The organism is Dehalogenimonas sp. NIT-SK1 (assembly GCF_055384165.1).
The window spans coordinates 1,080,923-1,537,073 of record NZ_AP042352.1; the positions used below are offsets into that span (position 1 = coordinate 1,080,923).

470 protein-coding genes, 8 tRNA genes, 1 rRNA gene, 2 pseudogenes, 2 riboswitches and 2 other annotated features (2 of these 485 cut by a window edge) are annotated in these 456,151 nt (G+C 50.4%); of the genes and pseudogenes, 234 read left to right on the top strand and 247 right to left on the bottom strand.

Annotation, left to right across the window (positions count from 1 at the left end; all coding sequences use genetic code 11):
- Positions 1-585, bottom strand: the 5' portion of a protein-coding gene (gene lepA / locus ACZ48S_RS05615; protein WP_464211648.1) for a translation elongation factor 4. 1,239 nt of this gene lie to the left of the window's left edge; 585 of the gene's 1,824 nt are visible here — the first part of the coding sequence; the start codon lies at positions 583-585; the stop codon falls past the left edge of the window.
- 19 nt (positions 586-604) lie between these two features.
- Positions 605-1,735: a radical SAM family heme chaperone HemW gene (hemW, locus tag ACZ48S_RS05620; RefSeq protein WP_464211649.1), complete on the bottom strand. Its 1,131-nt coding sequence runs from the start codon at positions 1,733-1,735 to the stop codon at positions 605-607.
- A 175-nt stretch (positions 1,736-1,910) separates the two neighbouring features.
- On the opposite strand from hemW, the gene ACZ48S_RS05625 reads away from it, so the two are divergent.
- On the top strand, positions 1,911-3,968 hold the full coding sequence (locus tag ACZ48S_RS05625; RefSeq protein ID WP_464211650.1) for a hypothetical protein: 2,058 nt from the start codon (positions 1,911-1,913) through the stop codon (positions 3,966-3,968).
- Positions 3,969-4,165: 197 nt separating this feature from the next.
- Here ACZ48S_RS05625 and ftsZ read toward each other — a convergent pair whose 3' ends face one another.
- The 3 genes from ftsZ to ACZ48S_RS05640 are packed head-to-tail and all read right to left on the bottom strand — an operon-like array spanning position 4,166 to position 6,790.
- Positions 4,166-5,296, bottom strand: a complete 1,131-nt coding sequence (gene ftsZ, locus ACZ48S_RS05630) for a cell division protein FtsZ (protein ID WP_464211651.1) — start codon at positions 5,294-5,296, stop codon at positions 4,166-4,168.
- Positions 5,297-5,319: 23 nt separating this feature from the next.
- A complete protein-coding gene (gene ftsA / locus ACZ48S_RS05635; protein ID WP_464211652.1) occupies positions 5,320-6,519 on the bottom strand; it encodes a cell division protein FtsA in 1,200 nt (399 codons plus the stop codon).
- A gap of 55 nt (positions 6,520-6,574) precedes the next feature.
- Positions 6,575-6,790 carry a hypothetical protein gene (locus ACZ48S_RS05640; RefSeq protein WP_464211653.1) on the bottom strand — a complete coding sequence of 72 codons (216 nt, stop codon included), beginning with the start codon at positions 6,788-6,790 and terminating at the stop codon, positions 6,575-6,577.
- A gap of 178 nt (positions 6,791-6,968) precedes the next feature.
- On the opposite strand from ACZ48S_RS05640, the gene ACZ48S_RS05645 reads away from it, so the two are divergent.
- The 4 genes from ACZ48S_RS05645 (at position 6,969) to ACZ48S_RS05660 (ending at position 12,567) form a co-directional block, all read left to right on the top strand.
- On the top strand, positions 6,969-7,673 hold the full coding sequence (locus ACZ48S_RS05645) for a DUF5343 domain-containing protein (protein ID WP_464211654.1): 705 nt from the start codon (positions 6,969-6,971) through the stop codon (positions 7,671-7,673).
- Between the two features lie 242 nt (positions 7,674-7,915).
- Positions 7,916-9,871, top strand: coding sequence for an endonuclease/exonuclease/phosphatase family protein (locus ACZ48S_RS05650; protein WP_464211655.1), 1,956 nt, complete (start codon positions 7,916-7,918; stop codon positions 9,869-9,871).
- 72 nt (positions 9,872-9,943) lie between these two features.
- Positions 9,944-11,692 (top strand): DNA repair protein RecN, encoded by a 1,749-nt coding sequence (gene recN / locus ACZ48S_RS05655; RefSeq protein ID WP_464211656.1) that lies wholly within the window; start codon positions 9,944-9,946, stop codon positions 11,690-11,692.
- A complete protein-coding gene (locus tag ACZ48S_RS05660; protein ID WP_464211657.1) occupies positions 11,689-12,567 on the top strand; it encodes a DMT family transporter in 879 nt (292 codons plus the stop codon). Before recN ends, ACZ48S_RS05660 begins: the two co-directional genes overlap by 4 nt.
- A gap of 72 nt (positions 12,568-12,639) precedes the next feature.
- On the opposite strand, the gene ACZ48S_RS05665 is transcribed toward ACZ48S_RS05660, so the two are convergent.
- Positions 12,640-13,434 (bottom strand): DOMON domain-containing protein, encoded by a 795-nt coding sequence (locus ACZ48S_RS05665; protein WP_464211658.1) that lies wholly within the window; start codon positions 13,432-13,434, stop codon positions 12,640-12,642.
- Between the two features lie 205 nt (positions 13,435-13,639).
- Between ACZ48S_RS05665 and ACZ48S_RS05670 the strand changes: the two genes are divergently transcribed.
- Both ACZ48S_RS05670 and ACZ48S_RS05675 read left to right on the top strand, forming a co-directional pair.
- Positions 13,640-14,599, top strand: coding sequence for an ABC transporter ATP-binding protein (locus ACZ48S_RS05670; RefSeq protein WP_464211659.1), 960 nt, complete (start codon positions 13,640-13,642; stop codon positions 14,597-14,599).
- Entirely contained in the window at positions 14,592-15,395 is an 804-nt protein-coding gene (locus ACZ48S_RS05675) for an ABC transporter permease (protein ID WP_464211660.1), read from the top strand. Before ACZ48S_RS05670 ends, ACZ48S_RS05675 begins: the two co-directional genes overlap by 8 nt.
- 218 nt (positions 15,396-15,613) lie before the next feature.
- Here the strand turns inward: ACZ48S_RS05675 and ACZ48S_RS05680 are convergent, their stop codons facing one another.
- Positions 15,614-17,020 (bottom strand): MFS transporter, encoded by a 1,407-nt coding sequence (locus ACZ48S_RS05680; RefSeq protein ID WP_464211661.1) that lies wholly within the window; start codon positions 17,018-17,020, stop codon positions 15,614-15,616.
- 47 nt (positions 17,021-17,067) lie between these two features.
- Complete coding sequence (locus ACZ48S_RS05685; RefSeq protein WP_464211662.1) at positions 17,068-17,511, bottom strand: universal stress protein; 444 nt, start codon at positions 17,509-17,511, stop codon at positions 17,068-17,070.
- Positions 17,512-17,952: 441 nt separating this feature from the next.
- Between ACZ48S_RS05685 and ribD the strand changes: the two genes are divergently transcribed.
- The 10 genes from ribD (at position 17,953) to ACZ48S_RS05735 (ending at position 23,522) form a co-directional block, all read left to right on the top strand.
- Complete coding sequence (gene ribD / locus ACZ48S_RS05690) at positions 17,953-19,050, top strand: bifunctional diaminohydroxyphosphoribosylaminopyrimidine deaminase/5-amino-6-(5-phosphoribosylamino)uracil reductase RibD (protein WP_464211663.1); 1,098 nt, start codon at positions 17,953-17,955, stop codon at positions 19,048-19,050.
- Between the two features lie 6 nt (positions 19,051-19,056).
- The gene (gene ribE, locus ACZ48S_RS05695; RefSeq protein ID WP_464211664.1) at positions 19,057-19,686 is read left to right on the top strand and encodes a riboflavin synthase; all 630 of its coding nucleotides are present in this window, start codon (positions 19,057-19,059) and stop codon (positions 19,684-19,686) included.
- 83 nt (positions 19,687-19,769) lie between these two features.
- On the top strand, positions 19,770-21,002 hold the full coding sequence (locus ACZ48S_RS05700; protein ID WP_464211665.1) for a bifunctional 3,4-dihydroxy-2-butanone-4-phosphate synthase/GTP cyclohydrolase II: 1,233 nt from the start codon (positions 19,770-19,772) through the stop codon (positions 21,000-21,002).
- A complete protein-coding gene (gene ribH, locus ACZ48S_RS05705) occupies positions 20,995-21,459 on the top strand; it encodes a 6,7-dimethyl-8-ribityllumazine synthase (RefSeq protein ID WP_464211666.1) in 465 nt (154 codons plus the stop codon). The genes ACZ48S_RS05700 and ribH overlap by 8 nt, the downstream gene beginning before the upstream one ends.
- A gap of 174 nt (positions 21,460-21,633) precedes the next feature.
- On the top strand, positions 21,634-21,873 hold the full coding sequence (locus ACZ48S_RS05710; protein ID WP_464211667.1) for a hypothetical protein: 240 nt from the start codon (positions 21,634-21,636) through the stop codon (positions 21,871-21,873).
- Between the two features lie 15 nt (positions 21,874-21,888).
- Positions 21,889-22,497 (top strand): biotin transporter BioY, encoded by a 609-nt coding sequence (locus ACZ48S_RS05715; RefSeq protein ID WP_464211668.1) that lies wholly within the window; start codon positions 21,889-21,891, stop codon positions 22,495-22,497.
- 72 nt (positions 22,498-22,569) lie between these two features.
- A tRNA-Val gene (locus tag ACZ48S_RS05720) sits at positions 22,570-22,646 on the top strand.
- A 50-nt stretch (positions 22,647-22,696) separates the two neighbouring features.
- Positions 22,697-22,951: a Smr/MutS family protein gene (locus ACZ48S_RS05725; RefSeq protein WP_464211669.1), complete on the top strand. Its 255-nt coding sequence runs from the start codon at positions 22,697-22,699 to the stop codon at positions 22,949-22,951.
- A 71-nt stretch (positions 22,952-23,022) separates the two neighbouring features.
- Positions 23,023-23,268: a glutaredoxin family protein gene (locus tag ACZ48S_RS05730; RefSeq protein ID WP_464211670.1), complete on the top strand. Its 246-nt coding sequence runs from the start codon at positions 23,023-23,025 to the stop codon at positions 23,266-23,268.
- 80 nt (positions 23,269-23,348) lie between these two features.
- Entirely contained in the window at positions 23,349-23,522 is a 174-nt protein-coding gene (locus ACZ48S_RS05735) for a hypothetical protein (RefSeq protein ID WP_464211671.1), read from the top strand.
- Here the strand turns inward: ACZ48S_RS05735 and ACZ48S_RS05740 are convergent.
- A complete protein-coding gene (locus ACZ48S_RS05740) occupies positions 23,519-23,749 on the bottom strand; it encodes a hypothetical protein (RefSeq protein ID WP_464211672.1) in 231 nt (76 codons plus the stop codon). The two genes, ACZ48S_RS05735 and ACZ48S_RS05740, sit on opposite strands and share 4 nt — an antisense overlap.
- Before the next feature lie 124 nt (positions 23,750-23,873).
- On the opposite strand from ACZ48S_RS05740, the gene ACZ48S_RS05745 reads away from it, so the two are divergent.
- The 4 genes from ACZ48S_RS05745 (at position 23,874) to ACZ48S_RS05760 (ending at position 25,947) form a co-directional block, all read left to right on the top strand.
- Complete coding sequence (locus ACZ48S_RS05745; protein ID WP_464211673.1) at positions 23,874-24,443, top strand: peptidylprolyl isomerase; 570 nt, start codon at positions 23,874-23,876, stop codon at positions 24,441-24,443.
- A 34-nt stretch (positions 24,444-24,477) separates the two neighbouring features.
- Positions 24,478-25,029, top strand: a complete 552-nt coding sequence (locus ACZ48S_RS05750) for a peptidylprolyl isomerase (RefSeq protein ID WP_464211674.1) — start codon at positions 24,478-24,480, stop codon at positions 25,027-25,029.
- A 127-nt stretch (positions 25,030-25,156) separates the two neighbouring features.
- The gene (locus ACZ48S_RS05755; RefSeq protein ID WP_464211675.1) at positions 25,157-25,603 is read left to right on the top strand and encodes an SRPBCC domain-containing protein; all 447 of its coding nucleotides are present in this window, start codon (positions 25,157-25,159) and stop codon (positions 25,601-25,603) included.
- Between the two features lie 104 nt (positions 25,604-25,707).
- Positions 25,708-25,947, top strand: coding sequence for a hypothetical protein (locus ACZ48S_RS05760; RefSeq protein ID WP_464211676.1), 240 nt, complete (start codon positions 25,708-25,710; stop codon positions 25,945-25,947).
- A 20-nt stretch (positions 25,948-25,967) separates the two neighbouring features.
- Here the strand turns inward: ACZ48S_RS05760 and ACZ48S_RS05765 are convergent, their stop codons facing one another.
- The 9 genes from ACZ48S_RS05765 to ACZ48S_RS05805 form a co-directional block, all read right to left on the bottom strand.
- Positions 25,968-27,080 (bottom strand): two-component system sensor histidine kinase NtrB, encoded by a 1,113-nt coding sequence (locus ACZ48S_RS05765; protein WP_464211677.1) that lies wholly within the window; start codon positions 27,078-27,080, stop codon positions 25,968-25,970.
- A 147-nt stretch (positions 27,081-27,227) separates the two neighbouring features.
- Entirely contained in the window at positions 27,228-28,043 is an 816-nt protein-coding gene (gene trpA, locus ACZ48S_RS05770; RefSeq protein WP_464211678.1) for a tryptophan synthase subunit alpha, read from the bottom strand.
- Positions 28,040-29,227 carry a tryptophan synthase subunit beta gene (trpB, locus tag ACZ48S_RS05775; RefSeq protein WP_464214570.1) on the bottom strand — a complete coding sequence of 396 codons (1,188 nt, stop codon included), beginning with the start codon at positions 29,225-29,227 and terminating at the stop codon, positions 28,040-28,042. Before trpB ends, trpA begins: the two co-directional genes overlap by 4 nt.
- On the bottom strand, positions 29,214-29,879 hold the full coding sequence (locus tag ACZ48S_RS05780; RefSeq protein WP_464211679.1) for a phosphoribosylanthranilate isomerase: 666 nt from the start codon (positions 29,877-29,879) through the stop codon (positions 29,214-29,216). Before ACZ48S_RS05780 ends, trpB begins: the two co-directional genes overlap by 14 nt.
- A 40-nt stretch (positions 29,880-29,919) precedes the next feature.
- The gene (trpC, locus tag ACZ48S_RS05785; protein ID WP_464211680.1) at positions 29,920-30,693 is read right to left on the bottom strand and encodes an indole-3-glycerol phosphate synthase TrpC; all 774 of its coding nucleotides are present in this window, start codon (positions 30,691-30,693) and stop codon (positions 29,920-29,922) included.
- Positions 30,690-31,715: an anthranilate phosphoribosyltransferase gene (gene trpD, locus ACZ48S_RS05790; protein ID WP_464211681.1), complete on the bottom strand. Its 1,026-nt coding sequence runs from the start codon at positions 31,713-31,715 to the stop codon at positions 30,690-30,692. The genes trpC and trpD overlap by 4 nt, the downstream gene beginning before the upstream one ends.
- Complete coding sequence (locus ACZ48S_RS05795; protein ID WP_464211682.1) at positions 31,693-32,283, bottom strand: anthranilate synthase component II; 591 nt, start codon at positions 32,281-32,283, stop codon at positions 31,693-31,695. Before ACZ48S_RS05795 ends, trpD begins: the two co-directional genes overlap by 23 nt.
- Positions 32,284-32,289: 6 nt before the next feature.
- Positions 32,290-33,717 carry an anthranilate synthase component I gene (trpE, locus tag ACZ48S_RS05800; protein WP_464211683.1) on the bottom strand — a complete coding sequence of 476 codons (1,428 nt, stop codon included), beginning with the start codon at positions 33,715-33,717 and terminating at the stop codon, positions 32,290-32,292.
- A 37-nt stretch (positions 33,718-33,754) separates the two neighbouring features.
- Positions 33,755-34,041, bottom strand: a binding site (T-box leader).
- Between the two features lie 94 nt (positions 34,042-34,135).
- Positions 34,136-34,342 (bottom strand): TOBE domain-containing protein, encoded by a 207-nt coding sequence (locus ACZ48S_RS05805; protein WP_464211684.1) that lies wholly within the window; start codon positions 34,340-34,342, stop codon positions 34,136-34,138.
- Between the two features lie 125 nt (positions 34,343-34,467).
- Between ACZ48S_RS05805 and mutL the strand changes: the two genes are divergently transcribed.
- From mutL to ACZ48S_RS05825, 4 genes are all read left to right on the top strand, one after another.
- The gene (mutL, locus tag ACZ48S_RS05810) at positions 34,468-36,156 is read left to right on the top strand and encodes a DNA mismatch repair endonuclease MutL (protein WP_464211685.1); all 1,689 of its coding nucleotides are present in this window, start codon (positions 34,468-34,470) and stop codon (positions 36,154-36,156) included.
- 93 nt (positions 36,157-36,249) lie between these two features.
- Complete coding sequence (gene budA / locus ACZ48S_RS05815) at positions 36,250-37,035, top strand: acetolactate decarboxylase (protein ID WP_464211686.1); 786 nt, start codon at positions 36,250-36,252, stop codon at positions 37,033-37,035.
- Positions 37,036-37,601: 566 nt separating this feature from the next.
- A complete protein-coding gene (locus ACZ48S_RS05820; protein WP_464211687.1) occupies positions 37,602-38,798 on the top strand; it encodes an oxygen-binding di-iron domain-containing protein in 1,197 nt (398 codons plus the stop codon).
- A gap of 42 nt (positions 38,799-38,840) precedes the next feature.
- Positions 38,841-39,380: a hydrolase gene (locus ACZ48S_RS05825; protein WP_464211688.1), complete on the top strand. Its 540-nt coding sequence runs from the start codon at positions 38,841-38,843 to the stop codon at positions 39,378-39,380.
- A 29-nt stretch (positions 39,381-39,409) separates the two neighbouring features.
- Here the strand turns inward: ACZ48S_RS05825 and ACZ48S_RS05830 are convergent, their stop codons facing one another.
- The 4 genes from ACZ48S_RS05830 to ACZ48S_RS05845 all read right to left on the bottom strand — a co-directional run bounded on the left by ACZ48S_RS05830 (position 39,410) and on the right by ACZ48S_RS05845 (position 42,877).
- Positions 39,410-39,577 carry a hypothetical protein gene (locus ACZ48S_RS05830; protein ID WP_464211689.1) on the bottom strand — a complete coding sequence of 56 codons (168 nt, stop codon included), beginning with the start codon at positions 39,575-39,577 and terminating at the stop codon, positions 39,410-39,412.
- A 162-nt stretch (positions 39,578-39,739) separates the two neighbouring features.
- Entirely contained in the window at positions 39,740-41,080 is a 1,341-nt protein-coding gene (locus ACZ48S_RS05835) for a glutamine synthetase family protein (protein WP_464211690.1), read from the bottom strand.
- A 248-nt stretch (positions 41,081-41,328) separates the two neighbouring features.
- Entirely contained in the window at positions 41,329-41,667 is a 339-nt protein-coding gene (locus ACZ48S_RS05840) for a P-II family nitrogen regulator (protein WP_464211691.1), read from the bottom strand.
- A 1-nt stretch (position 41,668) separates the two neighbouring features.
- The gene (locus tag ACZ48S_RS05845) at positions 41,669-42,877 is read right to left on the bottom strand and encodes an ammonium transporter (protein ID WP_464211692.1); all 1,209 of its coding nucleotides are present in this window, start codon (positions 42,875-42,877) and stop codon (positions 41,669-41,671) included.
- A gap of 246 nt (positions 42,878-43,123) precedes the next feature.
- On the opposite strand from ACZ48S_RS05845, the gene efp reads away from it, so the two are divergent.
- Together efp and ACZ48S_RS05855 are read left to right on the top strand one after the other, a co-directional pair.
- Positions 43,124-43,684, top strand: a complete 561-nt coding sequence (gene efp / locus ACZ48S_RS05850; RefSeq protein WP_464211693.1) for an elongation factor P — start codon at positions 43,124-43,126, stop codon at positions 43,682-43,684.
- 6 nt (positions 43,685-43,690) lie between these two features.
- Positions 43,691-44,590, top strand: coding sequence for an amino acid--tRNA ligase-related protein (locus tag ACZ48S_RS05855; RefSeq protein WP_464211694.1), 900 nt, complete (start codon positions 43,691-43,693; stop codon positions 44,588-44,590).
- Positions 44,591-44,592: 2 nt separating this feature from the next.
- Here the strand turns inward: ACZ48S_RS05855 and ACZ48S_RS05860 are convergent, their stop codons facing one another.
- The 5 genes from ACZ48S_RS05860 to ACZ48S_RS05880 all read right to left on the bottom strand — a co-directional run bounded on the left by ACZ48S_RS05860 (position 44,593) and on the right by ACZ48S_RS05880 (position 50,663).
- Positions 44,593-45,297: a carbon-nitrogen hydrolase family protein gene (locus ACZ48S_RS05860; RefSeq protein ID WP_464211695.1), complete on the bottom strand. Its 705-nt coding sequence runs from the start codon at positions 45,295-45,297 to the stop codon at positions 44,593-44,595.
- Between the two features lie 5 nt (positions 45,298-45,302).
- The gene (locus ACZ48S_RS05865; protein ID WP_464214572.1) at positions 45,303-46,475 is read right to left on the bottom strand and encodes an NAD(P)H-dependent flavin oxidoreductase; all 1,173 of its coding nucleotides are present in this window, start codon (positions 46,473-46,475) and stop codon (positions 45,303-45,305) included.
- Positions 46,476-46,578: 103 nt separating this feature from the next.
- Positions 46,579-47,274, bottom strand: a complete 696-nt coding sequence (locus ACZ48S_RS05870; RefSeq protein WP_464211696.1) for a response regulator transcription factor — start codon at positions 47,272-47,274, stop codon at positions 46,579-46,581.
- A 15-nt stretch (positions 47,275-47,289) separates the two neighbouring features.
- On the bottom strand, positions 47,290-49,215 hold the full coding sequence (locus ACZ48S_RS05875) for a sensor histidine kinase (RefSeq protein WP_464211697.1): 1,926 nt from the start codon (positions 49,213-49,215) through the stop codon (positions 47,290-47,292).
- A gap of 71 nt (positions 49,216-49,286) precedes the next feature.
- Positions 49,287-50,663, bottom strand: a complete 1,377-nt coding sequence (locus ACZ48S_RS05880; RefSeq protein ID WP_464211698.1) for a dihydrolipoyl dehydrogenase — start codon at positions 50,661-50,663, stop codon at positions 49,287-49,289.
- Between the two features lie 177 nt (positions 50,664-50,840).
- Between ACZ48S_RS05880 and gnd the strand changes: the two genes are divergently transcribed.
- Positions 50,841-51,752: a phosphogluconate dehydrogenase (NAD(+)-dependent, decarboxylating) gene (gnd, locus tag ACZ48S_RS05885; RefSeq protein WP_464211699.1), complete on the top strand. Its 912-nt coding sequence runs from the start codon at positions 50,841-50,843 to the stop codon at positions 51,750-51,752.
- A 19-nt stretch (positions 51,753-51,771) separates the two neighbouring features.
- On the top strand, positions 51,772-52,905 hold the full coding sequence (locus tag ACZ48S_RS05890; protein ID WP_464211700.1) for an alcohol dehydrogenase catalytic domain-containing protein: 1,134 nt from the start codon (positions 51,772-51,774) through the stop codon (positions 52,903-52,905).
- 72 nt (positions 52,906-52,977) lie between these two features.
- On the opposite strand, the gene ACZ48S_RS05895 is transcribed toward ACZ48S_RS05890, so the two are convergent.
- From ACZ48S_RS05895 to lepB, 3 genes are read right to left on the bottom strand one after another with little or no spacing between them, the layout of a single operon-like run.
- Positions 52,978-53,445 carry a Holliday junction resolvase-like protein gene (locus tag ACZ48S_RS05895; protein ID WP_464211701.1) on the bottom strand — a complete coding sequence of 156 codons (468 nt, stop codon included), beginning with the start codon at positions 53,443-53,445 and terminating at the stop codon, positions 52,978-52,980.
- A complete protein-coding gene (pyrE, locus tag ACZ48S_RS05900; protein ID WP_464211702.1) occupies positions 53,445-54,014 on the bottom strand; it encodes an orotate phosphoribosyltransferase in 570 nt (189 codons plus the stop codon). Before pyrE ends, ACZ48S_RS05895 begins: the two co-directional genes overlap by 1 nt.
- The gene (gene lepB / locus ACZ48S_RS05905) at positions 54,007-54,600 is read right to left on the bottom strand and encodes a signal peptidase I (RefSeq protein ID WP_464211703.1); all 594 of its coding nucleotides are present in this window, start codon (positions 54,598-54,600) and stop codon (positions 54,007-54,009) included. The genes pyrE and lepB overlap by 8 nt, the downstream gene beginning before the upstream one ends.
- Positions 54,601-54,781: 181 nt before the next feature.
- Here lepB and ACZ48S_RS05910 point away from each other — a divergent pair, with 181 nt between their 5' ends.
- Positions 54,782-55,939 (top strand): trypsin-like peptidase domain-containing protein, encoded by a 1,158-nt coding sequence (locus ACZ48S_RS05910; protein ID WP_464211704.1) that lies wholly within the window; start codon positions 54,782-54,784, stop codon positions 55,937-55,939.
- On the opposite strand, the gene ACZ48S_RS05915 is transcribed toward ACZ48S_RS05910, so the two are convergent.
- Positions 55,936-56,448 carry a GIY-YIG nuclease family protein gene (locus tag ACZ48S_RS05915; protein ID WP_464211705.1) on the bottom strand — a complete coding sequence of 171 codons (513 nt, stop codon included), beginning with the start codon at positions 56,446-56,448 and terminating at the stop codon, positions 55,936-55,938. The two genes, ACZ48S_RS05910 and ACZ48S_RS05915, sit on opposite strands and share 4 nt — an antisense overlap.
- Positions 56,391-57,506 carry a cyclopropane fatty acyl phospholipid synthase gene (gene cfa, locus ACZ48S_RS05920; protein ID WP_464211706.1) on the bottom strand — a complete coding sequence of 372 codons (1,116 nt, stop codon included), beginning with the start codon at positions 57,504-57,506 and terminating at the stop codon, positions 56,391-56,393. The genes ACZ48S_RS05915 and cfa overlap by 58 nt, the downstream gene beginning before the upstream one ends.
- Before the next feature lie 181 nt (positions 57,507-57,687).
- Here cfa and ACZ48S_RS05925 point away from each other — a divergent pair, with 181 nt between their 5' ends.
- A complete protein-coding gene (locus ACZ48S_RS05925; protein WP_464211707.1) occupies positions 57,688-58,122 on the top strand; it encodes a hypothetical protein in 435 nt (144 codons plus the stop codon).
- A gap of 149 nt (positions 58,123-58,271) precedes the next feature.
- Here ACZ48S_RS05925 and truB read toward each other — a convergent pair whose 3' ends face one another.
- The 5 genes from truB to nusA are packed head-to-tail and all read right to left on the bottom strand — an operon-like array spanning position 58,272 to position 63,059.
- On the bottom strand, positions 58,272-59,159 hold the full coding sequence (truB, locus tag ACZ48S_RS05930; RefSeq protein WP_464211708.1) for a tRNA pseudouridine(55) synthase TruB: 888 nt from the start codon (positions 59,157-59,159) through the stop codon (positions 58,272-58,274).
- A complete protein-coding gene (gene rbfA / locus ACZ48S_RS05935) occupies positions 59,156-59,524 on the bottom strand; it encodes a 30S ribosome-binding factor RbfA (protein ID WP_464211709.1) in 369 nt (122 codons plus the stop codon). The genes truB and rbfA overlap by 4 nt, the downstream gene beginning before the upstream one ends.
- Positions 59,524-61,299 carry a translation initiation factor IF-2 gene (gene infB / locus ACZ48S_RS05940; RefSeq protein WP_464211710.1) on the bottom strand — a complete coding sequence of 592 codons (1,776 nt, stop codon included), beginning with the start codon at positions 61,297-61,299 and terminating at the stop codon, positions 59,524-59,526. Before infB ends, rbfA begins: the two co-directional genes overlap by 1 nt.
- Positions 61,292-61,582, bottom strand: a complete 291-nt coding sequence (gene rnpM / locus ACZ48S_RS05945) for an RNase P modulator RnpM (protein ID WP_464211711.1) — start codon at positions 61,580-61,582, stop codon at positions 61,292-61,294. The genes infB and rnpM overlap by 8 nt, the downstream gene beginning before the upstream one ends.
- Positions 61,572-63,059: a transcription termination factor NusA gene (gene nusA, locus ACZ48S_RS05950; protein ID WP_464211712.1), complete on the bottom strand. Its 1,488-nt coding sequence runs from the start codon at positions 63,057-63,059 to the stop codon at positions 61,572-61,574. Before nusA ends, rnpM begins: the two co-directional genes overlap by 11 nt.
- Before the next feature lie 356 nt (positions 63,060-63,415).
- Here nusA and ACZ48S_RS05955 point away from each other — a divergent pair, with 356 nt between their 5' ends.
- Genes ACZ48S_RS05955 through ACZ48S_RS05965 form a run of 3 tightly spaced genes read left to right on the top strand, consistent with a single transcriptional unit; the run spans position 63,416 to position 64,820 of the window.
- Complete coding sequence (locus tag ACZ48S_RS05955) at positions 63,416-63,811, top strand: ArsR/SmtB family transcription factor (RefSeq protein WP_464211713.1); 396 nt, start codon at positions 63,416-63,418, stop codon at positions 63,809-63,811.
- The gene (locus ACZ48S_RS05960) at positions 63,808-64,290 is read left to right on the top strand and encodes a permease (RefSeq protein WP_464211714.1); all 483 of its coding nucleotides are present in this window, start codon (positions 63,808-63,810) and stop codon (positions 64,288-64,290) included. The genes ACZ48S_RS05955 and ACZ48S_RS05960 overlap by 4 nt, the downstream gene beginning before the upstream one ends.
- Complete coding sequence (locus tag ACZ48S_RS05965; protein ID WP_464211715.1) at positions 64,287-64,820, top strand: permease; 534 nt, start codon at positions 64,287-64,289, stop codon at positions 64,818-64,820. Before ACZ48S_RS05960 ends, ACZ48S_RS05965 begins: the two co-directional genes overlap by 4 nt.
- 4 nt (positions 64,821-64,824) lie before the next feature.
- Here the strand turns inward: ACZ48S_RS05965 and ACZ48S_RS05970 are convergent, their stop codons facing one another.
- Positions 64,825-65,049, bottom strand: a complete 225-nt coding sequence (locus ACZ48S_RS05970) for a hypothetical protein (protein WP_464214617.1) — start codon at positions 65,047-65,049, stop codon at positions 64,825-64,827.
- Between ACZ48S_RS05970 and arsB the strand changes: the two genes are divergently transcribed.
- From arsB to ACZ48S_RS05985, 3 genes are read left to right on the top strand one after another with little or no spacing between them, the layout of a single operon-like run.
- Complete coding sequence (gene arsB / locus ACZ48S_RS05975; protein ID WP_464211716.1) at positions 64,958-65,983, top strand: ACR3 family arsenite efflux transporter; 1,026 nt, start codon at positions 64,958-64,960, stop codon at positions 65,981-65,983. The genes ACZ48S_RS05970 and arsB overlap by 92 nt on opposite strands.
- Positions 65,984-66,004: 21 nt before the next feature.
- Positions 66,005-67,033: a permease gene (locus ACZ48S_RS05980; protein ID WP_464211717.1), complete on the top strand. Its 1,029-nt coding sequence runs from the start codon at positions 66,005-66,007 to the stop codon at positions 67,031-67,033.
- A gap of 24 nt (positions 67,034-67,057) precedes the next feature.
- Positions 67,058-67,297: a thioredoxin family protein gene (locus tag ACZ48S_RS05985; protein ID WP_464211718.1), complete on the top strand. Its 240-nt coding sequence runs from the start codon at positions 67,058-67,060 to the stop codon at positions 67,295-67,297.
- A gap of 4 nt (positions 67,298-67,301) precedes the next feature.
- Here ACZ48S_RS05985 and ACZ48S_RS05990 read toward each other — a convergent pair whose 3' ends face one another.
- The 5 genes from ACZ48S_RS05990 to ACZ48S_RS06010 form a co-directional block, all read right to left on the bottom strand.
- Positions 67,302-68,369 carry an ABC transporter ATP-binding protein gene (locus tag ACZ48S_RS05990; RefSeq protein ID WP_464211719.1) on the bottom strand — a complete coding sequence of 356 codons (1,068 nt, stop codon included), beginning with the start codon at positions 68,367-68,369 and terminating at the stop codon, positions 67,302-67,304.
- Entirely contained in the window at positions 68,353-69,528 is a 1,176-nt protein-coding gene (locus ACZ48S_RS05995; protein ID WP_464211720.1) for an ABC transporter ATP-binding protein, read from the bottom strand. Before ACZ48S_RS05995 ends, ACZ48S_RS05990 begins: the two co-directional genes overlap by 17 nt.
- Positions 69,525-70,415 carry an ABC transporter permease gene (locus tag ACZ48S_RS06000; RefSeq protein WP_464211721.1) on the bottom strand — a complete coding sequence of 297 codons (891 nt, stop codon included), beginning with the start codon at positions 70,413-70,415 and terminating at the stop codon, positions 69,525-69,527. Before ACZ48S_RS06000 ends, ACZ48S_RS05995 begins: the two co-directional genes overlap by 4 nt.
- Positions 70,412-71,458, bottom strand: coding sequence for an ABC transporter permease (locus ACZ48S_RS06005; protein ID WP_464211722.1), 1,047 nt, complete (start codon positions 71,456-71,458; stop codon positions 70,412-70,414). The genes ACZ48S_RS06000 and ACZ48S_RS06005 overlap by 4 nt, the downstream gene beginning before the upstream one ends.
- A 102-nt stretch (positions 71,459-71,560) precedes the next feature.
- The gene (locus ACZ48S_RS06010; protein ID WP_464211723.1) at positions 71,561-73,366 is read right to left on the bottom strand and encodes an ABC transporter substrate-binding protein; all 1,806 of its coding nucleotides are present in this window, start codon (positions 73,364-73,366) and stop codon (positions 71,561-71,563) included.
- 334 nt (positions 73,367-73,700) lie between these two features.
- Between ACZ48S_RS06010 and ACZ48S_RS06015 the strand changes: the two genes are divergently transcribed.
- From ACZ48S_RS06015 to ACZ48S_RS06030, 4 genes are all read left to right on the top strand, one after another.
- On the top strand, positions 73,701-74,375 hold the full coding sequence (locus ACZ48S_RS06015; protein ID WP_464211724.1) for a 4Fe-4S dicluster domain-containing protein: 675 nt from the start codon (positions 73,701-73,703) through the stop codon (positions 74,373-74,375).
- 94 nt (positions 74,376-74,469) lie between these two features.
- Complete coding sequence (locus tag ACZ48S_RS06020; protein ID WP_464211725.1) at positions 74,470-75,315, top strand: DegV family protein; 846 nt, start codon at positions 74,470-74,472, stop codon at positions 75,313-75,315.
- A gap of 1 nt (position 75,316) precedes the next feature.
- Positions 75,317-75,850, top strand: coding sequence for a hypothetical protein (locus tag ACZ48S_RS06025; RefSeq protein ID WP_464211726.1), 534 nt, complete (start codon positions 75,317-75,319; stop codon positions 75,848-75,850).
- Between the two features lie 155 nt (positions 75,851-76,005).
- A complete protein-coding gene (locus ACZ48S_RS06030; protein WP_464211727.1) occupies positions 76,006-76,734 on the top strand; it encodes an SIMPL domain-containing protein in 729 nt (242 codons plus the stop codon).
- 101 nt (positions 76,735-76,835) lie between these two features.
- Here the strand turns inward: ACZ48S_RS06030 and ACZ48S_RS06035 are convergent, their stop codons facing one another.
- Positions 76,836-79,046 carry an ATP-dependent helicase gene (locus tag ACZ48S_RS06035; RefSeq protein WP_464211728.1) on the bottom strand — a complete coding sequence of 737 codons (2,211 nt, stop codon included), beginning with the start codon at positions 79,044-79,046 and terminating at the stop codon, positions 76,836-76,838.
- Positions 79,047-79,274: 228 nt separating this feature from the next.
- Between ACZ48S_RS06035 and ACZ48S_RS06040 the strand changes: the two genes are divergently transcribed.
- From ACZ48S_RS06040 to ACZ48S_RS06060, 5 genes are all read left to right on the top strand, one after another.
- Positions 79,275-80,690 carry a B12-binding domain-containing radical SAM protein gene (locus tag ACZ48S_RS06040; RefSeq protein ID WP_464211729.1) on the top strand — a complete coding sequence of 472 codons (1,416 nt, stop codon included), beginning with the start codon at positions 79,275-79,277 and terminating at the stop codon, positions 80,688-80,690.
- A gap of 86 nt (positions 80,691-80,776) precedes the next feature.
- Positions 80,777-81,568, top strand: a complete 792-nt coding sequence (locus tag ACZ48S_RS06045) for a B12-binding domain-containing radical SAM protein (protein ID WP_464211730.1) — start codon at positions 80,777-80,779, stop codon at positions 81,566-81,568.
- Positions 81,565-82,185, top strand: a complete 621-nt coding sequence (locus ACZ48S_RS06050) for a B12-binding domain-containing radical SAM protein (RefSeq protein ID WP_464211731.1) — start codon at positions 81,565-81,567, stop codon at positions 82,183-82,185. Before ACZ48S_RS06045 ends, ACZ48S_RS06050 begins: the two co-directional genes overlap by 4 nt.
- Before the next feature lie 14 nt (positions 82,186-82,199).
- Positions 82,200-82,985: an adenosylcobinamide amidohydrolase gene (locus ACZ48S_RS06055; RefSeq protein ID WP_464211732.1), complete on the top strand. Its 786-nt coding sequence runs from the start codon at positions 82,200-82,202 to the stop codon at positions 82,983-82,985.
- A gap of 239 nt (positions 82,986-83,224) precedes the next feature.
- On the top strand, positions 83,225-84,292 hold the full coding sequence (locus ACZ48S_RS06060) for a type IV pilus twitching motility protein PilT (RefSeq protein WP_464211733.1): 1,068 nt from the start codon (positions 83,225-83,227) through the stop codon (positions 84,290-84,292).
- A 30-nt stretch (positions 84,293-84,322) separates the two neighbouring features.
- On the opposite strand, the gene ACZ48S_RS06065 is transcribed toward ACZ48S_RS06060, so the two are convergent.
- From ACZ48S_RS06065 to ACZ48S_RS06085, 5 genes are all read right to left on the bottom strand, one after another.
- Complete coding sequence (locus tag ACZ48S_RS06065) at positions 84,323-85,111, bottom strand: ABC transporter permease (RefSeq protein ID WP_464211734.1); 789 nt, start codon at positions 85,109-85,111, stop codon at positions 84,323-84,325.
- Positions 85,108-86,211, bottom strand: a complete 1,104-nt coding sequence (locus ACZ48S_RS06070; RefSeq protein WP_464211735.1) for an ABC transporter ATP-binding protein — start codon at positions 86,209-86,211, stop codon at positions 85,108-85,110. The genes ACZ48S_RS06065 and ACZ48S_RS06070 overlap by 4 nt, the downstream gene beginning before the upstream one ends.
- Complete coding sequence (locus ACZ48S_RS06075) at positions 86,208-87,401, bottom strand: ABC transporter permease (RefSeq protein WP_464211736.1); 1,194 nt, start codon at positions 87,399-87,401, stop codon at positions 86,208-86,210. The genes ACZ48S_RS06070 and ACZ48S_RS06075 overlap by 4 nt, the downstream gene beginning before the upstream one ends.
- 18 nt (positions 87,402-87,419) lie before the next feature.
- A complete protein-coding gene (gene osmF, locus ACZ48S_RS06080; RefSeq protein WP_464211737.1) occupies positions 87,420-88,370 on the bottom strand; it encodes a glycine betaine ABC transporter substrate-binding protein OsmF in 951 nt (316 codons plus the stop codon).
- A gap of 130 nt (positions 88,371-88,500) precedes the next feature.
- The gene (locus tag ACZ48S_RS06085; RefSeq protein WP_464211738.1) at positions 88,501-89,895 is read right to left on the bottom strand and encodes a reductive dehalogenase; all 1,395 of its coding nucleotides are present in this window, start codon (positions 89,893-89,895) and stop codon (positions 88,501-88,503) included.
- A 318-nt stretch (positions 89,896-90,213) separates the two neighbouring features.
- On the opposite strand from ACZ48S_RS06085, the gene pyrR reads away from it, so the two are divergent.
- The 9 genes from pyrR to ACZ48S_RS06130 all read left to right on the top strand — a co-directional run bounded on the left by pyrR (position 90,214) and on the right by ACZ48S_RS06130 (position 101,653).
- Positions 90,214-90,753 carry a bifunctional pyr operon transcriptional regulator/uracil phosphoribosyltransferase PyrR gene (gene pyrR / locus ACZ48S_RS06090; protein WP_464211739.1) on the top strand — a complete coding sequence of 180 codons (540 nt, stop codon included), beginning with the start codon at positions 90,214-90,216 and terminating at the stop codon, positions 90,751-90,753.
- Between the two features lies 1 nt (position 90,754).
- A complete protein-coding gene (locus ACZ48S_RS06095) occupies positions 90,755-91,738 on the top strand; it encodes an aspartate carbamoyltransferase catalytic subunit (protein ID WP_464211740.1) in 984 nt (327 codons plus the stop codon).
- Positions 91,735-93,051 (top strand): dihydroorotase, encoded by a 1,317-nt coding sequence (locus tag ACZ48S_RS06100; protein ID WP_464211741.1) that lies wholly within the window; start codon positions 91,735-91,737, stop codon positions 93,049-93,051. Before ACZ48S_RS06095 ends, ACZ48S_RS06100 begins: the two co-directional genes overlap by 4 nt.
- A complete protein-coding gene (gene carA / locus ACZ48S_RS06105; protein WP_464211742.1) occupies positions 93,045-94,145 on the top strand; it encodes a glutamine-hydrolyzing carbamoyl-phosphate synthase small subunit in 1,101 nt (366 codons plus the stop codon). The genes ACZ48S_RS06100 and carA overlap by 7 nt, the downstream gene beginning before the upstream one ends.
- Entirely contained in the window at positions 94,142-97,366 is a 3,225-nt protein-coding gene (carB, locus tag ACZ48S_RS06110) for a carbamoyl-phosphate synthase large subunit (protein WP_464211743.1), read from the top strand. The genes carA and carB overlap by 4 nt, the downstream gene beginning before the upstream one ends.
- Positions 97,359-98,147 (top strand): dihydroorotate dehydrogenase electron transfer subunit, encoded by a 789-nt coding sequence (locus ACZ48S_RS06115; RefSeq protein WP_464211744.1) that lies wholly within the window; start codon positions 97,359-97,361, stop codon positions 98,145-98,147. The genes carB and ACZ48S_RS06115 overlap by 8 nt, the downstream gene beginning before the upstream one ends.
- A 78-nt stretch (positions 98,148-98,225) precedes the next feature.
- Positions 98,226-99,587 (top strand): BaiN/RdsA family NAD(P)/FAD-dependent oxidoreductase, encoded by a 1,362-nt coding sequence (locus ACZ48S_RS06120; RefSeq protein WP_464211745.1) that lies wholly within the window; start codon positions 98,226-98,228, stop codon positions 99,585-99,587.
- A gap of 70 nt (positions 99,588-99,657) precedes the next feature.
- Positions 99,658-100,626: an ATP-dependent 6-phosphofructokinase gene (locus ACZ48S_RS06125; protein WP_464211746.1), complete on the top strand. Its 969-nt coding sequence runs from the start codon at positions 99,658-99,660 to the stop codon at positions 100,624-100,626.
- Positions 100,627-100,693: 67 nt separating this feature from the next.
- Positions 100,694-101,653, top strand: a complete 960-nt coding sequence (locus tag ACZ48S_RS06130; protein WP_464211747.1) for an ornithine cyclodeaminase family protein — start codon at positions 100,694-100,696, stop codon at positions 101,651-101,653.
- Between the two features lie 24 nt (positions 101,654-101,677).
- On the opposite strand, the gene ACZ48S_RS06135 is transcribed toward ACZ48S_RS06130, so the two are convergent.
- The 4 genes from ACZ48S_RS06135 to argJ are packed head-to-tail and all read right to left on the bottom strand — an operon-like array spanning position 101,678 to position 105,806.
- Positions 101,678-102,547: a hypothetical protein gene (locus tag ACZ48S_RS06135; RefSeq protein WP_464211748.1), complete on the bottom strand. Its 870-nt coding sequence runs from the start codon at positions 102,545-102,547 to the stop codon at positions 101,678-101,680.
- A gap of 8 nt (positions 102,548-102,555) precedes the next feature.
- A complete protein-coding gene (locus ACZ48S_RS06140) occupies positions 102,556-103,755 on the bottom strand; it encodes an acetylornithine/succinylornithine family transaminase (protein WP_464211749.1) in 1,200 nt (399 codons plus the stop codon).
- Positions 103,756-103,770: 15 nt separating this feature from the next.
- On the bottom strand, positions 103,771-104,544 hold the full coding sequence (argB, locus tag ACZ48S_RS06145; RefSeq protein ID WP_464211750.1) for an acetylglutamate kinase: 774 nt from the start codon (positions 104,542-104,544) through the stop codon (positions 103,771-103,773).
- Between the two features lie 29 nt (positions 104,545-104,573).
- Entirely contained in the window at positions 104,574-105,806 is a 1,233-nt protein-coding gene (gene argJ, locus ACZ48S_RS06150) for a bifunctional glutamate N-acetyltransferase/amino-acid acetyltransferase ArgJ (RefSeq protein WP_464211751.1), read from the bottom strand.
- Positions 105,807-106,102: 296 nt separating this feature from the next.
- On the opposite strand from argJ, the gene ACZ48S_RS06155 reads away from it, so the two are divergent.
- From ACZ48S_RS06155 to ACZ48S_RS06165, 3 genes are read left to right on the top strand one after another with little or no spacing between them, the layout of a single operon-like run.
- A complete protein-coding gene (locus ACZ48S_RS06155; protein WP_464211752.1) occupies positions 106,103-108,421 on the top strand; it encodes a 4Fe-4S dicluster domain-containing protein in 2,319 nt (772 codons plus the stop codon).
- Complete coding sequence (locus ACZ48S_RS06160) at positions 108,421-109,170, top strand: NADH-quinone oxidoreductase subunit B family protein (RefSeq protein ID WP_464211753.1); 750 nt, start codon at positions 108,421-108,423, stop codon at positions 109,168-109,170. The genes ACZ48S_RS06155 and ACZ48S_RS06160 overlap by 1 nt, the downstream gene beginning before the upstream one ends.
- Positions 109,158-110,429 (top strand): Ni/Fe hydrogenase subunit alpha, encoded by a 1,272-nt coding sequence (locus ACZ48S_RS06165; protein ID WP_464211754.1) that lies wholly within the window; start codon positions 109,158-109,160, stop codon positions 110,427-110,429. Before ACZ48S_RS06160 ends, ACZ48S_RS06165 begins: the two co-directional genes overlap by 13 nt.
- 97 nt (positions 110,430-110,526) lie before the next feature.
- Here the strand turns inward: ACZ48S_RS06165 and ACZ48S_RS06170 are convergent, their stop codons facing one another.
- Positions 110,527-110,964 (bottom strand): universal stress protein, encoded by a 438-nt coding sequence (locus ACZ48S_RS06170; protein ID WP_464211755.1) that lies wholly within the window; start codon positions 110,962-110,964, stop codon positions 110,527-110,529.
- Between the two features lie 181 nt (positions 110,965-111,145).
- On the opposite strand from ACZ48S_RS06170, the gene ACZ48S_RS06175 reads away from it, so the two are divergent.
- The 3 genes from ACZ48S_RS06175 to argH all read left to right on the top strand — a co-directional run bounded on the left by ACZ48S_RS06175 (position 111,146) and on the right by argH (position 116,552).
- Positions 111,146-113,839, top strand: a complete 2,694-nt coding sequence (locus ACZ48S_RS06175; RefSeq protein WP_464211756.1) for a cation-translocating P-type ATPase — start codon at positions 111,146-111,148, stop codon at positions 113,837-113,839.
- Between the two features lie 135 nt (positions 113,840-113,974).
- On the top strand, positions 113,975-115,180 hold the full coding sequence (locus ACZ48S_RS06180; protein ID WP_464211757.1) for an argininosuccinate synthase: 1,206 nt from the start codon (positions 113,975-113,977) through the stop codon (positions 115,178-115,180).
- 1 nt (position 115,181) lies between these two features.
- Positions 115,182-116,552: an argininosuccinate lyase gene (gene argH / locus ACZ48S_RS06185; protein WP_464211758.1), complete on the top strand. Its 1,371-nt coding sequence runs from the start codon at positions 115,182-115,184 to the stop codon at positions 116,550-116,552.
- 83 nt (positions 116,553-116,635) lie between these two features.
- On the opposite strand, the gene rpmB is transcribed toward argH, so the two are convergent.
- A complete protein-coding gene (gene rpmB / locus ACZ48S_RS06190; protein WP_464211759.1) occupies positions 116,636-116,821 on the bottom strand; it encodes a 50S ribosomal protein L28 in 186 nt (61 codons plus the stop codon).
- 134 nt (positions 116,822-116,955) lie between these two features.
- Between rpmB and ACZ48S_RS06195 the strand changes: the two genes are divergently transcribed.
- The 5 genes from ACZ48S_RS06195 (at position 116,956) to ACZ48S_RS06215 (ending at position 123,517) form a co-directional block, all read left to right on the top strand.
- Positions 116,956-118,587 carry a DAK2 domain-containing protein gene (locus ACZ48S_RS06195; RefSeq protein ID WP_464211760.1) on the top strand — a complete coding sequence of 544 codons (1,632 nt, stop codon included), beginning with the start codon at positions 116,956-116,958 and terminating at the stop codon, positions 118,585-118,587.
- 35 nt (positions 118,588-118,622) lie between these two features.
- Positions 118,623-119,462 (top strand): DegV family protein, encoded by an 840-nt coding sequence (locus ACZ48S_RS06200; protein ID WP_464211761.1) that lies wholly within the window; start codon positions 118,623-118,625, stop codon positions 119,460-119,462.
- 50 nt (positions 119,463-119,512) lie between these two features.
- A complete protein-coding gene (locus ACZ48S_RS06205) occupies positions 119,513-120,361 on the top strand; it encodes a DegV family protein (protein WP_464211762.1) in 849 nt (282 codons plus the stop codon).
- A gap of 54 nt (positions 120,362-120,415) precedes the next feature.
- Positions 120,416-122,896, top strand: a complete 2,481-nt coding sequence (gene recG / locus ACZ48S_RS06210) for an ATP-dependent DNA helicase RecG (protein WP_464211763.1) — start codon at positions 120,416-120,418, stop codon at positions 122,894-122,896.
- Positions 122,897-123,025: 129 nt separating this feature from the next.
- The gene (locus ACZ48S_RS06215; protein WP_464214574.1) at positions 123,026-123,517 is read left to right on the top strand and encodes a response regulator transcription factor; all 492 of its coding nucleotides are present in this window, start codon (positions 123,026-123,028) and stop codon (positions 123,515-123,517) included.
- A gap of 69 nt (positions 123,518-123,586) precedes the next feature.
- Here the strand turns inward: ACZ48S_RS06215 and ACZ48S_RS06220 are convergent, their stop codons facing one another.
- Positions 123,587-124,225: a response regulator transcription factor gene (locus tag ACZ48S_RS06220; protein ID WP_464211764.1), complete on the bottom strand. Its 639-nt coding sequence runs from the start codon at positions 124,223-124,225 to the stop codon at positions 123,587-123,589.
- Positions 124,226-124,357: 132 nt separating this feature from the next.
- On the opposite strand from ACZ48S_RS06220, the gene ACZ48S_RS06225 reads away from it, so the two are divergent.
- Positions 124,358-124,657: a hypothetical protein gene (locus ACZ48S_RS06225; protein ID WP_464211765.1), complete on the top strand. Its 300-nt coding sequence runs from the start codon at positions 124,358-124,360 to the stop codon at positions 124,655-124,657.
- A 47-nt stretch (positions 124,658-124,704) separates the two neighbouring features.
- Here ACZ48S_RS06225 and ligD read toward each other — a convergent pair whose 3' ends face one another.
- Positions 124,705-125,628, bottom strand: a complete 924-nt coding sequence (gene ligD / locus ACZ48S_RS06230) for a non-homologous end-joining DNA ligase (RefSeq protein ID WP_464211766.1) — start codon at positions 125,626-125,628, stop codon at positions 124,705-124,707.
- Positions 125,629-125,753: 125 nt separating this feature from the next.
- On the opposite strand from ligD, the gene uvrC reads away from it, so the two are divergent.
- Together uvrC and ACZ48S_RS06240 are read left to right on the top strand one after the other, a co-directional pair.
- Positions 125,754-127,571: an excinuclease ABC subunit UvrC gene (uvrC, locus tag ACZ48S_RS06235; RefSeq protein WP_464211767.1), complete on the top strand. Its 1,818-nt coding sequence runs from the start codon at positions 125,754-125,756 to the stop codon at positions 127,569-127,571.
- A 42-nt stretch (positions 127,572-127,613) separates the two neighbouring features.
- Positions 127,614-128,453 (top strand): DUF6544 family protein, encoded by an 840-nt coding sequence (locus tag ACZ48S_RS06240; RefSeq protein ID WP_464211768.1) that lies wholly within the window; start codon positions 127,614-127,616, stop codon positions 128,451-128,453.
- On the opposite strand, the gene ACZ48S_RS06245 is transcribed toward ACZ48S_RS06240, so the two are convergent.
- Positions 128,450-129,268 carry a Cof-type HAD-IIB family hydrolase gene (locus ACZ48S_RS06245; RefSeq protein WP_464211769.1) on the bottom strand — a complete coding sequence of 273 codons (819 nt, stop codon included), beginning with the start codon at positions 129,266-129,268 and terminating at the stop codon, positions 128,450-128,452. The two genes, ACZ48S_RS06240 and ACZ48S_RS06245, sit on opposite strands and share 4 nt — an antisense overlap.
- A gap of 102 nt (positions 129,269-129,370) precedes the next feature.
- Between ACZ48S_RS06245 and mutS the strand changes: the two genes are divergently transcribed.
- Positions 129,371-131,926 (top strand): DNA mismatch repair protein MutS, encoded by a 2,556-nt coding sequence (gene mutS / locus ACZ48S_RS06250; RefSeq protein WP_464211770.1) that lies wholly within the window; start codon positions 129,371-129,373, stop codon positions 131,924-131,926.
- Positions 131,927-131,954: 28 nt separating this feature from the next.
- On the opposite strand, the gene ACZ48S_RS06255 is transcribed toward mutS, so the two are convergent.
- The 3 genes from ACZ48S_RS06255 to pyk form a co-directional block, all read right to left on the bottom strand.
- Positions 131,955-133,232 (bottom strand): ABC transporter permease, encoded by a 1,278-nt coding sequence (locus ACZ48S_RS06255; RefSeq protein WP_464211771.1) that lies wholly within the window; start codon positions 133,230-133,232, stop codon positions 131,955-131,957.
- The gene (locus tag ACZ48S_RS06260) at positions 133,229-133,906 is read right to left on the bottom strand and encodes an ABC transporter ATP-binding protein (RefSeq protein ID WP_464211772.1); all 678 of its coding nucleotides are present in this window, start codon (positions 133,904-133,906) and stop codon (positions 133,229-133,231) included. Before ACZ48S_RS06260 ends, ACZ48S_RS06255 begins: the two co-directional genes overlap by 4 nt.
- A 71-nt stretch (positions 133,907-133,977) precedes the next feature.
- Positions 133,978-135,408: a pyruvate kinase gene (gene pyk, locus ACZ48S_RS06265; RefSeq protein WP_464211773.1), complete on the bottom strand. Its 1,431-nt coding sequence runs from the start codon at positions 135,406-135,408 to the stop codon at positions 133,978-133,980.
- A gap of 151 nt (positions 135,409-135,559) precedes the next feature.
- Between pyk and ACZ48S_RS06270 the strand changes: the two genes are divergently transcribed.
- The 4 genes from ACZ48S_RS06270 (at position 135,560) to ACZ48S_RS06285 (ending at position 139,366) form a co-directional block, all read left to right on the top strand.
- Entirely contained in the window at positions 135,560-135,790 is a 231-nt protein-coding gene (locus ACZ48S_RS06270; protein ID WP_464211774.1) for a hypothetical protein, read from the top strand.
- Positions 135,791-135,931: 141 nt separating this feature from the next.
- Positions 135,932-137,062, top strand: coding sequence for a DNA polymerase III subunit beta (dnaN, locus tag ACZ48S_RS06275; RefSeq protein WP_464211775.1), 1,131 nt, complete (start codon positions 135,932-135,934; stop codon positions 137,060-137,062).
- 188 nt (positions 137,063-137,250) lie between these two features.
- On the top strand, positions 137,251-138,561 hold the full coding sequence (locus tag ACZ48S_RS06280) for an NfeD family protein (protein ID WP_464211776.1): 1,311 nt from the start codon (positions 137,251-137,253) through the stop codon (positions 138,559-138,561).
- A 94-nt stretch (positions 138,562-138,655) separates the two neighbouring features.
- Positions 138,656-139,366: a slipin family protein gene (locus tag ACZ48S_RS06285; RefSeq protein WP_464214576.1), complete on the top strand. Its 711-nt coding sequence runs from the start codon at positions 138,656-138,658 to the stop codon at positions 139,364-139,366.
- Between the two features lie 75 nt (positions 139,367-139,441).
- On the opposite strand, the gene ACZ48S_RS06290 is transcribed toward ACZ48S_RS06285, so the two are convergent.
- The 3 genes from ACZ48S_RS06290 to ACZ48S_RS06300 all read right to left on the bottom strand — a co-directional run bounded on the left by ACZ48S_RS06290 (position 139,442) and on the right by ACZ48S_RS06300 (position 140,561).
- The gene (locus tag ACZ48S_RS06290) at positions 139,442-139,717 is read right to left on the bottom strand and encodes a hypothetical protein (RefSeq protein WP_464211778.1); all 276 of its coding nucleotides are present in this window, start codon (positions 139,715-139,717) and stop codon (positions 139,442-139,444) included.
- Positions 139,718-139,873: 156 nt separating this feature from the next.
- Positions 139,874-140,338 (bottom strand): large conductance mechanosensitive channel protein MscL, encoded by a 465-nt coding sequence (gene mscL / locus ACZ48S_RS06295; RefSeq protein ID WP_464211779.1) that lies wholly within the window; start codon positions 140,336-140,338, stop codon positions 139,874-139,876.
- A 37-nt stretch (positions 140,339-140,375) separates the two neighbouring features.
- Entirely contained in the window at positions 140,376-140,561 is a 186-nt protein-coding gene (locus ACZ48S_RS06300) for a YegP family protein (RefSeq protein WP_464211781.1), read from the bottom strand.
- 196 nt (positions 140,562-140,757) lie between these two features.
- On the opposite strand from ACZ48S_RS06300, the gene ACZ48S_RS06305 reads away from it, so the two are divergent.
- Complete coding sequence (locus tag ACZ48S_RS06305; RefSeq protein ID WP_464211783.1) at positions 140,758-141,552, top strand: patatin-like phospholipase family protein; 795 nt, start codon at positions 140,758-140,760, stop codon at positions 141,550-141,552.
- A 22-nt stretch (positions 141,553-141,574) separates the two neighbouring features.
- On the opposite strand, the gene glgA is transcribed toward ACZ48S_RS06305, so the two are convergent.
- Together glgA and ACZ48S_RS06315 are read right to left on the bottom strand one after the other, a co-directional pair.
- Positions 141,575-142,999: a glycogen synthase GlgA gene (gene glgA, locus ACZ48S_RS06310; RefSeq protein ID WP_464211785.1), complete on the bottom strand. Its 1,425-nt coding sequence runs from the start codon at positions 142,997-142,999 to the stop codon at positions 141,575-141,577.
- Between the two features lie 50 nt (positions 143,000-143,049).
- Complete coding sequence (locus tag ACZ48S_RS06315) at positions 143,050-144,330, bottom strand: glucose-1-phosphate adenylyltransferase (protein WP_464211787.1); 1,281 nt, start codon at positions 144,328-144,330, stop codon at positions 143,050-143,052.
- Between the two features lie 166 nt (positions 144,331-144,496).
- On the opposite strand from ACZ48S_RS06315, the gene ACZ48S_RS06320 reads away from it, so the two are divergent.
- Both ACZ48S_RS06320 and ACZ48S_RS06325 read left to right on the top strand, forming a co-directional pair.
- Positions 144,497-146,017 (top strand): YifB family Mg chelatase-like AAA ATPase, encoded by a 1,521-nt coding sequence (locus tag ACZ48S_RS06320; RefSeq protein ID WP_464211789.1) that lies wholly within the window; start codon positions 144,497-144,499, stop codon positions 146,015-146,017.
- Positions 146,018-146,070: 53 nt separating this feature from the next.
- Positions 146,071-146,778, top strand: coding sequence for a DUF502 domain-containing protein (locus ACZ48S_RS06325; RefSeq protein ID WP_464211791.1), 708 nt, complete (start codon positions 146,071-146,073; stop codon positions 146,776-146,778).
- Here the strand turns inward: ACZ48S_RS06325 and ACZ48S_RS06330 are convergent.
- From ACZ48S_RS06330 to ACZ48S_RS06425, 20 genes are all read right to left on the bottom strand, one after another.
- The gene (locus ACZ48S_RS06330) at positions 146,725-146,973 is read right to left on the bottom strand and encodes a hypothetical protein (protein WP_464211793.1); all 249 of its coding nucleotides are present in this window, start codon (positions 146,971-146,973) and stop codon (positions 146,725-146,727) included. The two genes, ACZ48S_RS06325 and ACZ48S_RS06330, sit on opposite strands and share 54 nt — an antisense overlap.
- A 167-nt stretch (positions 146,974-147,140) precedes the next feature.
- Complete coding sequence (rplL, locus tag ACZ48S_RS06335; RefSeq protein WP_464211795.1) at positions 147,141-147,518, bottom strand: 50S ribosomal protein L7/L12; 378 nt, start codon at positions 147,516-147,518, stop codon at positions 147,141-147,143.
- 33 nt (positions 147,519-147,551) lie between these two features.
- Entirely contained in the window at positions 147,552-148,094 is a 543-nt protein-coding gene (gene rplJ / locus ACZ48S_RS06340) for a 50S ribosomal protein L10 (protein WP_464211797.1), read from the bottom strand.
- Positions 148,095-148,105: 11 nt separating this feature from the next.
- Positions 148,106-148,236, bottom strand: a sequence feature (ribosomal protein L10 leader region).
- Between the two features lie 39 nt (positions 148,237-148,275).
- Entirely contained in the window at positions 148,276-148,986 is a 711-nt protein-coding gene (rplA, locus tag ACZ48S_RS06345) for a 50S ribosomal protein L1 (protein ID WP_464211799.1), read from the bottom strand.
- Position 148,987: 1 nt separating this feature from the next.
- Positions 148,988-149,410, bottom strand: coding sequence for a 50S ribosomal protein L11 (rplK, locus tag ACZ48S_RS06350; RefSeq protein WP_464211801.1), 423 nt, complete (start codon positions 149,408-149,410; stop codon positions 148,988-148,990).
- 33 nt (positions 149,411-149,443) lie between these two features.
- Positions 149,444-149,977, bottom strand: a complete 534-nt coding sequence (nusG, locus tag ACZ48S_RS06355) for a transcription termination/antitermination protein NusG (protein WP_464211803.1) — start codon at positions 149,975-149,977, stop codon at positions 149,444-149,446.
- A gap of 41 nt (positions 149,978-150,018) precedes the next feature.
- Entirely contained in the window at positions 150,019-150,246 is a 228-nt protein-coding gene (gene secE / locus ACZ48S_RS06360) for a preprotein translocase subunit SecE (RefSeq protein WP_464211805.1), read from the bottom strand.
- Positions 150,247-150,269: 23 nt separating this feature from the next.
- The gene (rpmG, locus tag ACZ48S_RS06365; RefSeq protein ID WP_464211807.1) at positions 150,270-150,434 is read right to left on the bottom strand and encodes a 50S ribosomal protein L33; all 165 of its coding nucleotides are present in this window, start codon (positions 150,432-150,434) and stop codon (positions 150,270-150,272) included.
- Between the two features lies 1 nt (position 150,435).
- Positions 150,436-151,638 carry an elongation factor Tu gene (gene tuf / locus ACZ48S_RS06370; protein ID WP_464211809.1) on the bottom strand — a complete coding sequence of 401 codons (1,203 nt, stop codon included), beginning with the start codon at positions 151,636-151,638 and terminating at the stop codon, positions 150,436-150,438.
- 33 nt (positions 151,639-151,671) lie between these two features.
- Positions 151,672-151,747 (bottom strand) — tRNA-Thr (locus ACZ48S_RS06375).
- A gap of 56 nt (positions 151,748-151,803) precedes the next feature.
- Positions 151,804-151,888 (bottom strand) — tRNA-Tyr (locus ACZ48S_RS06380).
- A gap of 14 nt (positions 151,889-151,902) precedes the next feature.
- Positions 151,903-151,975, bottom strand: a tRNA-Thr gene (locus ACZ48S_RS06385).
- Between the two features lie 163 nt (positions 151,976-152,138).
- A complete protein-coding gene (locus tag ACZ48S_RS06390; RefSeq protein WP_464211811.1) occupies positions 152,139-152,831 on the bottom strand; it encodes a PIG-L deacetylase family protein in 693 nt (230 codons plus the stop codon).
- Positions 152,824-154,059 (bottom strand): glycosyltransferase, encoded by a 1,236-nt coding sequence (locus ACZ48S_RS06395; RefSeq protein WP_464211813.1) that lies wholly within the window; start codon positions 154,057-154,059, stop codon positions 152,824-152,826. Before ACZ48S_RS06395 ends, ACZ48S_RS06390 begins: the two co-directional genes overlap by 8 nt.
- Positions 154,052-155,032, bottom strand: a complete 981-nt coding sequence (locus ACZ48S_RS06400; RefSeq protein WP_464211815.1) for a GNAT family N-acetyltransferase — start codon at positions 155,030-155,032, stop codon at positions 154,052-154,054. The genes ACZ48S_RS06395 and ACZ48S_RS06400 overlap by 8 nt, the downstream gene beginning before the upstream one ends.
- 41 nt (positions 155,033-155,073) lie before the next feature.
- Positions 155,074-155,475, bottom strand: a complete 402-nt coding sequence (locus ACZ48S_RS06405; RefSeq protein WP_464211817.1) for a CoA-binding protein — start codon at positions 155,473-155,475, stop codon at positions 155,074-155,076.
- 59 nt (positions 155,476-155,534) lie between these two features.
- The gene (locus tag ACZ48S_RS06410) at positions 155,535-156,401 is read right to left on the bottom strand and encodes a 2-oxoacid:ferredoxin oxidoreductase subunit beta (RefSeq protein WP_464211819.1); all 867 of its coding nucleotides are present in this window, start codon (positions 156,399-156,401) and stop codon (positions 155,535-155,537) included.
- Positions 156,398-158,128, bottom strand: coding sequence for a 2-oxoacid:acceptor oxidoreductase subunit alpha (locus ACZ48S_RS06415; protein WP_464211822.1), 1,731 nt, complete (start codon positions 158,126-158,128; stop codon positions 156,398-156,400). The genes ACZ48S_RS06410 and ACZ48S_RS06415 overlap by 4 nt, the downstream gene beginning before the upstream one ends.
- Before the next feature lie 24 nt (positions 158,129-158,152).
- A complete protein-coding gene (rd, locus tag ACZ48S_RS06420) occupies positions 158,153-158,314 on the bottom strand; it encodes a rubredoxin (RefSeq protein WP_464211824.1) in 162 nt (53 codons plus the stop codon).
- Between the two features lie 325 nt (positions 158,315-158,639).
- Positions 158,640-159,308: a cysteine hydrolase family protein gene (locus tag ACZ48S_RS06425; protein WP_464211826.1), complete on the bottom strand. Its 669-nt coding sequence runs from the start codon at positions 159,306-159,308 to the stop codon at positions 158,640-158,642.
- A 209-nt stretch (positions 159,309-159,517) separates the two neighbouring features.
- Between ACZ48S_RS06425 and ACZ48S_RS06430 the strand changes: the two genes are divergently transcribed.
- Positions 159,518-159,925, top strand: coding sequence for a hypothetical protein (locus tag ACZ48S_RS06430; protein ID WP_464211828.1), 408 nt, complete (start codon positions 159,518-159,520; stop codon positions 159,923-159,925).
- 73 nt (positions 159,926-159,998) lie between these two features.
- Positions 159,999-160,187, top strand: a complete 189-nt coding sequence (locus ACZ48S_RS06435) for a hypothetical protein (RefSeq protein WP_464211830.1) — start codon at positions 159,999-160,001, stop codon at positions 160,185-160,187.
- A gap of 33 nt (positions 160,188-160,220) precedes the next feature.
- Here the strand turns inward: ACZ48S_RS06435 and ACZ48S_RS06440 are convergent, their stop codons facing one another.
- Entirely contained in the window at positions 160,221-161,054 is an 834-nt protein-coding gene (locus ACZ48S_RS06440) for a DUF72 domain-containing protein (protein WP_464211832.1), read from the bottom strand.
- Positions 161,055-161,170: 116 nt separating this feature from the next.
- Between ACZ48S_RS06440 and lexA the strand changes: the two genes are divergently transcribed.
- The 4 genes from lexA to ACZ48S_RS06460 are packed head-to-tail and all read left to right on the top strand — an operon-like array spanning position 161,171 to position 166,393.
- Positions 161,171-161,803, top strand: coding sequence for a transcriptional repressor LexA (gene lexA, locus ACZ48S_RS06445; RefSeq protein ID WP_464211834.1), 633 nt, complete (start codon positions 161,171-161,173; stop codon positions 161,801-161,803).
- Between the two features lie 28 nt (positions 161,804-161,831).
- On the top strand, positions 161,832-163,010 hold the full coding sequence (locus tag ACZ48S_RS06450) for a DNA polymerase Y family protein (RefSeq protein ID WP_464211836.1): 1,179 nt from the start codon (positions 161,832-161,834) through the stop codon (positions 163,008-163,010).
- On the top strand, positions 162,959-163,246 hold the full coding sequence (locus tag ACZ48S_RS06455; protein WP_464211838.1) for a hypothetical protein: 288 nt from the start codon (positions 162,959-162,961) through the stop codon (positions 163,244-163,246). Before ACZ48S_RS06450 ends, ACZ48S_RS06455 begins: the two co-directional genes overlap by 52 nt.
- Before the next feature lie 9 nt (positions 163,247-163,255).
- Positions 163,256-166,393 carry a DNA polymerase III subunit alpha gene (locus tag ACZ48S_RS06460; RefSeq protein WP_464211840.1) on the top strand — a complete coding sequence of 1,046 codons (3,138 nt, stop codon included), beginning with the start codon at positions 163,256-163,258 and terminating at the stop codon, positions 166,391-166,393.
- Positions 166,394-166,417: 24 nt separating this feature from the next.
- On the opposite strand, the gene ACZ48S_RS06465 is transcribed toward ACZ48S_RS06460, so the two are convergent.
- Positions 166,418-167,200: a 3'-5' exonuclease gene (locus tag ACZ48S_RS06465; RefSeq protein ID WP_464211842.1), complete on the bottom strand. Its 783-nt coding sequence runs from the start codon at positions 167,198-167,200 to the stop codon at positions 166,418-166,420.
- Between the two features lie 101 nt (positions 167,201-167,301).
- Here ACZ48S_RS06465 and ACZ48S_RS06470 point away from each other — a divergent pair, with 101 nt between their 5' ends.
- The 10 genes from ACZ48S_RS06470 (at position 167,302) to ACZ48S_RS06515 (ending at position 176,799) form a co-directional block, all read left to right on the top strand.
- A complete protein-coding gene (locus tag ACZ48S_RS06470; RefSeq protein WP_464211844.1) occupies positions 167,302-168,642 on the top strand; it encodes a TIGR04283 family arsenosugar biosynthesis glycosyltransferase in 1,341 nt (446 codons plus the stop codon).
- Entirely contained in the window at positions 168,626-169,609 is a 984-nt protein-coding gene (gene arsS, locus ACZ48S_RS06475) for an arsenosugar biosynthesis radical SAM (seleno)protein ArsS (RefSeq protein ID WP_464211846.1), read from the top strand. The genes ACZ48S_RS06470 and arsS overlap by 17 nt, the downstream gene beginning before the upstream one ends.
- A 131-nt stretch (positions 169,610-169,740) precedes the next feature.
- On the top strand, positions 169,741-170,493 hold the full coding sequence (locus ACZ48S_RS06480) for an HAD family hydrolase (protein ID WP_464211848.1): 753 nt from the start codon (positions 169,741-169,743) through the stop codon (positions 170,491-170,493).
- Between the two features lie 135 nt (positions 170,494-170,628).
- Positions 170,629-171,072, top strand: coding sequence for an RrF2 family transcriptional regulator (locus ACZ48S_RS06485; protein WP_464211850.1), 444 nt, complete (start codon positions 170,629-170,631; stop codon positions 171,070-171,072).
- A gap of 18 nt (positions 171,073-171,090) precedes the next feature.
- Positions 171,091-172,371: an O-acetylhomoserine aminocarboxypropyltransferase/cysteine synthase family protein gene (locus tag ACZ48S_RS06490; protein WP_464211852.1), complete on the top strand. Its 1,281-nt coding sequence runs from the start codon at positions 171,091-171,093 to the stop codon at positions 172,369-172,371.
- 13 nt (positions 172,372-172,384) lie between these two features.
- The gene (metX, locus tag ACZ48S_RS06495) at positions 172,385-173,536 is read left to right on the top strand and encodes a homoserine O-acetyltransferase MetX (protein ID WP_464211854.1); all 1,152 of its coding nucleotides are present in this window, start codon (positions 172,385-172,387) and stop codon (positions 173,534-173,536) included.
- Entirely contained in the window at positions 173,533-174,129 is a 597-nt protein-coding gene (gene metW, locus ACZ48S_RS06500) for a methionine biosynthesis protein MetW (protein WP_464211856.1), read from the top strand. The genes metX and metW overlap by 4 nt, the downstream gene beginning before the upstream one ends.
- An 8-nt stretch (positions 174,130-174,137) precedes the next feature.
- Complete coding sequence (gene cysK, locus ACZ48S_RS06505) at positions 174,138-175,154, top strand: cysteine synthase A (protein WP_464211858.1); 1,017 nt, start codon at positions 174,138-174,140, stop codon at positions 175,152-175,154.
- Between the two features lie 18 nt (positions 175,155-175,172).
- On the top strand, positions 175,173-176,351 hold the full coding sequence (gene nifS, locus ACZ48S_RS06510) for a cysteine desulfurase NifS (RefSeq protein ID WP_464211860.1): 1,179 nt from the start codon (positions 175,173-175,175) through the stop codon (positions 176,349-176,351).
- A 10-nt stretch (positions 176,352-176,361) separates the two neighbouring features.
- Entirely contained in the window at positions 176,362-176,799 is a 438-nt protein-coding gene (locus ACZ48S_RS06515; RefSeq protein ID WP_464211862.1) for an iron-sulfur cluster assembly scaffold protein, read from the top strand.
- Between the two features lie 13 nt (positions 176,800-176,812).
- Here the strand turns inward: ACZ48S_RS06515 and ACZ48S_RS06520 are convergent, their stop codons facing one another.
- Complete coding sequence (locus ACZ48S_RS06520; RefSeq protein ID WP_464211864.1) at positions 176,813-177,517, bottom strand: LOG family protein; 705 nt, start codon at positions 177,515-177,517, stop codon at positions 176,813-176,815.
- A gap of 414 nt (positions 177,518-177,931) precedes the next feature.
- Here ACZ48S_RS06520 and ACZ48S_RS06525 point away from each other — a divergent pair, with 414 nt between their 5' ends.
- The 3 genes from ACZ48S_RS06525 (at position 177,932) to proX (ending at position 181,156) form a co-directional block, all read left to right on the top strand.
- Entirely contained in the window at positions 177,932-179,080 is a 1,149-nt protein-coding gene (locus ACZ48S_RS06525) for a quaternary amine ABC transporter ATP-binding protein (protein ID WP_464211866.1), read from the top strand.
- Between the two features lies 1 nt (position 179,081).
- On the top strand, positions 179,082-179,981 hold the full coding sequence (locus tag ACZ48S_RS06530; RefSeq protein WP_464211868.1) for an ABC transporter permease: 900 nt from the start codon (positions 179,082-179,084) through the stop codon (positions 179,979-179,981).
- An 83-nt stretch (positions 179,982-180,064) separates the two neighbouring features.
- Positions 180,065-181,156, top strand: a complete 1,092-nt coding sequence (gene proX, locus ACZ48S_RS06535) for a glycine betaine/L-proline ABC transporter substrate-binding protein ProX (RefSeq protein ID WP_464211870.1) — start codon at positions 180,065-180,067, stop codon at positions 181,154-181,156.
- Between the two features lie 80 nt (positions 181,157-181,236).
- On the opposite strand, the gene otsB is transcribed toward proX, so the two are convergent.
- Positions 181,237-182,055: a trehalose-phosphatase gene (otsB, locus tag ACZ48S_RS06540; RefSeq protein WP_464211872.1), complete on the bottom strand. Its 819-nt coding sequence runs from the start codon at positions 182,053-182,055 to the stop codon at positions 181,237-181,239.
- A gap of 221 nt (positions 182,056-182,276) precedes the next feature.
- Here otsB and ACZ48S_RS06545 point away from each other — a divergent pair, with 221 nt between their 5' ends.
- The 4 genes from ACZ48S_RS06545 (at position 182,277) to ACZ48S_RS06560 (ending at position 186,325) form a co-directional block, all read left to right on the top strand.
- Complete coding sequence (locus tag ACZ48S_RS06545) at positions 182,277-182,495, top strand: hypothetical protein (RefSeq protein ID WP_464211874.1); 219 nt, start codon at positions 182,277-182,279, stop codon at positions 182,493-182,495.
- A gap of 17 nt (positions 182,496-182,512) precedes the next feature.
- Positions 182,513-183,523: a polyprenyl synthetase family protein gene (locus tag ACZ48S_RS06550; RefSeq protein ID WP_464211876.1), complete on the top strand. Its 1,011-nt coding sequence runs from the start codon at positions 182,513-182,515 to the stop codon at positions 183,521-183,523.
- The gene (locus ACZ48S_RS06555; protein ID WP_464211878.1) at positions 183,513-184,301 is read left to right on the top strand and encodes a PDZ domain-containing protein; all 789 of its coding nucleotides are present in this window, start codon (positions 183,513-183,515) and stop codon (positions 184,299-184,301) included. Before ACZ48S_RS06550 ends, ACZ48S_RS06555 begins: the two co-directional genes overlap by 11 nt.
- An 896-nt stretch (positions 184,302-185,197) precedes the next feature.
- A complete protein-coding gene (locus ACZ48S_RS06560) occupies positions 185,198-186,325 on the top strand; it encodes a two-component system sensor histidine kinase NtrB (RefSeq protein ID WP_464214578.1) in 1,128 nt (375 codons plus the stop codon).
- Positions 186,326-186,396: 71 nt separating this feature from the next.
- Here ACZ48S_RS06560 and ACZ48S_RS06565 read toward each other — a convergent pair whose 3' ends face one another.
- The 9 genes from ACZ48S_RS06565 to ACZ48S_RS06605 form a co-directional block, all read right to left on the bottom strand.
- Positions 186,397-186,687 carry a hypothetical protein gene (locus ACZ48S_RS06565; RefSeq protein WP_464211880.1) on the bottom strand — a complete coding sequence of 97 codons (291 nt, stop codon included), beginning with the start codon at positions 186,685-186,687 and terminating at the stop codon, positions 186,397-186,399.
- A 125-nt stretch (positions 186,688-186,812) separates the two neighbouring features.
- Positions 186,813-186,889 (bottom strand) — tRNA-Ile (locus tag ACZ48S_RS06570).
- Between the two features lie 207 nt (positions 186,890-187,096).
- Positions 187,097-188,595: ribosomal RNA gene (locus ACZ48S_RS06575) — 16S ribosomal RNA — on the bottom strand.
- 223 nt (positions 188,596-188,818) lie between these two features.
- On the bottom strand, positions 188,819-189,799 hold the full coding sequence (locus tag ACZ48S_RS06580; protein WP_464211882.1) for a HEAT repeat domain-containing protein: 981 nt from the start codon (positions 189,797-189,799) through the stop codon (positions 188,819-188,821).
- The gene (locus ACZ48S_RS06585) at positions 189,774-190,592 is read right to left on the bottom strand and encodes a PAC2 family protein (RefSeq protein WP_464211884.1); all 819 of its coding nucleotides are present in this window, start codon (positions 190,590-190,592) and stop codon (positions 189,774-189,776) included. The genes ACZ48S_RS06580 and ACZ48S_RS06585 overlap by 26 nt, the downstream gene beginning before the upstream one ends.
- Before the next feature lie 55 nt (positions 190,593-190,647).
- Positions 190,648-191,955 carry a TldD/PmbA family protein gene (locus ACZ48S_RS06590; protein ID WP_464211886.1) on the bottom strand — a complete coding sequence of 436 codons (1,308 nt, stop codon included), beginning with the start codon at positions 191,953-191,955 and terminating at the stop codon, positions 190,648-190,650.
- Between the two features lie 4 nt (positions 191,956-191,959).
- Positions 191,960-193,336 carry a TldD/PmbA family protein gene (locus tag ACZ48S_RS06595; protein ID WP_464211888.1) on the bottom strand — a complete coding sequence of 459 codons (1,377 nt, stop codon included), beginning with the start codon at positions 193,334-193,336 and terminating at the stop codon, positions 191,960-191,962.
- A gap of 86 nt (positions 193,337-193,422) precedes the next feature.
- Positions 193,423-193,845 carry a MaoC/PaaZ C-terminal domain-containing protein gene (locus tag ACZ48S_RS06600; RefSeq protein ID WP_464211890.1) on the bottom strand — a complete coding sequence of 141 codons (423 nt, stop codon included), beginning with the start codon at positions 193,843-193,845 and terminating at the stop codon, positions 193,423-193,425.
- A complete protein-coding gene (locus ACZ48S_RS06605) occupies positions 193,838-194,260 on the bottom strand; it encodes an FAS1-like dehydratase domain-containing protein (protein WP_464211892.1) in 423 nt (140 codons plus the stop codon). The genes ACZ48S_RS06600 and ACZ48S_RS06605 overlap by 8 nt, the downstream gene beginning before the upstream one ends.
- A 173-nt stretch (positions 194,261-194,433) precedes the next feature.
- Between ACZ48S_RS06605 and ACZ48S_RS06610 the strand changes: the two genes are divergently transcribed.
- The 7 genes from ACZ48S_RS06610 (at position 194,434) to ACZ48S_RS06640 (ending at position 197,773) form a co-directional block, all read left to right on the top strand.
- Complete coding sequence (locus tag ACZ48S_RS06610; RefSeq protein WP_464211894.1) at positions 194,434-194,784, top strand: twin-arginine translocase TatA/TatE family subunit; 351 nt, start codon at positions 194,434-194,436, stop codon at positions 194,782-194,784.
- Between the two features lie 57 nt (positions 194,785-194,841).
- Complete coding sequence (locus ACZ48S_RS06615; RefSeq protein ID WP_464211896.1) at positions 194,842-195,690, top strand: NAD(+)/NADH kinase; 849 nt, start codon at positions 194,842-194,844, stop codon at positions 195,688-195,690.
- On the top strand, positions 195,690-196,163 hold the full coding sequence (locus ACZ48S_RS06620) for an N-acetyltransferase (protein ID WP_464211898.1): 474 nt from the start codon (positions 195,690-195,692) through the stop codon (positions 196,161-196,163). The genes ACZ48S_RS06615 and ACZ48S_RS06620 overlap by 1 nt, the downstream gene beginning before the upstream one ends.
- Entirely contained in the window at positions 196,156-196,683 is a 528-nt protein-coding gene (locus tag ACZ48S_RS06625) for an NUDIX hydrolase (RefSeq protein ID WP_464211900.1), read from the top strand. The genes ACZ48S_RS06620 and ACZ48S_RS06625 overlap by 8 nt, the downstream gene beginning before the upstream one ends.
- Positions 196,684-196,880: 197 nt before the next feature.
- A complete protein-coding gene (locus tag ACZ48S_RS06630) occupies positions 196,881-197,036 on the top strand; it encodes a hypothetical protein (protein WP_464211902.1) in 156 nt (51 codons plus the stop codon).
- Between the two features lie 202 nt (positions 197,037-197,238).
- The gene (locus ACZ48S_RS06635; protein ID WP_464211904.1) at positions 197,239-197,412 is read left to right on the top strand and encodes a hypothetical protein; all 174 of its coding nucleotides are present in this window, start codon (positions 197,239-197,241) and stop codon (positions 197,410-197,412) included.
- Between the two features lies 1 nt (position 197,413).
- Positions 197,414-197,773, top strand: coding sequence for a hypothetical protein (locus ACZ48S_RS06640; RefSeq protein WP_464211906.1), 360 nt, complete (start codon positions 197,414-197,416; stop codon positions 197,771-197,773).
- An 8-nt stretch (positions 197,774-197,781) separates the two neighbouring features.
- On the opposite strand, the gene ACZ48S_RS06645 is transcribed toward ACZ48S_RS06640, so the two are convergent.
- From ACZ48S_RS06645 to amrS, 16 genes are all read right to left on the bottom strand, one after another.
- A complete protein-coding gene (locus ACZ48S_RS06645) occupies positions 197,782-198,099 on the bottom strand; it encodes an AzlD domain-containing protein (RefSeq protein ID WP_464211908.1) in 318 nt (105 codons plus the stop codon).
- Positions 198,099-198,809 carry an AzlC family ABC transporter permease gene (locus ACZ48S_RS06650; RefSeq protein ID WP_464211910.1) on the bottom strand — a complete coding sequence of 237 codons (711 nt, stop codon included), beginning with the start codon at positions 198,807-198,809 and terminating at the stop codon, positions 198,099-198,101. Before ACZ48S_RS06650 ends, ACZ48S_RS06645 begins: the two co-directional genes overlap by 1 nt.
- Complete coding sequence (locus tag ACZ48S_RS06655; protein ID WP_464211912.1) at positions 198,802-199,296, bottom strand: GNAT family N-acetyltransferase; 495 nt, start codon at positions 199,294-199,296, stop codon at positions 198,802-198,804. Before ACZ48S_RS06655 ends, ACZ48S_RS06650 begins: the two co-directional genes overlap by 8 nt.
- A 10-nt stretch (positions 199,297-199,306) precedes the next feature.
- Positions 199,307-199,648, bottom strand: a complete 342-nt coding sequence (locus ACZ48S_RS06660; protein WP_464211914.1) for a histidine triad nucleotide-binding protein — start codon at positions 199,646-199,648, stop codon at positions 199,307-199,309.
- Position 199,649: 1 nt separating this feature from the next.
- Positions 199,650-200,222, bottom strand: a complete 573-nt coding sequence (locus tag ACZ48S_RS06665; RefSeq protein ID WP_464211916.1) for a Fe-S-containing hydro-lyase — start codon at positions 200,220-200,222, stop codon at positions 199,650-199,652.
- Positions 200,219-201,064 carry a fumarate hydratase gene (locus tag ACZ48S_RS06670; RefSeq protein WP_464211918.1) on the bottom strand — a complete coding sequence of 282 codons (846 nt, stop codon included), beginning with the start codon at positions 201,062-201,064 and terminating at the stop codon, positions 200,219-200,221. The genes ACZ48S_RS06665 and ACZ48S_RS06670 overlap by 4 nt, the downstream gene beginning before the upstream one ends.
- Positions 201,065-201,126: 62 nt before the next feature.
- Positions 201,127-202,047: a malate dehydrogenase gene (gene mdh / locus ACZ48S_RS06675; protein WP_464211920.1), complete on the bottom strand. Its 921-nt coding sequence runs from the start codon at positions 202,045-202,047 to the stop codon at positions 201,127-201,129.
- A 1-nt stretch (position 202,048) separates the two neighbouring features.
- Positions 202,049-203,131 (bottom strand): isocitrate/isopropylmalate dehydrogenase family protein, encoded by a 1,083-nt coding sequence (locus tag ACZ48S_RS06680; RefSeq protein WP_464211922.1) that lies wholly within the window; start codon positions 203,129-203,131, stop codon positions 202,049-202,051.
- Between the two features lie 56 nt (positions 203,132-203,187).
- Positions 203,188-203,682 (bottom strand): 3-isopropylmalate dehydratase small subunit, encoded by a 495-nt coding sequence (locus ACZ48S_RS06685; RefSeq protein ID WP_464211924.1) that lies wholly within the window; start codon positions 203,680-203,682, stop codon positions 203,188-203,190.
- Entirely contained in the window at positions 203,682-204,935 is a 1,254-nt protein-coding gene (locus ACZ48S_RS06690) for a 3-isopropylmalate dehydratase large subunit (protein ID WP_464211926.1), read from the bottom strand. Before ACZ48S_RS06690 ends, ACZ48S_RS06685 begins: the two co-directional genes overlap by 1 nt.
- Before the next feature lie 129 nt (positions 204,936-205,064).
- Positions 205,065-207,044 (bottom strand): pyruvate carboxylase subunit B, encoded by a 1,980-nt coding sequence (locus tag ACZ48S_RS06695; RefSeq protein ID WP_464211928.1) that lies wholly within the window; start codon positions 207,042-207,044, stop codon positions 205,065-205,067.
- 10 nt (positions 207,045-207,054) lie between these two features.
- Entirely contained in the window at positions 207,055-207,213 is a 159-nt protein-coding gene (locus ACZ48S_RS06700; protein WP_464211930.1) for a hypothetical protein, read from the bottom strand.
- 108 nt (positions 207,214-207,321) lie between these two features.
- On the bottom strand, positions 207,322-208,869 hold the full coding sequence (locus tag ACZ48S_RS06705; protein ID WP_464211932.1) for an acyl-CoA carboxylase subunit beta: 1,548 nt from the start codon (positions 208,867-208,869) through the stop codon (positions 207,322-207,324).
- Positions 208,870-208,976: 107 nt separating this feature from the next.
- Positions 208,977-210,338, bottom strand: a complete 1,362-nt coding sequence (locus tag ACZ48S_RS06710; protein ID WP_464211934.1) for a replication-associated recombination protein A — start codon at positions 210,336-210,338, stop codon at positions 208,977-208,979.
- 61 nt (positions 210,339-210,399) lie between these two features.
- Positions 210,400-211,722, bottom strand: coding sequence for an AmmeMemoRadiSam system protein B (gene amrB / locus ACZ48S_RS06715; RefSeq protein WP_464211936.1), 1,323 nt, complete (start codon positions 211,720-211,722; stop codon positions 210,400-210,402).
- A 43-nt stretch (positions 211,723-211,765) separates the two neighbouring features.
- Entirely contained in the window at positions 211,766-212,782 is a 1,017-nt protein-coding gene (gene amrS / locus ACZ48S_RS06720; protein WP_464211938.1) for an AmmeMemoRadiSam system radical SAM enzyme, read from the bottom strand.
- 113 nt (positions 212,783-212,895) lie between these two features.
- Here amrS and ACZ48S_RS06725 point away from each other — a divergent pair, with 113 nt between their 5' ends.
- Positions 212,896-213,786 carry a complex I NDUFA9 subunit family protein gene (locus ACZ48S_RS06725; RefSeq protein ID WP_464211940.1) on the top strand — a complete coding sequence of 297 codons (891 nt, stop codon included), beginning with the start codon at positions 212,896-212,898 and terminating at the stop codon, positions 213,784-213,786.
- On the opposite strand, the gene coaE is transcribed toward ACZ48S_RS06725, so the two are convergent.
- Positions 213,776-214,369 carry a dephospho-CoA kinase gene (gene coaE / locus ACZ48S_RS06730; protein ID WP_464211942.1) on the bottom strand — a complete coding sequence of 198 codons (594 nt, stop codon included), beginning with the start codon at positions 214,367-214,369 and terminating at the stop codon, positions 213,776-213,778. The two genes, ACZ48S_RS06725 and coaE, sit on opposite strands and share 11 nt — an antisense overlap.
- Before the next feature lie 135 nt (positions 214,370-214,504).
- Here coaE and ACZ48S_RS06735 point away from each other — a divergent pair, with 135 nt between their 5' ends.
- From ACZ48S_RS06735 to ACZ48S_RS06780, 10 genes are all read left to right on the top strand, one after another.
- Positions 214,505-215,389: a universal stress protein gene (locus ACZ48S_RS06735; RefSeq protein WP_464211944.1), complete on the top strand. Its 885-nt coding sequence runs from the start codon at positions 214,505-214,507 to the stop codon at positions 215,387-215,389.
- A gap of 145 nt (positions 215,390-215,534) precedes the next feature.
- A complete protein-coding gene (locus ACZ48S_RS06740) occupies positions 215,535-216,293 on the top strand; it encodes an SDR family oxidoreductase (protein WP_464211946.1) in 759 nt (252 codons plus the stop codon).
- Between the two features lie 187 nt (positions 216,294-216,480).
- The gene (locus tag ACZ48S_RS06745) at positions 216,481-216,909 is read left to right on the top strand and encodes a DUF3795 domain-containing protein (protein WP_464211948.1); all 429 of its coding nucleotides are present in this window, start codon (positions 216,481-216,483) and stop codon (positions 216,907-216,909) included.
- A 571-nt stretch (positions 216,910-217,480) separates the two neighbouring features.
- Positions 217,481-218,266 carry a 30S ribosomal protein S2 gene (gene rpsB / locus ACZ48S_RS06750; protein ID WP_464214580.1) on the top strand — a complete coding sequence of 262 codons (786 nt, stop codon included), beginning with the start codon at positions 217,481-217,483 and terminating at the stop codon, positions 218,264-218,266.
- A 34-nt stretch (positions 218,267-218,300) separates the two neighbouring features.
- Positions 218,301-218,804, top strand: coding sequence for a translation elongation factor Ts (locus tag ACZ48S_RS06755; protein ID WP_464211950.1), 504 nt, complete (start codon positions 218,301-218,303; stop codon positions 218,802-218,804).
- Positions 218,805-218,830: 26 nt separating this feature from the next.
- Positions 218,831-219,697 (top strand): UMP kinase, encoded by an 867-nt coding sequence (gene pyrH, locus ACZ48S_RS06760; protein ID WP_464211952.1) that lies wholly within the window; start codon positions 218,831-218,833, stop codon positions 219,695-219,697.
- Between the two features lie 5 nt (positions 219,698-219,702).
- A complete protein-coding gene (frr, locus tag ACZ48S_RS06765; protein ID WP_464211954.1) occupies positions 219,703-220,263 on the top strand; it encodes a ribosome recycling factor in 561 nt (186 codons plus the stop codon).
- Positions 220,264-220,420: 157 nt separating this feature from the next.
- Positions 220,421-222,094 (top strand): arginine--tRNA ligase, encoded by a 1,674-nt coding sequence (argS, locus tag ACZ48S_RS06770; RefSeq protein ID WP_464211956.1) that lies wholly within the window; start codon positions 220,421-220,423, stop codon positions 222,092-222,094.
- 160 nt (positions 222,095-222,254) lie between these two features.
- Positions 222,255-223,112: a S1C family serine protease gene (locus tag ACZ48S_RS06775; RefSeq protein WP_464211958.1), complete on the top strand. Its 858-nt coding sequence runs from the start codon at positions 222,255-222,257 to the stop codon at positions 223,110-223,112.
- Between the two features lie 14 nt (positions 223,113-223,126).
- Positions 223,127-223,954 carry a S1C family serine protease gene (locus tag ACZ48S_RS06780; RefSeq protein WP_464211960.1) on the top strand — a complete coding sequence of 276 codons (828 nt, stop codon included), beginning with the start codon at positions 223,127-223,129 and terminating at the stop codon, positions 223,952-223,954.
- A gap of 62 nt (positions 223,955-224,016) precedes the next feature.
- Here the strand turns inward: ACZ48S_RS06780 and ACZ48S_RS06785 are convergent, their stop codons facing one another.
- Entirely contained in the window at positions 224,017-224,454 is a 438-nt protein-coding gene (locus tag ACZ48S_RS06785) for a flavodoxin (RefSeq protein ID WP_464211962.1), read from the bottom strand.
- A 31-nt stretch (positions 224,455-224,485) separates the two neighbouring features.
- A complete protein-coding gene (locus tag ACZ48S_RS06790; RefSeq protein ID WP_464211964.1) occupies positions 224,486-224,923 on the bottom strand; it encodes a helix-turn-helix domain-containing protein in 438 nt (145 codons plus the stop codon).
- Positions 224,924-225,047: 124 nt separating this feature from the next.
- Between ACZ48S_RS06790 and trpS the strand changes: the two genes are divergently transcribed.
- Both trpS and purU read left to right on the top strand, forming a co-directional pair.
- On the top strand, positions 225,048-226,022 hold the full coding sequence (trpS, locus tag ACZ48S_RS06795) for a tryptophan--tRNA ligase (protein ID WP_464211966.1): 975 nt from the start codon (positions 225,048-225,050) through the stop codon (positions 226,020-226,022).
- Positions 226,023-226,043: 21 nt separating this feature from the next.
- On the top strand, positions 226,044-226,898 hold the full coding sequence (gene purU / locus ACZ48S_RS06800) for a formyltetrahydrofolate deformylase (RefSeq protein ID WP_464211968.1): 855 nt from the start codon (positions 226,044-226,046) through the stop codon (positions 226,896-226,898).
- Between the two features lie 6 nt (positions 226,899-226,904).
- Here the strand turns inward: purU and ACZ48S_RS06805 are convergent, their stop codons facing one another.
- Both ACZ48S_RS06805 and ACZ48S_RS06810 read right to left on the bottom strand, forming a co-directional pair.
- Positions 226,905-228,083 (bottom strand): aminotransferase class I/II-fold pyridoxal phosphate-dependent enzyme, encoded by a 1,179-nt coding sequence (locus ACZ48S_RS06805; protein ID WP_464211970.1) that lies wholly within the window; start codon positions 228,081-228,083, stop codon positions 226,905-226,907.
- Between the two features lie 14 nt (positions 228,084-228,097).
- Positions 228,098-228,583 carry an Lrp/AsnC family transcriptional regulator gene (locus ACZ48S_RS06810; RefSeq protein ID WP_464211972.1) on the bottom strand — a complete coding sequence of 162 codons (486 nt, stop codon included), beginning with the start codon at positions 228,581-228,583 and terminating at the stop codon, positions 228,098-228,100.
- Positions 228,584-228,727: 144 nt separating this feature from the next.
- Between ACZ48S_RS06810 and ACZ48S_RS06815 the strand changes: the two genes are divergently transcribed.
- Positions 228,728-229,012 carry a 2TM domain-containing protein gene (locus ACZ48S_RS06815; RefSeq protein ID WP_464211974.1) on the top strand — a complete coding sequence of 95 codons (285 nt, stop codon included), beginning with the start codon at positions 228,728-228,730 and terminating at the stop codon, positions 229,010-229,012.
- Between the two features lies 1 nt (position 229,013).
- On the opposite strand, the gene ACZ48S_RS06820 is transcribed toward ACZ48S_RS06815, so the two are convergent.
- Together ACZ48S_RS06820 and ACZ48S_RS06825 are read right to left on the bottom strand one after the other, a co-directional pair.
- Positions 229,014-229,517, bottom strand: a complete 504-nt coding sequence (locus ACZ48S_RS06820; RefSeq protein ID WP_464211976.1) for a ferredoxin-thioredoxin reductase catalytic domain-containing protein — start codon at positions 229,515-229,517, stop codon at positions 229,014-229,016.
- Complete coding sequence (locus tag ACZ48S_RS06825; RefSeq protein WP_464211978.1) at positions 229,514-229,792, bottom strand: glutaredoxin family protein; 279 nt, start codon at positions 229,790-229,792, stop codon at positions 229,514-229,516. Before ACZ48S_RS06825 ends, ACZ48S_RS06820 begins: the two co-directional genes overlap by 4 nt.
- 147 nt (positions 229,793-229,939) lie before the next feature.
- On the opposite strand from ACZ48S_RS06825, the gene ACZ48S_RS06830 reads away from it, so the two are divergent.
- The 3 genes from ACZ48S_RS06830 to ACZ48S_RS06840 all read left to right on the top strand — a co-directional run bounded on the left by ACZ48S_RS06830 (position 229,940) and on the right by ACZ48S_RS06840 (position 232,722).
- Positions 229,940-230,014, top strand: a tRNA-Met gene (locus ACZ48S_RS06830).
- A 346-nt stretch (positions 230,015-230,360) separates the two neighbouring features.
- Positions 230,361-231,197, top strand: coding sequence for a tyrosine-type recombinase/integrase (locus ACZ48S_RS06835; protein ID WP_464211981.1), 837 nt, complete (start codon positions 230,361-230,363; stop codon positions 231,195-231,197).
- 499 nt (positions 231,198-231,696) lie between these two features.
- Positions 231,697-232,722, top strand: a complete 1,026-nt coding sequence (locus ACZ48S_RS06840) for a hypothetical protein (protein ID WP_464211983.1) — start codon at positions 231,697-231,699, stop codon at positions 232,720-232,722.
- Positions 232,723-232,845: 123 nt separating this feature from the next.
- Here the strand turns inward: ACZ48S_RS06840 and ACZ48S_RS06845 are convergent, their stop codons facing one another.
- A complete protein-coding gene (locus tag ACZ48S_RS06845; protein ID WP_464211985.1) occupies positions 232,846-233,928 on the bottom strand; it encodes a hypothetical protein in 1,083 nt (360 codons plus the stop codon).
- A 229-nt stretch (positions 233,929-234,157) separates the two neighbouring features.
- Positions 234,158-234,367: a hypothetical protein gene (locus tag ACZ48S_RS06850; RefSeq protein WP_464211987.1), complete on the bottom strand. Its 210-nt coding sequence runs from the start codon at positions 234,365-234,367 to the stop codon at positions 234,158-234,160.
- A gap of 70 nt (positions 234,368-234,437) precedes the next feature.
- On the opposite strand from ACZ48S_RS06850, the gene ACZ48S_RS06855 reads away from it, so the two are divergent.
- Together ACZ48S_RS06855 and ACZ48S_RS06860 are read left to right on the top strand one after the other, a co-directional pair.
- Positions 234,438-234,743: a hypothetical protein gene (locus ACZ48S_RS06855; protein ID WP_464211989.1), complete on the top strand. Its 306-nt coding sequence runs from the start codon at positions 234,438-234,440 to the stop codon at positions 234,741-234,743.
- Entirely contained in the window at positions 234,737-235,960 is a 1,224-nt protein-coding gene (locus ACZ48S_RS06860) for a restriction endonuclease (RefSeq protein ID WP_464211991.1), read from the top strand. Before ACZ48S_RS06855 ends, ACZ48S_RS06860 begins: the two co-directional genes overlap by 7 nt.
- A gap of 140 nt (positions 235,961-236,100) precedes the next feature.
- On the opposite strand, the gene ACZ48S_RS06865 is transcribed toward ACZ48S_RS06860, so the two are convergent.
- Positions 236,101-236,769, bottom strand: coding sequence for a hypothetical protein (locus ACZ48S_RS06865; RefSeq protein ID WP_464211993.1), 669 nt, complete (start codon positions 236,767-236,769; stop codon positions 236,101-236,103).
- Positions 236,770-237,039: 270 nt separating this feature from the next.
- On the opposite strand from ACZ48S_RS06865, the pseudogene ACZ48S_RS06870 reads away from it, so the two are divergent.
- Positions 237,040-237,563 (top strand): annotated as a pseudogene (locus ACZ48S_RS06870) (transposase); the annotation flags it as partial.
- A 373-nt stretch (positions 237,564-237,936) separates the two neighbouring features.
- Here the strand turns inward: ACZ48S_RS06870 and ACZ48S_RS06875 are convergent.
- Positions 237,937-239,382 (bottom strand): reductive dehalogenase, encoded by a 1,446-nt coding sequence (locus ACZ48S_RS06875; protein WP_464211995.1) that lies wholly within the window; start codon positions 239,380-239,382, stop codon positions 237,937-237,939.
- A gap of 671 nt (positions 239,383-240,053) precedes the next feature.
- On the opposite strand from ACZ48S_RS06875, the gene ACZ48S_RS06880 reads away from it, so the two are divergent.
- The 3 genes from ACZ48S_RS06880 (at position 240,054) to ACZ48S_RS06890 (ending at position 241,905) form a co-directional block, all read left to right on the top strand.
- Positions 240,054-240,194: a DUF5679 domain-containing protein gene (locus tag ACZ48S_RS06880; protein ID WP_464211997.1), complete on the top strand. Its 141-nt coding sequence runs from the start codon at positions 240,054-240,056 to the stop codon at positions 240,192-240,194.
- A gap of 418 nt (positions 240,195-240,612) precedes the next feature.
- A complete protein-coding gene (locus ACZ48S_RS06885; protein ID WP_464211999.1) occupies positions 240,613-240,996 on the top strand; it encodes a hypothetical protein in 384 nt (127 codons plus the stop codon).
- A gap of 207 nt (positions 240,997-241,203) precedes the next feature.
- On the top strand, positions 241,204-241,905 hold the full coding sequence (locus ACZ48S_RS06890; protein ID WP_464212001.1) for a DOMON domain-containing protein: 702 nt from the start codon (positions 241,204-241,206) through the stop codon (positions 241,903-241,905).
- Between the two features lie 254 nt (positions 241,906-242,159).
- Here ACZ48S_RS06890 and ACZ48S_RS06895 read toward each other — a convergent pair whose 3' ends face one another.
- From ACZ48S_RS06895 to ACZ48S_RS06930, 8 genes are all read right to left on the bottom strand, one after another.
- A complete protein-coding gene (locus ACZ48S_RS06895) occupies positions 242,160-243,728 on the bottom strand; it encodes a reductive dehalogenase (RefSeq protein WP_464212003.1) in 1,569 nt (522 codons plus the stop codon).
- A 324-nt stretch (positions 243,729-244,052) separates the two neighbouring features.
- Entirely contained in the window at positions 244,053-245,252 is a 1,200-nt protein-coding gene (locus ACZ48S_RS06900; RefSeq protein ID WP_464212005.1) for an FMN-binding protein, read from the bottom strand.
- Between the two features lie 184 nt (positions 245,253-245,436).
- Complete coding sequence (locus ACZ48S_RS06905) at positions 245,437-246,900, bottom strand: reductive dehalogenase (RefSeq protein ID WP_464212007.1); 1,464 nt, start codon at positions 246,898-246,900, stop codon at positions 245,437-245,439.
- A 688-nt stretch (positions 246,901-247,588) separates the two neighbouring features.
- Complete coding sequence (locus ACZ48S_RS06910) at positions 247,589-249,151, bottom strand: reductive dehalogenase (RefSeq protein WP_464212009.1); 1,563 nt, start codon at positions 249,149-249,151, stop codon at positions 247,589-247,591.
- 41 nt (positions 249,152-249,192) lie between these two features.
- Positions 249,193-249,420, bottom strand: a complete 228-nt coding sequence (locus ACZ48S_RS06915) for a hypothetical protein (RefSeq protein WP_464212011.1) — start codon at positions 249,418-249,420, stop codon at positions 249,193-249,195.
- Positions 249,421-249,709: 289 nt separating this feature from the next.
- Complete coding sequence (locus tag ACZ48S_RS06920; protein WP_464212013.1) at positions 249,710-251,191, bottom strand: reductive dehalogenase; 1,482 nt, start codon at positions 251,189-251,191, stop codon at positions 249,710-249,712.
- 359 nt (positions 251,192-251,550) lie between these two features.
- Positions 251,551-253,032, bottom strand: coding sequence for a reductive dehalogenase (locus ACZ48S_RS06925; RefSeq protein ID WP_464212015.1), 1,482 nt, complete (start codon positions 253,030-253,032; stop codon positions 251,551-251,553).
- Between the two features lie 27 nt (positions 253,033-253,059).
- Positions 253,060-253,395, bottom strand: a complete 336-nt coding sequence (locus ACZ48S_RS06930; RefSeq protein WP_464212018.1) for a hypothetical protein — start codon at positions 253,393-253,395, stop codon at positions 253,060-253,062.
- 191 nt (positions 253,396-253,586) lie between these two features.
- Between ACZ48S_RS06930 and ACZ48S_RS06935 the strand changes: the two genes are divergently transcribed.
- The 4 genes from ACZ48S_RS06935 to ACZ48S_RS06950 all read left to right on the top strand — a co-directional run bounded on the left by ACZ48S_RS06935 (position 253,587) and on the right by ACZ48S_RS06950 (position 257,525).
- Entirely contained in the window at positions 253,587-254,972 is a 1,386-nt protein-coding gene (locus ACZ48S_RS06935) for a PAS domain-containing sensor histidine kinase (protein WP_464212020.1), read from the top strand.
- A gap of 26 nt (positions 254,973-254,998) precedes the next feature.
- Positions 254,999-255,757 (top strand): response regulator transcription factor, encoded by a 759-nt coding sequence (locus tag ACZ48S_RS06940; protein ID WP_464212022.1) that lies wholly within the window; start codon positions 254,999-255,001, stop codon positions 255,755-255,757.
- Positions 255,758-256,264: 507 nt separating this feature from the next.
- Positions 256,265-257,101, top strand: coding sequence for a tyrosine-type recombinase/integrase (locus tag ACZ48S_RS06945; protein WP_464211981.1), 837 nt, complete (start codon positions 256,265-256,267; stop codon positions 257,099-257,101).
- A gap of 163 nt (positions 257,102-257,264) precedes the next feature.
- A complete protein-coding gene (locus ACZ48S_RS06950) occupies positions 257,265-257,525 on the top strand; it encodes a hypothetical protein (RefSeq protein ID WP_464212024.1) in 261 nt (86 codons plus the stop codon).
- A gap of 929 nt (positions 257,526-258,454) precedes the next feature.
- Here ACZ48S_RS06950 and ACZ48S_RS06955 read toward each other — a convergent pair.
- The gene (locus ACZ48S_RS06955; RefSeq protein ID WP_464212026.1) at positions 258,455-259,084 is read right to left on the bottom strand and encodes a response regulator transcription factor; all 630 of its coding nucleotides are present in this window, start codon (positions 259,082-259,084) and stop codon (positions 258,455-258,457) included.
- Positions 259,085-259,511: 427 nt separating this feature from the next.
- Between ACZ48S_RS06955 and ACZ48S_RS06960 the strand changes: the two genes are divergently transcribed.
- From ACZ48S_RS06960 to ACZ48S_RS07005, 10 genes and pseudogenes are all read left to right on the top strand, one after another.
- Positions 259,512-259,715 (top strand): CsbD family protein, encoded by a 204-nt coding sequence (locus ACZ48S_RS06960; RefSeq protein WP_464212028.1) that lies wholly within the window; start codon positions 259,512-259,514, stop codon positions 259,713-259,715.
- 101 nt (positions 259,716-259,816) lie between these two features.
- Positions 259,817-259,990, top strand: coding sequence for a hypothetical protein (locus ACZ48S_RS06965; protein ID WP_464212030.1), 174 nt, complete (start codon positions 259,817-259,819; stop codon positions 259,988-259,990).
- 96 nt (positions 259,991-260,086) lie between these two features.
- Positions 260,087-260,155: pseudogene (locus ACZ48S_RS06970) on the top strand (ChaB family protein); the annotation flags it as partial.
- Between the two features lie 33 nt (positions 260,156-260,188).
- The gene (locus tag ACZ48S_RS06975; protein WP_464212032.1) at positions 260,189-260,521 is read left to right on the top strand and encodes a hypothetical protein; all 333 of its coding nucleotides are present in this window, start codon (positions 260,189-260,191) and stop codon (positions 260,519-260,521) included.
- A gap of 21 nt (positions 260,522-260,542) precedes the next feature.
- Positions 260,543-260,707, top strand: coding sequence for a DUF1328 family protein (locus tag ACZ48S_RS06980; protein WP_464212034.1), 165 nt, complete (start codon positions 260,543-260,545; stop codon positions 260,705-260,707).
- A gap of 188 nt (positions 260,708-260,895) precedes the next feature.
- On the top strand, positions 260,896-261,033 hold the full coding sequence (locus ACZ48S_RS06985; RefSeq protein ID WP_464212036.1) for a DUF3096 domain-containing protein: 138 nt from the start codon (positions 260,896-260,898) through the stop codon (positions 261,031-261,033).
- A gap of 37 nt (positions 261,034-261,070) precedes the next feature.
- Positions 261,071-261,655: a YjzC family protein gene (locus tag ACZ48S_RS06990; RefSeq protein WP_464212038.1), complete on the top strand. Its 585-nt coding sequence runs from the start codon at positions 261,071-261,073 to the stop codon at positions 261,653-261,655.
- Between the two features lie 43 nt (positions 261,656-261,698).
- The gene (locus ACZ48S_RS06995) at positions 261,699-262,301 is read left to right on the top strand and encodes a DUF4382 domain-containing protein (RefSeq protein ID WP_464212040.1); all 603 of its coding nucleotides are present in this window, start codon (positions 261,699-261,701) and stop codon (positions 262,299-262,301) included.
- Positions 262,302-262,703: 402 nt separating this feature from the next.
- Positions 262,704-263,447 carry a hypothetical protein gene (locus ACZ48S_RS07000; RefSeq protein ID WP_464212042.1) on the top strand — a complete coding sequence of 248 codons (744 nt, stop codon included), beginning with the start codon at positions 262,704-262,706 and terminating at the stop codon, positions 263,445-263,447.
- A 445-nt stretch (positions 263,448-263,892) separates the two neighbouring features.
- Positions 263,893-264,345: a DUF305 domain-containing protein gene (locus ACZ48S_RS07005; protein ID WP_464212044.1), complete on the top strand. Its 453-nt coding sequence runs from the start codon at positions 263,893-263,895 to the stop codon at positions 264,343-264,345.
- Positions 264,346-264,501: 156 nt separating this feature from the next.
- On the opposite strand, the gene ACZ48S_RS07010 is transcribed toward ACZ48S_RS07005, so the two are convergent.
- Both ACZ48S_RS07010 and ACZ48S_RS07015 read right to left on the bottom strand, forming a co-directional pair.
- Entirely contained in the window at positions 264,502-265,110 is a 609-nt protein-coding gene (locus ACZ48S_RS07010; RefSeq protein ID WP_464212046.1) for a DUF998 domain-containing protein, read from the bottom strand.
- A 319-nt stretch (positions 265,111-265,429) separates the two neighbouring features.
- Complete coding sequence (locus tag ACZ48S_RS07015) at positions 265,430-266,059, bottom strand: response regulator transcription factor (protein ID WP_464212026.1); 630 nt, start codon at positions 266,057-266,059, stop codon at positions 265,430-265,432.
- Between the two features lie 161 nt (positions 266,060-266,220).
- Between ACZ48S_RS07015 and ACZ48S_RS07020 the strand changes: the two genes are divergently transcribed.
- Positions 266,221-267,732 carry a reductive dehalogenase gene (locus tag ACZ48S_RS07020; protein ID WP_464212048.1) on the top strand — a complete coding sequence of 504 codons (1,512 nt, stop codon included), beginning with the start codon at positions 266,221-266,223 and terminating at the stop codon, positions 267,730-267,732.
- 436 nt (positions 267,733-268,168) lie between these two features.
- On the opposite strand, the gene ACZ48S_RS07025 is transcribed toward ACZ48S_RS07020, so the two are convergent.
- From ACZ48S_RS07025 to ACZ48S_RS07050, 6 genes are all read right to left on the bottom strand, one after another.
- On the bottom strand, positions 268,169-269,533 hold the full coding sequence (locus tag ACZ48S_RS07025; protein ID WP_464212050.1) for a sodium-dependent transporter: 1,365 nt from the start codon (positions 269,531-269,533) through the stop codon (positions 268,169-268,171).
- Positions 269,534-270,046: 513 nt separating this feature from the next.
- Positions 270,047-270,367 carry a type II toxin-antitoxin system PemK/MazF family toxin gene (locus ACZ48S_RS07030; RefSeq protein WP_464212052.1) on the bottom strand — a complete coding sequence of 107 codons (321 nt, stop codon included), beginning with the start codon at positions 270,365-270,367 and terminating at the stop codon, positions 270,047-270,049.
- Positions 270,368-270,622: a hypothetical protein gene (locus ACZ48S_RS07035; protein WP_464212054.1), complete on the bottom strand. Its 255-nt coding sequence runs from the start codon at positions 270,620-270,622 to the stop codon at positions 270,368-270,370.
- 545 nt (positions 270,623-271,167) lie between these two features.
- On the bottom strand, positions 271,168-272,082 hold the full coding sequence (locus ACZ48S_RS07040) for a PLP-dependent cysteine synthase family protein (protein ID WP_464212056.1): 915 nt from the start codon (positions 272,080-272,082) through the stop codon (positions 271,168-271,170).
- Between the two features lie 64 nt (positions 272,083-272,146).
- On the bottom strand, positions 272,147-272,998 hold the full coding sequence (gene ispH / locus ACZ48S_RS07045; protein ID WP_464212058.1) for a 4-hydroxy-3-methylbut-2-enyl diphosphate reductase: 852 nt from the start codon (positions 272,996-272,998) through the stop codon (positions 272,147-272,149).
- Positions 272,995-273,639 (bottom strand): lysophospholipid acyltransferase family protein, encoded by a 645-nt coding sequence (locus tag ACZ48S_RS07050; protein WP_464212060.1) that lies wholly within the window; start codon positions 273,637-273,639, stop codon positions 272,995-272,997. The genes ispH and ACZ48S_RS07050 overlap by 4 nt, the downstream gene beginning before the upstream one ends.
- A 155-nt stretch (positions 273,640-273,794) precedes the next feature.
- Between ACZ48S_RS07050 and ACZ48S_RS07055 the strand changes: the two genes are divergently transcribed.
- Positions 273,795-274,775, top strand: coding sequence for a TerC family protein (locus ACZ48S_RS07055; protein ID WP_464212062.1), 981 nt, complete (start codon positions 273,795-273,797; stop codon positions 274,773-274,775).
- A gap of 51 nt (positions 274,776-274,826) precedes the next feature.
- On the opposite strand, the gene ACZ48S_RS07060 is transcribed toward ACZ48S_RS07055, so the two are convergent.
- Both ACZ48S_RS07060 and aroF (ACZ48S_RS07065) read right to left on the bottom strand, forming a co-directional pair.
- Positions 274,827-276,206: a 4Fe-4S binding protein gene (locus ACZ48S_RS07060; protein WP_464212064.1), complete on the bottom strand. Its 1,380-nt coding sequence runs from the start codon at positions 276,204-276,206 to the stop codon at positions 274,827-274,829.
- A gap of 86 nt (positions 276,207-276,292) precedes the next feature.
- Positions 276,293-277,309: a 3-deoxy-7-phosphoheptulonate synthase gene (gene aroF, locus ACZ48S_RS07065; protein WP_464212066.1), complete on the bottom strand. Its 1,017-nt coding sequence runs from the start codon at positions 277,307-277,309 to the stop codon at positions 276,293-276,295.
- Positions 277,310-277,464: 155 nt separating this feature from the next.
- Here aroF (ACZ48S_RS07065) and ACZ48S_RS07070 point away from each other — a divergent pair, with 155 nt between their 5' ends.
- The 3 genes from ACZ48S_RS07070 to ACZ48S_RS07080 all read left to right on the top strand — a co-directional run bounded on the left by ACZ48S_RS07070 (position 277,465) and on the right by ACZ48S_RS07080 (position 278,823).
- Positions 277,465-277,620 (top strand): hypothetical protein, encoded by a 156-nt coding sequence (locus ACZ48S_RS07070; RefSeq protein ID WP_464212068.1) that lies wholly within the window; start codon positions 277,465-277,467, stop codon positions 277,618-277,620.
- Positions 277,621-277,715: 95 nt separating this feature from the next.
- On the top strand, positions 277,716-278,063 hold the full coding sequence (locus ACZ48S_RS07075) for a hypothetical protein (RefSeq protein WP_464212070.1): 348 nt from the start codon (positions 277,716-277,718) through the stop codon (positions 278,061-278,063).
- 163 nt (positions 278,064-278,226) lie between these two features.
- Entirely contained in the window at positions 278,227-278,823 is a 597-nt protein-coding gene (locus ACZ48S_RS07080; RefSeq protein ID WP_464212072.1) for a dimethylsulfonioproprionate lyase family protein, read from the top strand.
- A gap of 47 nt (positions 278,824-278,870) precedes the next feature.
- Here the strand turns inward: ACZ48S_RS07080 and purQ are convergent, their stop codons facing one another.
- The 7 genes from purQ to rplU form a co-directional block, all read right to left on the bottom strand.
- Positions 278,871-279,641 (bottom strand): phosphoribosylformylglycinamidine synthase I, encoded by a 771-nt coding sequence (gene purQ, locus ACZ48S_RS07085; protein ID WP_464214582.1) that lies wholly within the window; start codon positions 279,639-279,641, stop codon positions 278,871-278,873.
- Entirely contained in the window at positions 279,638-282,484 is a 2,847-nt protein-coding gene (gene purL, locus ACZ48S_RS07090) for a phosphoribosylformylglycinamidine synthase subunit PurL (protein WP_464212074.1), read from the bottom strand. The genes purQ and purL overlap by 4 nt, the downstream gene beginning before the upstream one ends.
- A 587-nt stretch (positions 282,485-283,071) precedes the next feature.
- Positions 283,072-283,207, bottom strand: a riboswitch (molybdenum cofactor riboswitch).
- A gap of 67 nt (positions 283,208-283,274) precedes the next feature.
- Positions 283,275-284,168, bottom strand: coding sequence for a pyridoxal 5'-phosphate synthase lyase subunit PdxS (gene pdxS / locus ACZ48S_RS07095; RefSeq protein ID WP_464212076.1), 894 nt, complete (start codon positions 284,166-284,168; stop codon positions 283,275-283,277).
- Positions 284,169-284,243: 75 nt separating this feature from the next.
- A complete protein-coding gene (locus ACZ48S_RS07100) occupies positions 284,244-285,206 on the bottom strand; it encodes a DUF1385 domain-containing protein (protein ID WP_464212078.1) in 963 nt (320 codons plus the stop codon).
- A 122-nt stretch (positions 285,207-285,328) separates the two neighbouring features.
- Positions 285,329-285,538, bottom strand: coding sequence for a 50S ribosomal protein L31 (rpmE, locus tag ACZ48S_RS07105; RefSeq protein WP_464212080.1), 210 nt, complete (start codon positions 285,536-285,538; stop codon positions 285,329-285,331).
- Between the two features lie 6 nt (positions 285,539-285,544).
- The gene (gene rpmA, locus ACZ48S_RS07110; protein WP_464212082.1) at positions 285,545-285,799 is read right to left on the bottom strand and encodes a 50S ribosomal protein L27; all 255 of its coding nucleotides are present in this window, start codon (positions 285,797-285,799) and stop codon (positions 285,545-285,547) included.
- Between the two features lie 3 nt (positions 285,800-285,802).
- The gene (gene rplU, locus ACZ48S_RS07115) at positions 285,803-286,135 is read right to left on the bottom strand and encodes a 50S ribosomal protein L21 (RefSeq protein WP_464214584.1); all 333 of its coding nucleotides are present in this window, start codon (positions 286,133-286,135) and stop codon (positions 285,803-285,805) included.
- Positions 286,136-286,261: 126 nt separating this feature from the next.
- Between rplU and uppS the strand changes: the two genes are divergently transcribed.
- The 8 genes from uppS (at position 286,262) to ACZ48S_RS07155 (ending at position 293,957) form a co-directional block, all read left to right on the top strand.
- Positions 286,262-286,972 carry a polyprenyl diphosphate synthase gene (gene uppS, locus ACZ48S_RS07120; RefSeq protein WP_464212084.1) on the top strand — a complete coding sequence of 237 codons (711 nt, stop codon included), beginning with the start codon at positions 286,262-286,264 and terminating at the stop codon, positions 286,970-286,972.
- A gap of 3 nt (positions 286,973-286,975) precedes the next feature.
- Positions 286,976-287,770: a phosphatidate cytidylyltransferase gene (locus ACZ48S_RS07125; RefSeq protein ID WP_464212086.1), complete on the top strand. Its 795-nt coding sequence runs from the start codon at positions 286,976-286,978 to the stop codon at positions 287,768-287,770.
- 62 nt (positions 287,771-287,832) lie between these two features.
- The gene (dxr, locus tag ACZ48S_RS07130) at positions 287,833-288,960 is read left to right on the top strand and encodes a 1-deoxy-D-xylulose-5-phosphate reductoisomerase (RefSeq protein WP_464214586.1); all 1,128 of its coding nucleotides are present in this window, start codon (positions 287,833-287,835) and stop codon (positions 288,958-288,960) included.
- Positions 288,961-290,007: a M50 family metallopeptidase gene (locus ACZ48S_RS07135; RefSeq protein ID WP_464212088.1), complete on the top strand. Its 1,047-nt coding sequence runs from the start codon at positions 288,961-288,963 to the stop codon at positions 290,005-290,007.
- A 135-nt stretch (positions 290,008-290,142) separates the two neighbouring features.
- Complete coding sequence (ispG, locus tag ACZ48S_RS07140; protein ID WP_464212090.1) at positions 290,143-291,189, top strand: flavodoxin-dependent (E)-4-hydroxy-3-methylbut-2-enyl-diphosphate synthase; 1,047 nt, start codon at positions 290,143-290,145, stop codon at positions 291,187-291,189.
- Between the two features lie 33 nt (positions 291,190-291,222).
- On the top strand, positions 291,223-291,798 hold the full coding sequence (locus ACZ48S_RS07145; protein ID WP_464212092.1) for a hypothetical protein: 576 nt from the start codon (positions 291,223-291,225) through the stop codon (positions 291,796-291,798).
- The gene (locus tag ACZ48S_RS07150) at positions 291,795-293,489 is read left to right on the top strand and encodes a proline--tRNA ligase (protein WP_464212094.1); all 1,695 of its coding nucleotides are present in this window, start codon (positions 291,795-291,797) and stop codon (positions 293,487-293,489) included. The genes ACZ48S_RS07145 and ACZ48S_RS07150 overlap by 4 nt, the downstream gene beginning before the upstream one ends.
- A 3-nt stretch (positions 293,490-293,492) precedes the next feature.
- Positions 293,493-293,957 (top strand): hypothetical protein, encoded by a 465-nt coding sequence (locus ACZ48S_RS07155; protein WP_464212096.1) that lies wholly within the window; start codon positions 293,493-293,495, stop codon positions 293,955-293,957.
- A 3-nt stretch (positions 293,958-293,960) separates the two neighbouring features.
- On the opposite strand, the gene ACZ48S_RS07160 is transcribed toward ACZ48S_RS07155, so the two are convergent.
- Positions 293,961-294,380, bottom strand: coding sequence for a DUF6941 family protein (locus tag ACZ48S_RS07160; RefSeq protein WP_464212098.1), 420 nt, complete (start codon positions 294,378-294,380; stop codon positions 293,961-293,963).
- A 96-nt stretch (positions 294,381-294,476) separates the two neighbouring features.
- Here ACZ48S_RS07160 and ACZ48S_RS07165 point away from each other — a divergent pair, with 96 nt between their 5' ends.
- Positions 294,477-294,707 (top strand): hypothetical protein, encoded by a 231-nt coding sequence (locus tag ACZ48S_RS07165; RefSeq protein WP_464212100.1) that lies wholly within the window; start codon positions 294,477-294,479, stop codon positions 294,705-294,707.
- A gap of 657 nt (positions 294,708-295,364) precedes the next feature.
- Here the strand turns inward: ACZ48S_RS07165 and ACZ48S_RS07170 are convergent.
- The 4 genes from ACZ48S_RS07170 to ACZ48S_RS07185 all read right to left on the bottom strand — a co-directional run bounded on the left by ACZ48S_RS07170 (position 295,365) and on the right by ACZ48S_RS07185 (position 297,918).
- Positions 295,365-295,577 carry a hypothetical protein gene (locus ACZ48S_RS07170; RefSeq protein WP_464212102.1) on the bottom strand — a complete coding sequence of 71 codons (213 nt, stop codon included), beginning with the start codon at positions 295,575-295,577 and terminating at the stop codon, positions 295,365-295,367.
- A 105-nt stretch (positions 295,578-295,682) separates the two neighbouring features.
- Positions 295,683-296,057 carry a hypothetical protein gene (locus ACZ48S_RS07175; protein WP_464212104.1) on the bottom strand — a complete coding sequence of 125 codons (375 nt, stop codon included), beginning with the start codon at positions 296,055-296,057 and terminating at the stop codon, positions 295,683-295,685.
- A gap of 225 nt (positions 296,058-296,282) precedes the next feature.
- Entirely contained in the window at positions 296,283-297,608 is a 1,326-nt protein-coding gene (locus ACZ48S_RS07180; RefSeq protein ID WP_464212106.1) for a phage portal protein, read from the bottom strand.
- The gene (locus ACZ48S_RS07185; protein ID WP_464212108.1) at positions 297,592-297,918 is read right to left on the bottom strand and encodes a hypothetical protein; all 327 of its coding nucleotides are present in this window, start codon (positions 297,916-297,918) and stop codon (positions 297,592-297,594) included. The genes ACZ48S_RS07180 and ACZ48S_RS07185 overlap by 17 nt, the downstream gene beginning before the upstream one ends.
- Before the next feature lie 295 nt (positions 297,919-298,213).
- Here ACZ48S_RS07185 and ACZ48S_RS07190 point away from each other — a divergent pair, with 295 nt between their 5' ends.
- The gene (locus ACZ48S_RS07190; protein WP_464212110.1) at positions 298,214-299,284 is read left to right on the top strand and encodes a hypothetical protein; all 1,071 of its coding nucleotides are present in this window, start codon (positions 298,214-298,216) and stop codon (positions 299,282-299,284) included.
- Between the two features lie 11 nt (positions 299,285-299,295).
- Here the strand turns inward: ACZ48S_RS07190 and ACZ48S_RS07195 are convergent, their stop codons facing one another.
- The 3 genes from ACZ48S_RS07195 to ACZ48S_RS07205 form a co-directional block, all read right to left on the bottom strand.
- On the bottom strand, positions 299,296-299,673 hold the full coding sequence (locus ACZ48S_RS07195; protein ID WP_464212112.1) for a prepilin-type N-terminal cleavage/methylation domain-containing protein: 378 nt from the start codon (positions 299,671-299,673) through the stop codon (positions 299,296-299,298).
- Between the two features lie 143 nt (positions 299,674-299,816).
- Entirely contained in the window at positions 299,817-300,176 is a 360-nt protein-coding gene (locus ACZ48S_RS07200) for a type II secretion system protein (protein WP_464212114.1), read from the bottom strand.
- Positions 300,177-300,376: 200 nt separating this feature from the next.
- Positions 300,377-301,411 (bottom strand): integrase core domain-containing protein, encoded by a 1,035-nt coding sequence (locus ACZ48S_RS07205; protein ID WP_464212116.1) that lies wholly within the window; start codon positions 301,409-301,411, stop codon positions 300,377-300,379.
- A 360-nt stretch (positions 301,412-301,771) separates the two neighbouring features.
- On the opposite strand from ACZ48S_RS07205, the gene ACZ48S_RS07210 reads away from it, so the two are divergent.
- Both ACZ48S_RS07210 and ACZ48S_RS07215 read left to right on the top strand, forming a co-directional pair.
- Entirely contained in the window at positions 301,772-302,707 is a 936-nt protein-coding gene (locus tag ACZ48S_RS07210) for a DUF2202 domain-containing protein (protein ID WP_464212118.1), read from the top strand.
- Between the two features lie 552 nt (positions 302,708-303,259).
- Entirely contained in the window at positions 303,260-303,592 is a 333-nt protein-coding gene (locus tag ACZ48S_RS07215) for a type IV pilin protein (RefSeq protein ID WP_464212120.1), read from the top strand.
- A gap of 158 nt (positions 303,593-303,750) precedes the next feature.
- Here ACZ48S_RS07215 and ACZ48S_RS07220 read toward each other — a convergent pair whose 3' ends face one another.
- Positions 303,751-304,203, bottom strand: coding sequence for a hypothetical protein (locus ACZ48S_RS07220; RefSeq protein WP_464212122.1), 453 nt, complete (start codon positions 304,201-304,203; stop codon positions 303,751-303,753).
- Positions 304,204-304,240: 37 nt separating this feature from the next.
- On the opposite strand from ACZ48S_RS07220, the gene ACZ48S_RS07225 reads away from it, so the two are divergent.
- Positions 304,241-304,453, top strand: a complete 213-nt coding sequence (locus ACZ48S_RS07225) for a hypothetical protein (protein WP_464212124.1) — start codon at positions 304,241-304,243, stop codon at positions 304,451-304,453.
- Positions 304,454-305,041: 588 nt separating this feature from the next.
- On the opposite strand, the gene ACZ48S_RS07230 is transcribed toward ACZ48S_RS07225, so the two are convergent.
- The 4 genes from ACZ48S_RS07230 to ACZ48S_RS07245 form a co-directional block, all read right to left on the bottom strand.
- Entirely contained in the window at positions 305,042-305,275 is a 234-nt protein-coding gene (locus ACZ48S_RS07230; protein ID WP_464212126.1) for a DUF2283 domain-containing protein, read from the bottom strand.
- A 68-nt stretch (positions 305,276-305,343) separates the two neighbouring features.
- Positions 305,344-305,715, bottom strand: a complete 372-nt coding sequence (locus ACZ48S_RS07235; RefSeq protein ID WP_464212128.1) for a VOC family protein — start codon at positions 305,713-305,715, stop codon at positions 305,344-305,346.
- A gap of 15 nt (positions 305,716-305,730) precedes the next feature.
- A complete protein-coding gene (locus ACZ48S_RS07240; protein WP_464212130.1) occupies positions 305,731-306,723 on the bottom strand; it encodes a TolB family protein in 993 nt (330 codons plus the stop codon).
- A gap of 7 nt (positions 306,724-306,730) precedes the next feature.
- Positions 306,731-306,910 carry a DUF4177 domain-containing protein gene (locus ACZ48S_RS07245; RefSeq protein ID WP_464212132.1) on the bottom strand — a complete coding sequence of 60 codons (180 nt, stop codon included), beginning with the start codon at positions 306,908-306,910 and terminating at the stop codon, positions 306,731-306,733.
- Between the two features lie 364 nt (positions 306,911-307,274).
- Here ACZ48S_RS07245 and ACZ48S_RS07250 point away from each other — a divergent pair, with 364 nt between their 5' ends.
- Positions 307,275-308,690: a reductive dehalogenase gene (locus ACZ48S_RS07250; RefSeq protein ID WP_464212134.1), complete on the top strand. Its 1,416-nt coding sequence runs from the start codon at positions 307,275-307,277 to the stop codon at positions 308,688-308,690.
- Positions 308,691-308,936: 246 nt separating this feature from the next.
- Here ACZ48S_RS07250 and ACZ48S_RS07255 read toward each other — a convergent pair whose 3' ends face one another.
- On the bottom strand, positions 308,937-309,560 hold the full coding sequence (locus tag ACZ48S_RS07255; protein ID WP_464212136.1) for a hypothetical protein: 624 nt from the start codon (positions 309,558-309,560) through the stop codon (positions 308,937-308,939).
- 268 nt (positions 309,561-309,828) lie between these two features.
- On the opposite strand from ACZ48S_RS07255, the gene ACZ48S_RS07260 reads away from it, so the two are divergent.
- Positions 309,829-309,954 carry a desulfoferrodoxin FeS4 iron-binding domain-containing protein gene (locus ACZ48S_RS07260; RefSeq protein ID WP_464212138.1) on the top strand — a complete coding sequence of 42 codons (126 nt, stop codon included), beginning with the start codon at positions 309,829-309,831 and terminating at the stop codon, positions 309,952-309,954.
- A gap of 64 nt (positions 309,955-310,018) precedes the next feature.
- A tRNA-Thr gene (locus tag ACZ48S_RS07265) sits at positions 310,019-310,094 on the top strand.
- Positions 310,095-310,151: 57 nt separating this feature from the next.
- On the opposite strand, the gene ACZ48S_RS07270 is transcribed toward ACZ48S_RS07265, so the two are convergent.
- Positions 310,152-310,460 carry a hypothetical protein gene (locus tag ACZ48S_RS07270; protein WP_464212140.1) on the bottom strand — a complete coding sequence of 103 codons (309 nt, stop codon included), beginning with the start codon at positions 310,458-310,460 and terminating at the stop codon, positions 310,152-310,154.
- Positions 310,461-310,559: 99 nt separating this feature from the next.
- Positions 310,560-310,922: a NifB/NifX family molybdenum-iron cluster-binding protein gene (locus ACZ48S_RS07275; protein ID WP_464212142.1), complete on the bottom strand. Its 363-nt coding sequence runs from the start codon at positions 310,920-310,922 to the stop codon at positions 310,560-310,562.
- A 149-nt stretch (positions 310,923-311,071) separates the two neighbouring features.
- On the opposite strand from ACZ48S_RS07275, the gene ACZ48S_RS07280 reads away from it, so the two are divergent.
- From ACZ48S_RS07280 to ACZ48S_RS07305, 6 genes are all read left to right on the top strand, one after another.
- Positions 311,072-311,467, top strand: a complete 396-nt coding sequence (locus ACZ48S_RS07280) for a QcrA and Rieske domain-containing protein (RefSeq protein ID WP_464212144.1) — start codon at positions 311,072-311,074, stop codon at positions 311,465-311,467.
- A gap of 15 nt (positions 311,468-311,482) precedes the next feature.
- The gene (locus tag ACZ48S_RS07285) at positions 311,483-312,190 is read left to right on the top strand and encodes a hypothetical protein (RefSeq protein ID WP_464212146.1); all 708 of its coding nucleotides are present in this window, start codon (positions 311,483-311,485) and stop codon (positions 312,188-312,190) included.
- Positions 312,191-312,220: 30 nt separating this feature from the next.
- The gene (gene rsmI, locus ACZ48S_RS07290) at positions 312,221-313,045 is read left to right on the top strand and encodes a 16S rRNA (cytidine(1402)-2'-O)-methyltransferase (protein ID WP_464212148.1); all 825 of its coding nucleotides are present in this window, start codon (positions 312,221-312,223) and stop codon (positions 313,043-313,045) included.
- A gap of 34 nt (positions 313,046-313,079) precedes the next feature.
- Positions 313,080-313,301 (top strand): hypothetical protein, encoded by a 222-nt coding sequence (locus ACZ48S_RS07295; protein ID WP_464212150.1) that lies wholly within the window; start codon positions 313,080-313,082, stop codon positions 313,299-313,301.
- An 83-nt stretch (positions 313,302-313,384) separates the two neighbouring features.
- Positions 313,385-315,058 carry a methionine--tRNA ligase gene (gene metG, locus ACZ48S_RS07300; protein ID WP_464212152.1) on the top strand — a complete coding sequence of 558 codons (1,674 nt, stop codon included), beginning with the start codon at positions 313,385-313,387 and terminating at the stop codon, positions 315,056-315,058.
- 50 nt (positions 315,059-315,108) lie between these two features.
- Positions 315,109-316,080 (top strand): polyprenyl synthetase family protein, encoded by a 972-nt coding sequence (locus ACZ48S_RS07305; protein WP_464212154.1) that lies wholly within the window; start codon positions 315,109-315,111, stop codon positions 316,078-316,080.
- 198 nt (positions 316,081-316,278) lie between these two features.
- Here the strand turns inward: ACZ48S_RS07305 and ftsH are convergent, their stop codons facing one another.
- From ftsH to thiL, 7 genes are all read right to left on the bottom strand, one after another.
- Complete coding sequence (gene ftsH, locus ACZ48S_RS07310) at positions 316,279-318,222, bottom strand: ATP-dependent zinc metalloprotease FtsH (protein ID WP_464212156.1); 1,944 nt, start codon at positions 318,220-318,222, stop codon at positions 316,279-316,281.
- Between the two features lie 104 nt (positions 318,223-318,326).
- A complete protein-coding gene (locus ACZ48S_RS07315) occupies positions 318,327-319,187 on the bottom strand; it encodes a TIM barrel protein (protein ID WP_464212158.1) in 861 nt (286 codons plus the stop codon).
- Positions 319,188-319,212: 25 nt separating this feature from the next.
- Positions 319,213-320,097, bottom strand: coding sequence for a diacylglycerol/lipid kinase family protein (locus ACZ48S_RS07320; protein WP_464212160.1), 885 nt, complete (start codon positions 320,095-320,097; stop codon positions 319,213-319,215).
- Between the two features lie 87 nt (positions 320,098-320,184).
- Positions 320,185-320,604: a nucleoside-diphosphate kinase gene (gene ndk / locus ACZ48S_RS07325; protein ID WP_464212162.1), complete on the bottom strand. Its 420-nt coding sequence runs from the start codon at positions 320,602-320,604 to the stop codon at positions 320,185-320,187.
- Positions 320,605-321,969, bottom strand: a complete 1,365-nt coding sequence (gene tsaB / locus ACZ48S_RS07330; protein WP_464212164.1) for a tRNA (adenosine(37)-N6)-threonylcarbamoyltransferase complex dimerization subunit type 1 TsaB — start codon at positions 321,967-321,969, stop codon at positions 320,605-320,607.
- Positions 321,966-322,445 carry a tRNA (adenosine(37)-N6)-threonylcarbamoyltransferase complex ATPase subunit type 1 TsaE gene (tsaE, locus tag ACZ48S_RS07335; RefSeq protein WP_464212166.1) on the bottom strand — a complete coding sequence of 160 codons (480 nt, stop codon included), beginning with the start codon at positions 322,443-322,445 and terminating at the stop codon, positions 321,966-321,968. Before tsaE ends, tsaB begins: the two co-directional genes overlap by 4 nt.
- A 23-nt stretch (positions 322,446-322,468) precedes the next feature.
- Positions 322,469-323,461, bottom strand: a complete 993-nt coding sequence (gene thiL / locus ACZ48S_RS07340) for a thiamine-phosphate kinase (RefSeq protein WP_464212168.1) — start codon at positions 323,459-323,461, stop codon at positions 322,469-322,471.
- A gap of 126 nt (positions 323,462-323,587) precedes the next feature.
- Here thiL and ACZ48S_RS07345 point away from each other — a divergent pair, with 126 nt between their 5' ends.
- On the top strand, positions 323,588-323,782 hold the full coding sequence (locus tag ACZ48S_RS07345) for a superinfection immunity protein (protein WP_464214588.1): 195 nt from the start codon (positions 323,588-323,590) through the stop codon (positions 323,780-323,782).
- Positions 323,783-323,814: 32 nt separating this feature from the next.
- Here ACZ48S_RS07345 and ACZ48S_RS07350 read toward each other — a convergent pair whose 3' ends face one another.
- The 10 genes from ACZ48S_RS07350 to aroF (ACZ48S_RS07395) all read right to left on the bottom strand — a co-directional run bounded on the left by ACZ48S_RS07350 (position 323,815) and on the right by aroF (ACZ48S_RS07395) (position 333,506).
- A complete protein-coding gene (locus tag ACZ48S_RS07350) occupies positions 323,815-324,993 on the bottom strand; it encodes a hypothetical protein (protein WP_464212170.1) in 1,179 nt (392 codons plus the stop codon).
- A 99-nt stretch (positions 324,994-325,092) separates the two neighbouring features.
- Positions 325,093-325,971: a prephenate dehydrogenase gene (locus ACZ48S_RS07355; RefSeq protein WP_464212172.1), complete on the bottom strand. Its 879-nt coding sequence runs from the start codon at positions 325,969-325,971 to the stop codon at positions 325,093-325,095.
- Complete coding sequence (gene pheA / locus ACZ48S_RS07360; protein WP_464212174.1) at positions 325,972-327,039, bottom strand: prephenate dehydratase; 1,068 nt, start codon at positions 327,037-327,039, stop codon at positions 325,972-325,974. It lies immediately after the preceding gene.
- A complete protein-coding gene (gene aroC / locus ACZ48S_RS07365; RefSeq protein ID WP_464212176.1) occupies positions 327,036-328,133 on the bottom strand; it encodes a chorismate synthase in 1,098 nt (365 codons plus the stop codon). The genes pheA and aroC overlap by 4 nt, the downstream gene beginning before the upstream one ends.
- Complete coding sequence (gene aroA, locus ACZ48S_RS07370; protein ID WP_464212178.1) at positions 328,126-329,385, bottom strand: 3-phosphoshikimate 1-carboxyvinyltransferase; 1,260 nt, start codon at positions 329,383-329,385, stop codon at positions 328,126-328,128. Before aroA ends, aroC begins: the two co-directional genes overlap by 8 nt.
- Entirely contained in the window at positions 329,375-329,896 is a 522-nt protein-coding gene (locus ACZ48S_RS07375; protein WP_464212180.1) for a shikimate kinase, read from the bottom strand. The genes aroA and ACZ48S_RS07375 overlap by 11 nt, the downstream gene beginning before the upstream one ends.
- Positions 329,893-330,723 (bottom strand): shikimate dehydrogenase, encoded by an 831-nt coding sequence (locus ACZ48S_RS07380; RefSeq protein ID WP_464212182.1) that lies wholly within the window; start codon positions 330,721-330,723, stop codon positions 329,893-329,895. Before ACZ48S_RS07380 ends, ACZ48S_RS07375 begins: the two co-directional genes overlap by 4 nt.
- Positions 330,720-331,373, bottom strand: coding sequence for a type I 3-dehydroquinate dehydratase (locus ACZ48S_RS07385; RefSeq protein ID WP_464212184.1), 654 nt, complete (start codon positions 331,371-331,373; stop codon positions 330,720-330,722). Before ACZ48S_RS07385 ends, ACZ48S_RS07380 begins: the two co-directional genes overlap by 4 nt.
- Positions 331,370-332,452 (bottom strand): 3-dehydroquinate synthase, encoded by a 1,083-nt coding sequence (aroB, locus tag ACZ48S_RS07390; RefSeq protein ID WP_464212186.1) that lies wholly within the window; start codon positions 332,450-332,452, stop codon positions 331,370-331,372. The genes ACZ48S_RS07385 and aroB overlap by 4 nt, the downstream gene beginning before the upstream one ends.
- Before the next feature lie 4 nt (positions 332,453-332,456).
- Complete coding sequence (gene aroF, locus ACZ48S_RS07395; protein ID WP_464212188.1) at positions 332,457-333,506, bottom strand: 3-deoxy-7-phosphoheptulonate synthase; 1,050 nt, start codon at positions 333,504-333,506, stop codon at positions 332,457-332,459.
- Positions 333,507-333,837: 331 nt separating this feature from the next.
- On the opposite strand from aroF (ACZ48S_RS07395), the gene secA reads away from it, so the two are divergent.
- From secA to ACZ48S_RS07420, 5 genes are all read left to right on the top strand, one after another.
- A complete protein-coding gene (secA, locus tag ACZ48S_RS07400; RefSeq protein ID WP_464212190.1) occupies positions 333,838-337,059 on the top strand; it encodes a preprotein translocase subunit SecA in 3,222 nt (1,073 codons plus the stop codon).
- A 4-nt stretch (positions 337,060-337,063) separates the two neighbouring features.
- Positions 337,064-337,777, top strand: coding sequence for a hypothetical protein (locus tag ACZ48S_RS07405; protein ID WP_464212192.1), 714 nt, complete (start codon positions 337,064-337,066; stop codon positions 337,775-337,777).
- A 410-nt stretch (positions 337,778-338,187) separates the two neighbouring features.
- Positions 338,188-339,699, top strand: coding sequence for a reductive dehalogenase (locus ACZ48S_RS07410; protein WP_464212195.1), 1,512 nt, complete (start codon positions 338,188-338,190; stop codon positions 339,697-339,699).
- A gap of 254 nt (positions 339,700-339,953) precedes the next feature.
- On the top strand, positions 339,954-340,499 hold the full coding sequence (locus ACZ48S_RS07415) for a sigma-70 family RNA polymerase sigma factor (protein WP_464212197.1): 546 nt from the start codon (positions 339,954-339,956) through the stop codon (positions 340,497-340,499).
- Positions 340,496-341,317, top strand: coding sequence for a DUF5667 domain-containing protein (locus ACZ48S_RS07420; protein WP_464212199.1), 822 nt, complete (start codon positions 340,496-340,498; stop codon positions 341,315-341,317). Before ACZ48S_RS07415 ends, ACZ48S_RS07420 begins: the two co-directional genes overlap by 4 nt.
- A gap of 62 nt (positions 341,318-341,379) precedes the next feature.
- Here the strand turns inward: ACZ48S_RS07420 and ACZ48S_RS07425 are convergent, their stop codons facing one another.
- The 4 genes from ACZ48S_RS07425 to ACZ48S_RS07440 form a co-directional block, all read right to left on the bottom strand.
- Positions 341,380-343,011 carry a GH3 family acyl-acid amido synthetase gene (locus ACZ48S_RS07425; RefSeq protein WP_464212201.1) on the bottom strand — a complete coding sequence of 544 codons (1,632 nt, stop codon included), beginning with the start codon at positions 343,009-343,011 and terminating at the stop codon, positions 341,380-341,382.
- A complete protein-coding gene (locus ACZ48S_RS07430; protein WP_464212203.1) occupies positions 343,008-343,598 on the bottom strand; it encodes a methyltransferase family protein in 591 nt (196 codons plus the stop codon). Before ACZ48S_RS07430 ends, ACZ48S_RS07425 begins: the two co-directional genes overlap by 4 nt.
- 143 nt (positions 343,599-343,741) lie before the next feature.
- The gene (locus ACZ48S_RS07435) at positions 343,742-344,155 is read right to left on the bottom strand and encodes a hypothetical protein (RefSeq protein ID WP_464212205.1); all 414 of its coding nucleotides are present in this window, start codon (positions 344,153-344,155) and stop codon (positions 343,742-343,744) included.
- A complete protein-coding gene (locus ACZ48S_RS07440; protein WP_464212207.1) occupies positions 344,152-344,448 on the bottom strand; it encodes a winged helix-turn-helix domain-containing protein in 297 nt (98 codons plus the stop codon). The genes ACZ48S_RS07435 and ACZ48S_RS07440 overlap by 4 nt, the downstream gene beginning before the upstream one ends.
- A 132-nt stretch (positions 344,449-344,580) precedes the next feature.
- Between ACZ48S_RS07440 and ACZ48S_RS07445 the strand changes: the two genes are divergently transcribed.
- Both ACZ48S_RS07445 and ACZ48S_RS07450 read left to right on the top strand, forming a co-directional pair.
- Complete coding sequence (locus ACZ48S_RS07445) at positions 344,581-345,678, top strand: type IV pilus twitching motility protein PilT (protein ID WP_464212209.1); 1,098 nt, start codon at positions 344,581-344,583, stop codon at positions 345,676-345,678.
- A 164-nt stretch (positions 345,679-345,842) separates the two neighbouring features.
- Positions 345,843-349,184, top strand: a complete 3,342-nt coding sequence (locus ACZ48S_RS07450; RefSeq protein ID WP_464212211.1) for a diguanylate cyclase — start codon at positions 345,843-345,845, stop codon at positions 349,182-349,184.
- A gap of 46 nt (positions 349,185-349,230) precedes the next feature.
- Here the strand turns inward: ACZ48S_RS07450 and nadC are convergent, their stop codons facing one another.
- From nadC to ACZ48S_RS07490, 8 genes are all read right to left on the bottom strand, one after another.
- The gene (gene nadC, locus ACZ48S_RS07455) at positions 349,231-350,100 is read right to left on the bottom strand and encodes a carboxylating nicotinate-nucleotide diphosphorylase (protein ID WP_464212213.1); all 870 of its coding nucleotides are present in this window, start codon (positions 350,098-350,100) and stop codon (positions 349,231-349,233) included.
- A 21-nt stretch (positions 350,101-350,121) separates the two neighbouring features.
- Positions 350,122-351,663, bottom strand: coding sequence for an L-aspartate oxidase (gene nadB / locus ACZ48S_RS07460; protein WP_464212215.1), 1,542 nt, complete (start codon positions 351,661-351,663; stop codon positions 350,122-350,124).
- A gap of 74 nt (positions 351,664-351,737) precedes the next feature.
- Positions 351,738-352,025: a preprotein translocase subunit YajC gene (gene yajC, locus ACZ48S_RS07465; protein ID WP_464212217.1), complete on the bottom strand. Its 288-nt coding sequence runs from the start codon at positions 352,023-352,025 to the stop codon at positions 351,738-351,740.
- A gap of 22 nt (positions 352,026-352,047) precedes the next feature.
- A complete protein-coding gene (miaB, locus tag ACZ48S_RS07470) occupies positions 352,048-353,289 on the bottom strand; it encodes a tRNA (N6-isopentenyl adenosine(37)-C2)-methylthiotransferase MiaB (RefSeq protein WP_464212219.1) in 1,242 nt (413 codons plus the stop codon).
- Positions 353,290-353,328: 39 nt separating this feature from the next.
- Positions 353,329-353,757: a hypothetical protein gene (locus ACZ48S_RS07475; protein WP_464212221.1), complete on the bottom strand. Its 429-nt coding sequence runs from the start codon at positions 353,755-353,757 to the stop codon at positions 353,329-353,331.
- Between the two features lie 147 nt (positions 353,758-353,904).
- On the bottom strand, positions 353,905-354,489 hold the full coding sequence (locus tag ACZ48S_RS07480) for a hypothetical protein (protein WP_464212223.1): 585 nt from the start codon (positions 354,487-354,489) through the stop codon (positions 353,905-353,907).
- A gap of 159 nt (positions 354,490-354,648) precedes the next feature.
- A tRNA-Ser gene (locus ACZ48S_RS07485) sits at positions 354,649-354,740 on the bottom strand.
- Positions 354,741-354,832: 92 nt separating this feature from the next.
- Positions 354,833-355,006: a hypothetical protein gene (locus ACZ48S_RS07490; protein WP_464212225.1), complete on the bottom strand. Its 174-nt coding sequence runs from the start codon at positions 355,004-355,006 to the stop codon at positions 354,833-354,835.
- Between the two features lie 117 nt (positions 355,007-355,123).
- On the opposite strand from ACZ48S_RS07490, the gene rsfS reads away from it, so the two are divergent.
- Positions 355,124-355,444 (top strand): ribosome silencing factor, encoded by a 321-nt coding sequence (gene rsfS / locus ACZ48S_RS07495; protein ID WP_464214590.1) that lies wholly within the window; start codon positions 355,124-355,126, stop codon positions 355,442-355,444.
- A gap of 36 nt (positions 355,445-355,480) precedes the next feature.
- Here the strand turns inward: rsfS and ACZ48S_RS07500 are convergent, their stop codons facing one another.
- From ACZ48S_RS07500 to ACZ48S_RS07510, 3 genes are read right to left on the bottom strand one after another with little or no spacing between them, the layout of a single operon-like run.
- A complete protein-coding gene (locus ACZ48S_RS07500) occupies positions 355,481-356,248 on the bottom strand; it encodes an ABC transporter permease (RefSeq protein ID WP_464212227.1) in 768 nt (255 codons plus the stop codon).
- Positions 356,245-357,159: an ABC transporter ATP-binding protein gene (locus ACZ48S_RS07505; RefSeq protein WP_464212229.1), complete on the bottom strand. Its 915-nt coding sequence runs from the start codon at positions 357,157-357,159 to the stop codon at positions 356,245-356,247. The genes ACZ48S_RS07500 and ACZ48S_RS07505 overlap by 4 nt, the downstream gene beginning before the upstream one ends.
- Before the next feature lie 56 nt (positions 357,160-357,215).
- Positions 357,216-358,913, bottom strand: a complete 1,698-nt coding sequence (locus ACZ48S_RS07510) for a cation:proton antiporter (RefSeq protein WP_464212231.1) — start codon at positions 358,911-358,913, stop codon at positions 357,216-357,218.
- 111 nt (positions 358,914-359,024) lie between these two features.
- Between ACZ48S_RS07510 and argC the strand changes: the two genes are divergently transcribed.
- Positions 359,025-360,044, top strand: a complete 1,020-nt coding sequence (gene argC, locus ACZ48S_RS07515) for an N-acetyl-gamma-glutamyl-phosphate reductase (RefSeq protein ID WP_464212233.1) — start codon at positions 359,025-359,027, stop codon at positions 360,042-360,044.
- A 110-nt stretch (positions 360,045-360,154) separates the two neighbouring features.
- Here the strand turns inward: argC and ACZ48S_RS07520 are convergent, their stop codons facing one another.
- Positions 360,155-360,310, bottom strand: coding sequence for a hypothetical protein (locus tag ACZ48S_RS07520; protein ID WP_464212235.1), 156 nt, complete (start codon positions 360,308-360,310; stop codon positions 360,155-360,157).
- 168 nt (positions 360,311-360,478) lie between these two features.
- Between ACZ48S_RS07520 and ACZ48S_RS07525 the strand changes: the two genes are divergently transcribed.
- Together ACZ48S_RS07525 and ACZ48S_RS07530 are read left to right on the top strand one after the other, a co-directional pair.
- Positions 360,479-362,296, top strand: a complete 1,818-nt coding sequence (locus ACZ48S_RS07525) for an IPT/TIG domain-containing protein (RefSeq protein ID WP_464212237.1) — start codon at positions 360,479-360,481, stop codon at positions 362,294-362,296.
- 143 nt (positions 362,297-362,439) lie between these two features.
- On the top strand, positions 362,440-363,363 hold the full coding sequence (locus ACZ48S_RS07530) for a DUF6612 family protein (RefSeq protein ID WP_464212239.1): 924 nt from the start codon (positions 362,440-362,442) through the stop codon (positions 363,361-363,363).
- 433 nt (positions 363,364-363,796) lie between these two features.
- On the opposite strand, the gene ACZ48S_RS07535 is transcribed toward ACZ48S_RS07530, so the two are convergent.
- Positions 363,797-364,234 (bottom strand): universal stress protein, encoded by a 438-nt coding sequence (locus tag ACZ48S_RS07535; RefSeq protein WP_464212241.1) that lies wholly within the window; start codon positions 364,232-364,234, stop codon positions 363,797-363,799.
- 212 nt (positions 364,235-364,446) lie between these two features.
- On the opposite strand from ACZ48S_RS07535, the gene ACZ48S_RS07540 reads away from it, so the two are divergent.
- The 3 genes from ACZ48S_RS07540 (at position 364,447) to ACZ48S_RS07550 (ending at position 366,426) form a co-directional block, all read left to right on the top strand.
- On the top strand, positions 364,447-364,866 hold the full coding sequence (locus tag ACZ48S_RS07540; protein ID WP_464212243.1) for a hypothetical protein: 420 nt from the start codon (positions 364,447-364,449) through the stop codon (positions 364,864-364,866).
- 196 nt (positions 364,867-365,062) lie between these two features.
- Positions 365,063-365,791 (top strand): hypothetical protein, encoded by a 729-nt coding sequence (locus ACZ48S_RS07545; protein ID WP_464212245.1) that lies wholly within the window; start codon positions 365,063-365,065, stop codon positions 365,789-365,791.
- Complete coding sequence (locus tag ACZ48S_RS07550; protein WP_464212247.1) at positions 365,791-366,426, top strand: phage terminase large subunit family protein; 636 nt, start codon at positions 365,791-365,793, stop codon at positions 366,424-366,426. Before ACZ48S_RS07545 ends, ACZ48S_RS07550 begins: the two co-directional genes overlap by 1 nt.
- A 53-nt stretch (positions 366,427-366,479) precedes the next feature.
- Here ACZ48S_RS07550 and ACZ48S_RS07555 read toward each other — a convergent pair whose 3' ends face one another.
- From ACZ48S_RS07555 to ACZ48S_RS07570, 4 genes are all read right to left on the bottom strand, one after another.
- The gene (locus ACZ48S_RS07555) at positions 366,480-367,142 is read right to left on the bottom strand and encodes a molybdopterin-dependent oxidoreductase (protein WP_464212249.1); all 663 of its coding nucleotides are present in this window, start codon (positions 367,140-367,142) and stop codon (positions 366,480-366,482) included.
- 319 nt (positions 367,143-367,461) lie between these two features.
- Entirely contained in the window at positions 367,462-367,647 is a 186-nt protein-coding gene (locus ACZ48S_RS07560) for an SHOCT domain-containing protein (RefSeq protein ID WP_464212251.1), read from the bottom strand.
- Between the two features lie 287 nt (positions 367,648-367,934).
- The gene (locus ACZ48S_RS07565) at positions 367,935-368,525 is read right to left on the bottom strand and encodes a flavodoxin family protein (protein ID WP_464212253.1); all 591 of its coding nucleotides are present in this window, start codon (positions 368,523-368,525) and stop codon (positions 367,935-367,937) included.
- A gap of 4 nt (positions 368,526-368,529) precedes the next feature.
- Positions 368,530-369,147 carry a 4Fe-4S binding protein gene (locus ACZ48S_RS07570; protein ID WP_464212255.1) on the bottom strand — a complete coding sequence of 206 codons (618 nt, stop codon included), beginning with the start codon at positions 369,145-369,147 and terminating at the stop codon, positions 368,530-368,532.
- A 170-nt stretch (positions 369,148-369,317) separates the two neighbouring features.
- Here ACZ48S_RS07570 and ACZ48S_RS07575 point away from each other — a divergent pair, with 170 nt between their 5' ends.
- The gene (locus ACZ48S_RS07575; RefSeq protein ID WP_464212257.1) at positions 369,318-369,710 is read left to right on the top strand and encodes a hypothetical protein; all 393 of its coding nucleotides are present in this window, start codon (positions 369,318-369,320) and stop codon (positions 369,708-369,710) included.
- 77 nt (positions 369,711-369,787) lie between these two features.
- Positions 369,788-371,743 carry a beta-propeller domain-containing protein gene (locus ACZ48S_RS07580; protein ID WP_464212259.1) on the top strand — a complete coding sequence of 652 codons (1,956 nt, stop codon included), beginning with the start codon at positions 369,788-369,790 and terminating at the stop codon, positions 371,741-371,743.
- Positions 371,744-371,766: 23 nt separating this feature from the next.
- Here ACZ48S_RS07580 and ACZ48S_RS07585 read toward each other — a convergent pair whose 3' ends face one another.
- The 4 genes from ACZ48S_RS07585 to nrdR all read right to left on the bottom strand — a co-directional run bounded on the left by ACZ48S_RS07585 (position 371,767) and on the right by nrdR (position 376,373).
- Complete coding sequence (locus ACZ48S_RS07585; protein WP_464212261.1) at positions 371,767-372,387, bottom strand: CPBP family intramembrane glutamic endopeptidase; 621 nt, start codon at positions 372,385-372,387, stop codon at positions 371,767-371,769.
- A 186-nt stretch (positions 372,388-372,573) separates the two neighbouring features.
- Positions 372,574-373,167, bottom strand: a complete 594-nt coding sequence (locus tag ACZ48S_RS07590) for a hypothetical protein (protein ID WP_464212263.1) — start codon at positions 373,165-373,167, stop codon at positions 372,574-372,576.
- A gap of 1 nt (position 373,168) precedes the next feature.
- On the bottom strand, positions 373,169-375,853 hold the full coding sequence (locus ACZ48S_RS07595) for a vitamin B12-dependent ribonucleotide reductase (protein ID WP_464212265.1): 2,685 nt from the start codon (positions 375,851-375,853) through the stop codon (positions 373,169-373,171).
- Positions 375,831-376,373 carry a transcriptional regulator NrdR gene (gene nrdR / locus ACZ48S_RS07600; protein ID WP_464212267.1) on the bottom strand — a complete coding sequence of 181 codons (543 nt, stop codon included), beginning with the start codon at positions 376,371-376,373 and terminating at the stop codon, positions 375,831-375,833. Before nrdR ends, ACZ48S_RS07595 begins: the two co-directional genes overlap by 23 nt.
- Before the next feature lie 257 nt (positions 376,374-376,630).
- Here nrdR and ACZ48S_RS07605 point away from each other — a divergent pair, with 257 nt between their 5' ends.
- A complete protein-coding gene (locus ACZ48S_RS07605) occupies positions 376,631-376,942 on the top strand; it encodes a J domain-containing protein (protein ID WP_464212269.1) in 312 nt (103 codons plus the stop codon).
- Complete coding sequence (locus tag ACZ48S_RS07610) at positions 376,926-377,591, top strand: methyltransferase domain-containing protein (protein ID WP_464212271.1); 666 nt, start codon at positions 376,926-376,928, stop codon at positions 377,589-377,591. The genes ACZ48S_RS07605 and ACZ48S_RS07610 overlap by 17 nt, the downstream gene beginning before the upstream one ends.
- Before the next feature lie 12 nt (positions 377,592-377,603).
- On the opposite strand, the gene mgtE is transcribed toward ACZ48S_RS07610, so the two are convergent.
- On the bottom strand, positions 377,604-378,971 hold the full coding sequence (gene mgtE, locus ACZ48S_RS07615) for a magnesium transporter (RefSeq protein ID WP_464212273.1): 1,368 nt from the start codon (positions 378,969-378,971) through the stop codon (positions 377,604-377,606).
- Between the two features lie 174 nt (positions 378,972-379,145).
- A riboswitch (molybdenum cofactor riboswitch) is annotated at positions 379,146-379,285 on the top strand.
- Positions 379,286-379,384: 99 nt separating this feature from the next.
- Here mgtE and ACZ48S_RS07620 point away from each other — a divergent pair.
- The 4 genes from ACZ48S_RS07620 (at position 379,385) to ACZ48S_RS07635 (ending at position 383,282) form a co-directional block, all read left to right on the top strand.
- Positions 379,385-379,975 carry a c-type cytochrome gene (locus ACZ48S_RS07620; protein ID WP_464212275.1) on the top strand — a complete coding sequence of 197 codons (591 nt, stop codon included), beginning with the start codon at positions 379,385-379,387 and terminating at the stop codon, positions 379,973-379,975.
- 75 nt (positions 379,976-380,050) lie between these two features.
- Positions 380,051-381,019 (top strand): hydrogenase small subunit, encoded by a 969-nt coding sequence (locus ACZ48S_RS07625; RefSeq protein WP_464212277.1) that lies wholly within the window; start codon positions 380,051-380,053, stop codon positions 381,017-381,019.
- Positions 381,020-381,092: 73 nt separating this feature from the next.
- Positions 381,093-382,703 carry a nickel-dependent hydrogenase large subunit gene (locus tag ACZ48S_RS07630; RefSeq protein WP_464212279.1) on the top strand — a complete coding sequence of 537 codons (1,611 nt, stop codon included), beginning with the start codon at positions 381,093-381,095 and terminating at the stop codon, positions 382,701-382,703.
- Between the two features lie 78 nt (positions 382,704-382,781).
- Positions 382,782-383,282 carry a hydrogenase maturation protease gene (locus tag ACZ48S_RS07635; protein WP_464212281.1) on the top strand — a complete coding sequence of 167 codons (501 nt, stop codon included), beginning with the start codon at positions 382,782-382,784 and terminating at the stop codon, positions 383,280-383,282.
- A 36-nt stretch (positions 383,283-383,318) separates the two neighbouring features.
- Here ACZ48S_RS07635 and ACZ48S_RS07640 read toward each other — a convergent pair whose 3' ends face one another.
- A complete protein-coding gene (locus tag ACZ48S_RS07640; protein ID WP_464212283.1) occupies positions 383,319-384,113 on the bottom strand; it encodes an SDR family NAD(P)-dependent oxidoreductase in 795 nt (264 codons plus the stop codon).
- A 168-nt stretch (positions 384,114-384,281) separates the two neighbouring features.
- Between ACZ48S_RS07640 and ACZ48S_RS07645 the strand changes: the two genes are divergently transcribed.
- From ACZ48S_RS07645 to ACZ48S_RS07685, 9 genes are all read left to right on the top strand, one after another.
- A complete protein-coding gene (locus ACZ48S_RS07645; protein ID WP_464212285.1) occupies positions 384,282-385,160 on the top strand; it encodes an ABC transporter ATP-binding protein in 879 nt (292 codons plus the stop codon).
- A 30-nt stretch (positions 385,161-385,190) separates the two neighbouring features.
- On the top strand, positions 385,191-385,985 hold the full coding sequence (locus ACZ48S_RS07650) for an ABC transporter permease subunit (RefSeq protein WP_464212287.1): 795 nt from the start codon (positions 385,191-385,193) through the stop codon (positions 385,983-385,985).
- Positions 385,986-385,998: 13 nt separating this feature from the next.
- Positions 385,999-386,790: an ABC transporter permease subunit gene (locus tag ACZ48S_RS07655; protein ID WP_464212289.1), complete on the top strand. Its 792-nt coding sequence runs from the start codon at positions 385,999-386,001 to the stop codon at positions 386,788-386,790.
- A gap of 2 nt (positions 386,791-386,792) precedes the next feature.
- Positions 386,793-387,431 carry a TetR/AcrR family transcriptional regulator gene (locus ACZ48S_RS07660; protein WP_464212291.1) on the top strand — a complete coding sequence of 213 codons (639 nt, stop codon included), beginning with the start codon at positions 386,793-386,795 and terminating at the stop codon, positions 387,429-387,431.
- The gene (locus tag ACZ48S_RS07665) at positions 387,424-388,290 is read left to right on the top strand and encodes an ABC transporter ATP-binding protein (protein ID WP_464212293.1); all 867 of its coding nucleotides are present in this window, start codon (positions 387,424-387,426) and stop codon (positions 388,288-388,290) included. Before ACZ48S_RS07660 ends, ACZ48S_RS07665 begins: the two co-directional genes overlap by 8 nt.
- Complete coding sequence (locus ACZ48S_RS07670) at positions 388,287-389,342, top strand: ABC transporter permease (RefSeq protein WP_464212295.1); 1,056 nt, start codon at positions 388,287-388,289, stop codon at positions 389,340-389,342. The genes ACZ48S_RS07665 and ACZ48S_RS07670 overlap by 4 nt, the downstream gene beginning before the upstream one ends.
- Positions 389,339-390,406 (top strand): ABC transporter permease, encoded by a 1,068-nt coding sequence (locus ACZ48S_RS07675; protein WP_464212297.1) that lies wholly within the window; start codon positions 389,339-389,341, stop codon positions 390,404-390,406. Before ACZ48S_RS07670 ends, ACZ48S_RS07675 begins: the two co-directional genes overlap by 4 nt.
- A 196-nt stretch (positions 390,407-390,602) precedes the next feature.
- The gene (locus ACZ48S_RS07680; RefSeq protein WP_464212299.1) at positions 390,603-390,806 is read left to right on the top strand and encodes a hypothetical protein; all 204 of its coding nucleotides are present in this window, start codon (positions 390,603-390,605) and stop codon (positions 390,804-390,806) included.
- 318 nt (positions 390,807-391,124) lie between these two features.
- Positions 391,125-392,510, top strand: coding sequence for an NAD(P)/FAD-dependent oxidoreductase (locus ACZ48S_RS07685; RefSeq protein WP_464212301.1), 1,386 nt, complete (start codon positions 391,125-391,127; stop codon positions 392,508-392,510).
- 33 nt (positions 392,511-392,543) lie between these two features.
- Here ACZ48S_RS07685 and ACZ48S_RS07690 read toward each other — a convergent pair whose 3' ends face one another.
- Entirely contained in the window at positions 392,544-392,945 is a 402-nt protein-coding gene (locus ACZ48S_RS07690; protein ID WP_464212303.1) for a ribonuclease HI family protein, read from the bottom strand.
- Positions 392,946-392,949: 4 nt separating this feature from the next.
- A complete protein-coding gene (locus ACZ48S_RS07695) occupies positions 392,950-393,642 on the bottom strand; it encodes a zinc ribbon domain-containing protein (RefSeq protein ID WP_464212305.1) in 693 nt (230 codons plus the stop codon).
- A gap of 252 nt (positions 393,643-393,894) precedes the next feature.
- Between ACZ48S_RS07695 and ACZ48S_RS07700 the strand changes: the two genes are divergently transcribed.
- The 4 genes from ACZ48S_RS07700 to ACZ48S_RS07715 all read left to right on the top strand — a co-directional run bounded on the left by ACZ48S_RS07700 (position 393,895) and on the right by ACZ48S_RS07715 (position 398,286).
- A complete protein-coding gene (locus ACZ48S_RS07700; protein ID WP_464212307.1) occupies positions 393,895-395,154 on the top strand; it encodes a DEAD/DEAH box helicase in 1,260 nt (419 codons plus the stop codon).
- Positions 395,155-395,247: 93 nt separating this feature from the next.
- Complete coding sequence (locus ACZ48S_RS07705) at positions 395,248-396,087, top strand: DegV family protein (RefSeq protein ID WP_464212309.1); 840 nt, start codon at positions 395,248-395,250, stop codon at positions 396,085-396,087.
- Between the two features lie 170 nt (positions 396,088-396,257).
- Positions 396,258-396,638 (top strand): MarR family winged helix-turn-helix transcriptional regulator, encoded by a 381-nt coding sequence (locus ACZ48S_RS07710; RefSeq protein WP_464212311.1) that lies wholly within the window; start codon positions 396,258-396,260, stop codon positions 396,636-396,638.
- 1 nt (position 396,639) lies between these two features.
- Positions 396,640-398,286 carry an MDR family MFS transporter gene (locus ACZ48S_RS07715; RefSeq protein WP_464212313.1) on the top strand — a complete coding sequence of 549 codons (1,647 nt, stop codon included), beginning with the start codon at positions 396,640-396,642 and terminating at the stop codon, positions 398,284-398,286.
- A 51-nt stretch (positions 398,287-398,337) separates the two neighbouring features.
- Here ACZ48S_RS07715 and ACZ48S_RS07720 read toward each other — a convergent pair whose 3' ends face one another.
- On the bottom strand, positions 398,338-398,709 hold the full coding sequence (locus ACZ48S_RS07720) for a YbaN family protein (RefSeq protein ID WP_464212315.1): 372 nt from the start codon (positions 398,707-398,709) through the stop codon (positions 398,338-398,340).
- 146 nt (positions 398,710-398,855) lie between these two features.
- Between ACZ48S_RS07720 and ACZ48S_RS07725 the strand changes: the two genes are divergently transcribed.
- Both ACZ48S_RS07725 and ACZ48S_RS07730 read left to right on the top strand, forming a co-directional pair.
- Entirely contained in the window at positions 398,856-399,614 is a 759-nt protein-coding gene (locus ACZ48S_RS07725) for a LabA-like NYN domain-containing protein (protein ID WP_464212317.1), read from the top strand.
- Entirely contained in the window at positions 399,601-401,130 is a 1,530-nt protein-coding gene (locus ACZ48S_RS07730; RefSeq protein WP_464212319.1) for a radical SAM protein, read from the top strand. The genes ACZ48S_RS07725 and ACZ48S_RS07730 overlap by 14 nt, the downstream gene beginning before the upstream one ends.
- A gap of 36 nt (positions 401,131-401,166) precedes the next feature.
- On the opposite strand, the gene ACZ48S_RS07735 is transcribed toward ACZ48S_RS07730, so the two are convergent.
- The 11 genes from ACZ48S_RS07735 to argF all read right to left on the bottom strand — a co-directional run bounded on the left by ACZ48S_RS07735 (position 401,167) and on the right by argF (position 410,776).
- Complete coding sequence (locus ACZ48S_RS07735) at positions 401,167-401,619, bottom strand: GatB/YqeY domain-containing protein (protein WP_464212321.1); 453 nt, start codon at positions 401,617-401,619, stop codon at positions 401,167-401,169.
- Between the two features lie 135 nt (positions 401,620-401,754).
- Positions 401,755-402,078, bottom strand: coding sequence for a hypothetical protein (locus ACZ48S_RS07740; protein WP_464212323.1), 324 nt, complete (start codon positions 402,076-402,078; stop codon positions 401,755-401,757).
- A gap of 79 nt (positions 402,079-402,157) precedes the next feature.
- Positions 402,158-402,772 carry a class I SAM-dependent methyltransferase gene (locus ACZ48S_RS07745; protein ID WP_464212325.1) on the bottom strand — a complete coding sequence of 205 codons (615 nt, stop codon included), beginning with the start codon at positions 402,770-402,772 and terminating at the stop codon, positions 402,158-402,160.
- 12 nt (positions 402,773-402,784) lie between these two features.
- Positions 402,785-403,651 (bottom strand): UbiA family prenyltransferase, encoded by an 867-nt coding sequence (locus ACZ48S_RS07750; protein ID WP_464212327.1) that lies wholly within the window; start codon positions 403,649-403,651, stop codon positions 402,785-402,787.
- A 43-nt stretch (positions 403,652-403,694) separates the two neighbouring features.
- A complete protein-coding gene (locus ACZ48S_RS07755) occupies positions 403,695-404,789 on the bottom strand; it encodes a 3-dehydroquinate synthase family protein (protein ID WP_464212329.1) in 1,095 nt (364 codons plus the stop codon).
- Between the two features lie 8 nt (positions 404,790-404,797).
- Positions 404,798-405,577, bottom strand: a complete 780-nt coding sequence (locus tag ACZ48S_RS07760) for a class I SAM-dependent methyltransferase (RefSeq protein ID WP_464212331.1) — start codon at positions 405,575-405,577, stop codon at positions 404,798-404,800.
- 1 nt (position 405,578) lies between these two features.
- On the bottom strand, positions 405,579-406,343 hold the full coding sequence (locus ACZ48S_RS07765; RefSeq protein ID WP_464212333.1) for a class I SAM-dependent methyltransferase: 765 nt from the start codon (positions 406,341-406,343) through the stop codon (positions 405,579-405,581).
- Positions 406,344-406,569: 226 nt separating this feature from the next.
- Positions 406,570-407,637: an NAD(P)H-dependent glycerol-3-phosphate dehydrogenase gene (locus ACZ48S_RS07770; RefSeq protein WP_464212335.1), complete on the bottom strand. Its 1,068-nt coding sequence runs from the start codon at positions 407,635-407,637 to the stop codon at positions 406,570-406,572.
- A 41-nt stretch (positions 407,638-407,678) separates the two neighbouring features.
- Positions 407,679-408,329 carry a glycerol-3-phosphate 1-O-acyltransferase PlsY gene (gene plsY / locus ACZ48S_RS07775; protein WP_464212337.1) on the bottom strand — a complete coding sequence of 217 codons (651 nt, stop codon included), beginning with the start codon at positions 408,327-408,329 and terminating at the stop codon, positions 407,679-407,681.
- Positions 408,330-409,646 carry a ribosome biogenesis GTPase Der gene (gene der / locus ACZ48S_RS07780; RefSeq protein WP_464212339.1) on the bottom strand — a complete coding sequence of 439 codons (1,317 nt, stop codon included), beginning with the start codon at positions 409,644-409,646 and terminating at the stop codon, positions 408,330-408,332.
- Positions 409,647-409,840: 194 nt separating this feature from the next.
- Positions 409,841-410,776: an ornithine carbamoyltransferase gene (gene argF, locus ACZ48S_RS07785; protein ID WP_464212341.1), complete on the bottom strand. Its 936-nt coding sequence runs from the start codon at positions 410,774-410,776 to the stop codon at positions 409,841-409,843.
- A 439-nt stretch (positions 410,777-411,215) separates the two neighbouring features.
- Between argF and ACZ48S_RS07790 the strand changes: the two genes are divergently transcribed.
- The 8 genes from ACZ48S_RS07790 (at position 411,216) to ACZ48S_RS07825 (ending at position 417,011) form a co-directional block, all read left to right on the top strand.
- Positions 411,216-411,587 carry a TraR/DksA family transcriptional regulator gene (locus ACZ48S_RS07790; RefSeq protein WP_464212343.1) on the top strand — a complete coding sequence of 124 codons (372 nt, stop codon included), beginning with the start codon at positions 411,216-411,218 and terminating at the stop codon, positions 411,585-411,587.
- 8 nt (positions 411,588-411,595) lie between these two features.
- Complete coding sequence (gene lspA, locus ACZ48S_RS07795) at positions 411,596-412,045, top strand: signal peptidase II (protein WP_464212345.1); 450 nt, start codon at positions 411,596-411,598, stop codon at positions 412,043-412,045.
- A 1-nt stretch (position 412,046) separates the two neighbouring features.
- Positions 412,047-412,937, top strand: coding sequence for an RluA family pseudouridine synthase (locus tag ACZ48S_RS07800; RefSeq protein WP_464212347.1), 891 nt, complete (start codon positions 412,047-412,049; stop codon positions 412,935-412,937).
- Positions 412,938-413,000: 63 nt separating this feature from the next.
- Positions 413,001-413,519, top strand: a complete 519-nt coding sequence (locus tag ACZ48S_RS07805; RefSeq protein ID WP_464212349.1) for an RDD family protein — start codon at positions 413,001-413,003, stop codon at positions 413,517-413,519.
- Positions 413,520-413,652: 133 nt separating this feature from the next.
- Positions 413,653-415,116, top strand: coding sequence for a glutamate--tRNA ligase (gene gltX / locus ACZ48S_RS07810; RefSeq protein ID WP_464212351.1), 1,464 nt, complete (start codon positions 413,653-413,655; stop codon positions 415,114-415,116).
- A 2-nt stretch (positions 415,117-415,118) separates the two neighbouring features.
- A complete protein-coding gene (locus tag ACZ48S_RS07815; RefSeq protein WP_464212353.1) occupies positions 415,119-415,709 on the top strand; it encodes a DUF3795 domain-containing protein in 591 nt (196 codons plus the stop codon).
- Position 415,710: 1 nt separating this feature from the next.
- On the top strand, positions 415,711-415,977 hold the full coding sequence (locus tag ACZ48S_RS07820) for a hypothetical protein (protein ID WP_464212355.1): 267 nt from the start codon (positions 415,711-415,713) through the stop codon (positions 415,975-415,977).
- Between the two features lie 44 nt (positions 415,978-416,021).
- Positions 416,022-417,011 carry a radical SAM protein gene (locus ACZ48S_RS07825; RefSeq protein ID WP_464212357.1) on the top strand — a complete coding sequence of 330 codons (990 nt, stop codon included), beginning with the start codon at positions 416,022-416,024 and terminating at the stop codon, positions 417,009-417,011.
- Positions 417,012-417,160: 149 nt separating this feature from the next.
- On the opposite strand, the gene ACZ48S_RS07830 is transcribed toward ACZ48S_RS07825, so the two are convergent.
- From ACZ48S_RS07830 to ACZ48S_RS07865, 8 genes are all read right to left on the bottom strand, one after another.
- Positions 417,161-417,295: a hypothetical protein gene (locus tag ACZ48S_RS07830; protein WP_464212359.1), complete on the bottom strand. Its 135-nt coding sequence runs from the start codon at positions 417,293-417,295 to the stop codon at positions 417,161-417,163.
- Between the two features lie 36 nt (positions 417,296-417,331).
- Positions 417,332-417,535, bottom strand: a complete 204-nt coding sequence (gene rpsU / locus ACZ48S_RS07835; protein WP_464212361.1) for a 30S ribosomal protein S21 — start codon at positions 417,533-417,535, stop codon at positions 417,332-417,334.
- 154 nt (positions 417,536-417,689) lie between these two features.
- The gene (locus ACZ48S_RS07840) at positions 417,690-418,598 is read right to left on the bottom strand and encodes an EamA family transporter (RefSeq protein ID WP_464212363.1); all 909 of its coding nucleotides are present in this window, start codon (positions 418,596-418,598) and stop codon (positions 417,690-417,692) included.
- The gene (mutM, locus tag ACZ48S_RS07845; protein WP_464212365.1) at positions 418,595-419,407 is read right to left on the bottom strand and encodes a bifunctional DNA-formamidopyrimidine glycosylase/DNA-(apurinic or apyrimidinic site) lyase; all 813 of its coding nucleotides are present in this window, start codon (positions 419,405-419,407) and stop codon (positions 418,595-418,597) included. Before mutM ends, ACZ48S_RS07840 begins: the two co-directional genes overlap by 4 nt.
- 80 nt (positions 419,408-419,487) lie before the next feature.
- Positions 419,488-420,072, bottom strand: a complete 585-nt coding sequence (locus tag ACZ48S_RS07850) for a phosphatase PAP2 family protein (protein WP_464212367.1) — start codon at positions 420,070-420,072, stop codon at positions 419,488-419,490.
- Between the two features lie 15 nt (positions 420,073-420,087).
- Complete coding sequence (polA, locus tag ACZ48S_RS07855; protein WP_464212369.1) at positions 420,088-422,829, bottom strand: DNA polymerase I; 2,742 nt, start codon at positions 422,827-422,829, stop codon at positions 420,088-420,090.
- A gap of 65 nt (positions 422,830-422,894) precedes the next feature.
- A complete protein-coding gene (locus ACZ48S_RS07860; RefSeq protein ID WP_464212371.1) occupies positions 422,895-423,380 on the bottom strand; it encodes a hypothetical protein in 486 nt (161 codons plus the stop codon).
- Between the two features lie 283 nt (positions 423,381-423,663).
- Entirely contained in the window at positions 423,664-425,094 is a 1,431-nt protein-coding gene (locus ACZ48S_RS07865) for a reductive dehalogenase (RefSeq protein ID WP_464212373.1), read from the bottom strand.
- A gap of 340 nt (positions 425,095-425,434) precedes the next feature.
- Between ACZ48S_RS07865 and ACZ48S_RS07870 the strand changes: the two genes are divergently transcribed.
- Entirely contained in the window at positions 425,435-425,722 is a 288-nt protein-coding gene (locus tag ACZ48S_RS07870; RefSeq protein WP_464212375.1) for a DUF370 domain-containing protein, read from the top strand.
- A complete protein-coding gene (locus ACZ48S_RS07875) occupies positions 425,712-426,323 on the top strand; it encodes a guanylate kinase (protein WP_464212377.1) in 612 nt (203 codons plus the stop codon). Before ACZ48S_RS07870 ends, ACZ48S_RS07875 begins: the two co-directional genes overlap by 11 nt.
- A 21-nt stretch (positions 426,324-426,344) precedes the next feature.
- On the opposite strand, the gene ACZ48S_RS07880 is transcribed toward ACZ48S_RS07875, so the two are convergent.
- Positions 426,345-427,343: an anion permease gene (locus ACZ48S_RS07880; protein WP_464212380.1), complete on the bottom strand. Its 999-nt coding sequence runs from the start codon at positions 427,341-427,343 to the stop codon at positions 426,345-426,347.
- On the bottom strand, positions 427,336-427,962 hold the full coding sequence (locus ACZ48S_RS07885) for a DUF47 domain-containing protein (protein ID WP_464212382.1): 627 nt from the start codon (positions 427,960-427,962) through the stop codon (positions 427,336-427,338). Before ACZ48S_RS07885 ends, ACZ48S_RS07880 begins: the two co-directional genes overlap by 8 nt.
- A 98-nt stretch (positions 427,963-428,060) precedes the next feature.
- Here ACZ48S_RS07885 and ACZ48S_RS07890 point away from each other — a divergent pair, with 98 nt between their 5' ends.
- The 3 genes from ACZ48S_RS07890 (at position 428,061) to ACZ48S_RS07900 (ending at position 432,151) form a co-directional block, all read left to right on the top strand.
- Positions 428,061-429,011, top strand: a complete 951-nt coding sequence (locus ACZ48S_RS07890) for a cation diffusion facilitator family transporter (protein WP_464212384.1) — start codon at positions 428,061-428,063, stop codon at positions 429,009-429,011.
- Positions 429,012-429,328: 317 nt separating this feature from the next.
- Positions 429,329-430,693 carry a Trk system potassium transporter TrkA gene (trkA, locus tag ACZ48S_RS07895; protein WP_464212386.1) on the top strand — a complete coding sequence of 455 codons (1,365 nt, stop codon included), beginning with the start codon at positions 429,329-429,331 and terminating at the stop codon, positions 430,691-430,693.
- 6 nt (positions 430,694-430,699) lie between these two features.
- Positions 430,700-432,151, top strand: a complete 1,452-nt coding sequence (locus ACZ48S_RS07900; RefSeq protein ID WP_464212388.1) for a TrkH family potassium uptake protein — start codon at positions 430,700-430,702, stop codon at positions 432,149-432,151.
- Between the two features lie 13 nt (positions 432,152-432,164).
- Here the strand turns inward: ACZ48S_RS07900 and ACZ48S_RS07905 are convergent, their stop codons facing one another.
- The 4 genes from ACZ48S_RS07905 to ACZ48S_RS07920 form a co-directional block, all read right to left on the bottom strand.
- Positions 432,165-433,091 carry a cation diffusion facilitator family transporter gene (locus tag ACZ48S_RS07905; RefSeq protein ID WP_464212390.1) on the bottom strand — a complete coding sequence of 309 codons (927 nt, stop codon included), beginning with the start codon at positions 433,089-433,091 and terminating at the stop codon, positions 432,165-432,167.
- Positions 433,092-433,179: 88 nt separating this feature from the next.
- Positions 433,180-434,796, bottom strand: a complete 1,617-nt coding sequence (locus tag ACZ48S_RS07910) for a peptide chain release factor 3 (protein WP_464212392.1) — start codon at positions 434,794-434,796, stop codon at positions 433,180-433,182.
- A gap of 151 nt (positions 434,797-434,947) precedes the next feature.
- Positions 434,948-435,571 carry a M48 family metallopeptidase gene (locus ACZ48S_RS07915; protein ID WP_464212394.1) on the bottom strand — a complete coding sequence of 208 codons (624 nt, stop codon included), beginning with the start codon at positions 435,569-435,571 and terminating at the stop codon, positions 434,948-434,950.
- Positions 435,572-435,702: 131 nt separating this feature from the next.
- Positions 435,703-436,542 carry a DegV family protein gene (locus ACZ48S_RS07920; RefSeq protein WP_464212396.1) on the bottom strand — a complete coding sequence of 280 codons (840 nt, stop codon included), beginning with the start codon at positions 436,540-436,542 and terminating at the stop codon, positions 435,703-435,705.
- Positions 436,543-436,714: 172 nt separating this feature from the next.
- On the opposite strand from ACZ48S_RS07920, the gene ACZ48S_RS07925 reads away from it, so the two are divergent.
- The 12 genes from ACZ48S_RS07925 to ACZ48S_RS07980 all read left to right on the top strand — a co-directional run bounded on the left by ACZ48S_RS07925 (position 436,715) and on the right by ACZ48S_RS07980 (position 450,902).
- Positions 436,715-437,398: a glycerol-3-phosphate acyltransferase gene (locus ACZ48S_RS07925; protein WP_464212398.1), complete on the top strand. Its 684-nt coding sequence runs from the start codon at positions 436,715-436,717 to the stop codon at positions 437,396-437,398.
- A gap of 66 nt (positions 437,399-437,464) precedes the next feature.
- Entirely contained in the window at positions 437,465-438,646 is a 1,182-nt protein-coding gene (locus tag ACZ48S_RS07930) for a phospholipid carrier-dependent glycosyltransferase (protein WP_464212400.1), read from the top strand.
- Positions 438,647-438,759: 113 nt separating this feature from the next.
- Positions 438,760-439,707, top strand: coding sequence for a mechanosensitive ion channel family protein (locus ACZ48S_RS07935; protein ID WP_464212402.1), 948 nt, complete (start codon positions 438,760-438,762; stop codon positions 439,705-439,707).
- Positions 439,708-440,102: 395 nt separating this feature from the next.
- Positions 440,103-441,518, top strand: coding sequence for a reductive dehalogenase (locus ACZ48S_RS07940; protein ID WP_464212404.1), 1,416 nt, complete (start codon positions 440,103-440,105; stop codon positions 441,516-441,518).
- Between the two features lie 33 nt (positions 441,519-441,551).
- Complete coding sequence (locus ACZ48S_RS07945; protein ID WP_464212406.1) at positions 441,552-441,818, top strand: dehalogenase; 267 nt, start codon at positions 441,552-441,554, stop codon at positions 441,816-441,818.
- A 137-nt stretch (positions 441,819-441,955) separates the two neighbouring features.
- Complete coding sequence (locus tag ACZ48S_RS07950; RefSeq protein ID WP_464212408.1) at positions 441,956-443,746, top strand: ATP-binding protein; 1,791 nt, start codon at positions 441,956-441,958, stop codon at positions 443,744-443,746.
- The gene (locus ACZ48S_RS07955) at positions 443,743-444,429 is read left to right on the top strand and encodes a response regulator (RefSeq protein ID WP_464212410.1); all 687 of its coding nucleotides are present in this window, start codon (positions 443,743-443,745) and stop codon (positions 444,427-444,429) included. Before ACZ48S_RS07950 ends, ACZ48S_RS07955 begins: the two co-directional genes overlap by 4 nt.
- 210 nt (positions 444,430-444,639) lie before the next feature.
- Positions 444,640-446,061 (top strand): reductive dehalogenase, encoded by a 1,422-nt coding sequence (locus ACZ48S_RS07960; RefSeq protein WP_464212412.1) that lies wholly within the window; start codon positions 444,640-444,642, stop codon positions 446,059-446,061.
- A 326-nt stretch (positions 446,062-446,387) separates the two neighbouring features.
- Positions 446,388-447,791, top strand: a complete 1,404-nt coding sequence (locus tag ACZ48S_RS07965; protein WP_464212414.1) for a reductive dehalogenase — start codon at positions 446,388-446,390, stop codon at positions 447,789-447,791.
- Between the two features lie 550 nt (positions 447,792-448,341).
- Positions 448,342-449,199: a reductive dehalogenase domain-containing protein gene (locus ACZ48S_RS07970; protein WP_464212416.1), complete on the top strand. Its 858-nt coding sequence runs from the start codon at positions 448,342-448,344 to the stop codon at positions 449,197-449,199.
- A gap of 125 nt (positions 449,200-449,324) precedes the next feature.
- Entirely contained in the window at positions 449,325-450,278 is a 954-nt protein-coding gene (locus tag ACZ48S_RS07975) for an IS110 family RNA-guided transposase (protein ID WP_464214532.1), read from the top strand.
- A gap of 12 nt (positions 450,279-450,290) precedes the next feature.
- Positions 450,291-450,902 (top strand): reductive dehalogenase, encoded by a 612-nt coding sequence (locus tag ACZ48S_RS07980; protein WP_464212418.1) that lies wholly within the window; start codon positions 450,291-450,293, stop codon positions 450,900-450,902.
- A gap of 105 nt (positions 450,903-451,007) precedes the next feature.
- Here ACZ48S_RS07980 and ispE read toward each other — a convergent pair whose 3' ends face one another.
- The 7 genes from ispE to ybeY all read right to left on the bottom strand — a co-directional run.
- A complete protein-coding gene (ispE, locus tag ACZ48S_RS07985) occupies positions 451,008-451,856 on the bottom strand; it encodes a 4-(cytidine 5'-diphospho)-2-C-methyl-D-erythritol kinase (protein ID WP_464212420.1) in 849 nt (282 codons plus the stop codon).
- The gene (gene rsmA, locus ACZ48S_RS07990) at positions 451,843-452,700 is read right to left on the bottom strand and encodes a 16S rRNA (adenine(1518)-N(6)/adenine(1519)-N(6))-dimethyltransferase RsmA (protein WP_464212422.1); all 858 of its coding nucleotides are present in this window, start codon (positions 452,698-452,700) and stop codon (positions 451,843-451,845) included. Before rsmA ends, ispE begins: the two co-directional genes overlap by 14 nt.
- Positions 452,693-453,475, bottom strand: coding sequence for a metallophosphoesterase family protein (locus ACZ48S_RS07995; protein ID WP_464212424.1), 783 nt, complete (start codon positions 453,473-453,475; stop codon positions 452,693-452,695). Before ACZ48S_RS07995 ends, rsmA begins: the two co-directional genes overlap by 8 nt.
- A 23-nt stretch (positions 453,476-453,498) precedes the next feature.
- The gene (dnaJ, locus tag ACZ48S_RS08000; protein WP_464212426.1) at positions 453,499-454,617 is read right to left on the bottom strand and encodes a molecular chaperone DnaJ; all 1,119 of its coding nucleotides are present in this window, start codon (positions 454,615-454,617) and stop codon (positions 453,499-453,501) included.
- Positions 454,618-454,805: 188 nt separating this feature from the next.
- A complete protein-coding gene (locus ACZ48S_RS08005) occupies positions 454,806-455,375 on the bottom strand; it encodes a flavin reductase family protein (protein WP_464212428.1) in 570 nt (189 codons plus the stop codon).
- A 25-nt stretch (positions 455,376-455,400) separates the two neighbouring features.
- Positions 455,401-455,970, bottom strand: a complete 570-nt coding sequence (locus ACZ48S_RS08010; protein ID WP_464212430.1) for a flavodoxin family protein — start codon at positions 455,968-455,970, stop codon at positions 455,401-455,403.
- Positions 455,967-456,151, bottom strand: partial view of an rRNA maturation RNase YbeY gene (gene ybeY / locus ACZ48S_RS08015; protein ID WP_464212432.1) — the end only. 301 nt of this gene lie beyond the right edge of the window; 185 of the gene's 486 nt are visible here — the last part of the coding sequence; the start codon falls outside the window, past its right edge — the gene reads right to left on this strand; it ends in the stop codon at positions 455,967-455,969. The genes ACZ48S_RS08010 and ybeY overlap by 4 nt, the downstream gene beginning before the upstream one ends.

Genomic DNA, 456,151 nt, shown 5'->3' on the forward strand with positions numbered 1-456,151 from the left:
CGCCCTCAACGGACTATCCGCGTTACCGTAAGGGGGAGGAATTCTGGCAACAATAGAATCCAGCATTTCGGGAACACCCTTACCTGTTTTACCGGATATCTTCAGTGTTTCACTTTCAGAATAACCAAGAACATTTTGAACTTCATCCATAACTCGCTCAGTTTCACCACTGGGCAAATCCACCTTATTCAATGCTGGAATTATTTCCAAATCATTCTCCATAGCTAAATAAACGTTAGCCAGTGTCTGGGCCTGGATTCCCTGCGTCACGTCAACTAACAATACCGCGCCTTCGCATGCTGCCAGAGTCCGGGAAACTTCATAAGAAAAATCAACATGCCCAGGGGTATCAATCAGATTCAGCAAGTATTCTTTGCCGTCTGCAGCCTTATAGTTGAGACGAATAGCCTTAGCCTTTATGGTAATGCCGCGTTCTCTTTCCAGATCCATACGGTCCATTACTTGTTCGTTCATTTCTTCCAGCCGCATGGCACCTGTAATTTCTATAAGACGGTCGGCAAGTGTGGATTTACCGTGATCAATATGAGCGATAATACAAAAATTTCTGATAAAATGCTGTTCCATGAAATTCCTTCACTAATTTTCAGGATAAAAATCTGATAAAAACTTCGTTTCCAAGTAGTCGTCCGCGTTCGGTAAGCTTCATCTTACCATCGTTGATTTTCAAAAGATCGTAACCCTTTAACTCGGCTATTTCCGTAGCAAACTCTTTCAAAATATCCAGATTAAACTGCGTCCCAATTTTAGAAATATCAACCCCCTCATTTAACCGCAGACCAAGTATTATTGATTCTGCTAGAGCCGTCCTATCATCAATGAATTCAGAGTCCGATACCGGACATATCCCGCTATTAATAATCTTAATGTATTCATCCAAATCACCCGTATTAGCTGACCGTCGGCTATCGATAAACGAGTGAGCCCCGGCCCCTAGTCCGAGATACTCACTCCGACGCCAGTATATCAGGTTATGGATGCTTTCAGCACCCGCTGATGCCCAGTTAGAAATTTCATACTGTCGGAAATAAGTTGCGGAAAGAAAACTACTAACAATCTCGTATTCTGCTGCCGCTTGGTCCTGGTTTACCGGGGCAATCTTACCTCTGGCACAAGCCTCACCCATAGGAGCATTTACATCCATGGTTAACCCGTAAAATGACAAATGTTCGGTACCCAGGTTTAAAACGCGTTCCAACATATCTTCCCACCGAGATAATTCACGACCCGGTATAGCGTAAATTAGATCCAGGCTCATATTATCAAAACCGGCATCCCGAGCCTGGGAGATTGCTTTCAATCCCTGGTAACTGGAATGGCCGCGGCCAAGCAAAGCCAGTTCCCGGTCATCAAGACTCTGTAACCCCAGGCTTAATCTGTTAATCCCAGCATTTTTAAGTCTTCTTAAATATACGGCGTCAAGCGTGTCCGGGTTGGCTTCCAGCGTTATTTCCGCGGACGAATCGATTGTATAGCAATTAGAAACCTGGTCCATTATCTTTTCTATTGCCTCCGAGGGCACCAAACTTGGCGTACCCCCGCCGAAATATATCGTCTTAACTTTTCTCCCTTCACGGCGAGTTAGCTGGATTTCTCGTAACAAGGCATTAACATATGGACTTACGGACTCCTCGCGGCCGGCAAAAGAAACGAAGGAACAATAAGAGCATCGCCGGGAACAAAACGGTATATGTAAATATAGTGAAATATCAGTCATTGGTATATTATTATGTAAATAATAACTACAATCAAATATACCTCTTAAAAGGATAAAATTATTTTTGAAAAACAGTTGACAGTCGCAAACATAAGCATTACATTAAATTCGATAAGCTGATTGAATTTTTCCTTTTTATATAATAGTCAGGCTGCGGCCGAAGGAGGCAACGAGGGTGTCAACAAAAAATAATCCAGAAACGAACCCGATGGAAGAGCCACAGATTTTAACCAAACCCCTGCCGCAAATCCTAGATGAAATGGATGCTAATATAAGAGCGGCCGCCCAGGCAGCTCTCCAAGCGGAATCCGCGGCGAAGCAGGCTACTGGCGCAGCTGGTAACGCGACACAGGCTGCTCATGAAGCTGAGAAGCGAGCCGTTGAAGCTAAAGAAGCCGGCGAAAAAGCTGCTGAAGAGGCCACCCGGGCTGCGGCAAGTGCGGCAACTGAAGCCAAAAAAGCGGCGGATGAAGCGGCAGGGAAAGCTGAAGATGCCAAAAAAGGAGCCGAAGAAGCGGCCAGGGTTTTCCAAAAAACGGCTGATGAAGCCACTAATAAAGCGGAAATCGCTAGTACCTCAGCTAAAAGCGCTGCCGAAGAAGCCGCCAAAATATCCGATGAAGCCGCCAAGAGAGCCGAAGCTGCTGGATTGTCAGCCGGTAAAATGGCCGAAAAAGCTAAATTAGCCTCAGATGCAGCTCGTACCGCTGCGGAGGAAGCGGCCAAAAAAGCTGAAGAAGCTGCGAAAACAGCTCAAAACGCTGCTGATGACGCGATGAAAAAAGCACAAGAAGCGGCAAATCGTTCAGAATCAGCATCCAATAGCGCCAAGGACGCTGCGGAGCAGGCCAGTCAGATAGCTTCTGAAGCCGCACATCGGGCCGAAGAAGCTGCTTCCCAGGCAGAAAAAACCGCTCGCGAAGCCAAATACGCCGCTGAGGAAGCTACGGCGAAAGCTCAGGATGTGGAAATGACCGCACGAGAATCAGCGCAAGCCGCTGCCCGCGCAGCCGAGGACGCTGCTTCCCGCGCTGAATTATCTGCATTATCCACCCGAGAATCATTGGAGCAATCTATTGAAGCAGCTTTAGCCGCTGGTAATAAAGCCGATGAATCCGTAAAAATAGCCCGTACTGCTGTAAAGGAATTACAGGAAAAACCAAATCGAGAAACAGTGTCGGAGGCATTAAAAGCCGGCCGCGCTGCCAAATCCGCCGCTGGAGCTGCTTTCCGCGCGGCCGAAGATACCGCACGTCGTAGCGAACTGGCCAATATTGCCGGTGATGTAGCCCTTGAAGCGGCTACTCACGTCAGTGGTGATGCCGCTAAAGGAGTAAGTGAAGCCGGAGCCTCAGCCAAAGAAGCTGCCGTGCGTGGCTTCGAAGTATCCAGCCAAACTAAAGAAAAGGCGGAAAATGCGGATTCCACAGCAGATGAATTAATTGATACATCCGGTGAAGCCGCTGACAAATTGACAACCAATACTGTTGAATCCGCCAGAGTTCATGCAGAATCAGTTAAGAAAGCAGCGGAAGAATCAGCTGCTAAATCCGCAGAGGTGTCCCGTTTAGCCCATTTGGCTGCCGAGGAAGCTTCCAGTAAAGCCGAAATCGCGCAAAACAATGCCGAAAAGGCAGCCGCTGAGGCTGTTAAACAAGCGGAAAATGCCAGTTCAGAAGCTAAAAATGTTGCAGAGCAATCTTCCCAATCCGCCAAGGCCGCGGCGGATGAAGCCGTTCGTACTGCCGAAGAAGCCATCTCTAAAGCCGAGTCAGCCGCAAAGACCGCGGCCGAAGCTGCGGCCAAAGCTGAAACGGGAGCCAGGGAAGCTATTGAAAAAGCTTCTCTGATGGCAACAGATGCGGCTAAAAGAGCCGAGGAAGCGGCCAAATCAGCCGAGGCTACAGCCACAGCCGCTAAAAAAGCAGCCGATGAAGCCGGGTCTCGCGCTGAACATGCGGAATCCTCGGCAAGGTCCGCCGCTGATAAAGCGGTCCAGGCTGCTGAAGATTCCGCATACTCATCCAAAGAAGCATCGGAAAGGGCTGCTGAAATAGCCTCCTCAGCCCGCCAGGCCGCTCAGGAAGCCATGAGCAAAGCTGAGGAAGCTATGGTCAGGGCTGTTATTAAAAGGCTCACCAGCGGTACTTGGATTACTTTGCTTATAGTTATTAATCTAAGTATCGTGTTAGCCGCGGTTATGTTTGCCGTCGCTCTGGGCGCCATCAGATAAATAAATCATATATTGCAATAGTACAGGCCGTTGGGGGAGGAGGAGTCCCAACGGCCTGTACTATTTATAAACGAGGCGGAAAAATCAATCATAAAGACGCTGGATAAACTCGATAAATTAACAAATCTAATTTCAGTTTTTCCAGGCGGGGTGGCGGTAACCAGCCGCCACCCCGTAGTCTAAGGGAATATCCAGGGTTACCAGCGTTTCTGATAACTATGTGAAGCGGGAGCAGTCGGTCGAGTCGGCTCCGGGCGGCGTGAACTGCCTAGCAAACCACGTTGCCGCAGAAACGCCGGTATCTCAAGTTCTTTCTCGGTTTTAATATTTTTTAACAGCCGCGTTATTTCTTTATCGCGACTATCCAAAGTAACACTGTGATCAGCAAAACCGGTAGCGATCAGCGTCAAGCGGACTTCATCTTTCATTGATTCGTCCACGGTGACTCCAAAAATAACATTGGCATCCGGGTCAACTGATTGACGTATGACATCAGCAGCTTCATTTACTTCGAATAGAGAAAGGGAGCTATCTCCAACAACATTGAAAATACACCCTTTAGAACCTTCAACCGAAACATCCAGCAACGGACTGGTCAAAGCTTGTTTAGCCGCCTGTACGGCTCGGTTTTGTCCCTTACCGTGTCCGATGCTCATCCAGGCTGGGCCGGCGTCCTTCATAACGGCGCTGACATCGGCGTAGTCAAGATTAATAATACCGGGCACCGTGATCACTTCAGCGATAGCCTGGACACCGTGATGCAACACTTCATCGGCCATACGGAAAGCTCCGTCCACACCGGTTTTCTGGTCACAGACTTCAAATAGTCTGTCATTGGGTATCAGGATCAGGGTGTCTACATTTTCCATTAGTTCATTTATGCCTTCTTCGGCCACTTTAGTCCGGTGAGTACCTTCGAAACTAAAGGGCTTAGTGACCACGGCTATGGTCAGCGCGCCGGTTGCTTTAGCGGCGGCGGCCACCACTGCTGCTGAACCCGTGCCGGTACCGCCGCCCATACCGGCAGTTACGAAAACCATATCCGAATCGCCAACTACTTGCTTGATTTCATCTTTGCTTTCCTCAGCGGCTTTTCGGCCCATTTTATTATCACCACCAGCCCCGAGCCCGCGGGTGCATCTCTCGCCTAGTTGCACTCGCAGAGGAGCTTCTGTTACCGCGAGTGCCTGAGCATCAGTATTCATCGCTACAAACTCAACACCGCGGATTTGTTCACGGACCATTCGGGTTACAGCGTTGCAGCCTGCACCACCGCATCCGATAACCTTAATCCTGGCGCCACTGGGAACGTAGATCGTCTTAGCCATTTCTTCTCCTTCTTTAACACCCTTTATTTATTTTTTTTGAACAAACCAAGGAATTTTCCAGGTCCTTCCGAACCCCCGGCTTTCACCGGAATACCAGTGCGCTCGTTAGCTTTCCACATTATCAAACCGATAGCCGTTGCAAAAGCAGGGTCCCCGAGACGCTCAGAAACACCATACATGGTAGGCGGCATCCCAACTCGAACCGGTAATTTGGTAACTTCGGCACCGAGTTCAGCCAGCCCGGGTAGATTTGCGCTGCCACCAGTTAATACCATGCCGCCACGTAGCAGATTCTGGTAATCTTCTGTAGGAACTTCCATGAGTATGAGACGAACCATTTCTTCCAACCGCGACCTAATTATTTCAGTTAGTTGTGAGTGCGGAAAAGAGTGTCCACCCTCGGACAGCATTTGTTCATCGTCATCACCGGCAACAGGGAAAACCGATCCATATCTCATTTTGATCTCTTCGGCCAATTCCCAGCTTACTCCAAGTCCTACGGAGATATCATGCGTAATCTGGTATCCGGCTACCGGCAAAACAGAGGTGTGGATTATGTTACCGTCCTTATAGACGCCAATATCAGTAGTCCCACCGCCGATATCAGCCAATACTACGCCGTTTTGCATCTCATCGGTTGAAATGGTAGCTTCAGCACTGGATAGCGGACTAAAAACCATCTCATCAACATTGATGCCAGCCCCTTTTACACACTTCACCAAATTCTCCAGTGAAGTTGCCGAAGCCGTAACCATGTGAGTTTCCACTTCAAGTTTGAAACCATGCATACCCACTGGATTTCTTATACCATCCTGGCCGTCAACCGTATAGCATAGTGGTAATAAATGAAGCATTCGCCGGTCTCCCGGAATGGTAACATTTCGGGCCACTTCCATTACTCTGTTAACATCAGCGGGTCTGACAGTCTCTTCCTTGCGGGAAATGGCGACGACACCACGGTTATTCGCGGAATGTATATGACGTCCTGTAATACTGACGACAGCTGAATCAAGCTTGTAACCAGCTGATTGTTCCGCCATACCGACAGACCGTTTAATGGCATCACGCGCTTCGTTCAGGTTGACCACCATTCCCTTCTGCAGACCACGAGACGGCGTAACCCCAACGCCGAGAACCCTTATTCCGGCTTCATCAGCGTCAGCCATAATAGTACACACTTTGGTAGTGCCGACATCAATGGCCGATAGCCTCGTTTTTTTCATATTTTCTCCTTAATATATTGGTTGCCTAAACTGAATATGGAAACCCGATGCGTTCCTATTTACCGCCGGTTTCCCGATAACGTACACTCCATTTGGCCGCCACGCTTTCAATGAAAGCCCTGGTGTTGGCGTCCGGAGCTCTCTTGAGTTCGGCCAGAAAGCCGTGCAATAATTCGCCGCCACTCATTCCCGGTTGTGGTTCCTGTGGTCCCGGCAAATTGATAAACACAATTTCCGTCATTAATTTCTGATAATCAATCGCTGTTCCCATGTAATTTTTCCCGCCTTTCTAAAAAAGTTGTCGCCATCTTAATCGTTGCCAAAAGCACCCGTCAATAACTGTCCAAATTCGTCCTGGCTGTTTCCAAAAACAATTGCTTTTTGTCCTTTTATCTGAAGTGAAGCCTTGTCATTTTTGTCCTTCTGGCATAAAATGATGCGTATCAGCTATGAATTTACCTGTTACCAAATCACTGCCGCCATATGTGTCATACCGGACATTTTGGAATTTCATGGACGGGCTAAAAGCTGCTATTCCGGCGCGCATTGACCGCAGTTACTGGGGAGAAAAACTCTCCGGCAGCACTGGCGGGCAATTGATAGCTGCATTGAAATACCTGAAATTGATAGACGCGCACAATACGCCTACCCTGAGATTGCGCCAAATCGTATTTGCTAAGGGCCCGCAGCGCTCTGATTTACTGCAGCAGCTCACCCAGGAAGCATATCCATTTTTCTTGAACGATCTTGACCCGGCATCAGCCACTTATGCCCAACTGGAAGAAAAACTCAGAGAGAACTTTCAAATTACCAGTGATGTCAGCCGAAAATGTATAAAGTTTTTTATCGGTATATCGGAAGAATCTGGTATTATTCTTTCCCCTTTCATCACCCGAAAATCTAAAACAGCGCGCAACACAACTCAGCGCAAAGTTAAAAAAACATCAACCCTCCCGATTGCAAGCGAGGCATCCCATCAGGATAACCAGCCTTCCAACTCGCAGAGCTCCATACCTAATTCTTCAACTGATATGAACCAAAATTTGTTAGCCAAATTCCCTTCCTTTGACCCGGCGTGGTCCGACGAAGTAAAGCTGCGCTGGTTCAAGGCGTTTGAAGAACTGGTGCAAAGAACTTCCCCACCGGACAAATAACCCATTGAGATTCTGGGCTGTTTTTTTATTATATTTAATTTTACAGAAAAATTACTGGTTCGCAATATATAAATACTATTCGTGTTTATAAATTTTTATGTAATATTTTCTTGTTCAAAACCAGCATGCCAATATGTATTATTTTTCAACTGAGTAAAGTAGCAACTCCACTGACTGGAATTTTCAATATTTACAACATATTTGATGCCATAGAGAAGGAAGACATGATATGATAGAGAAACATGCAGCAATATCGTGGCATTCTAAACAGGCTGAATACGGATTTGCCGGAAGTAATTCCATCAATAGGATTGCTGGTTTTAGCTGTCGTTTTCGGATTACAGAGCATCCGAGTTATGGTTGCCGGACTCACCTGGACATTGGGTGACACATACGGATTGGGCGCTCCCCTGCTGGGAATAACCGCCCTGGGTATATTCGGTACTGCTTTTTTATCCGGTCCTCTGCGCCGTTTTCTTGACTTCCGAAGCAGTATCTTGCTGACCCTGGGCTTATTGATTTTCTTTAGATTGATGATGCAATTTTGGTCCGGTATTCCTTTATTTACTTTATTATTTGCTTCCCTGGCCGTTATCGGCTTTATTCTGTTTTTACCCATATACCTGGACGAAACACGACGACAGGGAAATTCCACAATGCCTCTCTTCGCCGGCGGTTTTCTGAGTGGCATCATCCTGGACACATTGATCTATGGTGCTGCCGGCACTTATGACTTGGCATGGCAGCATACATTCTGGCCTACTATCGTCACCATTGCTTTTTCTCTTGTTTTTATCTATTTAATATTCAGGTACTTCCAAAACTGTCAGTTCAGCACATCGTTTAACTTCAAGGGTAAGGCAGGGGCATGGCTGGCGGTCGGGCCTTTTATCTTCCTTCAGCTCATGCTGCTGCAGAATATTCCGGCCTTGGCCTCTCTTACTGGATGGAATACACCAGCGGCTTTCCTGTGGCTTACCGGGGCGCAATTGATCGGATTTATAGCAGCCTTTTATTTTCACAGCCTTCAGGAAGATACTATTTATTTCATCACTCTTCTTTCCGCGGGCGTTCTAATTACTTTTTCATTGTTCCCCTATTTATCAGGCTGGCTTGAGAGTATTTTATTGCTATTAGGCCAGATAGCAGCATGCCAGTTATTTTTCGCCATCATCATCGGAATGGCTGCCGGCGTCCGGCGGACAGGAACACTGAGCTTACCGATTTCCCATGGCATCGGCATGCTCTTACTGGTTATTTTAATTCTCGGTTACTACGCTTCATATCAGATAGCCCTGCCCTATAATAACTCCATCCTGCTGGTAATGGCAGCGGTCATAGTTGCCGGCGGAGCTATGACCTCACTCCGCCATATGGGGCCAAGGCTGCGCATCGGACGTCAGAAATGGCTGTACAGCGGAATTGTCGCTCTGGCAATTATGATGATTCCATCAGGGATTTTTTTATCAACACCATCCCCGGATTATTCAGCTAATCAAGGCTTTCCGGTGCGTGTCCTTTCATATAATCTGCATAATGGTTTCAGTGCCGAAGGTGCATTGGATCTTGAAGCTCTGGCTCGCAATATAGAGGAAAGTGGCGCTGATGTGGTAGCGCTGCAGGAAATATCTCGCGGCTGGCTGATCAGCGGTCGTATTGATATGCTTGAATGGCTATCGCAGCGCCTGGACATGCCCTACTACTTCGGACCATCATCAGGACCGTATTGGGGAAATGCTATTCTGTCCCATTATCCTATCAATTCAGTAGTCAACATTCCGGTTCCATCTGAAGGGTTGCCGCTTGAAAGGTCATTTATTTCCGCCTCATTGGAAATAGGTGATCATACTATTCAATTTATCGCCGTTCACCTGCATCACGTAGAAGGTGACTCAGAAATCAGGGTTAATCAAGTTTCCGCCGTCTTGAGCTATTTTAATGACTTCGAAAACACCATAATTTTAGGGGATTTCAACGCCGAGCCCAACGATCCGGAAATCAAACTGATGAGATCAGCCGGTTTCCGCGACGTGCTGCTTTCTATAGAACCGCCTCCGGCGTATACGTTTAGAGCTGATAACCCCTATCAACGTATTGATTATATCTGGGTATCGCCGGACCTTAGCTGGTCAAACGCCGGGCTGATTGAGAGTACTGCTTCAGACCACAATGGTGTATTAGCTGATATTGATGAATAATCGCCCCATGAGTTGTACCCTCACCCTATTTGTGCCACAATTAAACTTGAAAAAACACGGCAGATTCGAAACGTGCTGTTAAATTTACGTGTCAAAAATTTCGGTATCATTGAAGATTTTGATTGGTCTCCCGACTCCGGTTTTAATGTTCTTACCGGTGAAACCGGGGCTGGCAAATCACTGGTAGTAGATGCGGTAACCGTTCTCCTTTCCGGAATAACGGATGACACCACTATTCGCCACGGCGCTGATGAACTCCGAATCGAAGGTTTATTTGATGTTTCCAATCGGCTTGATGTAATCCAATGGCTGAAAGACAAAGGACTGGATCCTAGCGATGGTACTGCTGTGGTTTCTCTGAACCTCCGGCGCAGCGGCCGGACTGTATTACGGCTTAATACTCATACAATTCCAAGGAACGTAATTGCTGAGTTCGGTCAAAAATTGATTGATATTCATGGTCAGAGCCAGCACCTTTCCTTACTGAATAAAAGCAGTCACCTTGATTTCCTTGATACTTATGCCGGCACCCTGAAAATAAGGCAGGAATTTACCCAGAAGGCTAGCCAGTTGGCTCAGCTGAAACAAGAGATTAAGAAGCTTGATCAACACAATTCCGAGCGCCTAAAACAAGCTGATTTTCTGAGATTTCAACTCCAGGAGATTGAACAGGCTGAGTTGCATGAAGGTGAAGACTGGGATTTAGAGCGGGAACAGCTAATCCTGGCTTCGACCGAAAATTTGAAGGATCTATCCTTCAAGGCCATTCAAGCACTGGACGGCGATGATATTTCCGGCGAATCATCAGCCGCCTCCAATCTCTCCCAAGCCGTTTCGGCGGTGGAGAGCCTGTCGGAAATAGATAATAAAATTCAAAATAGCGTCGCGCCGCTGCGTGAAGCCCTCTGCAACGTAACTGAAACACTTCGTGAATTACGCTCATATTATGCTTCACTTGAATTTGATCCCAAGCAACTTGAAATTACTGAAAACCGCCTGTCTGTCATCAAGGAGTTGAAGCGAAAATACGGTTCAACTATTGCGGATATTATGGCTTATGCTGAAAAGGCGCGTAATCAGCTTAATGAAATTGATACCTTTGATGAGCGTATAGAATCATTGCGGCGTAACAGTATCTCCTTGATGAAGGAAATGGGACAGATCGCTTCTGAATTATCCTCGGTAAGAAAAGCTGCCGCATCCAGGCTTATACAATCAGTGAATGAAGAACTCACTGATCTCGGTATGGATAAGGTTAAATTCGATATCAGTTTATCGGTTGTTGAAAAACCGGACGGGGTGCCTTTACCGGATGGTCTTAAAGCCGATTACAATAACCATGGTATAGACAACGTCGAGTTTTTGGCATCCACAAATATCGGGGAACCGCCGCACGCCTTGGCAAAAATAGCCTCCACCGGCGAACTTTCCCGTTTTACCCTTGCGGTAAAAACGGCATTATCTGAGTCGGACAAAACTCCGGTTCTTATTTTCGATGAAATAGACATCGGCGTTGGCGGACGGTCCGGAGATGTGATCGGGCGCAAGCTGGCAACCCTGGCGTCCAATCACCAGGTTATCTGCGTCACCCACCTGCCGCAAATAGCCTGCTACGCTGACCACCACTACACCGTTGATAAAATAACTGAAGGTGGACGTACCCACAGCCGTTTGAAAACCACTGACGCTGATACACGCATCAGAGAGTTAGCCCTTATGCTCTCGGGAGACAAAAATTCGGAAACCGCGGAAGCTGGTGCAAAAGAATTAATAAATCGGGCTAATTCATTCAAGGGCCGGAACAAAAGGTCCATGACTTGAACTATCTTTCCGGTATAGATAAAAAAGCCCTGCTGGCCATAAGTATAACGCTGCTCTTCTGGGCATCATCATTCGCTGGAAACCGCGCCGGCCTGGAAAGTTACAGCCCCGGAGCGCTGGTATTGTTCCGGTTCCTGACGGCTTCCGCCGTGCTGGGTATTTACGCCGTAATTACCAAAGGCATCCGGTGGCCGCGGAAATCGCATCTGGGTTGGATTATTTTCGGCGGACTCATCGGTATCACCGGGTACCACACGCTTCTGGCTCACGGTATGCTTACTGTTACCGCTGGTTCCTCCAGTTTTATTATTGGTGCTGTACCTATTTTTACCGGGCTTTTGGCTGCCATTACCTTGAAAGAAAAATTAAGCCCCAGGCAGTGGATGGGTATAATGGTCAGCTTCGGGGGCATTGGTCTGATCGCCTTCGGTGAAAGCGGTAGAATGGAGCTGGAAAGCGGAACTCTGCTCATCATGCTGGCGGCTTTATGCACTTCAATATTTTTTGTTATCCAGAAGCGGTTATTAAAGCATTATAAGCCCCTGGAGGTAACCTGTTATTCCTTCTGGGCCGGGACGGCTCTGATGCTTGTATTTCTTCCCAACCTTATATCTGATTTTCCAGTGGCCGAGACCGGGGCTACAGTTGCCGTACTTTACCTGGGTATTTTTCCAGCCGCCCTGGCTTACCTGAGCTGGAATTACGCTTTCACCCTGACACAGGCTTCGGTTGCCACCAGTTTTATGTACCTTAATCCTATTGTTGCTACTCTGATAGCTTTCATATGGCTGGGGGAAATACCTACACTTATCGCTATTTCAGGGGGGATTTTAGCTCTTATAGGCGTAATAATAACCGCGCGAAGCGTTCGCTGACGTTGTGCCAGTCTCTAATTAACAAAAGGGGCGGCTATTTTGCCGCCCCTTTTTATTACTATCCTTCAAACATCAATCGAGTTCAATAACCCCATAACCGCGTTCAGTCATTGAGGCTGTAATATCATCGGAATAACCATACGCCCATATGAACAAATTTGGGCCCGGCAATAATCGGACATCATTATTATCACCGGTATCCAAGCGACGACGGAATTCCATCACGGTGGTAGCGGGCTCTTCCTCTTCCTCTTCAATGGCGGCTATTTCTTTAATCTCCCACTCCAGCAGACTGAATTGACCGCCTGATTCTTCATCCTTTTGCAACTCACTCGTCGTTCGGTCGGCTGAATACGAATCAGAAACGTGCGCCTGCCCGGCTTCATCAACAAAGCCGTATATAGTATCCATCCCCCCATCGCGCAAATCATCAATAAAGCTTAAACTAACCCAACCCTCGGTACCGGCTTGCACGCCAACATAAACAAACTGAGAATCGCTTTTCCAATAGATTTGATAACCAGATCCGAAGCTGAGGTAGTTTTCATATTCTCCGGATGAAATTTCACCATCTGCCTGCCAGTCCACCGGTCCCGGCGGCGACAGATTACTGTCTCCTCCTCCGGGATTAAGGTCGGTAATATCCGGTGCTGTCCCTATCACTGAAATTATGGTGTAACTGACGGATAAAAATAGCCCGATTGAACTCAGCACCACCCCGCTTATAGTCATAGCTTTTTTGGCCGGACGCCGCCGGAGTATCATAATTCCCCAGACCAGACCGATTATCGGAACCGGTAACCCGAAGAAAGGAATCAGCCAGGTACCCATCGCGATGATTCCAAGAACCAGAACTTCGCCGCCCATTGGTACCTCCTGTAATAAAAGCTTGAGTAATCACGGAATTACTATCATTATTATATTAAAGGATTATAACTTAAAATAAAACTATTTTCTTCTCTGAGATATCTCAATTCTAAAAAACCCCAACTTCTTGACAAAAGGTAGTTTTCATTCTAGAGTTAATCAAGTTACAAAACTGGAAAATAAAACCGCGTCGGGGGTTTCTCGGATGTCTGATGATGCTGTAGTTGTCAGGACAACTGACCTGACCAAGGTCTTTGATGAAACCGTAACCGCGGTGGATTCACTGAACATTACCGTACGCGAAAACGCCATAATTGGCTTCTTGGGCCCTAACGGTGCCGGGAAAACCACCACCATTAAATTACTTCTCGGTTTGCAGCACCCCACCAGCGGTTCCGCCTCTGTTTTCGGCATGGATATCGCCACTGACTCTTTGGATATCCGCAAAAGAGTTGGTTATCTGGCGCAGGACCCTCGGTTTTACGATTATATGTCAGCCCGGCAGACATTGAGATACGTCTGCCGTTTTTTTTATGCCGGCCCCAAAAACATGATTGAAGAACGCATAGAAGAAACCCTGGCTATTGTCGGCCTCACCCATATAGCCGATCGCCGGGTAAAAGGGTTTTCCGTCGGTGAGCGGCAGCGGCTGGGGATAGCCCAGGCTTATATCCATGCCCCTGACCTTCTTATCCTTGATGAACCGGCAGCATCCCTAGACCCCATGGGTCGCCGTGATGTACTGGAACTGCTGATGCAGTTAAGGAAAAAAACCACTATACTTTATTCCACCCATATCTTGAGTGATGTCCAGCGTGTCAGTGATGAAGTTATCATCATCAATAAAGGCAAGCTGGTTGTCCAGTCAAATATTGACAGACTGCTCACCGATAAAGATTCGTCCTATTCACTCATCACCAGGGGTGAAGCAGATATACTTCATGATATCTTCAATGCTCAGGATTGGATAAAAAGAGTTATTCATAGTTACGATAATGGTCAATCCCATTGGGATATTACAGTCAAAGATATTGAAATAGCCGAAGGCCACCTGTTGAAACTGGCATTGAACGCCGAAGGTGTTTTTGTTATTGATTTTGGAAAACGTAAGCATCAGCTGGAAGAAGTATTTATGGATTTAGTTGAAGGAGATAAAAGTGGCTGAAGTGACCGTTTTTCACAATTCAGCAGACCTGGAACCGGAAAAAGCCAAAGGTTGGCGCGTCGGTTTTTCCAACATACTGAGCCGGGAGTTGGAAAGGGTGTGGAACGTAAGATCATTGTTAATCCACAGTCTTATCTGGATGGTCCTTATTAACATGATCCTTGCCCTGGTTATTGAGCTGGAATCAACCAGCGGCATGGTAACAACAAGTTTTATTACTTATGTTTTATTGTCCGGTGTTCTGGCTCCCATGGGAGCCGCCGTCATTACTGCCGGTTCACTTATCGGCGAAAAAATATCGGGTACCGCCGCTTGGATTCTTTCAAAGCCGGTATCCCGTACCGGCTTTGTGCTGGCCAAGTTCATCGCTATAAGTTCCAGTGTTTTAATTACCGCGGTTGTTTTGCAGGCGGTCATCGCCTATGCCCAGTTGTCATTAGCCCAGCAGATGTTTATACCATTCGGAGCTTTCATCGGGGCTTTCTTTACCATCGTTCTAGCGGTTGTTTTCTACATAGCCATGTCTCTTATGCTGGGCACCATGTTCAGCAGCCGCGTACCGGTGATGGGTATCCCCCTGGCACTCATACTTATTCAGATTTTTTTAATCGGTGCGTTGGAAAATATAGCTAACTGGCTGCCGTATATACTCCCCGGCAGCTTGCTTTCTGTTGGTTCATCTCTGGTCACCGGAGAAGTATCGGAATACTGGCCATTGACTATTATCATCACTCTGGGGCTTTCGGGACTGTTTATCTATTTGGCTCTTCATCGCATGAACCGTGAAGAATTATAGGTATTACCCCCTTTTCTTCTTATCCGCTTTACGGAAAAACTAATGCGCTCCCCGTAAGACGGGTTATCACCGTTGCCGGGCATTCACTGGTTCTTCTTCACTATGCAATTTCACACATTAATTTCTTCCCAGCCAAGTCAAAATATACCCATAAACAAATCCGCCGCCGGTTGAAACCGGCGGCGGATTTGCTATTCATTTGCTAGCTTGGGTTAATACTATTTGGCTTTGCCTGCGGCTTCATCTTGTGCCGCGAAAGAAGCGCCCTCATCGTCAATGTCGATGCGGTTGGTTTCTTTAAGCAGCAGGGAACCGACAATAGCGCAGGTCGCGGCAATCAGCATTGGATACCACAGACCGGCATAGTTGTTTCCGGTCATATCGATCATCTGCAGACCGATAATGGGTACCAGGCCGCCGAACACGCCATTACCGATGTGATACGGCAGTGACATGGATGTATAGCGAATCTTGGTGGGGAATAACTCCACCAGGAAGGCGGCGATGGGACCGTAAACCATGGTCACATACACAACCTGGATGAAAATCAGGACCGATAACATAACCGGGTTGTAGCCGATGTAGTCAAACAGGAATGGCTGACCAGTATCTACCGGGGCGAAAGCCGCCATGGCGCCATAGATGGGATAGTAGGTCAGGGCAGCCAGGGCCATACCGGATAGCATGATTTTCTTACGCCCGATTTTATCCGACAGCCAGCCGAAGAAAATAAACAATGGCGTGGCCACCAGGATGGCGCCACCGACCACAAAGTTGGAGTCAACCAAGGTAACCTTAAAGATGTTCTGCAGGTAGTAGAGCGCATAGAACTGCCCGGTGTACCAGACAACACCCTGGCCCATGGTAGCGCCGAACAGTGCCAGTGCCACCCATTTCAGGTTATATGGGTTGGTAAAGCTTTCTTTCAAAGGATTCTTGGATACCGTCTTGGTGTCTTTGAGTTTTTGGAACATGGGGGATTCGCGCAGCGACAGTCGAATCCACAACGAAATAGCAACTAGTAGAATGGAAATCAGGAACGGTATACGCCATCCGTATTCATCAAACGCGGCATCGCCTGTCGCCAGCCGGGTACTCAGAATGACGAAAAGTGAGATGAACATACCCACCGTTGCCGTGGTCTGAATGAAACTGGTGAAGAAACCCCGCCGGCCATGGGGAGTGTGCTCGGCAATGTAGGTGGCCGCGCCGCCGTACTCACCGCCCAGCGCCAGGCCCTGCAGTATGCGCAGGGTAATCAGGATAATACCGGCGAATTCGCCCAGCACTTCCTTGGTAGGCAGGATACCTACAATGAAGGTCGCCAGACCCATAATGGCCATGGTGATGATAAAGGTAAATTTACGGCCGACTATGTCACCGATTCTTCCGAAGAAGATGGCGCCGAAAGGCCGCACGATAAAGCCTACCGCGAAGGTAGCCAGCCAGGCGATGATGTCGCCCAGCTCAGTGCCGGTCGCGTAAAATTTGGGAGCCACCACGGTTCCCAGCGAACCAAAGATATAAAAGTCGTACCATTCGATCATGGTACCGGCTGATGACGCGAAAATGACCTTTTTCAGGCTTTGCGCGCCATTTTTGGCAGTGTCAATAACGTTTGCCATGATCCCTCCCTTCTAAAATTTGGAGTATTAAAAAAATTGATTGTTAGTTATTTTTTCTTGTCTGCGCGGATCATCAAAACGGGTATTTTGGAATGTCGGACAACCCGTTCCGCCACGCTGCCGATGAGCCAGTTGGCCGGCCAGTTTCGGCCGTGAGTGGACATGGCAATCGCGTCTACGCCCATCTCTTCGGCCACATGGAGGATAGTGTTGGCGGGAGAGCCTTCCCGCATCTGACAGGAAACCTTGAATCCCCCGGCCTTAAGCTCATCACAGACCCTGTCCATGTAAGTGTTGGCCTTTTTCTCCTGCTCGGCGATGGAATAACCGGCAATAGACGGGTCTTCAAAGGCGAATTCCTGGGCTGGGTTTGACGCCACATTTAATAAAATAATTTCGGCGCCTTCCGAATATGCCAGAGCCTTGGCATGCGGTAAAACCCCTTCAGCGGTTTTAGACCCGTCAAGTGGTACTAAAATCTTTTTGTACATGCCTCCCTTCCTTTCTTCGAGATTTGGTCTTGCGACCGGTGTTTTTTCTTTTGGTGTCAGGACTAGAGCGGAATTACTCGATCGGACCTTGCCCTTAAATTAGGCCCTGAGGTTGTAACTTCGCCTCCTCCGAAGATTTAATGGTGGTATCATACAGGAACTAGTACCCAATTGCAAATAATATTTTTGGGGTTTTTTGCACTTCTGCCATTTTTAAAGACTTCTTTCTGTTTCTTTACTTTTACTTACTTATCTTTAGTCTTTTTAATGGCTTATTTTAGCAACAATCAGCCATTTTAAGTTCTCAGTGTTACCGTAGTTATTTTTTGGGATTATTAAATATTTTGCTTTATTTTCATTATTTTGCTCACTAAATAATCTGACTGAATTGATTGGTCGTCCGTTTGCCACTTGAAATAGCTGATGCTAGAATAGCTCGGTATGGATTACATGGAACAGGCTCTGAAATTGGCCGGCCTGGCCGTTGGTGAGGTAAGTCCCAATCCGGCGGTTGGCGCCATCGTGGTCAACAAAGATGAAATCGTAGGCCAGGGTTACACCCAGCCACCCGGAAAAGACCACGCTGAGATCGTAGCCCTGAAGCAGGCTGGTAAGCAGGCTCAGGGAGCCACCATGTTTATTACCCTGGAGCCATGTTCTCACCACGGACTAACCCCGCCCTGCACCGAAAGTATAATCAGTGCCGGGGTAAAAGAAGTTCATTTTGCCACCCTGGATGACAATCCCCTGGTATTCGGACAGGGTAAAGCAGCGCTGGAAGCCGCCGGTATTGAAGTCCATGTCGGTGAACATCGAGAAGAAGCCAGGCAACTGAATGAAGCGTATTTTAATTACATTAATAAAGGTACACCTTTTGTTATCGTCAAATATGCCATGAGCCTTGATGGTAAAATAGCCACCCGTAACGGTGATTCAAAGTGGATTTCCAATGATGATTCCCGGGCTTTTTCCCACGCGCTGCGCCATGACGCTGACGCCATTATGGCCGGAGTCGGCACCGTAATAACCGATGATCCCAAATTGACTGCCCGATGTTGTGCCGGCCGCGGCGGCACATCGCACAAGCAGCCGGTGCGCATAATAGTAGATTCAAATGGAAAAACGCCGCTTGACGCGTGTCTGTTCAATGAACCGGGGCGGACGATTATCGCTTTCGGTGGTCCGGTAGCCGAAGAAAAAAGACAGGCCTACCAGAAATCCGGGGCGGAACTGGTTGATTTCCCGGATGGCACAGGCAGGGTGGACCTGGCAGCCCTGGTCCATTACCTGGGGCAGCAAAAAATGACCAGCCTGCTTGTAGAAGGCGGCAGTTCAATTATCGGCAGTATGTTCGACTGTGGTCTGGTAGATAAAGTAATCGCCTTTATCGCCCCTATGGTAATCGGCGGAAGTACTGCCCTGACCCCCGTGGGAGGCACCGGGGCCGCCTCCCTGGATAACGCCTGCCGCCTTGAAAATATCCAGGTGTCCCGTTTTGACAATGATACCGCCATCACCGGTTACGTGATTAAGGACTAAGCAAAAATGTTCAGCGGCATAGTGGAAGAGACCGGCAATATCATCAGCATTACCCAATATTCATTATCTATCATCGCTGAACTTATCTTATCCGACCTTAAGCCCGGTGACTCGGTGGCTGTTAATGGCGTCTGTCTGACAGTCAAGCAGATCAACGGAAAAACATTTGATGTTGATATCATGCCGGAAACCCTGCGCCGTACCAATCTGGGCGAGCTGAAAAATGGCAGTGGCGTCAATCTGGAACGCGCCCTTGCCTATTCTGGACGCGTCGGCGGCCATCTGGTCCAGGGACATATTGATTCCACCGGCAAAATATCGCGTATCGAACGGGAAAATGACTCCGTCCTGCTGACAGTCAAGGCCCCGCCCGAAGCCCTGCGCTACATAGTTGAAAAAGGGTTCATTGCCGTTGACGGCCTGAGTTTAACCGCTTTTGATATCTCTGATACCGGCTTTACAATATCTTTGGTAGCTTACAGTCGCATTCATACGACAATAGGGCAAAAAAAGGTTGGCGACCGGGTTAATCTCGAGGCGGATATCATCGCCAAATACGTGGAAGCTTTCATCAACAGCAGACCGAAAAGCCGGATAACCACTGATTTCTTGGCCGAACACGGCTTTACTTCGTAATAATATCGGTTTTATTGTATCATTAAAGGTACCATCTGATTGATGCGGGTACTTTAATCCCTTTCAGGAGTTGAAAAACAATAATGTCCTTTGCACCCATTTCTGAAATTGTAGAAGATATTAAAGCAGGTAAAATGGTCATCATTGTCGATGATGACGATCGTGAAAATGAAGGCGACCTGGTAATTGCCGCTGATAAAATAACCCCTGAGGCGATTAACTTCATGGCGGTCAACGGCCGCGGCCTTATCTGCGTTTCCCTGCCCGGCAACAGGCTGGATGAACTTAGCATCCCTTTGATGGTACAGGAGAATCATTCCCAGCTCTGCACCGCCTTCACCGTCTCAGTGGAAGCCAGGCACCGCGTCAGTACCGGTATCTCAGCCGCTGACCGGGCAGAAACCGTCAAGGTACTCGTCAGTCCTGATTCCAGGCCGGAAGACATTCAAAAACCGGGGCACACTTTTCCGCTGCGCGCCCGTGACGGCGGAGTGCTGGTTCGAGCCGGCCACACCGAAGCCTCAATGGACCTGGCCCGGCTGGCTGGTCTCTACCCCGCCGGCGTCATCTGTGAAATCATGGCTGAAGACGGCACCATGGCTCGCTTGCCTAAATTGAAAACCCTGGCTGAGAAATGGGGACTGAAGATCGGCAGCGTAGCTGACCTTATCGCCTATCGCCGCCGTACCGAGAAACTGGTCCGGCGGGTAGCTGAAGCCAAACTCCCCACTCCTTATGGTGACTTTACCGCCGTCGGCTACAAAAGCCAGGTCGATCCCGGGGAACACCTGGCCATGGTATATGGCGATATTTCTGATGCTTCGTCGCCTGTACTTACCCGGGTGCATTCGGAATGCCTCACTGGAGATGTCTTCGGCAGCCTCAGGTGTGACTGCGGAGAGCAGCTTGATTTCGCCCTGAAACAGATTACCGCCGCCGGACGCGGGGTGCTGCTGTATATGCGCCAGGAAGGACGCGGCATCGGTTTCCACAATAAAATATGCGCCTATGAACTGCAGGACCAGGGATTGGATACCGTTGAAGCCAATGAAAAACTGGGCTTTGCCGCCGACCTCAGGGATTATGGCATCGGGGCGCAGATACTGGCTGACCTGGGCTTGAGCCAGATAAAATTATTAACCAACAATCCCAAAAAAGTAGTCGGACTTGAAGGTTATGGGCTAAAAGTGGTAGAAACTATGGCAATTGAAATGCCGCCCAATGCCCACAATAAAAGATATCTGGAAACCAAGCGACAGAAAATGGGACATACATTTAAGCAGGCCGAAAAGGCTGAAGGAGTGATAGATGGCTAATTTTGAGGGTTCTCTGATTGGTCAGAATTTGAAGTTTGCCGTGGTCGTATCACGGTTCAATGAATTCATGACCGGGAAACTTTTATCCGGAGCTAAAGATGCCTTCGCCCGGCATGGAGTGTCTGAAGACAGCGTCGACCTGGCCTGGGTACCCGGAGCTTTTGAGATTCCGATGGTAGCCAAAAAACTGGCTAAGAGCGGACGCTACGACGCCATAGTCTGTCTTGGGGCTGTTATAAAAGGAAACACTCCCCACTTTGATTATGTCGCCGGAGAAACAGCAAAAGGCATCGCTGCCGTTAATCTAGAGGTCGGGGTTCCAGTCGCTTTTGGGGTAATTACTGCTGATACCCTGGAACAGGCTATTGAGCGCTCCGGTTCTAAAATGGGTAATAAGGGTTTTGATGCCGCGGTACAGGCCATTGAAATGGCTAATTTGCTTAAAGAATTGGAATAGTATCTCTAAAAAAATTTTAACACCCGGGAGATGCGGTAATCCCAACCCCCGCTGGCAAAGGCCTGTTCGCCTGCCTTAATTTAATTGCCGTCTTATTTGTTTGATACCGCGTTCTTTTGACACTCCCGGTCCTAATACATATAATGAAGCGACTCTGAATTACCGGAGCATATTTTGAGCGATAGACCAAGAACCAACGTTAACCGCCGTGAAGACGCAGCCACCCTTGAGGAACTGGCACAGCAGGTGTCTGTATTGGATGAACGCCTGGACAATATTGATTCTATCGTCACTAATGTTGCCGAACGGGTCATGAGCCAGCCTATTACCATCTCCGTAACTTGCTCCGGCTGCGGTAGGGTCAGTACTTACAACCTGTTGGCCAGTGAAAAACCGACCATCGGGCGAAAATAACTTCTGGAGTTTCGTATGGAACTGCTATCTCATTTTGAACAGATTAAATATGATATTTTTCGCCGTCGCCAGGCGCTTTCCATCCCAGCCAAGATAACACTGGCTGTCGGATTCGCTGTGCTGACCGGCCTGCTGGCCCAGGTTAAATTTTCCTTGCTGCCCTTCTCGCCGGTCCCCGTCACTCTGCAGACATTCGCCGTCCTTATGGCTGGTATTACCCTTGGCCGCTGGTGGGGCGGCGGTTCTATGGCGCTGTATGTCGGTCTGGGTATCGCCGGCGTCCCCTGGTTTGCCGGCGGCGTGGCCGGTTTCGGCTCTACGTTCGGCTATCTGATAGGTTTTATCATGGCAGCTTTGCTCATCGGTCACATTGCTGACCGATATGCTGTATCTCGCACTATACCCCGAATGTTCGGTCTGATGGGACTGGCTACACTGCTGTTGATCTATGTCCCCGGCGTTATCTGGCTGTATCTATGGTTGGGTATTGTCGGACAGACACCCACCATAACATCGGTTATCGCCATGGGAGTCGCGCCTTTCCTGGCGGGTGACCTGGTAAAAACAGCCGCCGCTGCGGCGCTGGCCCGAGTCATCACTCCCGGACGTGATTATTTAAGTTAAACGAATATTTTCGGCTTAAGGCAGCATTTGCCATACCAGGCCGCTTAAGTTAAAATCTTAGCGCTTCATCAGGGGCGGTTAGCTCAGTTGGTTAGAGCACTGCGTTGACATCGCAGGGGTCAGTGGTTCAAATCCTCTACCGCCCACCATTTACACCGGCCCTCACTCAGGTCAATCCACCAGGTTATCCGGAGTTGTCTTGGCCAAACTAACCTTGGACCTACATGATATCTTCAACAAAGGCGCCTCAATTGACGCCGAACTCAACCGTGTGATCGAAGAAGCCTTAGCTAAACGGATAAGTCCGGTGGAAATCATCCCCGGCAAGGGTTCCGGACAGCTTAAAAAACGGGTTCTGCGTTTTCTCGCCCAACCGCACGTCAAAAAACTCTACCATCGCGTGGAAAAAGATGACAAAAACTTCGGGCGAATTTTTGTTCATTTTCGGCATTGACCGGCAGTCGACCTCTTTCTGGTTAACCGATTGCGCTGATTCTGTTTTATAATTATTCCGCGAGGTGTTTTATGACTGAAAAGGAAATTATTATGTACGGGACACAGTGGTGTCCGGATTGCCATCGTTCCAAACGGGTCTTAGAATCCAAGGATATCACTTTCAAATGGGTAGATATTGCCCGGGAGCCGGATGCCGCTGCTGAGGTAGAGCGTCTGAACAAGGGTTATCGCAGCGTCCCCACCATTGTATTTCCCGACGGTTCAATCCTGGTGGAGCCATCTGACGCCGAACTGGAGAAAAAACTAGCCGCCTGAAACGCACTAGGTCAATTGGGTAATCAAAATAATTCAGCCGCTGCCTCGCTCCTCCACCCGCAGCGGGTAAGGACTTAGGGATGTCTTTGCTTATCGGAATCACCGCCGGATTGTTCGATGGACTGGGCATCAGCCTGTGGCTCAATGGCGAAGCATTGATGGGCGCCGCCTGGATAATTTTGGGGCTGGCAGTATCCGCGATGCTGTACCTGAGATTGGTAAAAGACGCGGACCAGAAAAACCGGCGCCCTTAGCCCTTTCTTTTGTCCCGCTGCTTATCCAGGTTCTCCAATATGGCATTGGAAAGACCCACCATTAAATTATTCATGGTAACCTTTTCATCTTCGTCAGCCGGTGACATCAGCGCGCTGTACCAGATATCCCCGGACAGACCTACCACCGCGTACACATCAAGAAATTCCTTTGTACCGTCTTTATAATTGATGGAAACACTGGAAATGGGTTTTTCTATTTTCATCATCGCCTCCAGCCTGATATAAATCAGATTATATAGTTTGTGTGACCCATTTTATACCCCTGATTTGGCAACGGACACTCTTTTCCCTTATCATTAAAGCTGATTCTTGAAATTCTGATGAGGCTGGATGAAACATTTAAAAACCTGGCTGCTGGTGCTGCCGCTTCTTGCTGTTCTGGCAACCACCGGTTGCAGCGCCGCCCCTCAACAGCAGTACGCTGTCATTGAAACCAACCTGGGTACTTTTAAGATCGAATTCTTTACTGAAGACGCCCCCAATACTGTCCAAAATTTCATTGAGCTTGCCGAAGACGGATTCTATGACGAAATCATTTTCCACCGCATTGTTGATAATTTTATGATACAGACCGGTGACCCTAACGGTAATGGTACTGGCGGACCCGGTTATACTATAGCAGATGAACTCCCGGTAAAACGTTCCTATGAACCAGGCATTGTTGCCATGGCCAACCGCGGCGCACCGGATACCGCAGGAAGCCAGTTCTTCATCTGCACCGGTATCCAGGCCCGGAACCTTGATCAGAATCCAACTTATACCCAATTCGGCCGGGTGATTGAAGGCATGGACGTAGTATCGGAAATTGCGACGGTGCCGGTAACGCGGTCTCCCAACGGAGAGCTTTCCCTGCCAGTGAACCCGCCTTACATGGTCAGCGTTACCATCACTTCATCATAATAAAATATCAAAAGTCATATTGAAAGGAAACAGAATGAATTCAAATCAAACCCCTAAGCGCTGGACTGCTCCGCCGGAGATGACAATCGATCCGGCTAAAAAATACCGGGCGGAGGTAGAAACCAGCCTGGGCAGCTTTACCATTGAACTACTGGCCGATGAAAGCTCTCGGACGGTCAATAATTTCGTCTTCCTGGCCGGTGAAGGCTTTTATAACGGAGTTATATTCCATCGGGTCATCAAGACCTTCATGATCCAGAGCGGCGACCCGACCGGTACCGGAGCCGGCGGCCCCGGCTATAGATTCGCCGATGAGCTTCCGGCCAAGCACTCTTATGACCCCGGTATAGTCGCCATGGCTAATGCCGGACCTGATACCAATGGCAGCCAGTTTTTTATCTGCACCGGCGCTGATTCCCGGGGCTTAAACGGTGCGCCCAACTATACCCAGTTCGGCCGGGTCATCGACGGAATGGATGTCGTCCAGCAGATCGCCTCTGTTCAGGTCGGCCGCTCGCCCCACGGCGAGATGTCCAAACCGGTTGAACCTCCGGTCATCAAAAACATCACCGTAACTGAAAGCTAATAAATGAAATCGTCACAGTATCTGCGGGAGATCCAGGTGGTGAGCGATGGCACGCCTAGAGCCGATTGCCGTCATACCGGCTCTTGCTCCTGCCCGCAAATAAACTGTTCAAGATACAATGATTGTGATGCCTGCCGGGCTAAACACCGTAGCACTCTGCCACATTGCGAGCGGCAGGTTGAACGTTAAAACCATCGTTCAGCTGGCGGTCTTCGAATTCCCGGCGCGTGAGGTATTTCGAACCCTGACCGATAGTGACCGCTTTAGTGCTTTCAGCGGCAACCGGGCGGAAATAGATGCCGTGGCGGGTGGCCGCTTTTCCACTTACGGCGGACATGTCACCGGTACTTTCCGCGAGATTGTCCCCAATAAGCTCATCGTCCAGGAGTGGCGCGCTTCGGACTGGCCGGACGACGCTTCATCTCTGGTTACCATTGAATTTCAGGAAAAACGCGGCGCCACCACCCTGATGCTGAACCAGGAAGGAGTCCCCGGGGAATTTGCCGAAACCGTAGCCCAGCGCTGGCACAATAATTGCTGGGACCCTCTCCGTGACTACCTGGAAGACCGTTAAGCCCGGAACTACCAGGCACTGCTCAGTTGTTTTGGGGTATTTCTTTTTCTCACTGCTTGGTCTATAATCAGCAGTTGAAACATCTCTGATGCCGGGAGGGTTGTATGACTGATGAACGTCAATACGAGATAGTGGAAACCAAGTATTCCCCCAAAACAGTAACCCGCCTGGATTACCTGGGTAATTTTGAACAGGCTAAACAAAAAGCTATTGAACTGGCTCAGCAGAATATCGGTGTGAGATATGCGGTATTCCCGCAAAACGGCATCGTAGCTGAATATCAGGCTTATTTCCGCACCACCATGAAATGTCCCCACTGTGGTGAAACCATCCCGGTTGAATAATCACTCCTGGCAGTGCCTGGTTATACCGGGTTTTCAGCTGCCGCCGGCAATTCCACTATAAAACGGGTTCCCTTGCCCACTTCGCTTTCAGCCCTGATGCATCCTCCATGACGGTTCACTATTCCGCGGCATATTGAAAGTCCCAGGCCGGTACCCTCGCCATTTTTTTTAGTGGTAAAAAACGGAGAAAATATCTGTGATAGCTGTGACTTGCTGATGCCGGGGCCGTCATCTGTTATAACAACTTCCACTCCGTCGCTTCGCTGTTGCGTGGTAATCGTCAACCGACCTTCCCCATGATATTGGGACATGAAAAACTCGGCGTTGATGATGAGATTGATGAATACCTGCTGCAGTTCCAGGGCATCAGCAGCCACCAGGGGCAGACCGTCTTCCATTTGGGTCTCAACCGAAATATTTTTAATCCTCAGCTCATATTCTCTTATCTGCAGTACAGCATTGATAACAGCGTTTACCTCGACCGGCCCGTACACCGATTCTCCGCCGCGGGCGAAATTCAATAATTTCCGCACAATCTCCGCCGCCCGCTTGGCTTCACTGGCAACCAGTTCCAGGTCCGGCCTGAGTTCCGCGGGCATCTTATTATTATCCAGCAGCAGCTGAGTGAATCCGATAACCCCGGTCAGCGGATTGTTAACTTCATGAGCCAAGCCTGAAGTCATCTCTCCCAGTGAAACCATCCGGTCGGTTACCAGCAGGTTTTCTTCCATCTGTTTGCGCTCGGTAACGTCTTTGAGTATTTCCACCACCCCTACCATTTTGCTGTCATCATTCAGTAACGGAGCCAGTGTTATTTCCATGTAGCGTCCCCGATGGTCATCATAGTGTTCCCGTGTTACCGGCCGGTAGTCCATCATTACTTGCCGGCGCGGGCATTCCTCCGGCGGCTCATCAGTATTGTGAACAACCCGGTAACAATATCGGCCCAGGCAGGAAGATATGTCGTTATTACCGTAATGCCGAGCAAAAGCCTTGTTCAAACGCACAATGCGGTATTCGTTATCATATATGGCAATCGGGTCAGTAATTGAATCAAACGTAATTCGCCACTCCTCGGCGGCACACCGCAGGGCTTCACCCGACGGCTGATTGTTGACTGAAGACTGCTTCATAACACCCTGCAGCGATAATAAACAAAAGTCACAGTTAATTACTATAGTAGTTATGAACGCTAGTGTCTATAATACTATCTGGCTATACGCGGCCATTATCGGATAGATTTGGTATAGTATTTTCGTACTATTACCAAAGGCTAACCCCTACGATAGTCCTGGCTGGCCTGCGGAGAGACGGCCGGTAGAGCTGTCAAGTTCCCGTCGTATACTACCGATAAAAGCCGACAGTCTTTCCAGGGTATTATCTTCATCAATCAAGTTAATCAGCCGGCTGCCGATAATCACTCCATCAGCCATGCCGGCTATAGCCTTTGCCTGTTCCGGTGACGAAATACCGAAACCGATTGCCAGGGGCTTGGTCGTCTTTGCCCGGACTTTGGCGGTAAACTCCTGCAGATAATCCGGTACACCCTGGCGGGCGCCGGTGACCCCGGACACCGATACCAGGTAGATGAAGCCTCGGCTCTTAGTGGCCACCAGTCCGATGCGTTCATCGGTACTGGTCGGCGTCAGGAGGTGTATCAGGTCCATTCCATTATCCGCCGTCGCCTTATCCAGGATTCCGGATTCGTCCGGAGGCAGGTCCGGCACTATGAGACCATCAACACCGGCCGCCGCGCTCTGGCGACAGAACTCCGGTGGACCGTAGCTGAGGATGGGGTTGTAGTAACCCATAAACACCAGCGGTATTCTTACAGTCCGGCGTAGCTGTCGTGCCAGTTCAATGCAGGCTGCCGGGGTCACCCCGTTTTCCAGTGCCCGGAAACTGGCTGATTGGATGACCGGTCCGTCGCCGATGGGATCGGAAAACGGAATTCCCAGTTCCACGATGTCACAGCCGGCCTGTTCCAAACATTCCACCGCCTTCAGTGTGGTACCCAAATCCGGATAGCCGGCTGTAAGATAACCAACAAGTGTTTTTCGCCCTTTTCCGAACGCTGTCGTAATCCGACTGCTCATTGCTTTACCTCCAGGCTGCTCTTCACAATATCCATGTCTTTGTCCCCGCGGCCGGACAAGCAAACCAGCACAGTCTGTTCAGCGCTCATGGCTGAAGCGGTCTTAACCGCCTGTGCCACGGCATGAGCTGATTCCAGGGCCGGCATGATACCCTCGGTCTCGGACAGCAGCCGAAAGGCTTCCAGCGCTTCAGCGTCAGTTATGGCAGAATACTCGGCACGCAGACTGTCTTTAAGATAACTGTGTTCCGGCCCCACGCCGGGATAATCCAGGCCGGCGGAGATGCTGTGCGTTTCCGTTACCTGGCCATGCTTATCCTGCATCAGGTAGGACATGGCACCGTGCAGCACACCGGGCCGTCCACCGGAAAGCGTAGCCGCATGCCGGCCGGAACTGACTCCGCAGCCGCCGGCTTCAGCCCCAACCAGCTTAACCCCGGCGTCACTGACGAATGGATAAAAAATACCCATAGCGTTGCTGCCGCCGCCGACACAAGCCACCACCTGGTCCGGCAATGCCCCGGTTTTCTCCAGCATCTGCTCCCTCGCCTCCCGGCCGATAACCGCTTGAAAATCACGCACCATCATCGGATACGGGTGCGGCCCGACTACCGACCCGATAAGATAATAGCTGTCATCGGGATGACTGACCCAGTCCCTCATGGCTTCGTTAATGGCGTCCTTGAGTGTCCGGGAGCCTGAATCCACCGCAATAACTTCGGTACCCATCAGCTCCATCCGGAACACATTTAAAGCCTGGCGCTTCACGTCATCCGCTCCCATATAGACCACCCCGGAAAGCCCCAGCATGGCGCATACCGCTGCTGTAGCCACACCGTGCTGTCCGGCGCCGGTTTCGGCAATGATGCGACGCTTGCCCAGCCGCTTAGCCAGCAAGCCCTGCCCCAGGGCATTGTTGATTTTATGAGAACCGGTATGAGCCAGGTCCTCCCGCTTGAGATATATTTTGGTGCCGCCGCACCTGGCCGTCAGGTTAGCGGCGTAATACAGCGGCGTCGGTCGCCCCGCATATTCCGACAGTAGCCGGTCAAGTTCCTGGTGAAAGGATTCATCGGCTTTTAACATTTCATAACCGCGCACCAAATCAGTCAGCGCCGGAACAATAGTTTCCGGGACATACCTCCCGCCGTATTCTCCGAAATACCCCCTATTATCTGGCAGCATCATTAACTCCTTGTAAAGTCTTTTCGGCTTCTCGCACCGCGCGTATAAAATCATGTATTTTTGTGGCATCTTTTCCTCCATTGCTTTCCACCCCGCTGGAGACATCCACCCCCCAGGGTCGGTGCCGGCTTATCAGATCGTTCACATTATTAGGATTCAGACCGCCGGCAATCATCACCGGCATCGAAGGATCCAGTCGTTTCAACAGATTCCAGTCGAAGCATTCACCGGTACCGCCGTATTTATCAGTCGACTTGGTATCCGCCAGGTAGATGCTTCGCGCCGGACTCGCAGTCATCATGGCATTTATTTTTTCAGGCATCATGTCTTTATCAATCCGGACCGACCGGATGACCGGGCGCTCAATCCGGCGGCAATAATCATCGTCTTCATCACCGGACAGCTGCACCCGGTCCAGACCGCAGTATTCGGCAATACGGTTGACCTCCGGTGCCGGCAGGTTAACAAAAACTCCGATTATCTCCGGCCGCACCGCCTGTCTCACCAGGTGCTGGGTTATTTTTACCGCCCTCTCCGGCGTAATCTGGCGCGGGGAAGCGGCAAAAACCAGTCCGATGAAGTCTACCTCCAGCCGCCGGCACAGGTCCGCTGTTGCTATGTCGGTTATCCCACAAATTTTTATTCGTGTCATTTCGTAATAAACACCGGTTCCAAATTTAATCCTTTTATGTTTAAATATTCATTATTAGAGATTCTATTTTACTCCCCGTCATCAGCGCTTCTCCCACCAGCGCCGCGTCAACGCCGCATTCTCGCAGGTACCGGATATCCCCCGATGAAGAAATGCCGCTCTCGCTGACCACCAGGCGATCACCAGGAATCAACGGCCTTAATTTACCTGTAATATTTATGTCAACTTCTAATGTTTGCAGATTGCGGTTGTTGATACCGATGACCCGGGTACCGGAACACAGTGCCCTATTTATCTCGTCTTCTCTGTGTACCTCCACCATGGCGATCATACCCAGCTGCCGCGCCAGTTCCGTCAGCTGGTTCAACTGTTGTGACGTTAGAATAGCGGCAATGAGCAATAAGGCGCTGGCGCCCCAGGCTCTGGCTTCATATACCTGGTAAGGGTCGAGGATAAAATCCTTGCGCAGCAGCGGCGGCCGTCCGGGTCCCAGTTCTTCCGCAATCTCTTTCAGGTACGTTGGGCTGCCCAGAAAATATTTCTCCTCGGTCAGCACCGATATAGCCGCCGCGCCGCTTGTGGCATAGGCCCGGGCAATTGTTGTAGGCGCGAATTCCTGGCAGATGACACCTCTTGAAGGAGAAGCTCTTTTAACCTCGGCTATTATGCTGACACCGTCCCCGTCGATAGCCGCCGCGAAATCCGGCGGCGCCGGGCGTTTCTCGGCCAGACTTCTAATCTGCTCAAGGGGTATATGCTGCTTCCGCGCCGCTGTGGCCTGCCGCGTCGCCAGGACAATATCGTCCAGTATCATCGCCGCGCCTCCAGCATCTGGCTGACTTCGATGAATTTCTCCAGCTTAGCCAGCGCTTTGCCGCTGTCAATAGCATCGGCAGCCGTGGCTACCCCTTCAGCCAGGGAATCGGTTATGTCAGCCGCTTTCAATGCCGCCGCGGCATTAATTATCGAGGCGTTTCGCAATGGTCCCTCTTCTCCCTGGAGCAGCCGCAGCATAGCCGCGGCGTTCCAGCGGGCATCGCCACCTTTTATGGCTTCAGCGCCGCATCTCTCCAGGCCGAATTCCGCAGGATCAATGTCATAGCATTCCAACTTATTGTCGCGTAGCTCGCAGATATGAGTCACGCCGGTCAGCGTAATTTCATCCAGCCCGTCAGCACCGTGTACCACAAAGGCGTGATGGCTGCCCAGCTCCTTAAGCACATTAGCAATGGTCTTTACCAGTTCACGGCGTGGTACTCCAATAACCTGCGCCGCCGCACCGGCCGGATTGCATAAAGGACCCAGCAGGTTAAAAACCGTTCGGATGCCGATTTCCCGGCGTGGCGGTCCGGCATGCTTCATGGCCGGGTGGAATACCGGCGCAAACATAAAGACTATCCCGGCCTGTTCCAGGCACTGCACCGCCTCCGCCGGCAGGAGGTCTATTCTGACTCCCAGTGCCTCCAAAACATCGGCTGAGCCGCATTGAGATGACACCGCCCGGTTGCCGTGTTTGGCTACCTTCACCCCGCAGCCGGCGGCGATAATGGCCGCCGCGGTGGAAATATTGAACGTGCCGGCTTTATCTCCTCCGGTACCACAGGTATCTACCAGCGGCCCGGCCGCGCTCATCGGCAACGCCTTAGCCCTCATGGTCCGGGCCAGCCCCACCATTTCCTCCACTGTTTCCCCCTTGCATCTGAGAGCAGTTACAAAGGCCCCGAACTGTGCCGGTGTCGCTCGTCCTTCCATTATTTCCCCCATAACCGCCGCCGCTTCTTCACTGTTCAAAGACCTGCCTGATACCAGTGTTTCAATGGCATCCCTGATAACCATTTTGCCCTCCGTTGAGAAAGTTTTTCAGAATATCCCGGCCGTATTCCGACATGAATGACTCCGGGTGGAACTGCAACCCTTGAACTTCATATTCCCTGTGTTTTAGTCCCATAATCTCACCGTCAGCAGTCCAGGCCGTCACTTCCAGGCATTTCGGAAGCGTCTCCCGACGCACTGCCAGCGAATGATAGCGAATTACCGAAAACGGTGACGGAACATCTTGGAAAAGACCGCGGCCGTTGTGTTCCACCATGGATGCTTTGCCGTGCATCACCGCTCCGGCTCTGACCACCTCTCCGCCGTACACCTGGCCCAGGCACTGGTGACCCAGGCATACGCCCAGCACCGGTAGCTTCGGCCCGAAGTGCCGAATTACGTCCATGGAGATACCGGCATGGTCCGGTGTTGAAGGACCGGGTGAGACAACTATCTTCTCCGGCTTCAGTAATTCAATGCCGGCCAGGTCTGTCTCATCGTTGCGCCTGACTTCTACATTCGCTCCCAATTCACACAGGTACTGGTACAGGTTGTAGGTAAAACTGTCGTAGTTATCAATGAGAAGAATCATTATTCCCTATCCTTCAGCTTCAGCCTGGCTGACTGCCTTGAACAGTGCCTGGGCTTTATTCAGCGTTTCGTAATACTCCGCTTCCGGCTGGGAGTCATATACAATACCCGCCCCTGCCTGGACGTAAGCGTTTCCGTCCTTGGTCAGCATTGTGCGGATTGCGATTGCCATATCCATATTGCCGTTGTAGCTAAAGTAGCCCACCGCCCCGGCGTAAGGCCCGCGCTTTTCCGGCTCATGTTCCGCTATTATCTGCATCGCCCGCATCTTGGGCGCTCCAGAAACCGTTCCGGCCGGAAAGGTAGCCCGCAGCGCGTCGTAAGCCGTAAGATTTTTCTTTAATTTGCCTTTGACGTGGCTGACTAGGTGCATCACGTGGGAATAGCGCTCTACGTTCATCAGGTCGGAAACGTTCACTGTACCCGGCTCAGCAACCCGACCTATGTCGTTCCGTCCCAGGTCCACCAGCATTATATGTTCCGCACATTCCTTGGGGTCGGCTTTCAGTTCCGTCTCCAGCGCCAGGTCTTCTTCCAGTGTCTTCCCGCGCTTCCGAGTGCCCGCCAGCGGCCGAGTAACAACTTCACCGTCTTCCACCCGGACCAGTATCTCCGGTGAGGCGCCGATAATCTGGAATTTGCCGAAATCAAGGAAAAACATATACGGCGAGGGATTGATGCTTCGAAGGGAACGGTAAATATCAAACGGCGCAGCCGTGGTTGGCCGCGACAGTCTCTGCGACAATACCACCTGGATGGCTTCCCCGGCGGCAATATCCTCCTTGATGGCGGCCACACTGGCTTTAAAAGCGTCTTTGGTAACGGAAGAGGTGAATTCAGACGCAGATTGGCTCTTGCTTTTTGATTTTTGCGCCAGCGGTTCATTCAGCCGCCGGCACATTTCTTCAATATGGTCTGTGGCAGTTTGGTATGATTTTTCCAGGTCCCCTTCCAGCGGCATCAGGGAGATCACCTTGATCCGGTGGGTCACATGGTCAAACACCAGGAAAGTATCCGTCAGCATGAACATAGCTTCCGGCAGACCCAGGGAGTCAGCGGCCGGAGAGGGCAGCTTTTCAAAGCGCCCGGCAGCCTCGTAAGCAAGATAACCGACGGCGCCGCCGCTGAACCGCGGCAATTCCGGCTGCGGCGCAATATAGCGGTCTTTCAGTGCCAGTTCCACGGCTGCCAGCGGATCGTTTTCGGAAGCGGCATCGGCAATAATAACCCGGCTGGGTTCGGTGCCCAGGAAGCTGTAGCGCGCCATCCGCTGTCCGCCTTCAACACTTTCCAGCAGGAATGACGGACCGCCGCGTTGTATCTTCAGAAAAGCGGAAACCGGCGTTTCCAGGTCAGCCATCAGTTCCCGGCTGACCGCCGCCAGTTTACCCTTGCCTTGCAGTTTTTTAATTTCTTCCAGGGTTGGCTGGTACATTTTTCTCTCCCGCGACCAAATAAAAAAGCTCCCGCCCGCTAGGGGCGAGAGCTTTGTATCTCGCGGTGCCACCCTGGTTCGATCTACTAATTACGGCTCGATGCCTTGGTAATAAACCATCTCATTCGCAGGTACGGCTCGCACTCTGCGGTACGGCGATACCCTGGGCCAGCTAACGGCGCCCTTTCCGTCAGAGCCTACTCGCTTAACGCTTTCGGTCTGAAGCTCCCCAGTCCATTCGGCTCCTGCGCAACTACCGACTCACACCTTACCCGGCTCTCTGAAGTCCGCCGGAAGCGTACTCGTCTGGATCAAAGCTTTTTGAATTTTTAAGTTAATTAAAGGTACCGCAAACAGCGCGGCCTTGTCAAATCTGATTAGTTTCCAAACCTGTTGTATCGAACAGCATTGATGCACCTTAGAGGCCTTTAGCTACCATGACCTCGGTTGATTTGATGATAGCGGTAACAGTATCTCCAACCTTCAAATTCATGGATTCCGCTGAAGCGCGGGAAATCACACTTACAACCTCCAGACCGCCGGTTTCTACCACCACTTCGGCCATTACCGTTCCCAACTTCACATTCTTAACCGTACCCTTGAATTGATTCCTGGCGCTAATCATAACTTCCCCCTTATCGTTGTTATACAACGATTAATATATATTATACACCCGTTAATACTATCCATTGCTTGACTCGCAGATAATAATAACTGACAGCTGACACCTCTATCCTGTAAAATCAATCCATGCCGATTCATATACTCGATCCCCGCACCGTCTCTCGCATCGCCGCGGGTGAGGTCGTGGAGCGTCCGGCATCAGTGGTCAAGGAACTTATTGAAAACGCGCTGGATGCCGGGGCTGGAAATATTGATATTGAAATCAGGGACGGCGGCACCACCCTCATCCGCGTCAGTGATGACGGCTGTGGGATTGCTCCGGCCGATTTGCCGCTGGCACCGACCCGCCACGCCACTTCCAAGATAAGTTCTTTTGAAGACCTGAGCACCACACTCAGCCTGGGTTTCCGCGGGGAGGCCTTGGGCAGCATTGCTGCTGTTGCGGAGCTGGAAATTCAGACTGCCGTCCAGGGTGAGACCGCCGGTAATATACTCCTAAACCGAAATGGTCAGGCGTCCGTCAAGCCGATAGCTCGCAGCCGCGGCACTACCGTCAGTGTTTCACGCCTGTTTCAATCTGTGCCGGCTCGTCTGAAATTCCTGAAAACCAGTGCAACCGAAACAGGCCACGTTGTCAGCGTAATCAGTAACTACGCCCTGGCACGGCCTGATGTTCGCTTCAGCCTGGCGGTTGACGGACGCCGTGTTATCTCCACTCCCGGCAGTGACTTGCGGGCAGCGGCGGCGGAAATTATAAGCCGCCAGACAGCCGCCCGTATGATTGAAATCAGCGCTGCTGATGAGTCGTTTTCCGTTACCGGCTTGGCTGCCCCTCCGGATATCAGCCGCTCCAACCGAAACGGACTCTACTTTTTTGTCAACCACCGCTGGGTTAAAAGCCCTATGCTGTCCCGGGCGCTGGAAGAAGCCTATCATGGGTTGCTGACCGTCGGCCGGCATCCCGTCGCACTCATCAATCTTACGCTGCCGCCGGCTGAAGTGGATGTCAATATCCACCCGGCTAAAACTGAAATAAAATTCCGTCAGGACAACGTTGTTTTTAATTTCATACGTCGTTCGGTGCGGGCGGCATTACTAGGTGACTCACCCGTTCCGACTATCCGGGAATCAGCACCCGAATACCGCCCCTCTGATTCCCACCGGACGATAAAACCTTCGGTGGAAAATCTATTTCCGGAAAGCGCGTCAATAAAGTCTTCCGCCGATGAAACATCTTTGACCACCGCCAATGTGCTGCCGGCGCTTCGCCCTGTTGGTCAAGTAGCCGGATGCTATATCCTCGCTGAAGGGCCGGACGGCCTGTATATTATTGATCAGCACGCGGCGCATGAGCGTATCATGTATGAAAAAGCCCTGGTCTCCAGCCGAGGGCGCACTCCCGCGGTGCAGTCATTGTTGGAACCCCGCAGCATTGAACTTTCCCCCGCTGAAGCCGCAAATCTAGCTCGTGTTTCCGGTTTGCTGGAAGCATTCGGTTTTGCCGCCGAGGCTTTCGGCGGCCGTACCCTGCTGGTCAGGGCAATACCTGCGGTTTTGTCCGGTAGTGACTGGGCAACCGCCCTTCATGAATTCCTTAATTCACCGGAGTCCCGCAGCCGCGGTCATGAAAAATTGGCGGAACTCATTGCTTGTCATTCCGCCGTCCGCGCCGGCAAGACCCTTACCCCGGAGGAAATCAGGGCCTTGCTGACTGATTTGGAAAAAACCGAAACCCCCAATACCTGTCCCCACGGCCGTCCCACCCTTATGAAACTGGAAATTTCAGCGCTGGAACGCCATTTCAAGCGAACCTGATATTAATCGTTCTTCAGTCATATATATGCGCTTGTTATTTCCCAGTCCCGGCGCTAGAATCACTTCTCTACTGTAATGAGAAACGGGGTATTGATGAAACTCGGAAAAATTATCGTTGTTCTGGTTATTGTACTGGCCGGTTTCGGACTTTCATCCTGCGCTCCCGCACCCAAAAATGACGCCCTGACCCAGGTTTCCACAATAGACGCGTTGCTAAACGGCCTATACGACGGCATGATCTCCCTGGCTGATTTAAAAGCCCACGGCGATTTTGGCATCGGCACCTTTGAAGGCCTGGATGGCGAAATGATCTTTTATGACGGCGTTTTTTACCAGGTCAAAGCCGACGGTATCGCCTATATACCCGAAGACAGCCTCACCGCTCCCTTCGCCGTTGTTACTTTTTTTGATACGGATAAGGAAGTCCGGTTGGCAGACGGCACGGATTACGTGTCTTTGCTAACTTTTCTTGACGAAATCCTGCCTACCGATAACATCTTTTATGCTGTCGAGATTACCGGCACCTTTTCTTATGTTCAGACCCGCAGCGTTCCGGCACAGCACAAGCCATATCCACCGCTGACTGAAGTTACAGAGGGTCAGACTGTATTTGAATTCACCGATGTCGAAGGTACCATAGTGGGATTTTTTAGCCCGCCTTACGCGGACGGTATCAATGTCCCCGGCTACCACCTCCACTTCCTGACCGACGATAAACAATCCGGCGGCCACATACTAGACCTGGAAATATCGCGGGCAACCGCTTCAACTGATTATATTTCCGAATTCCATCTAATCCTGCCCGACGATGAAAGTGATTTTTATGACCTGGATTTAACGCCGGACCTGTCCGGTGAACTGGACAAGGCAGAGAATTAGGTACCTTAATAAGAGTTACTGCCATTGCTCAAATGTTATAAATTCCATAATTGTAAAAGTAGCATCTGGTGTCGATACTGCTTCTTTTTAGCAAGACCATGAATCATTCTGAAAAGAAAAAATATAGTTTCCGAAAAATCCCGGCTTAAGTATTGGCCGGTTATATTGTTCCTTCAAACACTTGCATAAAAATGTAACTTTTGCCTCTTGAGCAAACCCAAATATTATGTTATCATTTGTTCGTTATATTAACTATGTTTTTACAAGATTAAATGAACGACTATTTGTTTTTACCAGCAACGATTAGTCTAAACCCCTTGTTTTAATCGTGAAAAATAGAGTCGTTTCTTTCGTTTCAGGGGTGAAAAACTAATAATAGTACAGTCACTCAAAGCCCTGCCCGATAACCGGCCACAGATTTTAATCATAAAAATACGCCCGCTTCCTTCAGCCGGAAAATCGGGAATACCCCTGCCGAAAATCTTATTCGATACACATTTTATCCCCAATTTGGTTGCGTCAGACATTCTGGGCTAAAATAACAACATGCAAATGAGGGGGAAATCATGATTAAAGAAATTGCCAAAAATGTGTATTGGGTTGGGGCCGTTGACTGGTCATTGCGCAGTTTTCACGGGCATGAACTTTCAACCCACCGCGGGTCAAGCTATAACGCTTATCTGATCGTTGATGAAAAAGTCGCCCTTATTGACACGGTGTGGCAGCCATTTCGTAAAACCCTGCTGGAACACATCGGGGAAATCATTGACCCGTCCAAGATTGATTATATGGTAGCCGCCCACGCCGAAACTGATCACTCAGGGTCTCTGTCGGCGATAATGGAACGCTGCCCGCAGGCTGAAGTTATTGTTTCCCAGCGAGGCCTGGACAGTATCCCGGGACATCACCACCAGGACTGGAACTTCAAAGCGGTAAAAACCGGGGACAAAATCAGTTTGGGCAAAAAAAGCCTGACTTTCATTGAAGCCCCGATGTTGCACTGGCCGGATAACCTTTTTTCTTATCTTGACCAGGAAGCAATACTGTTTTCCAGCGACGCCTTCGGACAGCATTATGCCGCCTCAGGGCATTTTAATGATGAGGTTGACAACACCGAACTGTACCAGGAAGCCATCAAATACTATGCCAATATCCTGACTCCTTTCAGCCCCATGGTTACTCGGAAAATAGATGAAGTCCTGTCGCTCAATTTGCCCTTGAAGATGATTGCCCCGAGTCATGGAATTATCTGGCGTGATAATCCCGAACAGATAGTTGAGAAATATCAGGAATGGGCAGCCCAGAAACCAGAGCCCCGGGCGGTCATTATCTATGACACCATGTGGCTTTCCACCCGGCACATGGCCGAAGCTGTCGGCGAAGGTTTGACAGAAGCCGGCGTTGACTACAAAATCTTCAATTCGGCTACCGCCGATCGCAACGACATCATCACCGAGGTCTTTCAAGCCAAAGCGGTAATACTGGGATCACCGACTTTTAACCAGGGCGTCCTGCCCACACTGGCACCGGTACTTACCGACCTGAAAGGCCTTAAATTCAAAAACAAGATCGGCGGCGCTTTCGGCAGCTATGGCTGGAGCGGCGAAGCCGCCGGAATTTTGGAGGAGCACCTTAAATCATGCGGCATTACCCCAGCAGCAGGCGGAGTTAAGGCAAAGTGGAGACCTAAACCGGATGACCTTGCATCATGCCGCCAATTCGGCCGGAGTATCGGTCAGGCCTGTCTGAACAGCGGTGACTGATCTGCCGAAATATATGACCACTATGAGATAAGGTGAAATGCCATGCTGAAAACTGACAACACTCTGCTCCTGGTAATCGATGTCCAGGAAAAACTCTTCCGGGTAATGCCGGATAAAGAAGCCTTAGCCGCTAGTATAACCAAGCTTATTCGGGGCTGTCGATTGCTGGAAGTGCCGGTAATAGTAACCGAGCAAAATCCTGCCGGCATCGGCCCAACCATCAGTGACCTGGACGCTGACCTAAGCCAGTCTACCCGGCTCATTAAATACGCTTTCAGCTGCTGCGCCGAAGAAGAGTTCCTGCAAAGCCTGGAAAGAACCGGCCGCAAGCAAATAATAATCTGCGGTATTGAAAGCCATATTTGTGTATATCAGACCGCCATGGACCTGCTCAAGCGTGGTTATGAGGTATATGTTGTCAGTGACGGTGTCTCTTCGCGCACGGCGGAAAACCGCAGTCTGGCATTGCGGCGCCTGGAAAGGGAAGGGGTGAAACTCACCGGTGTAGAAATGACCCTGTTTGAGCTGTTACGCACGTCCAAATCGGAGCAATTCAAAGCGGTCAGCAGCCTGATAAAATAGCGCTTAAATTCCGTATTCCGCCGGCGATGTCAGCTTTGTTTTTTCTTCTTAAGCGCATCTCCGGCAATAGTGCGTTGGCCGTCCGACTCTTTTTCAGCGGTGAAAGGAGAATAGCCTTTAGTAATATGACGCCCGTCTTCAGTGATAATAAGCCCGGTGCCGCAGCGGGAACAGCACTGGTGACGCGGAAATCTCAATCCCCAGCCGGTGCACTCATATCCACATTTAGGGCACTTTCCCTCAAGCATAGTACTATATTACTACTGCACATGCTTAATGTGAAGACTTTTTTTGAGATTGGTGCCTGAACAAAGAAAAGGGCACCGATTGGTGCCCTTTTCTCCCTGCTTTAACAAGTTTTATAGGATTGACAGGTAACGGTCTCGTTCCCAGTCAGTGACATAGGCACGGAATTTGTTCCATTCAATCTTCTTGTTTTCGATGAAAGCATCAAAAACATGGTCGCCCAGGGCTTTGCGCACCAGGTCGCTCTTCTCCAGAATACTGACCGCTTCCTCCAGGCTGGAGGGCAGAGTATCGATGCCGCGTTTTGTCCTTTCTTCGAGGGACATTTCGTACACATTCTCTTCAACCGGAGCCGGTACTTCATATTTATTCTCAATACCCTCGAGGCCGGCGGCCAGCATCACGGCAAATGCCAGGTAAGGATTACAAGCGGGATCCGGAGAACGCAGCTCAATGCGGGTGGAATTCTCCCGGCCGACCCTATATTCAGGAACCCTGACCAGGTCGGAGCGGTTGCGGCGCGCCCAGGAAAGATAAATCGGCGCTTCATATCCCGGTACCAGTCGCTTGTAGGAATTTACCCACTGGTTGGTAACCGCGCAGAATTCGGGAGCGTGCTTGAGAATACCGGCGATATAATGGCGGGCGGTATCGGACAAGTGATAAGGGTCCGAGGCGTCGAAGAAAGCATTGCGCTCGCCCTTGAACAGAGACTGATGCACATGCATACCCGATCCGTTGACTCCGAATACCGGCTTAGGCATGAAAGTAGCGTAGATACCGTTTTTCAGCGCGATTTCTTTAACCACCAGTCGGTAGGTCATTACATTATCGGCCATCGTCAGGGCATCGGTATAGCGCACGTCAATTTCATGCTGTGAGGGAGCTACCTCGTGATGAGAATACTCTACCGGAATGCCGACATCTTCTAACGTCAGCACTGTCTCTCGTCGCCAGTCGCTGGCAACATCACGGGGCGTCAGGTCGAAATAACCACCATGGTCCTGAAATTCAGTAGTTTTCTCGTCCTTGAAATAGAAATACTCCAATTCCGGACCGACGTAGAAAGTGTAGCCGAGGTCACTGGCTCGCTTGAGCATCCTTTTCAGTACATAGCGGGGATCACCGTCAAATTGTTCACCGCCCGGCTTTTTTATGTCGCAAAACATTCTGCCGACGTTTTCATCTCCGTTTTTGCGCCACGGCAGAGTAGTAAAGGTATCAGGATCAGGCAATGCCATCATATCGCTTTCATCAATCCGGGCATAACCTTCAATTGAGGAACCATCAAAACCCATACCCTCATTCAAGGCACCTTCAAGTTCATTGATAGTAATGGCAAAACTTTTCAGATGACCCAGGATGTCAGTGAACCATAATCTGATAAATTTTACTTTCTCGTCATGGGCTCTTTTTAGTACATATTCAATTGCTTCAGAACGCGTTTTAGTCATATTCTCCTCCGAATTATTATGGTTTCATTCTACACTATAAATATTTCCAAATTATTACAGAAACATGATTTGTCTATATTTTTTGGCATGCTGCCGGCCATTACAAGCGGCCGGCTCGGGTTTAGAAAACGTTTTCGTAACATAAGATGCTACTATTATGCTTTAAGATTGCCGTTAAAAGGTCGTTCAATCCAAGTCAGCGGGAAGCCCCGGCTATTTCTGGGCTTCCCGCTGACTTAAACTTTTCCCTAGATTACAGACTCCCCTGTCTCTCCGGTCCGGATGCGGTAGACCGCGTCAACCGGCATGACAAATATCTTGCCGTCACCGATTTTACCGGTCTTGGCAGCTTTCAGAATCGCTTCCACCGCAACTTCACAGTCATCGTCATGGCAGATCATTTCCAGTTTCAACTTGGGTAAAAAATCCACCCGGTATTCACCGACGCGCCATTGCAATGGAATTCCTTTTTGCTGCCCCCGGCCGGAAACTTCAGTAACTGTCATTCCGATAAGTCCTTTTTCCTCCAGGGCTTTTTTAACTGCGTCCAACCGTTCTTCACGAATAATGGCTTCTATCTTTTTCATCTTACTTTATTCCTCCATAAGCACGTTCACCATGCTGGGACAAGTCCAGACCGACGATTTCCTCGGTTTCCTTAACCCGGAGTCCCATGGTCTTATCCAGGATTTTCCCTATTATCAATGTTCCGATAAAAGCGTAGGCCATTGTGGCGGCTACGGCTATGGCCTGAATACCTAACTGTTCCCAGTTTCCGGCTAAAGCCCCGTCTACGCCACCAACCGCGGCCGTGGCGAAAATACCTGTTGCCAAAGCACCCCAGATACCGCCGACACCATGCACCGACATCACATCCAGGGAGTCATCAAATCCCTTGCGTACCTTGAAACTCATCGCCCAATAACAGACAGCCGCAGCGACCGCACCTATAGCCATTGCGGCCATAGGACCTACAAAACCGGCTGCCGGAGTTATGGCCACCAGGCCGGCCACGGCACCGGTCACCGCGCCCAACAGAGTTGGCCTGCGGCTTCGCCATGACAGAAGTATCCAGGTAAAGGCGGCCGCTGCCGCCGCGGTATTGGTGGTAACAAAGGCATTAGCTGCCGCTCCGTCAGCCGCCAATGCACTCCCGCCGTTGAAGCCGAACCAACCGAACCACAGCAAAGCCGCACCCAGCATTACCAGTGGGATGTTGTTCGGTTCCATGGGCTCTTTGCCCAACCCTTTTCGGGCACCCAGCAAAACTACCAGAGCCGCTGCGGAAACACCAGCGTTAATATGAACTACCGTTCCCCCCGCGAAATCCAAGGCACCGAGTTCTCCTATCCAGCCGCCTCCCCAGACCCAGTGAGCTACCGGACCGTAAATAAGGGCAAGCCATACCGCGGCAAAAACCAGTAGCGTACTGAATTTTATCCGTTCTACTACCGCACCGGTAATAAGCGCTACGGTAATTATGGCAAACATCCCCTGGAACATCATAAATAGTAGATGCGGGATGGTTGACCCTTCAGTCGGGTCCATACCAACATTGCCAAGACCGAAAAACTCCAGACTGCCGACAAAACTGCCGATACTGGAGCCGAAGCCCAGTGTGTAACCAAAAACCACCCATAAAATTGAAACCAGAGCCAGCACGGCAAAACTCATCATCAGAGTAGAAATGAGATTCTTCTTCCGCACCATGCCGCCATAGAACAACGCTACGCCGGGCGTCATAAGCATCACCATGGCGGTTGAAACCAGGATCCAGGCCGTATCACCTGAGTTCACTTGCGCACCTCCTTAATATTGATACTGCCAGTTTATCAAGGTGTTATTACCTGGTAATTACATCTGTATTACAATTTGGTTAACGGGATATTTCCAACATATTTCACCGGGCTTCACTTATAAAAAAACCCCACGGTAAATCACTGGATGTTCATCTTTAATTTGCGCCGCCCGGTTCAAGTGCCTATAATGATATCTCCCAATGGCTTATCCAGGGACTAATTTAATTTAAGGAAGATATCTGATTTGGAAATATCTGAAGTAAGCAAGAATAACAAATTGCTGGTTGACGGTGTGCCTTACGCAGTTGAAAGCGTTAATTTCGTCAAACCCGGAAAAGGCCGTGCCATCTACCGGATGAAGCTCAGGAATTTACTTACCGGAACTCTTTCGGAACCCACTTATCACTCCGGTGATAAATTTGATGAAGCGAGCATCAGCGTCAGAGATATGCAGTATCTATACGAAGAACACGGTCATTACCATTTCATGGATACTGAAAGCTTTGAACAATATATTATGGAAGAAGCTAATGTTTCCGATAAAAAGTTTTATCTCAAAGACAGTATTGGAGTGCAGTTGATGATGTGGGAAGATAAGCCCATTGACCTTATTTTACCCAAGGCAGTAGAACTGGCTGTCGTAGAAACTGAAGAAGCCATGAAAGGCGCTACGGTTACCGCCCAGCAAAAAACCGCCAGAATGGAAACTGGATTGGAAATGGGAGTTCCTCCCTTCATAAAAGAAGGTGATATTATCAGGGTAAATACCGGAACCGGCACCTACGTCGAACGTGTCGGAGGATAGTAATTATTGGACCTGGACAGATTAGTCGGTAAAAAGCCTAATCTAAGATGCCGCGCTGACATCACACTGCTCATCAGACAGTTTTTCCGCAAAACCGGCTGTTTAGAAATAGACACTCCTCAACTATCAGCCTATCCCCTGCCGGAAGCCTTCATCAATCTGATATCAACCGAGCGCGGTTGGCTCCTGCCGTCACCGGAAGTATACATGAAACCGCTGTTAGCGGCTGGCTTCGGAGACATTTTTCAAATCTGTCGTGCTTTTCGCAAAGAAGAGAGCGGCACACAGCATCTCGAAGAGTTCACCATGCTTGAATACTACAGAGTAGGTAAAAACTACCTGGAATTAGTTGATGAAACTGAAAAACTGATCTGCCATATCGCTTCATCGTTGCATGATTCATTGATTCTCAACTACCAGGGTGAAAGGATTGACCTGTCATCACCATGGATGCGGTTAACCGTCAGTGAAGCTTTCTCCGAATTATGCGGATGGGACCCCTTGAACACCAGTGACCCTGAAAGATTTGACTTGGAACTGGCTACCAGAATTGCTGATATAAGCAGAAAGCGGCCTCTAGTAATCTATGATTTCCCGGCCAAGATGGCTTCGTTATCCCGCCTGAAAAAGGATGACAATCGGGCAGCGGAGAGAGCGGAAATCTTCATTGGTGGCCTGGAACTGGCCAATATTTTCAGTGAATTAACCGATCAGGCCGAACAACGCTGCCGTTTTACCCAGGAAATCCAGACTGCTGGCTCCAATGAACGCAAAATAGAAATGCCGGAAGATTTCCTTAGTATTTTAAACAAGCTACCGGAAACTGCCGGAGGAGCATTGGGAATCGACAGATTGGTAATGCTGTTCTGCGATACGGTCAACATTAGGGATGTAAACGCTTTTTAACTTTAAGCCTCTACAACCGCCAATATTTCTCCTGATTCCGGGCCTTCCCAGATGGTACCACTGGGAGTAGTCACCGCACTTCGACTAGCCAATATCTTGCCGTTAAAAACTCCCATCCGGGTAACTTTTATCACGGTGGTGTCATGCTTTTTGGCGATAGCTTCGCATAGCGGGTGTCCGCTGAACGACGGATGATTGGGGTCGGTTAATGATACCGGCAATAAAACATATTTTGAACCAGATGCTACTGCATCCACTATTTCCCAGGAAATACAGTCAGCACAGATTAAAAGACCTATTTTCCCGTAAGGAGTATCAAAAGTGACCGTATCCTTTCCTGTACAGATATTCAGATCAACTTCTTCTTGAGTTATTTTTATTTTCCGATATCGCGTTATTAACTCTCCGTTTTTCCAAACATAACACGTGTTGTAATAGCATCCCTGGTCCTGTTCTACGATGCTACCCCCGACTAAATAACCTTTGAATTTAAGGCTGGCTTTTTGCAGCATCTCATACGCTGGACGCCCGGTTTCTTCATAACAACTCTTCAGGGTATATGTTTTCCGATAATCGCCTCCGGGAATGGCAAAAAATTCCGGTAGTATAAATATCTCAGCTTCCGTATTTACTATGGCATCATAAGCTTTTGCGATATTAGCTTCGGCATTGCCGGTATCGGCGATTTGATATATGGCGGTTTTCATAGTGGTTAGGCTGCGCCCTGTCCGAGAGATTGGGGGCGCATTAAATTGTTGAGATACCGGGTCATCTGCTCCAGCAAAGCTTGACCGGCGGCGGATTTGTATTCTTTTACCAGAGACTCCATCAGTTTCTTTACAGGTACAATCTCTTGTACCCGGTGCACATTTGCCCCACAGAAGGCGAACCCCCCGTTCAGACGTCCTTTCTGCGCGTTTAGTAAAGCGATAAAAATGCAATAGGGGCTTGTCTGGTAATCACATGTCTTAACACAATGCTGCGGACATTTAAAAGGCTTCTTTTTACCGGCGCTGACACTTTCGATATATGAATTGTTCAAGGCTCTGCCCGGCAGGCCCACCGGGCTTTTAATGATTACCGCATCCCCTTCTTTTGACTCCACGTATGCTTGCTTAAACTTGGGAGAAGCGTCACACTCCTCAGTAGCCACAAAGCGGGTGGCCATTTGCACACCGGACGCCCCCAGTCTCAGCATCTTAAAAATATCCCCACCTGAGTACACCCCTCCAGCGGCTATTACCGGGATTGGCTTACCTGCTTTTTCAGCGAATGGCTGAACTGCTTCAATAACATCAGGAACCAGTCTTTCCAGCTGGTTTTCCGGAGATTCCAATTCGTCTGCTTTAAATCCCAGATGTCCACCGGCTTTGGGGCCTTCAACCACAAAACCGTCTGGCGTGTAATCAAAATCTTCCTGCCATTTCTTACACAGAATCTTAGCAGCCCTTCCGGATGAGACTATAGGTACTAATTTTGTATGCCTGTTCTCACCCAGCAGTTCCGGCATCCTTAGAGGCAAGCCCGCGCCTGCGAATATAATATCTATTTTTTCTTCGATCGCTGTCTTAACCAATTCGGCAAAATCGGTCAAAGCCACCATAATGTTTACTCCCAACACCCCAGCCGTCAACGCGCGGGCTCGTCGAATCTCGTTTCGCAGCCCTCGGATATTGGCGGCAAAAAAATTCTTATTGAAATCAGGTTCAAAAAGCCCTACTCCGGGAGCCGCAATTACCCCAATCCCCCCAGCATTGGCTACGGCTGAAGCCAGTCCGGAAAGAGAAATGCCTACAGCCATCCCGCCTTGTACAATAGGTAGACGCGCCCGATGATTCCCAATACACAATGGGGGCGGTTTATGATACTTGGTTAATTCTTCTATTTCAGCTATCACTGAATGTCCGGTCTTATTTTCCAATACAATCTCCTAGAACCGACGCTATATTGAAGGTTATAGTATTTATCCTTAAAGCGTCAAGTCAATACTAGGAATTCTCAGACTGAGCAATATAGTACCCCAGGCCGGGTTTACTCATTATAGATACCGGGTTCAACTTGTTTTCATTTAATTTTTGCCTCAATCTACCAATGTACACACGTAAAGCATTGATTGACCCGGGATAATCTTCTCCCCAGATAACTTCCGCTAATGTTTTATGGTCAACAATTCGGCCTTTATTTCGCATCAATTGAGCTAAAATCAAACCTTCTGTGCGCGTCAACTCGATATTATCCTCTCCGTTGTTACTGAATAATAGATTCTTACCCGTATCCAACCTTAATGGACCAAAATGGAGCATCACCGGACCGCTGGAAACACTCTGGCGACGAAGTAAAGTTCTAATTCTAGCCAACAGCTCCATTTGACGGAAAGGCTTGACCACATAATCATCGGCTCCCCATTCCAATCCTTTAACAATATCCTGTTCATCCCCTCGTGCGGTAAGCACCACAATAAGTACTTGAGAAATTTTTCGTATTTCTCTCAAAACGTCAAAGCCGTCTCTGTCCGGTAGCCCAAGATCAAGAACGACTATATCCGGGGATTCATTCTGGGTCAGTGCCATTCCTTCTTCTCCAAAACGCGCAATAATCAATTCAGCTTCGGGCATATTCATATTAAAAGCTAATTCCAGGTAGTCAATGATAGTTCTGTCATCTTCAATGATGAGAATCTTCATACTGTTCTCCTTTTATTAATTACCCTGCCTTTTTATCGGGACCTTGACTATAAAAGTACTTCCGGAATTTACTCCACTATTCACCTCAATAGTTCCCCCGTGAAGTTCAATCAACTGACGGCTGAGAGCCAATCCCAAGCCTAATCCGCCGTGCCTCATATCTTTGCGGCTGAGACGTCTATACGGCAAGAAAATATCTTCCTGTTCCCCTTCAGGAATACCTATACCGTTATCTTTGACCTTGATCACCAGGTATCCTTCCTCAGTTTTGGCTGAAAGTTCAATGCGGCCATTGCGTTTAGTGAATTTAAAAGCATTATTAAGCAAATTAAGCAAGACTTGCCCGAGACGGCTCGAATCTGCCCACACTCGACCTAAATCATCCGGCAAAGCAACAACAAATTCCTGCTGATTAGCCTCAGCCTCCGGTAGCGCGTAATCTGCCATATCACGCAATAATCGGACGGCGTCAATATTAGAACAGTTCAATTCCAAAAGGCCTATTTGGCCTTTCTCCAGGTCAAATAATTGACTCACGGTTTGGTTTAATTTTTCCGCTCCCATACGGACACTTCGAGCCATCCTCTGCCATGGCTCTTCGGTTAACCCGTTTACCAGTGCTTCGCTAGAGCCTAACAATGGAGTAAGCGGCGTTTTTAAATCATGCACTAAGGCATGAGTAAACATTTTGCGTTGTTCTATCTGTTCAGTTAATTCAGCGTTCACTTTGGCAAGGTCCGCCGTCCGTTCTTCAACCAGCTTTTCCAGTTGTGTCTGATGGAGTAAAAGTTCCTGTTCCATCATTTTGCGCTCAGTAACATCAGTTGCGATAATACCCAGCCCTTCCCCGACTTTAAAGATCTTGACCTCCAGGTATTGTTCACCATACTTATCATTCATATTTGAGGTCGAATAGCTGACTGAGCCGCCATGTGTTAATACATCCTGGTATTTATCGGCATGTTCGGCAAAACCCAGCCGCCCGCCTAATTCAAACAGGTGCTTACCTAATACTTGTTCGCTTGTAACATGAAGAAAATCTAATGCCGCCGGGTTTATTTCCACTAGTTTTAATTCGGAATCATACAAGAGGAAAGAATCAGAAGCGGAAGAAATAAATGCAGAAAGCCTTTGCTGTGATTCCTTAAGAGCGTCCTCAGCTTTTTTACGCCTACTAACATCCCAGGCAAAAACAAAATTATATTCTTTTTCCTGATATTTAACATAGCTGCCGCTTATTTCAACCGGAAATTTACGGCCGTTGTTGGCTTTGAAAACAGATTCCAAAACATTATTCTGAACTTTTTTAAAATGTTCCCACATCATCGGCCAAAGACTCGGGGGGAAATTGACGTCCACATCATGGATGGTCATATTTAACAGTTCATTTATTGAATATCCAAGTTGCTGTGCTGCTCCCTCGTTGGCGTAAACGATCTTACCGGAATTATCCACCCAAAAAATTAAACCGCTGGATTTATCCATGAAAAAACGACTTACAAAAAGAGCTTCCGTCGTCTGCTTCCTCCGGGTAATATCACGTACAAACACCGCAACACGGTTGCGACCGCCAATGGTCACCTTCCGGCTGATAATCTCGACTGGAACCTTAGTTTCATCAGGACGAACCAGCTCTGCTTCCTGTTCATCTTCAGAAAAGCTCAGCCGTCCCTTAGATTCCCCGGACAGCGTCAATTGGGGTATAATCTGTCCCAGATTAGTCGGCAGAACTGATGTTGAACCAATACCGGCTAAACTAGCCAATGACGCATTGACTGCCAGTATTTTCCCGTTCGCTTCTTCAACCAAAGATACACCCCAGGGCATGACCTGGAATAACTGATGAATTTCAACAGCAGAACTATCAGCCGAAAAAGGTGCTTTACCCTTTGGCAAAGCACCAATGGCATCATGATGGACGTTTGCCTTTTTCCCTTTCATCAACAGGGATTATAAACGATAACGTTGCGCTTGTGAATATTTTTTTAATTCAAATGGACTGATTAATTTAATTAACCATCGTTCTTTTCTGCATTAAAAAGGGCTCGTTGCACCAGTTCCGATAAAGCTGGATGTATATGAAGCCCTTTAGCGATGGCATCAAATCCACTCCCATCAGTCATGGCGTTTATTATTTCCTGAATGAGCACTGAAGCCCAGGGACCAACAATATGTGCTCCCAGTATACGATCAGTTTCCTGTTCCAGAATGATTTTCGCGAAACCTTCCCGGTCGACCATGGCTATCCCCAGGGCTGTATCACTGTAATTGGCTTTACCTACTTTTATATTAAAACTTTTTGCCGCATCTGCCTCTGAAAGTCCTACAGAGGCAATCTGAGGATGGGTAAAAACCGCATGGGGGGCAGCCTTATAATCCATCTTGTTTCGCTGACCGTGAATACCGTTACTTCCAGCCACCGCGGCTTCTGCATGAGCTGTGTGAGTAAAAAGTTCACGTCCATTAATGTCCCCGACTGCAAATATTCCTTTTATATTAGTTTCAAGATATTCATCAACCTCAATAAAACCACGGGCATCGGTGTTTATCCCAGTCTTTTCAACCTTGAGAAGGTCTGCGTTTGAACGCCTGCCGGTCGCCAGTAATAGCTTCTCCGCTGTAATTTCCCGTTTTTCTCCGGTAGATCGGTCGCTACAGACCACCACTATTCCACCGTCTGAAGCGGTCTTGACCTCCTGGGCTTCCACCCCTGTCATTACCGTCATCCGGTTTTTCAACGCTTTTTCAACTACTGAAGATATCTCGGGTTCTTCTCCCGATAACAACCTGTTTTCCATTTCCAGCACTGTTACTCGAGTTCCCATAGCCTCAAAAAAATGAGCGAACTCAACACCAATATAACTGCCACCTACTATTATCAGACTTCGAGGCGCTTTCTCCAGTTGCAGTAGTGTCTCATTATTCAGGTGCTCAACACTGTCCAACCCCTTGATTGGAGGTATAAAAGGTCTCGTTCCGGCGGCAATATATATTTGCTTAGCCCGAAGTGTCTGATCTCCTACTTTCAAAGTATAACTGTCAATGAATTCCCCGGTGTCTTCATAATAATCAATGTCATTGGAATTCTTGAGAGATTTTCGAATATTTTCAGAATCGGTATCTACTTCATCATGCATCCGTTGCATTATAGCCTGGAAATCAATATCAATGACTTCAGCCTTTACTCCCAGTTTTTCCGCCTCCCGAATTTCCATTATCCGGTCAGCGGGGAAGATCAGCATCTTGGATGGAATACAACCCACATTTAAGCAAGTACCTCCCGCCGGACCACGGTCAATGAGGGCTGTTTTCAACCCATGTTCCGCCGCTGTTTCCAAAATATCCAAGCCGGCGCCCGACCCTATAACAATGACATCGTATTCTTTCATTTAGCCCTCCAAAACCTGTTTTACTCATTGTATCATCTGTTTGAAAAAACGGATAAAGACAGCTTTGTTTTATAATTCACTTGCAGCAATTTTAATAAATTTATTGTGTAAATCCCAGCATCGGCTTTATACTGGGATATCAATGTCCGCATAGTTACTATATATTTGGAGTGTGCAATGAAAATAGGCATGATAGGTTTGGGTAAAATGGGAGGCAACATCACCAGTCGTCTGCTCAAAGCTGGCCATGAAGTTGTTGCTTTTGACCCTGATACGTCAGCGGCTGCTACAGCCGGTAAAAAAGGCGCCCAAGTTGCCTCATCACTGGAAGAAATGGCATCCTGTCTTACTCCGCCAAGAGCTATATGGGTCATGGTCCCATCAGGCGTACCCACTGAAAAAACCATTGCTTCGCTGGCGGATATTCTTAGTTCAGGTGATTTGATCATCGATGGCGGCAATTCTAATTACAAAGATAGTATGCGTCGGGCCGCCTCTCTTGACGCCAAAGGCATTACAATGCTGGATATAGGCACCAGCGGAGGAGTTTGGGGCCTTGATGAAGGGTACTGCCTGATGGTTGGCGGTAAAAAAACCGCTTTTGATGCGCTTGTACCAATTTTTCAAACCCTGACACCCACTCCGGAACATGGATACGCCCTCGTCGGACCATCCGGGGCGGGCCATTTTGTTAAGATGGTTCATAATGGCATTGAATATGGATTGATGCAGGCTTATGCAGAAGGCTTTGAATTAATGAAAGCGAAAGAGGGCTTCGATCTAGACATGAGTCAGGTAGCTGAGTTATGGCGCTATGGCAGTGTCGTTCGTTCTTGGCTGCTGGATCTGGCGGCAAAATCCCTTAAAAAAGATCCGGATCTGGAAAATCTAGCCGCCTGGGTTGCTGATTCAGGAGAAGGTCGATGGACTGTTGTTGAAGGTGTGGAGTTGGGTATTCCGCTGCCAGTAATAACTATGGCACTTCAAGCTCGCTTCCGCTCCCGCCAACAGCAACCTTTTTCCGCAAAATTTTTAGCGGCGTTGCGCCAGCAATTCGGCGGACACGCGGTTAAAAAATTAAATGATTAACACATTGAACGGAGGCCGCATGTTAGGCATAGGTATGAATCGCGGGATAAAAGACATATCTGAACTGCAATTATCATATCCCGTCATCAACTCTGATGATGACGTATTGATCAAAGTAAAAGAAGTAGGCCTTGACGGCACTGATTTTGGTATTCTCCAAAAGGGTGAGCCGGATTTTGCTCCGGGGCAGGATAAAATGGTATTGGGTCACGAAATGACCGGAGTAGTTGAACAAATCGGCCCATCGGTAAAGTCACTTAAAGTTGGTGACTTAGTCGCAGTTACTGTTCGGCGTGGCTGTGGCATCTGTCATCCCTGCTTGGAAAACCAAAGTGATATGTGCATGACCGGGCTGTTTACTGAACGCGGCATTCATAAATTGGACGGCTTTCTTACCGAAATAGTAGTGGATAAAGAGCAGTATGTCATCAAAGTACCTTCAAATTGTTCCGATATGTCCGTGCTCACCGAACCTCTTTCTATTGTAGAAAAAGGTATCCAGCAAATACGGCTTATCCAGAGCCGAATGCCCTGGAGCTGTTCTCATCCTGAACATAGTTTCGATTCATCTCAATGGGGCGGATGTAAGATTGCCATGGTTATCGGTGCCGGCTCCTTGGGCTTGATGGCTACTGCTTTATTAAGGCTAGCCGGGGCGACTGTCATAACTACTGACATCGTGGCAGAAAACCATCCTAAAGCTCTCATGGCTCAATATTTGGAAGCTCATTATATTAACGTAAAAGGTCTAAGTGCTAAGCAAATTATGGAACATGAAACTGTTAAGGGTGAGAGGCTGGATATTATTTTTGAAGCATCGGGCGCTACCGGGGTGGCCTTGGATATGGTTAATTATATGTCACGCAGCAGTATATATGTTATGACCGGTATTCCCAGGGAAGAGTCAATAGTATATGTCGACGCGGCCGCTATTCTTAGACAGATGGTGCGCTTTAATCAAGTAGTAGTCGGCAGTGTTAATTCTAACCGAAAGCATTTTGAATCCGTCATGAAGACAATACCGGCACTTAAAGCTAGATATCCGGAATTCAGAAACCGTATCATAACTGACCGGTATGATTTCAATAGCTATAAAGAAGCATTCATGAAAAAGTCACCTGACAGTATCAAATCCGTCATTCAGATGAGTTAAATACGCCGGCAATTGTCTGGGTATCTTCTGGAATAGACCCTTTTAACATCCTGATACAAGCAGAGGAACTGCTTATATTAAATCTTCCTCTTCTTCGGTATTACACCGTCTTTCTATAAGTTCCCAGCGTACCATACCATCCTCGATAAGTTGACGTATCCTTCTTTGAGCTGGAGTCAGTTGAACGTTTTGCCCGCTTTTGATTTCCATTATGACAATTTCCCGCGGATCACCGGATGAAAGGCCTGGGAACACCACCAGGTCTATCGGACTACCGATAAAACGGGCTTCAGTCGGGTCGTATCTAAATTCAGGTAAATACGGCGCCATCTGCTCGGTAAAACGGCCACCCAACACCGCCCGGCTCTGAATAATTGCCTGTCTTGAAGCGTTGGCGATTTCATTTTGCCAAAATTCTTGTTCCAGGGCCTGCCACTGTCGGTAACGGGCTTCAAAGCGAGTTTTAATGAGGTAATAATTTACGGTTATAATCAAAAAAGCAGCAACAACTGCAATAATTAGAATTATCGCAGTGTCCATCAGCTGCTCCCAGGCTTGGTTAATGGCTCGCCTGACTGACACAGAGGGCACTTATCCGGTTGGTAGGTTTGAGTAACAGACCGCAGACAGGAAAATAACGGTGCACCGAAATCAAGGCCAGAATCCGAACGGTCCACCAGTACACCAATCCCCGCGATAATACCGTTTTTTAATCTAACCGCATCAATGACCTCCCTGATACTTTTACCGGTAGTAAGCACGTCATCTACAATCAGTATCCTGCTTCCCGCCGCAATCTTAAAACGCCGCCTGAATTCCCGTTTCCCGGGACTAGTCTTTTCGGCAAAAGCGGCCGGTAGTCCCATTTGTCGGGCTACTTCAAAAGCAAGGATAATCCCACCGGTTGTCGGCCCAACAATCAGGTCGATTTTTGCATCCTTAAATTTTTCAGCTATCATACCGCATAAAGGCACCGCCGCCTTTGGGTTTTCAATAATACGGAATTTTTCCCAATAAACAGGTGAATGGAGTCCCGATGTCAGCTGAAAATGCCCCGTAAGAACGGCACCGGAATTCTTGAATACTAGTTCAATCACCTCTTTATCCATATACTGCATCCCGTCTTAAAAATATTATTGGCAACAAATAAACCGCTTCAAACTTCAAATCCTCGAAATCATGGTTCGGGGCACCGCCAATGTTACCCAGTGGCCAGTAAACAACCCATGCTTTACCGCGTATATCATCTTTTTTAATTGTCCAGCCTTCAGATGAATCCAAACTGACCGGGCGATTATCCCCTCTAACATAATATTCACCTTCTGGGACAGTGATTGCCCCAATGGTTCGATTATCGCGATTAACGATATAAGGTTCCTCCAGTTTTTCTCCATTGATATAAATGTATCCATTAACCACTTCAATAGTTTCACCTGGCATTCCAATAATGCGCTTAATGAATTCCCGACCGTCTCCATAAGGTGAAGGAAACACAATAATATCACCACGCTGCGGCTCCCCGAAAGTATAGGCAACTTTTGCGACAAGGAGTCTGTCGGCGTCCATCAGGTTAGGCTCCATACTGGTTCCATCAACAATAGAATTCTGCATGGTAAAGTTGAAAACAAGGAGTATTATCAGTGCCCCAGCCAGGACATAAGCCATTTCTATAATAAGGTTTTTTATCGTGTTCAAAATCCCCCCAGAAGATGACCTATTATAACAGCAGCTGGTTTTCCATCAAAGAAATTAACTACTCATCGTATCTATTAAAAAACCATTAATATTCTATTGACACAATAATATACCGGCCATAGAATATGTGAGTAAGCCATTTCACACACCAAAGACTGATTTCCCTTTTGGAGGTATCGTCATGAGTACCGGATTTAAAAATTTTGTTATCATCGCTCTAGTGGTATTGCTGGGAATCAGTGGTTTCAGTAGCTTTACAGCATTTCAAGGCAATACAGAACTCGAAGACGCAAAAGAAGAAATATCCAGTCTCTCAACCGATTTGTCTCAAGCGCGTAATACCATCAGTGGTTTACAGGGACAGTTAGAAGGCCTCAACAATGAGGTCAGTACCCTCCAGCAACAAACCAGTCAATTGCTGGAAAATGCCACAGCTATACAGGATGCTGCGGCTAAAGTGCTGCCATCACTAGTGTATATTGAAACTCAATCCGGTTCCGGTTCCGGTGTTATCATGGATAAAGATGGTTATATCCTCACCAATAAGCACGTTGTTGAAGGCGCCAGCCAAGCTACGGTAATAACCCAGGATCGCCGCATTTATGAAGTAGTAAATATATGGACAGACACTCTCATGGATCTGGCGGTAATTGAGATAGAGGCGGAAAACCTCACCGCGGCTGAATTCGGTGATACTTCAGATTTAGCAAATGGTGATACAATAGTTGCTCTGGGCAACCCTCTTGGCTACTCACCAGCCGACTACGGCAGTACCGTTACCGCAGGCATCGTCAGTAACCTGCTAAGTTACTGGTATATGAGTGCAGATTACTGGTATTCTGACCTTATTCAATTTGATGTGTTTATTACCAATGGGAATAGCGGAGGGCCTTTGATAAACCTTGATGGTGAAGTTATTGGTATCAACAGTCTAGGTGAAGAACCAGGGATCAATTACGCCATTAATACTGCTACTGCCGAGCGGGTTTATAACAATCTGGTGGATTCTCATCAGAGCTCCCATCCGTATTTGGGTATTGATATTTGGGATTATGAGCAACCCATATCGGGTAATTCCTCAGCAACCCAATTGCTGGGAGCTGAGATTTGGGAAGTTATCTCCGGCTCCCCGGCGGATGAGGCCGGGCTAAAGGTCGATGATGTTATCACCAAGGCCAACGGTCATACCATCGGTTTGTCGATTGACTTTATCCGCTTGCTCTGGCGTTTGGAAGTCGGAGAAACCCTGACCCTGACTGTTGAACGAAATGGCACTGAGATGGAATTTACCATCACGCTTACCCAGAGGCCTGCGGATACCGAGCCCTATTTCTTCTAATTTATGCCGAATTCTGATTGGATGAATGGCTGCAGTCCAGCAGCCTCAAGTACTTGTGTTGCTTTTTCAAACAAGGTATCAAAGTCAGCACAATAAAATAGATGTGATTTGCAGCCACAATCGCTGCAGCCAAATCCAGTTGGTCCGCTGAATTTGGATAATTTTAGTGCGATTTGGCACTCAACCTTATTATTCGTTTGAGCAGAAAGTACAGTCTTTATCTCTGTTTCTTCCAGCAAGTAGTCAATATGCCAGTGCTTGCGTTTTTCTTTGGCAAGGTGACGGTTAATCCTTGCTTTAAGCCCGCCCATGGCGGAACCGACATAAGCGTAATAGCCGGGGTCAAGCTTGAACTTCCGGGACCGAGTCTTGATAGCCGCACTTTTATGCAGCCTCAATAACAGAATATATACGCCTTTTTGCTGCATTAATTTATATTCATTTAATTCAATTAGCGTATCGAGGTATAACCTCCGGTTACACCTTTTTTGGAAAAAACTATTTGCCACAATTGATTTTTCCTGGCTCTGAAAGAGCCGGCACAAGAAAGCAGATAATAAACCCACATGCGGTAAAATCGTTCACCATAATGATTTTTTAATTTATGCCAGTTGTTTCTAAAATTATGATACCAGGCCATTAAGGTTCTATCATAATCAGCTCCGAAATTGTGAATGTCTTCCACCACGAACAATCCTTCAGCGGCACTGGTTAGCTGAGGCAGTGATGGAAGCATCGAGTTGGGGAATATATATTTTTGTATCCAGGGTTCACCGCCTTTACCGGACTGGTTTGTACCAATCGTCTGCAATAAAAAAAGACCGTTTTCTTTTAACACACGGTGTACTGCCTTCATAAACGTCCGGTAGTTTTGAAAACCAACATGCTCAATCATACCTAGAGAAACCACATGGTCGTAGGTGCCACAAACTTCACGATAGTCCTTGAGCCAGGTGTGAGCCGGTAGACCACAGCACATTTCCTCAGCTAAAGACTGCTGCTCTTCGGATACTGTGATTCCGTCCGGTTCAGTACCAAATCTTTCAGCGGCATATTTGATAAAACACCCCCAGCCTGAACCGATATCCAATATTTTTTCTCCGGATTTCAAACCGAGTTTGCGGCACACCATGTCCAACTTGGATTCTTGCGCCTCATCCAAGTTTGCAGCATCTTTCCAGTAACCACAGGTGTAAGTCAGACGCTTGTCGAGCATGCACTGGTAAAGGTCATTACCAATATCGTAATGGCGGTGCCCTATTTCAAAGGCTTTGGACTTACGCCCTGGATTAAGCAAATTTTCCCATGCGCCGGTTATAATGGTTGACCAGCTTTTTTGAGCTTTCTTGTCAATATTCTTTGATAAAAGAAAGTAGAAAAACTGGTCAAGGCATCTGCAATCCCACCAGCCATCCATATATGATTCACCCAACCCGAGTGAACCTTCCGTTATAATTCTTGTGTAAAACCTCTCATCATGAATTTGCGGGTCCCAATCATTTTTCCCGTTTAGGGTAATACCAGCTTCAGCTGCTAATTGTTGGATAACCTCTTTTGCCTTTTTCATATCGAATTCCTCCAAACATCGCGCGCATTAGTTTTCGGGAATTGGATGAATTTCCAATATTTAACATTCAAATTATAACATCACACGCAATTCTTCAATTATGTATTTATCGCGCTAATTTTAAAGACCATGTTTACAGCGGTGGTATGAATATTGGTATAATCAGTTCTGGAGGTACCGCATGACCGAAAAACACAGGGATTCAGAGTGGATTGAAGGATTCAATCGACTGCTCAATAATATTCTTACACATGTAAAAGAAGTCCATGATGCTATAAAAAGTGAGGATGAACTAGCCACGACAGAAGCTCTCAAAAACGCTCAATGCAACACCCCCGGCATTCTGGATGAACTGAAGTCTTTGCCTTCACCAAAAGATAAAAAGCTTAAAGATTCCCATAAAAAGCTCAAAAACGCGGTTAAGGTATTTCTCGATGGCTGTAAGTACGGTGTCGAATACCTTGAAAAGCCTACACCCTGGAATCGAAGTGTATGGTGGATCACCGCTGAAATAGCTGAAAACAAAATTGAAGAAGCTAACGCGCTTTTCTGTTACTGCTGCCCCGATAAGACGGAAGACAAAGACTCATCGGAAACTCTAGAAAAAGAATCATAACACGGGCTTAATAGCTATTTTCCCCCACCGACTTTGAAGCATTGGAAACTAAAAAATAATAGCATTTATCAGCCTGTTTTATATTGGTATTAACAGCCACACTGAACTAAACACAAACACGTCAGTACCGAAATTCTTATGTTATTCGTTCAAATAATTTGTCGTTGTGCGAAAACTTTTAAGCGTAATTTCTCCCCGGTATTATCTGCCACAGCCACCAACCCTCTACCTTTCTGATGCAGTTTATATACGCCACTCTCATCCATAGATGATGCAACCTCTATTGGAATGACGCCGCAGATTATTTTATCAGCAGCAGCCGCATCTAGTTCAATAACAGGTAGATTCGTCAGTGCTAACTCAAGCGGCAATAGATTGTTGATAATGTCATCTATCGAGTAAATTGTTTCTAAGGCAACTGAATCTTTTATGTTAAATTCCCCGTACTCAACCCGCTTCAGGTTTTTCAGGTGTGCTCCCACACCTAATATCGCCCCTAGATCATGAGCCAGTGACCGGATATAAGTTCCGCTGCCGCATTTTGCTTCAATATTAACTAGTGGGTTATTGAATTCTATGAGTTTAATATGATGGATAAACACCGGCCTGGCGGCAATTTGAACAGCTTCCCCCCGTCTGGCTAATTCATACAAGGAACGACCATTTTGTTTGAGGGCACTGAAAGCCGGGGGTATTTGTTCAATAGCACCAATAAAACCCTTTAGAGTTTCTTCAACAGTTTCGCTGTCAATTAATGAAGGATCATTCGTGGCTATAATTTCCCCTTCGGTATCATAGGTATCAGTCGTCACACCAAGTTCTATTTCAGCCACATAAGTTTTGGGAAACCTGTGCATGAATTCCACGGTCCGAGTGGCTTTTCCTAGAGCCACCGGCAACACTCCTGTAGCCAAGGGATCAAGAGTGCCGGCATGACCTATTCTAATAGGTCCGACATATCTTTTTAATTGGGATATCACCTGATATGATGTCAAACCTGAGGGTTTATTGACATTTAGCCAGCCTTCCAGCTTCATGACAATGAGTCGTTGACCTCTTCAGATGACTGATTCGCTGCGTCAATAAGCTGGTCTAATTGAATCCCGCGTTCAATAGAATCATCCCAAAAAAAAGTCAATTCCGGCACGTGCCGAAAGGTCAGCACCTTCCCCAGTTCACCTCGAAAATATCCGCTTGCTCCCTTCAGAGCAATCAGTATTTCTTTCTTATTTTCTGATGAGTACAGGTGGCTGACGTAGATTTTGGCAGATTTAAGGTCAGGCGCTGTATCTACTGTATTAACCGATAATAACGTAAATCTCGGATCTTTTACTTCACGCTGCATGATCCGGCTTATTTCTTCACGAATAAGCTGATTGACCCGGGCCATGCGGTAACTCACTAGCTCTTCTCCCGCCGTACGAATTCAAGTAGGTCTCCTTCTTTGAATTCATCAAAATTGTCCAGACCTACACCACCCTCGTAACCTGCAACAATTTCTTTCACATCATCCTTAAACCGTCTCAACGAGGCGATTGCACTTTCGGCTAGTATTTCCTCACCCCTTAGTACACGAACCCTGGCACCTCTGGTAGCTTTACCTTCAAGAATATAAACACCGGCCACTTTGTTCTTCTTCCCAGCCGAAAAAACAGCACGGACTTCAGCACGGCCTTCAACAATTTCCTTGATTTCCGGTTCCATGAGCCCTTTAAGGGCTTTATCTACATCCTCGACTACATTATATATAATATCGTATTGCCTGATGTCTATTTTCTCAGCATCAGCCAGCCTTTGGGCTCCGGCTTCAATGCCAGTAGAAAACCCAATAACAAGGCCGTTTGAGGCAATAGCCAGCATCACATCATTTTCAGTAACATTACCAGTGCCGGAGTGAATAATATGAACTGTCAAATTCTCAGTAGCCAGTTTTTCAAGCGAGTCACGGATAGGCTCAATACTGCCTTGAACGTCCGTTTTAAGAACAATATTAAGTTCCTTTACTTTGCCTGAGGCTATTTGGTCATGCAGACTGGACAGGCTGACTGTTGCCGGTTTACGTTCCGCCTTTTGACTTATCTGGATTCGAGCTTGCCGTTCATTTGCTGCCACACTCAGAACATCACCAACACCTGGTACAGCTGGCAATCCTAAAATAGCCGCTGGAGTGGAAGGTTCCGCTTTTCGAATTTGTTTGTTTTGGTCATTGAACATAGCTTTGACCTTGCCATAGACATTGCCGACAACCACTATATCACCGACTTTTAGTGTTCCATTTTGTACTAGAACAGTAGTCATGGCTCCCCGGCTCTTATCCATCTCGGCTTCAATAACAACACCGGTTGCCGAAGCACCGGGGTCGGCATGCAGGTCTTCGATTTCGGCAACGAGTAAAATGTTTTCCAGCAGATCATCTATTCCAGCACCATCCTTGGCAGATGTGCTTACAGCAATAGTCTCACCACCCCATTCTTCAATAACTAATCCCTGGTCCGCCAACTGTTGCTTAACCCTGTCAGGATTAGCTCCTTGCTTATCAATTTTGTTGACGGCTACAATTATCGGTACCTGAGCGGCACGGGCATGGTCAATAGCTTCTAAAGTCTGCGGCATTATACCGTCATCGGCAGCAACCACCAGCACAGTAATATCGGTAGCGCGGGCACCACGGGCTCGCATGGCGGTGAAAGCCTCATGACCGGGAGTGTCCAAAAAGGTGATTTTCTGCCCATTGACTTCTACTTGGTAGGCTCCAATATGCTGGGTAATACCCCCAGCCTCGCTTTCCATTACATGGGTTTTTCGAATAGCGTCCAAAAGCCGGGTTTTCCCATGATCAACATGGCCCATGATAGTTACTACCGGAGGGCGCAGAGGCAAGTGCTTAAGCTGTTCATTTTCCGGGCGTTTGCGCTTCTGAGCCGCAGATCTAACTGGTTGTGGCTTCGCCTCTATACCGAAATCAGCCACTAGTTGTGCTGCCGCTTCATAATCCAGGACTTCGTTAATATTTACCATCAGCCCGTTTCGCATAAGCTGCTTAATAACTTCCAATGGATGCTGCCTGATGGTTGAAGCTAATTGTCTAACACTGATTGCCGAGGGTAATTCCACTACTGGACGGGAGGACGATTGCGAATTTATCTCTACCGAATTATCTAACTTTTCTTCAGACACTGGACTGCTCCTTTATCATTTCGCTGATAGCCGCCTTAAGTGCCTCACGATCCTCTTTACCAAGCTTAACCTTTAAGACGTGTTCTAATTGATTTCCTTTAAGGGCAGCGGTTAAACATGCAGTGTCGGGGCATAAATACGCGCCCCTGCCTGGGGCTCTTCCGTTCGAATCGGCTAATATCTTACCATCAGATGTACGTACAAAACGCAATAATCCTCGCTTGCCGTCAACTTGACGGCAGGCAACACACGTGCGCTGAGGTTTTTTCCTGTTAGTAATCATCTCCAAAATCAAATTCCCCGGCACCGCCGCTGCGGCGTTTTCTAGGCCGGTCACTGTCTTCAGTATCCCGTCCGCCCTTACGTTTCTTTTTCTTTTTATCAGGCTTTCCCTGGGACCTTCCTAAAATATCTTCTGCAAACCTTACGCCTGACTTGCTTTCCGTTGCCGGCAAGCGTTCCGCCATATCAAAGGATAATTTTAAGCCTCCTTCTTCTGGCTCTGGGGGAGCCTCGGCTGGAGTATTAGCCAAGACCGGCTCCAATATCTCCGGGCTCGTTTCCGTTTCAGACTTTTCCGCAGGCTTTTCGGTAGTATCCTGTGTTACCTTCTCCTTTTCGACTTCAGAAGGTGCGGATACCACTGGTTTCTCCACCGGTTTTTCCTGAACCTTAACTGGCTCATCTATCTCAATAGAAGGTGGTACGTTTACCGGATGTTCGGTTTCATATTCAGAAACACTCATTATGTCGATACGCCAGCCGGTTAGTTTAACCGCCAAACGCACATTTTGACCCTCTTTACCAATTGCCAGGCTCTGCTGACGATCCGGTATCACCGCTATTGCTGACTTTTCGGTTTCATTGATAATAACCCTGACTACCTGCGCTGGGCTGAGGGCGTTGGTTATTAAAACTGCGGGGTCGTTACTCCATGAAATAACATCAATTTTTTCACCGTTTAGTTCACTGACAATGTTTTGGATGCGGATTCCCCTTAACCCGACGCAACAACCTACCGGATCAATACCTGACTGCCGGGCGGAAACTGCCACTTTTGAACGTGCTCCGGCTTCTCGTGAAACTGCCTTAATTTGCACCATTCCGGAATATATTTCCGGTATTTCCATTTCAAAAAGACGCCGCAATAATCCAGGATGTGAGCGGGAGACTATAACTACCGCGCCCTTAATTGTCTTAGCTACCTCAACCAGGTACACTTTAAGTCTCTGACCAGAACGATAACGTTCTGTCGGCACCTGTTCCATAGGCGGCATTACAGCTTCAGCCCGGCCCAGGTCTATAATGATCTGCTTAGGTTCAACTCTTTGGATCATACCGGATATAATATCTCCGGCCTTATCAGCGTATTCATCCACAATCGCGGTGTTCTCCGCTTCATGCAGACGCTGCAGGATAACTTGCTTGGCTGTCTGAGCGGCTATACGTCCGGCATCATGAGGCGTATCTTCCATTAAAACAGGCTCGCCTAGTTTGATCGCCGGTTGTACTTTTTGGGCATCAAGCAGAGTAACCTCAGTACGTGGGTCGGTGACTTTTTCAACAACGATTTTTTCAGCCCACACCTTTACCTGACCAGTATGGGGGTCCATCTTTGTCTGAATATTCTGATTGGGAACAAAGTGCTCTTTTCGATAAGCGGATACAAGGGCTGCTTCAACAGCTGCTAAAACTACCTCTTTTGAAAGGTTTTTTTCAGCAGCTAGTTGAGTGATAGCGAGCAAAAAGTCGCTTTTCATCTCGTTCTTTGCTCCCCCCTTTTAATTTTTGCCTGCAATAAAAAAGTGGGACTCCAACCCACTTTACAGGTCCTCTTCAGCTAGGTTAAAGTATATCACTTCAAAATTCCTAGTGCAATAGGTTTTAAGCGTTCAGTATAACACAGATTTAGCTAAAAAAACCCAACATTTTACCTTGCAGACTGTCATTTACCAGGTCATTCAACATGTTCTTAGAAACGATATTTTTCTAATCCGACAACAAAAAGACTGTCAAGTTTCATATATTTTATTCACTTCTTAATCGTCTATCCGGTATTTGACTCAACCCCAGTCAAATGTTAATATGCTTATATGCGCATTTATGGATGTTCCCTATGAAGGAATTGGTAAAATTATTCAAAGCACTGTCGGACGATAACCGGATCAGAATCCTCAATTTACTCCTTGAACGCGACTGCTGCGTATGTGAGGTTGTTCAAGCCTTGTCTATTTCCCAGACCATGGCGTCACGCGGTTTGACTCAACTCTTCGAAGCCGGCTTGTTGGAACAGCGGCGAGAAGGACTTTGGACCATTTATTATCTTTTGCCAGAAAAGTCTCAAGATTACCGCAGGTTGATCATCAGCGCGATTGAAAATAGACTAAAAAACGATACACTTTTAATGAAAGAGCGAAGCACGTTAAGAAAAGCTGGGCGTCTCTGCCCTGCTAAAAAGCAAAGCAGGGAAAAGGCTTGCCATAATAAATCTGAACCGGAGATATTGTCTTGAGTTCTAATGCCATTGTCTTTATCTCCGTAGCCATAGCATTGTCACTTTTGTCATTTATTATGGATCGAGACAAAACCCTTACCGGTTTCAAGAAGGGCTGGCAGATGTTCAGTAAGCTGCTTTTGCCCTTTTTAAATATCCTGATTATCGTTTCCATTGCCTTATATTTAATCCCTCCCGGTTCCATTGAGCAATACCTTGGACCGGAATCCGGATTGGGTGGATTTTCCATTGCTGCTGTTATCGGATCAGTAACTCTGATACCAGCTTTTATTTCCTATCCCATTGCGGCTGGACTACTTCAAGCAGGATCCAGCTATGCAGTAGTAGCTACCTTTATGACCACATTGATGATGGTGGGCATCGCTACACTACCCCTCGAAATTCAGTATCTGGGACACCGGGCAGCTATATTCCGGAACGCGCTTAATTTTATTGCTGCCATCATCATAGGAATAACCATAGGTGTTATATTGTGATACGAGTATGGAGAAAGTATCAATCGTATATCTGGGTTGCTGCATTTTTTATTGCAACCGTTACTTCTTTTGCTCTGGGTTTCAATCCCGGCCAAACGGTATTCACTAATTTCCGCCTATCCTTCATAGAAATGATCTCATTTGTACCGTTTCTCTTCATCATTGTTGGGCTGTTTGATGTTTGGGTCCCCAAGGAAAAATTACAAACACACCTTGGACCGGAATCCGGAATCAAAGGAATAGCGTTGGTCGTACTGCTAGCAATGCTCCAAGCCGGTCCGCTTTACGGTGCTTTCCCTGTCGCATACGTTCTTTATAAAAAGGGAATAAGTATCCGTAATCTGTTTATCTATTTAGGTGCTTTTTCATCCATGAAGATACCTATGTTGGGGATCGAAATCGGTTACCTGGGAATAGAATTTACTCTGGCACGAACCCTTTTATCTCTTCCGTTATTTATTATTATCGGTTTCTTAATGGAACGTTTACTCCAGCCTCATACTTTTAAAGTAAGCAACCCTGGTGAATAAACATTTAGATGTTGAACCGCTCAGCTATTACTATACCGAAAGGAAACAATAAATAAGCGATGTCACCTAAAGAATCAGTCCTCACATCCCCGTCTAGAGCAGACTGCCGTTCTTCTTTATCATTCCTTGATAGGTTTTTGACCTTATGGATATTCCTGGCGATGGCTGGAGGGGTGACACTGAGTTTTCTATTGCCGGGTTTTGGTAGGTTTATAGAATCTATGTCCATTGGCACTACATCAGTACCTATAGCCATTGGGTTAATACTTATGATGTATCCGCCACTGGCTAAGGTTAAATATGAAGAACTCGGTAAGGTTTTCCGCAACTGGAAAATCTTGGCTTTATCACTAATCCAAAATTGGGTCATCGGACCTATTCTGATGTTTGGACTGGCGGTTATGTTCCTCGCTGACCTCCCGGAGTACATGGTCGGGCTTATCCTGATCGGACTCGCCCGTTGTATCGCTATGGTCATAGTTTGGAATGAGCTGGCCAAAGGAGATACGGAATACGCGGCTGGCCTGGTCGCTTTTAATTCTGTATTTCAGATTGTGTTTTTTTCCTTCTACGCTTATGTTTTTATCACTCTGGCACCCGGCTGGTTCGGATTGGATGGGGCTATTGTTGATATTACAATCGGACAAATAGCCCAAAGTGTTCTTATCTATCTGGGTATTCCATTTTTTGGTGGTATGCTGACACGCTATATGATGCTTAAGAAAAAAGGCCGGGAATGGTATGAACAGCGTTTCATTCCCCGCATCAGCCCATTAACCTTGATAGCCCTGCTTTTTACCATCGTGGTCATGTTTTCTCTTAAGGGCGACGTCATTGTTGAGTTGCCGTTGGATGTATTACGAATCGCCATTCCTTTATTAATATATTTCGTTTTCATGTTTTTGATCAGTTTCTACATGGGACGCCTGGTCGGGGCTAATTATCGTCAAACGGCGGCAATTTCCTTTACAGCAGCCTCAAATAATTTTGAGTTGGCCATAGCCGTTTCCATAGCCGTTTTCGGAATCAACTCTGGAGTTGCTTTTGCCGCTGTCATCGGTCCTCTTGTGGAAGTCCCGGTTCTGGTCAGCTTGGTAAATGTAGCTCACCACTTCCGAAAAAAATATTTCAGGCCTACAAATATCGTCCCTAGTAATTTCTAATTTTCAGGAGATATTTATTAATTGAACATGATATTAGGTATGCTCTTTGGTGGTATTGACGCCATTTTCGAATACCTGTCAGCACATGTTTTGACCTGCCTGGTACCGGCCTTTTTTATTGCCGGTGGCATCGCTGTATTCATCTCGGCCCCCGCCGTCCTAAAATATTTCGGACCACAGGCTAATAAGTTTTTAAGCTACGGTGTTGCCTCGGTTTCCGGCAGCATCCTGGCGGTATGCTCTTGTACCGTGTTGCCGCTTTTTGCTGGTATCTATAAAAGAGGCGGCGGCATCGGTCCGGCAACTGCTTTTTTGTTTTCCGGACCCGCCATCAACATTCTCGCCATTACCTATTCAGCGCGGCTGTTAGGCTGGGATATCGGTCTGGCCAGAGCTTTGGCTGCGGTATCATTAGCCATTGTAATCGGCCTGATCATGGCCTATGTGTTCCGAAAAAATAATGGATCCCAGGCAAGTCCTGAACTGTTCACCAACGGAACTGCTGCCGACAAACCTCTTTGGCAGAGCTTGCTGTTTTTCGGCAGCATGGTCGGTATCCTGATATTTGCTTCCGCCGCCAACTGGTCGGTCACTGCTGGCCTGCTAGCCGCTTTAGGATTGATACTATGGCGCTTCTTTAACCTGGATGAAATTAAAGACTGGCTCCGAGAGACCTGGTCCTTCGTTAAACTGATTCTTCCATGGCTTATAGGCGGTGTCTTTCTTGCTGGTGTCATCAAGGCGCTGATTCCGGCGGACCTTATCACCGACGTGGTTGGCAGCAATAATATTCTTTCCAACACACTGGCTTCCTTGTTTGGTGTGCTGATGTACTTCGCTACCCTGACTGAAGTACCCATTATAAAGGCTTTCCTGGAACTGGGCATGGATAAAGGCCCGGCGCTCGCTTTACTGTTGGCAGGCCCCGCACTCTCACTCCCCAGTATGCTGGTTATAAGAAAGATTATGGGCAATAAGCGGGCTTTCACTTATATCGGGTTGGTAGCCATAGCCTCTACCCTTGCTGGACTGATATTTGGAATGATTTAATACTAACAGGAGGCATTTATAACAATGGAAATTAAGATTCTGGGTACTGGATGCACTAAATGCAATCAATTGGAATCACTTGTCCGCGAGATAATTAAAGAAGAGGCCATTGATGCGACTATCGAAAAAATCAAAGATATAGATAAGATAATGGCTTATCCGGTATTGATGACGCCAGCCCTGGTTATTAACGAAAAGGTTATTTTTTCCGGCAAGGTTCCTTCGAAAAAAGAATTATATGACGCCATCAGCCAGGCTATCTAAAAGTCTAATCGGTATCCGGCCAGGAAGTCTTATACAACAAACAAGCCGCGGAATGACCGTCACCACAATCAGCAAGAAGTGGACCAACCCTGGAGCATGCTTCAAAAGCCTTTGGGCAGCGGGGATGAAAAACACAACCGGATGGCGGATTCTCCGGGCTTGGTACTTCACCCGGCAGTATTATACGTCCGCGCTTACGGGTCGGGTCTGGTATAGGTGTAGATTGAACTAGAGCTTGGGTATAGGGATGACGCGGCGAACTAAACAATTCAGTAGCGGTGCCTATTTCCACGATTTTACCCAGATACATCACGGCAATAGAATCACAAACGCTCTCCGCCACCCTCAAATCATGGGTAACGTAAAGATATGTCAGGTTTTCTTCAGCTTTAAGTGTTTGGAGCAGGTTAAGTATCTGCGCTTGCACCGACACATCAAGAGCGGAAGTAGGTTCATCAAAAACCAAAAACCCCGGCTTAGTAGCTAGTGCCCGGGCAATCGCTATCCTCTGACGTTGCCCGCCGCTGAACTGGTGAGGATAGCGTGTGAGATGCTTGCTGTTCATCCCCACTTGCTCAATCAGCTCAATCGCTCGCTCTTTTCTTTCGGCGGATTTCATCAATCGGTGTACAATTAACGGTTCCCCGATGATGTCCCGGATTTTCATTCTAGGGTTGAGGGAATTATAAGGATCTTGGTGAACCAGTTGTACCTGTCTACGTAAGGCTTTGAGCTTTTTACCCTTGAAAAATGCCGCGTCATTGTTTTTTCGAGTATTTTCTAATTCAGCTGAACGGAAGTTATTCATCTCCCAATTCTCTATTTTGCTCTTTATTTCATCGGTAACACCAAAATAAATATGTCCAGAGGTAGGATTTATGAGACGCACCAACGTTTTTCCTAACGTAGTTTTACCGCAGCCGGATTCACCTACTAACCCCAGCCATTGTCCTTTAACAATTTTCAAGTTTATTCCGTCCACCGCTTTTACTGCACCGGCGGTACGTCGTAATAAACCTTTGACTATCGGAAAGTGTGTTTTTAATTCCCGAGTTTCAACCAGTGTTTCCAAAGTCTTCTCCTAAATTAAAACAGGCTACTGAATGCCCATGGTATGCCTCAACCAAGGGAGGCATGCTCTGTTTGCATTCCGGCAAAGCTCGAGGACAACGGGGATGAAATCTACACCCGGAAGGCGGCTCAATTGGGTCTGGAACTGATCCCTCAATGGACAAAGGCTTAATTCCCGGTTTGGGCACTGCCGCAAGTAAGGCTCGAGTATATGGGTGCAGTGGCTTAAGGAATATCTCTTCCACCGTAGCCATCTCAACCAAAGTTCCGGCATACATTACCCCAATGCGGTCACATATCTCTGATGCTACTCCAAGGTCATGGGTTATATATAAAATTGAAGAGTTAAATTCATGCTTCAACTTGTTCAATAAAACTAGTATCTGTGACTGTATAGTGACATCCAAGGCAGTAGTCGGTTCATCAGCCAGCAAAAGCTGAGGCGAATGCGCCAGTGCCATAGCGATAACGGAACGCTGTTTCATACCACCTGAAAGCTGATGCGGATATGATTTAACAACCCGCTCGGCATCCGGAATATCCACTTCTTTCAGCATGAATACCGCCTTTTCCAGTGCTTCAGCTTCCAAACGCCAAAGAAGTCCCCTGACAAGCGGAATTCGACCAACCAATCTCGGCCACCAGGCTTTGGGTTTGTTGCCAATGGTTCCATACAGATACTTTTCGATCAACCTGAATGGTTTTAATAATTTCGATTTCAAGCCATGCCCCTGCAAATCAGCAACAACCGAAGCCAAAGCCCGCTGTGCCATTTCACGACGGCCATGCACAAGTACCACCTCGGCGATTTGGTCACCAATAGTAAATACCGGATTAAGCGCCGAACTTGGTTCCTGGAAAACCATGGATATACAATTGCCTCTTAGTTTACGAACCTCTTTTTCTTTAATGGCCAGGATATCTTTAATATTTCCTTCACCTGCATCAAACAGGATGCTCCCTCCCTCAATTTTTCCTGGCGGAGGAATAAGCCTCAGAATAGAAAAAGCCGTCATCGTTTTTCCGCATCCGGTCTCACCTACTAAACCAACGGTCTCCTTACGGCCAATGGTAAAACTAATACCGTTAAGCGCCTGGACCACCCCTTCTTCAGTATGAAAACGGACTACCAGATCTTGTATCTTCAATAATTCATTCATCGTTTTTTGCTCATTCGAGGGTCCAGAATATCGCGGAACGCATCACCCAGCAGATTCCATCCCAATACGAAGAGGAAAATAAAAGCGCCCGGAATCATCACCGTATGCCAGTAGGCAAACACGCTTTCATTGGTACCGGTAATCCAGTTTCTGGAAAAACTAATCATTTGGCCCCAGTCGGTATACCCTTCAGGTGCCCCGAGTCCCAAAAAACTAAGCGCCGCCGCAGCCAAAACCACCGCCCCAATTTCTAATGAAGCCATCACCAGGACTGGATAAATAGAATTTGGTAATATGTGTTTGGTTATTATCCTCCAATTTGAACTGCCGAGCCCTCTGGCCGCGCTTACATAATCTTCTTCTCTTACCGCCAAAATGTCACCCCTTATAAGACGGGCATAACTGGGCCAGGATACCAGGATAAGCGCCAGCATAACGCTGGTAATACTAGGACCCAGGGCGATAGTTATGGCCATTGCCAGTATCAGTGATGGGAAGGCCAGGAAAATATCGGTAATACGCATGATTATGTCATCAATTAATCCACCAAAATAGCCGGCAATACTGCCCAGCACAATGCCTATAGCCATGACAGAACCAATAACCACTAACCCAATCTGAAAAGCAGTCCTGGTGCCCCAGATAACCCCATAAAAAACATCGTATTGACCTTGGGTAGTACCCCAGATATGCTCTTCACTTGGTGGCTCAGGTGTTACGGAAAACCCGTCACGCGGAATCATATATTCATTAACGTGATTTTCAGGCGGCGGAGCGATAAACGGAGCAAATAAAGCAACTAATATAAACAGAAAAATAACGACTATACCGACAAACGAAAGAGGGTTTTTTCTTAGTCGATTAAAAAAAGTTTTTAGACCTTTCACGCTGATTTCCCCCCGACTCTAATCCTGGGGTCAATTCGAGCATAAAATAAATCCACCAGCATATTTGTAATTACAAACAAAACGCCATTGAATAATGCGAAAGCTAATATTGATGGGATGTCTATTTGTACCGCCGACTGCCAAGCCCACCATCCAAGTCCCTTGTAATTAAAAATTGTCTCCGTTATAACTACACCGTTGACTAGCGAAGCAAAAAGAAAACCGGAAATCGTAAGCACCGGGATCAAAGCATTCCGTCTGGCATGCTTATTAACAACAGTATTCTCATCCAAACCTTTAGCTCTGGCGGTTACAACATAATCTTTTCCAAGTGATTCCAGCATACTGGAACGCATCAGCCGCATGATGAAAGCAAGATTAACCACGGTGAGTGTAATTACCGGTAATACCATGTGCCTTAAACTATCTAAAAAAACATCCCAGCGACTATTGATAATCCCATCCAAAAAATTCAAACCGGTATAGCGTGTAAATTCCGCTGAATTAACCACCACGTTCATTTCGGTACTTAGCCTCTCAGGCGGCAGTAATCCGGCGAAAACACCATAAAAAACCATCAGGAGTACCAAGCCGAACCAAAAGGTAGGTAATGACCAGCCAACAATTGCTCCAAAACGGGTGGCATGGTCCAAAAATTTATCTTTGTGAGCCGCTGCTTTAGACCCTAGAAAGATGCCCCCGATAACAATCAGAGGCGTAGCAAAAATCGCTAATTCAAGTGTAGCCGGCAAAAAATTCAGTATGGCATCGGAGACCGGCATGGAAACCACTCGAGACCACCCGAAATTACCCTGAAAAATTTCACCCATCCAGGTAACATATTGTTCCCAGAGTGGAGCATTAAGTCCATACTTTTCGATGATTTCATCGATGTGCTGAAATTGAGCCGGATTTCTGACATATAAAGCTGCTCTTTCGATGGGCGAAAAAAGCTGCAACAATGCAAAAATCATAAGCGTAACCCCGAATAAAACGGGCACCAGCATAGCTATTCTGCGAATGAGGTAAGTTCTGAATTCCAAAATCGCTCACCTTGTAAAGTATTCAGGTGGCCCCTTGAGGGGTTAAAGAAGTAGGGGCCACCTGATATATATCCGGTCACAAACTATATTTGTAAAAGGACGCTAATCGTAACTTTTACTCAGGAGATATATGTTGCACATTTCCCCGGGTATAGCCGGATTGAAAACAAATCCCTGAACCCAATCCTGTATATATCGCCGACCTAAAGGTTGAGCCAGCAAGATGCCCGGTGCGTCATCATAGTAGATTTGAGCCAGTTGGTCGTATATTGCCTGGCGTTCATCTGGATCGACTGAAGCGATACCTTCTTCTATTAAAGCATCCGCTTCGGGATTATTGTAGTTCTGCCAGCCGGAGAAAGTGCCCTGGCTGTGCATATAGGGTACGGCAAAGTTGTGGGCATCTGAATAATCAGCTTGCCATCCGATCTGGAACATCGGGAGTAATCCGGTGTACATTCCCCGAAGTAAAGTCGGCCACTGCATTACCTGGATATTGACTTTGAAGTTGGGATTGATGGCAAACAAACCCGCCTGCAGTATTTCACAAGCCAGTTTTCGGGGAGTATTTCCGGAGTTATAGGCTAAAGTTAGAGTGAAACCTTTCTCCCATACTTCTCCGCCCCATGCCGCTTTAAGATGCTCTTCGGCTTTCTCTAAATCTAAGCTATATTTAGTATCAAGGTCAGGGTTGGCATAAGACAGCCCTTCAATCACCGGTGAGTTGGCTTGGACGCCTTCACTTGCCATAGCGTCCTGGATATACGTACCGAAATCAAAGGCATAGGAAAAACCTTTGCGTACATCAATATCTTGGAAGAAATCGTGTGGTATACCCGCTCCGTCGAGTTGGCCGGAACCAACGAAGGTGCTCTCTGGGTTAATATCGAATTGGAAAAAGAATGAATCTACAGTTAATTGAGGCAGGTCTTTTATGATTGTAAGGCCTTCAACACCTTCTAGCTCGGCAATATTCGTCCGAGGTACATAGGCGTAGTCCACATCACCATTCTGCAGCATCAATTTACGGGTTGACCATTCTTCTACTGTCTTTATGATTACGCGTTCAAAGTTAGCCGGGTCTCTCCAGTAATCATCATTTTTCACAAAGGAAATTTCTTCGCCAGCATCCCATCTTTCCAACGAGAAAGGGCCGGTTCCGTTCATTACCTCTTGCAGAGGAGATGCTCCGGCATCAGGGTTGTTGAGCTCGGCGTATGATGCTTCAGTTCCATCCCAGTCCCCTTGCTCAATGCACCATTCTTTGTCAACAATCGAACCCCAGGGGCCGCAAAGTATTTGCAGGAACGGCTCATAAGGGGTCGCTAAATTGAATTGCACCCAATTTCCATCGACTTCAACGGTATCCGTAATTTGCTCCAAGGGACGACGCGGTTCAATATCTCTCGAACTGTATCCGCCCAGAAGAGGTTCAAAAAACATCCACTGGGGACCTGCACCATAGTCTTGAACCATCCCTCGTTCGAAACTGTATTCAACATCCTCGGGTGTTAGCTCGTTCCCATTGTGAAAGGTCACACCCTCTCTGATATTGAAACGATAAGTCAAACCATCTTCGGAAACCGTCCATTCGGTTGCTAATAAAGGCACAAAATCAGTAGTGCTCTCCCCATCAAAAGTAATCAGGGTCTCATAAACCAGCTGAACTGACTCGCCGCTGGAAGTATCATAACCGTAAGCCGGGTCAAGTGAATCAGGGAAACCAATAGTAGCCATGACAAAGGTATCAGGATTCTTAATATCAGCATTAGGATCAGTGGTAGTAGTAGGAGTTGTGGTAGGAGTTGTGGTGGGGTCCGTATCCCCGTTGCATGCGGGTAGGAACATTGCCAGTGCCAAAATTGTGGCAAGCACGAGACTCGCCCTGGGTCGCCACCTGTGTTTCATAACCTTCTCCTTTGTAAATTTAGTTCGATCAGCATAGCCGACCGATAATAATTGGTCTAATTATAACTTTGATTTTTTCTTTGTCAATACATTTATATACTGTTTTCTATTATATACGTTCAAATTGCTTGATTTCACAACCCACTGAAGTTAAAGTAAGGTTATGTGTCAGTTCTGTCACCAGCATGGCGAAGGAAAGAAATGGTATCTGAATGCCGCTAACTATTCGGAGGAATTGCTGAGTGATATAAAACGTCGCCAATATATCACAAGCTTCTTTCAACATCCGGAAGGCCTTTTAAACGGAGAATCAAATCTTAAGCGGCTGCAAAAAATGCCGGCGATTGTTCACCACTTGGTCACACCACTTGTCTCTGCCCGCCAGAAAAAACATCATTTCGGGCAGGTTTTGCCAATAGAGGATGTAGAAAAGGTTCTTTCCATAACCACCTCCGTAGTGCGTCTTGAATGTATATGTCGTCATGCCAGATTCAGCAGAAAAGAGGCAAGATTTTGCTATGGATTGAGCCTTTCACCGGGTGGCGGTCGGATTATGGAAATTTTAAACGAAATTGATGATACTTTTTTACATGGCCCGGACACTGCCGGTTTGGAAGTTATGACACCGCAGCAAGCTATAAGGGCCATTGGCCAACACGAAAACGACGGATTATGCCACACTATCTGGACATTTATGACTCCTTTCATAGGAGGTATTTGCAACTGCGACCGTGCCGACTGCCAGGCTCTTAACATCAGCTTAAACTTGAACACTCCGGTCTTATTCAGGGCTGAATATGTCGCCAGGATTAATGAAGTGGATTGCTGCGGTTGTAGGGACTGCTTTAAGGTATGCCACTTCGGTGCATTGGAACATAGCAACGCTTCAGGAGTAACTCGAGTTAATCAGCTTAAATGCTACGGCTGCGGTATCTGTCGCGCTGCCTGTCCGACCAAAGCGATTATCCTTGAAAATCGAAATGATTCCCCAGTCAACAACCTATGGTAAAATGCCAAAATATTATGAAATATAAAGCAGTCGCTATATAATCTAGAAATAGAGCACAGGATTTCCTTGGTAGCTGTTGGTGAGGTGTGTATTAATGATAAAGGTAATAACCGATAGCACGGCGGATATTCCAGAAGATCTAGCTAAAAATTTAAATATAACAACTGTTCCTATATATTTACGTTTTGGTGATAAAACCTATCGTGACAAAGTGGATATTACAACAGATGAATTTTTCTCTATTCTTGAAACATCCCATGTTCATCCTGCTACATCCCAACCCAACCCGGAGGACTTTCTAAAAATATACAATGAACATTCTCCTCTTCATGAAGGTATAGTATCCATACATATATCATCCAAGATAAGCGGTACCTATAATTCTGCCAGACTGGCTCGGAAATCCATTGGAGAACAATATCCAATAGAAATCATAGATTCCGAATTCAATTCCGCGGGACTCGGTTTGGTAGTTATCGCTGCCGCTCGTAAAGCAATGTCCGGCGCTAATTTCCAAGAAGTAGTGACTGCGGCTAATAGCGCGGTAAATCAGGTTAAAATGTTCGGCATGTTTGAGACCATGAAGTACCTGGCACGCAGTGGCCGGATTAACAAGACTATTGCATCCGCATCCCAATTTTTAAATGTCATGCCCCTGCTGACTTTTCATGACGGAGAAATCACTCGTGCCGGTTTATCAAGGACAGTAAATAAATGTTTGAATAAAATAATCGCATTCGTAAAAAGTAATACCCCCGTAGAAGAAATTATTATAGCTCATAGCGCCGTCGCGGACAGGGCAACCTATTTAAAAAAGTTCTTAGCTGAAATTGTAGATGAAAAGAAAATACTTATTGCCGAATTGGGGGCCGGACTTGGTGTGCACGGAGGTCCAGGGGTTCTGGTCGTGGGTATAAGAATATCAGAAAAGACTAAATAATATGCCAAAGCCAAATAAAATGCTGCTGTTGATTAATCTCCTCGGGGGAATAGCTGTTATCGGCAGTTATATTTTAGCTTTGAATTCTCAAGAGAGCGGAGCTGACGCACTTTGGGGCGGTGTTCCGGAAAAGATCATTCCGCTATACGCTGTATCCATGGCACTGGCGGCAATAGGGTATCTTCTTTTCCTTTATCTTATTGTCATCAGGTTGGACCCTGTCCGGTTTTCTATTGAGACCGGATTTACTTATTCTTTTCTTCATCTCGTGTTCATAGCCATACTGATTCCATCAGCGTTTTGGATGCCTTTAACAAATCTTTATCTGGCTTCCCCTGATACCTTTTCATGGCTACTTGTCCGCACTGTTCTATTTATTGTCGGTTTTGCTTCCTTGATTCTATTTTGGATAATATTCAAAATACCCCACAGGTCTACCGGACTTTCTTATCTACTTGGCCTTGTCGGCAGTGGTTATTTTGCTTTTCACACTCTTGTCCTTGATGCCATTATTTGGGCGGAATTGTTTAAATAACCATTTCTAACTTCACTCAGTATTAATGTGGCCAACCTGTTTATTAAAGATATCTGTAGCTTCGACTTCAATAGCCAGTAAAATCTTTTTTGCTGGCTATCCTAACCGTATTTTGGTCGTTATATAGCATATAAACCAAAAAGGAGAATAGTTGAATGAAAAAACCTGTATTGATAGTCATTTCAATGATAATGTTGTTAACGATAGGCTTCGCCGCAACCGGGTGTAGTTCAACACCCGTTGCGAACACGGGAAACCAACAAACCGGTATCTGGGTTAGCGGAAACGGGAAGATAACAGTAACACCTGACACGGCTAATCTTTCACTAGGTATTCAGGTAGAAGCATCCACTCTCACTGAAGCCAATGAGCAGGCCGCGCAGGCAATGAATAATGTGATTGACGCCATTAAAGAAGAGGGTGTGGCTGATGGAGATATTAAAACCCAGGGGTTCAGCGTTTATCCGGTATATGAAACTGACAAGGACACCAATCGCAGTTATATACGCGGTTATCAGGTAACCAATACTATTAATGTCAAAATACGTGACATTGATAATACCGGAAAAATTATAGATGTTGCGGCAATTTCCGGTGGTAACAAACTCCGTGTCCATAATCTGTATTTTAGTATAGAAGACCTGAATCAGGTTTTGGAAGAGGCCCGGGAACTGGCTCTGTTGGACGCCAAAACCAAAGCTGAACAAATCGCCCGGGTCACCGGCGTTGACCTGGGAAAAGTTAGTTTCGTGAGTGAAACGTCAAGCGGAGGCGGACGGACCGAGACCCCAGGCGCTATCGATAAAGATAACGCAACTACTCCTATTCAACCCGGTGAAACAGAAGTAACATTGACCGTACAGGTTATTTATTCCATAGAGTAGTGTTCCCGCCTTCTGGAGAATGAGAAGCGCCCCGATCAAATCGGGGCGCTTCTCATTTACACAGGAAAATCCTGTAAAGATTATGTTTTAACTTTCTTTACTTACAATTTTTTCAATCTGGCCATACTGAATAGTAATTTTTTCAAACCAACTGTTTCAAAAGAAACCACAATCTCATGGTCATCCTTTACAGGCATAGTACTGATAACCACTCCATCATTGAACACGGGATGGCTTACCCGATCCCCGGTTTTAAACCCCGGCTCCTTATAACTATTTGGGGATGGCATAGTTGCTACGGGGCATAGACTATCATCATGTTTATTATAAACCTTATTATTAGATGCAAGACTTGCAGAAAATTCTGCACGGTCTAGAGTACTGACCGTTAAATGCTTAGGGATTGATTCCAGAAAACGAGATGGCTCATTAACCATGCTGGCTCCCATTAAGCTCCGCCTGTAAGCTCGTAATAGATACAATCTTTGCTTCGCGCGGGTAATCCCAACGTAACACAAACGCCGCTCCTCCTCCATCTGGGATAAATCATCCATAGAACGGAAATGAGGCAACACCCGCTCTTCCATACCGACAATAAACACTACCGGAAATTCAAGCCCCTTGGCCTGATGCAGCGTAATCAAGGTTACACCGCCTTCAGTCTCATTAAGGTTATCCAAATCAGAAACCAGACTTACACTTTCTAAGAAATGCAGAAGAGCCTCACCGGGCGGAAGGTTATTGAATTGTTCAGCAACAGCCCGTAACTCCGCTATGTTTTCCAACCGTTCCTGACTATCTTGTTGAGATTTTAAATAGGCTTTATACCCGGTAATTTCAGGCAGTTCATCGAATAACTCAAGCAAAGGCTTACTGCGGTTAATCTCAATCAAGGAATGGATTACATTATAGAAATGATTGAACGCTGCTGACGCCCGGGAATTAAGCGGTGACGTCTGAATGCCTTGACCGAAAACCATCTCTATTGCCTGCCAAAGGGTTAGATCCTGCTGACGCGACCACGCCTGCATTTCTATAATAGAACGCTCACCCAAACCTCGAGGAGGTGTATTGATAATACGCATCAAACTGACTGAGTCAGCTGGATTATGAATTAGTCTTAAATACGCAATAAGATCTTTCACTTCACGGCGTTCATAGAAACGGGTGCCGGCAACTAGTTTGTAAGGAATACCATAACGGATAAAGGTTTCTTCCAGAACACGGCTTTGCGCATTAGTACGATATAAAACTGCCATATCAGACAAGCGGTATCGCTTTGATGCGCTAAGACGTTCGGCCTCTCGAACAACAATCTGGGCTTCTTCCTGCTCATTATAAGCTTCAATAGAGCACAACGGGTCACCAGATTTATTGTCGGTCCACAGTTTAATCGCCTTGCGCTCAAGATTATCAGCGATTATTCCGGAAGCTGCCTCCAGTATTTTTGCGGTAGATCGATAGTTTTGTTCCAAATAATGATTGACACGGTCAGGGAAATCACGCTCGAAATTAAATACATTCCTCAGGTCTGCCGCCCGCCAAGAATATATCGACTGGTCAGGGTCGCCGACCACAGTAATATTGCGATGGTGTGCTGATAATAATTTAACCAATTGATACTGAGCCAGATTAGTATCCTGAAATTCATCCACCATAATGTGGACATATCGCTCCTGGTAACGCTTGAGCACTCCGGGCTGACGCTGAAACAGAAACACCGTTTTCAATAGTAGATCATCGAAGTCAAGTGCATTATTGGCTTTAAGAAGTTTTTCATAATGTTCATACATTCGGCCAACAATTTCATCAAAATAATCGTGTGATTTTTCTCGGAATTTTTCCGGTGTCATTAATTGACTTTTTATATGTGATATTTTAGAACCTATTTTTTTTAGCGGAAATTGCTTGGGATCGATTGAAATCTCCTCAGCTACCCTTTTCAATAGTTTTTCTTGGTCATCCGCATCAAAAATAACAAAATCTTTCCTTACTTTTATGTGCTCGCCATCCCGACGCAGGATGCCCGCACAAATAGCATGGAAAGTTCCCATGGTGACGTCTTTACCCGAACCGGGTACCAGTGTTTCCAGGCGCTCTTTCATTTCCCTGGCAGCCTTATTGGTGAAGGTCACCGCCATGATGTGATGAGGGTTTACCCCCACAACTTTCAGTAAATACGCAATACGATATGTAATAACTCTGGTTTTTCCGGAGCCTGGACCGGCAACAATAAGAACCGGACCGTGTATTGCTTCAACCGCTTTGCGTTGGGCAGAATTCAAATCGTTTAATAGGTCTTTATTTAACATCATTATTTTTTTGACTCTAATCTTTTGTAGTAGTATCCGACACATCTTAGTTGTTCTTCATAATTTGCGTCAACAAGCGGATATACTGGATAATATGAGAGTGGAATTATTAATTATTTTCGTTATACTGTTTATCGTATTCATGGTGATGTGGATAATTTCTGGAGTATATCGCCACCTGCAATGAAGAGTTTTGTATGCATCTTTTTCCAATTTAGGAGCTAATATTTGAGAGTACTGTTAGTCAATCCCGCTCGCAAAAATTTTGATGCCTTCGGCCGCCACAGTGTTTTTCCTAATAGCTTGTTATATATTGCTGCGGTATTGGAAAAAGGTGGGCACGAAGTAAAAATTTATGATAATCAAGTTGACCTTCGTGACCCTGTCGATTTTACCGATTTTAACCCACAGCTTATCGGTTTTTCGGTTCTTTCGGGGCCTAATATTACCGAGGCTATTCAACAAGCAACAGAATTCAAGTCACTATTTCCAGACGTAAAAATTATCTGGGGAAATGTCCATCCGAGTGTTCTTCCAGAGCAAACTATCACCGAAGAATACATCGATTACATATGTATCGGCGTCGGTGAATATTTAATGTTGGACTTAGCAAACCATCTTGAAATTGATACTCCCAATATAAATGATATCAAAGGCCTGGTTTGGAAAAATGGTAGTCAGATAGTTTTCAATGAAGCCGGTGAATTCATTAAAAACCTTGATGAATTGCCTGACCCTGCATGGCATTTGATAGATGTACTCAGTTATTGGGAAAAATCACTTAACACTTCTCGAGGTTGCCCATCTAAATGTACTTTTTGCTATTCACCTCTCTTTTATAAAGGTTATTCCGGTGACCTATCAGCCGAACGAATTGTCAATCAGGTCGAATATCTAAATAAGAAGTATGGCATAACGTTTGTCCGTTTTTTTGAAGATACTTTTACCTGCAACCGCAATCGATTGCGTAAATTTTGCGAATTGATGATAGAACGAAAATTGCCAGTTCAATGGGATTGTGATTCCAGGATTGGATTGGCCGATGAAGATATAGCTCTCATGTCACGGGCTGGGTGTCTATCAGTTGGGTTAGGAATAGAAAGTGGTTCCCCAAGAATAATAAAGTTTATTAAGAAAGGCATTACAGTAAAATCGGTTGAAGATACTATCGAGCGGTTGGCCCGACATAAAATTATGCCACGGCTCTATTTTATTGCCGAAATACCTACTGAAACGATAGATGAGTTCAATGAAACTCAAGACCTTATCAAGAGATTAGACAAACCACCTTATCAATATATGCCTTATATGCCATTTCCGGGAACTGCATTATATGATTTTATACTTAAAGAAGGCTTAATGAAGGAACCAGCCAATTTGGCCGAGTGGGCTAATATACTGACTTTGCGCTCAATCAATCCTTCTTATTTGAAGGTACCACCAAAAATGCTGGATAAGGCACTCGATGATTTGCGACACTTCTACTTTTTACGCCCCTTGCGTTTCGCGATGCGTCATATGCCATTATATTTTACTCGATTGAAACCCACGCCAGGGGCTCTTATAAAAGGAATGAAACGATTCTTTTTGTACTTCAACACACGGCCTCTCCCTGAAGGTCGCATCAGAGGTCAATTAAGATAGAGTTTTCGTCAAAATATTGTTAAACATTAAAAGCTGTAATCAATGCTATTTCATTGTATTCATGTTGAAAATAAGGTAAACACTTAATGCGTATTCTCTTAGTAAACCCGGCAAAAAGATTCAAAAGCCTATTCGGTACCCGGTCATTACAACCTACCGTGTTGCCTAATTCACTTCTTTACATTGGGGCGGTTCTCGAGATGGCCGGACATGAAGTGCGCATCTGGGACCAACAAATAGATGCTAAAACAGCTACGGATTATTACCACTATTTTCAACCGCAGCTTGTGGGCTTTTCTGTTTCGGTGGGTAGTATAATATACGAGGCAATAGAGCAATCTAAAGAATTTAAACGTCTTGATCCAAAACTTAGCATTGTTTGGGGTAATGTTCATCCGAGCATGTTGATTGAGCAGACTCTTGCTGAGCAATATGTGGATTTTGTTATTGCCGGCCCAGGCGAGTATACCCTATTGGAACTTGTGGATCATCTTGAGAATAACCACCCCGTCAATCTTGATGATATTAAAGGATTAGCATTCAAAAAAGATGGGCAAATTGTCATTAATCCAGATAGGCCGTTCATAAAAAATCTTGATGAACTCCCAGACCCCGCTTGGCACCTGGTTCCGATGGATGATTACTGGGAAAAATCATTGAACACATCACGTGGTTGCCCATCGCAATGTATTTTTTGCTACAATCCTCCCTTCCATAAAGGACAATTAGGCGAGTTTTCCGCGGAACGCATAGTTAATCAGATGGAAACTCTTAAAAATAAATATGGGGTCACTTTATTCCGCTTTTTTGAAGATGATTTTTGCCACAATAGACCGAGGCTACACAAGTTCTGTAAATTAGTAATCGAAAAAAAATGAAAATCCGCTGGGATTGTGACGCCCGCGCCGGCTTAACTGAGGAAGATATTAGCCTGATGAAAAAAAGCGGTTGCGCTTCAGTTGGGTTCGGAGTAGAAAGCGGGTCACCGAGATTATTACAATTTATCCGGAAAACAGCTAAACTTGAGGACATCAAAGAAACATTCAAGCTGTTGGTCAAATATAAGATACTGCCTAAACTTTATCTTATTTCAGAGTTGCCCACCGAAACAATAGATGATTTTGAGGCCACAAAAAGATTGATTAAAGAGTTGGGCAATCCACCATACCAGTATGTAAGTTATATACCATATCCAGGCACAGAATTGTATCGTTATTGTGTAGCTAACGGGCTTAAACCACCAAAAACAACAGCACAATGGGCAGCGTTTATTTCTCAGCCAGACTGCGGAATACAATGGAGTGAAGTGCCTAAAGAAATGACTGCTAGATTTAAGGATAACTTGGTGAAATATTACTTCTGGCGGCGCAACAGCTTTGCTCTGAAGCATGGAATGTTCGCTTTTTATTTACCGGTCAATAAAAGTCCACGAGAATTGTTACGGGTTATCCGATTCTGGTGGCGCTATTATATAACCAGGCCTCTTCACGGATAATAATAATGAGATCAATGTCTAAAATAATTTCACGTGAACGTTTAGGGGAATTTCACGACATCAATGCTGAGATCGTGAATCATGCTGTCTGGCGATGTCCTGCAAACACACTTGTTTTACATCTACCTGCACCGACAAACGTCCTCTGTGCCTATCAGGGATACCGTAAGGTAACAGCTGTTCTTAATTGTTATCATCCTAAAGAATCGTGGCAAGACGTAGATAACACCACACGATCTTATGAAAGTTATACTAATTCAGTTCACCGTGAAATGTTGCGTCAGATTGTTCCTGGTGAGCGAGCAGCTCTTCTATACACTGGAGTAGACATGCACAAGCATGTAATGGTGGAGGAAAATTACGAAGAACAATGGGCACAAGCATGGGTAACAGCTGGAGTTAAAACAAACGCCATTAGGGTAGGAAAAGATAAATCATTCGGTATTGAACGGGGGCGGTTATATAAACCGTTTGACAATGGAAATCCCGAACAAATAGGCACCATAAACATAATTGTTTTGACTTCAGCAGGTTTAAGTCAGGCTGCAATGGCTTCAAGCTTCATAACCATTACTGAAGCTAAAACAGCAGCTCTGCAGGATTTGGATATTAGAAGTTCTTATAATCCTCATTGGCAGGCTACAGGAACAAGTACTGACCAGATATGCATAGTCCCTGGTCCAGGCGATCGATGTTTCTACGTTTCCGGACAAGTCAAACTGGGCGAACTCATAGCTAAAGCAGTAACAAGAGGTGTTATAGAAGCTATCAATAAAGTTAGGGCAGATAGTCAGCCCTAAGTGTTTTCATTCCTAATCTGCTTTAAATATTTTTCGTATAAATTATAAGTTTTCAACTATCAATGCGCTATACAGATTCCACATACAATCTTTCTTTATAAACAATCTTTGATTTATTCTGGTTTCTAAATATTGGCGCAAGTCAGTAAATTAAATAGTACTAATGATATTGTTCAACTATACTTAGGTACTATTGACGGCAACTTAACAGACTGCTACCTTTAATCAGGAGGAAAGCCATGACGGTTCCCCTGGAAAAACTGCTTGAGTTTATTGTCGCTAGAAATGCTACCGACTTGCATCTGACCGTGCCCAGCGTGCCGATACTGCGCATAGACGGCGAGTTGATCCCATTGCCAGAAGTCCCACCTCTCACACCGCAGGAACTCGAAAATATCTTTGACCGCATAACCACCGAAGAACAAAAGGCGGTTTTCCAAACCCGTCGTGAAATGGATTTCACTTACAGTCTGAGCGGAATTGCCCGTTTTCGTATCAGTGCCATCAGGCAACGCGGCTCTATAAGTTTGGCTGTCAGACCGATACCATTTAAAATCCCATCAATTGATGAATTTGAACTACCACAGATATGCAAATCACTTATTACTAAACCAAGAGGCTTGATTCTGATTACCGGAGCAGCCGGAACCGGAAAATCAACAACTCTGGCGGCAATGATCAATCATCTGAATGAAACAGTAAAAAGAAACATTGTTACCGTTGAAGACCCGATCGAATTTCTATTCCCTAACAAACAATGCTTGATCCGTCAACGTGACCTCGGGGATGACACCCGGACATTTGCTAATGCGTTGGTCCATAATTTGCGACATGACCCGGACGTCCTGGTGATCGGAGAAATGCGTGACCTGGATACAATGAGTACCGCTATCACCGCTGCGGAGACAGGGCACTTGGTAATAGCCACTTTACATACAGTAGACGCAGCCCAAACAATTGACCGCATAGTCGACGTGTTCCCTCCGGAACAGCAACGGCAAATACGCTATCAGGTGTCCCAGGTACTATTAGCGGTATTATCACAAAAACTATTGCATCGCATCAGCGGTGGACGTATTGCGGCATTTGAAATAATGCTTAATAATCCGGTGATTTCCCGTTTGATCCGTGAAGAAAAAGTATTTGACCTGCAAGCTAACATTGAAGTCAGCACCAAAGAAGGAATGCAGACTATGGATCAGGCTTTAGCCAAACTTATCCGAGATAAAATAATCAGCCGGGATGAAGGAATATTATATAGTTCCGTCCCAGCCAGGCTGCAACAGCTTCTGCAGTCAGACAATTGATTGAAAAAAGACTTTTCAAGCTGAAAATAATTATCCAACCATTTTCTGTTCACTCCCCAATAAGCTATTATCGTTTTCTCGTTCGTCTTTATATTCAAATGACTCCTCTATACCGGATAAAATACGGTCAACTATTATTGCCAGGAAAGCAGCTGGTATCACACCCTGGAGAATATACAAGATATTATCCTGAGCTAATCCCGCAACAACCGGAGCCCCCAAACCACCAGCGCCAATAACTGCCCCAATCATAGCTGTTCCGATATTTATTATCACCGATATCCTGATACCAGCAATTATTACTCTGGCAGCAAGAGGGATTTCTACTTTATAAAGTGCCTGAAACGAGTGCATACCTATTCCGTAGGCCGCATCCAGCGCTGAAACTGGAACTGACTGAATACCGGCTATCGTATTCCTCACAACGGGTAGCATACCGTATAAAAACAACGCGAAGACCGTAGGTTCAAGCCCGAACCCTAAAATAGGCACTGCCAGAGCCAAAACCGCAATAGGAGGAAAAGTCTGCCCAATAGAAACGAGATTATTTACAATTGGTTGAAAACTTAGGCCAGAACGGCGGGTTACCCAGATCCCTAACGGCAAGCCTACTATTATGGTAAAACTGCTGGAAATAACTACTAATCTGAGATGTTCACTCACTAGAGTTAATAGTGAGGAGCGTGTATAAAGTGCTTGATTTTCGTCAGGGAACAGTTGATGCAAAAGACCCACCCACCATTCCGGACTGGCCACAATCAGAATAAATATTAGAATGATCAAGCCAATCGAAAACCATCGCTTTATTCCGTGTTTCATGCATCGCTCTCGTCTGTGGCTTTTTCAATGGCAGACATGCTCAGCTCACCCACAAGCAACCCTTTGTCATTTATAACCGGTAAATTTTTAACTCCCTGGCTTAACATACGTGAAAGTGCTTCCCTGAAGGAAGCGCTTTCCAATAAGGCGAATTCTTCTCTTGTGACTTCTTCAAATACTTCAGTTAATGTTTTATCTTCTTTCAGTTCGAAGCAATCCAGCCATCCCAGCAAAATACCTTCATTATCAGTAACCCAAATCCAACGTCGTTGATCGCATACTGCCCTAATTCTCTCCATAGTTGAATCAATAGATACCGAAAAAGCAGCACTGATAAATGGTCTTATATTTATACGAGAAAGCCGTTTAAGCGCCCGATCTGCTCCTACAAAGTCACGTACAAATTTATCAGCCGGGTGCTTGAGTATAACTTCCGGCGTATCATACTGGATCAGTTTCCCTTCCCGCATTATAGCGACCCGATCAGCCAAACGAATAGCTTCATCCAGGTCATGTGTAACCAGGATTACTGTTTTTTTTAGTTGTTTTTGTATGCTTAAAAACTGCATCTGGAGTCGCTCACGGGTTAAAGGATCCACAGCACCGAATGGTTCATCCATTAGAAGTATTGGTGGGTCAGCGGCTAAAGCCCTGGCAACACCGATACGCTGAGCCTCACCGCCGGATAATTGATGGGGGTATTTGCCTAAATATTCTTCCGGATTGAGTCCGACTAAATTTATTAGTTCAGCTACTCTGTCTTCGATACGTTCTTTCCCCCAGCTCAATAGTTCAGGAACTACCGCTATATTGTCAGCAACTGTCATATGCGGAAAAAGTCCAACGCTCTGAATGGCATAGCCGATAGATCTCCTTAGTTCTTCCGCGCGGCGCTTTCCCGCGTTATGTCCATCTATAAATATTTCACCGGAAGTTGGTTCGATCAAGCGGTTAATCATACGTAGTGTAGTAGTTTTACCGCATCCGGACGGACCTATCAGAACAGCAACCTCTCCACTGTTAACGCATAACGACAATCCATCAACCGCAGGGTTTAAGGCCTGGTGATATTTTTTGGTGATATCTTTGAGTTCAATCACGCGTCACTCCTCTTATTGCCCTGAGGTGAACCAATACTAACCACTAATCGCATCAAACCATCTATGACTATTGCCAAAAATATAATAGGCAAAGTGCCTAAAAGTATCATATCCGGTGCGGCTTGACCTAAACCTTGGAAAATAAACCAACCCAAGCCGCCGGCACCGATCAGAGCGGCTACGGCAGCAAGCCCGATCGCCTGGACGGAAGCAATGCGTATACCTTCCAGCACTAGCGGTGCTGATAATGGTACTTCTATACGACGAAAAATTTGTCGTTGATTCATTCCCATACCGCTGCCGGCATCAATAATACTTTGATCTATCTGGCGTAAACCAACGTATGTGTTGCGTACAATGGGTAACAAAGCGTAAATAAAAAGAGCGATAACTGCAGGCGCGGTACCGATCCCCCTGATACCAAGATCCCTTAAAAAAGGAAACTGGAAAGCTAAAAAAGAAAGTGGGGCAATCATTAAACCAAAAAGAGCCAAACTCGGTATAGTTTGAAAGACACTGGTGAGACCAAAAATGTACCGTCCGGCCTTCCTGCGCCTCGCCGCCCAGATCCCGAGCGTCACCCCTGCTAATCCTGCCGCGGATACGCTGATGCCCGCTAGAAAAAGGTGTTGTATCAATTCCTGGTTAAAGCGTTCCTGGTAACTCGCGTATTCCATCATTACTGATAATTGGTCGAATGCACCGGTGAAAAGCATAACCATAGTTACTATAATTCCTGGCAAGGTTATGGCGAGTTTATACAGGACTCTTTTTTTGATACCTTTATATGCAGCGAAGATGACAAAATAGATTGCTAAAATTGACAGCCAGAAACCACCGCCAAGAGATACTCTGGCAGATGCGGGGGTGTCCTGAAGCAAGCTAGATGCTGATGCTGCCACAATAATAGCTGTCATGAGAAGGATAATATTAGAAATAGTACCTAATAAAATATACGACCAGTTGTGCTGGGAACGGAAGGATAAACCAAGACATACCAGCCAGAGCAGCGCTAAAAAAACGGATGATTCAATCCCGATAGCTTCATATAAGGTGAAATGCTCACCCTGAGATAAGCGGTTTATCTTAAACGTAAACCAACCGTTTAGAAGCGATATTAAGCCAAGCGAAACGCCGGAAATCGCTATGACGTCAGCCTCAGCTACAAGTATCGGTAACCTGGATTTCACAGGCTCTCCCGTTTAACTCTATTCGATAAAACCTTCTGCTTGCAGATACTCCTCGGCGACTACCGCCGCTGAACGCCCGTTTACCACTATCTCACCATTCAATTCCTGTAGTGTGACCAGGTCCAGGGAAGCGAAAACAGGATTCAATACCTGGGCAATTTCCGGATATTCATCCAAAATATCCCCTCTGACAATTGGTGCCGGCTCATAAATTGGTTGAACACCCAGGGTATCTTCAAGGATAACCAGGTTGAAAGCGGCTAAACTGCCGTCTGTACCATAAGCCATAGCGGCATTAACCCCATCGGTGCCTTGAGAAGCAGCTTGTTCTGTCTGAGCGGTATCACCGCTGCCTACAATAACCATCTGCTCTGAATCCAGTTCAAATCCATAGGCTTTCTCAAATGCCGGCATGGCTACTTCACTGTCAAAAAACTCAGCTGAACCGGCAAGTTTAAAATTCCCGCCGCCATTAATATAAGCAGAAAGATCTTCCATGGTTTTTAATCCGGCTGTATCAGCCAATTCTTGAATCACAGCAATAGCCCAGGTGTTGTTAGCCGGAGCCGGTGTCAGCCATTCAATATTGTTGGCTGCCTTATCCAGTTCCTTAACCCGCAGGTATCCTTGTTGAGCATCATTCCATACCGATGAATCGGTTTCATCAAAGAAAAAAGCCCCGTTTCCCGTATATTCCGGATAGATGTCAATTTCACCGGAATTGATTGCGTTTCTTACAATGGGCGTAGTCCCTGTGCTAGTTTTATCATTTACCTGAAATCCCGCGTCTCTCAACAGTAGAATAATCATTTGGCCTAATAAAGGCCCTTCAGTGTCAGCTTTGGAACCCACGGTAACCGGGCCTTTTAAATCCTGGGTGCTTTCATCCTCTTGGTTATCGCATCCAACCGCAATAGCCGAGATAATAATCAGTAGACTAGCTATAGAAAACATCAATTTATGCCTCATAGCACCTCCGAGTTTTTTCATTTATGCACAAGTAACCCCTTTTAATGTATGGTTATTTATTTTGTATGTCAACAAAAAAGAGCCGCTGTCATAAGACAGCGGCTCTTTTACCGTCCAGGCGGTAATTGTTTTACCAGCCTTTTGTCCCGAAACCTAGCAGTGAGTCTTCTTTCCAAGTACTCATGTCCCGATACCACCACTGCTCATGTTCTTCAGCACTGCGCTGCTGCCCATAACCCATCACTTCATCCATATTAGCAAAAAATCCATTGAACAGAGAGGTTGTACCGGCTGTGGCCCTGACCACCGGATGAATAACTGCGTCTTCAGGATGGTTCATCGGGCATATAGCCTGACAGTTGATACAATCAAAAGGCCCGCCGTATTCGCTGCAGGTACCCCAGTTCATCGGCCAGTGTTTGATACCTTCGTTGTTGCCTGGGTGCACGGTTTCCCAAGTTTGTTCTTCTTCAAGTGAAAGGGATTTAGATGGACAATTCTCGGCACATCTTTTGCACTTGGCACAGAAAGGTATTAGCCCAGCATCAATTGGACGAGTAGGTGCCAACGGCATATCGGTGACAGCAAAATCAACGTAGCGTATCATGTTTCCATAATCTGGAGAGCAAGCGTGACTAGCCCTTCCCTGTTCCACCAATCCGGCAAACACACCAAAGGCAACATTCTGGCTGGCAGCTGGCTTTAGGGCATAATAACCTAGACCCTTAATAAACTTGGTTATCTGGTTCCTCACTTGAGGCCCATGTGAATATGCCTGGTTTTCACCGGCCTTACCCTGCCGGAAAACGGTATTATACCAGGGGTCATCAGGATCATTGCGAAGAGATAGCTGGCTCATGTAGTAGTTCTGCTTGACAATCCAAACCAAAATATAACGGCATTTGTTGGGAATGTGGTAAATGTTGCCGTCATATAGAGGTTCATCAATATCTTCCCAAACAACGTTGGTGTTAAAAAGGCGTTTCATGTGTTCGTTTATTTCAATGGCACCCACCTTGGGAGCTCCATAAAAATGGGCGGCGGCACGACATGTCTGCAAATTATCTTCCGGTGTAACATCCCAAGGGCCGGTTGCCCCTCTGGACTCAGGTGTATCCGCGTTGTTTGAATCCCAGGGTATTGAAGGCGCATTGCCTCCGGTAGCCCCGTCAAGAGCCAGGTCCCGAAGAGTGCTGCCAGGCCAATTGTTTAAAATACCCTGCTTGTGGCGCTCAGCCCGGGCTTCTCTTTTAGCTGGACTCAAAGGCCCATCAAAAAAACTCGGCATAGGATGAGCGCTGGGGTCATAGGACCTCCAGACATTCCAATCCACCGGCGAGGTTATGTCTTCAAATTCCCTTTCTTTAACCCACCAACGATGCTGATTGGCAGGAACAGATGAAGCCAGATCATCCATATCCTTGAAACCTGGAGTTAACAAAGACGCAGCTCCAATCCCCGCGCCAGTCAAACCAAGACCTCTCATGAAATCTCGCCTACTCATTGTTGTATGAAACTTTGACATTTTGTAATTCTCCTTAAATACTTAATACAGACTTATATATTCTGTTTTTTTATGGATATATTTTTTTTTATTCCTCCTATATCTTATAATTTTTCTTTTTAATTATTTATAGTTCTTTATATGTTAACTTATGTTATGGCTTTTGTCAACCTTAGGTCTTCTATATTTTAGTTGATATATTCGTTAAATTTATGTATAATCACCTCAATTAAATATATCCCTACCTTTAACAAACAGTCCTGTGAGGCTGGCAAGGGAGATTGGGAATGGTTAGTATCAATTCACCTCTTGCCGGCAAAAGTTGGCGAGAGGTTTTTAATGCCTGAAAAAGTTGTACTGAATCATGAAGACATGCGCCGTACCCTGTCCCGCATGGCCCATGAAATAACTGAGCGCAACAAGAACACTACCGCGTTGGTTCTAGTCGGGATGCAGACCCGCGGAGTACCATTGGCAAATCGACTAGCCGCCATGATTAGTGAATTCGAAGGCGTGCAAGTACCTGTTGGTGCCTTGGACTTCAGTCTCTATCGAGATGACCTTAACCGGCGAGATTTTAATCCCCAGGTAAAATCCACCAGTATTCCAACAAGTATTGACGGAAAAGCTGTTATCCTTGTAGATGATGTGCTGTACACCGGACGGTCTACCCGGGCTGCTATGGATGCGCTTATTGATATCGGACGGCCACGAGTTATCCAACTGGCAGTTTTTATCGATCGCGGGCATCGTGAATTGCCTGTTCGAGCTGACTATGTCGGCAAGAACATCCCATCTGCCGTCACTGAGGATATCAAGGTAAACCTTATTGAAACTGACGGAATAGATCAAGTAATAATTGCGACAGGTAGTCAATAAGATGTCGAACGAAACACCAGGATTAGCCAAAGCAGCGAATTGGAATCGCCGTCATCTGCTTGATGTCAATGATTTTTCACCTGATGATTTTGAGTTGGTATTTCAGACAACGGACGCTATGATGGAAATACTGACCCGGCCTATAAAAAAAGTGCCGGCACTCCGCGGCACCACTGTGGTTACCATGTTTTACGAAAACAGCACGCGTACCCGGGCTTCGTTTGAAATCGCGGCCAAGAACCTTTCTGCTGAAGTTTTAAATATAACTGCCTCTGCTTCAAGTATCGCTAAGGGTGAAAGCCTGGTTGATACACTTAAAACACTGGAAGCGCTTGGTGGGCATATAATAGTTATGCGGCATCAGTTATCCGGAGCCCCCTACTTGGCCGCGAAAAACAGCATGGCCAGTATCGTCAATGCCGGGGATGGCTGGCACGCTCATCCCACTCAGGCTCTCCTGGATCTCTATACCATAAAAAAACATAAAAAAAGCTTAAAAGGCCTTAAAGCCTCCATCGTGGGCGACATCCGGCACAGCCGGGTAGCTCACTCGAATATCTGGGCCATGACCAAAATGGGGATAGAGGTAACCCTGTGCGCTCCGCCGACGCTTTTGCCGTATAGTCTCGCAAACGATAATAATAATCAATATTTCCCAAAAATCACTGTGGAATCAAATATTGTCAAAGCCGTTTCAGACTCTGACGTTGTAATGGTACTCAGACTACAAAAGGAACGTCAGCAAAGCGGGTTGCTCCCTTCTATTCATGAATATTCTCAAAGATATCAGGTCACAAGCGAAATTCTCAAATCGGCATCCCCTGATGTGCTGCTGATGCATCCCGGTCCGGTAAATGTGAATCTTGAACTGGCTGCCGACGCAGCTTACGGAAATAACTCGGTAATCAATGAACAGGTCAGTAATGGTGTAGCAGTTCGCATGGCCATACTCTATCTCATGTCCGGCAAGCAGGGAGAACTATGAAGCGAATACTAATTAAAAACGGGCTTGTTATTGATCCTTCACAGCACGTCAACTGTAAATTGGATTTAGCCATGGGCGACGGCAAAATTACCTGGATAGGTAACGGCAACCCACCTGAAAAGGATACTTATCATGTAATCGACGCCGCAGGAAAAATTGTTACACCAGGCTTCATTGATTTGCACTGTCATTTACGGCAACCTGGTTTTGAACAAAAAGAAACTATAGCCACCGGAAGCAAGGCAGCGGTATGTGGCGGTTTTACCACTATCTGTGCCATGCCCAACACTAACCCTCCGATTGATAATGCGGCTTATGTGAATTATGTCAAACAAATCGCTTCAAATGAGTCGTTTGCCGATATATTGCCCATCGGATGCATCAGCAAAAACCGCCAAGGTGAAAGCCTGGCCGAGTTGGGTGAAATGGCGGAAGCCGGTGTCATCGGCTTCTCTGATGATGGTTCAAGCACTCCATCCGCTTGCTTGCTTAAACAAGCCATGGAGTATTCGCTTGCTCTTGATTTGCCCATTATAGAACACTGTGAAGATGCAAATTTAACCCAGTTAGGTCAGGTTAATGAGGGTATCATCGCAACCCGCCTTGGGTTAGCCGGCATCCCTAACGCGGCTGAAGATATAATCGTTGCCCGTGACCTTTCTCTGGCAGATTTGACCGGGGCAAGGCTTCATCTTTGTCATATCAGTACTAAAGGCGCGGTAGACCTGATTCGGCTGGCTAAAAAAAGCGGAGTTAGGGTAACCGCGGAGGTCACCCCTCATCATCTGACAATGACTGAGGAAAGAGTATTAAATTACAATACCAGCGCCAAGGTTAATCCTCCATTGAGAACCAAAAATGATGTTGAAGCGCTAATCGGGGGATTAATAGACGGCACTATCGATGCTATTGCCACTGATCATGCGCCTCACACTGAGAATGATAAAAATTGTGAATTCGCAATTGCCCCTTTCGGAATTTCCGGTTTTGAAACGGCTTTCGCCAGCTTGATGCAATTAGTACATAAAAATCAGCTTTCACTGTCAATATTAGTTGAAAAACTAACCGCTTCACCGGCCCGTATTATCGGTAACAAACACGGTATTAGCGGAGCCTTGAGAACCGGAGACCCGGCTAATGTTGTCATCATAGACCCGGATGTTGAATGGACGGTAATTCCGGGCAATTTTTATTCTAAAGGGAAAAATACCCCCTTGGCAGGCGAGAAACTCAAAGGCAAGATATGTACCACCATACTTAACGGCAAAATCGTGCATCAAGAGGAAATCAGAGATAAGGAAAATATATGCTGAAACATGCTATTTTAGTACTTGCAGATGGTTCGGTCTATGAAGGAAACAGCTTTGGAGCGACAGAAGACGCCATCGGCGAAGTAGTGTTCGCCACCAGCATGACTGGTTACCAGGAAATGCTGACTGACCCTTCTTTCGCCGGCCAAATCCTAATCCCCACCTACCCACTCATCGGTAATTACGGTGTTAACCATAAGGATTGGGAATCAGAAAGATTGCAGGTACGCGGTTTTGTCGTACGTGAATCGTGTGAGGAACCATCCAATTATCAAAGCGCCGCTACCATTAACGATTATTTAAAACAGGGCAGCATCCCCGGTATCCAGGGACTGGATACCCGTGCTATTACTCGTAAATTGCGAACTTACGGTGTCATGATGGGAATGATCACTTCAGGAAAGACTCCGGGGCAGGCACTTGAAATAATACGAAAGGCACCTAACTATGGCAAGACTGATTTTGTAAAAAAGGTCAGCACTAAAATAATTTATGATTGGGATGCCGAAAACCTAAGGGGATATAATTCTCCCCGCATCGCACTTTTGGATTTGGGGTGTAAATTCAACATCATGCGGATACTCCGAAAGCATGGCTGCCACGTCACCGTCTTCCCCTGTACTGCTTCGGACAAAGAGTTATTATCAATCAAGCCTGACGGCATAATGCTGTCCCCCGGACCGGGGGACCCGGAACTGCTTGATTACGCTGCCGATACCGTAGCCTCCCTCATTAAAAGCGGCAAACCGGTAATGGGTATATGCCTTGGTCACCAATTGGTCGCCAAAGCCTGCGGGGGGCATAATTTTAAGCTCAAGTTCGGTCACCGCGGTGGTAATCACCCGGTTAAAGACCTGTTGAGCGGGCGGGTCCATATCACAGCACAGAATCACGGCTATGCCGTAGATGCACAATCAATCGAAGGCAGCGGCTTGGAGATAACTCATATTAACCTTAATGATGGTACTGTCGAAGGCATGAGGCATAAATCACTGCCTGTTTTTACCATTCAATATCACAGTGAAGCTTCACCCGGACCGTTGGATAATATCTATCTGTTTGATCAATTTATGGGAATGATAGGAGCCGCCGGATGACCAAACCCTCTAAAGTATTGATTATAGGTTCAGGCCCAATAGTTATCGGACAAGCGGCGGAGTTTGATTATGCCGGTACTCAGGCATGCAAAGCTATGCGCGAAGAAGGGGTAACATCCGTACTGGTTAATTCTAACCCGGCTACCATCATGACTGATGAAGAAATAGCCGATGTTGTATATATCGAACCATTAACTTTGGAAGCCGTCAGCCGTATCATCGAACAGGAAAGGCCTGACGGCTTGCTGCCGACACTGGGCGGACAAACCGGTTTGAATCTGGCTATTGAATTGTACGATGCTGGAATTCTTGATAAATATAATGTTCGAGTTCTGGGTACGCCAATCGAGACTATACGCAAAGCTGAAGATCGGGAACTGTTTAAAAGACTGTTGCTTTCGATCAATGAATATGTCGCTCCATCTCGGACAGTAACCACAATGGAGGAAACTAAAGAAGCGGCTGATGAATTGGGGTTGCCCTTGATTATCCGTCCCGCCTATACATTGGGGGGGACCGGAGGCGGCATCGCAAGTACTCAAGCAGAACTTGAAGAAATGACCGCCAATGGCATCGCCTCCTCACCGATCCGACAGATACTCATTGAAAAATCGGTGGCCGGCTGGAAGGAAATCGAGTATGAAGTTATGCGGGATGCCATGGGTAACTGCATTACTGTCTGTAATATGGAAAACTTTGATCCAGTAGGTGTACATACCGGTGATTCCATAGTTATCGCCCCGTCACAAACACTGACCAATAAAGAATACCAAATGCTGCGGACAGCCAGCATCAAAATCATCCGCGCCCTCGGTATAGAGGGCGGGTGCAACATCCAATACGCTTTAGACCCTTTATCCGATACTTATTATGTCATAGAAGTCAATCCCCGGGTCAGTCGAAGTTCAGCTTTGGCTTCAAAAGCTACCGGTTACCCAATAGCCCGGGTAGCGGCAAAGATTGCTGTGGGCAAGACGCTGGATGAAATCCCCAATGCCGTTACCGGTAAAACCGTCGCGTCCTTTGAGCCGGCTCTGGATTATGTTGTGGTTAAAATCCCCAGGTGGCCCTTTGATAAATTCGCTACCGGAGACCGCATTATCAATACCCAGATGAAGGCCACTGGTGAAGTAATGGCCATTGACCGTACATTTGAAGCAGCTCTGCAAAAAGCGATAAGAAGCTTGGAGTTCGGCAAGAAATCGATACTTTGGGAAGATCCGGAATGGTCAATAGATAAAGAGGATATAACCGGATATCCATTAAAACCAACCGACCTACGCCTCTGGGTTATCATGGCCGCGTTACGGCGCGGTATAACACCGCAGCAAATCTTCAACACCACCAAAATAGACCTCTGGTTCCTGAATAAATTGGTTAATATAGTAAATATGGAAAAACGCCTGCTGGCGGAAACACTCAATCCAGAACTCTTGAGAGCAGCCAAACGGCTGGGTTTTGGTGATGATCAAATTGGTACCCTCGCTGACCGTCTGCCGGAACAGGTAAGAGAATTACGCCGGCAATGGAATATCCTGCCCACCTATAAAATGGTAGATACCTGCGCTGCTGAGTTCGACGCCGAAACCCCTTATTTTTATTCCTGCTACGAATCAGAAAATGAAGCAGAACCTGACCAATGCAGCAAAGCTTTAGTTATTGGTTCAGGCCCCATTCGCATCGGTCAGGGCATTGAATTCGATTACTGCTCGGTACATGCGGCTATGTCTCTCTCAAAAGCGGGATACCAATCAATCATGGTCAATTCAAACCCGGAAACTGTATCTACCGATTTTGATACATCAAATCGTCTGTACTTTGAACCCCTGGATACCGAAAGTGTGCGGGATATCCTGGAAAATGAGAATAAGGGCAACGACCAGACGACAGCTTCAATTGTGCAATTCGGCGGGCAAACCGCTATAAATCTGGCTGACCCGCTGACCCAAAGCGGTCACCCAATAATCGGGTCATCTTCCGAAACCATTAATATGGCCGAAGACAGGCGCTGTTTTGAAGCATTCCTTTCCGAGCTTGACATACCACAAGCACCGGGGTCAGCTGTAACATCCCTGGATGAAGGTCTTAAAATAGCCAGTCTAATTGGTTATCCAGTTGTGGTTCGCCCCAGTTATGTGTTGGGCGGCCAAGCGATGGAAATCGTCAACGACGCCACCGAATTTGTACGTTTTATGAAGATGGCTATTGATCTGCAAACGGGTCATCCGGTTCTGATAGATAAATACCTCATCGGCAAAGAAGTTGAAGTGGATGCTATAGCCGACGGAGAAAGAGTGCTGGTGCCTGGCATAATGGAACATATAGAACGAGCTGGAGTACACTCTGGTGATTCTATGGCCGTTTATCCGGGTATCAACTTATCAAGAGAAGAAACTGATGTCATTATTGATTACACTACCCGTATCGGACTAGGCATGAATATAAATGGTTTGATGAATATTCAATTCGTTATCACTAAAGAAGATGGTAAGAGCAAGGTTTACATCCTGGAAGTAAATCCCCGCGGTTCACGTACTGTTCCCTTCCTTTCTAAAGTTACCGGGGTGCCCATGGTAGACGTTGCCGTCAATATCATGTTGGGGAAAAACCTTAAAGAACAAGGTTATGAAGGTGGTTTATGGCCGGAACAACCGTTGGTAGCTGTTAAAGCTCCCGTTTTCTCAATGGCCAAGCTTGTTGGTGTCGATACTTACCTCGGCCCGGAAATGAAATCCACCGGTGAAGTAATGGGCATTGACAAAGAATTTAACGGCGCTTTAATAAAAGCGCTTCAGGCAGCCGGCCTTGACTTACCTCCACAAGGTAATATTCTACTTTCTATCGCGGACCGGGATAAAGCTGAAGCCTTATCCCTTATCAGGGAACTTCACGCTGCTGGTTATAATTTCTACGCCACCGAAGGAACCGCGGCCATGATAGAAACAGCAGGTCTTCCTGTAAAACTAATCTCCAAGAAAATGTCCGAAGGCCACCCTAATATTGTTGACATTATTAGAAATGGTACGGTAAATGGGGTTATCAATACAGCTACCGGAGACCGTACGCCATTAAGGGATGGGTTCCATATCAGACGCGCTGCCGCTGAAAAGCGTATTCCCTGTTATACATCATTGGATACTGCCAGAGTAGCTATTAAATCTTTAACTAATAAAAACAGGCAATTTAGCATAAAACCAATGGTCGAGTACCGCAATGGTTAACAATGACAAGTATCTAGGCCATGCCGAAGTATTAGGGAATACTCCTGTAATGCCCGGTGTTTTTCAGTTAAAGCTGTACTGCCCCGATATTGCTGTTTCGGCACGACCTGGTCAATTTGTTATGTTAAATTGCGGTGATGGGACATTTCTGCGACGTCCGGTGAGTATCGCCGGAGCCGATACAACCGAAGGCGTGATCAAACTACTTATAGCCAACATAGGCAGAGGTACTGATTGGCTTTCGAAGAAAACAGCCAAAGAACAGTTAGAACTTATCGGACCTCTTGGTACCGGGTTCAGTATTGACGGTTCAACCCAGAAGTTACTGCTGATCAGCGGTGGAATGGGGATAGCTCCTTTAAATTTTCTAGCTCATTGGGTGGTAGCTTCGGGGAAACAAGTAACGCTAGTGGCCGGTGCCCGAACCGGAGATCTTTTGTATCCAACATCTCATTTGCCGGAGTTGGATGAATGTATATTGTATACAGAAGACGCATCCGCCGGCACCCGGGGCTGGGTAACCGAATGCCCGGAAAACTATATTGCTCAGGCAGACCAGATATTCGCCTGCGGACCGATTCCGATGTACCGTTCGCTGTTATCAAAAGGGGCCATAAAGCATAAGCCAGTCCAAATATCACTCGAGGTTAGAATGGCTTGCGGCATAGGTTTGTGCAACGGTTGCACTATTATGACTAATAATGGCCCGAAACAAGTATGTCATGATGGCCCCGTATTCGATATGAGCGAAATTTGCTGGGATGAGTTAATCGACTTGTAATTAATAAATTATTACCATTTGATGAAGTCCAACCATTTAAAAACCAGTCATACTATATATCATGTCAATTAATTATTAATGAATATACAGAAAAAAGAAATATCTCCCCCCGCCAAACAGGTCGTGGTTATCGGCGGCGGAGCCGCTGGATTAATGGCAGCCGGACGTGTGGCAGAACTCAACATTCCGGTCACCTTAGTTGAGCGTATGGAAATACCGGGCAAAAAATTGCTTATTACGGGCAAAGGTCGATGTAATATCACCAATACGGCCCCATTGAAGGAACAACTGTCTGCTTTTGGCAGGAATGGCAAATTTCTTCATGGAGCATTCCACCGTTTTTTTCGAGATGAGTTGTTGTCATTTTTCCACAGTTATGGTGTTGCAACCACGATCGAAAGAGGAGGAAGGGTTTTTCCTGTTTCTGAAAAAGCCGCTGATATCGTCGCTGCATTGGTTTCTCATCTGAAAAATAAAGGTGGACGGCTTATTACCGGCGGCAGAGTGGCTGATATCGAAATTTACAACGGAAGCGTTTCCGGTGTTCAGCTATATGACGGCACTAAAATCCCGGCGGCAGCTGTTATCCTGGCTACCGGTGGTTTATCTTATCCCAATACCGGTTCCACGGGTGATGGCTTCAAGTTAGCTAAACAATTGGGTCACAGGGTCAGTAAATTGTATCCTGCGCTGGTACCACTTCTGCTGGAAGAAATAGAATTCGCTCAGGCATGCCAGGGGGTGAGTCTAAAAAATATTCGACTTACCGCCTATGCCTGTGATAAAACATCAATTCCTAACTTGACCATTAACCACGACTACGGTAGAGGTACCGGATATGAAAAGCCACCAACGCCGATAATAGAAAGCCGTTTCGGAGAAATGCTTTTCACTCATTTTGGCATTGGAGGCCCGGTGACACTGCTAATGAGCAATGCAGTGGCTCAGGCACTGGATAACGGAAAAGTGTCCGTCACCATTGACCTCAAACCAGCTCTGACTCATAAGGAACTTGACTTAAGACTGCAGCGGGAATTATCTGTCAATTCCAAAAAGCAATTACCGGCTATCCTCAAAGAATTGCTGCCCTCAAAAATGATATTGCCCGTAGCAGCGATTTCTGGAATAGAAAGCGGAAAAACAGCTGCCATAATTACAGCCAAAGAAAGACGACAACTGGTTAAAATACTTAAATGCCTTTCATTTAATGTCCGGAGCCCCCTGCCTTTGACATCTGCAATGGTAACCGCCGGCGGAGTGGAACTTAATGAAATAGAGCCTCGTACCATGGCCTCAAAACTTGTAAAAGGGTTGTATTGCGCCGGGGAAATACTGAATCTCGACGCTGATACTGGTGGCTACAATCTTCAGGCGGCCTTTTCCACAGGATGGTTGGCCGGAGACTCAGCTGCCCGTTTTGTAAGATCCCACCCAATTTAACTATTGGGGAGGCTTACATTTTCCGTACACGAGCAGCTATAATAGATTGAACCAAATAAAAGGATTCAATATGAAAAAAATAGCTGTCTTAACCAGCGGTGGCGATGCGCCAGGCATGAACGCCGCTATACGGGCGGTAACACGATGTGGTATAGCCGCTGGCTGGGAGGTCATTGGCATCTATCATGGCTACGATGGAATTATCAGCGGTAAATTCACTCATTTGGGACCCCGTGATGTTTCCGGGATTATTCAAGCTGGGGGCACAATTCTAGGTTCAAGCCGCTCAGTGGAATTTAAAAAAATTACGGGCAGGCAAAAAGCTCTTCATAACCTTCGTGATTCTAATATAGAAGCACTGGTAGTAATTGGGGGTAACGGGTCGCAAACCGGAGCCCATCTCCTTAATGAGATGGGTTTCCCAACTGTGGGAATAGCTTCTACAATCGACAATGATCTCTTCGGCACTGATCAAAGCATAGGTGTTGATACTGCTTTAAATATCGCTCTTGAAGCAATAGACCGGTTAAAAGTCACTGCATCATCGCATCAGCGCGCTCACATCGTTGAAGTCATGGGAAGACATCAAGGTTATCTGGCCCTGATGGCAGGAATCGCCGGCGGTGCTGAATATGTAGTTATTCCTGAAATTGAAACCAATCCCGACATAATTGCCGAGGAAATAAAAACAACCTATCACCGAGGCAAATCACATTGTCTGATAGTGGTCGCTGAAGGTGCCTATTGGAACGCTGAGAAGCTTCTCCGTCATTTTAACCATAATACTGAACTGGGTTATTCACTCCGGGCAACTATCCTGGGGCATGTACAGAGAGGCGGCGCTCCTACCGCTTTTGATCGATTACTGGCTACCAGAATTGGAGCCGCCGCGATAGCTAGTCTTGAAGCGGAAGTTTACGGTGTATTAATGGGTCTGTCCTGTGGAGACATCAAGGCGATACCTTATCAGAGCGTAGTCAGTAACACCAAAATACTTGATCTGGACTTACTGGATACCGCGGACAAATTAACTACCTAGAACTATAAAGTGATACCAGCACCTGGTCCGTTTGACAACCGCCTTGATACCGGATTAGAGTAACCGAATGTCAACGATTATTCTCACCAGACAAGATATTTTAGGTCTTATTACTATGCCCGAAACTTTAGAAGCTGTTGAAGCGGCTTTTACAGCCTACGCCGCAGGGCAAGCATTGATGCCTCCTAAAGCTTATCTGACTTTGAAATACGGTGATTTCCGAGCCATGCCGGCCGCAGTACCCCAAGGTGCCGGGGTCAAATGGATTAATGTACACCCTGACAACGCTTCGCTAAATCTGCCTTCCATCATGGGAATCATTATTTACTCAGACCCGGATACCGGGTATCCACTGGCCATAATAGACGGCACTGAGATCACAGCGTATCGCACCGGGGCCGCTGCCGCTATCGCCAGCAAATATCTGGCGCCAAAAAACGCAAGGAGCCTCGGTCTGGTCGGCGCTGGGCATCAGGCCGATACCCAGCTTTCAGCTCACTGCGAATTCTTTGATTTTGATGACATCAGGGTTTACGACAAATCGATAACAGCGGCGGAGAGTTTCAAAATGCGTCACCCTGAATTGCCGATAAGTATAACCAGCCTTGAAATTGCTTGCGGGGCCGATATTATCTGTACTTTGACACCCTCCCGCACCCCTTATCTTAAACGGGAGTGGATTAAACCAGCGGCACATATTAATGCTATAGGTGCCGACGCCGCAGGTAAACAAGAGTTGGAGCCTGAAATATTACTGGAAGGAGTAGTAATAGTTGATGATATATATCAGGCCACCCATGCTGGTGAACTGAATGTAAGCTTCACCAGAGGCATTATTACCAAAAACCAAATCTACGCCTCACTCGGGGAAATTACTTCAGGTCAAAAGCCGGGGCGTCAGGACAATCAAAAAATCACCATATTTGATTCAACCGGGTTAGCCATTCAAGATATTGCCTGCGCTAAATTCATATATGAAAAAGCGAAGGACGCTGGCATCGGTAAAACTATAAATTTGGTCAGTTAACAACAGGGCATCATTCAAACCGGACTAATATAGTCGTTCGATGAATTGATAAATTCTTTCTCTTATTAGAGGGTAATCATTCCAGTTATAGTCATGACCCGGAGCCCCAATATAAAGCAGGACTTTACCCGGAGCCCTAGGGTTTCGACCAAATAAAGCTCCGATATTAGCTGTTATCGCCCGTTTCCAATGGCCATAGCTGAAAGAGTCGGGAACTTTACCATTTGAGCGCATATTCAAAATCCGGTCATTCAAAAAACTCTCATACCAGAAAGGTGGTCCAAGTTCCAGGCTAAACAGTCGTGCTTCATCAGCCAGCAAACGCATCACCTGATTCGACATCACCGTGCCGTTACTCTCAGAAGTCATTAAAATTCGAATATCTGGTAAGTGCCTCAAAAGAAAACTCAATCTGAGTGCCAGTTCTTTAGGCTTAGCAATCGATTTTGCACTGGCATTAAGCACCTCACTGACATAACCGCGCATGCTGCGGTAAGCCCTTTGGTAACTCAGCACCACTACTTTGCTGCCCTTATTTACCAATTTTTTTTCTACTGCGTCAATGATAGTTGCGTAACCAGAGGATTTATCTAAATTTGACCATCCGTAGCCTCCGGAGTTGAACAGTATAAGCAAATCACTCGCTTGTACTTCTCTGTAAGTAGCCAGCATATCTGCGGCCAGGCGTAACCGTTTCCCTTTATTTCGTCGATACAGTTTTCCGGCTGTGACCATGGCATCTTCCCTTACAGATTTTGGAAGCTCCTGGGGAACTCCCGCAGTCAGAGAAGTCCCGTTGCGCGCCTGCCGCATTGTTCCTGGCTCTGGCACCTGCCAGGAAAAGACTGTCAGAACAATAATTAACGCAATAAGTATTATTAAAAGAATAAGCATTAATACATTCAGCCTCGTTCCTGGTCAATGAAGTCAGTTATCGCCTTGTCCAGTTTTTCCAGTGCCTCATCCAATTCATCTCGGCTGATAGTGAGCGGCGGCATTAACCTGATCGCGTCAGGTTTTACGCTGTTCACCAGCAGTCCGTTTTCCTGGCAACAGCGGTTTAATCCAGGGGCAATTTCCCTATTCAGCTGAACGGCCATCAGTAAACCTTTACCCCGGACATCCGAAATAACTGAAGGATGTTTTTCCTTCAAGGCCAGGATACCATCCGACAAGTATTGGCCCATTTGACCGGCCTTGCCGGATATATCATTGTCAATGATGTACTTTACAGTAGCGTAAGCAGCAGCGGATGATACCGGATTTCCGCCAAAGGTTGAGCCGTGTTCTCCCGGGCTGAAAACAGCGAATTTATCTTTAGCCATGATGGCGCCAATCGGTAAACCACCCCCAAGCCCCTTTGCCAAAGTCATGATATCTGGTTCAATTTCAAATAATTGGTGGGCAAATAATGCGCCAGTGCGTCCGATACCTGTTTGTATCTCGTCCAGTATCAATATCAAACCTTTCTCATCACACCATCGCCTTACTTCCCTCAAATAACCCGGAGATGGTACATTTACCCCTCCTTCTCCCTGTACCGGTTCCAGCATTACGGCGCAAACAGTATCAGATGTAGCCTGTTTAATGGCTTCCAGGTTATCAAACTCTACATTGATAAAGCCCGAAGGTAGGGGGGTATACGGCTGCTGATACTTTGACTGGCCGGAAGCAGACACCATTGCCAGCGTTCTGCCGTGAAATGATCCGGTGGCGGTAATAACTTCATAAGCCCCTCCTAGATAGAGCTTGCCATAGCGTCTTGCCAGTTTAACCGCCCCTTCAGACGCTTCAGCTCCGGAATTAGCCAGAAACACCTTATCCAGGCAACTGTTATTCACCAATAGTTCAGCTAATAATAACTGGGGAATGGTGTAATAGTTATTCGAAGTTTGAATTATTTCCCCTACCTGGCGACGCACTGCGTCAGTTACCACTGGATGACAATGCCCCAGGGCGTTAACCGCCCAACCAGCTACTAAATCCAGATAGCGACGCCCTTGTTCGTCCCAAACATAACTACCCTGGCCTTTTAAAAGTGTCAATGGCGCCCTTTGAAACGTGCGCATAAAATATTTTTTTTCCAGAGCTACCCAATCCATATTAATCTCCCGATTTCAATCGGCAATAGCCGTACCGCAACCCCCTTCAATAATTTCATTGTATAAAATATGAGGTTGCCTACCGTCAATTATACTGGTAACTGTTCCAGCGGCACTGGCTCTACGGGCGGCGCGTATCTTGGGAACCATGCCTCCAGTAGCCACACCCGTAGTAACCAGAACTTCCGCGTTCCTGGCGCTGATAGACTTAATTAATTCATTTTCTTTGTTTTTGATCCCTGGAACATCAGTCAAAAACACTAATCTAGATGCCTGGAGCGCTGCCGCAAGCTCCCCTGCCACCGGGTCTCCGTTTATATTCAACAAACGAGTGCAATTATCACCGGTATTCAATGAAATAGGTGAAACCACGGGTACCATGTTATCGGCTAACAAGGTATTTAAAACTGATGGATCTACTAATTCTGCGTCGCCCATAAATCCCCAGTCAGCACCTCGCGGCTTGCCGCTTATCATGCCACCGTCAACTCCGGAAAGGCCAACAGCCTTTACTCCCAGATTTAACAACACTGCCACTGTTTCTTTGTTGACCAAGCCAGCCAGCACAGCTGCCACAACTTCAAGTGTCTCTTTATCAGTAACCCGCTCTCCATCATGAATCCTGGTTCCTATATTAAGGCGGGTCAACCAATTGTTAACCGTAGAAGCCCCCCCATGAACCACCACGGGTAGAAAACCTTCCTTTTTCAGGCGCACTATATCTTCAAGAGAGGTATCTCTGTTGCTTAATACTGAGCCGCCTAATTTGATAACAATCACTTTGTTCATAAATTACCATCCGTTAATTGCATGTATCATCAAGTAGTATAATCGGCATTAATTTTTATATAATCAGAACTGAGGTCACATCCCCACCCGGTCAATGTTGCTGACCCTAAACCGACGTCAAGCACCACCACTACTTCATCTTTCCGCATACTGGATACCGCTGCCTTCTCGTTAAACTGCAGCGGTCTGCCATCCTCTAGCAATTTTTCATCACCGATAATCAAGCTGGTTCGCCTAAAATCAAACTTGGCGCCACTACGCCCCGCAGCGGCTATGATACGGCCCCAATTAGGGTCGGAGCCATGAAAAGCGGTTTTTACTAAAGGAGATGAAAGTACGCTATGTATTATCAGCCGGGCGTCTTCAGTCGTAGCCGCACCAGTTACTTTGAATTCTATCAGCTTATTGGCGCCTTCACCATCCCGGGCAATAGATTGGGCTAAGAAAACACATACATATTCAACAGCTGCAGTGAATGCCTTCTCTTCAGGTGTTGCGTCACATATTCTGTTTCCAACACTGGCGCCATTGGCCAGCAAAAACACACTGTCATTGGGAGAAGTGTCACCGTCAACGGATATGAGATTGAAAGACCGATCAGCCGCGTTTTTCAAAACCTTATGTAATAAATCAGGAGCTACATCAGCATCTGTAGTAATAAAAGCCAGCATCGTGGCCATGTCAGGATGTATCATCCCCGATCCCTTTGCGCAACCCCCGACGGTAAAACTAAATTCAGGTACTTTCACTGCCACTTCTTTGGCTACCGAATCGGTGGTCATAATGGACAGAGCGAAATCATGTCCGCCTTCTTTTGATATCCGCAGCCGGTCTATCCCGGACTTAATCATGTTTACCGGTAGTTGCGGACCTATAATCCCGGTACTGGCATTTAACAAAGAATCACTGGGAATTTTTAATTTTTCGGCCGCGTATTTCAACAAAGTCACTGCGTTGGAATACCCGGTATCACCAGTCCCCGCGTTGGCACATCCGGAATTAACCAGAATACCTCTGGTATTTCCATTTTGAATCAACGTTTCACATAGAATAACCGGTGCTGCCCGGAACTGATTACGGGTAAAAATACCGGCTGCCACTGTAGGTAAATCCGAATACAAAACACCCAAGTCAAGAGCACCCGGCGTCCTCTTTATCCCGGAGCAAACCGCCCCTGCCCGAAAGCCGGTTGGAGACGTTACGGACCCATTTGTGATTATATTGAATAAATTACTCATCAAAGTGATTTTAGAATATAGCATAGCCCACCAATCTGGGCAAAAACCATGCCTGAATGGTAAAACTGGTGAATTGATTCAATATACGGCAGCCGTATTCCGTTAATTTATATAATTATATTCGTCATATTATTTTTTTCATAATAATTTTACGGTGTATTTTATATTTTTATTCCGTCTTTCTAGTAGTAAAGAACTAGTCAATCAACACACGGTATGATATACTCAAAAAACTTTTTTAAATTCTGACAATGAGTAAGCATTAGAAGCAACTTTTTTGTTAGAAATACCGATAATCAACATTGTTTGGGGGTTTTTAAATGCCGCAGATTTCTATATTAATTGTAGACAGCGACCCCGCTATAAAAGAAACCGCTGAATGGCTAAAAGGCGCCGGTTTCCGAGTTGTGGCCACCACTACCGGAGAGGAAGCTCTTAACCTGATTGATACCCAGGATTTCAATGTCTTGCTGCTTGATATGCGTCTGCCGGGAAAGCATGGACTCGGTATTTTAAGGGAAGTCAGGACTAAGAGACCCTGGATTCAGACAATCATTACCACTGACAGTCCGTCTATAGAATCAGCCACGGAAGCACTTCGCCAGGGAGCAACAGACTACCTGGTTAAACCCATTGTTCCCCATGACCTGGCTCAACAAATAAAAGACATCGTTAAATCTGCGCCCAAGAACAAAGCCACTTCGATTCAAATCAAGGCCAGAACAGCACCTAAAAATATATTGCCTCAAGCAGTTTTTGTGGTCAGTCGTGATAGCTTGAAAAATATGGTAAACAGCCTTGCTAAGGAAAGAGAAGCCATCGGGGTTAAACCCAAAAAAGGAAAGTACGCATTTGAAAAGATAAAAGGTTTTGATGAATTGTCCCTTGACTATGACGTAACCATCAATCCACCTACCGCTTTCTTTATCCCCGCCTGTGAAACTATTCTGAATTACAAAATGGGAGACCAGCCGGAAATAAAACCGGTTACTAATAATACACAGCGTGTATTAATTGGTGTTCATCCGGATGACATAAACGCCATCAACTTACTTGATGAAGTTTTTATGACCAATAATCCAGACCCGAATTATACTGCCCGACGCGAAAACACCTTGATCATCGGGGTAGATGTCATAACACCACAGCCGGTTTCATTTGCCCCGAGTATGGGAGCACATACCGCTGACAGCGGCTTTGACCTTCTGTTGACAGACATCGGCAACTCCAGTTATATGGTAACTGTAGGATCTGAAGCCGGTGCTCAGATTTTAGCTAAGTACGCTCAAGTGAGGGAACCTACCGTAGCTGAGATTGCCCGCCAAAAACAGTTACGAGATGAAACTTTAGGCAAATACCATCTGTTTCTTGATATGCCGCGGGATAAAATCCCTAATTTGCTGGACAACAACTATGATAATCCTTATTGGGCATGGCGTAGTGAGAATTGCCTCAACTGCGGTTCCTGTATCATGGTCTGCCCAACCTGCTTCTGTTTTGATGTTCAGGACGATGTTTCCTTGAATTTAGTTGATGGTGAACGGATACGCAAGCCCGATGGCTGTATGCTGGTAGATTTTTCCCGGGTTGCCGCTGGTGCAAACTTTCGCGGCGATAAATTGAGTCGTTTCCGGCATCGAATGTACCACAAAGGGAAATACATTCTTGACCGATACGGCAAATTCGGATGTGTCGGTTGCGGTCGCTGCTCAATAGCCTGCCTGGCTGAGATTGCGAGTCCCCTGGAAGCGTACAACGCCATTTCCGCCAGTGAAAAAAGCAAGGAAAAAGCCAGACGTACCGTAACCAATACACGTCCCCAACCAGAGTTATACTTGCCGCACTTGGCTAAAATAGAAAATATTTCACCGCTTTCCAGCCGTGAAAAACTTTTTGAATTCCGACTTAACAACGGCAACAAACTTGGACACCGACCAGGACAATTTATTGAGGTATATGTATTCGGTATCGGAGAGTCCCCCATCTCTCTGACATCATCACCTACCCGTGACCATACATTTGAAGTGGCGGTTAGAAATGTAGGTAATGTAACAGGTGCTTTACATGAACTCAAGCCAGGTTCCTCAGTAGGCATCCGCGGCCCTTTCGGAAATGGCTTCCCCCTGGAACAACTGGAAGGTAAAGACATACTTTTCATCGCCGGTGGCATTGGCATCTTTCCATTGCGTTCCTTAATCCAGTATGTTTTGGATAATCGGGAATCTTACGGCAAAATTAACCTTTTATTCGGATCCCGTTCACCGGCAGAGAGAGTTTTCTCTGAGGAAATGGCTGAATGGTCTTCAGCTCCTGATACTAATTTCCTGGAAACAGTAGACCGAGGAGATGAAAATTGGACCGGCAATGTTGGGGTTATTACTACTTTGATACCCAAAGTCCAATTTGATCCCCGTAAAACAGTCGCAGTCGTAGTCGGACCGCCAATAATGTATCGGTTTGTTATAAACGAATTGAAAAAACGTGACCTGACCGATGATAACATTATTGTGTCACTTGAACGAAAAATGAAGTGCGGTGTCGGCAAATGCGGTAACTGCCAAATCAATGGCGTGTATGTGTGCCAGGAAGGTCCGGTGTTCAGTATGACTCAGTTAAGAACACTAAGGGAGGCTATCTGATGAAACCCAGAGTGGCATTTTTTGATTTCACTAGCTGTGAAGGGTGTCAGCTGGATGCCCTGAATCTTGAGCCTGAAGAGCTATTAGGATTGCTGGGAGCGGTTGACATTGTAAATTTTCGTGAAGTTAAGACAGACCGTTCTGATGAATACGATATTGCTTTTATTGAAGGCAGCATCACCAGGGAATCGGAGATTCCACGGCTTGAAGCTATCCGAAACCAGGCTAAAGTATTAGTCGCCCTGGGTGCCTGCGCCTGTACCGGAGGCATCAATTGCATCAAGAACACATTCACCATGGAGGAACTTTTAGAAGGCGTCTATGGCGAATGTGCCGGATATTACGATACCATACCAGCCCGACCGATAGACGCGGTTGTCAGTGTTGATGCCTTTATCCGGGGCTGCCCTCCGACCACCGATGAATTTGTAAAGGTAGTCAAGGCGATGTTACTGGGAAAGAAACCGGACTTGCCCAATTATCCTGTTTGTACTGAATGCCGCCGTGCTGGTAACGTATGTGTATTTCAGCGCGGCGGAACCTGCATTGGCCCGGTAACCCGCGCCGGCTGCGGAGCGCTTTGCGTCAGTGCGGGACGTTTTTGCTGGGGCTGCCGTGGATTGGTAGACGACCCCAATACCGGTTCGGAAAAGGATATTTTAGCTCGATACGGTTTGACCGTTGACCAGATATTAGAACATTTCAGGATTTATAACTCCTGCGCGGAGGCTTCTAAATGTCAGAAATAAAAATAAAAGTTAACCAATTGACCCGGGTGGAAGGACATGGGAATATCCATCTGGAAGCCACCAACGGCAAATTGGAACGGGTTTTGTGGGAAGTCACCGAGTCACCAAGGTTCTTTGAATGGATGCTAAAGCAACGCAACTACGAAGACGTATCCATAATTTCTTCTCGTATTTGCGGAATCTGCTCCATATCCCACACCACCGCATCACTCCAAGCTACTGAAGCCGCATTCAACATAAAACTGTCCGAACAATCATGGCTTCTCAGGAAACTGCTTTATGACGCCGAAATGCTGGAGAGCCATGTGCTTCATGTACTGTTCCTGGTCGCTCCCGATTTCTTGAAAGCTGATTCAGTTATCCCGCTGGTACAGACTCATGGCGATATCGTCATTATGGCTGTTAGGTTGAAGAAACTTGCTTATAACCTAGCCGAGATACTGGCGGGTAGAAAAACCCACCCTATTACTCCAATAGTAGGCGGTTGGAGCCAGTTACCAGATATCGATGATCTAAAATCGATCAGAGAGCGCCTTGAGAAAGCTTTGGAAGATGTGGATACCATGGTGGCAATAGTGAAATCCGTGGCGCCGGATATCCCGGATTTCAAACGACCAACTGAATATATCGCTCTTAAAGATAATAAGGAATATGCTTTCATCACCGGCAAAATCGCCTCCAGTGACGGTGGTACCACCAGTTTAAATGATTACAAAAAGGTTACCAACGAGTTTTGTGTCCCTCACTCCTCTTCCAAATTTACCAAACACAAGCGTGATTCCTACATGGTAGGTGCGTTATCCCGATTCAACCTAAACTCAGATCAACTGTTGCCCAAAGCTAAAAAGGCGGCTAAAGAACTGGGGTTGAAAGCTCCTGTCCATAATCCCTTTATGATCTCAGTCGCGCAGACAGTGGAAACAGCACACGCCTTGGAAGATGCCATAAATATTGTTGATAAACTATTGTCCATGGGTCTGCATGAAGAAGAGGTTAAAGTTACACCTCGCGCTGGAAGAGGTGTGGGTATTGTTGAGGCCCCTCGCGGCATGTTGATACATGACTATACTTACGATGACACTGGTCATATCTTATCGGCCAACTGCATCATCCCTACCGGTCAAAATCATCTATCAATTCAAAAAGACTTTGAAGCCCTGGCTCCTGCTATCCTGGATAAACAGGAAAATGAGATTAGACACACCCTGGAAATGCTGGTAAGGGCCTATGACCCATGTATTTCCTGCTCAGTTCACTAACATTATGTATTTGTATAAAGCGGGGGTTTACGTAATACGGAACCCCCGCATATTTTAAAGATATTACTCGGCCAGGAACCTGCTCATGTGATTAGATTTATTGCTCGGCTTTTATAACCAGCATCGGCAATTTTGATTCTTTAAGTACGTATTCAGCAACACTGCCAAGCATCAGGCGTCCCAAGCCACTGCGGCCATGGGTTACCATAGCCACCAGGTCAAAATCATTATCCTGAGCAAACTTTTTAATTGCGGTTCCAACCGGGACGGTTTTTAATATCTTATACTCCACGTCAACCCCTTTATCTTTCAGCGGTTGAACTGTCTTTTCGAGGTATAATTCTGCTTTTTCTACCGCATTAGACTTCTGTTCAGCCAAAGTCTGCCCCTCATGGTCCCAAGTAGCAGCCGATAAATCAATTACCTCAACCAGCACGAGTCTGCTATTAAATGCCAGCGCCATGCTTTCTATATAAGGCAGAATCTGCTCTGCCGTTTTTGACCCATCCAAACATGCTAGTATGCGCTCATACATGCTAAGCTCCTCTTAGTTACCACCCTAATTTCAATGGCTCACTATGTTTTCAGCATTATCAGCTGAATTATATTGATACCCAGTCTAACTTAAACACCACATCTGCCTCAAATTATAAGTGCATTAGTCTTATTGATACCTTTTTATAATGGTATGACTAACTCTGTTATAATTTCTAATTATGGAATCTACTTGGCACTATAAGTCTGCCTCATCAGTTCTGAAGGAGTTAGATACTCAAACATCAGGCATCAGTGAAACGGAAGCCCTCAATCGCCTGTCTCGCTACGGGCCGAACGAACTGATATCCAAACCCTCCAAGAACGGTATTATCCTTTTTCTTCAACAATTTTTGAATCCACTTATCTATGTTTTGTTAGCTGCCGTCATCGTCTCTGCCGCCACTGCGCATTACATTGACGCGGTTGTTATTTTGGTTATACTTCTAATCAACGCAACAATCGGTTATATACAGGAAACAAAAGCAGAAAAGGCCATGGAAGCCCTTAAGGAAATGGCCGCTCCGCAAAGCCAAATAAGACGTGAAGGCAAACTGCAGCGAATACTGTCTAAAAACATAGTCCCGGGTGATATTATCGTTGTTGAGGCTGGCGATCGAATACCTGCGGATGCGCGGATTATTGAACACGCCGGGCTTAAGATAAATGAATCAGCATTAACCGGCGAATCACAACCAGTGGAAAAGAATGCCGATACACTTTCTGAGGATACATCTTTAGCTGACCGGCATAATATGCTTTATCTTGGAACCGCGGTCACCCAGGGACGGGCAGTGGCTGTAGCAACTGCTACCGGTATGAACACTGAATTAGGCCACATAGCCCGAGGACTCGAATCCATAAAAAGTGAACAGACCCCGCTTCAGAAAAGCATCAGCCGGCTAAGTAAAGCGCTTGTCGTGGTCATGCTCGCTGTTGTTGCTGTTATCTTTGCCGTCGGCCTATTGCGCAACCTGGACATATTGGAAATGTTCTTTCTTTCCGTGGCAGCCGCTGTTTCGGCTATCCCAGAGGGTTTGCCGGCTGTGGTTACCGTGGTGCTGGCCATTGGTATGCGAATTATGGCACAACGCAATGCCATAATTCGCAATCTTGTTGCAGTTGAAACACTTGGTTCGGCTACTGTCATCTGTTCTGACAAAACCGGAACCCTGACTATGAACCAAATGACCATGCGCCAAATTTTTTGTGACAGAAGGCAAATTGATATTTCTGGTGAGGGCTATTGCCCCAATGGAGAATTCAAACTGAACGGAGACAGTTTATCGCCGGAAGCAGACGAATCATTAAAATTTGCTCTCTCCATAGGTTTGCTTAACTCTGACTCCAATCTTACCATTGGCAAAAATGAGTGTTCACTCTTCGGAGATCCCACCGAAGGAGCTTTACTCGTTGCCGCTGCCAAGGCCGGAATGATTAAAGAAAACATGGAAAAAGAATCACCGCGCCTTGACGAAATAACCTTTACCAGTGAATTACAGTATATGGCCACTCTGCATACGACCCCACAAGGTCGGATTGCTTATATAAAAGGTGCCGGTGAAAAACTTATAAATATGAGTTCCCATATATGGCTCGATGGCCAAAAAACGGCTTTGACTGATGTTCATAAACAAGAACTCCGGCAACAGGTCGATCTCATGGCAGGCCAGGCCATGAGAGTTCTGGCATTGGCCTATTCAGAAATGCCGCAGGACGCTATTAGGATCAAACCCGAAGATATAGAAGGCCGACTGGTTCTGGTTGCTCTTGCGGGTTTATTTGACCCTCCGCGGCCTGAAGCCGCTGAAGCGGTCCGGCAAGCGACGGGTGCTGGAATCCGGGTAGTTATGATTACAGGTGACCACTCTGCTACTGCACAGGCAGTTGCTGATGAGATTGGCTTACAACCCGGAAAAGCGGTTACCGGACAGGAACTGGCGGCAATGAGTGATGAAGAATTACGACAACAGGTTGATCGTATCACAGTTTTTGCCCGCATCGAACCAATGCATAAACTGCGGATTGTCCAGGCGTTAAAGAGCCGTGGACAGGTCGTTTCCATGACTGGGGACGGAGTAAATGACGCTCCGGCGCTCAAGGCTGCTGATATCGGTGTTGCCATGGGCCGTTCCGGCACCGATGTTGCTCGCGAAGCATCAGACATGGTATTGACAGATGATAATTTCGCTTCCGTGGTAGCTGCAGTTGATGAAGGAAGAGCCATTTTCAACCGATTACGCAATGTAATCTACTACCTGTTATCCAGCAACATAGGTGAACTCATCGCTCTAACAGCAGCTATTGCTTTCCTGGGGCAGGCGCCTTTGCTGGCGGTACAAATACTCTGGATCAATGTACTCACTGACACCACGGTTACCATACCTTTGGGACTTGAGCCAAAAAGCGGTGATGAACTCAAGAATCCGCCTCGTTCCCCCAAGGTCGGACTTCTTTACCCGGGCCTTATATTACGCGTGGCTTATACCGCGATTCTAATGGCCACAGGTGTATTTTTGGTATTCAGTTGGGCTCGCCAAAATATGGGCATAGAAGAAGCCAGAACCCTGGCTTTCAGTACCATGATAGCTTTTGAATGGTTCAAAGGCTTTATTGCCCGCTCCGATGAAAAGAGTGTTTTTAAACTAGGTTTGCTTACCAACCGTTGGCTGCTGCTGGCTATCGGCATCGCAATAATATTGCAGTTACTGGTTGTCTATACACCTTTCCTTCAAGCCGCCTTCAGCACAGCACCCTTTGAGCCGCAATACTGGCTTATTGCCATCGGTGCCGGAATGAGCCTGTTTATTATTGAAGAATTGCGGAAAACATTATTCCCCTTGGCTTTCTCCAAAGGAAAATGGCGCAAAAAATGATTGTTACTTAGGTACAATAAAATTGGAATGCTATAATTGAATTCCTTTAACATGAACCCATGTTATTGGCGCCTTCGCCCTGATTTATAGCATAATATAAGTATCATCCTGATTTATTAGAAAGGCTTCTGACTGATGACTGAAAAAGTAGTTCTTGCATATTCCGGAGGTATCGACACCTCGGCTGCCATCCCATGGCTAAAAGAACAATACGGCATGGATGTCATTGCTTTGACCATTGATGTCGGTAACGAGCGCGATTTCACTATTATCCGCGAAAAAGCATTGAAAGCGGGAGCTATCAAGGCTTTAGTTATTGATGCTAAAGAAGAATTCGTAGATGATTATATATTTCCAGCATTGGCAGCTAACGCTCTTTATGAAAATGAGTACCCCTTGGCTACCGCGCTGGGAAGACCTTTGATTGCCAAACTCATGGTCGATGTAGCGCGTGCTGAAGGAGCTACGGCAATCGCTCATGGCTGTACCGGCAAGGGTAACGACCAAGTGCGCTTGGATGTAGCCACCGCATCATTGGCGCCTGACCTGGCCGTTATTGCCCCGGCTAGAGAATGGGGAATGACCCGCCAGGAAACTATTGAATATGCTAAAAAATTCAATATTCCTTTACCTGTAACGACAAAAAGTCCTTACTCTATTGATGAAAACTTATGGGGAAGATCTTGCGAATGCGGGGTACTCGAAAATCCGTGGATAGAACCACCGGAAGATGTATACGGTTGGACAAAAGCTGTCAAAGACACACCTGAGAAAGCACAGTACATCACTGTTGATTTTCAGAAGGGTAAACCGGTTAAACTGAACAACCGACGTCTTAATGGAGTAGACCTGGTTAGTAAACTTAATGAAATCGCCGGAAAACATGGTATAGGCCGTATAGACCACATAGAGAACCGGCTGGTCGGTATAAAATCCCATGAAATATATGAAGCACCAGCTGCTGAAGTACTATTGAAGGCTCATATCGCAATGGAATCCTTAACTTTAACCAAAGATCAGATGAGATTTAAAACCAAGGTTTCTCAGGAATATAGTGACCTGGTTTATAACGGCCTGTGGTTTTCGGCGCACAAGTTAAACCTGGATGCCTATGTTAAGAGCACTCAATCTTATGTTACAGGAACAGTCAGGCTTAAACTTGAAAGAGGCAGTTTTAAAATCGTAGGCCGCAAGTCCCCTTATTCGCTTTATACCAAAGACCTGGCAACTTATGAAACCGGTGATCAGTTTGATGCATCTGCAGCGGTCGGCTTTATCAAACTCTGGGGCCTGCCGGTACGAACTCAAGCCCAGGCGCAATTTCTCAAAAAGGAAAAGTAGCATGAGTCATGTAAGAAGTCGCCTGGAAAAACCTGCCGATGAACTGGTGATTAAATACACTTCTTCCCTGCCGTTCGACTGGCGTCTATACCACCACGATATCAAAGGTTCTATCGCCCATGCCAGGATGCTGGCCAAACAGGATATCATTACTGATGAAGATGCTGTCGCAATCACCCGCGGCCTGGCCGAAATAGAAAGCGAGATAGAAAACGGTAAATTCACTTTCAAGCCTGAAATGGAAGATATCCATATGGCGGTGGAAGCAAGACTTAAAGAAAAAATTGGCGGAATCGCCGGTAAGTTGCATACAGCTAGGTCCCGCAATGATCAGGTGGCAACGGATTTAAGGTTATACCTAAAAAACACTATCAATGATACGAATAAATCAATAATTGGATTACAGTCCGTATTAATAGACTTAGCAGAAAATCATATTGACACCGTGCTGCCAGGCTATACTCACCTTCAACCGGCGCAACCGGTACTGCTGGCTCATCACTACATGGCCTATTTTGAAATGCTGGAAAGGGACAAAGAACGTTTCCACGATTGTCTCAAAAGAACCGATATTATGCCCCTGGGCAGCGGAGCACTGGCCGGTGTATCGTATGATATCGACCGGGAATTTGTAGCTGAAGAGCTGGGGTTCATTTCTGTTTCCAAAAACAGCATGGATGCCGTTTCAGACCGGGATTTTGTAGTGGAATACCTTTCCGCAGCAGCCATAACCATGATGCATCTATCCAAAATGGCCGAAGAACTAATTATGTGGAGTGGGTCCGAATTTGGTTTTGTAGAACTTGATGACTCCTATGCCACTGGTTCTTCAATAATGCCCCAGAAAAAGAATCCAGATGTAGCTGAAATCAGCCGCGGTAAAACGGGACGAATATATGGACATCTAATGGGATTGCTGACTACTTTGAAGGGGTTGCCTTTAACCTATAACCGTGATCTACAAGAAGATAAAGAAGGAGTTTTCGATTCTGCTGACACTTTAATACTCTCGCTCAGCATATTCGCCCAGATGCTGCAAAATATTAAGATAAAGCCCGCTAATATGCTGAAAAGCATTGATCAAAGCTACATCCTGGCCACCGATTTAGCCGATTACCTAGTCAAAAAGGGGGAAAGTTTCCGTGTTGCACACGGCATAATCGGCAGGTTAGTCACCTACTGCGTGAAAGAAACTAAAACCTTTCCTCAGTTAACCCTGGAGGAATACCGGCAATTCTCATCCTCTTTTGCTGAAGATGTTTTTGAAATCACAGCCGAAACTTCAATAAATTCCCGCGATAACATCGGCGGTACCGCGAAAAAACGAGTACTTAAAGAGATAGAGGCAGCCCGGATATCTTTATCTTCTTAAGTTAACAAATATTATCCCTTATTTCCAAAACAAAAAGCTGCCGCAATAATTATTGCGGCAGCTTGTCTATCAGAAAACAACTGCTAAACAGCGGCGGATTTGGATAAAGTCCGAAGACAACGAGTGCATAGGGTCAATTTCATGGACTTTCCGTTTATCAGTACCCGGGTTGGATGGCAATTAGGCTCTGAGCGCTTATTTGTACGGCGCTTGGAATGACTCACATTATGACCGTATTGAGGTGTTTTACCGCAGTAATCACATTTCATAAGAGTGGATCACGACTCCTTTGACTATTCATTCAATGATATAATACAATCCATCGGTAAATATAACATATCAGCATGTTAGTGACAAATAAACAGTATGACGCCGCATTGGGCGCTTCTTTGAGGTGTAATATATGTCAATTCAAACTACTATGACCGGGCAGGAAATGCGTGATATGCTGGCTGCAGCCGCAGCTTGGCTGGAAAAAAGCGCCCCCGATATTGATTCTCTGAATGTATTCCCTGTACCGGACGGTGACTGTGGAACTAATATGCTGCTGACACTGCGCTCCGCTGTGGATGAGGCAGCCAAAGTCACTGAAGACAATGTTGGACTAGTAGCCGCGGCAATATCGAAGGGTGCCCTCATGGGCGCCCGCGGTAATTCCGGAGTGATATCATCTCAAATCTGGCGTGGAGTAGCTCATGTATTTAAAAGCAAAGAAAAAGTAACAGCCCAAGACTGGGCTGCAGCTTGGACTCAAGCCGTCGAAACCGCGTATAAGGGGCTTTCCAATCCAGTTGAAGGTACCATTCTGACAGTACTCAAGGATGTCGCTTCCGCCGCTCGGACCGCTGCCTCTGAAGAAGCTTCCATACCACAGCAAGTCGAGGCTGTCATGAATGCCGCTTCTGAATCAGTCGCCCGTACCCCGTCACTTTTGCCGGCTTTACGCGATGCCGGAGTGGTGGATGCTGGTGGACAGGGTCTGTATACAGTACTTGAAGGTATGCTTCATTACCTGCGCGGCGAAACAGAACAGATGCAGTTCAAAAAATCCAGAGTTATTGCTAGCTCAGTACCGGTGAGCGCCAAAACAGCACAGTTATCACCGGTTGATGAAGAACCCTTCGGTTACTGCACTGAGTTTTTATTGAAAGGCGAAAATTTAGATCCGGAAAAAATACGCGCGCGCCTTAAGCGTAAGGGAGAGTCACTAATAGTGGTCGGCGATAATACCACCGTCCGCGTTCATATTCACGCTGTTGCTCCGGGGAGGATATTGAACTTTGCCACCAGGTTAGGCACAGTCCACAAGGTCAGTATCCGCAATATGGATGAACAATACGATGATTTTATGGCTCTGCAAAAAGACCGTCAGCCTACAATAGATATCGCTATCGTCGCTATAGTAGCCGGTGATGGTTTTGCTGACGTATATTCTTCTCTCGGGGCGGCAGCTATCGTACCGGGCGGACAAACAATGAATCCGTCAACTAAAGATATCTACCAGGCAGTCGAACGGGTGGCTTCCAACAAAGTCATTATCCTTCCCAATAATAAAAATATCATCCCTTCCGCGGAACAGGTCAAACACTTGACCGAAAAGAGTACATTCGTTATCCCAACTGAAACTTTACCGCAGGGGGTATCAGCTTTACTTTCCTTTGACTATGAAGCTGATTTTGAAACCAATGTAAAAAGAATGACCGAAGCAGCCAAGCTGGCGCAAACCATTGAAATCACCCATGCCGTCCGCGATACCAAGATTAATAAGCTGGTCATCAAAAAAAATCAGGCTATCGGATTATTGGACGGCCACTTGGCTGCCGTCAATGAATCATCTGATAAAGTACTGCATGATCTCCTTCAGAAAACTGACTTGTCAAAGGTGGAGGTTATGACCCTGTATTACGGCGCGGACACCACAGAAGAAACAGCCAATAATCTGGCAGCCGAATTGAGTGCCGAATATCCCTCAATTCAAGTTGAGGTTGTTTCCGGCGGCCAACCTCATTACGACTACGTTATCTCCCTGGAATAATTCATACTCCGGTTAGTTAGGAGGTGCTGTTTAATATGGCTGTTAAGATTGTTACCGATTCCACATCCGATATCACCCCCGCCATGGCCGAACAATTCGGCATCAGCGTTGTGCCGTTAACTGTCTCGTTCGGGCATGAATCATTCACCGACCGTGTTGATATCACCACTGACGAATTCTACCATCGTCTTTCAACGCAGGAAATTTTCCCCACTACCACCCAGCCGTCTCCTAATGCATTCTTAAATCAGTACAAAAAGTTAATTCAGGAACACGATGAAATCCTCGTAATCACCATTTCCAAAAAACTTTCCGGAACCTATGACTCAGCTCTTTCAGCAGCTTCCATGCTGGAAAAAACAGCGAGCCGGATTGAAGTCGTTAACTCCGGTGTTACGGCCGCGGCGCTAGGCATATTAGCCATATGGGCAGCTAAGCAAGCGTCCAGCGGGCTAAAACTTAATGAGCTTAAGAAATCCGTCGAAGAACAAGCATGTAACACTAAACCGGTTATGGCTTTTGACACCCTAAAATATCTAGCCAAAGGCGGTCGTATTGGACGAGCCCAAGGATTGGTCGGCTCCATACTGTCCATAAAACCGGTATTGACCATAAAAGACGGGGAAGTAGCGCCCCTCACCAGAGTCAGATCGATGAAGGCCGGCCTTGATGTACTCTACAACTTTGCCGCGGAGCACAAGCATATTGAGGAAATGGCTGTTGAATATGCTACTACTCCGGGTATGGCCGATGAACTGATAGAAAAATTAGACTCCATCTATCCATCAGAAAAAATATTCCGTACCACCGTAAGTCCTGTGCTAGGCTCATATATGGGACCGAATGTACTTTCAGTATCGGTGCTCGGAAAATAAGATTACCTGGTATTAATTCATGCGCTAATAAACAGCACACAGGGGGATGGATGGCAATAAAAATAGTCACCGATTCAACTGCTGACCTACCGGAAGAACTGGTTAAAGAACTGGACATCACCATCGTACCAGTGTATGTACGTTTCGGTCAGGAAGTTTTTCGCGACGGAATAGATATCACCCAGGATGAAGTTTATAATCGAATCATTTCAGAAGGGGCCATGGCAACCACATCCCAACCTTCCCCTGACGACTTCCGGCAAGTGTATGATGAATTACTAGCTGATGGCCACCAGATAGTTTCGATACACCTGTCCGGTAGATTATCCGGTACCTACAACTCTGCTGTAGCTGGCCGGGACTTATCATATCAAAAAAACAAAATAACTGTTATTGATTCTCTTTCCCTTTCTATGGGACTGGGTTTCGGTGTCTTGGCATCGGCTCGGATGGCTAAAGCCAAAATCGACCTTGACAAGATTATTGCTACCGCCGCAGAGATAGCTTCGGTAACCCGTATTGCCGCCGTATTTGATACCCTGAAATATGTTTTAAAAAGTGGCCGACTGGGCGCCGCTAAAGCCCTTATCGGAGGCATTCTTAGTGTTAAACCGATACTAACCTTAAAAGACGGGGTTCTTTGGCCTTCAGGTATCGCCCGTACCAGGTCCAAGGCAATTGACAGTCTGGCGGAAATAGTAAGAAAAACACCATCGGTAGATGAAGCCGCCGTTGTTTATAGTACCACAGCAGATGAGGCTTTGGCTCTCAAGGAGAGGTTGAGTGACATCTTGGATAGCAGTAAAATTCATCTTTCACGACTTGGGCCGGCGCTGGGAGCTCATGGTGGACCCGGAACTTTAATTCTGGCTCTGCACCAGGACTTTTCCAAAAACTGAATAGTGCCCTTCTGCTAGGATGACCAACACCATTACATAGGTTATAATCTGACCATGTCGTTGCCTACTGATAAACTGCGCTCTGTTATTGACCTCGAGCGCGAGAAACAATTTCAGAACAATGCCGTAATCGGTGGTCTGGATCGCTTTATTGCAGCATGGAAATCCGAAGTTGCGCAAACAATCACCGATAAGGCAACTCTATCCAAATTCAACCAGTTTATGGCCGGGTTTAATTATGGCAATAAAGATGTCAACCAACGCGCTGCGGCTCTGGACGAACTCTTGTTTTTCGCCGAATCTTTAAAACAACCAAAGGCTTTTCAGGCTACAAAAGCTAATGCTGCGAAAGCTACCCCTGAAAAGCATAGTACACCTACTAAACGACCACCACATAAACGGGTTGAAATAACAGCAACGCATCCTCGCTCACTGGAGACAACGGTTACCGCTCTTAAAGGAATAAATCAAACCACAGCCGTCAAATTTGCTAAACTTGGAATAACAACCATCCGGGATCTTTTATACCATTTTCCCAACCGTCATATTGACTATTCTCACACCACCCGCATTGCCGAACTTTCACCAGGACCGGAACAAACCGTCTCAGGCACTGTATGGGAATCAAGGCTAACCAATCCGGGCGGTCGTCGGTCGACCGAAGTGATTCTGGGTGACGAAACCGGCAACATACGGTCTCTGTGGTTCAACAACCCCTATTTGCTACGACAGATACAGGCCAACGACCGGATAATTGTTTCTGGCCGAGTCAGTCTATTCAAAGGAACTCTGGTATTTGAATCCCCGGAATGGGAAAAAATATCCGGTAGGGAGCTGGTTCACACAGGTCGCCTGGTTCCCGTCTATCCCTTGACTGCCGGCCTGTATCCCCGTATGGTGCGTAAATTACTGAAAGAACTGGTTGATACATACGCTCCCTCATTGCCTGACTATCTGCCGAACAGCATCAAAATGCGAGCCAATCTTTTAGATCTACCTCAGGCCATTGCCTGGGCCCACTTCCCCTCGGATGAAGCAGCCCTCGACAAAGCGAGAACACGTCTAGCCTTTGACGAGCTGTTTGTGCTGCAATTAGGTGTAATGGCCCGCAAAAGAGCTTGGAGGGTCTCTCAGCCGGGGGTTTCCATATCTGTTGACCGCAAACTCCTGGACCGATTTTTGCATTCCCTGTCATATGAGCTTACAAACGCGCAGCAAAAGGCATTAAGTGAAATCCTAAACGATTTGAAACACGGAAAAGCCATGAGCCGCTTATTACAGGGGGATGTCGGTTCAGGAAAAACCGTGGTGGCGACAGCAGCTGTTATCATGTCCATAGCGGATGGGTACCAGGCTGCTTTCATGGCTCCAACAGAGATCCTGGCCGAACAGCACTACCGTTCAATTACTTCAATGCTGGAACTTCTGGCAATAAGCAAGCATACAGTCGGAAGCACTACCGTGTATGATGGGATATTACCCAACCAGTCACTCACTGTAGCGATGCTTATTGGTGATGCTAAAGAATCCGGTAAATCCACTATCCGTCAACAAATCCAAAAAGGCGAAATTGGTCTGGTCATCGGTACTCACGCTTTAATTCAAAAATCTATGAAATTCCATAAATTGGGCTTGGCGGTTATTGATGAACAGCATCGTTTCGGAGTGGAGCAGCGTCAAAGTCTGCGGCAAAAAGGCATCAATCCCCATATTTTAGTAATGACTGCTACCCCTATACCACGCACCCTGGCCTTGACTTTGTACGGAGACCTTGATCTTTCCGTTATAGATGAAATACCTCCAGGCAGGCAAATAATAAAAACTAAATGGTTGAAACCAGAGCAGCGTAACAGTGCCTATGCTTTTATCCGGAAACAAGTCAATTTGAAAGAACAAGCTTTCATTATTTGTCCCCTAGTGGAGGAATCCGAGGCTGTCCAGGCTAAGGCAGCTACAGCCGAATACGAAACTCTGAGACTGGAGGTTTTCCCGGAATTCCGTCTGGGTCTTATTCACGGACGCATGTCGTCTGCCGAGAAAGAAGCCGTCATGTACGCCTTTAGCCAAGGTGTAATTGACATCCTGATTTCCACCCCGGTTATTGAGGTGGGTATTGATGTACCCAACGCAACGGTAATGCTGATAGAATCCGCTGACCGTTTTGGCTTATCTCAATTACACCAGTTTCGTGGTCGCGTAGGAAGAGGCAGTAAACAAAGTTACTGTATGCTACTTTCCGAAAACCCGTCTGAAATAGCTACTGCTCGATTATCAGTAATTGAAAAAAACCATGACGGCTTCGTGTTGGCTGAAGAAGACCTTAAATTGAGAGGCCCTGGGGAATTTTTCGGGACCAGGCAGTCTGGCCTGCCTGACCTTAAAATGGCCAAACTATCAGACGTCCCCATACTTGAGGCTGCCAGAGCGGAGGCTATCAGGCTATTTGAAGAAGACCCGAAACTACAAATGCCGAAACACAGGCAGCTATACGAAGAACTGAATCGCGTTTGGCCCAACACCGGGGAATGGAGTTGATTGTTAGCCTACATTGCTAAGACTGATAGTCATGAGAAATTTGACTAGTATATATTCAGTTAAATAAAGGGGGCAAATAAACTGAAAATCAAAATAAATTCCGATAAAGTTAACAGTAGCGGTTTCACTATCGACGAAAAGCTCAATGTAACGGAAAGGGAACTAGAGATACTAGTATTGACCGGTTTAGGGCTGGATAATGAAACCATAGCAAAAAGATACGGAGTCGAAAAAAATACCATTACCAAACATATGTGGAATCTTATGCAAAAAATCGGAGCATCAAGTCGGACCCACGCTTTAGCCATTGCGGTTCAAAAGGGAATATTAACCATCACCAACCAGCGTAAGGTCACCGGCACGGGACAAAGAAAATATCTACTCTGCCTAGCCTGTAAAAAAGCCTCATTGAGTAGTGACTACAAAAAGACTGAACCCAAATCACTCAAAGTCACCGAAACAGAATATCTTTCACCCCAGCCTTCGCAATGTCCTTACGATGGCTGTAAGGGTGACATCAACACGACGATGGAATGGAATTATGTAAGGATGCGCCGGCCGGAATATCCAGCGATTCCGGTAAAAGATAGAGAATATGAACCAGGAATCGATTGGATATAGAAATATCAGGGTAAGGAACAACGTCTAAATCACGTGGCGCTAGAATGAAACCTTAGTAAAAACGAGCTGCTAATTGGAGCCATCGTCAGAAACCAGACCCTGTTGAAAAGCATACGCTATAACTTCCTGTCTATTTCGCAGGTCCAATTTGGTCAGCACGTTCTTCAAATGAACCTTTACGGTATGCTCTGAAATAAACAGCTCGTCAGCGATTTCCCGATTGGTCTTGCCACTCACAATCCATTTAATAATCTCAACTTCGCGGCCGCTCAACCCTTCCCTTGATTGCAGCGAACCGGCGGATATGGCCTGCTTCAATTCGGAAAGCTGCTTACGTGAAACTACCATATATCCCTGCAGCAACATACCTATTGAGGTAATAAAATCATCCGGTTTATCCTCGAGAGAAAGGAAACCTAGAACGTCTTTAGAAAAATCCCCTATGAAAGTTTCTTGAACACCATACCCCTTGATGATGGCTAATTTAGCCTGGGTCTTTTTTTTCAGTCGATTGATAATATCAGGAACATTTTTGATATTCTCATAATCAATCAGCAATAGATTCGAATCGGGCAACGAGTCTAAGGCAATGCTACCGTCCCACTCGAATGGTTTGACGTCATAACCCTGCTCAATCAATATAAGCTTTAACCCGTAACGGACGATGTTATCAGGGTAGGCTAAAACGATCACCGGCTTCTTTCCCATGCATGGCATTTTACACCTACTCGAAAGAATTAGTAAATCTACGTCTTTCGGCTATTTATAATAATCCTAAAGGTCGATGCCATTTTTTAACTGATCGTTTAGACTGAATAAAATATTTATTGGAGGAATTTTTTGGTAGAAATAACAGACCTTGCCGCGTTGGTGTTGAAACAAACCATTGATGAAAGCGGAATCACAGAGGATAAATGCCTGAGACTGGTAAAAACCGAAGAAGGCCATGCTATAGACGTTGATGAAGCTAAAGAAGATGATACAATTCTGAAAAAAGATGAACGTAACATCCTGCTGATAGATAAAGACCTTGACCAGTCACTAACCGAATCCACCATCAACATTGAAAACGTTGAAGGGCAACCCACGCTGGTAATCAAGAAAAAAAGTGAAGAAGAATCGGAACAGACAAACAACTAGATAATTGAAAAATCTTAATACCGGTAGTTATAGGAGGAGTCGGTTTTTCAACCGGCTCCTCCGTTTTCACGAAGGTTGTTCAAGTTATCACGCGCCTGCATTATTGAACAGGCACTGTGCCAAAAATCTCTCCAAGGGTCAGCAATATTTTCAATACGATTAAAAATATTGCTGATGTTATAACTCGAGGCTGAAAGATTGCCATCCTTAAGATCTTCCCAATCTAATAACGCAGCGACAGGCGCTCCCGGTTTAGCCCTGAGCGCATAAGGAGTAACAGCAGTCTGTCCATAACTATTGCGCAGTGTATCCAGATATACCCGGTTGCCACGTTTATTCTTCCTTTGTTCCACCGTTAATTTATCCCCATGTTCATTTGCTAACCATGTCGCTACGTCACGGGCAAAAACTCGGACTTCTTCAAACGTGCTGCGCCGATTCAAAGGAACCGCTATATGCACCCCTTTGGAACCGGTTGCCTTGAGGTAGGCTTTCAATCCAAGATGCTGCAATAATTCTCTCAATAATAATGCCGCATCCCTAACCTGGGAAAAATCATCGCCCGGAGGGTCCAGGTCAAAAACCATCATGTCAGGATGCTCAATTCGGTCTGTTCGGCTTAACCAGACGTGAGGAGTTATACAGGATTGAGCGGCCAGAAAAACCAGGGAAGCGCTATTATTACACAGCACATGATTAACCGACCCGTTTTGCTTAGCCAGCCGTACTCTCTCCAGCCAATTTGGGAAATATTCCGGGGTTTCTTGCTGATAGAAACCTTCCTTATTGATACCATCAGGAAAACGATGCATGGTCAGAGGTCTGTCTTTGAGGAAAGGCAGCATCACCGGAGCAATCCGATGGTAATACTCTACCAGGTCTTCTTTTGAAATCCCATTTCCAGGGAATAATAATTTATCAGCGTTAGACACATTGATGATATGACCGCCGACCCTGAACTTTTTCTCCAAAGTCCCTCTTCCTCCTATTTCATAGTTATTAACCTGATTCTAATATCAGGAAAAAATATGTTCAATAGTTAAAACATTGTTATTTTCCGTGTTTGGATTACATATCTTTATGTTAAAATATTGGAGTGACAACAGCCTATATACTTGAACAGCTGAACCAAATCCCCACTAAACCCGGTGTTTATCTGATGAAAGACGAACACGGCCAGATTATTTATGTTGGTAAGGCTCTGAATCTTACCAACCGGGTAAGGTCCTACTTTCGCAATACCATAAAACTAGACAATAAAACACGGCTTCTGGTATCCAATGTGAAAGAACTTGAATACTTTATCACTGATTCTGAACAGGAAGCCCTTATATTGGAATTAAACCTCATAAAGCGACATCGACCACATTACAATATAATGCTGAAAGATGATAAAAGTTATCCTTATCTGCACATTACAGATGAAGACTGGCCGAGGTTGGAAGTAACCCGGCGTTATATTGAAGGAGAAGGCCGCTATTTTGGGCCGTTCACCGATTCCAGGAGTGTGCGCCAAGTGCTTGAACTGTTACGGCAGATTTTTCCGTTCCGTTCTTGCTCCAAAAAATTTAATAGAATGACCCGCCCGTGCTTGGAATTTGATATGGGGCTTTGTCCGGCTCCCTGCGCCGGCAAAATAACTGCCGATGACTACCACAAATCTATCAATCAAATTATCTTATTCCTGGAAGGCCGTCAAGAAACTGTAGTCAAAGATTTGCGGCAAGAAATAAGAAAAGCGGCGGAAAAACTGGAATTTGAACGCGCAGCTCAAATAAGAGATCGTATCCATGATATCGAACAGGTCATCGCCGCACAGCGTATATCGATTAAAGCCCGGGGGGAACTTGATGCTGTATCCTGTATTCAAAATGGTGACGAGAACTACGTCATGGTCTTTTTCATACGCGGCGGTAAGCTGATTGGTAAGGAGCATTTTCTGCTTGAAGGCACACAGGAACAACCATTGCCGAAAGTGTTGTCCAGTTTTGTTGCCCAGTTCTACAGTAACGCGGCGCACCTGCCTCCATTGATACTCCTTGAAGCTGCGCCCGATGACCAAAAAGTGCTGGTGGAGTGGTTATCCAGCCGCCGTGGCAACCGGGTAGAAATAAATGTACCGCGGAGGGGGCCACGCCTTGAACTGATGGCCATGGTAAAGGAAAATGCCAAACAGGGGTTGGAACAATACAAAATCAAACGCCTTATGACTGGTAATAATGATACCCGTGCTGCTATTGATGAACTGACAAAGTTATTGAAACTCCCCAAACCACCAGAGCGCATTGAGGGTTACGATGTCTCCAATATACAAGGCCAACTGGCAACAGGCAGTATGGTTGTATTCAAGGGCGGCCGACCAGATACAAGACATTATCGCCGTTTTCGCATCAAAGCCGTAGCCGGAGCCGATGACTTTGCCATGATAAAAGATATTGTCAGCCGGCGTTTTGATAGAAATCACAAATCAGCCGGTTCGGGTTGGTCAATACATCCTGACTTGATACTGATTGACGGCGGCAAAGGCCAGCTGTCCGCTGCTTTTTCCGTCCTCAAGGAAAAAAACCTTGCTGAAATCCCTATTATAGGTTTGGCTAAAGAACGAGAGGAGATCTTTCTTCCCGGGCGATCCCAGCCAATTAGGCTTGATGAGCGTTCTCCGGCGCGTCGTCTGCTACAGCGTATTCGGGATGAAGCTCACCGTTTCGCTATCGGCTACCATGGCAGGTTGAGACAGAAAGCGGCGGTAGCCTCGGTATTGGACAGCATTCCGGGCATCGGCCCCATGAAGCGGAAAATACTGATAAAGCAATTTGGATCGACTGCCGGAATCAGAGCCGCTTCTTACGAGGAAATCGCATCGGTTAAGGGAATTACCCCGCAGCTTGCCCGGCTCATTAAAGAGAGTTTATAATCGCACTATGATAGAAACGCAAGATAACTACGGTGGTAATAAATGGACTGGTTGATACTATTCTTCATTATCGATTTCCTGTTAGCCATCCTGATTGGCCTATTCATCACCAAACGAATAAAAGAGTGGGAAACAGCTCGGCAAAAAGAGGTTGCCAGTCTAATAACCGCATCGAAGCCGATTGCCAAAGCCTTTAACCCCGCGGAAGTGACTTCACTGCCACGACCTGTACGCCGTTATCTACAGAAAACAGTTGCGGCAGGAGCTAATTATATTTACAACACTCATTTGAAACAAAGCGGCAAGATGCGTTTTAATGATCGTTGGATTAATCTTGATGCTGACCAGTATTATTCAACTTTGCCGCCGGGGTTCATCTGGAATGCCAAAATGAAACTGGGACCTGCCTGGATTAGCGGCCGTGACTGTTATGTTGGCGGCAAAGGCAATATGCTGATAAAAATACTCTCCGCCCTCCAGTTGTTCAATGTTAAGGGCCAGGAAATGGACCACGCTTCAATAATACGTTATCTATCAGAATTGCCCTGGCTGCCCACAGCCCTGTTAGCGAATAACATTAACTGGGAGACAATAGACAACCATTCCGCCAAAGCAACCATCACCGACGGAAAACTAAATGCTTCCGGCATCTTTTATTTCAATGACGATGATGAAATCATCGGATTCAGCACGCCGAAGCGCTACCGCTCTGACAGCGGTCGGATGGAAGCCTGGTCAGGACGATTCAGCAATTACCGGCAATTCGGCTACTATCTTATACCGACGAAGGCCACTGCTATATGGAATGCAGCGGACGGCGATTTCGAGTATGTCAGGCTTAACATTAAACACGCTGAATTCAATATTACAGATGCAGATTAGAGCAGGTATTTGTTGATAGCCGCGGCCACGCCGGACTCATCAACGCTAAGGGTAATATCATCGGCAACGGCTTTAAGTTCTTCTCTGGCATTTCCCATGGCTATCTTTAATCCTGCTTTTTCCAATAGTGGCAAATCATTAGTCCCATCACCGATAACCATAACTTGAGACATATTAAACCCTAAATGCGAGGCCAGTTTTTCCAGAGATGCCCCTTTGGATACCGTGGGAACAACCACGTTTATGAATCGCATATCAGGGTAAGCCGGAGTGCGGGCTGCCGAACCGTATAATTTACCCTCAAAATACCCCAGGAATAAGCGGGCTTTTCGGTCTTCTTCATCGTTATGAATCATAAGTTCGCATTTGATAATCTTTTCCTGCCGTATAGTAGTATCAAAATCAGCTAAAGTGGCGGTTAATCCGAAGAATTCGCGGTGAATCTTTTCCGCCCAGGTTATTTCTTCCACAAAATAACGGTCAATGGTGTAAAGTTCCAGGTAGATGGCATTAGCCCGGGCAAAATCAACAGCGGACTTGAGTGTTTCAAATGGTATTGGCTGAGCCTCGACTATTGTACGATTATTCAGGTCGTACAGCAGGGCTCCGTCAAAAAAAATGTGAACGCCGTTAAGATTCAACTCGACAATAAAATTACGACAAGCTTCGATAACCCTTCCGGTGGATAGAGCTACGATAACTCCTTGCGCTCTTACCTCAGTAAGGGCTTTTTTATCAGCCTCGGATATACTGCCGTGAGCACTCACCAATGTTCCGTCCAGGTCTACTACCAGTAATTTATATTTATGATCCAACAGCTTCCTCCTGAGATAACTCTAAATAATACCAAAATCCGATCATAAAATTCAGAAAAGTAATGCTGACAGTAAACAGTGCCATCGGGTACAATAACCGGCATGAGCCAGAATAATCTCACACCATTGCGTGCCCAGTACCTAAGCATCAAAAAACGCTATCCTGACTCAATAGTCTTTTTCCGTCTCGGTGACTTTTATGAGACTTTCGATACTGATGCCGAATTAACCGCCAGGGAGCTGGAAATAGTACTTACCGCCCGGGAAATGGGCAAAGGCGTCAAAGTTCCCATGGCCGGAATTCCTTATCACGCGGTAGACAATTACCTTGCCCGTCTCATTAGCCGCGGTCACAAGGTAGCCATCTGTGAACAGACAACCCGACCCGGTGATAGTAAAGGCCTGATGGAACGTGAAGTGGTGCGGCTGGTAACCCCCGGTACAGTAATTGAACCGGGACTGCTGGACGGCAGACGTAACAACTACCTGGCCGCGGTAGCGCAGATGGACGGTGAAGCTGGAATTGCTTATATTGATATTTCCACCGGTGAATTCGGAGCAGCTCAGATGACATCCAGCCGAATGGAATCAGAACTTGAGCGGCTCCGCCCGGCGGAATTGGTACTGCCTGAGAACAGTGACTTCCGACCTGCTTTAAAAACCCCTTTAACTTGGTTGGAAGCGCATAAATTCGATCCCCATTCTGCTGCGGAACTGCTCAAAGAAACGCTTGGCGTAAGCACACTTGAAGGCTATGGAGTTTCCCGGTTGCCGCTGGCCACCGCTGCCGCCGGAGCTATTATCAGCTATTTGAAGGAAACCCATAAAGGGGCAATCAGCGGTATAAGCCATCTATCTACCTATTCCGTCGCCGACTATATGGCACTGGATGAAAATACTGTGGCTAACCTGGAGATATTTCAGAACGCCACCACCAGGACCGTTTCCGGTTCGCTTCTTGGTGTCCTCGACATTACCCGCACACCCATGGGCGCCCGTCTCCTGCGCCGATGGATGGGGCAGCCATTATTAAGCATTACAGCCATACAGGAAAGACAGGATGCCGTAGACTGGTTATTCCAGAATCACTTGGTTCGCAATGAGATAGAACGCTGGCTTAAATCATTCTCGGACTTGGAACGCCTGGCTAACCGGATACGCTCTTTCACTGCCCTGCCCCGGGAGATTATCGCCCTTAAGCGGTCTTTGGAAGCGGCACCGGAACTGGGCCGGGCACTCAATGATAATTCGGTATCCAACTTAAAAGAGAAACTTAAAAGAAATACCTCCCTTATCAACCTGATTGAAGCCGCGATTGAGCCGGAACCTTCCGGAGCAGTCGGTGAGGGCTGCGTCGTCAGGGCTGGTTTTTCAGCGGAATTGGATGAAACAAGAGACATGGCTACCGGCGCCAAAAGCTATATCGCTAAATTAGAGACTGAAGAGCGAGCCAATACCGGCATCAAGAACCTCAAAGTAGGTTATAACCAGGTCTTCGGCTACTATCTCGAAGTATCTGCCGCTAATCTGACCCAAGTACCGGAACGCTTTATCCGTAAACAAACATTGGCCAATGCCGAACGTTATATAACACCGGAATTAAAGGAATATGAAGCCCGTATACTTAGCTCACGGGAACGCCTGTCTGATATGGAAACAGCTATTTATCGCCGGATACTCGGGCAAATTTCTGAGACTTATGAAATACTGCTGACACTGGCTGAAACTGTCGCCAGGTTAGATGTACTTACCGCTTTTGCCTCAGTGGCATCATCTAATAGTTATGTCAAACCATGTATGGTTGAAAGCCCAGACCTGGCCATAACCGGGGGACGCCATCCGGTGGTTGAAGCTGGCTTGTCACTCGGACAATTCATCGCTAATGACACTAATCTTTCCGCAGATGAAGGGTATATAGTAGTACTGACTGGGCCTAACATGTCCGGTAAATCCACCTATCTTAAGCAAACGGCGTTGATTGTACTGATGGCCCAGATAGGTTGCTTTGTTCCCGCCTCATCTGCCCGAATTGGACGATGTGATCGAATATTCACTCGCATCGGTGCTCATGAAGACCTGGCAACCGGCAAGTCTACCTTCATGGTAGAGATGGTGGAAACGGCAAATATTCTGGCTAATGCCACTACAAAAAGCTTGTTAATACTTGATGAGATTGGCCGCGGCACCTCCACCTATGACGGGTTGGCCATAGCTCGCTCCGTAGTGGAATATATTCATGGTCACCTGGGTGCCCGGACTCTTTTTGCTACACACTATCATGAATTGATAGCGATGGCTGAGAGCCTGCCGGGAGTTCGCAACTTTAATGTAGCCATATCGGAGGATAAGGGTGAAGTCATTTTCCTGCACCGTATTGTCCCGGGTGGCGTAGACAGAAGCTATGGTATCCATGTTGCAAAACTGGCTGGATTACCCAAAGCCATCATCAAAAGAGCCAATGAAGTGTTGCTGGAACTGGAATCATCCGCGAGCAAAATCCAGACGGGCAACCAGGCAAATCTCGCGCCTCAGTTACCATTGTTTAACAGTCAATCTTCCAAAATAGAAGCGGAGCTGAAAAATCTCGATATTGACTCGATGACGCCGCGGCAAGCCTTGGAAGAACTTTATAAAATGAAACAGCGACTGGAAGAATAGTTGCTTTTTGTGCTATTGAAATCAGTCGCTACTCATACCGCAATGCTTCCACTGGATCCAACCCTGCTGCCCGGTTAGCCGGATATAATCCAGCCAGCAGGCTTACGGCCGTAGTTAAAGCGATAACCCCGGGAACGAGCCACAACGGAAATGAGGTCAGTTCAAAGCCGGGGAAATCGGATAGAAAGGTCCTGGCTCCAATAAAATTAAGCACCTGTCCAGCTAGCAGCGCTAAACCGCCACCGACAGCACCTCCCATGAAACCCAGTGCCGCCCCCTCCATGGTAAACAAGGCCCGAATATTACCTCTAGTAGCTCCGACCGCCTTCATTACACCGATTTCGCGTGTTCGTTCATGAATAGCCATCAGCAGTGTATTAATAATACCGATAGCCGCCACTATAAGAGCGATTACTCCGAAGGCAGAAAGACCGATTTGAATAACGCTGAAAACACTGTTGATCTGCGCCAGTATATCCTCCGGAGTAGTAGCGGAAAAACCAAGGTCTTCCACGGCCTGTGAAACAACAGCTACCTGCTCTGGCTCGGTGGCTTTCAACTGTAAAAAATATCCTGGCTGAGACTCTGAATACATCAGTGGGTTATTCTGATAATACCTGGCCATATCTATGGCATCAGCCTGAGGTATGAGTAATTCAGCGCTTGAAACCTGTTTATCAATGACGCCGATAATAGAAAAATCATAGTCTCTGGATTCCAGCGTGTAAGCATTCTGCTTGCCAACATTCACCGTAACTGTTCGCCCGATAACATCACTCGCTTCTTCCCAGCCGAAAGCTTCAAGATAATTATAAGAAATCAAAGCAACCCCTCGGTCGCTGTCATTAAAACCGGAACCTTGGAAAAGCGGCCGAATAGCGGCTTCATATTCTGGTACACCGGAAACATTAACGGTGTAAATTTTATCACTGCCCTGTGGCTGAATATATCGGGCGGCAAAGTTAACCAGGTAATCCACCCGTTCCACTCCCGGTATAGCCTCTAAATTATTAATATCATCTTCCGTAAAGGGGTTTATAATAGTTGTTTCGGAGGTATCTATTTCATGCGGCATACCACCGCCGCCGAAATTGGACATATTACGGCCTGATGAGGCAATTACTGCTGTATCAGGAAAATTCAATCCAAATTGACTTACCACAAATGTCTGCAAACCGGAGCCCAGGGAAACAACCAGCGCCACCAGTAAAGCCCCGATAACTACCGCCAGTACCGTCAGTGAAGTACGCAGCTTGCGCCGCCAAAGATTCGAAAAAGCCATGCTCAATAATTCATTAAATTTCACGAATTTGTATCCTCAATAATCAACCCGTCGCGGAGATTAAGGACTCTCCTCGCTCTGCCGGCTAATTCAACATCGTGAGTAGCTACCAACAAGGTAATACCCTTATCCTTATTCAATCCGCCTAAAAGATCCATGATACGGCTGCCATTCACTGTATCCAGATTACCGGTCGGCTCATCAGCAACAATCAGACCGGGATCGGTAACCAGAGCACGGGCAATACTGACCCTCTGCCGCTCTCCGCCGGATAGTTGATTGGGTCGGTGGTCAGCACGGTGCTCCATGCCGACAATAGCCAGGGCTTGTCTGGCTCGCTCCAATCTCTCGTTCTTGCTTATACCACTGAAGATAAGCGGAATAGCCACGTTCTCCACCGCCGTATATGTTGGATGGAGATGGAAAGCCTGGAAAACAAATCCGATATTGCGGTTGCGGTAATTAGCCAGTTCCGCATCTGAAGCATTACTCAGGTTTCTGCCGTCAACAATAATACTTCCGCCCGAAGGTGTATCAAGCCCGCCTATTAGGTGCAGCAGAGTACTCTTGCCGGAACCGGAAGGGCCTACAAAAGCGGTGAACTCACCGTCATCAATCTCCAGGCTAACCCCGGCCAGGGCATGAACGGTTTCTCCCCCGAGCTGGTAGTCCTTTGTTAGGTCCTTTACCTGTATCATAAAAATCCAATCCTGTATAAGAGCAGGGGAATCTTGCTCTTGCTATTCATCTTTATGAGACCCCGGCCTTCTTATTCTACCTCTTGTACCTTGAGCAAATTGGTCGTTCCGGCTACCCCCAAAGGAACGCCTCCGGTAACAATTATCTTATCACCCGGTTTGGCTAACCTGAGTTTTTTACACAATCTGACCGCCGTTTTAAAAAGGGCGTCAACTGTCTTAGGGGTAGGTATTTGGCTGGCCTGCACTCCCCAGTTCAGCATCAGCCGACGGCAAATATCACCATTGGGCGAAATAGCCAGTATCGGTGCGCTGGGCCGGTATTTCGCTACCCGACCGGCGGTCGAGCCGGAGGAAGTAAAAGCTACGATAGCCGCGGCGTTAAGACGTCGAGCGGTAAGAATCGCATTATAGCTGATCATCTCTTCCGCCTGGTCGCTCAGCCATGAACCGCGTTCGGTTATCCATAAATCATAAGGCAGTGTTTTTTCAGTCTCTAACGCCACAGCGGACATCATCTGCACTGCCCTAATCGGGTATTTGCCTATGGATGTCTCCGCTGATAGCATCACTGCGTCACTACCGTCAAAAATTGCGTTGGCAACATCCGTCACCTCAGCCCGAGTAGGCCTGGCAGCGGAAATCATTGATTCAAGCATTTGGGTAGCGGTAATAACAGGCTTTCCGGCTCGATTGGTTTTATGAATAATTTCTTTCTGTACCAGTGGTAATCTTTCCAGCGGTATATCCACCCCCAGGTCGCCACGCGCCACCATGATACCGTCAGCTTCTTCCAGTATCGAATCAAAACCGGATACGGCAACCCCGCGTTCAATTTTGGCAATAATGGGGATATCAGCGTTACGTTTTTTTAATAATTTCCTGACCTGCTTGATATCATTAGCCCTGCTTACAAATGAGAGGGCAATATAATCAGGCCGTTGGTCCAATGCAAATTCAATATTACTTCTCAATTTTTCAGTCATGAAGGGCATACTGGACTTCCTGCCGGGGATAGCAATACCGCGTCCAGGTGTCAGAAGGCCGCCGATTACTACCCTGCATATAACATCCTCACCTTTAATCTCAATACATTCCAGTTGAAGCGCTCCGTCATCTAAAAGAACCATATCTCCCGGTCTGACGTCTTTGGGCAATGTTGGCAGATTAACTGAAACTTCTTTCTCATCACCCGGTAGCTGACGAGTAGTCAGGATGATTTGGCTGCCTTTAACCAAACGAACATTTTCTTCGGCCAAAGGCCCAGTGCGATATTTGGGACCGGGAAGATCAATAAGCACCGCCACTGCCGTCTTTAACCTTTTGGCTTCAGCGCGTACCAGCTTCACCTGCTCGGAATGTTCTTCCAGTGTACCGTGAGACAAATTAAGCCGGGCAATATTCATGCCCGCTCCGATCAGTTCCGAAAGCACCTCCGGGGAAGATGATACCGGACCAATAGTGGCAACTATCTTGGTGCGGCGGAATGTTTTGGTTTTCATTATTAAATTATCACACATGAACCGCCTCTGCTCAACATCGGATTTCGAGTGATATCTTCAGTGCGGTTTTTAATAGCAACATTTATATTCCCATATTGCACACAATGCTATAATATATGGTGTAATATATGAATATTAAAAAAGGCAGGTTATGTTAAAAAAAGGCGACCGCATATCCATATCCTATCGCACCGGCAAGGATGCCAACGGCAATTACATCATTGATACACTTCCCGACGCGGAAGTAGAAGAATATTCAGGCAGCATATTAAAGGTGCGCACCTTTGAACAGGTTCCCGGCCCAAATGGTGACGAAGTCGAAATCAAACACTTTACCTTCGACGTTAATTCACCTGAATTTGTCGGCGCTCTACCGGAATAAACAATATCCCCACCATGGCAACGGCTGCCGTGCATAATAAGCACCACGCCCAGCTAAATCAATTAAAAAAATGATTGCCACTCCGCCCTATGCGTTATATAATCATAGACCATTCGATTTTTAACCGGAGGAACCACCAATATGCGCTTATCTTGTCTTCAGGAAAATCTGGCCAAAGGTCTTAGTGTTGTAGGTAGAGCAGCCGCTACGCGCTCTACTTTACCCATAACTTCAAATGTACTGCTGACCACTGACGAAGGCCGCCTCAAGCTGGCGGCTACAAATTTGGAAATGGCGGTAGCCTGCTGGCTGGGGGCTAAGATAGAAGAGGAAGGCGCCACCACAGTGCCGGCTAAACTTATTTCGGAATTTATCACTTCGCTGCCTAATGATAAGGTTGAAATGGCATTATCAGCTAAAAAAATACTGACCCTTAAATGCGGCCGCTTCGAAGCCAGGTTATCGGGTGTGGACGCCAATGATTTCCCGCCAATCCCGCGGGTAGAAAACGGTATTAAAGCCAAAGTTGACGTAGCAGAATTCAAAAAAGGCGTCAGCCGGGTGGTGTTCGCCGCCGCCTCAGATGAATCACGGCCGGTGCTGACCGGTATTGACGCGGAATTTGATGGGAATGTACTGACACTGGCAGCTGCTGATGGTTTCCGGCTGGCAGTTTATAAAATCGGCCTTGCTGAACCGGTTGAGCAGAAAATTAAAATTATAATTCCCTCCAAGACAATGGCTGAGGTTTCTCGTCTCATCACCGATGCGGAGGAAAAACTAGACATAACCGTTGATACGCAGAAAAGCCAGATTCTTTTCAAAATGAAAAATATTGAGCTTGTTTCGCAGTTATTGCAGGGGGCATTCCCGCAGTATTCTCAAATTATACCTCAATCCCATACTACCAGGGTGGTACTTGATGTAGCCCAATTCCTGAGAGCTGCCCGTGCCGCCCAGATTTTCGCCCGTGACGGTGGCGGCATTGTCCGGTTGATCATGACCCCCGGCAGCGGAAAAACACCTGGCCGTCTTTCCATCACTGCCAGGTCAGAAGAAATTGGTGACGACCAGGCTGAACTGGATGCCGCTATCTCCGGAGAAGAAGCTAAAATAGCCTTTAATGGTAAATACCTGCTGGATGTATTGAGTGTATTGACTGAGGATCAGGTAGCTTTGGAGGTTACCGGACCATCAAGCCCCGGTGTTATAAGACCACTGGGAACGGATAATTATATTCATGTGGTAATGCCCATGTTCGTCCAGTGGTGACTAAATCGGAATAAGCTAATTAGGCGTCATCAATATTGCTATTTTTGATATCCTTATGATTATCTAATACGAGTATAGTCCTCTCAGATGAAGCGGCAACTGAAAGCATTACTTACTATCAGTGTGTTGATTCAGAGCAGGTAAACAAGTTTGCCCCCCTGCTATTTTCCGGTTATACTGATTTGGTAATGGCAAGAGCTTTAACAGCAGTTCGCCGAATCATCATCCTCATGCTTTTAATCACCGCTGCTTTTTCACTTTACGCTCCAGCTTCAGCAGCCAGCGGAAATATCACCCTACTCAATGTAAAAGGCACCATCAATCCGGTGCTGACCGATTATATTGAACGCGGGATTGACCGTGCTGAATCTCAGAGTTCAGCCTGCGTGGTAATCCAACTGGATACGCCCGGAGGGTTGGATACTACCATGAGGGATATAATCCAAACCTTTGACCGGGCCACGGTACCGATAGTTGTTTATGTTCCGCCAGGCGCCCGTGCGGCCTCGGCAGGATTCTTCCTGACCATTGCCTCAGATATTGCCGCCATGGCGCCGGATACGGCCATTGGCGCCGCCACACCGGTATCGTTGAGCGAAGACCTGTCCGAGGAGATGCAGAACAAGATAACAAATGACGCGGTCGCCTACGCGCGCGCGATTGCGACCACGCATAACCGGAATGCTGACTGGGCAGAATCAGCGGTTCGTGAGGGAGCCTCACTCCCGGCATCTGAGGCTCTGGGACAAGGAGTAATAGAAATAGTCGCCCAAGACTTTGGCGACCTGCTGAGTCAATTGGATGGATTCCAGTATCAGGACACCTCCGGCGATATGGCCACCCTGTCAACCGCCGGAGCGGAGGTGGCTGAATTCAGAATGACAGCCGTCGAATCCTTTTTGTACGCTATTGCTGATCCTAATATCGCCTATCTCCTGCTGACTCTGGCGATGCTTGGTATCGTGGTTGAGGTATTCAATCCCGGACTTATTATCCCCGGTGCTATCGGGGTTGTCAGCGGCATCACCGCCTTTTTTGCCATGGGCATGTTGCCGGTTAACATCGCCGGTGTTATCTTGATACTGCTCGCTTTCGCCTTGTTTATCGCCGAAGCCTTTACTACTTCATTCGGCCTGCTAACCGCCGGAGGCGCCGCGTCGCTGATTGCCGGGTCGTTGATACTGTTTAAAGAAGGAGGGCCTCTTTTTGAAGTGGATATTTGGCTGGTTATAACCGTAACCATTTTACTGGCAGCCGCGGTATTGTTGATCGGCGCCAATGTTATCAAGACCTACCGCAGAAAGGTAGCTACCGGACAGGAAGATATGGCCGGGCATAAAGCTGTTGTCAGAACTGCTCTAACGCCTAATGGCACCGTGTTTCTCGAAGGAGAAATCTGGTCAGCTGAACTGGACAATGGCAGAGCGGAACCAGGTGAGGAAGTAGTTGTCGTAAATGTGGAAGGTTTAAAGCTTAAAGTCGCCAAGAAAATTAATTAAGGAGGTTGTTATGCCCGAAGAAGGAATCACTTTCGGTTTCGAAGGTCTTATCCCGCTGATTATTGTCGCCCTGTTCCTGGTTACCATCATCAGCATGGCAGTAAAAGTAGTGTCTGAATACGAGCGCGGTGTGGTTTTCCGCCTGGGACGTCTCATAGACGCCAAGGGACCAGGACTATTCTTTCTAATTCCCTTTATCGACCGTATGGTCAAGGTAGATCTCCGCGTCATCAACATGGACGTTCCGGCACAGGAAGTTATAACCAAGGACAACGTAACCGTAAGGGTAAACGCTGTGATCTATTTCCGCGTGGTCGATCCCAAGTCATCAGTCGTCAAAGTAGTTGACCATATTCGGGCTACATCGCAGATTTCCCAGACCACCCTGCGTAATGTGCTGGGGCAATCCACACTGGATGAACTCCTGGCAGAGCGTGACAAACTGAATGACATTGTCCAGGGAATTATAGATACCCATACCGACCCCTGGGGCATCAAAGTCTCCACAGTGGAAATCAAGGAAGTTGAACTGCCGGAAACCATGAGACGCTCCATGGCAGCTCAAGCCGAGGCTGAACGTGAACGGCGCGCCAAGATCATTCATGCCGAAGGCGAATTCCAAGCAGCGGCCAAACTATCTGAAGCCGGCAGTATTATTTCCAAGGAGCCGGTAACGCTTCAATTGCGATATCTGCAGACCCTTTCAGAAATCGCCACCGAAAATAATTCCACGGTTATATTCCCCATACCCATAGACTTAATCAGTATGTTTATGAAACACCTGGAAGGTACCAAAAAAGAATAATTTTCGTTTAAACAAAACAAAAAGCGGCGGCCGTCCAGGAGTAAGAACCCTGTTACGGCCGCCGCAACTTTTTTACTACCGGCCTAGCTTCTCTCGATTGCGGTAGCCTCCGCCATAAGCACCCAGATCACCTAGAACCGCCAAAATCAGTAGTACAAGATCCAACCCGGTTATTCCACCAGAAAAAACCAGCACATAAGCCAGTGTTGTCCAGGGAAGCAAAATAAAACCAAGCACCGGAATCAGAAGAGAGTCAAATGCCTGTGACCATCGATTAGCATCAAACAACCACCAGACGATCATGGTTGCCCGGGGACCAACCAGCATAAGAAGCGCTACCAGACAACACATTATATTCCTCCTGATATCCGCTTTTTTTCATTCATATGATAGAAGATGAATAAACCTAAGTTCAACCTATCGGTTGAAGTGCCATTTTAGCTTTATGCCTCGTCTTAAAAGGGAGCAGGAGCATGCTATGGCTCCTGCTCCGACCATAACCGATATTTATTCTAATTGCGACGTGCAATTGGGGCAACGATATGCTTTTTTGGGGATGTCAGTCGCGCAAAAAGGACAACTTTTGGTAAGTGGTGCCGCTGCGGATTTCGCGTCTGCCGCTTTGCGTCTCTCAGCAATACGGTTGAGTGGTTTAACCACCAGGAAAAAGATAGACAGGGCTATCAGCAAAAAACTGACTATGGTATTGATAAAAACACCATAATTCAAAGTAACCGCGCCTGCTTCCGCTGCAGTGGCAAGCGAAGCGTAAGGACCGGGGACACTGCCCTCACTGAGCACAACAAACATATTGGAAAAATTCACATCGCCAAGCAGTAATCCTACCGGAGGCACTATCACATCCTTAACCAGAGAGTTAACGATAGCACCAAAAGCGGCGCCGATAACAATGCCGACCGCCAGGTCAACTACACTACCCCTCATGATAAAAGCTTTGAATTCTTTTAACATGTCATCGCTTCTGTTTAGAGCTATTCAACAGTTTGGTTCAATCCAGCGTGGTATCTTCTATTGCCGCTTTTGGTGCATTTTCCTTTACTGATTCAATTCCGTTTACCGCGCTGGCTTTTGCCTTATACCCCTCGGATACAGCAATCGTCTGACCGTTGCTGGCTATCAATCGAAATCGGAACTCTCCAGCTTTGTCTTTATAGAGTTGAAATTTAGCAGCCATGGTTGAACTCCTTTATTATGTAAATTTGATACCGGAAGCCCTGTTTGTCGCTGCTGCACCTCCTTGATTAAAATTCTGACTTGTTAATAAGATTACTCCAAGTTCCCGCCCATATCAATAGATATTTTTGTTATAAGCTGCCATTGACACCACGCGAGTGACATATATAATAATCAATTGACCGAGGTTTTTTTAAGTGATTAAAAATAAACTCAAAATCGGATTGGCACTGGGTTCCGGAGCTGCCCGGGGGCTGGCGCATATTGGTGTTCTCAGGGTCCTGGAGGACGAAGAGATACCGATAGACTACATTGCCGGAACCAGCGCCGGTGCTTTGATAGGTTCGCTTTACGCCGGCGGATTAAGCTCTGCCGAGATCTGTGATATTGCCGAACACTTGACTCTGGGTGAAATGCTGGATATAAAGCCTCCTAAAAGCGGCCTGATAGCTGGCAACAAATTCAGGGAATTCATGCGGAATTCCCTCGGTGATGTCCGTATTGAAGACATGAAAATACCTTATGCCTGCATTGCGACTGACATCATAACCGGAGAAGAGGTCGTCCTGAAGGAAGGCTCAGTCATTGAAGCTGTCAGGGCCAGCATATCAATTCCCGGGCTTTTCCAGCTTGTGAGGTGGCCAAACGGCCAATACCTGGTTGACGGCGCGGTTGTTAACCCAATGCCTGTCCAGGTACTGCGGGACATGGGGGCGGATAAAGTAATCGCGGTGAACGCTCTGCCGATTAAAAAAGAGGGGCGGAAAAACAACGATGAAGCGCCGGGCATATTTGAGATAATGCTGAATACCGTTGAAATATCGGCAACACATATGCTGCAGCACAGCCTGTCTCAGGCAGACTGCGTTATATCCGTAGATACCAGAGGATTCAAACCGTTTGATTTTAAACTCACCAGTGAACTGATGCAAAAGGGAATCACAGCAGCTAAAGATGCCTTGCCTGAAATTAAAAATATCTTAAATCTCTAATTTAATCCGAATCCGATCGCGCTTATATCAATTCCTGGTATATCTTAAGATATTCCCTCATTGACCGGCTCCATGAATGGTCAGCATTCATGGCTCGCCGCACAAGGTCCGTCCACCGGCTTTTTTGATGATAAAACTTAATGGCCATGGACAACCCTTCAGCCATGGACTTTCCACTATAATCGGGGAAAACAAAACCATTGCCTTCGTTATTGCTGTTATAAGGTTCAATAGTATCCGCCAGGCCGCCGGTCCGCCGGACAACGGGCACCGTACCATATCTCAAGGCATAGAGCTGGGTCAGGCCGCATGGTTCCCGCAGGGAAGGCATCAATAGTATATCTGATCCGGCAATAGTGCGATGTGCCAGGGGTTCGTCAAAACCGGTTTTCACCCCCACTCTATCCGGGAAACGTAGAGCCAGTCTATTAAAATAATCCTGGTAGTATTTTTGGCCGCTCCCTAGCAAAACAAACTGAAATTCACGATCCTCAAACAAGGCATCTCCAGCTTCCATTATCAGTTCCAGCCCTTTACCCTCAACCATCCGGGTTACCATGCAAACGAGTGGGACATCCGGTTCCGATTTCAAGCCGTATTCTGCCTGCAATGTTTTTTTACATTCCATTTTACCGGCCAATTCGCCTGCTGTGTATTGAAAAGGAATAAGCGGATCGGCCTCCGGATTCCAGGTACAGTAATCTACCCCGTTCAGTATTCCTACCAGGTCCCCAGACCTCTGCCTGAGTACGCCTTCCAGGCCAAATCCATACCCTTCAGATTGTATCTCAGCAGCGTATGACGGGCTGACCGTAGTCAGTCGGTCAGCTGCCACCAGACCGGATTTTAAATAGTTAATACGTCCGTAGAATTCGAAGGATTTCTGAAAAACATCCGAGGGCAATCCAAGATGAGCCCATTCGCTGTAATCAAACAAACCCTGGTAGGCCAGATTGTGCACTGTCAATACACAACGGCTGCCCGCCAGTTCCGGATATATCTCCGGCTGAGCTTTGAGCATGGCGGCAGCCGGAGAAGCCTGCCAATCATGGAGATGCAGAATACTACTCTCTTCCCTTCGAGCGACTTCTAAAACGGCTCGTGAAAAATAGGCGAACCTGGCAGCGTTGTCCGCGTAATCACCACTCGCGTCTCCATAGAGTCCTTCACGGTCAAAAAACTCATCCGCCCGAATAAAATAAACATTAAGGGATGGTGCCAGCGAATACCTGCACAGACAACCATTGACCCTGGGTCTATCAAAATTGAGGTCATAAACGGAATTAATACCATCTTTTTCAATAACAGACTCAATCACCCGCCGGTAAGCCGGCATCACCATGTTAATCTTTATTCCGTCGACTTCAGCCAGTTCCGCTGACAACGCTCCAACCACATCAGCCATGCCGCCGGTCTTGGCGAACGGTACAATTTCGGCGGAAGCCATGGTTATATTTAGCCGTTGGTTCAATTCAGAAAAAGTTTGTCCCGTAAAAATTAATTCGGAAAGTTCAGCTGTCTGGCGGCGGGTTCCGGTTCAATTATCGTTTTAGCCGGCAGTACAGTATTTTTAGGCACAACTACAATACCGTCCCGGACTACCCATTTGCTGTAATCAATATTGGTACCGCGGGGAAAAGATTTTATGGTGGTACCCGGGCCGATACTGACGTTCTTATCAATGATGGCGCCCTGTATATAGCAATGTTCCCCGATACCTAAAGGCACCTGTTCATGCAATGGCTCATACTGGTCAGCGCCCATGATAATGGAATCAGTAATAATACAACTCCGTTTTATCTGGCTTCTGACCCCCACCACCGAATGGCTTATGCTGGCAGACTTTATTTGGCAGCCTTCGGCAAGCATGACATCCTGCAGGTTACTGTCTTCTATGATGCAACCCGGTAGAAAACGGGTATGTGTATATATGGGGCCGCGCGGGTCATAAAAGCGAAACGGAGCATCCTGTCGGGTCAGTTCCAGGTTGGTATCATAAAATGACCTGATAGTTCCGATATCACGCCAGTAGTCGTCGAATTCATACCCATAAACATCCAGGTTATCCACCGCGTAAGGAATGACATCATTCCCGAAATCATCGAAATCCGGATACTGAGCCAGAATGTCTATCAAAACATCCAGCTTAAATGCGTAAATACCCATAGAACCCAGATAGCAATTATTCCGTTCCGGATAACTAACCATAGCCGCCTGGATTGCCGGTTCCTTGGGTTTTTCGCTGAAAGAAGTAAGTTTTCCGGTATGGTCGCATTTTAATACTCCAAAACGGCTGACCTCTTCACCATCAATAGGAATCACTCCGACGGTTATATCAGCTTGATTATTCCAGTGGAAATTAAGCATGCGGGAATAATCCATGCGGTACAGATGATCTCCGGCCAGTATAAGCACGTCACTGATACAGGAAGAACGTATCTGAGTTAATTGCTTCCTGACTGCATCCGCTGTGCCCTGATACCAGTCTTCATGATCATCGGTCTGTTCGGCTGCCAGTATTTCAACGTAACCGACGCCGAAAGGGTCCAGTTGATAAGTCTGACTTACATGGCGGTTGAGTGATGCGGAGTTAAACTGGGTCAGCACGCTGATGCGAAAAATACCGGAATTGATGCAATTGCTGATGGGAATGTCAATCAAGCGGTACTTGCCGGCTACCGGGATGGCCGGTTTAGCCCGATTGCGGGTAAGCGGATAGAGCCTCACTCCCCGACCACCACCCATAATAACCGCAGCTACATCTTTAATACTGGGCATCGGCATTCCTTTCTGGGAACCTTGCTTCAGTACGGTGGTATTTCAGGTTATTGTATATCGTTAACCGGTCAATAAACAAATTAGCCTTATAGCCCAATATTTATTGACCGGATTTGCCGTGCGGTTTGACACCTGCGTGTATTTATAGCTAACATTAGGCCACGCCATGCTTGCCCGCACCATGACCTGCGCCCTGCTCGGCCTCGAAGGCACCATCGTCGAGGTGGAGGTAGATATTGCTCCCGGACTTCCCTCATTCACCGTAGTGGGCCTGCCGGATACCGCCATCCAGGAATCGCGGGAACGAGTACGCGCCGCGGTGCGTAATTCCGGTTTCTTTTTCCCAATGAAGCGGGTGGTAGCCAGTCTGGCGCCGGCCGACTTCAAGAAAACCGGTCCAGCCTATGACCTGCCGATTGCCCTGGGTATACTCCTGAGTTCCGGACAGCTGAAAGCTGATGTATCAGGCATGGCTTTTCTGGGTGAGTTGTCGCTTGAGGGAAAATTGAGGCATACCAACGGCATCCTGCCGATGACGGCGCTTGCCTATCAGAACGGATACCGTAAGATAATCGTTCCGGCGGAAGATGCGGCTGAGGCTTCAATGGTTGAGGGGGTTGAAATAATCCCGATTGAAAAACTGGCCCAACTGGCTTTATTCTTGTCAGGCGAAATCGAAGCGCCGCAGGTCAGTAAAAACCCGGAACCTGCAGACCAGGAGATGCCGGACAATGGCATCAACATGGCCCATATAAAAGGCCAGGAACATGTTAAAAGGGCGCTTGAAGTGGCGGCAGCCGGTGCTCATAACGTGGTCATGTCCGGACCGCCGGGTTCAGGTAAAACAATGCTGGCTCGTGCCTTGACCACCATTCTGCCGCCGATGACCAACGAAGAAGCCCTGGAGGTCACCAAGATATTTTCGGTGGCCGGTACCCTGCCGCCGGGTACGGCACTGGTTAGAGAGAGGCCCTTCCGTTCGCCACACTACACCACTTCATCAGCTGGACTGGTTGGCGGCGGTCATATACCCCGTCCGGGAGAAATAACCCTCTCTCACCGCGGCGTATTATTCCTGGATGAACTGCCGGAGTTTGGCCACAATATGCTAGAAGTGCTGCGACAGCCATTGGAAGACCGCCTGGTTACCATCAGCCGTTCCCACGGTTCAGTAACTTTCCCGGCCAGCTTTATGCTCATCGGAGCTATGAATCCATGTCCCTGTGGCTATTACGGAGATTCGCTCAAGGAATGCCGCTGTGCTCCTTCACAGATAACCCGGTATCAGAATCGGCTGTCAGGACCATTCCTTGACCGGATTGATATCTTCGTTGATGTTCCCCGGGTGGACTATGATAAATTATCGGGTAACCATCGGGGAGAGAATTCCGCCGAAATCGCCCGTCGGGTTACCGCCGCAAGACAAATTCAAACGACTAGTTTTACCGGCAGCCGTCTGACGGCCAACAATGACATGACAGCAGCGGATATCAAGCGCTACTGCGGCATGGAAACGGCAGCGGAAAATCTGCTCCGGACAGCCATGCGGCAGCTATCATTATCAGCCCGGGCATATCACCGGACCCTTAAAATTAGTCGTACCATCGCCGACCTTGATGCGTCCGAAGACATCAAAACGCATCATATGGCGGAAGCCCTGCAATATCGGCCACGTTTAGGAACCTAGCATATTTGCCTCATAAGCGTTATTATAAGTATATTCCCATCTGAGGATTGACCATGGCCGATAAACCTGAAGCAGAAAGTGAAGAGCCGCAGCAGACCTGGCTGGTCAGGAACATACGCCGCAATTTCATTACCGGTCTGCTGGTTACCGTTCCGGCAGCGCTGGTGTTATTGGCTCTGCTGTGGTTTTTCAATACTATTGACAATATTCTTCAGCCTTTTATCCGCCTGGCTTTCGGCCAGAATATCACCGGGCTTGGTTTCATTGTAACACTGGTGCTGGTATACCTGGCCGGACTTTTGGCGTCCAACATCGTCGGCAAACGCCTTATCCAGTTTGGTGAAGCCGTTGTCGGCCGCCTGCCGGTACTGCGCCAGATTTACAATGCCGCCAAGCAGGCCATGTTCAGCCTTTCCGGGGCTAATAAAAGCACCCGGGCAGCGTTTCGAGAGGTGGTACTGGTGGAATTCCCTCGGAAGGAAATGTGGACGGTGGCTTTTATCACCAATGAACTTCACGATACATCCGGCAATAAGCTGATTTCCATTTATGTTCCGACGGCTCCGGTGCCGACTTCGGGCTATTTTGCCATCGTTACCGAGGAACAGATACGCCGTACGGATATTTCAGTAGATGCCGCCATGAAAATGGTTATTTCCAGCGGCATCGCTGCTCCGCCGGAAATAGGAATCGGACTGACTGGAGAGTTACTGCACGACAAGCAGCCCGATAACAATGACCGCCACGCCGACAACCAGTGAAATCCAGCCGCCGGTACGCAATGACCCGGGCTCCGGCCTCTCAGGATTATGGGTAACGAATTCCCGGAGGTCGCGCTTAGTGGACAAGGCATCGTAATAACCTTTTTCCTCGCGGAACCCGACGGCCAGCATTACCCCGCCGGCAATTATGAAAAAGCCACCCAGTATTAGGACAATCAAGCTATCGCCGGTCATCGGAGGCCTCCTTATTATCTTGACCTGCCGAAATTATAGTTATTCACCATTAAGTAAGCAAGGAATTAACTCACTGCGGGCATTTTCTTGTCACTCTTTTTACTAAATAACACAGGGTAAACAGGCTTTGGCCTGTTTACCCTGCCTATTATTCTTATTCGAGGTTTTTACTTAACTTCAACAGTGGCGCCGGCGCCTTCCAGCTTCTCTTTGATGCTGGCTGCCTCTTCTTTGCTGGCGCCTTCCTTCACGGCCTTGGGCGCGGCCTCAACCATATCCTTGGATTCTTTGAGTCCCAGGCCGGTCAGTTCCCGGACCACGCGGATAACGTTGATCTTGTTGGCACCTACGTCTTTGAGTATAACGTCAAATTCAGTCTGCTCTTCAGCCGGAGCCGCGGCTTCACCACCGCCGGCAGCCGGGGCCGCCGCTGCCATGGGAACAGCAGCACTTACGCCGAATTCTTCTTCCAGAGCTTTAACCAGTTCCGCCAGTTCCATGACGTTGAGTTCCTTGATTTCCTTAATAATGTCGTTGACAGCCATTTTTAATCCTCCGTTTATATTTATATCTTTTATTTACTTGGCTTCTTCTAATTGCTGGAGACGACCGTTAAGAACAGTCACCAGACCCTGTATGGGCGCGTTGAGAGTACCGACCAATTTATACAGCGGGCTCTGAATACCGCCCAGCATCTTGGCAATCAGTACGTCTTTGGGCGGAAGTTTGGAAAGAGATGTTACTTCCTCCGCACTTAAAAGTCTTTCACCCAGGAAACCGCCGGCCACGGTCATACCGGACTTGGCCGCGGTGATGTGCTCCAGCACCAGCTTGGCCGGTACAGCGACGTCTTCGCCATAACCATAGGCCATGGCGATAGGCCCGTCCAGCACCGGAACCAGTTTATCCTTGCCGGCATGAGCCGCGGCGCTTCTGACCAGCGTATTCTTGACCACTTTATAGCCGACACCGGACTTGCGCAGCTTGATCCGAAGCTTGGTCAGCTCGGCGGTACTGGCACCCCGGTAATCGGTAATCACAGCGGAACTGGATTCGTTGATAATCTTGCCCAGTTCATCAATCGTCTGCTGTTTTTTCAATCTAACTTTGGCGTTGGGCATATTTTATACCTCCTGAAAATAATAAAGTCCTTGCTCGCACAAGGACAAAATCAGATTTCTCTGTGTTTGCTGTTTCCTCGGCGGGCATCTATTAAGTCCCATATGGGACGCCGGCTGTCTAAGGATATTCAATTATAAACAATGATAGCACCTGTCAACGGGCAGTGCAAGCCCGTCATCATCATGCGGCCAGTGACATGATTGAACGAAGGTCCAGTTTTATCCCCGGTCCCATGGTGGTAGTAAGGAAAGCGCTCTTAATATATTGTCCCTTGGCCCCGGACGGTTTAGCCCTTACGATGGCATCGACCAGCGCGGTCATATTGCCCAGGATTTTTTCCTCTTCAAAAGAGGCTTTGCCGAGTATTACATGGATAATGGCGGTGCGGTCTAATTTGAACTCAACCCGGCCCATGCGGGCTTCTTTGATAGTCTGCGGCAGATCGGATGCCGGCACCACGGTACCGGCTTTGGGATTGGGCATAAGGCCTTTACGACCCAGCGCTTTACCCAGTTTACCAACTTTAGCCATCATTTCCGGAGTAGCTATGGCTACGTCAAATTCCGTCCAGCCGCCGTTGATTTTCTCCACCAGGTCATCGGCACCGACAAAATCAGCTCCGGCGTCGCGGGCAATTTTTTCCGCATCTCCCTGGGCAAAAACCAGCACCCTTACTTCTTTACCCAGGCCGTGAGGCATCAAGGCGACTCCCCGGACAACCTGGCTGGAATTACGAGGGTCCAGCCCCATTTTAAGGTGCATTTCAACGGTTTCATCAAATTTACAGGTAGCCGCCTGCTTGGCCAGGGCTATTGCCTCAGCCGGCGCGTAGTCCTTGCCGGACTCCACCATTTTTTCTACTGCTTCGAAACGTTTACCACGGTCTGCCATATTATTCTACCTTTATCCCCATACTTCTTGCGGAGCCTTCAATAATGCGTTCTGCCCCGGCCACGTCAACGGCGTTTAAATCTTTCATCTTAAGTTCGGCAATCTCCCGCACCTTGGCCCGGGGGATAACCATGGGAGTACCGCCTCCGGCGTCCCCAGCTCCTTTCTGGATGCCGAGCGCCTTTTTCAGCAGGTCGGTTGCCGGCGGCGTCTTGGTTACAAAATTGAACGACCGGTCTTCAAAAATGGTTATCTCGACCGGTACCACCGAACCTTCCATTGAGGCGGTGCGTTCGTTGTACTCTTTGCAGAAGCCCATGATATTAACACCATGCTGACCCAGTGCCGGGCCGATCGGCGGCGCCGGATTAGCCTTGCCTGCCGGTATCTGCAGCTTAACGATTGCCTTTACTTTTTTAGCCAATTTTATATCTCCTTGAATCCAGGAAAAACCGTATTACAGTTTCTCCACCTGTAAAAAGTCCAATTCTACCGGGGTTTCCCGTCCGAAAAGCGACAGCAAGACCTTGACCTTGCCTTTTTCGGTATTTACCTCATCCACCATGCCGATAAAGTCAACAAAGGGACCGTCAACCACCCGGACGCTCTGTCCCTTCTTAAAACCGACTTTAACCCGGGGCGCTTCCGCTTCCATTTGAGTTATGATGCGGTCCACTTCCTGCGGCTGCAAAGGAGTCGGCTTGCCGGCGGTGCCGACAAACCCGGTAACCCCAGGGGTATTACGCACTATATTCCAGTTGCGGTCACTCATTAGCATCTGAATAATTACATAGCCGGGCAGTATCTTGCGCCTGACCGTACGCCGCTGGCCGTTTTTGACCTCGACTTCTTCTTCAGTCGGCACTTCTACCCGCGCAATTTCATCAGAAAGGTCGAGCGTTTCAATACGCTCGGCCAAATTCTTTCTTACCCGCTCTTCATGACCGGAGTAAGTATGAACTACAAACCAATTTTTTTCGTTAACCGTCAAAACATGCACCCTTCAGCCCGCATAGAACCCAGCACAGGCTGCTAATCCAGCAGGAATGTATCCACCAGGAAAGACAAGCCATAATCCAACGCGCCCAGCACCAGTCCCACGCTGAAAGCCACCACCAGTACCATGATGGTGAGTTTGCGCACTTCATCCCTGGTAGGCCAGGTTACCTTCTTAAGTTCGGCAATAATATTGCCAAAAAAATTGGGCTTGGCTGAGGCCGCCGGCTTGTTAGCCGGCGGCTTGTTGCTTGATTTCGGCATCGTTGCTTTCCGCCTTTGTCCCGTTACTTAGTTTCCCGAAATAAACGGTGCGTCCGGCAACGGGGACAGTATTTATTGATCTCCAGACGACGCGCGTCATTACGCTTGTTTTTTGAAGATGTATAAACCCTCTCGCTGCACTCAGTGCAGGCAAAAGTGATCACAATCCGGTTTTCCGCTTTAGCCATATTACTCCAGAATTTCGGTGATGGCGCCGGCGCCTACGGTGCGGCCGCCTTCGCGGATAGCAAAACGCAGACCTTTTTCCATAGCCACCGGGTAAATCAGTTTTAGCTTCATTTTAACGTTGTCGCCGGGCATAACCATTTCCACGCCGGCGGGCAATTCGATATTACCGGTTACGTCAGTAGTGCCGATGTAGAACTGCGGCTTGTAACCGTTGAAGAACGGAGTGTGACGGCCGCCTTCATCTTTGCTGAGGACATAGACCTCGGCCTCGGCATGAGTGTGCGGCTTGATTGAGCCGGGCTTGGCCAGTACCTGACCACGTTCAATGTCGGTTCGTTCAACGCCGCGCAGCAGCAGGCCAACGGCATCGCCGGGTTCAGCGCTATCCAGCAGCTTGTGGAACATTTCGACGCCGGTAACCACCGTCTTGCGGGGCTCATGGTGCAGACCGACAATCTCGACTTCCTCGCCGACTTTGATAATACCTCGGTCAACACGACCGGTGGCCACGGTGCCGCGGCCCTTGATGGAGAAGACGTCTTCCACCTGCATCAAGAACGGTTTGTCCTTGGGGCGTTCCGGCTGAGGCACAAATTCATCAACAGCGTCCATAAGTTTAATGATGCGGCCGCACCATTCACAGTCCGGCTTGCCGCAGGCGCAATCAAGGGCCTTGAGCGCGGAAACGCGGACTACCGGGGTGTCATCGCCGGGGAACTTGTATTTGGTCAGCAGTTCGCGGACCTCAAGCTCAACCAGCTCCAGCAGTTCTTCATCTTCCATGGCGTCAACCTTATTCAAGGCAACGACGATGGCGGGAACTTCAACCTGTCGGGCCAGCAGTACATGCTCGCGGGTCTGCGGCATGGGACCGTCAGGAGCGCTGACTACCAGGATAGCGCCATCCATCTGGGCGGCGCCGGTAATCATATTCTTTACAAAGTCAGCGTGACCGGGACAGTCAATGTGGGCATAATGCCGCTTCGAGGTCTCGTACTCAACGTGCGAGATAGCGATGGTCATGCCGCGGGCCTTTTCTTCCGGAGCGTTGTCGATGGAATCAAAGCTGCGCTTCTGAGCCCAGCCGGAAGAAGACAACACGGTGGTGATAGCCGCGGTCAGGGTGGTTTTGCCGTGGTCGACGTGCCCGATGGTGCCGACATTAGCATGAGGTTTTGAGCGTTCAAATTTTTGTTTAGCCATTTATTATTTTATCCCCCTTTAATTTTCAAATTCTGGAGCCCACAATCGGACTTGAACCGATGACCCCGTTCTTACCAAGAACGTGCTCTACCTGCTGAGCTATGTGGGCAACCCTAGTATTATAGTTTCTTCAAGCTATGTTGTCTAGCCAACAGATAAAAAAACTGGAGAGGACTGGATTCGAACCAGTGAAGCCCTTTCGGGCGGCAGTTTTACAGACTGCTCCGATTAACCACTCCGGCACCTCTCCATGTGCAACGGCCAAGCCCGAGAGGGGATTCGAACCCACTAACCTACCGATTACAAGTCGGTTGCGCTGCCATTGCGCCACTCGGGCAGATTCCGGCTTTTCCCCAAAGGAAATCCGGTTCTGCTTTCAAACAGAAAGATATTATATGAAATATAAAGAGGGTGCGTCAAGGATTAAAGCTGGAAAAAATCCAAGCCTTGTCATTTTTCTCTTTTGAATAACCGGTCTAATACATCCGGGCACCGGTCAATTACCAGGGTATTTCTATCCGCCGGAAGGATTCAGCCAGCGGGAAGTCCTCCCCTTCGGCCGCCGCCGAAGCCCGGGCCTGGATACGCTCCAGCCGGTCGGTAAAATCATCACCAACCTGGCTGCGGTGGCAGCGGATGGCCCGCACCTTGAGTTCAAAAGTGGCGGTTATGTCGGATTTATAGTTAGAATCCTCAGCCCCGGCCAGCCAGACTTCGCCCACTTTATGAGGTTCGTAGCCCGAAGCCAGCAGATCCGGGTAGGCCAGATGATCGCGGGCGTAAGGGAAAACGGCGTCCATGGCAGACTCACCGCACTTGCGGTGGTCACGGTGCCACCAGATATAACGCTGATAAGGTGAATGAGTGATTACCAGGTCCGGCCGGTACAGCCGGATCAGTCTGACCAGTTCCTTGCGCAGTTCCGGGGAAGCCTCCAGCCCCTGGTCGGGATACCCCAAAAACACCACATCGGAAACACCAAGGGTACTGGCGGCATCACGCTGCTCAGCCATGCGCATCTCCACCAACCTGGCCGGCGGCAGGCTGCGGTCAGAAGTTCCTTTATCTCCGGCGGTACAAATGACATACACCACCCGCCGGCCTTCTTTTACCAGCCGGGCAATAGTGGCTCCGGAGGAAAACTCCGGGTCATCCGGATGGGCCATAATAACCATAACGTCAGCTTTATCCATTAACCGTCACCTCATCTATGTTTGCCGCCGGAACCAGCGAACGATAAACGCTTTCTACCCGGGCTGCCACCGCGTCCCATCCGAACCGACTGACTGAATGATGCAGCGCTCGGCGGTCAACCCGGCAACGTTCATTGAGCCAGGGTTCCAGTGCCGTGGCTATATCCAGCGGCTGGTTGCCGGGTATAACCGTGCCCGACCAGCCTTCCTTAGTAATCTCACCAGCCGCTCCAACGTCAGTCGAAACTACCGGAGTGCCACAGGCAACCGCTTCCAGCGCCACCATGCCGAAAGTTTCAGAATAGGAAGGTACTGCCACCACATCAGCGGCAGAGTAGTAAAACGGCAGCTGCGGCTGCGGAACGGCGCCAATGAAATCCACCCGGCCGCTTAAACCCAGTGCCTCAGCCTGCTGTCGAAGTAGCGCCTGGGCTTGCCGTCCGTAATCATCACCGCCGACTACAACCAGTCGGCTCCGGCGGTTGTCCAATAGCGCCAACGCCTCAACCAGCCGGTCAATGCCCTTCAGCTTATCCAGCCGGCCGACATAGAGCACGGTCGGCTCCGGCGGCAGATTCAGAATACGGCCGGCAGCCATACGGTCCACCGGGTGGAACATCTCCAGGTCAACACCGCAGGGGGCTACGCTGATCTTTGTTGCTTCGCAGCCATGGTGCCGGATGATGGAGCTTTTTTCATATTCAGTGCCGCCCAGGATATGACAGCAGGAAGCGGCAATCTCTGCCTCGGTCAGCAGCCTCAGGCCGGGTTCAGGCTGACCCAGGCCCAATTCATTCTTGGCCGCCCCGACAGTGTGAAAAGAAAACACATGAGGAAGCCGGCGGTCTTCAGCCAGCTTCCGACCTACCTCGCCGGAAAGCCAGTAGTGGGAATGAACCAGGTCATATTCAGCCCCGTCGGCGCGGCAAAAATCATCCAGGTTTAGTTCAAACTCCCGGAGATGATTGTATTGCGTCAGCTTGCCCATTTCCGCCACCGCCCCTGCCCGTATATGAATCAGCCTCACCCGTTCAGCCAGCGGCTCCCACTGCGGATCAGCCGGGTCATGAGCCCGTGTAAATACATCAACACGGTGGCCCCGGCGCCCCAGCGCCGCGGCTAATTCGCGGATATAGACGTTCATTCCGCCGGTATCGCGTCCTCCCGGCTGACCCACCGGACAGCTGTGAACCGACAGCATGGCAATTCTCAAAGCTTCTTCACTCAATGTTCAATTCTATCTCCGCCCGGGCAATAGGCATCTCTCCGCCGCCCAGGTGGTATTTATAAACCTCGGCTCCTTTAAGAAAATCATAGCGCCGCATCCGCCGCGCCACCGCGTCCTGGATGGAAAAAACCTTTGACAGCAATCCGACACTCAGATTGGCTCTCGCCGGCTCATAACCGCTGTTATAGAGATAGCGGGTTTCATTATAATCAAAACACATGACCGAAGCTACCGTCAGTCCGTCGAGTCGAAGGTGACCGAATTTCAACCAGCCGCTGTCCTGCATGGCAGCGGCCAGCCGACAGAAGAATTTCTCCATTTCAGCAGTCATGAATTCGGCTTTATCCTGCCGACTGACGCGCAGCAGGCGTATCAGCTCAGCCAGCTCTGCCTCCCGGTCCCGCGGTTCTGATATTTCAAACTCAAGTTTTCCGGCTTCGGTCAGACGCCGCCCCTTGCGCTTAATCTCATGCCGCTGATGCGCCGTCAGGTCCAGCAGGTAGGTGTCCCAGTCAGACGGCAGCGCCATCTCCAGAGTAACATCGGTATCGGTCAGCTTCACCTCAAGTCCGCGTCGACGGGCCAGCGGCAGCAGCCGCGTAATTACAGTTGAATCCGGCCTCAAGGCCTCCAGTTCCAGCCGCCGCGCACCGTCAGCGGCCAGTTCGGCCAGCAGCCGCTCAAAAAAAGAATCTTCCCAACCCTCCTTGACCACAAAATCCAGGTAATCACAAACATTGGCGCTGCCGATAAAACGCGCCGTGCCGTCACTGACCCGGAGCGTCGCCAGGCCGACCGGTTCTTTGTCGGCATAAAAAAGTCTCAGCCACAGCTCATCAGCATCGCCGAAGCTCTCGTACCAGGCGGCAAGCCAGCCGGAAGCAACAAAAGGGAAAGGAGGGCGCAGACCTTCCATCAGACGAGGCTGCGTCGTCAGTTCAGTCATGGTGAGGGTTTTTACTGTTAAAGACATATAATAAAGGATAACATGACAGCTTTATCTTGTCACCGCTGTCAGTGCTCTCCGCCGACGGCAGCGGCGTGAGTTTTGGCTATGCAGCGGTCCATAACCACTTTCAGTCCGGCCGCTGCCGCCTTATCAGCCGCGGCCTGGTTGATTACTCCCTCCTGGAACCAGATTACCGACCCCCCGATGGAAACAGCTTCATCAACAATAGGCATAACCTTTTCCGGCGCCCGGAAGACATCAACTATATCCACCGGCTCCGGTATTGAAATCAGGTCAGGGTAAGTTTTGACCCCCAGCACTTCTTCGGCATTGGGATTGACCGGAATCACCCGGTAGCCGGCATCCATCAGGTAGGCCATAACCCGGTGGGAATGCCGCCGCGGGTCCGGCGAGGCGCCGACAACGGCAATAGTGCGGGCTTCCTTTAATATTTTTTCTTCCCTCAATGCAATGCTCCTGAAAAGACTGCGACGATTCTAATCGCGCCGCCGATGACCGAACCGATTCAGCGAAACTCCTCGAACAACGGCCTGATGTCCCGCGGTTTAAGTTCCGGCGTTACCAGCGGCTGACGGCCGTCGGTACCCAGGTATTGATCAAATGTTTGCCGCTGGTGACGATAGATGATGCCGATGGGAATACGCTCACCCCATTCCAGTGCCTTGCCGAAGGCAGCTGTCCGGTCCTCCGGGTCATATGCGGAGGTGTCTTCCAGTTTGTAAACCCTCTCGCGGTACCATTTGAAGGTGTTTTTCTTATTGAAGCTAACACACGGCTGCAATATTTCCACCAGGGCAAATCCCGGGTGTTTGACCGCGGCGGCTATCAGCCCGGAGAGATGATCAGGATCACCGCTGAAACCGCGGGCAATGAAACTGCAGTCCGCCGCCACCGCCAATGCCAGCGGGTGCAGCGCCACCCAGGCTCCCTCGGGATTAAGCTTGGTGGTAAAGCCCAGGTCGGTAGTCGGCGAAGCCTGTCCCTTGGTCAGACCGTACACCTGGTTGTTGTGTACCAGGTAGGTAATATCCGGGTTGCGGTTCATGGTATGAATAAAATGATTACCGCCTTCGCCGTAGGCATCACCATCACCGCTTTCCGCGATAACGGTCAGGCCATTGTTGACCGCCTTGGCTCCCACCGCCGCCGGCAGCGGCCGCCCGTGCAGGCCATTGAAAATGTTGCTACGGGTGTAATGCGGCAGTTTGGCCGCCTGGCCGATGCCGGAAACCATCAGCACCTGGTGCGGCTCCAGTTTCAGTTCCACCAATGCCTGGTTGACCGCCTTCAGGATACCAAAGTTGCCGCAGCCGGGGCACCAGGCGTTATCGGAGGCCGGGGTATATTCTTCCAGGGTTACTTTAGCTTTCATGATCCCACCTCCTTCGTCAGGCATTCCAGGATATATTCCGCCGACAACGGCCGGCCGTCATAACGATTGACGCCGATATCCGCGGCGTAACCGGTCTCAGCTCGTATAATACGGGCCAGCTGCCCCTCGGCGTTGCTCTCAATAACGACAACTTTTCCGCCCCGGGACAGCATCTTCGCCACTCCGTCCGGGAAAGGCCATATCTCGGAAAAGTGCATCCGGCTGATTCTTTTTCTTTGCTGCGTCATGATCCGAGCCGCCTCATCAACCGCCCCCCGGGACGAACCCCAGCTGACCAAGATATATTCAGCGTCGGTTACCGGACTGAAATGCGGCGGGGATATCTGCTGTGCCAGCCCGGACTGCTTTTTCCGCCGCTTCTCCACCATCAGCCGCCGGGTTCGGCCGTCTTCAATGATATGACCTTCCTCAGAATGCTCATCGGAGTCCGCTGAAACCAGCGCTCGGCTCAGTCCCGGCAGCGCCCGGGGAGAAACTCCGGACTCAGTATAAGCGTAGCGCTTATGTTCGGCTCCCTGGCGGTCAGCTTCGGCCACCGACAGCCATTCTCCCCGGTCCAGTTTCACCTCAGCCAGGTCAAACGGCGGAGTGGCATAATAAGCTGAAGCCATCAGGTGGTCAGTTAACACAATTACCGGTGTCTGGTAACGCTCAGCTAAATTGAAGGCCTTGACCGTCAGCCGAAAAGCCTCTTCAGCATTAGCCGGGGCCAGCACCGCCCGGGGGAACTCGCCGTGGCCGGCGGATATGGCGTAGCTGAGGTCCGCCTGTTCAGTCCGGGTGGGCAGTCCGGTGGCCGGTCCGGCCCGCTGGCCCAGGATAATGACCACCGGCGTTTCCGTCATTCCAGCCAGCGCCAGTCCTTCGGTCATCAGGCTGAAACCACCGCCGGAAGTAGCCACCATGGCCCGCGCTCCGGCGTAACCGGCGCCGACAGCCATATTGATGGCCGCTATCTCATCTTCGGCCTGGATGACCGGCAGGTCAAAATCCCGTCCTTTGTCAGCCAGGTATTCCAGGATGGGAGTTGAAGGGGTCATGGGGTAACCGGCAACCAGTCCGCAGCCGGCCGCCAGCGCGGCAAGGGCCACGGCTTCATTGCCGGTCAGCAGCAGCTTGCCGGAAGATTTGCCGGGTCTCAGCCGAATCCGGTAGCCCGGCGGACGGTGAGCCGCGGCGTAATCATATCCGGCACGGGCCGCCTTTCGGTTAGCCGCGACAGCCGCTTCACCATGACGTCCATACTCGTGCTCCAGCACCCCATCAAGTTCGCTTAAATCATAATCCAGCAGACCCAGCGCCGCGGCGGAAACTACGGTGTTAGCCATTTTCAGGCTGCCGGCAGCTTCACGGGCGATGCTCTCAACGGGAATATCAACCACACTGACACCTTCATCCGGCTCAATGCCAGTCTTATCCCGGTCATAAACAATGACGCCGCCGGGTGCCAGCTCGGCCTGGTGCCGCTCTAAGGTCTCGGCGTTAAGTGCCAGTATTATGTCAACTTTTTCCCTCGGTCCATCCATCGGGCTTTGGGTAATACGCACCCGGGAAAATGAATGGCCGCCGCGGATACGGGATTCAATGTCCTGGTCAGAAAAGACTTCATAGCCGCCACGCGCCGCGGTTCGCGCCAATACCGCCCCGACCGACTGCACCCCCTGCCCGGCTTCACCACCGATGAGAATATTCAAATCTACCGGCATAATCTACCTCCGGCTGCCGCGGGCTTATTCTACCTTTTCAAACTGGTCTTTACCGGCGCCGCATACCGGGCAAACCCAGTCATCCGGCAGGTCTTCAAACGCGGTGCCGGCGCTGACGCCGTTGTCAGGGTCTCCCTGCTCCGGGTCATAAATATAATTGCAAATGGTACAACGGTATTTAGCCATAACTTTTACCTCTCTCATTTCAGCATAAAACCGGAAAGGGTTTATGTCAAAAGTTTTTTCCATACCGACTGGCAGTTATCGGAAATCAGTTCTCATCAGCCGGCCGGTAAAGTAATCGAATCCGACAGGCGAAACGAAGGAAACGACTCTATTTTTACGTTCAAAAACCCGCTGCCGGTGTATTTGAATGTCTCAAAACAATTCCCCGGACGGCTAACTTTCTTCCAATATTTTGTATTACTATACACTTATTTTTTATTAGTACGCTTGTAGCTAATTGTCAACGGACAGACGTTACACTTCCAAGATAAAATAAAAATATGTATTACCGACCGGCCACCTGCGCGGCTATCATGTCAACGGTGGTTACCCAGGCGAATCCGAAAGCCAGATTCAAAAGACTGGCCAGGTGCATTTCTTCATTGATTGAGCCCATTCCGTCAGCCGGCAGAAAAACGCGGTAATCCCGGTAATAGGCGTCCCGGGCGCTGGACTCGCAGCACATATTGGTCATTACTCCGGCGATGACTACGTCTTCAATACCCTGGCAGCGCAGCAGAGTTTCCAGGTCGGTATTATAGAAGGCGGAATACCGGTGCTTGGCAATAACCTTCTCACCGGGCACGGGGGCGATATCCGGGTGAATTTCGCTTTCCGGGCTGCCTTCAAGGCACATTCCCTGCCACCACCATTTCATGATGCCGGCGTCCAGGCCGTCCGGATGGTGGACATGCTGCGTAAAAATAACCGGCCGGCGTTGGCGGCGGAAGGCATCAATAAGGCGTTTTACCCCCGGCAGGATAGCCGGTCCGCCGCAGGTGAAGGTGGGCGATGCCGGGTCAAGGAAAAAGCGCTGCATATCAACCACCAGCAGGGCGCTTTTTCCCGGTTTCAGTCTCATCTGGTGCTGGTTGAACGGCTTAATCCTTTCCAGCCAGTCTTGAGTCCTGGAGCTGATGTTTTTCGCGGTTACATAGGGTTCGGTATTTGCCATGACAATCCCAGCCTCCTTACGATCACTGGATACAGGCTATTATATGGTTAGAACGCCCCCGGGGCAACGCTTCAGGAGATTTCCTGTCACGGACTTAACCGACCGATTCACCAGGTCTGCCCAAAAAAATAATGTTATACATCGAACCGGCCGGGAGTATAATAAGCTGGGCAGTGGCTTGCCTTCAGGTATTATAAAGGAGGCATATTATGATTGAACGGGTTCATGAACACATCATAGCCGAACTGCAGCAGAACGCCCGCACCGACACCGTTTTTATTCTTACCGCCATTATCCTGAATCTGCTCAGCCTGGCTGTCAATTCCGGCATCGCCTCATCGGATGAAATGAGCGCACGGGAAATAGTTTTCGCTTCTTTCATTTTCCTGGTACTGGTAGTCAACTTCGTGGTGATTAACGGGCTGCTGAAAGGACGCGAAATGCGAATGAAGCTGGTCAACGGCCTGCTGAAAATGTATAAGGACCAGGACGTTGACGGTTATTATGACTCTTCACTGCTGATGGGCTACGGCAAGCGTTACAACCTTTTCATCCTGGCAGTGGTGTCCACGGGTTTGGTGGCTATCATTGTACCGGTAGCCTTGCTGGGCGGCTGATAAAAAGCCGCCGCTAAGTACTAAATGACTATTGCGATTGAATCCGCCGGCGGGCTAAACTTAACTTCTGCAAATGGCTAAACTGGATAACGGCGACAAAAGAATACCTGAAGAATTTGACCTGCCTAGCTGGTTGAACTATCCGCGGCTGGAAGAATGGTACGCCATGACCAAAGTGGACAGCGCCCTTTTCAATGAATTCGGATTTGATAAAGCATTCCTGGCTTTTAAAAAGTCTCTGCTGGACAAACTCAAGCATTGAGAAAGCAATAACAATGCTGCTTCGAATACCGGCTCACTCCAACAAACGATTCTGCTGCCCGAAAACCCGCTTCAAATCCTGGGCGTTCCGGGGCGCGTATCCCTGCCAGTGATTGTTGAAAAAGACAAACATGTTTCGGCTTTTTTCAGCAGCGGCGCTGACCCGCCCGGCCAGTTCCCGGATTTCTTCCCCGGAGTACAGATAGCGGTACCTGGTTTCATTGCTGCCGCTCCACCAGTCTTTGGCGTTGCGGCCGTGAAACCGGAAATAGGATATCGGGGAAGTCACGGGCAATTCCCGGCTGATTGAGGAATTGAACTGTGGCTCATCAATCCACACCCAGGCAGCGCCAGCCTCTGACAACAGCCGGGCAGTATCCGGGTCCTCACTCCAGCTCTTATGCCTCAGCTCCACCGCCAGCGGGTACTTGCCGAAAGTACTGAGGATGGCTTCAAGCGTCTGCCGGCCGCTCTCAGTATTCTGAAAACCGGGCGGAAACTGCGCCAATATCGCCCCCAGCTTGCCGGTCCGGACAATCGGGGCAAGGCCGCTTTCAAATACCTTCACGTCTTCATAAGATATGACCGCCGCTTTGCCGCAGGCCTCTTCATACATCTTCGGGTGAGTGAATTTCTGCCACAACTTGGCGGTGAACTTAAAGTCATCCGGCGTCCTGCGCGCCCAGTTCTCAGCATAACCGGGATTGACGGGTGCGTAGAATGAGCTGTTGATTTCCACGCAGTTGAATAACCGGCTGTAAAAACCCAGTTCATTCCGGGTGCCCGGCGGGTAAAAATACCTCTTCCAGGTGCCCTCGCCCCGGGGATAGCTCCAGCCGGAAGTGCCGATGTAAATCATGGCCGTCATGACTTCCGTATTATACTCCCCCTTCAGCCCTCAAAAAATATTTTGCTGAAAACTATTGACAACATCACCTCAGTAATTATAACATATGTAATATACTACATAAATAGGTAGCGGCTATGGAAGAACTGACAGAAAAACAGCAGAAGGTTCTCAACTATCTTCGAATGTACATTGAACAGCACGGCTACGCGCCGTCCATGAGGGATATCGCCGGGGCCTGCAGGCTCAAGGCAGCCTCCGTGGCCCAGTACTACCTTGACGTCCTGGAGAAGAAAGGCTTCATCAGCCGCATCAAGGGCATATCCCGCAGCATCGCCTTCCCGGCCGCTCCCGGCAAATCACTCAAGCCGGTTCCCCTGCTGGGCACCATCGCCGCCGGCAGCCCGATAACCGCGCCCGACAATGATACCTGGAACATGACGCCGGATGAAATAATCGAAGTATCGGATGACATCCTGCGCGGCCGCACCAACGTTTTTGCCCTGAAGGTCCGGGGCACTTCAATGATTGACGCCCTGGTGGATGACGGCGATACCGTGCTGCTGACCCAGGAAAACAGCGCTGAAGACGGGGCCATGGTAGCGGTATGGCTGCAGGACCGCAACGAGGTAACACTCAAAAAGATCTACCGTGACGGCAGCCGTATCCGTCTCCAGCCGGCCAACCAGTACATGGACCCCATCTACTGCAACCCGCAGGATATTGAGATCCAGGGACGGGTCATCGGCATTATCCGCAAACTGGACTGATTAACCTTTTTACCCGGGAGAACAAGCCATGAAGCTCTGCTGTGTCCTGTTGCCCAATTTCGCCTTCCAGTGCGAGGTCCTGAAGCGCCCGGAACTGGCCGGCCGTCCGGCGGTGGTTGTCTATTCCACCGGCTCACAGAAGCGGGTATTGGACCACTCGCCGGGACTCCGGGGAGTAGGAAGAGACACGCCGCTGCAGCAGGCATTATCACTGCACGACGGGCTGGAAATCCTGCAGGCCGACATGGCCCGCTACTGGAGCGTATTCAACAGCATACTTGATTCGCTGGAACAGCTCAGCCCCCTGATTGAAGGCACGTCCCTGGGAGATATTTACATCGGCTGTGACGGGCTGGAGATGCTCTATCCCGATGACAGCCGGCTGGTATCGGCCGCCAGGCAGCGGATACCGGCCTCTTTTGAAGCCCGTTTCGGTATCGCCGGGAGTAAATTCCTGTCCCGCGTCATGGCCTGGCAAAGCGGCCCGGACGGATTCAAGGCGGCTTCAGGCAATGCCGCCGGTGACTTAAAAGACCTTTCCTGCGACGCGCTGCCAGTATCTCTGAAAAGCAGGAGCCGCCTGCGTGATTTCGGGCTGCATACCCTGGGACAGGCGGCATCCCTGTCACGCCCGCAGCTGGAAGCCCAGTTCGGAACGGAGGGCCGCCGCATCTGGGAACTGGTCCGCGGCCGGGACGACACGCCTTTTTACCCCCGGATGTCCGAGGAGGTGATTGAAGAAAGCACCAGCCTGCTGTCACCGGCCACCTCGCTTGATGTGCTGCTGATGAGCCTTGAGTCATTACTCAACCGCGCTTTTGCCAAGTTCGGGCAGAAAGGCAGCGGCGTCCGCTGCATTGAGCTGTGGAGCCGCAGCAGCGCTTCGGAGCACTGGCAGAAAACGGTGCACTTCAAGGAGCCGGCCATGAGCATCGCCGCTTCGCTGAAGCGCATCAGGCAGGTGATAGAAAACTACCCCCAGCCGGGACCGGTGGAAGAACTTGGTATGAAGATTACCCGGCTGGGCCGTCCCGACGGGCAGCAGAGCAGCATCTTTACCGAGGTCAGGTCTGGCGAAAAACTGAACAGCGATATCAAGCAGCTGGAACTGAAAATGGGCGCGCCCCAGCTATTTCAAATAAAGGAAGTTGAGCCATGGTCCAGGATACCGGAACGTCGCTACACGCTGAAACCCTTAAGCCGGTAAATCAGCCGGAAACGGTAACAGTAAGAGAAAACGATTCGGCCCAGCCGGCGTCCGTCAGGCTGAACCGGCGCTGGCTGGCGGTGGACGGGATTGAAGAGGCATGGCGACTGGATGATGAATGGTGGCGGCCCCGACCGCTGGGGAGACTCTACTATGCCGTTATCCTGGTCAGCGGACGGAGGCTGACGCTGTTCAAGGACCTGGTTGACGGCCGCTGGTATCACCAGAGCTACTAGGAAATCACAATGCGCTACGCGGAACTTCACTGCCACAGCTACTATTCTTTCCATGACGGAGCTTCGTCACTGGAAGAGCTTATGGTGCGTTCCCGGGAACTGGGTTATACCGCCCTGGCGGTTACCGACCATGACAACCTGTGCGGCGCCATGCGCTTTTCCCACCTCAGCCGCTCGCTGGAGATGCCGGGGATAATCGGCGCCGAGCTGACCCTGGCCGGGGGCTTTCACCTCACCGCGCTGGCTGAAAACCGGGAGGGCTACCGCAACCTGTGCCGCCTCATCACCGCCGGACATGAAACCGGACAGCGCAACCAGCCGGAACTGCTGCCGGAACGCTTAGCCGAACATTCATCCGGCCTGGTCGTCCTGTCCGGCTGCCCGCGGGGACAGCTGGCGCGGCTGGCTGACAGCGGCCGACTGGAAGAGGCTGAACAGATGGTAAAGCAGTACCGGGAATGGTTCGGCAGTGAACGCTATTTCATCGAACTGCAGCATAACCGGGTGTACGGCGACCGGCAGCGTAACCGCCGGCTGTATGACCTGGCCAAAAAAACCGGTGTGCCGGCAGTGGCCACCGGCAACGCGCATTATCACACCCGTGACAGGCACCGGCTGCAGGATTGCCTGGTGGCCATCAAGGCCTGCAAGAGCCTGGAGTCCAGCCACCAGGAGCGGCGAGCCAACTCGGAATTCCACCTGCGTCCGGTCGCCGAAATTGAAAGCCTCTTCAGCGGCTGTCCGGAAGCCCTGTCCAACAGCGTCAAAATCGCCGAACGCTGCACCTTCAACCTGTCCGGCCAGACCGGCTACGCCCTGCCGGATTACCCGGCGCCGGACGGTCATACCCCGGAAAGCTACCTGGAAAAGCTGTGCCTTGAAGCCGCGGTCCGCCGCTACGGCAGCGTTACGCCCCAGGTCAAATCCCGACTGGATGAAGAGTTCCGGCTGGTCAGGAAACACCGGCTAGCCGGATTTCTGCTCCTTTACCATGACGTCATCAAACTGGGTCATGAGATCATGATAGAACAGGGTATGGCCGACCCGGCGGTGCCGCTGGAGGAAAACCCGCCCGGACGGGGCCGCGGCTCCTCGGTGTCGCTGCTCATCGGCTATCTTATCGGCCTGTCCCACATCGACCCTTTGCAGTACCACCTTTCGCTGGAAAGATTCCTGCCGGAGGATTCGCTGGATTACGTGCCTGACATTGACCTGGACTTTCCCCGCCGCATCCGGGAAGAGCTTATCCTGCGCACCCATGAGAAATGGGGCTGGCGTCACGCCGCGCTGACCGGCACTATCGCCACCTACCAGATAAAGGGCGCGGTGCGCGACCTGGGCAAGGCGCTCAGCCTGCCGCCGGAAGAGGTGGACCAGCTGGCCCGGCACACTGACTGGGGCAGCGCCAGGAAACTCAAAGCCCAGATGCGGAAGTCTCCCCGGTTCCGTGACAAGATAGACTCGCCGGCCTGGAAAGACCTCATTTGCCTGGCCGCTGAACTGGACGGATTTCCCAAGTACCTGGGGCAGCACCCCGGCGGCATGATCATTTCTTCCGTTCCCCTGACCGACATCGTGCCGGTGCAGCGGGCGGCCACTGCCGGCCGTTACGTCTGCCAGTGGGACAAGGACAGCGTGGATGACGCCGGCTGCGTCAAGATAGACTTCCTGGCGCTGGGGGCGCTGTCCCAGATGCAGGACGCGGTGGAAACCATAAGAAAAAACAGCGGCCGGCGTCTCGATATGTCCCGCATTGATTTCGATGACCCGGCGGTCTATGACATGCTGTGCCGGGGCGATACCATCGGCATCTTCCAGGTGGAGTCAGCCGCCCAGATGCAGACCATCACCAGGTTGAGGCCCCGCAACCTGCTGGACATGGCCCACGAGGTGGGAGCGGTGCGGCCGGGCGTCGGCGTCAACGGCGGCGTCCAGGAATACCTGGCCCGCCGGACCGGGCGCAAACCGGTGGTCTATGACCACCCGCTGGAAAAACGAGCCCTGGAGCGCACCTTGGGAATCGTGCTTTTCCAGGACCAGGTCAACCAGCTGGCCATTGACGTGGCCGGCATCTCCCCCGGCACCGCCGACCAGCTCAGGCGCGCTTTCAGCCGCCGCCATAATGAGCGGATGCTGGAGCATTTCCGCCGGCTGTTCGCCGCCGGCGCCTCAAGCCGCGGGGTGGATGACGCGGTTATTGAGGCCATCTGGCGCAAATTCAACGGCCAGTATATGTTCCCGGAGTCCCACGCCTTTGCCTTCGGCGTCACCGCCTACCAGGCGTCATGGCTTAAGCTGTACTATCCCCTGGAGTTTTTCGCCGCTATCTTCAACCAGCAGCCGATGGGCTTCTACAACGTGGAAACGCTGAAAGAAGACGCCAGGCGGCACGGAGTCAGTGTGCTGAATCCAGATATCAACCGCAGTTCCGCCTCCTGCGTTATAGAAGACGGCAAACTGCGGCTGGGTTTTCTGCAGGCAGCCGGACTGGGAGAAGCCTCGGCCAGGTCCATAATAGCCGGCCGGTCCCGGAGCGGCAGCTTCAAAAGCATCGGTGATTTCCTGGAGCGCAGCGGAGTGCTGGAAGATGTGGCCCTGGCGCTTACCGGGGCCGGGGCTTTCGACAGCCTGGAACCTAACCGGCGCAAGGTAAAATGGGAGATTGGCCTGCGCTACCGCCCGGTGAACTCCCAGATGTTCCTGCCGCTGCCGGTAGCCCAGGACATGGCGGAACTGGCCGCTCCGGACGGCTGGGAACGCATGCAGGAGGAATACCGGGTGCTGGGTCTGTTTCCGGCCGGCCATATCATGGCCAGCATGCGGCCCAGGCTTAACGCTCAGGTCATTTCCAGCAGGGATATAGCAAAGCTGGGCGACGGCGCTGAGCTGACTGCCGCCGGCCTGGTCATCCGGCGGCAAAGACCGCGCGGCAAGGCGGTGTTCATCACCCTGGAAGATGAATTCGGCCACATACCGCTGATGGTGTTTCCCCGGGTTTATGAACGTTACGAATTAAAGTTCAAGTCACCCTTCCTGATAGTCACCGGGCGGCTGTCACGGCGGGAAGGCGCCTGCAACCTGGTGGTGGACAGCGTCAGGACATTCTCAGCGCTGAAGAAAGTGCCGGCTTCCAAGGACTGGCATTAGAGGGGAATGTTGGAACAATGATCTCTATCTCCTCGGAAACTCCCCGCTCAAAGCCTTGTTGATAATATCCTTGACTTCATCTGAGAAATCAGACCGGATAATCCAGTCCAAAAAGCCGGCGTCACTGGATGCCAGTTCCCGGAGCAGAGCGCCTTTATTCTTACCGAAATTGACCGCTGCATCATTCTTAACCCAGATCAATTTACCGTCCGCGTCAATCCAGTTGGCTTCTTCATCCCGGCAGCAGAACTCATGAAGCTCTTTTATGCTGGAAGGCAGGACATCACTATGCTTCTCCAGCTGGGCGGTCAGTATCTCAGCGCAGGCGCGGGCATCCGCGTCCGAGGAGTGGAGATTTTCCAGTTTCTTGTCACAGTATATGAGATAGGCCGCTTCCAGGTCCCGCGGGTGGAACTTGTGGAAGATTACCTGGGTATCAATCAGGCTGCGGCCTGAGCGGGTGAATTCAACGCCGGCTCTTCGGAATTCCGCTTCCAGCATCGGAATATCAAACCTCTTGATGTTGAAGCCGCAGATATCACAGCCGTCCAGGAAATCCCGGAAACTGCGGGCAATCTGGTGGAACATCGGCTTGTCGGCTACCTGTTCATCGGTAATCCCGTGAATCCTGGTTGATTCTTCCGGTATGGGCACTCCGGGGTTGATCAGCCGGGTTTTTGATTCTTCCGTGCCGTCCGGGTTCAGTTTAACCAGGGTGATTTCCACTATGCGGTCCCTGCCCGGGTTCAAACCGGTGGTTTCCAGGTCAAAAAAAACCAGGGGTCTTTCCAAATTCATTTTTTTCATGGCTAAATTATAGCATTGGGGACAAACAAAAAACCTGGCTGCCTCCAGATGCCGTTCTCGGGTTTATCAAGAGAGCGTCCAAGCTGGTATAATCCATGGGTATGTCCAAGCTCCATTATTCGGTAGTCATACCGGCGTTGAATGAAGCAGCCGCTATCGGTCGCTGTATAGAAGCGGTCCGCGCTGAAAACGCAGAGGCGGAAATAATCGTAGCCGACGGCGGCTCCGCCGACCGGACACCACTGGTAGCGACGGAGCACGGGGCGGCCGTCTGCCATGCCCCCAGGGGCCGCGGACGGCAGTGCAACGCCGGAGCGAAGACAGCCACCGGCGATATTATTATTTTCCTGCACGCCGATACCACCTTGCCGCCGGGGGCTTTCGAATACCTGGATGGCTTGTTCTCAGACCCGGAAGTAAAAATAGGCACCTTTGGCCTTGCGTTTGACCGCCGTCACTGGCTGCTGGGGCTGATCAGCGCCTATACATCGGTACACCGGGGCAGGCAGCGCTTCGGCGACGCCGCCATTACCGTACGTAAGGAGTTTTTCCGGGAACTGGGCGGATTTCCGGACCAGAAACTGTTTGAGGACTATGAACTGCTGCGCCGGGCCGGCAGGCAGAGCCGCATCTACCGTTTCCCGCTCAAGGTGACCACCTCCGCCCGCCGCTTTGAGGAGCGCGGACCGCTGCGGCAGCTGCTTATCAACAGCTGGTTCATCACCCGGTATATGATGGGAACGCCACCGGACAAGCTGGCCGCCGAATATGAAAAACGCAACCGCCGCCTGGCGCGGCGCGTACTGCTGATGATGTGCCGCTATCCCCGGCCGGGCAAGGTCAAGAAACGGCTGGCGGCGGACATTGGCGAAACCGCGGCGGCTGATACCTACCGCTACTGCGCCGAGAATCTGTTCGCCGCGGCTGACGGACTGAACGGCAGTGTGGAGAAATGTCTCTACGTGGCCGATGCCGGAGACGAAGCGGCGGTCAGGGATTGGACCGGGGGCCGCTTCAGCGTCAGGACCCAGCCGGAGGGAGACCTGGGCGTCCGGCTGACCAAGGGCTTCTCCAGGGCCTTCGGCGACGGCGCCAAAAAGGTTATAATAGCCGCCAGCGACATTCCGGGTATTGACACCGAAATACTGCAAGAAGCCTTTGACAGCCTGGAAAAGAATGACGTGGTAGTCGGGCCATCGCCGGACGGAGGTTACTACCTCATAGGCCTAACGAAGGAAAGGCCGCTGCTTTTCGAAGATATTCCGTGGAGCAGCGACCTGGTGCTGGCCAACACCCTGCTCAGGACGCTCAGTCCGGAACTCAAAGTGCACCTGACATTGATCCGGCGAGACATAGACGATATTGAAGATTACGACTGGTGGTTCAATTCAGAAGAAATGGTCACCGAGGATGGAGAGCTTAAACGTGTCGGAAAGCCTTAAGGAACTGCATAAGGAATATGATTTCAACAACTGGCTGTCCGAGCGCGGGCTGAGCCTGCCGCCGACGGACATTGATACCCTGTGGCTAAATATTACCCGGCTGTGCAACCAGTCCTGCCGCCATTGCCACCTGGAGGCCTCGCCGGAAAAGCCGCTTCACATGAACGAAGAGGTCATGGAAGCCTGCCTGCGGGTACTGCGGCGGCATGAGCGGATAAAGTCAGTGGACATCACCGGCGGCGCCCCGGAACTGCACCCGCGCTTTGACTACCTGGTCTCGGCGGTGCGGGATGCCGGTAAACAGGTGACAGTGCGGCACAACCTGACGGTTTCCCTGGACGGCAATCCGCTTACCGGCCAGGACAAGAGCTATCTGCCGCGGTTCCTGGCCGACGCGCGGGTGGAAATCCTGGCTTCAATGCCTTCGCTCGATGAACAAACCACCGATGAAATCCGCGGCGACGGCGTATTCGCCAAGAGCCTGGAGTCGCTGCGGCGTTTGAACGAAGCCGGCTACGGATGGTCTCCGGAACTGCGGCTGCGCCTGGTTACTAACTGGGACGGACCGCTGTCCGAAGATGACCGGATTAAACTGGAAAGCGAATATAAAGAGGGTCTTAAGAATCACGGCATAGTGTTCAATGACCTGCTGACAGTAACCAATATGCCGGCCGGCCGCTACGCCGTTCGGCTGCTGGAACAGGGCGGCTACCGTGATTACATGGACCGGCTGGTAGCCGCCTCTTCCTGCCCCGACACCATTGAAAGCGCCGTTTGCCGCACCCTGGTCAGCGTTGATTCAGGCGGAAGGCTGCATGACTGTGATTTCAACCTGGCGCTGGGAATGGGACTGGAAAAAGACTGCCCCGGCAGCATTTTCGAATTTGATTTCAACCGCCTGCTGGAACGGCGCGTCAACTTCGGCCCGCACTGCTTCGGCTGCAGCGCCGGAGCCGGCAGCGGCTGAACGGGCCGCAATGCGCTGCCCGTGACGGCAGACAATGATTAAACAGGACGCGGTATTATTACCAGTGTCGGCTGACCTTCATGACAGGTAAGCATTAGCATTACAGCGCTGATATCAGGGGGAACTGCATCATGATACGGGCTTTCATCTTTGACCTGGACGGCGTACTGGTGCAGACGGAAAAACTGAAGGCCAGGGCTTATGACCTGGCGGCGCAGCGGATACTGGGAAGCGCCGAGCCCGATACCAGGGCCGGCCAAGCCTATGCCGAGGTAATCGGCGCCTCCCGCGAGGAAACATCACGCCACGTGATGGATAAACTGGGGCTGGAAAACAAGCTGCGCCGGTTGATGCCGGAATACGGTGTCAGCCAGCCATGGGAAGCGCTGACCGCCATCCGCTACGAGATTTATGACCAAATGGTCAGTGACCCGCAGGTGCTGCGGGATAACCAGTGGCCTTTCAACGTGGCCATCCTGAAAATGGCCAGGGAGATCGGCTGCCGCACCGCGCTGACTACCCTTTCAAAACGCCGTGACGTAGAGCATGTTATTGTTTCGCTGGATATCGGCGGCCTGCTGGATGTGGTGCTGACCGCGGAGGATATCAGCCGCGGTAAACCGGACCCGGAAATCTACCTCAAAGCAGCCCAGCTGCTCAACGCCAAGCCGGCGGAATGCCTGGTGCTGGAGGATTCGGTCAACGGCATCACCGCCGCCAGCCGCGCCGGCATGAAGGTGGTGGCCATGGCCACGCCCTTCACCAACGCCGCCATCCACGCCAAAGGATTGGTCAAAGAAGCCTGGACGATTCACCGACCGGAGGACGCTGTTTCAATTGTCCGGCGGCGGGTGGAAGAGCTGAATCAGGCGGCGGCTGATTAGAGCCTGAAGAGCCGCATCCCGTCCCCCGCCATGCCGTTTTCGCCTGAATGACCGGTTTGACAAGAGGCCGCTTTACTGTTATTATCGATTAAACTGATTAGTTTCATCAACTTTTAGTATCGGCGGTATGATTTAATGAAATTGAGCACACGTTCACGTTACGGTACCCGCGCCCTGCTGGACCTGGCGCAGAACTATGGCGAGCAGGTAATTCCCCTGCGGGAAATCGCCCGGCGGCAGGAAATTTCCCTGTCCTACCTGGAGCACCTGGTGGGACCACTGGTGGATGCCAAGCTCATTCAGACGATACGCGGCGCCAAGGGCGGCCTGCGGCTGGCCAAAGCGCCGGAAGACATCAGGATGAGCGAGGTGGTTTCCCTGCTGGAAGGCCCCCTGGAACCGGCCGAGTGCGTCCACAGCCCGGACAAGTGCAGCCGGTCAAACTTTTGCGCCACCCGGGATGTCTGGGGTGAAATGGGCCGTGCCATGAACGAGGTACTGGAACAGACCACCCTGGCTGACCTGGTCAGCCGCCAGCAGGCCAAGATGTCGCCCAACGGCGAAATGTATTATATCTGAAGCAGAGGGGTTAGCCTTATGAAAGATTATAAACTGGAAACACTGGTGGTTCACGCCGGCCAGGAAAACCCGGACCCGGCTACCGGCGCCCGCGCCGTGCCCATCTACCAGACAACATCCTATGTCTTTAACGACGCGGATCACGCCGCCAGCCTGTTTGCCCTCAAGGAGCCGGGCAACATCTACAGCCGCATCATGAACCCGACCAATGACGTTTTTGAACGCCGGGTAGCCGCCATTGAAGGCGGTATTGGAGCGCTGGCGGTAGCTTCCGGCCAGGCGGCGGAAACCCTGGCCCTGCTCAACATCACCCGCCCCGGCGACGAAATAGTGGCCACCAGCAACCTATACGGCGGCACCTACGAACTTTTCCACCACACCTTTCCCAAGCTGGGCCGCAAAGTCATTTTTATACCGCCCGGCGATATGCAGGCGCTGCGTACTGCCATAAATGATAAAACCCGCGCCGTTTATACCGAGACCATCGGCAACCCCAACCTGGACGTGCCGGACTTTACGGCGGTATCCGAAATCGCCCACCAGGCCGGAGTACCGCTTATAGTAGACAACACAGTCGGCGTGGGGCTGGCGCGGCCGTTGGAATACGGAGCAGACATTATAATCGCCTCGGCTACCAAGTATATCGGCGGCCACGGCACCACAATCGGCGGGATCATTGTTGATTCCGGCAATTTCAACTGGGCTAACGGCAAATTCCCGGAATTTACCGAGGCCGATCCCGGCTACCACGGACTGAAATTTGCCGAAAGCTTCGGCAAAGCCGCCTTCATCACCAAGGCACGGGTGCAGCTGCTGCGCGACACCGGCGCCGCGCTTTCCCCTTTCAACGCCTTCCAGCTGCTGCAGGGACTGGAAACGCTGACCCTGCGGCAGGAGAGGCACTCGGAAAACGCCCTCAAGGCAGCCGAGCACCTGAAGCGTCACCCAATGGTCAGCCGGGTGATATACCCCGGACTGCAGGACAACCCCAACCACGCCACCGCCGCCAAATACCTGGGCGGCAAATTCGGCGGACTGGTCGGCTTCGGCATCAAGGGCGGACTGGAAGCCGGACGCCGCTTCATCAACTCGGTAAAACTGATTTCCCACCTGGCTAATATCGGCGATACCAAGAGCCTGGTCATTCACCCGGCCTCTACCACCCACCAGCAGCTGACCGCGGAGGAACAGCTGGCGGCCGGCGTGGCTCCTGACTACATCCGGCTTTCGGTGGGCATTGAACACATAGATGACATCATCACCGACCTGGACCAGGCGCTGGAGAAAGCGGCGCGATAGAAGGTAAATTAACATGACTGATAATGAGAAAAACGGACCAGAGCTGGTCCGAACCGAATATTTCACCATTGATAAGCTGGAACTGGAATCCGGGGAAGCAATCGCCCCGGCGGTGCTGGCTTATGAAACCTACGGCACGCTGAATGCTGAACGCTCCAACGCGGTGCTCATCTGCCATGCCCTGACCGGCGACGCCCATGCCGCCGGTGTTCACGCTCCCGGCGAAAAACCCGGCTGGTGGGACAACATGATCGGGCCGGGCAAGGCCTTTGACACCAATGAGCTTTTTATTATCTGCTCCAATATCATCGGCGGCTGCCAGGGTTCCACCGGACCGGCTTCAACCAACCCGGCCACCGGCGAGCCTTACGGGCTGGATTTTCCGCTGGTTACCATTGGCGACATGGTTGCCGCCCAGGCACGGCTGATAGATCACCTGGGCATCAAGAAACTGCTTTCGGTGGCCGGAGGCAGCATGGGCGGCATGCAGGCGCTGACCTGGGCGGTAAAATACCCGGAGCGGCTGCAGTCGGTCATCGCCATCGCCACCACCGCCCGCCACTCGCCGCAGCAGATTGCTTTCAACGAAGTAGGCCGCCAGGCTATTATGGCCGACCCCAACTTCAACAATGGACGATACTACGGCGGACGAGCGCCGGAACGCGGCCTGGCCATGGCGCGCATGGTCGGCCATATTACCTACATGAGCGACCAGTCCATGGCGGCTAAGTTCGGCCGCCGCTTCCGGGAGCGCCGCGAAGGGGATGCCAAGCTCGGTACCGATTTTGAAGTGGCAGGTTATCTGCAGTACAAGGGAGACAACTTCGTCAAGCGCTTTGACGCCAATTCCTACCTCTATATCACCCGGGCTATTGACCTGTATGACCTGGCCGGTGATAGCGGCCTGTCCGAAGCCCTGGCGGCGGCTCGTCCGGTGCACTTCATGGTGCTGGCCTTCAAGAGCGACTGGCTCTACCCGGCGCACCAGTCCAAGGAACTGGTGCGCGGCTGCAAGCTGGCCGGAATTGATGTTACCTACTGCGAGATCAACTCCACCTACGGCCATGACGCCTTCCTGCTGGAAATTGACGAGGAAACGCTGCTGATCAACCATTTCCTGCGCAAATTCAGAACCAAAAATCAGCCAAAGGATGAAACCGGGTGAAAAACGTCAGAAAAGACCACCAAGTAATAGCCGGCCTGGTAAGTGACGGCGCTTCAGTACTGGACCTGGGCTGCGGCGACGGCGATCTCATGGCCTACCTGGGCCAAACCCGCAGCGCCGGTGCCAGGGGCGTGGAAATTTCAGAGCAGGCCATCTACCGCTGCGTAGCCCGAGGGCTTTCCGTTTCCAACCAGGACATCGACAACGGCTTGTCCGAATATGGCGATAATTCCTTTGATTACGTCATTCTCAACCAGTGCCTGCAGCAGGTGAAAAACCCGCAGGAAGTCCTGGCCGAGGCCGTCAGGGTGGGGAAAAAAGCCATAGTCGGCGTGCCCAACTTCGCCTACATCTCCGCCCGCTGGCGGCTGGGAGTTATCGGCCGGGCGCCGATGACCAAGGCCCTGCCATACCAATGGTACAACACCCCCAATCTGCACTTCCTCAGCCTGTCGGACTTCGCCGATTATTGCCGCCGCGGCGGCCTGCGGATAGAAACAGCCGTTTATCTGAACGGCAACTCCCTGGTCCGACTGCTGCCCAATGTACTGGCACAGGTCGGTATTTTCCTCATATCACGGGGGAAAGGATAACCCTTTTTATGAACGAACAATTTAATGTTGAAACAGTTGAATACCGGAATCGTCGCTTCCCGGCGCTGACCCGCGGCATTGCCGCCGATATTACCGAAACCATCGGCAATACGCCGATGGTGAGGCTTAACCGCCTGGCTGAAGGCGCCGGAGCGGAAGTTGTAGCCAAGCTGGAATCATCCAACCCGCTGCACAGCGTCAAGGACCGAATCGGGGTGGCCATGGTTACCGACGCCGAGGCCTCGGGCAAGCTAAAACCCGGCTCCACCATTGTGGAGCCTACATCCGGCAACACCGGCATCGCCCTGGCCTTCACCGCCGCTGCCCGCGGCTACCGGCTTATACTGACCATGCCGGAAACCATGTCAATGGAAAGACGCCAGCTGCTGGCCATACTTGGAGCCGAGATAGTGCTGACGCCGGGGTCTGGAGGCATGACCGGCGCTATCCGTCACGCGCGGCAGCTGGTGGAGGAAAACCCCGGCTACGTGATGCTGCAGCAGTTCGACAATCCGGCCAACCCGGAAATTCACCGGCTGACTACCGCCGAGGAGATATGGCGGGATACGCGGGGCCGGGTAGACGCAGTGATTGCCGGCGTGGGCACCGGCGGCACCATTACCGGCATCGCCGAAGTGTTGAAGCAGCGCAAACCATCAATTCGCATCATCGCCGTGGAACCGGAGGATTCCCCGGTGCTTTCCGGCGGCAGCCCCGGCCCGCACAAGATACAGGGCATCGGGGCCGGTTTTATACCGGCTGTCCTTCAGACTGAACTCATTGATGAAATTATAAAGGTGAGCAATGAAAACGCCGGCGCCGTCGCCCGCCGACTGGCGCGGGAAGAGGGCATCCTGGCCGGAATTTCCTCCGGCGCCGCCGCCTGGGCGGCGGCTGAAGTTGCCGGACGGCCGGATATGATCGGAAAGCTCATAGTTGTTATCCTGCCGGACACCGGTGAACGCTACCTGTCAACATGGTTGTTCCAGGACGCCTACACCCCTGCTGCCCAATCCAACGCTTAAGAAAAGAGGTAATGTGCCATGAACCACAACAGTTCAATATATCTTGATAACTCCGCCACTACCCCGGTGGAACCCCGGGTGGCCGAAGCCATGATGCCTTTCCTGGGTGAATCCTTCGGCAATCCTTCATCAGTCCACAGCGCCGGACAAACGGTTCGCGGCGCCGTAGAAGAAGCCCGAGAGAGAGTGGCGGCGCTTATCGGGTCACGAACTGATGAAATATTTTTTACCAGCGGCGGCACCGAGGCTGACAACTGGGCTATCAAAGGCACGGCATGGGCCAGGGCTGACCGGGGGCGGCATATCATAACATCCGCCATTGAACACCACGCCGTCATTGAAAGCTGCCAGTACCTGGCCAAAAACGGCTTTGAAGTTACCTATCTGCCGGTTGACCGTAACGGCCTGGTTGACCCGGAGGGTGTCAGGAAGGCAATCACGCCGCGAACGGTTCTGGTTACGTTGATGCACGCCAACAATGAAATCGGCACCATTCAGCCGGTAGCCGAAACGGGTCGCATCACCAGGGAAAAAGGGGTGCTGTTCCACGTTGACGCCGTGCAGACAGCCGGTCATATTCCGGTCAGTGTCAACGAACTCAACGCCGACCTGCTCAGCCTGTCCGGACACAAGCTCTACGGTCCCAAGGGCATCGGGGCGCTCTACATCAGGAAAGGCGTCAAGCTGGAACCGCTGCTGTCCGGCGGCGGCCAGGAGCGCGCCAGGCGTCCCGGCACGGAAAACGTGCCCGGCATCATCGGCTTCGGCAGGGCCGCCGAAATAGCCATGAAGGAGATGGAAGACGAAAAGGTCGCCGTTACCGCCATGCGGGACCGGCTGGCCGCTGAACTGCTGGAGCGCATACCGGACACCACGCTTAACGGCCATCCCACGCACCGGCTGCCCAACAACGTCAACATTTCCTTCAAGTATATCGAGGGCGAATCGCTGGTGCTGCACCTTGATTTTGAGAATATATACGCCTCCACCGGCTCAGCCTGCAGTTCCTCCAGCCTGGAACCCTCACACGTGCTGCTCGCCTGCGGCCGGACGGCGGAAGAAGCCCACGGCTCCATACGTCTGAGCCTGGGCAAGTTCAATCGGGAAAGTGAAATAGACCGGGTTATTGCAGTTTTACCCGGTATCGTGCAAAAATTAAGAGCCATGTCGCCCCTGACACCGGGCACGGCCAGCTAGGAGTAATATTATGACCAACGGACCCGCAGGCTACAGCCAAGAAGTTATTGAGCATATCAAAAACCCGCATAACGTCGGTGAAATGCCCAGCCCGGATGGTATCGGCCGGGTCGGCAATCCGACCTGCGGCGATATCATGGAGCTTTACATCCGGGTCAAGGACGGCATTATCACCGATGCCTCTTTTAAGACCTTCGGCTGCGGCGCCGCCATCGCCTCCAGCTCCATGGCCACCGACATGGTCAAGGGCAAGAGCATTGTTGAGGCTTTGGAAATTTCCAATAAAGCGGTGGCTGAAGCCCTGGGCGGACTGCCGCCGGTGAAAAGGCACTGCTCCGTACTTGCCGAAGAGGCGCTGCGCAAGGCTATCCTGGATTATTACCAGCGCCGCGGCGAGACACCGCCGGTGGACATCAAGCTGCCGGAAGACAGCCACAGCCACCACTAGAAGCTGAAGCCGTTTATTCCCTGGTGTTGTTTACCGCCTTGTGACCGGTGATTTTGTGTTCCCGGTACCAGTTGCTGATTATTTCCACCACTTCTTCGGTGCTGTCTGTTACCCGCAGCAGGTCGCAGTCGATCTGGGAGATGTATTCCCGGTCCATCACCGTGTGCCGCAGCCAGTCCAGGAAGCCGCCCCAGAATTCGGTGCCGTAGAGCACGATGGGAAACGGTGTGATTTTGCCCGTCTGCATCAGGGTCAGTACCTCGGTTAGTTCATCCAGGGTGCCAAGCCCCCCCGGCATGATGACAAAAGCCGAAGCGTATTTGACCAGCATCACCTTGCGGGTGAAGAAATGGTTGAAAGTCAGCGACTGGGTGGTATATGAATTGGGTGACTGTTCCATGGGCAGCTTGATGTTCAGCCCTACCGAGGCCACCCCGGCCCGTCCGGCTCCCTTATTGGCGGCTTCCATCAGCCCCGGTCCACCGCCGGTAACTATGGAAAAGCCTTCCTTCCCTAGTTTAAAAGCTATTTCTTCAGCAGTCCGGTAGAGTGAGTCACCGGCAGGCACCCGGGCTGAACCGTAGATACTGACCGAAGGCTTGATGCCGGAGAGCTTGTCAAAGCCATCCACAAACTCACCGATAATGCGGAACATGCGCCACGACTCTTCTTTTTCCAGTTCTTCTATTTCGTAATCATGATGATGATCGTGAGCCATAAAGCCTCCGGTTAATTTGCCTTCCAGATATTTAAGCAGAGTGCGGCGGTTTATGCCAGTGCTGGAATATGATTAGTTTATCAAAAATCGCCCTATCTTAATTCATGATACCTGATTGGGATACAGGGGAATCCACAGGCTTTCTATACTTTACGGAGTTATTGGCGCTCTGTTATTCTGCGGTATATTATCCAATACGAAGCTTGCAATAATTTGTGACATGTTATAGTATAAACGCATAGCTTCGCGATAACTCTAAATCTTCCGGCCTTTGCCGGTTCAGAATCTACCAGAAAAGCGAGGAACCTCATTAGTACTGAAAAGCTAAAGGTAGAAAACCTCTACAAGGTTTTCGGCCCTGACCCAAAAGGTACCATTCAAAAACTGAAAAAAGGCGCCAACCGGGAATCCATCATGAAAAAATCCCGGAACATTCCGGCCGTGATTGACGCCAACTTTACCGTAGGCCAGGGTGAAACCTTCATGATCATGGGCCTTTCCGGCTCCGGTAAATCAACCATAATCCGCTGTCTCAACCGCCTGCATGACCCCAGCGCGGGCAAGGTAGTCATTGATGGTGAAAACATTGCCGAGGCTGATGAACGCCGCCTGCGGGAAATCCGCCGCACCAAGATCGCCATGGTCTTCCAGCACTTTGCCCTATTGCCGCACAAGACGGTCCTGGAGAATGTAGAATTCGGCCTGAAAATCCGGGGCGGCATGACTGATGAAGACCGCAAGAAGGCCGAAGATACCCTGGAAGTGGTCGGCCTGGGCGGCTGGGGTGACCGGCTGACCTCAGACCTTTCCGGCGGTATGCAGCAGCGGGTCGGCCTGGCAAGAGCGCTGGCTACTGACCCGGAAATCCTGCTGATGGATGAGCCTTTCTCCGCACTCGATCCGCTGATCCGGCGGGATATGCAGGACGAGCTTATTAACCTGCAGCAAACGCTGCAGAAGACAATTATATTTATCACCCATGACCTCAATGAAGCGCTGAAAATGGGTGACCGCATCGCGGTAATGAAAGACGGGCGCATAGAGCAGATCGGTACGCCGGAAGACATCGTCAGCAATCCGGCAACAGACTATGTAGCCGCCTTCACTTCAGATGTCAACCGCGGTCTGGTCTTTACCGCTTCTTCCATTATGAAACACGCTGATACCCTTACTACCACTCATGATACCCTGAAAACCGCCTCTGTAAGGCTGCGCCGTACACCGGCGGATGCCATGTACGTCCTGGACCGGCAGCGCAAACCGGTAGGACTGGTTACAGACCAGGATGTTGCCCGGGCGGTGCGCAAGGGAGAAACCAAGCTGGATGCCATCATGATAAAGGACTTCCCTCAAACCGAGGAGAATACTCCGCTGGGCGAGGTGCTGATGCTTTGCGGCGACAGCCTGCCGATTGCCGTGGTTTCGGACAAAGGCAAGTTCAAAGGTGTCCTGGAGCCGCTGGATGTCTTAAGCAGCGTGTCCCCGGTCGGCACGGAACTGGGCAACGGCTCCAGCGAATCCGACGAGGAAAAACCAGCCACCCCTGAAAAGGAGGCTGAATAATATGTGGCCTTTTGATTTATATACCATACCCATGGATGACTGGATTCAGTCTGCCGTTAACTGGCTAAGTGATAACCTGAGATCTTTTTTCCAGGCTATAAAAGTGCCATTTGATTTCACCCTGAGCGGTACTGAAGATTTCCTGCTGTGGCTGCCGCCGGTAATAGTACTGGCAGTAATTTTCCTGATCAGCTGGCGTGTCAAAGGATGGGTATTTGCCCTGATAGCTACCTTAACAATGGCATTAGTCGGCTTCCTGGGATTATGGGCACCTACCATGACCACTTTAGCTTTGGTCTTGTCCGCAGTCATTTTCTGCGCCTTAGTCGGTATCCCTTTGGGTATATTAGCTGCCCGCAGCGATAAATTTGCCGGCGTAATAAGGCCGATTCTGGATGCCATGCAGACTATTCCCGCCTTTGTTTATCTGGTTCCAGTGGTTATGCTTTTCGGCGTCGGACTGGTACCCGGGATGATTGCCGTTATCGTTTTCGCGCTGCCACCGATTATCAGGCTGACGGATTTAGGCATCCGGCAGGTACCTAAAGATGTAGTTGAGGCCGGCCGCTCTTTCGGCGGCACCAGCAACCAGATACTTTTTAACATCCAGATACCACTGGCCATGCCGACCATCATGGCAGGCCTTAATCAGACACTGATGCTGGCCATGTCCATGGCGGTGGTCATCGCCCTGATTGGCGCCAGCGGTCTCGGTTTGGTTGTCTGGACTGGCCTGGGACGCAATGATGTGGGCTATGCGGCTATCGGTGGTATCGGAATTGTTGCCATTGCCATTATCCTTGATAGATTGTCTCAATCTTTCAGTAAAACGCCGACCAAAAAAGGTCCCGGCATAATCAAGAAAACTATAAACTGGTTTAAATCGCGGCTAAAAAAATAGATTGATGCCGCTTCAATAAGCCCCCAAACTACTCCATATGGCGCACCTGAGGAGAGTTTCGGAAATACAAAAGGAGGAAAAACATGAAAAAAAGCATGCGTAAATTAATGCTAGCCGGTTTTGCCATGGTTTTAACCCTGTCATTACTGGTTGTCGGTTGCGACGGTACCACCGACCCGACCACTACTCCAACCACCACCGGTCCAACCGTCGATGAAACCCCCGGCGAGGGCGTTACTGTTAAAGCAGCACGTCCTACCTGGTCAACAGGCTGGTTCCAGACCGAGGTGTTCATCAAAGCACTGGAGGAACTCGGTTATGATGTAGAAGATCCGACCACACTGGATAATCCTATCTTCTACAACTCTGTCGCTAACGGTGATGTACATTTCTGGGCTGACGGCTGGTTCCCGCTGCATGACCAGTATCGTTCATCATTTGAGGACGGAGCTGAGGTTGTCGGTGAATTCGCAATGGGTGGCGCTCTGCAGGGCTATCTAATTGACAAAGCGACTGCTGAGGAATACGACATCACCAGCCTTGAAGATTTAAAGGATCCTGAAATCGCCGCCCTTTTTGACACCGACGGCGACGGCAAAGCCAACATGGTTGCCTGTCCGCCCGGCTGGGGCTGCGAAACGGTCATCAACCATCACATGGAAGCCTATGAACTGGCTGATTGGGTCAATGCTGACCAGGCCGGGTATGATGTAGCCATGGCCGACGCGGTTGCCCGCTATAATGCCGGTGAACCGATCCTTTGGTACACCTGGACACCCAACTGGACTGTGAACGCACTGGTTCCCGGTGAAGACGTAGTCTGGTTGGAGGTTCCCTTCTCAAGCCTGCCTGAAGGTCAGGAAGAACTGGAAGACGAAACCTTTGTCGCTGACCTGGTAGGTAAGGCCGGAGATTCTGAGCCTTACAACATGGGCTGGCCGGCCAACGATATCCAGGTAGTAGCCAACTCTGAATTCCTGGATGAAAATCCCGCGGCGGCATATATTTTCGAAAACCTGACCATGCCGCTGGAAGACATCTTCGCCCAGAACTATGAGATGTACCAGGGTGAAGATCGACCCGAGGACATCGTCGAAGATGCTGAAGAGTGGATTGCCGCTAATCAGTCCACCTTCGATGCCTGGATCCAAGGCGCTATAGACGCCGCTAACTAGTAATCATTTCTACGGTGCGCCCGTAAAAAGAGGGGCAGGAATATTCCTGCCCCTCTTTTATTTTTAGTGGTGAGAAACGGTTATCCAGCAGTCGCCTCAACCAGGTCTTTTATAAACTTCTGCACTTCATCCGGGTTTTTCAATGTATATTCAGCCGCCGTTTCCATGCCAGATTCAATAACCGCGATAGTAATGCCCTTTGGTTTGACTGCCCTGAAGGCATCCTCATCCGTTATGTCATCTCCAATGTAAACAGGAACCAAATCCGGCCCGCCGGCACCGATAATGTCCATCAAGCGCAGCACCGCCCGGCCTTTGTCCCAGTCAACATTCGGACGCAGTTCAAATACCTTCTTGCCGCCGCAGAAACCCAGCGATTGGTATCCGTTGGCGACGGACTTGACTGCCTCTTTGATGATCTCTGTCCTTTCTTCGGCCGCCTGGCGGTAATGAACAGCAATGGCAAAACGTTTTCGCTCCACCCGTACACCGGGCACTCCCGAGAAGCGTCCCCTAAGCTCCTCCTCTGCGGAATCAAGCGCCGGCAGGAACGGCAGCCCCCTTGACTCATCATGCAATCCGCCGGGGTCCCCAATTTCGAAACCGTGGCTACCGCTGTAGTATAGCTGCGGCAGCCTCACCATCTGGCGCACGTCATCCAAGCTCCTGCCGGAAATAACGGCTACAGGCCAGACTGCCGCCAGCTTTTCAAGCATCCGGCGGGTCTGTTCCGGCAACACCGCTGCGGCAGGCTCGGGGACTATTTCAGTCAGCGTTCCGTCATAGTCTAGGAATATGACCGGACTGCCGCGGCGCAACAGACTGATAATCTTGTCTTTGTTCTCTAAGGCCGACGGCTTTATGTCTTGATTTGAGTAATCAAATTCGTCTTTTTTCATCCTGTTTCCATCAGTCACTCAGCCAGTGACTACTTAACACTTTACATCCAACAAGGGACTTGAACAAGTAAAACCATCCGTTAACTTGCCGAGGATATGATCTGATATCAGAGCAACTAAAAATCGCACCTGCCTGCGGATTGAAAAACATAGGTAAAAATCGTTGACCTTTGTCCGGAACGGTATTATACTGACTCCAATTTATTAACGGAGGGTTTGTTATGCAGAGTAGTTCCCTTTCCAAGTTTGCCCAAAAGCTTTTCAGCGATGAGAAAATCAAGGAACAGTTCATTTCCAACCCCGAAACAGTCATGTCCCAGTTCAAACTGACTGAAACTGAGAAAAAAGCTGTCATGAGCAAGCACGCCATGATGGAATTGTCATGCCCTGGATCAGCCAGTAATTATACTGCCTATGGGCCTATGGCAAGTTGGGTTTAGCTACAATATCGACCTGAATGTTTCGCGATATATTCGAAACACCACCTAAGTGGCAAAAACAGCAGACCATTGTATTACGTGAAGAAATTGAATCAGTTTTATCTGATTTAGATGATAATTCCAGTCTGCTATCAATATTGGAGGAAGCCCTCTCAGTAAAAAGGCGAGGGCTCAATTCCGAGGCATCAACAGGCTCATCATTGCATCTGTTGCCTTTATTGGTGTGCGAAAGCATTTGCGGTAACTTTAAACCAGCTGTTCCCGCTGGAGCAGCCATGCAGTTTATGATGGCAGCTGGCGATGTTTTTGACGATCTGGAAGATGATGATGCCCCAGATTCTATTTGCGGCAAATATGGTGCCGCTTTAACTATCAACGCAGCTACCACGCTGATTATACTGGCAGAACGATCAATTGGTAGGTTGTCTAAACAATCTTCCAGTGACAGAATAGCTATGCAAGCTTTCAACCGACTCAACAGCTATTTTCTAACCGCCTGCATTGGTCAGCATTATGATTTGGGAGCAGCTAAAGATATCTCGTTGAATGAAGACAGCTATATGGAAATTATTGGTTTGAAATCAGCATCCCAGTTCGAATGTGCTTGCCACCTGGGAGCTTTGGCTGCTGAAGCTGAACCCGAAGTTATTAGGCTGTTTCATGAATTTGGATATAATATAGGCATGGCAGCTCAACTGGCCAATGATGTACAGGGAATCGCAAACGGTCGGGATATTAATCATAAAAACATTACCCTGCCGTTTGTTTTTATCTTGAATTCGCCCGATGAACAGATACGGGACAAAATACGGCGTTTCATTGAAGCAACGCAATGCAGTGATACTACCAATCAAAGCGTTAAAGAACTGTTGTATAGTAGCGGTGCCATCTACCATGCCACAGTGACGCAGGAACACTATAAACAAGAAGCCATGGAGTCACTCGCAAAAATTGGCAAGAGTGGTTCAAATATTTCACGTTTGAAATTCCTATTGGAATCCAAGAACCAAGACGAACATGATAAATAAGAAAAAAGACAACTATTCCTTAAGTAATAGCAATCCTAAAAAACAGCATATCTTTATTGCTGCCATAGCGATGGTTATTCTGTTTGTTTCTTTGTTTTTCTTTCTCAGTAGCATATCAAAACCATATACGGGTGTTTTCCTCACATATAACGGCGAGGAATGGTTCGTCGAAAGTGTTGATCCTAATGGAGCCGCCTACCAATCAGGAATTCATTCAGGAGATCAAGTTATATCAGTAAATAATAAATCACCACTTATTTCTTTACAAAAGTATGAAACTGTCGAATTCGTGATGGGAAACATAATAGAAAGCATAAACGTTGAATCCGGCAACGGCAGAATTATTGAATTTGATATTAACAACAGTACGCCATCCAACCAGACTTTAGCTGAATTAGCTATATGGGCTCTCGTATGTATTATATTCTGGATTGTTGGTTTTTTTGTATTTTTTAAACGCCCGGATAAACAGCCAGCCATCCTTCTACTGCTTTGCTCACTTGCCTTTGGTCTTGCTTTGAGCGCTAATATGGCATCTGAAAGATCTCTTACAATTGCGATTCATATAGCAGCTGTTGCCGCCACCATCGGACCCTGGCTGCTGCTGCATTTCTTCCTGGTCCTGCCCGAGGAACGCGCCTGGCTGCGCCAGAGCCGATGGATTTACCTCATCTACGTGCCGGCCGTTATAACCATTTCCTGTATTCCTTTATCGGTTTCGCCGATGGTCAGCCGCTTCAGGACTTCCGGCTGGTACGCCTTACCGGCTATGGAATAGGGCTGCTGGCTGTAGCTGCTGTGGTCATCATTAATTTTGTTAGGGCAACCACGCTTCAAACCCGCCAGCAGATGAAAATTGTGATGATCGGTGGTCTGGCGGCCATTGTGCCGTTCGTTGCCCTTAGCGTCCTGCCGGCGGCCTTTGAGGGCGCCAACGTGATGCCGGCCAGTTTCAGCATACTTTTTGTTGCCTTCATCCCTCTTTCCATGGGTGAGGCTGTTATCGCGGAAAAGCTCCTGGACATTGACATTCACCTGCGGCGCGGGGCGGTTTTCGGTCTTATTACCTTGGTGATGGCTATTATCCTGACGATTGCCATCAGCCTGGTTTTGAGCCTTAGGCAGCCAATCACCGCCACCGAAACAGTTCTTATCTCCGTAGCCCTGGGAGCACTGGCCACATGGCTGTTCGGACCAATAAAAAACTGGGCGGAAAAGAATGTTGACCGAGTGTTTTATAAGGACAGGTACGACTATCGGGCGGTGCTCAAGGACCTGGGTGACTCTCTCAACCGGATTAACGACATTGAAACCGCGGCGTCAATGATAACCACAGCGTCAGTTAAAACCATGGGGCTCGATGGAGCCGGGCTGTTCGTTAGCCTGGAGCCGTCAAAGTTCCAGTCAGTATCAGCGGTCGGTGAAATGGCTCAGTCATCAGTACAGCGAAACTTACTGAGCTTTATTAACCGGCAGCCCGACGATAAAAGTGTTTTTCCGAAACCTGTTTCAGATATTGAACCCAGGGCAGCTTTCATGGTGCCGCTTACCGCAGGAGACCGGCGTATAGGTTATCTTTTCCTGTCTCCCAAATCATCCAAACAGGAGTTCCTGCCGTCAGACCTGTACCTGATACAGGGCCTGGGGTTGCTTGCCTCCACTTCGCTGCGCAGTATGCTGGCCATTAATGAAGATATTGCCGCCCGCAAGCACTACCAGCTGGCTCTGAGAAAGGCGGCTGAAGAATGGCGGGCGACTTTCGATTCCATCACCGACATGATCGCCATAATCGGGCGTGACCGCCGGATTATCAAAGTCAACAAAGCCTTTGCCGAGGCCTTCGGCCGGGAACCCAAAGACCTGGTGGGCGTTTTATGTCATGAAGTTGTCCATAACCTGCTTGATCCTCACCCGCAGTGCACTTTTGACCAGGTTGTGACCGAAAACCAGACCTGCAGCCACGAAATATTCGAACCCACCCTGCGGAAACATCTTGAGTGCGCCCTGTCGCCCCTATTTGATGACCAGGGTGATATCATCGGGGCTGTCCATATATTCAAGGATATTACCCAGCGCAAGAAGATGGAAGAAGAGCAGGAACACCTGCGGGACAAGGCTGAGGTAGCGGCCCGGCTGGCTACAGTAGGAGAAATGGCCGCAGGAATCGCCCATGAAATCAACAATCCGCTGACCGGCGTCATCGGCTTTTCTCAGTTGCTGTATGAACAGGACCTGCCGTCGGATGTAAAAGAACAGGTCGGCATTATCAATGACGGCAGCATCAGGATCAAGGAAATAGTATCCCGCATGCTGTCTTTCGCCCGCCAGACCAAGCCCTTTCGGACCAGGCTGGACGTTCATGAAGTTATCAACGCCACCCTGGAATTCCGGCAGTATGTGTTAGAAACAAACAGCATCAAGGTGAAAAAAGAGTTTGCCGCCGGTCTGCCGTGGATAACCGCCGACCCAGGACAGCTGCAGCAGGTATTCATGAACCTGCTGGTCAATGCTGAGCACGCCATGAAAAAGGCTCACGGACGGGGCACTCTGACTATATCCACCAAACAAGAGAACGGCTTTATTCTCATCTCATTCAAAGATGACGGACATGGCCTTTCTCCGGATGCCCTATCCAAGTTATACAACCCGTTCTTTACCACCAAGGAACCGGGTGAAGGCACCGGCCTGGGTCTTTCCATTTCCCGCACCATCATCATGGAGCATGGCGGAACTATCGAAGCCAAAAGTGAACCTGATAACGGCGCGGAGTTTATCGTCAAGCTGCCGCTTGATGAAAACTAATAACGATTCTTTACAACCATCAAGGTTGAATTTTCTGTCGTTCAGGGCATATTGATCAAAAAAGTGGATTCTTAAAACAGCGGGCCTAGAAAATACGCCGCGAAAGCTCCGGCAATAGCTACCACCGACGCGGCGGACAGGAAACCTTTTCGCTTTTCCACTTCCCTTTTTCGCCAGTAGATTAAAGCCAATATCAGATTGACTATAACGAACAAAGCAGTGGCGTAAGCGAGATAAAGGGAAAATACCATGCCATGAAAATTGCCCAATTCTAAAGAAGCATCAAACACCGCCAGCGCCGCAGCAATAATTGCCAGGGCGAGCAGATTATACAGTAGTATCTTGTTCCTTTTAACCGACATGGAAAACTCCATAGTTGGTATTATGCAATAATTTTTTCAAAAACGCGGTTCTAAAATGAAGTTAAGGAAGGATAATTAATTAAAGGAATAAATGCGAAAACGAAAAGAGATTCTTCTATGTTAGATGGTGGGCCATCCTGGTCTCGAACCAGGGACCTCGGTCTTATCAGGACCGCGCTCTAACCAACTGAGCTAATGGCCCGGGGGATGGAAACGAACGAAGGTTATTCTAACCCAGTGAAGCCTCTAAAATCAAGCGGCGTGACATTACTGCCACGCCGTTTTTTTTGTTCATAAAAAGTTTCACCTTAACCTCTGAATAGCGGAAGGAAAGGTCTACCAATAAAGACTCCGGCTTGCGCCGAAGATCGACCTAGGAGTGGAGAACCGAAGCTCTCAATCTCCTTAGAAAGGAGGTGATCCAGCCGCAGCTTCCGCTACGGCTACCTTGTTACGACTTCGTCCCAATCATCAGTCCCACCTTGGGCGACTGCCTCCCTTGCGGGTTAGCCTATCGACTTCAGGTGTTACCAACTTTCATGACGTGACGGGCGGTGTGTACAAGGCCCGAGAACGTATTCAACGCGCTATGCTGACACGCGTTTACTAGCAACTCCGACTTCATGCAGGCGAGTTTCAGCCTGCAATCCGAACTGAGGACGGTTTTGGGGATTAGCTCCCGGTCACCCGGTGGCAACCCATTGTACCGCCCATTGTAGCGTGTGTGTAGCCCAGGGCATAAAGGCCATGCTGACTTGACGTCATCCCCACCTTCCTCCCCGTTTTGCGAGGCAGTATCGCTAGAGAATATAACTAGCAATAAGGGTTGCGCTCGTTGCAGGACTTAACCATACACCTCACGGCACGAGCTGACGACAGCCATGCAGCACCTGTGATAGCTCCTGACTTGACAGGTGGATCCCCTTTCGGTTCACTACTTCTAACATGTCAAGCCCTGGTGAGGTTCTTCGTGTAGCATCGAATTAAACCACACGCTCCGCTGCTTGTGCGGGCCCCCGTCAATTCCTTTGAGTTTTAGTCTTGCGACCGTACTCCCCAGGCGGGATACTTAAAGCGTTAGCTTCGGCACAGAGAGGGTCGATACTCCCTATACCTAGTATCCAGTGTTTAGGGCGTGGACTACCAGGGTATCTAATCCTGTTCGCTCCCCACGCTTTCGGGCCTCAGTGTCAGTTTTGGCCTAGAAAACCGCCTTCGCCTCTGGTGTTCCTCCCGATATCTACGCATTTCACCACTACACCGGGAATTCCGTTTTCTCCTGCCATACTCAAGTCCAACAGTATCGGATGACCGCTCCCAGTTGAGCCGGGAGATTTCACATCCGACTTGAAAGACCACCTACGCCCACTTTACGCCCAATAAATCCGGATAACGCTCGCCTCCTACGTATTACCGCGGCTGCTGGCACGTAGTTAGCCGAGACTTATTCCTCAGGTACCGTCATTATTCTTCCCTGAGAAAAGAGGTTTACAACCCGAAGGCCGTCATCCCTCACGCGGCGTCGCTGGGTCAGGCTTTCGCCCATTGCCCAAGATTCCTTGCTGCTGCCTCCCGTAGGAGTCTGGACCGTGTCTCAGTTCCAGTGTGGCTGACCATCCTCTCAGACCAGCTACCGATCATAGCCTTGGTAGGCCGTTACCCCACCAACAAGCTAATCGGAGACAAGCCCCTCCTCAAGCGTCTTGCGACTTTAGTGATCCTCCTTGTGAAAGAGCACCACATGCGGTATTAGCACTCCTTTCGGAGTGTTATCCCCCACTTAAGGGCAGGTTACTTATCTATTACTCACCCGTCTGCCACTATCCTTCTTGCGAAGGACCGTTCGACTTGCATGCATAAGGCGCGCCGCTAGCGTTCATCCTGAGCCAGGATCAAACTCTCCAAGCTATTTAAAAAAAGAATTTACGCTGCAATAAAATTGGCTTATTTTTCCTTCCGCTATTCAGTTGTTAAGGTGCCTCGTCAATCGCTGACGAATAGAGATAATATCACAGCCGACAATAGCGTGTCAAGGCTTGGGGTGCGGATGCGGCCGATTTCTCAATCGTAAACAAGCGGAAACAGCAGCTCAGTAAATATATATTTTAAGTTTTTTTAATTTCCGCGGCCGCTATTTCAGACCCCTGGATTCAGCGTCATTGGACAGAATCTCCATGATTTCATCATCGGAAACCATGTCTTCCAGCACTGCCCCGGCCAGTTCCGCCATCGCCTCATCACCGCTATCCGCCAACTCCCGCAAATGACGTTCTGCTTCAGCTCCGCCGATTTTACCCAGCGCGTTGACCGAGGCCAACCGTATCTGGGCGTCAGCGTCCCGGGTCAGGCTTATAAGCTGCGGCACCGCTGATTCATCTTCAAACTCACCGCAGGCGAAAATGGCCTGGTGACGGACTTCCGGGATATCACTGGACAGTTCATCCAGCAGCATATCCAGCCACCGGGGGTCCAGGTTGCGTCCGGCGGCGCAGATGGCGCTGGCGCGCATATCGGGATCACCGGAATCATAAGCTTCGGCCACAGCTTCAGCCACTGCCGGTTCGGACAAGTAAGACACGGATTCCAGTGCCCGGCGGCGTACTTCATCGGGCTCTCCGGCGTCATTGTAAACTTCCAGCAGTTTTTCCAGCAGCAGACCGCGTATTTCCTCGCTGAGTTTTTCGTGTTCAGCCAGCAGCGCGAACTTGCCCAGCGTTTCAGCGGCCGCGGCCCGCACCCCTTCATCGGGGTCAGATTCCATAATGGGTATCATTAGCCGTATCATTGACGGGTCTTCAGCCTCCCACAAGCCCTTTACAGCGCCGCTGCGCACCGCCGCCAGGTTGTCCGATGACATGCGACGGTAAAGGGGGCTGAAATCCAGCGTGGCATCATCGTCAGCCAGTTCCAGCATGCGTCCCAGGATATGGGCCTTGCGCTCCGCCCCGATATCCACCCAGTATTTTTCAAAAAGGACAGCGTCATCCGGCGAGGCTTTGCTTAGAGCGGCAATTTCCGTATTGGTAAGCCCGGCGTCATTTTCTCCAAGCCTGGAAAGCACACCGCTGAAAGTAGGCTCTGCTGATTCAGTTTTGTGATCCGGCTTCTCCATCTTCATCCTCCTCACCGTATTCATTGCCGCTTTCCCAAATGGGTTCGGTGAAGTAATCAATATAATCCCCCATCGCCTCAGCCGCCATCTGCTTCAGGCGGCCACTGGCTTCCACCGCCTGCTCTTTAAGTTCATCAAGCTCAACATCAATATCCAGCATTTCCAGCAGCACCTCGGCAATCGCCAGGGCGGCGGTCGGATTGGGAAAGCGGGAAGCATAATGGGGAACTTCTCCCAGCAGACACATGGCATCCATCCTGCGGTCTTTAGCCACTCCCAGGAGCAGGCCGTTCAAACCGGATATCTGCAGATTACCCCCCAGCACCAGCTGGCGGGATTTAATCTCTTCAATCAGTTCAGGAGTGGTGGCGGCGCCCCATACCTTGGGCTGTTCGGAGTGATGGATGCGGGTGAGGGCAGCGGCGCAAGTGTAAATCCGCTTAACGCCGAAGCGTTCAGCCACGTCAATAACGCTGTGCGCCAGCTCATAGGTCTTGCTCTGCGGCTGGTCATCGCCCAAAAAAAGTATCAGGTCCCGCTTGCCGGGCTTATTTTTCCAGTAAAAAAACCTGCTTTCCGGAAACTGCGGTGATTCCACCAGGTTATTCTGCACCAGCACGCCAATGGGATCAAAAAAGTGGGGCGCTATTATCTCCGCCAGCGGCTTGGGAGTCAGCTTGTGAGCCAGGAAAGTTCCGACAATCAGGGCTACATTGGCAATACCCGGCCAGGCGGCCAGCATGTACGGTTCTTTCAGCTTGGGGCGTGCTATGACTTTAACTAGATTTTTCAAAAGTATCATCCCTCCGGGGAATTCACAGACTTTGGCGCGGCCGGGAATGGACTGGCTATTTTGCAGCTACGGACACCCTGGGGCAGAAGAAGGAAGGCGTATTCAGATTGCCCTCCCAGCGCGCGTCAGACGCCGCGGTAATGTTTTTCAGCAGTTTATAGACGTTTCCGGCAATTACCGTATCCTTAACCCGCCCCACTATTTTACCATTTTCTACTTTATAACCTAAGAGCACATTGCCGGAAAAATCACCCCCCATGACGTTGCCCTGTTCGGCACCCATCAGGTACTCCACCACCAATCCTTCTTTCATATCAGCCAGCAGTGCTTCAAAAGTAACATCCCCGGGGGTGACCACCAGCGCGTTCAGCGCCGGAGACGGCGCGCCGCCGCGTCCCCGGGACCCATTGCCGGTACTTTCCTTACCCGCCCGAGCGGCAGTCTTTAAATCATAATAAAAGCCGGCTACGCGCCCATTTTCCACCAGCGGCGTACGACGTCCGGGCACGCCCTCATCATCACAGGGCTGGGAAGAAGGACGCCAGGGGATAAGGGCATCATCGTAGATTGAAAGACGTTCATCAAACACCTGCTCGCCCATTTTCTGAGCCAGCGGCGAAGCGCCTTCCAGAACCGTCTTGCCGTTCAGTGCCGAGGCCAGCGCCGGCATGAAAGCGCTGCCCACACCGGATGGGGTAAAAAGCACCGGCATTTCAGCGGACCTGACGGCGATATTGGTTTCCGCCCGCTCCAGCTGGGTCAGCACGTTGTTAATTATGGTCTCGGTACCGGAAATAACCCGGCAGTCATCCTCACCGTCACCGACGAACAGCATATCTGTCCCCCGCACCCGGGTTCCCTGGACTCCGGCGGCCATGATCGTTTTATGGTAGGAGGCCGAGCCGCCGCGGGAATTCAGCAGTCGCACCAATGCCCGGGCGGTCTCCACTCCGGCATCGCACATAACATCGGGGTAACGTTCTGTGACTGAGCCAATCATGTGTTCACCCATGGCTACCATGTCCGCGGTAGCCACCTCCGGTACCGAACCGTCCCAGATATCAAGGTCAGCATAAGACTGCGGGCCGGGCATCTGGTAATCCACCGGCTGCCCGTAGCGGGCCGTCTCCAGGGCCATCTCCAGCAGTTTCTCGTCATCATCAGGCCGGGTACTTACCGCCAGCCCCAGGCGTCCTTCCTTGATAAGACGCAGTGTTAACACAGTACTCTGCTTGGCCTGCAGTCCTTTCAGTCTGTTGGCTTCAAAATCCACCTGGGTTTCTTCTTTTTCGACAATAAACAGGTCCGCCTGCTCGGCTGAAGCGGATGCTTTCTCCAGCAAGATCTCAAATCGGTTTTCCATGTAACTAACGGCCTCCTATCAGGCAGGGTTGAATACGGATGTGGGGCGAGCCGTTGGAAACCGCCAGCGGCGACTGTCCGCCCTTGCCGCAGCCGCCGCCCTGGTTCATATCCAGGTCGTTGCCGATAGCGTCAATACGCTGAAGCGTTTCAAACACGTTGCCGGACAGCACCACAGGCCGAACCAGTTCCTCAACTCGGCCGTTGCGTATCATATAGGCTTCTCCGGCGGAGAAGGTGAACATCTCCATTGAAGTGGTGCCGCCGTACCAGTTGCGGGCGTAAATACCTTCTTTTATATCGCCGATCATCTGCTCAAAAGTGGTATCCCGGGGTTCAATATAGGTATTGCTCATGCGCACTATCGGTTCATGACGGAAGGAAATAGACCGGGCGCTGCCGGTGGGCGCTTCATTCATCTTGGCCGCTGTCTCCCGGGAATGCAGCCGTCCGACCAATTCTCCCTCACGGATTAAATGCACCCGCTGCCCGGGTGTGCCTTCATCGTCATAGGCGTAACTGCCGCGGAGGTCCGGCATGGTGGCGTCATCAATTATATTGAGATGCTCGCCGCCGAAGCGGCGTCCCAGTACCATGATTTCTTTCATCTGGGGGTTTTCATAGATGTGGTCGGCTTCCGACAAATGGCCGAAGGCCTCATGGACGAAAACCCCGGCCAGCACCGGATCCAGCACTACGGTGTATTCGCCGCCTTTAACCTGGGGAGCGGCAAGCAATTCTTTGGCGCGTTCGGCCGTATCCCTGGCCTGCTGGTGCAGTCCCCGGATGGCATTGAAATCACCACGGGAGCCCAGGGAAACCCCGGACTGCTGGACCTCGCCGCCGGAAGCGGCCACCGCGTTTATACGGAGGGTGATATCAGCCCTCTCCTGGCTGATGAAGCTGCCTTCGGAATTGAGCAGAACGGAGCGACGATAACTGTCTCCGTAGCCGATGACGCTGGTCTGCAGTCCGTCAACCGCCCAGAGGGCTTCATTATATTCATCCAGTAGCGTTTTCTTATCCGCCAGGCTGACCAGCCTGGGGTCATGGGCTTTATCAATGGCAACAGTTGCCTCCACCGCCGGAAGAGTGGAAAGCTGACTGCGTCCCGCCCCGGCCAGCCTGGCCTGTTCTACCGCCTGCTCAATGCGTTTTTCAAGGCCGTCGAGTGAATTGAAGCTGGCAAAACCCCATCCGCCGTTGACCAGCGCTCTTACATTACCGCCGGAATCCCGGGTTCGGGTGGCTGTTTCCATCTCCCGGCCGCGGTAACTGATGGCGCTGGCTTCGGTTTCTTCCAGGTGAATTTCTATGTGATCGGCACGATAGCGACCCAGCTTGCCGCTCAAGTGCTGGGCTGTATGGTTAATATCAGGCATGTTTATTCCTTTTATAGGGGGGATAATTTAAGTTTAACGGCGGTTGGGCAGAGTGTCAATCAGCGCGCGACTAACAGGAAGAAATATCAGCGGCTGATGACTACCGTGGCTTTGCCGGTGACCGTTTTTTCACCCCGGGGATTTTCTGTCCACACGTTGAGACTGACCCGGCCGTCACCGTCATCGGACTTGCCGCTTATCACGCCGCGGCAGACAAAATCCTCGCCGGGAAAGGTCATCGCCCGGTAACTGACCGAAAATTTACTTATTGAACCGGCTTCTCCCAGCCAGTCGGTCAGCAGCTGCATCAGACAGGCGCTGACCAGTTGGCCGTGCACCACTATTCCGGGCAATCCCCGCGACGCCGCGGCGTCGCGGTCATAGTGAATGGGATTATAATCACCGGAAGCACCAGCGTACATCACCAGCTGACGCGGTGTCGGGCGCTTGGTCAGCGACGGAATTTCCATACCGGTGACAATACCTTCAAAATTCAATTTATCAGCCATTATGCGTCACCAGCGCCGTCTGTCGGCAGAACGCCGCCTTTTCCCCCGCTTGATTAAGGTATTCAATATCAAAATTAACAAATACCGTAATTCCGTTGACCGAACGCCGCTCCCGGGCTGAGGCAATCCTGGACTTCATTTTTATGGTATCCCCGACCAGCACCGGCAGATAAAATTCCACCTCGGTGGCCCCGTGGAGTACCGCGATCTGGTCAGAAGACGCCAGCATTTCATAAATCCGGTCGAAACCCAGTGCCGGCACCAGCGACGGCGGAGCCTCGCTCTGCCAGCGGGGGTTTTGGTCACCTACAGCGGCGGTGAATTTAGTCACCACGCTTTTTTCAATGGCGAAACCCAGTTCCGGCAGTTCATAACCCGCCATGTCCTTGAGCTGACTTACCGGAACGCGTTCCATGAGTTAAGATTATCCCATCGCCGGCGGTGATGTCAAAACCCGCCGCCTTCGGTCCCATTCGGGAAAAAGGCGGCATAAAAGTTTAAATGACTAAAAAAGCATTACCTTTTCAGCGTTGTTTATGCTATCATTAGCCTTAATATTCCTAATCTAAACTGATGAGTCAATAATTTATGAGAATCGGACCGGGTGAACTGCTGCTGGTTGTCGCCGTGATACTGATACTGGTCGGCGCCAGCCGGATGAAATCCGTAACCCAGGAAGTAAAACGCCAGAGGGAAGAGGCCGCCCAGTCGGAGCGTGCCGCCAAGCCCGCTTCTTCATCATCTTCCGCCCCCCGGACTCGTTCGTCCGTTAAATATCCCCAGCTGCAGCTTCTCGGCGTGCTGGTCATGCTGGCCGGCGGAGCCACCATGGTTATCGGCTACATGATGAGTCAGCCGGATATCACCGTCTTTTCCCTGATCGGCATCGGGGTGGTCGCTTTGGGCATCGCCTTCATCATCCTGTCCCGGCGGCGTTAATACCGCTTTGACACCCCGTTTAACCGGTGTTACACTCATTTTTATCGGGATACATTCATGAATTTTAAACGTATCGGCATTATATATCACCCGCTTAACAAAGCAGCCCTTGAACTGGGTAAAAAAATAGCTGATTATTTGAAAGCCGCCGGAGCCGGGCACTGGATGACTTCAGCCTGGGACAGCCAGAAACTCAAAGACCAGATGGACGGCACCGACCTAATCATCACCGCCGGCGGTGACGGCACTATACTCCGCGCCGCCCAGGCGGCTTTGCCGCTGGACATACCCATTACCAGCGTCAACCTGGGGAAACTCGGCTTTTTAACTGAACTGCCCGCCGCTGAGGCACTGGAACTGCTGCCGCGGATACTGGACGGAGAAGGCTGGAGTGACTATCGCACTGTGCTGGAAGTTGAATTCCAGCCGCTTGACCATAAACAGGGCCATAAACAGCAATTCTTCGCCGTCAACGACATGGTAGCCGCCCGCGGCGGCATCGCCCGCATCATCAGCGTGGAGTGCCATGTAGGCAATGCCCGCTACGCCGCGTACCACGGCGACGGCGTTATTACCGCCACCGCCACCGGCTCCACCGGTTACAACTTTGCCGCCGGCGGGCCGGTGATGCATCCCCAGTCCCCGGAAATACTGCTTACACCCATCCTGCCGCACCTGGGCCGCAGTTATTCACTAGTAGTTCCCACCGACAAAACCATCTTCCTAAAGATCAGCACCAATCACCAGGCCACCATGTGCATTGACGGGCATATCAACCTGCCGCTGGCCACCGGCGACGCCATCAGCGTCAGCACCAGCCGGCACCGGCTGCATTTCCTGCGGCTGAGCAATCCGGACTCTTTTTATACTAAAACCGACCAAAAACTTAAGGGGAACCGAACATAATGGATGTCCAGAAAGCCACTATCAAAGAAGCCAAGCAGATTCACAAGCTGGTTAATTCACAGGCGGACAACGGCCAGATGCTGGCCCGCCCGCTGTCCGAAATATACGAAAATATCCGTGATTTTTTTGTAGTCCGTGAAGGCGAAAGGATACTGGCCTGTGCCGCGCTGCACATCAGCTGGGCTGACCTGGCCGAGGTCAAATCGCTGGCGGTAGAAGCCGAACACCGCCGCCGCAAGCTGGGTACACTCCTGGTCAATGCCTGCCTGGATGAGGCGGCATCACTGGGTATTACCACCGTATTCTGCCTGACCTACCAGCCGGAGTTCTTCGGTACCTGCGGCTTCAAACTGGTGGAAAAGAAGGAACTGCCGCACAAGGTCTGGGGAGAATGCTACCGCTGCCCCAAGTTCCCGGACTGCGATGAATCAGCCATGATATACCACACCGCGGCGGTGCCGGCCGGTGCCTGATACCGGAAAAACGGAACAACGCACCGTCTTCCGGGGCAAGGTCATCACCGTACGCCAGGACATCGTAACCCAGGCCGACGGCACCAGGAAACAATGGGACGTGGTGGAATACCCGCATGCCGTGGCCATTGTTGCCGTTGATAAAAACGGTGAGTTTCTGTTGGTAAGGCAGTACCGCCACGCTGTTGCCTCTGAACTGCTGGAAGTACCGGCCGGCGGCATTGAAGACGGGGAATCCCCGGAAGACGCGGTCCGACGCGAGATGCAGGAAGAGACCGGCTATTACCCGAACAACGTAGAGCTTCTGACCGAATTTTATTCGGCTCCCGGCTATTCGACTGAAAGATTGTATCTTTTCCTGGCCGCGGAACTGAACCCGGCCCGATTGGTGGCTGAAGACACCGAGGAGATTACTTTGGTCAAAGCCTCCTCGGACGATGTGCGGCGGATGATTAAAACCGGCGTCATAGCCGACAGCAAGAGCATCGCCGGACTGCTGTTTTACCTTGATAATTCCTAGCTTCCGCTGCCAACGTTTGCCGCTGAGTCATTGACAGCCCGGCAAGAGCTTTGTAAAATAACACCATACGCTGGCTGTTTCCCGCAACCCTCCAGCAACCCCTTGCAGTTCGCGGTTTCTGAAAAACTCATAAAAAAACCTCTCTCCTGGAACAGGTGCGGAAAATTGCCGGCGCAATAACTTAATGGAGGCATTTTATGAAGAATATCAAGAATTTTTTCATCGTTTCCCTTCTGGTACTGGGCCTTATCGGTACCGCTCTAATGGCTGCCGGCTGCGAGGAGCTTGAAGAAGGCCTGGACGATGTCGGTATTGAGCCTGAAGTCGCGGCGTCTAGCGTCTGGAACACCTAAGCCACGCAATCTTGTTTAAAAGCAGGACTACTGAACTGCCGGCTGTCCGCGGACTGCCCAAATAATACTTAAGCAATGGGGGCACGATATTTATTTTCGTGCCCCCTTTTTTACTCTCCGGCCGCGACGGTAAATAAATTGACAGCAGGCAAAGCCGGTAATAAACTACAAGAACGCACACTACTGTAAAGGAGCCTGCTGCATGGAACAGAAATTCAACAGCGTCGGCAGACAGTTCAGATGGCTGGGTGTTATTGTCTTTCTGATCGGAGTATTCATGGCTATGCTGGAGGCGGAAGGCGGGGTAGTAATTATCGCCCTGGGCCTGGTAACCGCAGTCCAGGGATCAATCATCGAATATTTCTTCCGGACTTAGCATGAACTGGTCAGTAAAGTCAGTAGTCTTCACCGCCATCAATGTCTTTTTCGTTACCTGGCTGGTCATCACCCTGGCCACTCTGCTCCAGGTGATCGGAGGAGAGGACCCGCTGGCGCTCGTCGGTGTGATGATAGCCGGTTTTGCCTTCCTGGCCGCGGGCATTGCCTTACTGCTGCTGCACCGGTCTTTCACCGTTCCGCTGGCCGGCCGCGCCCTGCCTTTCATCGCCTTCATCAGCTTCATCGCCATTGCCGTTTCCAACGTTTCCTATGTTACGCTGTGGCTGGGTGTGGTGTTATCCGCCGCGCTGCTTATCGGCAGTATAATTACCGCTGTAATGACCCTGCGCGGAACTTAAATCAATAATTAAACAAGCAAACTCAGCGCCCAGTACACCGCCATCCCCAGCAGTACCGCGCCCCACAGATTACGCATCCTGTAGGAAAAAAGCAGTACCGCAGCCGCCGGTACCAGGAGCTGCGGTTCCAGGCTGAGACCTTCACCTTCCGCGGCAAAAACAGCCGGGAACACCAGGGCCGCCAGCACCGCTACCGGCACATATTCCAGGAAGATGCTCAGCTGCCCCGGCACCTTCAATCGACTCATAAAAGCCATGGGCAGGAAACGCGGGATGAAGGTTACCGCGGCCATGCCCACTATAATCAGCAGTATCTCCGGGCGCATTACCTGCCGTCCTCTTCTTTCCAGGGTCGGGAAACCGCTCCCCGCTGCCGCGAAAGCCACAGGCCGGCCGCCGACGCGCCCACCGCGGCAATGATGATGTGAAGATTATTGGGTAGCAGGCCATGAAAACTCAGTGCCAGTACACCGGCTACCGCGGCCACAATGATATGCACCCGGTTTCTCACTTGCATCACCAGCAGGCAGATGAAAAGCGCCGTCATGGCAAAGGGTATGCCGTAAGAATTGCTGTCGATGATGGAACCGAACAGCGCCCCGATGACGGAGCCGGTAATCCATGAAGAATAGGCCGTCATCTGCAGTGCCATCAGGTAATTCGGACGGCCGGCAATCAGCGAGGTATCAGCCATGGCTACGGCGAAAGACTCGTCAGTTACTTTGCCGGAAAGCGGCACTACCTTGCGCAGCGGCAGCCCCTTGAAATAGCGCGCCAGGGCGGAAGTCATCAGCACGTGCCGTGAATTTACGATAAAAGTGGTTAAAATAATCGGGAAAGCGGCCGCGCCGGCTCCCAGCATACTGACGGCGATAAACTGTGACGCCCCGGCAAAAACAAAAACGCTCATTCCGGCCGTTTCCAGGGTGGATAATCCGGCCGCCCTGGCGAGCACCCCGTAAGCCATGCCCACCGGCAGGTAGCCCAGGACAATAGGCATGGCAGCCTTGATGCCCTGTTTTATGTCTTCAGACAAGCCGCAGCTCCATTATCAGTCCCTGTTCCGGAATATCTATGCTGCTGTCGGCAATATACTCAAAACCCGCCTCATCATACAGCCGCCGAGCGGTTTCCAGCTGCTCCACCGTCCACAACCAGACTGATTTGAAGCCCAGTCGGCGGCAAAATTCCAGGGCACGGCGGAGCAGCTCCCGTCCGATGCCCTCGCCGCGGTAGTCTGCCTCAACCATAAACCAGCGCAAACGGGCGCCGGGGCGGTACTGCTGACTGCCTACCACGGCAAGATAACCCACCAGCCGGTTTCCGGCATGAGCGGTCAGCAGCAGGTCACGCTGGGCATCATATTGCTCATGAAATTCACAAAGCTGCCGGGCCATCATCACTTCAAAATTCATGCCGGGTACGGCGTGAAACACGTCATAGTGCTCACCCTGCAGCTGAACCATGCGGCCGAGGTAACCGGGCTGAAAGCCTTCCTGGTAACTTATATCCTTATCAGACACGTTTTATCCGCTATCCCAGTTCTCCGGAAAGCTGCCGACCGCCCAGCAGGTGAAAATGCACATGGCCAACCACCTGCCCGCCTTCCTGGCCGGAATTGACGGCTACGCGGTAGCCTCTTTCGGAAATGCCCTCCTGCCGGGCCAGCTGACTGGCAATTTTAAAAATATGAGCCACTATTTCATAATCACCATTCTGCAGTTCGGTAAGATTGCTGAAATGCCGCACCGGAATAAGTAGTATATGCACCGGAGCCTGGGGAGATATATCCCTGAAAGCCACCACTTTGTCATCTTTATGTAATATTTCCGAAGGCACGTCCCCGGCGGCTATTTTGCAAAAAATACAATCCATATCAGACCTCCCTGCTGCTGGTTTGATACTGCTTAGGCCCGGTGTTGAATAGATCATTACCCCGGGCGTCAACGGCCACCACGGCCGGAAAACGCTCAACTTCAAGCCTCAACACTGCCTCGGCGCCGAGTTCTTCATAGGCCACCGCTTCGGCGCTTTTAACCCTGACCGAAAGCAGCGCCCCGGCCCCGCCGACAGTAGCCAGGTAGACGGCCCCGTACTGCTTAATAGCGGCCACCACTTCAGCGGAACGGTTGCCCTTGCCCATCATTAAGCGCAGTCCTTGGCTTATCAGTCGCGGCGTGTAGCGGTCCATCCTGGCGCTGGTGGTGGGTCCGCAGGCACCGATGACGCTGCCCGGCCGAGCGGGAGTCGGCCCCATGTAGTAAATGAGCGCAGATGCCAGGTCAACCGGCAGTGATTCACCCCGGTCAAGCGCTTCAATAAATCGCCGGTGTGCCGCGTCACGGGCAGCGTAGATGGTACCGGAAAGCATCAGCTTATCACCGGCCTTGAGTCCGGTGATGGTATCCCCGGAAAGGGGCAGTTCTAATTCACGCCAGGGCTGCTTCACAGTATCTCCTCCCGGTGCCGGGCACTGTGGCACTGCAAATTGACTGCCACCGGCAGACTAGCAATATGGCACGGCATACTTATTACATGAACCGCCAGGGCGGTAACCGTACCACCCAGGCCCAGCGGGCCGATGCCCAGCTGATTTACCCGGTTTAATATTTCCTGTTCCAGTGCCGCTTCATCAGAATTTGGAGACGGCTGGCCGACTTTGCGCAGAAGCGCGCGCTTGGCCAGCAGCATGCAGGCTTCCGCCGTACCGCCGATGCCGATACCGACAATCAGCGGCGGACAGGCCTTGCCTCCGGCATCGGTAACCGTTTTTACCGCGGCTTCGATAATGCCTTCCCGGCCTTCAGCCGGTTTGAGCATACACAGGCGGCTCATGTTTTCCGCCCCGGAGCCTTTGGCCATCAGGCTCACCTTAACCCGGTCGCCGGGCACTATACGATAATGCAGCACCGGCGGTGTATTATCACCGGTATTGGTTCTTTCCGTAAAAGGTTTGCTGACCATCGACCGGCGCAGATAACCCTGGCGATACCCCCGGCGCACACCCTCGGTTACCGCCTCTTCCAGGTCACCACCAGCAATGTGAACCTCCTGGCCGATGTCCAGAAAGACCACCGCCACACCGGTATCCTGGCACAGCGGCCGGCGAAGTTCCGGCGCCCGGTTGGCGTTCTCTGTCAGGATATCAAGTAACTCCCGTCCCAGCTGAGAGCGCTCAATACTGCCGGCCCGGTCCAGGGCGACCATCACGTCGGAGCTTATTTCATAATTGGCTTCTTCTGCCAGTCGAGCTACGATTCGGGTAATTTCCGAGGCTTGAATTTCACGCATGGGGTAATTATAAGCCAGTCAGGGTGCGGCTGTCATTGGGTGGTTTGCCATTATCCGGCAGACTAAAGCTCAAGCAGTTCCACGGTCTGGCGTACCGCCGCAGCGGAGACCTCCAGCGCTGAGACCTCCTCGGCATTCAGCGCCAGTTCAATAACTTCCTGGATACCTCCGGCGCCAAGCCTGACCGGCACGCCGGCCACCACATCGGACAAGCCGTACTCTCCCTCCAGCAGCGTAGCGCAGTTCATCTGGACGCTGGAATCGTTGACCACGGCATCAATCATATAAGCCACTGAGGCTGAAGGCGCGTAAAAAGCCGAGCCGGTTTTCAGGTAGCCAACTATCTCCGCGCCGCCGTTGACGGTACGCTCGATAAAGGACCTCTGTTTTGGTTTATCCATCAGGTCGGACATGGGCTTGCCCTGTACCGTGGTGAAACGGGGTAAAACCACCATGTTGCTGCCGTGCTCCCCCATTACGCAGGGAAAAACCTCGGCAGCGGCAACGTCGAATTCCTCGGCCAGGAAAGCCGCCAGGCGGCCGCCGTCCAGCACCCCGGAAAGACCGAAAACCCGCTCCCGCGGCAGACCGCTGGTCTTAAGCGCCAGGTAAGTCATGGCGTCAACCGGGTTGGTAACAATGATAAACACCGCCTCCGGCGACAAGGCTAGTGACTTCTGCATCACCTCCCGTATAATCTTGGCGTTGATGCCTAATAGTTCTTCCCGGGTCATACCCGGCTTGCGGGCGATGCCGGCGGTGATAACCACCATGTCAGAGCCGGCGGTTACCTCGTAAGAATTGGAACCAACCAGCCTGTGGGTAAAGCCGATTACATTAGCCGACTGCCGCATATCCAGCGTCTTGCCCTGGGGGATTCCCTCGACCACGTCAACCAGGGCGATGTCGGCAAAATCTTTTTCGATGAGCCTTTGAGCCAGCGTAGCGCCTACATTGCCGGCGCCGACAACAGTGATTTTCATCCTATTTACCCTGGTCCATCTTGTTGATTATGGCATCAGCTACTTCTGAGGTTCCTGCCGGAGCAACCCCCTCAGCCGCCAGGTCATAGGTAACGCTCTGGCCTTCGGCAATAACCGCGGCAATAGCTGCTTCCATCCGGTCGGCGGCATCAAATTCATTTAAGTGTCGCAGCATCAGCACGCCGGACAGCATCATCGCCATCGGGTTGACCTTGTTCTGTCCCTTATACTTGGGGGCGCTGCCGTGGGTCGGCTCAAATACCGCATATTCATCACCGATATTGCCGCCGGGCGCCACTCCCAGGCCGCCGATAAGACCGGCGCACAGGTCTGAAAGTATATCGCCGTAGAGATTGGGGCAGACAGCCACGTCAAACTGCGCCGGATTCCTGACCAGCTGCATACTCATATTATCCACGATGCGGTCTTCAAATTCGATATCAGGATAATCCTTGGCTACTTCGCGGGCCACCGATAGAAACAGGCCGTCGGAGAATTTCAGGATATTGGCCTTATGCACCGCGGTAACCTTTTTCCTGTTATAGCGACGGGCGTATTCAAAGGCGAATTTAACGATGCGCCGCGTGCCGGTTTCGGAAATCATCTTTATGGAGAAACCGGCGTCATCCCGGATCTGTTTTTCACCCTTGTCCCGCAGCAGCCCCTTGAGCTTTTCCGCCCAGTCAGTACCGCGCTCAAACTCAATACCGGCATAAAGGTCTTCCATGTTCTCCCGCACGATTACCAGGTCGATGTCGCGGTAACGCGAAGGCACACCGGGATAGCTCTTGCAGGGACGCAGACAGGTGTACAGGTCCAGCGCCTTGCGGATGGCCACGTTGACACTACGGAAACCGGACCCGACCGGTGTGGTAATGGGCCCTTTAATGGCCGTTTTATTCCGCTTGATGGAATCCAGTACGTGGTCCGGCAGCGGCGTACCGAACTCTTCAATGACGTCAGTGCCGGCATGGACTACTTCCCAGTTGAAGCGAACGCCGGTGGCTTCCAGTACCCGCCGTGTGGCTTCAGATATTTCCGGCCCGATGCCGTCGCCGGGAATCAAAGTTACGTTGTGAATCATATTACTCCTTAATTATCAGGCTGCAATGAGCCGCGGCTCGGCGAGTACAGCCTTTATTATATCTTGAAATAACCATGTTTTCTGATATACGGTTTCAGGCCGCCCTCGTTCAGGATGGCCAGCATGGCGTCCGGTATCTTGCTTGAACTTATGGTTTCACCGTTGGTCGTGTTGCTGATGATGCCGGAAGCCAGGTCTATTTCCAACTCATCACCCTCATTTATCTTGTCGGTATCGCAAACCAGTACCGGCAGACCGACATTGATGGCATTGCGGAAAAAGATGCGGGCCACAGACTTGACCAGTACCGCCGAAACCCCGGCCATCTTGATAATTACCGGGGCGTGCTCCCGGGAGGAACCCAGGCCGAAATTACTGCCGCCGACCACGAAATCCCCGGGTTTGACCCGGGAAGCAAAGGTGGGGTCGGCATCCTCCAGAACGTGCTTGGCCAGCTCCGGTAGATTGCTCCGCAGGTGAACCAGCCGCCCCGGCGCGATCAGGTCGGTGGATATATTATCGCCGAATTTAAAAGCCTTGCCTTTCAGCATTACACTACCTCCCGCGGGTCAGTAATTACCCCGGTAACAGCCGAAGCCGCCGCCGTAGCTGTACTTGACAGGTAAATAAAGCCTTCCGGATTACCCATGCGCCCCAGGAAGTTGCGGTTGGCGGTGGACAGGCAAACTTCGCCGTCGCCCAATACGCCCTGGTGAACGCCCAGGCATCCGGCGCAGCCGGGCGGCAGAATAACCGCTCCGGCCTCAATCAGCGTCTGTATGTAGCCCAGTTTCATACCGGCCAGCAGCACCTGCGGCGAGGCGGGAGCTACCAGTAGCCGGGTGCCCGGATGGCGCCGCTTGCCTTTCAGAATCCGGGCCGCTTCCTGCAGGTCCGACAGACGGCCGTTGGTACAGGTGCCGATGAACACCTGGTCAACCTTTATATCCTTCAGCTGACGGGCAGTGGCGGTATTATCCACTGTATGCGGCTTGGCCACCGTCGGCTCCAGCAGTGACAAATCAATATCAATAATCTTCTCATAGACAGTATCGGCATCAACGGAAAGCGGCTGGTAGTCACCGCCGCGGCCCAGTCCTTCCAGGTACCGGCGGGTCAGTTCGTCTGAGGGGAAGAGCCCCACCTTGGCGCCGGCTTCCACCGCCATGTTGGCCACCGTAAGCCGGTCAGTAACCGGCATGGCGGCCACTCCCTCGCCGCCGAATTCCAGCGCTTTATAGGTCGCCCCGTCAGCGCCGATCATTCCGATGAGGTGCAGTATCAAATCCTTGGCGGAAACGTTGGGCTGAAAACTTCCGGTCAGCCGGATGAAAAAGGTCTCCGGCACCCGGAACCAGGTCTTGCCCAGGCCAAAGGCCGCGGCCACGTCGGAGGAACCCATGCCGGTAGCAAAGGCTCCCAGCCCGCCGGCGGTTACCGTGTGAGAATCAGCCCCGACGATAACGTCGCCCGGCCGGGCGTATTTTTCCGCCATTATCTGGTGGCAGACGCCCTCGCCGACATCGGACAGCACCGCGCCGTAATCCGCGGCGAACTTGCGCAGAAAGGTGTGGTCGCAGGAAAGCTGTTTCTGGGGCGAAGGAGCGGCGTGGTCGATAAAAAGGATGGTGTGCGACGGATTGGCCAGCTTCGGCAGCCCCAGGTCCAAAAATTCACGGACGGTCAGCGGCCCGGTGGTATCTTGCACCAGCGCCCAGTCAACCGGTGAAACTATGATGTCGCCCGGTTTTACGTCGCCGCCTGTCTTAGCGGAGAGTATTTTTTGAGCCAGTGTTTTTCCCATAAGTAATAAATCCTGATTTTTAATTTTTTGGACAGTTATTTCCGGTTTTTACCAAGCCATACAGACAAAGACAAACAGCCGGCACCGCAACCGCGGCAGAACGGATTTCGCCTTTTTAAAGAGCGCTCGCTAAGGCTTGACTACCGCCAGCACATCGTCCCGGGAAACACGGTCACCAATATCATAGCGAATTTCCACCACGGTACCATCAACCGGAGCCGGCAGGTCAATAGCCATCTTCATCGCCTCCAGCACCACTACGGTATCACCGGATTTTACCTGGGCGCCTTTCTCCACTTCATAGCGGATGATGACTCCCGGCATGGGCGCCGTGACCCCTTCGCCGTCAGCCGGCGGCGTACCGCCGGAGGACTTGGGTGCGGACTCCTCTTTCTTGGGTTGAGCCTTCTCGGCCGTTTGCGGCGCCTCGGCTGATTTTTCCGCTTCGGCCGGCTTCTGGCCGGAGGCTGCCGGCGGGGGAGCGGAGGGCGGCGGCGCGGCAGCCGGAGCGCTGCCGGCAGATGAGGCCTCTACACCGACATGATAAACCTGGTTGTCCAGGTGAACGTAAAAATAGCGTAAGCCACCGGCCGGTGCCGGTGCCGCGGACGGAGTCGGGGTAGCGGCTGGTTCGGCACCTTTCTCCACCAGCTTCCCGGACTTGGCCTTGGCCACCAGCTCGTCTTCACGCTTAATATCTTCCAGCGTCTTGGGCCTGATATCCTCGGGCGGCTCTTCCAGGCCGTATTTCCATTTCAGGAAGCGCATGCCTACCTGCGGATAGAGCGCGTAGGTCAGCACGTCACCCAGGTCCTTGGCAATATCCTTGGTGGCTTCTTTAGCCGCTTCCATTTCCGGTTCCAGGACATCGGCGGGGCGTACGGTAATCGGCTCCTCGCCGCGTTCATAACCCTCAAGGGCCAGTTTCTGGACTTCCGGGTCAACCGGCATCGGCGGGCGGCCGTAAAGACCGTAGAAATAATCCTTGACTTGGGATGAAATCACCTTGTAACGGCCGAAAAGCACGTTCTGCACCGCCTGGATGCCGACAATTTGGCTGGTCGGAGTTACCAGCGGCGGAACGCCCATATCCTTGCGGACGCGGGGTATTTCCTCATATACCTCTTCAATGCGGTCAAGCGCGCCGGCTTCCCGCAGCTGACTGACCAGGTTGGAGATCATGCCGCCGGGTACCTGGTGCTCCAGCACGGCGGTGTCAATAACAGCCATCTTGGTGTTATCCATAAAGTCCCGGTACTTGGGACCTACGGTCTCAAAATATTCGCCCAGTTTCAGCAGCTGGTGCAGGTCAAGCCCGGTATCCCGGGACTGTCCGGCCAGCGCCGCTACGAAAGGCTCTACCGCCGGATGCGAGGTGCGCAGCGCGAAAGGCGCCAGGCAGGTATCAACCATATCAGCTCCGGCCTCAACCGCCTTGTACATACTCATGGAAGCCATGCCGCTGGTGTAGTGCGAGTGGAAATGCACCGGTATTTTTATAGCTTTTTTCAAGGCCTTAACCAGGCTGTAGGCGTCATTGGGCGAAATCAGCCCGGCCATATCCTTGATGCAGAAACTGTCGGCTCCCATGGCCTCAAAAGCCTGGGCTTTCTCAATATAATAATCCAGGTGATAAACCGGCCCGCCCATATTCCGTTCGGTCAGGGAATAGCTGATGGCCAGCTGGGCGTGCTTGCCCTTGGATTTAATGGCCTTCAAAGCGGTTTCGAAGTTGCGCTCATCATTAACGGCGTCAAAAACGCGGAAAATATCTACCCCGCAGTCGGCGGCGTGCTCTACAAACGCGGTCACCACGTCATCAGCGTAATTGCGGTATCCCACCAGGTTCTGCCCGCGCAGCAGCATTTGCAGAGGCGTGTTCGGGGCCTGCTTTTTAATCTGGCGCAGTCTTTCCCAGGGGTCTTCATTCAGAAAGCGGATGGGCACGTCAAAGGTGGCCCCGCCCCATACTTCCAGGGAATAGAAACCCGCCTTGTCCATGTCGGCTACGATACCCAGGATATCCTCGGTGCTCATCCTGGTAGCCATCAGTGACTGGTGTCCGTCACGCAGCGTCAAGTCAGTTATCTTCAGTGGTTTAGCCGGCATAATTCCCCCTTTAAACGGCGGCGTTTTCCGTATCCATATAGGCAGCTACGGCGGTAGCGACAACGGCCTTCAGGCGCGCGTCACCCCGCGGTAGAACAATACCGCCCTCGGACTCCATATAAGCCCTCACGGCCGCGCTTATTATAGCGATTTCCGGTTGTTTCATCATCTTTTTCCCGATAAAAGGCAAAAAATCACCACGCTATTTTACTGGAAATCGGCTCACAATCCAATAACGGCGCTTTTTCAGTATCGTCGGAACGGCAGCGGAATGGTATTACAGCGGCATGTTGCCGTGTTTTTTAGGCGGATTAACCGCCTGCTTGCCATCCAGCACCTGCAGTGATTTTATCAGATAAGAACGGGTCTCGGCCGGGATAATGACATCGTCAATATACCCCATGGCTGCCGCCTGGTAGGGATTATCAAATTTTTCACGATATTCGGCTACGCAGCGGCTGCGCTCTGCCGCCGGATCAGCCGCCCCGGCTATCTGCTTGCGCTGGATTACGGAAACCGCCCCTTCAGCGCCCATAACCGCTATCTCGGCGCACGGCCAGGCCAGGTTGATGTCGCCGCGCAGGTGGCGGGAACTCATCACAATATAGGCGCCGCCGTAGGCCTTGCGGGTGATGACGGTAATTTTGGGCACCGTAGCCTCAGCGTAGGCATAGATTAACTTGGCCCCGTGACGGATGATGCCGCCATGCTCCTGTTCCACCCCGGGCAGAAAGCCGGGCACATCTACAAAACTGACCAGCGGAATATTAAAGGAATCGCAGCAGCGCACGAATCGGGCGGCCTTGACAGAGGCGTTGATGTCAATCACACCGGCCAGGTAGCAGGGCTGCTGGGCCACGATGCCGACACTGCGGCCATCAATGCGGCAGAAGCCGACAATGATATTGGGAGCAAAAGCGGCCTGGACCTCCAGGAATTCCCCGTTGTCGGCTACCGCGCTGATGATTTTTTTCATGTCATAACCCCGGCGCGAATCTTCGGGAACGATACTGTTCAATGACTCGTCATGATGTCGGTCAGCGCCTTTTTTAGACGGCTGCCGCAACGGCTTTTCCTTATAACTGGACGGCAGAAAGGACAGCAGGCGCCTCACTTGTTCAAAGCATTCCATTTCGGAATTAGCGGTGAAATGGGCCACCCCGCTTTTTTTGGCGTGGGCATCAGCACCGCCCAAGCCTTCGTGGGTAACCTCTTCACCGGTAACTGCCTTGACCACGTCAGGGCCGGTAATATACATCTGCCCCATACCGCGGACCATAAAGACAAAGTCGGTCAGCGCCGGACCGTACACCGCCCCGCCGGCGGAAGGGCCGACGATAATGGAAATCTGAGGGATCGAGCCGGAAGCCAGCGCGTTCAGCAGCAGAATATCACCTACACCGCACAGACTGGCCACCCCTTCCTGGATGCGGGCGCCGCCGGAATCATTGACGGCAATCAGCGGTGAACCGGAGTCAATGGCCATCTGCATGATCTGCCGTACTTTCTGGCCGACCACCTCGGAAATGGAACCGCCCAGCACAGTGAAATCCTGGGAATAGATAAAAACCTGCCGGCCATCGATGGTACCGCTGCCGGTAACCACGGCGTCACCGGGATGCCGCTGTGCGTCCAGGCTGAAATCGGATGACCGGTGGGTGCAGAAAGCTGAAAGCTCCACAAATGAACCGTCATCCAGCAGTTTTTCGATGCGCTCCCTGGCGGTAAGCTTGCCGCGGGCGTGCTGCGCCTTGACCCTGGCTTCACCGCCGCCAAGGGCTATCTCTGATTTCTTTTCTTTCAGCGTATTGAACTTGTGTTTCATTGAACGACCATTCACTTTTATGTTTAAGGCTATATTAGCATACGATTACCCCCGGGGCAACAGGAAAAATGCTCAAAAACCGGGATTAACCTTATCCGGCGCCGGGCTTACTTGGAGTCAGGTCCGCCGGATTCCCCGCCTCCCCGGCTGGCGAACCACCGCCGCAGCCTGGCGGCCGCCTCTTTTTCATAACCCTGGTCCGATGGATGATAGAATTTCTGGTCTTCCAATGATTCCGGCAGGTTTTGCTGCCGGACAAAATGACCCGGATAATCATGGGCGTATTTATAATTTTTGCCGTAGCCAAGTTGCTTCATCAGGCCGGTGGGTGCGTTCCGCAGGTGCAGCGGCACCGGCTCAATCGGATGAGCGGCAATATGCTGCTGTACCTTTTTATATGCGGCATAAACTGAATTGCTTTTCGGAGCAGTGGCCAGGTAAACCACCGCCTGGGCCAGCGCCGTGTTGGCCTCCGGCATACCCAGGAAATGCGCTGCCTGCTGGGCAGCCACGGCGATTACCAGCGCCTGCGGGTCAGCCATGCCCACGTCCTCGGAAGCAAAACGCACCAGTCGCCGGGCCACGTACAGCGGATCTTCTCCCGCCTCCAGCATCCGTCCCAGCCAGTAGATAGCGGCGTCCGGATCGGAGCCTCTCATAGTTTTATGTAAAGCGGATATAATATCAAAGTGCTGTTCACCGGCGCGGTCATACAGCAGAGTCTTAGCCTGGGCCGCGTCTCCCACCGCCTCAACTGTCACCGGTCGCAGCCCGTTTTCGTCAGGAGGCGTGGTTCTCGCTGCCAGTTCCAGGATATTCAGCGCAATGCGGGCATCTCCGGATGATAGGCTGACGATATGCTCAACCGCGTCCTCGTCTAAAACCACCCCGGATTCCCCGAGGCCCCGTTCCCGGTCAGCGGCGGCCTTTTTCAGCAGTAGTTTTACCTGTTCCGACGTCAGTCCGTTCAGCACATAGGTACGGGCTCGCGACAGAAGCGGTGAAATCACCTCAAAGGAAGGGTTTTCCGTAGTCGCCCCGATGAGAGTAACCGTGCCGTCCTCCACATACGGTAAAATGGTATCCTGCTGAGCCTTATTGAAACGGTGTATTTCATCAATAAACAGTATGGTTCGCTGCTGTTGGGCCAGCCGACGCTGTTTTGCTTGTTCAATAACTTTCCGCAGGTCGGCCACGCCGGCGCTGACGGCGCTGACCTGGGCGAAATAGGCGCTGGTAGCCCTGGCCATCAGGAGCGCCAGGGTGGTTTTGCCGGAACCGGGAGGTCCCCAGAGTATGATGGACGGCAATTCCCCGGCATCAATAGCCCGGCGAAGCGCCCGGTTTTCTCCCACCAGGTGTTCCTGTCCGATATATTCATCGAGCGACCGCGGTCTCATCCGAGCCGCCAGCGGGGCCGTTTCATTCTTCATTTTTTCAAAGTGAGCCTCAAACATGTCCTGCGGCATTTCTGCTTCTCCCCAACCGGCCTCCGTTCAGGTCCCGGATCAACCGAATCAGGTCAATCCTTCAGCGGTATCTTTTTACTTCAAAACGGTACAGCTTAACCGGCTCATCCGGCCCAATGCCAGCCTTCTGGCGGCAGATGCTTACCTGTTCCTCAGCGGTACTTACCCCTTCCAGGTCCGGCAGCAGCAGCCCCCGCCGCTGGCCCCTTTCCACGATGACACCGTATCGGGCCGGGTCAAGCTCTTCAAATTCAGCCGGTTCCGGCGGCGTCAGTACGTCTACGCTGTAATTCAGTTGCTCCAGTTCATCCTCGGAAACGGGTAAAAATCGCGGGTCGCGAGTCGCGGCGGCAACAGCGTTAACGATAATCTCTTCAGCTACATTCGGCCGAGACGGTTCGAAGGTACCGATGCAGCCCCGCAGCTTGCCTTCTTTTTTAATAGAAACAAATACCCCGGCCTGCTGCTGCATTTCCGGCGCCGGTTCCGCCGGCGGTTTAATCATCCTTCGATGACGCGTAAAAGTCTCCACTGCCTCGCGGGCCAGGCTTACCAGCGGCGATTTGGGACGGCGATGGACAATGATGCCGGCATAGCCGACCACCGAGGAAAAGTCGCCGGAGGCATCGCCGGAGGTCTGGTAGCGCACCAGCTCGGCGCTACCGGCGCCAATGGTCTTGGCGGCAGCCAGCATGGCTACCGCCGGAGCGTAGCCGCACATGGAAATCCTCTCCCCTATCACCCGCTGCAGCAGAGCTTCTTCATCCATGGCCAGTATCGCCTCAATCGCCCGCTGGTCCTTGGCCGACGCCGCCTGCTGGGGTTCATAATGGGTCATATCGGAAGAAGCTACCATCACCACTTTCTTGCCCGGCGATTCCTGGATGGCCTGGGCAATAGAAGCGCCGATTTCCCGGTACACCTCCAGCGTAGCCACCGCCAGCACGATAGGCACTATTTTGAGATCGGGCTTGAAATACTGCAGCAGCGGCAGCTGAACTTCAATGGAATGCTCCCCCTGGTGGGCAGTGCGGTCCTCCTGCAGATACTTGGAATTGACCAGGATGCTCTGCGCCAGTTCCGAATCTATCGGCACCTCCCCCAGCGGCGTCTGCCAGGAGCCGACGGTCATGATGCTGAACGGCTTACCCATGCCGGTATGATTGGGGCCAAGAATAATATAGGTGTCAGCCGGCTCAATCCGGGCCATTACCGAGGCGGCGACGGCGCCGGAATAAATATAGCCGGCGTGGGGAGATATAATGCCCGCCGCCTCAATTTTTTCATCGGTTTTTTCCACAAAAGACTCGATAAAGGCCCGCAGCTGTTCCGCGGTGCCCGGGTAAAATTTACCCGACGCGATCGGGTGTCTTATCATGGCCATAATTTCCGGTGCCTCCTTATTAATAATGCTTTACCCCGCCGCTTTAGCGCCGGAAGTTCAGCTCGGCGCCGCAATAACGGCAGCGGGCGCCGTCGAGTCCGGTTGCAACGGCGCTGAAGCCGCTGCGACGGACCACTTCGCGGCCGCAGTGGTAACAAACCGTATTGCTGTATTCATTGCCGGGCAAGTTGCCTAGGTAAACGAATTCCAGGCCGGCCGCCCGTCCCAGCCGGCGGGCGCGCTCCAGCGTTGCCGGCGGCGTTGCTTCATGATTATCCATCTGCCGGCGGGGATAAAAACGGGTGACGTGCCAGGGAGTCAGCGGCCCCAGTTCACGGGCTATCCAGCCGGCGATACCGGAAAGCTGCTTATCATCATCGTTTATCCCGGGTATGATATTGGTGACCACTTCCAGGTGCATCGCCCAGTCTCTGGCTGCCCGCTCGGCGATGCGCAGGATGCCTTCAAAATGGGATATGCCCCCGATTTTCCGATAGGCTGCGTCACTGAAACCCTTAATGTCCACCCGCCAGGCGTCCAGGTAAGGCCCGATGGCCTCAAGCTGTTCGGCTGAAGCGTAGCCATTGGTTACATACACAGTATAAAGACCCTGTTTTTTGGCCATCCTGGCCGTTTCCAGAGTATATTCCAGCCATATCGACGGCTCATTATAGGTCCAGGCTATGCCGCCGCAGTCGGCTTCCAGGGCCATCATCACCGCCTGTTCCGGCAGGAGCCGGCGGGATCGCAGCAGTCCGTCATCCGTTTCCGGACAGGCTATCTCCCAGTTCTGGCAGCCGCGGCAATGAAAATTACAGCCCCAGGTTCCCAGGGAAAAAACTTTTGAGCCGGGATAAAAATGGTACAGCGGCTTTTTTTCTATGGGGTCAACGGCCATGGAAGAAACCCGGGCGTAATTCAGGTTGAACAGTTGCCCGGCCTCGTTGCGGTACATCCGGCAAACGCCGTAATGCCCGTCATTGATGCGGCAATACCACTGGCAGGTACGACATTTGACTCTGTTGCCGTCCAGTTTGTCCCACAGTAGAGCAGGCTGCATATTCATCATCCTCTTAAAATTATAACACTCCGGAATTAATGTAAATACCCCCTATCGTCGGGTAAATTTTCACGCTATACTGTAAGCGGCAAATCATTCACAGGAGGACAGTGATGATACTTATCACCGGAGCCAGTGGTTTTGTAGCCAGCCACCTGATTCCCCGGCTGCAGAAGGACGGACTCAGGCTGCGCTGCCTGGTTACCAATCAGGCTGAAGGAGCCCGCATCAAGGCCCCCGGCGCCGAACTGGCTATCGGCAACGTTACCGATGTTGACAGCTTGCGCGCCGCGCTTGACGGCGTTGATACCGTAATCCACCTGGTAGCCATTATCCGGGAAAACAAACGGGCCACTTTCCGGGAAGTCAACGTCATCGGCACACAGAACATGGTCAATGCCGCCCGTGAAGCCGGCGTGAAAAGATTCATCCACATGGGCATCCTCGGCGCCTCAGCCGACCCGCGCTACACCTATTTGCACTCCAAGTGGCTGGGAATGGAAGCGGTGAAAAACTCAGGGCTTGATTACTCCATTCTCCAGCCGTCGGTCATGTTCGGCGAGGGAGCAGGCTTCATAGCTTCCCTGGTTCGCTCGGTCAACATGGTGCCGTTTATAGTCCCCATCGCCGGGGACGGTAAAAGCCGCCTGCAGCCCATCTGGGTGGGCGACGTGGTCAGCTGCATCCTCAAAATGGTAGCCGGTGAAAAAAGCGGCCAGAGCTGCCCCGTCGGCGGTCCGGAAATCATGACATACGAGAATATGCTGAACCAGCTTCTCCGGGCGATGGGCAAGAAAAAATTCAAGATAAAAGTACCCCGGCCGCTGATGCTGCCGGCGGTAGCGGTCATGGACAAGCTGCTGTCCAATCCGCCCATCAGCATGGCGGAGTTCAAGTCCATGGAAATCGAGAACACTACCGACCCTGATTCGGTGGAAAACCAGTTCGGCTTCAAACCGATGCCGCTGCGCGATGGTCTGGGTTATATAAAGGTCAGGGCTTAAGACGCCGCCATAATCCGGCTACCCGGTCCCGAAGTTCTTCAAGAGAGGTGTCGGTATCAATGACTTCGGAAGCGTAGCGCCGCCGCTCTTCATTCGAGGTCTGGGCGGCAATGCGCGCCCGGCCTTCGGCTTCCGTGTAACCCATTTTCTCTACCAGCCGCTGCAAGACCACCTCCGGCGGCGCCTCCGTGAGCCAGATGACATCAGTTTCCCGGGTCCAGCCGGCCTCCACCAGCAGCGGCGCCTCAATAACCACTACCCGATAGCCTTCAGCTTTAAGCGCGGCCACTTCCGCCCCCACCGCCCGGTTGATGGCCGGATGCGTCGCTTCATTCAGGCACCGCAGCGCGGCCGCGTCATTAAAAACTATCGCGGCTAGTCTCTTCCGGTCAATATCACCGGCCTCGGTCAGGATGCCCTGACCGAACTGTTCCACGATCCGCTTTTTCAGCGCCTCGTCATTCCGCAGCAGCCGGTGCCCTACCTTATCGGCGTCAATAAACGCCGCCCCCATTTCTTTCAGCATGGAGCCCACCGTGCTCTTGCCGCTGCCGATGCCCCCGGTAATTCCGATAATTATCATTATAATGGCCAGAAGTCTAGCATCCCGAAGGTGCGGATTCAAACGGTATGATTATTTACCGAATGGGCTATATTGACTCAAAAGGTAAAATTGAGTATCCTGAATAGAACCAAAAAAGGCGCAAGGAGTGGTCAATTGTTTAATAAAATACTCATTCCGCTTGACGGCTCAGACATTGCAGAAGCTGCAATACCCTACGGCGAGACGCTTGCCCGCCGCCTGGGATCGGAAATCATCCTGCTCCACGCCTGTGATGAAAGCCATAATCTGAACCACACCATGCACCGGCTCTACCTGGAAAAACGGGCTGAGATGGTCGCCTCCGGATTTGGTCCGGGTGCCGACACCGGTTCGGCGCCTTCCGCCGCCGCGGTAATCCAGTTCGGCCAACTGGCGCCGGTCATACATGATTACGTGGAACAGAACGGCACTGACCTGATCATAATGATTCGGGAAGGACTCAGCGTCGCCTCCAAGTCGCGTTCGGCGGCTTCGGTCTTTGATGACGTATTCCGCGAGGTCGGCTGTCCGTCTATGCTGGTGCCGCCGGAAGCGGTGGTCAAGGGCAAACCGCTGTTCAATCATATCCTGGTACCGCTGGACGGCAGTCACGGTTCGGAACAGGCCCTGGCGCCGGCGGCTGCCCTGGCCAAAGCCAGCGGCGCGGAAATAACCCTTTTCAGCATGGTCAAGGAAATGCTGGAGGCGGAACCTGAATCCGACCTGGTCGGTGACCGCGGTCTCCACAACATGAAAAAATCACTGGACGAACAGGATCGGGTAAGTGACTACCTGGAATCGCTGGCTGAAAAACTGCGCCACCAAGGCCTGGAGGCGGATACCCGGGTTGACATCGGCGATGACTCCGCCCGTCTCATCACTTCCGCCGCCCGCGTCCTGGGAGCGGACATGGTGGTGATGGCCACCGCTTCAGTGGTTTCCACCTGGCGGAGCAAATCAGTTACCCATAAGTTGCTGGCCGATTCCGACCTGCCGCTGATGGTTGTCCGCCAGCAGTAACCCCCGTCTGCGAGACCTGAAAAACATGGTTTTTTCAGGTCTTCTCATCTTGCCTCTAATCAGTTATTATATAACGGCGAACCGGAACTAGTACTGGTATTAGTATCCGCCGTCGCTACTACAATATAGAAAGAGGTAAATCGAGATGAAACTGAAAGACAAAGTTGCCGTAATCACCGGCGCCGGTTCCGGAATGGGCAGGGCCATGGCGCTGCTTTTCGCCGGTGAGGGAGCCAGGGTAATCGCCGCGGACATGAACCGGGAAACCGCTGACAAAGTGGTCGAAGAGATCACGTCCGCCGGAGGCGCGGCCACGGCTGTGGTGGCTAATGTGACCAAAGAAGAAGACATCCAGAATATGGTCGATGCAGCGGTCAAGACCTACGGCACGCTGGATATCCTGGTCAACAACGCCGGCATCATGGACAATTTTGTCCCGGCGGGCGACATCACCGATGAACTCTGGGACAAAGTCTTCGCCGTCAATTCCACCGGTCCCATGCGGGCTACTCGTGCCGCGCTGAAAATATTCGTAAAAAAAGAGTCCGGCAACATCATCAACATCTCCTCCGCCGGCGGCCTGCTGGGCTCACGGGCCGGAGCCGCTTACACCGCTTCCAAGCACGCCGTCATCGGCCTGACCAAGAATGTCGGCTTCCAGTACGCCAAACTGGGCATCCGCTGCAATGCTGTCGCCCCGGGCGCGGTCAATACCAACATCGGGGCTACACTCACCAGTCCCAACAAATTCGGCATGGACAACGCCATGGCCGGCATGAATCTGAATCCCCGCGTGGGAGAACCCGAGGAAATCGCCAAAATCGCCCTCTTCCTGGCTTCCGATGATTCCAGCTTCGTCAACGGGGCTATCATAACCGCGGACGGCGGCTGGACGGCCTACTAGAAACATTAAAGCATCTGAACTAATTGAATAAAAATGATTAATAAAGAACGGCTGAGAAAACCTTGATTTATCCTCAGTCGTTCTTTATTTAGCTAAATTCGTTCCTTATATGTAGAAAAGCATGAAATAGAAAAAATGAGATTGAAAGAATAATACGCCACCTTTTAATGAAATATTGCGTTTGATTATGGAAGAACAGCTTATAGCCCCCTGCGGCATGAACTGTGGTTTATGCGTCAGTTACCTGGCGATGAAAACTGACCTTAACCGCAAGGGCTTCAACCGGCGCTATTGTCCGGGCTGCCGGCCTCGCGGCAAGAACTGCACTTTCATGAGCGGGCACTGCGGCGTGGTCTCCAAAGGACTTGTCCATTTCTGCTATGAATGCGCGGATTTTCCCTGCAAACGGCTGAAAGACCTTGACCGCCGCTACCGCGAGAAACACTCTATGAGCATGATAGATAACCTGTTGTTCATTAAAGAACACGGCATGGAAAATTTTCTACAGCAGGAAGAAACCAGGTGGCGCTGCCCGGAATGCGGCGGAACCATCTGCTGCCACAACGGCCTGTGCCTGGAATGCAGCGTGGATAAACTGCGGCAGAATAAAAAATAACTCAACAGCTGTCATTATCCAAGAAAGCGGATAAAAATTTCCCGGGCAAAGTGTAACGTCTACCCCTTACGTCTGAAACAGGGATATGCTATCATATGTTCCGTATCTGGAGGTTTGGAAAGCTCCATCCTGCAGTGGTTGTGTCATCCTACGCGAAAGCCGGGAATCCAATTCCCTATATCACCAAAAACCGGACACCGGGAAACAAAAACTGAATACTAATCAGCGGATAACTGAAAACTGAGAACTGAGAACTCTAAACTACTGATAAATCATAAATATAAAACTCTGAGTTTTGAATTGGTTTGTTTTGGTTTGAATTGGCAAAACGACTCACGATTGAATGAAAAATTCTCAAATCTGGAAAAGAGGAGTCGTTTCCTTGAGTTGGAAGAGGGTCGCCAAAACAAAAACAATTATCTCTTCCTCAGCGTCAACTGAATACTGATTACCCAAGACTGAACCCTGATTTACCGTTGCCCGCCTGCTTGGCATTATGCTATACTGCTGTGTTATACTTTCTACTTGGCTAAATACGCGTGCCTTAATATAGGAGGAGTTTCACTTGCCGATTACAACTACCAATATCAAAGAGTTGCTGGAGTCCGGAGCGCACTTCGGTCACCAAACCAGCCGCTGGCATCCCAAGATGAAGAAATATATCTTCACCAAGCGCAATGACATCCATATAATTGACCTGGATAAAACCGTGGTCATGCTGGATAAAGCGCTGGAATTCATAGAAAGTGTGGTCGCCGAGGGCGGCAAGATACTGGTAGTCGGCACCAAAAAGCAGGCCCAGGACATCGTCGCCGAAGAGTGCAACCGCGCCGGCATGTACTATATCAATCAGCGCTGGATAGGCGGAATCCTGACCAATTTCGCCGCCATCCAGAACCGAATAGACTACCTGGTCAGGCTGGAAGACCAGCACGCCCGCGGTGAGCTGGCCCGCCTGCCTAAAAAGGAACAGCTCAAACTGGCCGATGAGATGACCCGCCTCAACAAGATGATGGGCGGCTTCAAGGAAATGACCGCTCTGCCGGACGTGGTGTTCATCATCGACCCCACCAAGGAGAAAATTGCCCTGGCTGAAGCCCAGCGTATGGGCATCCCGATTGTGGCTATGGTTGACACCAACTGCAATCCGGAAGGCATAGACTACCTCATTCCTTCCAATGATGACGCCATGCGGGCCATCAAGCTGATACTCGGTAAAGTCGCCGATACCGTCCTGGCGGTGAACAAGGACATCGCCGAGGTCGAGGTTGAACAGGTAGAGACTTCTCTTATCAGCGGGGATGAGACAGATACCGAAGAGGAACCGGTCGCGGCTGAAAAAGAAGCCGCGGAATAGCTCCTGACTAATTTACTAATACGAGGTTTTGAAATTGCAGATACCAGCAGAAACAGTTAAAGAATTAAGAGATAAATGCGGCGCCGGAGTCATGGACTGTCGCAATGCCCTGATTGAATCCGAAGGCAATATTGATAAGGCCTTTGAAGCCCTTCAGGCCAAAGGTTTCCAAAAGGCGGCCAAAAAAGCTGAGCGGGCTACCGGCCAGGGCTTGGTTGAAGCCTACGTTCACACCGGCGGCCGGGTGGGTGCCATCATCGAGCTTAACTGTGAAACTGACTTTGTAGCCCGGACCGACGAGTTCAAGGAACTGGCGCATGACATTGCCATGCAGGTAGCGGCCATGTGTCCGTTATACCTCTCTGAAAATGACCAGCCGACAGATTGCGAAGCGGAAGCTGAGAGCGCCTGCCTGCTCTCCCAGCCGTTCATCAAGGACCCTTCCAAGAGTATTAACGACCTCATCACTGAGGTCATCGCCCGCACCGGTGAAAATATCCGGCTGAAGCGGTTCGCCCGCTTCGAACTGGGCGGATAAAGGCCTGCCTGTCCCTGAAACGCGGTATGCCCCGGCGCTTGAAGCACCGGCCATATATAGAGAAAAACGAGGAGGCTGAAGCAACCGTGGCCAACTCTCAGACTACCCCGGATTCCGGTCCTGACTCTTCGGCCGTCCCTGCGCGGCAGACGGAAAAACCGGTTCAGGCACCGGTGCTCAAATACAAAAGAGTCCTGCTCAAATTGTCCGGCGAAGCCTTTGCCGGTGATGCCCGGGGGCTGATAGACATCCCCACTATCCGCGGCATAGCCCACCAGATCAAGTACCTTACCAACATCGGGGTCCAGGTATCAGTAGTAGTCGGAGCCGGCAATATCTGGCGCGGAGCTGCTGTGGCCAGGGACGGCATTGACCGCGTCACCGCTGATTACGCCGGTATGCTGGCCACCGTCATCAACGCCCTGACACTGCAGGACCTGCTGGAGAAAGAAGGCGTCAGTACCCGCACCCAGTCAGCCATCACCGTACAGCAGGTGGCCGAGCCTTTCATCCGACGCCGCGCCATCCGCCACCTGGAAAAAAACCGGGTAGTCATATTCGCCGGCGGTACCGGCAATCCCTATATGACCACCGATACCGCCGCCGCGCTGCGGGCCATAGAAATTGAAGCCCAGGTGCTGCTGATGGCCAAAAACCGGGTGGATGGCGTTTATTCGTCTGATCCCCTGAAGCACAAGGACGCGGTAAAATATCAAAAACTGACCCACCTGGAAGCACTGAACAAGCGGCTCCGGGTGATGGACGCCACCGCCCTGTCGCTGTGCCTGGAGAATAAACTGCCGATCATTGTCTTTGACATGACCGCCGATGGCAACCTGCGACGCACGGTTACCGGTGGCGCCGTCGGCACATTAATATCAAGCGAGAGTTAATAATTATGAGTATTCCTGAAATCATGCAACAAGCCGAAAAAAAGATGAAAGTATCCATTGAGGTGCTTCACCGGGAGCTGGGGGGCATCCGCACCGGCCGGGCATCCACAGCCATAATTGAGCATGTCCGTGTTGATTACGCCGGAACACCGACACCGATACACCACCTGGCCAACGTTTCGGTGCCTGATGCCCGTATGCTGGCCATCCAGCCCTGGGACCGCACCATGATGGGTCCGATTGAAAAGGCCATCATGAAATCCGACCTGGGACTGACTCCCTCAAATGACGGACAGGTTATACGCCTGTCCATTCCGCCGCTGTCCCAGGAACGGCGCGTCGAGCTGACCAAGATGGTCAACAAGCGGGTTGAGGATGACAAGGTAGCTATCCGCAATCTGCGCCGGGACGCGATGGAACATATCAAGAAACTGGAGAAAGCCAAGGAAATATCCCAGGATGAATCCAAGCGTGCCCAGGATGACCTGCAGAAACTGACCGACAGCTATGTGTTCAAGGCGGACCAGCTGGGCAAGGACAAGGAACAGGAACTGCTCAACAATTAGCCCCGGCCTGACCCTCCCGCCGGCGTATATGTTCCTTCAGATGAGCCGCCTAACACCCATGTTTTGCCGAAATACACCCGCCGCTCCGGCAAAGCGATGCGATGCAAGTATGCTATAATTTATTTCTATTTCAATATCATTTAATGGAGATAATTACTTGAACGGAATCCTTGCAGTAAAAAGCGTTATAACCGACCTCGTTTCCCAGGCCGCCGTCAAAGCCAGGGAAGCAGGGCGCCTGCCTTCAGTATCCATGCCTCCAGTGACCGTAGAACACCCGCAGAAAGCCGCCCATGGTGATTATGCCGCTTCCCTGCCGCTTAAAATGGCCCGTTCCACCGGCATGAAACCACTGGATATCGCCGCGGCCATCATCGACTTTATCCCGGAGGTCCCGGAAATAAGCAAGGTGGAGATAGCTCCGCCGGGATTCATCAATTTTACCCTCTCCGATGAATGGATTATTGAACAGGTCGAGGCTATTATCAGGACCGGCCAGCAATACGGCAACATCGACCTCGGCCGAGACAAAAAAATCCAGATAGAATATGTTTCCGCCAATCCAACCGGACCGATTCATGTCGGCCACGGTCGTGGTGCCGTGCTGGGCAGCAGCCTGGCGCTGGCGCTTAAGGCGGCCGGTTTTGACGTTCAGCAGGAGTTCTATGTTAATGACGCCGGCAACCAGGTATCGGCTTTCAAACGTTCGCTGTACGCCCGTTATCTGCAGGAAATGGGACGTGATGCCGAAATGCCGGCCGAAGGCTATTTCGGACAATACATGTTGCGGCTTGCCGCGGAAATCGTCGGGGAAAATGGAGCTTCCTTTGCCGATCTGCCGGAAAGTGAAGCCATGGACCGACTCGGCGCTATTGGACTTGAAAAAATGCTGAGTCTTATCCGGCAGGACCTGGCTGAATTGGGAGTCAGCTTCGACTGCTGGTTTTCCGAACAGAGCCTGTATGACAGCGGCGAATATGAAAATGTTATCGACCTGCTCAGAAAAGCAGGTTATATTACGGAAAAAGAAGGAGCGGTCTGGTTCGCCTCCACCGCCCTGGGTGAAAACAAGGACAACGTTATCGTCCGTTCCGACGGCGCCCCAACCTATTTCGCTACCGATATCGCCTATCATTATGATAAATTTGTCCGCCGCAGGTTCGACAAGGGCATCAACATCTGGGGCGCCGACCACCAGGGCCATGTGTCCCGGATGAAATCAGTACTGCAGGCCCTGGACATAGACCCGGAACGCCTACATGTAATCATATCGCAGCTGGTTACCCTGCGCCGCGGGGAAGAACAGGTACGGCTTTCCAAGCGCAGCGGAGAGATTATAACTTTAAGGGAAGTCCTCGACGAAGTCGGTGCTGACGCCTGCCGCTTCAATTTCCTGTCGCGCAGCGCTGATTCCCAGATGGACTTTGACCTGGAACTGGCTAAAAAGCAATCGGCGGAAAACCCGGTATATTATGTCCAGTATGCCCACGCCCGCATCTGCTCCATCATCAGCCTGGCCGGCGAACGGGGAATAGACTACACTGACGGCAACGTAACCAAGCTGATTGAACCGGCGGAACTGGAACTGCTGCGTAAAATGCTGCTCCTGCCGGAAGTAATCGGCCAGGTAGCCGAAACACTGGAACCGCATCACCTGGCCTACTACGCACAGGTACTGGCTACCGCCTTCCACGCCTTCTACAAGGATTGCCGCGTAGTTTCCGATGATGAATGCCTTTCCAAGGCCCGGCTCAAACTGATGATAGCCGCCCGCACCGTCCTGTCCCGAACGCTGCACCTGATGGGGATGTCAGCGCCGGAGAGCATGTGAAGAAAGTAATGCCGATTAGGGAAACGGATGATTTTATCCGTTTCATAATTTATCCACATTTCCGTTGTATAATGACAAGCAACGATATCCAGGCCCGTCAGGCAGGTTATTCCGCTCTGACTTCAACCTCCGTCTCGGGCTTGGTTGAAGGAGCTGCAATATGAACCGCTGGCTGCTGAGTTTTTTTATCGGCATACTGCTAATCGGTACTGCCTTCAACGGCGGCCTGCTTTGGCAGGCTAATAACAGCCTGTCTGAAACCGAAACCGGGCTGTCAGCGCTGGAAAACAGCCGCGCCGAGCTGGAAAGCAGCCTGGCCGACCGCCAGGAAGAAGCTGACGCTTTATCGTCAGTCATCTCCGCCCTGGAGCAGACGGTTGAAGAGATGTCCGATACACCAGGCGGTCAAGGCTGCATCAACTTTACCGACCTGGTAAAAATGGTTGAGCCATCAGTGGTGTACGTTGAAGTAGCCAGTCGCTTCGGCGGCGGCACCGGTTCCGGTACCATTATCCGAGCTGACGGGTACGTCCTGACCAACCAGCACGTCATTGACGGCGCCACTTCTGTCCAGGTTACCTTGATGGACGGAGAAACCTATACTGCCGATGTCATTGCCAGCAATATTGACCTTGATTCCGCTGTGCTTAAAATGAACACCACGCGCACCGACCTGCCGGCCATCACCCTGGGTTCATCAGCCAATGCCTCCGTCGGTGAACAAATACTGACCGGGGGCTACCCCCTGGGCGAAGAGCTGCCGGGACCAGCTACCTTTAATTCCGGCATAATCTCCGCCATCCGCACCATGACTTCCAGTAATTCCTTCAATCCCAACTCCCAGGTGGATTACATCCAGATAGACGCCGACATTAATCCCGGCAACAGCGGCGGCGGGCTTTTCAATACCAGCGGAGAACTGATCGGCATCCCTTCATACGGTTTTGCCGCCGGCATAAACACCGCCGTACCCATTGACGCGGTAAAACCAATTATCCAGGACGCCCTGGGCAGTTAAACGGAAAACCGAGAATGAATATTAAATATTTTGCCACAGCCGCAGTCCTGACCGCCGTCATAATCGGCAACGCCGCCATTTACATGGCGCAGGACACAATTAATCAAGACTTGGCCGAAACTGAAAACCGCAGCCGGGAAATCGCCTCTTCCAACAATCTGTTGCTGCAAAGCATAGATGCTCTGGAAGCGGAATACAACCAGGCACAATCTGAGGCCGCCGCTCTTGCCGAAACCATCAACAACTACAATAAAGGCAATAATACGTCGGCTTCCAGCTTCAGCAAACTGATAGACGATATTGACCCGGTAACGGTCAGGATAACCGCTCCCGGTCCCGGACTCCGCGGCTTCGCCTCCGGTGTTCTGGTCAGCCCGGAGGGATATATACTCACCGTACTGCATAATGTCGACAACCCCAGCTATGTCAGGGTCACCCTCAATACCGGGGAGGAATTTGACGCGTCAATCGTTGATATTGACGCCCAAGCCAACCTGGCGCTGTTAAAAATCGACAGCGACCGCACTGACTTCCCGGCCGCGGAAATGGGCAGCATGTCCGGGTTAGAAACCGGCCAGGCGGTTATTGCCGCCGGATATCCCATGAGCGATGAACTACCAGGTCCAGCCACTTTCACCTACGGCATAGTATCCGCGCTGCGCACCGCTGATGATTATTACTTCATCCAGAGTGAAGTACCGATAGGCCAGGGCAGCGGCGGCGGCGGTTTGTTCACCATGAACGGCAAGGTCATCGGTCTGGCTTCACTGGCCCAGGGTACCGGGATTTACCTGTTCGTACCCATAGACCTGGCTGAACCGCTGTTAGAACTGATTCCGTAAAAAAGCGGGGGGTTGGCACAACCAACCCCCCGGCTAAGAGTTACTACGCAATATTATTTTATTTAGCCTCCCTGGGCTACGGCTATGCCCAGCTGTCGGGCGCTTATCTTGCCGGCTTCAAGTTCAGCCGGGGCAACCAGCACCCAGTCACCAGCTTTTTTCCAGCCGAGATAAGTGGTGAACTTGTCCAGCGCCGCCGCTGAGTCCGTCGCCTCATTGGCATTGCAGATAACCGCGGCAAAGAGCAGGTTTTTCTTAACCTGTTCACGGGCCGGCCATACGGTCTCAAAAAACTTCTTGGTGTCCCCGGCCAGGGACTGAAATGGCTGTGTGGTAGTCAGGATAAAGCCGTCAACACTGGCCAGGTCAGCCGGCTGGGTGTCGGTTATATTCTTGACCTCGGCCTTGCCCCCGGCCTGCTCGACACCTTCGGCCACAGCCTCGGCCAGCGCCTTGCAGCTGCCGGTAAATGATTGATAGGCAATAACAATTTTCCCCATAGATTAAAAACCTCCTTTTTGTTTTTGATACTTAAATAATATGCTTTACGGGCGGACACTCATTCGGACAAACACCCATATCACATTGCAAACACTGAGATATCATATCAGCCAGTTCTTCTCTTTCTTCACTCTCACGCTGCAATTCAGCTATTCGGGAGCGGCTGCGCTCCGCTTCCAGGCGCAGAACCCGCAGGGTATGCTCGACCCTCTCCTGCCGGCCAGCGGCATTGCAGCTGAGAGCGTTCTTGATCTCTTCAAGGTCAAGCCCGACATTACGCAGACGCCGGACCAGCTTGACCCGGCTTACATCCCGCCCGTCATAAAGCCGCATACCGCCCGAAGTCCGTTCAGGCGTTTCCAGAAGGCCTTTTTCCTCATAGAAACGCACCGTGCGAACACTGACCGAGGCGCGGCGAGCAACTTCGCTCACCTGATAATAACCGGTTTTGGTCTCTGTTTCCCTCATCAGGCCGCATTCTATTACACTATAACGTTAGTGTCAACCATTAACGTTACGTTAGTTTCCCCCTATTTGAGGGCATCCTGAAGCTGTGCTACAATGGCTCTTCATCAAGGAGAACAGAAATTTAATGAAAAAACGGGTATTTTCCGGCATCCGCCCCACCGGCCGCATCCATCTCGGCAATTATCTGGGAGCTGTGCAGAATTATGTCGCCATGCAGGATGAGTTTGACTGCATCTACAGCGTGGTGGATATACATGCCCTGACTACACTGGAAGACACACACCTGCTGAAGGATAATGTCCGGGAGCAGGTGATAGACCTGCTGGCCGCCGGGCTTGACCCGGACCGGTGTATCCTATTCGTACAATCCCATGTACCGGAAGTAACTGAACTCTATACCCTGCTGGGTATGGCTACTCCTCTGTCGTGGCTGATGCGGGTGCCTACCTTCAAGGAAAAGGTCAAGCAGCAGCCGCACAACGTCAACTACGGCCTGGTCGGTTACCCGGTACTGATGACCGCCGACATCGTTCTTTACAAGGCCGAGGCGATTCCGGTTGGTGAAGACCAGCTGCCACACCTGGAACTGGCTCGGGAAATAGTGCGGCGCTTCAATGACCATTTCGGGCCGGTTTTCCCCGAGCCCCAGGGTAAGCTCACCAATTTCCCGATGGTGGTAGGCCTGGACGGCCGCGACAAGATGAGCAAGTCTCTTAATAACCATATTGAACTGGCCGCTACACCAGAGGAAACACTGAAGAAGGTGATGAGCGCCGTCACCGACCCAGCCCGCCGACTACGCACGGATCCGGGGCACCCTGAAGTCTGCAACGTATATAAGCTGCACCGTCATTTCAGCCCTGAGAGCATTGAAATCATAGCCGCGGAATGTCGAGGCGCCACCCGCGGATGCGTGGACTGCAAGAAAGGCTTGGGTGCCGCCATTAATGCCTATCTGGAACCGCTGCGCGCCAGACGCGCCGATATATCAGCCGACCGGGAATATGTGGACAAAGTTATCCGACAGGGGGCTGAAAAAGCCCGCGCCATCGCCCGGGTCACTATCACCGAGGTCAAGGAGCGAATGGGGCTGCTTTAGCTCTGTTACCGTTATCAACGCATGGACACCGCTATCCTCAAGATAAGCTGCCAGGACCGAAAGGGCATAATCGCCGCTGTTTCCGGATTTATCTCCGGCCATGACGGCAACATCATCACCCTGGACGAATTTGTTGACCGTCAGACCAACACTTTTTTCATGCGGGTGGAGTGGGATATATCCAACTTTTCCATCAAACGTCCTGAGATTAAAGACGCGTTGTTGAAACTGTTGGATGAAGCCGGTTTCGGCGGTGAATGGGAACTGTATTTTACTGATGAACTTCCCAAGATGGCAATTATGGTATCCAAATTTGATCACTGCCTCTGGGACCTTTTGCTCCGCCACCAAGCCGGTGAACTCAAATGCCGGATACCGCTCATTATCAGCAACCACCAGGACTTGAAATATATAGCTGACTTTTTCGGCATAGATTTCCACCACGTACCCAAGACCACAGCCACCAAAGCTGATGCTGAACGTCGGGAAATGGAATTGCTCCAAAGTTACAAAGTTGATTTCGTGGTCATGGCCCGCTACATGCAGGTACTCAGTGGCGAATTCCTGGAAAAAAACAGGAACCGGGTAATCAATATCCACCACTCATTCCTGCCGGCATTTGAAGGAGCCAGGCCTTATCACCAGGCTTTTGCCCGGGGAGTCAAGGTCATCGGCGCCACCGCACATTTTGCCACCGTTGACCTGGACAAGGGACCGATAATTCACCAGGCCACACTGCCGGTTTCTCACCAGGATACCGTAAATGACCTCATAACCAAGGGCAGGGACATAGAAAAAAGGGTTCTATCGGACGGGGTAAAACTATATATTTCCCACCGCGTATTTGTCCATGACCACCGGACGGTTATTCTTTAACAGATACTACAGCCGGCTAAGGAAACGTTTAATCCTCTCCAGCGCTTCTTCTATCTGGGACATTGAAGTAGCATAGCAGCACCGCAGATATCCTTCACCCTGTCGGCCAAAAGCGGTGCCAGGTACGGCAGCGACCTTTTCTTCCTTGAGCAGTTTTTCAGCGAATTCATCAGATGAAAGACCAGTGCTTTTTACCGAGGGGAAGGCGTAGAAAGCGCCTCTTGGTTCAAAGCATGAGAGACCGAGAGAATTGAAGCCTGAAACCATCACCTGGCGGCGCCGATTATAGTCCTCTACCATGTCCTGGATATCTTCCTCACCGTTCTTCAGGGCTTCAATGGCCGCCGCCTGTCCCATTGACGGGGCGCACAGCATTGTGTACTGGTGAATCTTGGTCATGCCGGCAATAATTTCCGCCGGACCCGCCGCGTAGCCTATACGCCAACCGGTCATTGAATAACACTTGGATACCCCGTTGAGCAGCACGGTACGCTGCTGCATACCCGGCAGACTGGCAAAGGAAGGTACCGTAATGCCGTAAGTCAGCCGGTTATATATTTCGTCAGAGATGACGATAAGATTATGCCGTTCAGCCAGCACCGCTATTTCATTGAGCTTGTCCGTCGGCATTACCGCGCCGGTCGGATTAGCCGGATAACCCAGCAGAATGGCCTTGGTCCTGGGCGTGATATAACGGGCTACATCATTTGGGTTCAGTTCAAATGACTGGTCTTCATAGGTGGGCACCGATACTGGAACTCCACCAGCCAGGGTAATGCATGAGGCGTAAGACACGTAACAGGGGTCCGGTAGAATAACTTCATCGCCGGGATCCAGGACAGCCCGGGCTGCCAGGTCTAAAGCCTCACTGACGCCGGTGGTAACCAGTAGCTCGCTTTTCCAGTCATATTCCAGTTCGTGTACCCGGTTTAAATAGCCGGCGATTTCCCGCCGCAGTTCGGGTGTGCCGGAATTGGACGTATACATGGTTCGGCCATGCTCCAGGGCATAGATGGCCGCCTCTCGGATATGCCATGGAGTAGCATAATCAGGTTCGCCTACGCCTAGGGAAATTGCTCCCTCCATACTAGATAAAAGGTCAAAAAACCTCCGAATACCGGAAGGCTTTATCGCCTTTACCCGCTGTGAGGTAAGTACACGCTGTATGTTAGTCTCGGTTGACATTATATGGTTTTAGATTAGAGAACAACCTGCTGGCGCTGCACATCTTCCGTTCCGGCCAGTACCTCTCCATCTTCTTTATAGCGCTTCAGCATAAAATGAGTAGTGGTTCCCTGTACGCCATCAATCTGCGACAGCTTCTGGGAAACGAAGTTAGCCACCTGGTGCATAGTCTTGCCGGTAACCAGTACGGCCAGGTCATAAGTGCCGGACATCAGGTAAACCGTTCGGGCCTCGGGAAAACGATAAATACGCTCAGCTATAGAATCAAAACCGGTATCCCGCTGTGGAACTACCCTTACCTCGATTATAGCCTCGACCCGTTCATTGGAGATTTTGTCCCAGTTAACCACAGTTTTGTAACGGACGATGGTACGATCGGCTTCGGCATCTCTGATAATCTGTTTTATTTCTTCAATATTTCCGCCGGTCATTCGGGAGATAGTTTCAGGTGTAGTTCTGGCGTCGGTCTCAAGAATCTTCAGTATTTCATGCTTGAGCATGGCTGCCCCCTGTAATAACTGTGTACGTCATTATACGCATTCGGCTTCAGGGGTGCAAAAGAGAGTAAAAAATATATCTTGCAATAGACAACTCAGATGTTAAAATATCCAGTGGCAGACGGGTTAATGAACGGGAGAACCATCATGAACGGTGAAATGTCTGAAAAAGAAATCTACGAACAAGCCGTTAAGCACGTTAAGGAAAAAAAGGATTTCTTTATTCACCTGCTGACTTATATAGTAGTCAACACATCCATTTTTCTGGTCTGGATGATAAGCGGAGGTGGCTATCCTTGGTTTATCTGGCCACTGTTCGGCTGGGGAATCGGCCTCATCTTCCATTTTCTGAGCGTCTGGGTATTTGAACGCCAGACGAACTGGGAACGACGTGAAATAGATCGTGAAGTCCAACGCCTTAAAAAAAAATAGACTAAATGAAACGCTCGAAGCGTTCCCGACCGACCTTGCATATCGGACATCTTTCCGGCGCATCCGGCCTGGCGCACAGGTAACCGCAAACCTTGCATCGCCATACCGGCTGAGATAATTCCTGCTTCAAACTTTTTTCCATATTTTCTTGCCCGCCGGCTACTGGCAACCCCCTCCTTTCCGGCACCGACTGCAGGCTCTGCTGACCACGCGACACCGCGTTGCTGATATATAGACCGCAGAAACATGACCCGTATTCGCTGATATCAGCATCGCGGTAATCACAGGGACAGATAATATCAAGATCATCGGTTTTTACCCCGGCGGCCAGCCGGCATGGGCAGGCTTGATAACCATATCTTGAAATATTAACCAGCAGCCCCTCAGCGAGTTTCAATGTAAACGCTTCATCCGGGTTCAGACGATAACCGGATTTTTCCGCTTCGGACTGCAAGCTCTGCTGCTTGTCCTTGATTTGGTAATCAGTTACCTGCCCGTCTGTCATTGCAGTGCCTGACGTATATCGTCTTCCTTGAAACCGACAATACATTTTTCGTCATTAACAACCAAAGTCGGAAAAGAACAGGCCGGATTCCATACTTTAATGTCTTTCACCGCAGTTTCACGCGCAGACCCGGTAAGCAGGTCAACGTATTCATATGTATAGGCAACCCCCAGTTCATCCAGCAGTTTCTTGGTCTTGCCACACCAGACACAGGTGGATAAAGCGTAAAGCATAATATCACCCTTATCGATACCTTCAACCTTGGTTTTAACCATCAAATTCCTCCTCGATAACCACCTGATGCAATTGTCCGACATTACCTTTATTGTGTCAAAATCAAGGTTATCGGATAACTGTAATTACACCACTTCAATTGACATGCGGACGAACTTAAGTATAAAATCAACTTTTAATCAAGCCACGGCGGCGTAGCTCAGTGGCAGAGCAGGGGACTCATAAGCCCTTGGTCGGTAGTTCAAATCTACCCGCCGCCACCATTATACGCAATCGTAAACAAGCCCGGTACCGGGCTTTTCTTATTTTTAGAACTCTGTCATACGTGCCAAGATTGTCGCGGGATTCATCTTAAAGTCGTATTGTGGTGTTTCAGTTAAGGTGCCATCCTGCCTTTGTTGCCCCTGTGAGCATCCGCGTCCCGCCAAACAGCCGAGTTTTGGGCCGTTACCCTCCAACCATACCACATGGGGCTATTGCGCCCCTGTGTGGCCGACACGCGGCGCAGCTTTGCTCCCTTCGTATTTCATTGACATTTTAGACTTGCTTTCAGCTTCAACATGTGTAAACAGTGTCTCTAAACGTGAAAGCCAAGAGAGTATCAGGAAGATGGTCACCAAAGCACGCATAGAGAAGCCTCCCTACCCCGAACTGGCAAAATCTTTTCAAAATTTCATCCAGTCCAAAACGGTAGAAGGGGTCACCATTAATACCATAGCCGGTTATGAAAGGAAGTTCCGTTTCATCTCCCGGTATATTGACCTTGATACGGCAAATAGAGGTGATATTGAGCGCTTCTTACTACAGTTCAAAAACCCCGGTAACCGGCATGGCTACTTCCGCGTCATCCGCGCCTATTACAACTGGCGCAAGGAAACTTCCGGTATACCCAATCCCATGGGATCAATGAAAGCACCGCGTTTACCCAAGCTGATTCTACCGGCCCTTACTCCAGAACAGGTTAAACAGCTAATTGACCGTGCTGAGGGGAATCGTAACAAGGCGATCATCGCCCTCTTTACCGAGTCTGGGTTACGCTTATCAGAACTGGTTGAAATAAGACAAGAGCACATTGACTGGGATGAGTGTACCGTTAGGGTCATGGGTAAAGGACAGAAAGAGGCCCTGGCTCCCTTCGGTAAACTCTCTGAGAATTACCTTAAAGACTGGTTAAGTGAATGTGCTCCTTCTGCCGGTGACAACATCTGGGGCATCAACAAATGGGGCATAACCGCTATGCTACGGAGACTGGAAGAAGAAACCGGTATTACCTGTAATCCCCACACCTTCCGCCGAACCTTTGCCTGTATCCTTAGAAAAGCGGGAATGGACACATTAACTATCAAAGACCTGGGGAGATGGGAATCCTTAGAAATGGTACAGCGCTATACCCGCAGTGTTAACTTTGCTGATAACCTCAAGTTCTATAAGACGGTTATGGGATAGGAATATCTCTGGTATGGTCGATGTTATGTCACCTAAAAATGCTCAAACAAAATTATTCTCTTATGTTGCATTTGTTCTTCGTGGGTCATCGGGTGGTATGCGACTCAAAGGTTGAATTTACCCTCTAGTCAATTGATCGGATATAACTTGAAAGGTTTATTCGTGCCGCCTATGTGCTGCGTGCTGGCTTTTCTAAGTATGCAATCGTGCGGCACGATGACTAAACACTTCTCTTTCACCAGAATTGATAAGTGCATGGACTACCAAAGACCTATTCACTACAATTGTTTTTTCAAACGTATTTTTCCATTCCGCCCTTCGTAAGCTTAGGACAATTTGCTATTGACGTCATATAGATTGCGATATACCTTGGAATTAAGGGGGCTCAACAATTATCAGTTTAACCAAGTGTTCAACCGGGGTGTTAAATTTAACGAAGTTTAACGGCAAATCGTTCAATTTTGTATTGGATTTGGGCATTTGAAAGGATGTAATAACTATGGATAATAGAAAACTGGAATTGATAATTCAGCTTGGGCTAATGGGGGCTTTTTTATCAAATGACGGGCAGAGATTGCGCAATGGCTTTTGCCTTGCTTCACTCGGCTTGTTGCCTGATGCTGTGTTATCAGACATGGCAAAATGGTATAAGCCTGTTAGCCTACAAACTACTACTGCTCCACCGGCCCAAGCTCAAACCGCTATTACGCCGCCCTCTATTCAGAAGCCTTCACCAGGCCCTCAAACACTTGAGGCAGATGAGTGGCTAAGGCTAATTGTGCATCCTACCATTGTGCTTATCCTGGGCAAGCGCGGTAGCGGCAAATCTGCATTAGGATATCGTTTACTAGAGCATTTGCGATACACGGCCAGCCCCTATGTCATCGGGTTATCCAAAGAGGCCAGGGCGTTACTGCCTGATTGGATAGAAATGGCTGACAGCTTAGAGGAGGTGCCATCGAAGGCTATTGCCCTGGTGGATGAAGCGTATTTGCCCTATCATGCCCGGAACAGCATGGCTTCAGAAAGCAGAACCATGTCTCAATCTCTAAACCTGAGTCGGCAACGGGAACAAACCATCATATTCATAAGTCAAGAGGCTAGGCAACTTGACCGCAATATAGCCAGTTCATCTAACACGGTGATATTCAAAGACCTGGGAATGCTGCAACTTCAATTTGACCGGCGGGAGTTTGCTCAACTGGCAACACAGGCTAAAGAGGCGTTTATTACTATCAAGGGGGATAAAAGACCATGGAGCTTCGTCTATGCCCCGGACGCAGACTTCATGGGGCTGATGGAGAATTCATTACCGACACTTTGGGAGGACAAGCTGAGCCGCATATATGCTACCAGTAGTGGAAGAACCACCAGAACGCCTAAGAAAATGTCGCTGGACAAGCGAATTGAGAGGGCTAAAGAGCTTTCTCGGCAAGATTTATCGCTAGGTCAAATAGCCAAGCAGATGGGAGTTTCTAAGCCAACGATTAAAAATTACCTTGAGGACTATCCATATAAGACATAATAAGGCTGACGCTTTTTCATTCAAGTTATTTTGCCGGTTTACTTACCATTTACACAAACATTGGGATCGTTGCCCTTCCATCCGTACGTTGGAGCAGCTCAGGTTTGACTTTGCATTAGAAAATCACTCATTTGAAGGTTGTTCATTTTTAAGAATGTTCGAGAACAAATCAGCATCGCGTTTTGTCGCTGTCATATAATCAATATTTAAGTCTTTCTCAAGTGTTTTTGAACGATTAACTTCAGTTTCACGATTGGCTTGAAAGGCTGCAAAGTTTGTTGATATTTGTCGCCAAAAATACAAAGTTATCAAGATCAATTGAAAAACTAACCAAGATAAGAGAGTAAACATGGATGCCCAAACAAGGAAGGCGTGCCCCGGAAAATCATCAAGAATAATGATTAAAAGAGACAACAAACCCGATAAACACAAAATAGCAAGCATGGATATCAGTGGAATAACATAATTAAGAATACCCTCGATTTTTAATACCGTCGATTTAACTTGATAATTTAATTCCCCGATATTTCTTGAGATTGCTGAGGTGTGTAGTTTCACGCTACGCCCTAGATCATATTGTGTTTGTCTTTCGTCAATTTTGGAAATACATTTCCACCACTTGCCCCCGAGATAACGAATCACCGAATCAAGGGGAGACAATCCCCATTCATAGAATGTTCCAGGTGAAGCGCTAAGAAACCTATTCCTCAATGCTTTTAAAACAACCGTGAAGTCATCCGTGATTGCAGCCAGTTCGGTGAGTATACTTTTCAATGGTTCCTGAACGTGCTCTTTGGGGCCAGGCTGCCAACGATGAATCCTTTCAATTTCATCTTCTAGTAAATCCAGTTGTCTCTTGATGGAGTTCGTAGTTTTATTCAAGTTAGATAAGTTAGCGCTATACCAAAAAGTTATAAATGCAAAGATTATTCCAAATATTGTAGCCGATGTTGCCATAATTACAGTCAAAATATTTTGTACGAGAGATTTATTGACAAACTCAAAATATGGAAAGGTTAATAAACTTAAGGATATTCCTATAACTGAAGAAGCAAAAAAGACCTTAATAACTTGATTACGTATCTTGTCCCTATTATGTTTCTTTGTCTGACAAAAAGTGGTTCTCCATTCGGGAATTGATAGCCATTTATTGCTGTCTTCATGCTCCAGTTCAGGAGGTGGTGATACAGATTTATTTGAAGTCAAAATATTCAACTCCACACTATGATATGATGATATTAGGAATATATCAGTGAACCAAGTAATTGTACCACATCGAAAATACGGTGTTCGCTATGCGCCTGAAATGATAGCATTAGTATATTCCGCGACATATGTCATGGTAGTTGTTGAAAACTCAGACGAAGCTCACGAGGTGAATTGCAGAATTGTTAAGTGCTATCACCGACCAGATTACAAGATATTCATTGATTCTTTAGAGAACAATCTGCCTGCGCCGAGGGTCCTCCAGTAGGTCACACGCTAATTGCATTTTATCATCAAGAATTGACCAGCTCTCTTCACTAATTTCGATTCCATCTTTTAAGACTTCAAATATTTTAGCAACAGGTGTCCCGACAATAACGGAACCGTTTTTCATCCACCAAATGTTTCTGAAGAAAATAACAATTAATTTCATCATCATACTAATGTCTTTTAACCAAATCCCATTTTATGATTGCAAAGTACAAATATAGCCTCTAGTATTAGATGTAATGGACAGTCATTTTATTTTTTTAGTAATTTTCTTTGGTATTTTATTTCTTTGGGCACATATTTCTGAACAACGACAGAAGCGTGAGTATGCAGCAGAAATAGCCTTGGTTAAAGAAACACTAAATAACTTTGACCCTAAGTTTCAGTCTGATAAGTTACTTGAAATTCTTAAAAATGAACTACCAGGAGAATATCTCTGTGGAAAAAATGGCTGTACTGGCATTCTTTTGAAATCGGGGAAATACTATTGCTGTTCAAAGTGTCGTAATCTTAGAACCACGGTAAGGGTGAAGAAATTATGTTGAACTATGTTCAAGCAAGAAAAGAATTAGAGCACTTGTTAAATTTGATACAAGTAGCATCGGTAACACTTGAGGATGCAAGGCAAAAGCTTTCTTCTGTCCCTGAGGATCTTGAAAAGCTGAAGGTATACAAAGTTCAAGTTGAGGATGAAATTGAACGGAAGAAAAAACAAGCCGAGGAAGAATTGAGAAAACAGGGGCTTGAAGAACGCCAAGCATTGGAACAACTATCTAAAGAAAAGACAATGGGGTTCCCTTGGTTAGTTCAGGCATATGAGGACCTTTTTGTTCTAAAAGATTATAGAATATCAATGTATCTAGAAAACAAAGAACGCCCAGCCCCTATAGCGGCAGAGACGGTTCGTCAACTATCGAAAGAACGCCGTGAAGCAGAAAAATCTGCCATGCTATCTAAATATTTATTAGACTATTGTAAATACCTGGCACCTTGGTTGGATGAGTATATAGGAATCGAATCCAATGAGTTAGATGAACTAATCGCAAATATCCACTCTTCTTGGCAGAAACAAGAAAAAGGCCTTGACGATGAAACAAGAAAGCATTTTGGCCCCAAATATGACTCCTTATCCGAAACTGAAAAACTTCAAAAACGATTGGATTGGTACTGGAATAAGCCAAATAAACCAAACTGGCAAATTGGACGAGATTATGAGAGATATATCGGTTACTTATACGAAAAAGATGGTTGGGTTGTTCAATACCACGGAATCAAAGGAATAGAAGATTTAGGTAGAGATTTAATTTGCAGTAGAGATGGCATAACTGAAGTTGTACAGTGTAAGAGATGGTCCCAAGAAAAGGAGATACATGAAAAGCACATGTATTATCTTTTTGGAACAGCCATAGAATATTATATAGAGCATTCTGAAACACCAAATATCCAAATGGATTTATTTGAGAGTTGTGCTTTTAGAAACAAGGTAGTACCAAAATTAATTGCCACAACAAACATTTCATCAAAGGCAGAACAGGTTGCACATGTTTTGGGTATTCAAGTTGAAAAGAGACAGTTTGAACAATATCCTTCGATTAAATGTAATGTATCCTTGGCACAAGGAAACAAAATATACCATTTACCTTTTGACCAACAATACGATACTGCGAAAATACTTGATGAAAAGAATGAAAGATATGTAAGTACAATAGCTGAAGCTGAAAAATTGGGTTTTAGGCATGCATATAGATGGATGGGTGGTTAAGTAAAGAGTGTTTTATCTTACCAAAATAACGTTCCTTTATTGTCAAAGAGGTTTGGCTTCAATGGATTAGCTTTGAAGATAGACGGACGTTTTTATCGCTGATTCACGAACCATAGCCTAAACAGGGTATCCTAATTCCTTCAGAAAATTACCCTTTCAACATACGGTAGCTTTTTCTGAAGATCAATGTCTATTTTAACTGGATAACTGTTTAGGCCTATAGGTAATGTTACAACAAGACGATATTCGCAATCGTTTGAAGAAATCGGAGATTTTTGACTATAAGCCATCCGTGATCTTTCAAAGGTGGCTGGATCTGGCAAATCGTTAATGACCTGGTGTTTATCGTATCTGACCTTAGCACAATCGATATACATCGTTCTGGGCAGTTTCTTGCTTAGGAAGGTCATGATGTCGGAGACTAACTCATTCGGCTGAATAATACGGATGATATACGGTCCATACCTTGAAGCGACATGATTCAAATCTACTTGAGGCCCGCAAAAAGACAGGATATAGCGAGGATTTATTGAATCTGTTCTAAAATACACGGGCCCAATCTCTGATGTTTCTCTAAGAGTTTCACCCGTTTTTGTGTCAACAATACATACGGGGCGGTTTCTGATTAAAGTCGTCTTACCTTCACCTTCTTCAAAATCTTTGCGTTTAGTGTCTTCGATTCTACAGTAATAGGCTAGAGGAAGAAGTCGAAATATTCCGCGTTCAATGAAATCTGATAAGTATAATTCATCATCAAATGCTCTATATATTGGGAAGGGAAAGGAATCTACTATTGATATCTTCATCAAAGACCAGCCGTTGAATCCTAGGTTTCTGTTTTCATTTGATTATACACTAGTATTGCGATAGCACTATATGCGGAATCAATGAGCAACTCAGCCGCAATAAAATGATCATAGTGACGTGAACTGCACTTGGAACCCTTTTGTTGAACCTAAAGGTAAACTCGAACAGCTTTTGGGTTCTACCTATTGACACCTTAGCTCCAGCCGATGGGGCTCGAACCTTCATATTACTCTGAAGTTTGCTATTCCGTTTGCTATTCTTTTTTATAACCAGTAACCCGGCCCAATCAAGTGTGGGCGGCGGATATAACGTATATCCCGATGAAGGGGTTTCCTCTATCTGGTGGCGATAATTGACTGGTACAGCCGATATGTCATTTCCTGGCGGCTGTCTAATACGCTGGATGCAGACTTTTGTGTCGTTGCTTTGGAAGAGGCTCTGAGTAAGGGTACGCCTGAAATATTCAACACCGATCAAGGCAGTCAGTTCACCAGTGAAGCCTTTACCGCTTTACTGAAAGAGCACAACGATTGAGCGGTTATAGCGAACAGTAAAATACGAGGAGGTATATCTGAAAGCCCATCAGGACGGTCGTGAGGCTAGAATCAGTCTGAGTAAGTATTTCCGCTTCTATAACACCAGTCGTATCCACCAGTCGCTGGGATACCTGACACCGGCGGAAGTGTATGCTGCTGCTATGGAGAATCCTTGTAACGACGTGGTAAAATCAACGGTAACTAAACCCGCAGGGATGGCAGAACTCTCGCGTAATAAGGTCCCTATTATGTTTTACTGATGGGGTCCACCTCACCCCCGGATGTTACAATTCACGCTCCCGCGAGAATCGACTCTCCTGAAAGTTCTGTGTCACATTAGAGCAGTAACGTTGCATCCAGCCATCGTGCTATATACTAGTACCCAGATGACTGCTTCATCCTATGAGTAGCTTTATAAGCCACAAGTATTAACGGCTATAATATCGCGGAAACGAGTTAATAACTGATAAACTACTTGAGAGCCTTTCTAATAATACCCGCATTGTAAAAAATCATTGGGACAGACTTAACTACTAAATTTTTTCAATATAGAATAATAGTATCAAAGTGTAGTTATGGAAAATAAAATAAAGGTGGCTTTCTGAGCCACCTTTATTTCGTTAATCCAATGTCTTATCTTACTTTGGTCCACAATCTTGGATCAACACCCCATACGGGATGCATATCCGTCGATGACCACCACTCCTCTGGTTCTTTTACTCCATAACCAAAAGCATCATCCATACTGCGGAAAAAGCCATTGAAAACCGAAGTTGTTGCACCAACGACACGAACCAATTCGTGAATGCCAGATTCTGATATTTTTCCGAATACACATACACCTTGACATGTTTGGCAGCGGGGACAATTGTAATTGTACAATCGCCAACCCTTATAGATATGGCCATCAATAACATTATCCTGTTCCAAAGGAGATTCATGTTCCCAGAGGGGATCCCCGGTTGGTAAAGCACCATAAGGGCAGTTTTCCGCGCATTTTTTGCAATCCAGACAAAATGTTGCGACACCCGAGTCAATTGGCTTCGTTGGAGCTAGTGGTAAATCTGTAAGCATACGCTGCATTCCACGATACATTGCACCATAGAAAGGTGAAACCAAATTCATAGCCTCTCGTCCATGCTCACCGATTCCTGCAAGTACTCCCCAGGGATTAGATTGTGTTAAACCATCAACCTGTAAACCTTGATAACCTAGTCCTCTAAGGAATTCTTGAAGTTCAACTCTTTGTATTGGCATTCGAGTATATGACATTGTATTTGCAGTTAAACCTGTTTCCGATGGACAACGCTGAGTTAAATATGTTGGTTGGAGATTGGTATATACAATCATATATTTGCATTTTTCCGGTATCACATATTCACTATTTGATTCTTCCGCTTTGTCAACATTTTTAAAGTTTATGGGTTTACCGCTACTAGAATTTAGGTTAATAAGCTTTTTGGTGTTTGCGGTTACTTCAACCACTCCAACCTCTTCACATCCGAATACACGGCAAGCAGCACGTATCATTCTCAAGTTTTCTTCTGGAGTTCCATTCCATTTAGAAAACCCATTTTCCTCCGGAAGCGCTGCCACTTCCAACCCAGTAAACGAAGAACTTTTATGACTTGAAGCATTATAGCCACGATAACCCCCGTAACTATGAAAATCATAAAAGGCTAAAGAACTACCCGCATTGTGTAAGGCAAAGTCTCTGACAGTATTTCCTTGCCATACCGGATGCTGTTCTTTTAACCATTCGTATTGCCTCTCTGGAAAAATGGCACGCGTTTCTTTAATTGAAGGAATGGTGCTTCGATCATTGGTAGCAGCATCAAATTGTTTAGTGCGATCAGCACGGTGAGATAACCCCCAATCTATTTCTGTTGTAGGATTTTCATAATCTCTTTCTTTTATATACCAAGGACGGTATTGCGGGTCGGCATTGCTGGAAGATAAGACTTCATCCATGTCATGAAAAGTTGGCGCCAAGGCTGTTGCTGCACCTAAACTAAGACCAGTGATTCCTAATCCTTTCATGAATTCTCGTCGGCTTACTGTAGAATGAAATTTTGACATTGAAATTCTCCTCATAAATTTTACTTAAGATTTTTTGTCATATGCATCTATTAACGACTGTTGTTTTCTCCTTTCCAGGGATAAGTACTCTCGGCTACTCTACCCTTTTATTCTTATGAAAATCGTATGATTTTTCAGCTTCCTCAACCCTACCTGAATATTAAAAACCTCTTGTGAATACCAATTGGCATAATAAATATGATTAGCAATATCATAATCATAAAAAACCTAATTAACTTCGTACTAAAGCATTAGTCAATCTCAGTATTCAGATACGCGAAAAAGTCACTTATGACCCAGAACTGAAGATACCCTCACTTGTAAGTGAGACCAATGAGTTTGGTCGGAAATATTAAATACGTAAACTGAAACCTATAGGGCAGGCAAACAACAAGGAATAATCAATAAGCCGAGAAAATATATTCTCGGCTTATTGAAATGGATAGAACAAACACTACTTACCTAGTTATTTGATTTTAGCTGTACCGTTGTAGTAACCAGTATTCAACAATGTAGACCGTCAGCGATAATGGGGCTTCTTAAATCGGAGGTTCATTATCTTCAACCAGTTTATTGTTAATCCCCCTTTTATCCAATATGTGCTGGACGATTACAAGCTATTGACATTGGAGCGTTAGTTTATTATTCTTTCGAAAAAAAGGAGCCACAAAATGGAAGCATATTGCATGAAATGCCGCGCTAAGAAAGAAATGAATAATGCCACAGCCGTCACGATGAAGAATGGACGTCCGGCCACTCAGGGCGTCTGCCCCACCTGCGGTACCAAGATGTTTAAGATCGGCAAGAGCTAAGGCTGGCTGGTCTACGCGTAATAGCCGGGGTTAATAATCCCGGCTCTTTTTAACTTTGGCACCACAATAGACGGATGAGCAATGGCCCAAATAATTCAGCAATGTTTGTATTTCCTCACCAAAATCCTAGGCAAAAAAGGTTCCAGATAAAAAATTTTGCATTTCACTGATTGATAACACTCTCGAAAATGCCGCTTCACACTGGAGCAGTAATGTGGTATTCAGCAATCGTGCTATTTCAACTTAACCTCAATTGCGTGATGAATACACGGCGAAAAAGGTTTTAGAAAATGATTACAATCCCATTATCATCAAATGTTTACAGTTTATAGACATCGAAAATACAATAAGCTATGATAATTTGTAAATATTCAGATTATAATCGTTTTAATTCCAACAATCGAAAAAAGGTGAAAAAATGAAGTATAGATATTTATTGGGTTTTATATTTTGCCTGAGTGTGTTAATGACTGGTTGTTCAGATAATCAAGGAGCAGAGTTGGACCCGACATCAAACGAGATTCCAATCCAAACTGAATCGGATTACTCAACATATGTCTTGACAGAACAACTGAATTCTAACCTGTCTAATTATATCGGGCAAAAAATCAACTTTGTTGCTTCCATAACAGGATATGAAGGGCAATATTTGTTTTTTGATAACATCAAGGTAATCGTTAGTTCGATACCTGCAGGAGCCGACATTGATGTTTCTGCGGAAGTAACTGGTATTTGCCAAGGATCAAAAAACGGATTTATAGAAATCTCGGATGGTATCGTAATACCAGATTGTGATGGTTAAGAATACCCTCTGCAATTACATGACCCAATCATCAATTCTTCGTTACCAGCATCAATATTAAGACTGTAGAAAACTCTTCCTTATACTATATAAGGACTATCAACTAAAATATGTCTACGAATATATGGTTATCAATTTTTGTTTGATATCTGAAATCCCAAAATCTAATTAGCAAAATGCCTATGCAATTGATATATTATGTATTTTATGAATAATCAACAAATGCCCAAGGTATTTTTACTTATGCTTTTGTTGCTTCTACCTTTTCCTCAAATTGCTTGCAGTGACTCTTCTGATAACAACAACCAACCTACCGGTCCTACTTCAACCCATCCCCCAACAACTACCAATCATCCATTGACTACCATAAGCTCACCACCCACCACTACTACTCCACCAACCACAACTGTTCCGATCGTTATTTGGACCCCAGATGGTATTATCAGTGATGAAGAATATGATAACAACCTTGTTTGCCAAGACATTATGAACATTTATTGGTCAACAGATGACCTGTATATCTACATCGGATTATCAGCAAAAGCTAATGGTTGGGTGTCAATTGGCCTCGCTCCAGGAAACTCGAATAACCAAAAATCTAATACAGATATGATTCTAGGACTTGTGGAAAATGGCCAAGTTTATGTCTATGATTTGTGGAATACTGGCCCTCTTGGTCCACATCCACTAGACACATCTCTTCAAGGTAGTGATGACATCCTCAGCTTTGGCGGTTCTGAATCAAGTGGCAATACCTGCATCGAATTCAAACGAAAACTTGATACTACTGATCCATATGACCACATTTTCAGTCAAGGAATTAACCGCATAATGTGGGGTTTAAGTAATGAAGATGACCTTGAATCATTGCACACCCACCGTGGCTATGCTGAATTGATAGTTGATTAACGCCATCAAAAATAAATGATCAATAAGCCGAGAAAATATATCCTCGGTTTATTGATATGGATAGAACAACAATACTTATACAATTATCTGAATTTAATAAAAATATAATTACCAATAAAAGATTGCTTCTTAAACCTCTCAGCCACTGTCTTTTATCCGCCCATTCCAGCAGGTTAGAATTGACTTCCTTCAATTGAAATATAAGGGGGGACTTTGCCCCCCCTTATATTTATTGAATTAATATTTATCTATGTTTATCGCCAAGTCATCGAAGTTTCGGTGCCAAACCTTGGTAGTTCATGCTTTCCTTCCCAGAACGCGTTGATGTAGTCCGGTTCCTTCATCTTCTCAAGACCATAACCCATAAAGTCATCCATGTTTCTAAAGAAACCATTGAACATTGGTGTATACCTAGCAGTAGTCATAACAAATTCATGTACACCAGCCTCACCTTTGCCTTTGAAAGGACAGGCCACACCACATCCCCAAGTGCCACATATGTCATACTGCGGACGGCAATCCGGCATTGAATACCACCAATGTTTGTAGAATGGTTGTTTATTAATGCCAGCTTCCTGCCTGAACACTCCAGGTGTTTTTGCTTCAAAGCTAGTTCGGTCCGGCCAACGCATCCAAGGTCCGATGGGTTCCCAGGTAGGCTCTTTCACTATAGGAGCAGTCGGATCACCTTGACGACTCAAAGCTCCACTGGGACATATTTCAGCACACTTCATACATGTGTGACAGAATCTATGAATACCAGCATCAATGGGCTTAGTTGGAGCTAGCGGTAAATCGGTAATTATGCTGGAACACTCGCCATGAACAGCGCCGAATCTGGGTGAAATTGCCAAATTAAGGCGCCCAAGTTCAGCGGTTCCGCCTAAAATGGCCATACCAACGTTTTCGGTCATATTGTTTGTATAGTCTAGGGGCCCAATTGCTTGATATCCAAGTCCATGTAAGAAAGCTTGGATTCTTAATTGAACCTGTCTACCTTCGGGATAACGCAATCCTCCTTCTTCAGCGAACCTACCAAGCCACTTGTGGTTTTCATCGAAATTGAACTGGATAACCCATCGGCATTTATTAGGAATAACCCTCTTTCCATCATTATTTGGTGACCGAGTGTTTAAAACAGTTCCAGTGTAATATGCTTGGTCTACGTCCTCAAAGACATACGGCTTACCATCATAGAATTCATGGCTCACAATCATATTACGACTAGTTGCTGGATTTAATTCGACGATGGAGATGTCCGAAGCCCCCAATAAAATACAGACTTGTCGCAACATTATTGCCGCTTCCTCAGGTGTTCCACTCCACTTCGCAACACCCAAGTCTTCGGGCGTACCAACCTGCGGTCCTATGAACCCATCTGGAGAATAAGCATTGTATCCCAGGCCAGGTGAAAAAAGGACGCCGGTTAGGGCTCTATTTCTTAAGTCATAGAAAGGATCACCTGATTTCAAACCTTGTTCTCTACGTGCGGCATTTTCGGCGTACAATCTTTCTGCCGTACCGGCACCATCCCTTAAGTCAATCCAGGCCTCACCTTCTTTCCTACCCTGCCATCCACATTGATTGATATGTCGGTAATCAAATCGAGTAGCTTTACTCCAATCGATCTCTACAGTTGTAGTATCGTAATCTAACTCATTTACCCACCAAGGCCATTCATGTACTTTGGGGGTTCCGGATACCATCTCATCAAAATCATGGAATGATGGAGCTAATAGAGATGCAGCGCCGACTCCGGCACCTGTTAAACCCAAGGTTTTCATGAAATCTCTTCGGCTGATTGTTGAATGAAATTTAGTCATTACACTCCTCCTTAATTGTCAGTTTTTACCGTCTTTCCCATCGCCTTCGTTTTCTTTCGAAAGGCATTATTTATCCATACCTCCTTTCTTTTCAAAAATCATACATCTTATAATTAATACTGAAATCATACTTAAGCACTATTTTTAATAAGCATTCTGATACCTATGTTAGGTATCTTTAGATACAAACCACTAGTTCAGCACACGATATTGCTTCAACAAGATCACTATCGAAGTGTAGCCCGGAATTTTAACCAATAACTTGCAATGCCTTATTGACAATGACAATAATTACCATCACTACGGCAGTACCAACCAACAAACCTACAAAGATGTTGGCGGCGTGACGCGGCTTACCGGTTTCCTTTTTTTGGACCATAGATCAATAAACCCCCGACGAACCTTAAGGATAATATCCATTACGGCGCCTACCGGGCATAGGTAGTGACACCAGAAATTATAGACAAAAGCGGCACCGGCCAGGGCGAAAAACATCAAAACCCACTGGTCGGTAGTGCCTTTAAAGCTGAAAAGCACATTCCATGGTTCAAAAACAGACACCGACGGATTTTTCAGGGCCAGTACCAGCAAAAGGGCTAAAAATAAAAGCACATAACGGGTATTCCGAAATAACTTGAACCATTTTACATCAGGCTGAACCCTGATTCGGAAAACAGCATGAATAAATTCCTGCACAGCCACATAAGGACAAAGCCAGAAGCAATAGTAATTCTTCCCCAGCAACACCGCCAGCCCCAGAACGCTGAAAACGATGATATAGATGATGACAAAGGTTTCCAGGTGTGGCGAATAACCGACCAGCCAGGAGGCAATATTGGTCAGACTGAGTGGTATGGACAGCCAGATGCCTAAGACTATCAGACCATAGGCCATGGTAGCTTTTCGGATCCAACTTTTCTCACTTAACTTACCAAAATTCCGGATAAGTACAATTGATAGAATACCTAATACGACAAGTATTTCAGCAATTCCAAATTTGATAGGCTCATCTGGTTCAACAAAAGGCTCATCTAAATAAGTTGCAATAGCACCTCGTCCAAAACGAACTCCCATCGCCACCCCATTGGATGATACAGTGGCCCCACCAACGGCGTCTATATCTTCACTAATACGTAAAGGCTCAACAAAACTACGACCAATATATTGGTCAAAGTATTCTCTTATAATTAGAGAACGCCACCATGGTAAATCTTCATTATGTTCAGGAACAACTATATCCTTTATAGTTCCGCTGAGTGTCCAATTTACCATTACCGTCATCGGTCCACCATAGCCAGGGCTTTCAGCTACAGTTATATAAGCTATCTCAATACCACTATCATCATTTGCTACATACAGACTAGCATTGTCATCTGATTGCAAAAAGACAAAGGAACTTGCTTCAGGCACAAATTCATCCATAAATGAATCGTAATCAGACATACCATAATTAACTTGGCCATAGATCCAAGCACCGATTAGGCTTATTAAAGAGAACGTAATCAGAAATTTATGCAGTTTCATTAGAGAATTAGCACTTGTGAGATGATTTTTTGCAGTTATGATTATCTACTGTTAAATTTGCCTCCGTCCAACAACGTATTTAAACAAAGACTAAATGAACAAGTTCATGGCAGGAAGGATTTTGTCCTTCCTGCCATTTTCATTCAGTAAGTTTCGTCGATTTTTTCCGAGTGAACTTGATATTTTATGAGGTAGCCCCAACTCCTCCAAATGGATACTTATCAAGATTATTAACGTTCCAAAAGTCTTCAGGATCCAGGGTTTTACCGTAACCCATAAAGTCATCCATATTTCGGAAGAAACCATTCAATATTCCAGTTGTTGAAGCTACCTGTTTAACAAGGATATGAATATTAGCTTCATCAAGTTTGGAAAACACACAAGCACCTTGGCAAACACCGCAACCGCCAGCTGTTGTCCCCCCAGGGAATCCTCGCCATGGTAAGCACAGATCATATCGTATATGCCAGGATTTGTTCCCAGTGCCATTCCAAGGTCCGGTCACTTCCCAAAACGGTTCATCTTCAAACGATAATGCAGCTGACGGACAGACTTCAGCACATTTTTTACATGTATGACAGAATTCCCACATACCAAAATCAATCGGTGGAGTAGGTGCAAGAGGTAAATCAGTCAAGACAAAGGTTGAATATCTAACAAAGGCTCCATGACTGGGCGAAATCATATAATCTGTTCTGCCTAGTTCTCCTAAACCTGACAAGATACCCATTCCTGGATTACTCGCTGGCGCACCTACACCAACCTTATAGCCCAGGGTAGTGATGGCGGCTTCCATTCTCGCACGCATTATTGATTCATCAGAATAACCTTGTCGCGTTCCAACCTTCCCCAATACAGTTAACTCGTGTCTTGAAACCCCAGATTGTGGAATCATCATTACGATCGCGTACCTCAAGGATCTCGGAATCACTAAATAGTTATCATCAGCATACATTTGGTCAGCTGTTATTCCTAGATCTTCGTCCCATACAACTTCACGCCCTCCACTATATAGGCTAAACACTTTTTTGGTTTTTTCTGTAATTTCAAGAGCACCAACATGTGGGGATCCAAAAAAATTAGCCATTATCGTTAGCATATTCAAGTTTTCTTCGGGAGTTCCTTCGTACCGAGGTAAATTTAACATTGACCTGCTAACGCCCCGTGCAGCTTTGGTATGATCAATAATATTTCCATCAATTTCAACGTCCCTAATCCAAGGACCATTAGTTCCATAGTAGGTTTGTTCGGGTGTTCCTGAATATGGAGGACTAGACATCATGATTTTCGAACCATTCATTAGGGCATGATCTTTAAGACTATCACCTGGCTTATTATCACGAATACCTTCATAAATAAGTGTGGTTCGATTAACAAGCAATTCTTGGGTTTCTTCTGCCGTTAATACTGGACTTCCTCCATCATAACGAGTCTTTAAATCCCAATCTACTTCTACAGTTGGATTGAAGTGATCTCTTTGTTTTATCCACCATGGCAGCTTGCGTCCACCGTTATATACTGATGAGTTCAATTCATCAAGGTCATGAAAAACTGGCATTGTTCCTGCAAAGGCACCAAACCCAACACCGGCTAAACCAAGTCCTTTCATGAAATCTCTTCGGCTTACAGTAGAATGAAATTTAGTCATTACACTCCTCCTTTTTGTTCACTATCAGTTTTTCCGAAATGTCAGAAATCATTAACACCTCCTTTCTTGACATACTCCATAAATACCTGTTTGTCTTTGACCGCCTCATCACGAAACTGTTTCTCTATCAAGTAACGAATTCGTGTATTCGAGATGCCATAAGCTTTCGCAAGCCCTGAATAGGTAGTATTCGGATGTGCTCGATAAAGTTCGTATATTTGGGAGTTTCTTTTGTCTAGGGGTATTACCAATTGCATGCTCTTGATCAATGCTATTTACCTCAATAGCTTCCAATTGATATCTTGTAATAAAATAAGCTATCTGGAGAGTTTTTTACCTTTTATTGCTAATATCCTATCATTTGAATCCGTCTTTGCCTTCGTCCTAAAGTACTAAGCAATATAAGCATTCAGATACCCGAAAAAGTAACTTAGGAACCAGCACTGAAGATACCCTCACAAATGAATGAGATCAATTCACTTCGTTAAAAATATTAAATACGTAAACTGAAACCTATGGAGTACACCATTGCAAACAATAAGCAATAAGCCAAAGGAACATATCCTCGGCTTATTGCTATAGATGAACAAACATTATTTACCTAGTTATTTGATTTTTGCTGTACCGTTTTAGTATCAAGACCTCCAAAAAGATATCATTCTATCCATAGATAATTAATCAGAATTGATTAGGCGCTTACACCTTTAATGGAGGAGTCTGCACCGTGTCTGTATATTGATACTTCACCCCTCCAAAAATCTTCTAGTTTTTCGGGTTCTCTATGGATTCTTCCTTCAGATGTATAGAATAAATCATCCATCTGACGGAAAAAACCATTAAATAGTGGCGTCACTGAGGCTGTGAATTTGACTAACTCATGGATATTGGCCTTATTTCCACTTGAGAATGGGCAAACAACACCACATCCCCAACTACCGCACATATCATATATACCAGGATAACAATCCGGTACAGAATACCACCAATGCTTGTAGAAGGGTTGTTTGTTTTTACCTCTTTCTTGTCTAAATATTTTTGGAGTTAAATCTTCAAAGGCTAAACGGTCTTGCCAGCGATGTGAAGGAGCAACTCCCTCCCATGTGGGTTCTTTAACTATATCGTTCGAAGGATTACCATTACGACTCAATGCACCTCCGGGGCAATTTTCTGCACATTTGAAACAATCATAGCAAAATCGGCGGATACCGGCATCTATAGGTTTGGTAGGAGCCATGGGTAAATCAGTAATAATACTAGAACATTGGCCGACGATTCCCCCAAATAGCGGGGATATACTTAAGTTATTTCGACCGAGCTCGAATCCCCCTCCAAGAATTGACATTCCAATATTTTCTGACAGATTGTTTGTATACCTATTTGGGCCAATTGCTTGGTATCCAAGATTTTTTAGAAAGGACTGTATTCTTGGTTGAACATGCTGTCCCGATGAATATCGCATCCCACCTTCATAACCAAATCTTCCAAGCCACTCCTCGGCTTCATCAAAGCAATATTGCACAACCCATCTGCATTTTTCTGGAATTACTCTTTTTCCTTCTAAAGGCGCACTTACACCAGATAGGTCCCCAGTTTCATAAGCTTCGTCGACGTCTTCAAAGCTATAGACCTTTCCATCATGAAACTCATGGCTAAAAATCATATTTCGACTTGTTGATGGATCAAGTTCAATAATAGAAACATCTGAAGCTCCGAATGAAACTGCGGCAACTTTAACCATCATTGATGCTTCCTCAGGAGTGCAAGTCCATTTGGTGACGCCTCTTTCTTCTGGTGTTTTTACACTCGGCCCTAGGAAACCCATAGTAGCGTCTCTGTAACTCCAACGAGAACTGGATAGGGCAGCTGCTCTCAAATCATACCAAGGATCTTTATTTTCTAAACCTGATTGAATTCGAGCATTTTTATCCGCTTTTCTTCGTTCTGCAGTCCCCGCACCATCCCTAAGATCAAGCCACGCATCCAATTCTTTTGAACCTTGCCAACCGCATTGTAAAACATGTCGAGCATCAAATCTTGTTGCTTTACTCCAATCAATTTCTACAGATGTGGTATCGTAATCTAATTCTTTTACATACCATGGGTAATCATGTACTTTGGGGATACTCGACGTCATTTCATCAAAGTCATGGAATTGTGTGGATACCAATGATGCTGCACCAAGTCCTGCCCCAGCTAAACCAAGAGCTTTCATAAACTCTCTTCGGCTTACAGTAGAATGAAATTTAGACATTATACTCCTCCTTTTTGTTCACTCTCAGTTTTTCCGAAATGTCAGAAATCATTAACACCTCCTTTCTTGACATACTCCATAAATACCTGTTTGTCTTTGGCCGCCTCATCACGAAACTGTTTCTCTATCAAGTAACGAACTCGTGTATTAGAGATGCCATAAGCTTTCGCAAGCCTTGAGTAGGTAGTATTCGGATGTGCTCGATAAAGTTCGTATATTTGAGAGTTTCTTTCATCTAGGGGTTTTGCCAATTGCAAGCGCTTGATCATTGCTATTTACCTCCACAATTCTCAATTGCTATCTCGTAAGAAACTAACCTATCTGAGGAGTTTTTTACCATTTCTTCCTAATACCCTATCATTTGAATCGGTCTTTGCCTTCGTCCTAAGGTACTAGTCAATCTCAGCATTCAGACACCCTAAAAAGTAACTTAGGAACCAGAACTGAAGATACCTTCACTAATGAATGAGACCAATACGTCTATTTGGAAATAATAAATGAGCCGAAGATACATACCCTCGGCTCATTGAAATGGATAGAACAACAATACTTGCACAATTACTTGAGTTTTGCGGTACCCGTTGTGGTATCAAGACCTCCAAAAGGTGCATTTAGATCCCACCAGTACTCTCCATCACCTTGGTCTTCATATTTAAACAAACCAGTTAAACTCACAAAGAAACTGTTAAATATTCCGGTGGTTGAAGCAGCTCCTCTGACAAAATCATGTATTGAAGCGTGCTCCTGCTGGCTAAAAGGACAAGAGCACATACAGTTATCACAGCCACCAGCAGATACGCGATGCTTATAGCAATTGTGATACTTAATATAAAATACTTTCTTTCCACCCGTATTGTAGGCTCCAGCAGGTTCCCAGGATGGTTCTTTTTCCAGACTCAAGGCTCCGTAAGGACACGCATCAGCGCATAAACCACAATCATGACAAAACCGCCACATACCAGCATCAATCGGATTAGTAGGCGCAATTTCCATGTCGGTGACAAAAATTACAGTACTTCGTATCATGGTTCCCCATTCATTGGTTAGTAATGGATTCATTCGACTCATTTCACCTAAACCAGAAATAATTGCCCAAGGCGTTACTGGGGCAAGCGAACCAGTACCACCACCTAAGCACTCATAACCTAATGCTTTCATGAATCTCTGAAATCGTCTTTGAGTAATTGCTAGATTCGAGTAAGCTTGGGCTGTGGCAACTTGAGCTGTCATTCGGCCTTCTTCCAGTTTTGAGGCAGGCCCTAAACGTGTGAGAATATCTGCTTGAGGTATCTCGAAAACAATAATATTTTTGAATTTGTTTGGGATTACCTTTTTATCATCGGTAAGATATGGTTTATCCACTTCTTCAAAACGAATATTTCTGAATCCATTTGAGGTTCTACCATTCTTCCAAAAATCCGGATTATCAGCTTCACGACCTCTATCCCAAAACCAGTTTTTGTATGTATCATCAAATATTTTGGTAAACGCTACTTTACTTGCTCCATAAAATTTCAAAGCTGCTGTGACTATGCGATTAGCTTCCTCTGGACTGCCTTGCCACTTTGATACTCCAATAGCATCCGGACTGGGACCAAATGGGTCACCAAGAAAATACTCAGGAAAATCCCGACTCCAACCAAAAGTCGCACCCTGCTCAAGGGCCCACCCTTTATGGTCCTTACCTGGTTCATTATTTGAAAACCATCTATTTTCGACTTCTTCTTTTTTCGCTTGAAGTCTTTCCAGTTCTACTTCCCCATCTTTACCATCATGTTCGGTGATATATTTTGCTTCATGATAGTATGTTGATCTTTCAGGAAAATCATATCGATCTGTCTCTGATAAATCATATTCGACTGTTGGTTTTTCAACTTCTTTTACCCACCATGGCTGGGGATTAATTTTGGCTTCGGCCGCAGCTTCATCTAAATCATGGAATGAAGGGGCTACCAAAGATGCAGCGCCGACTCCGGCACCTGTTAAACCCAATGTTTTCATGAAATCTCGCCTACTCATCGTACTATGATGTTTTTTCATACTTCTGCCTCCTAATGAGCGTATTTAGCTATTCATTATTAAACTCATGGATAATATTGTCATCACTCTAAAGTATTATTTTTATCAGCATTAAGCTACTTGGAACCGTAACTATCGAACGTATCAGAAGTTCCAAATAGAAAACCGTTCTATTGGTGGTCATCGACAGAGCAACACCCCATATGGTGGTGTTAACTCAAGAATATGGACAAAAGTAAGATAAAACATTGTATTGACAAAATAGTAAAGGTGGCTTTTTTGGTAAGGCCACCTTTACTATTTCAGTCTTTTTTCAACTTCAACAGTTTTTATTTTGTGCTATTCTCTGATATGGAGTAAATTTATTAGATAAGCATTCTCTAATAATTCTTAGCACCACGGGTAGTATCAATCCCAAAACTTGGCAAGTCGAGATTCCAAAATTCATCAGATCTCTTGTTACCATAACCAAACATGTCATCCATATCGCGGAAGAATCCGTTAAAAAGTTTGGTTGTTGAAGCTGTACCAACTATCAAGTCATGGACTGCAGCATCATGAAGGTTACTAAACGGGCATCCTCCCATACAGTTGCGACACATAATGCAATTGGGTACATCGCTCCACCATCCTTTAAAACCTCGGGGGTTCCATGGCCAATACTGATACTGCTGGCGCAGGTCATTAGCTACTTCAATATCCTGGACTTCATTATCGGTCCATTCTCTTCGAGGTTTCGTGGGGGGATCCCATGTCGGCTCTTCATCAAACCCTAATGCCCCGGAAGGGCAATAATCGGCACACTTCTTGCATGAGTAACAGAAATCTCTTATACCAGCATCAATTGGAGGAGTAAGTGGTAAGGGCATATCTGTTAGCATTCTATTCATGCCACGGATAGTGTTACCATGCTCAGGTGAAGTAATAACGAAATATGCTCGTCCCATCTCGGCTACTCCAGACATAACTCCCCAGGCGGCCGAAGGTCCAATAGCTCCAGTACCTCCTTGCAATCCTTGATAACCGAGTCCCCAAAGGAAATTCTGCATCTGACCTTCGATAACACTAATTTGTTGATAGGCTCGGCTTGCGGCGGCGCTGCTGAGATCGCCAAAGCGTATAGTAGCGTGATACGGCTGCAGAATTGTCCAAACAATCATTTTATCGCAATTATTGGGTATAGCTATCTTTTCCTCAGTTTTGTAAGCTTGTTCAGTGTCTTCAAAGACCATTTCTTCCCAGCGAGGACGCGCGCGAACCCAAATTAATTTCTTTGTTTTAGGGTCAACCGGGGCTACCGCAACATCAGTTACCCCAAAAAAGCGGAATGCTGTTCGCAACAGTCGATAATTTTCCTCAGGCGTTCCTTGCCACTTTGGCATATTCTTTAATTCACCGGGTTCGGCAATAGGTGCAGCATAAGTTTCATCATTTCTATTAATTCGGCCATAACTAACAGAATTACGTAATGCCGCCGTACGCATATCATCGCCATTACCCTCAGGGAAATATCTTTTCATATGGCTTTCATTAAGTTTGTCAGAGACGTTGCCTTCACCCTTTCTAGTCAATAATCCATAACGATATCCGTACATAATCTCACCAGAAGAATCCAGCCTATACATGCCTTTTTTCTGGTCGGATCGTTGTAATAGGTCCCAGTCTATTTCGACTGTTGGGTTATGAGTGTCTCTAGGTTTAACATACCAAGGTCTCTTCCATTCTCCAGTGCTTGCAGACAAAACCTCGTCTAAGTCATTAAACTGAGGTGCTACCAGAGAAGCGGCGCCCAGTCCGGCGCCAGACAACCCAAGCACTTTCATAAAATCTCTTCTGCTCATTGTGGAATGAAACTTACTCATCAATTTTGCTCCTTTTCGTGTTTAAAACTAAAATCTTTCCGCAGCCTTTCCCGCCGCCAGCCGGTCTTTCCCGGCGGTCAATTTGCATAAAGCGCTCCTTTCCAAGATAGTTTTAATAGCGATACTTCCGTTTAACGCATCATCACGCATTTGCCTTTGAATGATAAAAGCTGTTCGTTGACTGGAAAGCCCGTATCGCCTGGCAATATCTGTAATCCTGGCTTCCGGGTGGGTGAGGTAATACTTAAAAATAGACCTATTTCTCAAAGAACTGTTTTTGTGGGGAACCAAACAAACACTGTTTCCAACATCTCTATAAACCATAAACTTTATTGCTACCTTTTCAATATTCGTAAAAAGCATAACATCAAAAAAACTGCTGCATATCGCTCGAAAGGATTATTTTTCTTAGTGTTAAGATACTTGGAAAGATAACTATTGAACGTATCTTAAGTTTCAAACCGAAAGTTATTCCATTGCTGGGCTATTGACAGCCATGTTTCAGGGTTGTACTCTCTAACCCATAGAGGGAAATATATAACTGTACTGAGACGATGAATGGACTAGATATCCAAAGAGACAATCAAATACTAGCTATCCTTGATGCCATTCCCACAGGTATTAGCTTGATAGATACTGAATCTAGAGAGATTTGTTGGATGAATAAGGTAGCGCTTGAACTGGTTGAAGCTTCAATGGCAGATGTCGTAGGAAACATCTGCCATTGTTTCATTTGTCCCTCAGAAGAAGGTCATTGCCCGATACTAGACCAAGGGATTGAGATAGATAATTCCGAAAGAGTTCTCTTAACGCTTAACAGAGACTCAATTCCCATAATCAAGAGTGTACAAAGATTAACCATATCTGGTCATGAATATCTTTGCGAATCTTTTATCAATATCTCAGCTTTAAAAAATACCGAAAGTGAGCTTCGCGAAAACAAGGATAAACTTCAATTATTACTAAACCAGATGCCCTGTAGTCTTTGGACCATGGATACCGACCTGAGATTTACATCAATTTCGGGAGCAGCACTTAAAGCAACTGGCAGAGATCCCTCAGATATGATTGGCAAAACGGTATTTGAATATTCCAGCCAGTTCAATGAAAAATCCGCCATGGTAAAAGCTCTAAGAGGTGCCTTAAAAGGCAAGTCAGCATCATTCGAACAAGCTACTATGTCAGGTAATAGATATCATCTATGCCATGTTGATGCCTTACGTGGTAACAACGGCGAAATCAAAGGTGTAATTGGCATAGGCTTTGATATTACAGAAAGGAAAAATGCAGAGTTACAAATCAAAGAAGATAAAAGAAAGATTAAACAGCTCGCACATGCTTATGTAAGCGCCCAGGAAAAAGAACGTGAATGGTTATCCTTGGAAATCCATGATCGCATCATTCAGCCTTTATCCTCCGCTATACATGCTGTTGAATCTGGCAATCAGAACACACTGCAATACAAGGAAGCTTTATCGTTTCTAAAAGAGGCTGTCAAAGAAAGCAGAAACATTATGAAGGAGATCTATCCTGAAACTTTAACCAAATTCGGCCTGGTTCGCCAGATTGAAACGGAACTTAGTCGTCTAAAAGAGGCGACATCATGTAATATTGAATTTGATAAACGATGTGATTGTAGTATTCCTCATGATATAGAAACAACTACATATAGAGTGTTCCATGAAGCCCTGCAAAATATCAAAAACCATGCCCAAGCTACCAACATCAAAGTAACTCTATTATGCAAGCCTGAATACTTGGAAATGACTATAAGTGATGATGGTATTGGTTTTAATTATCAAACCGAGCATAAAAGGCGAATTCCGGGAGGCCTTGAATCTATGAAACAGCGAACGGAAATCATTGGTGGAACATTTAGGATTGAAAGTTTTAAAGGCCAAGGTACGACAATCAATATCTATATACCAACACCTAAGTGAATTGCTTAGAAGAGGATAGGATACAAATGAACATTTCAGAAAAAGCAACAGTAGTTTCCGCTCCAAACAACCCAATAGAAATTGAAAAGAATCTGAAAGAAATCCGCGTTTTTCTGGTAGATGATCATGAAGTAACCCGCCGGGGTATTAAAACCTTATTTGTTAACGAGCCTGATATTCTGGTAGTCGGAGAATCTGATGGAAAAGACCTGATATCGTTGCATGATGATTTTATAAAAACCAAACCGGACTTAGTTTTACTTGATATCCGACTGGATGGCAAGGATGGATTTGAAATAAGCCTTGAATTAAAAAATTTGAATTCTGAAACTAAAATAATCTTCCTAACCGGTTATGAAAGTGAATTATATGCATCTGAAGCTCTGCACTACCATGCTGATGGTTTTATTACCAAAGATAGTTCCAAAGAATTTATTTGTACTTCAGTTAGAATGGTAGCCCTGGGTGGTAGTGTTTGGCAATCAGATATACTTCATAAAGCATTAAGAATGATATCTCATGCCAATTTAGTTTCCAATGATAGCGACTCCTCAGAGCATCCACGTGGTTTGACACCAGCTGATGAGCTAAAAGCGCAATTAACTTCTCGTGAACTGCGAGTTTTGATTGCTTTAGGTCAGGGAGCGTCAAACAAAGATATAGGCAAAATACTGGATGGAACAGAGATGGTTGCTAAAAAAGCTGTGCACAATGTCTTTAATAAGATAGGCGTTTCTAATAGAACGCAGGCAGCGTTATTTGCCAAATCGGTAGGATTGGTGTAACCAAACACCACACAGGAATTTTTTGTTAGTCCCAATTTCGAACTACCGTGCCTATATTATGTGAAGTTATTTGTATTGGTGAGTAATCCTAATCTACAGACGTCTCAACTCATAAGCCCTTGGTCGGTAGTTCAAATCTACCCGCCGCCACCAGAAAGATAATCGTAAACAAGTCCGGAAACGGGCTTTCCTTATTTACAGAATCCGGCCATTCGTGCGGCAAATAGGCCAGGTTTATCGAGTTGATTTTAATCGTGCGACACGTTGCCTGAAATATCCGTTAGCTCATTCGATAAGATCCATCCCTGTCTAAACGTGTGGCCAACGTGCCCGCATTGTCGACTCACCACCCCCAACCATACCACCTGAGGCTCTTGCGCCCCTGTGTGGCCGACACACCGCGCAGCTTTGCTCCCTTCGTATTTCATTGACACTTTAGACTTGCTTTCAGCTTCAACATGTGTAAACAGTGTCTCTAAACGTGAAAGCCAAGAGAGTATCAGGAAGATGGTCACCAAAGCACGCATAGAGAAGCCTCCCTACCCCGAACTGGCAAAATCTTTTCAAAATTTCATCCAGTCCAAAACGGTAGAAGGGGTCACCATTAATACCATAGCCGGTTATGAAAGGAAGTTCCGTTTCATCTCCCGGTATATTGACCTTGATACGGCAAATAGAGGTGATATTGAGCGCTTCTTACTACAGTTCAAAAACCCCGGTAACCGGCATGGCTACTTCCGCGTCATCCGCGCCTATTACAACTGGCGCAAGGAAACTTCCGGTATACCCAATCCCATGGGATCAATGAAAGCACCGCGTTTACCCAAGCTGATTCTACCGGCCCTTACTCCAGAACAGGTTAAACAGCTAATTGACCGTGCTGAGGGGAATCGTAACAAGGCGATCATCGCCCTCTTTACCGAGTCTGGGTTACGCTTATCAGAACTGGTTGAAATAAGACAAGAGCACATTGACTGGGATGAGTGTACCGTTAGGGTCATGGGTAAAGGACAGAAAGAGGCCCTGGCTCCCTTCGGTAAACTCTCTGAGAATTACCTTAAAGACTGGTTAAGTGAATGTGCTCCTTCTGCCGGTGACAACATCTGGGGCATCAACAAATGGGGCATAACCGCTATGCTACGGAGACTGGAAGAAGAAACCGGTATTACCTGTAATCCCCATACCTTTCGCCGAACCTTTGCCTGTATCCTTAGAAAAGCGGGAATGGACACATTAACCATCAAAGACCTGGGGAGATGGGAATCACTGGAAATGGTACAGCGCTATACCCGCAGCGTTAACTTCGCCGACAACCTCAAGTTCTACAAGACGGTTATGGGGTAGATTACGGTTCACCTTCTCACAAACAAATGCAGTTTTCCATTTTAATGCTATAATTCAATATTGTGATATTGATAAGCCCCATACCACTGTGTTCTGTCCATGAGATTCAACAGGTGAAAACCAACGTCTTTCGACTTGGGACACCCAGCCCTTAGAGGTCTTAATGAAGAAGATTATAAATGGTCGCCCGCTACTGAACACTAATGACGACCTTATCTTTTCATTGAGAGAAGAACATGGTCTCGGTTGGGTCCGGATTGCTAACCAATATGAAAAACAGACTGGGCAAAAAGTAAGTTGGTCAACAGTTCGTCGGCGATATTTCGATTTGAAGCTGCGGAAAATTCAAGCCCAACACTCCATCAAATTGTGCGAGGCATCTGTCATGGAGAGTTTGAAAACCAGAACACCGAAACATCAATAAAATCTAGGCTCTATAGGTTTTGCAATAGTTTTGCAATAGTTTTGAAGTGGTGTGACAGCTCAGGTTATATATAAAACTTCGCTGGGTTTGTACGCCTTATGTTGCATCCAGCTATAGTGCGCTATCGTACCCGGAACGTTTCAATTCACGCTCTTACGGGTAGGGAGTAGCTATGCTGGAAATTAATGGCATATTACCGGTTTATATTCACACTACCGCGGAGAGCGTTTTTTCTGAAAGTGATTTGTCACATTAGAGAAGTTATACGACATTCCGCCATCCGTGAGCCAACGTGCCGCCGGACACGTGCCCGCCAGAGGTAAGCACTACCCGCTCATAGTTACGGGAACATCGGGCGCTACGTACGTCAATCGCGGCATTTTGCCATCGTGCGCCATCGTGCCGCTATGAGCCGAGCCATGCGGGATTATGTACGGCTTCATTCGGCATCATATGCGGCTTCATGCGCCTTCTTGGTGCGGCTTCGTCCGCTTACGGATTCTCACCAGTGCCGAGCATTATCCGCTTATAGTTGCATAAATAGCACAATAATTCATCTGTCTTATGTTGCATTTGGTCTTCGTGGGTCATCGGGCTATATGCTGACTAAATTACCTCTGTTTTATACTCTAATTCATAAGTGTCCCGCTTGAAACAGTGTTGCTCTGCTCTTACAAGGATGGATATAATCCTTCCGGCTTTAAACCATTAGTTTACCCGTAAATTGTCGGGCTTTCCGGGATTATCCGGGAGACGACCTTGCTAAATGACGGTGTTGGGGCACCGAGAAATTACCGATCTGTCTCCTGTCGGCAGATATTTTACTACTAGTTAAAGATACAAGATATGGAAACTGAATCGTTATTATTGCCTGCACTTTACACAGAGTACAATTAATAGAATATTCAGCTTTTTATTTCTACTGGACTCTACACTGATAAATCATTGTCCTTATCAAATAGCCCTTTATCATAAGCATATTTAATAATACCTTGACGATTTTTGAAATTTAGTTTAGAGAAGATATTTTTCAGATGAACCTTAACCGTATGCTCAGATATAAATAGTTCGGTAGCTATTTCTTTATTGGTGTTTCCGTTGACAACAAGCTTTATAACTTCTACTTCACGTTCACTGAGATCTTCATAATTATTTTCGGCATCCTTATTCAGATCATCTTTTAAGTGAGAAACCTGATCTTCTGAGATTACTAAGTCACCACTGCTTAGCCGCTCAATACATGCGAGAAAATCTGTTGGATCTTGGCTGAATAGTAAGAAACCACGTGCACCTTGTTTTATTTGCTCTAAAATATTTTCAGTACCAGCTTCATTCTGAATGATTCCTAATTTAGCCTTTGTTTTTTTCTTAATCTCATCCAGCGCATCCTCTGTTTTAATATACGATTGTTCAATTAGCACAATGTCTGTTTTTGGGAAATTTCGATCTTCTATGGCTGCTAATTCGATGCTGTAGCCATGGTTTGTTAAAAGCTCAACCAAGCCTTCCCTTGCAACGTTATTAGGAAAAACTAAAAGGATCGATGTTTGATTTGGCATTCTTTGGATCCTTTATAACTCCTAAGTGTTATTTGGTTTTAACCCTTTTAAATAGCCTTATTTTACCTCATTTGGGCGATGTCAGAGTGTGTTTCCTGTTGTAATATTAAACCAATATATGGAAAGAGGCAATAAGCTTTGATAGAAATCACAGAAATTGCTGCACTGGTGTTATCTCAAACCCTGAAGGAAAACAATACTTCAACTAATAACTGTTTCAGGTTATCGTCACACAAGTCCGGACTAATGCTTGTAATAGACACACCAAAAAAAAACGATCATACAATAGCTAATCAAAGCCGAAATATATTGACAGTCAAAAAAGAATTCGAAAGAAGTCTCGACAAAACATTGATCGATGTTCAGTTGCTAAATGAAAAGCCTACCCTAATTATTAAGAAGAACGAAGGATAAAGGAGGAGTAGTAATGGACAGCGTAAATCTAACGAGCAAATGGAATCAAATTAAAGGAAGAGTAAGGGAACAATGGGGAAAATTGACCGAAGATGATGTTGAAATAATAAAAGGAGACATCGAACAATTAGTCGGTCAGGTTCAAGAGAGGTATTCGATTAATAGAGACCAAGCCAGAAAAGAAGTTAATGATTGGTTGTCCAGTCTTAAAATTTAATCCAGCAGAATTTTTTCCTAAAACAGTATGATAAGGAGCTTGTAAAAGAAAGATCTCTTCATCGGTCAAACCCCCACCATATTTATGAAAGGAAACCAGCTATGTACCGTCTTAAGAGCTGTCCAAAATGCGGAAGAGGGGACCTGTTTGAGGACAATGATGAATACGGATCTTATGCCCAGTGTTTCCAGTGTGGCTACGTGGCTTACCCGGGAAAACTGCTGACCATGGAAGAGGCAAAGCTTGAACAATCATACCGGCGTGGCCGCCGCTGAGCATAAACCACGGCGAATGAAATAATCAACAGAAACGCCTGAACTGTCTGATGGCATGAAAAGCCATTTTTCTCAACATGACAGGAAGCAGCACACAGGGTAGCTTGGTCAGCTGTGAAAGCGGAATATGAAAAAGACGATAATGGTGACTGGGTAAAAAAATAGATCCTAATTTTTAAGGGGGGGGTAGATAACTTTTTGAGAGTTACAAAGATATTAGCGGTGCTTTTATTATTGGGGGTTATTGCCTTAATCGCCGGTTGCTCTACAAATATTGGTGATATTACCAACGACACGCCTCAATACGAAAACGAGAATGTTACCATTAGCGGGGAGGTCACCGACAGTATTTGGTTCGATTTATTGAACCGAGGGGCTTACCAGGTTAATGATGAAAGCGGAACCATCTGGATAATAACTGAGGTTGAACCACCCCAGGAAGGAAGCTCAATAACAGTCACCGGACAGGTACAATCAGCCTTCAGTCTAGGTAACGAATACTTTGGGACTGTAATCATGGAGTCCCAGTAAGTGCTTAAGGAGGAATAACAAATGCTGAATATTATCCTTATCTTGCTAGTCTTGGCTGTTATTGCTGCTATATTCGGGTTCGGTGGCATTGTCGCAGCGCTCGTAGATATTGCCCTTATACTATTCTGGGTACTAATAGTATTACTCGTTATTTCAATCTTACTACGCCTATTGAGACGTATATAATTAAGTGTACACGGAAAATGAGAATCCAATAAACGCATTTTTCACGATAAAGTAAGTGCCATGGTAGCGATAATAACGTAAATGCTTGTACGTATCTGCAATGACAACGATGAATAGAAAGTAGATTTATTGTTGATAAGCTACGGTGCCATCAAAGTGCTCGACATTAAAATAAAGGAGGAAAGAAAATGGATCTAGGACTTATAGCCGGTATTGTAGCCCTAATAGCCGGTATCATGGTTTTGGCTTGGCCAAGGTTATTGAATTATGTTGTGGCGATTTACTTGATTGTCATTGGCATAATCGGAATCATCAATAATATCTAATAATTTGGAGTTTAATAAAATTAAAAGGAGAAATAAAATGGAAACGACTCTGATACCAATGAAAAGATTAGAAATCTTAGATATTATCAATCCTGCAGGAGAAGACCTGGGACAGATCCAGGACTTCATGATTGACATGGCTTCGGGCATTGTGGCTTATGTTGTCGTAGCTTATGGTGGCACTCTTGGACTAACTGACAAATGGTTCGCTATGCCATTTGATGCCCTTTGCTGGTCACCTGAACGAAAGAAATTCGTTATTGATATCGATCAAGAGGTTTTAGAATCAGCCCCTGGAATAGACAAGGACAAATGGCCGGATCATTACATGGAAAGCGGCACAGGATGGTTGAATAGTTTATACTCACACTTTGCTTGTAAACCGTACTGGCAAACCGACAACGACACGGTCATTAACCTTGGAGACACTTTCAAAACTGGTCAGAAAGCACCAGCATCGGGTGTTTACCGATTTGTTTTTCATAATGATATCACTGAAGAACATGTTACTTGCAGACCTTCCGCAGAGGAAATGGAAATACCATTAACGAAAGATGAACAATTTCCCCCCGTTAGATCGTGTGGCCAAGCCGCTACTTGGAGACTCGTAAGGTTTGCGTGATTTCGGAATATATTTATGTTTTTTAAGGAGTCTTGTATAGCTTATGAAAACGATCAAAGCAACAAGTTGTTTCTTTGAAACAATGAAGGAGAAGTTTTTCAACATAGCGGTTATGGTGTTGTTTATGATTGCTTTGCCGATAGTGGCTTCAGGTTGCGGAACAGAAAATACAGGCACACTATCAATTAAGGTGACCGATGCTCCACCCCAATACGACATAGCTTCGATTGACCTTGAGTTCACCAAAGTCGAAGTTCATAAGTCGGATGAGTCCGAGGATGAGGGTGAATGGATAGAAATACCAATCGCTGAAGGCAAAATTGACTTGATGCAATTGCAAGCCAATGATCTTGAGGAACTACTAGCAAGTGACGAGATAGCTGAAGGAACTTATACTCAAATAAGAATCCAAGTTGATTCAGTTAGTGTTACGCTGAACGGGGATGAAGAACCACCTGAGATATCCATACCATCAAATGAACTTAAATTCGTCCGGCCATTCAGTATAAATGCCGATGAAACTACAACCATATTGCTTGATTTTGATGCTGACCAATCATTGGTTGCTACTGGCACAGGGGACCTGATTTTTAAACCTGTAGTCAAGATTACAGTTGAAAATACAGAGGGTGAAGAAGAAAGCTAAGTCATTCTTATATCTCGGAAAACTTACACTTAGAGCTTCTACTAATTCCTCATGCCATTTAATCGAGTTAATACAAACTAGTTGAGCAGAGAAAATAGAAACACCATTAAGGAAAGATGCACAATTTCCCCCGTTAGAACATTTGGCCAAGCGGCTACTTAAAAACTCATAAGGTTTGCTTAATGTAGGCAGATTATGTTGACATTGTTGTTGGCGGTCAACAACTCCAAAAAAAGATAATTAAAACAATCTCGCCTTTACCGATTATTACTATTAGTGCCAAGAGAATACTTGATTTATTGCTTTAAAAAAAGATTTAGAAATACTAACCTTGACGTCTTAAAAGCGTTATTTTCTAGGAAAAAGATTACAGCGCTGTAAAAATTATTTGGAGGTTTGGAAATGACGGTGAGAATGGTGGTTTTTACGATACTAATGGTGCTGGCAGTAGTTCAGACTTCCTGTAGCGGAACCGTGGACCTGGCACCCGAAAAAATCAACTTGGAGTATGATTTTCGCGATGGGAAACAGGGTTGGGAGCATGGTTTTGCTGAATATTCACCAGTAATGGATATTGAAAAAGAGGGGGCTATTAAACCTCTACCTGAAGAACTAAATATTGATGGCACCGGGTACTATTTACAGAGCATGAATCGTTCAGATGATGTTTTTATGTTCTTAAAGCGCCATCTCGGATCCGAAGATGGCATAATACCCGGTCAGACTTATCGCCTTATTTACAACATCAAGTTTGCTTCGAATGCACCCTCTGGAGCAGTTGGAATCGGTGGTGCTCCGGGCGAGTCTGTATTCTTTAAAGTTGGGGCCTCTATTCAAGAGCCTAAAGTATTACTCGAAGACGATTATTATGTTATGAATGTGGATAAGGGAGGTGGAAACGGTGGTGAAGGACCTGCAGCTACAATTGGCGGTGATGTAGCCAATGGAATACCAGCAGAAGAAGCCTTTAAGATGCCAGAACTTCCATATGCTTCGGTTGAAATCAAGCAGGAGCATACCTATACTGTAACTGCTTCCGAAGAGGGGGATCTGTGGCTACTTATAGGCACAGATTCTGGTTTTGAAGGACTAACCGGTCTTTACTACCAGAACATAAATGTAACACTTGAACCGGTAGAGGTCTAATTGGCGGCATGATTAATTGGGCTTCCAGCCGTTGATAGAATCGGATTATTGTTTATTTGGAGTAATTTGGATTTCTGCCACTTTAATATTTTTTGACCAAGAACACTACTGAGTTAACAGCTTTCTTGTCATCACTCGCCGCAAGATTCAAAGAGTTATCCGATGCAAATACCAGCCATTACAAGATGTCGCTTGGTTTTCGGCTTGAGTTATAGAGGCGTTTTTTGACTTATTCCGGACACCAGAAATCCTTCTTCAAGACTCCAAACAGTTGGAGGGGCTAAACAAGTATGTATTTCCAAAGACGGATGGAATTTACTTTTTAACGAGATCATCAATTAACAATAAGTAGACGAAAAAACTTATGATAAAATATTAAAATGCAAGGAATCTATTAGAAAATAAGACTAACATTCATCAAAAAAATATATCTGGGAGGCTTGCAATGAATAATTATTTAAAGTTTGGTGCCATGATAAGCACATCTACAGTAGTTATGTTCGGTCTTATGTATTTAAATACCTACCAAATGGATCATGTCATATTTAGTGAAACGCGTTCATATATGGCTCTCATTATGGGCGCTGCGATGGGTATGATAATGCTGACATTCATGAGGAAAATGTATACTAAGACGCGATTAAATATCGTGATATATGCTGTATGTGCTGTGTTATTATTTATGTCTGTTTGGCTGGTCCGAAGTCAAACCACTGTGGATGATGTTTCATGGATGAAAGCTATGATTCCGCACCATTCAATTGCAATATTGACTAGTGAGCGTGCCAATATTGATGACCCAAGAGTTCATGATCTTGCTGAAAGGATTATTGAAGCGCAACGAAATGAAATTGAAGAGATGCAATCCTTGATTGATGATCTTGAGTCAAGTAAATAACTACGGGAAATAAGTATTATATTTCAAAATATACTATCTATCGGAGATTGCAGGATAATTCATCCAAATAAAATTTGGAAAATGGATTTCATGAACGATAATAGGTGTCACGAGAAGAAGATCAAGCTATTAACATAGTGCTGAACTTCATTCTATTTATCTTCCCACCAATGATTTGGGCAAGCTGAACCCTGCTACTATGAGCCAGCATAAATTAATTGATTTAAGGGATCTTTCTAAAATTCCGAAATGGGCTGAATCGGGATTTTGTATTAAGAGAATAGCGATAAAGAAGCTGGCTATAGCTACAATGGCAGAGAAAGAAATGATGTTTTCTGATTTTCTGTGTTGCCAAAGGGGAATTGCCAAAGTTGCACAGGCAATAGGGAACAGAAAAGATAAACTAATAGCGGTAATATTGTGTATAGCCCCTGATATGGAGACTATTTCCCTACCAGGATCGGTGTCGAATAGCATTATGATGATAAAACCAATTGCGATGATTCCGAATAATATTCCACAATAATATATAAGTCTATTAGTCTTCGCTCCAGGAGAGTTTAAAATGGTTAGAGAAACCATCGAATTCATAATTACTACCGAAAACATACCTATTTTTTGAATCCAACCTTGATAATAAATAGCATATTCGCTGATAGTATCACTAATGGGGGTTAGTTGTGGGTTAAGTTGGACTGATATGATATCACTCCCTATCAGCACAATAGCTCCAAGGGATACACTCCAAGGAAGATATCGTGACAATTTCTTAAATAATCTTCTACTAATTATGTTTCACACCCTTTTTTATCTTTATAATTTGAATTAATTATTTCTGGCTATTTCAGCTATTACAACACATCCGAGAATACTATGTCACTTAGCAGTAATGTTGCATCCAGCCTCCGTGCTATTCCAACTTAGCCACAAGACTTTGAAAAATAAGCGGTGAGCTGGCACGACATTATTATCAGTGTATCCCCATTGGTGACTGTTTAGATATGGAAACTGAATCGTTATTATTGCCTGCACTTTACACAGAGTACAATTAATAGAATATTCAGCTTTTTATTTCTACTGGACTCTACACTGATAAATCATTGTCCTTATCAAATAGCCCTTTATCATAAGCATATTTAATAATACCTTGACGATTTTTGAAATTTAGTTTAGAGAAGATATTTTTCAGATGAACCTTAACCGTATGCTCAGATATAAATAGTTCGGTAGCTATTTCTTTATTGGTGTTTCCGTTGACAACAAGCTTTATAACTTCTACTTCACGTTCACTGAGATCTTCATAATTATTTTCGGCATCCTTATTCAGATCATCTTTTAAGTGAGAAACCTGATCTTCTGAGATTACTAAGTCACCACTGCTTAGCCGCTCAATACATGCGAGAAAATCTGTTGGATCTTGGCTGAATAGTAAGAAACCACGTGCACCTTGTTTTATTTGCTCTAAAATATTTTCAGTACCAGCTTCATTCTGAATGATTCCTAATTTAGCCTTTGTTTTTTTCTTAATCTCATCCAGCGCATCCTCTGTTTTAATATACGATTGTTCAATTAGCACAATGTCTGTTTTTGGGAAATTTCGATCTTCTATGGCTGCTAATTCGATGCTGTAGCCATGGTTTGTTAAAAGCTCAACCAAGCCTTCCCTTGCAACGTTATTAGGAAAAACTAAAAGGATCGATGTTTGATTTGGCATTCTTTGGATCCTTTATAACTCCTAAGTGTTATTTGGTTTTAACCCTTTTAAATAGCCTTATTTTACCTCATTTGGGCGATGTCAGAGTGTGTTTCCTGTTGTAATATTAAACCAATATATGGAAAGAGGCAATAAGCAAAATTTTTGTAAGGAGGAATGTTATGTCCAAATTCCATTCAACTGTAAGCAGGAGAGACTTCATGAAAGCTCTCGGCGTTTCAGGAGCCGGACTGGGAGCGGCAGCAGCTTTGGCCCCTACCTATCATGACCTTGATGAGATGATGGCCGACAGCGCCGTTAGAAATGACCCCTGGTGGGTTAAAAGAGTTGATGAACCCACGGTAGAGGTAGACTGGGACCAGAAAAGCCGCTGGAGCGAAGTAAACACCCTGCGGGGTTCCCGATTTTACATGAACTCCTATATTTCAGCCGCAGAGCAGGCTGCACGCAGAGAAGAACAATCCCGACAGCACCAGCAATGGCTGGAGCAGAATATCCCCGGTTGGTCTTTACGTGACATTGCCTTTTCTGGCAGTGCCGGTGAGGGAAGTGTAAGAAACAGCTTTATGGGCCCAATGGAAGCGCCGACTCCGGAGGAACTGGGGGTCCCGAAGTACGCCGGCACCCCCGAGGAAAACTCTCTTGTAGTCCAGTCAGCGTTAAGGTTTTTTGGTTGTATGAGCGTGGGTTTCCTGGAACTTGACCCGAATACCACCGAAAAATTCATCTACTCTTACGAACCGGGCGGGGTAGAAGAAATAACCTGGAAAGCTGACGGCCCATATGAAACAGAAACAGAACATGCCCACCCGCTTGATGCCCGCAATGTAATTGTAATGGCCAATCAGGAAAGTCATGAACTATGGCATCGTTCCAATACCGAATTACAGGCCCAGATTCGTTACGGCAGGGCTGCCAATATCCAGGTGAGAGTACAGGAATTCCTGCGAACGCTAGGCTATTGGGCTCTCTCCGAAGGAGGTAATGGTACGGGCAATGCGCCGGCACTGGGTATCATGGCCGGTATGGGGGAACTCGGCAGAATTCAAAGAATGATTACTCCGGAATACGGCCCGACTGTGGGTGTTTTTAGATACATCACTGATATGCCGCTTGCGCCGGGCAAACCCATCGATGCCGGTTTTTGGAAATTCTGCCACACCTGCAAAAAATGCGCTGAAGCATGCGGTGAGGGAGCTTTAAGTTTAGCCGATGAACCCACCTGGGACCCCGCTGAAAACGCCACTCCTTATACTCCTGTTGATGGTCACGACCCAACCGAAATTCCCGGTGCTCTGCCGGCACAACCCGGCGGCTGGCACCAGGGCGGGGCTAAGGTTTTCTATGAGGACTCCAGAAAATGCCGCGCGTGGAAAATGCATGCCAATACTTGTAATGCCGGCCGATGTCATGGTGTCTGCACATACACAAAATATCACTACGGTAAGATCCATGAAACAGTATTAGCCGTTTCATCAACTACACCGGTTTTCAATAACTTCTTCAAGGAAATGGATGATTTCATGGGATACGGTCTTGCCGGCAGGGCTCACGATGACTTTTCCGAGCCGACGGAGGAATCTTCCGCAGCTGTTGATAAGTTCTGGCATTACCAGATGCCCGTTTACGGCATTGACAGCCGGATAGGTCAATCACGCCTACCGTTAAAGTAAAAAGTTAATTGAATTTGAGCAATATTAACTTTGTTTATTAACATCAAAGGGGCAAGAAGTTATTAATTCTTGCCCCTTTGATATTTTTTCAATCCCGTTTACTTAGACTTGTTTATATTATTTGGCATCAATTTCGAATAGGGTCTAATAGTATTTTGTAGGATTTTCATACGCTCAATTATGGAGCAGTAACATTGCATTAAGCTATCTTGCTAAATACAAGGATTCGGATGCCCTGTCTCGTTCCGAGTAGTTAAAGACCTCAAAGCTCCCTTGGCTATAAGCCTCCGGCTCCAGAGGCTATTATGGTCACAACAACTTTTTAACAACTGGTATCACAGATGGGGGCAGGTCAGTGAAGATATCCGGTCTAAATCAATTTCAGATACAATCTTGTTATTGGCCTCTTTACCGCCATTTATTGACTAAAGCTGAATTATAATATAAACATAACTATTAAAAGAAAGACCGCTGCCAACGGAAGATAACGTCCGATTTGTACTATCCAGCTTGCTGAAAAAACAGCAGATCCTAATTTCTTGTCCGGTGAATTGATGGAGTCCACCAGACTTTTCTTGGGTAATATCCAGCTGATCAGGGCCGCCCCGGCAATACCAGCCACCACAATCACTCCGGAACCGGTAAGCTGATCCACCACATCTAGAAAAGGCTTATCTCCAATGTTTAATCCAAGAGGAGTGAAACTCAAAGCCGACGGAATCCCCAGTAAAGTTACGAAGAAAACTACGATTAAAGCAGCTTTACGTTTGGTCATATTAAATTCATCTTGCAACGGGGCCATGGCAACAGCAATACCACCTACACAAGACGTAAATGCCGCCAGAGCCAACAGCATGTAAAAAGCAATACCGATGAATACCCCACCGGGAATCTCAGGAAACAAATGGGGCAGAGCTGTAAAAGAAAGCTGGCTGCCGGCATCGGGAGCAATCCCAAAAGTAAAAACAATAGGAAACATCATCAGCCCGGCCATGATTGAAATCCCGGAATTGGTGAAGGCAACAGCGGTTGAGGTAGTAATAATATTGAATTTCTTGGGGACATAACTGCCGTAAGCAATCAAAAAACCCATACCTATTGCCAGCGAATAGAAAGCCTGGCCGGCCGCATTCTGCCAGGTCTTTATATCTAAAAACCTGGAAAGCTCAAAATTAAAATAAAAATCACGGGCCTCGGCACCGCCGGATAAGGTCTGAGTATATACCGCAAGGCCTCCGATGATCAGGACCAAGAGCGGCAGCAAGAACCTGCTCATCTGCTCCAGGCCTTGAAGTCCTTTGGACAGAATCCAAAAAGTGGGGACGGCTATTATCAGCAGGAACCACAATGAAGCGAAGCCAGAGGTAAACTCCTCGAATGTTTTCAGCTCACCCCGAACCGAATCTACTGCATAGCCAAGAGCCCAACCGCTGATAACAAGGTAGTAACTCATTATAGCTATGGTGATCAGGATTAAGAACCGGCCAAACCAGGGCCCCCATTTGGTGTTTACTTTTCTGAATGTGCCTATAGGACCCCTATTTGATAATTTACCGGCACCGGCTTCAATGACATAGAGAGGAATACCCATCAACAACATGCAAATGATATAGGTCAGCACAAAAGTGCCGCCGCCGTTCTCGCCTACCATATATGGAAAGCGCCACAAATTACCCAACCCCACTACGCCGGCGACAGAAGCCAGGATATAGGCTTTCTGAGAAGTCCAGACCGAGCGGGGAGGAACTAAATCAGCAACAGGGTCATCAATGGATTTTAATAATTTTGCTTTAATAGTCAAACCGCCTGAATATGTTTATTAGGATATGTTAACAAAATAAATCACCATTCCCAAGGTTATTGTATAATCCCAGATACGTAACTACAAAGATAACGTTGAGAATTGACCTGCCCCCACCGATGACCTGATTTTCAATTTTAGAAATATATAAGTGACCTGAACCCAAAACCGAGTCCAGTTTGATGAACGATTACCCGCACCCCGGCTCTTTTTAACTTTGGCACCACAATAGACTGATTGAACGATAGCGCAAATAATTCAAATATGATTTATATTTTCTCACCAAAATCCTAGGCAAAAAAGGTTCCAGATAAAAAATTTTGCATTTCACTGATTGATAACACTCTCGAAAATGCTGCTTCACTATAGAGCAGCAATGTTGCAGCTAGCTATCGTGCTTTTTCAACTCACCTCCATGCTCCTAGAGAAATACGCGGTGAAAGTGGCTTGACAAATATATCCCAGTCCCAGTATCGCTGATCTACAACAAACACCAAGCTGCTAAGGAGATTATTACCCGGCTTTCATACCCAGCGCAAAGCGCAAAGCCGTTTCGACTGCTTTCAGCTTTTCAGTACTCAGCGTGGTTAAACACTCAATCAGACTGGTTTTCGAAATGGTGGTGATAGTATCAGTATTGACCACACAAGGCTTGGGTAAGCCGTCACCAATAGATAAAGGAACCTCTGAAGGAATATGACGCTCTTTGGTTGTCACAGGAGCAACTGTCACCAATTCCCTGACCTGATAGGCTTCATTACGTGAGAGAAGCAAAACTGGGCGTTTGCCCGCAGCGGCCCCCAGATCTGCCCACCATATTTCGCCCCGTTTCACTTACCAGTCTTCCCTGGACAACAAGGCCACGCCGGACTCATGCGCCGTCTCGACTTCCTCCTGGGATTCAGGCATGTCTTTATAGCCGCTAATATAAGCTTTCGTCAGCTCAGATTCCTGTTCTTGTTTCAGGAATTCTTCAACCGCAAACTGGAAAAACCTGCTTCGGCTCTCCCCCCTGGCTTTTCGTTTTACTTCAATAACTTCCAAAAACTGCTCAGGAAGACTGATCGCTATTTTTGTGCTCCTGTTCATCTTTTACCTCCCAAGACACTCACACCGAATCATACTGTATTCATACTTCAGTATGAACCGAATATCGGCGTTTGTCAATAGCACGGCCGCCTCTGTCCGGATTGCCGGGACGGCTGAAATTTCTATACGGCGCAGACGCGGGTGAGGAAGAAGAATATATCATGGAGGTGCACTGAAAGGAAAAACCCAGTCCGAAGTTAGGTAGCAAAAACGATAGAATGGGGTATCTAAGACCGACTTGTGTCTGTCCCGCTAAATATCTCACAGGTTTATGTGTAGAATCCAAGTTGAAGAGGCAATTGATTGTAGACCGTCAGCGATAACGGGGGCGTTTTACTACAGAGTTTTCATCTAATCAGGCACTTCGACGAGATCCTTCAAACCATTATCTTTTCCCTAAACAATTTATACGAGATACGGTTTGGAACTACCGTGCCTATATTATGTGAAGTAGTATATATTGATGAGCTATTCTACCCTACAGACGTCTCAACTCATAAGCCCTTGGTCGGTAGTTCAAATCTACCCGCCGCCACCAATCTCAATCATCCATAAGCACTATCAATTTGCTGCCTGAATAATTTAGTGCTCAAATATTTTTCACCCCGGTCCGGGAATATTACCACAATTGTTCCTGTTTCCATTTGCTTGGCAATTTGGGCTGCAGCATACATAGCGGCACCGCTGCTCATACCGATAAATATGCCTTCCCGCCGTACAATCCGCCGGGTCATTTCATAGGCGTCTTCAGTTTCAACCATAATGGTGGTATCAACCTGTGAAGGGTCATAAATAGACGGAACTATTGCTTCATCCATATTCTTAAGACCCTGGATGTAATGCCCTCTGACCGGATGGGCGCTGACCACCTGAACTTGGGGATTATGTTCCCTGAGCACTTTACCGACGCCCATAATGGTTCCTGAAGTACCCAGGGATGAAACAAAGCAGTCTACTTTGCCACCGGTCTGCCGCCAGATCTCTTCACCTGTGTTGCGGTAATGAGCTATCTTATTGTATTCATTGGAGAATTGGTCCGGCATAAAATACTTTTCAGGATATCGCTGCATCAGTTCCCGTGCCTTATTAATCGCCCCATCAGTACCCAAACTTCCGTCGGTCAATGTTACTTTAGCCCCAAAAGCATCTATCATCTGTCTTCTTTCAATGGAAACAGCATCACTGATGACGATTTCTACTTTATATCCCTTTACAGCACCGATCATTGCCAGGGCAACACCTGTATTGCCGGATGTCGGCTCAAGTATGGTTTTATCCCTGGTTAGCCTGCCTTCAATTTCAGCCTGCTCTATCATGCTCAGGGCAATCCGGTCCTTGATACTGCCGGTAGGATTCAAGCCTTCAAGCTTGGCATAGATGACGACATCTTTGTTGGGATTAAGCTTGTTTATTCTTACTATCGGTGTATTGCCGATAGTCTCAAGTATATTTTCAGCCACTCTCGTTATCCTCCTGAAGTCAAAACCTGGTTTTCCCGTGCAACAAACACCGCTTCATATTCTTTCACTCGTCAGAACTTAAATCCCGCAGGCGTTGTGTCACTTCTTCAATTGTTTCCGGAGCTGTCGAAGCTCCGGCGGTAATACCGATAAGCCCACGGCCAATAAACCAGGAAGGGTCAATTTCACCAGCGGTTTCCACCAGGTGAGTTTCGGCCATGGATACACAAAGGTTTACCAGGTGCCTGGTATTTGCGCTGTGATGTCCGCCGATAACAATCATAAGGTCAGCACGACAGGCCAGTTCCTGGGTTGCTTTCTGCCGACGGCGAATATCATGACAAACCGTATCGACCACACGCATCTCTGAGTCTTTCACTAATGTCTTCTCAGCGGCGCATTTTACGAATTCAATAAAGCTGGCCGGAACCTGGGTAGTCTGTGACAGCAAACCAATATGGCGCGGCAGTTCAATACCATCCAGGTCTGCCGCAGACAAGGTTGCCAGTCCCTGTCCATTGGCCCAGCCTAATATCCCCTTAACTTCAGGATGATTTAAGTCACCATAGATCACGGTGAAAAATCCAGCTTCGGCCAGGCGATAAGCCGCTTTCTGAGCCCGCTGGACGAACGGACAGGTCGTATCAACTATCTCAATGCCCTTTTCCTTAATGGACTCCAGCACTTTTGGACCGACTCCATGGGAGCTGATGACCACTGTGTCTCCAGTGACTTCTTCAATGCGGCTTACTACCCGTACCCCCAAACTTTCCAAACGCGACATTACCTGCTGGTTATGCACCAATGCTCCAAGCGTTTCCACTCCACCCTTCAGCTTGGCTACCTCTTCCAGTGTTGCCAGAGCCCTTTTTACGCCAAAACAAAATCCTAAATCTGAAGTCTGTTCAATTATCATTTTTCTTTCCCATAGATACCCCGGCTCTCGGAGGGCAGTAATTCTGCTATCGCCTGCATGATACGGTCACCATAGGCATTCAAGTCCATTTTATCCCGTTTGGATTCCTCATCCACTAACCTGAAAGGTTTACCGATCACTATATTTACCCGATGAAGCTTAAAGAACCAAAAACGTCCCCGGATTTTTTCGGTCCCGGTAATAGCCACCGGTAAAACAGGAACCTTCAGGGAAGCCGCCAGATATCCTGCCCCCGGAAGAGCGGCAGATAATACCCCGTCAGGGTTACGCCGTCCTTCGGGAAAAATAATCAGAGCTCCTTCTTTTTTCAGCACCCGTGAAGCTAATTTGAAAGAAGCACCCGATACCCCGCCGCGGTTTAATGGTATAGCGCCGGACCCTTTGAGCAGTTGGGCAAATATTCGGTTTCGAAACAATTCCTTCTTGGCTAAGAAATGAACCGGATTCCGTGGCAAGCTCAACCCCAGCAACGGAGGGTCGGCAAAACCGATATGATTGGCACAAACCAAAACCGGCCCGCCCTCAGGCCAGTTATGCAAACCGGTCACTTTAACCCGTGTAGTAGCAAATATTCCTCGCGCTGTTAATCTCACCAGCGGATAATACCAGGCAATCTTCATTAAAAGTGATTATAACCGGTCGATGCCCCTCTAACAAATGGAAACCGGGATTCGGAATTGTTTTACATTAATATTTTACTCAGCTATACTCTGCATTTAGCGTTTCTCGGCAGTCAGCCTGATTTCAATCAAACATCTGCCGTCTAAAGGATAATATGGATATCGGTATCTGGCCCTGGATTCTATTTAATGCCTTTCTGATTACCATGCTGGCGCTTGACCTCTTTGTTTTCCACCGCCACGCTCATATAATCAAGCTGAAAGAAGCCGTCGGCTGGGTTGGGTTATGGATCAGCCTGGCGGTCATATTCGGTATCGGTATCTGGGTTTTCGGCGGCGCAGAGCATGCCCTGGATTACTTCAGCGCTTATGTTGTCGAAGAATCACTGTCGGTAGATAATCTCTTTGTATTCCTGATGCTGTTCACCTATTTTTGTGTACCACGGGAATTCCGGCATCGGGTGCTTTTCTGGGGTATTGTTGGAGCTATCGTGATGAGGGCTGGTTTTATCTTCGGCGGCATCGCCCTGATTAACAGTTTCCACTGGATTATCTATATTTTCGGTGCTTTCCTGGTCTTCACCGGCATCCGCATGGGTATGAAAAAGGAAGAAGACCCTCATCCGGAAGCTAATCCGGTGCTTAAACTGCTGCGACGTTTTCTGCCTATGAGTCACCAATATGACGGCGGCAAATTCTTTACCATTGAAAACGGCCGCCGACTAGCCACCCCGCTACTGGCAGTGCTTGTAGCAGTGGAAACTACGGATATTATCTTTGCCGTAGATTCCATACCGGCGGTACTGTCAATCACTACCGACCCGTTTATAGTCTATACGTCCAACATGTTTGCCATCATGGGGCTTCGCAGTATCTACTTTGCCCTGGAAGGATTTGCCGACCGGCTTTATTATCTTCACTATGGTCTGGCAACCATATTGGTCTTCCTTGGTTTAAAAATGCTTATTTCCGGCATATACCATGTCCCGACAGTATTGTCACTGCTGATAATCGCCGGGGTATTGAGCATTTCCGTCATTGCCTCACTCAGAAGACCTCAATCGACTGAAGCGTCGTCTATCAGCACCATCTGTGATAACAATCCAAGAGGCAAGTCCGATAAGCAGACTAAATAAGCTTTTAGATTGATGACCGGTTGAACGGTCTTATATAAAGCAGTTACGCGACTATAAGGCATCGACTTTTTCCGGCACCTGGATTATTTCCGGGAGGTGCTGTGGTGGCCTTAATCCCTGGTCAATCGCTTGGCCTTCAATCACAGGCAACATATAATCCATAGCTTTCTTGGGACAGCGTGCGATGCATTCACCACAACGGACGCATTCGTGCTGTTCAATCATGGGCATAACAGCACCCGGTTTAATAGCTTTATAATCACAAAAAGACTTGGCGCAGGCACCGCAGTTACGGCATTCTGTTTTAAAGCTGACTTGGCGTCTGGCAAAACGAGCCACTATTGACAGAACCGCGCCCATCGGGCATAAAAAACGGCACCACGGGGTAAAAATAAAAATGGAAGATACGAGCAGTAAAACTAACAGAGTGGTCGGTACGGGTGAGATTTGGGCATTAAACAATGACTTGAAGGGGTCAATTTCAGCAAAAGCAGCAGTGCCGCTATAAAGCGCGGCGATAATAATGGCGGCCAGTACTGCAAACCGCATTGGACGCAGCTTGGCCCCCAATCCTTCAGGAAGTTTTACGCTTAAATCTCGCCGATAAAGAAACTGCTGCACCGCTCCCATAGGACAAACCCAGCCGCAATACAATCTGCCCAAAAAGAAAGTAGAAAATACCGGAATAGCCAATATAATAAAATGAGCCAGGTATTCTTTAATATCACCCAAGTGCAGTACAACATTCTGCATTGCCCCGATAACACAGGGGCATAACCCCAGGAAAAAACCCAGGTAGACCATAGCAAAAGCCAGGGATACAAAACGCCAACGACGGCGGCGGAGCAGCAGCGCCACATAAGCAAAAGCGGTCAGAGACAAATATGCCAGTATAAATGGCTGGCTGAAAGCTCTCTGGAAAGCCTCCATCCAAGTCATTTCACTCTCGTCTCCATCTCCTGTTTGGAAAATCGGTGATAATGTATCGGTATCCGAAAGTCCGTCAGAGGGCGCGACGTTCGTCGAAGACTCAATCACTCCTTCCCCTCCGACTGAAAATTTGATAGAGGCATGCCCGCCTTCCTTAAGGCACTCCCTAACAACTTCCAACTCGGCGGTACCCGGAGCCAGGAACTGGATACTCAGAACGGAAGTGTATTCATCACGTCCGCCGGATACCCAATCTGTCTGTCCTACTATCGCCAGATTATCACTGGTTATGTATTTGGTATCCTCCATAGGAACCGGACAATTGCGGTGGGTGAGATGGACGGATAATCCGACTTCAATAATTTCACCTACTTCACCTCCAGTCTTTGCCGGACTGAAAATGATATCACAGGCGAAAATAGGTGTTGTCGTCAGCCATAAAAACATACCGACGGCAGCAAAAATGAATATGGCGCGACTGGATAATTTTGCTATTGTCACCTTGCCAGTATAATTGGCAAGTATATTAACAATATGAATAGATTATGGGTTTTTTGTGAAGAACACAGTCTCTACTGCAGATAATATTAAATATAACGCCCCACCGCAGAGGCAACAGGCTTCAACTCTGCAATCAAACGTATAAAATCCGAAGGCGATAGCGACTGGATACCATCTACCATGGCCTGCCGAGGGTCAGGGTGCATCTCTATCAGCAAACCATCCGCACCTGCCGCAACAGCGGCTTTGGCCAGTGCCGGTACCAGCGAATAATGTCCGGCCGCATGGCTGGGATCAACCACCAGCGGCAAATGAGAGTATTTTTTTATAACCGGAATAGAAGAAATGTCCAATGAAAATCTTGTACTGTCTTCAAAGGTACGGATACCTCTCTCGCACAGGATAACTTGGTCATTTCCTTCAGAAAGTAAATAGTCAGCGGCTGTCAACCATTCGGTGATGGTGCAGGCAAAGCCTCTTTTCAGCAGTATTGGCCGGCGGGTCTTGCCGAGACGTGTCAATAAGGAATAATTCTGCATGTTACGGGAACCAACTTGAAGAATATCCACATGATTTGACATCATATCCACGTCATGAACATCCACCACTTCGGTAATAACCGGAATGCCAAAGTTCTTGCGGGTTTTATCCAACAGTTCCAGCCCTGATTTTTTTAACCCCTGGAAACTGAAAGGAGATGTACGCGGTTTAAAGGCACCTCCGCGAAGTATATCAACCCCGGAATCTTTGGCCACCCGGGCGGCCTCATTAAGCTGTTCTTCATTTTCCACCGCGCATGGTCCGGCCATGATAACGACCTTATTAGCTCCTAGGTCAACTCCTCCAATAGAAACAATCGTGTCTTTTTTCTTGAATTCCCGCGAAGCTAATTTATACGGTTTCATAATGCGGGTAACACTTTCCACCCCCGGCAACACGGCAAACTGGTCAGTGGGTATCAGCCCGGTGTTACTGCCCAGGAGAGCTACCACAACCTTGTCCGTGCCCAAATTTAGCTGAACATTCAAACCAACTGAGCGGGCTTTCTCGACTACCGCGTCAACCTCTTCCCTGGGCGCACCAGTTCTCATCTCTACAATCATGAATTAGTTAACTCCATAAAAAGTGCCTGTGTATACTTTAACATATCAGATAACAGGGTGTGGAATAAAATAATGAGTGATGATTTACCCCTATTGACATATTTCCCAGGCAAGAATACAATTCTTTTAGAGAATTGAATAAGGAAGCGCCAAAGATGAAAAAATTATCAGCTATAATACTGATTGTCATCGCTCTTTCTATCTCACTGACATCCCCGGTAGTGGCCGGCGGCGGTAAGGTAAGGGGAGACAGCGGCCAAGGTTCAGTCAACCAGGTACAGGTTCAAGACCCGCCGCCATTCCAGCCGTGAGCTTTTTCCTAAATCCCCCATCTTGGTTGAAAATAAAGCCGCGGAAAACAAAACAGCATGTATCTATTCCCCCATAAAGGGCGTAAGATGTCGGTATGAAGAGTACCAGCCGACCTTTAATCAGCGGCATCTTGGCAATTATTTCCGGAATTATCGGTGGCTTCGGCATACTTAATTACTGGATAGGGTTCGGACCGGAAGGCAGCGGATTCGGCAAAGGTGATATCCCGCCGTTCGTACCCAGTATCATTTTCGGCCTGCCCCTGCCGGCATTGATTATTGCCCTGGGCGCAATAATCGGAGGAATAATAATAATTAAAAAACAAAATTATCGACTGGCACTTGGCGGAACAATAGCCGCTGCCCTGACATTCTTACCTTTCGGTATAGCCGCCGCAGTACTGGTTGCCTTATCAGGAAGTGAATTCGCGGACTACCATTAATAAGCGCCTGCCATTACTGCCAATCCAAGAATATTATTCTTTATTGTAGCTCGTTTCCATAAGCCATCAAGAAAAAACACCTCTAATTAGGACAAATCCCATTCCCCAGAACCTAGGTCTTTAAAACACTTTTCAACTTTAATCCTTAGAAGCATCAAAACATATGATTAGAAACGAATTACTCTATAATCTGGTTATTGATACCCTCAAATCATACCCCAGTAATATTACACAGCCTTTCCTGAATAAACTTCCACCGGCCCAGGTCCTGGAAACCAAGACCCCTGAAACCACAGCGTCACCACCCGTCACAATCCTCAACCGCCTGGGTCCGGCGGTTCCGGAAACCCAGGCTTTAGTCGATGAGATTGTAAGTTCAGCACCAACCAGCAATTGGCGCCAGCCGTATACCCCTGAAGAAGCCGGCAATGATTTCGTTCATGGTTCAGCCTGGCTGCCCATTGCCGACAGCAACGGCCCCTTGGTGCTGAACAACGGACTGGTCGAAGTCATGATTTTTGACGCCAACATTAATTATCCGCTGCATTCCCATTCTGCCGAAGAATTATACCTGGTGCTTGCCGGGGAGTTCTGGTGGGAGGCACCGGATGATGACCGATCCCCAGCCTGGCTGCGGGCCGGACAATTGGTTCATAATCCGCCGTACCAAGCCCATGCCCTCACCACCGGAGATGAACCGTCGCTTCTGCTGGCGATATGGCGCGGCTCTGGTTTTCAGAAACCATCCTTTATCAGTTGATACGACCAAGCAATATTATACTTAAGTCAAAATAAAGTGTGATCGTGTTAACTGTTGAAGGCCGCGTTAATTCCATTTTGAAAAATCTTTAAACCGGCGCCTGGCTCCTCAATGCAGCGGCGGGTCCAGTTGGGATGCTGCGAAGCCCGGATAAAGCGTTCCGGATGAGGCATAAGGGCAAAAACACGCCCGGTGTCATCAGTCAGGCCGGCAATATTATTAACCGCCCCATTGGGGTTGGCTGGGTACTCATCGGTGGAATTGCCAAATTCATCCGCATAATAAAAAACCGGTCGGAGACGGGCAAGCATATCAGGGGCAGCGATTAACTTCCCTTCACCATGAGCCACCGGTACCTCCATCTGGGTAATGCCTTCAGTCCAGACGCAACCCGATTTCGGCTCTGCCGCCAGCCTCACCCAACGACACTCAAACCGACCGGAATCATTATTTGTCAAAGTAACATGGGGTAATGCCGGATCAGGCGGGCCGGGTAAAATACCTGTTTTTATTAGCGCCTGGAACCCATTGCAGACACCGATAATCAGGCCGCTGCGCTCAATAAAACTCTTCAATTCATCAAAAATACGCAAACGCATTTCGTTGGCCTGTACCTTACCGGCACCCAGATCATCCCCATAGGAAAAGCCACCAGGCAAACCCATGACCTGATAATCCCGCAGCTTAACCTCCCCGGAGATAAGTTCATTTATATGAACAACGCGCGACTCACCACCGGCTGCCTCAAAAGCTTCAGACATTTCCTGGTCACAGTTAGTCCCAGGAGCGCGTAATACCAGTATCTTAACCTTTTTCACCATTTCAGAGGCCTCTGCCAGGCATTTTTTAATTCGGATATCGGTTGACTTATGATTACGTCACCTTCCAGACCTTTAACATTCAGCATATTATCCTGTGTCACTACGCCAATGAGAGAAAAGGAAGCAAATCCCATAATATGTTCAAATTCAGACTGTTTCTCCGGGGCAATTTCAACTAGAAAACGTGAATTCGATTCAGAAAAAAGCAAGGTGTCATTACGATTAATATCATCCTCACGCAGCAGCTTGGATAGTTCCACAGCGGCCCCCAAACCTCCAGCAAAAGCCATTTCCGCCAGGGCTACTCCAAGACCGCCTTCGGACAAATCATGGCAGGAAGCAATCAATCGTTTGTCAGCGGCTGCCGACAGGCGGGAATAAAGCGTTTTAGCCGTCGCGCCATCCACTCCCGGAGCCTGGTTGCCGATATAGCCCTTGGAAGAGTAATAGGCTGAACCTCCAAGGTCTGCTTTGGTAGTTCCGAGGCAATAAATGAGATTCCCGGAAGTTTTGAAATCCATGGTCAATGCTTTGGATGTGTCAGCCATGACGCTGATAGCCGATATAAGCAGGGTATGGGGTATGGAAACAACCTGACCATCAATCCGGAACTGATTATTGAGAGAATCTTTTCCGGAAATAAAAGGTGTTTCATAAACCAGTGACAAATCAGCGCAGGCCTGGGCAGCTCGGACCAGCGCCCCAAGCGCCTCTTCATCGGTGGCTGACCCCCAGCAGAAATTATCCAGCAGCGCCAATCGGTCAAGCGACCCCCCCACCGCGAGAACCTGTCTTATAGCTTCATCAACTGCCGAAGCTGCCATATTGTAGGCATCCACTTCTCCATAAGCCGGGTTGATGCCGCAGGAGATAACAATCCCCTTATCAGTACCAACCACCGGCCTGACCACGGCGGCATCCCCCGGACCGTCGGAATGCTGCCCGACCAATGGCTTGATTACACTGCCGCCCTGCACCTCATGGTCATACTGGCGGATAACCCATTCCTTGGAACAGGTATTCCAGCGTCCAAGCAGGGTCAGCAGGTCCTCATCCAGTTTCGGCGGACAAGGAAACTCCGGTTCCGAATGACCGGCAGGACGATATGAAGCCTTAAGCTCAAGCTGCGGCAACCCATTGTGCAAAAATTCCATATTCAGGTCGCATACTTGATTGTCTTGATAATATAGTTCCAGTCTGCCTTCTCCGGTAAATTCACCGATGACAGTAGCCTCAACACCTTCATCACTACAGATTTCCAGCAGCCGGTCTATATTCTTTGGTGATACAGCCATGACCATGCGTTCCTGTGATTCAGAAATCCAGATTTCAGTATAACTAAGCCCTGAATATTTCAGCGGTACCTTATCCAGCCAAACCTTGACCCCGGTGTCCGCTCCCATCTCCCCGACGGCTGATGACAATCCGCCGCCACCGACATCCGTGATACGGGATATCAGTCTTTCATCACGGGCTTTTAAAATAGCCTCAGTCATACGCTTTTCAACAATAGGGTTGCCTATCTGTACCGATGAAAATGATTGCTCATTGCTTTTATCCGACAACGCCTCCGAGGAAAAGGTAACTCCGTGGATACCATCACGTCCGGTGCGCCCGCCAAGCAATACCACCATGTCTCCGGGCTTTTGCTGGCCAGGCTTGGCCGCCCAGGTAGGCATAATTCCCGCCGTGCCGCAATAAACCAAGGGATTACCCGTATAACGCTTGTCAAATAAAACAGCTCCATTAACGGTAGGGATACCCATTCGGTTGCCGTAATCAGCTACGCCTGAACGGACACCTTTAAAAACCCGGAGTGGGTGCAATGCTCCCAGCGGCAAATCATCATAAGACATATCCGGCTCGCCGAAACAGAAAACGTCGGTGTTGCAAACAGGCCTTGCCGACAAACCTGTACCCAGGACATCACGGATAACTCCGCCCAAACCGGTAGCGGCACCGCCATAGGGTTCAACCGCGGAAGGGTGGTTATGCGTCTCCACCTTGAAACAGACGGCGTGTTCCCCGTCAAAATCAATAACGCCGGAGTTATCCACGAAGACACTCAAACACCATGGTTTATTTAGCTGCCGGGTTGCCCGGGCTATGGTAGATTTTAAAAGGTTGTCGATGGTCTGACCTTCAAAATCAAACTTAGCCTTGAATGTCTTATGAACACAATGCTCACTCCACGACTGAGCCAGTGTTTCCAGCTCAACATCCGTCGGCTTCCGTCCTTTTTTCTTAAAATATTCCGCAGTGGTACGAACCTCAGACGGGGTCAGGCAGAACTGACCGCCCACTCGACACAATCCGGCGTCATCCTCAGGCATCTCAACTTTACACAGTTCAAATTTATAAACTGGATTTTCGCCAAAGATAATGGATTCCGGGGTCACCGCATGCTGAATAATCGGATTCAGCAACAGCCGGTTAGTTATCAAAGTCAGGGTATCAGCATCAAAGTTGCCTTGAAGCATATAAAGCTTGCCCGTCCTGGCCCCATCTAGAGTAACATCCAAATCAGCCGCAGCCTTCAATATGGTTTCTTCCACCGGATCAGCCACACCGGGATTATGAATAACCAGCACCGCCCGCCCGGGTGATTCGTCCTCTATGGGACAATCAACGGTAAAAACTTGGGTTACCGGATCAGTCAGCAGCTCCCAGCCCAGCTTTTCTATATCAGAACGATTGACATTACCTTTGAGCCAGTAAACATCGGAAACGTGGACTGAGCTAACACCGGAAAGATTTAGTTCGGCAATATCTTTCAGTATAGAGCCTCCCCGGCGGTCAGCGGTGCCGGGTGCGGGTGAAACATCAATACGGTAAATCAAGATGCTTTATTATAGCTAAAATCCGACGTCGAGGCGAATTGGATAATGCTGGAATATATATTCAAAAACAGATTTCTTTTTTAATTCGTAAAACAATAATATCTTTTTGTTGCTCAAGATAATCCAATAGAAAAAGAGTGGAATGAGCGATAAATCTGTCGCTGCGTAACTTCAGCAACATTTACCGGATGCCGCTGAGTACTGCTGTGCCTTCAAGCCTAACTCTTATTACAGATAACTGAAATTCTAATTCTGACAGTGGCGCATAAAAGGCACCGACAAACCGCCGATATAAATAACCGGCTTCGGTTTATGCTGACCGCACTGCGGTAAAATGCTGGGAGGGTACTCAGCATAAATACAACCGGACAACGGGTCAGATAGACCGATTCGCTTCATTCCACCCCTTCGGGAAAAAACAAGTTTTCAGGGGGAATAAATTAGATTCCCTGAAACCTCCGGCCATTATTTCCCGCTCAAAATAGCCATAACCCGCCGTATTCAGGAAAAGGAGATAACTGGAACTGACATGATGAAAAAAAACAACAAGAGGCACTTAACGAATAAGCGCCTCTGCATATAAATAAATTCTTTTCACCAGCTCTCCTTTCCAATACGGGAGGCACCGGCGTTTCCACCTGTACCCTCGGAGCCTTTCGGCTCACCGGTTCCAAGACCATAACTTGAGTCTTAGGCCGTTGGAACTCGAAGAGTTACCGCTATTTCAGCGGAATTGGCTGGATTATAACAACCCGCTTCCGTGATGTCAATTGCGCTCGGTGCACCGGCTTTACCAGCCGCGCTGAGCCATAAGCTGCTCTGGGCTAATCTGCCCTATTTCCAAACCATGCATGGCTTCACCAAGGTTTTCTGAAACTTCGGCAACAACTGCAGGGTCCTGGTAATGAGTGGTGGCCTTGACTATTGCTTTAGCTCTGGCCAGCGGATCAGCTGACTTAAAAATGCCAGAACCGACAAAAACACCTTCCGAACCAAGCTGCATCATCAGCGCCGCGTCAGCCGGGGTAGCAATTCCGCCGGCGGCGAAATTTACCACCGGCAGCTTGCCGGTTTTATGCACATCCATCACCAGTTCAAATGGCGCGCCCAGGTCCCTGGCAATGGCCATCAACTCCTCAACCGGAGAGGCAACAACCCGGCGAATCTCAGCCTGCACCGCCCTCATGTGACGCACGGCTTCAACCACGTTGCCGGTGCCGGGTTCACCTTTGGTACGGATCATTGTCGCTCCTTCACCTATGCGTCGCAGGGCTTCTCCCAAGTTGCGGCAACCGCAAACAAACGGTACTTTGAAATCCTGCTTCCAGACATGGAAAGCCTCATCAGCCGGTGTCAATACTTCTGATTCATCAATAAAATCAACTCCCATGGCTTCCAGCACCCGGGCTTCTACAAAGTGACCGATGCGGCATTTTGCCATCACAGGGATGGTAACTGCCCCCATTATGGCCTTGATAATGGTAGGGTCGGCCATACGGGCCACGCCTCCGGCTGCACGTATATCTGAGGGGACCCTCTCGAGGGCCATCACGGCACATGCGCCGGCATCTTCGGCAATCTTTGCCTGATCCGGCGTGGTGACATCCATAATAACGCCGCCCTTGAGCATCTGCGCCAATCCGCTCTTAACTTTAAATGTTCCGGTGGTAATTTCCTTTTCCATTACAGTGGTCCTTCTTCAAATTGGTGAACTTTAATTCTACAATTAAGCGGGTAAGTTGACAACTAATAGTCTGCTTCAGGTCAGAGAATCTTCAGATTGCTGTTCAGTATCATCAGCCCCTGCTGTTTCCTCCACTTCAGCGGATTCCGGGTATAACTCCGCTTCCATTTCCGGATAATCAGTAACCAGCGCTTTTTTTAAGGCAGCGATGCCGACTTCTAATTGCGCCAGTTCCGGCTGGCGCGTCGTCATGGACTGCAGCCACATGCCGGGACGGGCCAGAGCACGCACCAGCGCGTTATCACCATGCCCGGCCGCATAGCGGGTGAACTCATAACCCAGGGCGGCAATTACCGGCAGCAGAAGTACACGGGAAAGCACCATCAGCCACAGATCCGGTTTGCCGATCAGGCTGAAAACAAAAATAGCGATCACCAGCACCGCCAGCAGAAAACTGGTGCCGCACCGGGTGTGGGCAGTGGAAAACTCTCGAACCGCTAAAGGTTCCAGTTTAACGCCGTGTTCGTAGGCATTAATAGTCTGGTGCTCCGCGCCGTGGTAAGCAAAAACCCGGCGTATATCCGGCATCAAACCGATGAGTTTCAGGTAAATAACAAACAGCAGCAGCCTGATAAGTCCTTCGACGATGTTGAACAGAACTACTGATTCCAGCCAGCGGTCAAAGATATGGGTTAAAAAAAGCGGGGTTAAAAAGAAGATGGCTACGGAAATAAGCAGTGAAAAACCTACCAGTCCCCACATCATCCACGGTGAAACTTCTTCCTCCTCTTCCTCAAGGGCTACGTCCGCCGACTTCATCAGGGCCTGTACTCCCAGCAGCAGCGCTTCCAGCAGGACGATTATGCCGCGGAAAAACGGCAGTCGCCGCATCTTGCCGTTATATATCCTGGGTAAAGGCTTTGACTCAACGGCAATATCACCCTTGGGGCGCCGAATGGCCGTCACCAGTGATTTCTGGCCGCGGATCATCACGCCTTCAATTATGGCCTGTCCGCCGTAATAAAACTTATTCGACATATTCTACCTGAACTTCAATTCTAACATTCCGTAGCCCGGAAAATTATCGGATGCAGCCGGGCAGTTGATAATAAAAGGGGGGCGGCTGTGCACCGCCCCCCTTGCCGTTCAATAGATACTTTTTATTTATCCTTAAGTCCATAACGCTGCTTGAAACGGTCAACACGACCGGCGGTATCAACCATGCGGCGCTCACCGGTGTAAAAAGGATGGCACTTATTACAAAGCTCCACCTTGATCTCCGGCGTGGTCGAGCCCAGGGTAAAGGCATTACCGCAGGAGCAGGACACCTTGGCTTCAGGATAAAATTTTGGATGCAGTTTCTCTTTCATAATTACCTAGCCAGTCTTGACGCTGGCCATCCTCCTGTTGTTGCTGGTCGGCTGGTAAGCGACTACGCCGTCAGCCAGTGCGAATAAAGTGTGGTCACGACCTACACCGACATTTTCCCCGGCCTTGATGGGGGTTCCGCGCTGACGCACCAGGATGGTGCCGGCCAGGACTTTCTCCCCGGCATAGCGCTTAACGCCCAGCATCTTGGGCTTTGAATCTCTACCATTGCGGCTTGAACCGCCGCCTTTCTTATGAGCCATTGATTATTTCTCCTTTGATTTCGCCGGGCCGGCGATACTCTCAATCTTAAGCCGGGTGAAAAGAGCCCGACCACCGACGCGGGTATGAGCGCGGGTTTTGTTCTTGTAGCGCAAACCGCGCACCTTATCTCCCATGCCATTGCCTTCAGCTTTGGCTGTCACCTTGGCACCCTCAACCATCGGCTTGCCGGTGGTTATCTTCTTGCCGTCAGAAAACAGAAGTACGCGGTCAAGTTCCACAGTACTGCCGGCTTCTACATCCAGCCGATCAACATCAAGGGTCTGCCCTTCGGTTACTTTATACTGTTTGCCGCCTGATTCAACTATAGCGTAAATGGTACCACCTCCAGATTAAAACAACTTGCCATTATAGCAATCTGAGCAGACCTATGCAAGCCGGTGCGCTCAAAATCAGCGTTTCCTTGCCCCCGAAGCCCAATAGGCCTAAAATAGCTTCTTAATATGAGTCAGACATCCGCGGCAGCATCCACCCTGCCCCGTCACGTAGCCGTAATCATGGACGGCAACGGAAGATGGGCTTCAAAGCAAGGCATGGAACGTCTCGAAGGACACCGCGCCGGACTTAAAAATATTCCTGAAGTCATAAAAACACTGACCGAACTGGGGGTACCCTATATCACCCTGTTCAGCTTTTCCACTGAAAACTGGAAAAGGCCGCGCGAGGAAGTCAACGGCCTTTTGCGGCTCCTGGCTGAAGCCCTTGATGAAACCGCAAAACAACTGGATGACCATGATGTCATCGTGCGGCACCTGGGTAAACTGGACAGGCTGCCGTCCAACCTGCGAAACGGTATCAAAAAGATAGAAGAAAAGACCAAAAATAACACCGGATCTACCGCCAGCTTCGCCTTCGACTACGGCAGCCGCTCAGAAATTACGGATGCCGCTCGCCAGGCCATGGCAAAAAAATTAAAACCTGATGACCTCGACGAAAATACCTTCGAGAAGTTTCTCAATACCGCCGGCCTGCCTGACGTGGACCTGCTGATCCGCACCGGCGGTGAAAAGCGCCTGTCCAACTTTCTATTATGGCAGTCCGCCTACGCCGAACTTTACTTTACCGATACCCTTTGGCCGGATTTTGACCGGGGCGAAATAGAAAAAGCCCTGGATGATTATGCCGGCCGGCAGCGCCGTTTCGGGGGGCTTTAACCGATGCTTAAAAAGCGCATTATTTCCGGCTCCGCCCTGGCCTTGATGGCCATAGTGCTTATATGGGCTGACGGACCGCTGCCCTGGATGACCGCCGCGGTCATTTTCTGGGGCGTTATGGCGCTGCGGGAATTCAATAACGTGGTCGGCCAGGCCAAAGCCCGGCCGTTCGCCGTAATCGGCACCATCGGCACGGTACTATTCATTATCAGTCCGCATTTTGAAAACGGACTGGCACCGCTGCTGGCGGCCTTTGTGGCCGGATCACTGCTGTACCTGCTTAAACCCGGGGACCGCTCTCAGGCTTTCATCCGCTGGGCCTGGACGCTGGCCGGTGTGATATATATCGGCTGGATGCTCTCATTCATCGTGGCTCTGCGCGGGCTGGAAGACGGACGGGAATGGGTCTTATTCGCCGTGGGCGTTACCGCCGCTTCAGACACCTTTGCCTATCTCATCGGCCGAGCCTGCGGCAGGCACCGCATGGCACCGTCAATAAGCCCCAACAAGAGCTGGGAAGGGGCTTTCGGCGGCGCTTTTTTCGCCCTGGTCATCGCCCTGGTGATAAAAGCAGTGTTTGACCTGCCGGCGGGTTACCTTGAACTGGGCCTACTGGGCCTGGCCGCCAGTGCCGTCGGTCAGGCGGGTGACCTGGTAGAATCACTTTTCAAACGCAACATGGCCATCAAGGACTCCGGCAACAGCATACCCGGCCACGGCGGCTTCCTGGACCGGATGGATTCGGTAGTCTTCGCCTCGGTGCTGGTTTTTTACTATGTAACGGTAATAATCCAATAACCGGTGCCGAAAAACAATCACCGAATTAGCCTCAAAAGCCCTTTTTGCGGTACTATTATATGATGACCAAACACATTCGCCTGGCTGTACTCGGCTCTACCGGCAGCATCGGCCGCCAGACCCTGGAGGTGGCTCGCCGCCATCCGGATAAACTCAAGATTACCGCCCTTGCCGCCGGCCGGAATATTGAGCTGTTCGACTCTCAGGCGGCTGAATTCCGTCCACTTTTTGTATCCTGCAACCACACATACTTCGACAAAAGCGGGGCCCAGAGCCTGACACCGGTGGAGATGGCAGCCCATCCGGACATTGATATTGTGGTAATAGCCCTGCCGGGCGGCGCCGGGTTGGAACCGGCGCTGGCCGCGGCTGGAACCGGCAAAATAATCGCCCTGGCCAACAAAGAATGCCTGGTAGCCGCCGGTGATATACTCATGGCCGAAGCAGAAAAACACGGTGCCTGGATACGCCCGGTTGACTCGGAGCATTCAGCAATCTGGCAATGCTTGGTCGGTGAAAAGTCCCAACCTGAAAAACTCATACTGACCGCATCCGGCGGCCCGTTCCGCAATTACTCACTGGAGCAGCTTGAATCAGTAACTCCGGAACAGGCGCTGGCTCATCCATCCTGGAAAATGGGTAAAAAAGTAACCATTGACTCCGCCACCCTGATGAATAAAGGCCTGGAAGTCATCGAGGCGCACCGCCTCTACGGCCTGGATTATGAACGGATTGAAGTGGTTATCCACCCGCAATCCATAGTGCACTCCATGGTGGAATTCGCTGACGGGGCGGTCAAAGCCCAGCTTTCGCCGCCGGATATGCGCCTGCCCATTCAATACGCCTTCTCCTATCCCGACCGCTGGGACAACAAAGAACTGCCCCGGGCCGACTGGGCTGAAATAAACCGGCTGGATTTCTCCCGGCCTGACTTTGACCGGTTCCCCTGCCTCAAACTGGCCGTCGAAGCCGGGAAAAAAGGAAACACCTTTCCAGCGGTGCTGTCGGCCGCGGATGAAGCGGCAGTCAACCTGTTCCTGGAGGGACGCATCGGCTTCCGAGATATCGCGCGCCTGGTCTCGGCAGTCCTGGATGAACATAACCCGGACGCCATCAGGTCGTTGGATAGTATAGCCGCCGCCGAAAAATGGGCGCGGCACAAAGTAACTGAACTGGCAAGGAGTCTTTAGTTGTTATTTACATTATTAGCTTTCATGCTGGTACTGGGCGTACTGGTGCTGGCTCATGAAGCAGGTCATTTTTTCACTGCCAAGGCTTTCGGCGTCAAGGTGCATGAATTCGGCGTCGGATATCCGCCGCGGCTTTTCGCGGTGAAACGCGGTGAAACAGAATACTCGGTTAATATGCTGCCGCTGGGCGGCTTTGTTAAACTTTCCGGTGAAGAAGACCCGGAAGCGCCGGGTTCACTGGCCTCTAAAAGCCACGCCAAGCGCATCACCGTGCTGGCTTCAGGCGCCATCATCAATGCCCTGCTGCCGCTGATCCTGCTGACCGGCGCCTTTATCATCCCTCATGACGTAGCCCGCGGCGAGATAGAAGTGGTTGAAGTCTCCCCCAACTCACCGGCGGCAGCGGCCGGAGTGGTCGAAGGCGACACTATCCTCAGCTTTGACGGCCGTGAACTGGAAAACAACGCCGTTTTGGGGCGTGTTATCTTCATGAACCTGGGCGAGCCTTCACTGATGGAAATCCAGCACGCTGACGGGTCAGTCTCCACCGTTACCGTTACCCCGCGCTGGGACCCGCCGGAAGAACAGGGCGCGGTAGGCCTGCGCACCACTACTAACGACGTGGTCATCACCGAGGAAAGCCAGCCGTTCTTCAGCGCGGTCAACAAGGGCTTTCGGGAAAGCATGGACCTGCTGGTTCTTTTCAAAAACAGTATCATATCCCTGGTTTCCGGTACCGCGGAAGGCGGTGTTGCCGGACCGGTGGGCATAGCTGACATCGTCGGAGACGTGGCTCGCGCGGGTCTTTCGCCGCTTCTTGAACTGACCGCACTATTGTCACTCAACCTGGCCATCATCAACCTGCTGCCCATTCCGGCGCTGGACGGCGGCCGGATCCTGTTCGTGGTGGTAGAATGGGCTCGCCGCGGCAAGCGCATCGACCCGCAGCTGGAGGGTAAAATACACTTTATCGGCTTTGCCTTCCTGATATCACTCATTATCCTGGTGACCTTTAATGATATAATGCGGATTGTGGGAGGAAGTTAGAAATATCAAAGCACCAATATCTAAATCCTGAATAAATTCTAATTTCCAAAATACAAAACTGGTTTTTGAGCCTTTGTGATTTGGATTTTGACATTGTTTAGATATTAGATATTGCGTATTAGTATTTAACCCGCTATGAATAGCCGACGTCACAGCAAAGTTATCAATATCGGCGGCGTCACCGTCGGCGGTGACGCCCCTATTACCGTGCAGTCAATGACCAAGACGCCTACCGCGGACGTCGAGGCCACCGTGGCCCAGATACGGGAACTGGCAGCCGCCGGCTGTGAGATTGTCCGCTGCGGTGTACCCGACGCTGAAGCCGCGGCCGCGCTGGGCGCCATCAAGCGGCAAAGCCCCATCCCGGTTATCGCCGACATTCACTTTGACTACCGGCTGGCGCTGATGGCCATTGAGTCCGGCGTTGACGGGCTGCGCATCAATCCCGGCAACATCGGCGACGCCTCACGGGTAAAGCAGCTGGTAGCCGCGGCCAGGCAAAACCAGATTCCCATCCGCATCGGCGTCAACGGCGGCAGCCTGCCGACCGATTTTGAGCCCAATAAACCCCTCCACCAGCGGATGGTGGACGCTGCCATGTCCCAGGTCAGGCTGCTGGAGAGCCTGGATTTTGAACTGATAAAAATATCCCTCAAGGCCTTTGACGTACCGGAAACGGTGGCCGCCTACCGGGCTATTGCCGGTCTGACGCCCTATCCGCTGCACCTGGGCATGACCGAGGCCGGCACCCCCCGCAGCGGCGTTGTCCGTTCCGCGGTGGGCATCGGCACCCTGCTGGCGGAAGGCATCGGTGATACCATCCGGGTTTCACTGACGGCACCTCCGGCCGAAGAGGTCCGCGCCGGATACGAGATTCTCAAGAGCCTCAACCTGCGGCAGAAAGGTCCGGTACTGGTCAGCTGCCCCACCTGCGCCCGCGCCGAGGTCAACGTGGTGGCCCTGGCCGAGAAAGTGGCCGCGGCGCTGGAGTCAGTGAACAAGCCCATCCGGGTTGCGGTTATGGGCTGCGCCGTCAACGGTCCCGGCGAGGCCCGCGACGCCGATGTAGGCATCGCCTGCGGCAAAGGCCAGGCCATACTCTTCAGCCGCGGCGAAAAAATCCGGGTTGTCCGCGAGCCGGATTTACTGTCCGCCCTTTTAAAAGAAGTCGAAAACTTCTAGAATGTACCCGCCCGCAATTTTCCGGAGGTAATTATGGACACAACTTTCTGGCAGGCGGTGGCCGCCATTGCCGTAGTAATCCTGGCGATCGGTTTTTTCTACGCCATCACCAAGTACCTGCAGTTCCGCCGTCGCGATGACGCCAAGCTGGCGCTGGACTTTTTCCGCGATTTCCGCAGCGATGATTTCAAGGCGGTTATCCGCAGCATCTACGGCGTCAAGCATGACGGCTGGAACACCCTGCCAGACTACCAGCGGGTGCGCATTGATCACCTGGTGGATTGGTTCAACCTGCTGGGGGCGGTAACCCGCAACCGGGAGATAAATGAGAACCTGGCTATCGAGACGCTGGGCGGGCCCACCGCCATCCGCTGCTGGTACCGGCTCAGGCCATACCTGCGGCAGGAAACCGAGCGCCGCGGTTTTTTCTGCGACGACTTCGAGGACTTCACCCGTCGCTCGCTGACCCACTTCAGGCGCCGCGGCATCCCCATCTGGTTCAACTGGGCTGACGAACGGCTGGAGCTGATAGAGCACCTGCAGCAGCCGGAACTCAAACCGCGCAGCATTGAAGAAATACGCATGAGCACACGCAGAGGTAACGCATGAGATTTTCCCAGTTATTCGGCAAGACCCAGCGGGAGATTCCCGGAGAAGCGGAAACAGTCAGTCATCGGCTGCTGCTCAGGACCGGCATGATCAACCAGCTGACCGCCGGCGTCTATTCCTATATGCCGCTGGCCTGGCGCACCTCGCGTAAGATTATGGACATCATCCGCGACGAGATGGACGCCGCCGGCTGCCAGGAAATTACCATGCCGGTACTGCAGCCGCTGGAGCTGTGGGAGCGTTCCGGGCGCGACGCCGCCTTCGGGGACAATCTTTTCAAGCTCAATGACCGCAAGGAGCGCCCGCTGGCGCTGGGTCCCACCCATGAAGAGGTAGTCACCAGCCTGGCGGCCCAGTATATCCAGTCCTACCGCGACCTGCCGCAGCGCCTGTACCAGATACAGACCAAACTGCGTGACGAACCGCGTCCCCGCGGCGGGCTGATCCGGGTGCGTGAATTCATTATGAAAGATATGTACTCCTTTGACGCTGATGAAGCCGGCCTGGAGGTCAGCTACCAGAAAATGGTGCAGGCCTATAAAAATATCTATCATCGCTGCGGCCTGAAAGCCATGGCTATCGAGGCCGATTCCGGGGCCATCGGCGGCAAGGCATCGCACGAGTTCATGGTGCTGGCCGAGTCCGGCGAGGACGAGGTCATCTCCTGCTCCGGCTGCGGCTACGCCGCCAACCTGGAAAAAGCCGCTTTCGACAAGGGCCAAGCCGGCAGCGAAGAGCCCCTTCCGGCTGAAGAAGTGGCCACTCCCGGCCGCGAATCCATTGAGGAAGTGGCCGACTTCCTGGGCCTGCCGCGGAACAGGATGCTCAAGTGCGTCTTCTACGTGGCCGACAAAGAGTTTGTCATCGCCGTCATCCGCGGGGACCTGGAGGTCAACGAGGTCAAGCTGAAAAACGCCCTCAAGGCGGCTGAGCTGCGGCTGGCTGCCGCCGAGGAAGTCTCGGCAGCCGGCGTGGTGGCCGGTTCGGCTTCACCGGTCGGCTTCGGCGGCAAGGTCATCGCTGACGACTCGGTCAGTGAGAACGTCAACTATGTCGGCGGGGCCAACATCGCCGGCCGGCACATGAAAAACCTCAGCCTGGGACGGGACTTCACCGTATCCAAGAGAGCCGACATCGCCTCGGCCGGTACCGGCGCCCGCTGCGCCCGCTGCGGCGGCACGCTGGAATCAATCCGCGGCATCGAGGTCGGCCATGTTTTCAAATTGGGCACCTTCCTGGCCGAGACCTTCGGCGCCTATTTTACCGACGCTGAAGGCGCCCAGCAGCCCTGCATCATGGGCTGCTACGGCATCGGGGTGGGGCGGCTGCTGGCCGCCGCCATCGAACAGAACCATGACGACAAGGGCATCATCTGGCCGATGCCCATCGCCCCCTACCAGGTGCACCTGGTAGGACTGGGGCTGGAGAAGGAACCCATAAAGGAGCAGGCGGAAAAACTGTACGCTGAGCTGACCGCCGCCGGTATTGAGGTGCTGTACGACGATCGTCCGGAATCCCCCGGCGTCAAATTCAACGACGCCGACCTCTTGGGTATGCCGCTCCGCCTGACCGTGAGCCCGCGCTCGCTGGACAAGGGCGGCGTGGAGCTTAAAAAGCGCAGCGAGAAATCCTTCGAACTGGTGCCGGCTGATGAGGTCATCAAAAATGTTAAGTTGCTGATTGGGGGCTGAATTATGAACAAACCGGCTGATGTACTGGAGCAGTTGTCCCACAACGAGAGCCTTATCGCCGATCTGTACCGCGCCTACGCCCTCAAGTTCCCGGACCTCAAGGATTTCTGGTCCCTGCTGGAAGGTGAAGAAATGAAACACGCCGGCTGGCTAAACCACATGTCCCGGTCGGTGGAAGAAAAATCCGCCACGCTGACCGGCCGCTTCTCCAGCCCGGCCATTAACTCCTTCCACGCCTATATGAACCGGGAAATCGCCGCGGTGCCTGCCAAGGGGTTCACCATGGAACAGGCCTTTGCCACCGCGCTTTACCTGGAAAAGAGCCTGATAGAAAAAGACTTTTTCCGGAGCCTTACCAACCTGGGCCCGAAAGAAACGGAACTGCTTGAGGCCTTGATTGAAGAGTCCAAAGAACACCTGGCGCTTATCCAGCAAAAGATCCGGGACAGGGGTCTTAAAGTAAAATAACGTCTATCCGGGCTGGCTGATGGCCGCCGCGTCAATAAAAGTCTGCCCCAGGAACTGGCCGTTGACCCACAGCTGGAAGTCATAGCGCCCCTCGCCGGGAATGGGCAGCGGCGGAAACTGCAGGTTAAGCTCCACCGTGGACAGCTTGGAGCGAGCCTTGAACTTGCCCTTGGCCTCGGCCAGCTTTTCACCGGTATTGGAATATACGTATCGGGCCTGGAATTCATATTCTCCCTCGGCCTCGGTCAGCTTGGCGTAAAGCGAAACCGGACGCTTCGACGGAAACTTGCCCACGTGCACCCGGTCAAAGATGCCGATGAGGGATATCTTGCCGCTGGTCGGGTCCTTGACCGCCGCATCGCAAACCAGCGCCGCCAGCAAGACCGGTTTGCCGTGGCCGGTTAAAGGCTGTTCATCATTCATAAAGCCATTCTAGGCTCCCCCTTCCGTAGTGTCAATATAAAACAGGTCTTGACTTATGCCGTATATGGTTTATAATCCTGGTAAGGATGGTTGATAATGTCCGAATATGACTTTCCGGATGCGGTCAAGCTCCGCGCCTACCAGAACGCCGGCGCCCAGTGTGAATGCACCGCCGGCTGCCGCGAGCACCCCAACTACCGCTGCAAGACTTATTTCTGGCGCTATACCGAAGCCCATTACTACCCCATTGACCCGAAGGCTCCGCTGGATTTTTACAACTGCCGGATGCTGTGCCTGAGGTGCCGGAGGAATGCTGAAAGTGAGTAGTTTAGAGTTTTCAGTATATGGTTATCAGTTTATTAGTTTTTAGTGGTCAGTTGGAGAAATCCTAATATCTAATGCTTAAATCCTAATATCGAATATCTAAATCCTAAACAATACCTAATACCCAAATTCAAATGACCAAAACAGGGAAACGTGATAAATCTCAATTCACAAATACCAAATTACAAACAATATCCAAATCTCAATGTTCAATATAAAAACAGGGTTCAGACTACCTCTGCATTGTCATTACCCACGAAAGTGGGTAATCCAGGGGCATTGGGGGCATGGATTCCCGGCTTTCGCCGAGAATGACAGACCAGACGTTATTAAATCCTAATACCTAATACCCAAATTCAAATGACCAAAATAAGGCCCGAGATTGCTTCGCCGTAGGCTCGCAATGACGCAGGGGGAGTTTTTAGTTTAGAGTTTTCAGTTCTCAGTTTTCCGGAATTGTTTTTGTTTTGGCACCCCTGATGCCAACTCAGGGAAACGACTCATCTTTTCCAGCTTTGTGATTTTGGTGCTCAAACGTGAGTCGTTTTGCCAATTCAAACAGATTCAATTGATTCAAAGTTTTGATTCATAGTTAATAGTTCGTAGTTGTCAGTTTATTAGTTTTTAGTGGTCAGTATTCAAGTGCTCAGTATTCGTTTTTCACGGCTGCCAGACGGCGATGATTATCGCTGAAGCCGGCTGGTAGCGGTCAAAAAAGACCACCGCCAGGCGGCGGCCGGGCGTCATCTCGGCGGCCGGAATATGTCGGGCCACCGTTACCCCTTCCAAATAGGTATGGGCGGAGCCGTCCACTTTTATGGCGGCGGTATAGGCACCTTCATTGAATGATTTCAGTGTTGATTGGGTCAGCATTGGTAGTTATCAGTTTTCAGTTTAGAGTTATCAGTTTAGAGTTCTCAGTTTAGAGTTCTCAGTTTAGAGTTCTCAGTTTAGAGTTCTCAGTTGTCAGTGGTCAGTTTAGAACCCCAGTCCCCGGCGGATCTTGGCGGCGGCGGAGAGGGGCTCGGTTACCGCACCGCGGGGGGAATTGACGGTAGGCGGCGGAGCCGGAGCCTTGACGGATGACCTTACCTTTTCCACCAGCGCCCTGGCGCGGGCTACCGAGTCATCAACCTCGGCCACGGTCTCACCGGTGATAAGTTCCTCCGGCACGTCAGCGTTCAGTGCCGCGGCTGCCTGGCGGTAGGCGGCCACCGTTTCCGCCAGCTTCCCGGCTGCCTGTTCCAATGCGGAGTCACGCTCCGCCAGCGCGCGGGACAAGTCCGGGAATTCATTTTCATCTGCCGCCGGTTCAGCGGCGGGGTTTTCTGCCGGTTGTTCAGTTTTTTCCAAAAAAACCTCCTCTTTTTTAGTAGTCAGTTATTAGTTTTCAGTTTTCAGTTGTCAGTTCTCAGTTTTGTGGATTCCCGGCTTTCGCCGAGAATGACAAAGGAATGGGAATTTCTAATTTCTAATATCTAAATCCTAAACAAATTCAAATTTTCAAAGTACAAATATCCAAAACCAGCTTTTGAACCTTAATTATTCGGTCATTGGTATTTGTTTAGATATTAGTGCTTAGGTATTAGTGTTTTGGGGGCGGCGGAGGGGAGAGGAACCTGGGCTGGTCTTTTTTATTCTCTGTTCTTCTTCCAGCCAGTTATCAAATTCAGCCTGCGGGTCTTCAATGCCCATGCCGGTCATGGCGCCCCGGCGGGAGCGGATGCCGGCGGCCACCAGCGTCTTTTCGGTATTGGCCTCGGCGGCCACGTCCCGCGGCAGCACCGGCGCCCAGTCAACCTCAATGCTTATGCCGTCTAAGCTCTCGCCGAGGTATCGGGAATAGAGCCGCAGCAGCAGCTCCGCCCGTCGCCGGTACACGCCGGTGCGGATAAGCCGCTTGCGCCAGACGCGGTGCAGAAGCGGCTGCATCTCCAGTTCCAGGGCCACCCCGGAGATATCACGCCCGATGCCGCCGAAGGCCGCCCGCGGCACCTCGGCCAGGTCATGGATGACGCGCAGCAGCAAATCAATATAGCTCAGGTGAAGCTGTCCGCCGCCGCCCTGGAGCAGGTCCAGCAGGTAAGCCCGCGCTTCTTCCGGCAGGTGCCACACCGCCCCGGGTGAGACGGCGATGTCACGGGAAGCCTCCACGTTTTCCAGCACGGCGATGGGATTGCCGGACAGCTCCAGGATGCGGGATATCTGTCCCAGCGCCCGGTCAAGCTCCTCCTGGGCGCTTACCAGGTTCTCCAGGTCAGACATCCCCCAGGGGGACTTGGGGCGGGAGAGATTGGCAAAGACAATAAAGGGAATGAAGCCGTAGGGATTGTCTCCGCCGGCCGCGGCGCTGCCGTTGCAGCTTACCCGGTAGTCAGCCGCCGTCCAGCGCTCAACCACCGTTACCGGACCGTCCCCGGCCCGGAAGCCCCAGGCCCGCTCCGCGGCGGCAGACGAGGCGGCGTATTCCAGGGTGACCCGCTCGGCGGCGGCCCCGTCCAGGCTGTATTCCACCTCAATGCCGGCCACGTCCGGCGCGGTTACCCGCGCTTCTGCGGCAGCGGCGTCCCAGCCCAGCCGGTAGCAGCCGTCGCCCAGCACGGCGGCGTCAATCTCCGTTTCATAGTCCAGCCGCTCCAGCCGGTTTTCCCGGCCGCAGCCGTCAAGGAGTTCCTGCGCCCGGCCTACCCTGGCCGCGTCATCACCGCAAGCCCGGACTTTCAGCCCGCCCATGAGGTAGGCGGTCAGCTTGTCCACCGCGGCGGCGGCGTAGTTGCAGTTCAGCCCCGGCTCACCGGAGCCGCCGGGCCGGACGGCGGACCGTCCGCGGTACAGCTCCAGCATCCGCCGGTAGCGCCGGCGGCGGGAGGCGGCATCATTAACAAGATTATCCGTAACGTTCATTCTTCTCCTCAGCCGCGTGGCGCTTTTCATACCGGGCAATAGCCCGTGAAGCGGCGCCGCGGCTCATTCCGTACTGCCGGGCCAGGTCAGTTACAAAAGCCCCGGCCCGGCGCTTTTCAGCCATCTCCCGGTCACGCTCGTCCCGCAGGTAGCGGCGCATCAGCGCCGGGTTATCATGGACGCACAGCGGCAGGTGGCATTCCAGGCAGGCCGGAGCCAGTTCACAGCCTTCATCAGGATAGCTGCAGTACTCCGGGGGCGGATCTTCTTCCGGTAATTCATCACTCTCATCGCTTGTCTCTAATCTCATCTGTCTCCCGGATATGGCAGGTATTTCCCCGGCGTCGTTCTATCAGCGTACATTTGTTCTTTATGTAAGCCAGAAAGGTCCGCCAATAAAACACCGGAGATGGACGGAGGCCGCCTCAGCGACGCTGCCGTTTATTGAAAGTTCTAGCTTAACCGGATAGCAGTATAGTATTATTGTTCTATATTTGTCAATGGGCAAAAGTTACACTTTTGGAATAATTTTTTCCGCAAAAATGTACTGGTCTTATCACTATATACCTTGCCACTCACATTCCATCTGATGTTATAATGGCTACATGGCAGGTGAAATAATCAAAGATTTCCAAGCGCAACTTACGGCTGATGAGACCAAACCAACTTCCGAAACCTGGCTGTACGACAACCCGGAAGCCATTAAGGAAGAACCAACCCGGTTGGAACGCTCCCGCTTGGCGGCGGCACTGCTGGCGCTGGAAAACCTCAGCTTTGTGCAATCCAGCATCGCCATGCTGGACGTTTTCAGCGTTACCTTGATGCTGGCTGCATTCTACACATACCTGAAAGGCCGCTTTTTCACCACCGCGGTAATAATAACCCTGGCGGCGCTGGCTAAATTTATCGGGGTGCTGGTGATACCGGTTATCGGATTGCACTGGCTGATTACCAGCCGAAAGCAATGGCTAAGGTTCGGACTGTCCGTGGCAACTGTGCCGGTGCTGTATCTTACGCTGCTGACCGGGCTCCTTTGGATAATCTGGGGGAAGTTCTTGAATCCGGTAACCGAAACCGCAACAATGCTCAGGCTTAACAGCTATTCTACTTTTGCCGAAATTGATTCAATTTTACTTAGCCGCCCCTGGGAATGGCTGCTTAACCTGGAAATAATCACCTACTGGCCGGAGCCGCATTACCTGGCCATGCTCAGCCCGAACTTATGGCTGCTCACCATCCCGGCTATGATATACATGGCTTATAAAGCCCGCAAAGGAAACCAGGCGTCTATTTTCAGCATTGCCTGGTTTGCCGGGACTTACCTGGTATGGATACCGATAAACCTGGTAATGGACAGGACCACCTATATTTTCTACCTGTACCCGGCTATCGGCAGCATCTGCCTGGCGGTTGCCCTGTCATTATGGGATATCACAAGATACCGCTACCGGTGGCAATCAAAATTATTGATGCGGCTGTCAAAATGGTCCATCACCATATTCCTGGTCATTCACGCCGGCTTTTTTATCTACCTCGTCCCGGTTCCCTATTTCTGGAAACTGGCTGCTGGTGTTCTAATTTACCTTGGAATACGTTACCTGTTCTCAGCGGACCGGATAGACAGAGAAATAGCCGGCCAGGAAAAGGCGGAGGCAGAAATGGGGATTACTACTTAGGAGACTGCCGTTCAACTTCCCAACGGGTTGCCGTCAGCCGCGCTTCCCGGAGATACATAGCCGCTGGAGCTGATAGCCCATTCATACTGGGTAGCCTCATAAAGATAATATGACGGATTGCCCTTATCTACACCTGATCCATCAGGGTCCCAAATCCTGGGGGTGGTATCAAATACGAATGAAGCTGCCTCACCCATTTCCACATCATACATTGCCGCGCTAACGGCCAGAGTTAGGTTATGGCGTTCTGCTTTAGCTGCTTCAGTCTCACCACTATCCCGGAAATCCAGCAGGTTGGGAATGGCTACAGCAGAAATAGCACCGAGAATAGCCACCACAACCAGGACTTCAATAAGGGTGAAACCGCGCTGGAAAGCTACTCTGAACATATCAATCCCCCTTCTGAAATCATCGCTTTTCCGGGGTGTTCTAATCTGTTCTAATTATACACGACAATGTAAATGTGTCAATATAAAAAGAAGCCCTCTTAGAAAAGAGGGCTTCTTAATTCAGTATGCGATACTGTTGTTTGCTATTCTAGAGGATTACCTGATCCAGGATTAACTTCCCCTCCTGTGGTGACTGTCCAAGCAAATGATAAATCATTAATCAGATAAGCAGAAAAAATGCCACCATCAGACCCTTCATTTAGGGTTACTTCAGATGCTATTTCCCCGTCTTCAGCCATATATGCAGCCACAGCTACCTGCAGATTATGCTGTTCGGCCCTGGCAGCTTCGGTCTCGCCACTACCCATAAAGCTCAGGATATTCGGCACAGCCACGGCGGCGATGACGCCCAGGATGGCAATGACCACCAAAAGCTCAATGAGGGTAAAGCCTTTCTGGCCTTTGCGGAACTTTTTCAGTTTTAAATTGTTTAGGAACTTCATTCTGTTTGTCACCACCTTTCAGTCCTTAGACTTTACTCCCATTATATTTGTTTTTCCAGAGAGTACTAAGTGATTATAGGGGTACTATTTAAGTATAGTCAATAGTATCTTAGTTTATGTTAACCGCCCTGTTTCCGTTTCCGCAATAGTACGATAGTACTAATCACGTTAATTAAGAATAGCTCAAGTTTGGGTTTATGTCAATGGGCTGTAAGGGTCCAGTACATATTGGACTTTTGCGGGTCAGTGATGAATTTATCCAGATAATAGCGTAGTGGGGGTATTTTGCCAATACCCCGGTGGGCTTTTTCGGTGTTGTACCAGATCAGGTACTCCATAAGCGGCCGGTTAAAATCATCCGGTTCATCTATGCAGTCGGTGTGGTAATAGGCAAACTGTTCCTGTATGGTACGGTTAAATCTCTCCAGGTGGCCGTTGGACTGGGGACGGCGGGGATAGTTAAAGTAATGAATGAGCCCCTGATTTTGGGCGGCGTGAGCAAAATGCGCCAGGAATTCAGATCCGTTATCTGTTTGAAGCCTGGTTATCTTAAAGGGTGCTACCCAGTTAAGCTTGCCCAGGAAGTCTTTGGCTGAAGCTGATGAACCGGTCTTATAGATAAAGGCGAAGGCAAAGCGGGTAGGCAGGTCAATAGCGGTAATCAAATACCGCTTGAGACCATCCACAAAGATATCCACAGTATCTATTTCCACCAGCTCTCCCGGTAGCTTTGGGGCAAAGCCTTTCCTTCTGGTTTTCTTTATGGCCTTACGGGGTGCTTTCTCGTGTAGCCTTCCGGTTCTGCCATTGATAGTGACCTTTGCCCCTTTGGGCAGCCGTCCATGTTTCTTGAGATCCCCAATGATTCGGCCGATGGTTGATTCCGAGGGCGGTTTAATGCCTTTAGCCTCACAGGCGGCTTTGAGCACCGGGGTTATGGTCATCTTGTCTACTCCGGGATGAATGGTGCGGTAATCCAGAATGAAGCTCTCAATAAAAGGGTCATGCCTGCGCTTTCGCCGGCTCTTGGGTGTCTTATCCCCTGGAGCCAGGCTTGAGAGTTTGCCACCTGAGTTGTTGAGCTTCTGCTTCCAGAGGTAAATGGTAGAACGGCTATTGTCGAAGGCTTTCCTGGCAGCTTCTGCACCATATTCATCAAAGAACTCGATGATTTTTATCCTTTGCTCAATTTCCCTGGACTTGGGGTGAGACAGGATATCGTTGATCTTTTGCATCCAACGACTATAGCCTCTACGGTAACAGCTTTCCACATATATCTGTTTCACTAAAAAGACTCCCGGGTTTCACCTCCCCGGGAGTCCAATATGTTTCTGAACTTTTTCATGGGCGGGAAGATAGGAAATTCTGATTCCTAAAAGTTAACAGTTAAAAGTTGTCAGTAGTTTTCAGTTTTCAGTTTTCAGTGGTTTTTAGTTTTCAGTTTTCAGTTCACAGTAGTCAGTGTTCGGTTCACAGTTGTCAGTGTTCAGTTCAAAGTGGCCGGATTTGTCGGTGTAATTGAAAATGGGTGTATAATTTGTTCCAGGACGCTCCGGGGCAAAGAAGAGCGGGCTGAAAAGGGGGAATGGTGAATTATGATCAGGAAGGCTGGTTATTTACTGCTGGTTTTTACCTTTATTTCAATACCGGTTCTTGCCGCGTGCTCCCAGGACAACACCGACAATGAACCCTCTCCCACGACGACAACGCCGACCGCGGCCATAACGGACGCTGAAAAGGAAGGCATTGTTTACATCTACGAACTGGAGAAGCTGGCCAGGGACGTATATAAAGCCCTGTACGACCAGTGGGAAACCCCGGTGCTCAGCGTCATCAGCGGCAGCGAGCAATCCCACATGGATATAATGGGTGAACTCATAGACAAATACAGCCTGGACAACCCGGCGGCCGCTAAAGCCGGCGGTGACTATACCACCAGTGAACTCCAGGAAATGTACGATGACCTTGTGGAGCAGGGTTCAGCCTCAGAGATAGACGCCCTTCTCACGGCGGCGGCCATCGAGGAACTGGATATCCTGGATATTGAGGAAAGCCTGGCCAAGACGGAAAAGCATGATATTGCGTCCGCCTTCGAAATACTGATAGAAGGTTCTGAAAACCACCTGGGGATTTTCGCGGCTAAGCTGGAAGAGCAAGGGGTGGAATACCAGCCGCAGTATCTGTCCCAGGCGGAGTATGACCGGATCATCTCCACGGTGACGGTGCCCACCGCTACCGGCACCCCAACGGCGGCCACCTTCGGCGAACTGGCGGTTAAAGGCAAGATTTCATACAACGGCAACTGCTTCAACTGCCACGGCAACAACCTGTCCACCGGGCCCAGCAGCACCGCCATATTATCCTCATACCAGAACGCGCAGAGACTGCTGACCCAGATTTCCACCATGCCCACCAGGGGTCCGCAGGACGAATGGGAAGTGCTTTCCTACTTGCTGCTGGAGCATGAATGGGTTTCCGGTGACGCTGTTTTCAGCCAGGAGACTTTAGACGAGATACCGCTGACGCCGTAGTTATGGGAAATTCTAATGTCTAATATCTAAGCACTAAACAATTTCAAAATTACAATATTAAATGACCAAAATAAAATACCGAGATTGCCACAAGCGCTGCGCGCTTTCGCAATGACGGACCCGCGGGGTGGGAAATTCTAATGTCTAAGTTTTAAAAAGTTAAAAGTTTTCAGTGATTAGTGTTCAGTTCACAGTGGTCAGTTGTCAGCAGTTTAGAGTTTTCAGTTTTCAGTGATTAGTTGTATAAGGAAGTGGATTACCGAGATTGCTTCGCCGTAGGCTCGCAATGACGAGTGGGTGTGGATTCCCGGCTTTCGCCGAGAATGACAGACCCGCGGGGCGGGAAATTCTAATGTCTAATATCTAAGCACTAAACAATAACGAATATCTAAATTACAATATTCAATATCTAGACAAAGAGGCTACCAGTTGTTGCAAAAAATGCAACAACCGCGCCCGCTGAGGGCCGCGCTTAATTGGTCATTTGGTCGATAGTACTGGGTGCTGGTATAATTACAGGTAGTTCCCAAGTATATTGAGAGGTAAAAATACGTGACCAGATTCCTGAAAAAATTCCGCTCCGGCCAGCGGGGCTTCACCTTGATCGAACTGCTGGTAGTGATAGCCATTCTGGGCACCATCTCCGCCGTGGCCCTGCCCAACGTACTGCAGTTCATCGGCGAAGGCGACACCCAGGCGGCGCTGGCGGAGCAGCACAACCTCCAGGTAGCGGCAACCGCCTATGCCTTCAGCAACGACGGTGCCCTGCCGGACGACATCGACGACCTGGCGCCCTGGCTGGTTAACTCACCGCAGTTCACCTGGACCATCAGCGGCGGCGCGGTAACGCCGGGCGGCGCCAACAATCCCCTGCTGGATACCTAGCAATCCCATTGACTGCTGACGAAAAGAGCTTCCTTAATCGGAAGCTCTTTTTTTGGTTGTCAGTTTGGAGTTACGAGTTTGCGGTTTTTCAGTTTTTTGTTTTAGGGCAGTTTTCCCGATTGACTAACAGCCGGAGCGCGCCTACAATAAAACTGCAACTACCACCCCGCCGGGGAGGGTAATACAATGAGGCTGGCGATATCAATACTGCTGAGCGCGGTGCTGTTGCTTACCGCCTCCTGCAGCTGCCGGCAGACACCGGAAGACGGCCTGCCGCTAACCCAGACTCCGGACCCGCAATCCGGCACGTCAACAACCCCACCAACGACAACCAGCCCGGGAGGAACGTCCGTGCCGCCTCCTCCTCCGCCTTCTTCAGTAACCGTACCGGTGCCGACTCCGCCGCCGGTTACCACCACCACGCCACCACCGCCGACAGCACCGACGCCTACCCCACCACCAACTACCAGCACCACACCGCCATTGCCGCCGACGACAACGCCGACGCCACCACCATCACCGACACCAGTACCGCTGCCACCGCCAACGGCGACATCACCGCCACCGACACCCACCGCGCCGGCGACACTGGGGCTCCAGATCCTGTCCATCACCTCTCCGGTCAACCGAGGCGCCACCGCCTCACTGGTGGCCCAGACGGCACCTTTTGCCCAGTGCATCATCACCGTGTATTACGGATTTGGCTCATCCAGCGCATCCGGCACCGCTGACGCCAGCGGCATGGTGGGCTGGAGCTGGACGGTTACCACCAATATCAGCCCCGGAAACTATATTGTGGCGGTCAGCGCCAGTTCCGGCGGACTGAACGGCTCGGCTACTGTTAGTTATACGGTGAGCTGAGGGGACAGGCTTGGGAAATACCAAATCTCGAGTTTAGAATAACAAATAAATTCCAATATCTAATGTCTAAGCACTAAACAAAATCAAATACCGAATTCAAATGACCAAAAGGTTTTGAGTGTTCAGTATTTAGTTTTTAGTGCTCAGTTTTATGAGAAAGTAGATTACCCGCTTTCGTGGGTAATGACAGTAGGAATAGGATAAAAAAAGACCTTCCAGGGGAAAGCCCAATATGTACTGGACCCTTACACATCATTGACAAGAACAAAATTGAGTATTAAGATTATACTAGAATCACGATGAGAGGCCAATCCGTGGGATATTACCTGCGGCAATGCCTCTCCTTTTTATTTGTACTCCAAAAGTTTCTTCAGATTGTTCATAAAAACAATGCGGTGCATCATTTTTCGTAAAAATGACCAAAAGGTTTTTAGTGTTCAGTATTTAGTTATCAGTTTTCAGTAGTCAGGTTTTGAGTCAAGAGTTTTCAGTTTGATAAGTTCACAGTTATTAGTTGTCAGTAGTTAGTTCACAGTTTTCGGTTTGGTAGTGCTGAGACCGGTTCGTTGCAGGAACAAAAAAACAAAGTTAATCAAGCACCCTAAAGGAATGCTCCACCAGCAGTTCATCAATCTTACCGCGCCTGGGCAGATCCATGGTGTCAATACCGCGGCTGGCGCATAATAGCTCAACACCGATAGGACGGTCTTTGGAATCATAATCAACCCGCCGTAATTCATCCAATTCCCTGCCATAGGCATACCTGCCCGGTTTGAGTTTAATATATACGGCATCGGCCTCTTTATCATATTTAATTAACATGCTGCGTCCTTTGTCAGCGGCGGTAATGATGAAATCACCGACAATCGGGATTATTCGATAGTGGAAACTCAGACATGCTGGTCAAACAGTATCTGGTTGCCGTCCGGGTCCATTACGGTGAAACTGGCCGGACCCGAGGCGTCAATATTTGACTCATCGGTGACAGTTACACCTTTGCTTTTCAATTCTTCATAAATACGGCGGACATCGTCGAACGAGTCCAATTGGTTCGCTTCCTGGTCCCAGCCGGGGTTAAAGGTCAGGATATTCTCTTCAAACATTCCCTGGAACAATCCGATGACATGGCGGCCGTTTTTCATTATCAGCCAGTTCTGTGACGGTTCGCCGCCAAAAAGCTCAAAACCGAGTTTTTCATAGAATTTCCTTGATTTTTCAATATCTTTAACCGCCAGGCTGATAGAAAAAGCTCCCAATTGCATAATGACCTCCTTAAACTACGGGACAATTTTGTAAGCCACATAGATGTCCGCTTCCAGGGCGACACCGTCCTGGTAGAAATGGTGGGTGAAATAGACGTTGCCGGCCGAGTCAACGGCGGCCTCTCCGGCGAACTGGGAGATGATAAGCTCCGGCTCCTGCCACTGGCCGCTGACTTTCAGCGAGCGGAAAAGCGCCGGCGAACCCTGGTAGGTGCGGGTAATCCAGAGTTCATCCCCGTTTGGAGAAATAAACGGCCAACCGTCTGATTCCGGGCTGTTGACCGCGGTCACGGTCTGCGGCGCGCTCCAGGCGCTGTTTTCCCACCGGCACACCCAGATGTCAAACTGGCCCAGGCCGCCGGCGCGGGTTGAATGAAAATACATCTCCTGCCCGTCGGCGGTGATATGCAGCTCCCCGACTTCATAATCCGCTGGGAAACCGGCCGGCTGCCAGTTGGACCACTCACCGCCGGTATTATCAGCGGTGAACCAGCCCATGCCGGCATAGCCGGCGCGGGCAGAGCAGAACCACATGGTTCCATCCAGGACAAAAGCACAGCCGTCCAGCGCCCGGGCGCCGGGTTCGACTAGCAGCACCCGCTCCGGCTCCTGCCATTCATCCCCGTTTTTATGGCTTACCCAGATGCCGGTAACACCATCATCCAGCTGCTTAGCCAGGGGGGCGTTGGGGTCCGGGGTGAACCAGAAATACAGCGTGTTGCCGTCCGGCAGGATGAAGGCCGAGTCCTCCGCTCCGGCGGTATTGACCGGGTACGACAGCGGCACCGGCTGGGCGTATTCCGGCGAATGGGACTGCGGCGGGTAGAGGTCAGCGTCCGGGGTGATTTTAAGCTGAGAGGCAGGCACCAGGCTTTCCCGGTCCGGGGTTTCCACGTCCGGCTGGGTGGTGGCCGGTGGCGATGAAGGCGGCGCGTCCTCACAGCCGGTCATGGCCAGCAGGATTGCCGCGGAGATGAATATCAGTATAGTTTTTGTTGTATTTCTCACCAAGTTACTATCCGCTGATTTCTCGTTCCAGTATTATTTCACAGTAATTTTCTTTTGCCCACAATCCGCCAGCGCCCGGCGCGAAAACCTGGACGAGCCTCCAGCCTTCCTTAGCGTGCTGAAGCACAACTTGCTGATAATTTTCAGTTTTGTTAGCCCTGACAAACTTGTATTCGTACTCTTTCATATTGCCCCCGAAACAACAGCTTCAGATATTTATTATATACCTGTTTTTCAAGCACTGGGAGGTAGTCGTTACCCATCAGTCTACCGTAATAACAACACTATTTTCAGCTACCATATATTCTTTCTTTTGGTCATAGATAACTTTAGTTCCCCTTTTATACCCTATTAGTATATATCCTATTGTATACCAAAGAAGTATACGAAATGCTTAGAGGCGCTAATCCTTTTGGGCGATGACAAGCGTAGTTATTATTAATAAACTTATAAGTAATAATATATTACTTTTGGAGGATATATGTTAATTGACTCTCAGGAGAGACTGAGTGACGGTGGGAAAGCACGCAATAACAGCAAGGAGAGAAAGAGTGTCAAAATTTCATCACACAGTAAGCAGAAGAGATTTCATGAAAGGTCTGGGGCTCACTGGGGCCGGAATAGGAGCTGCTTCCCTGGTATCTCCGAATTTCAAAGACCTTGACGAAGTTAAATCTTCGTCTCTAGCGGTGCACAACTATCCCTGGTGGGTGAACGCGCTGGAATATGATAAAGCAACAACTGAAATTGACTGGGACCTGATGCAACCTTACGATGCAACAGAGCATATATTTAATTCCAAGGGTTCTGCCCTGTATGCCCAAGCCAAGGGCGGCCAGGATGTTGTTGACCAATGGAACGCGGATCAAGCTGCTCGTAGAGAAGAATATAAACAGGAAGGAAGACCAGGCTACACTGTCCAAGATTTAGCATTGACCAGCGGCAGAGGTTCCTGGGGCAATTCTAGAAGCCCTACTGGCAACCATGGCTTTCTTGGCCGCCAAAGGGCAAAAACACCTGAGGAGCAAGGCCTTTCCAAGTGGTCCGGAACCCCAGAGGAAAATACCAAGCTGGTAAGAGCGGCAGCCAGGTATTTCGGTGCTTCTGAAATCAGTATAGTGGAACTGAATCCGGCCACAACCAGGAAACTGATTTACGCCGCCGAGTTTGGTGATAACAAAAAATACACCTGGGCTGACGTTGATCAACCCTACGAGACTGAGTTTGAAAGAGTTATTCCGAATAAAGTTAAATACGCGGTAACCCTTGGCGTTCATCAAGGATTCGAAACCACAAAACGCGGTATTTTTTCAATGCGTTATCCATTCGGGCGTTATACCCAGGATGCCTTCCAGGATTTCCTGCGCGGCCTAGGTTATACAGGCGTAGGACCTTATGCCTATACAAACAATCTATCAGCAAACGTGGGTTTATCAGTCGCCGGCGGCATGGGAGAACTGGGCCGGATGAACCTGCTGATCTACCCGGTATTAGGGGGACATCAGGGTGTTGGATCGACCGTATTAACCGACTTGCCTTTGGAACCAACCAACCCAATTGACGCCGGGATCAACAAGTTCTGCTATACCTGCAAGAAATGTTCAGAAAATTGTCCCGGCGGAGCTTTAACAAACGATACCGAACCAACCTGGGAAGTTATGGGACCCTGGAACCACAGCGGCTATAAACATTGGTGGTTCGATGCCGGCAGATGCTTTACGTTCTCTGATATGCCGGTATGTAATACGGCCGGCTGTCAGAAGGTTTGCGTCTTTACCAAGAGAGAAGACGCGATTATCCATGAAACCGTAAAGGCTGTTGCTTCTGCCACCCCGGTCTTTAACGGTTTCTTCACCAATATGGATAAAGCCTTCGGCTATGAGGAACCGAGATACCAGGATGGATTCTGGGACCTCGACCTGCCAATAATGGGAATCGATACCACTATTGGAGTGAAAGGCTACTAATACTCACTTTTTGATCAAAATCCATAAGGGCAGGTGATTGTTATCACCTGCCCTTAATCAATATTTGAAAATAATACCACTAGCCCCCGGTAGGACTGAAAACACAACCTAACAAAATAAGAGCTTTGGTTAGTTAATACAAAACTTTCTTCTCTTTATAAGTCAACACAGCCCAAGAAAAGAGCCAGTGAACTTACCAGGCTTCTTTTCCCAAGCTGTGTTAACTTTTTTATCCGGAGTTATTGATCAGGTAATGGGCGGTTCGTTTATATGTATTTGCCACTCAAATAGAAGCTCAATAAATTCTATTTCCGGAATAATATCCAAAGGCCAAGTCGCTACGGGCTGATAATCATCATCCGCGGTCATTATCCAGGCCTTGACCGAAACCGGTCCCATCTCCAAAGGCGGAGAGGGCGGAAGAAGTACATAGACTTCAAAGGCACCGCACTCATTGGCCACGACGGTAGCGAGTTCCAGGTCCTGAGAGCAGATGGTCAGGAATATCTCACGGCCGGGTTCCCATCCGGAACCTTTTATGCGGATTGGCTGCTGTGGGTAGGCTTCAATAGTACTAAGATTGGCGAGCGGCCCGAAAAAATATGACGGGTCTGAAGGGTCCCAGGTAACCGTGATCTGTCTTGGCGAATAAACGTTGACTGTCGTAGCCCCTTCACCTGGGGGGCCCGGCGGACCCTGCGGCCCTTCTGGGCCGGGAGGTCCGGGCGGTCCTTCTGGCCCTTCCGGTCCCGGAGGACCTGCCGGACCTTGTACACCTGCCGGGCCTTCCGGTCCGGCGCAGCCAGCGACTGGAGCGATAAGGAGTGCAATAATGGCGAGTACTGTCAACAGCTTGCTTGATAGTTTCATCCCATATTACCGCCTTTTCATATTTCCGCCCCGCAAGGGCCCAGGGCGATTATTCTATTTTACCCTATAAGGTCAAGTAACACAGGATAGATGTGGCTTATTATACATAATTTAAAATGATGGATATATTTAGAAGAGTATAAGGTGTTTTAATCTTAACCGGAATATTATTTAAGAAGGCTAAGTATATTGATTTCAGGCAGCAGTTAATAGACCAGCCGCGGCGTATGCTATCATATATTAAACAGTACCAGACGGAGGTTTTGTCATGGCAGTAGAACAAGTTGGTGAGAAGTACCGCTGCAATATCTGCGGCAACGAAGTCACGGTAACCAAGGCCGGCGGCGGCACCCTGGTGTGCTGCGGCGAGGACATGGAAAAACTGGAAGACTAGGCGGGCCGGTGCGCCCGCCGCCTTCACAACTTCCGGCGGTTACAATATAATATCGGGGTATGACGCCAGCGTAGCTCAGTTGGTAGAGCAGCGGTTTCGTAAACCGCAGGCCGGAGGTTCGAGCCCTCTCGCTGGCTCCAGTTTAACCGTTTTTAACACCACGCCGTTGTCCGGATTATTAAAATGCGCTGGATCACTCAGCGGTTGTCTTTCTTAGTGCGGTCATCAGCTTCCGGCTTTTCTTTCTTTTCAAATATCTCGGTTACCCGGGAGCCGAATTCTTCAGCCGCGTGTCCCACTTCCCGGAATTTATGGTGGACTTCTTCATCTTTGAAGCGGTCACCAAGCGCCCTGGCTGATTCAGTGGCGCTTCGGCCGAAGTCTTTGGCCTTTTCCTTGAGTACGGGGTCGTCAAATATCTCACTGATGGCGTCACCGAAAGACTTGAATATTTCACCAAAGCTTTCAGCGGCATTTGTTTTCTTGTTCTCATCATGCAGGGTCATTAAACGATCTCCTTTCCCGGCATTCCCTATACACTCAGAATACCAGTTTTGCGGAAATTTTCAATGCCCCGGTTTTAAAAACGATTGGGGGCTGCTTTTCTAGTGATGGTGGCCGCAGGGGGATTCACCGTGATCGCAGACATTGGCCCCGGCGGCCAGGGTGCCGGCGACGTGGTCTTTGACCGCTTTTTCCGGGTCAGACTCCTCAACGCCCATGACCACCTCTATTCCGACCTTGTGAAAGACCTGCTGCGGGGTAAAACCCATACCGCCGGCCAGGACAACATTGACTCCCTGCCGGGCCAGCATGACCGGGGTGGCGCCGCAGCCGTGGGCTTCCGCCTGAACGGTCTGGCAGTTAAGTATCTGTCCCTGGGCATCGGTTTCAATGACGGCGAACTCGGTGGACTGGCCGAAATGAGTCGCCAGCCGGCCGTTATGGGTGGGAACGGCGTATTTCATGATTTAAACTCCTTTATGTTGGGCAATGTTTTTTTACGGGTATATGCTCATAATAGCAACGGACAGGCAGGCTGTCAAGAACAGTGCGTCTTTATCCGAAACCCGATAGGTGTTACAATAAATGGTTAAATAATTCCGGGAGGCGACACATGAGCATCTTCAAGGCAATCCTGGGTATCTGTGACACCAAGCCGCTGGACGAAAACGCCTGGGAGGCGGCTGACGGCAAGGCTACGGTCAGCCTGGAAAAGGCCGCGCCGCTGGCTGACAAGGGCGGAGCTGTCTATCTGAAAGGCAAGGGCCTGGAAAAGCCGGTGCTGGTGGTGCGCGGCGATGACAACCAGCTTTACGCCTACCAGGACCGCTGCACCCACGGCGGGCGCAAGATAGACCCGGTTCCCGGCCAGGGCAAGCTGAAGTGCTGCAGCGTCAACCACAGCACCTTTGACTACAGCGGCAAACCGCTGTCCGGCCCGGCCAAGCACGACATCAAGCGCTATGAAACCGAAGAAACCGGCGGCAAGCTGGTAATTAAACTCAGTTAGAAAGATAAGGAAATTATGGCCAACCGTTTCAAAGACCAACTGGAAAAAACCATGCGCGGCGATTCCGGTCCGCTGGGCTTCGGCCGCTACGTGCCGGCCACCAGGCCGCGGCTGTTTATCATGGCCGAATCCGCCGACCTGAAGCAGGCGAAAACGCTTGAGGGTGTTGACGCGGTATTCGTACCCGGCCAATGCGGCTGCAAAGGCAAAAAAAGCGGCGTACTCAAGGGCTGCAACGGCCCGGCCAAAGATGGCTGTGATTTCATAGTTTCCGACCTGAGCGGCGCGGTGGACGCCGACCCGGGCGAGGACACGGCCAGGGTGCTGAGCATTCCCGCCGACCTGGCCGACGCCCAGCTGAGGGCGCTGGGCGGGCTGGAAGCGACGGCGGTCATCGCCGCGGCGGAACTGGGCCAGAACATCACCTTCCGCCAGCTGCTCTCGGTGCAGCGGCTGGCTGACTTCTGCGGCCTGCCGGTTATCCTGCGGCTGGAAAAGGATTATTCCAAAACGGAACTGCAGGCGCTGTGGCACCGCGGCATTGCCGGCATCATGGTCAGTGAAGGCACCGACACCGCCGCCCTGCGGCAGACGGTGGAGCAGCTGGAGCCAAAGAAACGGGGCAAAGGAGACAGGATGACCGCCCTAATCCGCCAGCCGGCAGCGGCCGCCAAGCCGGATGATGATGAAACTTACCCGGAAACCGAACCGGACGAAGTATAATTCAGCCGCCGGCTGAACCGGGAGAAAATCATGCCGACGCTTTACGTGGTGGCTACGCCCATCGGCAACCTGGAGGATATTACCTTCCGGGCCGTCAGGACGCTTCGGGAAGTCAGCCTGGTAGCCGCCGAGGACACCCGCCGTACGCTGAAACTGCTCAACGCCCTGGAAATCAGGGTGCCGCTGACCAGCTATTTTGAACACAACAAGCTGAGCAAGCTGGATTATATACTGGAAAAACTGGATGAAGGCGACGTAGCGCTGGTGTCCGACGCCGGTACGCCGGGCATTGCCGACCCGGGCTACGAACTCATCGCCGCGGCGGCGGAGCGCGGCTGCCGGATAGAGGTCATTCCCGGCCCGTCCAGCGTAGTTACCGCCCTGGCGGCCTCCGGACTGCCGTCGGCGGAGTTCCGCTTCTGCGGTTTCCTGCCGCGCAGGGCGTCCGAGCGGCGGGCGGCGCTGGAACGGCTGAGGACGGAAACAGCCACGCTGGTGCTCTTTGAGGCGCCGCACCGGCTGCGGGCTACGCTGGGAGCGCTGCGGGAAGCGCTGGGGAACCGGCGCGCCGCGGTATGCCGCGAACTGACCAAGCTGCACGAGGAGATTTTCCGCGGCGGACTGGGCGAAGCGCTGGATCACTTTACCGTTCCCCGGGGGGAGTTTGTAATCGTCGTCGAAGGCGCCGGCAAGGACGACAAGGCCGTCACGGCGGCGACAGAAATTGATATAGAAGCCGAGCTGCTGCGGCTCAAAAAGGCCGGGCTGAAATCCGGTGAGGCGGCGGCCCGGCTTTCAGCGGCTACCGGAGTTTCCCGGCGGGAGATATACCGGGCTTGGCTTAAACTTAAGTAACGTTTATAATACGAAGATATTTCGGAGGCAAAAAATGCGACGTGGCTGTATTTCACTGGGAGACCCTAATTTAAAATGCGGCGCTTGCGGTCGGGAGATACCCTACCCGGAGCGCTACCTGGTAGTAGATGAAAAAGACGGCGAGGAAGTGCCAAAAGGCGACCAGGTATATTACTGCGTGGACTGCGCCCTGGAGAAGGGTTATGCCCACTACCGTGAGGAAAAAGGCGAGCGCAAGCTGACCTTTATGCCGTAGGCAATAATTACGCCCGGAAGCCTTGACGGATTCCGGCTAAGATGAACCGCTTCAAGGTTTTTCAGGATTCGGATTAAACTGTTATGAGTGAACGCATTTACATCGGCGTGGCCTGGCCTTACGCCAACAACCTTCTGCACCTGGGGCATGTAGCCGGGGCTTACCTGCCGCCGGATATTTTTGCCCGCTATCACCGCACCCGCGGCAGCGAGGTGCTGATGGTAACCGGGTCAGACTGCCACGGCACGCCGGTAACCATACGCGCCGAAGCCGAAGGCAAGACGCCGGCCGAGGTGGCCGGGCATTTCCACCGCAAGTTCATTGAAAACTGGGCGGCGCTGGGCATCAACTTTGACCTTTACACCTCTACCGACACCGACAACCACCGCGAGGTAGTGCAGGATATTTTCCTGACGCTGCTGGAAAAGGGGCACCTCTACAAGGACAAGGTGCAGCAACCTTACTGCGGCAGCTGCCGCCGGTACCTGCCCGACCGTTATGTGGAAGGCATCTGCCCTGCCTGCAAGACGCCGGGCGCCCGCGGCGACCAGTGCGACGCCTGCGGCAAGCCGATGAACCCGGCCGAGCTGGACGACGTCCGCTGCAAGCTGTGCGGCACTACGCCGGAGTTCCGGGAAACGGAGCACTTCTTCCTGCGGCTGTCCGCCTTTGAAAAGCCTTTGCTGGAGTGGATAGAAACCCAGGCCGACCACTGGCGGTCCAATGTGCGCCGCTTCACCTACCAGTACCTGAAAGACGGGCTGCGCGACCGGGCCATCACCCGCGACATCACCTGGGGCATTCCGGTACCACTTGAAGGCTACGAGGACAAGCGTATCTACGTCTGGTTCGAGGCGGTCATCGGCTATTTGTCGGCCAGCAAGGAATGGGCCAAGCGCCGCGGCGAGCCGGAGGCCTGGAAACGCTTCTGGCAGCAGGAAGACTGCAAGAGCTACTATTTCATCGGCAAGGACAATATTCCCTTCCATACCATAATCTGGCCGGCCATCCTGATGGGCTATGAAGGGCTGAACCTGCCATACGACGTGCCGGCCAACGAGTTTCTGACGGTGGAAACGCAGAAGCTGTCCAAGAGCCGCAACCTGGCCATCTGGGTGGATGATTTCCTTTCCCGCTACCAGGCCGATGCCCTGCGCTACATGCTTTCAGTCAATATGCCGGACATGTCCGATACCGATTTTTCCTGGCGCGAATTTCTGCGCCGCAACAATGATGAACTGGTGGCCACCTACGGCAACCTGGTCAACCGGGTGCTGTCCATGCTGCAGAAACACTTTGAAGGCAAGGTGCCGGAATATGGCGAGCTGGACCAGCGCAGCGCCGAGGTTATAGCAAAAACAGAAGCCACGCTGCGGACCATGGATGAAATGCTCCACGGCTGCCGCTTCAAGGAAGCCATCAAGACGGCCATGGCGCTGGCCGCCGAGGCCAACCGCTACCTGGACGAAAAATCACCCTGGAAAACGCTGAAAACCGACAAGGACGAGGCCGCCAGGGCGCTCTATACCGCGCTGACGGTTATCTCCGGGCTGCGCACCGCTTTCTACCCCTTCCTGCCCTTCAGCTCGGAGAAACTGCATGGATTCCTAGGCTATGAAGGCAGCGTGGAGGCTGACGGCTGGAAATTGCGCTACCCTTCACCCGGCGCGGCGCTGAACCCGCCGGAGGCGCTGTTTGTTAAACTGGATGAGTCTATCGTGGAGGAGGAAACCGCCCGGCTGGGACTGAAGCCCTGACCGGCCGGCGAACCCGCCGCTGATTATAAAATAAGCCTTCAGGTGGTATTTTGGATTTAAAAACTATCTACGCACCAGTTGCCCGTGACCTGGCCGCGGTGGAGGCCGAATTCAGGACGCTGGCCGACCGCTGGTCAGACGAATTCCCGGAACTGAACCGGATGCTGAACCACACCCTGAACGGCGGCAAAGTGCTGCGCCCGGCGCTGACCTTCCTGTCCGGACGCTGCATCAACGACGAAACCGACCGGATTCTGCCCATGGCCGCAGCCAACGAACTGCTCCACATTTCCACCCTGATCCACGATGACGCCATCGACCACGCCGACACCCGCCGCGGCCGGGCTACCATCAACAAGCTGTGGGGCACCGAAAAGGCGGTACTGCTGGGCGACTTTCTCTTTGCCCGCGCCGGGGAATACGCGGCCGACACCGACAACCTGCGCACCGTCAAGATGTTCTCGGCCACCCTGCAGACCATCGCCGTGGGCGAACTGCGCCAGGCCAGGGACGTTTTCAGCCTGGAGCAGAGCCGCGAGGGCTACTTGCAGCGCATAGCCGGCAAGACGGCCTCGCTGCTGAAGATGTCGGCCGAATCCGGGGCGGTGCTGGGCGGCGGCTCCGAGCGGCAGGTACAGGCGCTGGCCGACTTCGGCTACAACCTGGGCATGGCATTTCAAGTGGTGGATGATATACTGGATTTCACCGGCACCGAAGAGGAACTGGGCAAACCGGTCGGCTCCGACCTGCGGCAGGGCACGGTAACACTGCCGGCGCTGCTGCTCCTGGAGCGATACCCCGATAACAACCCGGTCCGGAACTTCCTTACTGACCGCAGCCGGGAAAATGAATTCCGGCGGGCGGTGGACATGATTAAAGGCTCAGACCTGATAGAGGAAAGCTACCGCTGCGCCACCGGCTTTTCGGACAAGGCCAAGGAATCACTGGCGGCGCTGCCGGACAGCGGCTACTGCCGGGCGCTGGCGGCGCTGACCGATTACCTGATAAGACGGCGGGTTTAATACAAGGAGGCAGTCTATGAACGGCATCCTGGGCTGTGTCGGCACCATCCTGGCGCTGATAGTGCTGGTCTTTGTGCTGACCCACATCTCCGAGATCTGGGCCTGGCTGGAAGGCCTGTTTTAGCGGGCTGAGTCAGCACCAAAAAAGACCGGCTTTTTAAAGCCGGTCTTTTTATTAACTCTTTATTGATGGCCGGTTCAGACCGGGGCAGCGGCGGTGCCGGGTTCGTCCAGCGGCTTGTCCTTGGCCGGCTTTTTGGCCCGGGCAGTGCTTTTGGCGGCGGCCGGTTTTTTGGCCGGTTTCTTCCTGGCGGCCGCTTTCTCCGCGGTTTCCGGCGGCGGCACCGGTTCGGTAAAGAGCCTCTCCAGCTCCTCGCCTTCCAGTGTTTCCACCTTCATCAGCTGCTCGGCGATATAACGCAGCCGGTCAAAGTTATCCTTGAGTATCTTCTTGGCCACCTCATAGGCATCCGAGATGAGGGCTTCCACTTCCTGGTCAATCAGGTCAGCCGTCTTTTCACCGTAATCCCGCTGTTCGTGAATTTCCTTGCCCAGGAAAACCATTTCTTCCTTGCTGCCGAAGGTACGCGGTCCCAGCTTCTGGCTCATGCCGTATGAGGTTACCATCTTCTTGGCCAGGTTGGTGGCTTCCTTGAAGTCCTGCGAAGCGCCGGTGGACATCTCATTAAAAGCCAGTTCCTCGGCCAGGCGTCCGCCCATGGAGATGGCGATCTTGGCGGTGAACTGGCCCTTGGTGGCGATATAGCGGTCTTCCGCCGGCAGCTGGCGGGTGTAGCCTCCGGCCATGCCGCGGGCGACGATGGTTATCTTGTGCACCGGGTCAGCCTCCGGCAGCATCCTGGCCACCAGGGCGTGTCCGGCCTCGTGATAGGCGGTAATTTCTTTCTCATGCTGGCTGACCTTGCGGCTCTTGCGCTCAGGCCCGGCAATAACGCGGTCAACCGCTTCCTCAAGATCATTCATCTCGATGACTTTCTTGCCGGCGCGGGCGGCCAGGATGGCGCCTTCATTCATCAGGTTGGCCAGGTCAGCGCCGGAGAAACCGATGCTCTGCTTGGCCAGCGCCTCCAGGTCCACGTCCTCAGCCAGTGGTTTGCCCTCGGCATGAATCTTGAGAATCTGATGCCGGCCATTGAGGTCCGGCATATCCAGCACCACGCGCCGGTCAAAGCGGCCGGGGCGCAGCAGCGCCGGGTCCAGCACGTCCGGGCGGTTGGTAGCGGCAATGACGATGATGGAGGTGTTGGCCTCAAAGCCGTCCATTTCCACCAGTATCTGGTTCAGCGTCTGCTCCCGTTCATCATGGCTGCCGCCCAGTCCGGCGCCGCGCTGGCGGCCGACGGCGTCAATTTCATCGATAAATATAATACAGGGCGCGTTGCGCTTGGCCTGCTCGAACAAGTCACGGACACGGGAGGCGCCGACGCCGACAAACATTTCCACGAACTCAGAACCCGAGATGGAGAAAAAGGGAACCCCGGCTTCACCGGCGATAGCCCGGGCCAGCAGCGTCTTGCCGGTGCCGGGATAGCCGATGAGCAGCACGCCCTTGGGTATCTTGGCTCCCAGTGACTGGAAGCGCTCCCTGGCCTTGAGAAATTCCACTATTTCCTGGACTTCCTGCTTGGCCTCGTCCACGCCGGCCACGTCGTTCAGGGTATTGGTCGGCTTGTCCACGTTGAACATCTTGGCCTTGGAACGGCCGAACTGCATGGCCTGGGAGTTGGCGCCGCGGGCCTGGCTGAACAGGAAGATGATGATGCCGCCGATAATCAGGATGGGAATAAAGTTGATAAAGACCGCGCCCCAGTCTATGCCGGTATCCCCGGTGGGGGTGATTTCAATGCCGGTGGGGTCAAAGCCGGGGATTTCATATATAGAAGTCAGCGGCTCCTTGTAGGTATAAAGGTCACGCGGCGGCTGTTCATTGGTTGTGATGCTTATGCGGTCACCCTCAATGATAATCTTGGAAATAGCGCCTTCCTGGGAAAGCTGCACCAGCCGGTTCTGGCTGATTTCTTCCGGCTGCTCCGAAGGCGGCAGCAGTAAAGTAAAAATAACGATGCTGGCAACCAGCATCACAATATACGCGACGGTAGTCCGTCTCCAGTTAAATTTCATGTTAGCCTCAATTGCGTCAATAATGGGGGGAAAAGACTGAGAATATTATGTATATTATAGCAGAAGCCGGAGTCAAGCAAAAACTTGCCGCCCTCACCGCTTGACTAGGCCGGCCGCGGGGCGATTTCCAGCCAGGTCCGCTGCAGCAGCAGCGCGTCGTCTTCTATATTGGGGCTTTCACAGATGAGCATGCCGGCGGCGTTGTAATCAGCCAGCGCCTGCAGCAGCTCCGCGTAATGATAATCAGTTTCCGCCAAGTTGAGGTGCCGCCGCTCGCCGCCTTTGCCGGCCTCGATGCCGGAAACGTGCAGGTGCAGGTCCGCCAGCGCTTCCGGTCCGAGTACCTCACCCACCTTGTTGAGCACCTCGGAAAACTCGGCGTAGCTGTTGTAGCGGCCGGTGGCGGCGTAAAGGTGAGCAAAATCTATGGCAGGGGCCACGCCCGGCAGTTCTTTGGATAGGCGCAGTATTTCCGCCAGGGTGCCGAATGAAGTGATTTTACCGGCCAGTTCCGGCCGCAGGGTTATACTGACGTTTTCATCACGCAGCTTGGCCAGCACTATTTCAAGCTGGTTTTTTATCTCGGCGTAAACCGTTTCCGGGTCACCCTTGAGATAATAGCCGGCGTGGAACACCAGGCTGCCGGCTCCGGCCAGGGCGGCCACCCGGGCGGCGCGGTGCAGCGTGCCCGATGACTGGCGCCGCTTTACTTCATCAGCGGCGTTGAGATTGAGAAAATAAGGCGCGTGGCAGGAGAGCTTCAGACCCAGCTTGCCGGCCACATAAGCCACCGGCGGCGCCGTCTTGTCGTTCAGGTAGACGTTGCGCACGAACTCAATTTCCATGCCGGTCAGGCCGAGTTCGGCCACCCGCCGCAGCCCGGCCACGGTATCGCCGGAGCCTTTGGTGCTGGCCGGAATACCGGCGGTACCGAAATGAAGCATATCCGTTAAGTATAATGGCACAGCGCGGCCCGCGGCAAACCGGCCTTCAGCGGACGATGAAGTTGATGGCCTGTCGTCGGACTATTATGTCAACCGGCATCCGGTCCACGATGATATCACCATCACCCTGCACCGACTGGCGGTCAGCGCAGCCGATGGTAATCCGGCTGCCTTCGGCGATGAAGCGGATTGCTTTCTTTCGGCGGCGCAGCAGGACGTCGAGCGCGGTATCAGTGATGCTCTGCGGTGACCATTTTTCCAGCACCAGCACCTCCACCTTGCCGTCATCCAGCCGGGAGGAGTCATGAATGTGGTACTGCGGCAGACCCAGCACGCCGGTATTGGTGACGTGAATCTCCACCGCCCGGACCGGGTACAGCCGGCCGTCAATGGTCAGTTCATAATCATAGGGCACGATACGGCCTGACGCGCGGACGGCGCCGATGACATAGGAAAACATGCCGGTCATCACTTTTTCCGTGTCCTTCAAGCCGTCCAGCGAGACGGAAGAAATACCGGCGGAGATATTAAGCAGATGCAGCCTTCCGCCGACCTCCATGGCGTCTACCGCCCGCTCATTATCCGAGGAAGCCGCCAGTTTTATGGCCCGGGAGGTAGACAATGGAATCCGCAGCATGCGGGCCATGGTATTTGCAGTGCCCGCCGGGATTATGGCCAGCCGGTGCGGCCGGCCGTACAGCTGACTGGCCGCCAGGCTGACGGTACCGTCACCGCCGACAGCGATAAACGAGCGACAGCCGGCAGCGGCAGCCCGGTCAACAGCTGCGGCTACGCCCTTCCCATCCTCAATGCGGTGAATCTCCAGCCGCGCCCCGGCACGGGCAAAAGCCCTCTCCAGGTCACGGCAGACATTGGGGCGAAAATAGGCGGCTCTTTTTGATACCAGGGCTAAAAAGTACCGTTCACTCATATCCTGGGGCTGCTTTCATCTTTTCCGCCGATTTCATCGGCTTTTGTGTATTGCCCGGACATTCCGCGGTTAAAGATTCAGTGGCGCCTAGTAAGATACGATGTCTTCAGGCTTGAAGTAGAGCGGTATCTCGTATTCAGCCGTTTCCGGAGAGTCGGACCCGTGCACCGCGTTGCGCTCAATGTTCTCGGCGAAATCCTTGCGTATAGTACCCGGCTCCGCCTTGGCAGGGTCAGTGGCGCCCATGGCGGCGCGCACCCGGCTGATGACATCCTGACCCTCGAAAACGGCGGCCACTACCGGGCCGGATGTTATATAGTTGACCACGCTGCTGAAGAATGGCCTTTCGCGGTGAACAGCGTAATGCTTTTCCGCGGTTTGGCGGGACATTTTCATCATCCGCGCCGCCACCAGTTTGGCGCCGGTGGCCTCAAGCCGGGCCAGGATGGCTCCGGTGTTGCCTTTCTCCACGCCGTCGGGTTTTACCAGTACCAGTATTCTTTCCATTTATGCTCCTTTATTTGATTTCATATTTATCAGCGCCAGCACTGAGGCGGCATCCAGTTCTTCCATGGAATCAACCACCGCGTCGGCCGCGGCCAGCTTGGCCGGAGGATGAGTGCTGCTTACCGCGGCTACCGCCATTCCGGCGCGCCGGGCCGCTTCCACTCCGGCTACCGCATCTTCTATAACCAGGCAGGCTGACGGCTCCAGGTCCAGTTTGGCGGCCGCCTTGAGGAATACTTCCGGCTCCGGCTTCCCTTTGACCACCTGGCTGCCGTCTACAACCGCCTCTATGAAAGGCTCCAGCTCCAGTTCTCTGATGACCAGCTCCACATTCTGCGGCGGCGCCGATGAGGCAACCGCCTGGCGGAAACCGCTTTCTTTTAAGTTGCGCATCAGTTCCAGGACGCCGGGGAATGCCCGGGCCTGGCCGGTCAGCATCTGCCGGTAGATTGTTTCCTTATCCCGGGCGATTCTATTTATATCATCCGGCGGCAGCGGCCGTCCGGCGGTATGGGCCACAACATCATCGCTTCGCCGGCCGAAAGTAGCCTTAAACTGCTCCCGGTTCATGTCCAGGCCGACCTTGCCCAGCGCCTGCCGCCAGGACTGGAAATGCAGTTCGACGGAGTCAATTATAACACCATCCATATCCCAGATTACACCCCGTTCCGGCAGACCAAACCTGGGGCGCGGCTTTTTGGACGGCGTTATCTGCGGCCGGCGCAGGTAGAGCGCCTGCAGCGATTCAGGAGTATCGGCGCGGCCTTTTTCCTGGTATTCCAGTCCAAGCAGGCCCAGCGCCGCGACGCGGCTGAGGGGTAATTCAAAGGCTATTTCCAGTTCAGGCCTGGCCTGACGCAGCAGATCCAGCAGCCGCTCCGGCAGTTCACCGGTCACCAATGCCTCCTCCGGCAACGCCGCCGCCAATTGCTGAGGTGTCATCGCCTGTTCGGTCATAATCCGGCGCGACCGGCTTCCTTCCATGATAAAAGAGGCCACCGCGTAATCATGACCCAGCGGCAGGACGGACCACACCTCCCGGCCGGCAACCGGAAAACGGCGGGCTTCGGCCTCCAGGGTACTTATGCCGATGAGCGGTTTTGCCAGGGCGAAGGCCAGTCCCTTGGCGTTGGCGATACCCACCCGCACTCCATTGTAGCTGCCCGGTCCGCGGGTGACGACAACAGCGTCAACCTCCGGCAGAGTAAGGCCTGCCGATTCCAGCAGGTTTTCCAGCCGCGGCAAAAGCTCCACTGTCTGGTTGTGGCAGGTCTGCCAGCTGGCCTGGGTCACTATTTGTTTTCTCTTGACCAGGGCCAGGCCGGTACTGGACGTGGCGGTATCAATAGCCAGGACCAGTGTCATAATTTGTTATCCATTCCGGCGGCAATATCCTCCAGCATTTTTTCGTAGCGGCTTCCGCGGGCGGTGAAGGCCAGGCGGCGAGAACCGGAATCGGTGTATTTCAGACTGACAGCCAGGTGTTCCTCAGGCATCAGCCCTTCGGCCCTGTCAGCCCACTCCACTACGGTAACGCCGCGGCCGTAAAAATAATCATCCAGCCCCAGGTCGGAAATCTCCGGCAGCGCTTCCAGCCGGTACAGGTCCAGGTGGTACAGCGGCAGCCGTCCCTCCAACTGGCGCATCAGCACAAAGGTGGGGCTCATGACGGATTCTTTAATGTCCAAGCCGGCGGCCAGTCCCTGGGTGAAGGTGGTTTTTCCCGCCCCCAGCGGTCCGTCCAGCAGGATGACGTCGCCGGCAGCCGCCGCCTGTCCGGCAACATAACCTGCTCGCTGCGTGGCCTCGGCATTTTCTGTTTTTATCTTCAACAATTTCATACAAAGCCTGCTCAACCGGAGGGTTAAAAATGTCGCCAGCCGGTACTGTCGGCCAGCGGCATCACCCTACCGTCCGGGTCGATTACTTCCAAATGGTCCGCCGGGCCGGTAATCCGGCCGATAATGCTTATCGGGCAGTCCGTTTCCGCCGCCGCGGCTTCAATGACTTCCCGCGGGGCGGTCAACAGCAGTTCATAGTCTTCACCGCCTCGAAAAGCCAATTCCCGGGCGCCGCTGACGCCCCCTGCGGTCAGGCCGGTATGCAGCGGCACTCGCGCCGCCTCCAGCCGCGCCCCGACCCCGCTGGCCTTCAGGATATGGCCCAGGTCCGAGAGCAGCCCGTCACTGATATCAATGGCGCATTTGACGCCATGCCGCGCAAGTATTTGTCCCTCATCCAGCCGCGGCTGTGGTTTCCAGAAAGCCTGCCGCAGCCTGGCCGATGCCTCTTCAGTTACGTTAAGTGAGCCTTCAAGCAGCTTGAACCCGGCCGCCGCGCCGCCCAGGCCGCCGGTAACGGCAACCAGGTCCCCTTCTGCAGCCTGGGAACGATATAGGATACGGGACTCATCATCCGTCTCTCCAATAACGGAAACATGAACGCTGAGTTCAGCGGCGCGGCTTATATTGCCACCGGCGACAATGGTGCCGGTGGCAGAAGCCAGGTCGAGCAGACCGCGGTAAAACTCCGTCACGTTTTCAACTTCGGTGTCCTCCGGCAGCAGCAGGGAAACCAGCGCGTAAACCGGCCGGCCTCCCATGGCGGCGATGTCGGACAGATTGACCGCCAGCGCTTTCCAGCCCAGGCACTCCCAATCAAGGTACTGCCGACGGAAATGAACACCTTCGGTCAGACAATCAACCGTTGCCAGCTGGTACTTCTCGGAGGGCTTAACCACCGCGGTATCGTCACCGATACCGGTCAGCAGCGCTCCCTGGCCGGTCGGCCACAGCCGGTCTATCTCGGCGGCGATAAGCTCTATCAGCTTGAATTCGTCCGGTCTTGCCTTTTTCACAGTCAGAAATTATAGCATATCAGCCGCCGTTTCCCGCGGCGGAGATGCGGGTTGCCCGGCGGATATTTTTCAGGTAATCTATTTACAGCATTTTTTTACCGGAGAATAATGACAATGTTAGAAGGTATATTCGGCTTTTTCTTCGCCAGTTTTTTCGGGCTGGTTTCCTTTGTGTTCAGCCTGGCGCTTTATTTCCTGCCCACTATTATCGCCGTCGCCGGCAAGCGCCGCAACACCCTGGCCATCTTCCTGCTGAATCTGCTGCTGGGCTGGACTTTCATCGGCTGGGTAATAGCCCTGGTATGGGCGGTAAAAAAATAACGCTCATCCACCCCGGTAGTCACCATTAACAGCTATGACCGGTGGTGCTGGTGAACCTGCGAAAGGATGATGCCGGCCAAGCCCAGGGCACCGGTGAATATACTGAAGAACAGCAGCGGGCGGGTAGCGCTTTCCACGACGCCCGGCAGCCACAACTGAACTGCCGCGGGCACCTGCCCGAAATCGGTACCGACTCCGACCAAAGAGTTGGTCACCATGATGCCGACAAAGGAAATCAGACCATAGACGAACAGCACGACACCGGCGTAAAGCATTAGCTTCCACCGGTCACGCAGCATCAGGTAGGCCAGGCCGAGAAGCAGCGCCATACCCAGCAGCAGGCCGAAAAAGCCCGCCTGGAAGTAGCCTACATAGGTCTTTACCTGTTCGATCTCCGCCTCAAGGTCGGCAAAAGCCTGGTTAAGCGCCTCCGGCGCGCCTTCAAAGGCCGCCGAGTCAATTTCAATAGGCTCCTGCAGATAAACGCCTATCTCCGTTTCAAAGAAATAGTTGAAAAGCTGCTGCTTCTGCAGCGGAGACAACTCGGCCAGCTCCGGCGGCGGATACTGGTTATAGACATCCAGCATGGTCTGATAGATCACCCGGTAGGGTTCTTCATCAAGGTCGATATAAATATGCAGTTCATCGCTCTGGCCCAGCATATACTGCTGGAAAGCCGGAACTACTTCCCGCAGCGTATCATAAAACCAGCCGTCCAGCTTAACCATGGCGTCACCGATATAATCGGTCAGGTAGGAAAAGGTGGGGCTGAGGTCAGTGCCGAGATTGCGCAGCATCATTTCTTCGGCCAGGTCAGCCCAGTCCAGCCGGTCAGCCAGCGAATACACCAGCTGCGGGTCAAAAACCGTTTCTCCCAGCGCCTGCGGCAGGTCCAGGGTGTCTGAGCGGCCGAGGATATAATCATAAAAACGGTCCACCGCCCCGGCAGCGGCCTGCTTCAATTCACCAGAGTATTCGGGCAGTTCTTCGTCCAGGAAAAGACGAACCGCGTCGGGCATATCACGAATAGCGCCGCTGGCAACCACTTCTTCGGTCAGGAGTTCAGCCACATCCAGTTTTCCAACCTGGTTGTTGATAAAGCTAGGATTGAGAAGGGTAAGTTGCACCGTCAGACCAACCCCGGTCAGGAGCAGGGCCGCAAATAAAACAAAGCCTATTATGCCCAGGCCGACAGCTCTTAAAAATCCCATCCGACTCCGCCAGCAGAATAATTAGACCCGGTAACCATTATCATGGCCGGATGAGGTTTAAGTCAAATCAGAGGGGGAGGTTTCACCGCGGAAAGCGCCTCACTCCAAGCGACGATTAGCCAGGTGATACAGCTTCTGATAGGATGCTCCAAAGTCCGGATTAGCCGCTTCCAGGGTGTTTTTCAACTTGCTCATCCGGTCGATAAATTCCTCGCGGCGGCCCTGGCTGACCAGCTCGGCCCAGTCGGCCGCCTTTTCACCAAACAGTTTTTCCATGGGCGGCAGCGACGGCAGATTCAGCTGCAGTGAAGCGTATAGAGCCGGGTCCTCGGAAAGAACGCTTTCAACCAGCGTAAGCAGCGCCTTGTAGGTAATGCCTCCGGCGCCGTTCATCTCTGTCAGTTCATCCAGGCTGACCAGGGCATCGGCGGTAACAATGGCAATAAAGTGGGCCAGCCCCAGCGAAATAGACATCAGCCGGTCATGCTCTTCAGGAGTGGTGACGCGCACACGGGCGCCGTGTTCAGTCAACCATGCGGAAACTGAATCAGCCAGCTTTTCTTCCTCGTCGTCAGTCGGCGTCAAAATGACGTTCTGCCCATTGAGACTTTCAGCGCCTGGACCGAACACCGGATGAACCCCCAATATGGCCGCGCTGCCGAAAAAGCGGTGCATAACCGTTACCGGCATTACCTTGACCGAGGTCAGGTCAAATATCCGCTGGCCCTGGCGGATATGCGGCGACAGCGTTTCGCAGACCAGTTCAAAGCGGTCCACCGGCACCGATATGACCACCACATCCGCTCCGGCCACCGCTTCCGGCCGGTCAGTCGCGGCCACACCCAGTTCTACGGCAGCAGCGGCCAGCTTATCCTTATCACGGCCGATAATGGTAACCTGATGCCCCTCGTTTTTTAGAAAACCGGCGAACCAGGAACCCATCTTGCCATAACCGCCGACAATAGCGATCTTTTTCAATTACCTGGCCCTCGGATAGGAACCCAGGATTTTAATGAACAGCACGTGATCCTCCAGCGACGGCAGCGCCGCCTGAAAATTATCGTTCTGCCGATGGCCTTCAAAATCCAGGTAAAAGTTATACTCCCACGCTTTTTTACGGGTCGGACGGCTTTCAATCTTGGTCAGGTTGATCTTATGCTCCGCCAATACCCGCAGGAATTCGTACAGCGCGCCCGGACGATGCTTGACGGCGAAAACCATTGAAGTTTTATCATCACCGGAGGGCGGAGCGTCTTTACGGCCGATGGCGAAGAAACGGGTGAAATTATTCGGGTTGTCCTGGATATCGCGGGCCAGTATCTTCATGCCGTAGATGGCTGAAGCGCGTTCACCGGCAATGGCGGCACCGTCGGTAATCTTTTTTTCTTTTATCATTTTGACCGAACCGGCGGTGTCATAGGTAGGAATCAGCTCAAAGTTGAGCTGCCGCAGAAAACTGCCGCACTGGCCCAGCGCCTGCGGGTGAGAATAAATGCGCCGGACGCTGTCCAGCGTCGCGCCGGGATTGCCGATGAGGCAATGATTTACCGGCAGGTGCAACTCACCCGAGACCATCAGCGAAGACTCCAGCATCAAATCATAAGAGCGGGAGATACTGCCTTCAATGGAGTTTTCCATGGGTATGATACCGAACTGGACGGAGCCGCTTTCTACTTCGTGGAATACGTCTTCCAGCGTGGCGCGGGCTTTGAGTGAAGCCCGGGAACCGAAATACTCCAGGGCAGCCTGTTCTGAATAGGCCCCGGGCTCTCCCTGGAAAGCCACGCTCCGCGATTGCCGCTGACGCGCCAGCTTGATTATGGACTGGTATAATTCCACCACCTCGTCGGCGGTCATGCCGCCGGCGGCGCCGGCTCCGGTCACGTGCTCAATGACCTGCCGCTCCCGTCCCAGGTCCTGCGGCGGTACTTCTCCGGCGGCTTTTTCCCGTCCGATGGCTTCAGCCACCGACAGACGCTCCGCCAGCGCCTTGATTATATCGTCGTCGAGTTCATCAACCCGGCGGCGCAGTTCTTCCAGACTCATGACAACACCCTTTTTATTACTCCGGCGCGCAGGGCCAGGTCAGCCAGCACCACCGCCGTCATTGATTCTATCACCACCGCCGCCCGCGGCACGATGCAGGTATCATGTCGTCCGCCGACATTGATGGTAGCCGGCTCTCCGGTCTCCAGGTCCACACTATCCTGCGATTTACCTATGGAAGGAGTCGGCTTGACCGCCAGCCGGACCAGCAGCGGCATGCCGTTGCTGATGCCGCCCAGGATGCCGCCGGCGTTATTGGTTGCTGTCAGAACGCGGCTGTCAACCACTTTATAAGCGTCGTTATCCTGCGAACCCTTCATTCCGGCCGCCGCGAAGCCGGCCCCGAATTCCACGCCCTTGACCGCCGGCACGGCGTAGTATGCCTTGGCCAGGCAGCCCTCCAGCGTATCAAAGACCGGCTCACCCAGTCCCACCGGCAGGCCCTCCGCCCTGACTTCAATGACGCCGCCCACCGAATCACTATCCCGCCCGGCCGCCTTAATCGCCTCAATCATACTCTCCGCCGCGGCGGCGTCAGCGCAGGTAACCTCATTGGCCGCGGCGACGCGGCGGATGGTCTCAATTTGCGGCGGCGGACTGGCCTTAACCCCGCCGATTTCCACTGTATGAGCCACCATCTCGATACCAATGGTTGAAAGCAGCTTTTTAGCTACCGCTCCGGCCATCACAAACCCGGCGGTGACGCGGCCGGAAAAACGGCCGGACCCCCGCCAGTCATGCCAGCCGCCGTATTTCCGCCAGGCGGTAAAATCAGCATGTCCCGGGCGGGCCAGGTGTTTTACTTTTTCATATTCGGAGGAATCAATGTTTTTATTCCAGATGGCCAGGCATATCGGAGCTCCGGTGGTATGATGGTTAAATATGCCGGAAAAAATCTCCACCCGGTCTTCTTCCCTGCGGGCCGTTGCCAGAGGACGGCCGGCGCCGCTCTTACGCTTGTCCGCCTCGCGCTGAATATCCTCGGCTGTTATCGGCAGCCCTGCCGGACAGCCGTCAATCACAATCCCAATACAGTCGCCGTGACTTTCCCCGAAGCTGGTAATACGGAACATTTCACCCAGTGAGTTATTCATCCAGCAGCCTCACATCCCCGCCGGCCAGGCGGAAATCATCCCAAAAGCCGGGGTAGGTTTTATTGACGCATTCGGCGCTTTCGATAATAGTATCACCGCACTTTGTCGCCAGCATGGCAAAGGCCATGGCGATGCGATGATCGTCAAAGCTGTCAATAACCGCACCATGCGGCTGGCCTCCGGTAATAACCAGGGAGTCGCTTTCTTCTTCCACATCAACCCCCATGCGCTTCAGATTGTCTGCCGTGGCGCTGACTCGGTCAGACTCCTTGAGCCTGGCTCTTTCCAAACCGGTAAGGATGCTCCTGCCTTCCGCCGCGGCTGCCAGGCAGGCTACGGTGGGCAGCAGGTCTATAGCCTCATTGAGGTCAACCACCAGGCCCTTCGGCTCGGATTTATCGATGATTAGCTCTTCGCCGCTGACACTCACCCGGACGCCCATCCGGCGCAAGCAGTTTAACATGAATTTATCGGCCTGGAAACTGTCCTTGTTCAATCCGGTCACGCTAATGGACCCGGACAAAGCTCCCAGTCCCAGGAAGTAAGAGGCGCTGGACCAGTCACCCTCAATCAGGTAGCTGGCCGGATGATATGGCTGATTCTCCACCCGGAAGCTGGTCATATTGCTGTCATATTCAATTTTAACGCCGAAACGCCGCAGGCAGCCTACCGTCATCCGCAGGTACTGACGGGATTCCGCCGCTGTATTCAGACTGACGGCCAGGCCTTCCGGCAGCAGCGGGGCGGCCAGCAGCAGGCCGGAGATGTACTGAGAACTGATATCTCCCGGCAGCGCAATTTCAGCCGTTTCTGCCCCGCCGCCGCGGATGTCGAGATATCCATCAGTCAGTTCGGCGCCAACTCCCAATTGCTCCAGCGAGTCCAATAGCGGCTGCATCGGCCGGCGCGCCAGGCCGGGGGCAAAGGTTATGCGGCTTGGCCCGTTTAGGGCGGCGCATACCGGAGTTAAGAAGCGCAGCGTGGCCGCGGACTGGCGGCAGTCAAGTTCATCAGCCGTCGGCCTTAAATTACCGCCGGTTATTTTCCAGTAAGCCGGCTGACGTTCAATTTGCGCTCCCAGCTTGCCCAGGACCTCCGCCGCGGCCTCGGTATCCTCGGATGACAGCGGGTGGTAAATGCGGCTCTCACCTTCTGCCAGCGCCGCGGCGAAAAGAGCGCGGATGGTATAGCTCTTTGACGCTGGAGCGGCTATGGTGCCGCTGATTTGGCTTTTACAGATTTCAGCTTTCATTGGTGTTCAATATGTCCGTTATTTCCCGGACTACCGCCGCTGCCGGTCGGTTGCCCGTATTTATGATAATATCCGCCGCAGCCTCATACAGCGGCTGCCGGTAGGCCAACAATTCGCTGACAGTCCGCGCCCAGTCCGGGCGTTCCAGCAGCGGCCGCTTCCGGCTTCGGGCCAGTCTCTCCCGGAGTACTCTCTCTTCCGTCTTCAAATAGATGATGATTGCTGACTTTTTCAGCCGCCCGACATTGTCCGGCCGTAGCACTACTCCACCGCCGCAGGCGATAACCGAATTTTGCGCTTCAGCAACCGCCGAGTCAATGACCTCTTCTTCGATATCCCTAAATTCCTTTTCTCCCTTAGTCCGGAAAATTTCCGAAATACTCATGCCGGCCCGCCGCTCTATGAGACGATCGGTCTCAATAAAACGACAGCCGAGACTGGCGGCCAGCTTTTTACCGACCGTTGATTTTCCGGTACCCATAAAGCCGATAAGAGCAACGCTCATTCTCATTCCAGGGTCGCCTCGGCGGACTGCCTCATAACTTCCCGGGGCGCGGCGCGGCCGGTCCATAACTCAAAAGACAGCGCTCCCTGCTCCAGCAGCATTTCCAGCCCTCCGATAACGGCACAGCCTGAAGCCCTGGCTTCGCTCAGCAGCCGGGTCTGCCGGGGCCGGTACACGGTGTCAAAAACAGTCAGGCCCGGGCGCAGCAGACCCGGCGGCAGGGGTGAGGCGGTTTCACCCGGACTCATACCGATACTGGTGGCGTTGACCACCAATGAAGCGCCTTCCAGCGCTTTACGATAACCATTGTCATGCATTTCAAAGGCGGCAGCGCCGGTTTCTTCAGCCAAAGCTTCGGCTTTTCTGAAAGTCCTGTTTATAATCGCCACCTCCGTTCCGGCCCGGACCAGGGCAAAAACCAAAGCACGGGCTGCCCCGCCGGCACCCAGCACCACCGCCTTTTGCCCTTCACACCGGTAACCGCTGCCGCGCAGCGCGGTCATGAACCCGGCCGCGTCCGTGTTGTAGCCGGTAAGACAGCCGTTATCATTGACAATGGTATTGACGGCGCCGATGCGCTCTGCCTGAGGTTCCAGTTTGTCCAATAGAGGCAGCACCGCGGTCTTATACGGCAGCGTCACATTTACCCCGGCCAGTCCCATTCCCCGGATGCCGCTGACAGAGGCCGCCAGCTCCTTTTCAGCCACCTGGAAAGCCAGGTAAATATAATTCATTCCCAGCGCCTGGAAAGCGCTGTTGTGCATGGCCGGCGACACGGAATGAGCCACCGGATTGCCGAATAAGCCGGTTAATCTGGTATTTGTGTCTGTCATAATGGCAATAGTTGGTAGATTTCAGTCAGCTGCTGAGCCGTCAATTGCCCCGGTGCTGATGTTTTTCCTTCCTCCATGGCGGCGTAAGTTAATTCAGCCCCGGCCAGCGGCGCCAGCAGCCGGCTCAGCAGTCCTTCCTGTCCCATGCCGAAAACTATCAGGCCGCAGCCTTCAAATTCCCGGTACAGCCGCAGAAGGTCCAGGTTCTGTTCAACGCTATGCGGTGTAGTTACCAGCTTGCACATATCAGCCCCGGCCGCCAGTTGACGGCCGACAATGGATTTAAGCTCCGCCGCCGGCGGCGTTTTTTCAAAATCATGGTAGGACAGCAGGCATCGGGCTCTTTTTTTAATGATATCCATCATCTTGGCCAGGTTGGGAGTGGACAGCTCCAGATCGATTATGGAGGCTCCCAGCTGCAGCGCTTTGAGCAGTTCTTCCTTGCGCTGGGCCTCGGTTCCCTGCCAGCTGCCGCCTTCCGCCGCCAGGCGGTTGCAGGCAAGCCATGGTTTGCCCAGCCTGCGTGCCACTTCTGGCCATTTCGGGCCGACCAGGTCTATGCGGACTTCAAAAATATCGGTAAACGGCCGGGCTGCTTCAATAGCCGCGGCATCGCTGTCGGTTACGACTGTACAGATGGAATGTTTCATACCCGCAGCGCCTCGTTGACCAGGTGAGAGTCAATATCATCCCGGATAACCACTTCTCCGATGCCGACCGGCAGGATGAACTTCACCCGGCCGTTCTCCACTTTCTTATCATGCAGCATGGCCTGGGTCACCGCCGGAACGGACCCGCTGGAGGAAAGGCTCACCGGCAGCCCGACCAGGGCAATTAACCGGATAATCCGTTCCATATCCGCCGGTTCCAGCAGCCCGGCCAGGTTTGCCATCCGGGCGGCGGCCGCCATGCCCGCCGCAACGGCTGTGCCGTGTGCGACCTTGAAATTGGCGACACTTTCTACGGCGTGTCCAACCGTATGACCAAAATTAAGAATCTGCCGCAGCCCGTGGTCAAGTTCATCCTGTTCCACCACGGCCGCCTTGACCCGTGCGGCCCGCTCTACGGCATAAGTCAGCGCCTGGGCGTCTTTGGCAAGCAGCGCCGTCATGTTTTCTTCCAGAAAAGCAAACAACTCGGCATCCCGGATAACAGCGCTTTTGATAATTTCCGCCAGGCCGTTGCGGATTTGGCCCGGCGGCAGCGACTGCAGTACCGCGGTATCAGCGGCCACCAGGCGCGGCTGATAAAAAACGCCGGCCATATTCTTGAGCCGCCCGGTGTTAACCGCGGTTTTGCCGCCGATGCTGGAATCAACCTGGGCCAGCAGCGTGGTCGGCACCTGCACCAGTGGGACACCGCGCTGATAGGTGGCCGCTACGAATCCGGCCAGGTCACCGATAACCCCTCCACCGAGCGCCATAATCGGAGTGCCGCGCTCCGCCCGGCGCCGGGCCAGGCCCTGGTAGATCCGGCCGGCTACCGAGAGCGACTTGAACTTCTCACCGTCAGGCACCGCGATAATCTCCGGATTGAAGCCGGACCCTTTCAGGGATTCCATCAGCCCTTCCGCGTACAATCGGGCTACCGTCCGGTTACTGATTATTATTATCCTGCCGCTGAATCCCCGGTCCAGCAGAAGATCACCCAGTTCCGACAGTACCCCTTCGCCGACACATACGGGATAAGCGCCGCCGGGGAGATTAACCTCTATCTGCTGATACGTCATGGCTCTATTTTACGGCAATCGGCCGCATCTGTCTTGCCAGGTCGATTATTTCCTTTAGTTCCTTTGGTGTGATCATTTGAGAAGCGTCGCACATGGCCTCCTCAGCGCAGTAGTGAACCTCGATCATCAGGCCGGAGGCCCCGGCGGCAATAGCCGCCAGGCTCATCGGCTTAATCAGGTCGCGCCGGCCGGTGGCGTGACTGGGATCAACAATTATGGGCAGAAAAGTCTCTTTCTGCACTACAGGCACCGCCGCCAGGTCCAAAAGGTATCGGGTATAGTTCTTGCCCTTGCCCACCGGCACGATGCCGCGCTCACACATGATGATGTCCTTATTGCCCTCAGCGGCGATATATTCGGCGAAGCTGAGGAATTCCTCGATGGACGCCCCGAAATGACGCTTGAAGATTATGGGCAGTTGCTTGCGCGCCGCCGCCTGCAGTAAATCCTGGTCATACATATTGCGGGACCCAATCTGGATTATATCAACATACTTGCTGACCATTTCCACCTGGGCTTCGCCGCGAACTTCGGTGACCACCGGCATACCGAATTTCTCCCCGGCTTCCTTCAGCCATTGCAGGGCTTCAATAGCGCCTTCGGTTCCGGAAGAACCCAGCCCCTGGAAGGAATGGACGCTGGAACGCGGCTTGAAAACACCGCCGCGCAGAACCTGGGCTCCGGCATCCCTGCATTCCTCAGCTATGCGGAACAGCATTTCCCGGTTCTCTATGGCGCAGGGCCCGGCGATAAACACCGGGTCATCGCCGCCCAGCTCAACACCTTTTATGTTAACCACCTGGGTACGGTCCTCACCGTAGGCACTGGTGTATTCACGGTTGATGAGCTTGTAGGGCGCCTCAATCATCCGGGCTTCCTTAACGCCCGGCAGCGCCGCCAGGTGGGCGAAATCCACTTTCCTTTCATCTCCCACCAGCCCGATAACCGTAAAATGCTGCCCGCGGGAAACATCGGTGCGCAAACCCGCTCCGGCCACCTCACTTACTACTCTTTCCACCTGCTCCGGAGTCGCGTCTTTTTTCATGATAATCATCTTTGCCTCTTCTCCTTTATTCCCTGATAACTAAAAAAACCTCCCGGCTGGGAGGTTTCATTGCTGTGGTTGCTTCTTTATTTTTCAGGTGCTCTTATGCAAAAACGCCTTACCTCCCCGTCGTGCCCTGCGGGCACCAGGTAAAAAAGTAATAGGCGTAAAAGCGCTGAACAACCATTGGCCGAAGAATAGCACGACGCTGCCGGAGTGTCAAATCAACAAAACCCGGAGCCGCAGCTCTTTTCCTAAATATGTTAAAATAATCTTTAATCGCTTTTCAGCGTTATATTGATTATTCCGCCCGCAAAGGGTTCTGAAGAGGTTTTAATAGATGTTCAAAAAACTGTTCGGCAACATGATGGATTCCAACGAAAAAGAGGTCCAGCGCCTGCAGCCCCTGGCTGACCAGGTTAACGAGTTGGAAGCGGATTTTATCCGGCTTTCCGATGAGGAACTCAGGGCTAAAACCGCCGAGTTCAAAACGGCTGTCCAGGCCAAATACGCCGGCGTGTCCGAAGAAATTGACGGACTGAGAAGCCAGCTGGCGGTAACCATAGGCGCCGGTGACCGCAACAAGATTAAGAACAAGATAATCAGGCTGCAGAACTCGTGCTTTGAAGAGGTAATGCCCCCGGCCTTCGCCGCGGTGCGGGAAGCCGCCCGGCGCACTCTGGGCCTGCGCCATTATGATGTCCAGATTATCGGCGGCGCTGTGCTGCATGAAGGCAAAATCGCCGAGATGAAGACAGGTGAAGGCAAAACACTGGTAGCCACCCTGGCGCTGTATCTCAACGCGCTGCTGGGCAAAGGCTCCCACCTGGTTACCCAGAATGACTACCTGGCCCGCCGGGACGCCTACTGGATGGGACCGGTTTATCACGCCCTGGATATCAGCGTGGCTTCCATCTACCCGATGCAGACGCCGGATGAACACCAGCCGTCCCGCCTGTATGACCCGACCTACAATTCCGGACGGGACAACGACCCCTGGCAGCACTACCGACCGGTATCCCGCCAGGAAGCCTATGCCGCCGACATTACTTACGGCACCTCGGCTGAGTTCGGGTTCGATTACCTGCGCGACAACATGGTCATGGACCTCAAGCAGGTGGTACAGCGGCCGGACGGACCGTATTACGCCATCGTCGATGAAGTTGATAACCTCTTGATCGATGAAGCCCGCACCCCGCTGATTATAAGCGCCCCGGATACCGAGGCCGGCAAGCTGTACCCCATCTTCGCCAAGATGGCCTCGCGTTTTCAATCAGGTGAAGATTATGAGCCCAAGGCCAAGGAACGCCAGGCGGAACTAACCGAAGAAGGCTGGATTAAATTTGAAAACCTGGTAAAAAGGGAGGGGCTGCTCAAGGGGGACAGCGTCTATGACCCGCAGAACGCCCCACTTATCCGCCACCTGCGCAACGCCCTGTCAGCCAGGGAATTTTACCATCGTGACCGACAGTATGTGGTTGACCGTGACCCGGACGGCGGCACCGGTATCGTCATCGTCGACGAGTTCACCGGACGCAAAATGGTGGGGCGGCGCTATTCAGAAGGCCTGCACCAGGCTATTGAAGCCAAGGAAGGCCTGAAAATCCGCCAGGAAACCAAGACCTATGCCTCCATCACCATCCAGAATTACTTCCGCATGTATGACAAGCTCTCCGGCATGACCGGCACCGCCCTGACCGAGGCGGAAGAGTTCTCACGCATCTACAATCTGGAAGTGGTGGTGGTGCCCACTCACCGGCCCGTCATTCGCCAGGACCAGACCGACCACATCTATAAAGACCTGTCATCCAAGTTCAAGGCGGTGGTCCGTGAAGTGGAGGAGAAACGGGAACAGGGACGGCCGGTGCTGCTGGGCACTGTTTCCATCGAGAACTCGGACCTTATTTCCGACATGCTCAAACGCAAGGGCATTCCCCACGAGGTCCTGAACGCCAAAAAACACGAAAAAGAAGCGGCCATCGTAGCCGAGGCCGGCAAACCCGGCGCGGTCACCGTGGCCACCAACATGGCCGGCCGCGGCGTGGATATTATCCTGGGCGGCAAACTGGCGGGCTATGAACCACTGGCCGATCTAAAGGAACACCTGTCGTCGGAGCTGGCTAAAACCCAGGTCGACCCGCACCGACTGACTGAACTGGAAACCGGCATCACCCGGGACGAGGCGGCCATAGCCCAGCTGCAGGGGCAAATAAATACCAAGCGGCTGGAGCTTATGCAGGAGATTAAGTCCGATCCGTCCGCCGCCGAAAACAGCCCCGCCCTGGCCGAGATTGCCGAACTGGAGCGACGCCTGTCCGAAACCGCCGAAAAATACCTGGCCGCCTATGCCGAGCAGACTGCCAAACTGGCCGCCGAACTGCCGGAAAGCCCCAGGAAACTGGAATGCAATATTGATACCGGCCGCTGCTGCCAGGTTATTGACAGGGAGCGCAAGCGTTTCAGCGCCTGGATGGAAAACTACATCACGGTAGTCAGAGCCGGCGGCTTGCACGTCATCGGTACCGAACGCCATGAAGCCCGCCGCATCGACAACCAGCTGCGCGGCCGCGCCGGACGGCAGGGAGACCCCGGCTCGTCCCGCTTCTTCGTATCCCTGGAAGATGACATCATGCGCCGTTTCGGCGGAGATATGGTCCGCGGCATGATGGATCGCTTCGGTTTCGATGAAAACACCCCCATCGAAAACAAGATGATTTCCAATTCCATCGAGAGTTCACAGAAGCGAGTAGAAGGCTATAACTTCGACATCCGCAAAAACCTGGTGGAATACGATGACGTGGTCAACAAGCACCGGGAAATAATTTACGGCGAACGTCGTAAGATCCTGTCCGGCGCTGACCTGAAAAGCAACATTTTGGATATGGTCAGCGAAACCATCGACAATATAATTGCCGGCCGACTGTCCGGACTGGATTACCAGGACTGGGATATTGACGGCATGCTGGCCGACCTCGGCGCCATCATGCCGCAGCCGGAAGGCTTTACCGCCGAGAATATTTCCCGTATGTCTTCGGAAGAAGTGGCGGAATTTCTCAAAAACGCGGCTGTTGAACTGTATGAAAAGAAGGAGCAGGAGTTTACCGCCCCGGTAATGCGCCAGGTGGAGCGCCACCTTATGCTGCGGGTAATGGACAGCCTGTGGATTGAGCACCTGACGTTTGTGGAGGAACTGCGGCTGAAAGCCGGCTGGCAGACACTGCGGCAGGTCAAGGCGGTGGACGCTTACAAGAATGAGGGTTTCGCCGCATTCCAGGAACTGCTTGAAGGCATCAAGCATGACGTGGTTCATGCCATCTTTAAAGTCCAGGTAATGAAGAAAACGCCCGGCTCCACCGCGCCGTCCAACATGCGGGCGCAGCAAGCCCCGCTGGCGGCTGAGGCTGTTGCTTCAGCTTCCGAGGCGTCTTCTCCCATGCGGGCGGTTGCCCAGCCTAAAAACACTACCCCGGCAGCCAGGGACGCCGAAGGCCATAAGGTAGGCCGCAACGACCTTTGCCCCTGCGGTTCCGGCAAAAAATACAAGAAATGCTGCGGGGCTTAATCTATTGCGACAGGAACCTGAAGACTCCGCCGAAATCACCCGGAGCGCCGCCGCCGCCATCAGCGGCCTGCGGGCTGATATTGAAGCCGGTCAGCACTGGTACCCGGCCCTGCTGAAAACGGTCAGCCGGTGGGCGGATAATGAAGAGTATGTCAATGGCCGTTTTTTCCGCTACCTGATAAGCGGCGAAGCCTTTGATTTGCTGCTGCTGGCCGAACGATTGTCAGAAGCCGTTTCCGACCTGGTACCGGAGAGTGAAATGGTAGAGCTGCTTTTCAAATCCAAACCGCCGGTCAGTGTTTCCACGGAGGAAATGCGCCGGCTGATGGGACAAGCCCGCTACCAGCAGCACCTCAACTTCTTTTACGGCATAACCGTAGAGGAAGCGCTGATCCTGGCGGTGCAGGACGAAGTCCGCAAAGAAGAACGTTCCCTGGTCATCAAAGGATTTGATACCATTGAGGAAAGCTTCCAGCGCGTATATGAGCAGCCGCGGGCGGAACTGCTCAAGATGTTCCGGCGAGACCGCGGCGAGCGGCCTAACCGCTCCCTGAAACTGTATGAAATGCGGGAATTCACCTACTGGCTGTTCAAGTACCGACTGCGCCATACCGATAAAGCCCGCGTCGCCTCGGATACCAAGAAAGCCCTGGCCCGGCTCAAGAAATCTCCAGGCAGGAGCGGCAGCCCCGGCCTGGAGAATTTACTGGGTGTGTGATAGTTAACATCTCAACCCCGTTAGCCGATAAAATTCATTATCATTTGCCTTGACAGCCCAAATTACCCCGATAGTGTGTGTAGATTATCCATCACTGCATTTCCAGCTCATTTATACTTCTGATTATCAATTCATTGATTTTTACAGTAAACAATGAAATTCGAAGTTAAATTTAGTCATTTTCATTTCATATGGGGACCTGTCTATAAACACTCCGTTGAAACCGGCTTGTCGTTATTTATATTAACTATTGGTAATTATACTATTATTTGACTTAGCTATTAACTAACATTAGAATCTTGATGAATATATACCGTTTTTACCGTATATCAATCTTTCGCTAAGCAAACACCAAAACTTCTAAACCAGTAGTGCAAGTGGAAATGGATGCCGAGCAAAAGGAGGTAAAAATGAGCAAATTTCATTCCACAGTAAGCAGGAGAGACTTCATGAAAGCTCTCGGCGTTTCAGGAGCCGGACTGGGAGCGGCAGCAGCTTTGGCCCCTACCTATCATGACCTTGATGAGATGATGGCCGACAGCGCCGTTAGAAATGACCCCTGGTGGGTTAAAAGAGTTGATGAACCCACGGTAGAGGTAGACTGGGACCAGAAAAGCCGCTGGAGCGAAGTAAACACCCTGCGGGGTTCCCGATTTTACATGAACTCCTATATTTCAGCCGCAGAGCAGGCTGCACGCAGAGAAGAACAATCCCGACAGCACCAGCAATGGCTGGAGCAGAATATCCCCGGTTGGTCTTTGCGTGACATTGCCTTTTCTGGCAGTGCCGGTGAAGGAAGTGTAAGAAACAGCTTTATGGGCCCAATGGAAGCGCCGACTCCGGAGGAACTGGGGGTCCCGAAGTACGCCGGCACCCCCGAGGAAAACTCTCTTGTAGTCCAGTCAGCGTTAAGGTTTTTTGGTTGTATGAGCGTGGGTTTCCTGGAACTTGACCCGAATACCACCGAAAAATTCATCTACTCTTACGAACCGGGCGGGGTAGAAGAAATAACCTGGAAAGCTGACGGCCCATATGAAACAGAAACAGAACATGCCCACCCGCTTGATGCCCGCAATGTAATTGTAATGGCCAATCAGGAAAGTCATGAACTATGGCATCGTTCCAATACCGAATTACAGGCCCAGATTCGTTACGGCAGGGCTGCCAATATCCAAGTGAGAGTACAGGAATTCCTGCGAACGCTGGGCTATTGGGCTCTCTCCGAAGGAGGTAATGGTACGGGCAATGCGCCGGCACTGGGTATCATGGCCGGTATGGGGGAACTCGGCAGAATTCAAAGAATGATTACTCCGGAATACGGCCCGACTGTGGGTGTTTTTAGATACATCACTGATATGCCGCTTGCGCCGGGCAAACCCATCGATGCCGGTTTTTGGAAATTCTGCCACACCTGCAAAAAATGCGCTGAAGCATGCGGTGAGGGCGCTTTAAGTTTAGCCGATGAACCCACCTGGGACCCCGCTGAAAACGCCACTCCTTATACTCCTGTTGATGGTCACGACCCAACCGAAATTCCCGGTGCTCTGCCGGCACAACCCGGCGGCTGGCACCAGGGCGGGGCTAAGGTTTTCTATGAGGACTCCAGAAAATGCCGCGCGTGGAAAATGCATGCCAATACTTGTAATGCCGGCCGATGTCATGGTGTCTGCACATACACAAAATATCACTACGGTAAGATCCATGAAACAGTATTAGCCGTTTCATCAACTACACCGGTTTTCAATAACTTCTTCAAGGAAATGGATGATTTCATGGGATACGGTCTTGCCGGCAGGGCTCACGATGACTTTTCCGAGCCGACGGAGGAATCTTCCGCAGCTGTTGATAAGTTCTGGCATTACCAGATGCCCGTTTACGGCATTGACAGCCGGATAGGCCAATCACGCTTGCCCATTTACTAACTCAGCCTGTTACGGATGCTGAGCTAAGTATAAACAGCGTAACCGAAGATAATTATCCCTGTATCAAAGAAGGGAGTGATAATAATTCGCTCCCTTCTTTACTTTTTAGACGAATCAAACCAACAGAACGCACTCCTATCCCCAGCCCCTATCCCCGCCGCGGTTGTTTCGTTATAATATGTGCACCGGCTTAAACCAAACGGTGCCGGTAACACTCAGGCGTCAATAATCTACCGGCTAGGGGGTTTTCCCGGGTGCAGCAGAACGAGCAAGATATAGTAGCGCGGGCTCAGGCGCGGGACAAGGAGGCTTTCGGCCTGATATATGAAGCGTATTTCGACAAGATATACCGCTACGTCAGTATCAAGACCGGAAACCGCACGGAGGCTGAAGACTTGACCCAGCAGGTATTCGTCAAGGCGCTGCAATCCATCGGCAGTTATAAGGTACAGGGAGATATACCCTTCAGCGCCTGGCTGTATCGCATAGCCCACAACCAGGTGGTGGACTGCCTGCGGCAAAGGTCCCGCCGGCAGACGGTGGAACTGGATGAGACGATGCCCCTGCCGGCCGCCGACAACCCAGCCGCGGAAACCGAACTCAAGCTGGCGGGTAAAGACCTTATAGAAGCAACAAGAAAACTGACCAAGTCCCAGCAGGAAGTCATCGCGCTGCGCTTCGGCGCCGAACTGCCCATCGCCGAAGTCGCCCGGCTTACCGGCCGGAGTGAAGGCGCTGTCAAGGCCATGCAGCACTCAGCGGTGGCCGCGCTGCGCCGGATAATGGCGGAACAGAAATGAATAATTTGAATGAATATAAAATAGAAGAAATTTTTGACCAGTGTCTTGACGCTGTTCTCAGTGAAAAACTTTCCATCAGCCAATGCCTGGAAAAATACCCGGACCAGGCTGAGGAACTGGAAAGCCTGCTCAATACAGCGCTGGGCATCGCCCATTCACCGGAGATTGAACCTCCGGCCGGCGCCAGGATGCGTGTCCGTTACGCCCTGAATCAGAAAATGGCGGAGATGGACCGCCCGCGCGGCAGCTTTTTCCAGCGCCTGGGCCTGGCTAACGGCGTCATCACCCTGCTGCTGGTTTTCAGCCTGGGCGCCGGCGGACTCTCCTACGCCGCTTCCGGCAGCATGCCGGGACAAACTCTGTACCCGCTGAAAATCGGCCTGGAAAACACGCTGGTCAGCCTGACTTTTACCGATGAAGCCAAGATTACCCTCTATGCCGCTCTCAATGACCGGCGTATTGAAGAGATACAGTACCTGGCCGAAGCCGGTGATTCCCTGGGTATCGTGGAGATTACCGGGCGGCTCCAGGATAATTTTATGGCCGCTGCCGCCCTGAAGGGGAATCCGGAAGAAGACCATACCGGCATACTTTCCACTCCGCCGCCGGCAGGCACCGTCGGCACCACTGCCATACCGGGTGATGACAGGAATAACCTCGAAGCGCTGGACAGCAAACTGCTGGATTACCAGGAAAGTCAGCTCAACAGCCTATTTGAAATACCTCCCGACACTTCACCGGCAGTCAGGGAAGCCGTCAGCCAGGCGGCAGCGGTTATCCGCGCCGGTTATGACAGCCTGATTTACCAGTCAGATTAGTAATAAAAGCAAGGGGGGCGGCAATAAACCACCCCCCTTGCCGTTAAGCTGTAATTTTAAACTTAAACAGCCACCTTTTCCGGTTCCGAAACCCTGACCCGTCCTGCGGTTTCCGACAGGAAGTCGATGATGCCGTCTGAGGCATTCAGGTGCGGCGGAGAAAGATGTGCCAGCTCCGCTCCGGCCGCCTGCTGCTTCAGTTTATAGAGCTTGAATGCACCCTGTGGCAGCACAGCTACCGTCAGCGGCCGCAGCCCGGTAAACTCTTCCAGCTCAGCGTAAGGATGGTCCAGCTTCTTGAGTTCGGCATGGACCAGGGCAGCCGCCTGGTCGGCGGACATTCTCTCGCCTTTTTTGGGTTCAATGTATATCCGCAGTTCCGGCTTGCCGGCCCTGGTTTCCTTGCGGGCAGTCCAGTTCTGATAAGCGATGCCGGAGTTTTCCAGTGCCTGCCAGATAACTTTTTCCGAGAGGCGGGTGAAGCCGGCAATATCAATCTGGTCATCCACCCTGGCCAGGAATCGCATCTGGGGAATGTCGATATCCAGTTTTTCATTCCGCAGTGAAGTTATCTGCACCAGGTGCCCCAGTCGGTAGCGTACGAAAGCCCCGCCGTGGAAATTGGTAATTACTATTTCATAGTTGCCGGGCTTGAGTTCATCCATCAGGTAGGTCTGCGGCTGGTAATCCGGGTCCTGCCAGCACTTGACCGCCTCGGCTTCCGGGATAAATTCATAAAAGTTCATGTGCGGGATAAAGGTCATGCCTTCATGATCCCAGGTCTGCATGGCGATAATCGGCGCCTCGGTGCAGCCATGGAAATCCAGCGGATAGCAGCCCCACATTTCCTTGATCTTATCCCGGAAAATCTCACCGTCTATACCGTAGGTGATGACCCCCTTCAGCTTCCACAAGTCCCGCGGCAGCATGGGGCGGCCGGCCAGTTTGGCCTTCATCTTGCCCTTGAGCAGCCGCGCCAGGGTACGGGGCTGGCGGACCAGCTTTTTGATGTCCACCTTGCCGCCGGAATTCTTGAATTTCTCACCGATGGCCACGGTGACGCTGGACATGGAGAGGCAGTAATCCATGCCCTTGGCCAGCCCCATCTGGAAACCCTTGTTGATGCGCTCCTCAAAGGTTATGTTTTCCGCCTCATCCACCGGCGGCAGAAACTGGAACATCTCGTGGGGAAAGACCCTGGTCATGGTACCGGTAGCATAAGGCGGCGGCGCCATGCCGTACAAAATGCGGTCTCCTGGGCGGATGGCGATGTCACGGCGCTTCCTGGCCCCGGAAAAGAAAGCCAGGGCAAAAACCAAAGCCTCGGTCTCGTCCATCATCCGCGCTGTCATCGGCGCCCAGCGGTAGGAATACTCGGCGCTTTTACCGGAGGTGTACTGCCACATGATGGGCTTGCGCGGCAGGACTTCCCAGCGGCGTTTCAGCAGGAACGGCGCGTAATCCTCATAACTGGTCAGCGGCACCATTTTACGGAATTCATCTACTGTCGTGGGGTTTGCCCCGTTGAAAATCCCCCGGCCCAGCTGACAGTTCTTGAGCAGCTCCATCTGCTCCATCAGCAGACGCTTCTGAATACCCATGAAGTCTTCCAGGCTGAGGTCGATAAAACCACAGCAGCGGTCCCACAGTTCGTCATAATTACCTTTGGCTAAAGGCTCTGCTAACTGGCTCATTTTGTTTGTTCCTCCAATTTCTGGTTATGTTTTAAGCCCTTGAAGAAGGCGGATAGACTGTTTCGGGTCGGCCAAAGCATCGGTGTGCGCTTCCGGTAATCGGCATAACCGGCAAACATGCGGGGGAAAACATACCGGTCCTGGAAATAGACCAGTATCACTGAAAGCAATATCCAGGAGATGCCGGCCGCCAGCGCCGTAAGCGACGCGGAACCCAGGAATAACCCGGTCATGGCCAGGGAAAAGAAAAGCAACCACGGATGGCGCACCAGGCTATATAAACCACCGGTCACCAGCTGTCCGCTGCCGCCCGGTTGGACATAGGTTTTACTGAAAGGCAGGGTGATATACAGGGAATAAACCATCAGATACAGTGACACCGCCAGCAGCAACCAGCCCACGGAACGCAGCCAGGCCGGCAGACTCAGCGTCTCACCGGACCCAGCCGCCATGACCGCTGCGTAAGCCACCAGGCCAGTGCCGAAAAGCCAGAGGACCGGCTTGACCAGGGGCAGGCGTTTCAGGGACGCCAGGTCCAGCAAGTGAACCAGGCCGAAACCGACTGCTCCCAAAGCGATGTACAACATAATGAAGAAACTATGCCACTCGTCCGGAGCTATGGGAAGGTATATAGTACTAGAACAATGTTCTAGTCAAAGCTGGGTTACGAATAAAAAAATTCTCCCCCGTCCGGGGGAGAATGTCATCCCTTTTCTTTTTCAGCGGCCGGCTATTTCCACTTCAGCCTGACTTCCTGGCCTTCTTTTTCCGGAGTTTCCTTGTCCCTGCCGGTGAATTTGGAAGTCATCTCTTCAAGGTCGAGCGGACCTTCCTTGCCCAATTCCAGCCCGTAGCCGATGAAGAAATCAACGAAGCTTTTCATCAGCTTCTTGGTATCTTCCTGGAAACCGGCCATCTCTTCCTTCAGGGCGTACTTGTAGCTCTCTTTGTTGAGCATCTTGGCGAATTCCGCTCTTAACTGGTCAAGGTCTTCGCTGGTAACACCACCGCCCGGCTTGGTCTCTCCCTTGAGCTGGTTACTGATTAGAAAATCAATAAATTCAGCCTGGGAAAGGTCGCCGCGGTTTTCATCAATCTTCTTGACCAGTTCCGCCGGCACAATCAACATGCGCTTCTCGGTCATAAAACTCCCGTACCTGCTTTGTCTTCGCCGTCTTCCTTGAGATCCAGCGTATCCAGTATCTCATCAATATGCCGCAGCAAGTTAAGACCTTTCTTGGTCACCCGGTAGGTAACCGAAGGATTGCCCAGCTTGACCTTGTCCACCAGTTCCCGCTCAATCATGAAGTTAAGGTACTTCTGCAGCTGAAAGTAGCTCATGTTGACGGAATACATGATTTCCGTCTTGCCCGCTTCTCCCAGCCGGAGCATATCGGCGATGATTTCAATACTGGACCTTCGGCGGTCTAATCTCATGGTTAACCTTACTTTAGTCCTTCTTTTGCGGATTTCGACTAGTACTATTATACTACCCCCGTCAAGACCGTTTGTTTAAGTATTTACATCCGGCGTATATTTACCTACAATTAGGCACAGCAGGAGGCGGTTATGAAAGCTGAAGAACTGTTACGGGCCATGGTCAAATCCGGAGCGTCCGATATGCACCTGAAAGTGCCCAACCCACCGGTTTTCCGCGTTGACGGCGTACTGAAGCGACAGTCAAGCTACGGCCCGGTCAACGCCGCCGACATGGAGCGGTTCTTCCGGGAAATGACCACCCCACAGCAGCAGGAGCACTTCATCCAGGGCAAGGAACTGGACTTCGCCCTTTCCGTGCCGGATGTTTCCCGTTTCCGGGTTAATATCATGTACCAGCGGGGTACCATTTCCATCGCCGTCCGCCAGGTGCCCTTCCATATCATGACCATCGACATGCTCAACCTGCCGGGTATTTTCAAAAGCCTGATTATGAAGCCCCGCGGCCTGGTACTGGTTACCGGGCCCACCGGCTCCGGCAAATCCACTACCCTGGCCGCCATGCTGCAGCACCTGAATGAAAACCGTTATTCCAGCGTAATTACCATTGAAGACCCCATTGAATATGTCTTCCAGGACAACAAGTGCATCATCGCCCAAAGGGAACTGGGAGGCGATACCACCTCCTATCCCACCGCCCTGCGCCATGCCCTGCGCCATGACCCGGACGTTATTGTCGTCGGCGAAATCCGCGATGTCGATACCATCACCACCGCCATCGCCGCCGCCGAAACCGGCCACCTGGTACTGGGCACCCTTCATACCGTCAACGCTGTCCAGACAGTTGACCGCATCATAGACATGTATCCGCCGTCGCAGCAGCACCAGATACGGATGCAGCTTTCACAGGTACTGGAAGCGGTTATCTCGCAGACACTGATAATCCGGTCCAACGGCCGCGGACGGGTGGGCTGTTTTGAAATACTGCTGACCACTACCGCCGTCAGAAACCTCGTCCGTGAAGGCAAGACTTTTGAACTGCATTCCATCATGCAGCTGAACCGCCAGGCCGGTATGCAGACACTGGACCAGAACCTGGCTGAACTGGCGGCCAACGCGGTCATAACCCGGGAAGAAGCCATGATGAAAAGCGACAATCCGGATAAACTGGAGCGGCTCATCGAAGATACCCGGCGCCATACCAAGGGTCCGGACCCGTTCAAGCGCTGACCCCCGGTAACCGGACACCCTTTTCTCCGGGCCGCCATCCGGTGGCGGTTGAGCTTACCTTCGTACCGCCGGAGGCGGATTACGATGAAATCTCATTGACATATACCCCGCCCTCAGACATAATGGCAGGAATGAATGAAGAGCCCGCAGGAGACTGATAACCCTTGAGTATATGGGCCGTCATACCCCTGATAAGCTGCATCACCTACCTGGTATTTTTGCTGCTGCTGCTGCCCGGTTCCGCCCACCGAATTAATCGGGCGCTGGCTTATTTTGCCGCGGTAGCCGCTTTCTGGGCCTTCAGTTCTTTCATGGTTCACCTGGAAGCTCCGGCCGATACCACCCTGCTGTGGAATAAGGTACTCATCATCGGTCTGACCTGGGCGATAGTCGCCTACTATCATTTCGTTCAAATATATGTTCATCAGAGTACCGGTCGTAGCGTGCTCGGGGCGTATGCCTTCCTGGCCGTTATCGCCGTTCTATCTTTCTCCAATTCCATCATCACCGAAGCGCACGTCATTGACGGTGTAGTGCAACATGAAGTGACTCCGCTTATATATCTAGTAGCTGTCGCCGGATTAGCTGTTGCCCTGGCCAGCGCCTACGGCCTGTGGCGCAAACACCGCGCCGGCGAAACCAGAAGTGAGAAAGCTCCCCCTCTGATACTGCTGGCCGGTCTCTTGATAACGGTGTCCGCCGGCTTCGCCAACCTGAGCTCCAATCCCGATGTGGCCGGCTTGCCCATAGACCAGCTAGCCAACCTGGTCAACCTGACGCTGATTACCGTTGCCGCTTTCCATTACCGGCTGGTGGAGTTCAGGTTCATCACCGCCCAGCGGGGCATCACCTACGCCCTGCTGGCTCCGGTATTCCTGATATCCATCGGCGGCATAGCTACCATGACCATGGGCATCAACGGCGTTACCCCGGAAATCAGCCGGCTTAACCCCTGGGCGCTGCTGCCTTTAAGCTCCAGCCTGATTTATATCATCCTGCTCCTGCTGGTGGTCCAGGATACCGATAAACGAGTGAATCGTTTTTTTGCCTACTTCCTCAGTGTCGGCGCCTTCTGGAGCTTCAGTTCCTTCATGCTGGTGTTCAACCCCGCCTCCAGCCCGGAATACCTGCAGTTCTGGAATGAAATCGTCGTTACCGCCATAGCCTGGGTCTCGGTCGCCTATTATCATTTTGTGCGCGCCTACAACAACAAGACCGGCGGCCCGTGGATATACCTGGGTTACGGCTTTACCCTGCTGGTACTGGTACTGGCGCTTAACGGCCAGGTAGTGACCAACGTCAGCCTGGCGGACGGATACCTGTACCATGACATCAGGCCCTGGGATATCATCATCGGCGCCGTGGTCGCCCCTTTCGTGTTGTCCAGCCTGTATATGCTGATCCGCCGCTACCGGCGCTCCATAGACCCGGTGGACCGCAACCGCACCATCTACCTGGTACTCGGCTCCGCCGCACTGATCCTGTTTACCTATATCACCCCTTTCACGCCGGACCTGGCCGGACTGCCTGTCGACCACGTGGGCAACATCATCAATGCCGGTCTAATTGCCTACGCTGTCTCCAGGTTCCACCTTTTTGACATCAAGCTGGTGGCCCGCCGCGGCCTGACCCTGCTGGTGCTGGCTGCCTCCCTGGCAGCGGTTTACGGCGCCACCCTGGTAATAACCCTGCGCCTGCTGCCCCAGGCGCCGCAGATCACCGTTATCATGATTTCCGGCTTCATCGTTATGCTGCTCGCTTTTACCGCCCGGCCGCTGGGCCATTTCATATCCACATCCGTTGACCGGTTGTTTTACCGAGACCGCTACGCCTACCGCCAGGAACTGATGGGCTTCTCCAACCGTATGAGCTACATCCTGAGTCTGGATGAATTATCCCAGGCCTTGCTGCCGCCGCTGGCGCGGGCGCTGGAGATATCCCACGCCGCGCTGCTTTTGCAGAACAATCCGGGGGCGGACTTCACCGTTCAGTATATTTTCCCGGAAGACCATGATATGCGCACCGCCTTCCGTTTGCCGGCCGATAATCCGGTTATCGAATGGATGGACCGGCAGAACAAGGCGCTGTCACCGGCGCAGATAAACAGCCTGCCGGAATTCAAGGGGCTGTGGCAATCGGAAAAAGACCAGCTGGTCAGCGCTGACCTGGCGCTGCTGTACCCCATCAAGAGCCGTGACCGGCTCATCGGGCTGATAGCCACCGGCAACAAGAAAAGCGGCGCCGTCTACAGCACCGAGGACCTGGAGCTGATAAGCCGTATTTCATCGCAGGCAGGCGTTATTATTGAAAACGCCCAGCTTTTCAACCGGGCCAATATCAGGGCTAATACTGATGAGCTTACCGCGCTGTACAACCACCGGCATTTTCACGAGAGAATGGACCAGGAAATTGGCCGGGGCAACCGCTTCGGCATCACCTTTTCACTGATACTGCTTGACCTTGACCTTTTCAAGGCCTACAACGATATTTACGGCCACCTGGCCGGTGACCAGCTGCTTAGGAAAATCGGCCAGATGATTCAGAGTTCCATCCGCAGCATTGACATGCCGTTCCGCTACGGCGGCGAGGAATTTGCCGTCATCCTGCCGGAGACGCGCATCGATGACGCCTACCGGGTTGCCGAGCGGCTGCGCAAAACCATCGAAGCCCGTTCCAGCTTCCGGGAAATGCCGGTTACCGCCAGCCTGGGCGTAGCCAACTGGCCGGGAGACGGCATGATGAAGGAAGAGATAATCCACCAGGCCGACAACGCTCTCTACCGGGCCAAGCGTATGGGGCGCAACCGCACCTGCCTGGCTTCGGAAAACGCTTCCGGCAGTAGTCACTCAAGGTCACCGGAACCGGCGGCTCCCACCGAGGACCAGCCGCCGCAGGCACTGTCCATTATCTACGCCCTGGCAGCCACTGTTGACGCCAAAGACCACTATACTTACGGTCATTCTCGCAAGGTAAGTGAATACGCCGTTTCCCTGGCTGAGGCCATAAAATTGTCAGAGGAAACAATTCATATCATCCGGGCCGCCGGACTGCTGCACGACATCGGCAAGATAGGCGTACCAGACTCGGTGCTGGCCAAACCTGAGGCACTGGATATGAAAGAATGGGAACCAATCAGGACTCATCCTGAGCTGGGTGTGGAAATCCTGAAGCATGTGGTTGACCTGTCCAAGTGCCTGCCGGCCATCCTGCACCACCATGAGCACTGGGACGGCACCGGGTACCCGCATCAGTTGAAGGGGGAGGCTATTCCACTGGAAGCGCGAATTCTCAGTATCGCTGACGCCTACGACGCTATAACTTCACCACGTCCCTACCGTGACCAGCTTACCCTGGAACAAGCCCTGGATGAACTGAAGCGCTGCGCCGGCACCCAGTTTGACCCCAAGCTGGTAAACGTTTTCTGTGAAATCATGCAGCCGGCCCGGGAAGCGGCGCCGGATTATGAACGGCGTTCTGACCCTGAGATATCTACTTCAACAGACTAGCGTTTCAAAAGCGCGATGCGGCATTGAATACGCCGCGGAGGCATTCTTACTCAGCGGCCGGCGGTTTCCCGGTTATAAAGTCCAGGCTGTAGTTAACCGCCGGAGCCGAATGAGTAATAGCGCCCACGGATATAACATCCACCCCTGTCTCTGCCACTTCACGCACGTTGTCCAGGGTAATGCCGCCGGAGGCTTCCAGGCTGATTGACGGCGGCACTATCTCCACTGCCTGCTTCATGTCTTCAACGCTAATGTTGTCCAGCATGATGATATCGGGCTTGGCTTCAACCGCCTGTTTCAGCTGTTCCAGGTTCTGCACCTCTATTTCAACTTTCATATCCTTTTCGGCGGCCTCACGGGCCTTGGCGATGCCGTCGGCGATGCTGATGCCCTTGGCGGCCATAGCCACCAGGTGATTATCCTTGATGATAATACCGCTGGCCAGGTCAGGCCGGTTGTTCTGCCCGCCAGCGGCATAGACAGCGTATTTCTGCAGCAGCCTCAGGCCGGGCAGAGTCTTGCGGGTATCCCCGATTTTGACGTCCATGCCCTTGACCTTATCGATGTAATCAGCGGTCAGGGTAGCCACCCCTGAAAGATGGCTGAAGAAATTAAGCGCGATGCGTTCACCCTTGAGTATGCTGGTGACCCGGCCGGTAACTACCATGACCACGTCCCCGGCCTCAGCCCGGCTGCCGTCCTGTACGTTTATCTTAATCTCCAGCCCCGGGTCTATTTTCATAAAGACGATGCGGGCAATCTCCCCGCCACACACCATGGCCGGTTCCCGGATTATTATGGCGGCGCTGCCGCCCATGTTGGACGGTATAACCGCGTCAGTAGTCCGGTCGCCGCGGTTGACGTCTTCCTCCAGGGCAGTATCAATCATTTTTTCTATCTGGTTGTGAGTGCCCATTCTTTTTGTTCCCTCTCTCTGTTATACAGCATTAATTACTATATGGCGGCGCCACTTTTCGTCGGGCACCGGAAAATCAGTGCGGTAATGAGACCCGCGGCTTTCGCTGCGGTACATGGCCGCCTCAACCATCAAGCGCCCGGTAAGAAGCAGGTTGCCCAGTTCGTATTCGGTCCGGTCAGCTGGGTGGGTCAGGGCAAACTGGCCCCACCAGGCGTTCAGGGTTTCCGCCGCGCGCCGCAGACCCTGTCCGCTGCGCTCTATGCCGGCCTGCCGCCACAGCAGGTCCTGCAATTCCGGCTTCCCGGGTAGAGATACTACCTTATGCGGCCGGATTTCAGCAAGTCGCCTCCGTTCGCACGGCAGCTGTTCGACCTCGGAACCGCCGTGTCCCAGGCTGTGTTCAATGATGCGGCGGGTAAAAACCAGCACTTCCAGCAGTGAGTTGGAAGCCAGCCGGTTGGCGCCGTGTACCCCGGTACAGGAAACCTCTCCGGCGGCGTAAAGTCCCGGCACTGAACTGGCGCCCCAGGTATCAACTTTCACCCCGCCGATCATGTAATGCGCCGCCGGCGCCACCGGAATCAGGTCACGGGTAATATCCAGTCGGTTTTGCAGGCAGTGGCGGTATATCTGGGGAAATCGGGCCAGCACCAGGGTATCCGGCAGGTGGGTTACGTCCAGGTAGACGTGTTCAGTGCCGCCGCGCGCCATTTCGGCTACAATAGCCCTTGATACCACGTCGCGTGGCGCCAGTTCCGCCCGCGGATCATAATCGGCCATAAAACGGTGTCCGGCGCCGTTGCGCAGCAGGCCGCCTTCACCGCGTACCGATTCCGATATTAAAAACAGCGGCGCGCCGGGTATTTTCAGGGCGGTGGGATGAAACTGGAAAAACTCCATGTCCATGATATCGGCGCCCGCCTTAAAAGCCAGGGCAATGCCGTCGCCGGTAGCCACTTCCGGATTGGTGGTGAGGCTGAAAAGCTGCCCGGCACCGCCGGTGGCTAGCACCAGGTGCCGGCAGCCGTAGTTTTCCCTTAAGCCGCTGCCGGTATCCAGGACGCTTACTCCGGCAACACGGCCATCCTCGATAATTATATCGGTGGCCAGGCTGTGTTCCTTTACCATGGTTCCGGTATCCCGTACCCGGCCCGACAGCGTCTCTTCAATAAATCGGCCGGTGGCGTCGCCACCGGCGTGCAGAATTCGGGGCAACGAGTGCGCCGCTTCCAGCGTCAGGGCTACCTCGCCTTCCACGGTGTCAAATGGAACTCCCAGCTCAATCAGGTCCCTGATGCCCAGCACCGCCTCCCGGGCCAGGATGCTGACGGCCGCTTCATGACTCAGTCCGGCGCCGGCGGCTACGGTGTCTTTGAAATGAAGCTCCGGAGAATCACCGGCCCCGACAGCGGCGGCGATGCCTCCCTGGGCGAAGCGAGTGTTGCATTCGTCAATGGTACCTTTGGTAATCAGCAGTACCGACCCGTGGCGGGCGCCCAGCAGGGCAGCGTAAAGTCCGGCGATGCCCGAACCTACGACGATATAATCGTATGCCGCCAACTAACCTCCAGTTACCGTTATTCCGCCGGCCTTCCGGAAAATTGATCTAAAAAACGTTTTACCAGCTAACGCGGTTAACTTTCCGCCGGTTCAACTTCGTCTTCCTGCTTCATGGCCACTCCGCCGCGCACCAGTCGCAGCAGGGAACCGGATTCGGTCTTGATGACCAGGCTTTTCTCATCAATAGCTTCGATGGTGCCGTAGATGCCGCCGATGGTCACTATGCGGTCACCCCGCTTCAGGTCGGCCAGCATCTCCTGCTGCTTTTTTTGCCGCTTCTGCTGCGGCCGGATAATCAGGAAATAGAACCCGGCAAACATCAGGATCATGAAAAATACCAGGGTCAGCGTATCACCAGTCATTTACTACTCCTCAAGCGCCGCTTCAAGCCGCTTCGCCCCGCAGCGACCACGGCCCGGCAGCGGTAATTTTCACTTTAGCCAGCTGACCTTTGAGGTCAAGCGGACTGTTAAAGAATACCAGTTTACCATGTATATCACGCCCCCGCCACCGTTCTTTGGACTTTTCTTCCACCAGTACCTCCACCTCGGAGCCTACCAGGCGAGCGTTTATCTCGGCGGCGATCCCGGTCTGCAGCGCCTCAAGCCCAGCCAGCCGCCTTGCCTTTTCTTCTTTGGGCACATCATCGGCATACTTCTCAGCCGCCGCGGTGCCGGGACGGGTGGAATAGGCCGCGATGTGCACCGCCGCGAAACGCATCTCCTCCACCAGCCGGTAAGTGTTGTCATATTGGGACGGAGTTTCCCCGGGAAAACCGACAATAATATCGGTAGTCAGGGTGATGCCGGGCACCGCCTGCCGGATACGCCCGGCCAGCGCCCGGTAATCATCGGAGGTGTAGCCGCGCCGCATGCGCCGCAGCACCTGGTCATCCCCGGCCTGCACCGGCAGATTTATCGCCGGACACACCCTGGGCAGTTCAGCCATGGCGGAAATAAGGTCCTGGCTCATATCCTTGGGATGATTGGTCAGGAAACGCAGCCTCAGCAGGCCGTCAATATCAGACAGCTGACGCAGCAGTTCGGCCAGGTCCGGCTTTCCCGGCAGGTCTCGCCCGTAGGTATTGACGTTCTGTCCCAGCAGCGTTATTTCCCTGGCGCCGCGGCTGACCAGCGTCCTCGCTTCGTCCAGCACTTCATCTACTGGTTTGGATTTCTCCCGTCCGCGGCGGTAAGGCACGATGCAGTAAGAGCAGAAATTATCACAACCCTGGATAATCGGCAGGTAAGCGGCTACCCCCGGCCGGCGCGGTAAAATATCTTGCGGAATTTCATCCAGGAAATCGGGCAGCTCCCCGGCGCTGAAGAAGTGGTCCACCATGGGGAACTGTCGCCGCATGGCCGCCGGGTCTTCACCCACCATGCAGCCGGTCAGGGCCACGCGCAGCCCGGGCCGGTCCGTTTTCAGTTTCTTCAGTATCGCCAGGCGGTTGGTGATGCGCTCTTCGGCACTCTGGCGTACCGCGCAGCTGACCAGCAGCACCAGGTCAGCCTGCTCCGGGGCATCCTCCGGCCGATAGCCTTTCTGGTACAGCAGGCTTTCCAGGCGTTCGGCCTCAGCCTGGTTCATCTGGCAGCCGATGGTAAATATATGATAATTGGGCATTATTGTTCCGTTTCCTGCCGGTGAACTAAAACCGGCGTATCAGACGGTGACTTTATCCAGTTCACCCACCGGAAGCCAGTCATCCATATTGCCGAAAGCGCTCCGGTCAATAGCTATCGGCTCGACCGGCTTTGTCCGGTTTACTTCGATTAATACCAGGTAACGCTTGCCGGCCCATTTCTGCTGCTGCGTCGGACTGAGCTTGAGCTTATCCAGGTTCTTTTCCACCAGTTCCCGGGATTCTTCCGGGGTTAACTTGGGCGAATTATGAACGCTTTTAACTATCCCTTCGGCACATACAGCCCCTTCACCGTTATTGCGAATGAAATAAAGCCGGTCTCCGGCGAAAACCCGCCCATGCGGCAGCTTCCGCCCGGCGGCGCCCCGGATAATCATGGTCTGTTCCCCTCTTAGAAGCCTTTCCATTTCACCGGAACGATGATCAACGTAGACAACATGGTCAGCCAAACCTGGGCAGCCTCCTCTTCAGCAATTCAGTTTCATTATACGTAAGGCGAAGCCGGCGGCACAAATCGCGCCGCCGGGGACATAAAAAACCTGCCGCCCCTTTTGGGAGCGGCAGTAAAAAGGAGAGTGGAAAGAAGGGAAACGCGGTTATGACCGAGAACGTGAAATAAAGTTGGCAAAGTCAAAGGCGGTGGTTTTGACCGGCTGACCATCCCGCGGAGCCTGGCCATCGGTTTCCGCTTCAGCGTCCGGCTCTTTGACGCCGACCGGCTCACGCTGCTCTGTTTCCGGTTCCTCATCAGGATTTTCCGCCCGTTTATCAGCAACCGGGAAATCATTGACCGGCACCGCGGCCGGAGCCTCCTCCAGCTCCAGCAGTTCTTCGCCGGCCTGTTCTTCGGACATAAACAGCGTCTGCGACAGTTTTTCCGCCTCGGCCTGTCGCCCGTGGACAAAGTCATCCACCAGGTCCAGCGCCTTTTCCTCAGCCTGCAGCAGCACTGCCTGGCGTATTTGTTCAGCCAGCTTGGCTCCTTCCTCTCGCACGTTGTCCTGCATATCCAGGACTATGCCCTGCAATTTGCGACGGTACTCGTGCATCGCCAGGCTGCTGGCCCGCTGGGCCTGCGAGCGTGCCTGCACGGCAATCTGGTCAATCATGGGAAAAGCGCTGGTCACGGCCATTTCAATATCGCCGCGCGGTTTCTCTTCCCGTTTTTCCTTATCATCCATGGGTACACCTCCTGAAGGGTATGCGGCGGCAATAAACCGCTGCCTTTGAATGGTATACCCTGGAGAGGGGCGGCACAATTACCCGTTAGTACCGTTTAGGGTAGAAAATAGTACCATCCGGCGTCATAAAAGACGGGATGGTAAAAGAAAAAGTAAAACTGGCGGAGGGAGGGAGATTCGAACTCCCGACCCCGGTTTCCCGAGGTAAGCGCTTAGCAGGCGCCCGCACTAGACCACTATGCGATCCCTCCGCATCAAAACGTGAATTTAAAATATACCATAGCACCGGCTATGCTCTCAACCGGCGTGGCAATAACAAATCTATGAATTTCAGAGGTGGTGGCTACTGCCGCTCTTTGTCCATCTGGCGTTTACCGAACCAGTTCAGCACGTTGCCGATAACACCCATAATAACACCGTAGATAAACAGGGTGACGCCTTCACCAAATAAAATGCCGGCAAAGATGCTCAAAACTGCTGCCAGGATAAGCCCCAGGCCTATGCTTCGCATTATCATTGACTATTACTCTCCTTACTGACCATGGATTTCAGCGGGCTGACACATATGATATACTAAACTGGATTCTAATGGTAGGAGAAAAACACTCTGGAAGCAATTGAACTAGCCCGCCGTATCGCCTATATCGCCACCGAAAAACAGGCCGAAAACATCGTTATCACCGATGTTCGCGGCCTTTCCAGTGTCACTGATTACCAGGTCGTGCTCTCAGCCGACAACCAGCGCCTGGCCCGGGCGGTCTTTGATGAAGTCATTGACCAGCTGAAAAAATCCGGTGTCCGGCCTCTATTCTCCGAAGGGCAGGGACAGGAAGTTGACTGGCTGGTAGTGGACTACGGCCCGGTGATGCTGCATATCTTCACCCCGGAAAAACGCGGCCTGCTGGACCTTGACCGCCTGTGGCCGGAAGCCAAAAATATCCTGACGCTGCAGTAGGTACTCGCGGCACCTGGCGGGATAAAACGGGAGCGGCTACTCTATCACCCGGCGGCGCATGGCCAGCAGGGCGGTAAAGAACAGGATAACCACCGTCCCCGCCAGCAGGAGGAAGGATATTAGCACCCCGGTATCAATCTGTCCGGTAACCAATCCCCGCATCAGGTTGACCGCCTGGGTCAGCGGCAGAAACGGGCTGACATCGCGGACTATCTCCGGCAGCCGGTCCAGCGGAAAGAAAGCTCCGGCAAAAAACGTCATCGGGGCAATAAACAGTGTAAAATAGTAGTTGAAGCTGTATAGCGACGATGCTATGGAAACAAAGATAATCGCCAGGCTGGAAAACAGCAGACCCACCATGAAAGCCGCCGGCGGCACCAGCAGCGCCCACCAGGACTCGATTAGCCCGAAGCCCAGAGCCACCGCCAGGATGATGGTGGAGGTGATGATGGAACGGGTGGCCCCCCACCAGACCTCACCGGTTACAATGTCTTCAATGGTCAATGGCGTAGCCATGATGGCGTCGTAGGTCTTGCGGTATTCCATGCGGAAATAGACGCCGTAAGTGCTTTCAAAAGTAGCCGTGGTCATGGAGTAGGCGCCCAGCACTCCAGGTACGATATAATTGATGTATTCGGTATCTCCGATAGCCCCCATGTAGGAGCCGAATCCCAGTCCCAGCGCCAGCAGCAGCAGTATGGGTTCTATCATGAAGGCCGGCGCCAGCGACCACCACAGCCGCCGGAAAACATCCATGTTTCTTCGCCACATGAAAAACGCCCGGTAGGTCGGCATCCGGATCATTCCACCAGCCCCCTTCCGGTCAGGCGCATGAAAACGTCTTCCAGCGTACCCAGCCGCTGCCAGATGCGGCAGCCCCGCTCCTTGAACTCGGTGTAGACCGCCTCTCCGTCGGATTGAAATATCTGGATGATGTTCTCAGCCATTTCCACGTCCAGTCCGCGGCCCTTGATTTCTTCCAGCAGCCCTTGGCACCGCCCGGCTTCGGGCAGTATCTCTATCACCTGCTCACCGACATGCTCAAGCACCAGCGCCTTGGGCGTGTCCAGCGCCAGGATATGACCCTGGTGCATAATGGCCACCCGGTCTGACAGAACCGCCGCCTCATCCATGTTCTGCGTTGTCAGCAGCACGGTCACTCCCTGCTCTTTCAATTCCTTGACCTTCTGCCACACCAGGTTACGGGACTGGGGGTCCAGCCCGGTGGTCGGCTCATCCAGGATAATCAGGCTGGGGTGGTTGATCAGGGAGCGGGCCAGCAGCAGGCGGCGCTTCATGCCGCCGGACAGGGTTTTTATCTTGCCTTCAGCCTTGTGATCCAGCTTGAAAAGCTGCAGCACTTCCCGGCTGCGCCGCCGCGCCTCGGCTGGCGGTATTTCAAAATATCGGGCAAAAGTGGTCAGGTTCTCGATGACCGAAAGTTCCGGGTCCAGGTTGTCGCCCTGGGGTACCACGCCGTAATGAGCTTTGACCCGCCGCGGCTCCGCCGCCAGGTCCATACCTAGGACCTTGATATCACCGCTGGTCACCGGGGATATGGTGGTCAGCATCTTCACCAGGGTGGTCTTGCCTGCGCCGTTGGGTCCCAGCAGACCGAAGCATTCACCCTCCTCTATATCCAGAGACAAGTCATCGACCGCGGTCAGGTCTTTGAAGCGCTTGGTCAGGTTGCGGATTTCGATAGCGGCAGACATCGGCTAATAATATCACTCACGTTATGGCGGCACAACTGGTTTAAAACGCCATTTTATCAGCTCATCGTGCCAGAGCGCAGGCTGTTGAGTATATACTGGATTTCGGTGGACGCCAGGCCGTATCGATGCAGCGCGTGGCGGGTTATCTCCAGGCTGGCTTCAAACTGTGGCCGCACCAGTTCGTTGACACCAATCCCCTTGAGCACCTCGGCGTCCCGGTCTCGCTCCACCCGGGCGACAATATCCAGCTTCGGGTTAATCAGCCGGGCGTTTTTCACCGTCATCTCCACGTCCATGAAGCCGGGAAAAGTGCACACCAGCAGCCGGGCTTTTTCCAGGTTGGCGTTGGCCAGTATTTCCGGATTGGACGCATCGCCGTAGATGCAGGGTATCCCTTCCCGCCGCAGTTTGATAATCGTCTGCGGGTCCAGTTCTATGACCAGGTAGGAAAGGTTTCGCCTTTTAAGCACCTTGGTCAAAGCGTCGGCGGAACGCCCGTGACCGCAGATAACGGCATGGCCGGACATGACGACCCTGGTCCGTGATTCACCCTCCATTCCCCGGTGGCTGAAAACCCGGCGGCCGAAAGGAGTGTTTTCCAGGAGGTGATACAGCTTGACTCCGGCATTCATCAGCAGCGGCGTGATCACCATGGTAACAATGGCCGACCCCAGCACCAGCGCGTAGGTGGTATCCAGCAGTATCCCGGCGGCCACACCGGCGCCGGCCAGCACAAAGCTGAATTCACCTATCTGTGCCAGGCCGAAACCGGTCGATAGCGCCGTCCGCGCGCTGTATCCAAAGACTATGGGAACAATGGTGCAGATAACGAATTTTACGGCAATTATAAAAAGCACCACACCGGCTACCAGCGCCGGGTTCTGGACAATGAATGAAAGATCAACCAGCGTACCCAGCGACACGAAAAACAGCGCCCCGAAAGCGTCCCGGAAAGGAACTATGTCCGCCAGCGCCTGGCGCGCGTACACTGACTGGCCAATAAGCAATCCGGCGATGAAGGCTCCCACCGCCGCTGAAACGCCGAAAAACTGCGCCCCGATGGCCGAGGCCAACGACAGCGACACCACCGTAATCAGGAAAAGCTCGCGGGAGCGGGAACGGGCCACCCATGCCAGCACCCGCGGCAGCAGCCAGAAACCGGCTCCGGCCAGCACCACAATGAACAGTATCGCCTGGCCGCCGGCACTCAGCAGTTCCTGGCCGAGGTCAGGGCTTTCCGAGCCCAGGGTCGGCAGGATAATCATCATCGGTATCAAGGCCAGGTCCTGCACCAGCAGGATTCCGGTCATGATGCGCCCGTGGGTGGTATCCAGTTCACTGCGTTCCATCAGCAGTTTAAGCACAATCAGGGTGGAACTAAGTGAAACCATGAAGCCGAAAAAGACTGATTCCGGTACGCCCCAGCCCAGCATCTGTCCCAGTCCGAAGCCGGCCGCCGCGGTCAGCAGTATCTGCATGGTGCCGCCGAGGATGGCCACGGCGCCGATGCGCTTCAGCTCCGGCAGCGAAAACTCCAGTCCCAGGGTGAACAGCAGCAGGATAACACCGATTCCGGCCACGCTTTCAATGGTGGCGGTATCCTGCACCAGTCCCAGGCCGTGGGGGCTGACCAGCATACCGGCGGCCAGGTAGCCCAGCAGCACCGGCAGTTTCAAACGGTGGGCCAGGACACCGCCGACAATGGTAGCGATGAGCACGACAATCAGTTCAGCGCCCACTTCCAGGTGTTCCAAAGACCGCTCCCGTTTCTAATTATGAATGTTCAATTCTATCATAATACAGCTTCAGTCTGTATGTTCCGGCGCTGTCGTCGTCGCCGCGCGGCTGTGTTATACTAAGTAACCATGTCAAAAACCCGTGTTGGAATTATCAATGTAACCGGCTATGCCGGCGTAGAGCTGGCGCGCCTTTTGACGGCCCACCCGGAGGTGGAACTGGTCTCCGTCACCGGCCGCTCCGCCGCCGGCCAGCCGCTGGGCAAAGTCTTTCCTCACCTTGAGCCGCTGGGGCTGGAAATCAAGTCAGAACTGGATGATGTTGACCTGGTTTTCTCGGCGCTGCCGCACCGCGAGAGCGCGGAGCAGCTGTTGCCGCTGGTGAACAAGGGGGTAAAAGTCATCGACATCAGCGCCGACTTCCGGCTGAAGGACGCCGTTTTATACAGCGAGTGGTACGGCTTTCAGCACCCGGATCCGGCCAGCCTGTCCGAAGCCGTATATGGCCTGCCCGAGCTTTACCGGGAATCCATTAAATCCGCCGGCCTGGTGGCCAACCCCGGCTGCTACCCTACCGCTTCGATACTGGCCCTGGCGCCGGCGCTCAAGGCCGGGCTGGTTTCCGGAAATATAATCGTGGATGCCAAGAGCGGACTCTCCGGCGCCGGACGCAGCCTTAACCTGCGCAGTCATTACTGCGAGGCCAACGAGGACACGGCAGCTTACTCCATCGCCGCCCACCGCCACCAGCCGGAAATAGCGCAGGAGGTCAAAAACCTCAGCGACACCGCCGGTGCCGTAGTCTTCACCCCGCACCTGGTGCCCATGACCCGCGGCATCCTGGCCAGCTGTTATACGCCGCTGGATTCCTCGGTTTCCATAGAAGACCTGTTTGAGATTTATGTCAATTTCTATAAAGATGAACCCTTCGTCCGGGTCACCGGCACCCCGCCTCACACCCGGGATACCGCCGGCACCAACCTGTGCCTGGTCCATCCGGTAATTGACAAGCGAAGCGGGACATTGATCGTCATCGCCGCCATCGACAACCTGGTCAAAGGCGCCGCCGGCCAGGCCGTGCAGAATATGAACCTGGTACTGGGACTGGAAGAAACCACCGCCCTGCCGGTTGTTCCGCAGTACCCCTAGATACCCCGCTGCCGCGCCGCAGCCCCAAGTCACAGGTTCCAATTGCAAATCACAAACAAATTTCAATAACCGAATATTAAAATCCCAAATCCACCCGATATCTACTTAGATTACCCGATTGCACGGGAAAAAAGAGTGTCCGTCATTGCGAGCGTAAGCGAAGCAATCCCGGTATCTTTTTTGGTTATTAAATTTTTAGATATTTGAATTTGTTTAGCAATTAGATATTCGATATTAGCTATTTCACCCGCTCCTCCTAACTCCACCCCCTCTCCAGCGTTATACGAACTAGACCGGATCTTCCGGTACTTTGGTAATAAGGTATGCTGCCTCGTATTTACTGTCAGTATTCCCGGATTTCCATTGACTCAAGCAGATTGTTATAATACCGGTGATTAAAAACCTAACATGAATAATTCAGGAGGATATAGATTTTGAAAGCAAAAATTAAAGCGCTCTGGCGCGTTCTGCCGGTCATGCTGCTGGCTGTTACCGCACTGACAGCAACAGTGGTACCGGTTAGTGCGGCAGCATTAGTATTCGCAACCCCAACCCAAGGTATTGCTGGTCAAACAGTGACTATTCAAGGTTTCGGTTTCACCGAAGGCAATCCTTACCAGATCAGCTTCGGCGGTAGCCTCGCTGGAAGTGGCACCGTCGCCACTGGTGGCAATATCACAACCACCATTACACCCAATACTTCCATACCTCCCGGGGATTACACTATTACCGTCTCTGATGGTGTGAACGTAGCCCAGACAACATACACCATAATCCCAACAATGACAATTGTATTCTCAGATGATACCGGCAATGTCGGAGATGAAATAGCCATAGAAGGCACCGGTTTCTCCGAAGAAGAAGATGTAGAAATCTACTACTATGACACCGTGGAAGATGAGGATGTGCTCCTGACCACCGTTGAAACGGATGATGAAGGTGAGTTTGAAGTAGAAATCACCATTCCCGAAGCCGAGCGCGGTAGCCTAAAAATAATCGCACTCGACGTGGATACCGATGATACAGTAGAGAAGTTTTTCACCATTGAACCCATGATCACTCTTGATGATGATACCGGCTCTCCCGGCTCTGAAGTCGAGATAACCGGCACCGGTTTCAATGATGATGTTGACATCACTTTCCGCTGGGACGGTGCATCCGGCCCTCTGGAAGACTTTGAGTTCACCACTGATGACTACGGCAGCTTCAGGGAAAACATCACCATTCCGGAAGACGCGGTCAGCGGTGAATACACCATCACCGCCCGCCAGTCATCCACCGTCTATGCGGAGGCTGACTTCACCATCGCCGCCAGCATAACCGTCAGCCCGGCGGAAGGTCCGGCCGGCACCTCGGTTGTGGTGGAAGGCAAGGGCTTCGACCAGAGCGGTTCCGTCAGCATCGAGTTCGACGGAGATGAGGTCAAGACCGCTACACTCTCCAACGGCACCTTCACTACTTCATTCAACATCCCCGGGGTTGTAGCCGAGACCTATACCATAACGGCTATTGATGATGAGGACAACGAGGCTTCTGCCGATTTCACCGCTACCTATGAAGCCGAGATAAGCCCGGCAACCAGCAGTACCTCACCCGGACATGTCGGCCAGGAACTGACCGTTACCGGCACCGGCTTCCTGCCCAATACCGCCATCAGTATTACTTTCGGCAACGATTCTATCGGATCAGGGACTTCCGATAATACCGGCTCGTTTGAAATCAGCTTTGACGTCCCGGCTGTCGCCGCCGGCAATCATATTGTCAGCGTCACCGATGGGACCAACGACCCCATCATCTTCACCTTCGTCATGGAAGATGAAGCTCCCGCCGCCCCGGTGCTGACAACCCCCACCATCGCGGAAAAGCCGGACCAGCCCATCACCTTTGAATGGGAAGACGTAACCGATGATTCCGGTGTAACATACCGACTGGAAGTAGCGGTTGATTCCAGCTTCTCAACCTTTATCCTGACCAAGGAAGACCTGACAACTTCCAGCTATACCGCCACCGAGGAAGAGAAGCTGCCCTCAGTCTCCAGCGACGAACCTTACTTCTGGAGAGTCATCGCCACTGACGGCGCCGGCAATCAGGGAGAACCCGCTGAGGCTAAAACCTTTGTAGTCGGCTTCTCCTTCGGTGACCTTATCCCGGATGACATTCCCATGTGGGCCTGGATAGTCATCGGCGTACTTGCTGTAGCCATTATCGGCGGCGTTATCTACTACTTCTGGCAGCGTGCCTACACCTACTAATAACCAATTCTGTTGAATAACCGGAAGCCCCCTCAATCGAGGGGGCTTCCTTCTTCTAAAATTAACTGATAACAATAATTTTGTATTACGGCTATTTAGATTTACAATTAAAAGACACTCCGTAAATAAAAGGAGGCTATAGAATGAAGTATTCGCAAAAAATCCCAGCCTTGCTATTGACCCTGCTGCTGGTGATGGGCATTGCACTTGTTGGCTGTGGCACCAGCGAAGAGACGACTGACCCGACTTCTCAGCCTACTGCAACTAATCCGCCGACCAGCACCCCGCCGCCGGAAACCACCGGCTCAGGCCCGGCACCTTCCGCCACCAATCCGCCGCAAACCACCACCGCGGGAGACCTGGCCCAATCCATAATTGAGGCGTCTGCCGATATTACCAGTTACGAATTTGAAGCCACTGCCGTTACCACCACCACCGCTTCCGGTTTCAGTTTCACCGCTGACTCGGTCACCGTAGGCCGCTTCGACCTGGAAAATGAAGCCGCCCATATCGACACCACCGTTACCGCCCAGGGCACCGAGACGCGGGTGGATAACTACCTGGTTGACGGTTGGACCTACATCAAATATGATACCGCCTTCGCCCCGCCCGGATTCACTTCCGGCCAGTGGTACAAGATAGCCATGACGCCGACAGAATGGGAAGCCAATTGGGACAGTAATTCCCAGGCAGAGCAGAATGAGCTTTTATTCGGTGATGCCGAGCTGACCATCCTGGGCAGTGAAACCATCAACGGCACTGACTGTTACAAGATAGACCTCATCCCGGACAAGGCCGCCTTCCTGGCCTACCTGGAAGCCCAGGGCACCACCGACAGCGCCGATGACATCGACAACGTCGAGCAGGCGCTGCAGAACATCGAGTTCACCGGCTGGGTGGCCAAGGACACATCCTGGCTGATCAGGACCGAGATGACTATGCAGATGACTATCGAGGGAGCGTCAATGGACCTGGAAGTGGTCAGCAGCCTGACTTCTATCAACCAGGCCGGCGGCATCACCCTGCCCGCTGAAGCCCAGGACGCCGCTGACCTGTCACCGTCCTAAAATAATATTCAATAAAAGAAGAGGGAGGTTGAAACCTCCCTCTTCTTTGTTTTTCCATCGACGGCAAAAACAGAAAACAGTTCGCCGTGAATTATTGACCAGCCTTTCACTATCGGGCTTTTTGGTCACTACTCTCTTTTATACCCGTGCCCTAATGTCCTTATCCTCTTATTTTCGCCCCTTTTGTCATTCTCGGCCAAAGCCGGGAATCCATAAAACTGACTACCGTAAACTAAAAACTGTCCCCCATCGTCATTGCTAGCGCCAGCATACCAATCTCGGTATCCTCAGCTTGTCATTCTCGGCGAAAGCCGGGAATCTATAAACTGAAAACTGCTAACTACTGACAACTGAAAACTGAGAACTATAAACTAAGAAAACTGAATATTGCCTGCTATTTGGTGCTTGAGATTTAAGATTTCCCCCAAGGCACTCACTCCGCCCGGATCATCATCACCGGAATCTTGGAATGGCGCACCACCCGTTCGGCAACGCTGCCCAAGAGCCACTTGCCCGGCCAGCTGCGACCGTGGGTAGACATAGCTATTACGTCAGCCCCCACTTCCTCGGCAGTCTTGAGAATGGTGTTGGCCGGCGAGCCTTCCCGTATCTCGGCGGTAACCTTCTTGAAGCCTTCTTCCTGCAGCCTTTCGCTGATTTTATTGACGTAATCGCGGGCTTTCTGTTCCTGCTCGGCTACCGAGTAGCCGGCTATGGACGGGTCGGAGAAAGCGAATTCCTGGGCCAGGTTGGCCGCCACATTGAGGATGAAGACCTCAGCGCCCTCCACATTGGCCAGTGCCTTAACGTGAGGCAGCACGCCCTCGGCTGTCTTGGACCCATCAAGCGGTACCAGGATTTTCTTATACATTTGTCCCTCCTTTCCGCGGCTTTCCCGAATCATCGGGCTATTGCTGACCTTTAACCTAAAGTCAGCCACTAATAATTATACCCCATTCATCAATACTTAAACGTCTCTACGGCCATCTGCCGACACCGGCTGACGCGCATCGGAAAAATATTCCACCGAAGTGTAACCTTTGCTTATTGACAATATATTACATATGTACTAATATTTTTCCAATGAATACAACTGACTACTGTGCCATCCCAGACCCCCGGGAAGATGGGGGAAAAAGCGAACCCCAAGCTGAAAAAGCCCCCCGCCAACCCGGCGCCCAGCCCGGCAACAGCAACGCCGTCAAGCACGGCTATTATTGCCGGCGGATTGACGCCGCCCAAAAACAGGACCTGATTGAAGCCGAGGAAGTGGAAGGGCTTGACGCCGAGATTGCCCTACTCCGTTCCAAGATCCAGCTGCTGAACCAGCGGGATCCGGAAAACATCAAGCTGATAATACAGGCCATCAACACTCTGTCCAACGTTATGGTGCGCCGCCGCTACGTCGTCCGGGACAAAAACGCCATAGCTGAAGCGGTTAAACAGGTACTGAAAGGCGTCATCCTCCCGGCCGGCATCATCCGTGACGCGCTGGAGAAGTAAAACTCCCTTTACTCCCCATAACCTGATACTAAAATACCAGCCCCTTCACACTCCGTCACTGCAAGGCTACCGCCGAAGCAGTCTCGGTTTCTATTTCGGTCATTTGAATTTTGGTATTTGATATTGTTTAGCTTTTAGATATTAGCTATTCACTAAACACTAACAATTATAAACTCACAAACCGACTGGATACTACTTGCACCAACTTTACCCCTATCAAACAGAAATAGCCGCCGCCGTTATTGACTCCGTCAATCGTAACCTCGGCCTGACCTTCAGCGTGGAAATAGCCCGCCAGGGCGGTAAAAATGAACTATCGGCCTGGCTGGAAATGAACCTGCTGCTGCTTTTCCAGGATGAAGCGTATAACCTGGTCAAGTGCGCGCCCACCTTCCGCCCGCAGGCGGTCATTTCACTGCGGCGCCTGCGCGACCTTCTGGATGACGGCGGACTGGGCGGCAGCTACCGGATTGAGAACGGTCACATCCTGCGGCTGGGCCGGGCGCGGGTCATCTTCCTGTCCGCGGCGGAAACAGCCAATGTCGTCGGCAACACCGCCCACCTGCTGCTGGAAATAGACGAGGCACAGGATGTTGATATAGACAAATTCAACCGCGACTTCAAGCCCATGGCCGCTGTGGCCAATGCCACCACCGTTCTTTACGGCACGCCGTGGCATGAATACACCCTGCTTGAAGAGGCAAAAAAGACTAATCTTGAGCTTGAGAGCCGGGACGGCTTCCGGCGGCATTTCCGCTATGACTGGCTGGATGTCGCCCGACACCGCCCCCATTACCGTGATTATGTTGCCAATGAGCAAGAGCGCCTCGGCGAGAACCACCCGGTCTTCCGTACCCAGTACGCCCTGCTGCCGGTTTCCGGCGGCCGGGGACTGTTCACCGATGAACAGCTGATGAACAGCTGATGAATCTTTCCGGCGCTCATCCGGCCTGCCGGCTGCCCCTGGAAGGGCGCGTCTATGTTGGCGGCCTGGATTTCGGCGGTGACGCATCAGCCGCGGCTGATGCTACCGTACTGACGCTGGCTGAACTGGATCACAGCCATACTTCAGCCGGCGGCAGCGCGCCCCATATCCGGGTTGTCCGCCACTACGCCTGGCAGGGCTTGCCGGCCGCGGTGCTGGTGAAGCGGATTACAGAAATAGCCCGCGCCTGGAAACTGAGGCGTCTGGCGGCGGATGCCACCGGCCTGGGACAGCCGCTGGCCGGAATGCTCAAAGATACACTGGGAAATAGAGTCGTTTCCTTCGTTTTCAACCGCAAAAACAAAAGTGAACTCGGCTATGAACTGCTGGCCGCGGCCAACACCGGACGACTAAAGCTGTACGCCCGTGACGCCTCGCCGGAATGCGTCGAATGCTGGAGCCAGCTTGAAGCCGCGGAGGCGGACTACCGCCCGGACCGGACGCTGAACTTTTACGTCAACCCGGCGCGCGGCCGGGATGATTACCTCACCAGCCTGGCCCTTACCCTGAAAGCCGCGGAATCCTGCCGTCCGCGCACCGCTTTCGGTGTTAATCCCCGCGGGTCAATCAGCTGAACCTTTGAAGAATACCGTTTTTCTACCTGTGTTTAGTGACCAGATAATCCTGCTTATTCAAACCGGGGCCCGGTAATATCAGCGTTGTTGTTAAAACCCCGGCTTTCCCAGTAACCCCGGAATTCAGTATCACCGGAAAGCTCAATGCGGGTTACCCACTTTGCCCACTTGTAGCCGTATTTCCCGGTGGCTACAACCTGGAAAGGAAAACCGCGTGAGGCCGGCAGCGTCAGGTCGTTGATTTTAAATGCCAGCATAACGTCCTGGCCGCTAATATATTCCAAGTCCAGTGAAGTATAGCCCTCAGGAACATCAGCAGTGTAAAAAATAACGGTGCTTGCTTCCGGTTTTACTCCCGCCAGCTCTAAAATTGAGGCGAAAGTAGGCCCGGTCATTTTGGCCGTAAATTCCCAGCCTTCGACGCAATGCAGGGTAATAAGACGGGATTCCTGTGGCAAGTCCAGCAGGTCCTGGTAGCTCAGAGAGACCGCATGGTTGGTCATTCCGTCAATGGTCAGGGTGTAAGTTTCCGGATCAATCTGCTGCGTTCCTGCCAGGGCATTGTTGCCCTGGTTTCGCATCGGAGTCAGCTCAACCCCTTGAAACTCCGTCGCTTCTACTTCCCCTTCAGGCGGCGTGTATTCTTCATCACAGCCCACAAGCGCCAGGCTCGTCACCAACAAGAAGGACAGGAGAATTAACATTGTATTTTTCATAATTTACCTCCAGCAGCATAAGCGCTGTATTTCAATAGTAATATGAAAATGACTTATGTTATCAGTAAAGATTGTTTTTACAATATAAAAACAATTCCAGTACCTGGAAACCGGTAACTAGCGCCTGATGGTTAAGGCAATACATCACCAAGACAAGTACCAATTGGCTATAAACACCATTGATGAGGCTTACAGGTGCTTGTGCTAATCTGGTATGAGAACATCCTAATGGTCACTATGCTCGAATTTGTAAACTGAATACTATTTCAAGAAACTATAAAATAATAGAGTAAGGAGCGAACAACTCCTCACTCTATGTTTACAGCAAATCAGCTTTGATGGTGTCGAATTCTTCCTTGCTGATCTCACCCCGGGCGTATCGCTCCCGGGCAATCTCCAGCGGTTCCCGCCTCGCCGTACTGCCTACTTTAACCGTACCGTTCTTGCTCAGGGTATAGACGCCCCAAACCACCAGGCCTATAACTATGAGCCAAAATAAAAACATAAAAACGCCTCCTCCAGATGCCCAGTCAGCCATATGATTATTCCAATACCACATAATACTGCCTCCTATTGTTGACCATTATACTCAGTATTATGCGGACTGGCTGTAACCACGGTCACAACAGTAGCTGCTGACTGGCAGACTGAAAAAATAATGGGGGATTCAGGCTAATCTATCCACTAACGTTGAAGAGCGTCCGCGGCCGGAATAATCTCCGTACTTCGTTTTAATATTGAATATTGGAGCTTAATTATTATTTGAGATTTGGAATTTATTAGCGGCGCCAGCTACTTGTCCGCCAAATCCCGCCCCAACACTGCCGCCTGTTCCAGTACTTCAGCCTCGCGCCGTACTCTGCCCTTGCCGAAAACACCCAGCACCGGCAGCTCCCCGGCAATCTCGTAGCCCAGCGCCGTCACTGACCGCCGCAGCGTTTCCATAGTCAGGTCCATACCGCCTTCTTCATAGCCATCCTGCTCTCCGACAACGGCCAGCGCCACCCGTCGGCCCTGTCCGGCCAGGCGGCTGCTCCACTGGCCTGGCCGCTGCTTCCCGAAATCATAATAGCAGTAAAGCCGGTCAATGAAGGCTTTCATCAGGGCAGTCATATTATAGTGATGGATCGGAGTCACCAGCACCAGTCCGCCGGCAGCTTCAATCTTGGGATAAATCAGCCGCATATCATCATCCAGCCCGGTACACTCCTTGTCCTTGCGGCATTTTTCGCACCCGGAACAGGTCTGAAAATCATAATCCCGCAGATAAACCGCCTCGGTCAAAGCACCGGCATCCGCCGCCGTCTTGAGCATCGTTTGCAGCAGTATGTCGGAATTACCACCCTGCCGAGGGCTGCCACTTACGCCCAGGATTTTATCCATCACTTTATCCTTCAGGGTTATTGGTCGGGCATTTTTTGAGGCAAATATCGCAGGGCACCAGCCGCCCGTTTCTTAATTTCATCACTTTGGTATTGGAAAGGCATTTTTCAATATCGGTGAGCTTATAAGACTCCAGTATATGAACCGGACATTCATCAATGCAGACCCGGCAGTTCCGGCACGGCTGGTAGTTCGGGATCGCCTCCGGCTTTGCCTCATCGAACTGACCATCCACGACAATGGCCGCAAACCTCAACATGGCGCCGTATTCCGGGTGCAGCACCACGGTGCTCTTGCCGCGCACGCCCAACCCCAGGCTGATTGCCAGCTCCTTGAGGTTGAGCCGCCCGTGAAGCGGATACCCGTAACGCCCGGCCAGTTCAGCCCGGCAGCCTCTTTCCCGGAGAAATTGCAGCATTTTTCCCAGCCCGGGCACGAAGTGCCGCTGAAATCCAACCAATTCAAAACATCCGTCCGCCTGGCTGAATTCATCCAGGTCGCGGTCCGGAGTTGACTCCAGCCCGCAGAGAATAACGCTGCCGCCTTCAGGCAGCGGGCTGATGCCGGAAACATCAAACAGGGTTTCGGCGTATTCTGTTATCTCTCGTCCGGTTAATGCCATGAGCTGTCAGGAATAGTGTAACATACCGACAGGGTTTTCCGGGAAGGATTTTTATCAAATTTCATGGTCTACTGCTCTTATTTACAGTTTAAAAACCATACTTTTGACGGGTGCGTATTTCGTGTCTTTAGTAATAAAATACCCTCGGTACTGTACCAATTGGAGGCGTAATGAAAAAATATCACTTAATACTAAGCTCTTTATTTGCCCTGCTGCTGATGGTCACTGGCTGCACCGTGGGTTCCGGCATCCAGATAAACTCCGTTGAAACTAACTTGCCGGGTAAAATGGCGATGACCTATGATAAATTCAGCGGCTACAAGCAGCGAGATATAAAAGTTGAGCAAGACCAGCCGCTCACCGTGCTGGTAGAGGTGGTAACTGAAAAAGGCTCAATAGACGCCTATATCGCCAAAGACAATGAAACCGCCGACTGTGCCTACGAGGGGCATGACATCCCCACTTCATCCTTCAACGTAACATTAAGCGAACCGGGGGAATATACCATCAGGGTTGATGCCCGGGACCATAAGGGGAGTTATTCTTTTGAGTGGGGGGAATGAATAAAACAGGAAAAGGGATAACTTTACGCTGTCATCGCCGTTATAGATGTTAGAAGTCAGCGTGAGGTTTGTGTCCCATGAAAAAGCTCGGATTATTCAGTTTATCTGCTTTAGTACTCTGTTCCATTCTAGCCATTCCCGGTTGCACTGGTGATAACAATGACCCGGTCACCGGCCTACCCACGTTTACATCAGAAAAAGCATTAGTTACAGCCTTCACCCAGGCGCAAACCAGGGGATATTCCGGCAACTGGTGGGCCATGGAGGCAATGCCACCGGTCCTTGCCGCACAAGCGGATGACGCAGTAGCATCCAGTAGTAAATCTTACTCCGAAACCAATGTCCAGGTAGCCGGAGTGGACGAAGCGGACATCGTTAAAACCGACGGCAAGTATATTTACGCGGTGTCCGGTAACGTTATTTACATATCCAGGGCATATCCGCCTGAATCGGCCGACATCGTCGGGCAGATTTCCATAGAAGGGTTCAATCCCCAAGAACTCCTTATCAACGGCGACCGTCTTGCAGTATTCGGTTACACCTATTCCAACAGTTTTGAACCGGACTATCCGATCACCATCATGCCGAATGAAGGGATGCCGGATATCTCGTCTATCTACCCGTACCGGACCGGCCTGACATCGGTAAAACTTTACGATACTAAAGACCACTCGAATCCCGAATTACTTAAGAGTATCGATATTGAGGGATCTTACCTGACCTCGCGGAAGATAGGACCTGACGTCTACTTCGTCATCAATTCTTATCCCGACTACTTCGATATCAATCCGGCCGCCAGCGATCTTATCCCGGCTTATCGGGAGACGAACGGCAATAATAAAAACCCCGGTAGTTTTCAACCAATCGCCAGCTACGATCAGATCGGTTATATCCCTCCGGTCCAGGCAGCCAGCTTCCTCACGATTGCCTCATTGTCGATGACCGATGCGGAAAAAGCCGTCAGTAAAACAGTCATCGCCGGCAGCGGCGAAAACGTCTATGCCTCGGCTGATAACCTGTATATCGCCCAGACCTCATGGCCGGTCTACGACGGTATCGGCATACCGATTGCCGACCAAACGCAAAACACGGTGATCACCAAGTTCTCTCTAAACGCCGGTGAAGTCATTTACCAGGCCACCGGCAATGTAAATGGACACATCCTGAACCAGTTCGCCATGGATGAATACAACGGCTACTTCCGCATCGCCACAACCATCAGCGGCTATGTGAATAACCGCGATACCTCGACCAATAACGTTTACGTTCTTGACGCCTCCCTGAAGGCGACCGGCGCCCTGGAAGATGTGGCCCCCGGGGAAAGCATTTACGCCGTGCGTTTCATGGGCCAGCGCGCCTACATGGTGACTTTCCTGCATGTGGACCCGCTCTTCGTTATCGACCTGGCACAGCCTGAAAACCCCAAAATACTCGGCAAATTGAAGATACCAGGTTACAGCAATTACCTGCAACCTTATGATGAAACTCACCTTATCGGCATCGGCCACGAGGTGGATCCCAGTATCGACGCCGACCTGGTCCATACCGATAACGCTGTATACTACACAGCGATTCAGGGAGTCAAGCTGTCGCTCTTTGATGTGAGTGATGTCAATAACCCGATTGAGGTCTATAAAGAGGTAATAGGCGACCGGGGCACCGAAAGCCTGGCCAACAGCGAACACAAGGCTGTTCTTTTCGACAAAGAATCAGGTCTGCTGGTGTTACCGGTTACGGTAGCCGAATTGAAACCGGGCCAGCCCAAGAACATGCAGGGCGAATTCGTCTTCCAAGGCGCCTACGTATACAATCTGACGCTGGACGGCGGATTCAACTTGAAAGGTAAAGTCAGCCATTACGACACGACCGATATTTTCCAGAAAAGCGGAGAATATTTCTACGGAGGACCCGGCCAGATAACCCGGAGCCTGTATATTGAGAATGTCCTTTACACGCTGTCCCAGTCCAGACTACAGTTGAACAATCTTACCAATCTGGAGCTTTTAGAGGTGTTGCCTTTCGACTCGAAATAGATATCCATGGTCACCCTGAACAATCAATTCAGATTGACAATGGCCAGGAAAAATATGTTGATGAATAAATGTATCAGGAAGGCCGGCCAGAACGACCCTCCCCGGTAGGCCACATAACCGAACAGTATTCCCGTAAATATGGTGCTGACGGTCTCTAGTTCCGGTTTGCCGAAATGAAGGAGGACAAAGGGTATCATCTGGACCAGGATGCTGGCTTCTTTGAGCTTTTCTTTCAGACCGAAAAGCAGAAACCCGCGGAAAATATATTCCCATCCAATCATGTACACGGCAATTTCCAGGCAGTACCTGAGGAATTCAAAATTCTCTTTGGTGTAATAACTCTGAAGGTTACCGAGGTAAGAAGCCGCAATGAGGATGGGAACACAAATCAGGCAGATGACGATGACATAAGGCCCCCAGATCCTGACCTTGCCCAGCCCCAATCCGTAATCCAAAGGATTTTTCTTCAAGAGAAGGAGCACACCCACCGGAATGATGGCGTAATAAAAGAGGGAGTTGAACCAGTAGTTCCAGACAGGGTGATACTCAGCGAAAGTCAGCAATAGGACAGCGGAAACAAGAATGACCGTCTCATTCTTATTCGCCGCGAGAAAAGCCAGAATATTACGAAATTCTTTTGCCAAGAAAAACTCCGGTCAATGATTAGCCGAAATGGGGAGGCAAGTCAAGGGTTGGGGAAGTTTTCGTAGTGGGTTCGTTGGGATCAAGTTCAGGTACTCCAACGTCATCGTTCATAGCGACGCTGAGTGAGCAGATCAGTTATAAGCTGAGAGTGGATGCCAATAATCATACGGGGAATTAGGGGGTAACTAATTTGAAAATGAGCTGAATTTCTCGTTGACCCGAGTCGTTGTGAGAGTTGAACCCAAACTTAAAATCCCCAATAGCAACTCAGAACCGTTGTTGAAAGCCCTAAACATTTCTTTCATCACTAACTCTGTATCGGCAAGTATACGACTAGCTCGAGAAAGCGTACATTTCATTTCCCAAGTCGTTTGTAAACCTATTCTCGTTTTTCGTGAGTTATTAATAGAGTAACATTTATTTAATTTTTCGGTAACTCCGTGCGCTAAATCGTTCCTAACTTGATTAGATTCCTTGATACTTTGAAAAGGACTCTTGGCATAATCAACTACAATACCTTTCTGATTCGCAAGAAACTTCAATTTGTCGAGTACAGGCATGTATTTATCCCATTTTTCAACATGGTCAGATCCTAAATGGTTAAGAAATGCTTCAAAGGAGAAAGCACTCATGACAATTGAATAAAGACAGTAATAAAAACCACCTTCTTCAGAACTCTTAGCTCTTTCCAATGCGAAATCAGCCGCCTGAAATAGATAGCAATATGTATTTACGGTACGGTTTTGACGGGTTTCTGTAATTGAGTGTTCTTCCATCACCCTAACACTTCGTAAACCCACACCCAGGACAGATGAAACAGCCTTCCTGGTACACCAGGATGCTGCCGCATTCTACGCACTGGCCGGCAATATTCTTGGCCAGTCCCAGGTCGGTAACCGGCTTTTTATCAGAGTGCCCGTTGCCATTGCCGTCCGGGCGGCTCTGGGCTAGGAAGTTCTCCAATACACTGGCAATAGCGTCAGCGCAGGACAGCACGCTCTTGCCGCCGTCCCAGGCGATGGAGGGGCAGCGGATGCCCTTTAGCTGCTTGGCCACGGAATCAGGGGAAACACCGCTGCGCAGGGACAGCGAGGCCAGCCGGCAGGTGCTTTCCAGCTGGGCGGCGGCGCAGCCACCGGTCTTGCCCAGGTGGGAAAAGACCTCGCAGACGCCGTTGTCATCGGAGTTGACGGTAACATACAGCGTACCGCAGCCGGTGTTGACCTTTTCGGTAAAGCCATTGGTCACCTTGGAACGCTTGCGTGGTCCGGAAGGCTTGGGCGCCGGAGCCGGTGTTTCCGCCTTGGCCGGCTCAGCCTTGCCGGTGGACATCGGCTGGTCAGCCTTGCAGCCATCGCGGTAGATGGTGATACCCTTCAGATTCTCGTTGAAGGCCATCTTGTAAACCTCTTCCACGTGAGCTACGGTAGCCTCAGCCGGGAAGTTGACCGTCTTGGATACGGCGTTGTCGGTATATTTCTGGAATGCGGCCTGCATCCTGACGTGCCATTCCGGAGTAATGCCGTGGGCGGTAACAAAGAGCTTTTTAACCTCTTCCGGCACCTCTGGCATATCTTCCAGGTGACCGCCCTCGGCCAGTTTTTTCATCAATTCGTCGGAATAGAATCCACCATCTTTGGCAGCCTGGGCGAAGTAGGGATTGACCTCTATCATGCGGGTGCCGTCCATGATGTTGCGGGTGAAGCACAGCGCGAAGTGCGGCTCAATGCCGGAAGAACAGCCGGCGATGATGGACAGCGTACCGGTGGGGGCGATGGTGGTGCAGGAGGCGTTGCGCATCTTGACCTGACCGTCGTACTTGCTGCCTTCGTAGGCCGGGAAGACGCCGCGCTCAGCCGCCAGTTCTTCTGAGGCCTTATACGCTTCCCGCTGGATGAAGCCCATCACTTCTTCCGCGGTCTGGGGGGCCTCGGCTGAATTATAAGAAATACCCAGTTCAATAAGCATGTCAGCAAAGCCCATCACTCCCAGGCCGATCTTGCGGGTTTTGCGCGTCTGCTCAGCAATCTGCGGCAGCGGGAACTTATTGACGTCAATGACGTCATCCAGGAAACGAACCGCGGTACGCACCGTGTAACCCAGTTTGTCGTAGTCAATCTCCTTTTTGCCGTTACCCTTGACCATGCGGGACAGGTTGACCGAGCCCAGGTTGCAGGACTCATAGGGCAGCAGCGGCTGCTCGCCGCAGGGATTGGTTGATTCAATGCGCCCCAGGTTCGGCGTCGGGTTTTCATCATTGATGCGGTCAATGAAGACAATGCCGGGGTCGCCGGTCTTCCAGGCCAGCTGCACTATCTGGTCAAAAATTTCCCGGGCCTTGCGGGTGCCCAGCACCTCGCCGTTGTGGGGGTTGACCAGCTCATAATCGGTATCGGCGCTGACCGCTTCCATAAATTTGTCGGTAATGGCTACTGAAAGATTGAAGTTGGTCAGCACCCCGGCGTTCTGCTTGGCGGTGATGAAATGCTCAATGTCCGGATGGTCAATGGACAGGATGGCCATGTTGGCGCCGCGGCGGGTGCCGCCCTGCTTGATGACATCGGTGGCCACGTCAAAGGCGCGCATGAAGGACACCGGCCCGGAAGCCACGCCGCCGGTAGTGCCTACCCGGTCGGACTCGGGGCGCAGCCGGGAGAATGAAAAACCGGTGCCGCCGCCGGATTTATGAATCATGGCGGTATGCTTGACGGCATCAAAGATGCTTTCAATGGAATCCTCAATAGGCAGCACGAAGCAGGCCGAAAGCTGCCCCAGCTCCCGCCCCGCGTTCATCAGCGTCGGCGAGTTGGGCAGAAATTCCAGCCGGGACATCAGGCCGTAGTATTCGTTTTCAATATCGCGCACCTTGCAGTCCGGGTTGTAGATCAGCTCGGCGGCAGCCACGGTGCGGGCCACCCGGCGCAGCATATCCTCCGGGGTTTCGGTGGGATTGCCGGACTTGTCCTTTTTCAAATAACGCTTCTGCAGCACCGCCAGTGAATTATCAGCCAGTTCCACCTTTTCGGGGACCGCGTTTTTCTTATTCGGTTTTGTGTTTCGGGTACGGGTGTTGACCGGCATAATTTTCTCCTCTTTAGATGGTTTGGTAATAACGGGGGGGACAGGCGGCAAAGGCGGGTCAGGCACTTCGGCTCTATCCGGCATCGGCGCTTCCTTAACTTCAGTTTCTTCAGCGACAGCCGGAGGCCTGGCGGCGTCAATAATATCCTTGACCAGTGACTCAATCTCGTACTCAGTAGCCGCGATCGGCTGGCGGGCATCGGCCGGCATGAAGGCTTCCATTCCCGGCAGCGAGGCCGGTTTTTCCAGCCGGTCGATAACCCGGGCGGTGATTTCCTCTACCTTGCCGCGCTCCGCGATGCCCATGGCGGAAGCCTGGTTGAAGATTATCTGGGCAATGCGGTTTTTATCAACGATGGGTTTACCTGACGGCTGCGGTGTCATGGCCTTTTCTCCGTTTTATTTTCTTTTCGGCTGTTTCCAGCATCAGCGGCAGCTGTGACCGACTGTCCGTTTCCGAGCGGCCGACCAGCTTATCCACCATTTCCTTGAACTCTGTTACGTCAGTGAACTTGCGGTACACCGAGGCGAAGCGGATGTAGGCGATGTTGTCAACCGCCTTGAGCTTCTCCATCACCTTGTCGCCCACTGCCGAAGAAGCTATCTCGGCCCGGCCGGTTTCAACCAGTTCGGACTCTATTTCATCCGCCAGCTTATCTACGGTACCCACCGGCAGCGGCCGCTTCTCCAGGGCTTTATGCAGTCCGCCCAGCAGCTTGTCCTTGCTCCATTCCTCGCGGCGGCCGTCTTTCTTGATGACATATACCGCCGTCGGCTGGATTCGCTCATAGGTTGTAAAGCGGTAGCCGCAGCTAAGGCATTCCCTCCGGCGGCGAATACCGTCTTCGACCTCCCGGGAATCAACCACCCGGAAATCATTCTGCCGGCAGCTGGGACAATTCATTCGGTAAATCCTTATCCTTGAAATTTCCTTATTCAGATACAGGCAAGCGGCGACATGATGCTGACGTTTAAACACTATCTGTTGTGTTGCCCGCATACATTACCACTAGATATAGTGTATGTCAATAGGAAAAAAGTCCGGTGCTGAAGCTGAAAAAACCCGCTGAAACGTAAAAATATTTTCCGGTGCGTGGCTAAACTGTTTGATAAGCATAAAAGGCTTGGAATACAATAAATTGATTTGAATTGGCTGTATGAGTGACAGACGAAACGGCAGATTTTATGAACAACACTGATTTCAAAGAAATAGACGAAGCCAGGAAGCGGCTCGGCCTGGGTGAAACAGCAACCATTAAAGAAGTAAAGGCCGCCTATAAACGGCTGTCGCACCGGCACCACCCGGACAAAACCAAAAGCGAGAGCAGCCGGGAAATGACGGAAATCAATAAAGCCTACGCCGTGCTTAAGGATTATATAGAAAATTACCGCTACAGCTTTAAAGAAGAAGATATTGTCGGAAACAGTTATTTCAGGGAACACTTCAAAAGGTTTTATGAAGACGGATTCTGATAACGGTGGGAGCCTGTTCGACTCCAGGGCCGCGGAGTATGACGCCTGGTTTGACGGTGAAGGCAAAACTATTTTTGCCATTGAACTGGCGGCTATCCGGCATGTACTTCAGAACCTGCCCAAGCCGTGGCTGGAGGTCGGTGTCGGCAGCGGTCGCTTCGCCCAAGCCCTGGGCATCGAAACAGGTATTGATCCCTCGGCTAAACTGCTGAGAATGGCAGAGGCCCGAGGTATCCGGACGACCCGAGGCAGAGGCGAAGAATTACCCTTTAAAGATGAAACCTTCGGAACAGTATTTCTGATAATGACCCTCTGCTTTACTGAATCACCGTCCCGGGTGCTGGATGAAATCCACCGCGTTTTAAAAGACCGGGGTAAGGTTGTAGCCGCCATGGTTCCCGCAGACTGCGCCTGGGGCAGCTTTTACCAGGTTAAGAAGTCAGCCGGGCACCCAATATACCGTTATGCTGACTTTATAAGCCGGCAGCAGCTTATTGATCTGCTGGCTGCCGCCGGTTTTAAGGTCACCCGAAACGTATCAGCCCTTTTCCAGCCGCCGGGCCGGGTTAATGAACCGGAACAGCCGCAGGACGGGGTCCGCACCGAAGCTGGTTTTATTGTTATCGTCGCTGAAAAACCATCGTACTGACCCGTTATTGACCTATATGTTCAGCAGCCAGGCGGCTATCGCAAAGTAAAGCGCCACACCCAGCACGTCCATCACAGTGGTAATAAAGGGCGCTGAAACTAGTGCCGGGTCAATCTTGAGCCGCTGGAAGAAAAACGGCAGACTTGCGCCGGTCAGTGTAGCCAGGGTGGAAAGCAGCATCAGGGTCATCATCACTATCAGGGCAACCTCAAAATCCCGTCCCAGCAGGTAAGCCCAGGCCAGCACCACCAGGCCCAGCACCAGTCCCAGCAGCAGACCTACCCCGCCCTCGCGCAGCACCACCGACATTTTCCGCCGCCCGGCGATTTCCCCGGTAGCCATGCCGCGGATTACCACCGTGGCTGACTGGGCTCCGATGTTGCCTCCGGTACCGATAAGCAGCGGGATGAAGGCGGCCATGATCACCAGTTCCGCCAGCAGTTCCTCCTGGCCGGCGATTATGGTGGCGGTAAAGGTGTTGGCGAAGATAAGCAGCAGCAGCCATACCGTGCGCCGCCGCACTACTGACCAGATACGGTCGGTAAAATATGCCCGCTCGGAACCGGGCACCGCGCCGAAGCGGTAAATATCTTCGGTGGCCTCTTCTTCCATTATATCGACCACGTCGTCCCAGGTGATGATGCCCACCAGCCGGTTCTCGGCATCCACCACCGGAATGGCCAGCAGTTCATAATCCTTGAGCAGCCGCCCTACTTCTTCCTGGTCGGTATCGGTATAGACTTTGCGGGGTTCGTCGGTCATGATTTCGGTAACACAGGTCCGCGGTTCAGCCAGCACCAGGTCCTTCAATGAAACCGTTCCAATCAGTTTCCGCTGGCGGTTGATGACATAGGCCATGTAAATGGTTTCCTTGGATACCGCCAGCCGCCGGATTTTATCCAGCGCTTCGGCGGCGGTCATCTTCTCCTGCAGATCCACAAAATCCGGCGTCATCGCCCTGCCGGCGCTATCTTCGGCGTAACCCAGCAGCTTGAGGGTCATCTGCCGGTCCTGCGGAGACAGCAGGCGCAGCAGCCGCCGGGCCAGGGCGGCCGGCACTTCATCAAAGAGTTCCGCCCGGTCATCCGGCGGCAGTACTTCCAGGAAGCGGCGGGCGGTATTGTCGGTGAAAAGCTCCATCAGCGCCAGTTGCTGGCGGCCGTCGAACTGGTCAAATACCTGGACCGCCAGGTCCTTGGGCAGTAGCCTGAAAGCGGTCAGTGTTTCCGCGTCAGGCATTTCGGTCAGCAGCAGCGCTATGGCGTCAGCGTCCATGGAACTCAACGCGACGCGCAGCTCCTTGTACTGTCTTTCCTCCATCAGCCGGCGAATTTCCTGAACTTCCAGGGCAGTCTCCTTTTCACCTGAAAAGTTTTTCATATTGTAACACCCTTCGCTCCGGTAGCAAGCATTTTAAGTCGTTTCAACGGTCGGCAAAGCTAAAATGAAAAATAATTACCCGGTATTATACTTTTAGGACTAATTATATTGACAGTACTAAAACCATGGTGCTACAATCCTAGCGAATTTGCCGGCCAGGCTCACCGGTCGGCTGATGAAAAGGCTCTTCGAGTCCGAAAATCTAAAGCTGATTCAGTTATGGTGTTCGGACCTGTAAGCCGCAAGGCTTCGAGGGTGGCGGCGGAAACGCCGGCGCCTCCCGCGCTTAGGAAAGGAGAGGGCATAAGTGTTAACCAAATTTCATTACCGGGGACGTTTTTAAGTCGGCGTCTCCTTTTTTATAGGCAAAGATTTTTTACCCGGTCATCCAGATGAACAGGAGAGGTAAATTGATGAAACACAAAAATATCCTGGTTTTGGTTTTCGCGCTGATGCTGGTAATGCTGCCGGTATTGAGCGCCTGCACCGATGATTCAACCACACCCCCGCCCACCACCACTTCACCACCGGCTACTGAAAGCCTGCTGCCAGTCTCCGATGATGTGGCGGGTGTTGACGCCAGCCTGGTTTATGCCAGCTACTGCGCATCCTGCCACGGCACCCAGCGCCAGGGCGGAGTAGGTCCTGCCCTTTCCCGTGATCAGAGCGTGGCTTACCTGTCCCAGTGGCTGCCGGTTCACCGCACCGGGGTAACCATGGATTCCCGCCTGCGGGACCTGCTGATCAACTGGATTTACACAAATTCCACCCAGACCTCAGCGCCCGCCCCGACTGATCCGGCACTGGTCTATGCCTATAATTGCGCCGTCTGCCATGCGGCTGACCGATCCGGCGGCAACGGCGGTCCTTCCATTGAGCAGATTGACCTGCAGCGGCAGACCGCTGACTTCCTGGCCGTTTTCCTGAAGTCGCACTACTCGGGCGTGTATTTGACCCAGGAACAGCACGAACTGCTGGGCAACTGGCTGAAATCAAACCCGTAGGAACAAATAAGGAATAAAAGCTAAAATACATATCTAGACCGGAGTGGGACCCAGTCCCATTACAAAGGAGAAAAGATGGATATTTCAAGTCTGAGAAAACCTAACCTGACCCGCCGGGATTTCGTCAAGGTCGCGGGTATGACCACAGCCTACTTTGGTTTGAGCCAAGCTCTGGCCCCGCAGATAGTGGAAGCGCTGGAAAGCACCAGCGGCAAACCGGCGGTAATCTGGCTGGAAGGCCAGAGCTGCACCGGTTGTACCGAATCCTTCCTTAACAACCAGGAGCCGGACGCCACTTCCATCCTGCTGGATACCATTTCCCTGCGCTACCATGAAACGGCCATGGCCGCTTCCGGGCACCAGGCCGAGCAGGCACTGCAGGACACCATTGAAGAGGGCGGTTATGTCCTGGTTATTGAAGGTTCCATCCCGCTGGCTGAGGATGGCAAGTTCTGCACCATAGCTGGCAAACCGTTTACTGAAATAGTCCGCGAAACCGCCGCCAACGCCGCCGCCATCATCTGCGTCGGCTCCTGCGCTACCTACGGCGGCATCCCGCGGTCCGGCCCGACCGACGCGGTCGGCTACCTGTTCCGCGGCAAGGAACTGCATCATGAATTTGACGATGTCGGTGAAAAACCGGTCATCAACCTGCCCACCTGCCCGCTGCACAATGAGCGGCTGGTGGCCACCATCGTCCATTACATCACCTTCGGCACCGTACCGGCGCTGGACCAGTATCGCCGTCCTTACGCTTTCTACGGGCAGCTGATGCACAACAATTGTCCGCGCCGCGGCCACTATGAAGCCGGGCGTTTCCTGACTGATTACAAGAATCCGGCCCAGAAGGACTACTGCCTGATTCTAAAGGGCTGCAAGGGACCCATCGCCATGCAGGACTGCTGGGACCGAATGTGGAATGGCCGAGCCAGCTACTGCATTGAAGCCAACATCCCCTGCGTCGCCTGCTCGCAGCCGGAATTTTATGAAGACACCAGCCCGCTGTACGCCCATGATTATGACTTCGGGCTGCCGCCGCAGTAATGATTAACTCAACCCTTGAAATTGGAATTGGAAATCCAATGTTCGAAAATAAGGTTGGAAAGGTAAAATAACTATGACGCGCATTGTCGTTGATCCGTTAACCAGAATTGAAGGACACCTCAGAATCGAGGTTGAAGTCGAAAACGGCGTAATTACCGACGCCTGGTCCGCCGGTACCATGGCCCGCGGCTGGGAAAAACTGCTCCAGGGACGCGACCCCTGGGACGCTCCTTACGTCACCAGCCGTGTCTGCGGCGTCTGTGAAGGCGTTCACACTATCGCCTCAGCCCAGGCGCTCGAGGACGCTTTCGGCATTGAGCTGACCGAGGCTGGCCGGCTGATGCGAAACCTGTTCTCCGCCGGATATTACATGCATGACCACTACATTCACTTCTACATTCTGTCCGCCCTGGACTACCTGGACATAATGGCCATAGCCTCCTATGAAGGCGCCGACCCAGGTCTGCTGGCCATTAAGAGCAAGATTGTGGGCCTGGTCAATGCCGGAGACACCTCACCCTTCACTCCGCGCTACACCCCGGACGAGTTCTCGGTAAATGATCCGGAAACGGTCACCACCCTGGTATCGCATTACATTAAAGCCGCGGAACTCAAGGCCAAATCACAGAAGATGCTGGCCTACCTTACCGGCATCCAGCCCCATCCCAACGCCCTTACCGTCGGCGGCTGCACTGCCTCCCCCAGCTTTGAACAGCTGATGTCGCTGCGCGAACTGTGGGTTGAGCAGGCTGACTTTGTTAATAATGTATATCTGCCCGACGTAGCGGCAGTGGGTTACGGTCCGCTGCTGCCGCTGGCCGCTGCCGGCTTCGGCGCTACCGACGGCAACTACCTGGCCTACCCCATGCTGCCCCAGGGCAGCTCCGGCGCTGCCGGTGACATCTCATTCGGCGGCTCCGACCCCATGTTCCAGGGCGGCGTAATCATGGCCGGCGGTCCCCGTGGTTCACTGGCCGACATAAATAATGCCAGTGTCCAGGATGTCGATTACAGCAAGATAACCGAATCCGTCACCAATTCCTGGTATGACTATCCAGCCGGAGTCGACGCGCTGCATCCATCCGAGGGCGTGACCGATTACAATCTCAATAAAGACGGCGCCTACTCCTTCCTGAAAGCGCCGCGTTATGACTCCAAAACAATGGAAGTCGGCCCGCTGGCCCGCGGTCTGGTCAACAAGTTCCCGCAGCTGGATGCGTTCTTCCAGGCCGGCGGCCGTGAAGGCGTCGTAGCCCGTCACCTGTGCCGCGCCGTCATCTCCAAGATGATTGCTGACGAAGGCCTCAAGTGGATTGACCGCCTGATTGAGCTTCGCTTGCAGGGCCCGCTGGTGGGCATGAATGAACAGCCGGTACCCAAGAGCGGCAAGGGCATGGGCGTCTGGGATGCCCCGCGCGGCGCGCTGGGTCACTGGGTGGAAGTGGAAAACCACCGCATCAAGAATTACCAGATGGTGGTTCCCTCAACCTGGAACGCCGGACCACGCGACGAGAACGGCGTCAAGGGACCCTACGAGCAGGCGCTCATCGGCGCCCCGGTGCCTGACCTGGATAACCCGATCAACGTGGTGCGCATCATCCGCTCCTTTGACCCCTGCATCGCCTGTGCCGTGCACCTGATAGACCCGCACACCAACAATGTTAAAGTGGTCAAGATTTCCTAGATAGTAAATTAAAGCCTTTCCTGAAAAAGCGGCAGCGGAAGTCTGCCGCTTTTTCATGCGGCGCAGTTAGGGTATTTTATGAACTCGGAAAACAAGCAAAAACAGGCCGGCCGCACCCTGGTGCTGGGTGTCGGTAATGTAGCCATGGCCGACGAGGGATTCGGTGTTCATGTCATCCGGCGGCTGAAAGACTGGCGCTTCCCGGAAAATGTCAGCCTGAAGGAAGGCGCGGTAGCCGGATTTGACCTGCTGGGTTCCCTGGAGGGCATTGATACCCTTCTCGTGGTTGACGTTATGATTGCTGACCTGGAACCTGGGGAAATCGGCCTGGTCGACCTTGATAGCAGCCTGCAGCCGGCGGATAAAACCAATCTGTCATTCCACCAGGTGGGTATGACGGAGCTGCTGCAGATAGCCGAGCTGATCGGTCATAAGCCGCAGGTACAGTTTCTGGTAACCCAGCCGGAAAAGATGGAGTGGAGCTTTGAGATGACCGACGGCGTCAAACAGGCGGTGGACAAGGCCGTGGCCTTTTTGGCCGAAAAATTCGGCGCGGAGCCACCGGCCGGCAATGGTTGACACCGCTGCCCGATTAAGTATCAAATCAGAACCGATTCAGCCTACCAGGTACCCGCCGTCGGCGATGATTGTCGATCCCACCACGTAATCCGCGGCCTCGGAAGCCAGGAAAAGAGCCACCCGGGCGATGTCATCCGGTTCTCCCTGCCGGCCAAGCGGAATTGAAGCGGTGAACCTGGCCGTCAGTTCCTTGATTTCTTCCGGGCTTATCCCTTCCAATCCGGAGGCGGCGCCCGGGGTTTTTACCGCGCCGGGAGCGATGGCATTGACATTGATTCCCCGGGGAGCCCATTCCCTGGCCAGGGCCTTGGTCAGCATCACCACACCCCCTTTTGAAGCGTCATAGGCTATCAGGTTGCCGGTGGGATGGAAAGCGTCCACCGAGGCAATATTGATAATTTTACCGCCGTGGCCACTATCCAGCATGGCCTTGGCTGCCGCCCGGGCGAAAAACATGGTGCCTTTAAGATTGATGTCCAGGGTCCTGTCCCATGTTTCCTCTGTCATATCCAGTCCGGAAGAAAACGGATAAACACCGGCGTTATTTACCAGTATGTGCAGATCACCGAAAGCCGCCAGCGTTTCCTGCATCGTCCTTTCAATGGAAGACGGCTGACTGACATCGGTTCGGTTTTCCCTCGCCTTGTAGCCGGCCACCCTTAGTTCCGCCACTGTTTTCCGGGCCGCGTCTATATCAATATCCGCCGCCACAACACTGGCTCCGGCTTCCGCCAGCCGCAGGGCGATGCCCTTGCCGATACCAGCCCCCGCGCCGGTCACGATGGCTACCTTGCCGCGCAGGTCGAAAAGCTCGCTGATTTTCCGGTCCATATCAATTCCTCCGGTCAGTTCTTTTATTTAAGCTGCTATTATTCTACCATCACCGCCAACTGTAAAAATATTTTGAAAAAACCTGTTGACATCAGATGAATTATTGTAGTAAATTACTATAATACTACATTTTATGAGAGCGGTGATACCGCCCAAGGAGTCAGGGATATGTCGGACAAGGTAATAGAAATAAAAGATCTGACCAAGATGTACGGCAAACACCGCGGCATCACCAATGTTTCCTTCAGCGTGGAAAAGGGCGAGATATTCGGTTTTATCGGTCCCAACGGCGCCGGCAAGACCACCACTCTGCGCATCCTGGTAGGCCTGATATTTCCCACCAGCGGCTCGGCCCGCGTTTTCGGCCGTGACGTGGTCACCGAAGGCCACGATATCCGCGCCGAGGTCGGCTACCTGCCGTCTGAGGTTTTTTATTACGAGAACATGAAGGTGTCGGAATTGCTGAACTATTCAGCCAGCTTCTTTAAGAAAGACAGCTCCCGTCGCATCAGGGAACTGGCGGAAAGGCTGGAACTGGACCTGTCGCGGAAAATAGATGAGCTGTCCTACGGCAACAAAAAGAAAGTCGGTATCATCCAGGGTCTGCTGCATTCTCCTAACCTTATTATCCTGGATGAGCCTACTTCCGGCCTGGACCCGCTGATGCAGCGTGAGTTTTTTGAAATCATTCGTGAGGAAAATGAGCGCGGCGCCAGTGTGCTGTTTTCATCACACATCTTAAGTGAAGTTCAGCGACTGTGCCACCGGCTGGCCATCATCAAAGAGGGCTCCATCATCAAGATAGACCAGGTTTCGGCGCTGCGGGAAGAGGCATATAAAAAATTCAAGATAATCGCCGATGGCCTCGGCGAGGCTGACCTGCCGATGGCCGAGATCAATGACTTCCAGCATCGGGGCAATGAAATATCTTTCCTCTACCGCGGTGATGTCAATAAGATCCTGCAGGCGGTAGCCGCTCATCACATCCAGGATATCCATATAGAAGAACCGGATTTGGAAGAAATCTTCATGCATTATTACGAATAAAGGACCGTTCAGAGATACGAGACTGACAAAATGAACATATTCAAGTACGAAACCCGAAAAAGACTGTTGACTACCCTTATCTGGATAGTGTCGCTGGGGTTTTTTATTTATGTAACCTTTGCCTTCTTTGAATCTTTCCAGGGTTCAGCTTTTACCGACATCCTGGACAGCTTCCCGGAAGCCTTCAAGAAAGCCTTCGGCCTGGAGCAGGACCTGTCAAATATACTGGGCTACTTCGCCTTCATCGGCATCTACCTTTTCCTAGCCGGGGCCATTTTTTCCTCCAACCTGGGGCTTAATGCCGTCTCAGTCGAAGAGCGCGATCAGACCGCTGATTTTTTAATCTCCAAGCCGGTAAAGCGCAACCGCATCGTCACCGCCAAACTGCTGGCAGGGCTGAGTCACCTGGTTATCTTCAATATCGCCATGGGGCTTATCTGCTGGGCCGGTATGGAGTCATTCGGCGGCGGACAGGAGTATTCCGCCAAAGCCTTCCTGCTGATCATGGGCGGACTGCTGATTTTCCAGGTTTTGTTTTATGCCGTCGGCTTCCTAATCTCTGTACTGCTGAAGCGCATGGATTCGCCACTGCCCTTTTCGCTGGGACTGTCAATTGGCCTGTATGTTCTTTATTCTTTCGAATCGGTACTGAAAGATACTCCGGTCAAGTACCTGGTGCCTTATGACTACTTCAACATGAATTATATTATTGAAAATGAGGCTTTCAAGACCTCCGGTCTGGCCATCAGTCTGGCGGTCATAGTAATCAGTATTATCGCCGGTTATATACTTTACAACCGTCGGGATATCGCCACTGCGGCCTAGCGATGGAGATTCAATGAACATCATAAAACGTGAATTCAAAGCCAATCTGAAAGCCCTGGTCATCTGGTGCCTGTGCTACGGCGGCCTGATGGGCCTGGCGTCGGTAGAATTCAGCGTTTATGAAGGCCAGTCGGAAGAGGTCAACCGTTTCCTGGAATCACTGCCCGAAGCCCTGCGCCAGGCCTTCGGCATGGATGGGCTGCGGCTGGATGTCCCCGAGGGATACTACGGCTACCTGGCTTCCTTCATCATCCTTGCCTCCTGCATCTATGCCGCCTTGCTGGGGGCACAGATCCTGTCCAGGGAAATCAATAAGCGCACCGCCGAAACCACCTTCGCCCTGCCGGTTACCCGCGCTCACCTGGTCAGCCGCAAGCTGGTAGTGGCCGTTATCAACTGCGTCATCCTGACCGCGTTTACCTTCATCGCCAGCCTGGCCGCCTTTTCTCCATTCGATATCGGCTCTGATTTCATTACCGGAGTCGCCGCCTTCATGCTGGTAACCCTGCTGCTGCAGCTTTTTTTCCTGGGACTGGGGATGCTCATTTCCATGCTGCTGAAGCGCCACAAGCGGGCCGGAGCCATAACCGCTTCCATCACCGTAGGCGCCTACTTTTTGTCCTTCATCTCCAACCTGGATGAAAATACTGAATTTTTAAAATACTTTACCCCCTTTGAGTATTTCCCGGGACCTGACGTGGTCAACGGGCGGGAACTGGAAACTTTCGGCTTCATTATCGCTCCGCTGGCCACGCTGATATTCTTTATAGCGGCATTCCGCCTGCTGCGGCGCAAGGACCTGTAACCATGTCCGCGGCAAAGAGCTTCAAGAAAACCGACCGGCGCCGGCGGATAGTTGCCGCCGCGCTGGAACTGTTCCACCGGACGCATGACGTCAAGAAAGTTACCGTCGAGGACATCGCCGCCGCGGCCGCGGTTTCCCCAACCACTATATATAACCAGTTCGGCAACCGTGACGCGCTGGTTATTGAAGCGGCCAAATCACTGATTAATGAAATCCTGGAAAACGCCCGGACTTATCTTAAATCAGACCTGCCGTTCCCGGCTAAACTAAGCGGCATGATTACCGGCAAAATGGAACTGGCCGCCAGCTATAACTCCGAAATAGTGACCCGGTTGATGAGCCAGGATTCCAGGATAGCCCCGCTTCTTGAAGATCTTTATAACAATGAAGCCCGTCAGCTGTGGCGAACCATGCTGGATGACGGTAAGCAACAGGGTTATATTGAAGAATCCCTGGACCCCGAGGCTTTCCTGACTTACATGAACGCCATGCGGATCGGCTTTGCCGCCCAGGGCGAATTATTCAAGGACTGGCGGAACCGTATGCAACTCATAGAAGAAATCACCCGCCTGTTTTTCTATGGCTTTCTAAAAAAAGACATTGACCTGTTCGGCAAGGAGGACAATCAAGCGCATGGCTGAAAAATCCATCATCGTGGAGAACCTAACCTATCGTTATGGAAAACTACTGGCGGTGGATCACGTCAGTTTCGAGGTTGGCCAGGGGGAAATCCTGGGCTTTCTCGGGCCCAATGGCTCCGGCAAGACCACCACCCAGAAGATGCTGACGGGCCAGCTGGTACCCAAGGAAGGCCGGGCGGTGCTGCTGGGATACGACGTGTCCAAACAGGCCATGGAGGTACAGTCCCGCATTGGCGTCTGTTTCGAACAGACCAATCTTTATGAGCAGATGAGCGCCCTTGATAATCTGAAGCTTTTTGCCGAACTTTTCGGTGTCAGGAATTTTGACGGCTGGGCCCTGCTGAAGCGCGTCGGCCTGGCCGGACGTGAAAAAGACCGGGTTTCCGGCTATTCCAAGGGCATGAAGCAGCGTCTGATGATTGCCCGCTCCATGGTCAATACCCCGGAAATACTCTTCATGGACGAACCGACCTCCGGGCTGGACCCGGTATCCGCTGACGCTATTCGCCGCATCATCCTCGAGGAACGTGACCGCGGCGCCACCGTTTTTCTGACCACCCATGACATGTGGGAGGCTGACAAGTTATGCGACCGGGTGGCTTTCCTAGAAAGCGGCCGCATCGCGGCGCTGGATACGCCTCATTCGCTGAAACAGCAGCACGGCAAGAGATCCGTCATCGCTGAGATTGCCACCGATGACGGCAGCCTGACCCGCCGCGAAGTTGACCTGGATACGGATAAGACGGTAGATGACATTCAAGGCCTGTTCAACGACGGGCGGGTAATTACCATGCACTCGGAGGAAGCTTCCCTGGAAGACATTTTCATCAAGGTCACCGGCCGGAGGCTTTCGGAATGAACGGCCGTACCATCAAGGCCTTGCTCAGGAAGGATTTCAACCTTTTCCTGAGCAGCCGTTTCTACTTTTTTATCACCATTCTCGGCCTGGTGCTTTACATTGCCGTATACCTCATCATGCCCGCGGATGTAGATGAAAAGCTGTCGCTGGGCATGCATGCTCCGGTAGTCCCGCCGGCTTTTGAACAACTGGCCGCCGAAGGGGCGGAGGTGAGCTATTTTGATACCGAACAAGATTTAAAGTCGGCGGTACTGGCCGGTGATTTCCAGGTGGGGATATCACTGCCTCCTGACATTATGGAAATCTGGAACACCGGCGGAAAACCTGATATCAACGTGTATTTCACCTCGACCGCGCCGCCGGAAATCGCTGACTCCGTCGTTGCCCTGGTAAAGGAGCTTTCCTATATTCAGACAGGGCAGGTGTTGGCCTTTGACACCACTCAGGAAATCCTGGGCCCGGATATGTTGGGAGAACAGATAGCCCTGCGCGACCGCATGCGGCCGATGCTGGTCATTTTGATCTTGCTGACCGAGATAATGACCCTGGCTTCCCTTATTGCCGTGGAAATAGCCCAGGGCACCGCGCGGGCGCTGCTGGTGACGCCGATGCGCTCCTCTGACCTGTTCACCGCCAAGGGCATCCTGGGCGTCGGCCTGGCGCTGGCTCAGGCGGTGCTGTTTATGGCTATTGTCGGCGGTTTCGCCCATGAACCTTTACTCATCCTGACCACCCTTTTCATCGCCAGCGTATTCGTGGTAGGAACCGGTTTCCTGGTGGCCTCGCTGGCGCGTGACGTCAATGCTGTCGTCGGCTGGGGTATGGTTATCCTGATTCTTTTTGCCATCCCCGGTTTCGGCGCGGTAGTGCCGGGATTATTAGCCGACTGGGCCAAGGCTATCCCGTCCTATTATCTGATTGATACCGTCAACCGGGTAGCCAACTATGGCGCCGGCTGGAGCGAGGTAGGCGTCAACCTGTTGATTCTTACCGGCGTTACCGCCGTACTGCTGGCCGCCGGCTTGCTGACGTTGAGGAGGCGTTTTCAATGAAAATAAGCCGCGTCAAAACGCTGATCAAAAATGAAGTGCTGCACGGTCCTAAGGATTTCATGCTGGCCATGGCACTGGTATTTCCCATCCTGGCCGCCCTCTTCATTAACCTGGCCTTCGGCAATATCTTTACCGACCAGGCCAAGCTGGGTATCTACGACCAGGGCATCTCACAAGTAGTGGAACAGCTCCGTTCGGCGGACGCTGTCAGCGTTACGGTTTATGAGAATGAACTGGAGCTGCGCTCCGCCGCGACCGAGGGTTCGGTGGATATGGGCATCGTACTACCGGCTGATTTCGATAACGCTGCCGCTGGTGGCATCATCCGCCTGCAGGCTTTCGTCTGGGGTGAAAGCCTGGCCAAAAACCGGGCAGTCATTCCCATTGCCCTGTCTGATGCGGTCAGGACGGTCAACGGCTCAACCGTACCGGTAGAAATCGAGACAATCGCCCTGGGTGATGAGGCCTCTATACCCTGGAATGACCGGCTGCTGCCGCTGATTGTGCTCATGGGTGTTTTCTACGGCGGGCTGATGCTGCCGTCCTCGGCACTTATAAATGAAAAACAGAACCGTACCCTGGAAGCGATTTATATTACTCCGGCTACCCTGGGGGAGATATTTATGTCCAAGGGCATTATCGCCGTGGTACTGGCAACCATCATGGGTATGCTGACCCTGGCCCTGTCCGGAGCCTTTTCCGGCCAGGTAATGCTTATCGTCCTGGTCTTGTTCCTGGGCGCGATAATGGCTACTGAAATCGGCTTGATGGCCGGTGCCTGGGTGGGCGACATGAACAGTCTCTTCGCCGTACTGAAAGCCAGCGGCATTCTGCTGTTCGGCCCGGCCATCGTTTATATGTTCCCGCAGATACCGGAATGGGTTGGATATATTTTTCCCACTTATTACGTGGTACGGCCGGTAGTTGACCTGGCGGTTTCCGGAGCCTCTTTCAGCGACGTGGCCATTTTCATCGGCATATTGGCAGCACTGGTAGCCCTGGGAGCCGGGCTGGTAGTTGCGATAGTGCGCAGAATGTCCGCCCAGGCGCTGCGGCTGAGTTGAGCAACATGCTATCTAGAATCCGGCAGCTGCATGATGACAGATCCTCCATTAAAGTCATTGCCAGCCGCAGCAAAACAATGTCAGTGAGGCTTCTGCCGAAGCAGTCTCGGTGTCTTTTTTGGTTATTAATTTTAGATATTTGAATTTGTTTGTTATTTGGTGATTGATATTAGGAATTTCTTCTTAGGAGGTCAATATGGACGCGTCAACCTGGTGGGGCATCGGCCTGAGTCTCTATGGACTACTGGTTATCGCTATAACTGTTTTCAAACCGGCGCCGATATGGGGCATGGCCAAAATACAGGCCTTCGTCAAGCTCTTCGGTGAAAAGGGCACGGCCATCTTCTTCTGGATAGTGGCCCTGATAGCCCTGGCTATTGGTATAACGTTGCTGTTGTGAAATAAAAAGCGTAACTTTTGCCCCTTGTGCAGGAGCAGTGGTTATGCTATCATGTGTTCTATAAATGACCGGGGGAATTTTATCCTGCTCCGTTACCTGAATCAACGAGGCAATATATCGTGGAATGGCGTCCTTTCCCTCTACTATTAACCGTGAATTGAATTGGTTTGTTCTGGTTTGTTTTGGCGAAACGGCTCACGATTGGGCGGTAAAATCTCAAAGCTGGAAAAGATGAGTCGTTTCCCTGAGTTGGCATCAGGGGTGCCAAAACAAAAACAATTTCCAATCTCCCCGGCAGATTAACAATCAAATAGAATAATGGGTAAACAACATATTGACGTTCACCTTGACCACGCCTACAATCGTGATATGAATAATTATGATGTCATCATCATCGGCGGCGGTCCGGCGGGCCTTTTCGCCGCACTGGAGCTGACTGAGAAAGACTCGCTTAAAGTGCTGCTGCTGGAGAAGGGCGATGATATTGATAATCGGGCCAGCATCGTCAGCGGCCTGGGCGGCGCCGGGGCTTTTTCCGATGGCAAACTGACCCTGTCTTCCAGGGCCGGCGGCTACCTGGCGGAATATCTCGGAGAACCGACGGCGGAAGACCTTATCAACCAGGTTGACCGATTATGGCTGAAATTCGGAGCGCCGGAGCAGGTCTACGGCACCGGTGAAGCGGTAGCGGAAATTGAACGCAGGGCGGTACTGGCCGGCCTGCGGCTGGTGCCTTTGCCGGTACGGCACCTGGGTACCGAGCGCTGCCCCGCCGTACTGCGGGCTATCCGCGATCACCTCAAGAAGCGGGTTGAGATCAGGGTCAATATGGCAGTCAAACGAATTATGACCGAAGACGGCCGGCTCACCGGCGTGGAAACAGCGAATGGTGAGGTCATTTCCGCCGCACATGTAGTCGCAGCTCCGGGGCGCGAGGGTGCTGACTGGCTGCTGCAGCAGGCACGCTCGCTGGGGCTGAGCCTCAACACCAATCCGGTTGATGTCGGCATCCGGGTGGAGCTTCCCAACGCCGTACTCGACAATCTGACTGACGTACTATATGAAGCCAAGCTGGAATACCTGTCCAGAAGCTTTGATGACCGCGTCCGCACTTTCTGCATGTGCCCGCAGGGTACGGTAGTGCGGGAGACCACCGGCGGTGATGACCCGGTTATCACCGTCAACGGCCAGAGTTTCGCTTCCCATGACAGTCCCAATACCAACTTCGCCCTGCTGGTCAGTACCAGCTTTACCGAGCCGTTCAAGGAGCCCATCGCCTACGGCAAGTACATCGCCCGGCTGGCCAATATATTAAGCGGCGGTGTACTGGTACAGCGCCTGGGTGACCTTAAAAAAGGCCGGAGGTCGACCCACGACCGAATAGCCCGAGGCCTGGTGAGCCCCACCCTGGCCGAAGCCGTCCCCGGCGACCTGTCCTTTGTACTGCCCTACCGTCACCTGACCGGGCTGCTGGAGATGCTGGAGGCAATGGACAGGCTGTCCCCCGGCGTGGCTTCCGATCACACACTGCTCTACGGCGTCGAGGTAAAGTTCTACTCATCACGACCAAAACTGACCGCCGGTTTCGAGACCGAATTGCCGGGGCTATTCGCCATCGGTGACGGCGCCGGTGTTTCCCGCGGCCTGATCCAGGCTTCCGCCTGCGGCGTAGTAGCGGCGCGAGCAATTTTGAACCATCAATAAAACCGTATTACTCCCAAGAGAACTGGGGGCGGGTTATTTCAGGGCATCCAACGCCTCGTTGGCCAGCTTGTCAGCTTCCCGGTTCTGATGGCGGGGAATATAACGATATTTTACACTCTTGAATTTAGCTTCAAGGGCTTTGACTTCGGCGTACAATGGGACCAGGCCGGCGTTTTTCACCCGGTATTGTCCGTTAAGCTGCTTTACCACCAGTTCAGAATCAGCCTTCAGCAGCATTTCAGCCGCGCCTAATCTGAGAGCTTCTTTAAGCGCCGCTATAACGGCTTTATATTCCGCCTGGTTATTGGTCTGACGGCCGATAGCCTGCTTGAGGTCCACTTTATCACCGGCAGGTGTAATGATAACAACACCGATAGAAGCGGCGCCGGGATTACCGCGGCTGGCACCGTCGGTGTGAGCGATATATTGGGTCAAGGTGCTACTCCAAATGTAAAATACGGCCGCACGAAGGACAATTGGCTATTTCACCGGTGCGGGCACGGTGCAGCCAGGCGGTGGTAACCGCAATCCCACACCCGCGGCAAACCCCGTTTTCCAGTTTGGCCAGGGCACGCCCCTTTTGTTTGGTTAAAAAATCATACTGCTGCAACGCGGCCGGCGGCAATTCAGCCACGAAACCGGCTCGCCGCTTTTGCAGACGCTCCATCTCCCGTTCAAGATCAGACAATTGCTGCTTGAGTTTCTGCTTCTGACGCTCGATCTCTTCAATGTGACGCTGCAAGGCTATTTCAGCGTCAGCAACCGCGGCCTCAGTTTTTTCTACGGCATCCAATAATTCCAGGGCTTTTTCTTCATACGGTGCCCGGTTATTTTTCAGCAGGCCGATATCCTTCTGCAAAGCGGCCAACTCCTTGGGATTTGTGACCCGGCCGCTGTAAAGCTGACCTTCGTGATTCCGGATGCGGGAGGTAAAATCCGCTACCTCTGCTTCAGCTTCACGCAAGTCGTGACGGAGTTTATCAAGCTCAACTTTCCATGACGCAATCGCCGCCCGTTCCGCGGCCAGCGGATCAGCGGCCAGTTCCCGCTGCACCCGGACAATATCCTTGCGTCCGGCTTCAATGGCAATATCCGTCTCCTGCAGCTGATTGAGCAACCTTATAGTAGCCATGGGCTTATTGTAAACGTACCGCCGTAAAATGCCAAATACCCTGAATGGCCGTTCCTATTATCACGTGTTTGAAGCCTGTGTTCATGTATAGTATAATTGTTCCATTAAGCTAAGTTTATCATACATATCAAACTTTTTCTTTCAGAAACTTCACCCACCGCATTCAGGTATTGTTGCTCCTGCACTAAAAGCCGAAGTTTTGGCCTGTACTGACACTTAAAATAACTATATTGGAATAATCGCTACCATAAAATGACTTTCGAATCTTTCAACCTTCATCCCGCCATAATGAACGGCGTAAATGACGCCGGTTACACTGAACCAACCCCCATACAGGCTAAAGCGATACCGCCGGCGCTTGAAGGCCGGGATATTATCGGGATGGCCCAGACCGGTACCGGGAAAACCACTGCATTCGTGCTGCCCATACTGCAGAAACTGCTGCGGGGACCGCGAGGTAAACTCCGGGGACTGATCATTTCACCTACACGTGAACTGGCCGAACAGATATATGACACGGTTAAAGTATTATCCCGTCATACCGGAGTCCGAGCCATGGCAATCTACGGCGGCGTCGGCATGGACCCACAGAAAGCCAAGCTCCGGGCGGGTATGGATATTGTAATTGCCTGTCCCGGGCGGCTGCTTGACCATGTCTGGCAGGGTACCATCGATTTCCAGGATGTCGAGTTTCTGGTAATAGATGAAGCCGACCGCATGTTTGACATGGGATTCCTGCCGGATATACGCAAGATAATGAGGTGCCTGGTTAAGCCGGGCCGACAGACGCTGCTGTTTTCGGCCACCATGCCGCCTGACGTTCGTAAATTGGTATCTGAGTTTCTGAATGACCCGGTCACGGTACAAATCGGTACCGTAGCCCCTGCAATCACCGTTTCCCATGCACTTTATCCGGTTCGACAGGACCTGAAAACAGGCCTGCTTAAGAGCCTGCTGGAGGAAACCGACACCGGACCGGTGCTGGTTTTTACGCGCACTAAGCACCGCACCGAACGGGTTGCCATCGCCCTGAAACAAGCTGGCTACCGGGTAGCTTCCATTCAGGGCAACCTTTCGCAGTACCGCCGTCAGGCAGCGCTCGACGGCTTTAAGGACGGGACGTATAAAGTGCTGGTAGCCACTGACATTGCCGCCAGGGGAATAGATGTTTCTGATGTTTCCCACGTTATAAATTATGATATGCCGGATACCGCGGACGCCTATATACACCGCATTGGCCGCACCGGCCGCATCGGAAGAACCGGGGATGCTTTCACTTTCGTCACTGCTGAAGATGAACCCATGGTTCGCTCGCTGGAAAAACTGTTGAAAGCACCAATCGAACGCCGCGTAATCGATGGTTTTAAGTACGATGCTCCGGAACCACCAAGAAACACCGCAGCTCCCCGACGTCAAAGCCAGCCTCCACGGCAAACTGCCGGACCCGCCAAAAGAGGTGGACAGCGAGGTTTTCCGCGCCGCCGCCCGCCGCGTCAGCATACTTCAGCCTGAGTCTATAAATTTTTGCTGGTCACCGGAAATATATTGGGTTATACTGTTTCATCGCGGTCAGCGCGATTTATTAAAGGCTGAAGGAGTACTACATTGGTAATTAAAATTGTAACTGATTCCACTGCAGACATCCCTCCGCAAATGGCTGAAGAACTCAATATCACTATCGTACCTTTGTATGTCCAATTCGGTGGACAATCCTACCGTGACCGGGTAGAAATTACTGAGGATGAGTTTTACCAGCGATTGCAAACTGACCCTTCCCACCCCACCAGCGCCCAGCCATCACCACAGGATTTCGCTGATGCTTTTGACCGTATCGCTGATGGCGCTGAAGGTATTGTAGCCGTACACATCTCGGAAAAGATGAGCGGCACCATAAGCTCAGCCAAGCAAGGAGCCGCTATGATGAAAACCCCGGTTCCCGTGGAAATTGTTGATTCCAAATATACATCTATGCCTTTGGGTTTTGTTGCCCTGGAGGCTGCCCGACTGGCCAGGGCGGGCAAGGACTTGGAAACAGTTGCCGGGGAAGCGCGGAAAACGGTGGAAAAAATAAATCTGCTGGTGCTTTTTGACACCCTGAAATATATCGCCCGCGGCGGCCGCATCGGGCGGGCAAAAGCGCTTATGGGCGCCATGCTCAACGTTAAACCGTTGCTGGCCATCAAGGACGGTGAATTCATTCCGGTCGGCCAGGTCAGAAGCCGGGCCAAAGGAATTGAACGCCTGTTTGAACTGGCGAGGGAGGCCGGTAGCAGTATTGCTGAGCTTTCCATCATTCATTCCACCACTCCGGAAGAAGCCAGGGCTCTGGCGACACGTATTGGTGAATTCATGTCACCGGATAAAATTCATATTGCCCGCTTTGGCCCGGTATTGGGTGTTCACGGCGGTCCCGGTGTACTGGCTGTGGCCTTTCGACTCGAATAATCTACGTGACAAAGCAAGTTTAACCTGTTTTTTTAAGTTTATCCTTCAGTTGACGGTTTTTAATTAAGTTGCTAATATAATTAGCAACTTAATTTATTTATCAAAACATGACAAACCGAGCAGAAAAAACCGGCCAATTGATGGAACGCCTGCATGCGTTCCGACGGTTAATGGCACCCGAAGCTCAAACAGAAATCGGAGCTGAATGCCTTTCACATTCGCAATGGCTGGTTCTGCACTTGGTCGGGCGGCAAGAGGGCATCGGTATAAAAGAACTGGCAGCCCAGCTCGGCATCAGTCCGAGCGCCACTACCCAGTTGGTGGACTGTCTGGTCAATAAAGGTTTTCTCAACCGTGCGTCATCTCCAGAAGACCGGCGAGCTCTTTGCCTTACCCTTCCGGAAAAAAGCCGGGAGCAGATTGGAAAGCTCAGGGAACAAAAAATGAAGCATTTGTGCAAAATCTTCAGCCCCCTGAACGACTATGAATTTGATACCCTGCTTGAGTTGCTAGATAAAGTCATTAACAACACACCATCCGAAAAGAGGTAAGATGTCCCCCAATCCCAGGACCGTTTTAATAATGGCCGGTGTCATGCTGACTCTTATGCTGGCTTCACTGGACCAAACCATTGTCGCCACCGCCATGCCGCGCATCGTACAGGAATTCGAAGGACTTTCCCATCTATCCTGGGTATTCACTTCCTATATGCTAGCCGCCGCCGTTACCGTACCCATATACGGAAAATTAACCGATATATTCGGTCGGCGCAATTTGATACTTATTGCTGTGGTCATATTTTTAACCGGCTCGGCACTGTCAGGACTGGCCCAGGATATGACCCAGTTAATCATATTCCGGGGGCTGCAGGGTATTGGTGGCGGAGCCATCATCGTCAATTCCTTTGCCATCATCGGAGACCTTTTTCCCCCAGCCCAACGCGGCAAATACCAGGGCTTGCTCGGAGCAGTATTCGGGATTACTTCAGTCGCCGGACCTCTGCTGGGAGGCTGGCTGACCGACAGCTTTTCCTGGCGCTGGATATTTTACGTTAATATCCCTATCGGCATTGCCGCCCTTTCAGTTATGGCAGCGGCGCTGCCCCGAAGAGACCCGGCAATTCAGAAAATTAAAGAACGCTCCATTGACTACCCGGGAGCGATTCTAATAACTCTGATACTTGTTCCGTTGCTGCTGGCACTGGTCTGGGGCGGGTCTGAATACAGCTGGGGTTCACCGCAGATAATTGGTATGCTTGCCGGAGCCTCGGCGGCACTGGTCCTGTTCATTTGGCAGGAAAACCGGGCCAAAGACCCGATATTGTCACTCGGGTTATTTCGTAACAGAATATTTACTGTTTCTATAGTAGCTACTTTCCTGGCGGCACTGGGTATGTTCGGCGCCATCTTATTCATCCCTGTCTTCGCCCAGGGAGTAACCGGGGTTTCCGCTACTAATTCCGGGATGATCCTGATGCCTATGATGCTGTCCATGGTGGGCTCCTCCATCATCTCTGGACAGCTGGTCTCACGCACCGGTAATTATAAAATCCTGGCCGTCGTAGGGATGGCAACAGCTACCTTTGGCATGTTCCTTTTCTCCCAAATCGACCAGACAACCACCTCGACCGAACTGATGCTGCAGATGATTATAATGGGACTGGGGCTGGGCACCACCATGCCCATATTCACCCTGGCAGTTCAGAACGCTTTCAGTCACGCCCGACTGGGCGAAGTAACCGCCGGTATCCAGCTTTTTCGCAGTGTTGGCGGAACCGTTGGCGCCGCCGTTTTGGGCGGGGTCATGAATGCCGGGCTGGCCACTCAACTCACCGGTATAAACAGCGATCCCTTTCTTCAGACCCTGCGGCAGTTTAACCCGGCCGCACCGGTAAATATTGACGGCAACACCATCCAGACCTTCCTGAGTGCTGACGGCCAGTCCCGGATAAGGGAGATTATCACCCAGGCACCGGCGGCAATTCAGGATCAGCTTAACGCAGATCTGAATACCTTTTTAGAAACTCTGAAAGCGGCTTACAGCATTTCAATCGACCAGGTTTTCCTGGTTGGCGCTGTATTATTGAGTATGGCCGCGATTGCGGTATTGTTTCTGCCGCAAATAACGCTGCGCCAGACAAATCAGTACACTACAGCCCCAAAAAAAGACCAAACCCTGGACGCAGAAGCTAAAAATTAAGAACAATCCTGCCTTAATCCTTAATCTGGATTCCGGAAAAAATCCCCGGATTTAGGGACGTAACGTTTTCAGCGATAGCAGGTGCCAGCTTACAGCAACAGCAATACTGACGAGCATGACCTGCAGAAATAAATAATCAATTAAAAAAACACTCAGCCCAATGGTTAACCACAACATGCTGATACCCAATACCTTAGCCTGGAGCTTGATAGCCCTATGTTCCCGGTAATTGCGGATGTAATCCCCAAAAACCCGGTGCCCTACCAGCCAGTCATGAAACCGGTCGGAACTACGGACATAACAAGCCGCAGCCAGCAGCAGGAAGGGCGTGGTTGGTAACAGCGGTAAAAAGACACCCAGTATGGCCAGTCCTACAGATATGGTCCCGACGCTTATTAATATGGCACGCAATATCCTGCTCAAAGCCCCCCCCGGCGAATGTTGCTGAGTTGTGATTATATCATTTCACCGCGGGCGGCACATTTGCATATAAGAGGAATTTCAGACAACTGATAGATTTTAATTCGCTTAACACTTATAATTACACTAAACATATACGGAGGCCTTTTTTGACCGATAGAGACGACCGGGTGATGATTTTCATCGACGGTTCAAATATGTATCACTCTCTCAAAGCCCACTTCCACCGTTCTGATATCGACCTGGCTAAATTCTGTGCCAAGCTGGTGGATAAGCGGCGTTTGGTTCGAATTTACTACTACAACGTTGAGGTAGGTCAGCGGGAAGAACCGGAACGCTACAAGGACCAGCGTGTTTTCTTCGACGGGGTGGAAGCTATGCCCTACACTGAATTACGGCTGGGGCGGTTGGTTTATACCAGCGGATGGCCGAATACTCCGCCTTTTGAAAAAGGAGTGGATGTTATGCTGGCTACCGATATGCTGACGCACTGTTTTAAAAACAACTATAACACTGCCATTCTGGTTGCCGGTGATTCAGATTTTGTAGGGGCGCTTCAAGCTATCAAGGACTACGGTAAACATGTAGAAGTCGCTCTTTTCGGCGAGGAACGTACTTCGGTACCGCTGCGCAAAGTCGCTGATGTCGTTCATGTAATTGACGGCAATCTGCTTCGAGGAGTCTGGAAAACTACTCCGCCGCAGCGGTCGCGGCGTCAGCGGCGGCCTCGTCAATCCAAGCAGACACCCAAAGAACAGTCCGCTCAACCGCAGGAATCATCACAATCAGTCGCTGCCAACGGAAACTCTTCCCCGCCGACACCAGCTTCGTCTCCGCCACCGGCTCAATCTACCCAAGCCTGGCCTTTGCCACCGCCGCATCGGGGCAGTCCTAATGGTCTGGAATAGAGAGCTTAAAGGCCGTTTAGAAGCTGAATCCGGCGTGATTATCAAGGATTGGGGCGGCTGTCTGCCTGTCGCGGTAGTTTTCCCCAACAACTATAATCTCGGCATGTCCAATCTTGGTATTCATGTCCTGTATAAATGGCTGAATGGCACCGCGGACTTACTGGCCGAACGCGTTTTCTGGGATAAAAAGGCTCTTTCTTCCAGCGGTCCCCTGTCTATCGAAAGCCGCCGACCGCTGACTGATTTCAGCATAATCGCCTTCTCGATTTCCTGGGAGTTGGACTATCTCAATGTGCCGCCCATATTACGTTCCGCCGGTATCCCCGTCAATTCAAGTGAACGGGATGAAACTCACCCGCTGGTCATCGGCGGCGGTGCTGCCTTAACCGCCAACCCGGCGCCAACAGCAGCATTTTTCGATGCCGTGTGTATCGGTGAAGCTGAAGCCATCCTGCCAGGCCTCATTGATTTGTTAAATTCATCACTAGAACTGACGCGCGAGCAACTACTGGATAAACTGGCAACGTTACCCGGCATATATGTGCCGAGCCGCAGCCAAAAGCCGGTTAAGAGGCTCTGGGTGGCTGATCTGGACGCATTTACTGTGGGAACCACCATTTTCACCCGGGAAACTGAATTTGGTGATATGTACCTCATGGAAGCACAGAGAGGCTGCCGTTTTTCCTGTCGATTCTGCATGGTAACCCGGATCTCTTGCCCATTCAGGTGGCGCTCCGTCGAATTACTGCTGCGACAAGCCGAGGATAAATTAAATTACCGGGACCGCATTGCCCTGGTTGGTCCGATAGTCAGTGAACACCCACAAATTATCGAACTACTCAGAGGACTCAGGGAGCTTGGCTTCGGTCTGTCAATGAGTTCAATGAGAGTTAAACCCATCTCAACCGGCATTCTTCAAGAATTGGTTAAAGGCGGTGTCAAAAGTCTAACGATTGCCCCGGAAGCCGGAACTGAACGACTTCGTCTGTCTATCGGTAAAGGGTTCTCCGACACTGATATAATCGAGTCCGTTGAACGCATCGGCTGCTCGGGCATCAAACAGCTCACGTTATATTCCATGGTCGGCCTGCCGGAGGAAACCGATGAAGATATTCAGGCATTGATATCTCTCGTCATGAACTGCAAAAAAAAGGCAGATAAATACCGCCTGCTATTATCGCTGAATGTTTCGGCGTTTGTCCCCAAGCCACAGACCCTGTTCGAGCGTCAGCCCATGGCGAATATAGACGATATTAACAACCGCTTTTCCCTGCTTGAGCGTACTTTGCCCCCCAGGGGAATTAAGGTTAAAACCGATAATACTGACTGGGGCGCTGTTCAAGCCGCCCTTGCCCGCGGCGATGAGAGGCTCTCTGCTGTTATTGAGCAAATGGACCGTGTTTCTTTGGCCGGATGGCGACGCGCACTGAAACAAAACGGGCTTTCTACCCAACATTTCGCCGGCCGACGTTTCGACGATAGCGAAATTCTACCGTGGGATATGGTTCAGATGTAACACCTAGGACTGCTATTTTCAAAAGCCAATGAAAGCTTATTCCTTCAATAATTCGGTAACTACAGCAGCCACCTCTTTACCATCAGCTTTCCCCCGCAACATAGGAGAAAGTCTGCCCATAACCTTACCCATGTCGCGCGGACTGCTCGCGCCCACTTCGGAGATAACACGCTTCGCTTCCGCTGTAATCTCCTCACGGGTAAGCTGTCGGGGAAGATAGTTTTCCAGAATACTGATTTCAGCCTGTTCTTTCTCAGCCAGGTCTGACCGATTGCCGGAATTAAAAGCTTCGATGCTTTCCCTTCGCTGTTTAACCATTTTAGCAATCACCGCGAGGACACCGCCGTCATCAAGTGTTTTCTGTTGCTCAATCTCAGCATAATTAATCGCGGATAAAACGTTCCTCAGTGTATTCAACTTTTCCTTTTCCCCGGCACGCAGGGCCTCTTTCAAATCAGATGACAGCTTATCTTTTAAATCCGCAGACATTTATATTTCCTTTCCCAGGGTGGCCTTAAGCACATATTTTGTTTGATTTTAGGCACCGCCGCAAAGAGTGTCAAATCAACCTAAATACTATTAGCCGCTTTTTAGCGGCTAATACGGATCCGTAATAAGTTGTTACTATGTTATACCCAGTTTGAAACTGCGGTCCACTTCCTTGTGCGGCAGACCTAATTCGTCTTCCAGCCACAGTTTCACGTCAATATATGTATCAGAACCGATATCCTGGCGAGTCCATTTGAACGCGCCTTCCGCCATCTTCAATTCATGTACTTCCTTGAGCTTTTCCTCGATCTGAATTGGCCAGGTAGTCTTTTCCTTGGCCGGCACATTAGCCATGCCATCGTACTTGCGTCCCAGACACTCTTCAAAGAGGTCGGCAGATACTATCGCATAGTTTTTGCTGACAATGTGCCTGATGGCTTCTCCCAGTGTCAATCCCATGTTGATAGTTTCCCTCCTTTATAACTTGCATCGGTTATTATACCATCCCGACCCGGGTGATTAACAATTACTTACCTGGCTATTGAGACTTGGCGGCAGGTTTTTTGGCTTTGGCATAAATATACAGGCCGCGCACTACATCAAGCTCCTCAATTTCAAAGCCGGCTTCCTCCAGCATGCTGCGCCATTCTTCCTTAGTGTGAACAAACATTATACCGCGTTCAACGACATACTTAACAAAGGTATTCATAAAGAATGACAGGATGGGATTTTTCGGCTGGTAAATATCAAAAATAATAATCTTGCCGCCGGGCTTAAGCATAGTGTAACTCTTATTCAATAACCGGGAGAACAGTTTGAATTCATGGGAGGCGCTGGAATTGTAAATCCGGTCAAATTCCGCTTCCTTGAACTCCATATGGTAGGCATTGCCCTTTATAAGAGTTTTATTATCTCGTTTTACCTTGGCATTCCTCGCCAGCATAGCATCAGACTGGTCCAGACCGACAATCCGTTTTGCGTTAATGGTGTTGCAGATATATCCGGTACCGCAGCACAAGTCAAGTACATCCATTTGCGACGTGTCTTCATCAAGCATCCGCTTGCGCATACTCTCGTAAGTACCGCCCATAAACAACCTGGTAAGAAAATCATAAGCGGGCGCAATCGTTTCAAAAAATTTGGGTTCTACCATCTTCTCACCTCTTTAACTTAACAATAATCCAAAGGCTACCGACAAATTAGTCACCGAATAAACCATAACCATATATTTATTGGCTTCAGATACCCGCAACGGATCACCATAGTGTTTATGTGCCGCCCGAGCCGCAGCCCAGGCGAGCGGCATACCAATAAAAACCAGCAGCGTCAAAACCGGCAATATACCGATGCTAATAAGTATCGCCGTATATATATAAATGACACCCAACGAAATAATAAAAAGATTCTTAGCTCCAGCTGGTCCCAGGCGGTAAGTGAGATTGCGTTTACCCGCGGCCCGGTCTTCCGCGTAATCAGGAATCTCATTGATTAATATCATCGTCCACATGCACAGTCCGGGAATCAAACCAATCAAAAGAATCTGACTGGTCAGCGAACTGGTATAGATATAGTAAGCCCAGCCGGTTATGACAGGGCCGTAACCTATCATCATGGCGAGCTCTCCTAAACCCCGATAAGCCAACCGGAATGGTTTAGCAGAATAGATAATGGAAATGATGGCACCTATCGCGGCGATCCCCAGGCTGGCCATACCCACAGTTATAGCAAAATAGATTCCAATTGCCAGCGCCAGTAAATACAGCCCAATAATAACCCGCATCGCCTGGCGGGGACGGATATATCCTGATGCCAGAACCCCCGACCCGCCGGAAAAGGGATTCTTGGCACTGACTCCGCTGCGATCGGTGCCGTATTGGAAATCAAGAGTATCGTTGAACATGGTTAACGCTATTTGAACCGCTGCTGCCGCCGAAAACGCCAGAACAAAATAAAATAAGTTGAACACCCCCTCAGTAAAGGCGGCTGCACTGCCGATCAGAACCGGTAATACACCCTGGGGCAAAAACTTCAATCGCGCAGCCTGTACCCAATAGCGGAAGGGAACAGCGGATGAATTAATAGGCACTCTCAAGAACCTGTCTCAACAACGATTCCGGTACTTTACAGGAAATCTTGCCGTTCTCCTTATGGAAACAGCCAAATTTTTCAAGCAGGAAAAAGTCATTTATGGCAGTACGTCGCTTATTGTCAAACGTAAGCGTCTCTAAAATATCATCAATGGATATATCCCCGGGTATCCGGGTCGGCAAACCAATTTTTTCAAAAATATTCTCAATCCGCTCTGCGAGCTCCGGAGACATATAACCTAGCGCAACCGAAATTTTAGCTTCAATAGCCATGCCCACAGCGATAGCTTCACCGTGCAGCAACTGACCGTTTTTCCGTATTTCCAGTGCATGGCCAATAGTGTGTCCCAATTCCAGTTGAGGGTCCAATTTGCCTTCATAAGGATCAATAATCAGAAGTTCCAGCTTGAGTTCAATCGTATGTGCGGATATATATTCAATGTCTTCCCAGGAAAAATCCGGCGCCCGGCCATTGATGAACTCAAAGAAACTTTCCTCCTGGCACAGACCATGTTTGACCGATTCCGCCAGCCCGGCTCTGATCTGCCGCTCCGGCAGTTTTCTAAGAAACGCGAAATCAATAAAGACAAATTCGGGCGGATAGTACTGCCCAAAGAGGTTTTTACCCCGTTTATAATTAACCGCCTGTTTCTGCCCGATAGCTGAATCTATTTGGGCAACCATGGTGGTCGGTACGTGGAAAAAGCGTATGCCGCGGAACAGGAGCGCTGCCAGCAATCCACCAAGATTGCCGACCACCCCACCTCCGAGACAGACAATCACCGAAGACTTTGTAGCTCTGGCATCAAGTACTTGAGCACCTATCTTTTCCAGTGTAGCCAGAGTCTTGGATTGTTCCCCGGCCGGAAAAGTAAAGGCGTGAGTTTCTGCAACCTTTTCCAATTCGGTTTTTACCTCGGCCAGGTGGGTTCCGGCCACATTCTCATCGGTAACAATAAAAAACTTGTCCGCGTTAAGCGGGCGTGCACACTCAGCCAAGTTGTCCAGGATATCCCGGCCCAGAAAAATAGGACGGTAGCGGCCGCCGCCGATATCATACTGCAATGTCTTTAATTCAGTCATTTCCCTCTTCATTTCTTATAGCCTGCTACAACGGTTCCCATTCCGCCGCTTTGGTATCTATGCCACACATCAGCGAATCCATTATCGGTTAATATTTTGGCAATATCGGTATTTTTAGGCAACAGCATCACCGAGTGATAAAGATACCGGGGAGATCCCTTGGCAGTTCCCAGTATTGTACCGGCTATCGGCAGCAGGTATTTTAAGGCAAATAGATAAAGCCCGCGCAAGGGCTGTTTCTCCGGCTTGGTCATATCCTGAATAATAAAAATTCCACCCGGCTTGAGCGCTTTATAAACATTCTCCGCCGCCAGGTTTTTATTCGCGAAATTCCGGAAAGCGAAACATGTGGCGATAACATCGTATTTGTTCTCACCGTAGGGCACTTCAGAATCACCGACCCAGAAACGGATATCCCGATCTTTGAACTTCTTTTGAAAACGTTCTTGAGCCACTTCCACCATCTCCGGGACAAGATCAAAAGCATCTATGCTGATATCAGGGAAATGACGGGTTGTGTTGAAGGTAACGAAGCCGGTTCCACATGCCAGGTCAAGCATCTTGATAGCGGTTTTGTCTTTTTTATAGTGGCCTATAATCTTGAGAACATCCCTGACCCAGCGTCGATGAATACCCATTCCGATAATATCGTCATGCAGATCATACTTGGGTGCCTGATAGCCGAAAAGCTCAAGCATATAAGCTTTGCGTTTTTTAGCCGCTTCTGATTCAAATCCAGGGTCTTTTAAGCTTTTTTCCATGGTTTTTGTTGTTGTTCCTGCCGCCATGCTAAGCCTCCGGTTTATAGCCGACAATGATACAGGCAATACCGGCTGACAGACTCCTATAGTAGCAATTAACCATACCATTGTCTTCCAGTATTTTTTGTATCTGAGCATTGGTCGGCATCATGTCGGTACTCTTCTTCAGCCAACCGGCGGCTGATTTCTCCGTACCTAGTATCCTAGCCAGCACCGGCAGGATGTATTTCATATAGAAAGCGTACAAGCCCTTCATCGGCTGCTTCTCCGGTTTGGTCAAGTCCTGGATAATAAAAATGCCGCCGGGCTTTAAGGCATTAAAAACATTCTTAGTAGCCAGATGCTTATTGGCGAAATTGCGATAAGCAAAAGAAGTGGTCACAATATCATATTTATTTTCGCCGAACGGGACTTCGGCGTCAGCAACCCAGAACTTGATGTTGCGCCCTTTGAATCCTTTTTCATACCTTTCTTTAGCCACGCTGACCATATCAGGAGACAGGTCAAAGGATTCGATATCAATGCCGGGTAGTTTGCGGGCAACATTAAAGGTGACAAAACCGGTACCGCAACCCATATCCAGCATATCAGCCCGGCTCTTGCCCTTCATGAATTTCTCGATAATCTTAACCATGGTACGCACCCACATCCGGTGAGCGTACAATCCATAAATATCATCATGGAAATCATAGTTCTTAGCCTGCACCACAAACAGGTCAACCATGTATTTCTTTCGTTTTCTTGCTTCTTCCGATTCAAATCCCGGGTCGTTAACCGGAGCTATCGTTTCCATGCGCACTCCTTGCCCTTTAATAATCAAAATTGAACGGCCCAAAACTTCCTCTGAAAAAAGGCCGGTTTAGTATTATAAAATATGTCAGATAAAGCAGTTATGAATAGCTCTAAATAATAGAGTTGATTACCAAACATGTCAAATCCAAACACCCCTACTGGAACAACCGGCAACACAAATCTCACAGACAAAAATTCTTACTGACACATCATCGGAATGACCGGTATTAAAACACTATTTCCGGTCTTTTACGGCGGCGAAAAAGGTTGAATAAGCCCCAGCGGCGCCCGGCCAGTTCATGGCCGGCCACAGCAGCCATCAGGTCCTTAACAGATGCCCGTAGATCTTCGTCCTGGTACAGCACCCTGTAGAGCCTTTCGGTTATAGGCATCTCAATACCAAGTTTTTGGGCCAGGTTCCAGGCAACCAGAGTGGTTGAAACACCTTCGGCAACTCCGCTCATGGTAGCCTCGATATCTTTCAGCGCTTCACCTCGAGTCAGACGTTCCCCTACCTGGTGATTACGTGATAGCTTGCTGGAGCAGGTGGCGATGAGGTCTCCCTGGCCGGCTAGACCGGAAAGAGTCAATGGATTAGCCCCCAGCGCCGCCCCAAGCGCCGTTATCTCCGTCAGCCCGCGGGTCATCAAAGCGGCCTTGGTATTATCACCGTAACCCAGTCCATCAACAATACCGGCACATAATGCGATGATATTCTTCAGGGCGCCGCCAAGTTCAACACCTACCACGTCGGTATTGGTAAAAGCGCAAAAATCAGGCGAGTTAATCAGTTTAACCCCTCGGCGGGCGCGTGACTCTTTTTCTGCGGCAATAACAGCCACCGCCGGACGACCGGCCAGGATTTCCCACGCCAGATTGGGTCCTGAAAGAACGCAAATATTACCATGATGCTCTTTCCGGGTTTCATCAGTGATTACCTGCGTCATTCGCTTGCCGCTGGCTATCTCCAGACCCTTGGCGGCAGAGATTATCAAGGTACGTTTCCCTATATGAGGAGCGATAATTTTAAGGTTTTGACGCATGGATTGAGAAGGCACCGCAAGTACCACCGCGTCAACATTATGCATCGCTTCCTTAACATCCCCGGTTACCTGAATACCGGATGGTAATACGAACCCTTCAGGTAGCTTGGACGAAGCAAATCCACTCTGTCTCACCCGGGATGCTTCCTGGTCAGTACGAGTTAATATACGAACGCTGGCCTCTTTGCGGACCATAACGGAGGCCAGTGTAATCCCCCAGGTGGTAGCGCCGATAACGGCAATTTTAGGCATTGATTAACCGCCTTTGATTAAGGTTTCAAGGCTGACTAATTTCAGCGCGATTTTTCGGTAACTTTACGCTCTTTACCGGCTATCAGCCGCTGAATATTGTCCCGATGCATCACGATAATGATTACCGCTCCGACAAGTGCGTAAACCAGGTATTCGACCGGAAGACCGCTGACCAGCGAAAGCGGTATCATAATGGCATAAGCACCGGTAACCCCGGCTATACTGCCCAGGGAAGCAAAGCCGGTCAAGCCTACCCCGATGATAAAAACCTCGCCTCCAAAAACTGCCGCCAGCGGATAAAGCGCAATAAAGCCGCCGAAAAAGGTAGCCACGCCGCGACCGCCTTTGAAATGATTGAACACCGGGAATATATGACCCATGACCGCTGCCAGGGCGGCTATTACCTGCGCCATCAGCAATCCCAGATGGTAATCACCTATCAGCACATATTCATGACCGATAACCACTCCGGCCAACCAGACCGCCAGTACGCCTTTAAGCATATCCAGCCCGGCTACCAAAGCTGCTGTTTTCCGTCCCAACGTCCGTAATACGTTAGTTGCCCCGGTACGTCCGCTGCCCTGGGCAGTAATATCCAGGTTGGCTTTTCTCCGGGCTATAAGATACCCAATAGGAATGCTGCCAATCAGGTAGGCAGCTATGACAACGAGTAAAAACTCGGTTATAAACATCTATTTTTCACCCCTGCTCTTAAAAGTAAACTTGATGGGTGTGCCATGGAAACCATAGCTTTCCCGCAGCCGGTTTTCCAAAAATCTCTGAAAGGAAAAATGAACCAGATTAGGGTCATTTACAAAAAACACTATCTCCGGAGGGCAGATACCTACCTGTGCTGCGTATAACACTTTCAACATACGCCCGGCTGCTCGCGGCGGAGAGTGACGGGACAAGACATGCCGCACCAGACTGTTTAATTCCGGAGTGGGAATACGACGGGACCGTTCAGCCTGGACTTCGAAAGCGGCCGGAATAATCTGGTCAGTGCCATCACCAGTCATGGCGGAAACATAGAGTCGACGCGCATAAGGGATAAATTTAAAACGCGCTGCCATATTCTTATCAAATTCAGCCATGTCCACGCCTTTTAAAAGGTCAGACTTATTGACCACTAAAATCAGACCGCGATTTTTATCCCGTGCGTAACCAGCTATATGGGTATCCTGGGCGGTTGCTGGTTCACCGGCATCAAGAACTACCAGAACCACATCAGCGCGGTCGATTGCGTTGAGGGAGCGTATCACGCTGTACTCTTCAACTCCCCGTTCAATCCGGCCACGTCGTCGTATCCCGGCAGTATCAATAAGTACCACACCACCGGCATTGAAGTCAATAGATGTATCAATAGCGTCACGAGTAGTCCCGGGAACCGGAGATACTATGGAACGCTCCTCACCGATAAGAGCGTTAAGCAGTGAAGACTTTCCGACATTAGCCCGGCCGCCAACGGCAATCTGCAAGCGCTCCGGTTCACCGGGAACGCTCGCCGACGCCGGCAGCAATTCAATTATCCGGTCAAGCAGGTCCTCACGACCACGACCGTGATAAGCTGATACTGGTATTGGTTCACCCATGCCGAGAGAATAGAATTCAGCCGCGTGGTCGACCAGGCGAGTATTATCAACTTTGTTGACAGTCACCACAATCGGTTTACCACTGCGACGTACTTCTTGAGCGACTTCTTCATCCTGGGGCGTTAGACCCGACTTGGCATCGACCAGGAATAGAACTACAGCCGCCTCACGCATGGCCGTCCTGACCTGGTCGTTCACCGCCCCGGAGATTACATCAAGTGCACCACCCGTCATCCCTCCAGTATCAACCAGAACAAACTCCCTGCCTGCGTATTCAGACAAAACATGCAGCCTGTCACGGGTAGTTCCCGGAAAATCTTCGGTGATGGCTTGGCGCTTGCCGGTAAGCCGATTAAGAAGAGTTGATTTGCCGACGTTCTGGCGTCCAACGATAGCCACGCTTGGAATATTAGTCATTTTTATACAAATCTATGATTTTGTTACTTTCAGTAATCAACTCTGGAAACAGTTATTTTACCCTATGTCACTGCAGACTTACCGGGCAACCTTTCCAGCCTGGATTTACGTTACTGTTTCTTTAATCTAATTATATCACGGGTCGGTATTAAGACTTATTTCCTTACCCGAAAAATCCCCAGCGTACAAACAACTTAAGCCGCCCATGACATCAACAGCCCACCCAGCATATCCGCTAATAGCGCTTTTTGAATATGCAACCGATTCTCGGCCTGGTCAAAAACAACTGATTGTGGCCGGTCCAGTAAACCTTCAGATAATTCCTGGCCATAATGTGCCGGTAGCGGATGCATAATTATGGCATCCGGTTTAGCTTGCGCCAGTAATGCTTCATTGACCTGGTAAGATTTAAAATCTCTAATTCTGATTTGATTCTCCGCTTCCTGACCCATTGATACCCAGACATCAGTATAAATGACATCAGCGCCTCGGACTGCCTCTTCAGGACGTTCGACAGCATCAAACATACAGCCATTGGCCTCAGCCAAACAAAGAGCCTGGCGAACTATTTCAGCGGGTAATTCATAACCTCGCGGAGAGGCAATAGTAAAATTCATCCCGGTAGACAGAGATGCCAAAGCAAGGCTCACCGCTACATTATTACCATCACCAACATAGGCTAACTTTAGCCCGGGAAATTCCCCTTTGTGTTCAAAAACAGTCATCAGGTCAGCTAGAGCCTGGCAGGGATGCTCGGTATCGGAAAGAGCATTTATTACCGGCACACTGGCCCATTGCGCCAATTCCTGCAGTGTGCCCTGACTGAAAGTCCTCACCGCCAGTGCGTCGGCATAACGGGACAGCACCCTGGCCACATCAGAGATACTCTCTCTTTTTCCCAAACCTACTTCCGCTGGCGAAAGATAAATGGCTTCACCGCCAAGTTGCTTCATCGCCAGCTCAAAACTGACGCGGGTGCGGAGGGAAGGTTTTTCAAACAGCAGCGCCAGTGTCTTCCCGGACAGGGTTTTTTGATGCGGTTCGGCTTTCAAGGCGATAGCATCAGAAAGCAGCAATCTGATTTCATGACTTTCAAGGTCAGAGATGGATAAAAGGTCTTTGGATCTCATAGTTATTCACCGCAATTAGTATTGGCATAGTATAACACATGACTAAAAAGAAGACCCGCCTTTCCCACGGTAAATCAAAAAGTAATCCGGTCCACCAAAAAATACGTTGTTTTTAGAATAAGCTAACGATGTAACTATAAATAAAAGCCAACTAAAAACCAGCTTTTACGGCCGACATTTTTGCCCTGTTGCCATAAACCATATTTTAGTCTACACTAATGATAAGATGCTTTATTTAAACCGGCGTGGCTGCGCTCCAACCAGCCTTAATTTTACATCCGGTTTGGACGCTCCGTTCAGGTGCGGGAAATTTTGCCGCGCCTGTTACCTGCGCTGGTAAAATTACGCCTCAATAACAAACGCATCATTCAGCCAATTATCCCTTATTCGCCGTACCATCGTATGTAGTCATATAAGTCAAATAGCCGAGAGGATCAAAATGACCACAAAAAAAGAAACCGCCTTATACAAGGAACTCGAGGTTAAACTGAAAAGTGAACATCAGAGACTGACTGAGCAACTGGAGGCGTTGAAAGCTTCAGCGCCACAGGAAGACCGGCGCGAAGGCTCTCCTTTCGGCAAACGGGAGGAAGAAGCCACCGAAACATCGGACCTGGAAAACCGGCTGGCGATGGAAAAAAGGGTTTTGGACCAATTAGCCGATGTAAATAACGCTCTGGATAAACTGGGGAAGGAAACATTCGGTAAATGTGAGAAATGCGGGCAGACCATCGCGCCCGAGAGGCTGGCCGTATTACCGTATGCCAAATTCTGCATCACCTGTAAATCCAAGATGGGCAAGTTCGCTTAAGCCGGCTGATGTTTCTGTTGGTGTTTGCCGGTGTCTTTATACTGGACCAACTTAGTAAACACATGGTGCGGAGCAGCATGTTTCCGGGTGAGTCTATCCCGACCGAGGGTTTCTTCCGACTGGAATATGTTCAGAACACTGGTGCTGCCTTCGGTATCCTGGATGACGCGAGACTGCTGCTCATAACTGTCGGGCTGATATCTTTGGGCGTCATCACCTGGGTGACTCAAAGCCACCGTATTACCTTTCTTAATTCGACATGGGGACGTCTGTCAACAGGCCTGGTGGCCGGCGGTATCCTGGGTAATCTGATTGACCGAATATTTTTCGGTTATGTCACCGATTTTGCCAAAGCGGGTTTCTGGCCTAATTTCAATATAGCCGATTCGGCACTAGTAATCGGCATGGCTCTTCTGGCCATCCTTTTTTTCAGGGAAGAAAGTTCAAGAGGCCATTGAGTTGCGGAAAACGGAATTGATCGCTGACATCAGCGGTAATCGGCTGGATAAATATATCGCCGGACAGATCAAAGAGCTTTCCCGGGTTCAAATACGAGAACTGATTGATAACAACTGGGTGACCGTCAACGGACTTCATGTAAAACCTTCATATCAATTAGATTCCGGCGACAGAATAAAATTAGTCATCCCACCGCCGCCACCTTCGGGAACGGCTGCGGAAAATATACCACTGAAAGTACTGTATGAAGACAATGAACTGGCTGTAATCGACAAACCTGCCGGCTTAACTACTCACCCGGCTCCAGGTCACGCCTCCGGCACTCTACTTAACGCCTTGATGAGTAGATTTCCGGAATTACTCAACGAAGGGGGCGAACGTCCGGGCATCGTCCACCGACTGGATAAAAACACCTCCGGATTAATGGTAATCGCCCGCACTCGGCAAGCCCAGGCGGCTTTGGCCGAGCAATTCAAGAAACGGGAAGTAACCAAGGTCTACCTCGCCCTGGTGAAAGGTACCGTGGAGCCTTCGGAAGGTATTATTGAAGCCCCCATAGGCCGTCATCAGCAGCAACGTAAAAAAATGGCAATAACCGGAAACGGGCGTGAAGCCAGAAGTCAATACCGGGTCATCAAGCGCTTCAAAAACTGCACTCTGCTGGAAGTGCGTATCTACACCGGACGAACCCATCAGATAAGAGTACACCTAAAGTCTATCGGCTATCCCGTCATCGGTGATGAAACATACGGGATTATGTCTGAAAAATTTTCACGCCAGTTTCTGCATTCACACCGCCTGAGTTTTAAGCAACCCTCGAGTGGATGTGTCCTCAGTTTCACTTCAGAACTGCCGCCTGACCTTTCCATACCCCTTTCCAGTTTAACCTAGCTTCATAAACGCGCCCATTGTATAATTGAACCCGGTTGTCTGAAACATACTCGGGAGCGCTCTTTGATTTCTGAAAAAAACAGAAGGCCGATAGCTTTGGAATTCGCCGGATTTTGGCGGCGCTTGGCAGCTTTTCTTATTGATTTGACCGTGATGGGAGCCACGGCGTCATTTTTAACTCCATTCCGCTGGTTCGGCTTCGGCAATTTTTTTGACCTCTCCAACTTTATTGAGGTTCCCATTCTGTCACTGCCATTTGTAGCTGTGGCCAACCCAATGTCAGCTATACTCAGTGGTGTTTATTTCGTCGCCCTCTGGGCTTGGCGAGATCAGACACTGGGAATGATGATGCTCAATATCAGGCTCATCAGGACCGACGGGACCAACGTTGACACCGGCCACAGCATTACACGCTTGGTTGGGTCCATCCTGGCCGCAGTACCCATTTTCGTCGGTTTTATTTGGATTGCTTTTGACGAAAGAAAGCAGGGCTGGCATGATAAGCTGGCGGCGACTTATGTGGTAAAAATCCCAAAACTGCAGGACGCGGAGACAGCCACACCTCCCGCGGCTGGAATTTAAGCTGATAGTGCTTGAAGTGCCGATTGGAGAGTCAATACTATCCGATTCGGACCCACCTTTCTAGTTCCAAAATTGGAATCGTGGTTTCATTGCCAAAACAGCGGTTAAATAATTAATCATTGGTAGAGGGAAAATGAGCAGACAAATCAGGGTGCGTTACGCGCCTTCACCGACCGGATATCCCCATGTGGGTAATATCCGCGCAGCGCTTTTCAACTGGCTTTTCGCTCGTCATAACGGCGGTCGATTCCTGGTACGCATTGAAGATACCGACCGGACCCGATACGTTGAAGGCGCGGTAGAGGCCATTCTCAACGGATTACGCTGGCTGGGCATGGACTGGGATGAAGGACCGGAAAAAGGCGGCGATTTCGGGCCATATTTCCAGTCACAGCGCCTGGAAAAATACCAAGCAGCCGCTGAACATTTGATAGCCCGGGGCCATGCTTATTACTGTTACTGCTCGTCAGAAAGGCTGGCAAACATGCGGGCGGAACAGTCCGCAGCCAAACAACCTCCTGGTTATGACCGCTTTTGCCGGAACCGCCAGGGGCCTGTCCCGGAGGATATAACTCCGGTAGTACGTTTCAAGATACCGCTTGAAGGCCGGACGGAATTCAACGACCTCATACGCGGTAGAGTAACCTTCGAAAACGGACTGATGGATGATTTTGTACTGCTCAAGAGCGACGGGTTCCCTACCTACCACCTGGCTAACATAATTGATGACCACGCGATGGGTATTACCCATGTTATCCGCGGTGAAGAGTGGCTCTCCAGCGCGCCTCGTCACCTGATGCTGTACGAGGCTCTCAGCTATGAGCCGCCCCAGTATGCCCACCTGCCGATGATACTGGGCACTGACCGCTCCAAACTGTCAAAGCGCCATGGTGCCGTATCTATTATTGATTATCAAACACAGGGTTACCTGCCTGAGGCGATGATAAATTTTCTGGCTCTTCTGGGTTGGTCCCTGGATGACAAAACCGATATTATGGATATCCGAACTATAATCGATAACTTTTCAATGGAACGGATTTCCAAAACAGCCGCCATCTTCAATGTGGAAAAACTTGATTGGATGAATGGGGTATACATCCGTGGGTTAACCCTGGATGATTTCACCCGGCGGGCACGGCCGTTTTTATCCGAAGGAGTACCTGAATCCGGTAATTTTCCCCATGATTATGTCAAAAACGCATTGGCTTTATTACAGGAACGCATAAAAACACTTGGGGAGTTCCGGGACTGCCCCGAACTGACCCGGTTTTTTTTCCATAGCTCCCTGGTTTATGAACCGACGGCGCTATTAGGCAAAAAAATGACCGCGGCGACAGTCCGTAATGCCCTGGAAGCCTCACGGGACTGCATCAATAAGTTGGCTGAATTTGATGCCGCGTCGCTGGAAAGAGAATTCCGCGCTTTGGCTGAACACCTGCAGCTCAAACCTGGGCCTTTATTCGGTTGCCTGAGAATAGCCATGACCGGACAAACCGTTTCACCCCCTCTTTTTGAGACTATGGCAGTACTGGGCAGAGAAAAAGTAATGCATCGCCTGCGGGCAGCCCTGGGCAAAGCCCTGGAACTACCGGAATAAAGATGGCAGAACCGGTTATTAAAAGTTTTCCTTCAATAGGCGCCTGCGGCGTGGACTGCGGCCTGTGCTCCCGTCATCATACCGATGGCGTTTCGCGTTGTCCCGGTTGTGCCGGTGCCGGCTTTGGCGCCTGGGGCTGCGCAATCCAGAAATGCTGTGTTCAGCAGCATCGGCTGGAATGCTGTGCCCAGTGTCCAGAAGCGGATGGCTGCCGTCGACTGGATAAGGTAATGAAAGCCTCGACAAAAACTGACTCATTTATTTCATATCTGCCATTAACGGAAAATCACAGGATAATCCAAAATCTGGGAATTATTGAAGCCGCCCGCCGGCAGGATGCCAGGATGGATTTCCTGAAAGGCCTGCTGGCAAGTCACAACGACGGCCGCAGCAAGGGTTTTTATTGTCTGGCAGTGCAATTGTTGCCGCTGGATGAACTACAGAGCACGGTCAATCGTCTTTCAGATGAACTCGCGGCCAACCCCGAAGTCAAAGTCCGCGCTTCACTGCTGCGCCGGGCTTTCAATAAACTTGCGTCGGGAAAAGGTTTAACGCTAAAGTTAAGACGCCCGAAAAAGGAGGATATAGCTTAGTATGGCTGCGGCGCTTACCAGACAAGACGCGATAAACTGGCTGGTCAAATATGGAATAATTCCCTACTGGGATTCAATTGATAATAAGCCCATGTTCCGAAAAGCGGATGTAAAGAAAGACAGTGTTCCCGGCATCAACCAGAAAACTGAAGAACAAGTCCGGCCGGGGCTGATTAAACTACTGGGATTGGGAACAGAAGAAGAATGCGCTTCAATACGAATCAACGTAGAACATCTGCTACGGGAACAGGGTAAACTTCTTCGATAATTCAGATCCATAAAGAAACCTATTAACACTTAGAGAGTTTAATATTGGAACAATTACCAGCCTATATTGAATTATACGAATCCGGCGAGTTGGAACGCCGCGTTGAACGTCTGGAAGCTCGTCTGGAAAACTGTGACATCTGTCCCCGGCAATGCGGCGTCAACCGGCTGAAAAACGAGCATGGTTCCTGCGGCGCCGGTAAACTGGTGGCCGTAGCTTCGGTCTGTGCTCATCATGGTGAAGAACCTGTCATATCCGGCAGCCGGGGTTCGGGAACCATCTTCTTTGGTAATTGCAATCTGAGGTGTGTTTATTGTCAGAACCACCAAATCTCCCAGCGGCCGGAATTGCAGCGGGCCAACCAGGTATCACCCTCACGGCTGGCCAACCGTATGCTCCACCTCCAGAACGACCTGGAATGCCATAATATAAACTTGGTATCTCCATCTCATTACATACCTCAGATAATGCGTGCCCTGTTTGAAGCCATTCCCAAAGGGCTGAAGCTACCCATCGTTTATAATACCAACGCCTATGATGACCTGGATACTCTGGCCGAACTGGATGGTATTGTCAGTGTATATCTGCCCGACCTGAAATATGCGGACAGCAACCTGGCGGCCCGGCTTTCCGATGTACCCCATTACGTGGCTACCGCCCGCAGCGCTATCCAGGAAATGTACCGACAGACAGGGGAACTCCAGACAGACCAAAGCGACCTGGCGGTAAAAGGTCTCATTATCCGGCACCTGATACTGCCCAATGACCTGGCGGGTAGCGAAGCTTCAATAAAGTGGATTGCCCGGGAGTTGTCACCTACAGTGCCGGTCAGCGTAATGGCTCAGTACACACCACAGCATCGGGCTATGGAAGTACCGTTACTGTCACGCAGTATCAATGCCGCTGAATACCGGCGGGTAATCAATCTACTTGATGTCCTGGGAATGGAAAACGGCTGGCTCCAAGATGACAGCGCCCAGGAATACTATCTTCCTGACTTCAGCCAGGAAGGACATCCCTTTGAAAGAAGCTGAAGGGCTGGTTGAATATGCTGTCACGAACCCGGCATAGACTCGGCAGTAACCACCCCGCTTTGGCATGTTGATATAAAAAAACCTATCGTGAATGTTGCTAATCACGATAGGTTTTAGATTGCTTTAACCAAAAAAAGCGTTACTGGCTTCTAGCCGCCTTTACGTTTGCGATTGCAAAAAGCAAACTTTATCTTGTTTCCGCTGACTTTATCCTTCTTGTTGACATTCTCGATAAATGTCTGCAACTCTAAATCTTTCTTTTTTGTCGAGGCTTTCTCAGCCATATTTATTTTATCTCCCCAAAAATTAACTGGTTATTTTTATCTCTTGCCTGCCGCTTTGCGGGCAGCCTTGATTGCGGCTCTCCTGGTAGCCGTTTCTTTACGTTTGCGCCGCGTAAGAGGTTTCTCAAAACGGGTGCGTCGCCTGGCTTCACGTATAACGCCGTCAAGCTGGACTTTGCGGTTAAACCGCTTGAGCATCCCTTCGAAACTCTCGTTATATTCCGGTCTGACTTCGGTCAAAAAGAATCACCTACTTCCTGTTTGGGAATAAAACCCATCCTGATAGGACGGACTCTTATTCTGAACTTTCCGGAGATTGATGTCAAGTACCTGTGCTCGTTCAATCTGCGAATTTCCATTGGCGGTAAGCCCCGTCTCATCCGGCAAAAATTGTTTATGATAGATAAATCATGGCAATGCCAAGACCTATCAGCAGCGTAGCCGCCAGACGGATTATAAAAGCCCCGCGGCTGGAATCCAGCTGAAGCAGAACTCCTGGCAACAGCCGATTTATCGTCATAGCCAGAATAAAGACAAAAATTGGCCGGGCGCCGGTAATAGCGGAGACCAGCGATACCGGACCTGAGGCTATCGCTTGAAATACCAGTAGAATACCGGTCATAGCCAGGATTTCATTGGCAATGATCATAGCCAAAGTGCGGCTGAACCGCGGCAGTTTTCGAATCTCGCTAATAACCGATTTCCTCAAAGAGAAAGCCAGGTACATAACCACCAGGCATAAAGAACCTATCCAATACATATTCCAGAAAGATAATTCCCCCAGGGCATGTTTACTGGCTACATCAGCTCCTGCATTCAAAACAGCGGCCAGCATCAATAGCAGCACCGGGCGCCAGCGCCATTTGATACCACCTCCAGCGCCCCGCTGCATAGAAAGAAGCACCGTACCGCCCACAATAATGCCTATTGCCAGCCATTGCACCAGTATCAGTGACTCGCCGAGTAAAGGAACCGCCATCAGGGCTACAAAAACCGGATAGGTATGATACAGCGGTATCGCCCAGGAAACTTCCTCCGTGCGATATATACTGAGCAGCAAACCGATTGAAACTGCCCGTATAATCCCGGAAGCCACCGCCGCCCCGACAGCCCCGCCGCTGACCTGGGCGGGTAACGGAAACATAAACATAACTGCCAGAGTCAATACCAGCACGACGCCGGTAACCGGAAGCAAAAAAGCTCGCAGCGACGGCAGTCGCCGTCCTATTAGATGACTGTCTAATACATTAACCCCGGCTAAAACGACCGTACCCAGGATAGCAATAACTAGCCAGTCAGTCATTTCACCTGACACGCCGGACAAAGATAAGTTCCCCGCCCGCGTACCACAATTCGCTGCAACAGGCCATTGCAGCGAACACAGTTTTCATTGCGCTTGTGAGCTACCTTAAAAGTAAAATGGGCCTGCCCGAGTTCCCCGCCTGGACGTATATAATTGGCAATACTGGCCCCTTTGCTTTCAATGGCTCCAGTCAATATTTGGCGTATCGCCTTATGCAGCCTCCGGTATTCTTCCCGGGTCAGACTATCCGCCGGACGCAGCGGGTGAATTCCGGCTTCGAATAGCGCCTCATCGGCATACATATTACCGATTCCCGCAATGAGTGTCTGGTCCAGTAAAGTCGGTTTAACCGGGCTTTTGCGTTTTTTTAGGATTGTTTCTAAAACCCCGGCGGTAAAACCCGGCTCGAGCGGCTCTGGGCCAAGTTTATCCAGTACAGCTTCGCCCTCAACTATTTTCATCCGACCGAACTTACGCGGGTCACGAAAATATATTTTTACGCCATTATCCAGTGTTACCTCTGCCCTGTTATAATCCGGAGGCGGGCTTCCCGGAGCGGCGGCTATCAGAGCACCGGTCATCTTAAGGTGAGTAAGCAATCTCTTACCCCCTGAGAGCCGCCAGACAACGAATTTTCCCCGCCGGTAAACCTCTTCAATCAACCGGCCTGTCAATCCGCTTATAAATTCCTCAACAGCATGTCCTTTAACCGTACCCGGCCACCAAACCTTGACGGCAGCGATTTGACGTCCGATAACATACGGCCTTATTTCGTTGGTTACCGTTTCAACTTCGGGCAGTTCCGGCATCCTGGACCCCCATAATTATTCATATTTATTCATTCTCAGATAATCAGCTTTAATTTTCTGTCACCCCAACAACAGGCTGTCTACATTGCAGTGGATAACTCTCTCCTGGTTTGCCTTAGCACCGGCATCAATACCAGGGTACCCAATAATAAGCCACCCAGCACGTCGGTAGGCCAATGAACACCAAGATACAACCTTGATAATCCGACCAAAACCAGCATCCCCGCCAAAAAGACCCGCCACCCAACAAGCCACTTCTGGTTCTTAATTATCGAACTTAACCAAAAAAACAAAAAACCGAAAAAAACAGTGAAGTACGATGTGTGACCGGACACAAAACTGAAATTGCCGCCGTCAGGACGCGGTCGGTCTACCAATCCTTTAATAACCCCGGTAGCCAGGGATACCACCCCCAGTGCCAGAGCAAACCATAGAGCTTCCCTCCGGTATCCCTTAATCCAGAGAAAAAGAAACACTGACAGTGCCAGGATTATTGAAGGCCAGGTTTCACCAATAAAATCCATTCCATTCATTACCGGCTCAAGCAATGGTAAATCCCAGGCGATAACCCAGTCCAAAAATATCCGGTCAAAGGAAAACAGGCTGCCACTGGCCGCCTGGGCTCCGAGTACCAGGCTCAACAATAGTAGAGTGTAAGTAATCATCGTATATAGAGCAGGTTATTCCATTTCACCCCAGTTCAAACCATATTTCAAGTCAACCTTGAGCGGAACATCCAGTTTAACCGCCTCAGCCATAAGCCGGGGCGCCAGCTCCGACATAAATATCAATTCAGCCTGCGGCACTTCAAATATCAGTTCATCATGCACCTGCAGCAGCAGACGGCTCTTGAGTTTTTGTTTGTCCATCTCCCGGCGGACGTTCAGCATGGCAACCTTGATAATATCCGCGGAGGTTCCCTGCACCGGCATGTTAATGGCCATTCGCTCCGCTGACTCTCTCACCTGCCGGTTTGAAGCGTTAATATCCGGTATATAACGACGGCGTCCCAGGATTGTCTCCACATAACCGCGCGACCTTGCCTGCTCCTTGGTAGCCCGGAGATAACTGGCGACTCCACTGTAACGCTCAAAGTAAGTCGAAATAAAGCTGGACGCTTCTTCCCGGGAAAGCTCCGTAGCCTGTTCCAGTCCGTAACCGCTCATGCCGTAGATAACCCCGAAATTGACCGTCTTGGCAAATCTTCTCATGTCTGAAGTGATCTCTTCCCGGGGCAGGTTGTAAAGCTTCATTGCTGTGGCGGTATGAATATCATCATCATGGCTGAAGGCAGACATAAGCTCAGGATCACTTGACAGGTGCGCCAGTGCTCTCAAGTCAATCTGCGAGTAATCAGCCGCCAGCAGCAGGAAACCCTGAGGAGCCGTAAAAGCTCTCCTTATTTCCCGCCCCAGTTCGCCGCGCACCGGGATATTCTGCAGATTGGGGTCACTTGATGACAATCGCCCGGTGGCAGTCCTGGTTTGATGGAAAGTGGTATGAAGTCGACCGTCGCGAGGACTGACCATTTTAGGCAGGGTATCCACATATGTTGACTTCAATTTCGCTATCGTCCGGTATTCGAGAACCAGGCGGACGACATCATGCTGGTCTTTCAGGTATTCCAGCACCGCGGCATCAGTACAATAACCAGTTCTGGTTTTACGCCCGACCGGAAGCTTCAATTCATCAAAAAGTACCGTACCGAGTTGTTTAGGCGAAGCTATATTAAAAGGATGGCCGACATGTTCGTAAATCTCAGCTTCAATACTCCCGAGCTGGTCGCCCAAACGACGCGACATCTCGTCCAGCATACCGGTATCAATGGCAATACCGGCACTTTCCATGTCGGATATCAGCGGTACCAGCGGCATTTCGATGTCTTCAAACAACCCGGTCAGTTTTTCACTATCCAGTTCATCCCTTAATAAACCAAATAACCTAAAGGTCATATCGGCGTCGGCACAGGCATAATCGGAAGTTTCCTTCAGCCCGCAGGCGGAGATGCTTTTCTGCTTTTTCCCTTCACCGATAAGTTCGGTAATCGGCGTCATCTCCACACCCAGGCGGCTGAACGCCAGGCCCTTCAGTGACAGTGTTTTTTCGCCCAGCAGGTGGGCTGCCAGCATGGTATCGAATCCCAATCTGTTTACCGTAAAACCGGCACCCTGCAGTATTTTAAGGTCAAACTTGACGTTATGGGCAATCTTCAGTATCTCGGTAGAGGCCATCAAACCACCCAGCATACCAACTACCTCTCGAAGCTCCAGCTGTTGGCCCGTGGCGTCAACATGTCCAACCGGCACATAATAAGCTTCTCCAGCAGCCGGTGATACTGACAGACCTACCAGTTCGGCGGTTATGGTATCCAAACCAGTAGTTTCGGTATCCAGGGCAAACTTCCCGGCCTGTCGAAGTCTGTCCGCTAATTGCTTCATTTTTTGCGGGGTATCCACCAGGGTATAACTGCATTCAGAGTTAATTTTAACCCTCGCTGTTTCTTCGGTCATCGGACTATTTTTACCGGCATCAATGCCGGCTTGTGGCAAACGGTTGACCAGGGAAGTAAATTCCATTTCGCGCAGCAACGGGACTACCTTATCCCGATTAAATCGACTTACCCTGCATTCCTCAAGCTTGAAATCTATCGGCAGACCTTTAACGATGGTGGCCAGCTTGAGACTGAGCCGCGCCTGTTTTTCTTCCCGCCTCAGGGTTTCGCGCAGCTTTTCCGGCCTGATAAGTTCAATGTTCTCGTAAATCTCGCTAATGCCTTCATATTCATTGAGCAGTTTTATGGCTGTCTTTTGGCCAATGCCCGGCACACCGGTGATATTGTCCGACGCGTCTCCCACCAAGGCTTTATAATCGGCCACCAGATGAGGCGGCACCCCAAATTTCTCTGTTACCGCCTGGGCGTCGTATAATTTGGTGTCGGAAAAAGTCCCGCCTGACTTGGGATAAAGAACTCTGACATTTTCATCAACCAGCTGCATGGCATCAGCGTCACCGGTAACGATAATGACTGATGCGCCTTCCTGCGACGCCCGATGCGCCAGCGTGCCTAACAGGTCATCAGCTTCATAACCTGATTGTTCGAAAACCGGGATATCAAAGGCCTCAATCAACTGACGGACACGCCCCATCTGGGCGATAAGCTCCGGCGGTGTTTCGGGACGGTGCGCTTTATAGCTTTCTGACAGCTCGTGGCGAAAAGTAGGTCCCTTGAGGTCAAAGGCTATGGCGTAACAGTCAGGATTAAGATCATTTATTACCTTCAGTAGAATATTGGTAAAACCAAAAACAGCACTGGTTAGTTCCCCGGTCTTGCTGATAGACAACTGGCGTCCATGCTTGAAAGCGTGATATGCCCGGTGAACCAGGGCTGAAGCATCAAAAAGGGCCAAGGTTGGTTTATTCATAAAAAGATTATATCAGAAAAACCGGCCGCCGAACTGTACGTCTTGAAGTGGTTACTGACAAACACTCAGCATTGGGCACAGATTAACTGCCGATGGTGATCGGCCGCTGCCAAACAACTGGAACAGCCTTTGCGTTTGGAAACCATGGTATTGATTGAAGGCAGATTGAGCTCCATTTGATGCTTATAAGCAACAAGCAGCTCGTTATAATAGCAGAAGAACTGGCCGGCGGAGGCGTCATATTTAACATTACCCCTTCCGACAAAGGTGTTAATCAGACGGGAATAACCCACGCTGGAATACACGGCCGCGCCTATCTTGCCCCATATTCCGGTGAAAATCAGGCGGGCATTCAAGCTTTCCATTTTCCCTTTATTAAAAATAACGTCAATAGTACCGCCTCGGGCATTTGATTCCTTGAACTGATAAACACGATGTTCGCCCCCCGTATATAGTTGCACTCCAGCGGTGCCGTCTACTTCAGGCACATCGGTTATATCGGTCAGGTGATTCGAGCCAATAGCACCAACCATATCCTGAGGGCAGTTCAATTTATCATAATTTCTCAGGATAATGCTTATAAGCCTATTGTACGGGAGAGATTTCTGAGGGTCGTAACGTCTTATGCGCAATCATTTACTCCAGTAGGATATCCTACCACCGGATTTCATTGAAATCAAGAATTCCTTATCTTTGTTTACCGCATATTTCTGAGACAACACTCTACACGTGTATGCTGCCTAACCCTTGTATTACTATTTTTTACCAGGAAAACAGAGGGTTGGCGGTTAACCGCCAACCCTCTGTCCGATGTATGTAGCTGATCTACTGGTTTTACTGTAGCTTTAACGCGTATCTGGTAGTGTCAAAGCCGTAGACCGGCGCATTGCTCAGGTCCCACCAGCTCTGTTCACGTTCACGGGTTGAGAAACCGTTTTCATCCATCCCTTCATAACCGAAGAACTTGTCCATTTCGGTAAAGAACCCATTGAATAAAGGCGTTACCGACTGGACCGGTTTGACCACATAGTCATGAATTGAAGCATGACTCTTGGCGGCAAAGGGACAGGCCGACCTGCAGGTGGAACAACCGGTGGTAACATTTCGCCACCAGGACAGGCACTTGGCCCCATTATAGTACCAGTTCTTGATACCCGGTTTATTCCACGGCCCCTGGATATCAAAAGAAGGTTCCTCTTCCATGCTGATAGCGCCGGACGGGCAGGCATCGCCGCACAGCATACAGGTTTTGCAGAATCGCATCATACCGGAATCAATCGGGCTGGTCGGCTTAAGCGGAAGGTCGGTAATAACCTTGTAAGCGCGTACAATGGGACCAAAATCAGGATTGAGCACCGTCAGGCTCATTCGCCCAATTTCCGCGATGCCGGCCAGGGACTGTGCCCCGGCACACTGTACCATGGCGTTTGACATCGGCTCTGCCACGGCTTGATATCCCAGGCGGCCAATGAAACTTTGCAACCGATTGTTCACAATAGCTCCCTGGTAATATCCCATGCTAACACTGGCAGAAGATAATTGGTCCGGTGCACGCTTCATCATTTCCTGGGATTCCAGCACCGTGAAAATCACCACATACTTGGCTTTGTCCGGAATGACCCTTTTGGTATCGGTTTCATAACCTTTTTCAACATTTTCAAACTCATAGGCTTTGCCATCTCTCTCGTGAGAATAAACCGTTTTCCGGGTATTCTGGTCCAATTCGTATACGCCTACATCTCTGGCTCCAAAGAAACGTGTGGCCGCCCGTACTAATTGCAGGTTTTCCTCTGGAGTGCCCTGCCACTTGGAAACACCGTAATTCTCCGGAGGGGGAACATTCGGCGGTGCGAAAGTCGCATTCATACCATAAGCGTAACCGAAACCCACCGAACCGCCTAAAGCGATATCCTTCAAACTAAACCCGGGGCGTTCCTCCTGGGCCCATTTTGTTCTATTTTCCGCGCTAAGCTGATTTAGTCGGTCATATTCTTCCTGCCCGATTTGCCTGATAAAAGCATTTCGGTCAAACATAGTTTCCCGGTTGTCGAAATACGGCATCACCTGCCAGTCAACCTCAGCGGTCGGTTTATCAACTTCCTTAACCCACCAAGGCCGTTTCCAGTCACCCTTGGGCGAAGATACTACCTCATCCAGGTCGGTATAACCCGGGGCTACAGCCGCCGCGGCGCCAAGCCCAGCTCCGGCCAGTCCGAGGGTTTTCATAAAATCTCTGCGGGACATCGTGCTGTGATAATTAGACATTAAATTCTCCTTCTTATTTATTTGAACCACGGTCTTTCCCGCCGTCATCCGGTCTCTGCCGGAAGTCACCTTCCATAACATCCTCCTGCCTATAATATTATCTTTTGTTATTATATGGGTACATTATCACACCCTTTATGCTTATTGTCAATAATATATGATAGTTCTATTACTTTATTAGTTTATTATTATTCTTTTATTTGTTACTTTTTATAGGTACCAGGTATTTTGCATCGTGACAGCGGAATACGCTTATGGAAAAATTAAAATCGCTGTTGCCTTTAACTCAGCTTTAAGGATAAAATGATGAAATCGCGGGTTATCCAGAAGAGGAATTGAAATGGCTATTGAACTTGTTCACATCGGATTCGGCAATATTTTGGCCATGAACCGCCTGATTGCCATCGCGCCCCCCGGCTCAGCCCCTATCAAGCGGGTAATACAGGAGAGTCGCAGTAAAGGCATGCTCATTGATATGACCAATGGGCGCAAGACCAAGGCGGTGCTTTTCACTGATTCCGGTCATGTCGTGCTGGCCGCCCTTGCGCCGGAGACTATCACCGGTCGGGTCACTGTTGGCCGTGGCACAGCAAAAACAGAGGTCGCCGAGGTCCCTATTGAGCTTTAACCCACCCGCCCCGGCTCCGGTGCTGGTAATTCTTTCCGGTCCATCCGGCGTAGGTAAAGACGCTGTTCTGGCGCGGATGAAGCAATTATCCCTGCCGCTGGAATATATCACCACCATAACCACCCGGCCTATTAGAAAAGGGGAAATCAACGGCCGGGATTACCATTTTTCCCGAAAGGAAGATTTCCGAGAACTACTGGACCAGTCAGAACTGCTGGAATGGGCTGAAGTTTACGGAAATTACTATGGAGTCCCAAAAGCTCCGGTGAGAGAATCTTTGAAGAACGGGCGGGATGTTATCATCAAGGTTGATGTCCAGGGCGCCGCCACCATAAAAAAAATAGCCCCTGAGGCCGTATTTGTTTTTTTGCTGCCGCCGTCACTGGAAGAACTGACCCAGCGGCTGTCAATGAGACTGACTGAATCACCGGAGACACTGCGAAAGCGGCTGGATACAGCTCCCAAAGAACTGGCCTGTCTGGAATTATTTGACTATTTTGTAGTTAATCATGATGACCGGATAGACAATGCTGTGGATGAAATTTCAGCCATTATTAAGGCCGAAAAAGCCAGGGTTCATCCCCGCCGCGTCAATATTTGATTTGACGGTTTGTTGTGATCTCTAGAATAATTCAAGAATTGACGCCACGATAAAAGCCAGCGCCCCGCAAGCGGGGAAGGTCACCAGCCAGGCGGTCAGTATGTTGCCGGCAACACTCCAGCGAACTGCCGAAAAACGCCGGGTTGCACCGACACCCATTATTGAAGCGCTCATCGAGTGAGTGGTACTTACCGGTATGCCTAAATTGGATGCCAGTTCAATAACGCTGGCTGCCCCGGTCTGCGCTACAAAACCCTGGGCTGGTTTCAAGTTGGTTACCCGAAAACCCAAAGTCCTCATCACTCGCCACCCGCCGATTGCGGTGCCGGCGCTGATTGCCATGGCTGAAATTATGATAACCCACCACGGAATACCGTCCCATAATCCTGTATTGCCGGTGTATATAACCAGGGCCATGGTAATCACGCCAATGGGCATCTGTCCATCGTTCTTGCCGTGGCTGTAAGCCATAAATGCGGCGGAAAGTATCTGGCCGTTGGTAAAAATATGACGCACTCGTGCCGGCAGACTATCTTTGAATAACCAGAAAACCGCCAGCATGAGGAAAAAGGCTCCGACAAAACCCAGTGCCGGCGCCGTCACCACAGCTGTGACAATTTTACCCAGAACAGACAGGTTTACCGCTTCAAAACCGCCGGCAGCTAAGCCGGCAAAAGCCAGGCCGGATACCAGGCCATGAGTCAAACTGATAGGCAGGCCAAAAAAAGTGGCTGCCCCGCCCCAGATAATGATACCCGCCAGCGCGGCGATGATTACGTTAAAAGAGATAAACTCGGGATTAAGGATGCCTTTGCCGATTGTAGCGGCTACCGCGGTTCCGGTAGCCGCCCCCAGCAAATTGGCGAAAGCCGCCATTATAATTGCCGCTTTGGGAGAAAGCACCCTGCTGCCTACTGTTGTGGCAATGGCGTTGGCGGCGTCATTCATACCGTTGACAAAGCCCAACCCTACCGCCAGGACAACAACAACAATTAGAATGCCCAAAGCTGCTTCAGGCATTCTTTAGGGCTACCCCTTCAAAGACATTGGCTACATCTTCACAACGGTCCGTCGCGCTTTCCATAGCCTCAAAAATTTCCCGCCATTTTATGATATCCACCATCTCCCGCTCTTCGAACAACTCCACCAGCGCGGCCCGGAATTCCTGGTCAGCCAGGTTTTCCAGCCGGTTTATTTCAATGCAGTGTTCAAAAAGCTTCTTCATGGTAGATGTTTTTCGCAGCTTGGGTGCCGCCGCCGCTATCTCTTTAGCCGCGGCCACAATTAGGTCAGCCAGGCTCTGCACCCGCGGACCTGGCTTCCCCACCTTGTAAAGAAGCATGTAATCGGCTGATGAATGGATAAGGTCAGTTACATCATCCATGGAATGCGCCAGCAGGGCAATATCTTCGCGGTCAAACGGGGTCACAAAACTGCGGTGCAGCATGGCGATTATCTGATGTGTAACAGAGTCACCGGCATGCTCAAGTTCCGCGATTTTTTCAACTTTTTCGTGTACATCATTCCAGTCGTCGACCAGGTCTTTAAAAGCCTCGGCGGTACGCACCATATTGTCCGCGCCAGCCTCAATCAGGTCAAAGAATTTTTCTTCCCGGGGCATCAGAGAGAACTTAACCAATATTTCCTCCAGTCCGCGTTTTGGGAGATAACTATTCCCTGTTATGATAATAGTACGGATTCAAAAAAACAACCGTGCTTTGTCATTCTGTAATTACTATGCATAGGCATAATAATATCCAATCTCCCGGCAACCGTCTCAAGCTGGGAATAATTATATCCGTTATAATATTTTCCGCGGAAATTATCGGCGGAATTATTTCCAACAGCCTGGCTTTGCTGTCCGATGCCGGCCATGTGTTCACCGATATAGTCGCCCTGTCGCTTTCAGCGTATGCCCTCCACCAGGCCGCGCGCCCGCCGGACAACCGCATGACCTTCGGCTATCATCGCCTGGGAGTCATTATTGCCGTAATCAACGCACTGGCGATATTCGGCATTGCCGGCTTCATCATCTATGAGTCGCTGCAGCGATTTCAATCCCCGCCTGAAATCAACAGCCCGGTAATGCTGTTAGTTGCTGTGCTCGGTCTTTTGGCCAATTTAGTGGTCGCTTTCTGGCTGCGACAGGCCCAGAAAGACAGCATCAATATAAAAAGCGCCTTCTGGCACGTACTCGGAGACGCGCTCGCCTCAGTCGGCGTGATTGCCGGCGCCCTGATAATCATGTTCACCGGCTTCAATGCTGTTGACATCATTATCAGCACCTTAATTGCGGTCATTATAGCTGTGGCTGCCTGGAATATATTTGCCGAGGCCGTTAAAGTCTTGCTGGAATCCGCCCCCGGACATATTGACCTGAAAGAGCTGGCCAATAGTATGACAGACATACCTGGTGTTGATGACACTCATGACCTGCATGTCTGGAGCCTAACCCCCCAGCTGCATGCTTTGTCGGCCCACATTGTCATAAGTGATCGTCTGACATCCCAATCAACCGCTATCCGGACCAAAGTAGAATCACTTCTGGCTAAAAAATACCACATTACCCATACAACGCTTCAAATTGAATGTCGCTCCTGCGCCTCAGACACCGCCTCCTGTCCTCTGGCCAAGGAACTCCGTTCTCCTTCAGCTATAGACGATAATACAGACGTAACGGGCTCTTGAATCCAAAATATTATGATTTTAACTGCCAGGGTAAGTAATAATTACACTGATGGGTCTTTATTCTTAAAGAGGATCAAAGGGGGTTGACATCCCCCGAGTTTAGGCATAAAATGCGCCTTCAGTTGAAGATGAGCGCACACAGTAATTCATTTGAAAGAGTTATGAAAACACAGTCACACGGCTCCGGGCACGCTAACGCTACCCGTCCCGCTGACCGCGTTGTCCGCGTATCCCGCCGTCAACGGGGGAAATCCTCCGGTTTCCTGAGTACCGTAGCGTCCTTGTTTCGCCTGGGGAGATCGCCGGGGGACAGTTAAGTGCGTATCATTATCGCCGGCGGCGGAGTCGTCGGTTCCAACATTGCCTCTCTTTTATCCGTTGAGAATCATGACGTAGTAGTCATTGAAGAATCCGCTTCACTGGTAGAAACCATCCGGCGGCAGTTTGATGTTCAGGTGGTTAAAGGCAATGCCGCCACGCCTCGAATATTGCGCGACGTTGAAGCCCATCTGGCTGACCTGGTACTGGCGGTTACTGATTCAGACGAAACCAATATGGTAATATGCTTCATTGCCAAGGAGATGGGAGCCGCCCGCACCGCCGCCCGCATCCGCAACCCTGACTATACCGGTTACTTCCAGCTGCCGGCCAAAAACCCTTCCGCTACTCGCCGCATCGTGCGCCCCAAGAGCCTGGGAATTGACATTTTCATTAACCCGGAGGCGGAAATGGCGGCGGAAATTCTCTCAATCCTGGCTGGGTTTTACTCCACACCGGCTGAACAATTTGGTGACGGCACCGTTCAGCTACGGGAATTCAAGGTGGAAGACCGCAACCTGTTTAACAAAAAACTTTCTGAAATCACTGAAGATATACCCTTTCATATTGTTGCCGTCGGACATTCTAACGGCGGCGTCATCGCGCGGCCGGAAGAAGAACTGCATGAAGGTGATACTATCTACATCGCCGCAGCCGGCGAGCAGCTGGAACGCCTGGGCCGCCTGTTCGGCACTCCCAAGCGTTCCACCCGCAACGTAGCTGTCATCGGCGGCGGCCGTATCGGCTTTTTAGTAGCTGAAGGTTTGATACGCCGCGGAGTCAAGGTCAAAGTCCTGGAAAGGGACCAGGACCGGGCAGAAGAAATCGCGGCTAAACTGGAACACGCTACCATACTCCAGGGCGAACCAACCGAACGTGAATTTCTGGTACAGCAGGGTATCGGCAGCGCTGATGCCGTAATTGCCGCTACCGAAAACGATGAACTTAATATCCTGGCCATTCTGCTGGCTAAGAACCTCGGCGTAGAGCGCACTTTAACCGTTATCAACAAACCGGATTATATTCCGCTGGCTGAGGCGGCCGGCATCGACGTTGCCGGTTCACCGGCTATCATCACCGCCCGCAAGATCGCCCATTATGTACTCCGGGGCGGAGCCATCGCGGCGGCGGTGCTGGAGCAATCCACTCTTGAAGCTATTGAATTCGTTGTTTCCCCTCGGGCTAAACTGGCCGGCAAAACACTGGCCGAGGTTTCTGTTCCTTCCGAAGCTATTGTCGCGGCCATTATCCGCAACGGACGTCCTGTGGTACCACCGGATGACAACCCCATTGAACCCGGAGATCACGTCGTGATTATCTCCACCCTGGCGGCCATACCCACGGTAGAAGACCTGTTTAAGTAAAACCGCATGAACATATTTACCATCATTCATTTTCTGGGCTTGCTCATTGCCCTCATGGGCGGTGTGATGACCGTGCCGACAACTTTAAGCCTGCTTCAAGGCGAAGCTGCGGCTGATTCACTCTTAACCGCTACCGCCATAACTATCGTCAGCGGCACGCTGATGTTTTTGCTAACCCGTTCCCGCCGACAGAAACTTACTCAGCGGGGTGTATTTGTTCTCGTCGTGGCTGCCTGGCTCAGCGCTACTTTTTTCGGCGCTCTGCCGTACTACTTTGCTGAGGCACTGCCCAATTTCCTGGATTCAGTTTTTGAAGCCATGAGCGGCTTTACCACCACCGGGGCTACCGTCATGACCCACATCGGTGACCAGCCCCACGGCATTCTGCTGTGGCGTTCCCTGACTCAATGGCTCGGCGGTATGGGCATCATCACGCTCTTCGTCGCCTTATTCCCGTTGCTGGGCATCGGCGCGGCCCAGATGGCGGACGCCGAGATGACCGGTGAATCTGGAGAACGTATGACCTCCCGGATGCGGGAAACCGCCAAAGTCCTGTGGTTGATCTATATTGGTTTTACCGTTCTTTGTTTCGGAGGGTTGATGCTGGCAGGCCTGCCGGTGTTCGACAGCGTAAATATATCTCTAACCACCCTGCCTACCGGCGGTTTCGCTCCGGTTGACCTCAGCATCGAAGAATATGCCAACACATCAGTACAGCTTATTGTCAATTTATTTATGTTCATAGCCGGTATTAACTTTGCTCTATTCTATTATCTTTTAATGAAACGACGGCCAAGCAAATTGTTCAAAAATCCGGAGTTTCAATTATATGTCGGCGTAATGGCAGCTGCTATCATCGCTATAACTATCAACTTGTTAGCTTTTGACCTGATGCCATTCGCTGATGCCCTTCGCCAGAGTTCTTTTCAGGTTTCTTCTATATTGACCACCACCGGTTATTCCAGTGCTAATTTTGATGAATGGCCGAACTTCAGCCGGGCGTTGCTGCTGATGCTGATGGTAGTCGGTGGTTCCGCAGGGTCCACTGCCGGCGGCCTCAAGGTAATCCGCTTGCTGGTACTCATCAAATATTCTTACCGCCGGGTTATATTGGCCTTCAATCCCAATGCGGTAATACCTCTAAAAATAGGCGACACGGTAATGCCGGAAAAAACCGTCTCCCGTATCATGAGCCTTACGGTACTATACCTGGCTATCCTGTGGGGCGGTTTCCTGGTAATGAGTGCCCTGGGGCTGGATATTGAGACAGCGCTGTCCTCGGTGGTTTCCGCTATCTCCAACATCGGCCCCGGACTCGGCGGCGTCGGTCCTTACGAAAATTTCGCCTGGATACCGGACCTGGGCAAGGGAGTGCTTATAATCCTGATGCTGGCCGGCCGACTGGAACTCTTTACCCTGCTGGTGCTGTTCGTACCTGCTTTCTGGCGCCGCTACTGATAGCCGGTCTCAGTTATTCTCCAGCGGATTCAGCGCTTTTACGCTCACCACAATTGACGTGACAGTGTGAACAGTCCTCATCGCCACACGGCTCAACATGCAGCATAATATCCAGGCGCGGCAGCTGTTTTTTCAGAACGTCTTCCAATTGATCGCATATCTGGTGGGATTCTTCCACGGAAAAATGACGCGGCATCACCAGGTGCAGTTCGGCAAACCGGTTAGCACCGGCTTTGCGGGTCCGCAGTGAATGGAAGCCGGTCAGTTTATTGCGATGTTGGTTGATGATTTCAATAATGGCCGCTTCTTCATCCGCCGGCAGCACTTTATCCACAATACCGCCAAAGGATTTTTTGAGAATATCATAAGCCGCTTTGATGATAATCAGGGCAACACCGACAGCAATGATGGGGTCCAGTATCTCCAAGCCGGTCAGCTGCACCAGCAGCAGGCCGGCCAATACACCGGCTGAAGTCATAACGTCAGTCCGCAAATGCTGCGCGTCAGCTTCCAGTGCCAGGGAGTCAGTGGCTTTGGCTACTTTAAACAGGCGGCGGCTCACCAGCGTGTTGGCAATAACAGACACCAGCATAACCGCTATGCCCCATCCCAGCATTTCCACTGCGGCGCCGTGGATAATTCGTTCCGCCGCCTCATAGATAATCCACACCGCGGCAGCAAAGATGAGCAGCGCCTCGATGGTACCGGAAACATTTTCCCACTTTCCGTGACCAAATTTGTGCTCCCGGTCAGCCGGTTTATCAGCCGCCCGGACGCCGAAGAAGGCAATGACTGCCGCCACCAGGTCCAGGGCAGAGTGAATAGCCTCGGCCAGCACACTGACGGCCCCCGTCATTAAGCCCACTATCAGCTTGAGGATAATCAGCAGGGTATTGGAGGCAACTGATAGTGCCGCGGTACGGCTCTTGGAATAAACCATGATATTTCGCTTCCCTGTCTGGCAATTTTCAGGTCTAACAATATCGGGCTTTAAGAAATATTTGTCAAATCAAAACCGGGCTGCGGGTTTAGCTTATTTCCTCCAGGGTAATTTCCGGGTTTTCTCGCTGGATATAATCCAGCTCCCAGCGGGATGTGAACAATATCACCGTATCGCCGTTCCGGTCGCAACAGCGACGTACACTTCGCGGCAGGGATAGCTTCTCCAGTGCCGCGCCGTCGGCTTTGACCCAGCGGGCTCCGTTAAAACCCAGTCGCGACAAGCGGGCCGAAACGTCATATTCGTCTTTTAATCTGGTCAGCATTACGTCAAACTGCAGTTCTCCCACCGCCGCGACAATTGGTTCCCTTTTTAGCGCGTCTTCAGCATAAAAAATCTGGACGGCGCCTTCTTCCTGCAGTTGCTCCAGCCCCTTGTTGAACTGCTTGTAACGGGCAACATCATCATTTACCAGTAGACCGAAGTATTCCGGCGGAAAAGTAGGAATCCGGGCAAACTCAATCGGTTCACCGGTTGTAACTGTATCACCAATGGTTAATAAGCCGGGACTGATCACCCCGATAACATCGCCGGGAAATGCTTCTTCCACGGTTTCCCGGTCCCGGCCGAACAACCTGAACGACCGTGCCAGCCGGATTTGCTGTTTCAGCCGCGGGTTCAGCACCTGCATGTCCTTTTTGAAATGACCAGAGCAAATTCTCATGAAAGCCATGCGGTCCCGATGCCTCGGGTCAATATTGGCCTGCAGTTTGAATATGAATCCCTGGAATACGTCACTATTGGGGTCAATAATTCCCTGTTCGGTCTGCCTTGGCGTCGGCGGCGGTGCCAGTTCCAGCACAGCTTCCAAAAAAGGCTCCACCCCAAAATTATTCAGGGCGCTGCCGAAATACACTGGAGTCATGCCGCCATTCAGAAAACTCCCGTGGTCAAACTTGCTGACCACGCCGGTTAAAAGTTCGGTATCTTCAGCCAGGCGGCTGCAGGCACGCTCTCCCAGCAACTCCGGTAAAGCCGGGTCATCAATACCGGACATGCGCACCGGAGCCCGGAATTTGCCACCCTGCGTCCGCTTGAACAGGCGTAAACGATTGTCATTGAGATCGTACACACCCTGGAAATCAGGAGCTTCACCCACCGGCCAGTTCATCGGCACCGCCGTAATACCCAATAGTCTTTCGATTTCATCCAGCAGTTCCAGCGGGTCACGGCCGGGATGGTCCATCTTGTTGATAAAAGTAAGAATGGGTATACCACGCATCCGACAGACCTTGAATAGCTTCTCCGTCTGTGGCTCAATACCTTTTGCCGAGTCCAATACCATAACCGCGCTGTCCACCGCCATCAGCGTTCGGTACGTATCTTCGGAAAAGTCCTGGTGTCCGGGTGTATCCAGCAGGTTAACCCGGTAACCCTGGTATTCCATTTCCAGGGCGGTAGCGGAAATGGAAATACCTCGCTGCTTCTCCATGCCCATCCAGTCGGAAGCTGTATGCTGCTGATTGGACCGGGCTCTGACCGAACCAGCCAGCTCCACCGCTCCGGCATAAAGCAGGAATTTTTCCGTCAGGGTAGTCTTTCCGGCATCAGGATGAGAAATAATGGCGAAAGTACGCCGTCTTGACACTTCTTTGTTTATCAGCGCGTTGTCAGTTTTTGCTGCTTCATCAATAATAGATTCCAATAGTAACCTCTGTCAGCCTTAGTTTAAGGAAAATACAAATCCCCGCCGAAATATCTATCTGGCGGGGTTTATGTGGGTAAAATCAATTTCAAACCGGAAAATTCACTTAATTATTATAACACATCACCTTTGACCGGTCATTTCTACTAATTCAAAGCTCCAGTAGATAACCATTTTTCTTCAGCCACTTCTGCCGCTGTTTGTATTCCGGAATATGAAGACTCACCATTCCCCAGAAATCCTGACCGTGCCCCCGGTGCCGCAGGTGAGCCAGCTCATGCACCACCAGGTAATCAATTACCTCCAGTGGAGCCATAATCAATTTCCAATTGAAATTTACACTGCCGCCCGCACCGCAGGAACCCCATCTCTTTCGCGGTGAGGTTATACGGATAACCGAGGGGTAGCAGCCCGTGACCCCTGAATAATGTTCCACACGTTCCGTGAATACCTGACGGGCTTTTTCTCTATACCACTTGGTAATTATTTCCCTCGCTCGCGGAAGCGCTGACGACGCAAGTCGGAGCTGCCCGTCCCAGTCAATATCTTCAGACAGTTTCTCAACTACCCTGAGTCTATAAAACTGACCCAGCAGCGGGAATTCTTCACCATCGGCAAACTCTCTAGGCTGAAGCCGTGGACGCGACAACGCCGCCGCCTGCTTGTTTTTAATCCATTCCGTGTGCCGGGCTATAAAGCGGCGCGCCTGCGCCAGCGACGTACCCAGCGGCACCCTGACTACCAGTTCAGCGTTTGGTTTGATTTCCAGTGCCATCGTCCGCCGTGCTGAACGTATGAGTATAAACGTATCGTTGTCAATCATTAATTAAGTTAATGGCAAAATTATTACCCCTGAAGCAGGGGTAATAATTCAAGTTTACTTGTTTAACAAACAGCCGTCCAGGTTTAGCCTGAAGTCCGTATCGCTACAAAAAGAGTACCCGGGCCGGCATGCGTACCCAGTACCGCTCCCAAACGGGCGCGAATAATCTTATCGTTGGGGAAAGAATCAGGCATCTGCTCAGCCAGCTTCTCCGCGTCTTCAGGAGTAGTGGTATGTCCTACCGAGATATCTTCAATATTACTGAACTCACCGGCCCACTCCACCAGCCGGGCAATTCCTTTCGCCCGGCTCCTGGCCTGTCCGGCCGGATGCATCTCGCCGTCCTTGACCGCCAGCACCGGCTTAACATTCAGCACCGAACCCACCAGCGCTTTGGCTTTACCAATACGCCCGCCGGCCGCCAGGTATTTCAGGGTGTCAAACAGCGACAAGACGTGGATCTGGGGAACCGCTTTTTCCACCGCGGTTTTTATCTCTTCCAGGGCAGCGCCATCCTTAGCCATTCGGCCGGCCAGCACCGCCAGCAAGCCCAGGCCCATGGTGACCGACATGGAGTCAACCACCTCAATGGGCACCTTGCCTTCCATCATTTTTTTAGCCTGCGTGGCGGAGTCCCAGGTGCCGCTGAGTTTCTTGGAAATATGGATGGAAATTATCCCGTCCTTGTTATCAGCCAGTTTCTCATAAACCTCAATGAAATCCTGGGGTGACGGCTGGGAAGTGCTGGGATGCACCGGGTCCACCGGAAGTCGGGCGTAAAAATCATCCTGGCTGATATCCACATGATCCCGATATACCTTTTCGCCGAAGCGGACGTATAGTGGAATGATGGATATATCCAGTTCTTTCGCCAGGGCGGGGGGCAGGTCGGCAGTGGTATCGGTTACTACTTTGACGGCCATTTGAATCCCTCCTCAATTTTCCTGCAATAGGAAAATAATGCTGATATAATATCTTGAATTATCGTTCAAAGTAAAGGTTTATTTTCCGAGCGGTAATTGTTGCCGGTCTACTTGAGTCTAATCTGATAGAATGTGCTGCCTTATTACAAAAACATCCGGGAAGAAGTAAAGCGTGATAAATGAACTGGCTGTCATCGCTGCCGCCTATTTGATCGGGGCTTTGCCTCACCTGGTCATACTGGCCCGGCTGCACCGTATCGCCCCTCACGGTGACCTGCACATGGCCCTGTGGCAGCAGAAAGGTCCGGCCTGGGGAGTCCTGGCAATCAGTATCGATATCGGCAAGGGAATAATCGCCGTATGGCTGGCGCGCTGGCTGGGTTTCGATACCGTTATTACCGTAGTATGCGGCCTGGCCGCTGTCGGCGGCCAGATGTGGCCGGTCTTTAAAAAGTTCGACGGTGAAAAAGGCAATACCACCGGCGCCGGAGCCGCGGCGGCCATCACTTTCTGGCCGACCATACTGGCTCTTACTCCGGTAATATTGGCCCTCCTGTTGAAACTCTACAAGGCCTCAAGGTTGAAGGATGCGCCGCCGGGCCTGCGCTTCAAGACCGGAGCCGGTTCCAGCTCTTTCCTGCCGGTTGGCGTAGCTGTCTGCTTTTTGATCCTGCCATTGCTGGCCTGGCTGCATAATGAACCACCGGCTGTTTGTTTTGGTTTTATTGCCCTGTTCGGACTGATAATGCTCCGGCGGCTTACCGCAGGAATATCACGGGATTTGAAAAGCGGCGCAAGCCGGCGGAGTATTTTCTGGCAGCGGCTGCTGCTGGACCGGGGTGCAATTCAACAATAATTCCTTGCTGGGCGGAGCTAACGTTGACACCCCGGCTGGCGTTATGAATATATATCAATTATTAAAATGAGCAAAATAAAAGACAAACTGCGCCGTTTCCGACGCTGGCCGCATTTCTGGCTGGCCGTTATTCTGATCGTATCGGCATTGGGACATTTCGGCCTCATGTGGTTCCCCAATGAGCTGGTACTGGATGAACAGTATTATGTCGAGGGCGCCCGCGCCTATTTGCAGGGCGGTGAACTGCAGCAGCCGGAACACCCGCCACTGGGCAAAGCCCTGATTACCGCCAGCATGTGGCTGTTCGGCGACAACCAGTTTGGCTGGCGCTTTATGCCGGTAATCTTCGGGCTGCTGGGTGTTTTATTTTTTTATCTCATCTGCCGTCGGCTCAATTTTTCAGCGCCGGTTACCGCTATCCTGACCGCCCTTTTTGCTTTTGAAAACTCTGTTTTCCTTATGGCCTCGGTTGCCATGCTGGATATATTCTCCATCACCCTGATGCTGGGCGGTTTCTGGGCGTACCTGGCCCGCAAATACCCTTTGGCCGTGGCCTTCCTGGCGCTGGCGGTGCTTTGCAAACTCACCGCTCTTTTCGGCATCGCGGCTATCGGGTTGCACTGGCTGGTATTCCGCCGTGACCGCCTGCTCACCCTGGCCGCTTCCGGCCTGGTGGCTTATATCACCATGCTGCTGCTTTTGTCCGGTATTGAGTTCATCCTAACCGGCGAGTGGTACAGTCCCATCGACCGCGCCGCGGTACTGCTGAACACTCCTACCACCATTACCTTTGAAAACTCCACTCATCCGTCAGCGGTGCGTCCCTGGCAGTGGATACTGGGTTACCAGGTCATGCCTTTCTGGTGGAGCCCGCAGTACATCAGCGCCGTCAACCCTACTCTCTGGGCGCTGACCATCCCGGCGTTCTTTTACGCAGCCTGGCTGGGAATTAAAAGAAAACATGAAACCGCCTTTTTCGCCGCTTCCTGGATACTGGCCACGCTGGGAATATGGCTCGTTGCCGGTCTTGTCTTTGACCGCATAACCTATATTTTCTACTTCGCCCCCATAGTAGGCGGCATCATCATCGCCCTGGGAGTATTTATGGAAAAAGCCATCGAATGGGGCCGCGGCCGGGACAGGCTGAAACTTGTTTACCGCCTCATAACCTTGTTCCTGGTGCTTCACCTGCTGTTTTTCCTGGCGCTGTCGCCCTTCACCGGTTTATGGCCGGTTACACCCCAGTAAATTCACTGCCGCGGTTGTCTTTTTCCCCAATTGTTGCAACGCGCTGGAGTTCCGATGATATAATGTCTGAGGCTCAGTTCGGATTAACAAAACTCTAATACAGGCGGTTTTCAATGGATATCAGCGCAATCATAGACAGCATAGCGTCATGGGTCGGTGACCACGGACCGCGCCTGCTGCTGATTATCCTGGGCTCCTATTTCATCTATAAAACCCTCAAGGTGTTCATCACCCGTTTCGTCCAGCGCTATATTGAGTACCGCGCCCGCACCCATCACGCCAAAGAAGAAAGCATCCGCCGCATCAACACCATTACCAGCATGGTTGTCGGTACGCTGGCGGTGATCATCGCCACCCTGGCCGGCTTCATGGTTCTTTCCGAATTCAACATAGATATCGGCCCGCTCATTGCCAGCGCCGGTGTAGTCGGTATTGCCATTGGTTTCGGCGCCCAGTCGCTGATCAAGGACTTCCTGAACGGCCTCTTTATCGTATTGGAAGATCAATTCAGTAACGGAGACGTCATTCTAATAGATGGCGTTTCCGGCCTGGTGGAGGACATCAACCTGCGCCGTACCGTGCTGCGGGACCTGGATGGTTCTGTCCATATCATCCCCAACGGCCAGATTGCTTCGATAACAAATTACACCCGGGAATGGGCCCGGGTCAATCTTAACGTGCCGGTGGCCTATTCAACCGATCTTGACCAGGCTTCCGAGATTATCAACCGGGTCGGCAGTGAGCTGTCGGCTGATGCTGAATTCGGCCCCATGATCATCAGCGCCCCCCAGGTGCTGCGCATTGATAACTTTGGTGACTCCGGCATCGAGATTAAGATCCTTGGCGATACCAAACCTATGAAGCAGTGGATGGTCACCGGTGAACTGCGCCGCCGCCTGAAAAAAGCCTTTGATGAAGAAGGTATTGAAATCCCATTCCCCCACACCAAGCTCTTCTTTGACGACGCCCAGCTGGAAAAATACGCTTCCCTGGCCCGCCTGGCTGACCTGAAAGCGCAAACCAGCGCTGTTCAACCGGAATCAGAACAATCACCACAATAGAGACCCAGCCTCTCCGACAACCGCGGAATCTCTGACATACCTCACCTTTCCGGATATCTGTATTTATTTTATTTGCTGACCGACCAATAAACCCCTCTCTGATTCGGTTTGAACCGTATTTTTCCATCATCTTCTTGACCCTTTATTCAAGTCGTTTTACTGGATATCTCTATTATTTTTTAAAACAATCACCAAAAATACGCATAAAGTACAATGGGTATTAGTCCTTTAGTACGATGTAATAATGTCTTATAAGGTATATGGTTAGCATTAATATTAGTAATATATTACTAATATTCTTTTAATAAGGAGGTTTATGGGTATTGACTACCGGAAGAGCCCGGTTGACACCATGAAAAGACATGGGCTGGATTAAAAACAAAGGAGAAATTAACATGTCTAGATTCCACAGTACCATCTCACGGCGTCAATTTATGAAAGCCCTGGGCCTCACCGGAGCCGCCCTGGGAACCGCCGGGGCGGTAGCGCCGGTATTCCATGACCTTGATGAAGTGGCGGCTTCGGCTGACAGCATCGGGCCGGAAATGCCCTGGTATGTAAAAAAACGGGAGCGCTTCAATCCCACCGTGCCCGTTGACTGGAATGAGGTAAAACCCTTTGACCAGGACGAACGGGACACCTGGCCATACGAAAGGCCGGAGCGAAAAGAACCCGAAGTATTTGAACAGCAGATGCTGGAAATTGACCCTGACCTCAACTGGACTGACCCCCGGCGCCAGGCCATCATGAGCGGCGCCCGCTGCAGTTTTTCAAGCAACCATGAATACGGCAGCTGGCTGGGCAACATGGACGCCACCACCCCGGAAACCGGCGGCTATCCCAAGTGGACCGGTTCTGAAGAGGAAAACCTCAGGCTCCTTACCGGCGCCGCCCGGTTCTACGGTTCCCAGGGCGTCGGCCCCATGGAGCGTGAAGAGCACTTCATGAAAATGATGTTCAAAAAGCAGGGGCGTACGCTTTACAACTTTTACAGTGATATTGATATCGCTGAAGAAAGAGACCTGGGTGATAGAATAACCGAAAGGGCTATACCGTCATCCTATAACTGGGCCTTCGTCTGGATTCTGCGCCAGCCGATGGACGCTACCATGCGCCAGGCCGGCGGCGGCGGCCGCAGTGACCGCAACCCCCTTGGCCTGGCCGAAAACTGGGCCATGAGAATCTCTTACGACCGCATCAACATTGTAGAAGACCGCATCCAGAAGTTCCTGCGCGGTCTCGGCTATCACGGAGTCGGTGGCGGCATGCGCGGCAACCTGCCCGGCAACTCCATGGCTATCATGTCCGGCTGGGCGGAACACGTCCGCATGGGTCAGCCGGTAGCCTTCCCCCGCTGGGGCGTCACTCCTCGCGGCACCTATAAGATGATAACCAATCTCCCGCTGCCTCCCGGTCAGCCCATAGATTTCGGTGCCTACGAATTCTGCAAGACCTGTGAAATCTGTTCTGATACCTGCCCCTCGGACAGCATCCAGAAAGGCGAACCCACCTGGGATGGGCATCCCGTCAACAACCCAGCCCAGCAGTACGGTTTCCTGGGCTGGCGCACCCATTTCCAGACTTGTCCTCACTGCCCCATCTGCCATCGCATGTGCCCTTTCAATGTTCTTGATAATGGTGAATATTCCTTCGTTCATGACCTGGTCAAGACTACGGTGTCTACTACCAGCGCGTTCAACAGTTTCTTCACCGCCATGGAAAAGAACTTCAAGTACTACCACCTGCCGGAAGGCGATTACTGGGATGTCTTTGACAAGCACCCGGTATGGGGCTGGAATTCTACTACCTAGACTAAATGTCAATAACTAAATAGGAGGATAACAATGTTTTTTATCGGAATGCTGGTAGCCGCAATCGTCGCTGCCTTTGTGATATGGGTCATCAAGAAAGATATCAAGTTCACTTGGTACGAGTGGCTGCTCGGTGCTTTGGCGGTTTTATTCACCATGATGAACGTTCAGCACTATACTGGTTCAATGTCTGAATATCAGTCCAATGCCGCTACTCTGGGTGCTGTAATGTTCGGCGTAATAGCGCTTATTCTTTACGCGGTGACCATCCAGTTCGTCTGGCGCCATAACCGCTCTTGAACAGTGTTTTAGTCAATACATAACGCTGGACCGACCAAGTCCTCCAAAATGGATTGGAGGACTTGGTCTTTTTTAAGGGTATTGAAGCCTGCTGTATAATGTATTGGTATTAATATTTTCACCGTTGAGGTTATTTTATGGTCATCGCCCGTAAACCGGAAACTGAAGCGAACCGGCACGATAGGTTTGATGACAACTTGTCTGATCCTACCGCTGTACTGCGCATAACCAATCGTTTACTGGAAATCGGCAACAGCCACTCATCCATGCGTCCGCTTCTGGACAGCTTTACAGCCGAGATTAAAGCTATTACCGGCTGCCAGGCGGTCGGCATCCGGGTTCTGGATGAACAGGGCAATATCCCCTACCAGTCCAGTGCCGGTTTCAGCCCGGGATTCTATCGGGAAGAAAATGACCTTTCAATTCATAAAGACAGTTGCGTCTGTGTCGATATTATCAATGGCTACCGGAAACCGCACCTGCGGCACTATTATACTGATTACGGTTCCTTCCTCATGGGCAGTATCACCCGCCACCGCGCCGCTCATCCCAGGCCCACCGGGCAAAAACCCGGCCGCGGCGCCTGTCCTGCGTTCGGCTACGATACCCTGGCCCTGATTCCCATACTCCAGGGAGAGCGTGTTCTCGGTTTGATTCACCTGGTGGATTCCCGTGCGGATGTGATTTCACGGGAGATGGTCAGTCTGCTGGAAAAAATCGCCATGCAGCTGGGTACGGCTCTTTCGCGTGTACAGACAGAAGAACTGCTGCAAAGTTATCGATACCGGCTGGAAGAGATGGTCCAGGAGCGCACCAGCCAGCTGCGGCAGCTGAATGAAAAACTGACCGCTGAAGTCTCCCAGCGCCAGGAGATCAGTGAAGAACTGCGCCATAGCCGGGACAAGCTGCGGCTGATGATCGCCCAGATGCCCTGCATCGTATGGACCATGGATAAAGAGCTTCGTTATACCTCAATGTCCGGCGCCGGATTAAAAACCGCCGGGCGTCAGCCATCTGACCTCGTCGGAAAAACCATTTTTGAATATTCTCCGACTTTCACTGAAGCCTCGCCTTTGGTAAAAGCTCTCAGGCGCGCCTTGAAGGGACAGGCTAATACCTGTGAGCAAGGCTCCGTACTGAACAACCGCATGTTCCTGGTCCATTCTGAACCCATGTACGATAATGACCAAAGCATCTGCGGCGTGGTCGGCGTCAGCGTAGATATCACCGAACAAAAACGCGCTCAGCATGAATTGGCCGCTAAAGAACAGCGAGTCCATGACCTGGTGAAAGCCTACATCAAGGCCCAGGATGATGAACGTGAGTGGCTTTCGTTGGAGATCCATGACCGCATCATCCAGCCGATGGCCGCTGTGTTCCAGCAGCTCCAGGGGGCTTTGCCGCTTATTGATGAGTGTCCGGACAGTCGCCCCAATCTGGAAAGGGCTGTCGAGCTTACCGATACGGTAATCCGGGAAACACGCGCCGTCATGAAAGAACTCCACCCCACCACGTTGAACCGTTACGGGCTTCCCAAGCTTATTAATGAGGAGCTTAAACACTTTAAAGCCGAAACCGGTTGCCGGACCAGGTTTAACTTGACTGATAATTACCAGGGATACCCCACGCTGGAAAAAACCTTCTACCGCGTTTTCCATGAAGCCCTGCTCAATATCCGAAAATACGCCCGGGCTTCCCAGGTAACAGTTTCGCTGAAGAAGATTGATGATAAGCTGGAATTAGGAGTAACAGATAACGGCATCGGTTTTGAACCGGAGAAACTGACTGATGAGCCCGGTGGTCTGGTCTGTATGCGCCGGCGCACTGAACTGCTTGGCGGAAGTTTCAATATCAGGAGCCGCCCCGGCAAAGGCACCAAAATAGTCTCCAGGCTGCCGTTAAATAATCTTTCCGCGGAGTTGCCATGAATAATGTCATTCCCATGGACAAGGTAAAACAGGACCATATACGGCTTCTCATTGTCGATGACCATGACGTGGTTCGCGAGGGATTGCGCACCGTTTTTACCAGAGCGGATGATATTGAACTGGCCGGGGAAGCCAACAGCGGACAGATGGCCATCACCCTGGCTGAAAATCTCAACCCCGACGTTATACTGCTTGACCTGAAAATGCCGGGTATGGACGGTTTCGCCACCGCCAGGTCTATCCTCGAAAAACACCCAAATATTAAAATAATCATGCTGACCGGCTATGAAAGTGACCTTTACGCTAGTGAAGCTACTGATATAGGCATTAAGGGTTTCATGGGCAAAAACACTCCCAGGTCTCTGTTGCTCAACAGCATTCGGGTGGTTCATGCCGGTGGCACTGTCTTTAACTACACTGACGTATTGCAGACGGAGAGGGCAGAAGGCCCTTCCATGCGAAGCATTTCCGGTACTTCAAGCTCTCCCGGTGTTGTATTAAAACCCCGGGAAAAGGAGCTGCTGCCACTGCTTATCCAGGGCTTGACCAATAAAGAGATAGCCCAGCATCTTGGTCTGGCTGAAATCACGGTTAAAAAAATCAACTCCCAGTTGTTCAAAAAACTGAACGCCTCCAACCGCACCCAGGTGGCCCTGGCCGCTAAGCAGCTGGGTATTAACTAGCGCCTTTACCCCCTCGCATTTCCAGCTTTATCGAACTGAGAAAAATCCACCGTATATTCTTTCGTCGCTTCTATTTATACTATAGTATATATACTTTAGTATACTTTTAAAGTATACGTAATGCTTAGAGCCACTAGTCCTTTTGGACGATGTTTTCTGATAATTTTCAGTTTATACTTGATAATAAATAATAATATGAAGGAGAGAACTATGCCCAAATTCCACAGCACGGTTTCGCGCCGTGATTTCATGAAAGGTCTCGGTCTGGCCGGTGCCGGTCTCGGCGGCGCCGCCTTGGTTGCACCCGGTTTCCAGGATCTTGATGAAGCCGTAGGCGTCACCAACAACAGCCCCAAGCCCTGGTGGGTTAAAACGGTTGACCAGCCCGCGGTTGACGTTGACTATAGCCTGATGGAGCGCTATGACCAGCGCGAAGGCGCCTTCGTCGACGGCCAGGCCAAGTGGTTCGGCAACGGCGACATCGCCAAGGGTGCTCAAATACTCCAGGAACAAGGCAGACTTGCCAGTGCTCTTGGAGATCAGTATTTCCAGGAAAGCAAACCTGGATATGCCTTGCGGGATAAAGCCCTGACCAGTGCCCGTAGTGCCATGAGGGCTGGTTACAGCTTTTTAGGCCGCCGTCAGGCTGCTACCCCGGCTGATAGAGGCGTTTCCAAGTGGCAGGGTACGCCGGAGGAAAATTTCCGCATGCTCCGCAACGCCGCCAAGATCTGGGGCGCCACCCATTTCAACGTAGTCGAACTGGAACCAAGCACCACTCGCAAATTTGTCTGGTCCTGGGATCATGACCGCAGAAAGATTGAGTTCGAAGATATTGAAGAGCCCTACATGACCGATACCAAGAAAGCTATCCCGAATTCCGTACGTTACGCGGTGGTGTTTTATGTACCGGGTTCAACCAGGACCAACACTAGGATAGAAGAGGCCATGGGTGACATCGCCCGTTGCTACGAGCATTTCTTCAACATCCAGAACCAACTGATGGAGTTCATCAGAGGGCTCGGTTATCAGTCAGTCGGCCAGACCGGCAATAACTCACTTACCACCAAAACAGCTCTGGCCGTACTTGGCGGCAGCCACGAACAGTCCCGCATGCTCAGCGCTATCGCGCCGATTGCTGGCCCGTCACCACGCCCCGGCATGATCTTTACCGACCTGCCCCTGGCGCCCACCAAGCCTATTGATGCCGGCATCCACCGTTTCTGCGCCACCTGCATGAAATGTGCTCATGTCTGCCCCACCGAATCATTGTCATTCGAAAAAGAACCTACTTATGAAATCATCGGCGGCTTCAATATGAAAGGCGCCAAGCGCTACCAGGTCAATGGTGCTACTTGCCGCGCCGGGGCTCTTAACGGCGAAGTTAATCCCTGCCGTCTGGGCAACTGGAACACCTGCATGCGCCAGTGTACCTTCTCCAAGCTGGACGACGCTATCATTCATGAGGCTATTCACATGACGGTATCTACCACTTCATTATTCAACGGCTTCTTTGCCAATATGGATGAGTTGTTCGGCTACAATACTCCCATTTCACCTGACGAATGGTGGACGGAAGATATGCTGCCCTTTGACCAGGATCTCACCCAGGGACAGTGGACCGGAACTTAATTCTAACCAGGCTATATTAGCTTCCTAACAGAGAAGGCTCGCTTGAAAGCGAGCCTTCTTTTTGCTTCCTAAAATGAATCCCTCACCCAAATTATTTTTCCTCATTGTCCTTAAGTATACATACTCCTGTATGTCATCTATTTATACGAAATGCTTAGAGTCACTAGTCCTTTTGGACGATGACAAGATGGTATATCCGATATATCCTAATGTCAACGTTAGCAATATTAATATTAAGGAGAATCGCCAATGGAAATGACATCCGGGAGAGACCGGAGAGCACTCTGAAAAACTTAATGAGGAAACGCTTTAAAAAGGAGGATTAGATGTCTAAATTTCATTCAACAGTAAGCAGAAGAGATTTTATGAAAGGCCTTGGTCTGACTGGTGCCGGGTTAGGCGCAGCTTCATTGGTCAATCCAGGATTTCAGGACCTAGATGAGGTCACATCCACTGGTGCGGATTGGAAACGTGACTGGTGGATAAAAGAAGTAGACAACCCCACCATAAATATTGACTGGAGTCTTGTAAAGCGTCTGCAAAAAAATGCTTTCAGTTATGCCCGCTACAACGGCGATCATCCAGATGCTATACACACAAAAGAAAATTACAACAAACTGATCAAAGCCTATATTCAGAAACATTACCCCAATTTTTCCGGTGATACAAGCCGTGACCCATACGGAGATATAAAAAATGAAAACTATTCACCAAAAAGTGTAAGGGATATAGCTTTCAATAGAGCGGCAAGAGAAGGTCGGCTTTCTGGAATTGACTTGTATTATGAACCCACACAGGTGAAAAGTCCTGAAGAAATTGGAATGCCTAAATGGGATGGCTCGCCGGAAGAAAACCTGAAGATGCTGCGTGCCGCTTTCCGTGTTTTTGGCGCCATGGAAGTAGGTTGTGTAGAGCTTGACTCTAATACTCGTAAATTGATCTTTGCTGACAACGGCAAGGTTCCTTACGTATTTGAAGATGTGGATAAACCTTACATGACTGATACCAAATGGGTCATCCCCAATAGTTACAAATATATGATCGTCTGGTCGGAAATCCAGCCCACCCAGTTGACTCACCGAAATCCATCCACCCTCGGTAAAGCCGGAAAGCAATTATCTTACACGAGGATGCCTATGTTAACCCGTCAAATGTATGCGTTTATCCACGGTCTGGGCTACGGGCATGTTAACGGTTATAGCGGCGACCTGGCGCCATCTAACCCCTTCGGCATTTTAGCGGGCATGGGCGAACACAACCGGATGGCTTACCCTGTCATTGCTCCCAAGTACGGCTCTCTATTAAGAGGTATGAATCGTATCCTTACTGATATGCCGGTTGCCCCTACCAAACCGATAGATGCCGGTATGAACCAATTCTGTGTTGACTGTATGATTTGTGCGGAAGAATGCCCGTTCCAGGCACTTTCTTATGAGGACAAATCATGGGAAGGTCCGGAATATCAACCTACCGGTTTTGAAGGCTGGCGGCTTGACCTCCACAAGTGCCCATTCTGTGATGCCTGTCAGGCAGTCTGCCCCTTCAATTCACTACCTAATGCCATGGTTCACGGCTTAGTCAGGGCTACAGCCGCCATGACCCCCCTGTTCAACAGTTTCTTCGCTTCAATGGAAAAGACCATGGGCTATGGCTTCAAAGATCCAGAAACCTGGTGGGATCTTGAAAGCGAACCCACTTATGGTGTCGCCCCGGAATTTATCAGAAAATAAACCCTGTCTTAACTGCCATACAGTTAGAAAGAGGCGGTTCGGATCAACCGAACCGCCTCTTTCTTTATTTTTAACCTTTCTCATCATTGTTGGTAATTGCCTGTTGTTTTAATACTTCTTTTTTATACTCTTGTATATATCCTTGAGTATATCATCTTATTATACGAAATACTTAGACTGATTAGGCCTTTTGGCCGATGTATTTTACTGATAATGATGTTACCTTAATGTTCGAGAGGTCAAAATTGTGATAGGTACAAATTCAAGACCAAATACTGAACAAACACAAAGAAACCATGATATCTTCGAATGTTATCTAACCCACCTAGACGAATCTATCTCTGATGTTGCCAAGATATACCATCTATCACCCCAGCGAACTCACTTCATAATCCATCGCCAGTTTCGTAACGAATCTACTAAATCAACCAGTGTATTGATGGAAATCCAAAAGAAAGGAGGACAAGTATAGCAATTATCACATGGGAAATATCAAGTGGTATTTAGGAATACTGCAAACAAAATCAAAGGGTGAACAGGGGGAATTAATATGTCTAAATTTCATCCAACAGTAAGCAGAAGAGATTTTATGAAAGGCCTTGGCTTGGCTGGAGCCGGATTGGGCGCGGCTTCGTTGGTGAATCCTGGTTTTAAGGACCTGGATTCACTAAACGAAACAAGTGAATCTATACAACAATACCCTTGGTGGGTAAAACGAAGGGAAAGCTATTCATCCACAACAGATATAGATTGGACTGTTTTACAACGCTATGATAAACGCAAACATGATTTGACTGCCCCTGCCCGTGACGGTACAGTAGTGACTTCCGAGGATTTTGCTAACGGTAATGACCTAGGACAACAACGTACAAAACAATGGATCAGCGAAAAGAAGCCCGCTTTTAGTTTGCGTGATCACTCATTGTTATGGGCAACAAGACAAAATAGAATGAGCTCTTCATTTTTACCAGCTCAAAGCACTCCATCACCAGAAAGTTTAGGTGTAAATAAATGGGAAGGTTCACCAGAAGAAAACAGCGCTATGATTCGTGCTGCAGCTAGATTATTCGGTGCAGCGGAAGTGGGCTTTTTGGAACTCAATGATAAAACAAAACGGTTAATTTTCTCACACGATGGAAGAAGGAGCATTGAGTTTCAAGAAGTAGATGCTCCTTCTGAAACAGCAACTAAAAGAATCATTCCTAATAAATGTAAATGGATGATAATACCTCTGACACAACAGTCCCAACAAACATACCGTGTGGGAGCACCCGGGCATTTAGGTCGTGCAACCGTAATGGATGCTTATGGAAGAGCAGGAAAACTTAACTTATGTTTACAAGATTTCCTTGTATCTTTAACTAGTAGTAAAATATCTGGTGATGGGAGACAGATCGGTAATTTCTAGGTGCCCCAACACCGTCATTTAGCAAGGTCGTCTCCCGAATAATCCCGGAAAGCCCGGACAGTTGCAAGGGTTAAACAAGCCCGCATCTGCAAGGATGGGATAAGGGAAAAAGGAGATGCATGGATATGGAAAGTTTTGTCGGCATTGATATCTCTAAAGCCTCTGTCGATGTAGCGGTACACCAGAGCAAGGAACACTGGACCTTTACTAACGATGAAAATGGCATCAAAAAGCTGGTTAATCTGATGCGCAAGGTTTCTCCCAGCCTGATTGTCATGGAGTCCACCGGCAGCTATGAAGTCGCAGCTGCTTATGAGTTGGATGCCCGCGGCTATGCTGTTGCGGTGGTCAATCCCCGCCATATCAGGGACTTCGCCCGTTCTACCGGTCTGCTGGCCAAGACGGACGTCCTGGATGCCAGAGTTATCGCCCGCTTCGCCGCCACCATTAAGCCGGCACCTCGTGTCTTGCCGGATGAGGAGGCCCAAAGACTGGCGGCAATCATGTCCCGGCGCAGGCAGGTGGTAGCTATGTTGACAGCGGAAAAGAACCGACTGGGTCAAGCAAACCATAATGTAAAAGAACGGATTACGCAGCATATAAGCTGGCTGGAACAGGAGCTGGATGATCTCAATAAAGAATCGGGTAGTATGATAGAAACCAATCCTGAGTGGAAAGAGAAAAGTGATATCATGCAAAGCGTACCAGGGGTCGGCCGTAATCTGGCGCTTACATTGCTTTCGGACCTGCCTGAATTGGGTACTCTGAATCGGAAGCAGATTGCGGCATTGTGCGGTTTGGCTCCATTCAATCGTGACAGCGGGCAAATGCGAGGCAAACGGTCTGTCTGGGGAGGCCGGAGCAGCGTGCGTGCCGCTGTTTACATGGCAGCCTTTTCGGCTGTTCGCTGGAATCCTTTGCTCAAGGAATTCTATCAGCGTCTGGTGGACTCGGGCAAACGGCGCAAGGTGGCTATGGTAGCCTGTATGCGTAAATTGCTCTGCATACTGAACGCCATGCTGAAAAACAGGACTATTTGGAACGTCCAAATTATTCATCCGCTGGTTTCTTGTCCTTAGTTTTCATTACAGTTGCTAAATGGAATTGGCTATCTCGGTATCAATGGGTCTCCAGGGGCGATTATCGGTTTGAGTGATATGGCCGGCTTGAGTGAGTTGGGAAGATTCATGTTGGCCATTTCACCTGTATATGGAGCGATGATACGTAAACCAGACGTTATCTTTACGGAATTACCTCTTGCACCTACTACTCCTATCGATGCCGGAATAAATCGTTTCTGTTATACCTGTATGAAATGTGCTGAAGCTTGTCCTTCATCATCTATCCCAACTGAAAAAGAACCCTCATGGGAAGTAATGGGCCCTTGGAATAATTCAGGTTATAGATGCTGGCATTTAAATCGAGCAACTTGTTATGCACAGTGGGGACCATACGGAACAGATTGTGGTACTTGTCAATCAGTTTGCACATTCCATAAGGGTTATGGCGCGGGCATACACGAAACGGTAACAGCTATTTCCGCAACAACAAGTATGTTTAATGGGTTTTTCCGCACGATGGATGATGCTTTTGGCTATGGCAAGGCGTTTTATCCTGATAAAGGCGAGTTTAACCCAGAAGCTAATGACTGGTGGGGGTACGATTTGCCTCCTTATGGTTTATACACAAGACCCAACTATTAATTATCTAGTGGAGATTATTCCACAATTAGGAAGGTGATTAAATAATCACCTTCCTAATTAACTTTTCAAACTGCCTTAAGTTAACTAATAATTCATATTTATTCATTAATCTATTTTAGCCAAATACAACAACACCCCTGTTCTATCTACCTTAGAATAGACATGCTCCGCCTCAAGCTTTCCCCTATGCAAACTGAAAAGTGCCGGGCCGGCGCCGGACAGATGCACCCGCCGTGTCCCGGCATCAAGCAGCCGCTTCTTCAGCGCTTCAAGCCCAGGCCAGTTGGCAAAAGCTACTTTTTCAAAGGTGTTGCCGTAGAAACGGTCGAACATATTGCGGCCTTCTATCAGTGCTTCGGCAAATTCTTCCGTCCGGGAACCGTCGCTGAAATCTTCACGCTTCAGCAGCCCGTACAGCCGCCCAGTTTTATTATCAACCTCAGACTCTGCCTCCGGTACCACGACCACCGCCCAATGCGCCGGGAAAGCCCTGAGCGGACTGACTATTTCCCCTCTGCCTTCAATCAGCGCGGTGCCGCCGTAAAAAAGAAACGGCACATCCGAACCCAGTTCGGCGGCCATCTCCATCAGCTGCCCGCTGCCCAGGCCCAGCTGCCACAGGCGGTTGAGTCCTTTCAATGCGGCGGCAGCACAGGAGGAATCTCCCCCCAGTCCGGCGGCCAGCGGAACCCGCTTGGCCACCCTGATACGGACGCCGGTACTAACTTCATACCGGCTTTGCAGCATCAGGGCTGCTCGGGAAACGAGGCTCTTACCGGCATCCCAATCCGGCTTATCTGCCCGGATATCCAGTGTATCAGCCTGGCTGAATTCCAGTTCATCAGCCAGGTCAATGGTTTGCACCACGCTTTTGATATTATGGTAGCCGTCAGGGCGCTTCCCCAGTACTTCCAATGCCAGGTTTATCTTGGCCGGAGCCTTAATACTGAACATCGCTGAGGTTCCAACTTTCCAGTAGTTTAAGCCACTCATCAATGGCCAGCGTCTCCGCCCGCCGCGCCGGGTCAATTCCCGCCTGCCGCAGTAAAGCAACTGTCTCTGCTTTATCGATGTCCAGACCTCCCGACAGGGCATTGGCCAGCTGCTTGCGTCTGGTGCCGAACCCGGCCCGAGCCAGGGCAAAAAATTGTTTCTCCTGCTCAACCGGCAGCCGACGCTGGGGTAATACGTCAATCCGCAGGATAGCTGAAGCAACTCTTGGCTGGGGGTAAAAACAACCGGCGGGCACGGTGCTGACCCTCTTTGGCACCCCATAAAACTGCACACTGAGGGCTAACAAGCTCATCTCCGGCGACTTAGCCGTAATCTGGCCGGCCACCTCCTTTTGCACCATAACCACCAGGCGCTGCGGCTGGTGCGCCGCCTCGAGGAAATAGCGCAGCGTGGGCGAGGTTATATAATACGGCAGGTTAGCCACCACCTTGTAAGGCGATGAGCCGGCCAGCCTATCCGGAGGGGTCTCCAGGATGTCGCCGGTAATAATTTCCACGTTCGCCAAATCAGCCAGCGTTTCCCGAAGCGAACCAGCCAATCCAGTGTCAATCTCCACCGCTGTTACTTTACCGGCTTGTTCCGCCAGTGCCCGGGTAAGGACGCCCGGCCCGGGGCCGACTTCAATGACATGGTCACCCGGTTCAATTCCGGCAGCCCCGATTATCTTGGATAAAACCCCGCGGTCAATCAGAAAATTCTGCCCCAGGCTTTTTCGGGCGGCCAGGCCGTAACGCTCCAGCAGGAGGCGGGTTTCCGCGGTTAAAGACAACGGATGCTCAGTCATTACAACCTATCTCCAACCGGGTAACCAGGCTCATCGGCAGATTGTAAGACATCATTTTTTGCTGCACCGCCGCAATGTCATACGGCACCCGGTGCAGCTTAATCCTGGCGGTCTCCGTGTCATAAAGGGCATAAGCCGAGCGCGGGTCTCCATCACGCGGCTGGCCGACACTGCCGGGGTTGATGATGAAACGGCCGCTGTCGATAAACAGGTCGGCACCGGGCTCAAAAGGTAAAGAGCTGACAGCGCCACTGTCGGATTGCTTGAAAACCGCCGGGATGTGGGTGTGTCCGACCAGGGCATGACGCGTTTTCATCAGCTTGAAGTTCTGGCGCGCCTCAAGCGTCGAAAAGATATACTCAATATCGGGCTGCCGCGGACTGCCGTGGGCCAGGGTGAACCCTGCGGTTTCCATGGTAAAAGGAAGCCCAGACAGGTAGCGGATTTCCGCTTCTCCTAAGTGCGCCGCCGTCCAATTGACCGCCGCCGCTGCCTGGGGATTAAAACTGAAAGCGGTTCCGGCATGCGCCGCGGCTGCGTCATGATTGCCGGCAACTACCCTGGCCGGCAATTGACGGATCTTTTCAATGCAGGCTTCAGGGTCGGGACCATAACCGACGTTATCACCCAGAACCAGGTACTCATCCGCTCCGCCATGGCGCTCGATATCGGCCAGCACCGCCGACAGGGCTTCAAGGTTGGAGTGAATATCAGCCAGGATAGCGTAAATCATAAAGCCAATGATACCATACAGCCGGCCTGCGGCGGCATACACCGAATCAATTTATTTATTATAGGTCATGAGCCGGCTTCGGGTTCATTCTCCGGTTCTACCGGCGTTCCCAGCAGCTTGGCCATCTCTTCAAACATTTTCTTCTGCTTGCGGTTAAGTTTCTCCGGCGTCACCACTTTAATCTCCACCCACTGGTCACCATAAGAAGAGGTGCGGTTCAATATCGGCATGCCCTTGCCTTTGAGGCGCAGTACCTTGCCGCTCTGCACACCGGCCGGAACTTTGAGCTTAGCCGGTCCGTACAGGGTAGGAACTTCAAGTTCAATACCGAGGGCCGCCTGGGCGAAATTAAGCGGCAGCTGGTAAATTACGTTATCACCATCGCGCCGGAATTCCTTGTGTGAAGCCACATTGACCGTGATGTAGAGGTCACCGGCTCCGCCGCCGCGCTCACCCAGGTTGCCGCCGCCGCTGATGCGTATCTGGTTGCCGTTGTCAATCCCGGGCGGTATCTTGAATTTGATGGCCCGGGCAATCCTTTCACGCCCGCTGCCCTTGCACTTGGCGCACGGGTCGCTGATAATCTGTCCTTCGCCGCGGCACCGGGGACATGTAACTACATTGGTAAAGCGGCCGAAAACGCTGCGCTGCACCTGGTAAACCTTGCCCTGTCCGCCGCAGTCGGCACACTTGGTCGGAGTGGTGCCTTCCTTGGCTCCGCTGCCTTTGCAGACTTCGCAGGCTTCAACCCGCTGGATATTTATCTCTTTCTCGACACCGGTTGAGGCTTCCTCGAGGGTAATGCTGGTTCGATAATTAAGGTCCGTCCCCCGCCTCGGCGCCTGCCGTCCCATGCCTCCCATGCCGCCGAAGAAGGTTTCGAATATCTCGCCCAGTCCGCCGAAACCAAAATCTTCAAATCCACCGGCACCGCCGGCGCCGCCGCCGAACGGCCCGCCTTCAGCTCCGGCGTGTCCGAACCGGTCGTAACCGGCACGCTTGTTGTCATCACTGAGAACAGAATAAGCCTCGTTGATTTCCTTGAATTTAGCTTCGGCATCGCCGTCTTTATTACGGTCAGGATGATACTCAAAAGCCAGCTTGCGGAAAGCCTTTTTTATTTCATCCTTGGAGGCGCCCCGGGCCAGGCCCAGCACCTCATAATAATCTCTTTTCATTACCATGCTTGAACAAACCTCGTTGAATGTTGAATAAGACTAAACCTTAATTTTAACGCTTTTTGCCAAAAGATGCCACGATTAAATACCGCGGCATCGGCAGACGGTCATAATTTCAGAAAAACCCGGGCGTGGTATGAATACAAGCCGATAGAAATACGTTCGGCTTTTCGTACAGCCGTGAGCAGTCCGTACTATTTTTTTAATGCGTTGCCTACGCTGAAAGCCTTGCCGACCACTTCACCCAGTACCTGGTACTGGGATTGGGCGGTAGTATAGACCAGCGGGTTTATCTTGGTAACATCGGGGCGGCCGTTGGTCAGGCATTCGTCAGAAATATAGCATTCGGCAATCCGCCCGATAACCAGTACATGGCTGCCCAGGTCAACCGTGCGGTGCAGTTCACATTCCAGGTTCACCGGACAGGCGTCAATCATCGGCGCGCCGCACAATTTACCGGTGACAATCTTGAAATTACAGTCAGCTGTTTTATCGGTCTTGGCCCCGGACATCATGCCGCAGTAATCCACTTCCTTTACCAGGTCGGCGCCGGGAACATTTACCGAGAAACAGTTATGCTCCAGTATGCCTTTCAGGCTGTAGCGGGTGTGCCGTATGGCCACTGAGACCATCGGCGGATCACCACAGGCGATACCGCCCCAGGCTACGGTAATAAAATTAGGCTTTCCGTTAACCTGGGAACCCACCAGCAGAGCCGGCATAGGGTAAAGCAGTGACTGAGGACCAAGTTTTATCTTTGCCATGAAATCTCCTTTAAGAACCCAATCCCTATTCTACCAGCTTCTGCCCCGCTTCAAAAGCCTGCTCCAAAGCCCCAGGCACCCCGGTAATGGCGCCGGCTTCATCAACACCGGCAAACAGGAGTTCCCCGGCATATTCAATATCGAGCACCGCGAAAAGCGCCTTGACGGTAACCCTGGCCGGGTCAAACAGATTACGGCTGCTGCGTCCACCGGCGGAAATAAACAAACCCCGGCGCTGCTTGGCCGGCTCCAGGGGCGGCAGTTTCATCTCGTATTTTCTGACCCAGAGGCACTGGCAGCGATCAATGGCTGCCTTCAACTGCGCCGTAACCGACATGAAGTGCAGCGGAGAAGCCACAATAATCCGGTCAGCCTGTCGCAGAGCGTCATACACCTGGGTCATATCATCATTTATCCTGCATTCACCGGTGCGTCGGCAGTAATCACAGTGGATGCAGCCGGCAATATCAAGATCAGCTACTTCTATTAGGCTGGTTTCGGCTCCCCGGCTCCGGGCGCCGCGCATCGCCTCATAAAGCAATTGACCGGTGTTGCCTCCCAGCCGGGGGCTGCCTGAGAGTCCAATAACTTTCAAGACAATAAAGGCTCCAGTTGCTGCATGATTTCCAGTTCCCGGGCTTCCATTATTTCGGCATCAGCCGCTATTTTATGATCAAAACCCAAAAGGTGCATGATACCGTGTATCAGCAGGCGGGCCAGCTCAGTCTGTAAATTATAATCGTATTCAGCTGCCTGGATTTCCGCCTGGGGCAAAG

Excerpts from the sequence above, each read along its gene's own strand:
- ftsA (WP_464211652.1), bottom strand. The coding sequence starts at position 6,519 with ATGAAAAAAACGAGGCTATCGGCCATTGATGTCGGCACTACCAAAGTG.
- ACZ48S_RS07505 (WP_464212229.1), bottom strand. The coding sequence starts at position 357,159 with ATGTCTGCCGCTATCGAAATCCGCAACCTGACCAAGCGCTTCAAAGAC.
- tsaE (WP_464212166.1), bottom strand. The coding sequence starts at position 322,445 with ATGAAATTGTTGAAGATAAAAACAGAAAATGCCGAGGCCACGCAGCGA.
- trpE (WP_464211683.1), bottom strand. The coding sequence starts at position 33,717 with ATGTACCAGCCAACCCTGGAAGAAATTAAAAAACTGCAAGGCAAGGGT.
- mutM (WP_464212365.1), bottom strand. The coding sequence starts at position 419,407 with ATGCCGGAACTGCCCGAAGTTGAAACGGTAACCAACGAAATAAGGCCG.
- ACZ48S_RS07100 (WP_464212078.1), bottom strand. The coding sequence starts at position 285,206 with ATGTCGAATAAGTTTTATTACGGCGGACAGGCCATAATTGAAGGCGTG.
- ACZ48S_RS06710 (WP_464211934.1), bottom strand. The coding sequence starts at position 210,338 with ATGCCGCAGGACATGTTTGAGGCTCACTTTGAAAAAATGAAGAATGAA.
- ACZ48S_RS07000 (WP_464212042.1), top strand. The coding sequence starts at position 262,704 with ATGACGGTGAGAATGGTGGTTTTTACGATACTAATGGTGCTGGCAGTA.
- ACZ48S_RS07680 (WP_464212299.1), top strand. The coding sequence starts at position 390,603 with ATGGACGCGTCAACCTGGTGGGGCATCGGCCTGAGTCTCTATGGACTA.
- ACZ48S_RS07770 (WP_464212335.1), bottom strand. The coding sequence starts at position 407,637 with ATGCCTAAAATTGCCGTTATCGGCGCTACCACCTGGGGGATTACACTG.
- ACZ48S_RS06115 (WP_464211744.1), top strand. The coding sequence starts at position 97,359 with ATGGTTAACAATGACAAGTATCTAGGCCATGCCGAAGTATTAGGGAAT.
- ACZ48S_RS07155 (WP_464212096.1), top strand. The coding sequence starts at position 293,493 with ATGAACAAACCGGCTGATGTACTGGAGCAGTTGTCCCACAACGAGAGC.
- ACZ48S_RS06615 (WP_464211896.1), top strand. The coding sequence starts at position 194,842 with ATGAATTTTAAACGTATCGGCATTATATATCACCCGCTTAACAAAGCA.
- nifS (WP_464211860.1), top strand. The coding sequence starts at position 175,173 with ATGAACCACAACAGTTCAATATATCTTGATAACTCCGCCACTACCCCG.
- ACZ48S_RS07730 (WP_464212319.1), top strand. The coding sequence starts at position 399,601 with ATGGTCTGGAATAGAGAGCTTAAAGGCCGTTTAGAAGCTGAATCCGGC.
- ACZ48S_RS07640 (WP_464212283.1), bottom strand. The coding sequence starts at position 384,113 with ATGGACCGGAAAATCAGCGAGCTTTTCGACCTGCGCGGCAAGGTAGCC.
- ACZ48S_RS06875 (WP_464211995.1), bottom strand. The coding sequence starts at position 239,382 with ATGTCAAAATTTCATTCTACAGTAAGCCGACGAGAATTCATGAAAGGA.
- ACZ48S_RS05665 (WP_464211658.1), bottom strand. The coding sequence starts at position 13,434 with ATGGGCGGCGAAGTTCTGGTTCTTGGAATCATCGCGATGGGTACCTGG.
- ACZ48S_RS07645 (WP_464212285.1), top strand. The coding sequence starts at position 384,282 with ATGTCGGACAAGGTAATAGAAATAAAAGATCTGACCAAGATGTACGGC.
- mscL (WP_464211779.1), bottom strand. The coding sequence starts at position 140,338 with ATGTTAAAAGAATTCAAAGCTTTTATCATGAGGGGTAGTGTAGTTGAC.
- ACZ48S_RS07595 (WP_464212265.1), bottom strand. The coding sequence starts at position 375,853 with ATGACACCGCAGCCGTCAGGTAAACCCATCGTTGATAAAAACCGCATT.
- ACZ48S_RS07760 (WP_464212331.1), bottom strand. The coding sequence starts at position 405,577 with ATGGCGGCAGGAACAACAACAAAAACCATGGAAAAAAGCTTAAAAGAC.
- ACZ48S_RS07880 (WP_464212380.1), bottom strand. The coding sequence starts at position 427,343 with ATGCCTGAAGCAGCTTTGGGCATTCTAATTGTTGTTGTTGTCCTGGCG.
- ACZ48S_RS05765 (WP_464211677.1), bottom strand. The coding sequence starts at position 27,080 with ATGAAGCAGTCTTCAGTCAACAATCAGCCGTCGGGTGAAGCCCTGCGG.
- ACZ48S_RS07700 (WP_464212307.1), top strand. The coding sequence starts at position 393,895 with ATGACTTTCGAATCTTTCAACCTTCATCCCGCCATAATGAACGGCGTA.
- ACZ48S_RS06320 (WP_464211789.1), top strand. The coding sequence starts at position 144,497 with ATGCTTGCCCGCACCATGACCTGCGCCCTGCTCGGCCTCGAAGGCACC.
- ACZ48S_RS05685 (WP_464211662.1), bottom strand. The coding sequence starts at position 17,511 with ATGTACAAAAAGATTTTAGTACCACTTGACGGGTCTAAAACCGCTGAA.
- ACZ48S_RS06840 (WP_464211983.1), top strand. The coding sequence starts at position 231,697 with ATGGATAATAGAAAACTGGAATTGATAATTCAGCTTGGGCTAATGGGG.
- ACZ48S_RS06060 (WP_464211733.1), top strand. The coding sequence starts at position 83,225 with ATGACGGTTCCCCTGGAAAAACTGCTTGAGTTTATTGTCGCTAGAAAT.
- ACZ48S_RS07575 (WP_464212257.1), top strand. The coding sequence starts at position 369,318 with ATGAAAAAATATCACTTAATACTAAGCTCTTTATTTGCCCTGCTGCTG.
- ACZ48S_RS06025 (WP_464211726.1), top strand. The coding sequence starts at position 75,317 with ATGCCAAAGCCAAATAAAATGCTGCTGTTGATTAATCTCCTCGGGGGA.
- ACZ48S_RS07380 (WP_464212182.1), bottom strand. The coding sequence starts at position 330,723 with ATGACAGACACAAATACCAGATTAACCGGCTTATTCGGCAATCCGGTG.
- ACZ48S_RS07840 (WP_464212363.1), bottom strand. The coding sequence starts at position 418,598 with ATGACTGACTGGCTAGTTATTGCTATCCTGGGTACGGTCGTTTTAGCC.
- ACZ48S_RS06950 (WP_464212024.1), top strand. The coding sequence starts at position 257,265 with ATGAAGAAGATTATAAATGGTCGCCCGCTACTGAACACTAATGACGAC.
- purU (WP_464211968.1), top strand. The coding sequence starts at position 226,044 with ATGGACACCGCTATCCTCAAGATAAGCTGCCAGGACCGAAAGGGCATA.
- mutS (WP_464211770.1), top strand. The coding sequence starts at position 129,371 with ATGAGCCAGAATAATCTCACACCATTGCGTGCCCAGTACCTAAGCATC.
- ACZ48S_RS05745 (WP_464211673.1), top strand. The coding sequence starts at position 23,874 with ATGAAACATTTAAAAACCTGGCTGCTGGTGCTGCCGCTTCTTGCTGTT.
- ACZ48S_RS06220 (WP_464211764.1), bottom strand. The coding sequence starts at position 124,225 with ATGGGAAAGAAGCCGGTGATCGTTTTAGCCTACCCTGATAACATCGTC.
- ACZ48S_RS07480 (WP_464212223.1), bottom strand. The coding sequence starts at position 354,489 with ATGGATGATAAGGAAAAACGGGAAGAGAAACCGCGCGGCGATATTGAA.
- ACZ48S_RS06425 (WP_464211826.1), bottom strand. The coding sequence starts at position 159,308 with ATGGCAAATACCGAACCCTATGTAACCGCGAAAAACATCAGCTCCAGG.
- polA (WP_464212369.1), bottom strand. The coding sequence starts at position 422,829 with ATGAATAAACCAACCTTGGCCCTTTTTGATGCTTCAGCCCTGGTTCAC.
- ACZ48S_RS07865 (WP_464212373.1), bottom strand. The coding sequence starts at position 425,094 with ATGTCTAATTATCACAGCACGATGTCCCGCAGAGATTTTATGAAAACC.
- ACZ48S_RS07145 (WP_464212092.1), top strand. The coding sequence starts at position 291,223 with ATGGACACAACTTTCTGGCAGGCGGTGGCCGCCATTGCCGTAGTAATC.
- ACZ48S_RS07385 (WP_464212184.1), bottom strand. The coding sequence starts at position 331,373 with ATGAAACATTCCATCTGTACAGTCGTAACCGACAGCGATGCCGCGGCT.
- ACZ48S_RS06905 (WP_464212007.1), bottom strand. The coding sequence starts at position 246,900 with ATGACTAAATTTCATTCTACTGTAAGCCGAAGAGATTTCATGAAAGGA.
- otsB (WP_464211872.1), bottom strand. The coding sequence starts at position 182,055 with ATGAAAAAAGACGAATTTGATTACTCAAATCAAGACATAAAGCCGTCG.
- rplJ (WP_464211797.1), bottom strand. The coding sequence starts at position 148,094 with ATGCCCAACGCCAAAGTTAGATTGAAAAAACAGCAGACGATTGATGAA.
- ACZ48S_RS07580 (WP_464212259.1), top strand. The coding sequence starts at position 369,788 with ATGAAAAAGCTCGGATTATTCAGTTTATCTGCTTTAGTACTCTGTTCC.
- ispE (WP_464212420.1), bottom strand. The coding sequence starts at position 451,856 with ATGTTCAGTATTAAGGCTCCGGCCAAGATAAACCTGGCATTGGAAGTA.
- ACZ48S_RS05740 (WP_464211672.1), bottom strand. The coding sequence starts at position 23,749 with ATGATGAAAATAGAAAAACCCATTTCCAGTGTTTCCATCAATTATAAA.
- ACZ48S_RS06095 (WP_464211740.1), top strand. The coding sequence starts at position 90,755 with ATGTCGAACGAAACACCAGGATTAGCCAAAGCAGCGAATTGGAATCGC.
- ACZ48S_RS07935 (WP_464212402.1), top strand. The coding sequence starts at position 438,760 with ATGGATATCAGCGCAATCATAGACAGCATAGCGTCATGGGTCGGTGAC.
- nadC (WP_464212213.1), bottom strand. The coding sequence starts at position 350,100 with ATGGGCACTCACAACCAGATAGAAAAAATGATTGATACTGCCCTGGAG.
- ACZ48S_RS07170 (WP_464212102.1), bottom strand. The coding sequence starts at position 295,577 with ATGCTGACCCAATCAACACTGAAATCATTCAATGAAGGTGCCTATACC.
- ACZ48S_RS07255 (WP_464212136.1), bottom strand. The coding sequence starts at position 309,560 with ATGAAACTATCAAGCAAGCTGTTGACAGTACTCGCCATTATTGCACTC.
- ACZ48S_RS06020 (WP_464211725.1), top strand. The coding sequence starts at position 74,470 with ATGATAAAGGTAATAACCGATAGCACGGCGGATATTCCAGAAGATCTA.
- ACZ48S_RS06470 (WP_464211844.1), top strand. The coding sequence starts at position 167,302 with ATGTCCAAGCTCCATTATTCGGTAGTCATACCGGCGTTGAATGAAGCA.
- carA (WP_464211742.1), top strand. The coding sequence starts at position 93,045 with ATGCTGAAACATGCTATTTTAGTACTTGCAGATGGTTCGGTCTATGAA.
- der (WP_464212339.1), bottom strand. The coding sequence starts at position 409,646 with ATGACTAATATTCCAAGCGTGGCTATCGTTGGACGCCAGAACGTCGGC.
- ACZ48S_RS07420 (WP_464212199.1), top strand. The coding sequence starts at position 340,496 with ATGAATAATTTGAATGAATATAAAATAGAAGAAATTTTTGACCAGTGT.
- lexA (WP_464211834.1), top strand. The coding sequence starts at position 161,171 with ATGGAAGAACTGACAGAAAAACAGCAGAAGGTTCTCAACTATCTTCGA.
- ACZ48S_RS07915 (WP_464212394.1), bottom strand. The coding sequence starts at position 435,571 with ATGGCACTGGAAATCAAACCAAACGCTGAACTGGTAGTCAGGGTGCCG.
- miaB (WP_464212219.1), bottom strand. The coding sequence starts at position 353,289 with ATGCCCAATTATCATATATTTACCATCGGCTGCCAGATGAACCAGGCT.
- ACZ48S_RS06850 (WP_464211987.1), bottom strand. The coding sequence starts at position 234,367 with ATGATGATGAAATTAATTGTTATTTTCTTCAGAAACATTTGGTGGATG.
- ACZ48S_RS07350 (WP_464212170.1), bottom strand. The coding sequence starts at position 324,993 with ATGGGATTTTTAAGAGCTGTCGGCCTGGGCATAATAGGCTTTGTTTTA.
- ribE (WP_464211664.1), top strand. The coding sequence starts at position 19,057 with ATGTTCAGCGGCATAGTGGAAGAGACCGGCAATATCATCAGCATTACC.
- ACZ48S_RS07055 (WP_464212062.1), top strand. The coding sequence starts at position 273,795 with ATGGATATCGGTATCTGGCCCTGGATTCTATTTAATGCCTTTCTGATT.
- ACZ48S_RS07670 (WP_464212295.1), top strand. The coding sequence starts at position 388,287 with ATGAACGGCCGTACCATCAAGGCCTTGCTCAGGAAGGATTTCAACCTT.
- hemW (WP_464211649.1), bottom strand. The coding sequence starts at position 1,735 with ATGACTGATATTTCACTATATTTACATATACCGTTTTGTTCCCGGCGA.
- metX (WP_464211854.1), top strand. The coding sequence starts at position 172,385 with ATGACTGATAATGAGAAAAACGGACCAGAGCTGGTCCGAACCGAATAT.
- argF (WP_464212341.1), bottom strand. The coding sequence starts at position 410,776 with ATGAGATCCAAAGACCTTTTATCCATCTCTGACCTTGAAAGTCATGAA.
- ACZ48S_RS07570 (WP_464212255.1), bottom strand. The coding sequence starts at position 369,147 with ATGGCATTAACCGGACGAGAGATAACAGAATACGCCGAAACCCTGTTT.
- ACZ48S_RS07765 (WP_464212333.1), bottom strand. The coding sequence starts at position 406,343 with ATGGAAACGATAGCTCCGGTTAACGACCCGGGATTTGAATCGGAAGAA.
- ACZ48S_RS06645 (WP_464211908.1), bottom strand. The coding sequence starts at position 198,099 with ATGCGCCCGGAGATACTGCTGATTATAGTGGGCATGGCCGCGGTAACC.
- trpS (WP_464211966.1), top strand. The coding sequence starts at position 225,048 with ATGAAAAAACGGGTATTTTCCGGCATCCGCCCCACCGGCCGCATCCAT.
- ACZ48S_RS06695 (WP_464211928.1), bottom strand. The coding sequence starts at position 207,044 with ATGCCGGCTAAACCACTGAAGATAACTGACTTGACGCTGCGTGACGGA.
- ACZ48S_RS07695 (WP_464212305.1), bottom strand. The coding sequence starts at position 393,642 with ATGGCTACTATAAGGTTGCTCAATCAGCTGCAGGAGACGGATATTGCC.
- ACZ48S_RS07375 (WP_464212180.1), bottom strand. The coding sequence starts at position 329,896 with ATGAGAATGAGCGTTGCTCTTATCGGCTTTATGGGTACCGGAAAATCA.
- ACZ48S_RS06630 (WP_464211902.1), top strand. The coding sequence starts at position 196,881 with ATGAAGAATATCAAGAATTTTTTCATCGTTTCCCTTCTGGTACTGGGC.
- ACZ48S_RS07005 (WP_464212044.1), top strand. The coding sequence starts at position 263,893 with ATGAATAATTATTTAAAGTTTGGTGCCATGATAAGCACATCTACAGTA.
- ACZ48S_RS07905 (WP_464212390.1), bottom strand. The coding sequence starts at position 433,091 with ATGGTTTATTCCAAGAGCCGTACCGCGGCACTATCAGTTGCCTCCAAT.
- ACZ48S_RS07160 (WP_464212098.1), bottom strand. The coding sequence starts at position 294,380 with ATGAATGATGAACAGCCTTTAACCGGCCACGGCAAACCGGTCTTGCTG.
- ACZ48S_RS06515 (WP_464211862.1), top strand. The coding sequence starts at position 176,362 with ATGACCAACGGACCCGCAGGCTACAGCCAAGAAGTTATTGAGCATATC.
- ACZ48S_RS06600 (WP_464211890.1), bottom strand. The coding sequence starts at position 193,845 with ATGGCTGATAAATTGAATTTTGAAGGTATTGTCACCGGTATGGAAATT.
- ACZ48S_RS07940 (WP_464212404.1), top strand. The coding sequence starts at position 440,103 with ATGTCTAGATTCCACAGTACCATCTCACGGCGTCAATTTATGAAAGCC.
- ACZ48S_RS06435 (WP_464211830.1), top strand. The coding sequence starts at position 159,999 with ATGGCTAAACTGGATAACGGCGACAAAAGAATACCTGAAGAATTTGAC.
- carB (WP_464211743.1), top strand. The coding sequence starts at position 94,142 with ATGACCAAACCCTCTAAAGTATTGATTATAGGTTCAGGCCCAATAGTT.
- ACZ48S_RS06835 (WP_464211981.1), top strand. The coding sequence starts at position 230,361 with ATGGTCACCAAAGCACGCATAGAGAAGCCTCCCTACCCCGAACTGGCA.
- uppS (WP_464212084.1), top strand. The coding sequence starts at position 286,262 with ATGAGTCAGACATCCGCGGCAGCATCCACCCTGCCCCGTCACGTAGCC.
- ACZ48S_RS06430 (WP_464211828.1), top strand. The coding sequence starts at position 159,518 with ATGATTGAACGGGTTCATGAACACATCATAGCCGAACTGCAGCAGAAC.
- ACZ48S_RS06465 (WP_464211842.1), bottom strand. The coding sequence starts at position 167,200 with ATGAAAAAAATGAATTTGGAAAGACCCCTGGTTTTTTTTGACCTGGAA.
- tuf (WP_464211809.1), bottom strand. The coding sequence starts at position 151,638 with ATGGCTAAACAAAAATTTGAACGCTCAAAACCTCATGCTAATGTCGGC.
- ACZ48S_RS06120 (WP_464211745.1), top strand. The coding sequence starts at position 98,226 with ATGAATATACAGAAAAAAGAAATATCTCCCCCCGCCAAACAGGTCGTG.
- ACZ48S_RS07035 (WP_464212054.1), bottom strand. The coding sequence starts at position 270,622 with ATGAACAGGAGCACAAAAATAGCGATCAGTCTTCCTGAGCAGTTTTTG.
- ACZ48S_RS07535 (WP_464212241.1), bottom strand. The coding sequence starts at position 364,234 with ATGTATAAGAAAATCCTGGTACCGCTTGATGGGTCCAAGACAGCCGAG.
- ACZ48S_RS06780 (WP_464211960.1), top strand. The coding sequence starts at position 223,127 with ATGAATATTAAATATTTTGCCACAGCCGCAGTCCTGACCGCCGTCATA.
- ACZ48S_RS06545 (WP_464211874.1), top strand. The coding sequence starts at position 182,277 with ATGCAGAGTAGTTCCCTTTCCAAGTTTGCCCAAAAGCTTTTCAGCGAT.
- ACZ48S_RS06440 (WP_464211832.1), bottom strand. The coding sequence starts at position 161,054 with ATGACGGCCATGATTTACATCGGCACTTCCGGCTGGAGCTATCCCCGG.
- ACZ48S_RS07180 (WP_464212106.1), bottom strand. The coding sequence starts at position 297,608 with ATGAACGTTACGGATAATCTTGTTAATGATGCCGCCTCCCGCCGCCGG.
- pyrE (WP_464211702.1), bottom strand. The coding sequence starts at position 54,014 with ATGGATAAAGAGGTGATTGAACTAGTATTCAAGAATTCCGGTGCCGTT.
- ACZ48S_RS06895 (WP_464212003.1), bottom strand. The coding sequence starts at position 243,728 with ATGACTAAATTTCATTCAACAATCAGCCGAAGAGATTTCATGAAAACC.
- ACZ48S_RS07630 (WP_464212279.1), top strand. The coding sequence starts at position 381,093 with ATGACGCGCATTGTCGTTGATCCGTTAACCAGAATTGAAGGACACCTC.
- lspA (WP_464212345.1), top strand. The coding sequence starts at position 411,596 with ATGTTTCTGTTGGTGTTTGCCGGTGTCTTTATACTGGACCAACTTAGT.
- trpB (WP_464214570.1), bottom strand. The coding sequence starts at position 29,227 with ATGCTGCCAGATAATAGGGGGTATTTCGGAGAATACGGCGGGAGGTAT.
- aroA (WP_464212178.1), bottom strand. The coding sequence starts at position 329,385 with ATGAAAGCTGAAATCTGTAAAAGCCAAATCAGCGGCACCATAGCCGCT.
- ACZ48S_RS06285 (WP_464214576.1), top strand. The coding sequence starts at position 138,656 with ATGGCAGTAAAAGTAGTGTCTGAATACGAGCGCGGTGTGGTTTTCCGC.
- rplL (WP_464211795.1), bottom strand. The coding sequence starts at position 147,518 with ATGGCTGTCAACGACATTATTAAGGAAATCAAGGAACTCAACGTCATG.
- ACZ48S_RS06965 (WP_464212030.1), top strand. The coding sequence starts at position 259,817 with ATGTACCGTCTTAAGAGCTGTCCAAAATGCGGAAGAGGGGACCTGTTT.
- rd (WP_464211824.1), bottom strand. The coding sequence starts at position 158,314 with ATGGCTAAATACCGTTGTACCATTTGCAATTATATTTATGACCCGGAG.
- ACZ48S_RS06175 (WP_464211756.1), top strand. The coding sequence starts at position 111,146 with ATGGAATCTACTTGGCACTATAAGTCTGCCTCATCAGTTCTGAAGGAG.
- coaE (WP_464211942.1), bottom strand. The coding sequence starts at position 214,369 with ATGATAATTATCGGAATTACCGGGGGCATCGGCAGCGGCAAGAGCACG.
- secE (WP_464211805.1), bottom strand. The coding sequence starts at position 150,246 with ATGCCGAAATCAAGCAACAAGCCGCCGGCTAACAAGCCGGCGGCCTCA.
- ACZ48S_RS06925 (WP_464212015.1), bottom strand. The coding sequence starts at position 253,032 with ATGAGTAAGTTTCATTCCACAATGAGCAGAAGAGATTTTATGAAAGTG.
- ACZ48S_RS06930 (WP_464212018.1), bottom strand. The coding sequence starts at position 253,395 with ATGCTTTTTACGAATATTGAAAAGGTAGCAATAAAGTTTATGGTTTAT.
- ACZ48S_RS06910 (WP_464212009.1), bottom strand. The coding sequence starts at position 249,151 with ATGTCTAAATTTCATTCTACTGTAAGCCGAAGAGAGTTTATGAAAGCT.
- ACZ48S_RS07285 (WP_464212146.1), top strand. The coding sequence starts at position 311,483 with ATGGCCAACCGTTTCAAAGACCAACTGGAAAAAACCATGCGCGGCGAT.
- ACZ48S_RS06100 (WP_464211741.1), top strand. The coding sequence starts at position 91,735 with ATGAAGCGAATACTAATTAAAAACGGGCTTGTTATTGATCCTTCACAG.
- ACZ48S_RS06700 (WP_464211930.1), bottom strand. The coding sequence starts at position 207,213 with ATGATGAAACAACCGGAAATCGCTATAATAAGCGCGGCCGTGAGGGCT.
- ACZ48S_RS05895 (WP_464211701.1), bottom strand. The coding sequence starts at position 53,445 with ATGGACACTGCGATAATTCTAATTATTGCAGTTGTTGCTGCTTTTTTG.
- ACZ48S_RS07970 (WP_464212416.1), top strand. The coding sequence starts at position 448,342 with ATGTCTAAATTTCATCCAACAGTAAGCAGAAGAGATTTTATGAAAGGC.
- ACZ48S_RS05925 (WP_464211707.1), top strand. The coding sequence starts at position 57,688 with ATGACCGAAAAACACAGGGATTCAGAGTGGATTGAAGGATTCAATCGA.
- ACZ48S_RS06485 (WP_464211850.1), top strand. The coding sequence starts at position 170,629 with ATGAAATTGAGCACACGTTCACGTTACGGTACCCGCGCCCTGCTGGAC.
- ACZ48S_RS06240 (WP_464211768.1), top strand. The coding sequence starts at position 127,614 with ATGGACTGGTTGATACTATTCTTCATTATCGATTTCCTGTTAGCCATC.
- ACZ48S_RS06635 (WP_464211904.1), top strand. The coding sequence starts at position 197,239 with ATGGAACAGAAATTCAACAGCGTCGGCAGACAGTTCAGATGGCTGGGT.
- pyrR (WP_464211739.1), top strand. The coding sequence starts at position 90,214 with ATGCCTGAAAAAGTTGTACTGAATCATGAAGACATGCGCCGTACCCTG.
- ACZ48S_RS05780 (WP_464211679.1), bottom strand. The coding sequence starts at position 29,879 with ATGACACGAATAAAAATTTGTGGGATAACCGACATAGCAACAGCGGAC.
- ispH (WP_464212058.1), bottom strand. The coding sequence starts at position 272,998 with ATGATAATTGAACAGACTTCAGATTTAGGATTTTGTTTTGGCGTAAAA.
- ACZ48S_RS05715 (WP_464211668.1), top strand. The coding sequence starts at position 21,889 with ATGGAACTGCTATCTCATTTTGAACAGATTAAATATGATATTTTTCGC.
- ACZ48S_RS07195 (WP_464212112.1), bottom strand. The coding sequence starts at position 299,673 with ATGTTCAGAGTAGCTTTCCAGCGCGGTTTCACCCTTATTGAAGTCCTG.
- tsaB (WP_464212164.1), bottom strand. The coding sequence starts at position 321,969 with ATGACACTGGTCCTGGCTATTGATACCGCCACGTCCAGTACCGGCCTG.
- ACZ48S_RS06860 (WP_464211991.1), top strand. The coding sequence starts at position 234,737 with ATGTTGAACTATGTTCAAGCAAGAAAAGAATTAGAGCACTTGTTAAAT.
- osmF (WP_464211737.1), bottom strand. The coding sequence starts at position 88,370 with ATGAGGCATAAATTGATGTTTTCTATAGCTAGTCTACTGATTATTATC.
- ACZ48S_RS06980 (WP_464212034.1), top strand. The coding sequence starts at position 260,543 with ATGCTGAATATTATCCTTATCTTGCTAGTCTTGGCTGTTATTGCTGCT.
- ACZ48S_RS06460 (WP_464211840.1), top strand. The coding sequence starts at position 163,256 with ATGCGCTACGCGGAACTTCACTGCCACAGCTACTATTCTTTCCATGAC.
- ACZ48S_RS06055 (WP_464211732.1), top strand. The coding sequence starts at position 82,200 with ATGTCTAAAATAATTTCACGTGAACGTTTAGGGGAATTTCACGACATC.
- ACZ48S_RS06300 (WP_464211781.1), bottom strand. The coding sequence starts at position 140,561 with ATGGCTGCTAAATTTCAACTCTATAAAGACAAAGCTGGAGAGTTCCGA.
- rpmA (WP_464212082.1), bottom strand. The coding sequence starts at position 285,799 with ATGGCTCATAAGAAAGGCGGCGGTTCAAGCCGCAATGGTAGAGATTCA.
- ACZ48S_RS06330 (WP_464211793.1), bottom strand. The coding sequence starts at position 146,973 with ATGACCGGCGATAGCTTGATTGTCCTAATACTGGGTGGCTTTTTCATA.
- pyk (WP_464211773.1), bottom strand. The coding sequence starts at position 135,408 with ATGAAAACCAAAACATTCCGCCGCACCAAGATAGTTGCCACTATTGGT.
- ftsH (WP_464212156.1), bottom strand. The coding sequence starts at position 318,222 with ATGAAATTTAACTGGAGACGGACTACCGTCGCGTATATTGTGATGCTG.
- ACZ48S_RS06660 (WP_464211914.1), bottom strand. The coding sequence starts at position 199,648 with ATGGATTGTATTTTTTGCAAAATAGCCGCCGGGGACGTGCCTTCGGAA.
- ACZ48S_RS06455 (WP_464211838.1), top strand. The coding sequence starts at position 162,959 with ATGGTCCAGGATACCGGAACGTCGCTACACGCTGAAACCCTTAAGCCG.
- ACZ48S_RS06135 (WP_464211748.1), bottom strand. The coding sequence starts at position 102,547 with ATGCTTATTCTTTTAATAATACTTATTGCGTTAATTATTGTTCTGACA.
- ACZ48S_RS05805 (WP_464211684.1), bottom strand. The coding sequence starts at position 34,342 with ATGATTAGCGCCAGGAATCAATTCAAGGGTACGGTTAAGAATGTGAAG.
- ACZ48S_RS05985 (WP_464211718.1), top strand. The coding sequence starts at position 67,058 with ATGGAAATTAAGATTCTGGGTACTGGATGCACTAAATGCAATCAATTG.
- ACZ48S_RS07735 (WP_464212321.1), bottom strand. The coding sequence starts at position 401,619 with ATGTCTGCGGATTTAAAAGATAAGCTGTCATCTGATTTGAAAGAGGCC.
- ACZ48S_RS07070 (WP_464212068.1), top strand. The coding sequence starts at position 277,465 with ATGAAAAAATTATCAGCTATAATACTGATTGTCATCGCTCTTTCTATC.
- ACZ48S_RS07220 (WP_464212122.1), bottom strand. The coding sequence starts at position 304,203 with ATGGACAGGATCTGGAGCCCCAGTGTCGCCGGCGCGGTGGGTGTCGGT.
- ACZ48S_RS06690 (WP_464211926.1), bottom strand. The coding sequence starts at position 204,935 with ATGGGAAAAACACTGGCTCAAAAAATACTCTCCGCTAAGACAGGCGGC.
- argH (WP_464211758.1), top strand. The coding sequence starts at position 115,182 with ATGAGTCATGTAAGAAGTCGCCTGGAAAAACCTGCCGATGAACTGGTG.
- ACZ48S_RS06160 (WP_464211753.1), top strand. The coding sequence starts at position 108,421 with ATGAAACCCAGAGTGGCATTTTTTGATTTCACTAGCTGTGAAGGGTGT.
- glgA (WP_464211785.1), bottom strand. The coding sequence starts at position 142,999 with ATGGCTTCCGCCGAAATTGTACCGTTCGCCAAGACCGGCGGCATGGCT.
- rpmE (WP_464212080.1), bottom strand. The coding sequence starts at position 285,538 with ATGAAAGAGAAACTGCATCCAAAATTTTATCCTGAAGCCAAGGTGTCC.
- ACZ48S_RS07950 (WP_464212408.1), top strand. The coding sequence starts at position 441,956 with ATGGTCATCGCCCGTAAACCGGAAACTGAAGCGAACCGGCACGATAGG.
- ACZ48S_RS05755 (WP_464211675.1), top strand. The coding sequence starts at position 25,157 with ATGCCTGCCGGGCTAAACACCGTAGCACTCTGCCACATTGCGAGCGGC.
- cfa (WP_464211706.1), bottom strand. The coding sequence starts at position 57,506 with ATGAAAAAGGCAAAAGAGGTTATCCAACAATTAGCAGCTGAAGCTGGT.
- ACZ48S_RS07550 (WP_464212247.1), top strand. The coding sequence starts at position 365,791 with ATGAATCTTTCCGGCGCTCATCCGGCCTGCCGGCTGCCCCTGGAAGGG.
- aroF (WP_464212066.1), bottom strand. The coding sequence starts at position 277,309 with ATGATTGTAGAGATGAGAACTGGTGCGCCCAGGGAAGAGGTTGACGCG.
- ACZ48S_RS06590 (WP_464211886.1), bottom strand. The coding sequence starts at position 191,955 with ATGGAAAACCGATTTGAGATCTTGCTGGAGAAAGCATCCGCTTCAGCC.
- argB (WP_464211750.1), bottom strand. The coding sequence starts at position 104,544 with ATGAACAAAGTGATTGTTATCAAATTAGGCGGCTCAGTATTAAGCAAC.
- dnaJ (WP_464212426.1), bottom strand. The coding sequence starts at position 454,617 with ATGGTAATGAAAAGAGATTATTATGAGGTGCTGGGCCTGGCCCGGGGC.
- ACZ48S_RS07280 (WP_464212144.1), top strand. The coding sequence starts at position 311,072 with ATGAGCATCTTCAAGGCAATCCTGGGTATCTGTGACACCAAGCCGCTG.
- mdh (WP_464211920.1), bottom strand. The coding sequence starts at position 202,047 with ATGAAAATCACTGTTGTCGGCGCCGGCAATGTAGGCGCTACGCTGGCT.
- pdxS (WP_464212076.1), bottom strand. The coding sequence starts at position 284,168 with ATGGAAAAGGAAATTACCACCGGAACATTTAAAGTTAAGAGCGGATTG.
- ACZ48S_RS07715 (WP_464212313.1), top strand. The coding sequence starts at position 396,640 with ATGTCCCCCAATCCCAGGACCGTTTTAATAATGGCCGGTGTCATGCTG.
- trpD (WP_464211681.1), bottom strand. The coding sequence starts at position 31,715 with ATGGTTATCAGGGATGCCATTGAAACACTGGTATCAGGCAGGTCTTTG.
- ACZ48S_RS07185 (WP_464212108.1), bottom strand. The coding sequence starts at position 297,918 with ATGAGATTAGAGACAAGCGATGAGAGTGATGAATTACCGGAAGAAGAT.
- ACZ48S_RS05840 (WP_464211691.1), bottom strand. The coding sequence starts at position 41,667 with ATGAAAAAGATAGAAGCCATTATTCGTGAAGAACGGTTGGACGCAGTT.
- ACZ48S_RS06775 (WP_464211958.1), top strand. The coding sequence starts at position 222,255 with ATGAACCGCTGGCTGCTGAGTTTTTTTATCGGCATACTGCTAATCGGT.
- ACZ48S_RS05700 (WP_464211665.1), top strand. The coding sequence starts at position 19,770 with ATGTCCTTTGCACCCATTTCTGAAATTGTAGAAGATATTAAAGCAGGT.
- ACZ48S_RS05680 (WP_464211661.1), bottom strand. The coding sequence starts at position 17,020 with ATGGCAAACGTTATTGACACTGCCAAAAATGGCGCGCAAAGCCTGAAA.
- ACZ48S_RS05875 (WP_464211697.1), bottom strand. The coding sequence starts at position 49,215 with ATGAAAGGGAAAAAGGCAAACGTCCATCATGATGCCATTGGTGCTTTG.
- amrS (WP_464211938.1), bottom strand. The coding sequence starts at position 212,782 with ATGCAGCCTGCTCTACTGTGGGACAAACTGGACGGCAACAGAGTCAAA.
- ACZ48S_RS07540 (WP_464212243.1), top strand. The coding sequence starts at position 364,447 with ATGAATACAACTGACTACTGTGCCATCCCAGACCCCCGGGAAGATGGG.
- ACZ48S_RS05995 (WP_464211720.1), bottom strand. The coding sequence starts at position 69,528 with ATGAATGAATTATTGAAGATACAAGATCTGGTAGTCCGTTTTCATACT.
- ACZ48S_RS06595 (WP_464211888.1), bottom strand. The coding sequence starts at position 193,336 with ATGCCTGATATTAACCATACAGCCCAGCACTTGAGCGGCAAGCTGGGT.
- ACZ48S_RS06400 (WP_464211815.1), bottom strand. The coding sequence starts at position 155,032 with ATGTCTTTAACAGTAAAAACCCTCACCATGACTGAACTGACGACGCAG.
- ACZ48S_RS06640 (WP_464211906.1), top strand. The coding sequence starts at position 197,414 with ATGAACTGGTCAGTAAAGTCAGTAGTCTTCACCGCCATCAATGTCTTT.
- ACZ48S_RS06270 (WP_464211774.1), top strand. The coding sequence starts at position 135,560 with ATGTTAAAAAAAGGCGACCGCATATCCATATCCTATCGCACCGGCAAG.
- ACZ48S_RS07015 (WP_464212026.1), bottom strand. The coding sequence starts at position 266,059 with ATGCCAAATCAAACATCGATCCTTTTAGTTTTTCCTAATAACGTTGCA.
- ACZ48S_RS06785 (WP_464211962.1), bottom strand. The coding sequence starts at position 224,454 with ATGGGGAAAATTGTTATTGCCTATCAATCATTTACCGGCAGCTGCAAG.
- ACZ48S_RS06280 (WP_464211776.1), top strand. The coding sequence starts at position 137,251 with ATGGCAAGAGCTTTAACAGCAGTTCGCCGAATCATCATCCTCATGCTT.
- ACZ48S_RS07850 (WP_464212367.1), bottom strand. The coding sequence starts at position 420,072 with ATGATTACTTACACTCTACTATTGTTGAGCCTGGTACTCGGAGCCCAG.
- ACZ48S_RS06725 (WP_464211940.1), top strand. The coding sequence starts at position 212,896 with ATGATACTTATCACCGGAGCCAGTGGTTTTGTAGCCAGCCACCTGATT.
- ACZ48S_RS05730 (WP_464211670.1), top strand. The coding sequence starts at position 23,023 with ATGACTGAAAAGGAAATTATTATGTACGGGACACAGTGGTGTCCGGAT.
- ACZ48S_RS05760 (WP_464211676.1), top strand. The coding sequence starts at position 25,708 with ATGACTGATGAACGTCAATACGAGATAGTGGAAACCAAGTATTCCCCC.
- ACZ48S_RS07790 (WP_464212343.1), top strand. The coding sequence starts at position 411,216 with ATGACCACAAAAAAAGAAACCGCCTTATACAAGGAACTCGAGGTTAAA.
- ACZ48S_RS06010 (WP_464211723.1), bottom strand. The coding sequence starts at position 73,366 with ATGAAACACAGGTGGCGACCCAGGGCGAGTCTCGTGCTTGCCACAATT.
- ACZ48S_RS06995 (WP_464212040.1), top strand. The coding sequence starts at position 261,699 with ATGAAAACGATCAAAGCAACAAGTTGTTTCTTTGAAACAATGAAGGAG.
- ACZ48S_RS07815 (WP_464212353.1), top strand. The coding sequence starts at position 415,119 with ATGGCAGAACCGGTTATTAAAAGTTTTCCTTCAATAGGCGCCTGCGGC.
- ACZ48S_RS07830 (WP_464212359.1), bottom strand. The coding sequence starts at position 417,295 with ATGGCTGAGAAAGCCTCGACAAAAAAGAAAGATTTAGAGTTGCAGACA.
- ACZ48S_RS07075 (WP_464212070.1), top strand. The coding sequence starts at position 277,716 with ATGAAGAGTACCAGCCGACCTTTAATCAGCGGCATCTTGGCAATTATT.
- rpmG (WP_464211807.1), bottom strand. The coding sequence starts at position 150,434 with ATGGCTAAAGCGGAAAACCGGATTGTGATCACTTTTGCCTGCACTGAG.
- ACZ48S_RS06155 (WP_464211752.1), top strand. The coding sequence starts at position 106,103 with ATGCCGCAGATTTCTATATTAATTGTAGACAGCGACCCCGCTATAAAA.
- ACZ48S_RS07890 (WP_464212384.1), top strand. The coding sequence starts at position 428,061 with ATGCATAGGCATAATAATATCCAATCTCCCGGCAACCGTCTCAAGCTG.
- ACZ48S_RS07275 (WP_464212142.1), bottom strand. The coding sequence starts at position 310,922 with ATGAAATACGCCGTTCCCACCCATAACGGCCGGCTGGCGACTCATTTC.
- ACZ48S_RS06790 (WP_464211964.1), bottom strand. The coding sequence starts at position 224,923 with ATGAGGGAAACAGAGACCAAAACCGGTTATTATCAGGTGAGCGAAGTT.
- ftsZ (WP_464211651.1), bottom strand. The coding sequence starts at position 5,296 with ATGGCTAAGACGATCTACGTTCCCAGTGGCGCCAGGATTAAGGTTATC.
- ACZ48S_RS06825 (WP_464211978.1), bottom strand. The coding sequence starts at position 229,792 with ATGGTTAAAACCAAGGTTGAAGGTATCGATAAGGGTGATATTATGCTT.
- ACZ48S_RS07710 (WP_464212311.1), top strand. The coding sequence starts at position 396,258 with ATGGCACCCGAAGCTCAAACAGAAATCGGAGCTGAATGCCTTTCACAT.
- ACZ48S_RS06045 (WP_464211730.1), top strand. The coding sequence starts at position 80,777 with ATGCGTATTCTCTTAGTAAACCCGGCAAAAAGATTCAAAAGCCTATTC.
- frr (WP_464211954.1), top strand. The coding sequence starts at position 219,703 with ATGAGTATTCCTGAAATCATGCAACAAGCCGAAAAAAAGATGAAAGTA.
- gltX (WP_464212351.1), top strand. The coding sequence starts at position 413,653 with ATGAGCAGACAAATCAGGGTGCGTTACGCGCCTTCACCGACCGGATAT.
- ACZ48S_RS06680 (WP_464211922.1), bottom strand. The coding sequence starts at position 203,131 with ATGATTCACAACGTAACTTTGATTCCCGGCGACGGCATCGGGCCGGAA.
- ACZ48S_RS05735 (WP_464211671.1), top strand. The coding sequence starts at position 23,349 with ATGTCTTTGCTTATCGGAATCACCGCCGGATTGTTCGATGGACTGGGC.
- rsmA (WP_464212422.1), bottom strand. The coding sequence starts at position 452,700 with ATGACTGAGCATCCGTTGTCTTTAACCGCGGAAACCCGCCTCCTGCTG.
- ACZ48S_RS06195 (WP_464211760.1), top strand. The coding sequence starts at position 116,956 with ATGTCAATTCAAACTACTATGACCGGGCAGGAAATGCGTGATATGCTG.
- ACZ48S_RS07500 (WP_464212227.1), bottom strand. The coding sequence starts at position 356,248 with ATGATCCGGATGCCGACCTACCGGGCGTTTTTCATGTGGCGAAGAAAC.
- ACZ48S_RS07945 (WP_464212406.1), top strand. The coding sequence starts at position 441,552 with ATGTTTTTTATCGGAATGCTGGTAGCCGCAATCGTCGCTGCCTTTGTG.
- ACZ48S_RS07930 (WP_464212400.1), top strand. The coding sequence starts at position 437,465 with ATGAGCAAAATAAAAGACAAACTGCGCCGTTTCCGACGCTGGCCGCAT.
- ACZ48S_RS05835 (WP_464211690.1), bottom strand. The coding sequence starts at position 41,080 with ATGACTAAAACGCGTTCTGAAGCAATTGAATATGTACTAAAAAGAGCC.
- ACZ48S_RS07435 (WP_464212205.1), bottom strand. The coding sequence starts at position 344,155 with ATGACCGAGAAGCGCATGTTGATTGTGCCGGCGGAACTGGTCAAGAAG.
- ACZ48S_RS06880 (WP_464211997.1), top strand. The coding sequence starts at position 240,054 with ATGGAAGCATATTGCATGAAATGCCGCGCTAAGAAAGAAATGAATAAT.
- ACZ48S_RS07440 (WP_464212207.1), bottom strand. The coding sequence starts at position 344,448 with ATGAGATTAGACCGCCGAAGGTCCAGTATTGAAATCATCGCCGATATG.
- ACZ48S_RS06565 (WP_464211880.1), bottom strand. The coding sequence starts at position 186,687 with ATGTCGGTTAAAAGGAACAAGATACTACTGTATAATCTGCTCGCCCTG.
- ACZ48S_RS06170 (WP_464211755.1), bottom strand. The coding sequence starts at position 110,964 with ATGTATGAGCGCATACTAGCATGTTTGGATGGGTCAAAAACGGCAGAG.
- ACZ48S_RS06745 (WP_464211948.1), top strand. The coding sequence starts at position 216,481 with ATGGAAGAACAGCTTATAGCCCCCTGCGGCATGAACTGTGGTTTATGC.
- ACZ48S_RS07820 (WP_464212355.1), top strand. The coding sequence starts at position 415,711 with ATGGCTGCGGCGCTTACCAGACAAGACGCGATAAACTGGCTGGTCAAA.
- ACZ48S_RS06165 (WP_464211754.1), top strand. The coding sequence starts at position 109,158 with ATGTCAGAAATAAAAATAAAAGTTAACCAATTGACCCGGGTGGAAGGA.
- trpC (WP_464211680.1), bottom strand. The coding sequence starts at position 30,693 with ATGATACTGGACGATATTGTCCTGGCGACGCGGCAGGCCACAGCGGCG.
- ACZ48S_RS07555 (WP_464212249.1), bottom strand. The coding sequence starts at position 367,142 with ATGAAAAATACAATGTTAATTCTCCTGTCCTTCTTGTTGGTGACGAGC.
- ACZ48S_RS07320 (WP_464212160.1), bottom strand. The coding sequence starts at position 320,097 with ATGAGTGAACGGTACTTTTTAGCCCTGGTATCAAAAAGAGCCGCCTAT.
- ACZ48S_RS07150 (WP_464212094.1), top strand. The coding sequence starts at position 291,795 with ATGAGATTTTCCCAGTTATTCGGCAAGACCCAGCGGGAGATTCCCGGA.
- yajC (WP_464212217.1), bottom strand. The coding sequence starts at position 352,025 with ATGACTGGTGATACGCTGACCCTGGTATTTTTCATGATCCTGATGTTT.
- argJ (WP_464211751.1), bottom strand. The coding sequence starts at position 105,806 with ATGCTATATTCTAAAATCACTTTGATGAGTAATTTATTCAATATAATC.
- ACZ48S_RS07080 (WP_464212072.1), top strand. The coding sequence starts at position 278,227 with ATGATTAGAAACGAATTACTCTATAATCTGGTTATTGATACCCTCAAA.
- rsmI (WP_464212148.1), top strand. The coding sequence starts at position 312,221 with ATGCCGACGCTTTACGTGGTGGCTACGCCCATCGGCAACCTGGAGGAT.
- aroC (WP_464212176.1), bottom strand. The coding sequence starts at position 328,133 with ATGAATAACTCACTGGGTGAAATGTTCCGTATTACCAGCTTCGGGGAA.
- ACZ48S_RS07900 (WP_464212388.1), top strand. The coding sequence starts at position 430,700 with ATGAACATATTTACCATCATTCATTTTCTGGGCTTGCTCATTGCCCTC.
- ACZ48S_RS06260 (WP_464211772.1), bottom strand. The coding sequence starts at position 133,906 with ATGATACAGGTAAAGGACCTAACAAAGGACTACCAGCTCGGGGGAGAA.
- ACZ48S_RS07965 (WP_464212414.1), top strand. The coding sequence starts at position 446,388 with ATGTCTAAATTTCATTCAACAGTAAGCAGAAGAGATTTTATGAAAGGC.
- ACZ48S_RS06810 (WP_464211972.1), bottom strand. The coding sequence starts at position 228,583 with ATGCTCAAGCATGAAATACTGAAGATTCTTGAGACCGACGCCAGAACT.
- ACZ48S_RS06815 (WP_464211974.1), top strand. The coding sequence starts at position 228,728 with ATGAACGGTGAAATGTCTGAAAAAGAAATCTACGAACAAGCCGTTAAG.
- ACZ48S_RS05870 (WP_464211696.1), bottom strand. The coding sequence starts at position 47,274 with ATGAAGATTCTCATCATTGAAGATGACAGAACTATCATTGACTACCTG.
- recG (WP_464211763.1), top strand. The coding sequence starts at position 120,416 with ATGTCGTTGCCTACTGATAAACTGCGCTCTGTTATTGACCTCGAGCGC.
- ACZ48S_RS06740 (WP_464211946.1), top strand. The coding sequence starts at position 215,535 with ATGAAACTGAAAGACAAAGTTGCCGTAATCACCGGCGCCGGTTCCGGA.
- ACZ48S_RS06960 (WP_464212028.1), top strand. The coding sequence starts at position 259,512 with ATGGACAGCGTAAATCTAACGAGCAAATGGAATCAAATTAAAGGAAGA.
- ACZ48S_RS06990 (WP_464212038.1), top strand. The coding sequence starts at position 261,071 with ATGGAAACGACTCTGATACCAATGAAAAGATTAGAAATCTTAGATATT.
- ACZ48S_RS06065 (WP_464211734.1), bottom strand. The coding sequence starts at position 85,111 with ATGAAACACGGAATAAAGCGATGGTTTTCGATTGGCTTGATCATTCTA.
- ACZ48S_RS07660 (WP_464212291.1), top strand. The coding sequence starts at position 386,793 with ATGTCCGCGGCAAAGAGCTTCAAGAAAACCGACCGGCGCCGGCGGATA.
- ACZ48S_RS07410 (WP_464212195.1), top strand. The coding sequence starts at position 338,188 with ATGAGCAAATTTCATTCCACAGTAAGCAGGAGAGACTTCATGAAAGCT.
- ACZ48S_RS06915 (WP_464212011.1), bottom strand. The coding sequence starts at position 249,420 with ATGATCAAGCGCTTGCAATTGGCAAAACCCCTAGATGAAAGAAACTCT.
- ACZ48S_RS06885 (WP_464211999.1), top strand. The coding sequence starts at position 240,613 with ATGAAGTATAGATATTTATTGGGTTTTATATTTTGCCTGAGTGTGTTA.
- secA (WP_464212190.1), top strand. The coding sequence starts at position 333,838 with ATGTTCAAAAAACTGTTCGGCAACATGATGGATTCCAACGAAAAAGAG.
- ACZ48S_RS06325 (WP_464211791.1), top strand. The coding sequence starts at position 146,071 with ATGGCCGATAAACCTGAAGCAGAAAGTGAAGAGCCGCAGCAGACCTGG.
- ACZ48S_RS07490 (WP_464212225.1), bottom strand. The coding sequence starts at position 355,006 with ATGATAATGCGAAGCATAGGCCTGGGGCTTATCCTGGCAGCAGTTTTG.
- ACZ48S_RS06015 (WP_464211724.1), top strand. The coding sequence starts at position 73,701 with ATGCCGGCGATTGTTCACCACTTGGTCACACCACTTGTCTCTGCCCGC.
- plsY (WP_464212337.1), bottom strand. The coding sequence starts at position 408,329 with ATGTTTATAACCGAGTTTTTACTCGTTGTCATAGCTGCCTACCTGATT.
- ACZ48S_RS07560 (WP_464212251.1), bottom strand. The coding sequence starts at position 367,647 with ATGTTTTTATTTTGGCTCATAGTTATAGGCCTGGTGGTTTGGGGCGTC.
- ACZ48S_RS07270 (WP_464212140.1), bottom strand. The coding sequence starts at position 310,460 with ATGACCCTGCATGATGAGAACAAGAAAACAAATGCCGCTGAAAGCTTT.
- ACZ48S_RS07665 (WP_464212293.1), top strand. The coding sequence starts at position 387,424 with ATGGCTGAAAAATCCATCATCGTGGAGAACCTAACCTATCGTTATGGA.
- ACZ48S_RS06985 (WP_464212036.1), top strand. The coding sequence starts at position 260,896 with ATGGATCTAGGACTTATAGCCGGTATTGTAGCCCTAATAGCCGGTATC.
- ACZ48S_RS07230 (WP_464212126.1), bottom strand. The coding sequence starts at position 305,275 with ATGTTAATTAAATATGATAAAGAGGCCGATGCCGTATATATTAAACTC.
- ACZ48S_RS07740 (WP_464212323.1), bottom strand. The coding sequence starts at position 402,078 with ATGGGATTGACACTGGGAGAAGCCATCAGGCACATTGTCAGCAAAAAC.
- ACZ48S_RS07650 (WP_464212287.1), top strand. The coding sequence starts at position 385,191 with ATGAACATATTCAAGTACGAAACCCGAAAAAGACTGTTGACTACCCTT.
- ACZ48S_RS06805 (WP_464211970.1), bottom strand. The coding sequence starts at position 228,083 with ATGTCAACCGAGACTAACATACAGCGTGTACTTACCTCACAGCGGGTA.
- ACZ48S_RS07205 (WP_464212116.1), bottom strand. The coding sequence starts at position 301,411 with ATGCAAAAGATCAACGATATCCTGTCTCACCCCAAGTCCAGGGAAATT.
- ACZ48S_RS06935 (WP_464212020.1), top strand. The coding sequence starts at position 253,587 with ATGAATGGACTAGATATCCAAAGAGACAATCAAATACTAGCTATCCTT.
- ndk (WP_464212162.1), bottom strand. The coding sequence starts at position 320,604 with ATGGAAAGAATACTGGTACTGGTAAAACCCGACGGCGTGGAGAAAGGC.
- ACZ48S_RS05650 (WP_464211655.1), top strand. The coding sequence starts at position 7,916 with ATGCAGCAATATCGTGGCATTCTAAACAGGCTGAATACGGATTTGCCG.
- ACZ48S_RS05795 (WP_464211682.1), bottom strand. The coding sequence starts at position 32,283 with ATGATTCTTCTCATTGATAACTACGACAGTTTTACCTACAACCTGTAC.
- ACZ48S_RS07625 (WP_464212277.1), top strand. The coding sequence starts at position 380,051 with ATGGATATTTCAAGTCTGAGAAAACCTAACCTGACCCGCCGGGATTTC.
- ACZ48S_RS06030 (WP_464211727.1), top strand. The coding sequence starts at position 76,006 with ATGAAAAAACCTGTATTGATAGTCATTTCAATGATAATGTTGTTAACG.
- ACZ48S_RS07235 (WP_464212128.1), bottom strand. The coding sequence starts at position 305,715 with ATGCAATTGGGAGCTTTTTCTATCAGCCTGGCGGTTAAAGATATTGAA.
- ribH (WP_464211666.1), top strand. The coding sequence starts at position 20,995 with ATGGCTAATTTTGAGGGTTCTCTGATTGGTCAGAATTTGAAGTTTGCC.
- aroF (WP_464212188.1), bottom strand. The coding sequence starts at position 333,506 with ATGATTATCATGAAAAAAGACGCGACTCCGGAGCAGGTGGAAAGAGTA.
- ACZ48S_RS06450 (WP_464211836.1), top strand. The coding sequence starts at position 161,832 with ATGAAGCTCTGCTGTGTCCTGTTGCCCAATTTCGCCTTCCAGTGCGAG.
- ACZ48S_RS06410 (WP_464211819.1), bottom strand. The coding sequence starts at position 156,401 with ATGAAAGCTAAAGTAACCCTGGAAGAATATACCCCGGCCTCCGATAAC.
- ACZ48S_RS07260 (WP_464212138.1), top strand. The coding sequence starts at position 309,829 with ATGGCAGTAGAACAAGTTGGTGAGAAGTACCGCTGCAATATCTGCGGC.
- ACZ48S_RS06610 (WP_464211894.1), top strand. The coding sequence starts at position 194,434 with ATGAGAATCGGACCGGGTGAACTGCTGCTGGTTGTCGCCGTGATACTG.
- ACZ48S_RS07675 (WP_464212297.1), top strand. The coding sequence starts at position 389,339 with ATGAAAATAAGCCGCGTCAAAACGCTGATCAAAAATGAAGTGCTGCAC.
- ACZ48S_RS07020 (WP_464212048.1), top strand. The coding sequence starts at position 266,221 with ATGTCCAAATTCCATTCAACTGTAAGCAGGAGAGACTTCATGAAAGCT.
- rplA (WP_464211799.1), bottom strand. The coding sequence starts at position 148,986 with ATGGCAGACCGTGGTAAACGTTTCGAAGCAGTAGAAAAAATGGTGGAG.
- ACZ48S_RS05955 (WP_464211713.1), top strand. The coding sequence starts at position 63,416 with ATGAAGGAATTGGTAAAATTATTCAAAGCACTGTCGGACGATAACCGG.
- gnd (WP_464211699.1), top strand. The coding sequence starts at position 50,841 with ATGAAAATAGGCATGATAGGTTTGGGTAAAATGGGAGGCAACATCACC.
- ACZ48S_RS07655 (WP_464212289.1), top strand. The coding sequence starts at position 385,999 with ATGAACATCATAAAACGTGAATTCAAAGCCAATCTGAAAGCCCTGGTC.
- ACZ48S_RS06820 (WP_464211976.1), bottom strand. The coding sequence starts at position 229,517 with ATGACAGACGGGCAGGTAACTGATTACCAAATCAAGGACAAGCAGCAG.
- trpA (WP_464211678.1), bottom strand. The coding sequence starts at position 28,043 with ATGAGCAGTCGGATTACGACAGCGTTCGGAAAAGGGCGAAAAACACTT.
- ACZ48S_RS06525 (WP_464211866.1), top strand. The coding sequence starts at position 177,932 with ATGAAAAAATCCCGGAACATTCCGGCCGTGATTGACGCCAACTTTACC.
- cysK (WP_464211858.1), top strand. The coding sequence starts at position 174,138 with ATGAACGAACAATTTAATGTTGAAACAGTTGAATACCGGAATCGTCGC.
- ACZ48S_RS07165 (WP_464212100.1), top strand. The coding sequence starts at position 294,477 with ATGTCCGAATATGACTTTCCGGATGCGGTCAAGCTCCGCGCCTACCAG.
- ACZ48S_RS07425 (WP_464212201.1), bottom strand. The coding sequence starts at position 343,011 with ATGAGCCAGTTAGCAGAGCCTTTAGCCAAAGGTAATTATGACGAACTG.
- ACZ48S_RS07190 (WP_464212110.1), top strand. The coding sequence starts at position 298,214 with ATGGCAGGTGAAATAATCAAAGATTTCCAAGCGCAACTTACGGCTGAT.
- ACZ48S_RS06855 (WP_464211989.1), top strand. The coding sequence starts at position 234,438 with ATGGACAGTCATTTTATTTTTTTAGTAATTTTCTTTGGTATTTTATTT.
- dxr (WP_464214586.1), top strand. The coding sequence starts at position 287,833 with ATGACCAAACACATTCGCCTGGCTGTACTCGGCTCTACCGGCAGCATC.
- ACZ48S_RS07530 (WP_464212239.1), top strand. The coding sequence starts at position 362,440 with ATGAAGTATTCGCAAAAAATCCCAGCCTTGCTATTGACCCTGCTGCTG.
- ACZ48S_RS06315 (WP_464211787.1), bottom strand. The coding sequence starts at position 144,330 with ATGCCCAGTATTAAAGATGTAGCTGCGGTTATTATGGGTGGTGGTCGG.
- nrdR (WP_464212267.1), bottom strand. The coding sequence starts at position 376,373 with ATGAATTGTCCCAGCTGCCGGCAGAATGATTTCCGGGTGGTTGATTCC.
- ACZ48S_RS06555 (WP_464211878.1), top strand. The coding sequence starts at position 183,513 with ATGATAAATAAGAAAAAAGACAACTATTCCTTAAGTAATAGCAATCCT.
- pyrH (WP_464211952.1), top strand. The coding sequence starts at position 218,831 with ATGCCCCGGCGCTTGAAGCACCGGCCATATATAGAGAAAAACGAGGAG.
- rnpM (WP_464211711.1), bottom strand. The coding sequence starts at position 61,582 with ATGATTACTAACAGGAAAAAACCTCAGCGCACGTGTGTTGCCTGCCGT.
- dnaN (WP_464211775.1), top strand. The coding sequence starts at position 135,932 with ATGCGCTTATCTTGTCTTCAGGAAAATCTGGCCAAAGGTCTTAGTGTT.
- ACZ48S_RS06085 (WP_464211738.1), bottom strand. The coding sequence starts at position 89,895 with ATGTCAAAGTTTCATACAACAATGAGTAGGCGAGATTTCATGAGAGGT.
- ACZ48S_RS06605 (WP_464211892.1), bottom strand. The coding sequence starts at position 194,260 with ATGGAACGCGTTCCGGTAAGTCAGCTCAAGGACATGGCGGGTTATGAA.
- ACZ48S_RS06940 (WP_464212022.1), top strand. The coding sequence starts at position 254,999 with ATGAACATTTCAGAAAAAGCAACAGTAGTTTCCGCTCCAAACAACCCA.
- ACZ48S_RS07620 (WP_464212275.1), top strand. The coding sequence starts at position 379,385 with ATGAAACACAAAAATATCCTGGTTTTGGTTTTCGCGCTGATGCTGGTA.
- ACZ48S_RS06290 (WP_464211778.1), bottom strand. The coding sequence starts at position 139,717 with ATGTGTTGTCTGGTAGCGCTTCTTATGCTGGTTGGTCCCCGGGCAACC.
- ACZ48S_RS06550 (WP_464211876.1), top strand. The coding sequence starts at position 182,513 with ATGTTTCGCGATATATTCGAAACACCACCTAAGTGGCAAAAACAGCAG.
- ACZ48S_RS07755 (WP_464212329.1), bottom strand. The coding sequence starts at position 404,789 with ATGACTGAATTAAAGACATTGCAGTATGATATCGGCGGCGGCCGCTAC.
- ACZ48S_RS06685 (WP_464211924.1), bottom strand. The coding sequence starts at position 203,682 with ATGCTGAAAGGCAAGGCTTTTAAATTCGGCGATAATATATCCACCGAC.
- ACZ48S_RS06560 (WP_464214578.1), top strand. The coding sequence starts at position 185,198 with ATGCTGGCCATTAATGAAGATATTGCCGCCCGCAAGCACTACCAGCTG.
- ACZ48S_RS07975 (WP_464214532.1), top strand. The coding sequence starts at position 449,325 with ATGGAAAGTTTTGTCGGCATTGATATCTCTAAAGCCTCTGTCGATGTA.
- ACZ48S_RS05640 (WP_464211653.1), bottom strand. The coding sequence starts at position 6,790 with ATGGGAACAGCGATTGATTATCAGAAATTAATGACGGAAATTGTGTTT.
- argC (WP_464212233.1), top strand. The coding sequence starts at position 359,025 with ATGTCAAAAACCCGTGTTGGAATTATCAATGTAACCGGCTATGCCGGC.
- ACZ48S_RS06670 (WP_464211918.1), bottom strand. The coding sequence starts at position 201,064 with ATGCGTGAAATTCAAGCCTCGGAAATTACCCGAATCGTAGCTCGACTG.
- budA (WP_464211686.1), top strand. The coding sequence starts at position 36,250 with ATGAAACTCGGAAAAATTATCGTTGTTCTGGTTATTGTACTGGCCGGT.
- ACZ48S_RS06200 (WP_464211761.1), top strand. The coding sequence starts at position 118,623 with ATGGCTGTTAAGATTGTTACCGATTCCACATCCGATATCACCCCCGCC.
- ACZ48S_RS06140 (WP_464211749.1), bottom strand. The coding sequence starts at position 103,755 with ATGGATTGGGTAGCTCTGGAAAAAAAATATTTTATGCGCACGTTTCAA.
- ACZ48S_RS06205 (WP_464211762.1), top strand. The coding sequence starts at position 119,513 with ATGGCAATAAAAATAGTCACCGATTCAACTGCTGACCTACCGGAAGAA.
- ACZ48S_RS06900 (WP_464212005.1), bottom strand. The coding sequence starts at position 245,252 with ATGAAACTGCATAAATTTCTGATTACGTTCTCTTTAATAAGCCTAATC.
- nusA (WP_464211712.1), bottom strand. The coding sequence starts at position 63,059 with ATGAAAAGCGACTTTTTGCTCGCTATCACTCAACTAGCTGCTGAAAAA.
- ACZ48S_RS05860 (WP_464211695.1), bottom strand. The coding sequence starts at position 45,297 with ATGAAAACCGCCATATATCAAATCGCCGATACCGGCAATGCCGAAGCT.
- ACZ48S_RS05910 (WP_464211704.1), top strand. The coding sequence starts at position 54,782 with ATGAGTACCGGATTTAAAAATTTTGTTATCATCGCTCTAGTGGTATTG.
- ACZ48S_RS05890 (WP_464211700.1), top strand. The coding sequence starts at position 51,772 with ATGTTAGGCATAGGTATGAATCGCGGGATAAAAGACATATCTGAACTG.
- pheA (WP_464212174.1), bottom strand. The coding sequence starts at position 327,039 with ATGAGTCTGGAAGAACTGCGCCGCCGGGTTGATGAACTCGACGACGAT.
- ACZ48S_RS07050 (WP_464212060.1), bottom strand. The coding sequence starts at position 273,639 with ATGAAGATTGCCTGGTATTATCCGCTGGTGAGATTAACAGCGCGAGGA.
- ACZ48S_RS07960 (WP_464212412.1), top strand. The coding sequence starts at position 444,640 with ATGCCCAAATTCCACAGCACGGTTTCGCGCCGTGATTTCATGAAAGGT.
- ACZ48S_RS06390 (WP_464211811.1), bottom strand. The coding sequence starts at position 152,831 with ATGGATAAAGCTGACGTTATGGTTATTATGGCCCATCCGGATGACCCG.
- ACZ48S_RS05880 (WP_464211698.1), bottom strand. The coding sequence starts at position 50,663 with ATGAAAGAATACGATGTCATTGTTATAGGGTCGGGCGCCGGCTTGGAT.
- ACZ48S_RS06050 (WP_464211731.1), top strand. The coding sequence starts at position 81,565 with ATGAAAATCCGCTGGGATTGTGACGCCCGCGCCGGCTTAACTGAGGAA.
- ribD (WP_464211663.1), top strand. The coding sequence starts at position 17,953 with ATGGATTACATGGAACAGGCTCTGAAATTGGCCGGCCTGGCCGTTGGT.
- ACZ48S_RS07125 (WP_464212086.1), top strand. The coding sequence starts at position 286,976 with ATGCTTAAAAAGCGCATTATTTCCGGCTCCGCCCTGGCCTTGATGGCC.
- ACZ48S_RS06620 (WP_464211898.1), top strand. The coding sequence starts at position 195,690 with ATGGATGTCCAGAAAGCCACTATCAAAGAAGCCAAGCAGATTCACAAG.
- proX (WP_464211870.1), top strand. The coding sequence starts at position 180,065 with ATGAAAAAAAGCATGCGTAAATTAATGCTAGCCGGTTTTGCCATGGTT.
- ACZ48S_RS07635 (WP_464212281.1), top strand. The coding sequence starts at position 382,782 with ATGAACTCGGAAAACAAGCAAAAACAGGCCGGCCGCACCCTGGTGCTG.
- ACZ48S_RS07610 (WP_464212271.1), top strand. The coding sequence starts at position 376,926 with ATGAAGACGGATTCTGATAACGGTGGGAGCCTGTTCGACTCCAGGGCC.
- ispG (WP_464212090.1), top strand. The coding sequence starts at position 290,143 with ATGAATAGCCGACGTCACAGCAAAGTTATCAATATCGGCGGCGTCACC.
- ACZ48S_RS06415 (WP_464211822.1), bottom strand. The coding sequence starts at position 158,128 with ATGCCGGTAGATTTGAATATTCTCATCGGTGGTGAAGCCGGGCAGGGG.
- mgtE (WP_464212273.1), bottom strand. The coding sequence starts at position 378,971 with ATGAAAAACTTTTCAGGTGAAAAGGAGACTGCCCTGGAAGTTCAGGAA.
- ACZ48S_RS05670 (WP_464211659.1), top strand. The coding sequence starts at position 13,640 with ATGTCTGATGATGCTGTAGTTGTCAGGACAACTGACCTGACCAAGGTC.
- ACZ48S_RS06480 (WP_464211848.1), top strand. The coding sequence starts at position 169,741 with ATGATACGGGCTTTCATCTTTGACCTGGACGGCGTACTGGTGCAGACG.
- ACZ48S_RS07430 (WP_464212203.1), bottom strand. The coding sequence starts at position 343,598 with ATGTTGTACATCGCTTTGGGAGCAGTCGGTTTCGGCCTGGTTCACTTG.
- aroB (WP_464212186.1), bottom strand. The coding sequence starts at position 332,452 with ATGACGTATCAGCAGATAGAGGTTAATCTCCCCGGCGGCGCTTATCCC.
- ACZ48S_RS05820 (WP_464211687.1), top strand. The coding sequence starts at position 37,602 with ATGATTAAAGAAATTGCCAAAAATGTGTATTGGGTTGGGGCCGTTGAC.
- ACZ48S_RS07295 (WP_464212150.1), top strand. The coding sequence starts at position 313,080 with ATGCGACGTGGCTGTATTTCACTGGGAGACCCTAATTTAAAATGCGGC.
- ACZ48S_RS07565 (WP_464212253.1), bottom strand. The coding sequence starts at position 368,525 with ATGGATAAAATCCTGGGCGTAAGTGGCAGCCCTCGGCAGGGTGGTAAT.
- ACZ48S_RS07200 (WP_464212114.1), bottom strand. The coding sequence starts at position 300,176 with ATGAAGTTCCTAAACAATTTAAAACTGAAAAAGTTCCGCAAAGGCCAG.
- ACZ48S_RS07445 (WP_464212209.1), top strand. The coding sequence starts at position 344,581 with ATGAAAGCTGAAGAACTGTTACGGGCCATGGTCAAATCCGGAGCGTCC.
- ACZ48S_RS06945 (WP_464211981.1), top strand. The coding sequence starts at position 256,265 with ATGGTCACCAAAGCACGCATAGAGAAGCCTCCCTACCCCGAACTGGCA.
- ACZ48S_RS07745 (WP_464212325.1), bottom strand. The coding sequence starts at position 402,772 with ATGGTAGAACCCAAATTTTTTGAAACGATTGCGCCCGCTTATGATTTT.
- ACZ48S_RS06920 (WP_464212013.1), bottom strand. The coding sequence starts at position 251,191 with ATGAAAAAACATCATAGTACGATGAGTAGGCGAGATTTCATGAAAACA.
- ACZ48S_RS06530 (WP_464211868.1), top strand. The coding sequence starts at position 179,082 with ATGTGGCCTTTTGATTTATATACCATACCCATGGATGACTGGATTCAG.
- ACZ48S_RS06955 (WP_464212026.1), bottom strand. The coding sequence starts at position 259,084 with ATGCCAAATCAAACATCGATCCTTTTAGTTTTTCCTAATAACGTTGCA.
- ACZ48S_RS08005 (WP_464212428.1), bottom strand. The coding sequence starts at position 455,375 with ATGGCAAAGATAAAACTTGGTCCTCAGTCACTGCTTTACCCTATGCCG.
- rpmB (WP_464211759.1), bottom strand. The coding sequence starts at position 116,821 with ATGAAATGTGATTACTGCGGTAAAACACCTCAATACGGTCATAATGTG.
- ACZ48S_RS05825 (WP_464211688.1), top strand. The coding sequence starts at position 38,841 with ATGCTGAAAACTGACAACACTCTGCTCCTGGTAATCGATGTCCAGGAA.
- ACZ48S_RS06890 (WP_464212001.1), top strand. The coding sequence starts at position 241,204 with ATGAATAATCAACAAATGCCCAAGGTATTTTTACTTATGCTTTTGTTG.
- ACZ48S_RS06130 (WP_464211747.1), top strand. The coding sequence starts at position 100,694 with ATGTCAACGATTATTCTCACCAGACAAGATATTTTAGGTCTTATTACT.
- ACZ48S_RS06705 (WP_464211932.1), bottom strand. The coding sequence starts at position 208,869 with ATGAAACACAAGTTCAATACGCTGAAAGAAAAGAAATCAGAGATAGCC.
- ACZ48S_RS07210 (WP_464212118.1), top strand. The coding sequence starts at position 301,772 with ATGATCAGGAAGGCTGGTTATTTACTGCTGGTTTTTACCTTTATTTCA.
- ACZ48S_RS06490 (WP_464211852.1), top strand. The coding sequence starts at position 171,091 with ATGAAAGATTATAAACTGGAAACACTGGTGGTTCACGCCGGCCAGGAA.
- ACZ48S_RS06580 (WP_464211882.1), bottom strand. The coding sequence starts at position 189,799 with ATGGAGAAGCCGGATCACAAAACTGAATCAGCAGAGCCTACTTTCAGC.
- ACZ48S_RS07920 (WP_464212396.1), bottom strand. The coding sequence starts at position 436,542 with ATGGCCGTCAAAGTAGTAACCGATACCACTGCCGACCTGCCCCCCGCC.
- amrB (WP_464211936.1), bottom strand. The coding sequence starts at position 211,722 with ATGGCCATGATAAGACACCCGATCGCGTCGGGTAAATTTTACCCGGGC.
- ACZ48S_RS05645 (WP_464211654.1), top strand. The coding sequence starts at position 6,969 with ATGAATTTACCTGTTACCAAATCACTGCCGCCATATGTGTCATACCGG.
- ACZ48S_RS05970 (WP_464214617.1), bottom strand. The coding sequence starts at position 65,049 with ATGGACATAGATTCTATAAACCTACCAAAACCCGGCAATAGAAAACTC.
- ACZ48S_RS06035 (WP_464211728.1), bottom strand. The coding sequence starts at position 79,046 with ATGTTAAATAAAGACCTATTAAACGATTTGAATTCTGCCCAACGCAAA.
- ACZ48S_RS07870 (WP_464212375.1), top strand. The coding sequence starts at position 425,435 with ATGGCTATTGAACTTGTTCACATCGGATTCGGCAATATTTTGGCCATG.
- ACZ48S_RS06180 (WP_464211757.1), top strand. The coding sequence starts at position 113,975 with ATGACTGAAAAAGTAGTTCTTGCATATTCCGGAGGTATCGACACCTCG.
- mutL (WP_464211685.1), top strand. The coding sequence starts at position 34,468 with ATGCCGATTCATATACTCGATCCCCGCACCGTCTCTCGCATCGCCGCG.
- ACZ48S_RS07685 (WP_464212301.1), top strand. The coding sequence starts at position 391,125 with ATGGGTAAACAACATATTGACGTTCACCTTGACCACGCCTACAATCGT.
- ACZ48S_RS05750 (WP_464211674.1), top strand. The coding sequence starts at position 24,478 with ATGAATTCAAATCAAACCCCTAAGCGCTGGACTGCTCCGCCGGAGATG.
- truB (WP_464211708.1), bottom strand. The coding sequence starts at position 59,159 with ATGAAGCTGGAAGGCTGGCTAAATGTCAATAAACCCTCAGGTTTGACA.
- metG (WP_464212152.1), top strand. The coding sequence starts at position 313,385 with ATGAGTGAACGCATTTACATCGGCGTGGCCTGGCCTTACGCCAACAAC.
- ACZ48S_RS07245 (WP_464212132.1), bottom strand. The coding sequence starts at position 306,910 with ATGAAAGAGTACGAATACAAGTTTGTCAGGGCTAACAAAACTGAAAAT.
- ACZ48S_RS06125 (WP_464211746.1), top strand. The coding sequence starts at position 99,658 with ATGAAAAAAATAGCTGTCTTAACCAGCGGTGGCGATGCGCCAGGCATG.
- ACZ48S_RS07955 (WP_464212410.1), top strand. The coding sequence starts at position 443,743 with ATGAATAATGTCATTCCCATGGACAAGGTAAAACAGGACCATATACGG.
- ACZ48S_RS06520 (WP_464211864.1), bottom strand. The coding sequence starts at position 177,517 with ATGGCTCACGATCATCATCATGATTACGAAATAGAAGAACTGGAAAAA.